The 343,716-nt window shown below is 62.4% G+C and carries 327 protein-coding genes, 1 tRNA gene and 3 pseudogenes; 152 read left to right on the top strand and 179 right to left on the bottom strand.

Features of this window, described 5'->3' with window-relative positions:
* Positions 1–5: 5 nt before the first annotated feature.
* Positions 6–911, bottom strand: coding sequence for a TauD/TfdA dioxygenase family protein (locus H040_RS09410; RefSeq protein WP_085205630.1), 906 nt, complete (start codon positions 909–911; stop codon positions 6–8).
* Positions 912–947: 36 nt separating this feature from the next.
* On the bottom strand, positions 948–1,985 hold the full coding sequence (locus tag H040_RS09405; RefSeq protein WP_027916928.1) for an ABC transporter substrate-binding protein: 1,038 nt from the start codon (positions 1,983–1,985) through the stop codon (positions 948–950).
* Between the two features lie 297 nt (positions 1,986–2,282).
* On the opposite strand from H040_RS09405, the gene H040_RS09400 reads away from it, so the two are divergent.
* Complete coding sequence (locus tag H040_RS09400; protein WP_027916929.1) at positions 2,283–3,857, top strand: ABC transporter permease; 1,575 nt, start codon at positions 2,283–2,285, stop codon at positions 3,855–3,857.
* On the top strand, positions 3,854–4,717 hold the full coding sequence (locus tag H040_RS09395; RefSeq protein ID WP_050437158.1) for an ABC transporter ATP-binding protein: 864 nt from the start codon (positions 3,854–3,856) through the stop codon (positions 4,715–4,717). The genes H040_RS09400 and H040_RS09395 overlap by 4 nt, the downstream gene beginning before the upstream one ends.
* Before the next feature lie 76 nt (positions 4,718–4,793).
* On the opposite strand, the gene H040_RS09390 is transcribed toward H040_RS09395, so the two are convergent.
* The 8 genes from H040_RS09390 to H040_RS09355 form a co-directional block, all read right to left on the bottom strand.
* The gene (locus tag H040_RS09390; RefSeq protein ID WP_027916931.1) at positions 4,794–5,087 is read right to left on the bottom strand and encodes a DUF971 domain-containing protein; all 294 of its coding nucleotides are present in this window, start codon (positions 5,085–5,087) and stop codon (positions 4,794–4,796) included.
* Positions 5,087–6,052 carry a HEAT repeat domain-containing protein gene (locus H040_RS09385; RefSeq protein ID WP_027916932.1) on the bottom strand — a complete coding sequence of 322 codons (966 nt, stop codon included), beginning with the start codon at positions 6,050–6,052 and terminating at the stop codon, positions 5,087–5,089. The genes H040_RS09390 and H040_RS09385 overlap by 1 nt, the downstream gene beginning before the upstream one ends.
* A complete protein-coding gene (locus tag H040_RS09380; RefSeq protein ID WP_027916933.1) occupies positions 6,049–6,900 on the bottom strand; it encodes an ABC transporter ATP-binding protein in 852 nt (283 codons plus the stop codon). Before H040_RS09380 ends, H040_RS09385 begins: the two co-directional genes overlap by 4 nt.
* Positions 6,900–7,682, bottom strand: coding sequence for an ABC transporter permease (locus H040_RS09375; RefSeq protein WP_027916934.1), 783 nt, complete (start codon positions 7,680–7,682; stop codon positions 6,900–6,902). The genes H040_RS09380 and H040_RS09375 overlap by 1 nt, the downstream gene beginning before the upstream one ends.
* A gap of 15 nt (positions 7,683–7,697) precedes the next feature.
* Positions 7,698–9,104, bottom strand: a complete 1,407-nt coding sequence (locus tag H040_RS09370; RefSeq protein WP_027916935.1) for an ABC transporter substrate-binding protein — start codon at positions 9,102–9,104, stop codon at positions 7,698–7,700.
* A gap of 122 nt (positions 9,105–9,226) precedes the next feature.
* On the bottom strand, positions 9,227–9,472 hold the full coding sequence (locus H040_RS09365; RefSeq protein ID WP_008096634.1) for a 4Fe-4S dicluster domain-containing protein: 246 nt from the start codon (positions 9,470–9,472) through the stop codon (positions 9,227–9,229).
* 159 nt (positions 9,473–9,631) lie between these two features.
* Positions 9,632–11,356 carry a fumarate reductase/succinate dehydrogenase flavoprotein subunit gene (locus H040_RS09360; RefSeq protein ID WP_027916936.1) on the bottom strand — a complete coding sequence of 575 codons (1,725 nt, stop codon included), beginning with the start codon at positions 11,354–11,356 and terminating at the stop codon, positions 9,632–9,634.
* Entirely contained in the window at positions 11,353–12,102 is a 750-nt protein-coding gene (locus H040_RS09355; RefSeq protein ID WP_027916937.1) for a GntR family transcriptional regulator, read from the bottom strand. The genes H040_RS09360 and H040_RS09355 overlap by 4 nt, the downstream gene beginning before the upstream one ends.
* Before the next feature lie 264 nt (positions 12,103–12,366).
* On the opposite strand from H040_RS09355, the gene H040_RS09350 reads away from it, so the two are divergent.
* From H040_RS09350 to H040_RS09335, 4 genes are all read left to right on the top strand, one after another.
* Positions 12,367–12,443 (top strand) — tRNA-Arg (locus H040_RS09350).
* Positions 12,444–12,600: 157 nt separating this feature from the next.
* Positions 12,601–14,331: a dipeptidase gene (locus H040_RS09345; RefSeq protein ID WP_027916938.1), complete on the top strand. Its 1,731-nt coding sequence runs from the start codon at positions 12,601–12,603 to the stop codon at positions 14,329–14,331.
* Between the two features lie 121 nt (positions 14,332–14,452).
* Positions 14,453–15,442 carry an alpha/beta fold hydrolase gene (locus H040_RS09340; protein ID WP_218185881.1) on the top strand — a complete coding sequence of 330 codons (990 nt, stop codon included), beginning with the start codon at positions 14,453–14,455 and terminating at the stop codon, positions 15,440–15,442.
* 130 nt (positions 15,443–15,572) lie between these two features.
* Positions 15,573–16,010, top strand: coding sequence for a CBS domain-containing protein (locus H040_RS09335; protein ID WP_027916939.1), 438 nt, complete (start codon positions 15,573–15,575; stop codon positions 16,008–16,010).
* Positions 16,011–16,017: 7 nt separating this feature from the next.
* Here the strand turns inward: H040_RS09335 and H040_RS09330 are convergent, their stop codons facing one another.
* The 3 genes from H040_RS09330 to H040_RS09320 form a co-directional block, all read right to left on the bottom strand.
* Positions 16,018–16,656: a hypothetical protein gene (locus H040_RS09330; protein ID WP_027916940.1), complete on the bottom strand. Its 639-nt coding sequence runs from the start codon at positions 16,654–16,656 to the stop codon at positions 16,018–16,020.
* 69 nt (positions 16,657–16,725) lie between these two features.
* Positions 16,726–16,968, bottom strand: coding sequence for a DUF2789 domain-containing protein (locus H040_RS09325; protein WP_027916941.1), 243 nt, complete (start codon positions 16,966–16,968; stop codon positions 16,726–16,728).
* Between the two features lie 61 nt (positions 16,969–17,029).
* Positions 17,030–17,488 (bottom strand): aminoacyl-tRNA deacylase, encoded by a 459-nt coding sequence (locus tag H040_RS09320; protein WP_027916942.1) that lies wholly within the window; start codon positions 17,486–17,488, stop codon positions 17,030–17,032.
* Positions 17,489–17,586: 98 nt separating this feature from the next.
* On the opposite strand from H040_RS09320, the gene H040_RS09315 reads away from it, so the two are divergent.
* On the top strand, positions 17,587–18,939 hold the full coding sequence (locus H040_RS09315; protein WP_027916943.1) for an NfeD family protein: 1,353 nt from the start codon (positions 17,587–17,589) through the stop codon (positions 18,937–18,939).
* Positions 18,939–19,691: a slipin family protein gene (locus H040_RS09310; protein ID WP_027916944.1), complete on the top strand. Its 753-nt coding sequence runs from the start codon at positions 18,939–18,941 to the stop codon at positions 19,689–19,691. Before H040_RS09315 ends, H040_RS09310 begins: the two co-directional genes overlap by 1 nt.
* 30 nt (positions 19,692–19,721) lie before the next feature.
* Here H040_RS09310 and H040_RS09305 read toward each other — a convergent pair whose 3' ends face one another.
* On the bottom strand, positions 19,722–20,354 hold the full coding sequence (locus H040_RS09305; RefSeq protein WP_027916945.1) for a LysE family transporter: 633 nt from the start codon (positions 20,352–20,354) through the stop codon (positions 19,722–19,724).
* 225 nt (positions 20,355–20,579) lie between these two features.
* Positions 20,580–22,490 (bottom strand): ATP-binding cassette domain-containing protein, encoded by a 1,911-nt coding sequence (locus H040_RS09300; RefSeq protein WP_027916946.1) that lies wholly within the window; start codon positions 22,488–22,490, stop codon positions 20,580–20,582.
* A 50-nt stretch (positions 22,491–22,540) separates the two neighbouring features.
* Here H040_RS09300 and H040_RS09295 point away from each other — a divergent pair, with 50 nt between their 5' ends.
* The gene (locus tag H040_RS09295) at positions 22,541–23,023 is read left to right on the top strand and encodes a TIGR02444 family protein (RefSeq protein ID WP_027916947.1); all 483 of its coding nucleotides are present in this window, start codon (positions 22,541–22,543) and stop codon (positions 23,021–23,023) included.
* On the opposite strand, the gene H040_RS09290 is transcribed toward H040_RS09295, so the two are convergent.
* A complete protein-coding gene (locus tag H040_RS09290; RefSeq protein WP_027916948.1) occupies positions 22,999–24,027 on the bottom strand; it encodes an AlgP family protein in 1,029 nt (342 codons plus the stop codon). The genes H040_RS09295 and H040_RS09290 overlap by 25 nt on opposite strands.
* Positions 24,028–24,526: 499 nt before the next feature.
* Between H040_RS09290 and H040_RS09285 the strand changes: the two genes are divergently transcribed.
* Positions 24,527–25,186 carry an FKBP-type peptidyl-prolyl cis-trans isomerase gene (locus tag H040_RS09285; RefSeq protein WP_027916949.1) on the top strand — a complete coding sequence of 220 codons (660 nt, stop codon included), beginning with the start codon at positions 24,527–24,529 and terminating at the stop codon, positions 25,184–25,186.
* A gap of 9 nt (positions 25,187–25,195) precedes the next feature.
* Here H040_RS09285 and H040_RS09280 read toward each other — a convergent pair whose 3' ends face one another.
* From H040_RS09280 to H040_RS09250, 7 genes are all read right to left on the bottom strand, one after another.
* Positions 25,196–25,666, bottom strand: coding sequence for an Rsd/AlgQ family anti-sigma factor (locus H040_RS09280; RefSeq protein ID WP_027916950.1), 471 nt, complete (start codon positions 25,664–25,666; stop codon positions 25,196–25,198).
* 232 nt (positions 25,667–25,898) lie between these two features.
* Entirely contained in the window at positions 25,899–26,405 is a 507-nt protein-coding gene (locus H040_RS09275) for a disulfide bond formation protein B (RefSeq protein ID WP_027916951.1), read from the bottom strand.
* Positions 26,406–26,624: 219 nt separating this feature from the next.
* Positions 26,625–27,863: a heme biosynthesis HemY N-terminal domain-containing protein gene (locus tag H040_RS09270; protein WP_027916952.1), complete on the bottom strand. Its 1,239-nt coding sequence runs from the start codon at positions 27,861–27,863 to the stop codon at positions 26,625–26,627.
* Positions 27,860–28,960: a uroporphyrinogen-III C-methyltransferase gene (locus H040_RS09265; protein ID WP_027916953.1), complete on the bottom strand. Its 1,101-nt coding sequence runs from the start codon at positions 28,958–28,960 to the stop codon at positions 27,860–27,862. The genes H040_RS09270 and H040_RS09265 overlap by 4 nt, the downstream gene beginning before the upstream one ends.
* Positions 28,961–28,991: 31 nt before the next feature.
* The gene (locus H040_RS09260) at positions 28,992–29,774 is read right to left on the bottom strand and encodes a uroporphyrinogen-III synthase (RefSeq protein ID WP_027916954.1); all 783 of its coding nucleotides are present in this window, start codon (positions 29,772–29,774) and stop codon (positions 28,992–28,994) included.
* On the bottom strand, positions 29,771–30,712 hold the full coding sequence (hemC, locus tag H040_RS09255) for a hydroxymethylbilane synthase (RefSeq protein ID WP_027916955.1): 942 nt from the start codon (positions 30,710–30,712) through the stop codon (positions 29,771–29,773). The genes H040_RS09260 and hemC overlap by 4 nt, the downstream gene beginning before the upstream one ends.
* Positions 30,713–30,899: 187 nt before the next feature.
* Positions 30,900–31,643 (bottom strand): LytR/AlgR family response regulator transcription factor, encoded by a 744-nt coding sequence (locus H040_RS09250; RefSeq protein WP_027916956.1) that lies wholly within the window; start codon positions 31,641–31,643, stop codon positions 30,900–30,902.
* A gap of 309 nt (positions 31,644–31,952) precedes the next feature.
* Here H040_RS09250 and argH point away from each other — a divergent pair, with 309 nt between their 5' ends.
* Positions 31,953–33,347: an argininosuccinate lyase gene (argH, locus tag H040_RS09245; RefSeq protein ID WP_027916957.1), complete on the top strand. Its 1,395-nt coding sequence runs from the start codon at positions 31,953–31,955 to the stop codon at positions 33,345–33,347.
* A gap of 123 nt (positions 33,348–33,470) precedes the next feature.
* Here the strand turns inward: argH and H040_RS09240 are convergent, their stop codons facing one another.
* Positions 33,471–34,133, bottom strand: a complete 663-nt coding sequence (locus tag H040_RS09240) for a glutathione S-transferase (RefSeq protein WP_027916958.1) — start codon at positions 34,131–34,133, stop codon at positions 33,471–33,473.
* A gap of 147 nt (positions 34,134–34,280) precedes the next feature.
* Between H040_RS09240 and H040_RS09235 the strand changes: the two genes are divergently transcribed.
* The 4 genes from H040_RS09235 to H040_RS09220 all read left to right on the top strand — a co-directional run bounded on the left by H040_RS09235 (position 34,281) and on the right by H040_RS09220 (position 38,890).
* Complete coding sequence (locus H040_RS09235) at positions 34,281–34,580, top strand: hypothetical protein (RefSeq protein WP_027916959.1); 300 nt, start codon at positions 34,281–34,283, stop codon at positions 34,578–34,580.
* Between the two features lie 69 nt (positions 34,581–34,649).
* Positions 34,650–34,895 (top strand): TIGR02647 family protein, encoded by a 246-nt coding sequence (locus H040_RS09230; RefSeq protein ID WP_027916960.1) that lies wholly within the window; start codon positions 34,650–34,652, stop codon positions 34,893–34,895.
* A 210-nt stretch (positions 34,896–35,105) separates the two neighbouring features.
* A complete protein-coding gene (locus H040_RS09225) occupies positions 35,106–37,970 on the top strand; it encodes a class I adenylate cyclase (RefSeq protein ID WP_027916961.1) in 2,865 nt (954 codons plus the stop codon).
* Positions 37,971–38,047: 77 nt separating this feature from the next.
* Positions 38,048–38,890, top strand: a complete 843-nt coding sequence (locus H040_RS09220) for a hypothetical protein (protein WP_027916962.1) — start codon at positions 38,048–38,050, stop codon at positions 38,888–38,890.
* 15 nt (positions 38,891–38,905) lie between these two features.
* On the opposite strand, the gene rnk is transcribed toward H040_RS09220, so the two are convergent.
* The 3 genes from rnk to cyaY all read right to left on the bottom strand — a co-directional run bounded on the left by rnk (position 38,906) and on the right by cyaY (position 39,995).
* The gene (gene rnk / locus H040_RS09215; protein WP_027916963.1) at positions 38,906–39,316 is read right to left on the bottom strand and encodes a nucleoside diphosphate kinase regulator; all 411 of its coding nucleotides are present in this window, start codon (positions 39,314–39,316) and stop codon (positions 38,906–38,908) included.
* Between the two features lie 132 nt (positions 39,317–39,448).
* On the bottom strand, positions 39,449–39,661 hold the full coding sequence (locus tag H040_RS09210) for a DUF1289 domain-containing protein (RefSeq protein ID WP_027916964.1): 213 nt from the start codon (positions 39,659–39,661) through the stop codon (positions 39,449–39,451).
* 1 nt (position 39,662) lies between these two features.
* Positions 39,663–39,995, bottom strand: coding sequence for an iron donor protein CyaY (gene cyaY / locus H040_RS09205; RefSeq protein WP_027916965.1), 333 nt, complete (start codon positions 39,993–39,995; stop codon positions 39,663–39,665).
* A 219-nt stretch (positions 39,996–40,214) separates the two neighbouring features.
* Between cyaY and lptM the strand changes: the two genes are divergently transcribed.
* Genes lptM through H040_RS09175 form a run of 6 tightly spaced genes read left to right on the top strand, consistent with a single transcriptional unit; the run spans position 40,215 to position 44,819 of the window.
* Positions 40,215–40,418 (top strand): LPS translocon maturation chaperone LptM, encoded by a 204-nt coding sequence (lptM, locus tag H040_RS09200; protein ID WP_033695922.1) that lies wholly within the window; start codon positions 40,215–40,217, stop codon positions 40,416–40,418.
* A 9-nt stretch (positions 40,419–40,427) separates the two neighbouring features.
* Entirely contained in the window at positions 40,428–41,675 is a 1,248-nt protein-coding gene (gene lysA, locus H040_RS09195; protein ID WP_027916966.1) for a diaminopimelate decarboxylase, read from the top strand.
* A gap of 4 nt (positions 41,676–41,679) precedes the next feature.
* On the top strand, positions 41,680–42,510 hold the full coding sequence (gene dapF, locus H040_RS09190) for a diaminopimelate epimerase (protein ID WP_027916967.1): 831 nt from the start codon (positions 41,680–41,682) through the stop codon (positions 42,508–42,510).
* Positions 42,511–42,523: 13 nt separating this feature from the next.
* Entirely contained in the window at positions 42,524–43,228 is a 705-nt protein-coding gene (locus H040_RS09185; RefSeq protein WP_027916968.1) for a DUF484 family protein, read from the top strand.
* On the top strand, positions 43,228–44,127 hold the full coding sequence (xerC, locus tag H040_RS09180; RefSeq protein ID WP_027916969.1) for a tyrosine recombinase XerC: 900 nt from the start codon (positions 43,228–43,230) through the stop codon (positions 44,125–44,127). The genes H040_RS09185 and xerC overlap by 1 nt, the downstream gene beginning before the upstream one ends.
* A complete protein-coding gene (locus tag H040_RS09175; RefSeq protein ID WP_027916970.1) occupies positions 44,124–44,819 on the top strand; it encodes an HAD family hydrolase in 696 nt (231 codons plus the stop codon). Before xerC ends, H040_RS09175 begins: the two co-directional genes overlap by 4 nt.
* A gap of 187 nt (positions 44,820–45,006) precedes the next feature.
* Here H040_RS09175 and sutA read toward each other — a convergent pair whose 3' ends face one another.
* The 3 genes from sutA to glnK form a co-directional block, all read right to left on the bottom strand.
* A complete protein-coding gene (gene sutA, locus H040_RS09170) occupies positions 45,007–45,336 on the bottom strand; it encodes a transcriptional regulator SutA (protein ID WP_027916971.1) in 330 nt (109 codons plus the stop codon).
* Positions 45,337–45,764: 428 nt separating this feature from the next.
* Positions 45,765–47,099, bottom strand: coding sequence for an ammonium transporter (locus H040_RS09165; protein ID WP_027916972.1), 1,335 nt, complete (start codon positions 47,097–47,099; stop codon positions 45,765–45,767).
* Between the two features lie 48 nt (positions 47,100–47,147).
* Positions 47,148–47,486: a P-II family nitrogen regulator gene (gene glnK / locus H040_RS09160; protein WP_002555808.1), complete on the bottom strand. Its 339-nt coding sequence runs from the start codon at positions 47,484–47,486 to the stop codon at positions 47,148–47,150.
* 376 nt (positions 47,487–47,862) lie between these two features.
* Here glnK and H040_RS09155 point away from each other — a divergent pair, with 376 nt between their 5' ends.
* Together H040_RS09155 and H040_RS09150 are read left to right on the top strand one after the other, a co-directional pair.
* Complete coding sequence (locus tag H040_RS09155) at positions 47,863–48,126, top strand: accessory factor UbiK family protein (RefSeq protein WP_027916973.1); 264 nt, start codon at positions 47,863–47,865, stop codon at positions 48,124–48,126.
* A 21-nt stretch (positions 48,127–48,147) separates the two neighbouring features.
* Positions 48,148–48,576: a TOBE domain-containing protein gene (locus tag H040_RS09150; protein ID WP_027916974.1), complete on the top strand. Its 429-nt coding sequence runs from the start codon at positions 48,148–48,150 to the stop codon at positions 48,574–48,576.
* Between the two features lie 34 nt (positions 48,577–48,610).
* Here H040_RS09150 and H040_RS09145 read toward each other — a convergent pair whose 3' ends face one another.
* Entirely contained in the window at positions 48,611–50,623 is a 2,013-nt protein-coding gene (locus tag H040_RS09145) for a DUF4034 domain-containing protein (RefSeq protein ID WP_027916975.1), read from the bottom strand.
* A gap of 256 nt (positions 50,624–50,879) precedes the next feature.
* On the opposite strand from H040_RS09145, the gene H040_RS09140 reads away from it, so the two are divergent.
* Positions 50,880–52,370, top strand: a complete 1,491-nt coding sequence (locus H040_RS09140) for a YifB family Mg chelatase-like AAA ATPase (protein WP_027916976.1) — start codon at positions 50,880–50,882, stop codon at positions 52,368–52,370.
* A gap of 118 nt (positions 52,371–52,488) precedes the next feature.
* On the opposite strand, the gene H040_RS09135 is transcribed toward H040_RS09140, so the two are convergent.
* From H040_RS09135 to H040_RS09125, 3 genes are all read right to left on the bottom strand, one after another.
* Positions 52,489–52,851 (bottom strand): DoxX family protein, encoded by a 363-nt coding sequence (locus H040_RS09135; RefSeq protein WP_050437163.1) that lies wholly within the window; start codon positions 52,849–52,851, stop codon positions 52,489–52,491.
* Positions 52,852–52,989: 138 nt separating this feature from the next.
* Complete coding sequence (locus H040_RS09130; protein ID WP_177326665.1) at positions 52,990–53,355, bottom strand: response regulator transcription factor; 366 nt, start codon at positions 53,353–53,355, stop codon at positions 52,990–52,992.
* Positions 53,352–54,332: a response regulator gene (locus H040_RS09125; RefSeq protein WP_027916979.1), complete on the bottom strand. Its 981-nt coding sequence runs from the start codon at positions 54,330–54,332 to the stop codon at positions 53,352–53,354. Before H040_RS09125 ends, H040_RS09130 begins: the two co-directional genes overlap by 4 nt.
* Positions 54,333–54,572: 240 nt before the next feature.
* Here H040_RS09125 and H040_RS09120 point away from each other — a divergent pair, with 240 nt between their 5' ends.
* Positions 54,573–59,666 (top strand): trifunctional serine/threonine-protein kinase/ATP-binding protein/sensor histidine kinase, encoded by a 5,094-nt coding sequence (locus tag H040_RS09120; RefSeq protein WP_050437159.1) that lies wholly within the window; start codon positions 54,573–54,575, stop codon positions 59,664–59,666.
* A gap of 87 nt (positions 59,667–59,753) precedes the next feature.
* Here the strand turns inward: H040_RS09120 and ycaC (H040_RS09115) are convergent, their stop codons facing one another.
* Together ycaC (H040_RS09115) and H040_RS09110 are read right to left on the bottom strand one after the other, a co-directional pair.
* On the bottom strand, positions 59,754–60,380 hold the full coding sequence (gene ycaC / locus H040_RS09115) for an isochorismate family cysteine hydrolase YcaC (RefSeq protein ID WP_027916980.1): 627 nt from the start codon (positions 60,378–60,380) through the stop codon (positions 59,754–59,756).
* Positions 60,381–60,464: 84 nt separating this feature from the next.
* A complete protein-coding gene (locus H040_RS09110) occupies positions 60,465–60,827 on the bottom strand; it encodes a helix-turn-helix domain-containing protein (RefSeq protein ID WP_027916981.1) in 363 nt (120 codons plus the stop codon).
* Between the two features lie 180 nt (positions 60,828–61,007).
* On the opposite strand from H040_RS09110, the gene H040_RS09105 reads away from it, so the two are divergent.
* Together H040_RS09105 and H040_RS09100 are read left to right on the top strand one after the other, a co-directional pair.
* Entirely contained in the window at positions 61,008–61,982 is a 975-nt protein-coding gene (locus tag H040_RS09105) for a GlxA family transcriptional regulator (protein WP_027916982.1), read from the top strand.
* Between the two features lie 276 nt (positions 61,983–62,258).
* Positions 62,259–64,046, top strand: a complete 1,788-nt coding sequence (locus tag H040_RS09100; RefSeq protein ID WP_027916983.1) for a monovalent cation:proton antiporter-2 (CPA2) family protein — start codon at positions 62,259–62,261, stop codon at positions 64,044–64,046.
* Positions 64,047–64,809: 763 nt separating this feature from the next.
* Here the strand turns inward: H040_RS09100 and ycaC (H040_RS09095) are convergent.
* Positions 64,810–65,439, bottom strand: coding sequence for an isochorismate family cysteine hydrolase YcaC (ycaC, locus tag H040_RS09095; RefSeq protein ID WP_027916984.1), 630 nt, complete (start codon positions 65,437–65,439; stop codon positions 64,810–64,812).
* A 135-nt stretch (positions 65,440–65,574) separates the two neighbouring features.
* Between ycaC (H040_RS09095) and H040_RS09090 the strand changes: the two genes are divergently transcribed.
* The 3 genes from H040_RS09090 to H040_RS09080 all read left to right on the top strand — a co-directional run bounded on the left by H040_RS09090 (position 65,575) and on the right by H040_RS09080 (position 69,553).
* Positions 65,575–66,486 (top strand): LysR substrate-binding domain-containing protein, encoded by a 912-nt coding sequence (locus H040_RS09090; protein ID WP_027916985.1) that lies wholly within the window; start codon positions 65,575–65,577, stop codon positions 66,484–66,486.
* 204 nt (positions 66,487–66,690) lie between these two features.
* On the top strand, positions 66,691–67,953 hold the full coding sequence (locus tag H040_RS09085) for an OprD family porin (RefSeq protein WP_027916986.1): 1,263 nt from the start codon (positions 66,691–66,693) through the stop codon (positions 67,951–67,953).
* A gap of 1 nt (position 67,954) precedes the next feature.
* Positions 67,955–69,553 (top strand): MFS transporter, encoded by a 1,599-nt coding sequence (locus H040_RS09080; protein ID WP_027916987.1) that lies wholly within the window; start codon positions 67,955–67,957, stop codon positions 69,551–69,553.
* 165 nt (positions 69,554–69,718) lie between these two features.
* Here H040_RS09080 and H040_RS09075 read toward each other — a convergent pair whose 3' ends face one another.
* The 4 genes from H040_RS09075 to ycaC (H040_RS09060) form a co-directional block, all read right to left on the bottom strand.
* Positions 69,719–71,701 carry an amidohydrolase gene (locus tag H040_RS09075; protein ID WP_033695923.1) on the bottom strand — a complete coding sequence of 661 codons (1,983 nt, stop codon included), beginning with the start codon at positions 71,699–71,701 and terminating at the stop codon, positions 69,719–69,721.
* A 232-nt stretch (positions 71,702–71,933) separates the two neighbouring features.
* Entirely contained in the window at positions 71,934–72,752 is an 819-nt protein-coding gene (locus tag H040_RS09070) for an alpha/beta fold hydrolase (RefSeq protein ID WP_027916989.1), read from the bottom strand.
* 39 nt (positions 72,753–72,791) lie between these two features.
* Complete coding sequence (locus H040_RS09065) at positions 72,792–73,358, bottom strand: antibiotic biosynthesis monooxygenase (protein ID WP_027916990.1); 567 nt, start codon at positions 73,356–73,358, stop codon at positions 72,792–72,794.
* A 114-nt stretch (positions 73,359–73,472) separates the two neighbouring features.
* On the bottom strand, positions 73,473–74,102 hold the full coding sequence (gene ycaC / locus H040_RS09060; protein ID WP_027916991.1) for an isochorismate family cysteine hydrolase YcaC: 630 nt from the start codon (positions 74,100–74,102) through the stop codon (positions 73,473–73,475).
* Between the two features lie 220 nt (positions 74,103–74,322).
* Between ycaC (H040_RS09060) and H040_RS09055 the strand changes: the two genes are divergently transcribed.
* Positions 74,323–75,750 carry a mechanosensitive ion channel family protein gene (locus H040_RS09055; protein WP_027916992.1) on the top strand — a complete coding sequence of 476 codons (1,428 nt, stop codon included), beginning with the start codon at positions 74,323–74,325 and terminating at the stop codon, positions 75,748–75,750.
* 107 nt (positions 75,751–75,857) lie between these two features.
* Here the strand turns inward: H040_RS09055 and amaA are convergent, their stop codons facing one another.
* Together amaA and amaB are read right to left on the bottom strand one after the other, a co-directional pair.
* Positions 75,858–77,144: an L-pipecolate oxidase gene (gene amaA, locus H040_RS09050; RefSeq protein ID WP_027916993.1), complete on the bottom strand. Its 1,287-nt coding sequence runs from the start codon at positions 77,142–77,144 to the stop codon at positions 75,858–75,860.
* 167 nt (positions 77,145–77,311) lie between these two features.
* The gene (gene amaB, locus H040_RS09045; protein WP_027916994.1) at positions 77,312–78,802 is read right to left on the bottom strand and encodes an L-piperidine-6-carboxylate dehydrogenase; all 1,491 of its coding nucleotides are present in this window, start codon (positions 78,800–78,802) and stop codon (positions 77,312–77,314) included.
* 136 nt (positions 78,803–78,938) lie between these two features.
* Here amaB and H040_RS09040 point away from each other — a divergent pair, with 136 nt between their 5' ends.
* Positions 78,939–79,829 carry a LysR family transcriptional regulator gene (locus H040_RS09040; protein ID WP_027916995.1) on the top strand — a complete coding sequence of 297 codons (891 nt, stop codon included), beginning with the start codon at positions 78,939–78,941 and terminating at the stop codon, positions 79,827–79,829.
* A 189-nt stretch (positions 79,830–80,018) separates the two neighbouring features.
* Complete coding sequence (hglS, locus tag H040_RS09035; RefSeq protein WP_027916996.1) at positions 80,019–81,404, top strand: 2-oxoadipate dioxygenase/decarboxylase HglS; 1,386 nt, start codon at positions 80,019–80,021, stop codon at positions 81,402–81,404.
* A 213-nt stretch (positions 81,405–81,617) separates the two neighbouring features.
* Here the strand turns inward: hglS and H040_RS28070 are convergent, their stop codons facing one another.
* From H040_RS28070 to H040_RS09025, 3 genes and pseudogenes are all read right to left on the bottom strand, one after another.
* A complete protein-coding gene (locus H040_RS28070) occupies positions 81,618–82,340 on the bottom strand; it encodes a methyl-accepting chemotaxis protein (protein WP_371915561.1) in 723 nt (240 codons plus the stop codon).
* Between the two features lie 132 nt (positions 82,341–82,472).
* Positions 82,473–83,516: pseudogene (locus H040_RS28065) on the bottom strand (Cache 3/Cache 2 fusion domain-containing protein); the annotation flags it as partial.
* A 261-nt stretch (positions 83,517–83,777) separates the two neighbouring features.
* Positions 83,778–84,704 carry a LysR substrate-binding domain-containing protein gene (locus tag H040_RS09025; protein WP_027916998.1) on the bottom strand — a complete coding sequence of 309 codons (927 nt, stop codon included), beginning with the start codon at positions 84,702–84,704 and terminating at the stop codon, positions 83,778–83,780.
* A gap of 156 nt (positions 84,705–84,860) precedes the next feature.
* On the opposite strand from H040_RS09025, the gene H040_RS09020 reads away from it, so the two are divergent.
* Positions 84,861–86,243 (top strand): NorM family multidrug efflux MATE transporter, encoded by a 1,383-nt coding sequence (locus tag H040_RS09020; RefSeq protein ID WP_027916999.1) that lies wholly within the window; start codon positions 84,861–84,863, stop codon positions 86,241–86,243.
* A 42-nt stretch (positions 86,244–86,285) separates the two neighbouring features.
* On the opposite strand, the gene H040_RS09015 is transcribed toward H040_RS09020, so the two are convergent.
* Entirely contained in the window at positions 86,286–87,953 is a 1,668-nt protein-coding gene (locus H040_RS09015) for a putative bifunctional diguanylate cyclase/phosphodiesterase (protein WP_027917000.1), read from the bottom strand.
* Between the two features lie 299 nt (positions 87,954–88,252).
* Between H040_RS09015 and rep the strand changes: the two genes are divergently transcribed.
* Entirely contained in the window at positions 88,253–90,262 is a 2,010-nt protein-coding gene (gene rep, locus H040_RS09010) for a DNA helicase Rep (protein WP_027917001.1), read from the top strand.
* 64 nt (positions 90,263–90,326) lie between these two features.
* Positions 90,327–90,899 (top strand): xanthine phosphoribosyltransferase, encoded by a 573-nt coding sequence (locus tag H040_RS09005; protein ID WP_003253535.1) that lies wholly within the window; start codon positions 90,327–90,329, stop codon positions 90,897–90,899.
* 120 nt (positions 90,900–91,019) lie between these two features.
* Here H040_RS09005 and H040_RS09000 read toward each other — a convergent pair whose 3' ends face one another.
* From H040_RS09000 to dadA, 5 genes are all read right to left on the bottom strand, one after another.
* Positions 91,020–92,876, bottom strand: a complete 1,857-nt coding sequence (locus H040_RS09000; RefSeq protein WP_027917002.1) for an acetyl-CoA hydrolase/transferase C-terminal domain-containing protein — start codon at positions 92,874–92,876, stop codon at positions 91,020–91,022.
* A gap of 226 nt (positions 92,877–93,102) precedes the next feature.
* Positions 93,103–93,525: a c-type cytochrome gene (locus H040_RS08995; protein WP_027917003.1), complete on the bottom strand. Its 423-nt coding sequence runs from the start codon at positions 93,523–93,525 to the stop codon at positions 93,103–93,105.
* A gap of 136 nt (positions 93,526–93,661) precedes the next feature.
* Positions 93,662–94,210 carry a cupin domain-containing protein gene (locus tag H040_RS08990; protein WP_027917004.1) on the bottom strand — a complete coding sequence of 183 codons (549 nt, stop codon included), beginning with the start codon at positions 94,208–94,210 and terminating at the stop codon, positions 93,662–93,664.
* Positions 94,211–94,320: 110 nt separating this feature from the next.
* Positions 94,321–95,394 carry an alanine racemase gene (alr, locus tag H040_RS08985; protein WP_027917005.1) on the bottom strand — a complete coding sequence of 358 codons (1,074 nt, stop codon included), beginning with the start codon at positions 95,392–95,394 and terminating at the stop codon, positions 94,321–94,323.
* A gap of 126 nt (positions 95,395–95,520) precedes the next feature.
* On the bottom strand, positions 95,521–96,825 hold the full coding sequence (gene dadA, locus H040_RS08980; protein WP_027917006.1) for a D-amino acid dehydrogenase: 1,305 nt from the start codon (positions 96,823–96,825) through the stop codon (positions 95,521–95,523).
* 153 nt (positions 96,826–96,978) lie between these two features.
* Here dadA and dadR point away from each other — a divergent pair, with 153 nt between their 5' ends.
* Positions 96,979–97,467 (top strand): transcriptional regulator DadR, encoded by a 489-nt coding sequence (gene dadR / locus H040_RS08975; RefSeq protein WP_003258963.1) that lies wholly within the window; start codon positions 96,979–96,981, stop codon positions 97,465–97,467.
* A 2-nt stretch (positions 97,468–97,469) separates the two neighbouring features.
* Here dadR and H040_RS08970 read toward each other — a convergent pair whose 3' ends face one another.
* Positions 97,470–97,823, bottom strand: a complete 354-nt coding sequence (locus H040_RS08970; protein WP_027917007.1) for a YkgJ family cysteine cluster protein — start codon at positions 97,821–97,823, stop codon at positions 97,470–97,472.
* A 160-nt stretch (positions 97,824–97,983) separates the two neighbouring features.
* Here H040_RS08970 and H040_RS08965 point away from each other — a divergent pair, with 160 nt between their 5' ends.
* Complete coding sequence (locus tag H040_RS08965; RefSeq protein WP_027917008.1) at positions 97,984–99,276, top strand: NAD(P)/FAD-dependent oxidoreductase; 1,293 nt, start codon at positions 97,984–97,986, stop codon at positions 99,274–99,276.
* A gap of 119 nt (positions 99,277–99,395) precedes the next feature.
* On the opposite strand, the gene H040_RS08960 is transcribed toward H040_RS08965, so the two are convergent.
* On the bottom strand, positions 99,396–99,626 hold the full coding sequence (locus tag H040_RS08960; RefSeq protein ID WP_027917009.1) for a DUF1127 domain-containing protein: 231 nt from the start codon (positions 99,624–99,626) through the stop codon (positions 99,396–99,398).
* A gap of 179 nt (positions 99,627–99,805) precedes the next feature.
* Here H040_RS08960 and H040_RS08955 point away from each other — a divergent pair, with 179 nt between their 5' ends.
* On the top strand, positions 99,806–101,236 hold the full coding sequence (locus H040_RS08955; protein WP_177326666.1) for an aminotransferase-like domain-containing protein: 1,431 nt from the start codon (positions 99,806–99,808) through the stop codon (positions 101,234–101,236).
* Positions 101,237–101,296: 60 nt separating this feature from the next.
* The gene (locus tag H040_RS08950; RefSeq protein ID WP_027917011.1) at positions 101,297–102,853 is read left to right on the top strand and encodes a phospholipase D family protein; all 1,557 of its coding nucleotides are present in this window, start codon (positions 101,297–101,299) and stop codon (positions 102,851–102,853) included.
* 2 nt (positions 102,854–102,855) lie between these two features.
* On the opposite strand, the gene H040_RS08945 is transcribed toward H040_RS08950, so the two are convergent.
* The gene (locus H040_RS08945) at positions 102,856–103,995 is read right to left on the bottom strand and encodes an MFS transporter (protein WP_027917012.1); all 1,140 of its coding nucleotides are present in this window, start codon (positions 103,993–103,995) and stop codon (positions 102,856–102,858) included.
* 202 nt (positions 103,996–104,197) lie between these two features.
* The gene (locus tag H040_RS08940; RefSeq protein ID WP_027917013.1) at positions 104,198–105,691 is read right to left on the bottom strand and encodes an aldehyde dehydrogenase; all 1,494 of its coding nucleotides are present in this window, start codon (positions 105,689–105,691) and stop codon (positions 104,198–104,200) included.
* Positions 105,692–105,887: 196 nt separating this feature from the next.
* Between H040_RS08940 and H040_RS08935 the strand changes: the two genes are divergently transcribed.
* Together H040_RS08935 and H040_RS08930 are read left to right on the top strand one after the other, a co-directional pair.
* A complete protein-coding gene (locus tag H040_RS08935; RefSeq protein ID WP_027917014.1) occupies positions 105,888–106,247 on the top strand; it encodes a cupin domain-containing protein in 360 nt (119 codons plus the stop codon).
* Between the two features lie 82 nt (positions 106,248–106,329).
* Entirely contained in the window at positions 106,330–106,533 is a 204-nt protein-coding gene (locus H040_RS08930; protein ID WP_027917015.1) for an I78 family peptidase inhibitor, read from the top strand.
* Positions 106,534–106,600: 67 nt separating this feature from the next.
* Here H040_RS08930 and rpmG read toward each other — a convergent pair whose 3' ends face one another.
* Positions 106,601–106,756: a 50S ribosomal protein L33 gene (gene rpmG, locus H040_RS08925; RefSeq protein ID WP_003253507.1), complete on the bottom strand. Its 156-nt coding sequence runs from the start codon at positions 106,754–106,756 to the stop codon at positions 106,601–106,603.
* 11 nt (positions 106,757–106,767) lie between these two features.
* Positions 106,768–107,004: a 50S ribosomal protein L28 gene (gene rpmB, locus H040_RS08920; RefSeq protein ID WP_003253504.1), complete on the bottom strand. Its 237-nt coding sequence runs from the start codon at positions 107,002–107,004 to the stop codon at positions 106,768–106,770.
* A gap of 361 nt (positions 107,005–107,365) precedes the next feature.
* On the opposite strand from rpmB, the gene H040_RS08910 reads away from it, so the two are divergent.
* On the top strand, positions 107,366–108,955 hold the full coding sequence (locus H040_RS08910; RefSeq protein WP_027917016.1) for an ABC transporter substrate-binding protein: 1,590 nt from the start codon (positions 107,366–107,368) through the stop codon (positions 108,953–108,955).
* A 309-nt stretch (positions 108,956–109,264) separates the two neighbouring features.
* Here H040_RS08910 and radC read toward each other — a convergent pair whose 3' ends face one another.
* Positions 109,265–109,945 carry a RadC family protein gene (radC, locus tag H040_RS08905; protein WP_027917017.1) on the bottom strand — a complete coding sequence of 227 codons (681 nt, stop codon included), beginning with the start codon at positions 109,943–109,945 and terminating at the stop codon, positions 109,265–109,267.
* Between the two features lie 129 nt (positions 109,946–110,074).
* Here radC and coaBC point away from each other — a divergent pair, with 129 nt between their 5' ends.
* The 4 genes and pseudogenes from coaBC to argB all read left to right on the top strand — a co-directional run bounded on the left by coaBC (position 110,075) and on the right by argB (position 114,195).
* Positions 110,075–111,286: a bifunctional phosphopantothenoylcysteine decarboxylase/phosphopantothenate--cysteine ligase CoaBC gene (gene coaBC, locus H040_RS08900; RefSeq protein WP_027917018.1), complete on the top strand. Its 1,212-nt coding sequence runs from the start codon at positions 110,075–110,077 to the stop codon at positions 111,284–111,286.
* Between the two features lie 5 nt (positions 111,287–111,291).
* On the top strand, positions 111,292–111,747 hold the full coding sequence (gene dut / locus H040_RS08895; RefSeq protein WP_027917019.1) for a dUTP diphosphatase: 456 nt from the start codon (positions 111,292–111,294) through the stop codon (positions 111,745–111,747).
* Between the two features lie 135 nt (positions 111,748–111,882).
* Positions 111,883–113,256 (top strand): annotated as a pseudogene (locus H040_RS08890) (phosphomannomutase/phosphoglucomutase); the annotation flags it as partial.
* 30 nt (positions 113,257–113,286) lie between these two features.
* On the top strand, positions 113,287–114,195 hold the full coding sequence (argB, locus tag H040_RS08885) for an acetylglutamate kinase (protein WP_027917021.1): 909 nt from the start codon (positions 113,287–113,289) through the stop codon (positions 114,193–114,195).
* A gap of 167 nt (positions 114,196–114,362) precedes the next feature.
* Here argB and pyrE read toward each other — a convergent pair whose 3' ends face one another.
* On the bottom strand, positions 114,363–115,004 hold the full coding sequence (gene pyrE, locus H040_RS08880; protein WP_027917022.1) for an orotate phosphoribosyltransferase: 642 nt from the start codon (positions 115,002–115,004) through the stop codon (positions 114,363–114,365).
* A gap of 80 nt (positions 115,005–115,084) precedes the next feature.
* Between pyrE and H040_RS08875 the strand changes: the two genes are divergently transcribed.
* Entirely contained in the window at positions 115,085–115,864 is a 780-nt protein-coding gene (locus H040_RS08875; RefSeq protein WP_008091582.1) for an exodeoxyribonuclease III, read from the top strand.
* Positions 115,865–116,016: 152 nt separating this feature from the next.
* Here the strand turns inward: H040_RS08875 and rph are convergent, their stop codons facing one another.
* Positions 116,017–116,739 (bottom strand): ribonuclease PH, encoded by a 723-nt coding sequence (gene rph, locus H040_RS08870; protein WP_027917023.1) that lies wholly within the window; start codon positions 116,737–116,739, stop codon positions 116,017–116,019.
* 204 nt (positions 116,740–116,943) lie between these two features.
* On the opposite strand from rph, the gene H040_RS08865 reads away from it, so the two are divergent.
* Positions 116,944–117,807 carry a YicC/YloC family endoribonuclease gene (locus tag H040_RS08865; RefSeq protein ID WP_027917024.1) on the top strand — a complete coding sequence of 288 codons (864 nt, stop codon included), beginning with the start codon at positions 116,944–116,946 and terminating at the stop codon, positions 117,805–117,807.
* 13 nt (positions 117,808–117,820) lie between these two features.
* A complete protein-coding gene (gene gmk, locus H040_RS08860) occupies positions 117,821–118,441 on the top strand; it encodes a guanylate kinase (protein WP_027917025.1) in 621 nt (206 codons plus the stop codon).
* Between the two features lie 135 nt (positions 118,442–118,576).
* On the opposite strand, the gene H040_RS08855 is transcribed toward gmk, so the two are convergent.
* From H040_RS08855 to H040_RS08845, 3 genes are all read right to left on the bottom strand, one after another.
* Positions 118,577–120,115, bottom strand: coding sequence for an APC family permease (locus tag H040_RS08855; protein WP_027917026.1), 1,539 nt, complete (start codon positions 120,113–120,115; stop codon positions 118,577–118,579).
* Positions 120,116–120,233: 118 nt separating this feature from the next.
* Positions 120,234–120,989, bottom strand: a complete 756-nt coding sequence (locus tag H040_RS08850) for a gamma-glutamyl-gamma-aminobutyrate hydrolase family protein (protein ID WP_027917027.1) — start codon at positions 120,987–120,989, stop codon at positions 120,234–120,236.
* 4 nt (positions 120,990–120,993) lie between these two features.
* A complete protein-coding gene (locus H040_RS08845) occupies positions 120,994–122,376 on the bottom strand; it encodes a glutamine synthetase family protein (protein ID WP_027917028.1) in 1,383 nt (460 codons plus the stop codon).
* A 205-nt stretch (positions 122,377–122,581) separates the two neighbouring features.
* Between H040_RS08845 and H040_RS08840 the strand changes: the two genes are divergently transcribed.
* The 5 genes from H040_RS08840 to H040_RS08820 all read left to right on the top strand — a co-directional run bounded on the left by H040_RS08840 (position 122,582) and on the right by H040_RS08820 (position 127,331).
* Positions 122,582–123,454, top strand: coding sequence for a LysR family transcriptional regulator (locus tag H040_RS08840; protein WP_027917029.1), 873 nt, complete (start codon positions 122,582–122,584; stop codon positions 123,452–123,454).
* Between the two features lie 260 nt (positions 123,455–123,714).
* Positions 123,715–123,978, top strand: a complete 264-nt coding sequence (rpoZ, locus tag H040_RS08835; RefSeq protein WP_016394025.1) for a DNA-directed RNA polymerase subunit omega — start codon at positions 123,715–123,717, stop codon at positions 123,976–123,978.
* Positions 123,979–124,037: 59 nt separating this feature from the next.
* A complete protein-coding gene (gene spoT, locus H040_RS08830; RefSeq protein WP_027917030.1) occupies positions 124,038–126,146 on the top strand; it encodes a bifunctional GTP diphosphokinase/guanosine-3',5'-bis pyrophosphate 3'-pyrophosphohydrolase in 2,109 nt (702 codons plus the stop codon).
* A 23-nt stretch (positions 126,147–126,169) separates the two neighbouring features.
* Positions 126,170–126,550 carry a RidA family protein gene (locus H040_RS08825; RefSeq protein WP_009684531.1) on the top strand — a complete coding sequence of 127 codons (381 nt, stop codon included), beginning with the start codon at positions 126,170–126,172 and terminating at the stop codon, positions 126,548–126,550.
* 55 nt (positions 126,551–126,605) lie between these two features.
* On the top strand, positions 126,606–127,331 hold the full coding sequence (locus tag H040_RS08820; protein WP_027917031.1) for a hypothetical protein: 726 nt from the start codon (positions 126,606–126,608) through the stop codon (positions 127,329–127,331).
* A gap of 182 nt (positions 127,332–127,513) precedes the next feature.
* On the opposite strand, the gene H040_RS08815 is transcribed toward H040_RS08820, so the two are convergent.
* Entirely contained in the window at positions 127,514–128,371 is an 858-nt protein-coding gene (locus tag H040_RS08815; protein ID WP_027917032.1) for an SDR family oxidoreductase, read from the bottom strand.
* A gap of 191 nt (positions 128,372–128,562) precedes the next feature.
* On the opposite strand from H040_RS08815, the gene exbB reads away from it, so the two are divergent.
* From exbB to H040_RS08785, 6 genes are all read left to right on the top strand, one after another.
* A complete protein-coding gene (gene exbB, locus H040_RS08810) occupies positions 128,563–129,522 on the top strand; it encodes a tonB-system energizer ExbB (RefSeq protein WP_027917033.1) in 960 nt (319 codons plus the stop codon).
* Between the two features lie 3 nt (positions 129,523–129,525).
* The gene (gene exbD / locus H040_RS08805) at positions 129,526–129,954 is read left to right on the top strand and encodes a TonB system transport protein ExbD (protein WP_027917034.1); all 429 of its coding nucleotides are present in this window, start codon (positions 129,526–129,528) and stop codon (positions 129,952–129,954) included.
* Positions 129,951–130,685: an energy transducer TonB gene (locus tag H040_RS08800; protein WP_027917035.1), complete on the top strand. Its 735-nt coding sequence runs from the start codon at positions 129,951–129,953 to the stop codon at positions 130,683–130,685. Before exbD ends, H040_RS08800 begins: the two co-directional genes overlap by 4 nt.
* A gap of 94 nt (positions 130,686–130,779) precedes the next feature.
* The gene (locus tag H040_RS08795) at positions 130,780–131,706 is read left to right on the top strand and encodes a hydrogen peroxide-inducible genes activator (protein ID WP_027917036.1); all 927 of its coding nucleotides are present in this window, start codon (positions 130,780–130,782) and stop codon (positions 131,704–131,706) included.
* Positions 131,707–131,709: 3 nt separating this feature from the next.
* On the top strand, positions 131,710–133,788 hold the full coding sequence (gene recG / locus H040_RS08790) for an ATP-dependent DNA helicase RecG (RefSeq protein ID WP_027917037.1): 2,079 nt from the start codon (positions 131,710–131,712) through the stop codon (positions 133,786–133,788).
* Positions 133,789–133,866: 78 nt separating this feature from the next.
* Entirely contained in the window at positions 133,867–135,270 is a 1,404-nt protein-coding gene (locus H040_RS08785; RefSeq protein WP_027917038.1) for an aminoacyl-tRNA deacylase and HDOD domain-containing protein, read from the top strand.
* A 132-nt stretch (positions 135,271–135,402) separates the two neighbouring features.
* Here H040_RS08785 and H040_RS08780 read toward each other — a convergent pair whose 3' ends face one another.
* The 4 genes from H040_RS08780 to H040_RS08765 all read right to left on the bottom strand — a co-directional run bounded on the left by H040_RS08780 (position 135,403) and on the right by H040_RS08765 (position 137,740).
* The gene (locus H040_RS08780) at positions 135,403–135,777 is read right to left on the bottom strand and encodes a helicase (protein ID WP_027917039.1); all 375 of its coding nucleotides are present in this window, start codon (positions 135,775–135,777) and stop codon (positions 135,403–135,405) included.
* A 146-nt stretch (positions 135,778–135,923) separates the two neighbouring features.
* Positions 135,924–136,220, bottom strand: coding sequence for an HU family DNA-binding protein (locus H040_RS08775; RefSeq protein WP_027917040.1), 297 nt, complete (start codon positions 136,218–136,220; stop codon positions 135,924–135,926).
* A 187-nt stretch (positions 136,221–136,407) separates the two neighbouring features.
* Complete coding sequence (locus tag H040_RS08770) at positions 136,408–137,556, bottom strand: NAD(P)/FAD-dependent oxidoreductase (RefSeq protein ID WP_027917041.1); 1,149 nt, start codon at positions 137,554–137,556, stop codon at positions 136,408–136,410.
* A gap of 16 nt (positions 137,557–137,572) precedes the next feature.
* On the bottom strand, positions 137,573–137,740 hold the full coding sequence (locus H040_RS08765; RefSeq protein ID WP_027917042.1) for a rubredoxin: 168 nt from the start codon (positions 137,738–137,740) through the stop codon (positions 137,573–137,575).
* A gap of 113 nt (positions 137,741–137,853) precedes the next feature.
* Between H040_RS08765 and H040_RS08760 the strand changes: the two genes are divergently transcribed.
* Together H040_RS08760 and ubiA are read left to right on the top strand one after the other, a co-directional pair.
* Entirely contained in the window at positions 137,854–138,411 is a 558-nt protein-coding gene (locus H040_RS08760) for a chorismate--pyruvate lyase family protein (protein ID WP_027917043.1), read from the top strand.
* Complete coding sequence (gene ubiA / locus H040_RS08755; RefSeq protein WP_027917044.1) at positions 138,411–139,301, top strand: 4-hydroxybenzoate octaprenyltransferase; 891 nt, start codon at positions 138,411–138,413, stop codon at positions 139,299–139,301. The genes H040_RS08760 and ubiA overlap by 1 nt, the downstream gene beginning before the upstream one ends.
* Positions 139,302–139,404: 103 nt before the next feature.
* Here the strand turns inward: ubiA and H040_RS08750 are convergent, their stop codons facing one another.
* Positions 139,405–139,773: a COG4315 family predicted lipoprotein gene (locus H040_RS08750; RefSeq protein ID WP_027917045.1), complete on the bottom strand. Its 369-nt coding sequence runs from the start codon at positions 139,771–139,773 to the stop codon at positions 139,405–139,407.
* Between the two features lie 174 nt (positions 139,774–139,947).
* Here H040_RS08750 and phoB point away from each other — a divergent pair, with 174 nt between their 5' ends.
* From phoB to H040_RS08730, 3 genes are all read left to right on the top strand, one after another.
* Positions 139,948–140,637: a phosphate regulon transcriptional regulator PhoB gene (gene phoB, locus H040_RS08745; RefSeq protein WP_003253341.1), complete on the top strand. Its 690-nt coding sequence runs from the start codon at positions 139,948–139,950 to the stop codon at positions 140,635–140,637.
* Between the two features lie 45 nt (positions 140,638–140,682).
* A complete protein-coding gene (phoR, locus tag H040_RS08740; protein ID WP_027917046.1) occupies positions 140,683–141,990 on the top strand; it encodes a phosphate regulon sensor histidine kinase PhoR in 1,308 nt (435 codons plus the stop codon).
* 227 nt (positions 141,991–142,217) lie between these two features.
* Complete coding sequence (locus tag H040_RS08730; protein WP_027917047.1) at positions 142,218–143,558, top strand: hemolysin family protein; 1,341 nt, start codon at positions 142,218–142,220, stop codon at positions 143,556–143,558.
* 2 nt (positions 143,559–143,560) lie between these two features.
* On the opposite strand, the gene H040_RS08725 is transcribed toward H040_RS08730, so the two are convergent.
* From H040_RS08725 to H040_RS27680, 9 genes and pseudogenes are all read right to left on the bottom strand, one after another.
* Positions 143,561–144,463 carry a peptidoglycan DD-metalloendopeptidase family protein gene (locus H040_RS08725; RefSeq protein WP_027917048.1) on the bottom strand — a complete coding sequence of 301 codons (903 nt, stop codon included), beginning with the start codon at positions 144,461–144,463 and terminating at the stop codon, positions 143,561–143,563.
* A gap of 215 nt (positions 144,464–144,678) precedes the next feature.
* Positions 144,679–145,578 (bottom strand): response regulator, encoded by a 900-nt coding sequence (locus H040_RS08720; protein ID WP_027917049.1) that lies wholly within the window; start codon positions 145,576–145,578, stop codon positions 144,679–144,681.
* Between the two features lie 164 nt (positions 145,579–145,742).
* The gene (phoU, locus tag H040_RS08715; RefSeq protein ID WP_027917050.1) at positions 145,743–146,513 is read right to left on the bottom strand and encodes a phosphate signaling complex protein PhoU; all 771 of its coding nucleotides are present in this window, start codon (positions 146,511–146,513) and stop codon (positions 145,743–145,745) included.
* Between the two features lie 139 nt (positions 146,514–146,652).
* Complete coding sequence (gene pstB / locus H040_RS08710; protein WP_027917051.1) at positions 146,653–147,486, bottom strand: phosphate ABC transporter ATP-binding protein PstB; 834 nt, start codon at positions 147,484–147,486, stop codon at positions 146,653–146,655.
* Positions 147,487–147,559: 73 nt separating this feature from the next.
* Positions 147,560–149,230, bottom strand: coding sequence for a phosphate ABC transporter permease PstA (gene pstA / locus H040_RS08705; RefSeq protein ID WP_027917052.1), 1,671 nt, complete (start codon positions 149,228–149,230; stop codon positions 147,560–147,562).
* 17 nt (positions 149,231–149,247) lie between these two features.
* Complete coding sequence (locus H040_RS08700) at positions 149,248–151,536, bottom strand: ABC transporter permease subunit (protein ID WP_027917053.1); 2,289 nt, start codon at positions 151,534–151,536, stop codon at positions 149,248–149,250.
* 139 nt (positions 151,537–151,675) lie between these two features.
* Complete coding sequence (locus tag H040_RS08695) at positions 151,676–152,674, bottom strand: phosphate ABC transporter substrate-binding protein PstS (RefSeq protein WP_027917054.1); 999 nt, start codon at positions 152,672–152,674, stop codon at positions 151,676–151,678.
* Positions 152,675–152,834: 160 nt separating this feature from the next.
* Positions 152,835–153,485, bottom strand: coding sequence for an S-type pyocin domain-containing protein (locus H040_RS08690; protein ID WP_177326667.1), 651 nt, complete (start codon positions 153,483–153,485; stop codon positions 152,835–152,837).
* A gap of 409 nt (positions 153,486–153,894) precedes the next feature.
* Positions 153,895–154,005, bottom strand: a pseudogene (locus H040_RS27680) (hypothetical protein); the annotation flags it as partial.
* Here H040_RS27680 and H040_RS27675 point away from each other — a divergent pair.
* The 4 genes from H040_RS27675 (at position 154,006) to H040_RS08670 (ending at position 156,291) form a co-directional block, all read left to right on the top strand.
* The gene (locus H040_RS27675) at positions 154,006–154,536 is read left to right on the top strand and encodes a hypothetical protein (RefSeq protein ID WP_027917055.1); all 531 of its coding nucleotides are present in this window, start codon (positions 154,006–154,008) and stop codon (positions 154,534–154,536) included.
* Positions 154,537–154,878: 342 nt separating this feature from the next.
* Positions 154,879–155,199, top strand: coding sequence for a hypothetical protein (locus H040_RS08680; RefSeq protein ID WP_143512514.1), 321 nt, complete (start codon positions 154,879–154,881; stop codon positions 155,197–155,199).
* A gap of 145 nt (positions 155,200–155,344) precedes the next feature.
* On the top strand, positions 155,345–155,827 hold the full coding sequence (locus H040_RS08675; RefSeq protein WP_143512513.1) for a hypothetical protein: 483 nt from the start codon (positions 155,345–155,347) through the stop codon (positions 155,825–155,827).
* The gene (locus H040_RS08670; RefSeq protein WP_143512512.1) at positions 155,824–156,291 is read left to right on the top strand and encodes a hypothetical protein; all 468 of its coding nucleotides are present in this window, start codon (positions 155,824–155,826) and stop codon (positions 156,289–156,291) included. Before H040_RS08675 ends, H040_RS08670 begins: the two co-directional genes overlap by 4 nt.
* 8 nt (positions 156,292–156,299) lie before the next feature.
* On the opposite strand, the gene H040_RS08665 is transcribed toward H040_RS08670, so the two are convergent.
* Complete coding sequence (locus H040_RS08665; protein WP_027917059.1) at positions 156,300–157,589, bottom strand: MFS transporter; 1,290 nt, start codon at positions 157,587–157,589, stop codon at positions 156,300–156,302.
* A gap of 359 nt (positions 157,590–157,948) precedes the next feature.
* Here H040_RS08665 and H040_RS08660 point away from each other — a divergent pair, with 359 nt between their 5' ends.
* Both H040_RS08660 and H040_RS08655 read left to right on the top strand, forming a co-directional pair.
* Complete coding sequence (locus H040_RS08660; RefSeq protein ID WP_027917060.1) at positions 157,949–158,347, top strand: acyl-CoA thioesterase; 399 nt, start codon at positions 157,949–157,951, stop codon at positions 158,345–158,347.
* Positions 158,348–158,419: 72 nt separating this feature from the next.
* A complete protein-coding gene (locus H040_RS08655) occupies positions 158,420–159,316 on the top strand; it encodes a D-hexose-6-phosphate mutarotase (protein ID WP_027917061.1) in 897 nt (298 codons plus the stop codon).
* 123 nt (positions 159,317–159,439) lie between these two features.
* Here the strand turns inward: H040_RS08655 and H040_RS08650 are convergent, their stop codons facing one another.
* The 4 genes from H040_RS08650 to purE form a co-directional block, all read right to left on the bottom strand.
* Positions 159,440–159,973 carry a DUF3299 domain-containing protein gene (locus tag H040_RS08650; protein WP_027917062.1) on the bottom strand — a complete coding sequence of 178 codons (534 nt, stop codon included), beginning with the start codon at positions 159,971–159,973 and terminating at the stop codon, positions 159,440–159,442.
* A gap of 49 nt (positions 159,974–160,022) precedes the next feature.
* Positions 160,023–160,268, bottom strand: coding sequence for a GlsB/YeaQ/YmgE family stress response membrane protein (locus H040_RS08645; protein ID WP_027917063.1), 246 nt, complete (start codon positions 160,266–160,268; stop codon positions 160,023–160,025).
* A 109-nt stretch (positions 160,269–160,377) separates the two neighbouring features.
* A complete protein-coding gene (locus H040_RS08640) occupies positions 160,378–161,460 on the bottom strand; it encodes a 5-(carboxyamino)imidazole ribonucleotide synthase (RefSeq protein WP_027917064.1) in 1,083 nt (360 codons plus the stop codon).
* A gap of 10 nt (positions 161,461–161,470) precedes the next feature.
* Positions 161,471–161,962: a 5-(carboxyamino)imidazole ribonucleotide mutase gene (purE, locus tag H040_RS08635; RefSeq protein ID WP_003253304.1), complete on the bottom strand. Its 492-nt coding sequence runs from the start codon at positions 161,960–161,962 to the stop codon at positions 161,471–161,473.
* 274 nt (positions 161,963–162,236) lie between these two features.
* Here purE and H040_RS08630 point away from each other — a divergent pair, with 274 nt between their 5' ends.
* On the top strand, positions 162,237–162,866 hold the full coding sequence (locus H040_RS08630) for a hypothetical protein (RefSeq protein WP_027917065.1): 630 nt from the start codon (positions 162,237–162,239) through the stop codon (positions 162,864–162,866).
* On the opposite strand, the gene H040_RS08625 is transcribed toward H040_RS08630, so the two are convergent.
* Complete coding sequence (locus H040_RS08625) at positions 162,858–163,775, bottom strand: LysR substrate-binding domain-containing protein (protein ID WP_027917066.1); 918 nt, start codon at positions 163,773–163,775, stop codon at positions 162,858–162,860. The genes H040_RS08630 and H040_RS08625 overlap by 9 nt on opposite strands.
* Before the next feature lie 182 nt (positions 163,776–163,957).
* Here H040_RS08625 and aspA point away from each other — a divergent pair, with 182 nt between their 5' ends.
* The 4 genes from aspA (at position 163,958) to H040_RS08600 (ending at position 168,938) form a co-directional block, all read left to right on the top strand.
* On the top strand, positions 163,958–165,382 hold the full coding sequence (gene aspA, locus H040_RS08620) for an aspartate ammonia-lyase (RefSeq protein ID WP_027917067.1): 1,425 nt from the start codon (positions 163,958–163,960) through the stop codon (positions 165,380–165,382).
* A 262-nt stretch (positions 165,383–165,644) separates the two neighbouring features.
* A complete protein-coding gene (locus H040_RS08610; RefSeq protein WP_027917068.1) occupies positions 165,645–166,637 on the top strand; it encodes an AraC family transcriptional regulator in 993 nt (330 codons plus the stop codon).
* A 154-nt stretch (positions 166,638–166,791) separates the two neighbouring features.
* Positions 166,792–167,835 (top strand): histone deacetylase family protein, encoded by a 1,044-nt coding sequence (locus H040_RS08605; RefSeq protein ID WP_027917069.1) that lies wholly within the window; start codon positions 166,792–166,794, stop codon positions 167,833–167,835.
* Entirely contained in the window at positions 167,835–168,938 is a 1,104-nt protein-coding gene (locus H040_RS08600) for a polyamine ABC transporter substrate-binding protein (RefSeq protein ID WP_027917070.1), read from the top strand. Before H040_RS08605 ends, H040_RS08600 begins: the two co-directional genes overlap by 1 nt.
* Positions 168,939–168,999: 61 nt before the next feature.
* Here the strand turns inward: H040_RS08600 and pdxR are convergent, their stop codons facing one another.
* Positions 169,000–170,538, bottom strand: a complete 1,539-nt coding sequence (gene pdxR, locus H040_RS08595) for a MocR-like pyridoxine biosynthesis transcription factor PdxR (RefSeq protein ID WP_027917071.1) — start codon at positions 170,536–170,538, stop codon at positions 169,000–169,002.
* Between the two features lie 90 nt (positions 170,539–170,628).
* Here pdxR and H040_RS08590 point away from each other — a divergent pair, with 90 nt between their 5' ends.
* From H040_RS08590 to H040_RS08580, 3 genes are read left to right on the top strand one after another with little or no spacing between them, the layout of a single operon-like run.
* Positions 170,629–171,258 (top strand): FMN-binding negative transcriptional regulator, encoded by a 630-nt coding sequence (locus H040_RS08590; RefSeq protein WP_027917072.1) that lies wholly within the window; start codon positions 170,629–170,631, stop codon positions 171,256–171,258.
* Positions 171,259–171,269: 11 nt separating this feature from the next.
* The gene (locus H040_RS08585) at positions 171,270–171,716 is read left to right on the top strand and encodes a GNAT family N-acetyltransferase (protein WP_027917073.1); all 447 of its coding nucleotides are present in this window, start codon (positions 171,270–171,272) and stop codon (positions 171,714–171,716) included.
* A 7-nt stretch (positions 171,717–171,723) separates the two neighbouring features.
* Positions 171,724–172,395 (top strand): GNAT family N-acetyltransferase, encoded by a 672-nt coding sequence (locus H040_RS08580; RefSeq protein ID WP_027917074.1) that lies wholly within the window; start codon positions 171,724–171,726, stop codon positions 172,393–172,395.
* A gap of 167 nt (positions 172,396–172,562) precedes the next feature.
* Here the strand turns inward: H040_RS08580 and oadA are convergent, their stop codons facing one another.
* Both oadA and H040_RS08570 read right to left on the bottom strand, forming a co-directional pair.
* Positions 172,563–174,371 carry a sodium-extruding oxaloacetate decarboxylase subunit alpha gene (gene oadA, locus H040_RS08575; protein WP_027917075.1) on the bottom strand — a complete coding sequence of 603 codons (1,809 nt, stop codon included), beginning with the start codon at positions 174,369–174,371 and terminating at the stop codon, positions 172,563–172,565.
* An 11-nt stretch (positions 174,372–174,382) separates the two neighbouring features.
* Positions 174,383–175,798 (bottom strand): acetyl-CoA carboxylase biotin carboxylase subunit, encoded by a 1,416-nt coding sequence (locus H040_RS08570; protein ID WP_027917076.1) that lies wholly within the window; start codon positions 175,796–175,798, stop codon positions 174,383–174,385.
* A 204-nt stretch (positions 175,799–176,002) separates the two neighbouring features.
* Here H040_RS08570 and H040_RS08565 point away from each other — a divergent pair, with 204 nt between their 5' ends.
* Complete coding sequence (locus tag H040_RS08565; protein WP_177326668.1) at positions 176,003–176,950, top strand: LysR family transcriptional regulator; 948 nt, start codon at positions 176,003–176,005, stop codon at positions 176,948–176,950.
* On the opposite strand, the gene H040_RS27670 is transcribed toward H040_RS08565, so the two are convergent.
* On the bottom strand, positions 176,892–177,110 hold the full coding sequence (locus H040_RS27670; RefSeq protein ID WP_081784230.1) for a PA3496 family putative envelope integrity protein: 219 nt from the start codon (positions 177,108–177,110) through the stop codon (positions 176,892–176,894). The two genes, H040_RS08565 and H040_RS27670, sit on opposite strands and share 59 nt — an antisense overlap.
* Positions 177,111–177,300: 190 nt before the next feature.
* A complete protein-coding gene (hexR, locus tag H040_RS08555; protein ID WP_027917078.1) occupies positions 177,301–178,167 on the bottom strand; it encodes a transcriptional regulator HexR in 867 nt (288 codons plus the stop codon).
* A gap of 103 nt (positions 178,168–178,270) precedes the next feature.
* On the opposite strand from hexR, the gene zwf reads away from it, so the two are divergent.
* A complete protein-coding gene (zwf, locus tag H040_RS08550; RefSeq protein WP_027917079.1) occupies positions 178,271–179,713 on the top strand; it encodes a glucose-6-phosphate dehydrogenase in 1,443 nt (480 codons plus the stop codon).
* Positions 179,714–179,725: 12 nt separating this feature from the next.
* Here zwf and H040_RS08545 read toward each other — a convergent pair whose 3' ends face one another.
* A complete protein-coding gene (locus H040_RS08545) occupies positions 179,726–182,086 on the bottom strand; it encodes a putative bifunctional diguanylate cyclase/phosphodiesterase (protein WP_027917080.1) in 2,361 nt (786 codons plus the stop codon).
* Between the two features lie 219 nt (positions 182,087–182,305).
* On the opposite strand from H040_RS08545, the gene H040_RS08540 reads away from it, so the two are divergent.
* From H040_RS08540 to H040_RS08525, 4 genes are all read left to right on the top strand, one after another.
* The gene (locus tag H040_RS08540) at positions 182,306–182,644 is read left to right on the top strand and encodes a hypothetical protein (protein ID WP_033695950.1); all 339 of its coding nucleotides are present in this window, start codon (positions 182,306–182,308) and stop codon (positions 182,642–182,644) included.
* Positions 182,645–182,765: 121 nt separating this feature from the next.
* Positions 182,766–184,952, top strand: coding sequence for a DNA helicase II (gene uvrD, locus H040_RS08535; protein ID WP_027917082.1), 2,187 nt, complete (start codon positions 182,766–182,768; stop codon positions 184,950–184,952).
* Positions 184,953–185,092: 140 nt separating this feature from the next.
* Positions 185,093–185,947, top strand: coding sequence for a Tim44 domain-containing protein (locus tag H040_RS08530; protein ID WP_027917083.1), 855 nt, complete (start codon positions 185,093–185,095; stop codon positions 185,945–185,947).
* Between the two features lie 114 nt (positions 185,948–186,061).
* Entirely contained in the window at positions 186,062–186,469 is a 408-nt protein-coding gene (locus H040_RS08525) for an SMI1/KNR4 family protein (protein ID WP_027917084.1), read from the top strand.
* Between the two features lie 127 nt (positions 186,470–186,596).
* On the opposite strand, the gene H040_RS08520 is transcribed toward H040_RS08525, so the two are convergent.
* Positions 186,597–188,357 carry a cation:proton antiporter gene (locus H040_RS08520; RefSeq protein ID WP_027917085.1) on the bottom strand — a complete coding sequence of 587 codons (1,761 nt, stop codon included), beginning with the start codon at positions 188,355–188,357 and terminating at the stop codon, positions 186,597–186,599.
* 331 nt (positions 188,358–188,688) lie between these two features.
* Between H040_RS08520 and H040_RS08515 the strand changes: the two genes are divergently transcribed.
* Positions 188,689–189,174 carry an acyl-CoA thioesterase gene (locus tag H040_RS08515; RefSeq protein WP_027917086.1) on the top strand — a complete coding sequence of 162 codons (486 nt, stop codon included), beginning with the start codon at positions 188,689–188,691 and terminating at the stop codon, positions 189,172–189,174.
* On the opposite strand, the gene pdxY is transcribed toward H040_RS08515, so the two are convergent.
* The gene (gene pdxY, locus H040_RS08510; protein WP_027917087.1) at positions 189,171–190,043 is read right to left on the bottom strand and encodes a pyridoxal kinase PdxY; all 873 of its coding nucleotides are present in this window, start codon (positions 190,041–190,043) and stop codon (positions 189,171–189,173) included. The two genes, H040_RS08515 and pdxY, sit on opposite strands and share 4 nt — an antisense overlap.
* A gap of 120 nt (positions 190,044–190,163) precedes the next feature.
* On the opposite strand from pdxY, the gene H040_RS08505 reads away from it, so the two are divergent.
* Positions 190,164–190,556, top strand: a complete 393-nt coding sequence (locus H040_RS08505; RefSeq protein ID WP_027917088.1) for a DUF3301 domain-containing protein — start codon at positions 190,164–190,166, stop codon at positions 190,554–190,556.
* Between the two features lie 128 nt (positions 190,557–190,684).
* Here H040_RS08505 and H040_RS08500 read toward each other — a convergent pair whose 3' ends face one another.
* The 3 genes from H040_RS08500 to zigA are packed head-to-tail and all read right to left on the bottom strand — an operon-like array spanning position 190,685 to position 193,527.
* Positions 190,685–191,656 (bottom strand): CobW family GTP-binding protein, encoded by a 972-nt coding sequence (locus H040_RS08500; protein ID WP_027917089.1) that lies wholly within the window; start codon positions 191,654–191,656, stop codon positions 190,685–190,687.
* 39 nt (positions 191,657–191,695) lie between these two features.
* Entirely contained in the window at positions 191,696–192,322 is a 627-nt protein-coding gene (locus H040_RS08495; RefSeq protein WP_027917090.1) for a DUF1826 domain-containing protein, read from the bottom strand.
* On the bottom strand, positions 192,319–193,527 hold the full coding sequence (zigA, locus tag H040_RS08490) for a zinc metallochaperone GTPase ZigA (RefSeq protein WP_027917091.1): 1,209 nt from the start codon (positions 193,525–193,527) through the stop codon (positions 192,319–192,321). The genes H040_RS08495 and zigA overlap by 4 nt, the downstream gene beginning before the upstream one ends.
* 112 nt (positions 193,528–193,639) lie before the next feature.
* Between zigA and H040_RS08485 the strand changes: the two genes are divergently transcribed.
* Positions 193,640–194,020, top strand: coding sequence for a hypothetical protein (locus H040_RS08485; RefSeq protein WP_027917092.1), 381 nt, complete (start codon positions 193,640–193,642; stop codon positions 194,018–194,020).
* A 21-nt stretch (positions 194,021–194,041) separates the two neighbouring features.
* A complete protein-coding gene (gene folE2, locus H040_RS08480; protein WP_027917093.1) occupies positions 194,042–194,932 on the top strand; it encodes a GTP cyclohydrolase FolE2 in 891 nt (296 codons plus the stop codon).
* 3 nt (positions 194,933–194,935) lie between these two features.
* Here folE2 and H040_RS08475 read toward each other — a convergent pair whose 3' ends face one another.
* Entirely contained in the window at positions 194,936–195,463 is a 528-nt protein-coding gene (locus H040_RS08475; protein ID WP_027917094.1) for a DUF3617 domain-containing protein, read from the bottom strand.
* A 130-nt stretch (positions 195,464–195,593) separates the two neighbouring features.
* On the opposite strand from H040_RS08475, the gene cls reads away from it, so the two are divergent.
* Positions 195,594–197,033: a cardiolipin synthase gene (gene cls / locus H040_RS08470; protein WP_027917095.1), complete on the top strand. Its 1,440-nt coding sequence runs from the start codon at positions 195,594–195,596 to the stop codon at positions 197,031–197,033.
* 47 nt (positions 197,034–197,080) lie between these two features.
* Here cls and cfaB read toward each other — a convergent pair whose 3' ends face one another.
* Positions 197,081–198,265, bottom strand: a complete 1,185-nt coding sequence (cfaB, locus tag H040_RS08465) for a C17 cyclopropane fatty acid synthase CfaB (protein WP_027917096.1) — start codon at positions 198,263–198,265, stop codon at positions 197,081–197,083.
* 208 nt (positions 198,266–198,473) lie between these two features.
* Between cfaB and lpdA the strand changes: the two genes are divergently transcribed.
* Both lpdA and H040_RS08455 read left to right on the top strand, forming a co-directional pair.
* A complete protein-coding gene (gene lpdA / locus H040_RS08460; RefSeq protein WP_027917097.1) occupies positions 198,474–199,874 on the top strand; it encodes a dihydrolipoyl dehydrogenase in 1,401 nt (466 codons plus the stop codon).
* 71 nt (positions 199,875–199,945) lie between these two features.
* Complete coding sequence (locus tag H040_RS08455; RefSeq protein ID WP_027917098.1) at positions 199,946–200,854, top strand: LysR family transcriptional regulator; 909 nt, start codon at positions 199,946–199,948, stop codon at positions 200,852–200,854.
* Here H040_RS08455 and H040_RS08450 read toward each other — a convergent pair.
* Entirely contained in the window at positions 200,840–201,610 is a 771-nt protein-coding gene (locus H040_RS08450; RefSeq protein WP_027917099.1) for a substrate-binding domain-containing protein, read from the bottom strand. The genes H040_RS08455 and H040_RS08450 overlap by 15 nt on opposite strands.
* A complete protein-coding gene (locus tag H040_RS08445; protein WP_033695931.1) occupies positions 201,607–202,905 on the bottom strand; it encodes an MFS transporter in 1,299 nt (432 codons plus the stop codon). The genes H040_RS08450 and H040_RS08445 overlap by 4 nt, the downstream gene beginning before the upstream one ends.
* Before the next feature lie 326 nt (positions 202,906–203,231).
* Here H040_RS08445 and H040_RS08440 point away from each other — a divergent pair, with 326 nt between their 5' ends.
* Complete coding sequence (locus H040_RS08440; protein WP_027917101.1) at positions 203,232–203,654, top strand: DoxX family protein; 423 nt, start codon at positions 203,232–203,234, stop codon at positions 203,652–203,654.
* A gap of 73 nt (positions 203,655–203,727) precedes the next feature.
* Here the strand turns inward: H040_RS08440 and glmS are convergent, their stop codons facing one another.
* The 21 genes from glmS to rpmH all read right to left on the bottom strand — a co-directional run bounded on the left by glmS (position 203,728) and on the right by rpmH (position 224,070).
* Positions 203,728–205,563: a glutamine--fructose-6-phosphate transaminase (isomerizing) gene (gene glmS, locus H040_RS08435; protein WP_027917102.1), complete on the bottom strand. Its 1,836-nt coding sequence runs from the start codon at positions 205,561–205,563 to the stop codon at positions 203,728–203,730.
* A gap of 2 nt (positions 205,564–205,565) precedes the next feature.
* A complete protein-coding gene (locus H040_RS08430; protein ID WP_027917103.1) occupies positions 205,566–206,342 on the bottom strand; it encodes a DeoR/GlpR family DNA-binding transcription regulator in 777 nt (258 codons plus the stop codon).
* 259 nt (positions 206,343–206,601) lie between these two features.
* Positions 206,602–207,969, bottom strand: a complete 1,368-nt coding sequence (glmU, locus tag H040_RS08420) for a bifunctional UDP-N-acetylglucosamine diphosphorylase/glucosamine-1-phosphate N-acetyltransferase GlmU (RefSeq protein WP_027917104.1) — start codon at positions 207,967–207,969, stop codon at positions 206,602–206,604.
* A gap of 121 nt (positions 207,970–208,090) precedes the next feature.
* Positions 208,091–208,510: a F0F1 ATP synthase subunit epsilon gene (locus H040_RS08415; RefSeq protein ID WP_033695933.1), complete on the bottom strand. Its 420-nt coding sequence runs from the start codon at positions 208,508–208,510 to the stop codon at positions 208,091–208,093.
* Between the two features lie 44 nt (positions 208,511–208,554).
* Positions 208,555–209,931 (bottom strand): F0F1 ATP synthase subunit beta, encoded by a 1,377-nt coding sequence (gene atpD / locus H040_RS08410; protein ID WP_012274909.1) that lies wholly within the window; start codon positions 209,929–209,931, stop codon positions 208,555–208,557.
* Between the two features lie 27 nt (positions 209,932–209,958).
* Entirely contained in the window at positions 209,959–210,819 is an 861-nt protein-coding gene (gene atpG, locus H040_RS08405; RefSeq protein ID WP_012274910.1) for a F0F1 ATP synthase subunit gamma, read from the bottom strand.
* Between the two features lie 48 nt (positions 210,820–210,867).
* Entirely contained in the window at positions 210,868–212,412 is a 1,545-nt protein-coding gene (atpA, locus tag H040_RS08400; protein WP_012274911.1) for a F0F1 ATP synthase subunit alpha, read from the bottom strand.
* A gap of 21 nt (positions 212,413–212,433) precedes the next feature.
* A complete protein-coding gene (locus H040_RS08395) occupies positions 212,434–212,970 on the bottom strand; it encodes a F0F1 ATP synthase subunit delta (RefSeq protein ID WP_003253191.1) in 537 nt (178 codons plus the stop codon).
* A 12-nt stretch (positions 212,971–212,982) separates the two neighbouring features.
* On the bottom strand, positions 212,983–213,453 hold the full coding sequence (locus H040_RS08390) for a F0F1 ATP synthase subunit B (RefSeq protein WP_027917106.1): 471 nt from the start codon (positions 213,451–213,453) through the stop codon (positions 212,983–212,985).
* Between the two features lie 56 nt (positions 213,454–213,509).
* Positions 213,510–213,767 carry a F0F1 ATP synthase subunit C gene (gene atpE, locus H040_RS08385; RefSeq protein WP_003097235.1) on the bottom strand — a complete coding sequence of 86 codons (258 nt, stop codon included), beginning with the start codon at positions 213,765–213,767 and terminating at the stop codon, positions 213,510–213,512.
* Between the two features lie 143 nt (positions 213,768–213,910).
* Entirely contained in the window at positions 213,911–214,780 is an 870-nt protein-coding gene (gene atpB, locus H040_RS08380) for a F0F1 ATP synthase subunit A (protein WP_027917107.1), read from the bottom strand.
* Positions 214,781–214,796: 16 nt separating this feature from the next.
* Positions 214,797–215,204: a F0F1 ATP synthase subunit I gene (locus tag H040_RS08375; RefSeq protein WP_008092225.1), complete on the bottom strand. Its 408-nt coding sequence runs from the start codon at positions 215,202–215,204 to the stop codon at positions 214,797–214,799.
* A 149-nt stretch (positions 215,205–215,353) separates the two neighbouring features.
* Entirely contained in the window at positions 215,354–216,226 is an 873-nt protein-coding gene (locus H040_RS08370) for a ParB/RepB/Spo0J family partition protein (protein ID WP_027917108.1), read from the bottom strand.
* Between the two features lie 9 nt (positions 216,227–216,235).
* Entirely contained in the window at positions 216,236–217,027 is a 792-nt protein-coding gene (locus H040_RS08365) for a ParA family protein (RefSeq protein WP_012316952.1), read from the bottom strand.
* A gap of 18 nt (positions 217,028–217,045) precedes the next feature.
* On the bottom strand, positions 217,046–217,696 hold the full coding sequence (gene rsmG / locus H040_RS08360; RefSeq protein ID WP_027917109.1) for a 16S rRNA (guanine(527)-N(7))-methyltransferase RsmG: 651 nt from the start codon (positions 217,694–217,696) through the stop codon (positions 217,046–217,048).
* Complete coding sequence (gene mnmG, locus H040_RS08355) at positions 217,693–219,585, bottom strand: tRNA uridine-5-carboxymethylaminomethyl(34) synthesis enzyme MnmG (protein ID WP_027917110.1); 1,893 nt, start codon at positions 219,583–219,585, stop codon at positions 217,693–217,695. Before mnmG ends, rsmG begins: the two co-directional genes overlap by 4 nt.
* A gap of 558 nt (positions 219,586–220,143) precedes the next feature.
* A complete protein-coding gene (gene mnmE / locus H040_RS08350) occupies positions 220,144–221,514 on the bottom strand; it encodes a tRNA uridine-5-carboxymethylaminomethyl(34) synthesis GTPase MnmE (RefSeq protein ID WP_027917111.1) in 1,371 nt (456 codons plus the stop codon).
* A gap of 86 nt (positions 221,515–221,600) precedes the next feature.
* A complete protein-coding gene (gene yidC, locus H040_RS08345; protein WP_027917112.1) occupies positions 221,601–223,277 on the bottom strand; it encodes a membrane protein insertase YidC in 1,677 nt (558 codons plus the stop codon).
* Positions 223,278–223,279: 2 nt separating this feature from the next.
* Positions 223,280–223,525, bottom strand: coding sequence for a membrane protein insertion efficiency factor YidD (yidD, locus tag H040_RS08340; protein WP_079230263.1), 246 nt, complete (start codon positions 223,523–223,525; stop codon positions 223,280–223,282).
* A complete protein-coding gene (rnpA, locus tag H040_RS08335; RefSeq protein WP_079230262.1) occupies positions 223,518–223,922 on the bottom strand; it encodes a ribonuclease P protein component in 405 nt (134 codons plus the stop codon). The genes yidD and rnpA overlap by 8 nt, the downstream gene beginning before the upstream one ends.
* Positions 223,923–223,935: 13 nt before the next feature.
* Entirely contained in the window at positions 223,936–224,070 is a 135-nt protein-coding gene (gene rpmH / locus H040_RS08330; protein ID WP_003253163.1) for a 50S ribosomal protein L34, read from the bottom strand.
* Between the two features lie 584 nt (positions 224,071–224,654).
* Here rpmH and dnaA point away from each other — a divergent pair.
* The 4 genes from dnaA to gyrB are packed head-to-tail and all read left to right on the top strand — an operon-like array spanning position 224,655 to position 230,881.
* On the top strand, positions 224,655–226,193 hold the full coding sequence (gene dnaA, locus H040_RS08325) for a chromosomal replication initiator protein DnaA (RefSeq protein WP_027917114.1): 1,539 nt from the start codon (positions 224,655–224,657) through the stop codon (positions 226,191–226,193).
* 40 nt (positions 226,194–226,233) lie between these two features.
* Entirely contained in the window at positions 226,234–227,337 is a 1,104-nt protein-coding gene (dnaN, locus tag H040_RS08320) for a DNA polymerase III subunit beta (RefSeq protein ID WP_027917115.1), read from the top strand.
* Positions 227,338–227,352: 15 nt separating this feature from the next.
* On the top strand, positions 227,353–228,456 hold the full coding sequence (recF, locus tag H040_RS08315) for a DNA replication/repair protein RecF (RefSeq protein WP_027917116.1): 1,104 nt from the start codon (positions 227,353–227,355) through the stop codon (positions 228,454–228,456).
* 4 nt (positions 228,457–228,460) lie between these two features.
* Entirely contained in the window at positions 228,461–230,881 is a 2,421-nt protein-coding gene (gene gyrB, locus H040_RS08310) for a DNA topoisomerase (ATP-hydrolyzing) subunit B (protein ID WP_027917117.1), read from the top strand.
* Between the two features lie 62 nt (positions 230,882–230,943).
* Here the strand turns inward: gyrB and H040_RS08305 are convergent, their stop codons facing one another.
* Together H040_RS08305 and H040_RS08300 are read right to left on the bottom strand one after the other, a co-directional pair.
* Positions 230,944–231,354, bottom strand: coding sequence for an RcnB family protein (locus H040_RS08305; protein WP_027917118.1), 411 nt, complete (start codon positions 231,352–231,354; stop codon positions 230,944–230,946).
* 131 nt (positions 231,355–231,485) lie between these two features.
* A complete protein-coding gene (locus H040_RS08300) occupies positions 231,486–232,784 on the bottom strand; it encodes a sigma-54 interaction domain-containing protein (protein WP_027917119.1) in 1,299 nt (432 codons plus the stop codon).
* A gap of 222 nt (positions 232,785–233,006) precedes the next feature.
* Between H040_RS08300 and H040_RS08295 the strand changes: the two genes are divergently transcribed.
* The 3 genes from H040_RS08295 to H040_RS08285 are packed head-to-tail and all read left to right on the top strand — an operon-like array spanning position 233,007 to position 236,003.
* Entirely contained in the window at positions 233,007–233,891 is an 885-nt protein-coding gene (locus H040_RS08295; RefSeq protein WP_027917120.1) for an MBL fold metallo-hydrolase, read from the top strand.
* Positions 233,892–233,931: 40 nt separating this feature from the next.
* Complete coding sequence (locus H040_RS08290) at positions 233,932–235,188, top strand: NAD(P)/FAD-dependent oxidoreductase (protein ID WP_112312798.1); 1,257 nt, start codon at positions 233,932–233,934, stop codon at positions 235,186–235,188.
* Entirely contained in the window at positions 235,185–236,003 is an 819-nt protein-coding gene (locus H040_RS08285) for a sulfite exporter TauE/SafE family protein (protein WP_027917122.1), read from the top strand. Before H040_RS08290 ends, H040_RS08285 begins: the two co-directional genes overlap by 4 nt.
* Here the strand turns inward: H040_RS08285 and H040_RS08280 are convergent.
* Positions 235,992–236,879 (bottom strand): LysR family transcriptional regulator, encoded by an 888-nt coding sequence (locus H040_RS08280; RefSeq protein ID WP_027917123.1) that lies wholly within the window; start codon positions 236,877–236,879, stop codon positions 235,992–235,994. The genes H040_RS08285 and H040_RS08280 overlap by 12 nt on opposite strands.
* A 239-nt stretch (positions 236,880–237,118) precedes the next feature.
* On the opposite strand from H040_RS08280, the gene H040_RS08275 reads away from it, so the two are divergent.
* Together H040_RS08275 and H040_RS08270 are read left to right on the top strand one after the other, a co-directional pair.
* Positions 237,119–238,765 carry a GMC family oxidoreductase gene (locus H040_RS08275; RefSeq protein ID WP_027917124.1) on the top strand — a complete coding sequence of 549 codons (1,647 nt, stop codon included), beginning with the start codon at positions 237,119–237,121 and terminating at the stop codon, positions 238,763–238,765.
* A gap of 97 nt (positions 238,766–238,862) precedes the next feature.
* Positions 238,863–240,482 (top strand): MFS transporter, encoded by a 1,620-nt coding sequence (locus H040_RS08270; RefSeq protein ID WP_027917125.1) that lies wholly within the window; start codon positions 238,863–238,865, stop codon positions 240,480–240,482.
* 270 nt (positions 240,483–240,752) lie between these two features.
* Here the strand turns inward: H040_RS08270 and H040_RS08265 are convergent, their stop codons facing one another.
* The 4 genes from H040_RS08265 to glyQ all read right to left on the bottom strand — a co-directional run bounded on the left by H040_RS08265 (position 240,753) and on the right by glyQ (position 245,113).
* Positions 240,753–241,523 (bottom strand): lysophospholipid acyltransferase family protein, encoded by a 771-nt coding sequence (locus H040_RS08265; RefSeq protein WP_027917126.1) that lies wholly within the window; start codon positions 241,521–241,523, stop codon positions 240,753–240,755.
* Between the two features lie 63 nt (positions 241,524–241,586).
* Positions 241,587–242,114, bottom strand: coding sequence for a D-glycero-beta-D-manno-heptose 1,7-bisphosphate 7-phosphatase (gene gmhB / locus H040_RS08260; protein WP_027917127.1), 528 nt, complete (start codon positions 242,112–242,114; stop codon positions 241,587–241,589).
* 3 nt (positions 242,115–242,117) lie between these two features.
* The gene (gene glyS / locus H040_RS08255; protein WP_027917128.1) at positions 242,118–244,169 is read right to left on the bottom strand and encodes a glycine--tRNA ligase subunit beta; all 2,052 of its coding nucleotides are present in this window, start codon (positions 244,167–244,169) and stop codon (positions 242,118–242,120) included.
* Complete coding sequence (gene glyQ / locus H040_RS08250) at positions 244,166–245,113, bottom strand: glycine--tRNA ligase subunit alpha (protein ID WP_027592054.1); 948 nt, start codon at positions 245,111–245,113, stop codon at positions 244,166–244,168. Before glyQ ends, glyS begins: the two co-directional genes overlap by 4 nt.
* 83 nt (positions 245,114–245,196) lie before the next feature.
* Between glyQ and H040_RS08245 the strand changes: the two genes are divergently transcribed.
* Together H040_RS08245 and H040_RS08240 are read left to right on the top strand one after the other, a co-directional pair.
* Entirely contained in the window at positions 245,197–245,748 is a 552-nt protein-coding gene (locus tag H040_RS08245; protein ID WP_027917129.1) for a DNA-3-methyladenine glycosylase I, read from the top strand.
* Between the two features lie 40 nt (positions 245,749–245,788).
* Positions 245,789–246,676 carry a lysophospholipid acyltransferase gene (locus H040_RS08240; RefSeq protein ID WP_027917130.1) on the top strand — a complete coding sequence of 296 codons (888 nt, stop codon included), beginning with the start codon at positions 245,789–245,791 and terminating at the stop codon, positions 246,674–246,676.
* A 97-nt stretch (positions 246,677–246,773) separates the two neighbouring features.
* Here the strand turns inward: H040_RS08240 and H040_RS08230 are convergent, their stop codons facing one another.
* The 5 genes from H040_RS08230 to def are packed head-to-tail and all read right to left on the bottom strand — an operon-like array spanning position 246,774 to position 251,303.
* A complete protein-coding gene (locus H040_RS08230) occupies positions 246,774–247,088 on the bottom strand; it encodes a tetratricopeptide repeat protein (RefSeq protein WP_027917131.1) in 315 nt (104 codons plus the stop codon).
* A gap of 11 nt (positions 247,089–247,099) precedes the next feature.
* Positions 247,100–248,473, bottom strand: a complete 1,374-nt coding sequence (gene trkA, locus H040_RS08225; protein ID WP_027917132.1) for a Trk system potassium transporter TrkA — start codon at positions 248,471–248,473, stop codon at positions 247,100–247,102.
* 23 nt (positions 248,474–248,496) lie between these two features.
* Positions 248,497–249,807, bottom strand: coding sequence for a 16S rRNA (cytosine(967)-C(5))-methyltransferase RsmB (rsmB, locus tag H040_RS08220; protein ID WP_027917133.1), 1,311 nt, complete (start codon positions 249,805–249,807; stop codon positions 248,497–248,499).
* Complete coding sequence (gene fmt, locus H040_RS08215) at positions 249,804–250,736, bottom strand: methionyl-tRNA formyltransferase (RefSeq protein WP_027917134.1); 933 nt, start codon at positions 250,734–250,736, stop codon at positions 249,804–249,806. Before fmt ends, rsmB begins: the two co-directional genes overlap by 4 nt.
* Before the next feature lie 60 nt (positions 250,737–250,796).
* A complete protein-coding gene (def, locus tag H040_RS08210; RefSeq protein ID WP_003260000.1) occupies positions 250,797–251,303 on the bottom strand; it encodes a peptide deformylase in 507 nt (168 codons plus the stop codon).
* A gap of 206 nt (positions 251,304–251,509) precedes the next feature.
* Here def and dprA point away from each other — a divergent pair, with 206 nt between their 5' ends.
* Both dprA and H040_RS08200 read left to right on the top strand, forming a co-directional pair.
* Positions 251,510–252,607 (top strand): DNA-processing protein DprA, encoded by a 1,098-nt coding sequence (gene dprA, locus H040_RS08205; protein ID WP_027917135.1) that lies wholly within the window; start codon positions 251,510–251,512, stop codon positions 252,605–252,607.
* Positions 252,608–252,649: 42 nt separating this feature from the next.
* Positions 252,650–253,207: an L-threonylcarbamoyladenylate synthase gene (locus H040_RS08200; protein WP_027917136.1), complete on the top strand. Its 558-nt coding sequence runs from the start codon at positions 252,650–252,652 to the stop codon at positions 253,205–253,207.
* 149 nt (positions 253,208–253,356) lie between these two features.
* Here H040_RS08200 and H040_RS08195 read toward each other — a convergent pair whose 3' ends face one another.
* A complete protein-coding gene (locus tag H040_RS08195; RefSeq protein ID WP_027917137.1) occupies positions 253,357–254,334 on the bottom strand; it encodes an NADPH:quinone reductase in 978 nt (325 codons plus the stop codon).
* Positions 254,335–254,469: 135 nt separating this feature from the next.
* Here H040_RS08195 and hemF point away from each other — a divergent pair, with 135 nt between their 5' ends.
* Both hemF and aroE read left to right on the top strand, forming a co-directional pair.
* The gene (gene hemF / locus H040_RS08190; RefSeq protein ID WP_027917138.1) at positions 254,470–255,381 is read left to right on the top strand and encodes an oxygen-dependent coproporphyrinogen oxidase; all 912 of its coding nucleotides are present in this window, start codon (positions 254,470–254,472) and stop codon (positions 255,379–255,381) included.
* A 25-nt stretch (positions 255,382–255,406) separates the two neighbouring features.
* Positions 255,407–256,231 (top strand): shikimate dehydrogenase, encoded by an 825-nt coding sequence (aroE, locus tag H040_RS08185; protein WP_027917139.1) that lies wholly within the window; start codon positions 255,407–255,409, stop codon positions 256,229–256,231.
* Positions 256,232–256,351: 120 nt separating this feature from the next.
* Here aroE and choX read toward each other — a convergent pair whose 3' ends face one another.
* Together choX and betC are read right to left on the bottom strand one after the other, a co-directional pair.
* Positions 256,352–257,275 (bottom strand): choline ABC transporter substrate-binding protein, encoded by a 924-nt coding sequence (choX, locus tag H040_RS08175; protein ID WP_027917140.1) that lies wholly within the window; start codon positions 257,273–257,275, stop codon positions 256,352–256,354.
* Between the two features lie 14 nt (positions 257,276–257,289).
* The gene (gene betC, locus H040_RS08170) at positions 257,290–258,807 is read right to left on the bottom strand and encodes a choline-sulfatase (RefSeq protein ID WP_027917141.1); all 1,518 of its coding nucleotides are present in this window, start codon (positions 258,805–258,807) and stop codon (positions 257,290–257,292) included.
* A gap of 108 nt (positions 258,808–258,915) precedes the next feature.
* Between betC and H040_RS08165 the strand changes: the two genes are divergently transcribed.
* The gene (locus H040_RS08165) at positions 258,916–259,815 is read left to right on the top strand and encodes a choline sulfate utilization transcriptional regulator (protein ID WP_027917142.1); all 900 of its coding nucleotides are present in this window, start codon (positions 258,916–258,918) and stop codon (positions 259,813–259,815) included.
* A gap of 36 nt (positions 259,816–259,851) precedes the next feature.
* Here H040_RS08165 and H040_RS08160 read toward each other — a convergent pair whose 3' ends face one another.
* Complete coding sequence (locus H040_RS08160) at positions 259,852–260,397, bottom strand: NAD(P)-dependent oxidoreductase (protein ID WP_027917143.1); 546 nt, start codon at positions 260,395–260,397, stop codon at positions 259,852–259,854.
* A 54-nt stretch (positions 260,398–260,451) separates the two neighbouring features.
* Between H040_RS08160 and H040_RS08155 the strand changes: the two genes are divergently transcribed.
* Complete coding sequence (locus tag H040_RS08155; RefSeq protein ID WP_027917144.1) at positions 260,452–260,784, top strand: DOPA 4,5-dioxygenase family protein; 333 nt, start codon at positions 260,452–260,454, stop codon at positions 260,782–260,784.
* A gap of 100 nt (positions 260,785–260,884) precedes the next feature.
* On the opposite strand, the gene trpA is transcribed toward H040_RS08155, so the two are convergent.
* Positions 260,885–261,694: a tryptophan synthase subunit alpha gene (gene trpA / locus H040_RS08150; RefSeq protein WP_027917145.1), complete on the bottom strand. Its 810-nt coding sequence runs from the start codon at positions 261,692–261,694 to the stop codon at positions 260,885–260,887.
* Positions 261,691–262,908, bottom strand: a complete 1,218-nt coding sequence (gene trpB, locus H040_RS08145) for a tryptophan synthase subunit beta (protein WP_027917146.1) — start codon at positions 262,906–262,908, stop codon at positions 261,691–261,693. Before trpB ends, trpA begins: the two co-directional genes overlap by 4 nt.
* Before the next feature lie 110 nt (positions 262,909–263,018).
* Between trpB and H040_RS08140 the strand changes: the two genes are divergently transcribed.
* Positions 263,019–263,915 carry a LysR family transcriptional regulator gene (locus tag H040_RS08140; protein WP_027917147.1) on the top strand — a complete coding sequence of 299 codons (897 nt, stop codon included), beginning with the start codon at positions 263,019–263,021 and terminating at the stop codon, positions 263,913–263,915.
* On the opposite strand, the gene H040_RS08135 is transcribed toward H040_RS08140, so the two are convergent.
* Positions 263,912–264,235, bottom strand: coding sequence for a DUF883 family protein (locus tag H040_RS08135; RefSeq protein WP_027917148.1), 324 nt, complete (start codon positions 264,233–264,235; stop codon positions 263,912–263,914). The two genes, H040_RS08140 and H040_RS08135, sit on opposite strands and share 4 nt — an antisense overlap.
* A 150-nt stretch (positions 264,236–264,385) precedes the next feature.
* Here H040_RS08135 and H040_RS08130 point away from each other — a divergent pair, with 150 nt between their 5' ends.
* Both H040_RS08130 and H040_RS08125 read left to right on the top strand, forming a co-directional pair.
* The gene (locus tag H040_RS08130) at positions 264,386–264,601 is read left to right on the top strand and encodes a dodecin (protein WP_027917149.1); all 216 of its coding nucleotides are present in this window, start codon (positions 264,386–264,388) and stop codon (positions 264,599–264,601) included.
* Positions 264,602–264,706: 105 nt separating this feature from the next.
* Positions 264,707–264,928, top strand: coding sequence for a DUF1161 domain-containing protein (locus tag H040_RS08125; RefSeq protein WP_027917150.1), 222 nt, complete (start codon positions 264,707–264,709; stop codon positions 264,926–264,928).
* 37 nt (positions 264,929–264,965) lie between these two features.
* On the opposite strand, the gene H040_RS08120 is transcribed toward H040_RS08125, so the two are convergent.
* A complete protein-coding gene (locus H040_RS08120; RefSeq protein WP_027917151.1) occupies positions 264,966–265,970 on the bottom strand; it encodes an LLM class flavin-dependent oxidoreductase in 1,005 nt (334 codons plus the stop codon).
* 154 nt (positions 265,971–266,124) lie between these two features.
* Here H040_RS08120 and H040_RS08115 point away from each other — a divergent pair, with 154 nt between their 5' ends.
* Positions 266,125–266,550: an OsmC family protein gene (locus H040_RS08115; RefSeq protein ID WP_027917152.1), complete on the top strand. Its 426-nt coding sequence runs from the start codon at positions 266,125–266,127 to the stop codon at positions 266,548–266,550.
* Positions 266,551–266,623: 73 nt separating this feature from the next.
* On the top strand, positions 266,624–266,857 hold the full coding sequence (locus H040_RS08110) for a DUF1161 domain-containing protein (RefSeq protein ID WP_027917153.1): 234 nt from the start codon (positions 266,624–266,626) through the stop codon (positions 266,855–266,857).
* A 33-nt stretch (positions 266,858–266,890) separates the two neighbouring features.
* Here H040_RS08110 and H040_RS08105 read toward each other — a convergent pair whose 3' ends face one another.
* Together H040_RS08105 and H040_RS08100 are read right to left on the bottom strand one after the other, a co-directional pair.
* On the bottom strand, positions 266,891–267,304 hold the full coding sequence (locus H040_RS08105; protein WP_027917154.1) for a PA0061/PA0062 family lipoprotein: 414 nt from the start codon (positions 267,302–267,304) through the stop codon (positions 266,891–266,893).
* Between the two features lie 55 nt (positions 267,305–267,359).
* Complete coding sequence (locus tag H040_RS08100; protein ID WP_027917155.1) at positions 267,360–267,773, bottom strand: PA0061/PA0062 family lipoprotein; 414 nt, start codon at positions 267,771–267,773, stop codon at positions 267,360–267,362.
* Between the two features lie 67 nt (positions 267,774–267,840).
* Here H040_RS08100 and H040_RS08095 point away from each other — a divergent pair, with 67 nt between their 5' ends.
* Entirely contained in the window at positions 267,841–268,923 is a 1,083-nt protein-coding gene (locus tag H040_RS08095; RefSeq protein WP_027917156.1) for an aminopeptidase, read from the top strand.
* A gap of 125 nt (positions 268,924–269,048) precedes the next feature.
* Here the strand turns inward: H040_RS08095 and H040_RS08090 are convergent, their stop codons facing one another.
* Both H040_RS08090 and H040_RS08085 read right to left on the bottom strand, forming a co-directional pair.
* Complete coding sequence (locus tag H040_RS08090) at positions 269,049–269,699, bottom strand: HAD family hydrolase (protein ID WP_027917157.1); 651 nt, start codon at positions 269,697–269,699, stop codon at positions 269,049–269,051.
* 20 nt (positions 269,700–269,719) lie between these two features.
* Positions 269,720–270,268, bottom strand: a complete 549-nt coding sequence (locus H040_RS08085) for a gamma carbonic anhydrase family protein (RefSeq protein ID WP_027917158.1) — start codon at positions 270,266–270,268, stop codon at positions 269,720–269,722.
* A 102-nt stretch (positions 270,269–270,370) separates the two neighbouring features.
* Between H040_RS08085 and prlC the strand changes: the two genes are divergently transcribed.
* The 6 genes from prlC (at position 270,371) to H040_RS08055 (ending at position 278,671) form a co-directional block, all read left to right on the top strand.
* Positions 270,371–272,422 carry an oligopeptidase A gene (gene prlC, locus H040_RS08080; protein WP_027917159.1) on the top strand — a complete coding sequence of 684 codons (2,052 nt, stop codon included), beginning with the start codon at positions 270,371–270,373 and terminating at the stop codon, positions 272,420–272,422.
* Positions 272,419–272,700: a YheV family putative zinc ribbon protein gene (locus H040_RS08075; RefSeq protein ID WP_027917160.1), complete on the top strand. Its 282-nt coding sequence runs from the start codon at positions 272,419–272,421 to the stop codon at positions 272,698–272,700. The genes prlC and H040_RS08075 overlap by 4 nt, the downstream gene beginning before the upstream one ends.
* Before the next feature lie 136 nt (positions 272,701–272,836).
* Positions 272,837–274,831 (top strand): M3 family metallopeptidase, encoded by a 1,995-nt coding sequence (locus tag H040_RS08070; protein ID WP_027917161.1) that lies wholly within the window; start codon positions 272,837–272,839, stop codon positions 274,829–274,831.
* A 66-nt stretch (positions 274,832–274,897) separates the two neighbouring features.
* Positions 274,898–275,956, top strand: coding sequence for a PA0069 family radical SAM protein (locus tag H040_RS08065; protein ID WP_027917162.1), 1,059 nt, complete (start codon positions 274,898–274,900; stop codon positions 275,954–275,956).
* Positions 275,957–276,239: 283 nt separating this feature from the next.
* Positions 276,240–276,959: a carbonic anhydrase gene (locus H040_RS08060; RefSeq protein ID WP_027917163.1), complete on the top strand. Its 720-nt coding sequence runs from the start codon at positions 276,240–276,242 to the stop codon at positions 276,957–276,959.
* Positions 276,960–277,153: 194 nt separating this feature from the next.
* Positions 277,154–278,671 (top strand): SulP family inorganic anion transporter, encoded by a 1,518-nt coding sequence (locus H040_RS08055; RefSeq protein ID WP_027917164.1) that lies wholly within the window; start codon positions 277,154–277,156, stop codon positions 278,669–278,671.
* 2 nt (positions 278,672–278,673) lie between these two features.
* Here the strand turns inward: H040_RS08055 and H040_RS08050 are convergent, their stop codons facing one another.
* Both H040_RS08050 and H040_RS08045 read right to left on the bottom strand, forming a co-directional pair.
* Entirely contained in the window at positions 278,674–279,756 is a 1,083-nt protein-coding gene (locus H040_RS08050; RefSeq protein WP_027917165.1) for a hypothetical protein, read from the bottom strand.
* Positions 279,757–279,863: 107 nt separating this feature from the next.
* Positions 279,864–280,508, bottom strand: a complete 645-nt coding sequence (locus H040_RS08045) for a hypothetical protein (protein ID WP_027917166.1) — start codon at positions 280,506–280,508, stop codon at positions 279,864–279,866.
* A gap of 368 nt (positions 280,509–280,876) precedes the next feature.
* On the opposite strand from H040_RS08045, the gene coxB reads away from it, so the two are divergent.
* From coxB to H040_RS08025, 4 genes are read left to right on the top strand one after another with little or no spacing between them, the layout of a single operon-like run.
* Positions 280,877–282,004 carry a cytochrome c oxidase subunit II gene (gene coxB / locus H040_RS08040; RefSeq protein ID WP_027917167.1) on the top strand — a complete coding sequence of 376 codons (1,128 nt, stop codon included), beginning with the start codon at positions 280,877–280,879 and terminating at the stop codon, positions 282,002–282,004.
* Between the two features lie 43 nt (positions 282,005–282,047).
* Positions 282,048–283,637, top strand: coding sequence for a cytochrome c oxidase subunit I (gene ctaD, locus H040_RS08035; RefSeq protein ID WP_027917168.1), 1,590 nt, complete (start codon positions 282,048–282,050; stop codon positions 283,635–283,637).
* Between the two features lie 10 nt (positions 283,638–283,647).
* The gene (locus H040_RS08030; protein WP_027917169.1) at positions 283,648–284,214 is read left to right on the top strand and encodes a cytochrome c oxidase assembly protein; all 567 of its coding nucleotides are present in this window, start codon (positions 283,648–283,650) and stop codon (positions 284,212–284,214) included.
* 16 nt (positions 284,215–284,230) lie between these two features.
* On the top strand, positions 284,231–285,118 hold the full coding sequence (locus H040_RS08025) for a cytochrome c oxidase subunit 3 (protein ID WP_027917170.1): 888 nt from the start codon (positions 284,231–284,233) through the stop codon (positions 285,116–285,118).
* A gap of 38 nt (positions 285,119–285,156) precedes the next feature.
* Here H040_RS08025 and H040_RS08020 read toward each other — a convergent pair whose 3' ends face one another.
* Positions 285,157–285,360 (bottom strand): twin transmembrane helix small protein, encoded by a 204-nt coding sequence (locus H040_RS08020; RefSeq protein ID WP_027917171.1) that lies wholly within the window; start codon positions 285,358–285,360, stop codon positions 285,157–285,159.
* A 50-nt stretch (positions 285,361–285,410) separates the two neighbouring features.
* Between H040_RS08020 and H040_RS08015 the strand changes: the two genes are divergently transcribed.
* From H040_RS08015 to H040_RS07995, 5 genes are read left to right on the top strand one after another with little or no spacing between them, the layout of a single operon-like run.
* Complete coding sequence (locus H040_RS08015; RefSeq protein ID WP_027917172.1) at positions 285,411–286,148, top strand: SURF1 family protein; 738 nt, start codon at positions 285,411–285,413, stop codon at positions 286,146–286,148.
* Positions 286,117–286,698: a hypothetical protein gene (locus tag H040_RS08010; protein WP_027917173.1), complete on the top strand. Its 582-nt coding sequence runs from the start codon at positions 286,117–286,119 to the stop codon at positions 286,696–286,698. The genes H040_RS08015 and H040_RS08010 overlap by 32 nt, the downstream gene beginning before the upstream one ends.
* A 9-nt stretch (positions 286,699–286,707) precedes the next feature.
* The gene (locus tag H040_RS08005; RefSeq protein WP_027917174.1) at positions 286,708–287,787 is read left to right on the top strand and encodes a COX15/CtaA family protein; all 1,080 of its coding nucleotides are present in this window, start codon (positions 286,708–286,710) and stop codon (positions 287,785–287,787) included.
* Complete coding sequence (cyoE, locus tag H040_RS08000; protein ID WP_027917175.1) at positions 287,772–288,665, top strand: heme o synthase; 894 nt, start codon at positions 287,772–287,774, stop codon at positions 288,663–288,665. The genes H040_RS08005 and cyoE overlap by 16 nt, the downstream gene beginning before the upstream one ends.
* Positions 288,662–289,294, top strand: a complete 633-nt coding sequence (locus H040_RS07995; protein ID WP_027917176.1) for an SCO family protein — start codon at positions 288,662–288,664, stop codon at positions 289,292–289,294. Before cyoE ends, H040_RS07995 begins: the two co-directional genes overlap by 4 nt.
* A 119-nt stretch (positions 289,295–289,413) precedes the next feature.
* Here the strand turns inward: H040_RS07995 and H040_RS07990 are convergent, their stop codons facing one another.
* From H040_RS07990 to H040_RS07980, 3 genes are all read right to left on the bottom strand, one after another.
* The gene (locus H040_RS07990) at positions 289,414–290,184 is read right to left on the bottom strand and encodes a MetQ/NlpA family ABC transporter substrate-binding protein (RefSeq protein ID WP_027917177.1); all 771 of its coding nucleotides are present in this window, start codon (positions 290,182–290,184) and stop codon (positions 289,414–289,416) included.
* A 64-nt stretch (positions 290,185–290,248) separates the two neighbouring features.
* Positions 290,249–290,920 carry a methionine ABC transporter permease gene (locus H040_RS07985; RefSeq protein ID WP_010951513.1) on the bottom strand — a complete coding sequence of 224 codons (672 nt, stop codon included), beginning with the start codon at positions 290,918–290,920 and terminating at the stop codon, positions 290,249–290,251.
* Entirely contained in the window at positions 290,920–291,927 is a 1,008-nt protein-coding gene (locus H040_RS07980) for a methionine ABC transporter ATP-binding protein (RefSeq protein WP_027917178.1), read from the bottom strand. Before H040_RS07980 ends, H040_RS07985 begins: the two co-directional genes overlap by 1 nt.
* A 226-nt stretch (positions 291,928–292,153) precedes the next feature.
* Here H040_RS07980 and katE point away from each other — a divergent pair, with 226 nt between their 5' ends.
* Positions 292,154–294,283, top strand: a complete 2,130-nt coding sequence (katE, locus tag H040_RS07975; protein ID WP_027917179.1) for a catalase HPII — start codon at positions 292,154–292,156, stop codon at positions 294,281–294,283.
* Between the two features lie 105 nt (positions 294,284–294,388).
* On the opposite strand, the gene H040_RS07970 is transcribed toward katE, so the two are convergent.
* The 4 genes from H040_RS07970 to zur all read right to left on the bottom strand — a co-directional run bounded on the left by H040_RS07970 (position 294,389) and on the right by zur (position 297,254).
* Positions 294,389–295,096 (bottom strand): PA5502 family lipoprotein, encoded by a 708-nt coding sequence (locus H040_RS07970; RefSeq protein WP_027917180.1) that lies wholly within the window; start codon positions 295,094–295,096, stop codon positions 294,389–294,391.
* A 127-nt stretch (positions 295,097–295,223) separates the two neighbouring features.
* Entirely contained in the window at positions 295,224–296,006 is a 783-nt protein-coding gene (gene znuB, locus H040_RS07965) for a zinc ABC transporter permease subunit ZnuB (RefSeq protein WP_027917181.1), read from the bottom strand.
* Positions 295,999–296,772, bottom strand: a complete 774-nt coding sequence (znuC, locus tag H040_RS07960) for a zinc ABC transporter ATP-binding protein ZnuC (protein WP_027917182.1) — start codon at positions 296,770–296,772, stop codon at positions 295,999–296,001. Before znuC ends, znuB begins: the two co-directional genes overlap by 8 nt.
* Entirely contained in the window at positions 296,769–297,254 is a 486-nt protein-coding gene (gene zur, locus H040_RS07955) for a zinc uptake transcriptional repressor Zur (RefSeq protein ID WP_027917183.1), read from the bottom strand. Before zur ends, znuC begins: the two co-directional genes overlap by 4 nt.
* Positions 297,255–297,272: 18 nt before the next feature.
* On the opposite strand from zur, the gene H040_RS07950 reads away from it, so the two are divergent.
* Entirely contained in the window at positions 297,273–298,229 is a 957-nt protein-coding gene (locus tag H040_RS07950; RefSeq protein ID WP_050437161.1) for a zinc ABC transporter substrate-binding protein, read from the top strand.
* Between the two features lie 152 nt (positions 298,230–298,381).
* Here the strand turns inward: H040_RS07950 and H040_RS07945 are convergent, their stop codons facing one another.
* Both H040_RS07945 and H040_RS07940 read right to left on the bottom strand, forming a co-directional pair.
* Positions 298,382–299,332, bottom strand: coding sequence for a homoserine kinase (locus H040_RS07945; protein WP_027917185.1), 951 nt, complete (start codon positions 299,330–299,332; stop codon positions 298,382–298,384).
* 71 nt (positions 299,333–299,403) lie between these two features.
* Entirely contained in the window at positions 299,404–299,691 is a 288-nt protein-coding gene (locus H040_RS07940) for a DUF2782 domain-containing protein (RefSeq protein WP_027917186.1), read from the bottom strand.
* A gap of 74 nt (positions 299,692–299,765) precedes the next feature.
* Here H040_RS07940 and polA point away from each other — a divergent pair, with 74 nt between their 5' ends.
* Complete coding sequence (gene polA, locus H040_RS07935; RefSeq protein WP_027917187.1) at positions 299,766–302,513, top strand: DNA polymerase I; 2,748 nt, start codon at positions 299,766–299,768, stop codon at positions 302,511–302,513.
* A 453-nt stretch (positions 302,514–302,966) separates the two neighbouring features.
* Here the strand turns inward: polA and yihA are convergent, their stop codons facing one another.
* Complete coding sequence (gene yihA / locus H040_RS07925; protein WP_027917188.1) at positions 302,967–303,599, bottom strand: ribosome biogenesis GTP-binding protein YihA/YsxC; 633 nt, start codon at positions 303,597–303,599, stop codon at positions 302,967–302,969.
* A gap of 193 nt (positions 303,600–303,792) precedes the next feature.
* Here yihA and H040_RS07920 point away from each other — a divergent pair, with 193 nt between their 5' ends.
* From H040_RS07920 to H040_RS07890, 7 genes are all read left to right on the top strand, one after another.
* Entirely contained in the window at positions 303,793–304,095 is a 303-nt protein-coding gene (locus tag H040_RS07920) for a c-type cytochrome (RefSeq protein WP_027917189.1), read from the top strand.
* Positions 304,096–304,126: 31 nt separating this feature from the next.
* Positions 304,127–304,744 carry a c-type cytochrome gene (locus tag H040_RS07915; protein WP_027917190.1) on the top strand — a complete coding sequence of 206 codons (618 nt, stop codon included), beginning with the start codon at positions 304,127–304,129 and terminating at the stop codon, positions 304,742–304,744.
* 153 nt (positions 304,745–304,897) lie between these two features.
* Positions 304,898–305,533, top strand: coding sequence for a thiol:disulfide interchange protein DsbA (gene dsbA / locus H040_RS07910; protein WP_027917191.1), 636 nt, complete (start codon positions 304,898–304,900; stop codon positions 305,531–305,533).
* Between the two features lie 12 nt (positions 305,534–305,545).
* On the top strand, positions 305,546–306,400 hold the full coding sequence (locus tag H040_RS07905) for an endonuclease/exonuclease/phosphatase family protein (protein WP_027917192.1): 855 nt from the start codon (positions 305,546–305,548) through the stop codon (positions 306,398–306,400).
* A 98-nt stretch (positions 306,401–306,498) separates the two neighbouring features.
* Positions 306,499–308,469, top strand: a complete 1,971-nt coding sequence (locus H040_RS07900; RefSeq protein ID WP_027917193.1) for a GGDEF domain-containing protein — start codon at positions 306,499–306,501, stop codon at positions 308,467–308,469.
* 65 nt (positions 308,470–308,534) lie between these two features.
* Entirely contained in the window at positions 308,535–309,311 is a 777-nt protein-coding gene (locus tag H040_RS07895) for an N-acetylmuramoyl-L-alanine amidase (protein ID WP_027917194.1), read from the top strand.
* 82 nt (positions 309,312–309,393) lie between these two features.
* Positions 309,394–311,013 (top strand): EAL domain-containing protein, encoded by a 1,620-nt coding sequence (locus H040_RS07890; RefSeq protein WP_027917195.1) that lies wholly within the window; start codon positions 309,394–309,396, stop codon positions 311,011–311,013.
* 12 nt (positions 311,014–311,025) lie between these two features.
* Here the strand turns inward: H040_RS07890 and H040_RS07885 are convergent, their stop codons facing one another.
* Together H040_RS07885 and algB are read right to left on the bottom strand one after the other, a co-directional pair.
* Complete coding sequence (locus H040_RS07885; RefSeq protein WP_033695943.1) at positions 311,026–312,792, bottom strand: KinB sensor domain-containing domain; 1,767 nt, start codon at positions 312,790–312,792, stop codon at positions 311,026–311,028.
* An 8-nt stretch (positions 312,793–312,800) separates the two neighbouring features.
* On the bottom strand, positions 312,801–314,147 hold the full coding sequence (algB, locus tag H040_RS07880; RefSeq protein ID WP_027917197.1) for a sigma-54-dependent response regulator transcription factor AlgB: 1,347 nt from the start codon (positions 314,145–314,147) through the stop codon (positions 312,801–312,803).
* 210 nt (positions 314,148–314,357) lie between these two features.
* Between algB and H040_RS07875 the strand changes: the two genes are divergently transcribed.
* From H040_RS07875 to H040_RS07850, 6 genes are all read left to right on the top strand, one after another.
* Complete coding sequence (locus H040_RS07875) at positions 314,358–315,179, top strand: BON domain-containing protein (RefSeq protein ID WP_033695944.1); 822 nt, start codon at positions 314,358–314,360, stop codon at positions 315,177–315,179.
* A 177-nt stretch (positions 315,180–315,356) separates the two neighbouring features.
* A complete protein-coding gene (locus H040_RS07870; protein ID WP_027917199.1) occupies positions 315,357–315,650 on the top strand; it encodes a hypothetical protein in 294 nt (97 codons plus the stop codon).
* Positions 315,651–315,689: 39 nt separating this feature from the next.
* Positions 315,690–315,851: a DUF1328 domain-containing protein gene (locus H040_RS07865; RefSeq protein WP_003252966.1), complete on the top strand. Its 162-nt coding sequence runs from the start codon at positions 315,690–315,692 to the stop codon at positions 315,849–315,851.
* Between the two features lie 2 nt (positions 315,852–315,853).
* Positions 315,854–316,327 (top strand): inhibitor of vertebrate lysozyme family protein, encoded by a 474-nt coding sequence (locus H040_RS07860; protein ID WP_027917200.1) that lies wholly within the window; start codon positions 315,854–315,856, stop codon positions 316,325–316,327.
* 751 nt (positions 316,328–317,078) lie between these two features.
* On the top strand, positions 317,079–318,407 hold the full coding sequence (gene gltP, locus H040_RS07855) for a glutamate/aspartate:proton symporter GltP (RefSeq protein WP_027917201.1): 1,329 nt from the start codon (positions 317,079–317,081) through the stop codon (positions 318,405–318,407).
* 247 nt (positions 318,408–318,654) lie between these two features.
* Complete coding sequence (locus H040_RS07850; protein WP_027917202.1) at positions 318,655–319,884, top strand: nucleoside recognition domain-containing protein; 1,230 nt, start codon at positions 318,655–318,657, stop codon at positions 319,882–319,884.
* On the opposite strand, the gene H040_RS07845 is transcribed toward H040_RS07850, so the two are convergent.
* The 9 genes from H040_RS07845 to H040_RS07805 form a co-directional block, all read right to left on the bottom strand.
* Positions 319,866–320,489 carry an ABC-type transport auxiliary lipoprotein family protein gene (locus H040_RS07845; RefSeq protein WP_027917203.1) on the bottom strand — a complete coding sequence of 208 codons (624 nt, stop codon included), beginning with the start codon at positions 320,487–320,489 and terminating at the stop codon, positions 319,866–319,868. The genes H040_RS07850 and H040_RS07845 overlap by 19 nt on opposite strands.
* Positions 320,486–321,424, bottom strand: coding sequence for an MlaD family protein (locus H040_RS07840; protein WP_027917204.1), 939 nt, complete (start codon positions 321,422–321,424; stop codon positions 320,486–320,488). Before H040_RS07840 ends, H040_RS07845 begins: the two co-directional genes overlap by 4 nt.
* Before the next feature lie 3 nt (positions 321,425–321,427).
* Complete coding sequence (locus tag H040_RS07835) at positions 321,428–322,219, bottom strand: ABC transporter ATP-binding protein (RefSeq protein WP_027917205.1); 792 nt, start codon at positions 322,217–322,219, stop codon at positions 321,428–321,430.
* Positions 322,216–323,349 carry an ABC transporter permease gene (locus tag H040_RS07830; protein WP_027917206.1) on the bottom strand — a complete coding sequence of 378 codons (1,134 nt, stop codon included), beginning with the start codon at positions 323,347–323,349 and terminating at the stop codon, positions 322,216–322,218. Before H040_RS07830 ends, H040_RS07835 begins: the two co-directional genes overlap by 4 nt.
* Before the next feature lie 80 nt (positions 323,350–323,429).
* Positions 323,430–324,452: a DUF5924 family protein gene (locus tag H040_RS07825; RefSeq protein ID WP_027917207.1), complete on the bottom strand. Its 1,023-nt coding sequence runs from the start codon at positions 324,450–324,452 to the stop codon at positions 323,430–323,432.
* A gap of 153 nt (positions 324,453–324,605) precedes the next feature.
* Entirely contained in the window at positions 324,606–326,012 is a 1,407-nt protein-coding gene (locus H040_RS07820) for a M16 family metallopeptidase (protein WP_027917208.1), read from the bottom strand.
* 30 nt (positions 326,013–326,042) lie between these two features.
* Positions 326,043–327,701, bottom strand: a complete 1,659-nt coding sequence (locus H040_RS07815; RefSeq protein ID WP_027917209.1) for a Na/Pi cotransporter family protein — start codon at positions 327,699–327,701, stop codon at positions 326,043–326,045.
* Positions 327,702–327,929: 228 nt separating this feature from the next.
* A complete protein-coding gene (locus H040_RS07810) occupies positions 327,930–328,700 on the bottom strand; it encodes a TerC family protein (RefSeq protein ID WP_027917210.1) in 771 nt (256 codons plus the stop codon).
* A gap of 70 nt (positions 328,701–328,770) precedes the next feature.
* A complete protein-coding gene (locus tag H040_RS07805) occupies positions 328,771–330,078 on the bottom strand; it encodes a CitMHS family transporter (protein WP_027917211.1) in 1,308 nt (435 codons plus the stop codon).
* Positions 330,079–330,344: 266 nt separating this feature from the next.
* On the opposite strand from H040_RS07805, the gene H040_RS07800 reads away from it, so the two are divergent.
* Positions 330,345–330,746 carry a GFA family protein gene (locus H040_RS07800; protein ID WP_027917212.1) on the top strand — a complete coding sequence of 134 codons (402 nt, stop codon included), beginning with the start codon at positions 330,345–330,347 and terminating at the stop codon, positions 330,744–330,746.
* Positions 330,747–330,877: 131 nt separating this feature from the next.
* Here the strand turns inward: H040_RS07800 and H040_RS07795 are convergent, their stop codons facing one another.
* The 10 genes from H040_RS07795 to H040_RS07750 form a co-directional block, all read right to left on the bottom strand.
* Entirely contained in the window at positions 330,878–332,836 is a 1,959-nt protein-coding gene (locus tag H040_RS07795; protein ID WP_027917213.1) for a DUF7844 domain-containing protein, read from the bottom strand.
* The gene (locus H040_RS07790; RefSeq protein WP_027917214.1) at positions 332,833–333,153 is read right to left on the bottom strand and encodes a DUF2388 domain-containing protein; all 321 of its coding nucleotides are present in this window, start codon (positions 333,151–333,153) and stop codon (positions 332,833–332,835) included. Before H040_RS07790 ends, H040_RS07795 begins: the two co-directional genes overlap by 4 nt.
* Positions 333,154–333,189: 36 nt before the next feature.
* Positions 333,190–333,483, bottom strand: a complete 294-nt coding sequence (locus H040_RS07785; protein ID WP_027917215.1) for a DUF2388 domain-containing protein — start codon at positions 333,481–333,483, stop codon at positions 333,190–333,192.
* 88 nt (positions 333,484–333,571) lie between these two features.
* On the bottom strand, positions 333,572–333,889 hold the full coding sequence (locus tag H040_RS07780) for a DUF2388 domain-containing protein (RefSeq protein WP_027917216.1): 318 nt from the start codon (positions 333,887–333,889) through the stop codon (positions 333,572–333,574).
* A 300-nt stretch (positions 333,890–334,189) separates the two neighbouring features.
* Positions 334,190–334,342, bottom strand: coding sequence for a DUF1127 domain-containing protein (locus H040_RS07775; RefSeq protein ID WP_371260231.1), 153 nt, complete (start codon positions 334,340–334,342; stop codon positions 334,190–334,192).
* A gap of 415 nt (positions 334,343–334,757) precedes the next feature.
* Positions 334,758–336,251, bottom strand: coding sequence for an acetyl-CoA hydrolase/transferase family protein (locus tag H040_RS07770; RefSeq protein WP_027917218.1), 1,494 nt, complete (start codon positions 336,249–336,251; stop codon positions 334,758–334,760).
* A 186-nt stretch (positions 336,252–336,437) separates the two neighbouring features.
* Positions 336,438–337,889: an NAD(P)(+) transhydrogenase (Re/Si-specific) subunit beta gene (locus H040_RS07765; protein ID WP_027917219.1), complete on the bottom strand. Its 1,452-nt coding sequence runs from the start codon at positions 337,887–337,889 to the stop codon at positions 336,438–336,440.
* A gap of 2 nt (positions 337,890–337,891) precedes the next feature.
* Positions 337,892–338,206: an NAD(P) transhydrogenase subunit alpha gene (locus H040_RS07760; protein WP_003256966.1), complete on the bottom strand. Its 315-nt coding sequence runs from the start codon at positions 338,204–338,206 to the stop codon at positions 337,892–337,894.
* Positions 338,207–338,217: 11 nt separating this feature from the next.
* A complete protein-coding gene (locus tag H040_RS07755) occupies positions 338,218–339,339 on the bottom strand; it encodes a Re/Si-specific NAD(P)(+) transhydrogenase subunit alpha (protein WP_015268506.1) in 1,122 nt (373 codons plus the stop codon).
* Positions 339,340–339,749: 410 nt separating this feature from the next.
* On the bottom strand, positions 339,750–340,676 hold the full coding sequence (locus H040_RS07750; protein ID WP_027917220.1) for a LysR family transcriptional regulator: 927 nt from the start codon (positions 340,674–340,676) through the stop codon (positions 339,750–339,752).
* 162 nt (positions 340,677–340,838) lie between these two features.
* Between H040_RS07750 and H040_RS07745 the strand changes: the two genes are divergently transcribed.
* The 3 genes from H040_RS07745 to H040_RS27560 all read left to right on the top strand — a co-directional run.
* A complete protein-coding gene (locus H040_RS07745) occupies positions 340,839–342,020 on the top strand; it encodes an acyl-CoA dehydrogenase (protein WP_027917221.1) in 1,182 nt (393 codons plus the stop codon).
* Between the two features lie 14 nt (positions 342,021–342,034).
* A complete protein-coding gene (locus H040_RS07740; RefSeq protein ID WP_027917222.1) occupies positions 342,035–343,255 on the top strand; it encodes a CaiB/BaiF CoA transferase family protein in 1,221 nt (406 codons plus the stop codon).
* A gap of 227 nt (positions 343,256–343,482) precedes the next feature.
* Positions 343,483–343,716: hypothetical protein (locus H040_RS27560; RefSeq protein WP_218564983.1), on the top strand; the 234-nt coding region annotated here is incomplete at its 3' end.

The following is a 343,716-nucleotide window of genomic DNA, read 5'->3' as shown; positions in this document are numbered from 1 at the left end:
TGGGCTCAACCTTTACGCGTAGTCCGACTCAGCTGGCCATCCACTCCCACAGGCACCTCACCGGCCAAGGTCACCCGGCGCACCACCCGTGGCTGGGTCCCATAATCATCCACCGCATAATGCTGCGTGGCGCGGTTATCCCAGATCGCCACATCCCCGGCCTCCCAGCGCCAGCGCACGGTGTTCTCCAGCCGTGTCACATGCCCCTGCAACACCGCGAACAGGTGCTGCGAGTCTGCCAGCGAATAGCCCTTGATGCGCTTCACGAAATGCCCCAGCTGCAGCGCCCGTTCACCACTGATCGGGTGCACCCGCACCACCGGGTGCTCGGTCTCGTACACGGTCGAGGTGAACACCTTGCGATAACGCTCAAGTTTCGCCGGGTCGACATCGGGCTTGAGGCTCGCATAGTCATATTCATTGCTGTGCACTGCCCACAGCGTGTCGGCCAGCTCACGCAGTGGCTCGGGCAGTTCCTGATAGGCCGCAGCGGTATTGGCCCACACGGTATCGCCGCCGGAAGCCGGCGCCACCACGCTGCGCAGGATCGAGGCCTTGGGGTAGGCATCGACGAATGTCACGTCGGTGTGCCAGGAGTTGGCCCGCTGGCCTTCGGCGCCGTCCAGTTGCAGCAGGTAGCTGGTACCGTCCACCACCGGCACGGTGGGGTGTGCGACCGGCTCGCCGAGCAGCTTGGCGAAGCCTTCCTGGCTCTGGTCGTCCAGGTGGGTCTGGCCACGGAAGAAGATCACCTTGTATTTCACCAGGGCGGCCTGGATGGCGTCGAGGGTGGCGGTATCCAGGTCGGCTGAAAGCTTCACCCCACGGATCTCGGCGCCGATGCGGCCGGCAACCGGGTGGATGTCGAGTTCGAAGGCGTGTGGCGCGGAGGCCAGTGCGGCATTGCTCATGGTCGTGGTCCTTGCGGTCATGGTCGGGTTGTGGGTTCAGCGGGCGGCCTGCACGGCCTGTTGGTGTTGCAGCGCGGCATCGAGGAAGCGTGGTTCGATCCACTCGGAAACCTGGAAGCCACGGCGGATCAAGCGCTCGCGGGCGGCCAGGTCGACGCCCTGTTGCAGTTGGGCGACGAAGTCGGCGTCCAGCCGTGGATCGAAGTAATGGGCAAGGTCTTCCTTGGCCAGGTCATCGCTGAGGATGCTGCGTGGCCAGTTGGCGTTGCTTGCCACCAGGTCGACGAAAGCATCGCGGTTGTGCTCGTCGCGCAGCCAGCTGGCGGCCTGTTCCTGGGCATTGACCAGGCGCTGCACCAGCTCAGGGTATTTGCGGATGAAATCGCCCGTGCCAAGCAACACCGCCTGGGTGCTACCGGCACCTTCCAGGTCGCGGGAGTTGACCGGCAGCTCGACCAGCCCGCGCTCACGCAGCGACAGCAAGTTGGACAAGCCCCAGGTGGCGTCGATCTGCTTGGCGGCCAGGGCAGCGTTGGCAGCGTTGAAGTCCAGGTTGATCACTTTCAGGTCGCGTTCGGACAGCCCTTGGCTGGCCAACGCGCTGGCGAACGACAACTGGTTGGCGGTGCCGCGGAATACCGCCACACGCTTGCCCTTGAGGTCGTGCAGGGTCTTGATGCCGGAGCCCGGCACCACGCCCAGATAACTCTTCACCCCACGCACGCCGGCAGACAGCACGCGGGTGTCGAGGCCGTTGGCCTTGCCGACGATCGCCGCCAGGTCGCCCAGGTAGGCGAAGTCGGCCTGGCCGTTGGCCAAGGCTTCGTTGACCACAGGACCTGCGCCCTTGAAAAAGTGCCAGTCGATGCGGATGCCGTCTTTGGCGAATTCTTTTTCCAGCAGTTGCTGGTCACGCAGTACATCGACCACGCCGCCAGCACTGTGCTTGCTGCCGGCGCTGAGGTCGGGCACGGCGATGCGGATGCTTTCGGGTTTGGCCGGCTCGGTAGCGTGAGCGCTCAGGGTGAAGGCCAGACCGAGGGCGGTAATCAGGTGGCGCAATGGGGTTTTCATGGCAAGGCTCCTTGGCAGGCTGCCACCGGCGATGGCCGGCGCGTTGGCCAGAAGCTAGGCAGGTCTGGTTAGAACCTACAAAGATCAAAACTTCATTTTTTAGTAACTGAAAGACATAAATGAGGATTCATGCGGGGCGCGGGAGGGCTTGCGAGAAACGCATGGAAAATATGAGCAAAACGCAATGGCGTGGGGGTTCCGCATGCATGGCTTGCATGCTCTTATCTCTTGAAAGTCACTTCTGTAAATTTTTAATTCCTTAAGTGAATAACATTGGAACGCTTCGAGAGATGGCCGATGAATGGAGTTCTTAGCAGGAGATCGTGGTGGCAGCGGGGGCCGCTGCGCGGCCCTTTCGCGACACACGGCCGCGCCTACCTGGTGCCGATGACGCTTGCCGTTCTATGGGTGGTGGCGAGCCGGCAGCACTGGATGAGCGAGCAGATCCTGCCGGCACCTTCGCTGGTGTGGCAGAGCGCGCTGGAGTTCGGCTCAGGCGAGCTCTGGGGGCACTTGTGGATAAGCTTGCAGCGGCTGTTCTGGGGGCTACTGGCGGGCATCGGCAGCGGCTTGCTGCTCGGCACCTGGCTGGGCACCTCACGCCATGCGCAGACCTTGGTGTTGCCAACCTTCGTGGCCCTGGCGCAGATCCCCACCCTGGCCTGGATCCCGCTGTTCATGTTGTTCTTCGGCATCGGCGAGCTGCTCAAGCTGGTGGTGCTGGTGAAGGCCGTAGTGGTACCGGTCACCTTGCATACCCTGGTCGGCGTGCGCGATGCCCAGCCCAAGTTGCGTGAAGCTGCCGCCGCCTTGCGCCTGCCACGCCACCTGCTGTTTCTGCGCCTGCTGCTGCCCGCCGCCCTGCCCGCCTTTCTCACCGGTGTGCGACTGGCCCTGGCGACTGGCTGGACCTCGTTGCTGGCCGTTGAACTGCTTGCCTCCAGCGAAGGCATCGGCTACCTGATGGTCTGGGGCCGGCAACTGTTCATGCTCGACCTGGTGCTGCTGTGCATCCTGGTGATCGGCTTGGTCGGCGCGCTGCTGGAACGTGGCTTCTCGGCCCTGGAAAAGCACCTGTTGCACTGGCCGCAACCGGCCACCGGCGAACAACAGCGCGGTCCCATCCCACGGGGCTGGCAAAGCCTGCTGCTACCGGCAGCACTGCTTGCGCTGTGGCAGGCGAGCAGCAGCTTCGGCTGGATCGACCCGAACATCCTCACTTCACCACTGGACGTACTGCGCACCCTGTTCGGCGGCCTGGCCGATGGCTCGCTGCCAGAGGCCATGCTGCTGAGTCTGCAGCGCACCCTGACCGGCCTGCTCCTGGGGGGCAGCGCCGGCTTGCTGAGCGGGCTGGTGCTGGGGCTTTCCCACAATGCCGAACGCCTTTTCGGGCCAAGCCTGTCGGCCCTGCGCCAAGTGGCGCTGTTCGCCTGGGTTCCCTTGCTCACCGCCTGGTTCGGCCTGGGCGAAGGGGCCAAGAACGTGTTCGTCGGCCTGGCTGCATTCTTCCCGCTGCTGATCGCTACCCAGCGGGGTATCGCCAGCCTGTCGCCACAATTGGGCGAAGCGGCCCGCACACTGCGCCTGAACCTGTGGCAACGCCTGCGCCTGCTGGTGCTGCCGGGGGCCGCACCGGCCATCTTCGCCGGCCTGCGCCTGTCGCTGATATACGCCTGGCTCGGCACCCTCGGCGCCGAGTACTTCATGCCCTCGGACGGCGGCATTGCCAGCCTGATGATCGGCGCCCAGCAACTGTTCCGCATGGACCAGGTCATGGCCGCCATGCTCCTGATCGGCCTGGTCGGCGCCCTGCTCGGCACCCTCGGTCAACGCCTCGAATCGCGCGCCACGCGCTGGAGAACCGCATGAACGCCTTCAATGCTTCACACCTGCTCGCGGCCAATCAGGCCGACACCACGCCGCCGCTGGTCAGCTTCGAAGGCGTAGGCAAAGTCTTCAGCGTCGACGGCCAGCCCTTCGAGGCCATCCGCAATTTCAACCTGGCCATCAACGAAGGCGAGTTCATCGCCATTGTCGGCGCCTCAGGCTGCGGCAAGTCGACCCTGCTGCGCCTGCTGGTCGGGCTGGACACCGACTACAGCGGCAGTATCCGCGTCGATGGCCAGGCGGTCCGCGGCATCGGCGGTGAGCGCGGCATCGTGTTTCAAGAACACCGCTTGTTCCCTTGGCTGACGGTAGAGCAGAACATCGGCCTGGGCCTGGTCAATGAGCAGTTGACCCAGGGCGCACGCGCCCGGCGTGTGCACGAGTTCGTGCAACTGGTGGGCCTGGTCGGTTTCGAGTCGGCCTACCCGCACCAGCTCTCTGGCGGCATGGCCCAGCGCGTGGCGATTGCCCGTGGCCTGGTGGCAAGCCCGCGTATCCTGTTGCTCGACGAGCCGTTCGGCGCACTCGATGCACTGACCCGCCAGCAGTTGCAGGACGAACTGCTGGCCATCCGCGAGCGCGCTGGCATCACCACCTTGCTGGTGACCCATGATGCCGAAGAAGCCACCTACCTTGCCGACCGCGTAGTGGTGCTGGAGCCGCGCCCCGGAAGAATCAAGTCGGTGGTGGAAGTCGACCTGCCGCATCCACGCCTGCGCACGGGTGTGGCGTTGCATGGGCTGCGCGAAAAGGTCCTGCATCAGATCACCGGTGACGGCGGTTACTTGCCACCACCGGCGCGCCGGGTAGAGGGCCTGAGGCCCGAGTTGATCGCCCTGTAGGAGCGGCTTGAGCCGCGAACACCGGCAAAGCCGGTGCCCATCTACCGCGCCGCCTGCTTCGCGGCTGAAGCCGCTCCTACAAGGCCGGTGCTGGCTCGCCAAGCGTGCGCAGGTAGGCCCAGGGATAGATACCCCGCTCATGCCCATCGCTGAACACCAACTGCACGCCGTACCCCTGCGCCACCACCCGCTCGACGCGCACATCGTCCCTGACCACGGACAGCCGCCCCTGCAAGCGCGCCGACCGGCATTGCGAGCAGGGGCAGGCGCCGCGCAGGCGGGCATGGCTGATGATCGCCTCGGTATCGGCCCATTGCAGGGCCAGCAAGCCAGGCCCACGCTGGTTGCGAATCGCGCTTGGCGCCGCCATCAGGCAGCCCCACGCAACTGCGTCAGGGCGATGCGCACTGCCTTGCGCACTTCTGGGTCACTATCCGCTTCCGCCGCCTGCAACGCAGGCAAAGCCCGGGCCTGCCCGAGTTCGCCCAGCGCCAACGCGGCTTCCTTGCGCAGGTTGGCGATACCGTGGCCGAGCAACTCAGCCAATGCTTCCAGCGCCTCAGCATGGCGCAACCGGCCCAATGAACGCGCTGCACGCAGGCGCACCTGCCAGAAGCCATCGCCCAGCGCGGCCACCAGGGCCGGGCCGGCCTGTGCGTGGCCTACTTTGCCCAAGGTCGTGGCGGCTTCCTCGCGCACCTGCCAGGCCGGGTCGCTCAAGGCGCTCACCAACGCTGGCAACACTTGGCTATCACGGGCCAGCCCGAGGGCGCCGATGGCGGCGCGGCGGACATCAGTGTCCGGCTCACGCTCGGCCAGCAAGGCCAAGGCCGGCAGCGCTGGCTCGTGCTTGAGCCAGCCAAGAATGCCCACGGCCTCCCGGCGCACTGCGGCGTCCTCATCCCGAAGCGCCTGCAGTGCCGGTAGCGCGGCGTCCTCCAGGCGCAGCTCCCGCAGGGCACGCAAAGCGCTGGCGCGGACGAAGGCCTCGGCATGGCCGACCCACGGCAAAATCAGCAGCCCGGCCTCTGGGCTCTTGAGCTCGCTGAGGCTCTGCGCCGCCGCCAGGCGGACCCCTTCGGCCGCATCGGCCAGCGCGGCGCACAATGCCTGAACCACTTCAGGTTCCTCCCAGGCCTCCAGCAACCGTGCGGCTTCGGCGCGCACCTCGTCGGCGCTGTCGACCAGCACAGCATCGGTCAGCCATGGCAAGGCATCGGGGTCTTCAAGGTCGGCCAGCTCGATCAAGGCAATGCGTCGCACGCCCGCATCGTCGGCTTCCAGGCGTGGCAGCAATTGGAGAATGTCGCGGTTGTCGGTGTTTCGTGCAGTCATAGCGCGATCCTTAGCGGCGGATGGTCGGTGGCTGGCAGGCCGAGCGGCGTCAGGCGCGGCAGTTCGCGGCCCTCTTCATGGCGCAGCAAGGCCAGGCAATGGCGTTTCAGGTGAGTGAATTCAGGGCTGGTCAGCAGGCTGGCGCGGCGTGGGCGCGCAAAATCCAGGCGCAGGTCCTCGATAAAGCGACCGGGACGCGGGCTCATTACCAGAATGCGGTCGCCCAGGAACAAGGCTTCGTCGATGTCGTGGGTGACGAACACCACGGTGGTGCGGATGCGCGCCCAGATATCCAGCAGCAGCTCTTGCATGCGCGAACGGGTTTGCGCATCCAGGGCACCGAAAGGCTCGTCCATCAACAGCAGGCGCGGGCGGTTGATCAGCACCCGGGCAATTTCGGCGCGCTGCTGCATGCCACCGGAAAGCTGGCTGGGCCAGCGCTCGGCGAAGTCGGCCAGGCCCACCAGGTGCAGCATTTCGCGTGCCTGCTGGCGGCGTTCGGCCTTGCCCAGGCCTTGCATCTTCAGGCCGAAGGCGACGTTGTCGAGCACGCTGCGCCATGGCAGCAAGGTGTGGTGCTGGAACACCATGCCGCGCTGCGGCGAAGGCCCGGCGATGGCCTGGCCATCCACGTTCAGCTGGCCGCTGCTTGGCACCAGGTGCCCGGCCAGGGCGCCGAGCAAGGTCGACTTGCCACAGCCGGACGGCCCGAGGATACAGACGAATTCGCCCGGCTCCACGGCAAAATCCAGGCCCTGCACCGCCTCGAAGGCTTCGCGGCCCTGCCCCAGTCGAATCGACAGGCCATGCCCATCGATGCGCCCGGGTACCTGTTGATAACGGCTCATCAGCTGGCCCTCCGCGTGCGGTACCAGGGTGTGGCGAATGCGCCGAGGCGCTTGACCAGCGCGCTGCTGCCCATGCCCAGCACGCCGATCAGCAGCATGCCGACGATGATGTCCGGGTAGTTCTGCAAGGTGTACGACTCCCAGGTGTAGTAACCAATGCCGAACTGCCCGGCGATCATCTCGGCGGTGACCAGGCAGAACCACGAAGTGCCCATGCCGATGGCAAGGCCGGTGACGATACTCGGCAGCGCGCCAGGCAATATCACTTCGCGCAGGATCGCCCAGCGCCCGGCACCGAGGCTGCGCGCCGAAGCAACCAGGCGTGGGTCGACGGCCTCCGCGCCATGCACGGTATTGAGCAGGATCGGGAACAGCGCACCGGTGAAGGTGATGAACACCATCGACAGCTCCGACGACGGGAACATCAGGATCGCCAGCGGGATCCACGCCACCGCAGGTATCGGCCGCAGTACTTCGAGCGGTGGCAGCAAGGTGTCCTCGGCCCATTTCGAGCGCCCGATCAGCAAGCCCAGGGCCACACCCAGCAGTGCCGCAGCGGCATATCCGGCAAACACCCGCGACAGGCTGCTGCCCAGGTGCGCCAGCAGGGCATTGCTGGTCAGCAACTGCCAGGCCGCCTCCAGCACCGCCTGCGGCGTGGGAACGTAGGTGAAGGTCAGCAGGCCAAGGTCCAGCTTGACGCTGGCCGCCACCTGCCAGAACAGCAGGCAGGCCAGCAGCGAAACCAGGCGCACAGGCCAGCGCTTGAGGTCGCGGGACATGTCGGTACCTCCCGGTCAGCGCTGGGCAACCAGCTTCTGGTTGGCACTGACGAAGTCCAGCGCTTCACCACCATGGGCCTTGGCGTACTGCTCGGCCTGGTCCTTGAGCAGGAAAGCGGCCAGCTCACCCTTGGCGTTTCGCACAAACCAGGCTTGGTTGGCCAGCAGCTTGATGCCACTGTCGGCAGCCTGGGCATAGATGGCGCGGATGTCCTTGCCTTCCTGCTCCAGCTGGGCCAGAGCGCCAAGGGCGGCTTCCGGCGAGGCGTAGTGGCGTACCTTGTCTTCACCGCGCACCCAGATCTGCGCCAGGCGGCTGAAATCGGTGATCGGCTTGCCAGTGAGCGCGTCGTTGGCCTTGAGCGGCAATGGGTCGTAGTTTTTCAGCGCCTTGTCGTAGTCCAGGCCGGCCTGCTTGAAGGCGGCGCGGATGTACTGGTCGTCGATGAACTGGTCGGTGTCGAGGCCGCGGTCGGTCTTCTTCAGCAACTTCAGCGTATCAATGGACGTGGCCACCGCCTGGCGGTATTCGGGCTTCCAGGTCAGGTCGCGAGTCTGCAGGCCGAGCGGGCCGTGGAACAGGTAATTGACCTCGGCCTCGATGCCGGTGACCTTCTCGATCAGCTCGCTGTACTTCTCCGGCTCGGCAGCGATCAGGCGGTCAGCTTCGAGGCTGGCGCGCAGGTAGGCGGTGACCACCTCCGGGTACTTCTTCGCATAAGCGGCATCGACCAGGGCGCCGTGGAAGGTCGGCGCATTGGCCTGGGCACCGTCGTAGATCTTGCGGGCAAAACCGCGGTTGGGGAACAACTCGGCGAACGGCACGAAGTCGGCATGGGCCTCGATGCGGTTGCTGCGCAAGGCGGAGCCAGCGATTTCCGGGGCCTGGGCGATGATACGCAGGTCCTTTTGCGGGTCCCAGCCTTGGGCCGCGACGGCGCGCAGCAGCATACCGTGGGCGGTGGAGGCGAACGGCACGGAGATGGTCTTGCCCTTGAGCTCAGCCAGCGACTGCACCTTGGATGCCGCCGGTACGACGATGCCGTTGCCGCTGCCATGCACACTGCCCGAGAGCACACTGATGAAAAGGCTGCGCTTGCCGGCATCCAGATGCGCGACGCCGTTGAACGAGCCAGGGAAATCGGCCATGGCACCGAAGTCGAGCTTACCGGCGACCATCTCGTTGGTCAGCGGCGCACCGCTGGTAAAGTTCTTCCACTCCACCTGGTACTGGGCATCCTTGTACTTGCCGTCGTGCGGCAAGTACTTGTCGAGCAGGCCCAGCTCACGGACCAGCAAGCCGCCGGTGGCGCAGTTGATGGTGGTGTCCTGGGTGCCGATGGCGATGCGAATGGTTTCGGCGCTGGCATTCAGGCCGGTAAGCGCCAGCGCGAGGCCGGCCACGGTTGCTACAAGGCGCATGGGTGTTTCCCCTCGAATCGTTTTGCGTTCTGGAATCGTCTCCGCCGCCCGGCTTGGGGGGTGGGAAACGAGGGGCATTGCAGGAGGGCGCGTCCGGTGGTTCGCCGGATGGCGGGGATGAGTCAGCGCAGCAGGTAAGGGATGTCGACCTTGACCGCACCGGTGGGGCAGTCTTTTTCGCAGGGCATGCAGTACCAGCACTCGTCGAAGGCCATGTAAGCCTTTTGCGTGGCCGGGTTGATCGCCAACAGGTCCATGGGGCAGACCTCGACACAGACGGTGCAGCCTTTTTCGGCAATGCACTTGTCTTCATCGATGGTTACCGGAGCGCTGCTGCGAAAGAAGATTTCCTGGGGCTGGTAGGCCATTTCACGGGGTCCTTGGGGCCTTCATGGGCACCCTTTCATCTAGAGGCTTGCACATTTCCCCATGGGAGCGGGTTTACCCGCGAAGAATCCAACACGGTGGATGGCACCGGCTTCGCCGGTGTTCGCGGGTGAACCCGCTCCCACAAGGTGAGGTGTCGCTCAGGCGGCATTGGCTTTGACTCTCAACCGGTCATAGGCAGTCTGCTCTTCGGCATCCAACGCGATCAGGTACGGCTCGACGGCTTTCTTGAAACTGGTCATTTCACCGTTTTCGCCTTTTTTCAGGTGGCAGTGGCAAAACCATTCGCCATCGTTGCGCTCGGGGAAGTCGACCCTGTGGTGGTACAGGCCCCAGCGGCTCTCTTCACGGAACAACGAGGCCCGCGCCGCCATTTCGGCACAGTCGCGGATCACCGACACTTCCATGGCGCGCATCAACTCATGTGGGTTGCTGGCTTTCATCTGCTCCAGATCACGCTCGATCTCGGCAAAGCGAGCCAGGCCGATTTCCATCTTCTTGGTCACCTTCGGCGGCTGCAGGTAATCGTTCACCATGCGGCGCAGCTTGTATTCGACCTGCGCTGGCGGCAGGCCATGCTCGCGCTGAAGTGGGGCGAACACCCGCGCGCGTTCGCGCTCGACCTGCCCGGCATCAACTTCGGCCAGCTCCCGCCCGGCCACGTACTGCGCGGCATTCACACCGGCAAACCAGCCGTAGGTGAAAGCGCCGAGCATGTAGTTGTGTGGTACGGCAGCCATGTCACCGGCGGCATACAGGCCCTTGACGCTGGTCTCGGCCTTCTCGTTGACCCACACCCCCGAGGCCGAATGCCCCGAGCAGAAGCCGATCTCGGAGATATGCATCTCGACCATGTGCTGGCGGTAGTCGATGCCACGCCCGGCATGGAACTGGCCACGGCTGGGGCGCTCGTTGCTGTGCAGGATCTCTTCGATGTTCTGGATGGTTTCCTCGGCCAGGTGGTCGAGCTTGAGGAACACCGGGCCGTTGCCGCCTTCGAGCTCCTGGTGGAACTCCCACATCATCTGCCCGCTCCAGTAATCGCACTCGATGAACCGCTCGCCCTTGCTGTTGGCGGTGTAGCCACCCAGCGGGCCGGTAACGTAGGCGCAGGCCGGGCCGTTGTAGTCCTTGATCAGCGGGTTGATCTGGAAGCACTCGAGGTTGGCCAGCTCGGCGCCGGCGTGGTAGGCCATGGCATAGCCATCGCCGGCATTGGTCGGGTTCTCGTAGGTGCCCATCAGGTAGCCCGACGACGGCAGGCCCAGGCGCCCGGCGGCACCGCAGGCGAGGATCACCGCCTTGGCCCGGACCACGCGAAACTCGCCAGTGCGGCAGTCGAAGCCCAGCACACCGGCAGCGGCGCCTTGGGCATCGAGCAGCACGCGAGTGCAAACCATGCGGTTGCTGATTTCGACCCGGGCGCGCTTGAGCTGGCGATAGAGCACCTTCTTGATGTCGTGGCCCTCGGGCATGGGCAGCACGTAGGCGCCCATGTGGTGGACCTTCTTCACCGCGTAGTCGCCGGTCTCGTCTTTCTCGAACTTGACGCCCCAGCGGTCGAGCTGCTCGATGGTCTCGAAACTGTGGGTGGCATAGGCATGCACGGCGGCCTGGTTGACGATGCCGTCGTTGGCCACGGTGATTTCCTTGGTGTACTGCTCGGGCGTGGCATGGCCGGGGATGATGGCGTTGTTCAGGCCGTCCATGCCCATGCTGATGGCACCGCTGCGTTTGACGTTGGCCTTGTCCAGCAGCAGCACGCGCAGTTGCTTGTCGTGCTCCTTGGCCTTGATCGCCGCCATCGGCCCGGCGGTGCCGCCGCCGATGACGATGATGTCGTAATCCTGGGTCTCGATGCTCATGCCTTGCTCCCCTTCTGGCGGTCGATGCGCAGGCGGTACTGGAAGGCATCGCCGCGGTAATAGAGGTGTTCGAAGTCCAGCGGCGCACCGTCGGCGGTGTGGGTCAGGCGCTCGATGCGCATGATTGGCGCACCCTCCTCCACCTCCAGCGCCTGGGTCAGGTCGCTGTCGGCCAGCACTGCGTCGATGGCCAGGTCGGCGTGACCCAGGGCGATGCCACAGTCGTTTTCCAGCAGCAGGAAGATGTCGCGGGTGACCAGGTCGGCCTTTTCCAGCTTCTCGCCGACGGCCTTGGGCAGCCAGGTCAGCTCGAGCGACACCGGCTCGCGGTTGATCAACCGCACACGACGGATCTCGGTGACCAGGCTACCCTCCGCGACTTGCAGCCGCGCCGCCACCAGAGCATTGGCCGGCACGTGGCGGAAGCTGCGCAGGCGGTTGATCACTTCGTAACCCATCTGCGTCATCGACTCGCCCAGGCCTTGCAGGGTGCTGACGTTCTGGAACGCCTTGGGCTTGGCGACGAAGGTGCCTTTGCCGTGGATCTTGAAGATCAGCCCTTCCTTTTGCAGGTCGCCCAGCGCCTGGCGCACGGTAATGCGGCTGACATCGAAAGCCTTGCCCAGCTCGCTTTCCGAGGGCATGCGGCTATGGGGTGGATAAGTACCGTCGAGGATGCGCTCGCGCAGCAGTTCCTTGAGCTGGGTGTAAAGCGGTACCGGGGACAGGGGAAGCAGTTCGGCCATGGGTCTCTTCGCTGATCGATGACTTGTTATAACAAGTTGTGACCAGAGCATAGGGGGCATAAGAACCTAGAGGGAAATACTGATATCGCATATGGATAGATGGATTTAGGTGGCCGATACCGGCCCTTCGCGGTTAAAGCCGCGCCTACAAACAGCGCACAACCTGTGGGAGCGGCTTTAGCCGCGAGGGGCCAATCAGGAAAAACTGCCATAGATCAAGGCGATGGACGCCGCCGAATCAGATGGGTATCATGCGTTCGCGTTGCACTCGTAGCTCAGCTGGATAGAGTACTGCCCTCCGAAGGCAGGGGTCGTGGGTTCGAATCCCGCCGAGTGCGCCATCTTCGAAAGCCCTGGGATCATTCCCGGGGCTTTTTCATTTGTGCGACATGTCGCGTTTCTGGCACTCCCGTGCCATGGGTCATTGGTGTTAGCGTGGGCCCCTTCCCGTTCCCGACGGGTAACCCATAACAATGATTCGCGAAGGAATGCGTGCCCATGCACCTGAAAAAGCTCACCTCCACCGCCCTGCTGCTGGCCAGCATCGGCCTGTTCGCCCAACCGGCCCAAGCCAACCTCACCCAGCAACAGTCCGCCGCCATCGTCAAAGCCTTCGACGGCAGCAACCCGGCAGACTTCAAGCAATTCCTCGGCAAACTCAAGGGCAGCGAACTGGCCAAGGCCGACAACCTCGCTGCCACCCTCGACGCCTACCTGGCCGGCACGCCGCTGGCAGCCGAGCAACAGAACGAAATCAACCGCCTGCTCGGGCTCTACACCCGCATCAAATACGCCAAGGCGGCCACGGAAAACCTGCGTGAACTGGTGGCCATTCCCACCTTCAGCGTCGACGGCGTACCCCAGCACGAAAACCCCGCGTTCCTGAAGATCGCCGACAAGATCAAGGCCCTGGCGCAGAGCTTCGGCCTGGCCTTCCGCAACGTCGATAACCGCGTCTACGAGATCTCGCTCGGCGAAGGCAAGGAAGTGGTCGGTATCCACGCCCATGCCGACGTGGTGCCGGTCAACCCGGACAACTGGAAGCTGGCCGACGGCACCCGCCTCGACCCATTCAACGTGACGCTGGTCGGCGACCGCATGTACGGCCGCGGCACCGAGGATGACAAAAACGGCATCATCGTCGCGCTGTATGCGCTGAAAGTCGCCAAGGACGAGAACCTGCCGCTGGCCCGGCAGTTCAAGCTGCTGATCGACACCACCGAAGAAACCAGCGGCGACGCCATCCCCTACTACTTCGAGCGCAACCCCACCCCCGACTACAACCTGGCGCTGGATGGCGGCTACCCGGTGGTGATCGCCGAGAAGGGCTACGGCACGGTCATGGCCAGCTTCAGCAAGCGCCCGGCCACGGGCCAGGGTGCGGAAATCGTCAACCTGACCGGCGGCTTGGCGACCAACCAGATTCCCACCACCTCGGTGGCGACCTTGGTTGGCGACAACCCGGAAGAACTGGCAAAACGCCTGAACAATGCGGGTGCCGACTATGTGAAGCGCAATGGCGGCGACTTCAGCATCGACGCCAAGGCCGATGGCAAGAACGTGCTGCTCACCGTGACCGGTGTCTCTGCCCACTCCTCGGAGCCAGAGTCCGGCGTGAACCCGGTGGCGCGCATGCTCGACTTCCTCAATGGCCTGGGCCAGCAGGTGCCGCTCAAGCACAACCACTTCACCGATGCCGCCCGCTACGCCGCCGACAACTGGGGCCTGGACTACCTGGGCAAGAAACTCGGCATCGGCTTCGAAGACACGTTCATGGGCCCGCTGACCACCTCGCTGACTTTCGTCGGCGTGGATAAAAAGGGCCTGAAGCTGGCCGTGAACCTGCGCATTCCCAAAGGCAAGCCGCTGGCCACCCTCAAGGACCAGTTGGCCGACAAGCTTGGCAAATGGACACGCCAGAGCCACACCTCGGTGGCCTTCGACTACAGCCTCGACGAGCCGATGTTCCGCAACCCTGAAGGCGAATGGGTTAAGGCCCTGCTCGATGTGGCCAGCGAGAACCTGGGCATGAAGCACGATTTCGGCACCTCGGCCGGCGCCACCTCGGTGCATGACCTGCCCAACGGTGTGCAGTTCGGCCTGGCCATGCCGGATGTGAAGTACACCGGGCACAACGACAACGAGTTCAAGACCGTGGAACAGTTCATGCTCGACCTGCAGATCGTGAGCGAGATGGTGGCGCGCATCGGGCAGATGCCGAAGCTCTGAGCATCAAGGCCAACATCATTTCCGGAAGAATCCCACCGCCGGGATAGATGTTGGCAGCCTGTATGGCCAAGAACGGGGCTGGAAGATGTGTTTTCCAGCCCTACGTTACCGAGGCCCTAACATGCACCGCCCGATTATCTGCTTGCTGCTTTCCCTGGCCTTCATGGCCATGGCCAACGCCAGCGAACCGATTGCTGCTTGGCCACATAAAACCTATTACCGCTACATCGAAGTAGAGGGGCAACGTACCTTCTATCGCGAAGCTGGCGACACAAACAGACCCACGCTGCTGTTGCTGCATGGGTTTCCTTCCTCATCGCATACCTACCGCGAGCTGATACCCCTGCTCTCCGGCCACTATCACATCATAGCGCCCGACTATCTGGGCTCCGGCTACAGCGCCCTGCCCGCTTCCGGGCAAACGCCCGTCACCTTCGACCGCCTGGCTGAACACATCGCCGCATTCACCGAGCAGCTCGGTCTACAGCGATACAGCCTTTATATCCAGGACTTCGGCGCGCCGGTTGGCTTTCGCCTGATGCAGCTGCAACCAGAGCGCCTGCAAGCACTAGTGGTGCAGAATGCCAACGCCTACTTGCAAGGCCTGACACCGTCACGCCTGGCATTTTTCGAACAAGCCCACCGAGACCGTTCGAGCGCCAACCTCTTGCGCCTGCATGGCCTGACAACGGCTGAAGGCGTCAGGAACCAGCAATATCTGCGGGATGTGGCCGCGCACCCGGAACGCATGAGCCCGGATGCCTGGACCCACGACCTGCTGGCATTGGCCGACGCTTCGCGACAGCAAGTTCAAGTTCAACTCTTTCAGGACTATTGGAAGAGCATCGAAGCCTATCCGCAGTGGCAAGCGTTTCTGCGCAAACGGCAACCGCCGACACTGGTGGTCTGGGGGCAGAACGACCCGGCGTTCATCAGCGAAGGCGCACTGGCCTATCAGCAAGACTTGCCCACCGCCCAGATTCACCTGATAGACGCGGGCCATTTCGCAGTGGAGGAACAGCCCGTCATGCTGGCCAAGCATGTCGTCGGGTTCATGCAAGGCCTTGAACAGCAGGGGCGTCTGGTTTCAACGCCAGGTATAGCGGATTGAAGCGTGGAGCTGGGGCAGCCATGACGTTTTTCAATCGACTCGATGCCGTTTCCTGCATTGCCGTGCAGGCCGGCGTGCCGGATGCTTTATTTACTCCAAGCGTTCGTCTTTTCCACCCGCAGAGGCCCGTATGAAGACCGTCGAACAAATCCTCAAGACCAAGTCCCAGCACCAGACCGTGTACACCATCGGCCCGGATGACTCGGTACTCGACGCCCTGAAACTGCTGGCGGAGAAAAACGTCGGTGCACTGCCTGTGGTAGAAAACAACCAGGTAGTGGGGATCGTCAGTGAACGGGACTATGCACGCAAGCTGGTGCTCAAAGGCCGCTCCTCGGCCGCCACGCCGGTGCGCGAGATCATGAGCGCGCCGGTGATCACGGTGGGGCCCAAGAAAAGCCTGGATTACTGCATGCAACAGATGACCGACCGTCATCTTCGCCACCTTCCTGTGGTCGAGGACGGCCAACTGCTCGGCCTGTTGTCGATCGGTGACCTGGTCAAGGAAACCATCGCCGAGCAGGCCAACCTCATCAAGCAGCTGGAGCAGTACATCCGCGGCGAATGAGGGCGCCTCAGTGGTAGGCGCGCTCCAGCTCGTCCAGCTGATGGTCGAAGCTGCGCAGGCGCGCCGACCAGGTGTACACCAGTACCTCCAGGTCACGGTTGAGCACGGCGGTGTTGCCATGGCCGTTGCTCGACGGCTCGCACAAGTCCAGCTGATAACGCTCGCGGGCCATGGCCGTGGCCACGCTGGAGAGGTCACGGGCATTGGCCAGCCAGTGATGATGATGGTCGTGGATTTCACGGTCGAGTGCCCGGCACTGGCGTTTCAGCGCATCAAGGCTCTGTTCCAGCGGGGTGCCTTTGAGCTCGCCCATCACCTCTTCGAAGGTGCGCCCGGAATGCCAGTAGCTACCCCAGAAGTAGCGATCGAACACCGTTTCGACGCGACGTAAGGCAACCTTGGTGTTCCAGATGGTCAGCAACGTTCGCCCCTGCACCACTTCACGCTTGTTCAGGTGCAATTGCTGCCAGGCAATCCAGGTCAGTGCCACCAACGCAACTGCGGCTGTAACCGCGGCAGCAGCGTAGAGGAACTGGATCGCCTGGTTCATCTGCTGGGTTTGGCGGATGCCGTAGAAGTAGCTGGCCGTCAGGGTGCCCAGGATCGTCACGGAGCACCAGAAGCCTGGTGCGTAGGGATCTTTCATCACGCTAACCCCTCTTGTTTTTCCTGAGCATAGCAACGGCCAATCACTCGTCAGGTGCCGCTCGGCACTTTATTTTCTGGGGCGGCGCAACGCTTCGTTGAGCTGATCGAAAGGCTCCGCCCAATCGGCATCTTCAATGATGCTTTCCTGCAGGAAGGCGCGCTGGGAATCGGTCCAGAACGGTGCATCCACCAGCTTTATCTCGTTCTTCAACGGCGAATGGCTGGTGATGAACTGGTCGATGCTCTGCGCATCGTCGGGCAGGCCCAGTTGCTTGAACAGCTCGGCGAATGGATGGATCGGTGCGTCCATGGTTCCTCCTGTGTGCCGGGCTGGCCGTCCACGACGCCGGCCCGGCATTGGCTTGAAAACATCAGCACAGCTCGCGTACTTCAGCTTGCGGTACCAGTTTGAGGTACTGCTCCATGCTCATGTGGATCAGGTGATCGTGGTCACCCGCCTCCAGGTAGACATCGCCCTGGCGGGTAAGGCTCGAATCGAGCAGCATCTTGATCTGATAGGCGTCACCCATTGCCGGGATGGCGCCCCGCTCGCAATCGCCGAACAGCATCGGCAAGGCGCTTTCGCGGGTCAGTTGCCAGGCGCCGGACATGCGCACCTTGCTCATGTCCATGTGCCGGTTGGCCGGCAAGACGGCCATGATGTAGTTGCCATGGCGGTCGTCCAGCATGACCGACTTGGCGACCCGCTCTGCGGGTACCCCGGCCGTGCGCGCCGACTCCAGGCTGGTGGCCGAGTGTGGGTGGGGAATGATGTCGTAATCGCAGTTGGCCTGGTCCAGGCGCTGCTGCAAAGTCTTGGCCATACGCATGATGCACCTCCGGTTTCGCCCCCCAACCTCCAATTTTAGGCCTTGGGTTGGCAGGCATGGCTAAACTTCAAGTAGAGAGGCCAACGAGGTGACGACAGGTGATCACTCGATGTTGCCGCGGCTTGCTGTTGTTGCTGCTGCTTGGCCTTGCCCAGGCCGGCCAGGCAGCGCCCGGCAGCATCTGGGTGCTGGGCATGGATGACGCCATCGGCCCGGCCAGCGCCGACTACCTGCTGCGCAACCTCGAACAGGCCAAGGCCCAGGGAGCCCAGTTGGTGGTACTGCGCCTGGACACCCCCGGCGGGTTGGACAGTGCCATGCGCCAGATGATCAAGGCGATCCTCGCCAGCCCGGTGCCGGTCGTCAGTTTCGTCGCCCCAAGCGGCGCCCGTGCCGCCAGCGCCGGCACCTACATCCTGTATGCCAGCCACGTTGCCGCGATGGCCCCGGGGACCAACCTCGGCGCCGCCACGCCCGTCCAGATCGGTGGCCTGCCCGGTACATCAAAGGACGACAAGGCCAAGCCGAGTGACGAAGAACAGACCCTGGCCCGCAAACAGGTCAACGACGCCACCGCTTATATCCGAGGCCTGGCCCAACTGCGCGGGCGCAATGCCGACTGGGCAGAACGAGCGGTGCGTGAGGCGGTCAGCTTGCCAGCCAGTGAAGCGCTGCGCCTGAAAGTGATCGACCAGGTCGCCAACGACCTGCCCGACCTGATGCGCCAGCTCGATGGCAAGACCTTGATCGCCGCCGGTCAACCGCTGCTGCTGCAAACACGCGATGCTGCCCTGATCGAGCACCTGCCGGACTGGCGCACGCGCTTGCTGGCCGTCATCACCAACCCCAGCGTGGCGCTGATCCTGATCATGATGGGGGTGTACGGCCTGCTGTTCGAGTTCATGAACCCCGGCTCGGCGCTGGGCGGCGTGGTGGGTGGCATCTGCCTATTGCTGGGGCTTTACGCGCTGCAGCTGCTACCGGTGAGCGTTGCCGGCGTGGCGCTGATCCTGCTTGGCATTGCCTTCATGATCGCCGAGGCGTTCCTGCCCAGCTTCGGCGTGGTCGGTTTCGGCGGCATCGTGGCCTTCGTGGTTGGCGCGGTGATCCTGATCGACACCGACGCACCGGGCTTCGGTATCCCCCTGGTGCTGATCGGCACGCTCGCAGTGCTCTCGGCACTACTGATCGGCGGCGTGCTGGGCATGGCCATCAAGGCGCGACGGCGGGCGCCGGTCAGCGGTGACGCCGGCCTGGTCGGCAGCCTGGTGACGGTCACCCAGGTGCTGGCGGACAACCCGTTCTGTGGTTCGGTACAGGCTCAGGGCGAACAATGGCAAGTCCAGTGCACGACGCCGCTGCAGGCCGGGCAGAAAGTCCGGGTCACGGCACGCCAAGGTGTGATGCTGGAAGTAAGCGCCGCCGCCCCCGCGGCGCAAGGAGACAGATGATGTTCATGCAAGTGGGTTTCGGTGCGGTGCTGATCGTGCTGGCGATGCTGTTGCTGTCGGCATTGCGCATCCTGCGCGAGTACGAGCGTGGCGTGGTGTTTCAGCTGGGGCGCTTCTGGCAGGTCAAAGGCCCGGGGCTGATCCTGCTGATTCCGGTGATCCAGCAGATGGTGCGGGTCGACCTGCGCACCGTAGTGCTGGATGTGCCGCCACAGGATGTGATCACGCGCGACAACGTGTCGGTGAAGGTCAATGCGGTGTTGTATTTCCGCGTACTCGATCCGCAAAAAGCGATCATCCAGGTCGAGGACTTTCTCGTCGCCACCAGCCAGCTGGCCCAGACCACCTTGCGTGCGGTATTGGGCAAGCATGAACTGGACGAGCTGCTGGCCGAGCGCGAGCAGCTGAATTCGGATATCCGCCAGGTACTGGACGCCCAGACCGACGCCTGGGGCATCAAGGTCGCCAACGTCGAGATCAAGCATGTCGACCTCAACGAATCGATGGTCCGCGCCATCGCCCGCCAGGCAGAAGCCGAACGCGAGCGGCGGGCCAAGGTGATCCATGCCGAGGGTGAATTGCAGGCGTCGGAAAAGTTGATGCAGGCCGCGCAGATGCTCAGCAAGGAGCCAGGGGCCATGCAGTTGCGTTACATGCAGACGTTGGGGGCGATTGCCGGGGACAGGAGCTCGACCATCGTCTTTCCGTTGCCGATCGACTTGCTCAAGGGGCTGGTGGACAAGCAGAAATGACCGGGGCTGCATGGCAGCCCCGGGGCTCGATCAGATGGGTGCGCGGCGCAAGGTGGCGAGGAAGGTCGCCGCGCCGATGAACAACCCGGCAAAGGTACGGTTCAGGCGCTTCTGCTGCTTGGGCGTGCGCAGCAGGCGCAACACCCGCGAAGCCAACCCGGTGTAACCGGCCATCACCAGCATGTCGACGCTGATCATGGTCACGGTGATCGCGATGTACTGCGCCAGCAGCGGCGCGTGTGGGTTGAGGAACTGCGGCAGCACGGCGAGCATGAACACCAGCGCCTTGGGGTTGCTGACGTTGACCAGGAAGCCGCGGAACACCAGGCTCAGCGGCTTGCCGATCGGGCGTACGCCGGACTCGTCGGCCATGTCCATCGGCAAGGCGCGCCATTGTTTGTAGGCCAGGTAGACCAGATAGGCGACACCGAACCACTTGATGACCTGGAAGGCGGTGGCAGAAGCGGCCAGGATGGCGCCGACACCTGCAGCAATGATGGCGATCTGCACGATCAGGCCCAGTTGCAGGCCCAGGGCATTCCAGTAACCCCGCCAGAAACCGTACTGTAGCCCGCTGGACATCGAGGCAATTGCCCCGGCACCCGGCGACAGGCTGATTACCCAGCACGCGGCAAAGAAGCCCAACCACACTTCCATCGACATCACACACCTCGCTCAACAATTGTTGCAAAACGTTAAGCTAAGGGGTTGGCGAAAAAATAACCAGCAAATTCTGTGGGATTTCTACTGCCTGTAGTGGCCTCTTCGCGGGCAAGTCGGACCGCCGCACCGCCGCGCCCACAGGAACATCACCGCCCTCACGCCGTGTGGCATCCCTGTGGGAGCGGGCAAGCCCGCGATGAGGCCGGTACAGGCAACATCAAACGATCAGGACAAAGCCTCAAGTTCGGCCTGCATGCTCTCCAGGGTTTCCAGAGCTTCCATCCAGGCTTCCTCAAGCTCGCCTTCGCGCTGCTTGAGCTTGGTCTGCCGAGCCAACAGATCGCGCAATTCATCCTTGCGCGCCGCTTCGTAAACACCACCATCGCCCAGCGCAGTCTCGATCTCGGCCAACTGCGCATGCACCTGGTTGAGCTCGCTCTCCAGCTTGTCGGCCGCTTTCTTGTGCGGTGCCAACTGCTGTCGCAGGGCGGCGGCAGCCTGACGCTGGGCCTTCTTGTCGGTCTTGTCCGGATTGGCCGGGGCGTTGCTGGCCGGGGCACTGCGCTGGCGATACTCGACCAGCCAGCGGCTGTAGTCGTCGAGGTCGCCATCGAAGGTCTCGACCTTGCCATCGGCCACCAGCAGGAAGTCGTCGGTGGTGCTCTTGAGCAGGTGACGGTCGTGGGAAACCACCACCACGGCACCGGCAAACTCCTGCAGGGCCATGGTCAGCGCCAGGCGCATTTCCAGGTCGAGGTGGTTGGTCGGTTCGTCGAGCAGCAGCAGGTTCGGCCGTTCCCAGGCGATCAGCGCCAGAGCCAGGCGGGCCTTTTCGCCACCGGAGAAGTTCACCACCGGCTCATCGACGCGGTCGCCATGGAAGTCGAAACCGCCAAGGAAGTCGCGCAAGGTCTGTTCGCGCTCGGCCGGTGCGATGCGCTGCAGGTGCAGGAGCGGGCTGGCCTTGTCGTCCAGCGAGTCGAGCTGATGCTGGGCGAAGTAGCCGACGGCGAGGTTCTCGCCACGCACCAGGCGGCCCGACAGCGGCTCGAGCTCACCGGCGAGGTTCTTGATCAGGGTCGACTTGCCGGCGCCGTTGGGGCCGAGCAGGCCGATGCGCGCACCCGGGACCAGCTGCAACTTGACCTTGTCGAGGATCGCCTTGTCGCCATACCCCAGGCGGCCTTCGGACAGGCTCAGCAGCGGGCTGGAGATTTTCTGCGACTCACGGAAGACGAAGTCGAACGGCGAATCGACGTGCGCCGCCGACAACTCCTCCATGCGTTCCAAAGCCTTGATCCGGCTCTGCGCCTGGCGGGCCTTGGTGGCCTGGGCCTTGAAGCGGGCGATGTACTTTTCCATGTGCGCGCGCTGCGCCTGCTGCTTCTCGTAGGCTTGCTGCTGTTGCGCCAGGCGCTCGGCACGGGTGCGCTCGAAGGCGGTGTAGCCTCCCTTGTACAGGTTGAGCTTGCGCTGCTCGACGTGCAGCACATGGTCGACCACGGCATCGAGGAAATCGCGGTCGTGGGAAATCAGCAACAGCGTGCCCGGGTAACCCTTGAGCCAGTCTTCCAGCCACAGGATCGCATCGAGGTCGAGGTGGTTGGTCGGCTCGTCGAGCAAGAGCAGGTCGGACGGGCACATCAGGGCCTGGGCCAGGTTCAGGCGCATCCGCCAGCCACCGGAGAAGTCACCTACGCGGCGGTCCATCTGCTCATTGGTGAAACCCAGGCCAGCCAGCAGCTTGCGCGCGCGGGCATCGGCGGTATAGCCGTCGGCGACTTCCAGCTCACTGTGCAGGCGCGCAAGGGCAGTGCCGTCGTGGGCCTGCTCGGCCACGGCCAGTTCGGCCTGGACCTTGCGCAGGCGGGCGTCGCCGTCGAGTACATAGTCCACGGCCAGGCGGTCGAGGGTATCGACTTCCTGACGCATATGGGCAATGCGCCAGTCGCCGGGCAGCTGGCAATCGCCGGCATCGGGCGACAGCTCACCGCGCAGCAAGGCGAACAGGCTGGATTTTCCGGCGCCGTTGGCACCAATCAGGCCGGCCTTGTGGCCGGCGTGCAGGGTCATCTCGGCGCCTTCTAGCAAGCGCTGCGGACCACGCTGTAAAGTGAGGTTGGATAGTCTGATCATAGTGGTCGCGGAGTCTACCAGCTTCCTCGGCCCGCAGCGTGAGTGGAATCATGTACACCGACCTGTGGAATCACGCCTTGGCGCTGTATGCCCGCCCGGGAGTCGAAACAGCCTGCCTGGATATTCAGGCGCTGGGGGGCGACGTCTGCTTGCTGCTGTGCGCCACCTGGCTGCAGGCGCATGCGGTGACCTTCAGTGAAGAACGCGCCCAGGCTCTGCGAGCGATTGCCGGGCCGTGGCAGCACGATGTGGTTGCGCCATTACGCAGCCTACGCCGTCAATGGCGCACGCCCGCGCAGCAAGATCCACACCTGGCGGCGTTGCGAGAGCAAGTGAAGGGGCTGGAGTTGCAAGCGGAGAAGGCGTTGCTGCAACGGCTGCAAACCTGTGCGCAACAATGGCCCACAGGCTCGAGTGAGCCCACGGACGATTGGCTGGACCGGCTGACGCCGGAGCCGGCCCGCGGCCACGACGCGCTGGTGATCTTGCGCGTCGCGGCCGCAGCGCTTCAGGAGGCCGAAGACGGCGTCTGAGCTGGGGTGCTGGCGGGTGCCGAGGACGTGGCGGGAGCAGCCGAATTGGTCGCTGGCGCACTGGCGGCTGAAGTAGCCGGTTTCGCTTCGGCAGGTTTGGCTGCGACCGGTTTTGCTGGGGCCTTCGCTGCAGTTCTTGCTGCTGGCTTGGCTGCGGCAGGTTTGGCCGGCGCTTTGGCAGCAGCAGGCTTGGCGGCTGGTTTGGCTGCCGCTGGCTTGGCTGGAGCCTTGGCTGCGGCCGGTTTGGCGGCAGGCTTGGCAGCTGCGGGCTTAGCGGCGACAGTTTTGGCCGCTGGCTTGGCGGCAGCGCTTCTGGCCGGGGCTTTGGTTGCTGCAGGCTTGGCAGCTGCTGGTTTGGCGGGAGCCTTGGCAGCAGCGGGTTTCGCGGCTGGCTTGGCGGCAGGTTTGGCAGCGGCGGCGCGGGCTGGGGCTTTTGCCGCTGCGGGCTTGGCAGCAGCGGGTTTCGCAGCGGGCTTGGCGGCGGCAGCTCGGGCCGGCGCTTTGGTCGCGGCCGGCTTGGCCGGGGCCTTGGCGGCGGCAGGCTTGGCGGCGCTGCGGGCTGGTGCCTTGGCAGCAGCCGGTTTCACGGTCTTGGCAGCCACTGCACGCTGGTCGAGTGCCTTGCCGGCGGCCTCACGCACCTTGCCGACCCCTTGAGCCAGTTTCAGGCTTTCCTGGGCATCACGCTTGAGTTGCTGAATGTAAGTACGCGTCTGGGTCTGGCGCTCCTTGAGCGAGTCGAGCAATTCTTCAAGTTCACCAATAACCTTTTGCGCCTTGTTCTGGGCCTTGGCTTTACCTGCCTTGGCCGCGTCCTGCAACTTCAGGCGACCATTGTGCAGTTTTTCCTGCGCTTTGCCGCGCTGCTTTTCCAACTTGGCCAGCAATTTCTCCGCATCAGCCAGCGCTTGCGAGCAGGCTTCTTCCAAGTGTTCGAGCAGGCTGCCCGAAAGTTGCTGGAGCAGGTGTAACGGCGTATTTACTGGCTTCTTTTTAGCCGACATGGTTTACCTCCTGGCTGACGAGATTGCGGCTCATACTATGCTTCTGCTGCTACCGCCGCTAGGGCATGTTGACAGTATTGGTGGCGCCGCGTTGCATGCCTGGGCAAAGTTGTTATCTTGCAGCTCCGAGCAAGTGTAGTTGCTTAACAAAACGTTGCAGGTTTTTACCTGGTAGACCGTGTTTTATGCAGTGCATGGCTTGAGTCGTTTGTCGAGGCGTAGATCGAGCGCAGCCCGCGCGGCGCATTGCAGATAAATCTGCTCCTACATTTATTGCAACGTGACCCTGCCAGTGAGGCCATGGTTGTCAGCCTTGTTTGTAGGGATCAAGTCATACACCAAGGCAGGCGACCATGGCGTTACAGGTTAGGCACGTTGCAATAAATGCAGGAGCAGATTTATCTGCGATGCGCCGCGCGGGCGGCGCTGGATCTCGACAACAACGAATCAACCACGGCAAACACCGAGCCTCCACACACATCTGGAACAGTACCTCACCATGTCTCGTAAACTTGTTCTCGGCTTGTACCTGATGGCGCCATTTGCCTTGGCCGATACCGCTCCTGCCAATGATCACGACCTAGCCTATAGCCTAGGCGCCAGCCTGGGTGAGCGTCTGCGCCAGGAAGTGCCTGGCCTGCAACTGGATGCGCTGGTCGAAGGCCTGCGCCAGTCCTATCAGGGCCAGCCATTGAAGCTCGACAAAGCCCGAATGGAAGCCATTCTCCAACAACACGAAGAACAGGCCAACAGCGCCGCCGAGCAAGCCGAAGTCGCCAAGCTGCAGGCCGTGGAAACCCGCTTCATGGCCAACGAGCGTGCCCGTGCCGGAGTGCACGAGCTGCCGCAAGGCGTGCTGTACAGTGAGCTGAAAGGGGGTAATGGCGCGCAACCCAAAGCCGGCGGCAAGGTGCAGGTGCGCTATGTCGGCAGGCTGCCGGATGGCACGGTGTTCGACCAGAATGCGCAACCGCAGTGGTTCAGCCTGGACTCGGTGATCGAAGGCTGGCAGGTGGCGTTGCCACACATGAAAGCGGGTTCGACCTGGCGCCTGGTGATTCCCTCTGCACAGGCCTACGGTGCCGAGGGCGCAGGTGATCTGATCGCGCCCTACACGCCGCTGGTGTTCGAAATCGAGTTACTGGCGGTCGGCGACTGACGCCGACCTTCAGGCTTCTACCGCGCCCTCTTCCTTGTGCGCGTTGTGCAGCACCTCGATCAGGCAGTCTTCGAGCTCGAAGCGTTCATGCAACAGGCTGCCCAACTTGCCCAGCTTCTCGGCGAAGCGCTCGATGTCCTTGCATTCGCCCTTCTCGCAGTGGTCGTTGAAGGCCAATGCGATCTGGGTAATGTCGTTGATCCGCGGGTTGATTTCTTCGGCCAGCTTCAGCGCCTTCTGATCCCCGAATGCCTTGGCCTCGGTAACCAGCTGCTCACTGACTTCAAAGTGCCAGGCTGACACATAATCGACCAGCACCGCGCAGAAGTCGCGGTTCTTGTGCTTGTCGGCAAAGGCTGGCTTGACGTCGCGCAAGGTGCGGAAAGCCTGGACCAGCTCCTCTCGCTCCTCGAGCCAGCGGTCGATCAGCTTGTGAACCCCGCCCCAGCGTTCCTGGGCGTTCTGACAACTATCGAGCATGGCGATCTCTTCCCTTCTGGGTAGATGCCGCTGCACCTCGCACCACGACCGTGCAGCACAAAGGTGACATCAGCAGGACGGCATCGAGCAGTTGTGTTTTCAGTATGCGTGCTGGGAGATTATTCCCGCGCGTGCTTAGCATCAAGGTACGCAGCAGACAAAGTTCATACAAGTGTTTAATACCCCGATGCACCACCATTGGTCGCGCTATCGGCCGCCGACATGCGCCAGGTCAAGGATTGCCAAGCGAGCGGAAACGATACGCCAGCAGGCAGCTCAAGGGCAGCGCCGCCAGTAGCAGAAACGCCAGCAAGCTCCACTCCGGCAAGGTCAGGTCGAGAAAACTCCAGGTCAGCGAGCTGCAATCAGGGCCGCCGAACAACAGCTGCCGCGCGACTTCGCGCCAAGGCAGCTCTAACATGCGCCCGAATGGCAACGAGCACATGTGGCTCGCATCGATCGCACCCTGCAGCCACACATGCCGTGCCGCCAGCAACGCACCGCTGGCGCCGCACACCAGCGCTGTTCGCGCGTATCGCCGAGCCCCGGCAATACCCGGTGCATGCATCGCCGCACACAGGCACACCAATGCATACAAACCCAGCAGTACCCGCTGGCTGAAACACAGCGGGCAAGGCACAAGCCCAAGGACACTTTCGAGATAGAAAGACACGCCCAGCACCGCCAGCGAGGCAAGGCATGCCGGAATGAAAAACGTGCGCAGACTGGCCATCGACATGGGCAGGACGGTCCCGGGAAAGTTGAAGTGGCTGGAACGGTAGAGGAAACGCCGGGGTTGTTTCAAGGCGCTACTGGAATGACAAGTCGCTGTATCGCAAGGAAAGTTTCCATGCGAGCTGTAGGAAATTTCTTAAGAAGAGGCTGCAGAACAAACTTTTGACGATGAATAAGTTACCGACCCCATGAGCCCGCGCACCTGCGCGGGCTCATGGGGCGTTCAAGCGCGAACAGCTTCTGGCAACGGCAGTGCCAGAAGACGCTCATCGAGCAGACCCAGGCCTTCCTGGAACAGCTGATTGCTGCGTTCGGTTTCGCCCAGGCTGGCGAGCAAGCGCGCAAGCTCTGCACAGGCTTCCGGGTTACGCTCCATGCGCAGGCTGCTTTCGAGATAGTCGCGCGCTTTGCCCCACAGGCGGTTCTGCAGGCTCAGGCGGCCGAGTGTGAGCAACAGACTCGGGTCATCTGGGTGGGCTTTAAGCCAGCCTTCGGCGGTTTGCAGCTGACGCACCGGGTCATCACCGCGTACCAAGCCATACAGGCGAGCCAGGTGGCTTTCGTACTCACGCTTGAGCGCAGTGCGCAGCACCTGCTCGGCTTCGCCCTGAGCACCCACCTGGCGCAACTGTTCGGCATAGGCCAGCACCAGTTGCGGCTCCTGGCGCTGGGCCGCGGTCAGCTGCTGCCAGGCGCGTTCAAGCGCCTGACGGGCACTTTGCGGATCCTCGCCACGAGTGGTCGCCAGGCCAAGGTTCTGGCCCCAGGCACGCTTTTCCAGCGCGGCCAGCTCGTCGGCCGGCAACACCTTGCCCTTGCGCAGGTCCGGCAGCAGGCGAATCAGCGCCGACCAGTCACCACGTTCCAGGTGCAGGCGCTGCAGCAGGCGCAGCACCTGGGTGTTATGGGGATGGCGCTCCTGCATGGCCAACAGTGTCTCCAGCGCTGCATCGCGCTCACCGCGGTCCATCTGCAATTGCGCATGGGTCAGGGCAATGGCCAGCTCGGCCTGAGGCTGACGCTCCAAGGCACGCTCCAGCAGATTGTCGCTGTCTTCCTTGCGCCCCAGCTCATTGGCAGCGCGGGCAGCACCGAGGTAATACAGCAGGGGCTGGCGCTCGGCCTCGGCAGCACGATGCAGGTGGCGCTGGGCACTGGCCCAGCGGCCCTCGGCCAGGTCCAGCTGACCCTGTTCGATGGCGATCCGCACACGCCGGCTGCGGTTACGCCGCGACCATGGGTTGACCACGCCACTTGAGGTCAGCACCAGCCCGACCAGGTAACGCAGCAGCAACAGCAGCACGACCACGCCAGCCAGCGCCGCGAGCGCCGCCCACAACCCGGACTGGTAGCGGAAACCACCATAGGCAATCAGTACATAACCACTGTGTTTGGCTACCGCAACGCCCAGCGCTGCGGCAATCACGATCGCCAGTACGGCCAGCAGGTAGACACGCTTCATGGTTTGCCCCCTTCAGCCTCGGTTGGCAGATGACGGCGCTGGATGTACGCCTGTACCGCCGCCAAGCTTTCGCTCAGATCCGGGGTTACTACCGAGACAGGCTGCTCAGCCAATGCGTTGAGGCTGTCGAGCATCGCCTTGCTTTGCGGGTTGTCGGCATTGAAGTTGGCCAGCAGCACACTGCGCGCATCATCCAGGGCCTGGCTGTAGACCTTGGCCTCGCCATTGAGCGCAGCCCACTGTGCCTGCTCGATGGTCAGGCTCAGGGCCAGACGCAGCTGGTTCAGCTGCTGGCCTGCCAGCAACGGCCGCACATTGTCGTCGGCATTGAAGTCGATCTGGAAGTACTTGGAGATTTCTGCCCACCACTGCGACAGGCGACTGGCCCCATCGCCATCGGCGGTCAACGCGCCTAGCGCATCGGCGTTGCTGGCGAACTCGGGCGACTGGGCGCTGAGCTGCTGCACCAGATCACGCTGGGCGGCGAGCTTGAGGAACAGACCGGTGCGGTCAGGCTGCTGGGTGCTGTTCAGCACGGCCAGGCTGCGCGCAAGCTGCTCGCGGGCGGCAAAGGCGCCCGGGTCGCTTTGCTCGCGAAGGATTTCATCAGCACCTTCGACCAAGGCCTTGGCGCTGGTGATGTCCTGCAGCGCCGACAGACGCAGGGTGGCCAAGCGCAACAGATGCTCTGCCTCGGCCAGGCGCCACTCCTTGCGGCTCTCGCCGAGCACGGTTTCCAGCCGCTGGCTGAGACGCTGCTGGTCGCCTTGCAGCTGCGTCACCAGCCGGCGGCGGTCTTCCAGCTCGCTGGCGGCCGGCAGGCTGGCCAGTTGCGCACTGATCTGCTGCTCGCGCTGCTGCAGTGCAGCGGCGCGCTGGTTGAGGGCTTCCAGGTGCTGGCCCTGGTTCACCTCGCTGTCTTGCAGCTGCCGCACCTGCCAGACACCCCACCCCCCTACTGCGACCCCGGCGGCACCCAGCAATAGCGCCAGCACGGCCAGACCACTGCCAGAGCGCTTTACAGGCTTGTCGGTGACGGGTTGCGCCGGCTCCTGGGCCGACGGCTGATCATTGTTGGACAAGACAGTTTCGCTCACGTATCCATCCTTTGCATGGGGGCACCTCGCTCTACTGCGAAGCGCCTTGAGAGGCAGGTGCAGCACTACGCTGCACGGCTGCCAGCAAGGCCGTGGCACTCGCGCCACGGCAATCCACAACCTGCTGGGCCCCGGCGGCCCGGGCCTGTTCAGCGACCCGCGGGCTTGGTACGAACAACGGCAGGCTGGCCACTCGCGGCCAGTCGGCGGCGGCCATCTGCCGCAAATGTTCAAGACCCTGCCCACTGCTGACCACCAGGCCATTGAGGCGTTCCGCTTCTATGCGGCGCATCAGCGTGCCCGCCGGGTACTCCGGCAGGCAGCGACGATACAGTTCCAGATATTCGACACTAGCACCTTGCTCTGCAAGACGCTCGGCCAGCAGTTCGCGACCTCCAACGCCGCGAACGATCAGCACACGCGCCTGAGGCACCGCAACAGCCTGGCGCAGGGCCGCTAGCGCGAGCAAAGCCTCGCTGTCGTCACCCTGTGTGGGGAATGTCACCTGAAGGCCCGCGCCCTGCAGCACCGCCGCCGTCGCCTCGCCCACGGTGAACCAGCCTGTTGACGGTGCCTGCAGGCCGGCCTGCCGCAACTGCTCGAGCAGCAATCGGGCCGCCGGCTTGCTGACTACGATGATGGCCCGGCATTGCGCCAGCCCGGCCAGCTGTTGAAGCTGCCCGTCAGCCAAGGCGACTGGCTCGATGGCCAGCAATGGCAGGCAACTGCTGGCCACACCTGCAGTGGCCAGGCGCTGCGCCAGTGCCGCGCAGTCCTCTTCAGGCCGGGTCAGCAACAGGCGCCAAGGGCTCACGGATGCCCGGCCTCGCCGTACACTTCCTTGAGAATCGCTTCGGCGCCCTGCCCCAGCAGGTCTTCGGCCACCTGCACGCCCAACGCCTCTGCGGCTTCGCGCGGCGCACGGGCATCAGCCACCAGCAAGGTACCGCCACTTGGCTGGCCCACCAGGCCACGCAGCCACAGCTGGTCGCCTTCGAGCACCGCGTAACAGGCGATCGGCACCTGGCAGCCACCGTTGAGGCGCTTGTTCAAGGCACGCTCGGCGATCACGCGGTCGGCGGTATCGGCATGGTGCAGCGGCGCCAGCAGTGCATGAATTTCGCTGTCGGCGCTGCGGCACTCGATGCCCACTGCGCCCTGGCCACCGGCAGGCAGGCTGTCGTCGACACTGATGGAAGCGCTGATACGGTCCTCGAAGCCCAGGCGGATCAGGCCCGCTGCGGCGAGGATGATGGCGTCGTACTCGCCGGCATCGAGCTTGGCCAGGCGGGTGTTGACGTTGCCGCGCAGGAAATGGATTTTCAGGTCAGGCCGGCGTGCCAGCAGCTGGGCCTGACGGCGCAGGCTGGAGGTGCCAACGATGCTGCCGGCCGGCAGGGCGTCGAGGCTGGCGAAGTTGTTCGAGACGAAGGCATCGCGCGGGTCTTCGCGCTCGCAGATGCAGTACAGCCCCAGGCCCTCGGGAAAGTCCATGGGCACGTCCTTCATCGAATGCACGGCAATATCGGCTTCGTTGTCCAGCAGTGCCGTTTCCAGTTCCTTCACGAACAGGCCCTTGCCGCCGATCTTCGCCAGCGGCGCATCGAGTAGCTTGTCACCGCGGCTGACCATGGGCACCAAGGTCACCCGCAAACCGGGGTGGGCCTGCTCTAGGCGGGCTTTGACGTATTCGGCCTGCCACAGGGCCAAGGCACTTTTACGGGTGGCAATGCGGATTTCGCGAGTGGACATGAAACGCCCCGATCCAGAGAAATGCCGCTGATGATAACAGCATCACCGGAGCCTGTAGGAGCGGCCTTGCGTCGCGAAAAGGCCGCACAGCGGCCTCTGGGTCTGTGGGTTGGAGCATCCATCCTGGGGCTGCTGCTCAGCCCTTTCGCGACGCAAGGCTGCTCCTACAAGGGTTCCGCGAACCTTCTCAAAGGGTCTGCATCATCTTGCGCACACCCGCCACATGCCGGCGGCTGACAGTCAGGGCATCACCGTCAAGGCCCTTGAGGAACAGCTGGAAATGCCCCAGCGGCGTGCGTTGCAGGCGCTCGATGCGCTCACGGGCAACCAGCGCATTGCGATGGATACGCACGAAGCGCTCGCCGAATTCGTCCTCCAGCGCCTTCAGCGGCTCGTCGAGCAGCACCTCCCCGGCTTCGTGGCGCAAGGTCACGTACTTGTGGTCGGCGATGAAATAGATCACCTGGGGCAATGGGATCAGCTCGATCCCTTTGCGCGTGCGCGCACTGATATGGCTGCGCGGGCCGCCGCCCTCACTACCCGGCCGGGTCAGCGCCGCCAGCTGGGCACGGTTGGGCTTCTCGGCCTTGCGCAAGGCATCGCGCAAGGCCTGAGGTTGAATCGGCTTGGTCACGTGGCTGAGGGTGCTGTCCATGAAAGCCTCGGCGCCGTATTCATCATCGCCGGTACAGAACACCACCGACGGTGGCGCCTCGCGCTCGCACAGGCGAGCGGCGACCTGCAGGCCATCCAGGCCTGGCATGCCGATGTCCAGCAGGACCACATCGGGCTTGAGGCTTTCGATCAGTGCCAAGGCCTCCTCGCCGTTGGTGGCGCTGGGCTCCAGCACGGTGTACCCCTCCAGTTCAGCGAGCAGCCGTGTGAGGCGTTCACGGGCTTGGGGTTCATCATCAACGATCAGGACATTCATAATTGCTCTGGATTCCTGAGTGAGTCTCGCACAGGTATAGCGTAGACAAGAGCAGGTCGAGCGACACTGCGGTCACGCTCTAGACCGATACGAAGGCCAAAGATTCACTGAGTTGGCAGAATCGCTGCCAGTCCTCTGTCCAACTGTAGACGGTCCGTGGAACACTGCCGTTCAATCGTTGAATATCGTTCTGGCCTGCCTTTATGGATGTTTTCCAGCGGTTTCTGTCGACCGACGCCCTGCGGCAGTCGGCCCAACCCTGCTATGATCGGCGCCACTTTTTCGTTCACGCCTGCAATGAGTGAATCCATGAGCACCGACAAGACCAATCAGTCCTGGGGCGGCCGCTTCAGTGAGCCCGTCGACGCATTCGTCGCCCGTTTCACCGCCTCGGTCGACTTCGACAAGCGCCTGTACCGCCACGACATCATGGGTTCGATCGCCCACGCCACCATGCTGGCGCAGGTCGGCGTGCTCAGCGATGCCGAGCGCGACACCATCATCGATGGCCTGAAAACCATCCAGGGCGAAATCGAGGCTGGCAGCTTCGACTGGCGCGTCGACCTCGAAGACGTGCACATGAACATCGAAGCACGCCTGACCGACCGCATCGGCATCACCGGCAAGAAGCTGCATACCGGCCGTAGCCGCAACGACCAGGTGGCCACCGACATCCGCCTGTGGCTGCGTGACGAGATCGACCTGATCCTGGCCGAGATCACCCGCCTGCAGCAGGGCCTGCTGGAGCAGGCCGAGCGTGAAGCCGAAACCATCATGCCCGGCTTCACCCACCTGCAGACCGCCCAACCGGTCACCTTCGGCCACCACCTGCTGGCCTGGTTCGAAATGCTCAGCCGCGACTACGAGCGCCTGGTCGACTGCCGCAAGCGCGCCAACCGCATGCCTCTGGGCAGCGCCGCGCTGGCCGGTACAACCTACCCGATCGACCGTGAACTGACCTGCAAGCTGCTGGGCTTCGAGGCCGTGGCCGGCAACTCGCTGGACGGCGTCTCGGACCGTGACTTCGCCATCGAATTCTGCGCCGCCGCCAGCGTGGCGATGATGCACCTGTCGCGCTTCTCCGAAGAGCTGGTGCTGTGGACTAGCGCCCAGTTCCAGTTCATCGACCTGCCTGATCGCTTTTGCACCGGCAGCTCGATCATGCCGCAGAAAAAGAACCCGGACGTACCAGAGCTGGTACGCGGAAAGAGCGGCCGCGTGTTCGGCGCCCTGACCGGCCTGCTGACCCTGATGAAAGGCCAGCCGCTGGCCTACAACAAGGACAACCAGGAAGACAAAGAGCCGCTGTTCGACGCCGCCGACACCCTGCGCGACTCGCTGCGCGCCTTCGCCGACATGATCCCGGCGATCAAGCCCAAGCACGCCATCATGCGCGAAGCGGCCCTGCGCGGTTTCTCCACCGCTACCGACCTGGCCGACTACCTGGTTCGCCGCGGCCTGCCGTTCCGTGATTGCCACGAGATCGTCGGCCATGCCGTAAAGTATGGCGTCGACACCGGCAAGGACCTGGCCGAGATGAGCCTGGACGAACTGCGCCAGTTCAGCGACCAGATCGAGCAGGACGTGTTTGCCGTGCTGACCCTGGAAGGTTCGGTGAATGCCCGTAACCACATTGGTGGTACGGCGCCGGCTCAGGTGCGTGCCGCTGTCGTTCGCGGCAAGGCCCTGCTGGCTTCGCGCTAAGGCCCATTGCGAGGGCTTCGCCCTCGTTCGCGGGCAAGCCCGCTCCCACAGTAACCGTGCATTGCCTGAGCCTTGCACCTTACCTGTGGGAGCGGGCTTGCCCGCGAAGGCCCCAACCCGGTCTCAGCGCTTGCCGCTGCGTACCATCTCGATGAAGGCCGGCATCGCCGCTTCCTTGTCCGCCACGACTTTCGCCATGTGTGGGTTCTCGCGCATTTTCTCGAGCAATGCCTTGGCCTCCGGGAAGTCCGCCAGGAAATCGATGTTCAGCACCTTCTTGCCTACTGCGTAGGCCAGGTCGACCGAGAAGCAGAACATCAGGTCGGCCAACGTCAGTTCCTCGCCCGCCACATACGGTGCGAAGCGCCCATTACGCTTGAGCGTCGCAAAGCCTGCCAGCAACTCTGTACGCGCACGCTCCTTGATCAACGGCTCGACCGCTGCGCCAAAGAAAGCTTCCGGGTAACAGGTGCGCGCCGGCAGTTCGATATACAGTTCGATTTCCTTGAGCAGTTCGCGCACCTTGGCCTGCTCGAACGGATCCGCCGGCAACAGCGCCTTGCCACCGCGGGTCTGCTCGATGTAGTCGAGGATCACGCTGGTTTCGCTGAGAAAACCGTGTTCGGTCTCCAGCACCGGCACCTTGCCGCGCGGGCTGACCTCCAGCGCTTGCGGTGCCTGACCGCCGTAGAAGGTGACTTCCTCGAAAGGCAGGCCTTTTTCCAGCAAGGCCAGCTTGACCATGTTGTAGTAGTTGCTGACCGAGAATCCGTGAAGCTTGAGCATGGGGTTACAGCCTCCAGGCCGTGTGGGGATGGCTCGGCTGTTATAGACGGTACGCTAACGCCTGACCAGCGTCATGCACCCGGTCGATGACCGGGCATTGCCGGCGCGAGCATGGCAAACTGTGCATCCCACCACAGGAGTACCGCCATGAGCGAGCACGACGAAATCGACAATGACGACGAAGCCTTCGCCGAGGCGACACTGACCCAGGCCATCGAAAACCAGATCGAAAGTGGCGAGCCGCCGGCCGCCAAGGCCACCTTCAACAAGCTGACCCTGGTCGGCTACGAGCGTGAAGACATCCTCAACCTCATGGCACACGTGCTGGCCATCGAGATCGACAACATGCTCGACGAAGACCGCCCGTTCAACACCGAGTGGTACGAAAACGCCCTGCGCGCACTGCCTGAACTGCCTCCTGAGGCAGATCAAGGCGACGTCGAATAACCCGGCTACACTCCAAGGTCAGGCACCGTTGGCGGTGCCGCCATCCTCGTCTGGAAGTCAGGAGTCGCCATGTCCTTTACCCCCGAACTGATCGCCGAACTGGAAGTGCTCGCCCTGTTCAACCTGGACAGCAGCCAGGAAGGGATCAAGATTCACGCCAACGCTTCCCCTGCCTTGGTCGCCGCCGCGCAACGGCTTTACGACAAGCAACTGACCGATGAGCCCGATGGCGGTTACCTGACCAGCCTGGGGCATGATGCGGTAGAAAGCGTGCAACTGCTGCTGAACATCCTCAAGGCGCCACAACCCGCATAATCCTGTACCGGCCACACCGTCGGCAGGCCGGCTCCCGCAGGGATAGCGCCAACCTCAAGCCCTGTGCATTACCTGTGGGAGCTGGCTTGCAAGCGATAGGTCCAGAACGGGCGATAGAAAAATGGCGCCAATATTCCACAACCCACTTATCCGACTGCTCCACTCAGGCTAAACTCGCCACAGCGTCCCCCGGCCCGCCCTGAGTGTGCAATGAACCACCCCCACGAAATCCGCCCTGACCTGGACGAAGGCATCGACCGCAAGGTGCTGGCGACATTGCGTGCGCGCTTCATGCACATCAACCAGTGCCGGCGAGAGCGCGCCATGGAAGGCCTGTCGAGCCGCCAGCAACTGGTCCTGACCCTGCTGCCGCTGCTGTTCCACGTCAACCACCCGCTGCTACCGGGTTACGTTTCCGGTGCCACGCCAGCTGGGGTGGCGGGGTTCGAGCCGGATGCCGAACAGGTCGCCGATGCCCAGCGCCTGGCTCGCTCGTTCGCCTACAAGGCACGCCATGGCAATCCGCCACGCCCGATCCACGGCCTGTTCCTGATGGGTAGCCTCGGTTCGCTGGCCCAGGCCGAACAGAGCGACATGGACCTATGGGTGTGCCATGCCCCCGGCCTGGCCGAAGCCGAGCGCGATGAGTTGCGGCGCAAATGCCAGCTGCTGGAAGCCTGGGCGGCAAGCCAGGGTGCCGAGGCGCACTTCTTCCTGATCGACCCGCAAAACTTCGCCCAGGGCCAGCGCGACAGCCAGCTCAGCTCCGACGACTGCGGCACCACCCAGCACTTCCTGCTGCTCGACGAGTTCTATCGCACCGCCATCTGGCTCGCCGGGCGCACGCCGCTGTGGTGGTTGGTGCCGGTCTATGAAGAGCACAACTATCAGGGTTATACCGAGACCCTGCTGTCCAAGCGCTTCATCCGCAACCAGGACGCCCTCGACCTTGGCAGCCTTGCACAGATTCCGCCCGGCGAGTACGTCGGCGCCGGGCTGTGGCAGCTGTTCAAGGGCATCGACTCGCCCTACAAGTCTTTACTCAAGCTGCTGCTGACCGAGGTTTACGCCAGTGAGCACCCGGCCGTGCGCTGCCTGAGCCTGGACTACAAGCAGGCGGTATTCGCCAATCATCTCAACCTCGATGAACTCGACCCCTATGTGATGGTGTACCGGCGTATCGAGCGCTATCTACAGCAACGCGGCGAAACCGCACGGCTCGAACTGGTCCGGCGCAGCCTGTACCTGAAGGTCAACAAGAAGCTGAGCGGCCTGGACCGTACCCGCAGCAGCGGCTGGCAGCGCCAACTTTTGCAGCGGCTGACCGATGAGTGGGGATGGGACGAACGCCAGCTGGCCATGCTCGACAGCCGCAGCCAGTGGAAGGTACGCCAGGTTGCCGTCGAACGTCGTGAACTGGTTGCAGAGCTCAACCATAGCTATCGCTTTCTCGGGCAGTTCGCGCAAAGCCAGGACGCCAACAGCCGCGCCGACCAGCGCGACCTCAATGTGCTGGGCCGGCGCCTGTACGCCGCCTTCGAACGCCGCGCCGGCAAGATCGAAGTGATCAACCCGGGTATTGCCCCGGACATCGCCGAAGACACCTTGACGCTGGTCCAGTCGCCAAACCGCAAGGAGCCTGGCAGCCATCACTGGGGGCTTTACAACGGTAACCTGGGGGTGCACGAGTGGGAGCATTTCAGCCCGATCAAGCGCTGCCGCGAACTGCTCGAACTGCTGACCTGGGCCCACCGCAACGGCGTCATCGACAGCAGCACGCGCCTGGCCTTGCACCCAGGTGACAGCGACCTCAGCGAGTTCGAGCTTTTCAACCTGCTGGGCAGCCTGCAGCAGAGCATCCCGCTGCCGCTGGACAGCGTCAGCGAAGAGCGCCTGCTGCAACCCAGCGTGGCTGACGAGATCCTGCTGCTGGTCAACGTCGGCGTCGACCCGCTGCGCCAACATCGCGACCTGAACATCCTGATGACCACCGAGCGTACCGACTCGTTGAGCTATGCGGGTGTGCGCGAGAACCTGGTGCTGACCCTCGACCAGATCACCCGCAACAGCTGGAACGAAGTGCTGGTGCAGCGCTACGACGGTGAACACGCGTTGCTGCGCTGCCTGCGTGACTTCCTCAACAGCCTCGGCCAGCGCAGCCAGCGCCCGCAGGTCAAGGTGCGCTGCTTCTGCCACAACCGCGCCCAGGCCATTAGCCAGCGGGTGGAGGAAATCTTCGACACGGCACAACGGCTGCTCGACCAGGGCCTGAATCACCGTTACCTGTTGCAGGTAGCGCAGTACACCCATGTGCTTGAATTGTTGCCCGGCCAGGTCAGCCTGGCGACCATGGCCGAGCATGACGCCGTGCTCGATCACCTCGGCGAAGTGCGCAGCCGCTACAGCCCGTTGCACCTGGATGGCAATGCGCTGCAGGACTACGACCTGCCTCTGCTGCTGGAGCAAGGTCGGCGCAATTGCATCCAGGTGTTCTACCGCCTGCTCGACGGCTGGGCCGACCTGTACGTGCTGGATGAGAACAACGCCCTGTGGCAGCAACGCCTGCCGCTGTTTGATGAAAGCCATCTGCTGCTGCCGTTGCAGCGCTTTCTGCGCTCGGTGGTGGTGCGCCATGATGCCCGCCTCCCGCTCGACCATCTGCAGCAGGCTTCACTTGGCATCCACTATGCCCAACTGCTGCCCTCCGGGCCGGGCAAGGCGCGCAGCATCGAGCCACGCCCCGCCCCCAGCGCTGGCATCGACCAACCCTATTACGAGGTTCAGGCCATTCTGCAGGCCGGCACGGGGGATGATGTGCATGTGACGCTGTATTGCGACCAGCAGGAGTTTTCCGAACTGGAGCATGGCGACCAGCTGTATGCGGTTGTCGCCCGGCAGATCCTCGGCCAGCGCCGCAGTGCCGGGCACTATCGCTGCTACATCACCGACCTGGACCTTTCGGAACTGCTCGAGGATGAACAGGGTTCGACCAGCCTGTACCTGCGTTACAAGCGCGAGCTGGAACATGCGCTCAATCAGGGGCTGGAGCAGCTCCAGGCTGAGCTCGCGCCCTGATCCAGCCAGTCTTTCCCTCTGCACGGCGCTACAGACCAGCAGCATGCTTCGCACTCATTCAATGACTGAGGTGCGTCATGAACAAGCAGAACTGGATGGGCAACTTGCCTGAACTGGGCCGCCTGCGCATTGATCAGCTGATCCTGCCCGGCAGCCATGATTCGGGCATGGATAAACAAGCCGACAATATCGTCCCACCGCAAGAAGTGACCCAGGACGTTTCCTGCATCGAGCAGATTCGCGCCGGCATTCGCGTGCTGGACCTTCGTGTACGGGCCAACCGCGAACACACACCCGACTCACCCTATCGGTACAAGCTCTTCCACATGAGCACATCGGGCCGCACCGTGCTCGGCGACATCGTGTCCGAGCTGAATCGTTTCTATGAGGATGCTGCCAACGAACGGGAAATCATCATCCTCGACTTCCATCAATTCGATAACTTCAGCGCCCAGGAGCACGCGTGGTTGCTGGCGATGCTGGACAAGTACATGGGGCAGCGCATCATCCCCTATGACTTGCACACGCTGACCTTGGATCAACTGTGGAATGACCACCCAGGCAAAACCGTGGTCATCGCCTACAACAATCACGCCGCAGGCAGCCACTGGGATGGCGTGGAACAGGTATGGATGGGCGAAAACACACCGTCTACAGAAGAGCTGAAAGCGTTCATGGACCAGCGAAGGCAAGCCTACAAGCCGGACGGCAAACTACGCTCGATCCAGTGCGCGAAGTACAACAAGGTGGTGTTCACGCCAGACGATTTCAGCGACAAGATCGATGAGTGGTTCGACTCGAAAGACCTGGACAGCTATATCCAGGGCTTTTACATCATCAATACCGATTGGTCGCTGCGCAGCCGCATCGTCGACAACTGCATTCACGCCTGCCAGCTCAAGGCGCAGAACACCCCCTGAAAGACCGTGCGGGGTTCAGAGGTCGAAATCGCCAGCCGCTTCTGGCTGGTACTCGACTTCCAGCAGCTTCAGCTTCAGGGTCTTGCCCCCCGGTGCCGGCCAGTCGATCTGCTCTCCCACCGACAAACCCAGCAGCGCACAGCCGATCGGCGCGAGGATCGAGACCTTGCCCTCACCACCCGCATCTTTCGGATAGACCAGGGTCAGGTGGTAATCCTTGCCACTGGCTTGCTCGCGGCAATGTACGCGCGAGTTCATGGTCACCACACCGGCGGGCACCTCATCATGGCCGACCACCTGCCCGGCACGGTCCAGCTCCTCCTGCAAGGCGAGCACACCCGGGGTAGTTTCGTCGAGGCTGTCGATCAGGCGCTCGAGACGCTGTACGTCCAGTCGGGTGAGGATGAGGGAAGGCTTGGTGCTCATGATCCAGTCTGACTCCTTTGAACAGGCGGTTTCCTGCAGGCAGATAAAGCAAAACCCCGCCCAAGGGCGGGGTTTGTGAATGCTTTTGCGTCACCGACGCACAACCCGACACTACCACAGCGGGGCAAATACTCAAGCCCGTGCGCGCAGGGCCTCGGCTTCGCGGCAGATCTGCCGGCGCCGTTCGTCGTCAGCCGAGCGCCACTCGCGGATGTGCTCGACATGCCGGTGGCAGCCGGTGCACACCCGCTGCTCATCCAGCCGGCAGACGCTGATGCAGGGTGACGGTACTGCCGGGCTGACGTTGCTGTACAGCGGCTTGGACGGCCGCGCCTGGCTGGTCATGTCAGATCTCGTCGAAGTCCAGCTTCTCGCCGGCCCGCTCCCAGACGATGCGTTCGAGCATTTCGCCAAGCAGCTCTTCGCTCTTCTCGCACACCCACTTGCTGGTCTCTTCGTCATAGTCGAAGTGGAAGCCACCGGAACGGTCGGCCAGCCACAGCTGGCGCAGCGGCTCCTGGCGGCTGAAGATCAGCTGGGCGCCGCCTTCGAACTTGACGGTCAGCACGCCGCCGGAGTTTTCCATGTCCAGGTCCAGGCCGCTCTCGTCGAACAGGTCTTCCAGGGCCTGTTGGGTCGCGTCGACCAGATCATGGAAACGCGCTTCGCTCAAACTCATTGCAGGAACCTCGAAATTGGCTGCTTTACGGGCAAGCCGGGCAAGATACGGGCGCCGGGCCATGAATGCAAAGGTTTAGCCGCTCTCGGCACTGGCCCCATAACCGGCGGCGAGAGCACCTAAGCATAGCCCGCCCGACGGACCGGCTCTTGCATAGGCAATCCGCCGGTCGCTCGGTATACTCGGGCGCAATACTGCATATTTCAAAGGATTTCACCCATGAAGCGCCTGATTTCCTCGCTCGCGGCGCTGGTCGCGGTTGCCTGCCTCGTTTCGGCCTGCGGTCAGAAGGGGCCCCTGTACCTGCCAGAAGACGGCAAGGACGGCAAAGGCCCGAAAAAGTCGCACCAGCACCAGCACGCTCCTGCGGTCCAGCCGCAAGAAGAGCAGCCAATCCAGCCCGAGCAGACGCCTGCGCAGTAAGGAAATCAGATGAACGCTTTCAACTACCGCGACGGTGAACTGTTCGCGGAAGGCGTGGCCCTTTCGGCTATCGCCGAACGTTTTGGCACCCCCACCTACGTCTACTCGCGCGCTCACATCGAAGCCCAGTACCGCAGCTACACCGATGCCCTGCAAGGTACCGAGCACCTGGTCTGCTTCGCCGTCAAGGCCAACTCCAACCTCGGCGTGCTGAACGTCCTGGCGCGCCTGGGCGCGGGCTTCGACATCGTTTCCGGCGGTGAGCTGGAGCGTGTGCTGGCCGCTGGCGGGCGCGCCGATCGCGTGGTCTTCTCCGGGGTTGGCAAAACCCGCGAAGACATGCGCCGCGCCCTGGAAGTCGGCGTCCATTGCTTCAACGTCGAATCCACCGACGAGCTCGAGCGCCTGCAAGTGGTGGCAGCCGAAATGGGCAAAATTGCCCCGATCTCGCTGCGCGTGAACCCGGACGTCGATGCCGGCACCCACCCGTATATCTCCACCGGCCTCAAAGAGAACAAGTTCGGCATCGCCATCGCCGACGCCGAAGCCATCTACGTGCGAGCCGCGCAACTGCCGAACCTGGACGTGGTGGGTGTCGACTGCCACATCGGCTCGCAGCTGACCACCGTCGACCCGTTCCTCGATGCCCTCGACCGCCTGCTGGCCCTGGTCGATCGCCTGGCCGAGTGCGGCATCCACTTGCGCCACCTGGACCTGGGCGGCGGCGTTGGCGTGCGCTATCGCGACGAAGAGCCGCCGCTGGTGGCCGACTACATCAAAGCCATCCGTGAGCGCGTCGGCACCCGTGACCTGGCCCTGGTATTCGAACCAGGCCGCTACATCGTGGCCAACGCCGGTGCCCTGCTGACCCGCGTGGAATACCTCAAGCACACCGAACACAAGGACTTCGCCATCATCGATGCGGCGATGAACGACCTGATCCGCCCAGCCCTGTACCAGGCCTGGATGGGTGTCAGCGCGGTCACTCCTCGTGCCGGCGAAGGCCGTGCCTACGACCTGGTCGGGCCTATCTGCGAAACCGGCGACTTCCTCGCCAAGGACCGCGTGCTGAACCTGGCCGAAGGTGACCTGCTGGCCGTGCAGTCGGCGGGCGCCTATGGTTTCGTCATGAGCTCCAACTACAACACCCGTGGGCGTTGCGCGGAAATCCTGGTCGACGGCGACCAGGCTTTCGAAGTTCGCCGCCGCGAGACCATCGCCGAATTGTACGCTGGCGAAAGCCTGCTGCCGGAGTGACCCCATGCTGCTGCGCTTTACCAAGATGCATGGGCTGGGCAATGACTTCATGGTCCTCGACCTGGTCAGCCAGCACGCGCACATCCAGCCCAAGCATGCCAAGCAATGGGGTGACCGCCACACCGGTATCGGCTTCGACCAGCTGCTGATCGTCGAGGCGCCGAGCAACCCGGAAGTGGACTTCCGCTATCGCATCTTCAATGCCGACGGTTCCGAGGTCGAGCAGTGCGGCAACGGCGCGCGCTGCTTCGCCCGCTTCGTGCTGGACAAGCGCCTGACCGCGAAGAAGCGCATCCGCGTGGAAACCAAGGGCGGCATCATCGAGCTGGACGTGCAGAACGACGGCCAGGTGTGTGTCGACATGGGCCCGCCGCGTTTCGTCCCGGCAGAAATCCCGTTCATTGCCGACGAGCAGGCGTTGAACTACCCACTGGAAGTCGACGGCCAGGTGCATTCGATTGCCGCCGTGTCCATGGGCAACCCGCATGCCGTGCTGCGCGTCGACGACGTGCACACTGCGCCGGTACATGAGCTGGGCCCGAAAATCGAAAACCACCCGCGCTTCCCGCAGCGGGTGAATGCCGGTTTTCTCCAGGTCATCGACCGCCATCGCGCCAACCTGCGGGTATGGGAACGTGGCGCCGGCGAGACCCAGGCCTGCGGCACCGGCGCGTGCGCCGCTGCCGTGGCCGCCATCAGCCAGGGCTGGATGGACTCTCCGGTGACCCTCGACCTGCCGGGTGGCCGCCTGCACATCGAATGGGCCGGCCCCGGCAAGCCCGTGTTGATGACCGGCCCAGCCGTACGCGTCTTCGAAGGACAGGTTCGTCTCTAAGCGAGTAACCGCCATGACCGATCAGCCAGTACCCCAGCAGCCCGATGAGCTCGATGCCGAAGCGGTGGTCGCCTACCTGCGCGCCCACCCCACCTTCTTCGCCGAGCACGACGAACTGCTGATCGAGCAACGCATCCCCCACCAGCGCGGCGACAGCGTGTCGCTGGTGGAGCGCCAGCTCAAGCTGCTGCGCGACCGCAACATCGAGATGCGCCATCGCCTGTCGCAACTGATGGACGTGGCCCGTGACAACGACCGGCTGTTCGACAAGACGCGCCGGCTGATCCTCGACCTGCTCGATGCTGGCAGCCTGGAAGAAGTGGTGATGGCCGTCGAAGACAGCCTCCGCCAGGAATTCCAGGTGCCTTTCGTCAGCCTGATCCTGTTCGGCGACAACGCAGCGCCTGTCGGCCGCTGGGTCAGCAATGCCGAAGCCCAGCAAGCCATTGGCGGCCTGCTAGGCGGCGGCAAGACCGTCAGCGGCAACCTGCGCGAGCACGAACTGGCCTTCCTGTTTGGCAAAGAGCAGCAGCAGGAAGTCGGCTCCAGTGCCGTTGCAGCCCTCGAATACCAAGGGCTGCATGGCGTGCTGGCAATTGGCAGCCGCGACCCGCAGCACTACAAGAGCAGCGTCGGCACCTTGTTCCTCGGCTACATCGCCGAAGTGCTCGGCCGCGTGGTGCCACGCGTGACCCAGACCCTGCGTCCGGTGCGCTGATGGAACGCCAGCTGGAGGCTTATTGCGCACACCTGCGCAACGAGCGCCAGGTATCGGAACACACCCTGCTGGCCTACCGCCGCGACCTCGACAAGGTCATCGAATACTGCAACAGCCAGGGCATCGCCGGATGGGGCGCGCTGCAGATCCAGCAGCTGCGCCAGCTGATCGCTCGCCAGCACCACCAAGGGCAGTCCTCGCGCAGCCTGGCGCGGCTGCTGTCAGCGGTGCGCGGCCTGTACCGCTACCTCAACCGCGAAGGCCTGTGCCAGCACGACCCGGCCACCGGCCTGAGTGCGCCCAAGGGCGAGCGCCGGTTGCCCAAGGTGCTGGACACCGACCGCGCCCTGCAACTGCTCGAGGGTGGTGTTGACGACGACTTCATCGCTCGCCGCGACCAAGCCATCCTCGAACTGTTCTATTCCTCCGGCCTGCGCCTGTCCGAGCTGAACAACCTCGACCTCGAACAGCTCGACCTGGCCGCTGGCCTGGTGCAGGTGCTCGGCAAGGGCAGCAAGACCCGCGTGCTACCGGTTGGCCGCAAGGCCCGTGAGGCCTTGCAGGCCTGGTTCAAGCTGCGCGGCATCGGCGGCCCACGTGACAGCGCGGTGTTCATCACCCGCCAGGGCAACCGCATGAGCCCGCGGGCTATCCAGATGCGGGTCAAGGCTGCCGGCGAGCGTGAACTGGGCCAGCACCTGCACCCGCACATGCTTCGCCATTCCTTCGCCAGCCATGTGCTGGAATCGTCCCAGGACCTGCGGGCGGTGCAGGAAATGCTCGGCCATGCCGACATCAGCACCACGCAGATCTACACCCACCTGGACTTCCAGCACCTGGCCGCGGTGTACGACAGCGCCCACCCTCGGGCCAAACGCAGCAAAGGCACAGACTCATGAGCATCAAGCTGATTACCTTCGACCTCGACGACACCCTGTGGGACACCGCGCCCGTGATTGCCAGCGCCGAGGTCGTGCTGCGCGACTGGCTCGAAGCCAACGCCCCCATCCTCGGCGGCGTGCCGGTTGAACACCTGTTCGCCATCCGCGAACGGCTGGTGCAGGCCGAACCGGGCCTCAAGCACCGCATCAGTGCCCTGCGCCGCCGTGTGCTGTTCCACGCCCTCGAGGAAGTCGGCTACAGCGACAAGCAGGCACAGGAGCTGGCCAACGAAGGCTTCGAAGTGTTCCTGCACGCCCGCCACCAGATCGAAGTGTTCCCCGAGGTGCAGCCGGTGCTGGAGATCCTGCGCCATCACTACATCCTGGGCGTGGTCACCAACGGCAACGCCGACGTAAGCCGCCTGGGGCTGGCGGACTACTTCCGCTTTGCCCTGTGCGCGGAGGACCTGGGCATCGGCAAGCCCGACCCGGCGCCATTCATGGAGGCCCTCAAGCGCGGCGACGTTGAAGCCGGTGCAGCGGTGCATGTCGGTGATCACCCGGGCGACGACATCGCCGGGGCCCAGCGAGCCGGGCTGCGTGCGGTGTGGTTCAACCCGCAGGGCAAGGCCTGGGCTGGCGACCGAGCGCCAGATGCAGAGATTCAACGCCTCTCTCAGTTGCCCGACATTCTGACCCGCTGGCGCTGACTGTGTAGGAGCGGCCTTGCGTCGCGAAAGAGCCGCACAGCGGCCCCAGCAATTGATACACACCACCAATGCCAGGGGCGGCTCCGGCGCCCTTTCGCAACGCAAGGCCGCTCCTACAGGGACCGCGCCAACCTGAACGGGCACAAAAAAGCCCGCAGCGACGGCGGGCTCTTTTGTATTCAGCCACTCAGATAGGGCGGCTGCCGTACTTGTTGTCCGGCTTCTTGGGCGGGTCGGCGACCACGTTGGCCTCGACTTCCTGCACCTTGCCACCGCGCGAAAGGAACTCTTCCATCGCCTTGGCCAGGGCATCACGCTCCTTCTGCTTGGCTTCCATGCTCGGCATCTCGTCTACCGAGATAGCGGCCTTGGATTTACCCTTGGCAGCCGGTGCCGGGCTGCTGTCGTCATCGCCAGCATCTTCCGCACCATCGTCAGCCGCCGCTTCGAGGCCCTCATCAGCCTCGTCTTCGTCGCCTACTTCGAGGTCATCATTTTCCAGATCGTCGTCGCTCATGTTCTACCTCATGACTTGCGAAAAGCAGGTTAGTTATAGACCAGTGCAGCCGTAGACCGGCAGGCACCAGTGAAAATTCAACTGGCCGTGGGTTAGGCCACTGCCCTTGGGTCAGCGCTCCTGATGGGAGGCGGCACCCAGCAAGCCCTGCTCCTGGCAGGACCTGACAAATCCTTGACCCCTGCTGGCCACACGCTACTGGCAAGCCTAGCAAAGGCTGGTAAAGCGTGTGGACTACTCGTCAAACACCCTTTGGCGCGCATTCTAGCGCGCCCGTGGAAAAAGCAAAGCACCATAAACGCCCTGTAGCTTGTAAGTTTTTGGCCTACGTCGCGAACGTGAGTGATAAACCGTTTGCACTGCGGGAAATGGCAAAAAACAGGCAAAAAAATGCCCGGCGAACCGGGCAAGTTTTTCCAGCGTCGCAGTTACAGGTTGTAGCCGCGTTCGTTGTGCTGAGCCAGGTCGAGGCCGACCGACTCTTCTTCTTCGTTGACCCGCAGGCCCATCACCACATCCAGCACCTTGAGGATCACGTAGGTGACGATGGCGGTGTAGGCCACGGTGAAGATCACGCCTTTGGCCTGGATCCAGACCTGGGCACCAATGTCGGTTACCGCGCCGAAGCCGCCCAGGGCCGGTGCTGCGAACACGCCGGTGAGCATGGCACCGATGATGCCGCCAACACCGTGCACGCCAAAGGCGTCGAGGGAGTCGTCGTAACCCAGCTTGCGCTTGAGGGTGGTGGCGCAGAAGTAGCAGATCACGCCCGAGACCAGGCCGATCACCAGGGCGCCCATCGGGCCCACGGTGCCAGCGGCCGGTGTAATGGCGACCAGGCCGGCGACCACACCCGAGGCAATGCCCAGGGCGCTTGGTTTGCCGTGGAAGATCCACTCGGCGAACATCCAGCCCAGTGCAGCGGCGGCGGTGGCGATCTGGGTCACCAGCATGGCCATGCCCGCAGTGCCGTTGGCCGCAGCGGCGGAGCCAGCGTTGAAGCCGAACCAGCCGATCCACAGCATGGCCGCGCCCATCAGGGTGTAGCCCAGGTTGTGAGGGGCCATCGGGGTAGTCGGGTAGCCTTTGCGCTTGCCCAGTACCAGGCAGCAGACCAGGCCAGCGATACCGGCGTTGATATGCACCACGGTGCCGCCAGCGAAGTCGAGTACGCCCCAGTCCCACATCAGCGCGCCGTCACCGCTCCAGACCATGTGCGCGATCGGTGCATAGACCAGGGTGAACCAGATGCCCATGAACACCAGCATCGCCGAGAACTTCATGCGTTCGGCAAAGGCACCGACGATCAGCGCCGGGGTGATGATGGCGAAGGTCATCTGGAAGGTGATGAACACGGCTTCTGGGAACAGTGCGGTAGCCGAGGTCAGGTTCGCTGGCGTGACGCCGCTGAGGAACGCCTTGGAGAACCCGCCGACGAAGGAATTGAAGTTGAGCACGCCCTTTTCCATACCGGCGGTATCGAAGGCCATGCTGTAGCCATAAATGACCCAGAGAATGCTGATCAGGCCAGTGATGGCAAAGCACTGCATCATCACCGACAGCACGTTCTTGGAACGCACCATGCCGCCGTAGAACAAGGCCAGACCCGGAATGGTCATGAACAGCACCAGCGCTGTCGAGGTGAGCATCCAGGCGGTGTCGCCGGAGTTCAGCGCTGGGGCAGCTGCTTCCTCTGCCAGGGCCAGCCCGGGCATTACGAGGGACAATAGGGCTCCTAGCCCTGCGATCTTACGCAGAGTCATGTTGTTTTCTCCTGGGGCGTTGGGTTTGGTGAGGCTTTTTTTCGGCGCTTAGATCGCGTCGGTATCGGTTTCGCCGGTACGGATGCGGATCGCCTGCTCCAGATTCACCACGAAGATCTTGCCGTCACCGATCTTGCCGGTGTTGGCCGCCTTGGTGATGGCTTCGATCACTCGATCAAGGTCCTTGTCGTCGATGGCGACGTCGATCTTCACTTTGGGCAGGAAGTCGACCACGTACTCCGCGCCGCGATACAGCTCGGTGTGGCCCTTCTGCCGGCCGAAACCTTTGACTTCCGTGACGGTAATGCCCTGCACGCCGATTTCCGACAGCGACTCGCGCACGTCGTCCAGCTTGAACGGCTTGATGATGGCTGTGACTAGCTTCATGAAACTCTCTCCCGATTTGGTGGACTTGCCCCAGGAAAACAAACCCGTCTCAAGTCTAAGCGCAGCGGTTGGCTTTGTAACGCGTCGTCGGCATCCGGCTCCGCGTGCGCACTGCCTGGTCACAAGGAACTGCATCAGTGCATGGCTCGTACAGGTCTTTGCAGAAACCTTGCCAGTTCCGTTAAACCACCGGAAAACAGCGAGTTATGTGAATTAGTCAGGATTGGCCAGTCGCCAGCATGGCAAACGTGCACAACTTCGGTGCGCAGCGACCTGCAGCGCTGCTCGAAAAATGTGCAACTGCCTGAGGGCAAGGGTGCAGCGTTGCCCCGTGCTACACTGCGAGCCATTTCTCAGTATCAGTGGACAGCCCGACATGCTCGCGCCCAAAGCCCTTCTCGACGCCCTGAGCGACCAGGCCTCGCGCCTGTTCAGCAGCGATACCGCCCAGCCCCGCGCCGAACTGGAAAGCCAGTTCAAGGTGCTGATGCAAGGCGCCTTCAGCAAGCTGGACCTGGTCAGCCGCGAAGAATTCGACAGCCAGATGGTCGTGCTGGCGCGCACCCGTGCCCGCCTCGAGGCCCTGGAGAAGCACGTCGCCGAGCTGGAAGCCCGGATGGCGCCAGCTGCGCAGGAATAACAATCGATAAGGCGCCTCACCATGAAAGTCAGTGCCCGTAACGTCTTTGAAGGTACCGTCAGCGCCGTGCAGCCCGGCGCGGTGAATGCCGAGGTCGAACTGACCCTGGCTGGCGGCGAGAAGCTGGTGGCGGTGGTCACTATGGCCAGCCTGCACAACCTCAACATCAATGTCGGCAAACAGGCCGTGGCCCTGGTCAAGGCACCATGGGTAGTGCTGATGACCGATGCCGACGGCTACCGGTTCTCGGCCCGCAACGCCCTGGAAGGTGAAGTGGTACGGGTAGGCGACGGCGCTGTGAACGCCGAAGTGGTACTCAAGCTGGCGGGCGGCACCGAGGTGTTCTCCATTGTCACCCGCGAAGCCGTGCAGGAACTTGGCCTGGCCCCCGGCGTGCAAGCCACCGCGCTGATCAAGGCGTCGCACATCATCCTCGGCGCCAAGCCATAACAAAGCCGGGGCCGCCTGGCGGCCCCGGCTTCGATCAGGCCGAAGCCCTGTGCTGGCCGGCGGCTTTGGGTGGCAGTTCACTGGCATGCAGGTCGCCGCGGAACAACGCAGCCCCGCACACGGTGAACAGCGTTTTCACACGGCTGTGCGAGTTGCGGATCTCGGCCTGTATTTCTTCGATGAGCGGATCGCTCGGCTGCAGTGCAACGGCGTGATTGGCCCATTCGATTGCCGCGAAGCGGCTCTGCTTGCGCGTGCCGCAACCCTGCATCCAGGCCAGCCCGAGTTCTGCACAGGCGCGCGCTGCAATCCAGGCGTCGGGATGCTCGGCCAGCCCCAGCAGATAGTCGACCGCCTCGACACGCTCCCGCGCATCACCGTACTGGCGTAGCAGGATGCCTAGCTGCAACTGCGCCTTGGCATGGAGTTGCCGATGGCTCAGTGCATCAAGCAATAGCCGCTTGACCGCCAGCGCCGCCTTTGGGTCTTCCAGCCCTTGCGGGTGGCTCATCCGCTGGCAAGCCAGGTCGAATTTGGCCAGTGGGTGGCCGGACTCTGCCGCCCGCAGCAACCAGTGCTCGGCAGCCTTGCCACTCAGATATTGCTCGGGGGTGTCGGCCAGCCAGCCACGATGCAGGTCGTAGAGTGCGAGGGCGGCATCCGGCAGTTTCAACTCTGCGCAGGCTTCATACAGGAAGTGCGCAGCCTCATGCAGCTTGGCGGCCCACAGCAGGCGCGGTACATCGAGCACATCGAAGCCCTGCCCTTCCCACCCGCACTGGCGCTTGACCGCCAAGCGCAACCACGTGCTTGCCTGCTCGGCAGATTGCCCGAAGCCCCACAACCCGAACTGATGCCCCGCAGCCCGCAGGGCACAGGCCGCTGCCTGCCGACGGTCGTCGCACAGCCGCTCGATCACGGTGCGCAATACCTGCGAATCGTCCTCAGCCTCGTGGAACAGCACCAGGCATACAAGGCTGTGGAAGGGCTCGCCAATGGCCGGGACGAAGCCGTGGTCAGGGTATAGCGCGACACTCTCGACAAAGTCGCGCATCGCGCCGACGTAATCCTGCATCGAATAGCGCCGCAGGGCGCCACGCCGGGCCAGCAGCATTGCGCGCTCCTTGGGCCTGAGTTCGCGTTGGGCCCATTGGGCAAAGGTTCTGTGCCAGGTCGCCACCTGTAGCTGTTGCCTGGCCTGCGGCAGCCAGATGCTGTCTTCAAGGGCCCGCCAGCGGATCGCATTGCGCAGTGCTTCAGGCCAGCCTTGGCACAGCGGGCCGCAGGCCAATGCGTCGACCGCCTCATCGCTGCCGCCCCAACGTGGGGTCAGGTAGGTGGCATAAGCCTCAATGGCTTCAAAGCAGCCTGGGAACCACGCCAGTGCATGGCGCAGCCAGTAGTCCCGGGCACTTTCGCCTTGCTCATGCAAACGCGCGCCTAAACCTGCAGGCAATGTTTGCGGCAATTCCAGCAAGGGGGTCAGGCCGTATTTGACCAACAGCGGCGCAGCCGCCTCCTGCACCTCCACGTCCGCATGCGCGCTGGGCCGGTAGCGCGCCACTTGGCCAGCGAACAATTCGACCAACCAGCCGGGCTCGCGCAGGTACGCGCTGATGTGCAGCATGCCGATCACAGCGGCAACCGGTTGCGCGCTGCGTTGCATGGCCTGCAGGAAATGCGCAGCGCCCTTCTCGCAAGCCTGTTCGGCAGCCAGGCAGCGCTCTTCGGACACCTCATCAGGGCCAGCCTGCCCGCGGATCTGGCAGGCGTGGCTGAAGCAGTGAAAGCCCATTACCACCTGTGGGTGATAAGCCTTGGGGCAACTATCGATCCAGGCCTTGAGGGTTTGCGTCAGGGCCTTGCCGCCCTGGGAGTCGCAATCCAGCATGTAGCCTTGCACAGCCTCCAGATAGGCGGGGCACTCACCGAGGGGCGCCTGCCGCCACTGCGCCTGGAGCGCATCGAAGAAGCGGTTGAGTTCAGCGTATTCGTTGGCCTGCACCCGTTCTCGGATCTGCTGGCGGGTGCGAATGAGCGTTTGCACGGGCAGTACCTTAAGTCCATTTTCAGGGTCGCGTTGCCATCCAATGGCAACAGCAGTCGCTCATGAACACTAAGCCATAGGCGGGATCTTCGCAAAGAATTGGATCCAGTATTTGTCAGATTGCGTGGAAAAGCAGGGAAAACGCCTGCCCTGCAAAAGGAAGTCGCATTCTTGTTGCGCGAGTTCTTTGCAAACACTCTAGGCTTCGACGAGCCGCAGGAAGCGGCTTTTCCATGTCGTGACCAACGGAGTGTCCATGTCCCTCGCCCTCGTCCACAGCCGCGCCCAGGTCGGCGTTCAGGCCCCGGCTGTCAGCGTCGAAACGCACCTGGCCAACGGCCTGCCCCATCTCACCCTGGTCGGTTTGCCGGAAACCACGGTCAAGGAGAGCAAGGACCGTGTGCGCAGTGCCATCGTCAATTCCGGGCTGAATTACCCCCAACGGCGCATCACCCAGAACCTCGCACCGGCCGACCTGCCCAAGGACGGCGGGCGTTATGACCTGGCCATCGCATTGGGCATCCTGGCCGCCGACGGCCAAGTGCCGATAGCGGCGTTGAGCGACCTGGAGTGCCTGGGTGAACTGGCACTGTCGGGCAACCTGCGCCCAGTGCAGGGTGTATTGCCGGCAGCGCTGGCGGCACGCGAGGCGGGCCGGGCGCTGGTGGTGCCGCGGGAGAATGCCGAAGAAGCCAGCCTGGCCGGCGGGCTGGTGGTGTATGCGGTGGGTCATCTGCTGGAGCTGGTGGCGCACCTCAACGGGCAGGTACCGCTGCCACCGTTCGCCGCCAATGGCCTGGTCCTGCAGCAACATCCTTACCCGGACCTCAGCGAAGTCCAGGGCCAGGTCGCGGCCAAGCGGGCATTGCTGCTGGCCGCAGCCGGGGCGCATAACCTGTTGTTCACCGGCCCGCCCGGCACGGGCAAGACCTTGCTCGCCAGCCGCCTCCCCGGACTGCTGCCGCCACTGGATGAACACGAGGCGCTGGAGGTGGCGGCGATCCAGTCGGTCAGTGGCCACGCGCCGCTTAGCAGTTGGCCGCAGCGGCCATTTCGCCATCCGCACCATTCGGCCTCGGGGCCCGCGCTGGTTGGCGGCGGCAGCCGGCCGCAACCTGGCGAGATCACCCTGGCGCACCATGGCGTGCTGTTTCTCGACGAGCTCCCAGAGTTTGAACGGCGCGTGCTGGAGGTGCTGCGCGAGCCGCTGGAATCGGGCGAGATCGTGATTGCACGGGCGCGCGACAAGCTGCGTTTCCCGGCACGCTTCCAGCTGGTAGCGGCGATGAACCCGTGCCCTTGCGGCTACCTGGGTGACCCCACCGGCCGCTGCCGCTGCAGTACCGAACAGATCGCACGGTATCGCAACAAGCTGTCAGGCCCGTTGCTGGACCGCATCGACTTGCACCTGACCGTGGCCCGCGAGACCACCACGCTCAACAACCAACCGAGCGGCGAAACCAGCACCGGTGTGGCAGCCAGGGTGGCCGAGGCCCGTGAAGTACAGCAGCGACGGCAAGGCTGTGCCAATGCGTTTCTGAACCTGGAGGGGTTGCGTCGTCATTGTCAGCTGGCAGCGGCGGACCAGGCCTGGCTGGAGACTGCCTGTGAACGGCTGAGCCTTTCTTTGCGGGCAGCGCATCGGCTGCTGAAAGTTGCACGTACATTGGCGGACCTGGAAGGCAGCCAGGCGATCGGCAAAAGCCATCTGGCCGAGGCTTTGCAGTACCGGCCAGGCAGCAGTTAGATCTTTGGGGCCGCTTTGCGACCCTTTCGCGACACAAGGCCGCTCCTACAAGAGAACGCGATTTCTTGTAGGAGCGGCCTTGTGTCGCGAAAGGGTCGCAAAGCGGCCCCAAAATCCATCAGGAAAACGTGCCCCGACCGATCAACCCCGAGACCGAATACGCCCCTGGCCCGGTCAGCGCCAGTCCGCCATAAAGCGCCACCAGCAACCAGGCAAACTGCCCCTGCTCCAGCGACCAGTCCGGATGCACCACCAGCAGCGCCACCAGCAACACCGCCAGCACCGGCAGGCAGGCCAGGCGCGCTGCGATACCCAGCACCAGCAACACGGGGCAAACCACCTCGGCAAACACGGCCAGGCCCAAGGTCAGCGACGCCCCAAGGCCAAAAGGATCTTCGATGCGCTGCAACTCCCCGCTCCAGTCCAGCAGCTTGGGCAAGCCGTGAATGAAAAACAGCAGCAGCGCAGCCATCACCCGCATGAACAGCAGGCCGCTGGCGGTCAGGGCCGGCGATGGTAGGTCGAGAAAGGGTTCAGGCGTGGCATGGGAAAGGTCTCGCAATTCGATCAACCCAGCGAGCATCGCTCGAACGCGCAGCAATTGATTGATCAGGTGTGCTCATTCACCCGCTAGCGCTTCTTCGACCACCTTGAGCAGTACCTCTTCGGGAAACGGCTTGCCCAGACAAGCCCGTGCGCCATTGCGCAGTGCCGCCTGCAGCGCACCTTCGTCCCAATGCGCCGACATGCAGATCACCGGCAAGCGCCAACCCCTGCGCGCCAGCTCGCGCTGCACGTCCAGCCCACTCATGCCCGGCATTTTCAGATCGAGCAGAACGCAGCCTGCCTCGCGCGCCAGCTCCGAAGCCAGAAACACTTCCCCCGTGGCAAACGCCAGGCTGCCGAAGCCCGCCGAACGCAGCAGGTTGGCCAGGCTTTTGCGCACCGAAGCATCGTCATCGACGATGCACACCGCTCTGCTCATGCGCCAGACCGAGCCTCGATGACGTTGTGCATCGCCACCAGCTCCAGCAGTGAGCGTGACTGCATCTTGTTCATGATGTTCTTCTTGTGCACCTTGGTGGTCACCTCACTGGTGCCGATTTCCTTGGCGATCTGCTTGTGTGACAGGCCGCCGACCACCAGCGTGAACACCTGACGTTCGCGCTGGGTCAGGCGCTGGTATTTTTCCTCGACCTGCCGCGCATGGTGCCATTTGCGCCCCTCGGTCACGGCGCGTGCGCGTACCGCTACAAGCAGTGCCAGCAGCTGGTCTTCGTCGAAAGGCTTGGTCAAAAACTCCACGGCACCCGCGCGCATCGCCTGGACTGTCATGGGGATGGTGCCGAAGCCGGTCATGAACACGATTGGCCAAGGCAGCGCCAATCGCCCCAGCGCAGCCTGCACCTCAAGGCCGCTGGTTTCTGGCAGGTGCATGTCCAGCAGCAGGCAGGCGCAGGGCGTTTCCAGCCGAGCGTCGAACAGCTCTTCGGCACTGGCGAACAACCGGTGGGGAATGTCCTGCGAACGCAGCAAACGGCCCAGTGCCTTGCGCACCGATGGGTCGTCGTCCACCACCAGCACTGGCACGTTCGCACCGTCATCGAGCGGCTCTGTGGCACCGGCCACGGCGCAAAGCGCAGATGGCCCCAGCGCCAGGCAAGGCACGTCGATACTGACGTCGGCCGCCAGGCGATAACCCCGACGCGGTACAGTCTGGATCAGCCCGCGGTCGCCGAAGGCCTTGCGCAGCAGCGACACCTGCACCTGCAGGTTGTTGTCCTCGACCACCGTGCCGGCCCACACCTGGCTGAACAGCTCGTCCTTGCCGACCACCCGGCCCTTGGCCCTGATCAGCGTGGCCAGGACCTCGAACGCCCGCCCGCCCAACGGGATCGGCTTGCCGTCAAGAAAGGCTTCTCGCCGCTCCAGCGACACCTGGGCATTGCCTATTCGGATCATGGTTTCCTCGCGCGGGCATGGGCGATTGCGCAGCCTCGGGCAGCCTAGGCCAGCGAGCGCGATCAGACAATTATCCCGAGGGATAGGTTGGCCTCAGAACTATACAAGCCCCCGTCGAGCACCAGGTACTGATAACGGACAACAGCGTGCCCGTTTCTGCCAAGCCGGCTGCAGGCCTCATTCTTGATGGGTCCGCTGCGTATACTCGCGCGTCAGGATGTCGCTAGCAGGGGGTGCTTTGTGCTCGATGAACGCCTCGCAAACAGGCCCATCGATTTCGACCAGTCGATCGACGACGACTGGCTGAATCGCTGCGATATCACGCAGCTGGGCCAGGAAGGTGAACTCAGCTACTTCCGCCTGCATGACCCTGCCACTCGCCAGGCCTGGATAGCCGTGCGCGCCCCGCTCGAGGCCCCCGCAGCCTGCCAGCGACTGGAGCGTGACTACCGCCTGCAGTTGGACCCACAATGGGCGGTAGTCCCCTCGGCGTTTGTCCGTTCCGCTGAAGGCCCGTTGCTGGTGTACCCGGCCGGCCGCTCCATCGCCGACTTGATCAGCCAAGGCCCGGTCGACCTTGCAGCCTTTCTCGACATTGCGGCAAACGCCGCCAACGCCCTGGCTCAAGCCCACGAACGCAATGTGTTGCACGGTGCGCTGCAGCCGGAACATGTATGCCTGCAGCCGAACCACCGGGTGCGACTGGGCTGTTTTCGTGCCGACACGCCGGAACTGATCAGCGAACAAGGAAACGCGATCGGCAACTGGGCCTACCTGGCACCAGAACAGATCTGCCCCCATGGCAGCAGCAGCGACCGGCGCAGTGACATCTATGCCTTGGGCGCAATCCTCTACCAACTGCTGCTAGGCGAGCTGCCGCTGGCCGGGCGCGATACCCAGCATTGGCGCCAATTGCATGCCGGCGTTCAGCCACGCACGGCCAGCGAGGTCGACAGCCAGGTACCACCGCCGCTAAGCCGGATCCTGGCCAAGGCCCTGGCGAAGGAGCCAGACGCCCGCTACCAGAGTGCCCATGCCCTGGCCGTGGACCTGGCGCACTGCCAACGACAATGGGCCACCAGCCAGACCATCCCCCCCTTCGAGCCCGGTTACGCCGACCCTGTTTTGCCCAGCCGCGGGCGTCTGTATGGCCGCAGTGCCGAACTGAAACTCATCGCGCTGATGCTCAAGGCGCTGCGTCGCGACAGCAAACCCCAGGTGCTGCTCATCAACGGGGCTGCTGGCATGGGCAAGTCCAGCCTGGTGGAGGTTGCACTCAAAGCCCATGCTGAAGGCTTCTGGGCTGTCGGTAAATGCAACAGCCGGGAACAGGCAATACCCTATGCGCCGTGGGTCGAGATCCTCGGTTCGCTGACCACCCAGCTGCTGGCCAAGAACAGCCAGGACCTCGACACCCTACGCCGCGAGATCCTCAAGCGCATCAAAGGCCACGGTCGGTTGCTCGGCAAACTGGCACCAGACCTGCAACTGATCCTCGGCCCCCTGCCCGATCTGCCGGAAAAACCCACCCGCCTGGCACTGCAGAAAGAACAGCGGGCCATCGTCGAATTCCTGCAAGTGTTCAGCCACCCCGGCCAGCCGCTGGTGCTGTGTTTCGATGACCTGCAGTGGGCCGACGCCGCTACCCGGCAGTTGCTGGTACAACTGCTTGCCCAGCCCCCCGCCAACCTGTTGCTGATCTTCGCCCGGCGCAACGATCAGCAAGCGGCCAATACGCAACTCGCCACACCTGAAAAACTGCACAAGATCACACTGAACCTGCGCCCACTGACCATCGGCGCAGTCACCGAACTGATCGGCGAGCGCTACCACGTCAGCCCTGACGAAGCGTTGCCGGTTGCCGAACTGGTCCTCGACAAGACCGCAGGTAACCCGTTCTTCATCAACCAGATCCTCAGGGCCATGGTCGAGGACAGGCTGTTCACCTTCGATACCCAGGCCATGCGCTGGACGTGGTGCCTGAAGGCCGTGGCCCGGCACCGTTACTCCGATAATGTCGCAGACCTGATGATCCACCGCCTGGCACGGCTGCCGGAGTGCCAGCGCGATGTCCTGCGGATCGCCAGCGCGGTGGGTGGCCGCTGCGATCAACGCCTGCTGCATCGCCTGCTTGCCCCCCTATCGGGCGAACCGCTGAAAGCCATGATTGCTGCGGGCTTCCTGCTACCGGGCCAGAATGGCCTCGGCTTCGCTCACGACCGGGTGATGGAGGGCGCCTACCAACTCACGCCTGCGCGTGATCGCGCCCAACTGCATGCACGCATTGCGCAGGCCATGCTTGAGGTTTGGCATGACGACTTGCAAAAGGCCGTATTCGAAATCGCCAATCAGTTGCAACGCGCCAGCCCATGCGGGTTTGCAACGAATGACTGCGATGTTTTCCTGCAGCTTTTGCGTGATGCGGCGCTGCGCGCGAGTGACAACGGCGCCTATGAGCAAGCTGCGGCCTACCTGCAGACGTGCGAACAGCTGCTGCGCCAGGACGCCACGGCGCAAAGCCACGCCAGACATGGCTTTGCCATCGCCTGCATGGCGGCGGAATGCGACATGCAACTGGCGCGCATGGCCGATGCCGAGGGCCGGATCATGGAATGCCTCCAGCGCGCGTGCTCGGCGCTGGAGCGAGCACGGGTATGCCGACTGCAGGCACGCCTGCACATTCTGCGCTGCGATTACCAGGCCGCTATCACCACCACCGTCGCCGGCCTCGAACTGCTGGGTATCAGCCTGGCTCGTGGCACCGACCCGCAGCAGGTGGCAGCCAGCCATGCGCATGTCCATGCCCTGATCGAACGCAAGGGCCGCCATTGCCTGGCGTCTTTACCACGTACCGACTCTGAGGAAGTGGCAGTTGCAATCGGCTTGCTGGCCACCCTGTCGTCGTCGTTTTTCGTGCAGGACGATATCTGCTTCCTGCACCTGGCCAAGCTCATGGAGCTGTCGCTGCTGCACGGTGTCGCCCCGGGCAGCACCTATGGCATGGCCTGGTACGGGGTGATGATCGCCGAACGCTTTGGTAGCTACCACGACGGCCACGCCTGCTGCCTGGCCGCGCTCAAGCTGATCGAACGACACGGCTTCGAAGCCGATCTCACCAGTGCGCTACTGGCCCTGGACCAAGTCAGCGCCTGGACCTCACCCATGGAGTTCGCCCGCCGCACTGCGCTGGAAGCGGTCGACTCGACGCGCTTGAGCGGCGATTTGGCCATGACCTGCCACGCCTGCAGCCATTTGGTTTCCGACTCCCTGTTCATGGGCCACTATCTGCCGGAAGTTGCCGAAGAAGTGGCGCAGGGCCTGGTTACCGTGCGCGGTCATGGTTTCAGCGATATCGAACAGATCCTGCACGCCCAACAAGGGTTCGTGGCCAACCTGAGCGGCGCACCCCGCACGGCCTCGCCCACGCGGGCGAACTCACCCACCACAGGGTTCTTCCAGCACCTGTTCAGCGGCATGTCCGCCTTCTACCTGGGCAACATCCCGCATGCCATGCACAGCCTTGACGCGGCGGGCGACAGCGCCTGGGCGGCACCTGCGCACATCAACCTGGCGGACTACCACTTGTTCCGCGGCCTGGTGCTCGGCAGCCCGGAAGCCTCTGGCAGCCTGGCCGACAAGCTGGCCGAGCTGCATGCCCTGCGCGAGCGCTTTGAACGCTGGGCCAGCTTCAACCCGGTGACCTTCCGCAACAAGCTGCTGCTGATCGAAGGTGTGATCGCCAAGCTCGAAGGCGACGGCCTGGCCGCCATCCGCTGCTTCGACCAGGCACAGATCGCCGCAACCGCCGCCGGTTTTATCCACGAACAGGCGCTGGCCCACGAACAACTGGCAGAAGTGTGCATCCCCAGCGGCCTGATCTCCGGCGCCAACCTGCACCTGCGCATCGCCCGCGACTGCTTCCATCTCTGGGGGGCGACCGGCAAGGTGCACCAGTTGGAGGCCCTGCACCCGTTCCTGCGCACGCAACCCGTCCAGGAAACATACCGCGCCACGCAGCAGGCCAAGCTGGACCTTGAGGCCGGTATCGAGGCCGCGCGGGCGTTGTCCGAGGAAGTGCTGCTCGAAGGCCTGATCGAAACGTTGATGGGCCACCTCACCCAGCACTCCGGCGCTGATCACGGTGCACTGCTGATCGTCAGTGGCGCCGAGTTCCAGATGGCCGCCCTCGCCTACATCGACGATGCCGGGCTGCACGTGAGCATGGATAACTGCCAGCGGTTCATGACCCAGGCGCCGCTGTCGATCATCAACGCCACCATGCGCACCAAGAAGCCGCTGGTGCTCAATGACGCCCTGAGCGAGTGCCCGGAGGCCTTCCGCCAGGAGCTGCACGCGCGTAACGCGCGCTCGGTGCTCTGCCTGCCGCTGGTGATCCAGGGCGTGCTGATCGGTCTGGTGTACCTGGAAAACCGCCTGGTGCCGAACCTGTTCGGCAGCCAGCGCCTGGCCATGCTGGAGATCCTTGCCTCGCAGGCCGCCGTGTCGTTGCAGACGGCCAAGTTCTATACGCGCCTTGCAGAGGACAATCAGGCCCGTGGGCAGATGGAAGAGGAACTGCGCCGATCTCGCACAGAACTGGCACGCACTGCACACCTGCAGGTGATGAACGAGCTGTCGGCGTCCATTGCCCACGAGATCAGCCAGCCATTGCTGGGTATTGCTTCCAACGCCGCAGCCAGCCTGCGTTGGCTCAAGCGGGCAGAACCCAACCTTGAAGAGGCGATTGCCGGCCTGGAAGACATCCGCAATGACAGCGAACGCGCCGCCAATATCGTCCGCGCACTGCGTTCGCTGGCCAAGCAGTCGCCGATGCAGCTCAAGGCAGTAAAGCTCGACGAGCTGATTCGCGAGGTGCTGCGCCTGACCTCGGCCGATGCCGCCAAGTATGTGGTCGACGTGCAGGCGCGGTTGCAGGCTGGGGTGAGCGTGATGGCCGACCCGGTGCAGTTGCAGCAACTGGTATTCAACCTGATCACCAATGCGCTGGAGGCGCTGGCGGGATATCGCAGTGACGGGGTGTTGCAGATTGCGTCTGTCGTAGCCGGGGATGTGGTCGAGGTCTGCGTGGACGACAACGGGCCCGGCATTGCGGCGGATGAGCGGGAACGGGTGTTTGATGCGTTCCATACCACCAAGAGCGCCGGGCTGGGGATGGGGCTGGCGATCTGCAGCTCGGTGGTGCAGGCCCATGGCGGGCAGTTGCAGGCGTTGGTGTCGCCGTTTGGCGGGTGCCGGATTCGCTTCACTCTGCCTGTGAACAACGCGCAACCTGATCTGACCCTTTCGCGGGTAAACCCGCTCCCACAGGGGTAGTGCGCAGCCTCAGGGTTGCACATCCCCTTGTGGGAGCGGGTTTTTCGAGGCGTCGAACCGCCGCGAAGAGACCGGTACAGGTTTACATCAACGAGCGCTCAACGCCGCATAGCTGTTCATCAGGTTGCGATAGTTAGGGATGCGCTGCGACAACAGGTTACCCAGCCCTTCGATGTCGTTGCGCCAGTCGCGGTGCAGCTCACAGGCCACCGAGAACCAGTTCATCATCTGTGCACCCGCCTGGGTCATGCGCACCCAGGCCGCTTGCTGCACGGTCTCGTTGAAGGTGCCTGAGGCATCGGTCACCACGAACACTTCAAAGCCTTCAGCCAATGCCGACAGCGTCGGGAAAGCCACGCACACATCCGTTACCACGCCAGCGATGATCAGCTGCTTGCGGCCAGTCGCCTTGATCGCCTTGACGAAGTCTTCGTTGTCCCAGGCGTTGATCTGGCCAGGGCGCGCGATGTAAGGCGCGTCCGGGAACATCTCTTTCAACTCCGGCACCAGCGGGCCGTTGGGGCCTTGCTCGAAGCTGGTGGTGAGAATGGTCGGCAGGCCGAAGAACTTGGCCAGGTCGCCCAGGGCCAGCAAGTTGTTCTTGAACTCGTTGGGCGAGAAGTCCTGCACCAGCGAGATCAGGCCAGTCTGGTGGTCGACCAGCAGCACCACGGCGTCGTCTTTGTTCAGGCGCTTGTAGTCAGGTTGGCTCATGGGGGTGACTCCTTGGGTTGGGAAAACGGGCCGGGGCGCATTCAGGGCTTATCCCGAGGGCTTATACCGTCGGATAGATCCGGCTTAAGGATGGGCCTGCGCCTGGCGCCAGGCCTTGGGCGGCTGGCCGACCAGGCGGCTGAAGGCACGGGTGAAATGGGCCTGGTCGCAGAAGCCGCATTCCAGGCTCACGTGGGTAATCGGTGCCTCGGTGACCAGCAGGCGCTTGGCTTTTTCCATGCGCGCCAACAGCCGCCAGGCTTGGGGCGAGAGGCCGGTATTGACCTTGAAAGCGCGGGAGAAATGGCTGCGGGTGAGGTTGCACACGGCAGCGACCTCGATGATCGACAGCGAACTGCGCAGCATCAGTTCCTTGGCCTGGCGCAACCGCGCCGGCGTCAGCGCGCCGGGGGGTGGCAGTGGCTCTTGGGGCGTCCCAGGGTGCATGGCGACTCTCCTGTTCAATGGAGTAAGTCTGGCCGCCGGCACATGACAAAGTCCTGAGCCAATGCTGAATTGTTCTTAATTGCGCACTGCTGGCCCTGCCCCTCTTGCCGATACCATAAGATCCATTTCGTATTCAGCTCCAGGCCGCTGCGGGCGGCCGGCATTCAAGGCGATAGAGGTATGCAGGAAAAACACGCTCGACGCACCGTGGCCATGGTGCTGTTCAACGATGTGCTCTTGCTGGATGTGACCGGGCCGATGGACACCTTTGCCATTGCCAACCGGTTCCTGCCCGAGGACAAACATTACCGGCTGCTCACTGTGGCCGAAGACCAGCACCCGATTCGTGGCTCGTGCGGCCTGAAGGTTGTGGCTGACCTGCGCCTGGAAGAACTGCCGACGGGTATCGACCTGCTGCTGGTGCCAGGGGGGCCGGGTGCCTATGACGTCACCCTGCCGCAACTGGAGCGCTGCTTGCCTGAGGCCGTACGCGGCGCCAGGCGCTTCGGCGCGGTCTGCACCGGGGTGTTCCTGCTCGGGCGCGCCGGGTTGCTTGGCGGCTATCGCTGCACCACCCACTGGAACTATGTGGAGCGCCTGGCGCAGGCGTTTCCCGAAGCCAAGGTCGAGACTGAGCACATCTACGTGATGGACCGCAACCTGATCACCTCTGGCGGCATCACGGCGGGCATCGACCTGGCGCTGGCCATCGTCGCCGAGGACCACGGCAAGGCGCTGGCCCTGGAAGTCGCCAAGGTGCTGCTGGTGGCGCGCCACCGCCAGGGCGGGCAGACGCCTTACGGGCCATTGCTGGCGGCAGTGCCGCGGGACGGCTCGCCGATTGCCCGGGTGCAGGCGTACATCGTCGACCATATCGACCAGGCATTTACGGTGCAGAAGATGGCCGACCTGGTGGCCATGAGTGGGCGCAACTTTGCCCGGACCTTTCAGCGCGAGGTCGGGATCACGCCATTGCAGTACCTGCAAAACGCGCGGATCGACCAGGCGCGCAAGTTGCTCGAATGTGGCGAACTGCCGTTGAAGGTGGTCGCGGCGCGCTGCGGCTTTGGCAGCGACCGGCATATGAGGAAGGTGTTCTGCGAGCGGATCGGCATGACACCGGCGCAGTATCGGGCGCAGTTTGGCGGGGTTTGAGTGGGGTTTGAGTGGGGTTTGAGTGGGGTTTGAGTGGGGTGTTTCCTGTGCCGGCCTCTTCGCGGGTAAACCCGCTCCCACAGGAATTACACAGTTCCTGAGCGCGGCGCCGTCACTGTAGGAGCGGGTTTACCCGCGAAGAGGCCAGCACAGGCTGTCCCGCTTTGCGGGACAATCTTTCTCCCGCCAGGCAGATTGTCTGACTCTCCCCCAACCCCCAGAATTGTCCGCCAAACTGTTCAAACGCTGCCCCGGCAGCTCATGGAGTACGAGCCAATGCCACACGAAGGCAGCCTTCTGCAAACCGCGGTGATCTTCCTGCTCGCCGCGGTCGTCGCCGTTCCCTTGGCCAAGCGCCTGCAACTGGGGGCCGTAATCGGTTACCTGCTCGCTGGCGTAGCCATCGGTCCGCAAGCCCTGGGCCTGATCCGCGACACCGAAAGCGTCGCGCACATTTCCGAGCTGGGCGTGGTCCTGCTGCTGTTCATCATCGGCCTTGAGCTGTCGCCCAAGCGCCTGTGGCTGATGCGCAAGTCGGTATTCGGCGTCGGCACTGCCCAGGTGCTGCTGACCGGCGCGGTGATCGGCGCCATCGCCCTGTTCGGCTTCGGCCAGTCGCTGCCGGCGGCCGTCGTGCTCGGCCTGGGCTTGGCACTGTCGTCCACCGCCCTCGGCCTGCAGAGCCTTGCCGAAACCAAGCAGCTCAACGCACCCCATGGCCGCCTGGCGTTCGCCATCCTGTTGTTCCAGGACATTGCCGCGATTCCGCTGATCGCCCTGGTCCCGTTGCTGGCCGCCAGCGGCCCGGACACCAGCCATGGCGACAGCCTGCAACACGGCCTGAAGGTGTTCGCCAGCATCGCCGTGGTCATCATCGGAGGCCGCTACCTGCTGCGTCCGGTGTTCCGCACCGTGGCCCGTACCGGCCTGCCGGAGGTGTCCACCGCCACCGCGCTGCTGGTGGTCATAGGTACTGCCTGGCTGATGGAAGAAGCCGGCATCTCCATGGCTTTGGGCGCCTTCCTCGCTGGCCTGCTGCTGGCTGACTCGGAGTACCGCCACGAGCTTGAGTCGCAGATCGAACCGTTCAAGGGCTTGCTGCTGGGGCTGTTCTTCATCAGCGTCGGCATGGGCGCCAACCTCAGCCTGCTGCTGGAAATGCCACTGGTGCTGCTGGGCCTGACCCTGCTGCTGGTGGCGGTGAAGCTGGTGCTGCTGGTCGGCGTCGGCCGCCTGGCCGGCGGCCTGAACAGCGCCAGCGCACTGCGCCTGGGCATGGTGCTCGCGGCCGGTGGTGAGTTCGCCTTCGTGGTGTTCAAGCTGGGCAAGGACCAAGGCCTGTTCGATACCCAGACCTATGACCTGCTGCTGATGACCATCACCCTGTCGATGGCCATCACGCCGCTGCTGATGCTCGGCTGCGCCCGTGCCCTCAAACGCCCACAACCGGCGCGAGAAGTGCCCGAGCAGTACAAGACCATCGACGCCGGCACGCCGCGGGTGGTGATCGTTGGCATGGGCCGCATGGGCCAGATCGTCGCGCGCATCCTGCGGGCGCAGAAGATCCCGTTCATTGCCCTGGAAACCTCGGTGGACACCATCGAGATGACGCGCATGTTCGAACAGGTGCCGGTGTTCTACGGCGACCCGCTGCGCCCCGAGGTGCTGCATGCAGCCAAGGTGGGTGAGGCGGAGTACTTCATCATCACCATCGACGACCCAGAGGCTGCCATCCACACCGCTGAACGGGTGAAGCGCCAGTACCCGCACCTGAAAGTGCTGGCCCGGGCGCGTAACCGCCAGCATGTGCACAAGCTGGCGGATGTAGGCGCCGAACCGATACGCGAGACGTTCTACTCAAGCCTCGAGATGACCCGCCGGGCGCTGGTCGGGCTGGGCTTGAGCGACGAGCAGGCAGCGGACCGGATCGAGCGGTTTGCCCAGCATGACGAGGAAGTGCTGGAAGCCCAGGGGCTCGTGCGCGATGACCGGGCCAAGGTGATGCAGACGACCAAGGAGGCGCGGGTGGAGTTGGCCCGGTTGTTTGATTCGGATGCGGATTGAGGGTTGGCGCTGTGATATGAGAAGAGGGCTTAGGCCCTCTTTTTCTTTTTTTGGATTCTGGAAGCAGGTGAGGTGCCTGGCGGTATGTTGATTCAATACCACCAGGCGCATGCCTTGAGATTTTCAGCGTCTGTGAGATCGAACGCCGCCCGCGCGGCGCATCGCGGCTAAAGCCGCTCCTACATCTGTTGCAACGTGCCGAACCTGCGAGGCCATGGCTGCCCGCCTTGGCGCATGTCTCAAGTCATGTGAGGCGGCATCAATGCCCACCTCAAAAACCTGTCATGCCAACAAGGCTGACAACTATGGCCTGACAGGCATGGCCACGTTGCAACAGATGTAGGAGCGGCTTTAGCCGCGATGCGCCGCGCAGGCGGCGCTCGATCTCACAGACACTGAAAACCTCACGACATGCACTGGGTGGCAATGACTCAACATCCAGTCCGGTGAATCACGCCTGTCGTCCAGCTCATTGCATTCCAATCAAGCAAAGAAAAAGGCCACTGTTCCCAGTGGCCCTATGCTTCTGCTCGATATTCATGAACACCCCCTCAAACCGGGTGTATTGAGGTCTCACCCGACGCGGATGATTCAGCCATCGACGGGGTTCCTGATCCCGTTAATGCCGCGGAATGACAACGGGCTTCGCGCTCGGGTCAAACGCTAACAATTCAACCAGGTCGGATCACCGGCTGGAACAAAGTGCAACGAAAATGGCCGGCCCCATGTTGGGGCCGGCCGCTTATGTTTGAGTTGCTCGCTGTTACTTACCTGCAGTCAAAGCGTTGTAGCTGGTCATCAGGTTGCGATAATCCGGGATGTGGTTGGAGCACAGCGCCGCCAGCCCTTCGATGTCGTTGCGCCAGTCGCGGTGCAGCTCACAGGCCACGCCGAACCAGGTCATCAGTTGCGCGCCAGCCCGGCTCATGCGGTCATGGGCAGCATCACGGGTCATTTCGTTGAAGGTGCCGGAAGCATCGGTCACCACGAACACGTCGAACTCTTCTTCCAAGGCTGCCAGCGCCGGGAAGGCTACACACACTTCAGTCACCACACCGGCGATGATCAGCTGCTTCTTGCCGGTGGCCTTCACCGCCTTGACGAAGTCTTCGTTGTCCCAGGCGTTGATCTGGCCTGGGCGGGCGATGTACGGGGCTTCCGGGAACAGTGCTTTCAGCTCTGGCACCAGCGGGCCGTTGGGGCCTTGCTCGAAGCTGGTGGTGAGGATGGTCGGCAGGTTGAAGAACTTGGCAAGGTCGGCCAGGGCCAGCACGTTGTTCTTGAACTTGTCCGGCTCAATGTCGCGAACCAGCGACAGCAGGCCAGCCTGGTGGTCGACCAGCAGGACTGCAGCGTCGTCTTTGTTCAGGCGGTTGTAGGTGAATTTGCTCATGGTCTGTGCTCCTGACGTTTATGAATTTTTCAGCAATCTGGGGTGTTTCGCGTTGATGAGCACAGATTAAAATCATCACCTTTACGGCGGTAGACTGCGAAAATTGCCTTTAGCGTTCCATTTGGAGAACGACCATTGGAAGACCTCAATTCCCTCTACTACTTCACCCAAGTCGTGGAGCACGGCGGCTTCGCCCCGGCCGGGCGGGCACTGGACATGCCCAAGTCAAAGCTCAGCCGGCGCATCGCCGACCTTGAGGACCGCCTCGGTGTGCGCCTGCTGCACCGCACCAGCCGCCACTGCTCACTCACCGAGATAGGCCAGGCCTACTACAACCGCTGCCTGGCCATGCGGGTCGAGGCCGAGGGTGCAGCCGAGATCATCGAGCGCAACCGCAGCGAGCCGCGCGGGCTGGTGCGTATCAGTTGCCCGACCACCCTGCTCAACTCCTGGGTCGGGCCGATGCTGACCCGCTACATGCTCAAGTACCCGCAGGTGGAGCTGTTCATCGAGAGCACCAACCGCCGTGTCGACCTGCTGCACGAGGGCTTCGACATTGCGCTGCGGGTGCGCTTCCCGCCACTGGAGAACACCGACATGGTGATGAAGGTGCTGAGCAACAGCACCCAGTGCCTGGTTGGCCAGCCGCAGTACCTGGAACAATTGCCGAAAGGCTTCGACCCGCAGCTGCTCAGTACGCTGCCGAGCCTGCACTGGGGTAGCGCCCAGCGCGAGTACCAGTGGGAGCTGTTCCAGGGTGAGGACAGCAGCCGCAGCATCGTAATCCCGCATACCCCGCGCATGGTGACTGACGACTTGTTTGCCCTGCGCCATTTCGTGGTAGCTGGCGTGGGCATTGCTCATCTGCCGCGGGTCGCTGTACGCGAGGACCTGGCGGCAGGGCGGCTGGTGGAGCTGATCCCGGACTGGCACCCCCGGTGCGGTATCGTGCATGCGATCTTCCCGTCGCGGCGCGGGTTGCTACCGTCGGTGCGGGCGTTGATCGATCATCTGGCCGAGGAGTTCGCGATCAGCGACATGGCTTGAGGCCTGGGCAGCCTATGCCGGCCTCTTCGCGGGTAAACCCGCTCCTACAGGGGCCGCGCAGACCTCAGGCCTGTGGTGATCCTGTGGGAGCGGGTTTACCCGCGAAGAGGCCAGTACAGGTAAAGCATATGTTCCAGCACACAGTTACAAGACCCCTGGCCTATCCTTGCTCCACAGTCCCGGATCATCCCCCTTGGAGGCCCCATGATCCGCGCCAATCACGGACCAGGCCGCGCCCTGCTCGCCACCCTCGCCCTTTACCCGGTATTCAGCCAGGCAGAAGATGCCGGCTGGTCGCTGCTCAGCCGCAACTACTTCCTGCACAGCGACTTCCGCTCGCCCTCCGCCAGCGGCCAGAACTACCGCCAGGAGTGGGCCCAAGGCTTCATTGGCGAAGTCCGCTCGGGCTTCACCGAAGGCACGCTCGGTGTCGGCCTCGACGCCCATGGTTTCCTCGGGCTCAAGCTCGACGGCGGTCGCGGCCATGCCGGCACCGGCCTGCTGCCACGCGACAGCGATGGCCGGGCTGAGTCCAACTACTCCAGCGCCGGCGCCGCGCTCAAGCTGCGCCTGGGCAACACCCAGTTGCGCTACGGCGAGATGACCGTCGAAACACCTGTGTTCGACACCGGCGACAAGCGCCTGCACCCGGAATACGCCACCGGCTGGTTCGTGGAAAACACCGACCTGCCCGACTGGCGCCTTCAGGCCGGGCGCTTCACGGCCTTCAACAACCAGGCCAACAGCTCCACCCACGACGATTTCAGCGGCTATGGCGCCACCACCAACAACCGCGCCATCAGCCTGGCCGGCGCCACCTTTGCGCCGCACGGCCCATTCGGCGGCGCGCTGTACGCCGGGCAGCTGGAAGACACCTGGCGCCAGGCCTACCTCAACCTGAATTTCGCCGAGGGCAACTGGCGCCTGGACGGCAATCTCTACAAGACCCGTGACACCGGTAACGCCAGCGCCGGGGCGATCGACACCCTCGCCTACAGCCTGCTGACCAAGTACAGCTTCGGCGCCCAGGCCCTGACCCTGGCTTACCAGAAGGTCGAAGGCGACACGCCGTTCGACTTCGTCGGTGGCGACTCCATCTACCTGGCCAACTCGATCAAGTACGCCGACTTCAACGGCCCCGGCGAGCGCTCGTGGCAACTGCGCTACGACCTCAATTTCGCCGCCCTCGGCGTCCCTGGGCTGAGCCTGATGGGCCGCTATGTCAGCGGCCGTGGCATCGACGGCAGTCATGCCCCGGCCGGCGGTGCCTATGTGGGCCAGCAAGGTCAGGGCGGCAAGCACTGGGAACGCGACGTCGACCTGAAATACGTGGTCCAGTCCGGTGCCGCCAAAGACCTCAGCCTGTCGTTCTCCCACGTCAGCCACCGCGCCAACCAGGCCCAGGCCGGCGATGACCTCGACCGCATCTACCTGATCATCGAATACCCACTCAAAGGCAGCTTCTGACATGAGCAATTCCCCTTCAGGTGCCTGGAGCCCGCTGCGCAACACCACCTTCCGCATGCTGTGGATCGCGACCATCGCCTCCAACATCGGCACCTGGATGCACGAGGTGGGCGCCGGCTGGCTGATGACCACGCTGTCGGCCAGCCCGCTGCACGTGGCCCTTATCCAGGTGGCTGGATCGCTACCCATGTTCTTCCTCGCCCTGCCGGCCGGCGCGGCAGCAGATATCGTCGACAAGCGTCGCTACCTGCTGCTGGTGCAGCTGTGGATGTCGTCGGTCGCCGTGGTACTCGCGGCGCTGACCCTGCTCGGGCTGATGAACGTCACCCTGCTCTTGGTACTGACCCTGGCTCTGGGCATCGGCACCGCGCTGATGATGCCAGCCTGGAGCGCGCTGACGCCGGAGCTGGTGGGCAAGGAGGACCTGGCCAACGCCGTGGCCATCTCCAGCGTGGGCATCAACGTGTCGCGCGCTATCGGCCCGGCGCTTGCCGGCGTGGTGGTGAGCCTGGTCGGCCCGTGGCTGACCTTCGCCTTGAATGCGGTTTCCTTCGCCGGGGTGATTCTGGTGCTGTTCCTGTGGAAACGTGAGGTGAAGGAGCCGCTACTGCCGGCCGAGCGTTTCATCGGTGCCATGCGCACCGGCCTGCGCTTCGCACGCAGTGCCAAACCCTTGCAGGCCGTGCTGTTGCGGGCGTTGGCATTCTTCTTCTGCGCCAGCGCCGGGACTTCGCTGCTGCCACTGATCGTGCGCGGTGAAATGCACGGCAGCGCAGCCGATTTTGGTTTGTTGCTGGCAGCCATCGGCATCGGCGCGGTGGCCGGCGCCACGCTGCTGCCTCGCCTGCGCGAGCGCATCAGCCGTGACCGCCTGGTGATGCTTGCCAGCCTGCTGTATGCCCTGTTCCTGCTGGCCTTGGCGCTGGTGCGCAACTTCTATGTGCTGCTGCCGGCGATGCTGCTAAGCGGCGCGGCGTGGATCGCGGTGCTGTCCAACCTGCAGGTAGCGGCGCAGACCTCGGTACCGGCCTGGGTCCGGGCGCGGGCGTTGTCGGTGTACATCCTGATCTTCTTCGGCGCCATGGCCAGCGGTGGCTTGCTGTGGGGTACGCTAGCCAGCCATGCTTCGATCACCCTGAGCCTGTTGCTGGCTGCAGGCGGCCTGGCGCTGGGTACGTTGCTGACCTGCAAGGTCACCTTGCCGGAGACCGAGGCCGAAGAGCTGACGCCGTCGCTGCATTGGCCGGTACCAGTCCTGAACGATGACATGGACAAGGAAAGCGGGCCGGTGATGGTCACCGTCGAGTACCACATCGAGCCGGCCAAGGCCGAGGCATTCCAGCTGGCGGCACGCGATCTGGAGGCGATGCGCAAGCGCAATGGCGCATTGTCGTGGGGGTTGATGCGTGACAGTGCTGACCTTTCACTGTGGCTGGAGTTCTTCTTCGAGGAGTCGTGGCTTGAGCACTTGCGGCATCACCATCGGGTGACCCGGGGAGAGCTGAAGATCGAGGCGAAGGTGCGGATGCTGCAGACCGATGGGGTCGAAGTGAAGATCCGTCATCTGTTGGCTGGCCCAGAGCACAAGGCACACCATTGATTCTGGCTTTTCTGGCCTCTTCGCGGGCAAGCCCGCTCCCACAGGGGCCGCACAGACCTCTGGCCTGTGGTGATCCTGTGGGAGCGGGTTTACCCGCGAAGAGGCCGGCACAGAAGTAACAAAAAGGGGGCCAAGAACTGGCCCCCCTTTTCACATCAGCTCAGCTTAGAAGGCGAAGCACGAGCAACCCAGCGCGCCCCAGAAGCCTTGGTAGTCATTCACCGGCACGCTCGAATGCCGTGCCTTTTCATGGCTGTGCGCATGCACCCCGCATGGCCCGCTGCACTGGTGCACGGCGGCCGCCAGCGACGGCGTGCCCACACGCCAGTGCCCCGGCACCTTGACCACCGGCGACCACTCCGGCAGTACCGGCACCTGCGCTGGGCCGAGCTTGTCGAATTCAGCCGCGCCGTACACCACCTTGCCGTCAACGATGGTCAGCACCGACTCGATGCCCTTGATCGCTTCTTCATCGACACTGAAGAAGTCCAGCGACAGTGCCGCCAGATCGGCCAGCTGGCCGACCTTGATCTGGCCCTTCTTGCCCTGCTCGCTGGAGAACCAGGCGCTGCCCTGGGTGAACAGTTGCAGCGCGGTGTCACGGCTCAAGCCTTCCGGGTACAGCTCCATGCCACCTACCGTCTTGCCGCTGACCAGCCAGTACAGCGATGTCCATGGGTTGTAGCTGGACACACGGGTGGCGTCGGTACCGGCACCCACCGGCACGCCCATATCGAGCATGCGCTTGATCGGCGGGGTCTGCTCGGCAGCCTTGGCGCCGTAACGGTCGACGAAGTATTCACCCTGGAAGGCCATGCGGTCCTGAATGGCGATACCGCCGCCCAGCGCACGCACGCGCTCGATGTTCTGCGGGGTGATGGTTTCGGCGTGGTCGAAGAACCAAGGCAGACCGTTGAACGGGATATCGCGGTTGACCTTCTCGAACACGTCGAGCATGCGCGTGATCGATTCGTTGTACGTGGCGTGCAGGCGGAATGGCCAGCGTTGCTCGACCAGGTGGCGCACCACGGGCTCCAGCTCTTCTTCCATGGTCTGCGGCAGGTCCGGGCGCGGTTCGAGGAAGTCCTCGAAGTCGGCAGCGGAGAACACCAGCATTTCGCCAGCGCCGTTGTGGCGCAGGAAGTCGGTGCCGCTGTGCAGCTTGACGCTGGACGTCCACTTGCGGAAGTCGTCGAGCTCTTCCTTGGGCTTCTGGGTGAACAGGTTGTAGGCGATGCGCACGGTCAGCTGGTTGTTGTCGGCCAGCTCCTGGATCACCTGGTAGTCGTCGGGGAAGTTCTGGTAGCCGCCGCCGGCATCGATGGCGCTGGTCAGGCCCAGGCGGTTCAGCTCGCGCATGAACTGGCGGGTGGAGTTGACCTGGTACTCCAGTGGCAGCTTCGGCCCTTTGGCCAGGGTGGCGTACAGGATCATCGCGTTCGGGCGGGCAATCAGCATGCCGGTCGGGTTGCCGAACTTGTCGCGCTGGATCTCGCCACCCGGCGGGTTCGGCGTGGTCTTGTCGTAGCCAACGGCCTTGAGCGCAGCACGGTTGAGCAGCGCGCGGTCATACAGGTGCAGCAGGAACACAGGGGTGTCGGGCGCAGCCTGGTTGATTTCTTCCAGGGTCGGCATGCGTTTTTCGGCGAACTGGAATTCGTTCCAGCCACCGACCACGCGCACCCATTGCGGGGTCGGCGTGCGCGCAGCCTGGTCCTTGAGCATGCGCAGGGCATCGGCCACCGACGGCACGCCTTCCCAGCGCAGTTCCAGGTTGTAGTTCAGGCCACCACGGATCAAGTGCAGGTGCGAGTCGTTCAGGCCCGGGATCACCGTGCGCTGCTTGAGGTCGATGATCTGCGTGGCGCTGCCCTTGTGGGCCATGGCCTCGGCGTCGTTACCCACGGCGATGAAGCGGCCATCCTTGATGGCGACGGCGGTAGCGGTGGGCTTTTCGCGGTCAACGGTGTGCAGTTTGCCGTTGAACAGAATCAGGTCGGCGGTCATGGAACCTCCTTGGGTGGATGCGTGAACGGAACCGGCTTGGCCGGTGAAGGGCAATGCGGACCAGAGAGCGCCGGCTGCACCTAGCACGGTGCTGGTGGCGAGGAACTGGCGACGGGTCTTGTCGTTGCGGTCCTGGGACATGGTCTTCTCCGTCTGGGGGCGGCGGCAGGCGCAACTGTGGAGCATGCCGGTTGACACAACGTCAGGGCTTGGATAGATGTGCGGTGGGCTGTAGAAGGTTAGCCCTGTTCAAGCTTTGTGCTGCCTGGGCAGGCCTCTTCGCGGGTGAACCCGCTCCTACAGGAGGATCACAAGCCTTGAAGCCTGAGCTGTACCTGTGGGAGCGGGTTTACCCGCGAATGCCTCCAACAACTCACTTCTGCAGGAACGCCAGCAAGTCCTCATTCAGCTGCTGGGCATGAGTCACCGCAAACCCGTGCGGCGCGCCGGCATACACCTTCAGCTCAGCCCCACGAATCAGCTTCGCAGCCTGCTTGCCGGTGGTCTCGAACGGCACGATCTGGTCGTCATCGCCGTGGATCACCAGGGTCGGCACATCGATCTTGGCCATGTCCGGGCGGAAGTCGGTCTCCGCAAACGCGGTCACGCAATCCAGGGTGCCCTTGATCGAGGCCATCAGCGCAATGTTCAGGGTCTGGGCCTGCACCCCCTGGGACACCTGCTGCCCATGGTTGATGCCATAGAACGGCGCAGCGAAATCGGCAATGAACTGCGCACGATCGGCACGCAGGCCAGCACGAATGCCTTCGAATACCGACAGATCGACACCCTCGGGGTTGTCGTCGCGCTTGCCGAACACCGGCGTCACCGCGCCCAGCAGCACCAACCCGGCCACCCGCTCGCTGCCGTGGCGGGCGATGTAACGGCTGACATCACCGCCACCCATCGAGAAGCCCACCAAGGTCACGTCACGCAGGTCGAGGTGCTCGATCAGCTGGGCGATGTCGTCGGCGAAAGTGTCGTAGTCGTAACCGCTCCACGGCTGGCTCGAACGACCGAAACCGCGGCGGTCGAAGGCGATGGCGCGGTAACCGCGGCTGGCCAGGAACTCCATCTGCGAATCCCACATGTCGGCATCCAGTGGCCAGCCGTGGCTGAACAGCACCGGTTTGCCGCTGCCCCAATCCTTGTAATAGATCGAAGTGCCGTCGCGGGTAACGAGAGTGGTCATGTCGGTATCTCCTTGAAAGGTTGAAGGTGAAGGGGTGGCTCAGCCCCGCAGCCAGTTGGCGCAGCGGCGGGTTACCCAAGGCATGATGTAGAACACCACGGGCAGGATGACGAACAGGTTGACGATCAGGTTGCCGCTGATCGGGCCACCCAACTGCGGGAAGCGCGCGAACAACGGCGCCAGCAGTTGCGGGATGACCATGGTCATCGGGCAGATCACCAGGTAGGTCAGCAGCGCCTGTTTCCAGCGCGGCGGTTGCGCCGTGTTGACGCTTGGCGGGGTGAACCAGAACTCCGGGTCATCGTGCACCTGGGTGTGGTCACCGCCGTCGAGCAATGGCAGCACTTCGTTGACCAGCGCCTGGCGTTCGGCCGAGTTGACCCAGGCCTGCAACAGGCCGGCGTCGGCGAAGCGCACCACGGTGGTGAAATGCAGCCCACCTTCGTCAGGGCGGATGACGTTGACGTCCAGATGCCCCGGCTGGCGGCGCGCGGTGCTTACCGTGCGCTTGAGCCACTCTTCGTAGGCCGCCAGCGACTCGGCGCGGGCCTTGTGCTGGATGACCAGGGTCACCACGTTGCGGTTGTCTTGGAATGCGGTGTTCATCGGCGTTCCTTGGGATGAGCTTGCCCGCATCCACTGTGCGACGGCGGACGGGCGGAGGATTGGATAAGTGTGCTGCCCTTGCCGGGCACCGACTGGCGGTGCCCGGCTGCCGGCTTACTTGTTGGCGTTGAAGGCGTTGTAGCTGGTCATCAGGTTGCGGTAGTCCGGGATGTGGTTGGAGCACAGCGCGGCCAGGCCTTCGATGTCGTTGCGCCAGTCGCGGTGCAGCTCACAGGCCACGCCGAACCAGGTCATCAGTTGCGCGCCGGCCTGGCTCATGCGGTCGTGGGCGGCGTCGCGGGTCATGGCATTGAAGGTGCCGGAAGCGTCGGTCACCACGAACACGTCGAACTCTTCTTCCAGGGCTGCCAGCGCCGGGAAAGCTACACACACTTCAGTCACCACACCGGCGATGATCAGCTGCTTCTTGCCGGTGGCCTTCACCGCCTTGACGAAGTCTTCGTTGTCCCAGGCGTTGATCTGGCCTGGGCGGGCGATGTACGGGGCGTCCGGGAACAGTGCCTTCAGTTCCGGCACCAGCGGGCCGTTGGGGCCTTGTTCGAAGCTGGTGGTGAGGATGGTCGGCAGGTTGAAGAACTTGGCCAGGTCAGCCAGTGCCAGCACGTTGTTCTTGAACGCGTCCGGCTCGATGTCGCGGACCAGGGACAGCAGGCCAGCCTGGTGATCGACCAGCAGCACGGCAGCGTCGTCTTTGTTCAGGCGGTTGTATTTGAATGGGGTCATGGTGGTAGCTCCTAAGGGTTTTGATTTTCAGTAAGTTGGGTGTTTCGCGTTGATGGGAGAAGATTAAAACCAACACCTTTGGAGCGGTAGATAGTGGTTTTTGGCTTTAGCGTTCCATTTAAGGAACGATCTGTTGGCAGTGGATTTGCTGGCCTCATTGCTTGCCCGAGCAAGCTGCTCTATTACTACGCACAGCCCTCCCCTCACTCCCGAGACTTCCATGCTGGCGTTCATCCAGTCGTCCCCGTTGTTGCTCGGTACCGCCCTGATCCTGCTCGACCTCGTGCTCTGGCAACTGATCCCGATCCAGCGCCGGGCCTGGCGCATTGGCACGCGACTGGTGATCTTCCTGCTGTTCAGCTCGGTGCTGGTGGCCGCGGGCATGAGCCCGCTGCAGCCGCCGCCGTGGGCCGACGATGTGTCGCGCAACCTGATCGCCACGGTGCTGGCCATCGGCTGGTGGCTGTTCGGTGCACGCACGGTGACCGTGGTGTTCGGCCTGCTGCTGGTGGCCCGTGGCAGCCATGGCGGGCGCTTGCTGCAGGATGTGCTGGGGGCGCTGATCTTCCTTGCGGCCGTGGTCGCCGCTGCCGGCTATGTGCTGCAACTGCCGGTGAAGGGCCTGCTGGCCACCTCCGGGGTGATGGCCATCGTCATCGGCCTGGCGCTGCAGAGCACCCTGGCCGACGTTTTCAGCGGCATCGTGCTGAACACCACGCGGCCCTATCAGATAGGTGATTCGATCTCCATCGACGGCACCGAAGGCAAGGTGCTGGATATCGACTGGCGCGCTACGCGTCTACTTACCGGCAGTGGCAGCCTGGCGGTGATCCCCAACTCGGTAGCGGCCAAGGCGCGCTTGCTCAACCACAGCCGCCCGGCCGATGTGAACGGGGTGTCGATCTGCGTAGTGGTGCCGGCCAAGGTACGCCCCAGGCGGGTTTTCGATGCCCTGGAGAAAGCCCTGCAGGGCACCAGTGCGATCCTCGCCTCACCCAAGCCCAAGGTGACGGTGAAAACCTCGACACTGGAATCGGTGGAGTACGAAGCCAGCGGCTTCATCGCTGACATGGGCGGCAAGACCGATGCACGCAACCAGCTGTTCGACCTGGCGCACCGCCACCTGGAAGCCAGCGGGGTGATGTGGAACGTCGACCTGGCCATGCCGCCACGCAGCCGCCAGCGCGAAGTGCTGGACGAGGTGCGGGTGTTCCGCTCACTCAGCGCTGAAGAGCGGGATGCCTTGAGCCAGCGCATGACCGCCGTGGAGTACCTGGCCGACCAGGTCATCCTGGGCGTTGGCGAGCAGTCCGATCATTTGCTGGTGATTGGCAGCGGCGTGGTTTCGGCGTCGGTGCGCGATGGTGACAAGCTGCTGGAAGCCGGGCGCATGGGGCCAGGTGAGGTGCTGGGGATCGAGGGGATCATCGACGAAGACGACTCGATGGCCGAGTTCCGCACCTTGACCAGCTGCGTGCTGTATCGCATTGAAAAAACGCAGGTGAAGAGCTGCCTTGAGCAGCGTGGGGAGGTGCAGACGGCGCTGAGCAAATTGCAGCGGTTCCGGCGCCAGAGCCGGGAGTCGCTGTTGCTGCAGAAGCCGGTTTCGATCAAGAAAGGCGGCTTCCTCAGCTGGTTGCACAAGTAACCTGTACTGGTCCCTTCGCGAGTAAACCCGCTCCCACAGGGATTGCGCAAAGCTGAAACCTTGTGCAGTACCTGTGGGGGCGGGTTTACCCGCGAAGGGGCCAGCTGCTACAGCACAACTCTCAAGCATTGCCCGGCGTGATACAGCGAGAAGCCGGACTCATAGAACGCGGTGCGCAAAGAAGGCGCGCTCACGCCCGTCATCGGCGAGAACGGAATCGGCAGGCTGTGCGCCTCACCTTTCAGCAGGAACTCGGCAAACGCCCGGCCAATCACGGTTCCGGTGGTGTTGCCACGACCGTTGTACCCGGTCACCGCCACCAGCCCCGGCGCCGGCTCGAACAGCCGCATCAGGTGGTCCGGGGTGAAGTCGATGCAGCCAGTCCAGTGCATTTCCCACTCGACCTTGCCCAGCTCCGGATAGTAATGGCTCTGGATCCGGTCAGCCCAACTGCGCACGAACCAGGCCGGCTTGTTGTCGACCCGGCCGAGGCTGCCTAGCAGCAGGCGGCCCTGATCGTCGCGGCGGATGCTGCTGAGCACAGTGCGGGTATCCCAAGAGCCCTGGCCGTGCGGCAGCACTTTGTCGGCTGCCGCGCCGTGCAGCGGCTTGGACGCCACCTGGTAGTAGTAGCCGCGGAAGAACTGCTTCTGCAGGTTGCTCCAGTCGCCTTCGGTGTAGGCGCCTGTGGAAATCACCACCTTGTCGGCGCGTACCGAACCACGGGCGGTCTTCACCCGCCAGGCATCGCCGTCACGCTCAAGGCCCTCGACCGAGGATTGCTGGAACAGTTTGCCGCCCAGACGCACCACGGCGGCGGCCAGGCCCTGGGTGTAACCCATGGGGTTGATGGTGCCGGCGCGGCGGTCGAGCAGCGCGGCGGAAATCTTGTCGGTACCGCAGTATTCCTGGCACTGGCTGCCGGTCAGCAACTCGACGTCGGCCCCGCGGCGGCGCCATTGCTCGTGGCGGGCCTCAAGGTCGGCGATACCGGTGGCGTTGTGCGCCATGTGCAGCGTGCCTTTGTGCTGAGCCTGGCAGTCGATGCCGAGGCGATCGATCATCGCGAACACTTCAGCCGGGGCTGCGCCGAGCACCTTGTTCAGGCGGCTGCCCTGCTTCTGGCCAAGGGTCGCCTCCACGTCATCGGGGCGGATCCAGGTACCAGCGTTGACCAGCCCGACGTTGCGCCCGGAGCCGCCGTGGCCGATCTTCCAAGCCTCCAGCAGGATCACCGACTTGCCCTGCTCGAGCAGATGGATAGCCGCCGACAGGCCGGTGATGCCGCCGCCGATCACGCAGACATCGGCCTTGTGTTCACCGGCCAGGGCCTGGCTGGCGACGGTCGGTTGGCTGACGTGTTCCCACAAGCATTGTTGACGCAGTTCGGACATGGCCCGGCTCCAGCTATTTGTTCTTGTTTGGGGCTTCTTTGCAGCCCATTCGCGGGCAAACCCGCTCCCACAGCTACATCACAGGTTTCGAAGGCTGTGTTGTACCTGTGGGAGCGGGTTTACCCGCGAACCGGGGGCAAGGCCCCCGGCCATGCAGCATCAACCCATCAGTCGAACACGATACCCTGCGCCAGCGGCAGCTCGCGCGAGTAGTTCACGGTGTTGGTCTGGCGACGCATGTAGCCTTTCCAGGCATCGGAACCGGACTCACGACCACCGCCAGTCTCCTTCTCGCCACCGAACGCCCCGCCGATCTCGGCACCGCTGGTGCCGATGTTGACGTTGGCGATACCGCAGTCGCTGCCCGAAGCACTCTGGAAGCGCTCGGCTTCACGAAGGTCGGTGGTGAAGATGCACGACGACAAGCCTTGTGGCACTTCGTTGTTCAGGCGCAGGGCCTCTTCGAAGTCGTCGTAGGCCAGCACGTAGAGGATCGGCGCGAAGGTTTCGTGGCGCACCACGTCGCTCTGGGCCGGCATTTCAGCAATGGCAGGGGACACGTAGTAGGCGTTCGGATACTGCTCGGCCAGCTGGCGCTCGCCACCGAACACTTGGCCACCTTCGTCACGGGCCTTGGCCAGTGCACCCTGCATGGCATCGAACGACTGCTTGTCGATCAGCGGGCCAACCAGGTTGTCCTTGCGTGGGTCACCGATGCGCACCTTGCCGTAGGCGGCTTTGACGCGCGCAACCACTTCGTCCTTGATCGAGCGGTGCACGATCAGGCGGCGCAGGGTGGTGCAGCGCTGGCCAGCGGTGCCGACAGCAGAGAACAGAATGCCGCGCACGGCCAGGTCGAGGTCGGCGCTCGGGGCCAGGATCATGGCGTTGTTGCCACCCAGCTCGAGGATGCTGCGACCGAAACGGGCCGCAACGCGCGGGCCGACTTCGCGGCCCATGCGGGTGCTGCCGGTGGCGCTGACCAGCGGTACGCGTGGGTCGTCGACCATGGCTTCGCCGGCTTCGCGGCCGCCGATCACCAGTTGCGCCAGGCCAGCCGGCGCTTCACCGAAGGCCTTCAGGGCCTTGTCGAACAGCGCCTGGCAAGCCAGGGCGGTCAGCGGGGTCTTCTCGGACGGTTTCCACACCACGGAATTACCGGCTACCAGCGCCAGCGCGGTGTTCCAGGCCCATACGGCAACCGGGAAGTTGAAGGCGCTGATCACGCCGACCACGCCCAGCGGGTGCCAGGTTTCACGCATGTGGTGGCCCGGGCGCTCGGAAGCGATGGTCAGGCCGTACAGCTGGCGCGACAGGCCAACGGCAAAGTCGCAGATGTCGATCATTTCCTGCACTTCGCCCAGGCCTTCCTGGGTGATCTTGCCGGCTTCGATCGAAACCAGCTCGCCGAGGTCGGCCTTGTGCTCACGCAGCACTTCACCAAACAGGCGCACCAGCTCGCCACGGCGTGGGGCCGGCACGCTGCGCCAGGCTTCGAAGGCGCTCTGGGCCTGGTCGATGCGGGCGATGGTCTCGGCCTTGCCGAGCAATTTCACCGAGGCGATCTGGCTGCCGTCGATCGGCGTGTGAACAGGGTAGTCGCCCTGGGTGTAAGCCTCGGCGGCAACGCCAAGGCGCTCGAGCAATCCAGCAACCATTTGTGCTTCTCCTACATCGGGTGATGGGGTGGAAAAATGATGTGGATCAGTATTAATCCGATCACACCAGTGCAACAAACGACCTTTATTCCGCATATCATTCCGTCAGGTAATGATTTGAGCCGCAGAGACCACGATGTCCAAACGCCTGGTGCCCTCCATGACCGCCCTGCAGTGCTTCGAAGCTGCAGCCCGTCACCTGAGCTTTACCCGTGCCGCCGAAGAGCTGCACCTGACACAGAGTGCCGTCAGCAAGCAGGTGGCACAGCTTGAAGAGATGCTGCGCCACCACTTGTTCCTGCGTATCCGCAGGCGCCTGCAACTTACGCCCGCCGGCAGCCTGTACCTGGCTGAAGTCAACAAGATCCTCACCCAGGTCGACATGTCCAGCCGCTACGTGCTTACCTACGGCGAGCAGACCGAGATATTGAAGGTAGCCACTCAACCGAGTTTTGGCGTGCGCTGGCTGATTCCGCACCTCAAGGGTTTTGGCAAACGCCACGCGAACATCCACCTCGACATCCGCAACGAGATGGAGCCGTTCGCGCTGCTGCAGGGCTCTGCGGATGTGGTGTTCTTCTATGGCCAGGGCACCTGGCCGGGGGCCACCTGTATCGAGCTGTTCGGCGAAGAGGTGGTGCCGGTGTGTGCGCCGGAGCTGCTGGCCGGGCGCGCGCTGGGGGATGCAGGTGAGTTGGCGGACAGGGTGCTGCTGCAGAGCACTTCGCGGCCGGAGGCCTGGCACGAGTGGTTCCTGGCGCTGGGGTTGCACAGTGTCAGCGCTTACCACGGGCCGCGCTTCGATACGTTCTACATGGCGTTGAGTGCGGCACAGGCCGGGTGTGGGGTGGCGTTGGTGCCGCGGTACCTGGTGGCGAAGGAGCTGGCTGAGGGCAGTTTGGTCATTGCGTGGAACCATGCGATGCCTAGTGCTGGGAAGCATTACCTGGCGTATGCCGAGCATGCCGCAGAAGTGCCTAAAGTCAGGGCATTGGTGGAATGGATTCGCGAGCAGCTTTCGGTTTGATGGCTTCTTCGCGGCTAAAGCCGCTCCTACAGGTTCAAACCTTGCGCGGCCCTGTAGGAGCGGCCTTAGTCGCGAAAGGGCCCTTGAGGTCGATCAGAAATGGAATGACTGGCTCACTTTTTTTCGCTTGTGAGCCAAGTGCATTCCCAGCTTTCATGTAAGCGTCCGAACCTACCCAGGAAGCTAGCGATGCCCGCCCACGATTTTGTCAGCCCAGACAGCATCCGCGCGCAGTTCTCTGCCGCCATGTCGCTCATGTACAAACAGGAAGTGCCGCTGTACGGCACGCTGCTTGAGCTGGTGAGCGAAATCAACCAGCAAGTCATGGCCGAGCAGCCCAAAGTGGCCGAAGCCCTGCGCTGGACTGGCGAAATCGAGCGCCTGGACCAGGAGCGCCACGGTGCCATCCGCGTCGGCACTGCCGAAGAGCTGGCAACCATCGCCCGCCTGTTTGCGGTGATGGGCATGGCGCCGGTTGGCTATTACGACCTCAGCTCTGCCGGCGTGCCGGTGCACTCCACCGCATTCCGCGCTGTGCACGAGCAGTCGCTGCATGTCAGCCCGTTCCGCGTGTTCACCTCGTTGCTGCGCCTGGAGCTGATCGACAACCTGCCACTGCGCGAGCTGGCCCAAGGCATTCTGGCCAAACGCAAGATCTTCACCCCGCGCGCGCTGGAGCTGATCAGCCAATCCGAACACGATGGCGGCCTGAACGCAGCCGATGCCGACGAATTCGTCCGTGAAGCCCTGCACACCTTCCGCTGGCACCAGGACGCCACAGTCACAGCCGAGCAGTATGAACAGCTGCACGACCAGCACCGCCTGATTGCCGACGTGGTGGCATTCAAAGGCCCGCACATCAACCATCTGACGCCACGCACCCTGGACATCGACGCGATCCAGGTGGGCATGCCGGCCAAGGGCATCCCGCCCAAAGCCGTGATCGAAGGCCCACCTACCCGTCGCCACCCGATCCTGCTGCGCCAGACCAGCTTCAAGGCACTGCAGGAAAAGGTTGCGTTCAGCGATCACCAGGGCAGCCACACTGCGCGCTTCGGCGAGATCGAACAGCGCGGCGCGGCGCTAACGCCCAAGGGCCGCCAGCTGTACGACAAGCTGCTCGACGCTACCCGCGCCGCCCTGGGTGGCGCGCCGGCCGAGGCCAATGCCCAGCGCTACATGGCATTGCTGCAGGCAAGCTTTGCCGAATTCCCGGATGACCTGGCACAGATGCGTGAGCAAGGGTTGGCGTACTTCCGTTACTTCGCCACCGAGAAAGGCCTGGCAGCACGTGAGCGAGCGGATCGCCCGACAACGCTGGAAGGCCTGATCGCGGCAGGCCATGTGCACTTCGAGGCGCTGGTGTACGAGGATTTCCTGCCGGTGAGTGCGGCGGGGATCTTCCAGTCGAATCTGGGCGATGAAGGCCAGGCGGAGTATGGCAGCAATGCCAACCGTGAGGCTTTCGAAGCGGCGCTGGGGTTGCAGGTGCAGGATGAGCTGGCGCTGTATGCGCAGAGCGAGCGGCGCTCGTTGCAGGCCTGTGCCCAGGCGTTGAACCTCGGCTCGATGTAAGGCTTTAGATTGCCGGGGGCGCTCTGCGCCCCTTTCGCGACACAAGGCCGCTCCTACAAAAACGACACGCTTTCCTGTAGGAGCGGCCTTGTGTCGCGAAAGGGCCGCAAAGCGGCCCCAGCCCCCACAGGATCACCACAGGCCAAGGCTTGCGCTGTACTTGTAGGAGCGGCCTTGAGTCGCGAAAGGGCCGCGAAGCGGCCCCCTGCGGTTTCAGCGGAAGCGGTCCACTTCCTGACGCAACTGCGCCGCCAAGCCTTCCAGCTCCCGCGCGGTAAATGCCAGCTCGTTAGCCACATCACGCTGCTCGCTGTTGGCCTGGGCAATGCTCTGCAGGTTGCGGCTGAGCACAGTGGCCGTGCTGCTCTGCTCCTGGGTCGCCGTGCTGATCACGGCAAACTGCTCACCCGCCGTCCGGCTCTGCTCATCGATCCGCGCCAATGCTTCGGCAACCTTGTCGTTGCGCGCCAGCCCTTCCTGCATCAGCTGGTTGCCCTGCTCCAGGGTATTGATGGCGTGCCCGGTCTGCTGCTGGATGCTGGTGATCATCCCGGAAATCTCATCGGTAGCCTGGCGCGTGCGCGCGGCCAGCCCGCGCACCTCATCGGCAACCACAGCAAAGCCACGGCCCTGCTCACCGGCACGGGCAGCCTCGATGGCAGCATTCAGCGCCAGCAAGTTGGTTTGCTCGGCAATCGCGGTGATCACGCTGATGATGCCGCCAATCTCCTGCGAGCGTGCGCCAAGGCTGTCCATCACAGTGGCGGTGCCACCCAGCGCTTCGGCAATCTGCCGCAGCGAGCTCGACGCTTCATCCATGGCACTGCGGCCAATGCGGGTCTGCTGAGCGTTGTCGCGGGCCATCCGCTCGGTACCGGCCATGTTGTCGGCGATGTTCATCGAGGTCGCACTGAACTCTTCCACCGCACCAGCCATGCTGGTGATCTCGCCGGACTGCTGATCCATGCCTTCACAGGCACCAGTAGACAACCCGGACAGCGAACGTGCACGGCTACTGACCTGTTCGGAAGCACTGCGGATGTGCTCGACCATGGTCGACAGCGCCTCGCCCATCTGGTTGAAGCTGCGCGCCAGCTGGCCGATCTCGTCATGGCTGGTCACGCTCAGGCGCGCATTCAGGTCGCCAGCACCCAGTGCCTCGGCTTGCCGTACCAAGTCATCCAGCGGGCGCAGCTTGCGGCGCAGCAGCCACAGGGTGGCAGCCACCGCCAGCAGCATCGCCAGCAGGCTGCCGATGGCCAGGCGCAGGCCGACACTCCAGGTCACTTCGCGGATTTCAGCCTTGGGCATGCTGGCAACCACGGTCCAGGGGCCCTCGGCAAACGGTGCACTGGCGCTGAACAGGTCCTGGTCGGCATTGGCAGGGGGTACCAGCCACTGGCCCTGCTCATCACGAATGGCCAGCGAACCTGTTGCACCGATGCGGAAGCGCTTGAGGTTGGCGAACTGGGCGTTTTGCGCGTCGGTGTAGTCGAAGCCGACGAACAACACCGCGATGACCCGGCCGTTGCTGTCGCTGACCGGCACGTAGCGGGTCATGTAATTGCGCTCGAACAGCACCGCGCGGCCGACGTACATCTGCCCGGCCAGCAGCTTGGTGTAGGCCGGATGCTGGCGATCGAGCTGGGTGCCGATGGCGCGCGCACCGTCCTGCTTCTTCAGGTTGGTGCTGATGCGCACGAAGTCATCGCCGCTGCGCACGAACAGGGTCGCGATGCCGGCGGTCATCTGCTGGAATTCATCGACCACCTGGAAATCGTTGTTCAGCAGCCGATCGCCCAGATACAGGGCTGGTGTGGCAAGGCCGGCAACGTGTACGGTCTCGCCAGGGTGCAGCGACAGCCCCGAGGCGAAGCGACGCTCGAACAGGCCACTCAGGCGCTGGGTATTGTCCTTGAGCGAACCGTGGAAGGTATCGAGCTGATCGGCCAGCAACCGCGCTTCGCTGGCCAGGTGGGCCTGGCGGGTGGCGAGGTTGGCGTCGTCCAGCGCACGCAGGGCGAACAGGGTACTGCCGGAAATCACCAGCGCCAACACGATGGCGAGGGCGACACCGAGTTGGGAAGCAATCCGGGCACGCGGTTGAGACATGAAGAAGCTCCTGGCAAGAGGCCGGGATCATCCTGATCACGCTGACCACCCGCTTGAAATCGACGGGAGAGCGCGTCCTCTTCCGGGACGCTGGTGCCAGTTGATCGGCGTCGCTTTCGAATACTTGAGTGTCGGACCGGGGTATTCGCAAACGTTTTCTCTACGCCTTTACCGACCCTTTCGCGGGTAAACCCGCTCCCACAGGCGATATCATTGTTCCTGAGGCTGGCGCTTTACCCGCGAAGAGGTCGGCACAGGCAGTCAAAGAGCAGGCAGGATATCCACCGCTGGCAGATCAACAGCTGCCGCTTCCTCCTGCAGAAACACACTCAAGCGCCGCAACCGCTCCCCACCCGGCCGGGTCCGTGGCCACACCAGGTAATAATCCATGCCACTGGGCACCGCCGTCGGCCAAGGCAGGCTCAAGCGCCCCTGAGCCACATCCTCGGCGACCATCAACAAGTCGCCCATCGAGATGCCGTAACCCCGCGCCGCCGCAATCATGCCCAGCTCCAGGGTATCGAACACCTGCCCGCCCTTGAGCGACACCTTGTCGCTGAGCCCCATGCGCTCCAGCCATTCGCGCCAGTCTCGCTTGTCGGGGGTTGGGTGCAACAGCTCGATACCGGCCAGCCGCCGCTCGTCCCACGGCCCTTCCTTCAGCAGATCCGGCGCCCCCACCGGGATCAACAATTCTGAAAACAACCGGCGCACTTCCCACTCCGCCGGGAACACCCCGTCACTGAGCAGCACCGCACAATCGAACGGCTCCTGGTTGAAGTCCACATGGTCGACGTCCATCCAGGCACTGGTCAGTTGCACCTCATTGCCCGGCTGCAGATGTCGGAAGTGGCTCAGCCGCGCCAGCAGCCAACGCATGGTCAGGGTCGACGGCGCTTTCATGCGCAGGATGTCATCCTCCCCGCGCAAGGTATCGCAGGCCCGCTCCAACGCGGCGAAGCCTTCGCGCACGCCGGGCAACAGCACCCGCGCCGCCTCGGTCAACTGCAGGCTGCGGCCACTGCGCACGAACAGCTTGCAGGCGAAATGCTCTTCGAGGGTGCGGATATGCCGGCTGACTGCGCTCTGGGTGATCGACAGCTCTTCACCGGCGCGGGTGAACGAGCTCAGCCGCGCAGCCGCTTCGAATGCGCGCAATGCATACAGAGGAGGCAACTGGCGGGACATGGGGCACCTGTCATACGGGGGTGAGAATGGAATGCACAGCGTCATATATACATGAGTTCAACTCATGCCAATCATCGCTTTTATCCTTTTGTGCAAAGTTGACCGAAGCCTCAGAATCGTCCATCGCTCACAGGATCAGGCACAAGGACCACACTCATGCATGTCGCGCCCACCACAGAACTCAAGGCTTTGCTGCGCCTGGCCGGGCCGCTGATCGCCTCGCAGTTGGCGCACATGCTGATGGTGCTAACCGACACCCTGATGATGGCCCGCATCAGCCCGCAGGCCCTGGCCGGTGGTGGCCTGGGCGCGGCGAGCTATTCGTTCGTGTCGATCTTCTGCCTGGGTGTGATCGCCGCAGTGGGCACCCTGGTGGCGATCCGCAAGGGCGCCAACGACATCGAGGGCGCCACCCGCCTGGCACAGAACGGCCTATGGCTGGCCTGGGGCCTGGCGCTGCTGGCGGCACTGGTGCTGTGGAACCTGAAACCGGTGCTGTTGCTGTTTGGCCAGCAGCCGGAGAACGTCGACTCGGCAGCCGAGTTCCTCACCCTGCTGCCACTGGCCCTGCCCGGCTACCTGACGTTCATGGCCCTGCGCGGCTTCACCAGTGCATTAGGGCGCTCCACACCGGTGATGGTCATCAGCCTGGTCGGCACGGTACTCAACTACCTGTTCAACGTCGCCCTGATCGAAGGCATGTTCGGCCTGCCAAAGCTGGGCCTGATGGGTATCGGCCTGGTCACTGCCGTGGTGTCGATGGGCATGGCCATTGCCTTGGCGTTGTACATCCGCTGGCACTCGGCCTATGCCGACTACCCGCTGCGCAAAGGGCTGTCGCGCCCTTCGCTGCCAGCCCTGCGCGAACTGTGGCGGTTGGGCCTGCCGATTGGCGGTACTTACATGGTGGAAGTCGGGCTGTTCGCCTTCGCCGCACTGTGCATGGGCGTGCTGGGCAGCACGCAACTGGCGGCGCACCAGATCGCCTTGCAGATCGTTTCCACCGCGTTCATGGTGCCGACCGGGCTGTCGTATGCCGTGACCATGCGCGTGGGCCTGTACTACGGCGCCGGCAACCTGCTGGCAGCGCGCAGTGCCGGGCGGGTGGGGATCAGCTTCGGGGCAATGATCATGTTTGCCTTTGCAGCGTTGTTCCTGCTGCTGCCGGATGCGTTGGTGGGGCTGTTCATCGACCGTGACGACCCCGGCTTTACCGCGATCTATCAACTGGCCGTGCAACTGCTGATGGTGGCGGCATGGTTCGAGCTGTTCGATGGCATGCAGACCATCGCCATGGGCTCGATCCGTGGCCTGAAGGACGCCAAGACCACCTTCCTCATCGGGCTGTGCTGCTACTGGCTGGTGGGGGCTCCCAGTGCCTGGCTGTTTACCTTTACCCTGGGTGGCGGGGCGGTGGGGGTGTGGTGGGGGCTGGCCCTTGGGCTGGCCTGTGCGGCGGTGGCGCTGACCATCGGCTTCGAATGGCGGATGAAGCGGTTGCTGGGCAAGGCCGGGGTTGGGGCCGCGGTATCGGCCTGACTGAAGGGCCCTTTCGAGGCGTCGAACCGCCGCGAAGAGGCCCTAGAGGGCAGCTACGAGCGGACGGTCAGTCGCCTGCAGCAAGTAGTCCATCAACTCCCCGACCGGTAGCGGCTTGCTGACCAGGAACCCTTGCACCTGATCACAGCCAAACCCGCGCAGCAAAGCCATCTGCTCCGGGCTCTCGACGCCCTCGGCCACCACTTCCAGGTTGAGGTTGTGCGCCAGGTTGATCATGGCATGCACCAGCTTGCGGTTTTCTTCGCGCATCTCCATCTCGGCAACGAAGCTGCGGTCAACCTTGAGCAAGGTGATCGGCAGGCTGTTCAAGTGCACAAAGGACGAGAAGCCGGTACCAAAGTCATCCAGCGAGAAGCGCACACCCAGGCGGCCCAAGGCATCCATGGTCTGGCGCACCAGCTCGTTGCGGCGCATCACCGCCGTTTCGGTCAGTTCGAATTCCAGCCAGCGGGCATCCACACCATGCTCGATGATCAGCCGGCTCAGGGTGGCCAGCAACTGGCTGTCCTGGAACTGACGGAAGCTCAGGTTCACCGCCATGTGCAGTGGCGCAAGCCCCTGCTCGCGCAACGCCTGCATGTCGTGCAGGGCACGGGAAATCACCCAGTAACCCAGCGGCACGATCAGCCCGCTCTGTTCGGCCAGCGGCACGAACTCGCTGGGCGGCAGCAGGCCGCGCTCGGCATGCCGCCAGCGCACCAGGGCCTCGAGGCCGACGATGCGCCCATCGGCAAGGTTCAGCCGCGGCTGGTAGTGCAACTCCAGTTCATCGCGGCGCAGTGCCCGACGCAGCTCGCTTTCCAGGTCGGCCAGGCTGCGCGCATTGCGGTTGATGCGTTCGTTGAACACATGGAAGGTGCAGCCCTGGCTACCCTTGGCCTGGCGCATGGCAATGTGCGCATGCCACATCAGCGGGTCGGCCCCGCCCTGGGCACGGGCATGGGCCAGGCCCAGGCTGCAGCCGAGCAACAGGCTTTCGCCGTCGATCCAGTAGGGTTCGGCCAACGCCTCGACGATACGCTCGGCGATCCATTCGGCACGGTTGGCGTCGCGACGTGTGTCGATCAGCAGGGCAAACTCGTCGCTGCCCAGGCGCGCCAGCTGGTCACCAGCCTCCAGCTGCTGCTTGAGGCGCGACACCACCTGCAGGATCAGGCGGTCGCCGCACTGATGACCAAGGGCATCGTTGACATGGCGGAAGTTGTCCAGGTCCAGGTGGCCGAGGGCCACGCCGCGGCCTTCGTTCTCGGCCAGGCGCGTGGTCAACAGGGCCTGAAAGCCCTGGCGGTTGGCGATGCCGGTCAGTGGGTCCTGCTCGGCCAGGCGCTGCAAGGTCGCCACCAGCACACCGCGCTCGCGCACATGACGCAACGAGCGGCGCAGGGCATCGACATTGAGCTGGTCGCGTACCAGCCAGTCACTGACGCCCGTTGGCGAAGTGACTGGCTCATGGTCGAGCAACAGGATGGTCGGCAGCTCACAGCGCCCTGGCGCGGGCTGCAAGTCAGGCGTGGCAAGCACCACGGCCTGGCGGTCATGGCTGAACAGGGTATCGACCGCCGCCCAGTTCGGTGCGGTCAGCAATACCGCGGTACCGTCCAGTGGTAGCAGACATTCGCGTAACAAGGCGGCCCATTCCGGCTCATCAGCCAACAGCAGCAAACGCAAAGGTTCGACAGGCGTGGACAAGCGGGCTCCTTAAGACTCGAAAGGTATAGCGGTGGATGTCGGGCATGCTACTGCATAAATGAAAATGATTTTCACCTTTAGACATGTCCTTTGCCCGCAGTGCCTCCCGTCGCATTTTGACGTGCATCCTGCGGGAAAGTCGTCAAACCGGCAATTACGATTTTTTCGATGAATAGCATTAGTTTCGCTAATGCTTATGCCCTGACAAAAGTCTGACTCAAACGTCAGACGGTCGCGCCACAAGTGGCCCATGCCTGTTAGAATGCGCGGCTATTTTCTGGCGACCCCCGGTTTCTAGCATGTCCCGACTCAATCCCCGGCAACAGGAAGCCCGTGACTACGTCGGCGGCCCTCTATTGGTGCTCGCCGGTGCTGGCTCGGGCAAGACCAGCGTGATCACGCGCAAGATTGCCCACCTCATCCAGAACTGCGGCATCCGCGCCCAGTACATCGTGGCGATGACCTTCACCAACAAGGCCGCGCGCGAGATGAAGGAGCGGGTCGCCACCCTGCTGCGTCCGGGGGAAGGCCGGGGCCTGACGGTGTGCACGTTCCACAACCTTGGCCTGAACATCATCCGCAAGGAGCACGAGCGCCTGGGCTACAAGCCGGGCTTCTCGATCTTCGACGAATCCGACATCAAGGCGCTGCTGTCGGACATCATGCAGAAGGAATACTCCGGCGACGACGGCATCGACGAGATCAAGAACATGATCGGTGCCTGGAAAAACGACCTGATCCTGCCCGCCGAAGCCCTGGAAAAAGCGCGCAACCCGCGCGAACAGACCGCCGCCATCGTCTACACCCACTACCAGCGCACGCTCAAGGCGTTCAACGCGGTGGACTTCGACGACCTGATCCTGCTGCCGGTCAAGCTGTTCCAGGAGCACCCCGACGTGCTCGAACGCTGGCAGAACCGCGTGCGCTACCTGCTGGTGGACGAATACCAGGACACCAACGCCAGTCAGTACCTGCTGGTGAAGATGCTGATTGGCATGCGCAACCAGTTCACCGTGGTGGGCGATGACGACCAGTCGATCTACGCCTGGCGTGGCGCGCGCCCCGAGAACCTGATGCTGCTCAAGGAGGATTACCCCTCCCTGAAGATCGTCATGCTCGAACAGAACTACCGCTCCACCAGCCGCATCCTGCGCTGCGCCAACGTGCTCATCGCCAACAACCCGCACGCTTTCGAAAAGCAGCTGTGGAGCGAGATGGGCGTGGGCGACGAGATCCGCGTGATCCGCTGCAAGAACGAGGAAGCCGAGGCCGAACGCGTGGCCATGGAAATCCTCACCCTGCACCTGCGCACCAACCGCCCGTACAGCGACTTTGCCATCCTCTACCGCGGCAACTACCAGGCCAAGCTGATCGAACTGAAGCTGCAGCACCATCAGGTGCCGTATCGCCTGTCGGGCGGCAACAGCTTCTTTGGCCGCCAGGAGGTCAAGGACCTCATGGCCTACCTGCGCCTGCTGGTGAACCCGGATGACGACAACGCCTACCTGCGCGTGATCAACGTGCCGCGCCGGGAAATCGGCTCGACCACCCTGGAAAAGCTCGGCAACTATTCCACCGAGCGCGGCATCTCGATGTACGCCGCCAGCGAGGAGCTGGGCTTGGGCGAGCACCTGGACGCCCGCTACACAGAGCGCCTGCAGCGCTTCAAGCACTGGCTCGACGGTGTGCGCCACAAAGTTGCCCTGGAAGACCCGATTGCCGCGCTGCACGAGATGATCCGCGACATCGACTACGAGAACTGGATCCGCCAGCAGACCGCCAGCGACAAGGCGGCGGAGTTCCGCATCAGCAACGTCTGGTTCCTGGTCGAAGCGCTGAAGAACACCCTCGAGAAGGACGAAGAGGGTGACATGACCATCGAGGACGCCATCGGCAAGCTGGTGCTGCGCGACATGTTGGAGCGCCAGCAGGAAGAGGAAGAAAACGCCGAAGGTGTGCAGATGATGACCCTGCACGCCTCCAAGGGCCTGGAATTCCCTTACGTGTTCATCATGGGCATGGAGGAGGAAATCCTCCCCCACCGCTCCAGCATCGAGGCCGACACCATCGAAGAGGAACGTCGCCTGGCCTACGTGGGCATCACCCGCGCGCGCCAGACCCTGGCTTTCACCTTCGCCGCCAAGCGCAAGCAGTACGGTGAGATCATCGATTGCACGCCAAGCCGGTTCCTCGACGAACTACCGCCCGACGACCTGGCCTGGGAAGGCCTGGACGACGCACCGGTCGAGGTGAAGGCCGCGCGCGGCAACAACGCCCTGGCCGATATCCGGGCAATGCTCAAACGCTGATCAACCATTACTCTTTAACTCTGCCGCTTTTAGCGGCCACCTTTGTTACATCGAGGAATACACAGTGGAAGCACTGCATCAGAAGATTCGCGAAGAAGGCATCGTGCTTTCCGATCAGGTTCTCAAAGTCGACGCGTTTCTCAACCACCAGATCGACCCGGCGCTGATGCAGCTGATCGGTGACGAGTTCGCCCGCCTGTTCGCCGATGCCGGCGTGACCAAGATCGTCACCATCGAAGCATCGGGCATTGCCCCGGCGGTGATGACCGGCCTGAAGCTGGGCGTACCGGTGATCTTCGCGCGCAAGCACCAGTCGCTGACCCTGACCGAGAACCTGCTGACTGCCTCGGTGTACTCCTTCACCAAGCAGACCGAGAACACCGTGGCCATCTCGCCGCGCCACCTCAACAGCAGCGACCGCGTGCTGGTGATCGACGACTTCCTGGCCAATGGCAAGGCGTCGCAGGCGCTGATCTCGATCATCAAGCAGGCCGGTGCCACCGTTGCCGGCCTGGGCATCGTCATCGAGAAGTCGTTCCAGGGCGGCCGTGCCGAGCTGGACAGCCAGGGCTACCGCGTTGAATCGCTGGCCCGGGTGAAGTCGCTGGAAGGTGGCGTGGTCAGCTTCATCGAGTGATTGCCCCTGGGGCCGCTTTGCGGCCCATCGCGACACAAGGCCGCTTCTACAGGAGATCGCATTTCCTTGTAGGAGCGGCCTTGTGTCGCGAATGGGCTGCGAAGCAGCCCCGGCAATTCATCAGGACGCCGCCAACCCCGCCAGCAACAAGCGCTGGTAAAGCTCTTCCTTCAACCCATGCGGCTGATCCAGCTGCATCCGCGCCAGGTGCGCCTCATACCCCTCCGGCCCCGGCGCCTCCAGTGCCGCCTTGCCCAGCTCCAGCATTTCGCTCAGCTTGAACTTACTCTTCAACCAGTTCAGCGCCCGCAACAAGTCCCGTTCCTCAGCCGTGAAGTCCGTGCCCAGCGGATACTCCGGGAATAACCGCGCATGTCGGGCCTTGATGGCCTCCAGGCTTTGCGGCGTGTTGTCGGTAAACCGCGCATCCAGCTGAAAGTCCCTGGCCAGTTTGCCCGCATCCTTCGCCTGCTCGATCAACTCGCCCTGGAACCTTGAATCGCTGATGGCCAGCAACCGCGCAATCACTTCGCTGTCGGTCTGCCCACGCAGGTCGGCGATGCCATACTCGGTCACCACAATATCGCGCAGGTGCCGAGGGATGGTGCAGTGGCCATAGCGCCAGAACAGGTTGGAGGTCAACTCACCACCCGACTCGCGCCAGCTGCGCAACAACAGGATTGAGCGCCCACCCTCCAGCGCATGCCCCTGAGCCACGAAGTTGTACTGCCCGCCCACCCCGCTGAGCACCCGCCCGTCCTCCAACTGGTCGGCTACACCGGCACCCAGCAGGGTCATGCCGAACACCGTGTTGACGAAGCGCGCATCGCGGCGCTGCCGGCGCTTGAGTTCTTCCTGCCCGTACAGCTCGTTGATGAAGCTGATGCGGGTCATGGCGAAACGTGCGCGTTGCTCCAGCGGCATCTCGCGCAAGCGCTGGTAGAACGCTTGTGGGCCCAGGAAGAACCCGCCATGCACCAGCACGCCCTGCTCATCCGCCGGTCGCCGCACCACGCCGGCCTCGGCCAGCGCCAGCAGGCCGTTGACGAACATCTCACTGCAGCCATAAAGGCCTTGGGCGAAAGGCTCAAGGCCCCCTTCTTGCTCGATCAGCGCCTGCCAAGGGCCAACGTCCAGCTCATCGAGCAACGCACGGTAACCCTCGCTGTCACCCTGGCGCGCCAACAACGCTGCCGCCAGCGCATCCCCCATGGCGCCGATGCCGATCTGCAAGGTGCCGCCATCACGTACCAGCGAGCTTGCGTGCAAACCGATGCAGTGATCCTGGGTGGTGACCGGCATGTTTGGGGTAGAAAACAGCCGGCGCTGTTCCGCTTCGTCGATCAACAGGTCGAACGCATCGATCGGCAGCTCCGCATCGCCCGGCATGTAGGGCAGTTCGGCATGAACCTGGCCGAGCATGAGGATGGTTTCACCTGCTGCACGCCGCTTGGCGATCATCGGCTGCAGGTCGAGGGTGATGTCGGGGTTGCAGGCCAGGCTCAGGTGGACGGGCTTCTCCGGCGTGGCGGCGACCAGCTGGGCAACCAGGTTCAGGCCCTTGGCATTGATGTCGCGTGCGGCGTGGCTGTAGTTACTGCTGATGTAGTCCTGCTGCGCGGTTTCGCTATGCAGCAGGCTGCCGGGTTGCATGAAGAACTGCTCGACGCGGATATTCGGCGGCAGCTTGTCGTTGCGCAGGTCGGCCAGGTAGCTGAGCTCTTCGTAGTCGGCGAACACGCGCTCGACGAAGGGCTCGAGGAAACGCCGTTGCAGGCCGTCGCCCAAGGGTGGGCGGCCAAGCGTCAGCGCGGTGTAGATCGTCAACCTTCGCTCTGGCAGCTCGCGGACCCGGGCGTAAAGCGCATTGACGAAGGCGTTGGGCTTGCCCAGGCCCAGCGGCAAGCCCATATGGATATGTGCTGGCAGCCGGGCGAGAACCTGCTCGACGGCCTGGTCGATGGAGCAGAGGTGCATCGGGGCCTCCTGAATCATCCATGGGGTCAGGGGTTGGACATGAGCTCAAGAGGTTGGTTGCCTGTGCCGGCCCTCTCGCGGCTAAAGCCGCTCCCACAGGGACCTCACAATACTCAAGGGCGGTGAAAATCCTGTAGGAGCGGCTTTAGCCGCGAAGGGCCGGCACTGGCAACACAAATACAAAGCCCGCCAAAAAATGGCGGGCCTTGTGCAATTCATCTTCGGCTCAAAGCCCGGACATCTTCTTGATGGCGCCTTTCAGGTCATCATCCGAGCAGTCCGCGCAGGTACCTTTCGGCGGCATGGCGTTCAGGCCGGTAATGGCCTTGGCCAGAAGCCCGTCCACCCCACCCTGCTCGTCAGCGCGCTTCTTCCACGCAGCGCCGTCGCCAATCTTCGGCGCCCCCAGCAACCCGGTGCCGTGGCAGGCATTGCAATGCTTGGCAATCACATCATCCGGCGTCTTGGCCCCACCGCCACCTGCGGCGGCTGCCACTTCCATGCCCTTGCATTCCTGGCCCTGCACACAGACCTGGCCGACCGGCTCAAGGCGTTTGGCAAGCTCATCGTTGGTCGCTGCGGTTGCGCTCATTGCCCAAAGGGCGAATACGGCTGCTGGTACGGCCAGCATCTTCTTGATTTGGTTCACGCGAACACCCTCATGGTGGCTAATCACGCCCGCGGCCACGGTAATGCGAGCGTTGAAAAGTATAGCGGGAACCCGGAAACCGTGAAACGACCCTACTCAGGAAAGGGGTATTGCCGAAGCAATGCACTGCGCTGGATCAAAAGTTCGAGGGTGTGGCTGCACTGATCAGCCGCGCAGGTGCGTCGAACGGGTTGCGGAAACGGTGCGGACGGGTGCTTTCGAAGTAGTAGCTGTCGCCCGCTTCGAGGATGAAGATCTCGTTGCCCACCACCAGCTCGAGCTTGCCTTCGAGCAGGATGCCGGTTTCTTCACCATCGTGGGTGAGCATCTCGGCACCGGTGTCGGCACCCGGCGGGTAGACCTCGGTGAGGAAGGCAATGGCGCGGTTGGGGTGCGACTTGCCCACCAGCTTCATGGTCACCGCGCCGTCGGAGATGTCGATCAGCTCGTGGGCCTTGTAGACAATCTGCGCGGGGCTTTCGGCCTCCAGCTCGACCGAAAAGAACTCGACCATCGACATGGGAATGCCGCTGAGGACCTTGCGCAACGAGCTGATCGAGGGGCTCACGCTGTTCTTCTCGATCATCGAGATGGTGCTGTTGGTCACTCCCGCGCGCTTGGCGAGTTCCCGCTGGGACAGGCCCTTGAGCTTGCGGATGGCTTGCAGTCGTTCGCCGACGTCCAAAGCTGGAGCCTCCTGAAACGGTGAGATGGCGGGGTGAATGTGAACGATATCATGGCAATGCCGTTCAGTATTTACAACACACCGCCCCTCACGCTGTCCGCTTCGGCGCCTTATTCGCCGCAATAGTCCAGCGGTACGCGTTTCAGGTTGCAGAAAATCTGGTAGGGGATGGTCCCGGCCTGCATCGCTACATCACTGGCCAGCACCTGCTTGCCCCACAGCTCGACCGGGCTGCCGACATTGGCTTCGGGTACGTCGGTGAGGTCGATGCAGAGCATGTCCATCGACACGCGGCCAATCAGCTGGCTGCGCTTGCCAGCGACCACCACCGGCGTGCCGGTGGGCGCATGGCGCGGGTAGCCGTCGGCGTAACCCATGGCGACCACGCCAACACGGGTCGGCCGCGGGCTGACGAACTTGGCACCGTAGCCCACCGGCTCACCGGCTGGCAGCTCGCGCACGCTGATGACCCGCGATTGCAGGGTCATCACCGGCTGCAGGCGCGCAGCCTGGGGCTGGTCGGCTTCGAAGGGGCTGGCGCCATACAGCATGATGCCCGGGCGCACCCAGTCGCTCGGGGCCTGCGGCCAGGCCAGCACACCGGGTGAATTGCGCAGGCTGCATTCGGCAACCAACCCTTCACGGGTGGCGTTGAATACTGCTATCTGCTGCTCCGTGGCGTCGGCCTCCGGCTCGTCGGCGCGGGCAAAGTGGCTCATCAGCACGATGCGCGAAACCTTGCCGCTGGCCAGCAGGCGCTGGTAAGCCTCGTGGTAGTCCTTGGGGTGCAGGCCGACGCGGTGCATGCCGCTGTCGAGCTTGAGCCAGATGGTCAGCGGCTTGTGCACCTGGGTCTGCTCGATGGCTTCGAGCTGCCACAGCGAATGCACCACGCACCACAGGTCGTGCTCGGCGATCAATGCCAGCTCGCTGGCCTCGAAAAAGCCTTCGAGCAGCAGCACCGGGGCCTTGATACCGGCGGCGCGCAGCTCCAGTGCTTCTTCGATGCAGGCCACGGCAAAGCCGTCGGCTTCGGGCTCCAGGGCCAGGGCGCAACGCACGGCGCCGTGGCCGTAGGCGTCGGCCTTGACCACGGCTAGGGCCTTGGCACCGGTCAGTTCACGGGCCAGGCGGTAGTTGTGGCGGAGGGCTTGCAGGTCGATCAGGGCGCGGGCGGGACGCATGGCGGCTGCCTTATGGTGTTCGGGTTGAAATCGGTGTTGGATTCTTCGCGGCTGAAGCCGCTCCTACAGGGATCGCACAAACCTGTGGGAGCGGGTTTACCCGCGACGAGGCCGGTAAGGGCGACCTTACTGCTGGTGGACAGGCGTGGTCTGGCCTTGCTTGGCAACTTCCGGGCTGTTGCCATACCGGGAGATATCCAGGCCTTCGGCACTGATCTGCGGCTTCTTGCGCGCAATCAGGTCGGCCAGCAGGCGGCCGGAACCGCACGCCATGGTCCAGCCCAGCGTACCGTGGCCAGTGTTGAGGAACAGGTTGCGGAACGCAGTGGCGCCCACGATCGGCGTACCGTCCGGGGTCGCCGGGCGCAGGCCGGTCCAGAAACTGGCCTGGCTCAAGTCGCCGCCGCGAGGATAAAGGTCGTTGACGATCATCTCCAGCGTTTCGCGTCGACGCGGGTTCAGCGACAGGTCAAAACCGGCGATTTCAGCCATGCCGCCAACGCGGATGCGGTTGTCGAAACGGGTAATCGCGACCTTGTAGGTCTCGTCGAGAATGGTCGAGGTCGGCGCCATCTCGGCATTGGTGATCGGCACGGTCAGCGAGTAACCCTTGAGCGGATACACCGGGGCTTTGATGCCCAATGGCTTGAGCATCTGCGGTGAGTAGCTGCCCAAGGCCAGCACGTAACGGTCGGCCGTTTCCAGCTTGCCATCGATCCACACGCCATTGATGCGGTCGCCGGCGAAGTCCAGGCGCTGGATATCCTGGCCGAAACGGAATTCCACGCCCAGATTCACGGCCATTTCGGCGAGCTTGGTGGTGAACAGCTGGCAGTCACCGGTCTGGTCGTTAGGCAGGCGCAGGGCACCGGCGAGGATGTCTTTCACCCCGGCCAGGGCTGGTTCGACACGGGCAATGCCATCGCGGTCGAGCAGTTCGTAAGGCACGCCGGACTGTTCAAGCACGGCGATGTCCTTGGCTGCGGCATCGACCTGGGCCTGGGTGCGGAACAGCTGAGTAGTACCCAGGCTACGGTTTTCGTAGGCAATGCCGGTTTCGGCACGCAGTTCGTCGAGGCAGTCGCGGCTGTACTCGGACAGGCGCACCATGCGCTCCTTGTTCACCGCGTAACGGCTGGCGGTGCAGTTGCGCAGCATCTGTGCCATCCACAGGTACTGGTCCACATCACCAGTCAGCTTGATGGCCAGGGGCGCGTGGCGCTCCAGCAGCCACTTGATGGCTTTCAGCGGCACGCCTGGGGCGGCCCAGGGCGAAGCATAACCGGGCGAGATCTGGCCTGCGTTGGCAAAGCTGGTTTCCAGGGCCACTGCCGGCTGGCGGTCGACCACAGTCACCTCGAAGCCTTGCCGGGCCAGATAATAGGCACTGGCGGTACCGATCACACCGCTACCAAGTACCAATACTCGCATCGTTCATCCCTCGCACGCGGCGCACCGCTATTTTGTTGATATGGCATGGATGCGCGCAGTATAAGAATCTCAGCCCAGTGCAATTCACTATATAAAAGCCTATTATTGGCGAGAATTCTCGGCAAAATCGCCTTTCACGGAGGGGCATCCCCTATGAGAACCCAGCACCAGAGCAAGCGTGAACTGGACAAGATCGACCGTAATATCCTGCGTATCCTGCAGAATGACGGGCGTATTTCCTTCACCGAACTGGGCGAGAAAGTTGGGCTTTCCACCACCCCCTGCACCGAGCGCGTACGCCGCCTGGAGCGCGAGGGCATCATCATGGGCTACAACGCCCGGCTCAATCCGCAGCACCTCAAGGGCAGCCTGCTGGTGTTCGTGGAAATCAGCCTGGACTACAAGTCCGGCGACACCTTCGAAGAGTTCCGCCGCGCGGTACTCAAGCTGCCCCATGTGCTGGAGTGCCACTTGGTTTCCGGCGATTTCGACTACCTGGTGAAAGCGCGTATTTCGGAAATGGCTTCCTATCGAAAGCTCCTCGGCGACATCCTGCTGAAGCTACCGCACGTGCGTGAGTCCAAGAGCTACATCGTGATGGAAGAGGTAAAAGAAAGCCTCTGCCTGCCAATCCCGGACTGAGGCTAGACCAGCACCTGGCGGGTAGTGGCAATGAACTGGTGGACCAGCTGCTCTGCGCCGGGGTCGATCATCGGCTCTGGGCCGCGCCCACGCGGGCAGGCCATGCGCAGGGTGGTGCCGAACAGGCGGCAGATCATCGGCCTTTCTTCATAGACGGTGCAGCCGTTTGGGCCCAGGTGCACGCAGTTCAGGTGCTCCAGGGCGGCATCCTGTTCGGCCTGCGTCTTGCGCGGCAGGCGGGCCATCTCTTCAGCCGAGGTGGTGACCGGGCCACAGCAATCGTGGCAGCCGGGCTCGCACTCGAATGAAGGAATGAGCTCGCGCAGGAAGTGGATCTTGTGGCGGTTGCAGGACATGGCGGGGTACGAAGCTGAGAAATGCCAGAATTATAGGCCCATTAACGGCGGTTCAGCTCCCCGACATACCCGTGAACGAGGACGATGCCCTCGCCTTGTTGCCCACCGAGGTACCCCGGCTTATCCTCCACCACCATCCCACAGCCCCAGGACCTGCCCCATGATCCACAGCGCGCAGCATACCGCCTCGTACTACGCCGCCAGCAGCGCGCCCCACCCGGATCATTCCTTCCTGCAAGGCGAACACAACGCCGATGTGTGCATCGTCGGCGGCGGCTATTCGGGCCTGAACACGGCCATCGAACTGGCCGAACGTGGCTTTTCGGTGATCCTTGTTGAAGCACGCAAGCTCGGATGGGGCGCCAGTGGGCGCAATGGCGGCCAGCTGATTCGCGGCGTCGGCCATGGCCTGGAGCAGTTTCTTCCAGTGATCGGCGAGGAAGGCGTACTCAGCATGAGGCTGATGGGCCTGGAAGCCGTGGATATCGTCCGCGAACGGATCGAACGCCACGCCATTGCCTGCGACCTGACCTGGGGTTACTGCGACCTGGCCAACAAACCCGACGAACTGAAGGGTTTCGCCGAGGATGCCGAAGCACTGCGCAGCCTGGGCTACCGCCACGAACTGCGCCTGGTCGGCAAGGACGCCATGCACAGCGTGGTGGGCTCGGACAGCTATGTCGGCGGCCTTGTAGACATGGGCTCGGGCCACCTGCACCCACTCAACCTGGCCCTGGGTGAAGCCGCAGTGGCCAGCCGCCTGGGCGTGAAGCTGTTCGAGCAATCCGAGGTCACGCGCATCGACTACGGCCCCGAAGTGCAGGTACACACCGCGCAGGGCCGGGTGCGCGCCAAGACGTTGGTGCTGTGCTGCAACGCCTACCACAACGATCTCAATCGCGAGCTGGGCGGCAAAGTGCTGCCAGCCGGCAGCTACATCATTGCCACCGAGCCGCTCAGCGAAGAACGCGCCCATCAGCTGCTGCCGCAGAACATGGCGGTGTGCGACCAGCGCGTGGCGCTGGACTACTATCGCCTGTCGGCCGACCGCCGCCTGCTGTTCGGCGGTGCCTGCCACTATTCCGGGCGCGACCCGAAGGACATCGCCGCCTACATGCGGCCGAAGATGCTCAAGGTATTCCCGCAACTGGCCGATGTGCACATCGATTATCAGTGGGGCGGCATGATCGGCATCGGCGCCAACCGCCTGCCACAGGTCGGCCGCCTGGCCAGCCAACCCAACGTGTATTACGCCCAGGCCTATGCTGGCCACGGCCTGAACGCCACGCATCTGGCCGCGCGCCTGCTGGGTGAAGCGATCAGCGGCCAGGAGAGCGGGCGTTTCGACCTGTTTGCCAAGGTGCCCCACATCACCTTCCCCGGCGGCAAGCACCTGCGCTCGCCGATACTGGCCTTGGGGATGCTCTGGCACCGGCTCAAAGAGCTGGTCTAGCACTCGCGGCCTGCGGGTCTACCCGCGAAGAAGGCAACGCGGTGTATGGCACCGGCTTTGCCGGTGTTCGCGGGTAAACCCGCTCCCACAGGGTCGGGTGACACCCCTCAAGGTCTGGGTCAGTCTTTCCAGAAGGGTTTGCACCCCTCGGTACGCGCCTGCTCCCAGCTCAAGCCAATATCCCGCAACTGGTCATCATCCAACTGCAGCAGGGCCCGGCGGGTGTGCCAACGGTGCAACATCAGCCCCCAGCGCCCGAGCCCTGCCGGTGCGTTGAAAACCCTGGTCTGCTGCCCGGCGTCCAGTTCCTTGGCCATCAGTTGCAAGCGCACATCGCTCATGCCACCCATCGCTGCGTTCTCCCCTTCAGTTTGTAACCGTGAAGAAAGGATGCGCTTCAGCAGCCTTGGCAATACAGATCCAATACAGGCTAATTATTCTCATACAGAACGTGTCGACTGACGGCTGAATGATGTATTTTCAGCGCAACTGTACTGGTCGCTTCCTACATGAAGCGCAGGAGTATGCCATGACCCTCTATCTGAACCTCGCCGAACTGCTCGGCGCGCGCATCGAACAGGGCCTTTACCGCCCCGGCCAGCGCCTGCCATCGGTGCGCGCCCTGAGCGTGGAGCACGGTGTCAGCCTGAGTACCGTGCAGCAGGCCTACCGCATGCTCGAAGACAGCGGCATGGTCTCGCCACGGCCCAAGTCCGGCTACTTCGTCAGCGACCATCGCCACCTCCCCGCCCTGCCTGCGATCAGCCGCCCGGCCCAGCGCCCGGTAGATATCTCGCAATGGGAGCAGGTGCTCGAACTGGTGCGCAGTACCCCGCGTCAGGACGTGATCCAGCTCGGCCGCGGCATGCCCGACATCGACAGCCCGACCCTCAAGCCGCTGCTGCGCAGCCTCGCCCAGCTGAGCCGGCGCCAGGACATGCCGGGCCTGTACTACGACAACATCCACGGCAACCTGGCCCTGCGCGAACAGATCGCCCGGCTGATGCTCGACTCCGGCTGCCGCCTGGGCCCGGCCGACCTGGTGGTGACCACTGGCTGCCACGAGGCGTTGTCGTGCAGCATCCGCGCGGTCTGTGAGCCGGGCGATATCGTCGCGGTCGATTCGCCGAGCTTCCACGGTGCCATGCAGACCCTCAAGGGCCTGGGCATGAAGGCCCTGGAAATTCCTACCGACCCGCTCACCGGCATCAGCCTCGAAGCCCTGGAACTTGCGCTGGAGCAATGGCCGATAAAGCTCATCCAGATCACCCCAAGCTGCAACAACCCACTCGGCTACATCATGCCCGAGGCACGCAAAAAGGCCCTGCTGAGCCTGGCCCAGCGCTACGATGTGGCGATCCTCGAAGACGACGTGTATGGCGACCTGGCCTACACCTACCCGCGCCCGCGTACCCTCAAGTCGTTCGACGACGACGGCCGCGTGCTGCTCTGCAGTTCGTTCTCCAAGACCCTCGCCCCCGGCCTGCGCATCGGCTGGGTCGCCCCCGGCCGCTACCTGGAGCGGGTGCTGCACATGAAGTACATCAGCACCGGCAGTACCGCCACTCAGCCACAGCTGGCCATCGCCGACTTCATCGCCGCCGGCCATTACCAGCCGCACGTGCGCCGCATGCGCAGCCAGTACCAACGCGGCCGCGACCTGATGAGCGACTGGGTAAGCCGCTACTTCCCAGCCGGCACCCGGGTCAGCCGGCCTCAGGGCGGCTTCATGCTGTGGGTGGAATTGCCCGAACATTTCGATACGCTGCGCCTGAACCGCGCTTTACTGGAGCAGGGCGTGCAAGTGGCCGTAGGCAGCATTTTTTCGGCCTCGGGCAAATTTCGCCACTGCCTGCGCATGAACTTCGCCGCGCGGCCAACCGCGCAAATCGAGGATGCGGTACGCAAAGTGGGGGAAACCGACCTTCGTCTACTGGTTGAAGAAGACACTGACGGGTAACTTTGCGCCGCCCTCCACGGTCCAACTTCTCAGGCCTTTGCAGTACAGGACGATTCACCCTTGAGACTCCAGCGAGCTCTGCCTCTGCTGCTGATGCTGCTGCTCGGCCTTGCCGGCTGTGCCAGCGTCGGCACGCCCCACGAAACCAGCCAGGCGCTGCCGGCCAACGAGTCGGCCTTCGGCCGCTCGGTGCTGCGCCAGGCTGCGCCCTATGAAGGGCGCTCGGGCTTTCGCCTGCTGCCCAACAGCAACGAGGCTTTCCGCGCCCGTGCCGAGCTGATTCGCAACGCCCAGGCGAGCATCGACCTGCAGTACTACATCGTCCACGATGGCCTGAGCACCCGTGCCCTGGTGCACGAACTGCTGCGTGCAGCCGACCGCGGCGTGCGCGTGCGCATCCTGCTCGACGACACCACCAGCGATGGCCTGGACACCATCATGGGCACCCTCGATGCCCACCCGAACATCCAGATCCGAGTATTCAACCCGCTGCACCTGGGGCGGAGCACAGGCGTCACGCGCGCCGTCGGCCGCCTGTTCAACCTGTCGCGCCAGCACCGGCGCATGCACAACAAGCTGTTCCTGGTGGACAACAGCATGGCCATCGTCGGCGGGCGCAACCTGGGTGACGAATATTTCGATGCCGAACCCAATCTGAACTTCACCGACATCGACCTGCTCGGCATCGGCCCGGTAGCCGAGCAGCTGGGCCACAGCTTCGACCAGTACTGGAACAGCGCCCTCAGCCGGCCGATCACCGACTTCCTTTGGCGTGCCCCGGATGCCGATGACCTGCGCGCCAGCCGCCAGCGCCTGGAAGTGTCACTGGCCCAGGCGCGGGTGCAGCGCAAGGCGCTGTACGACCGGCTCATGTCATATCAGTCGCAGCCGCGCCTGGATGTATGGCGCAACGAGCTGATCTGGGCCCACGCCCAGGCACTCTGGGATGCACCGAGCAAGGTACTGGCCGACGATGAACCGGACCCTCAACTTCTGCTGAGCCAACAACTGGCACCCGACCTGGCCAGCGTGCACCGCGAACTGATCCTGATGTCGGCCTATTTCGTACCGGGCGAACCAGGTTTGCTGTACCTGACCGGCCGGGCCGATGCCGGAGCTTCGGTGAAATTGCTGACCAACTCGCTGGAAGCCACCGATGTGCCGGCCGTGCATGGCGGCTATGCACCCTATCGCCGAGCGCTGCTGGAGCACGGCGTGCAGCTGTTCGAACTGCGTCGTCAGCCGGGTGCCCCGACGCCAGCGCGTCTGAGCCTCCACGGCAGCAGCTCGGACTCGAGCCTGCACACCAAGGCCATCGTGTTCGACCGGCGCAAGACCTTTATCGGCTCGTTCAACTTCGACCCTCGTTCGGTGCTGTGGAACACCGAGGTCGGTGTGCTGGTCGATAGCCCGGAGCTGGCCGAATACACCCGCGAGCTGGCCCAGCAGGGCATGGCGCCGGCGTTGAGTTACCAGGTGGAGTTGGTGGGTGACAAGCTGGTCTGGGCGACCGAGGACAATGGCCAACGGCACCTGCTGTCCTCAGAGCCGGGCGGCATCTGGCGGCGTTTCAACGCCTGGATCAGCAAGGCCGTAGGCCTGGAGAAAATGCTGTAGGTTCAGGCCGAGGCTGGCTCGAAGGCCCCGCGCCTGCGGGTCAGCAGCACAAGGCCGGCAGCCCCCGCCGCCATCAGCCACAGCAGTGCATGGCCACTGACCCACTGGCTCCCCGCCCCGGCCAGCAACGGCCCAAGCAGGCAACCGATGCCCCATAGCTGGGCGACATGGGCGTTGGCGCGCACCAGCGCATCATCGCGGTAGCGCTCGCCGATCAAGATCAGCGACAAGGTGAACAGGCCACCGGCGCTGGCCCCGAACAGTACCCACAGGGGCCAGATCAGCGGCGTGTCCAACAGCAGCGGAATCGCCAGGCTGGACACCATCAAGGTCAGCGCACAACCGGTGAACAGCGCCTGCCGTGACAAATAGTCGGCCAGTGCGCCAATCGGCAACTGCAGCACGGCATCGCCCACCACCACGGTGCTCACCATGAACAGGGCGATTTCGGTGCTGAAGCCCTGCTGCAGGCAATACACCGGCAACAAGGTAAGAATCATCGCCTCGAAGGCGGCAAACAGGGCGACAGCCCAGGCAATCACTGGCAAGCGGCGGCAGAAGGCGAACAGGTCGCCGAATGTCACGCTGCAGGCTTCGGTACTGGGTGCGCCACCACGCCCAAGCAGCAGCAAGGGTGCCAACAGCAACAGAGCGGTCGCTGCCCAAAAGCCGAAGTCATCGTCAGCACCTAGGAAACCCAGCACCAGCGGCCCGGCCAACTGGCTCAGGGCATAGCTGCTGCCATACAGCGCTACCAGGCGGCCGCGCCATTGCTCGACCACCAGCTGGTTGATCCAACTTTCGCCAAGAATGAACACTACTGTCAGCGACATGCCGATCAGCAGGCGCAGGGCCAGCCACAGCGGGTAGCTTGGCAGCAAGGCAAGCAGGCCGATCGACAGCGCCCCGCCCCACAGGCACAGGCGCATCGCCGAGGGTACGCCAACCCACCCAGCCAGGCGGCTGGCCAGGCTGGCTCCGAGCAGCACGCCCAGTGCCGGCATCGCCGCCATCACACCGATGGCGAACCCTCCGTAGCCCCAGGCCTCAAGGCGCAGGGACACCAGCGGCATGCTCACACCGAGCGCAAGCCCGACACTGAGCACTGACGCCAGTACGGCAAAGTAGGTTCCCCAACGCATTGCAGCCTCCCAGGCAGGATTCTTGAACAGCAGAAACGACGAAGCCGGGGCGGTATGAGCCGCCCCGGCTAGGGTTGGAGCTGCTGCGCAGCCCATCGCGGGTAAACCCGCTCCCACAGGAACTGCACCTCATTCGAAGGCAGTGGGGCCCTTGTGGGAGGGGGTTTACCCGCGAATGGGCCGCAAAGCGGCCCCTCTGGAATTACAGCTTGATCCAGGTCGCCTTCAGCTCGGTGTACTTCTCCAGGGCGTGCAGCGACTTGTCACGGCCGTTGCCCGACTGCTTGAAACCACCGAACGGTGCGGTCATGTCGCCGCCGTCGTACTGGTTGACCCAGACGCTGCCAGCGCGCACGGCACGGGCGGTCTTGTGGGCCTTGGAGATGTCCGAGGTCCAGATGCCGGCTGCCAAGCCATACGGGGTATCGTTGGCGATGGCAATGGCTTCTTCGGCGGTGTCGAAGGCGATCACCGACAGCACTGGGCCGAAGATTTCTTCCTGGGCAATCTTCATGGCGTTGGTCACGCCGTCGAAGATGGTCGGCTCGACGTAAGTGCCACCGGTCTCGATCAGGGTGCGCTTGCCGCCGGCCAGCAGCTTGGCGCCGTCCTTGTGGCCAGCGTCGATGTACGACAGCACGGTGTTCATCTGCTGGGTGTCGACCAGAGCACCGACGGTGGTCTGCGGGTCCAGCGGGTTGCCTGGTTTCCAGCCTTTGAGGGCCTCGACCACCATAGGCAGGAACTTGTCCTTGATTGAACGCTCGACCAGCAGGCGGGAACCGGCGGTGCAGACTTCGCCTTGGTTGAAGGCGATGGCGCTGGCGGCAGCTTCAGCAGCGGCTTGCAAGTCCGGGGCGTCGGCGAAGACGATGTTCGGGCTCTTGCCACCGGCTTCCAGCCAGATGCGCTTCATGTTCGACTCGCCGGCGTAGACCATCAGCTGCTTGGCGATCTTGGTGGAGCCGGTGAACACCAGGGTGTCGACGTCCATGTGCAGGGCCAGGGCCTTGCCCACGGTGTGGCCGTAGCCTGGCAGCACGTTCAACACGCCAGCCGGGATGCCGGCTTCGATCGCCAGCTGGGCGATACGGATGGCGGTCAGCGGGGATTTTTCGGACGGTTTGAGCACCAGCGAGTTACCGGTAGCCAAGGCCGGGGCGATTTTCCAGCAGGCCATCAGCAGCGGGAAGTTCCACGGCACGATGGCACCGACCACACCCACCGGCTCACGGGTAACCAGGCCAAGCTGGTCATGGGGTGTCGGGGCGACTTCGTCGTAGACTTTGTCGATGGCTTCGGCGGTCCAGTGAATGGCTTGCGCCGCGCCCGGCACGTCAATGCTGGAGGAGTCACCGATCGGTTTGCCCATGTCCAGGGTTTCCAGCAACGCCAACTCTTCGACGTTCTTGCGCAGCAGGTCGGCAAAGCGGATCAGCTTGGCCTTGCGCTTGGCCGGGGCCAGTTGCGACCAGACGCCGGAATCGAAGGTGGCGCGGGCGTTTTCCACGGCGCGGTTGGCATCGGCGAGGTCGCAGCTGGCAACCTTGGCCAGGAAGCGTCCGTCGACCGGGCTCAGGCAGTCGAATGTTTCACCGGATGCGGCGTCGGTGTATTCGCCGTTGATGAAGGCGCGGCCTTCGATCTTCAGTTGCTGGGCACGTTGTTCCCAGTCCGCACGGGTCAGGGTGGTCATACGAAACTCCTCCTCTTGTTTAGGTGCAACGCCGCACTGAGGACTCACTGGCGTTGTCAGAATTCTGGCCGGGCGACGAGCGCACACTGGCAAGCGATACCCTAAACCAGGCCGGGTAAACTATCAATATATTTGACACGAACGGCCTAAATGCCTACTGATGTGCATTTTATTAAACAACAACAGGAGCCGCACCATGAGCATCGCCAGCATCATCGACTTCGCCCAGGTTCTTACCGAGGCTGAACGTTACCGCCCGGCGGCGGAGAAAATCCTCAAGGGCGAGCCGGACCAGGCTGTCTACAACCACTATTCCAGCCCCTGTGGGCAGTTTGCCGCGGGCGTCTGGGAAGGTGAGGTTGGCCAGTGGACTGTGAGCTACACCGAGCACGAGTATTGCGAGATCGTCCAGGGCGTTTCGGTACTGCGCGACCAGGACGGCGGCGCCAAAACGCTGCGTACCGGCGATCGGTTTGTGATCCCGGCTGGCTTCAAGGGTACCTGGGAGGTGCTGGAGCCGTGCCGCAAGATCTATGTGATGTTCGAGCAAAAATAACTATGTAGCACATGCTCCACGCAGCCTTGAAAGAGGATGGCCAAGCCCGCTTCGGGCCATTCTCTTTCAAAGGTAAATCAGCATGAACAACGAACAAGTCCTGCAAGCACTGGCTCACCTGATCGGCACCGCATACGAACCTTCGGTGAAAGCCACCATCTCTGAAATCACAGGCCGCGTGCGTGTCGTAGGCCCCAATGAAATAAGCACGAAAGAATATGATGTCGAGCGCATTCACATCAAAACCGACGCCAACAGCCTGATCCAGGGCTTCAGCTTCAGCTGACCTGTTACGAAGGCATAAAAAAACCCGCCTCCTTTCGGAGGCGGGTTTTTTTCAGGTCGCCGATCAATTACTTGATCTTGGCTTCCTTGTACACCACGTGCTTGCGAACAACCGGATCGTATTTCTTGATCTCGATTTTGTCCGGAGTGGTGCGCTTGTTCTTGTCGGTGGTGTAGAAGTGGCCGGTACCGGCACTCGAAACCAGACGGATCAATTCACGCATGATGCTCTCCCTTAAACCTTGGCGCCAGCTTTACGGATGTCAACCAGAACGGCGTCGATGCCGCGCTTGTCGATGATACGCATGCCTTTGGCGGATACGCGCAGACGCACGAAACGCTTCTCGGATTCAACCCAGAAACGGTGGTGCTGCAGGTTCGGCAGGAAACGACGACGGGTTTTGTTGTTTGCGTGGGAAATGTTGTTCCCGGTTACTGGACCCTTACCAGTAACTTGACAGACTCTCGACATGACTCAGCCCTCTAAAACCTCATGCCCAACCCGGCATGGGTTGGCCGCTTAATCTCTCAGTCTTTGGCGCCAGGCGCCGTGATTCTGGAGGTCTTATCGACCGGATCCGCTGATGCGACAGGCCGAGCCCCTAGAAAAGAGCGCTGCTTTATACCAGAAAGACTACGCCGCAACAACAGAAGATGAGCTTCCATGTGCTGCAAATCGCGCGCGAGCAGCATAACGACTCGCCCGGCGCGCTGTCGACCGCTCGTCGCCAAGCACAGCAAAAAGAAGGTGGTCATTTGCGAAAACGCGCACTAGGGTAGGACGTTTCCAGACTGCACCGGCAGATGGGCCACTGACCAGCCAAGGAGCCACGATGCGTGCTGCCGCCCTTTCGTTATTGTTAACTTCCCTGCTTGCCGCAGGCGCCGCCCAGGCCGCACCGCTAAGCGTGTGCAGCGAGGCCAGCCCCGAAGGCTTCGACGTGGTCCAGTACAACTCGCTGACCACCACCAACGCCTCGGCCGACGTGCTGATGAACCGCCTGGTGGAGTTCGATGCAGCCCAAGGCAAGGTCGTGCCGAGCCTGGCGCAGAGCTGGAGCGTCTCGCCCGACGGCCTGGTCTATGACTTCAAGTTGCGCGAGGGCGTGAAGTTCCACACCACGCCGTACTTCAAGCCAACCCGTGAGCTGAATGCCGACGACGTGCTGTTCAGCTTCCAGCGCATGCTCTACCCCGCCCACGCCTGGCACAAGACCGCCCCGGGCGGCTACCCGCACGCCCAGTCGCTGCAACTGGGTAGCCTGATCAAGGCCATCGAGGCCCCAGAGCCAAACACCGTTCGCTTCACCTTGACCCACGCCGACGCCACCTTCCTGGCCACCCTGAGCATGGGCTTCGCCTCGATCTACTCGGCCGAATACGCCGACAAGCTGCTCAAGGAAGGCAGCCCGGAAAAACTCAACAGCCAGCCGATCGGCACCGGCCCGTTCGTGTTCCAGCGCTTCCAGAAGGATGCCGTGGTGCGCTACCGCGCCAACCCGGACTACTTCGACGGCAAGCCGGCGGTCGACCCGCTGATCTTCGCCATCACCACCGACGCCAACGTGCGCCTGCAGAAGCTCAAGCGCAACGAATGCCAGGTAGCCCTGTCGCCCAAGCCGGTGGACATCGCCGAAGCCGGCAAGGACGGCAACCTGAAGGTCGCCACTACCCCGGCGTTCATGACCGCCTTCGTCGCCATCAACAGCGAACACCCGCCGCTGGACAAGCCTGAAGTACGCCAGGCGATCAACCTGGCCTTCGACAAGCAGGCCTACCTCAAGGCCGTGTTCGAAGACACCGCCACCGCCGCCAATGGCCCCTACCCGCCCAACACCTGGAGCTACGCCAAGGACCTGCCCGGCTACCCGCTGGACCTGACCAAGGCCAAGGCGTTACTGACCAAGGCCGGCCTGGCTGACGGCTTCAGCACCACCCTCTGGACCCGCCCGTCGGGTAGCCTCCTCAACCCCAACCCTAGCCTGGGAGCGCAGATGCTCCAGGCCGACCTGGCGAAGATCGGCATCAAGGCCGAGATCCGCGTGATCGAGTGGGGCGAGCTGATCCGCCGAGCCAAGGCGGGTGAGCATGACCTGCTGTTCATGGGCTGGGCCGGTGACAACGGCGACCCGGACAACTTCCTCAGCCCGCAGTTTTCCTGCGCGGCGGTGCAATCGGGGACCAACTTCGCGCGCTTCTGTGACAACCGCCTGGACCAGTTGATCAGTGCCGGGCGCACAACCAACGACCAGAGCGTACGCAGCCGGCTGTACCAACAGGCGCAAACCTTGATCCAGCAGCAGGCGCTGTGGGTGCCGCTGGCGCATCCGACGGCAGCGACGCTGTTGCGCCAAGGTGTCGAGGGCTATCAGGTAAGTCCGTTCGGGCGGCTGGACTTCAGCAAGGTGTCGGTGGATCGTTGAGTCTTCTGGGTGCCTGCCTTGAGGTTTTTGGCGCCTACGAGACCGAGCGCCGCTCGCGCGGCGCATCGCGGATAAATCCGCTCCTACATTTGCTGCAACGTGGCCATGCCTGTGAGGCCATGGTTGTCAGCCGGTTTGCAAGGCTCAAGGCATGCGCCATGGCTGGCAACCATGGCCTGATAGGTTCGGCACGTTGCAACAGATGTAGGAGCGGATTTATCCGCGATGCGCCGCGCGGGCGGCGCTCGGTCCCACCGGCGCCACATCCCTCAAGGCAGGTGCCTTGCAGCCCTGACCGCATTACCCCGCCTAAGCCGCCACCCACCCCTGCTCGACCATCGACAGCGGCTCCCCGTCGCCAATGATGATGTGGTCCAGCACCCGCACATCGATCAGCGCCAACCCCCGTTTCAGCGACAGCGTAAGGAGCACATCGTCCTGACTGGGCTCGCTGTGCCCCGAGGGGTGGTTGTGGCACAAGATCAGCGCCGCCGCGTTGTGCTGCAACGCCCGACGCACCACTTCGCGCGGGTAGACGCTCGCCCGGTCTATCGTGCCCCTGAACAGGACCTCGAACGCCAACGGCCGGTGCTTGGTATCCAGAAACAGACAGCCGAACACCTCACTCACCTCATGGCGCAGCATGGATTTCAGATAGCGCCGCACGGCTGCCGGGCTGTCCATGGCCGACTCGCGCTCGATAGCGGTAGCCAGGTGCCTGCGCCCGATCTCCAGCAATGCCTGTAACTGCCCGTACCTTACCGGGCCCAGCCCAAGTTCACCGACGAAGGCTTCACGGTCGGCCTCCAGCAACTGGCGCAAGCCGCCGAACCTCACCAGCAGGCCTCGGGCCAACTCCACGACATTGCGCCCACGCACGCCAGAGCCTAGAAATACGGCCAGCAACTCCGCATCGGTCAGGCTTGCAGCCCCGCGCTGCATCAACTTCTCCCTTGGCCGCTCTTCAGCCGGCCACTCCCTGATATTCATCCCTGTCCCCCTGCCCTTGCTGCGGCCCGTTTCGGCCCTGTGTTAATCTATTTCGCCTCATACATGCGACGTTCTGCCGCAGGCATTTCCAAACGTCGCCGCCCGCTCTCACTGGAAAAAGGCAAGCCTATGCAGCGGCTGTATCGCAAGCGCATCGTTCTCGGCGTCGGAGGTGGCATTGCCGCCTACAAAAGCGCCGAGCTGATTCGCCGACTCCTGGAGCACGGCGCGCAGGTGCGCGTCGTCATGACCCGTGGTGGTGCCGAATTCATCACCCCGCTGACCCTGCAGGCGCTGTCCGGCCACCCGGTGCACATGGATCTGCTCGACCCTGCCGCCGAAGCGGCCATGGGCCACATCGAACTGGCCAAGTGGGCCGACCTGGTGCTGATCGCCCCGGCCACCGCCGACCTCATGGCGCGCCTGGCCCAAGGCATGGCCGACGACCTGCTGACCACCCTGGTGCTGGCCACCGACGCCACCGTGGCCGTGGCCCCGGCGATGAACCAGGCGATGTGGCGCGACCCGGCCACCCAGGCCAACCTCGAACTGCTCAAGAGCCGCGGCATCCAGGTGTTCGGCCCGGCCTCGGGCAGCCAGGCCTGTGGCGACGTGGGGCTGGGGCGCATGCTCGAAGCCACCGACCTGGCCTGGTGCGCCGCAGAAAGCTTCAAGCGCCAGGCGCTGACCGGCAAGCACGTGCTGATCACCGCTGGCCCGACCCAGGAAAACATCGACCCGGTGCGCTACATCACCAATCATAGCTCCGGGAAGATGGGCTTCGCCTTGGCCGAAGCGGCCGCCGAAGCCGGTGCTCGGGTGACCCTGGTGACGGGCCCTGTGCACCTGCCGACCCCCGACCGGGTGCAACGCATCGACGTGGTCAGCGCGCGGGACATGCTCGCGGCCTGCGAAGCCGCCATGCCATGCGACCTGTTCATCGCCTCCGCCGCGGTCGCGGACTACCGCCCAGAGGTGGTTGCCCCGCAAAAGCTCAAGAAGGATCCTACAACCGGCGACGGCATGCTGCTGCAGATGGTGCGCAATCCCGATATCCTTGCCACCCTCGCTGGCCGTGCCGACCGCCCGTTCAGTGTCGGCTTTGCCGCCGAGACCGAACACTTGCTCGATTACGCCACGCGCAAGCTCAAGGACAAGAACCTCGACCTGATCGTCGCCAATGATGTGGCCAACCCCAGCATCGGCTTCAACAGCGAGGAAAACGCCCTGACCGTGATCGACCGCCAGCAGCACCAGACCCTCTTCGCGCAGACCAGCAAGGGCAAGATCGCCCGGCAACTGGTCGCCTTCATCGCCGAACGGCTCAATCAGGTTCAATAAGTTACATGCACGCTCTTCAAGCCAAGATCCTCGACCCACGCCTGGGCAGCGAATTTCCGCTGCCGCAATACGCCACCCCAGGCTCCGCCGGTCTCGACCTGCGCGCCCTGCTGAAAGAGGACACCGTCCTTGAGCCGGGCCAGACCCTGCTGATCCCTACCGGGCTGTCGATCTACATCGGTGACCCGGGCCTGGCGGCCATGATCCTGCCGCGCTCGGGCCTGGGCCACAAGCACGGCATCGTGCTCGGCAACCTGGTCGGCCTGATCGATTCGGATTACCAGGGCGAGCTGATGGTGTCGTGCTGGAACCGTGGCAACACGCCGTTCACCATCGCCGTCGGCGAACGCATCGCACAACTTGTCTTGGTGCCTGTGGTACAAGCGCATTTCGACATCGTCGAGAACTTCGACGAAAGCCAGCGTGGCACTGGCGGCTTCGGCCATTCCGGTAGCCACTGAGCCAACCAACGACCGTTCAGGCCAAGGATGGCGAACTCTCTGGCGATTCCACCGTCCAAGCGTTCAGTTTGCGCCTGCCCAGAAAGCCTTTGACTAATGGAGTTTCCCGAGATGAACGACATGGCCCACCTGGTCCCGGCACTGCCGGCAAGCATCTTCCGCGCCTATGACATCCGCGGCGTGGTCGGCAAGACCCTGCACGGCGAAACCGCCTACTGGATCGGGCGCGCCATCGGCGCGCAGACCATCGCCCAGGGCGAACCGCAGATTTCCGTTGGCCGTGATGGCCGCCTGTCAGGCCCGATGCTGGTCGAGCAACTGATCAAAGGCCTGGTCGATGCCGGTTGCCAGGTCAGCGACGTCGGCCTGGTGCCGACCCCTGCACTGTACTTCGCCGCCAATGTGCTGGCCGGCAAGTCCGGTGTGATGCTCACTGGCAGCCACAACCCGTCGGACTACAACGGCTTCAAGATTGTCATCGCTGGCGACACCCTGGCCAACGAGCAGATCCAGGCCCTGCTGACCCGCCTGCAGACCAACGACGTGCCACGCGGCGAAGGCAGCGTGCAAAAGGTCGAGATCCTCGATCGCTACTTCCAGCAAATCGTCGGCGACGTGAAGCTGGCGAAGAAGCTCAAGGTAGTGGTGGATTGCGGCAACGGCGCAGCTGGCGTGGTTGCGCCGCAATTGATCGAAGCGCTGGGCTGCGAGGTCATCCCGCTTTTCTGCGAGGTCGACGGTAACTTCCCCAACCATCACCCGGACCCGGGCAAGCCGGAAAACCTCGAAGACCTGATCGCCAAGGTCAAGGAAACCGGTGCCGACATCGGTCTGGCGTTCGACGGCGACGGTGACCGCGTTGGCGTGGTGACCAACACCGGCAGCATTGTCTACCCTGACCGCCTGCTGATGCTGTTCGCCCTGGACGTGCTGGAACGCAACCCAGGCGCCGAGATCATCTTCGATGTCAAATGCACCCGCCGCCTGACCCCGCTGATCGAACAGCACGGCGGCCGCGCCCTGATGTGGAAGACCGGCCACTCGCTGATCAAGAAGAAGATGAAACAAACCGGCTCGCTGCTGGCCGGCGAAATGAGCGGGCACATCTTCATCAAGGAACGCTGGTACGGTTTCGACGACGGTATCTACAGCGCCGTGCGCCTGCTGGAGATCCTCAGCAAGGCCTCGCAGAACGCTGAAGACCTGTTCGCCGCCTTCCCGAACGATATTTCCACGCCGGAAATCAACATTGATGTGACCGACGAGGGTAAATTCAGCATCATTGATGCACTGCAACGCGACGCCGAATGGGGCGAAGCCAACCTGACCACCATCGACGGTGTACGGGTCGACTACCCGAAAGGCTGGGGCCTGGTCCGCGCCTCCAACACCACACCGGTGCTGGTACTGCGTTTCGAGGCCGAAAGCGCCGCCGAGTTGCAACGTATCAAGGATGTTTTCCGCGCCCAGTTGCTGCGGGTTGCCCCTGAGCTGCAACTGCCGTTCTGACCGACTATCTGTTCCTTACAGGAGCCCTGCATGACCCTCGATCGCGATGCCGCTTCCCATGTAGCCGAGGTTTTGTCCGAAGCACTGCCTTACATCCGCCGCTTTGTCGGCAAGACCCTGGTGATCAAGTACGGCGGCAACGCGATGGAGAGCGAAGAGCTCAAGACCGGCTTTGCCCGTGACATCGTGCTGATGAAGGCCGTGGGCATCAACCCGGTGGTCGTGCACGGTGGCGGCCCGCAGATCGGCGACCTGCTCAAGCGCCTGTCGATCGAGAGCCACTTCATCGATGGCATGCGCGTCACTGACGCCGCCACCATGGATGTGGTGGAAATGGTCCTCGGCGGCCAGGTCAACAAGGACATCGTCAACCTGATCAACCGCCATGGCGGCAGCGCCATTGGCCTGACCGGTAAAGACGCCGAGCTGATTCGTGCGAAGAAGCTCACCGTCAGCCGCCAGACCCCGGAAATGACCCAGCCGGAAATCATCGACATCGGTCACGTCGGCGAAGTGGTAAGCGTCAACACCGAGCTGCTGAACATGCTGGTGAAAGGCGACTTCATCCCGGTGATCGCACCAATCGGCGTGGGTGCCAACGGTGAGTCGTACAACATCAACGCCGACCTGGTGGCGGGCAAGGTTGCCGAAGCGCTGAAAGCCGAGAAGCTGATGCTGCTGACCAACATCGCCGGCCTGATGGACAAGCAGGGCCAGGTCCTGACCGGCCTGACCACCGAGCAGGTCAACGAACTGATCGCCGACGGCACCATCTATGGCGGCATGCTGCCGAAGATCAAGTGCGCGCTGGAAGCAGTCCAGGGCGGCGTCAACAGCTCGCACATCGTCGATGGCCGCGTGCCAAATGCGGTGCTGCTGGAGATCTTCACCGACAGCGGCGTCGGCACCCTGATCACCAACCGCAAGCGTCACGGGTAACCTGCCCCGGCCTCTTCGCCGGTAAACCCGCTCCTACAGGGATAGCACCGCCTTTGCCGGCGTGGAGATTCTGTGGGAGCGGGTTCACCCGCGAAGAGGTCGGAACAGGCGACACAAAAAAGGCGACCTTCTCACGAAGGTCGCCTTTTTTCGTTACCAGGCCAGGATCAGATCCCGTACTGCGCCCGGTAGGCTTCCACTGCCGGCAGATGCTGCTTGAGCTGCGGATCGTCAGCCAGGAACTCCAGTACCTGGGTCAGCGAAACAATGCTGACCACTGGAATACCGAAGTCACGCTCCACTTCCTGGATCGCCGACAGCTCGCCATTGCCGCGCTCTTCGCGGTTCAGCGCGATCAACACGCCTGCAGCCTTGGCCTGCTGGGCGTTGATGATCTGCATGACCTCGCGAATGGCGGTACCGGCAGTGATCACATCGTCGATGATCAGCACATCACCGGCCAACGGCGCACCCACCAGGCTGCCACCTTCGCCATGATCCTTGGCTTCCTTGCGGTTGAAGCACCAAGGCACGTCGAGCTGATGCTGGTCGGCCATGGCCACGGCAGTGGCCGCCGCCAGGGGAATACCCTTGTAGGCTGGGCCGAACAGCACGTCGAACGGGATCTTGCTGTCGACGATGGCTGCCGCGTAGCAACGGCCCAGTTGCGCAAGGGCGGAACCGGTGTTGAACAGGCCGGCATTGAAGAAATACGGGCTGGTACGCCCCGATTTCAGGGTGAATTCACCGAAGCGCAGCACGCCGCGATCGATGGCAAAACGGATGAAGTCGCGCTGATACGGCTGCATGTAAGGTCCCGGACACCACGGATTTAGCTAAATGGGTTGAGCTCGGGTATCATACACGCACGAGATTTTTGGGGCCATTTATGCGGATCATCAGTGTGAACGTGAATGGCATTCAGGCTGCGGCCGAGCGTGGATTGCTCAGCTGGTTGCAAGCCCAGAATGCCGACGTCATCTGCCTTCAGGATACCCGCGCCTCGGCCTTTGAACTCGACGACCCAGCTTTCCAGCTCGATGGCTATTTCCTTTATGCCTGCGATGCGGAGGTACCCGCCCAAGGTGGCGTGGCACTTTACTCGCGCATGCAGCCCAAGGCAGTCATCACCGGCCTGGGTTTCGAGACAGCCGACCGCTACGGGCGTTATCTGCAAGCAGATTTCGACAAAGTCAGTATTGCCAGCCTGCTGCTGCCTTCGGGTATGAACGGCGACGAAGACTTGAACCAGAAATTCAAGTTGATGGACGACTTCGCCAAGTACCTGGACAAGCAGCGTCGCAAGCGTCGCGAATACATCTATTGCGGCTCGTTCTATGTGGCGCAGCAGAAGCTCGACATCAAGAACTGGCGTGACAGCCAGCAGTCGCCAGGCTTCCTGCCGCCAGAGCGGGCGTGGATGGATGCGATCACCGGCGACATGGGCTATGTAGATGCCCTGCGCGAAGTCAGCCGTGAAGGCGACCAGTACAGCTGGTGGCCGGATAACGAACAGGCCGAGATGCTCAACCTGGGCTACCGGTTCGACTACCAGATCCTCACGCCGGGCCTGCGCCGCTTTGTGCGCAATGCCCGCCTGCCGCGTCAGCCGCGCTTCTCTCAGCATGCGCCGCTGATCGTCGACTATGACTGGACGTTGACCATCTAAAAAGCATTGGGGCCGCTTCGCAGCCCTTTCGCAACACAAGGCCGCTCCTACAAGAATCGCATCAGTCCGTCTTGACGCGATCGCTTGTAGGAGCGGCCTTGTGTCGCGAAAGGGCCGCGCAGCGGCCCCAGCTTTTTCAGATCAGATCAAAATCAGTCGGCCAAGGCGGCGTTCTGCAGTTCGAAGATCTCGGTCATGCCTTTGTGCGCCAGCGCCAGCATGGCGTTGAAGTCTTCAGGCTGGAACGGCGCACCTTCGGCAGTACCCTGTACTTCGATGAAACCACCGACGCTGGTCATGACCACGTTCAGGTCGGTTTCAGCAGCCGAGTCTTCCAGGTAATCCAGGTCGAGTACCGCCTCGCCCTGGTACATGCCCACCGATACGGCAGCGATCATGTGCTTGAGCGGGTTGCCGGCCTTCAGGCCACCGCGCTTCTTGATCACGGCCAGGGCGTCGCACAGGGCGACCATGGCGCCGGTGATCGAAGCGGTGCGGGTACCGCCATCGGCCTGGATCACGTCGCAGTCGATGTACAGCGTGATGTCACCGAGCTTGCTCATGTCCAGCGCGGCACGCAGCGACCGGCCGATCAGGCGCTGGATTTCCAGGGTACGGCCGCCTTGCTTGCCACGGCTGGCTTCGCGCTGGTTACGTTCACCGGTGGACCGCGGCAGCATGCCGTACTCGGCGGTCAGCCAGCCTTGGCCCTGGCCTTTGAGGAAGCGCGGTACGCCGTTTTCGACGCTGACCGTGCAGATGACCTTGGTGTCACCGAACTCGACCAGTACCGACCCTTCGGCGTGCTTGGTGTAGTTGCGGGTGATGCGGATCGAGCGGAGCTGATCGGCGGCGCGACCACTTGGACGTTTCATCTGGGATACCTGTACTGGGACTTTGAATCTGCCCGCCATTATAGAGCCCGTCGCCCACAGAGGACATGCCTATTGTCGCGCTCCCGGCAGCCTGTCGCCTTTTCCCACTCGCCAGCACGCGCTCTGTAACATGGGCGGATTGGGCGCCACGTGCGCACTGCGCTACAATCCCGCGCCTTCAATCATTTACGCGAGGTACTTCCCATGGTGCACAGCATGACCGCTTTTGCTCGTGTCGAGCGCGCAGGCAGCCAAGGCACGCTGGTCTGGGAATTGCGCTCGGTCAACCACCGTTACCTTGAGCCTCACCTGCGCCTGCCGGACGCCCTGCGCGACCTCGAAGGCGCGGTACGTGAAGGCCTGCGCCAGGGCCTGTCGCGTGGCAAGGTCGAATGCACCCTGCGCCTGCACGAAGACAGCAACGGCAAGCCGCTCAGGGTCGACCGCGAGCGCGCCGCGCAGCTGGTCGCCGCTGCCGAAGAGGTCGCCGGCCTGATCAAGCAGCCAGCTGCCCTCAACCCGCTGGAGGTGCTGTCCTGGCCCGGCGTGCTGGTAGCCGACGCCACTGACCCGCAGGCCCTGAATGCCGAAGCCGTGGCGCTGTTCGACGAGGCCTTGGCCGAGCTCAAGGCCGGGCGCCTGCGCGAAGGCCAGGAACTGGCCCGGCTGATCAACGAACGCCTGGACAGCATGACCACCGAGGTCACCACCTTGCGCGCCCTGGTGCCACAGATGCTCGCTGCCCAGCGGCAGAAGATCATCGACCGCTTCGGTGACCTCAAGGCCGAGCTTGACCCGCAGCGCCTGGAACAGGAGATGGTACTGCTGGCACAGAAGAGCGACGTTGCCGAAGAGCTGGACCGCCTCAGCACTCACGTCAACGAAGTGCGCCGGGTGCTCAAGTCCGGGGGCGCCGCCGGTCGGCGCCTGGACTTCCTGATGCAGGAGCTCAACCGCGAAGCCAACACCCTGGGCTCCAAGGCCTTCGACCCACGCAGCACGCAAGCGGCGGTCAACCTGAAGGTGTTGATCGAACAGATGCGTGAACAAGTACAGAACATCGAGTAAGGCCACCCCGACCATGAATCAAAGCAGCGGCACCCTCTATATCGTTTCGGCACCGTCCGGCGCCGGCAAGACCAGCCTGGTCACCGCCCTGATCAAGGCCGACCCCCGCGTCAGCGTCTCGGTCTCGCACACCACCCGCGCCATGCGCCCGGGCGAGCAGCACGGCGTGAACTACCACTTCGTCAGCCATGACGATTTCAAGGGGCTGATCACCCAGGGTGACTTCCTCGAGCACGCCGAGGTATTTGGCAATTTCTACGGCACTTCGCGCAGCGCGCTGCAAGAAGTGCTGGACCAAGGGAACGACCTGATCCTCGAGATCGACTGGCAAGGCGCCCAGCAGGTGCGCAAGCTGATGCCCGAGGCACGTTCTGTGTTCATCCTGCCGCCAAGCCAGCAGGCCCTGCGCGAGCGTCTGGACGGCCGTGGCCAGGACAGCGAAGAGATCATCGCTGGCCGCATGAAGGAAGCTGTCAGCGAGATGGAGCACTACGACGAGTATGAGTACGTCATCATCAATGACGACTTCGACGTGGCGCTGGAGGAATTGAAGGCAGTGTTCGTGGCCAATCGCCTGCTGCTGAAGAAGCAGCAGCAGCGCCACAGTGGCCTGCTGGAAGAATTGCTCGCCTGAAGACTGATGGGGGCTGCGTTGCAGCCCTTTCGCGACACAAGGCCGCTCCTACAAGGGACCGTGTCAGCATCGGCTGATGCGATCGCCTGTAGGAGCGGCCTTGTGTCGCGAAAGGGGCGCAAAGCGCCCCCAAAATTATTCCTGCAATGGCAAGGTGGCCTGCTGACGCAGAGTAGCCCCCAGGAAGTAGGCCGGCGCGCGCATCCGCGAAATCATCATCAGCACGATCCCCAGTGCCGAAATGATCGCCGCAATCACGAATACCAACCCCAACCCCGCCACATGCGAGCCACTGCCGAAATCCGGCGAGGCGCTGTCGATGGCCGTGCGCACGAAGATCACCGACAGGATCACCCCTCCCGCCAGCGGGCACAGGCCACGCATGAAGAAGTGGCGCAGGCTGCCGAACAGGCTGTCGCGGAAGTACCAGACGCAAGCGAACGCTGTCAGCGAGTAGTAGAAGCAGATCATCATGCCCAGCGCCGTGATGGTGTCAGCCAGCACGTTCTCGCTCAGGGTACGCATGGTCACGTAGAACAGGCCCGCCGCCACACCAGCGCAGATGGTCGCGTAACGCGGGGTCTGCGAGCGCGGGCAGACGCTGGCGAATTTCTGCGGCACCGCACCGTAGTAACCCATGGCCAACAGCGTGCGCGCCGGCGACACGAAGGTCGACTGCAGCGACGCCGCGGTGCTTGCCAGTACCGCAATCGACATCAGGATCGCCAGCGGCCCCATCACCGGACCGGCCAGGTGAGCGAACACGTTTTCCTGGATGCGCGGGTTGTTCAGCCCCAGGCCATGCTCGCTGATGCCAGCGAACTGCAAGGTGGCGATGGCGGTGACCAGATACAGGCCAAGGATCAGCAGCACCGTCCAGGTCGCCGCCTTGCCCGGCACTTCGTCGCTGCCGATCGACTCTTCGCTGACGGTCAGGCACACGTCCCAGCCCCAGAAAATGAAGATCGACAGTGACAGCCCCGCAGCAAAGGCCGAGAACGACTCGACACCGAACGGGTTGAACCAGGCGAAATCGAACTCCAGCGGCGGCGGCGCGGTGGTACCGCCGAAGGCTGCGAAGGCAAAGCCGAGCAATACCATCAGCTGTAGCGCCACCAGGCCGTACTGCACGGTCATGGTGGTGGCCATGCCCCGGCAGCAGATCCACACCGCCAGGGCTATGAACACGCAACAGGTAGCGATATTGATCAACAGGTTGTCGGCCAGGGCCGCCAGCTCGTGGTGGCCGGTGATCTGGCTGAGGAACAGGTAGAAGAAGTCGACGGCAACGCCCGCCAGGTTGGACAACACGATGGTGGTGGCAACGACCAGCCCCCAGCCACCGATCCAGCCGATCATCGGGCCAAAGGCGCGGGCCGACCAGGTAAACGAAGTGCCGCTGTCCGGCTCGGCCGAATTCAGCTCGCGATAGCCCAGGGCTACCAGCAGCATGGGCAGGAAGCCGACGATGAACACGGCAGGAAGATGAGCACCGACCTCACGTACGGTCGGGCCAAGGGCGCCGGTCAGGGTGTAGACCGGGGCAATGGTGGAAATGCCCAGCACCACGCTGGCCAGCAGGCCAAGACGGCCCTTGGCCAGGCCTTTGCTGCGTTGAGTGCTGCCCGAGTCGGCCACATCGGGTGGGCGGCCGGCTTCTGTGTAATTGCTCATGAGTTTTTGCCGTAACTATTGGAATTGTTTTCACAGGCCCTGATCCCAAGGCCTGCTTCCACTCATTGAAAGCGCACTGACGGGGGTGAGTCATCCCGGACTTTTGGCTGACGTGCTGTCAGACCTCCCGTGCAGCATGGGCAATGCAGGCCTCGCGGAACGCCTGGAAAAGGCGCCTTGAGACCGGGTTGTCGGCGAAACGCCATTCCGGGTGCCACTGCACACCAAGCACAAAGCCCGGTGCGTCAGGCATCGACACCGCTTCGATCAGGCCATCCGGGGCCCGTGCCTCGACCCGCAGGCCCTGGGCCAGGCGGTCGATGCCCTGGCTGTGCAACGAGTTGACCTCGAACTGCGCAGCCAGGCCCAGGCGCTCGAACAACCCGCCAGGCGTAACGCTGACAGGATGACGAGGGCCGTATTGCACCTCCAGCGGTGCGTCTTCAGGTTCACGGTGGTCCAGGTAGCCGGGCAGCTCCTGTACGCGCTGATGCAGGCTACCGCCAAGGGCCACATTCAGCTCCTGGAAACCACGACAGATGCAGAAGACCGGCACGCCGGCGGCAATCGCCGCCTGCAGCAACGGCAGGGTCAGCCGGTCTCTGGCAAGGTCGTGTCGGGTCCCTTCGGCGCTGGCGGCGCCATTGTAATGATGCGGCTCGATATTTGAAGGCGAGCCTGTGAAAACAATGCCATCGAGCCGGGCCAGCAGCGCCTGGGTGTCGCTGCCACCGTCGCGGGCCGGCAAAATCAGCGGCAGCCCGGCAAAGCCCGCCGCCTCGACATACTTGTCGCCCACTGTGTGCGACGAGTTCTTCCCCACCTGCTGGCGGCAGGCGCTGATACCAATCAAGGGGACCGCAATTGCGCTCATGGGCTTACACCGTGTGCAGGTACCAGTTGTACTCGAGGTCGGAAATCGAAACTTCGAACTCGGCCAGCTCACTTTCCTTGCAGGCCACGAAGATATCGATGTAGTCCGGGCTGATGTATTGGTTGAGGACTTCGCTGTCATCCAGCGCACGCAGGGCGTCGCGCAGGTTGTTCGGCAGGCTCTGCTCCAGCTGTTCGTAGGCGTTGCCTTCGATCGGTGCACCCGGCTCGATCTTGCTGGTCAGGCCGTGGTGGATGCCGGCCAGGATCGCCGCCAACATCAGGTACGGGTTGGCATCGGCGCCAGCCACACGGTGCTCGATGCGCACGTTTTCGCTGCTGTCGGTCGGCACGCGAATAGCTACGGTGCGGTTGTCCAGGCCCCAGCTCGGCGCATTAGGCACGTAGAACTGTGCGCCGAAGCGGCGGTAGGAGTTGATGTTCGGGCACAGGAAGGCCATCGACGCCGGCATGGTCTCCAGCACACCACCGATGGCGTGGCGCAGGGCGTCGCTTTGCAGCGGGTCTTCATGGGCGAAGATGTTCTTGCCGGTTTTCTTGTCCAGCAGCGAGATGTGCACGTGCAGGCCGTTGCCCGCCTGGCCCGGGTAAGGCTTGGCCATGAAGGTGGTATCCATTTCATGGTCGTAGGCGACGTTCTTGATCAGGCGCTTGAGCAGGATCGCGTAGTCGCAGGCCTTGAGCGGGTCAGCGACGTGGTGCAGGTTGACCTCGAACTGCGCCGGGGCGCTTTCCTTGACGATGGCATCGGCTGGCAGGCCTTGCTCCTTGGCCGCTTCGAGCATGTCCTGGAGGCAGTCGGCGTATTCGTCGAGGTCGTCGATCAGGTACACCTGGGTCGACTGCGGGCGCTTGCCCGAGATAGGCGAACGTGGCGGCTGCGGGCGGCCGTTGAGGTTATCCTGGTCGATCAGGTAGAACTCCAGCTCGAACGCGGCGCAGATATCCAGGCCCATGGCGTCGAACTTGCTCACCACCTGACGCAGCACTTCGCGTGGGTCGGCGAAGAATGGCTCACCGTCGAGTTCGTGCATGGTCATCAGCAGCTGTGCGGTGGGGCGCTTCTGCCACGGCTCGTCCGACAGCGTGCCGGCAATCGGGAAACAGATACGGTCAGCGTCGCCGATGTCCAGGCCCAGGCCGGTGCTTTCCACGGTCGAGCCATTGATGTCGAGGGCGAACAACGAGGCTGGCAGGTTGATACCCTTCTCGTACACCTTGTGCAGGCTGGCGCGCTCGATGCGCTTGCCGCGTACCACGCCGTTCATGTCGGAAATCAGCAGGTCGACGTACTGCGTATCCGGATGGGCCTGAAGGAAGTCATTCATCTCGCTGGAAGTACTGGCGCACGGGGTGACCGACGTCATGGCTTACATCCTATGATTTGCTGCGGCGATGTGGGGATACGGCTGGCGCCTCACGGGCGACGATGGTTGCAGCTGTTGTTCTTTTCACTTTCCCATCGTGGGGATTGGTTACCCGACCGGGCGCATTGATTACCGGGGGCCGTTTCACTATAAAATGGCCCTCACGCAACAGACATTGGCAATTCGGCAAGCAGAGCGTGCACCAATGCAATATCAAATTACCCACGCCGACCTCTCCCTGGTCCTGGCACTGGAACGCGGGCGCTCATTGGCCAAGGCCGCCGAACTGCTCAAGGTCGACGTTTCGACCGTGTTCCGCTCGATTCGCCGGCTGGAGTCGGCGCTAGGCACCGCGCTGTTCGTGAAAAGCCGCAAGGGTTACCTGCCGACCGACACGGCCCAGGCCCTGGCCGAGCAGGCCGAGCGCGCCGAGCAGGCGCTGGATGCCGCACGTATCGCCATGACCAGCGGTGAGCAGGTGGTCAGCGGCACAGTACGCCTGACCTGCACCGAGGCAGTGATGCACAGCCTGCTGCTGCCGGCATTGGCCGCGTTCATGCCCAACTACCCGGCGTTGTCGCTGGAAATGGGCACCTCCAACACCTTTGCCAACCTCAGCCGGCGCGATGCCGACATCGCCTTGCGCCTGACCAACACGCCGCCAGAGCATCTGGTAGGGCGTTGCCTGGGCTCCACCTCCTATGTGATCTGCGGTCAGCCACAATGGCGCGAGCGCTTGAACGCGTCGGCCACCAGCGTGCCGTGGATCGCCCCGGACGACTCGATGCAGGACCACCCGACCGTGGTCTGGCGCAACCAGCAGTATCCAGGGCTGAGCCCGCGCTACCAGTGCAGCGGCATGTCGACCATCGCCCAACTGGTGAGCACCGGGCTGGGCGTGGCGGCACTGCCTGACTATATGGTCGATGCCTTGCCGGGAGTGGATGCGTTGAGCGGGCCGTTGCCCGGATGCGATACACAGTTGTGGCTGCTGACCCGGCCGGACTGCCGGGCGTTGCGGTCGGTGCAGACGTTGTTCGAAGAACTGACGCCGCGGTTGCGGGATGCAATGCTCTGAGGTTATCGTCGGAGTCAAGTATCGAGGGTGTCTGTTCCGGCCCTTTCGCGGGCAGGCCCGCTCCCATAGGGTGAGCGGTGCTGGTGAGCAACGCATCATACCTGTGGGAGCGGGCTTGTCCGCGAATAAGCCGACACAGGGCTCGAAGGCGACCGCCCGGCAAAACAGCGCTTCCCTATTGGCTGGTGATTTTTTAAACTATCGAGTCCGCCTGCCCATATTGGGCTGCACGCCCACCGCATTTGCTACTGAGGAAGACCATGGCCCGCGTAACTGTTGAAGACTGCCTGGAACACGTGGATAACCGTTTTGAGCTGGTCATGCTCTCGACCAAGCGCGCCCGTCAGCTGGCTACCGGCGGCAAAGAGCCGCGCGTAGCATGGGAAAACGACAAGCCGACCGTGGTCGCCCTGCGCGAAATCGCCGAAGGTATCGTTACCCCTGAGTTCATCGCCGCCGAAGAGATCGTTACCGAGGATCCGGTCTTCGCCGCGTTCGAGGACGAGTCCAACGAGGCTGTCTGATCGATGCCCTGTCGACGTCGCGCGGCACAAGGCCCTCTTCCTCGGCAAGAGGTGAAACCATGCCGGGCATAGAAGCCTTAGCCGAACGGCTGTCGACCTACCTGGGCCCCGAACAGGTCAACCTGGTTCGCCGTGCCTATTTCTACGCCGAACAGGCTCACGACGGGCAGCGCCGCCGCAGCGGCGAGCCCTACGTGACCCATCCGCTGGCCGTGGCCAGCATCCTCGCCGACATGCACATGGACCATCAAAGCCTGATGGCAGCCATGCTGCACGACGTGATCGAAGACACCGGCATCGCCAAGGAAGCCCTCTGCCAGCAGTTTGGCGAGACCGTGGCCGAACTGGTCGATGGGGTCAGCAAGCTGACCCAGATGAACTTCGAGACCAAGGCCGAAGCGCAGGCCGAAAACTTCCAGAAGATGGCCATGGCCATGGCCCGCGATATCCGCGTGATCCTGGTCAAGCTGGCCGACCGCCTGCACAACATGCGCACCCTGGAAGTGCTGTCTGGCGAAAAACGCCGGCGCATCGCCAAGGAAACCCTTGAGATCTACGCCCCCATCGCCAACCGCCTGGGTATGCACACGGTGCGCGTGGAGTTCGAAGACCTTGGCTTCAAGGCCATGCACCCGATGCGGTCCTCGCTGATCCATCGGGCGGTGAAGAGCGCACGCGGCAACCGTAAAGAGATCGTCGCCAAGATCGAGCACTCGCTGGCCAACTGCCTGGCCGCGGACGGCATCCAGGGCGAGGTCAGCGGCCGGCAGAAACACCTCTATGGCATCTACAAGAAGATGCGTGGCAAACGCCGCGCCTTCAACGAGATCATGGACGTGTACGCCTTCCGCATCATCGTCGACAAGGTCGACACCTGCTACCGCGTGCTCGGCGCCGTGCACAACCTGTACAAGCCGCTGCCCGGTCGCTTCAAGGATTACATCGCGATTCCCAAGGCCAACGGCTACCAGTCGTTGCACACCACGCTGTTCGGCATGCACGGCGTGCCCATCGAAATCCAGATCCGCACCCGCGAGATGGAAGAGATGGCCAACAACGGCATTGCCGCGCACTGGCTGTACAAGTCCAACGAGGACGAGCAACCCAAGGGCAGCCATGCCCGGGCGCGTCAGTGGGTCAAGGGCATCCTCGAACTGCAGCAACGTGCTGGCAACTCGCTGGAATTCATCGAAAGCGTGAAGATCGACCTGTTCCCGGACGAGGTCTATGTGTTCACACCCAAAGGCCGGATCATGGAGCTGCCCAAAGGCTCCACCGCCGTCGACTTCGCTTACGCGGTGCACACCGACGTTGGCAACAGCTGCATCGCCTGCCGCATCAACCGCCGCCTGGCGCCGCTGTCAGAACCGCTGCAAAGCGGTTCGACGGTGGAAATCGTCAGCGCACCGGGCGCACGGCCAAATCCGGCCTGGCTCAATTTCGTGGTCACCGGCAAGGCGCGTACGCACATTCGCCACGCCCTCAAGCAGCAGCGTCGCTCCGAGTCGATCAGCCTCGGCGAGCGCCTGCTGAACAAGGTACTGACCGGCTTCGACAGCAGCCTGGAGAAAATCCCTCAGGAGCGCATTCAGGCGATTCTTGCCGAGTACCGCCTGGAGCTCATCGAAGACTTGCTCGAAGACATTGGCCTGGGCAACCGCATGGCCTACGTGGTCGCCCGTCGCCTGCTGTCGGCCGAAGGCGAACAGCTGCCGGCGCCGGAAGGCCCGCTGGCGATCCGCGGCACCGAAGGCCTGGTGCTGAGCTACGCCAAGTGCTGTACGCCAATCCCGGGCGACCCGATCGTCGGCCACCTGTCGGCGGGCAAGGGCATGGTCGTGCACCTGGAAAACTGCCGCAACATCAGCGAAATCCGCCACAACCCGGAAAAGTGCGTACAACTCTCCTGGGCCAAGGACATCGCTGGCGAATTCAACGTCGAGCTGCGTGTCGAGCTTGAACACCAGCGCGGCCTGATCGCCTTGCTGGCCAGCAGCGTCAACGCTGCCGACGGCAACATCGAGAAGATCAGCATGGACGAACGCGACGGCCGTATCAGCGTGGTCCAACTGGTGGTCAGCGTGCACGATCGTGTGCACCTGGCACGTGTGATCAAGAAGCTGCGTACCTTGACCGGCGTGGTCCGCATCACCCGCATGCGTACGTAGTCCGCCAACCGCAAGGAGTCATCATGAGCAAGACCGTAATCAACAGCGACAAGGCCCCTGCCGCTATCGGCACCTACTCCCAGGCGATCAAGGCCGGCAACACCGTCTACATGTCGGGGCAGATCCCACTGGACCCAAAGACCATGGAGCTGGTCGAAGGCTTCGAAGCCCAGACCGTACAGGTGTTCGAGAACCTCAAGGCCGTAGCTGAAGCGGCTGGCGGTTCGTTCAAGGACATCGTCAAGCTGAACATCTTCCTCACCGACCTGAGCCACTTCGCCAAGGTCAACGAAGTGATGGGCCGCTACTTCGAACAGCCATACCCAGCCCGTGCCGCCATCGGCGTGGCTGCGCTGCCGAAAGGCGCCCAGGTCGAAATGGACGCCATCCTGGTCATCGAATGATGCCCCTGGTGACGGGCGCCCTGCCCGTCACCCTCTTCTGCAAGGTTATCCCGTCATGCGTCAAGCACTGCCCCTCGCGCTGGCAGCCCTGCTTCTGGGCGGCTGCGCCAGCCACAAACCCGAAGATTTCAATGGTACCTGGATCAACCAGGCCGCCATCAAGGCCGCCAGCAAAGGCGGCAGCCTGCGCCAGGCCCTGAACGAGCACGGCCCGGTTTTCGAGTGGAAGCTCGATGTCGCCAACCAGCAGGCCAGCTTCAGCAATGGTTTCGAAGCTGCCGACGGCCAGCTGAGCGCCAATCAGAAACACTGGCAGGCCAGCTTCGAAGGTGGCCAGACCGAACAGCTCGAACTCGATGGCGATGAATTGAAAGCCACTGCCCAGAACGGTGCCGAGCAGACCTTCGTTCGCGCCAAGCAGCCCGGCAATGCGCCATTAGGCGGCAGCTTCGAGAAGGCGCTGTACCAGGCTTACCTCGGTGGCGACTGGAAGATCATCGAAGGCCAGGGCAAAGGCGCCACCGTGCACTTCAGCGATACCGGCAGCGTTACCGGCCTGCCTGGCCCGGACCGTTTCGCCCTGTGCCTGGCCGGCGACTGCGCCAGCATGGGTGGCAACAACGACAGCCTATGGCTGGAGCGCAACCAGCGCGGCGCACCGTTCATCTTCAAGCGGGATGGCGACAAGCTGGCGATCTTCCAGGCGGTCAACACTGCCCAGGCAGACGAGATTCCGCAGCTGGCGGCCGGTACTCAGCAGTGGGTGCTGGAGCGGGACTGAAGCTCCTCTCCATTCCGGGCGCGGTCTTTGTAGGAGCGGCCTTGTGTCGCGAAAGGGCTGCACAGCAGCCCCGCGATATTTGCATTGAAGCATCAATTTGGGGGCCGCTTTGCGGCCCTTTCCGACCGGTCCGGCGTCCCGGCAAGGCCGCTCCTACGAAGACCGCACCAAGCCTGTAGGTTTCAGCGCTTGCCCTTCAGGATGGCCGCATAGCCTTCCTTGTAGCTCGGATACTGCGGCGCCCAGCCCAACGCCCGCACCCGGGCATTGCTGCAACGTTTGCTGCCGGTACGCCGCACCCGCTGCTCATCGGACCACTCGGTGACGCCCATATAGGCGCGCAACCAAGCCACCACATCGGCCAGCGGCGCTGGGTCGTCGTCGACGCCGATGTAGCAATCCTCCAGCGCCACGCCATCGGCGTCAGCCTGCAGCAGGTACGCCAACAGGCTCGCAGCATCTTCTGCATGAATCCGGTTGCCATAGAGCGGCGGCTCTTCTGCCACGCGGTAGCCTTGGCGCACCTGGCTCAACAACCACTCGCGTCCCGGGCCGTAGATGCCGGTCAGGCGAATCACGCTGGCGGGAATGCCACTTGCCAGCGCCAACCCTTCGGCCTCCAGCATCACCTTCCCGGAATAACCTGCAGGCTCGGTGGCGGCAGTTTCGTCGATCCATTCCCCATCCTTTTGCGCAAACACGCTGCTGCTGGAGACGAACAGCAAACGCCGCGGGCGCTGGCCGCGCTCGGCCAGCCAAGCCAGCACATGACGCAAACCGTCGACATAGGCCGCCTGATAGCCTGCCTCGTCGTGCTGGCTGGCGGCCACGCAATACACCAGATAGTCCGGCGAACGCTGCGGCCAGGACGGGGGGATGGCGGGATCGGAAAGATCCGCGGCGATAGGCGAGACACCCTCTGGCAACTGCTCGACCGAGCGGCGCAAGCCACTAACTTGCCAGCCTTTAGCCAGCAGTTGGCGGGCCAAACGGCCGCCTACATCACCACATCCCACGATAATTGCTGAAAGGTCTGACATCACAAAACTCCCTAGACCAAAGGATCAGGCTATCCGTATTACACGATAGGCGGCTAGACCATAGGTGAAAAAAGCAACAAGATTACTTTTGTTAACAAGAATTACTTGCAATAATGGCACCCCTATCTGTTCTCGGCCTATCTCGAGGCCTTGGAGAACGCTCACTTTCTTCTTCATCAGGTCCGGCCAGCATGACACGTACTCAACCTTCCGCTTCGCCAACCCCGTCGCGCGCCTGGCGCGCCATCGCCGCGCTGATGTTCAGCCTGGTGCTGGCCCCGCTGGCCATGGCCGATGAGCCAAACGCCAGCGCCGCCACCCCGGCTGCTGCTGCCGCTCCGGCCACCCCGGCACCGGCTGGTGTCGAAGGCCAGGCCGTGACTCCGGTCGATGCACCTGCCGCCGCCGACCCGGCCGTTCAGGCACTGGTTGAAGACACCTCGCTGGGCATGGCGCACGACCTGTCCCCGTGGGGCATGTACAAGAACGCCGATATCGTCGTCAAAATCGTGATGATCGGCCTGGCCATCGCCTCGATCATCACCTGGACCATCTGGATCGCCAAGGGCTTCGAGCTGATGGGCGCCAAGCGTCGCCTGCGTGGCGAGATTGCCGCACTGAAGAAGTCGGTCAGCCTGAAAGAAGCCAGCGATGTTTCCAATAAAGAAGGCACCCTGGCCCACACCCTGGTCCACGACGCCCTCGAGGAAATGCGCCTGTCGGCCAACGCCCGCGAGAAGGAAGGCATCAAGGAACGCGTCAGCTTCCGCCTGGAGCGCCTGGTAGCTGCCAGCGGTCGCACCATGAGCAACGGCACCGGCGTGCTCGCCACCATCGGCTCCACTGCGCCGTTCGTAGGCCTGTTCGGTACCGTGTGGGGCATCATGAACAGCTTCATCGGCATCGCCAAGACCCAGACCACCAACCTGGCCGTAGTAGCCCCTGGTATCGCCGAAGCCCTGCTGGCCACCGCCCTGGGTCTGGTCGCAGCGATCCCGGCCGTGGTCATCTACAACGTCTTCGCCCGCTCCATCGCGGGCTACAAGGCACAGGTGTCCGACGCATCCGCCCAGGTACTGCTGCTGGTCAGCCGTGATCTGGACCACCAGGGCAGCGAGCGCGCCGCCCCGCACATGGTGAAAGTGGGGTAAGCCATGGGCCTGCATCTCAACGAAGGTGGCGATGACCTCGCCGAAAACCACGAAATCAACGTTACGCCGTTCATCGACGTGATGCTGGTGCTGCTGATCATCTTCATGGTCGCAGCCCCCTTGGCCACGGTCGACATCAAGGTCGACCTGCCGGCTTCGACCGCCAAGCCGGCGCCGAGGCCCGAGAAACCGGTGTTCGTCAGCGTCAAGGCCGACCAGAAGCTGTATGTCGGCGACGATCAGGTACCTGCCCCCGCACAGCTTGGCCCGATGCTCGACGCCAAGACCAAGGGTGACAAAGAAACCACCATCTTCTTCCAGGCCGACAAGGGCGTGGATTACGGTGACCTGATGGAAGTGATGAACACCATGCGCGCGGCCGGCTACCTCAAGGTCGGTCTGGTAGGTCTCGAGACGGCAGCCAAGAAATGACGAAACCGCGCTCAACCGTGGCGCGCTACGGTGGCAGCCTGGCGATCGTGCTGGGCGTGCACGTGGTCGCCGTGCTGCTGACCCTCAACTGGTCGGTGCCCCAGGCCATCGAGCTGCCCCCGGCAGCCATGATGGTCGAGCTGGCGCCGCTGCCCGAGCCCGCGCCGCCGCCACCACCGAAAGCCGCCCCACAGCCACCGGCACCGGTCGAAGAGCCGCCGTTGCCAAAGCTGGTCGAGGCGCCGAAACCGAAGATCGCCATCGCCAAGCCGCCCAAGCCGAAGCCCAAGCCTCAGCCACCGAAGCCTGAGAAGAAGCCTGAGCCGCCGAAAGACGAGCCACCGGCCAAGGAACAGGTAGCCGACACGCCGCCAAGCAACACGCCACCGCAAAAGTCGGCGGCACCGGCGCCAAGCATCGCCGCCAACAGCCAGGCGCTGCCAACCTGGCAGAGCGACCTGCTGCGCCATCTGGCGAAGTACAAGCGCTACCCGGAGGACGCGCGCCGTCGTGGCCTGCAAGGCATCAACCGCTTGCGCTTCGTGGTCGATGCCGAAGGCAAGGTGGTTTCCTACTCCATGGCAGGCGGCTCCGGCAGCGCGGCCCTGGACCGGGCGACCATGGAAATGATCCGCCGCGCAGGCACGGTACCCAAGCCGCCAGCCGAGTTGCTGACCAATGGCACAATCGAAGTAGTGGCACCGTTCGTCTACTCCCTGGACCGTCGCTGATACTTTTGTTTCTGTCACAAATCGGCAAGTCTGATAACGTGCGTCTATCGATTGCAGCCGCTATGCTGGGGCCGCAACTTCATGGACGCACGTTATGACCCTCACAGAATTACGCTACATCGTCACGCTCGCCCAGGAGCAGCACTTCGGCCATGCTGCCGAGCGCTGCCACGTCAGCCAGCCGACCCTGTCGGTCGGCGTGAAGAAGCTTGAGGACGAGCTGGGCGTGCTGATCTTCGAGCGCAGCAAGAGCGCGGTGCGCCTGACCCCGGTCGGCGAAAGCATTGTTGCCCAGGCGCAGAAGGTGCTGGAGCAGGCCCAAGGCATTCGCGAATTGGCTCAGGCCGGCAAGAACCAGCTGACCGCCCCGCTCAAGGTCGGCGCCATCTACACTGTCGGCCCATACCTTTTCCCGCACCTCATTCCACAGCTGCATCGGGTTGCACCGCAGATGCCGCTGTACATCGAAGAAAACTTCACCCACGTGCTGCGCGAGAAGCTGCGCAACGGCGAACTGGACGCGGTGATCATCGCCCTGCCGTTCAATGAAGCCGATGTGCTGACCCTGCCGCTGTATGACGAGCCCTTCTGTGCATTAATGCCGGCCGACCACCCGTGGACGGCGAAAAAGACCATCGACACTGCCATGCTCAACGACAAGAGCCTGCTGCTGCTCGGCGAGGGTCACTGCTTCCGCGATCAGGTGCTGGAAGCTTGCCCGACGCTGAACAAAGGTGGCGATGGCGCCAAGCACACCACGGTCGAGTCCAGCTCGCTGGAAACCATCCGCCATATGGTCGCTTCGGGCCTGGGGGTGTCGATCCTTCCACTCTCGGCCGTGCACAGCCATCACTATGCGCCCGGGGTCATCGAAGTGCGTCCACTTACCCCGCCAGCGCCGTTCCGTACCGTGGCCATCGCCTGGCGCGCCAGCTTCCCGCGGCCGAAGGCGATCGAGATCCTTGCCGACTCGATCCGTCTCTGCTCGGTGGCCAAGCCGCCCGTGGAACAACCGGCCTGATCCATGACTGAGCTGTCGAAGGTCTCGGTCACGGCGCTCAAGGGCGTAGGCGATGCCATGGCGGAGAAGCTCGCCAAGGTCGGCCTGGAGAACCTGCAGGACGTGCTGTTCCACCTGCCCCTGCGCTACCAGGACCGCACTCGCGTGGTGCCGATCGGCCAGCTGCGCCCAGGCCAGGACGCGGTGATCGAAGGCGTGGTCAGCGGCGCCGACGTGACCATGGGCAAGCGCCGCAGCCTGGTGGTACGCCTGGGTGACGGCACAGGCGTGCTGAGCCTGCGCTTCTACCACTTCAGCAATGCGCAAAAGGAGGGCCTCAAGCGTGGCACCCACCTGCGCTGCTACGGCGAAGCCCGCCCCGGTGCCTCGGGCCTGGAAATCTACCACCCGGAGTACCGTGCGCTGAATGGCGACGAGCCGGCACCGCCGGTCGAGCAGACCCTGACGCCGATCTACCCGTCCACCGAAGGCCTCACCCAACAGCGCCTGCGCCTGCTCTGCCAGCAGAGCCTGGGCATGCTCGGCCCGCGCAGTCTGCCGGACTGGCTGCCCGACGAATTGGCCCGCGACTACCAGCTGGCGCCGCTGGACGATGCCATCCGTTACCTGCACAACCCGCCAGCCGACGCCGATCTCGACGAACTCGCCGAGGGTCAGCACTGGGCCCAGCACCGCCTGGCCTTCGAAGAGCTGCTGACCCACCAGCTGTCGCAGCAACGCCTGCGCGAGAGCCTGCGCAGCCTGCGCGCGCCGGTACTGCCGAAGGCCAAGCGCCTGCAGGCGCAATACCTGGCAAACCTGGGCTTCCAGCCGACCGGGGCGCAGCAGCGCGTGGCCAACGAAATCGCCTATGACCTGAGCCAGCACGAGCCCATGATGCGCCTGGTTCAGGGCGATGTCGGCGCCGGTAAGACCGTGGTCGCCGCCCTCGCTGCACTGCAGGCGCTGGAGGCGGGCTACCAGGTGGCGCTGATGGCGCCCACCGAGATCCTTGCCGAACAGCACTACATCACCTTCAAGCGCTGGCTTGAGCCGCTGGGGATCGAAGTCGCCTGGCTGGCCGGCAAGCTCAAGGGCAAGGCCCGCGCCAGTGCCCTGGAGCAGATCGCCGGTGGCGCGCCAATGGTGGTCGGTACCCACGCGCTGTTCCAGGAGGAAGTCCGCTTCAAGCACCTGGCCCTGGCGATCATCGACGAACAGCACCGCTTCGGTGTGCAACAACGCCTTGCCCTGCGCAAGAAAGGCGTGGCCGGCGAGCTGTGCCCGCACCAGCTGATCATGACCGCTACACCGATCCCGCGCACCCTGGCCATGAGCGCCTACGCCGACCTCGACACCTCGGTGCTCGACGAGCTGCCGCCTGGGCGCACGCCGGTGAACACCGTGCTGGTAGCCGACAGCCGCCGCTTCGAAGTGGTCGAGCGGGTCCGAGCAGCCTGCGCCGAAGGGCGCCAGGCTTACTGGGTGTGCACGCTGATCGAAGAATCCGAAGAGCTGACCTGCCAAGCGGCCGAAAGCACTTTCGAAGAGCTCGGCAGCGCACTCGGCGAACTGCGCGTGGGCCTGATTCACGGCCGCATGAAGCCTGCAGAAAAGGCCGAGGTCATGGCCGAGTTCAAGCAAGGCAACCTGCAACTGCTGGTCGCCACTACGGTGATCGAGGTCGGCGTGGACGTGCCCAATGCCAGCCTGATGATCATCGAGAACCCCGAGCGTCTGGGCCTGGCACAGCTGCACCAGCTGCGCGGCCGGGTTGGCCGGGGCAGCGCGGCAAGCCATTGCGTGTTGCTGTATCACCCGCCACTGTCGCAGATTGGCCGGGAACGCCTGGGAATCATGCGGGAAACCAACGATGGCTTCATCATTGCCGAGAAAGACCTAGAACTGCGCGGACCCGGCGAAATGCTCGGCACACGCCAGACTGGCCTGCTGCAGTTCAAGGTCGCCGACCTGATGCGCGACGCCGATCTGCTACCGGCGGTGCGTGATGCTGCCCAGGCACTACTGGCACGCTGGCCCGACCATGTCAGCCCACTGCTCGACCGTTGGCTGCGTCACGGCCAGCAATATGGCCAGGTGTGACACCTGTCCCAGAATGGATCCAGCTTTGCCAACAGGCTGGTTATACTTCGCGTTTAAAAGAACCTGTGGATACAGACCATGACTGAAGTTGCCCTGGACACCGCAACCCCACACGCACCGTCTGTCATCCGGCTGTTGCTCGAAAAACTGCGCGTGGCCTTTGAAGAGGTTGCGGAACATCCAGAGCTACCAGCCGCGTCTCGGGTGCAGGCGATCCTGCTCGATGACGAAATCGGCGCCCTGCTGGTGCTATTCCCGCAGAGCAAGCTACTGGACCTCAACCGCCTCGAGGAGCTGACCGGCCGCAAGCTCAAGGCGGTGCCGTTGCCACGCCTCAAGCAGATGCTCGACAAGCACCAGCTCAAGGCTTTGCCGGCCATCCCGGCCCTGACCAGCTCGCCCTGCCTGTACGAAGGCAAGCTGCTCGAAGCCGAACACCTGCTCATCCAGTCCGGCGAAGCTGGCCTGTTGTTGAAGGTGCACCGTGATGACTTCAAGCGCATGCTCGCCAAGGCCAGCGCCGGCAGTTTCGGCCAGCCCGTGCGCGACATCCGCCCCAACCTCGATCGCCCGGATGACGACCCCAAGGAAATCACCCAGGCGGTTCAGGCTTTCACGGCCCGGCGCATCCAGAAACGCCTGGAAGAAACCATCGAGATTCCGCCACTGGCCGACACCGCGCAGAAGATCATCAAGCTGCGGGTCGACCCCAACGCCAGCATCGACGACATCACTGGCGTGGTCGAGACCGACCCTGCCCTGGCCGCCCAGGTGGTCAGCTGGGCCGCATCGCCCTACTACGCCTCACCCGGCAAGATCCGTTCGGTGGAGGACGCAATCGTCCGTGTACTGGGCTTCGATCTGGTGATCAACCTGGCCCTGGGCCTGGCGCTGGGCAAGACCTTGAGCCTGCCCAAGGACCATCCGCAGCAGGCCACGCCGTACTGGCAACAGTCGATCTACACCGCCGCCATCATCGAAGGCCTGACCCGCGCGATGCCTCGTGCCGAACGCCCGGAGGCCGGCCTGACCTACCTGGCAGGGCTGCTGCACAACTTCGGCTACCTGCTGTTGGCACACGTGTTTCCGCCGCACTTCTCGCTGATCTGCCGTCATCTGGAGGTCAACCCGCACCTGTGCCACACCTACGTCGAACAGCACCTGCTGGGTATCAGCCGCGAGCAGATCGGCGCCTGGCTGATGAAGCTGTGGGATATGCCCGAAGAGCTGTCGACCGCGCTGCGCTTCCAGCATGATCCGGCGTATGACGGCGAGTTTTCGGCCTACCCCAACCTGGTGTGCCTGGCGACCCGCCTGCTGCGCTCGCGCGGCATCGGCTCGGGGCCACAGGAGCAGATTCCCGATGAGCTGTTGGAACGCGTGGGGATCACCCGGGACAAGGCAGAGGATGTGGTGAACAAAGTGCTCGAGGCCGAGGCCTTGCTGCGGGATCTGGCTTCGCAGCTCAACGCCCCCCATTGAGCCCATTGGGGCTGCTCTGCAGCCCTTTCCGACCGGTCCGGCGCCCCGGCGAGGCCGCTCCTGCAGACGTATGCGATCCCCTGTAGGAGCGGCCTTCTGTCGCGAAAGGGGCGCAAAGCGCGCCCAGCGATTTCAGCCTTTCTTCTTCGGCTTCAGGTATTTCATGAGCCCCTGGAACCACATCACCAGCGCCGGATTGCCCTTGATCTGGATGTTCTTGTCCTGAATGCCCTGCATGAACGCCAGCTGCTTGTTACCCGCCTGCATCGTGGCAAAGCCGTAAGCTGCGTCCTTGAAAGCGATGGCGAAGGCCGGCTGCGGATGGCTGCCGCCTTTGCTGCTGATGCGTTCACCACTAACGATGAAGTGCCGCGCCACCTTGCCATCCAGCGTCTGCATCTGGAACACCAAGTCCTTGTCCTTGAGTTGCTGCTGGAATGCCGGGTTGTTGCGGCTGGCCCTGGCCATCAGCAGCCCCATGGCCCAAAGAAGAAAGCGAAACTTCATCAACGCGCCTCGAATGAAAAATGACTGAAGCGCGCAGTTTATCCTTTTCCTGAACAAAATACGCAAGTTCGCAACAATTACCCTCCAGAATGCATAACGGGCGCCCTGGGGCGCCCGCTGGGATGACACTGGGGGTCAGCAGTGGATCACTTTTTCTTGGCTGGCTTGGCGGGCACGTTGACGCTGTCGCGCAGGTTCTTGCCTGGCTTGAAGGCAACGGTGTTGCTGGCCTTGATCTTCACCGGTTGGCCGGTTTGCGGATTCTTGCCGGTGCGGGCACCACGATGACGTTTTTCAAAGGTGCCGAAACCGACCAGGGTGACCGTGTCTTTGTCCAAGGCACCGGTGATACTGTCGAGAATGGCGTTCAGCACCTGGTTGGCTTTTTCCTTGGTCAGATCGGCCTTTTCGGCGATGACAGCGGCGAGTTCTGGTTTACGCATAGTGAAGCCTCTTTGACGGGATTTTTTGTTGTTATGCCGTGCTGCCATTGAAGCAGCGTTCAAGGCACCGCAGGCTCTAATCTGCGGCAGACGGAAGTGAGAATGGCACGCCCACCGAGGCCGCGCCAGTATCTGGGCGGCCATTGTGTTGGCAACAACAGGATAAATCCGACAGAACGCCCGCTATTCACGCCATCAGGGCGGGTAACTGCCGATTCAACGCCAGTTTTTCCATGACCGCACTGCCGGTCAGGGCATAGCCGAGCAACTGGCCGTCGGTGGCGTGGCAGAGCACTTTCAGGTCGCTACCCTGCCCTTCTACCTGCCAGCTGCCTTCGCAGCCTGCTGGCGGCGGTGACACCACCAGCGGGCATGCCGGGGTCTTGACGGTAATCGGCATCGGCCCGTAGCTGACCTGGGTCGGATTACCGGCCAGGGTCTGCGCCAAGGCACGGGCACAGGCCATCAATGGCATCACATAGAGCAGGTTGATGCCGTCGACTTCGGCGCAGTCGCCAAGCGCGAAGATGTTGCTGTGCGAGGTGCGCAGTTGGCGGTCCACCACCACACCGCGGTTGGTCAGCAGCCCTGCTGCTGCCGCCAGGTCGGTCCGCGGGCGCAGGCCGATGGCTGAAACCACCAGGTCGCAGCCGATCACCTGGCCATCGGAAAGGTGCGCTTCCAGCCCTTCGCCTGCCTGCTCCAGGCGGTTCAGCACCGGCCCCAGGTGGAAACGCACCCCAAGGCCTTGCAGGCCAGCCTGCACGGCATTGGCGGCAGCCGGATGCAACAGGGTCGGCATGACCTGCTCGCAAGGCGCCACCACGTCGACCTGGAAGCCACCCAGGCTCATGTCGTTGGCAAACTCGCAACCGATCAGGCCGGCACCGAGAATCAGCACACGTTGCTTGCCTGCGGCAGCGGCACGGAAGCGCGCATAGTCTTCCAGGTCGTTGATCGGGAAGACCCGCCCGGCACCCTCACCTTCGATCGGCACCTGCACGGTCTGTGCACCCCATGCCAGCACCAGGTCGCGATACTCGATCGCCTCTTCACCGATCCACAGGCGCTTGTGGCCCGGGTCGATGCCACTGACACGGGTATGGGTGCGGACCTCGGCCTTGAGCTGCTCGGCCATGGTGCCAGGCTCGGCCATGCACAGGCCGTCGGCGTCCTTGTGCTTGGCAAAGCCGGTGGAAAGCATCGGTTTGGAATAGGCACGACCATCGTCGGCAGTAATCAGCAGCAGCGGCGTGTCGCCATCGAGCTTGCGAAATTCACGTGCCAGGTTGTAGCCGGCCAGGCCGGTACCGATGATGACCACGGGGGACGTCATGTCGTGCTTTCCTCGCTCAGCCGATGGAGATCATTTCGAAGTCGCTCTTGCCCACACCGCAGTCAGGGCACAACCAGTCTGCCGGCACGTCTTCCCAGCGGGTACCGGGCGGGATGCCGTCGTCCGGCCAACCTTCGGCTTCGTCATAGATCAGGCCACAGACAATACACTGCCACTTTTTCATCTGGTCTTCTTCCTCGGTGTCGCTCAGGCTTTGTTGTAGCCCGGCATTATGCAAGCAGTCAGGGCAATCATGCTAAGCTCGCCGCCTCTCTGGCTGTAATCAAGCATACCGACGTGTCGTACGAATCCCCGCAAGCAGCCGCTGTCGCGTGGCTGCCGTATTCACAGCTGGCCTCTGAAACCGACCAGCCAACCCTGGACTGGCTGTTCGACGAAGGCTCCCTGACTCGCCGCCTTACACAGCTGTCCCAGGACCACTTCAGTGTCACTCCCCTGTTCGAAGGCTGGCAACCGCTGCGCGAAGACGAGTGCCTGGCCCTGGACATCGCCCAGGGCGCCGAAGGCTGGGTGCGGGAGGTGTACCTGCGTGGGCATGGCGAGCCTTGGGTGTTCGCCCGTAGTGTGGCCAGCCGCAGCGCCCTGGAACGTGGTGGCCTGGACCTGGAAACCCTCGGTAGCCGTTCGCTGGGCGAGTTGCTGTTCTGCGACCAGGCATTCATCCGCCACCCGATCGAAGTGTGCCGTTATCCACAAGCCTGGCTGCCGGCCGATGCCGCACGCGACGGCCTGTGGGGGCGCCGCTCGCGCTTCGCGCGTGACGGCCTCGACCTGCTGGTGGCCGAGGTGTTCCTGCCTACACTGTGGCAAGCGGCCAAGGAGGAGAACCGCTGATGTACCTGCAACTGCTCAAGTCACTCAACCGCTTGCACCCGCGGGCCTGGGACTTCGTCCAGCTCAGCCGCATGGACCGGCCGATCGGTATCTATCTGCTGCTGTGGCCCACCCTGACAGCGGTGTGGGTCGCCGGGCAAGGCTCGCCAACCCTGGCCAACGTGCTTATCTTCGGCCTGGGCGTGGTGCTGATGCGCGCCGCCGGCTGCTGCATCAACGACTTCGCCGACCGCAAGGTCGATGGCCACGTCAAACGCACCGCGGACCGCCCGCTTGCCAGTGGTCGGGTCAAGTCGCGCGAGGCGCTGGCGTTGTTCGCCATCCTGGTCGGGGTGAGCTTCCTGCTGGTGCTGTGCACCAATAGCCAGACCGTGTGGCTATCGTTCGGCGCGGTGGCACTGGCGTCCTGCTACCCGTTCATGAAGCGCTATACCTATTACCCGCAGGTCGTGCTGGGGGCTGCGTATTCCTGGGGCATCCCCATGGCCTTTACCGCTGCCGGCGGCGAGCTGCCGGCCAGTGCCTGGCTGCTGTACATCGCCAACCTGTTGTGGACGGTGGGTTACGACACCTACTACGCCATGGTCGACCGCGATGACGACCTGAAGATCGGCGTGAAGTCCACTGCGATCCTGTTTGGCGAGGCGGACCGGACGATCATCCTGACCTTGCAGCTGTTGTCGTTGGGCTGCCTGCTGCTGGCGGGCAGCCGTTTCGAGCTGGGTGGCTGGTTCCACCTGGGCTTGCTGGGGGCTGCGGCGTGCTTTGCCTGGGAATACTGGTCGACGCGCAAGCTGGACCGCGAGTCATGCTTCAAGGCGTTTCTGCACAATCACTGGGCGGGGATGCTGGTGTTCATCGGGGTGGTGCTGGATTACGCCTTGCGCTGACCCTTGCCTCCCCCTGTGGGAGCGGGTTCACCCGCGAATGCGATGGTGGCTCCACCGCAGCATTGGCGGGTGAACCCGCTCCCACAGGGTCAAGTGTCCGCCTTTACGGCTTGGCGACGTGCCAGACGTCCTTCATGCCGTCACCGGTCATGTCCCCGGCCTTCTTGTCCTTGACGAAGGTGTACAGCGGCTTGCCGTCATAGGCCCACTGCATCTTGCCGTCGTCACGCTTGATCTGCGTCCACTTGCCTTCGGCCTTCTCACCGTCCTTGACCATCAGTGGAGGCCAGTTCGTCGCACAATCGCCGTTGCACATCGACTTGCCGTTGGCGTCCTTGTCGAAGGTGTACAACGTCATCCCGGCATGATCGACCCACATGCCGTCTTTCTCCATGGCATGGTGGGCGGACGCCACCCCCGGCAGTGCCAGTGCAGCGAAAAGGGCCATCCAGCTCAGCGTATGTCGTGTCATTGGAATCACCATGAATTCGGGGGTGGATTGCATTCTGTTTACCGCCGCAGCGGCCCTGTGAAGCCTAGCCCAGTCATGGAATGTCGCCAGAACGGCCAACGCCCTGTCACACAGCTGCAATAATTCCGTTATCTAATGCGGGCCAAGACACGATTCCTGGGAGAGGTTTTAAGCATGGTTGGCAGAAACATTCTGATCGTCGACGACGAAGCGCCTATTCGCGAGATGATCGCCGTTGCATTGGAAATGGCCGGCTATGACTGCCTGGAAGCGGAGAACTCCCAGCAGGCCCACGCGATCATCGTCGACCGCAAACCGGACCTGATCCTGCTCGACTGGATGCTGCCCGGCACCTCTGGCATCGAGCTGGCACGCCGCCTCAAGCGCGACGAGCTGACCGGCGACATTCCGATCATCATGCTCACCGCCAAAGGCGAAGAGGACAACAAGATACAGGGCCTGGAAGTCGGCGCCGACGACTACATCACCAAGCCGTTCTCGCCACGCGAGCTGGTAGCCCGCCTGAAGGCCGTGCTGCGTCGCACTGGCCCGAGCGACAGCGAAGCACCAATCGAAGTCGGCGGCCTGCTCCTCGACCCGATCAGCCACCGCGTGACCATCGACGGCAAGCCGGCCGAGATGGGCCCCACCGAATACCGCCTGCTGCAGTTCTTCATGACTCACCAGGAGCGCGCCTACACCCGCGGCCAGCTGCTTGACCAGGTATGGGGCGGCAACGTGTATGTCGAGGAGCGCACCGTCGACGTGCACATCCGTCGCCTGCGCAAGGCACTGGGTGAAGCCTACGAAAATCTGGTACAAACCGTCCGGGGCACTGGCTACCGCTTCTCGACCAAGAGCTGATCGAGCCAAGCGCCAAGCTGCACGTCGTTGTACAAGGACCGTCAATTGAACCAGAACTGGCACGCGACCCTGATTCGCCACCTGTTGCTGCTGATCACCGTCTGCCTGATCGGCGGCCTGGTCAGCGGCTATTACGGCTGGAGCCTGGCCATCGGTCTGGCGCTCTACCTGGGTTGGACCCTCAAGCAGCTGTTGCGCCTGCATGACTGGCTGCGCAACCACCAACCCGATGAAGCACCACCCGACGGCTACGGCCTGTGGGGCGAGGTGTTCGACAGCATCTACCACCTGCAACGCCGCGACCAGCGCGTGCGCGGGCGCCTGCAGGCAGTGATCGACCGGGTGCAGGAGTCCACTGCGGCGCTGCGAGACGCGGTGATCATGCTCGACAGCGACGGCAACCTGGAGTGGTGGAACCGCGCCGCAGAGACGCTGCTGGGCTTCAAGACCCCACAGGACGGCGGCCAGCCGGTGACCAACCTGGTGCGCCACCCACGCTTCAAGGAGTATTTCGAGGCGGAGAACTACGTCGAACCGCTGGAAATCCCCTCGCCGATCAACGACCGCCTGCGAGTGCAGCTGCACATCACCCGCTACGGCAACAACGAGCACCTGATGCTGGTGCGCGATGTGACCCGCATCCACCAACTCGAGCAGATGCGCAAGGACTTCGTCGCCAACGTCTCCCACGAGCTGCGTACGCCGCTGACGGTCATTACCGGCTACCTGGAAACCCTGCTGGATAACGTCGAGGACGTGAACCCGCGCTGGGCCCGGGCACTGCAGCAGATGACCCAGCAAGGCTCGCGCATGCAGACCTTGCTCAACGACCTGCTGCTGCTGGCCAAGCTGGAAGCCACCGACTACCCGTCGGACAACCAGCCAGTAGCGGTCGATGCCCTGCTCACCGCGATCAAGAACGACGCCCAGGCACTGTCCGGGCCGCGCAACCAGAAAATCACCCTGGAAGCCGCGCCGGACCTGCGCCTGAAAGGGAGCGAGTCGGAACTGCGCAGCGCCTTCTCCAACCTGGTGTTCAACGCGGTGAAGTACACCCAGGATGAAGGCAACATCCGCATCCGCTGGTGGGGCGACGAACACGGCGCGCATCTGTCGGTACAGGACTCCGGGGTCGGTATCGACGCCAAGCACCTGCCACGGCTGACCGAACGCTTCTACCGGGTCGACTCCAGCCGCGCTTCGAATACCGGCGGCACCGGGCTGGGCCTGGCGATCGTCAAGCACGTGCTCATGCGCCACCGCGGCAAGCTGGAAATCAGCAGCGTGCCAGGGCATGGCAGCACCTTCACCTGTCACTTTGCTCCGGCACAATTGGCCAACGGCAAGGCCTGAGGCACCGGGGGCTGCTTTGCAGCCCTTTCGCGACACAAGGCCGCTCCTACAAGGGATCGCGTGTTCCTGTAGGAGCGGCCTTGTGTCGCGAAAGGGCCGCAAAGCGGCCCCAAAGCAGCAGCACCCTTTGCTTTTGTGGCCCCAGCCGCTACATTGGATCCCCTGTGCCAGCAAGAGCTGGCACTTTTTTTCTCTTTCTCAAAGACGGACCCCGTAAAAACTCCATCATGGACCCTTCCCCTGGTATCAGCCTCACCTCGTTATTCGCCGATTTCGGCATGATCATCTTTGCCTTCCTGCTGGTGCTGCTCAACGGCTTCTTCGTTGCCGCCGAGTTCGCCATGGTCAAGCTGCGTGCCACCCGCGTAGAGTCCATCGCCGAACTGCATGGCTGGCGTGGCAGCATCCTGCGTAAAGTGCACAACCAGCTCGACGCCTACCTCTCGGCATGCCAGCTGGGCATCACCCTCGCCTCGCTGGGCCTGGGCTGGGTCGGTGAACCGGCCTTCGCCCACCTGCTCGAACCGCTGCTGGCCTACCTGGGCGTGGAAAGCGCCGAACTGGTCAAGGCGGTGTCCTTCTTTGTGGCCTTCTTCGTCATTTCGTACCTGCACATCGTGGTCGGCGAACTGGCGCCCAAGTCGTGGGCAATCCGCAAGCCCGAGCTGCTGTCGCTGTGGACCGCAGTGCCGCTGTACCTGTTCTACTGGACCATGTACCCGGCCATCTACCTGCTCAACGCCAGCGCCAACACCATCTTGCGCATTGCCGGCCAGGGTGAGCCCGGCCCGCACCATGAGCACCACTACAGCCGCGAAGAGCTCAAGCTGATCCTGCACTCCAGCCGTGGCCAGGACCCGAGCGACCAGGGCATGCGCGTGCTCGCCTCGGCCGTGGAAATGGGCGAGCTGGAGGTGGTGGACTGGGCCAACTCACGTGAGGACATGGTCAGCATCGACGCCCATGCGCCGCTCAAGGAGATCCTGGCGCTGGTACGCCGGCACAAGTTCAGCCGCTATCCGGTGTATGACGCCGAGCGCGAGGAATTCACCGGCCTGCTGCACATCAAGGACTTGCTGCTGGAGCTGGCCGAGCTCGAACACCTGCCCGAGACCATCGACCTGGACGACCTTGCCCGCCCGCTGGAGCGCGTATCGCGGCACATGCCGCTGTCTCAGCTGCTGGAGCAGTTCCGCAAGGGCGGCGCACACTTCGTGCTGGTGGAGGAAGCCGACGGCAAGGTTATCGGCTACCTGACCATGGAAGACGTGCTCGAAGTGCTGGTGGGTGACATCCAGGACGAACACCGCAAGACCGAACGCGGCATTCTCGCCTACCAGCCGGGCAAGCTGCTGGTGCGGGGGGATACTCCGCTGTTCAAGGTCGAGCGCCTGCTCGGTGTCGACCTCGACCACATCGAGGCAGAAACCCTCGCCGGCCTGGTCTACGAGACCCTCAAGCGCGTGCCTGAGGAAGAGGAAGTGCTGGAAGTCGAGGGCCTGCGCATCATCATCAAGAAGATGAAAGGGCCGAAGATCGTCCTGGCCAAGGTGCTCAAGCTCGACTGACCCTATGGGTTGCCGGCGGTGAAGTCCGGCAACCCGCCAAGCGGCCGGTCGAACTGGAACGGTATCGACTCCAGCGCCAGCCCCACATTGCGCTGCACCACAAAATGCAGGTGGGGCCCGGTGCTGTTACCCGTATTACCCGACTTGGCCAGGGCCTGCCCGACCACCACCTGCTGCCCTTCGCGCACCACCACCGAACCACGCATCAGGTGCAGGTACACACCCATGGTGCCGTCAGGGTGCAGGATCCGCACGAAATTGCCCCCTGGGTTGGTGCCCCGACCACTCTGGCCATTCTCGACCTTCACCACCATCCCGCCCCGCGCAGCAATGATCGGCGTGCCCTCTGGCATGGCGATGTCCATCGCATAGCGGCTCCTGGGGCCGAAGTGGCTGAAGCGGCCGTTGGGTCCTTGGGTCAGGCGAAATGGCCCGCCCTTCCAGGGAAACGGATAGCGATAGGCCAATGAGTGCTGGCCGGGGTCGCCCATGGCGTACTGGAAGCTGGTGGCGTATAGCAACTTGCCGCCGGGCGCAGCCAACACGGAGCTCAGCACCTTGCTCGAACGCGGCCCTACCACGGTACGGATATTGCGCGGCTGATTGCCACCGAAGGCATTGCTCAGCTTGTCGATGCGCAGTTCAACCTGCATCGGCACGTACAAGTCGTTACGCACCATGAAGCGCACACCGCCAGGGAAGGTTTCGGCCTGCAGGCGCACCTTGCCATCGACGCGATCGAGGATCGGCTCACTGAGTTCGAAGGTTTTTGCCCCCGGGCTGTAGCGATCGGAGTACGAGACCACGCCGTTATTGTCGACGGTCTTGTAGATAGTCATGCCCATGCTCGACGCCGAGGCCGAAAGCAAGGCACACAAAAGCAGCAAGCGGGCGGCGGCGGGCATGATGGTGGCTATTTGACAGTTATGGTCTGTCGAAGACTAGCAGCGGGATTGGCGGGCAGTATTGCAGTTGGTCGGAACGACCTGTAGGAGCGGCCTTGTGTCGCGAAAGGGCTGCGCAGCAGCCCCTCGATACGTGCTTTAACACCGATATCCTGGGGCCGCTCTGCGGCCCTTTCGCGACACAAGGCCGCTCCTACAACAGAACGGTGGGCTCATCAGGCGCCGGGGGTGAAGTGCTTCTGCTGGGTACCACGCGCAATCAGGCGCGACAGGTAGTCGAGCTTCTGCGCATCCTGGTCGACGAACTTGAAGGTCAGCTGCAGCCAGTCACTTTCGGGCTTGGGCTCCAGCGCGGCGATGGCGTGCAGGTAGCCGTTCAGGCGTGCCACTTCGGCGTTCTCACCCTGCTCCAGGTCGAGCACAGCGCCCTCAAGCACCTGTGGCAGCGCTGCACTGCGTCGCACCACCAGCAACGCTTCCTTGAGGCTCAACGCCTTGATCACGCAGGGCTGGGTACCACTGGACAGGCGCAACTGGCCCTGCCCACGCCCGGCCTGGGCCGCAACCGCCGCAGTCTGCGGCTTGGGTGCATTGATCAATGGCTTGGACGGTGCAGCAGCAGGCGCCGAGACCTTGGCCGTTTCAGGTTTGCCGCCGGTCAGCGCACTCAGCGAGTCGTTGGCGAATGCCGAATTCACCCGTGCCGGTGCACCGGCTACCAGGCTTTCCAGCTTGCCGATCTTGGTCAGGGCTTTCTTGACCTTGGTCAGCAGTTGTTCGTTGGTGAAGGGCTTGCCGACGAAGTCGGAGACGCCGGCCTGGATGGCCTGGATCACGTTCTCCTTGTCACCACGGCTGGTCACCATGATGAACTGCATGTCCTTCATCTCGGGCTGCTGACGGCACCAGGTCAGCAATTCCAGGCCGGACATCTCCGGCATCTCCCAGTCGCACAGCACCAGGTCGAACCGCTCCTTGCCCAGCATGGCCATGGCCTTGCGACCGTTGACCGCGTCTTCGATGACCATGCCCGGGAAGGCATTGCGCAGGCACTTCCTTACCAGGTCACGAATGAACGGCGCGTCGTCCACGACCAGCACATTGACTTTACTCATCGAAACTCCTCTTGAACCCGACTAGCCTACCGCGCAATGGTGGCCACTTGCCAACTCTAGGGTCACGCCGGGACTTCTTCGCATCGTTCGCGGGTGCCTGCTGATTGCTCTGCCACCAACGAAAACGCCCGGCACAGGCCGGGCGTCGATGCTCGCGAGCAATCTTATTTATCGTCAGGTTTCGCCGGAACATTAGCGTTTTCGGCCGCGTCACCCGCGGTGCCTTCGACTTCGGCCTTCATGCGCTTGAGGCCCATATGACGGACATCGGTACCGCGCACCAGGTAGATCACCAGCTCCGAGATGTTGCGCGCGTGGTCGCCGATCCGCTCCAGCGAACGCAGCACCCAGATTACGCTGAGCACACGCGAGATCGAACGCGGGTCTTCCATCATGTAAGTGACCAGTTCGCGCAGCGCCGTCTTGTACTCGCGGTCGATGGTCTTGTCGTACTGAGCCACCGCCAGCGCAAGGTCGGCGTCGAAGCGTGCGAAGGCATCAAGGGCATCGCGCACCATGTTGCGCACCTGATCACCGATGTGCCGCACTTCGACGTAGCCACGCGGCGACTCGCCCTCCTCGCACAACTGGATGGCGCGGCGGGCGATCTTGGTCGATTCGTCGCCAATACGCTCGAGGTCGATCACCGACTTGGAGATGCTGATGATCAGGCGCAGGTCGGAGGCCGCAGGCTGGCGGCGGGCGAGGATGCGCAGGCATTCCTCGTCGATGTTGCGCTCCATCTGGTTGATCTGCTCATCGACTTCCCGCACCTGCTGGGCCAGGCCCGAGTCGGCCTCGATCAGCGCGGTAACGGCATCGTTCACCTGCTTTTCAACCAGGCCGCCCATGGCCAGCAGGTGGCTGCGCACCTCTTCCAGCTCGGCGTTGAACTGCTGTGAAATATGGTGCGTCAGGCTTTCTTTGTTGATCATCGTTTTGTCCTTTGGTAGCGCGTCCGTGTAGGGGCGGGATTACCCGCGAGCACCGGCGAAGCCGGTGCCAGGCACCTAGGCGTCTGCTTCGCGGGTAAACCCGCTCCTACAGGGGCCAGGTGCTCATCACGCGCAGCGCTTAGCCGTAACGACCGGTGATGTAGTCTTCGGTCTGCTTCTTAGCCGGGTTGGTGAACAGGGTGTCGGTATCCCCGAATTCGACCAGTTTGCCCATGTACATGAACGCGGTGTAGTCCGAAACACGGGCCGCCTGTTGCATGTTGTGGGTCACGATAACGATGGTGTACTTGGATTTCAGTTCGTAGATCAGCTCTTCGACCTTCAGCGTCGAGATCGGGTCCAGTGCCGAGCAGGGTTCGTCCAGCAGCAGCACTTCAGGCTCGACCGCGATGGTACGGGCAATCACCAGACGCTGCTGCTGGCCGCCGGACAGGCCCAGGGCAGACTCATGCAGGCGGTCCTTGACCTCGTCCCACAGGGCCGCGCCCCTCAGCGCCCACTCCACGGCTTCATCGAGCACGCGCTTCTTGTTGATGCCCTGGATGCGCAGGCCATAGACCACGTTCTCGTAGATGGTCTTGGGGAAAGGGTTGGGCTTCTGGAACACCATGCCCACCCGGCGACGCAGCTCGGCCACGTCTTCGCCCTTGCGGTAGATATTGTTGCCATACAGGTTGATGGCGCCCTCCACACGGCAGCCGTCGACCAGGTCGTTCATGCGGTTGAAAGTGCGCAGCAAGGTCGACTTGCCGCAGCCGGACGGGCCGATGAAGGCGGTCACGCGCTGCTTGGGGATGTTCATCTGCACGTCGAACAGGGCTTGTTTGTCGCCGTAGAACAGGCTCAGGCCCGGCACTTCGATGGCCACGGTTTCCTCGGCCAGGCGCAGGCTCTGCTTGTCGCGACCCAGGGCAGACATGTCGATGCCGTGGGTATGGGATTCATGCTGCATGGTCAACTCCATACGCTATCAATTCGTTTCAAAGGGCCGCCCGGCAGGCAGGCGGCACGCTTGCAGATCAGGCTCAGCTGTCGAGCGCCTTGTACTTCTCGCGCAGGTGGTTACGGATCCACACCGCCGACAGGTTGAGGGTGGCGATCACCAGCACCAGCAGCAACGCGGTGGCGTACACCAGCGGCCGCGCGGCCTCGACGTTCGGGCTCTGGAAACCGACGTCATAGATGTGGAAGCCCAGGTGCATGATCTTCTGGTCCAGGTGCAGGTACGGGTAGTTGCCGTCCAGCGGCAGCGAGGGCGCCAGCTTCACCACACCTACCAGCATCAGCGGCGCCACTTCACCGGCGGCGCGGGCCACGGCGAGAATCATGCCGGTCATCATGGCCGGGCTGGCCATCGGCAGGACGATCTTCCACAGGGTTTCGGCCTTGGTCGCCCCCAGGGCCAGGGAGCCTTCGCGCACCGTACGCGGAATGCGCGCCAGGCCTTCCTCGGTGGCCACGATCACCACCGGCACGGCCAGCAGCGCCAAGGTCAGCGAAGCCCACAGCAACCCCGGGGTACCCAGGGTCGGTGCCGGCAGCGCTTCGGGGAAGAACAGGCGGTCGATCGAGCCACCCAGCACGTAGACGAAGAAGCCCAGGCCGAATACGCCGTAAACGATCGCCGGTACGCCGGCCAGGTTGTTCACCGCAATACGGATCAGGCGGGTCACCGGGCCTTGCCTGGCGTACTCACGCAGGTAGACCGCAGCCAGCACGCCGAACGGCGTGACGATCACGGCCATGATCAGGGTCATCATCACGGTACCGAAGATGGCCGGGAAGATCCCACCCTCGGTGTTGGCTTCACGCGGGTCGTCGCTGAGGAACTCCCAGACCTTGGCGAAGTAGGTGCCCATCTTGCTCAGGCCGGACATGCCGTTCGGCTGGATGGCGTGCACCACCTTGCTCAGGTTGATTTCCACTTCACGGCCATTGCCGTCACGCGCTACCAGGCTGTCGCGGGCGAAGGCCTGGTGCAGGCCCAACAGGCGCTCCTCGATGGCCTTGTAGCGGCTGTTCAGCTCAGCGCGTTCGGCGTCCATGTCGGCCTGGGCAGCGGCGTCCAGCTTGCCGTCCAGTTCCAGCTTGCGACCGTGCAGGCGCAGGCGCTCAAGGCCATGGTTGATGGCACCGATGTCCTTCTTTTCGAGGGTTTGCAGTTCGCTGTTGAGCTGGTTGGCACGCTTCAATCGCGCCTGCAATTCGTTCCAGGCCGCCGGGCCTTGGGCAACCACGCGGCCTTCTTCCTTGACGCTGACCAGGTAGCCATAGAAGTTGCCCCACTCTCGGCGCTCCAGGGCAATCAGGTCGGCCGGGCGTTGCTCGTCGACCAGCCAGTCGCCGACCACCCAAGTGAAGTCGCTGCCGTTAAGGTCGCGGTTACCCACCTTGACCAGCTCGCGGGTCAAGAACTCCGGGCCGTCCTCCGGCACCGGCAGGCCAGCGCCCTTGAGGCGGGCACGCGGTACTTCTTCCTTCTGCACCACTTCGCCGATGACGACGTGGTCGGCTTGCCCCGGCACCTTGTAGGTGGCCTGGATCAGGTCGGCCGGCCAGAAGTGGCCCAGGCCGCGCACGGCGATCACCGCCAGCAGGCCAACGGTCATGATTACCGCCATGGCCACCGCGCCACCGCTGATCCAGACGCCTGGAGCGCCGCTCTTGAACCAGCCTTTGAGGGAATCCTTTTTCACGGATCTCTACCTTTCTATCAAAGCGACGAGTATTTCTTGCGCAGACGCTGGCGAATCAGCTCGGCCAAGGTGTTCATGACGAAGGTGAACATCAGCAGCACGAGGGCGGCGAGGAACAGCACCCGGTAGTGGCTGCCGCCGACTTCAGATTCAGGCATCTCCACCGCCACGTTGGCGGCCAGGGTGCGCATGCCTTCGAACAGGTTCATCTCCATCACCGGAGTGTTGCCGGTGGCCATCAGCACGATCATGGTCTCGCCCACCGCACGGCCCATGCCGATCATCAGCGCCGAGAAGATGCCCGGGCTGGCAGTAAGGATGACCACGCGGGTCAGGGTCTGCCATGGCGTCGCGCCCAGGGCCAGGGAGCCCAGCGTCAGGCTGCGCGGCACGCTGAACACGGCGTCTTCGGCGATCGAGTAGATGTTCGGGATGACCGCGAAGCCCATGGCGATACCGACCACCATGGCGTTGCGCTGGTCGTAGCGGATACCCAGGGTGTCCGTGATCCACAGGCGCATGTCGCCGCCGAAGAACCAGCTCTCGAGGAACGGGCTGACAGCCAGGGCGAACCAGCCGATGGCGAGAATCACCGGAATCAGGATTGCCGCTTCCCAGCCATCCGGAATACGCAAGCGGATCGACTCAGGCAGGCGGCTCCAGGTGAAGCCCGCCAGCAGGATGCCGAGCGGCATGATCAGGAACAGGCTGAACACGCCAGGCAGGTGGCCTTCCAGATACGGCGCGAGGAACAGGCCGGCGAAGAAGCCGAGGATCACCGTCGGCATCGCTTCCATCAGCTCGATCACCGGCTTGACCTTGCGGCGCATGCCCGGGGCCATGAAGTAGGCGGTGTAGATAGCGGCGGCAATGGCCAGCGGGGCCGCCAGGATCATCGCGTAGAACGCGGCCTTGAGGGTACCGAAGGTCAGCGGCGAGAGGCTCAGCTTGGGTTCGAAGTCGGTATTCGATGCGGTCGACTGCCAAACGTACTTGGGCTCGTCGTAATTTTCGTACCAGACTTTGCCCCACAACGCGCTGAAGGAGACTTCCGGGTGCGGGTTGCGCAGGCTCAACGGCAACAGCTTGCCGCCTTCTTCGATGATGATGCGGTTGGCTCGTGGCGACAGGGCCAGGATGCCCGCGCCTTCGGCCGCCGGCTCAATCAGCAGGGTGCGGTGTGCGGTGCTGTGGAACACGCCGAGCTTGCCTTCGGTGTCCAAGGCAATGAAGCCCTTGCGGCGCTCTTCTGCATCGATCTGGGCGATTGCGGCCTTGCCCATCTGGAAGGTACGGATCTGTTTGAAGCGCTGCTCGCCATCCGGGTCGCGGGCCATGAACCACTGGGCCAGGCCGCCCTTGGAGTCACCGATGATCAGCGAGATGCCACCCACCAACTGGGTTGCGGCCGTGATTTCAGTATCGGCACTTTCGGAAAGCTTGTAGCGGCCATTGAGGCTCTTGTCACGCAGGCTGAACACGTCGGCGGTGGCGCGGCCGTTGATCACGTACAGCCATTGCTGCCGCGGATCGATGAAGATGCCCTTAACCACCTCGGTCATCTGCGGCAGTTCGATGCGGTTCTGCTCGGTGGTGACCTCTTCGGTCATCATGTTTTCAGTACGGGTCAGCTCGAGCACCTGCAAGTGCGCGCCGGTAGAGCCGGCGAGCATCAAGCTGTCGCCATTGACGTTGACGCTCACGTGCTCCAGCGCGCGGCCTTGGGCATCGAGCACGAACGGCTGTTCACCGTAGGGGTAGTCGATGCCAGGGGTGATGGTCTTCTTGTTGTCCGGGTAGGTGATCTTGTAGGTGTGGTGGAACACCAGCGCCTGACCATTGGACAAACCGAGTACGACCAACGGGCTGCCCGGCTGGTCGGTGCTGATCGAACTGACCTGGGTGCCAGCCGGCACTGGCAGGTCGACCCGCTTGAGTTCGTTACCGCTCTTGGTGTCGAAGAACAGCGCCTGACCCTTGTCCGAAACGCGCATGCCAACCAGATTCTGCTCTTCAAGGGCGATCATCAGTGGCTTGCCGGCATCCTGTTGCAGCCAGGTCGGCTCCAGCGCCTTCTTGCTGGTCAGCTCGGCGCCCTGGAACAGGGGCAGCACCACATAGGCCAGGTAGAAGAAGATCAGCGTGATAGCTGCCAATACGGCAAGCCCGCCCACCAGTACATACCAGCGGGTCAGGCGATCCTTGAGGGCGCGCATCCGGCGCTTGCGTTGCAACTCGGGCGTATTGAAGTCAATCCGCACGGGAGGGGAATTCGGGGTCATTGTGGAATTGGCCAGATCATTCATGCGCACACCCTAGCGGTCCCGTATGACAAAAACATGACAGTGAGTTGACGCAAAAAAGCCCGCCGCTCAGGAACCCTGGCACCGGACTTGAAAGGCGTGGAAGAGGCCGGGCATCAGCGCCGGCCTCATCCTCAGTTAATTACTTCTTTGCAACGTTACCCGCGTGGGACAGGCCCAGGTCAGCCAGGGTCTTGTCGACCACCTTGGCCGGCAGCGGGATGTAGCCATCCTTCACCACTACCTGCTGGCCAGCTTGCGACAGTACCAGCTTGACGAACTCGGCTTCCAGCGGGGCCAGAGGCTTGTTCGGCGCCTTGTTGACGTAGACGTACAGGAAGCGCGACAGCGGGTAGGTGCCGTTCAGGGCGTTGGTTTCGTTGTCTTCAACGAATTCGCCGCCTTCTTTCTTGGCCAGGGCCACGGTCTTGACGCTGGCGGTCTTGTAGCCGATGCCCGAGTAGCCGATGCCGTTCAGCGAGGAGCTGATCGACTGCACGACCGAAGCCGAGCCCGGTTGTTCGTTGACGCTAGGCTTGAAGTCGCCTTTGCACAGGGCTTCTTCCTTGAAGTAGCCGTAGGTGCCCGATACCGAGTTGCGGCCGAACAGCTGCACCGGCTTGTTGGCCAGGTCGCCGGTCACGCCTAGGTCGCCCCAGGTCTTGACGTCGGCCTTGGCACCGCACAGGCGGGTGGACGAGAAGATGGCGTCGACCTGGGCCATGGTCAGGCCTTTGATCGGGTTGTCCTTGTGCACGAACACGGCCAGGGCGTCTACGGCGACCGGGATGGCGGTCGGCTTGTAGCCGTACTTCTGCTCAAAGGCCTGCAGCTCGACGTCCTTCATCTTGCGGCTCATCGGGCCAAGGTTGGCAGTGCCTTCGGTCAGCGCGGGTGGCGCGGTGGAGGAACCGGCCGCCTGGATCTGGATGTTTACGTTCGGATATTCCTTCTTGTAGGCCTCGGCCCACAGAGTCATCAGGTTCGCGAGGGTGTCGGAACCGACGCTGGAGAGGTTGCCCGAAACACCGGTGGTCTTGGTGTAGGTCGGGATCGCAGGGTCGACAGCGGCTACCGCGTTGGCGGTCGCAACGCCAGCGGCGGCAAACGTGAGGGCCGCCATCAAACGCTTCAGTTTCATGCCTTGCTCCTAGCAGGAATATTGGGGTGTTAGATGGAACGGGGCCAAGTATCTGCAGGCCGCATGAATACGATATGACTCAATTGTGACAAATGGATGAAAGGCCATCACCGGTTGTCCGGGATGGCCTGTGCATATTTTGCAGTAAAGAAGCGGCCGGCTACAGCTCGCGACGGTCTCTGAACATGATATAGAGGGGCTCAAAGCCGGAGTCGTGTGGGAATACCACGATGTAGTCGTCGAATTGCACCTGAGACAGATCCGCGAAACGTTCAATCAGAGGGACGTTGGGCATGTGCAGGAAGCCAATGCTCGATGGCCGCGCAGGATCACTGGCTGCATAGGGCGCACGACCTGCCTGCCACAGTACGCTGACAGGTGCCTGACCTTCGCTGGTAAATGCAAATACCTGCCGCGCGTCATCCGGGACAGCTGCCCGCACACGTACGTTCGAGGGTACGACCACCCCCTGAGTAGAAGTCATCTGGATGTGAGAGTAGCGGGTGAATGGCTTGACGCCCGTGCTTGTAAGAGACCGAGCACCGCGTACCGTGGAGCACAAGCGCACGGGCAAATCCACCTCGGCCCTTGCTGCGGCCAGGGCTGCCCAGTCCCAATCCTCGCCAGCAAACATTTCAATCAGTGGCACCGTCACCGCAAAGCGGGGGTCGTCGCTTGGCGTACCCAGTACGAACTCGAAGACATCCGCATAGGTACCAGGGTGCTCGCCCTGCACGGAGGTCGCCTGCCATTGCAGCTCTGCTACTGCGGAGCGGAAAGTCTTGATCAAGTGATGCTGCTGTTGGGTCACCTCTCGACTCAAGCCTTGCGCAGTCAGCAATGCCGGGTGCAGGCCTGCCGCATGTGCATGCGCCTTCAATGTCAGCGGCCCATGGCCTGGCCCAGTTGCCGTACTTTTGGTCAGCTGGGCGATACGCCCCTCCCCACGCCGGCAGCAGCCCCATTGCCGGACCACCAGTTGCCAGCGGCCAATTGCCCTTTGCCGCTGACAATTCCGGTACCGAGTGGCGATACCGCGAAAGAGAAATATTGAGGGGGCTGGCCCGGAATACAGACAATGCAGTCGTCAAAGCGCAGGTCCACGCCTGCGCCAACTGGGACCACCTCCGGCGCAAGTGCCAGCACTCTCCCGTAGACCCGCCTTCTACCGGCACGGCAGAACCACCGAGGACGATCGTCTTGCCGGTGGGCGTCTCAGCCTGAAGTCGGTAGGTTTCGGTCAGAGGATCGAAAACGGCATTTCTGACCCGTACCTCCGACGCGATCCCGGCGCCTGTCGACGCCACCGCGACACCACTGCCTCCTCGCAGGTGCTCGATCCGAATGCGACTCGCGAGCCGGGCCGAACCGCCAGCATCGGCGATAACCTGGAGGTCCTGCCCAGCCTCAACGCCCAGCAGATCAGCGCGTATCCCCAGCCCTTCGAGCCGTCGCCGACGCTGGTCGGCAGTCAACTCACCATCGCCCAGCACCGGCGAGTACAACATGGCCGTTACCGACAGGCTAACGGCCTGGCCGGCGCGGATCGCTGCAACCCTCAACACTTCCTTGGCCGCATTGGCGATGGCCTGCTGGATGGCAGTAGCCACTTCCATCGCTACCTGTGCGCCGGCCTGGGTGAGCAACACACCACCGGCTTGGGCTGCGCCTGCTGGAGCCGTCAGCGTGGCGGCATCTTTCAGCCGTTGCAGTCGCCGGTCTTCATCCGCCTGTTGCTTGTAGCGAATCCGCGCTTCGCGCTGTTCAGCGTACTGGCGCTGCTGCTCCCAGCTTGCCTCCCGCGCCTTCCAGACCTGCTCCTGTGCGGCATGTTCCACCAGCAACGCAGCCGAGCGCTCTGACAATTGCCTGATGGCCTCTTGCAGCAACCCTGCTTCCTGGGATGCCAGATAGGCTGCTTCCCAATCGCAATGCAGTTGCTGCATCTGCTCTGCGGTCGCCAGGCCTGACAACCGCGCGGCATAGGCGTCCACGCTTGCACCTGGGCCAGCGAAAGCAGCCGCTCTTGCCTGATACTCGGCCAGCGCGCCTTGCTTTGCCGCAATGAGCCCTTCTGTCTCGTTACGTGCCTTGGTGATCTGGTAGAGCTGCCAACGCTCGCTACCGTCATACTCGGGCCGCCTGCGCGCGGCATCGATTTCGCCTTGAAGCGCCTGGGTCAAACCCTGAGCCAGGCCTGCGAAGTGGGCGTCAAGCTGCACGCGCCGACCTTCTCGAGCCTGGCTGTAGGCATCCACTCGCTGTCGATGAGCAAGCGCTTGAGCTTCGGCGTTTGCAGCCGCAGCCTCGGCCTGGCGTGCTTGCTGTTCGGCCTGCGCCCTGGCCAGCGCAGCAGCACGAGCTCTCGCCCGCTTTTTCCGGCCACGTCGGCTGGAACCGCCAAAGCCACCACCGAAGCCACCGCCGCCACCAATGCTGAAGAATCCCCCCCGCCACCGCTTGAACCGGAAGAGCCTGGGGTGATGACAACGTCACCTGTTGAATTGTCATTAAAAGTGTTCTGAGCCATACAGAGTCTCCTTGTCTGCATGGCCGATCGTTGTGAATAAGCCGTATGAGGCTGAGTTACATATTTATCAAATCCTAATTGAAATCTAAGCCCTCTATTTATTCATCAATATAAAAGGAAATGTCTTACCGGTTAAATTGATGCTTCCTGCAGCGACACCAATAGCACACAATGAAACAAATCCGTACTGGCACAGAAAATCATCAGATGCAATTCTATGGATGAAGCATTTGCCACTCACACTTCAACTATTAGCAGCGAACACCATGCCTGAAGACATTTCTCTCAAGAAGACATTCACCATGCCAACTATTTGGCCAGAGACCCTCATCCAGGTACTAATAAAAAAGCACCCGAAACTCAGCTTTACCAAGACCAAAGAAATATTATTGCAAACACCTTCAATCGTTTTGCCCGAAGTCATACTGCCAAAATTCGATTTGGCATTTCATCTCATCAGGAACAAGAGGCATGCCTCAGACGCTCAGCCTGGAGACATATTGGCTGAGGTCGACCTTTTTATCACCGCTTTAAAAATAGCTTGGCCGGAAAAAGCCACACAACTTGAATGCTCCAAGCAGGAGATTATCAGCCTTTATCAGAACGGGGGATGGGTAGAATGAACCAATCAATAATTGATTCCTGGATTGAGCGACTTGGCCACCCGCACGCCTCATTAGTAACGCTGGGCCATTTGCAAGACATACCGCTTGAAGTGGTATTCATGGGGCAAGAATCAGAAACTGCCACCCCTCAGCCAGGCCTCGAACTGGAGTTTTCAACTGAGCCGTTAATTTTAAAGTGCGTGCATGTCAACGTGATCAGAACAATCCCGCAGGACCAACCCTATCAAGGCACGCTACCTGATCGATTACAGGGGCTTACAACCAGAAAAGAAGTCACCGAGAAGTTCGGCCTTTCGCCCATGTCGCAACCGCCCTTGCGGATGCCCACACCCTTGGGCGATACCGGAGGTTGGGACGTGTTTGCCTGGGAAAACTCAAACAACGTCCCCACTTTCGTGATGTTCCAATACAACACCGATCTACAGGTTTGCGACTTGGCCTTCTTCACGGAAGGCATCTGACCTGAAGCTCAACGTTTCTTTGCCAGCAGATAGAGGCCAACGAGCAAGCCGAGAACACACAAGCCGGCCACATAGTAGGCCGGTGCCATCGGGCTCACCTTGAGCAGCGCCGTCACCACCATCGGCGTGAGGCCGCCGAAGATGGCGTAGGCAACGTTGTAGGAGAACGACAGTCCGCTGAAGCGCACCACGGCCGGGAATGCCTTGACCATCACATACGGCACCGCACCGATCACGCCCACGCAGAGGCCGGTCACCGCATACAGCGGGAACAACAGCTCAGGGTGGGTCGGCAGGCTGTGATAGAAGGTCCAGGAGCTGGCCAGCAGCAGCAGGCTGCCGATCACGAACACCCGCCCCGCACCGAAGCGGTCGGCCAGGCTGCCGGCGCCGATGCAGCCGATGCTGAGCAGCACGATCGCCAGGCTGTTGGCCTTGAGCGAGTCGGTGGGGCTGACGTGGTAGAGGGTCTGCAGCAGTGCCGGGGTCATCAGGATCACCACCACGATGCCGGCCGACAACATCCAGGTCAGCAGCATCGACAGGATGATCGGGCCGCGATGGTCACGCAGCACCGCGCGCAGCGGCAATTCTTCTGCCAGGGCCTTGCGCTGCTGCATCTCGGCGAACACCGGGGTTTCGTGCAGCCAGCGGCGCAGGTACACCGAGAACAGGCCGAACACACCGCCGAGCAGGAACGGAATACGCCAGGCGTAATCAGCCACTTCTTCGGCGCTGTAGAGGGTGTTGATCAGCGTCGCCACCAGCGAGCCGAGCAGGATGCCCGCCGTAAGGCCGGCGGTCAGCGTGCCACAGGCGTAACCCGTGTTGCGCGCTGGAACGTGCTCGGAGACGAATACCCAGGCACCCGGCACTTCACCGCCGATGGCCGCGCCCTGGATCACCCGCATCAACAGCAACAGGATCGGCGCCAACAGGCCGACCTGTGCATACGTCGGCAGCAGCCCCATGATCAGGGTCGGCAGGGCCATCATGAAAATGCTAAGGGTGAACATCTTCTTGCGCCCCAGCAGGTCGCCGAAGTGGGCCATGACGATGCCACCCAGCGGCCGCGCCAGGTAACCGGCGGCGAAGATGCCAAAGGTTTGCATCAGGCGTAGCCATTCAGGCATGTCGGCGGGGAAGAACAGCTTGCCGACCACCGTGGCGAAGAACACGAAAATGATGAAGTCGTAGAACTCCAGGGCTCCGCCCAGGGCGGACAGTGAAAGGGTCTTGTAGTCACTGCGGGTGAGTGGCCGCGAGGGCTGCTCGATACTGCTCGGCACGGAGGTCATCGCTCGTCGTTCTCTTAGAGGGCATGCAGGCCGCTTGGCACGCGGCTTCTGGATTAGGGCGAGGAGCGAAGATAGCAAATTGCCGAGCTACGCTGAAAGCGATACAAAATCTATACAGATATTCATTAATACGCAGTCGTCGCTGGGCAATTGGCTATATATACTGGCCGTTCGTAGGAAAAGGTTGCTTTAACCGTGGGAAATTGTGCGAAAACGCCGGTCTTGATGTCAGACGGTTTCGCAGAGTTTCCCTATGGCCGCCCAGCGAAACGGAATCGGCGTAGTATGTTGTCGGCTGAATCGTTTTCCCGGCCTTGCGCCACACCAACGAAAGCGTCACGGGTCAGAGGCCCCATCGCATGATTGAGCTCGAACAAGAAGATCCTATCCCGCAAGGCGATCTGGCCTTGCAGATCACCGCGCTGCCGCGCGAAACCAACGGCTTTGGCGACATCTTCGGCGGCTGGCTGGTCGCACAGATGGACCTTGCCGGCACCGCCATGGCCAGCCGCGTCGCCGGTGGCCGGGTGGCCACGGTGTCCATCGACCGCATGGCGTTCCTGGTGCCGGTGGCCGTGGGCGCGCAACTGTCGTTCTATACCCAGACCCTGGAAATCGGCCGCAGCTCGATCCGCATGATGGTCGAAGTGTGGAGCGACGACCCGCTGTCCAGCGAATGGCGCAAGGTAACCGAAGCGACGTTCGTGTTCGTTGCCATCGACGGCAGTGGCCGAACCCGCTCTGTGCCTCGTCGCTGAGCCTGGCGAGCGGTAAACTCATTGCACGTCATCGGGTCCAAGGGCCCACAGGCAATCAATGAGACGAGCGCAATGGCTACCTTCAAGGTCGAATCCGAGCAACACGGCGAACTCAACTGCTGGCGCATCAGCAGCGACCGCGCCGAACTACTGATCGCCCAGCAGGGCGCGCAGATCCTCAGCTACCAGCGTGTTGGCGAGCCACCGCTGCTGTGGCTGAGCGACCAAGCCATCTTCCGCCAAGGCAAATCGGTGCGTGCCGGTGTGCCGGTGTGCTGGCCGTGGTTTGGCAACCTGCAGCGCAATCCCTCATCGGTACAAGCGATGTTCCATGGCGAGCAGGCGCCCGCCCATGGCCTGGCGCGCACGCGTGACTGGCAGTTGCTGGGCATCGAAGAGACGGGCAGTTCGCTGCGTATCGAATTCGGCCTGCCCGAGGCGCAAGGCGACCTGCCGGATTGGCCGCATGCGGTTGAACTGAAGTTGTTGGTGGTGCTGGGCGATGAGCTCGAACTGAGCCTGACCAGCCGCAACATGGGCAACAGCCCCGTTACCATCAGCCAGGCGCTGCACAGCTATTTCGCCGTCAGTGACGTGCGCCAGGCGCGCGTCGAAGGGGTCGAGGGGCTGCAGTACATCGAGACCCTGGCCGACTGGGAACAGCGCCAGCAGCAAGGCGCATTGGCGTTTGCCGGGGAAACCGACCGGATCTACCTGGATACGCCGCAGAAGCTGAGCATCGTCGATCCACACTGGGACCGGCGGATTACCTTGAGCTGCAGCGGCTCGCGCTCGGCGGTGATCTGGAACCCATGGACCGAGCGGGCCAAGGAGCTGGCAGACATGGCCGATGACGGCTGGCAACGGATGCTGTGCATCGAGACGGCGAATGTCTGGGATGATGTGGTGGAGCTCAAGCCCGGGGGCAGCCGATCTCTGCAGGTGAAGATCGGTAGCGCAGTGATCTGAATCCTGCTTTAGCAAGTCTGGCCCTTTCGCGGGTAAACCCGCTCCCACAGGATCATCACAGGCCCGAGGCTTGCGCTGTACCTGTGGGAGCGGGTTTACCTGCGAAGAGGCCAGCACGGGAGATCAGAGGTCGGCGTCTTCCACCACCCTCACCTTCCCCGCATCCAGCGCATAGGCCGCATCGGCCAGGTCATTGCTGACCTTCTCCACCTTCAGCTTGCCGCTGACCCAAAGCGGTGTGTAGATGTCATCGATCTTCAACCCCTTCGGATAACGCACCAGCACCAGTTGGTTGGGCGGTGGCGGCGGCACGTGGATACAGGCGCCAGGGTAAGGCACGAGGAAGAACAAGGTGCTGTTGCCCTTGGCATCGCTCTCCAGCGGCACCGGGTAGCCGCCGAGGCGGATGTCCTTGCCGTTCATGGCTGCCACGGTCTTGGTCGAATACATCACTGCGGGCAGGCCCTTGCTCTGCTTGAGCCCCCCCTTGGCAGTGAAGGTGCCATTGGCTTCCGGCGAGTTGTGGTCGATTTCGGGCATTTCTTCAAGCGCCTTCTGGTCCGACTTGGGCATCAGCTCCAGCCAGTCGGTTTCGGGCAATTCGGCATGGGCCAGGGCACTGGCCAGGAGCAAGGGAACGAGGAAAAAGGCACGCATGGAAATGCTCGGCAACTCGGGATGAATTGCCGGGCATTCTAACCAGAAATCAGCGTTTCCTGATCAATCCGTAGATCACCAGAAGGATGATCGCACCTATCAGCGCACCTATGAATCCTGCGGCCTGGCCCGCCTGGTAGATCCCCAGTGCCTGGCCGCCGTAAGTGGCGAGCAGCGAACCGGCGATACCCAGCAGAATGGTCATGATCCAGCCCATGCTGTCGTCGCCCGGCTTGAGGAAGCGGGCCAGCAGGCCGACGATGAGGCCGATGAAGATGGTTCCAATGATGCCCATGACAGTCCCTCTGAATTGAAGATGGAGCAAGCCAAAGCCTAGACAGCGCTTTGGCTTGTTGCCATTTCAGAGGGCAAGCCGCTGGCAGAAGTTCGATCGAGCGCTTCGATCAGTTGCTGATCAACGCCTCTACTTCAGCGATCCTGGCCTTGAGGGTGGCCATGTCCGGGCAGCGCAGGGTGGCGTGGCCGACCTTGCGCCCGACCTTGAAGGCCTTGCCGTAGTGGTGCAGGTGGCAGTCGTCGATGGCCAATACCTTGTCCACCGCCGGTACTTCGCCAATGAAGTTGAGCATGGCGCTTTCACCGACCTTGGCGGTCGAGCCCAGCGGCAGGCCGGCAATGGCACGCAGGTGGTTTTCGAACTGGCTGCACTCGGCGCCTTCGATGGTCCAGTGCCCGGAGTTGTGCACACGCGGGGCGATTTCGTTGGCCTTCAGGCCACCGTCGACTTCGAAGAATTCGAAAGCCATCACGCCGACATAGTCCAGCTGCTTGAGCACGCGCCCGACGTAGTCTTCGGCCAGGCCCTGCAGGGGGTGCGCCTCGCTGGCCACCGACAGACGCAGGATGCCGCTCTCGTGGGTGTTGTGCACCAGCGGGTAGAAGCGGGTTTCGCCATCGCGGGCACGCACAGCCACCAGCGATACTTCGCCGGTGAACGGTACGAAGCCTTCCAGCAGGCAGGGTACGCTGCCCAGTTCGGCGAAGGTGCCGACCACATCTTCAGGCGTACGCAGAACCTTCTGGCCCTTGCCGTCGTAGCCCAGGGTGCGGGTCTTGAGCACGGCCGGCAGGCCGATGCTGGCGACCGCCGCATCCAGGTCTGCCTGCGAAAGGATGTCGGCGAACGCTGGGGTCGGAATACCCAGGTCGCGGAACATGCTCTTCTCGAACAGGCGGTCGCGGGCAATGCGCAGGGCTTCGGCGCTCGGGTAGACCGGGACGAATTGCGACAGGAAAGCCACGGTCTCGGCCGGGACGCTTTCGAATTCGAAGGTCACCAGGTCGACTTCGTCGGCCAGCTGGCGCAAGTGGTCCTGGTCGCCGTAGTCGGCACGCAGGTGCTCGCCCAGCGGGGCGGCACAAGCGTCCGGCGCAGGGTCGAGGAAGGCGAAGTTCATGCCCAGCGGGGTACCCGCCAGGGCCAGCATGCGGCCCAATTGGCCGCCACCGATTACACCGATCTTCATGGGTTCAGCCTCAAGCCTGGCGCGGGTCTGGATTGTCCAGCACGGTGTCGGTCTGCTCGGTGCGGAACTGCTTGAGTGCCGCGTGATACTGCGGGTACTTGGCGCCCAGGATGCTCGCCGACAGCAGTGCGGCGTTGACGGCGCCGGCACGGCCGATCGCCAGGGTGGCAACCGGCACACCGGCAGGCATCTGCACGATCGACAGCAGCGAGTCGACGCCCGACAGCATCGACGACTGGACGGGTACGCCCAGCACCGGCAGGTGGGTCTTGGCGGCACACATGCCTGGCAGGTGGGCAGCGCCACCGGCACCCGCAATGATCACCTCGATACCACGCCCTTCGGCCTCTTCGGCGTACTGGAACAGCAAGTCCGGGGTGCGGTGGGCGGAAACCACCTTCACTTCGTAGGGAATGCCGAGTTTTTCCAGCATATCGGCGGTGTGGCTAAGGGTGGACCAATCGGACTTGGAGCCCATGATCACGCCAACCAGTGCACTCATCGTCGAGCCTCTCCTGCAAGCGCCTTCTGGCGCGCTAAAAGCAACAAGCCACGCAGGTGGACCGGCGTGGCTCGTCATACGGATTCTGAATCGACCGGGTCGGCCGAAGGCGCGAGATTGTAGCGTATTTCTGGGCGGGCCGCCCACCCCCACAAGCACATGTCGGATCAAAGGGCAAGCTGTCTCGCGGGACAACTTTTCCTCCTGACCGACGGTGAGACTGCTCCGGACAATTCGCCCCCTTTCGACCCGGTCGTCATCGAAGGACGCAAAGATGCTCAATGCCCGCTACATCGCGCTCGCCATCAGCCTCGTTTACAGCCTTTTCCTACCGTCAGCCTGGGCTGCCAGAACGCTGGTGATCACGGTCTATCCACATGATGAACTGGCAGGCATCAGCGATCAGCAGCTGCATGATGACTTCTTCCAGCATTGGCTGGACGAAATGCGCTCCTTCACGCAGCACCCGATCGAAGTGATCTTTCAACGTGCCATTCCAGGGCTCACAGACATTGATTATGGTGCGATGACAGCCACACAGGTACTTGACGCTTTCACCCAGGAAATTGATGTCCAGCGCTCTGCTCGGCCCTTTTCTTTCATGAACAAGGACCTGCTGCTCACTATGGACAGTTATGATCGAAGTGGCCTGACTTTCGTGGCGGGCCTTGCCCACCCCAGCGGTACCACCGCAATAGCTTCGATGACCACCTATGCGGTACCCGGCCATGAAATCGGCCATATGCTTTCTGCCACCCACGAAAATGCCAGGACCGACTTCAACGGCTGGTTCTGCGAAACCTACATGTTTCCCGCGCGCATCGTGCTGCGCTCAAACTGCTACCGCTACAGCGAGCAGAACCGAGCGGCCATTGCCGACTACCTCAAGAACAACTCAAACTGATGCCTCGCCCGGGCCGCCTGCCGACTCCAGCTTGCGCCACAGCAAGCGCACGTTGGCCTTGCGCACCAGTGCACAGCGGTAAAGGCGGATTTCCAGCGGCACATGCCATTGGCTGCCCCCGCAGACCACCAGTTCACCGCGCTCCAGTTCACCGCGCATCGACAGGCGCGGCACCCAGGCTATCCCCATACCCTCAAGCGCCATGCTCTTGAGGCTGTCAGCCATGGCCGTTTCATAAACGGTGGTGTAGCGCAGGTTGCGCTGGCGCAGCAGCAGGTTCACAGAACGCCCCAAAAACGCACCGGCACTGTAGGCAAGCAATGGCACGCTGGCATCGCCTTCCAGGTCGAACATGGGCTTGCCGTCGGCACCCACCGCACACACCGGCAGCATCTCGGTGGTACCCATGTGCAGAGACGGGAAGATTTCGGCGTCCATCTGCAGCGCCGCATCGGGGTCGTAGAAAGCCAGCATCAGGTCGCAGCCTCCTTCACGCAGGGCATGCACCGCATCCCCGACGTTAGTCGCAACCAGGCGGGTGGCGATGTTCAGACCATCGTTGCGTAACTGGGCCACCCAGCGTGGGAAAAAGCCCGATGCCAGGGAGTGCGCGGCAGCGACTTGAATCACCTCCCCCTGACCGCCTTCAAGGTGGTGCAAGTGACGCAGAACTTCGCTCAACTGGTCGACAACGGTACGCGCGGTGACGAGAAACAGCTGACCTGCTTCGGTCAGTTCTATAGGCGTGCGGGAACGATTCACCAAGGTCAGCCCAAGCGCCGCCTCCAGGCTGCGTATGCGCCGGCTGAAGGCGGGTTGCGTAACGAAACGCCGCTCTGCCGCCTGGGAAAAACTGCGGGTGGAGGCCAAGGCACTGAAGTCCTCCAGCCACTTGCTTTCGAGGTTCATGAAGCAGATCTCCCGGCGTGCACCAAAATGGAACACGCTCGAATGTCAATTGGCGTCACATGAAACACTATGCCGTTTGTGCATAGGTTAGCGTGCAACAGCATTGGCCGCAAAATCCCCTTCAGGCCTAGGATTGGCGCCATTCCGGCATGTGCCGGGTCAAAATCGAGATGATATCCATCATGTCCTCCGCTGCATCGTTCCGCGTCGAAAAAGATCTGCTTGGTACCCTTGAAGTCCCTGCCGATGCCTACTACGGCATCCAGACCCTGCGCGCTGCCAACAACTTCCATCTCTCCGGTGTTCCGCTGTCGCACTACCCGAAGCTGGTCGTGGCCCTGGCCATGGTCAAGCAGGCTGCTGCCGACGCCAACCGTGAGCTGGGTCACCTGAGCGATGCCAAGCACGCTGCCATCAGTGCAGCCTGCGCCCGCCTGATCAAAGGCGATTACCACGACCAGTTCGTGGTGGACATGATCCAAGGTGGTGCCGGTACTTCCACCAACATGAACGCGAACGAAGTCATCGCCAACGTCGCGCTGGAGGCCATGGGCCACCAGAAGGGTGAGTACCAGTACCTGCACCCGAACAACGACGTGAACATGGCGCAGTCGACCAACGATGCCTACCCGACCGCCATCCGCCTGGGCCTGCTGCTGGGCCATGACGCGCTGCTGGCCAGCCTCGACAGCCTGATTCAGGCCTTCGCTGCCAAGGGCAAGGAATTCGACCACGTACTGAAGATGGGCCGTACCCAGCTGCAGGATGCCGTGCCGATGACCCTGGGCCAGGAATTCCGCGCCTTCGCCACCACCATGACCGAAGACCTGCAGCGCCTGCGCTCGCTGGCTCCGGAACTGCTGACCGAAATCAACCTGGGTGGTACCGCCATCGGCACCGGCATCAACGCCGACCCGGGCTACCAGGCCCTGGCCGTACAGCGCCTGGCCACCATCAGCGGCCAGCCGCTGGTACCGGCTGCCGACCTGATCGAAGCCACCTCCGACATGGGCGCCTTCGTGCTGTTCTCCGGCATGCTCAAGCGTACCGCGGTCAAGCTGTCGAAGATCTGCAACGACCTGCGCTTGCTGTCCAGCGGCCCGCGCACCGGCATCAACGAGATCAACCTGCCAGCGCGCCAGCCAGGCAGCTCGATCATGCCAGGCAAGGTCAACCCGGTAATTCCTGAGGCCGTCAACCAGGTGGCCTTCGCCATCATGGGCAACGACCTGGCCCTGACCGTCGCCGCCGAAGGTGGCCAGTTGCAGCTGAACGTGATGGAGCCGTTGATCGCCTACAAGATCTTCGACTCGATCCGCCTGCTCCAGCGCGCCATGGACATGCTGCGCGAGCACTGCATCGTCGGCATCACCGCCAACGAACAGCGCTGCCGTGAACTGGTCGAGCACTCGATCGGCCTGGTCACCGCCCTGAACCCGTACATCGGCTACGAAAACGCCACCCGTATCGCCCGCGTTGCCCTGGAAACCGGCCGCGGCGTACTGGAACTGGTGCGTGAAGAGAAGCTGCTGGACGACGCGATGCTCGACGACATCCTGCGTCCGGAAAACATGATCGCCCCACGTCTGGTTCCGCTGAAGGCGTAACTCAGGCCGCTGCAAACCGTCTCACCAGGTCGAGGGACTAGACACCTCTCAACCTTTCAAAGGCCCGAGCGCACGCTCCGGGCCTTTTTTTTGGCCTGGCGTGAGGTATTTGGCGCCAGGGAGATCGAGCGCCGCCCGCGCGGCGCATCGCGAATAAATTCGCGCCTACAATTGTTTCGGGCCAGTCATGCCTGAGTGCTTCTCTAATGCCCGGCACGCAACTTGCTCCATAATGCCTCCCAGGCCCACGGGATGACCGAGCATGCTGCACAGCCACCTGACCACCCTCAACGCGGTTTCGCTGATCCTCAACCTGTTCCGGGAAGAAGGCTGCGAGGCAACGACGCTGCTCGCCGGCAGCGGCATAGGCCCGGCCGACCTTGGCCATAGCGACGCACGTATCACCACCCAGCAAGAGCTGCAGGTATGCGCCAATGCGGTAGCCCGGCGCGAGGAGATCGGCCTGGAACTGGGCAGGCGCATGCATGTGTCGTGCTACGGCATGCTCGGTTACGCCCTGCTCTCCAGTGCCACTTTGGGTGACGCCCTGCGCCTGGCGCTGCAATATCCGGCACTGCTGGGAACAGTCTTCAAGCTGCGCCTGGTCGACGATGGCCAACGCGTCTGGTTCAGTGCCAGCGAATACCACGACAGCCCTGCCCTCGCCGCCTTCAATGCCGAATTCTGCCTGGTGTCGTTGAAAGTGATTTGCGATGACCTGCTCGGTCGCACGCTGCCGCTGCTCGGCGCCCGCTTCGAGCACGCGCGGCCCGGCTACCACGGCCTGTACACCGGGGCCTTCCAGTGCCCGCTGGCCTTCGACGCCGAGGACAACGCCTTTGCCTTTGAACGGCGCTGGCTGGATATGCCATTGCCGCTGGCCGACCCGATTACCCACAAGGCCATGAGCGAGCGCTGCCGGCGCCTGAACCTGGAGTTCACCGGGCGCCAGGCCTGGCTGGGGCGTATACGCGAGCTCCTGCTGCAACAACTGGATGCGGCGCCGGGGCTGGAGGGGCTGGCGCGGCAGATGAACTGCTCGTCGCGGACCTTGCGTCGGCACCTGCAGGCGCTGGGCTGCAGTTATCAACAATTGCTGGATGAACTGCGCTTCGATCGGGCCAAGCAATTGCTGGCCGATGAGCAGATGCCGATCTACCTGATTGCCGAGACCCTGGGGTTCAGCGAGACCGCGAGTTTCCGCCATGCCTTCCAGCGTTGGAGCGGTGTGGCGCCCAGCCATTTCCGCGGTTGATCTGTACCGGCCCCTTCGCGGGCAAGCCCGCGAAAGGGCCAGTGCAGGTCAACGAGCTTGGCCACATCGATCCCCTTTTGGCCGTTTGCGTCGTTCTCCGCCACCTGGCGGCCCGTGAAAATGGGCCCACGCCAGTACCACCGGAGAACAACAAATGCTGACGATCTATTCCGATGATCACCGCCTGCACCATGGCCGCTGCGAGCTGATCGATGGCAAGCTGATGCCTTGCTTCGAAATGCCCTCACGCGCCGACCACGTCCTCGAGCAAGTAAAAAAGCGCAACCTCGGCGATGTCCAGGGCCCGACCGACTTCGGCCGTGCGCCGCTGCAACGCATCCACAGCGCCGACTACCTCGACTTCTTCCAAGGTGCCTGGGCTCGCTGGGCCGCGCTTGGCCACGACGGCGACCTGCTGCCCTTCACCTGGCCGGCGCGTACCCTGCGCCAGGTCAAGCCAACCGGCCTGCACGGCGAACTGGGCTACTACAGCTTCGACGCCGGCGCTCCGATCACTGCAGGCACCTGGCAGGCCGCCTATAGCGCTGCGCAAGTCGCCCTCACCGCCCAGGCTGCCATCCAGCAAGGCGCTCACTCGGCCTTCGCCCTGTGCCGTCCACCAGGGCACCACGCCGCCGCTGAAGTCATGGGCGGCTATTGCTACCTGAACAATGCCGCGATTGCTGCCCAGGCCTTCCTCGATCAGGGCCGCGCCAAGGTGGCCATCCTTGATGTCGACTACCACCACGGCAACGGCACTCAGGACATCTTCTACCAGCGTAGCGATGTGTTCTTCGCCTCGATCCACGGCGATCCACAAGATGAATTCCCGTTCTTCCTCGGCTATGCCGACGAAACCGGTGAAGGCGCAGGCACTGGCTGCAACATCAACTACCCCCTGCCTGCCGGCAGTGACTGGGCAGCCTGGAGCGCTGCACTGGAAGACGCCTGCCAGCGCATTGCCGCGTATGACGCCGACGTGCTGGTGATCTCCCTGGGCGTGGACACCTTCAAGGACGACCCGATCTCCCAGTTCAAGCTGGACAGCCCGGATTACCTGGAAATGGGCCAGCGCATCGCCCAGCTCGGCAAGCCAACCCTGTTCGTGATGGAAGGCGGCTACGCTGTGGAAGAAATCGGTATAAACGCAGTCAATGTGCTGGAAGGCTTCCAGCGCGCCCAGCCAGGAGCCCGGTAATGGTCCGACTCAAGCGTCTGCTCGCCCCGTTCATCGCGGCCACCCTGTTCACCGGTGCCCTGCACGCTCAAGCCGAGCAGCGCACCCTGCGTGTGTATAACTGGTTCGATTACATCACTCCGCAGACCTTGAGCGACTTCCAGAAGGACAGTGGCGTCAAGCTGATCTACGACATCTTCGACACCAACGAAGCACTCGAAGCCAAGCTGCTTACCGGCAACTCCGGCTACGATGTGGTAGTGCCGTCCAACGTGTTCCTTGCCAAGCAGATCGAAGCCGGTGTGTTCCAGCCACTGGACCGCAGCAAGCTACCAAACTGGCAACACCTGGACCCGGCGCTGATGAAGCTGATCGAAGCCAACGACCCGGGCAACAAGTTCGCCGTGCCGTACATGTATGGCACCATCCTGATCGGTTTCAACCCAGACAAGGTCAAGGCCGTGCTCGGCGACCAGGCTCCGGTCGACAGCTGGGACCTGATCTTCAAGGAAGAGAACATCGCCAAGCTCAAGCAGTGCGGCGTCGCGCTGCTCGACTCGCCGTCGGAGATCCTGCCACTGGCGCTGCAGTACCTGGGCTTGCCACCCAACAGCGACAATCCGGAGGACTACAAGAAGGCCGAGGCGCTGTTGCTGAAAATCCGCCCCTACATCACCTACTTCCACTCTTCCAAATACATGGCTGACATCGCCAATGGCGACATCTGCGTGGCAGTGGGCTACAGCGGTAGCTTCTCGCAGGCCGCCAACCGCGCCAAGGATGCGAAGAACGGCGTGGTGGTGGACATGCGCCTGCCCAAGGAAGGCGCACCGATCTGGTTCGACATGCTGGCGATTCCGAAGAACGCGGCCAACCCTGAAGATGCCCACGCCTTCATCAATTACCTGCTGCAGCCCAACGTGATTGCACCGATCAGCGACTTCGTCGGCTATCCGAACCCCAACAAGGACGCCACCGACAAGGTCAGCCCGGCGATTCGCAATAACCCGAATCTGTACCCGACGGCGGAGGCGATGGCCAAGCTGTATACCCTCAAGCCCCTGTCGCGTGAGGCTGAACGGGCGCGGACTCGGGCCTGGACCCGAATCAAGTCCGGTACCTGAGTCGCCTTCTCGCGGGTAAACCCGCTCCCACAGGGTCCGCGCCGTACCTGTGGGAGCGGGTTTACCCGCGAAGAGGCCTCCAAGCCATACGCAATTTCAGCAGAGCCTCGGCGATTTGCCCTTCCGCCACCGCCGCAAACCCCAACACCAGCCCTGCTCGCTTATCCACAGGCACCTCGCTATCCTCCAGCCAGTAACTGCTCAGCGGATTCACCTCAACGCCCACCGCTTCCGCCCTGGCCACCAGCTCCTGCTCCCGCGCAAAGTTATCCACATCCACCTTCACATGCAGCCCAGCGGCCACCTCCGGCATCGCACCAAGCCCCGGCACATCCACAGGCCATCCCGCCTTGAGCACATTGCGACGGCTCAACGCTGCCTTGCGCATGCGCCGGATATGCCGCTGGAAGTGCCCTTGGGCCATGAACTCGGCCATGACGCACTGGGTGCCCACCTCTGAATGCCGTACCGCCAGCGCGTGGCCCTGGCTGAACGCCTGCACCAGCCGTGGCGGCAGCACCAGGTAACCCAGACGCAACGCCGGGAAGGCGATCTTGCCGAAGGTACCCACGTACAACACCCGCCCCTGGCGGTCGAGCGCTGCCAGCGGGGCCAAGGGGGCACCGCTGTAGCGGTACTCGCCGTCGTAGTCATCCTCGATGATCCAGCTATCGTTGCGCTCGGCCCAGGCCAGCAACGCCAAGCGCCGCGGCAAGCTCATGGTCACGCCGGTCGGGTACTGGTGCGCCGGGGTGACATAGGCCAGCCGACAGTCCGACAACTGCTCCAGTCGCTGGCAATCCATGCCCTCCTCGTCCACAGGCACACCGGTGACCTTGGCACCGGCCACAGCAAAGGTATGCCCCGCGGCGCGGTAGCCCGGGTTTTCCACAGCCACACCATCGCCCTGCTGCAACAGCAACTGTGCACAAAGGCTGATGGCCTGCTGCGCGCCACTGGTGATCACAATTTGTTCAGCCGTGCAGGTAAGGTTGCGCGAACGGCGCAAGTAGGCGGCAATGAGCTCGCGTAATACGAGCTCACCCGCCGGGTCGCCATAACCCAACTGCGCAGGAGACGGATTACGCCAGAAACCCGCCTGCAGCTTGGCCCAGACGTCAAACGGGAATAGATCGAATGCCGGAATACCGACACGAAATGCCTTGGGCGCACCGCTTTTTGGGGGCGGCAGGTGGTTACTTTTCAGACGCCGCAGCGGCCCGGTGGAACACCCGCTGCTGGATAAATCCTCAGTATTTTCAACAGTAAATGTGGATAAGTCTGTTGATAAACCCCGGGATAACCCTGTGGACAGTTGTGTGGATAGTTTTGCCAGCCGGCTGACATAGGTGCCATCGCCGACCCGGCTTTCGATGAAGCCCTCGGCATACAGCTGGTCATAGGCACGCACCACGCTGTTGCGCGACAGCGCCAGCACCTTCGCCAGGTCACGCGTGGCGGGCAACCGGGTGCCGCTGCTCAGGCGGCCATCCAACACCCGCGCACGCAAGGCCTGGTACAGCTGCTGACTAAGCCCGCGACGCCGATCGAGCACGATACCGGCAGGGTCGAAAGGCAATACGAGGGGGCGCTCGCTCATGGCATTGGACCTATCAAAACAGTCAGTAATGGCTCTTACATAGAGCCAATAGCCTGCCTAGGATGGAGCCATTCGACAAGGACCCAGCGTATGTACAACAGCAAACCCCATCAGGAACATGACCTTGAGCGCTTGCACCAGCACATGCGCGACACCCGCCTGGCCGTGCTGATCAGCCACGGGCAACAGGGCTTGCTGGCCACCCACCTGCCGGTATGGCTCGACACCCGCGAGGGCGAGTTCGGCACTGTCTACGCACACCTGGCACGGGCTAACCACCAATGGCAGGAACTGGAGCAAGGCGCCGAAGCACTGCTGGTATTCCCGGGTGCCGACGCCTATGTCAGCCCCAGCTATTACCCGAGCAAAGCCGAAAACCCCAAGGTGGTGCCGACCTGGAACTACCTTGCCGTGCACGCTTACGGCACAGCCGAAGTGATTCACGATGCTGCGCCGCTGCTGCAGATCGTCAGCCGCCTGACCGACCGCCACGAACAGGGCCGTAGCGAGCCCTGGAGCGTCGCCGACGCCCCCGCCGACTACCTCGACGGCATGCTCCGCGCCATCGTCGGCATCCGCCTGCCCATTGCTCGCCTGCAAGGTGCGCGCAAGCTCAGCCAGAATCGCTCGGTGCAGGATATCGCCGGTGTGCGCGATGGCCTGGGCGCCAGCCCGGACTACCTGGACAACCAACTTGCGGCGCACATGCGCCAACTCTGAAGGAAAAGCCCATGCCCAGCGTCACCCTGCGCCCTGTCAGCGCCCAAGACCACGCCGCCTGGCTCGCCCTGTGGCAAGCCTACCTGCACTTCTACCAGACCGAACTGGCCGACGAGGTAAGCCTCAGCACCTGGCAACGCTTGCTCGACCCCAACGAGCCGACCCATTCGACCCTGGCCTGGGTCGATGGCAAGGCGGTGGGCATGGTCAACTTCATCTACCATCGTTCCAACTGGAGCATCGAGGACTCCTGCTACCTGCAGGACCTCTACGTGGACAGCAGCCAGCGTGGCCTGGGCATTGGCCGCCAGCTGATCGAGCACGTGTATGCCACGGCCAAGGCCGCCGGCTGCATCAAGGTGCACTGGCTGACCCACGAAACCAACGCCACCGCCATCAGCCTGTACGAGCAGGTTGCCGAGCGCCCGGGCTTCATCCAATTCCGCAAAGGGCTGTAGGCCGCACATGACTGACGCATTGAACTGGAAACCCGCCGCTACACCCAAGGCCGAGCCCATCGACGGCCGCTTCATCCGCCTGGAAAAACTCGACCCGGCGCGCCACGGCGCCGACCTTTGGGAAGTATTGCAAGGTCCGGCAGCCGATCCGGTGTTGTGGGACTACCTGCCCTACGGCCCGTTCACCGAGCGCGCGGCCTTCGATCGCTGGCTGCAAGCCAACGCCGCCGGCCACGATCCGCTGTACTACACGGTCATCGACCGCGCCAGCGGTCAGGCCCAGGGTGTGCTCACGCTGATGTCGATCGTGCCCGACCATGGCCGCATCGAGATCGGCCATATCGCCTTCGGCGCCCCCATGCAGCGCACGCCCAAGAGCACCGAGGCTGTCTACCTGCTGGGCAAGCTCGGTTTCGAGCTGGGCAACCGTCGGCTGGAATGGAAGTGCAACAACGCCAACGCCCGCTCCAAGCGCGCGGCAGAGCGGTTCGGCTTCACCTTCGAAGGGGTGTTCCGCAAGCACCTGGTGGTGAAGGACCATAACCGCGATACGGCGTGGTACTCGATTACCGATGATGAGTGGCCACAGGTCGCGGCGGGATTCGAGCGGTGGTTGAGTGAGGCGAACCAACAACCGGGCGGCCAGGTAGAGACCCTCGAGGTTTGCCGCAGAGGCTGAACACTGTATCAGGGCTTCTGACGTCTTCGCGGGTAAACCCGCTCCCACAGGCACTGTGTTCTACCTGTGGGAGCGGGTTTACCCGCGAAGAAGCGGGTGAGATACAGCATAAAAAAAGGGGAGCATCCGCTCCCCAGAGGTTAACCGCTTGTAGATGAAGGCTTATCTCAGCCCTCGATCTCGATCAGGATTTCACCCGGCGTCACGCGATCGCCCTTGGCCACATGGATGGCCACGACCTTGCCAGCAATAGCCGCCTGCACTTCGGTCTCCATCTTCATCGCCTCGGTGATCAGCACCGCCTGGCCGGCCTTGACCACATCGCCTTCCTTGACCAGTACATCGACGATGTTACCTGGCATGGTGGTACTGACGTGGCCCGGTGCGCTGGCCTGCTTGCGCTTGCTGCCACCACCGCCGACAAACTCGTTGAGCGGCTCGAACACCACTTCTTCCGGCATGCCGTCGATCGACAGGTAGAAGTGACGCTTGCCTTCGGCCTTTACGCCCACACCGGTGATGTCGACGCGGTAGGTTTCACCGTGTACGTCGATGACGAACTCGGTCGGTACGCCTTCACCACTGTGGGAGGCCACTGCGCCCGCTTCAGGAATCGGCAGCAGGGCTTCCGGGGTCAGGGTGCCGGCCTCACGCTCTTCGAGAAACTTACGGCCAATGTCCGGGAACATGGCAAAGGTCAGCACATCTTCTTCGCAGCGGGCCAGCGCGCCGATGTCACCACGCAGCTTGGCCATCTCTGGCTTGAGCAGGTCGGCCGGGCGCACGTCGATCACTTCTTCGCTGCCGATCGCCTGGCGGCGCAGCTGCTCGTTGACCACGCCCGGAGCCTTGCCGTAACCGCCTTGCAGATACAGCTTCACCTCGTTGGTGATGGTCTTGTAGCGCTCACCGGCCAACACGTTGAAGAACGCCTGGGTACCGACGATCTGCGAGGTCGGGGTCACCAGCGGCGGGTAGCCGAGGTCTTCACGCACGCGCGGGATCTCTGCCAGCACTTCGTTCATGCGGCTCAGCGCGCCCTGCTCCTTGAGCTGGTTGGCCAAGTTGGAAATCATCCCGCCTGGCACCTGGTTGACCTGCACGCGGGTGTCCACGGCGGTGAACTCACTTTCGAACTGGTGGTACTTCTTGCGCACGGCGTAGAAGTACAGGCCGATTTCCTGCAGCAGCTCCAGGTCCAGGCCAGTATCGAACTCGCTGCCCTTGAGCGCGGCGACCATCGACTCGGTACCCGGGTGGCTGGTACCCCAGGCGAAGCTGGAGATCGCTGTGTCGATGTGGTCGGCACCGTTTTCCACAGCCTTGAGCTGGCACATGGCGGCCAGGCCAGCGGTGTCGTGGGAGTGGATGAACACTGGCAGCGATTGCTCGGCCTTCAGCGCCCTGACCAGTTCACCGGTAGCGAACGGGGTCAGCAGGCCGGCCATGTCCTTGATCGCCACCGAATCGCAACCCATGGCCTCCATCTGCTTGGCCTGGGCGACGAACGCGTCGATGGTATGCACGGGGCTGACGGTATAGGCGATGGTGCCCTGGGCGTGTTTGCCGGCAGCCTTCACCGCTTCGATGGCGACACGCAGGTTACGCACATCGTTCATGGCGTCGAAGATGCGGAACACGTCGATGCCGTTGACTGCAGCCTTGGCGACGAAGGCCTTCACTACGTCGTCGCTGTAGTGACGGTAGCCCAGCAGGTTCTGGCCGCGCAGCAGCATCTGCAGGCGGGTGTTGGGCAGGGCTGCGCGCAGTTTGCGCAGACGCTCCCACGGGTCTTCTTTCAGGAAGCGCACGCAGGCGTCAAAGGTGGCGCCACCCCAGACTTCCAGCGACCAGTAGCCGACCTTGTCGAGCTTTTCGCAGATCGGCAGCATGTCTTCGGTACGCATGCGGGTGGCCAGCAGGGACTGGTGGGCGTCGCGCAGGATCGTGTCGGTTACGTGAATTTTCTTGGACATTATGGGGTTCCTCACAGGCCTGCGTGGGCGGCGATGGCGGCGGCGATGGCCAGGGCCAGCTCTTCGGGTTTGCGCTTGATCGAGTAGTTGGTCAGTTCCGGGTGGCTTTCGACGAAGCTGGTGTTGAACTGGCCGCTACGGAATTCCGGATTGCGCAGGATTTCCTGGTAGTACGCTGCGGTGGTCTTGACCCCTTGCACGCGCATGTCGTCCAGGGCCCGCAGGCCGCGGTCCATGGCTTCTTCCCAGGTCAACGCCCAGACCACCAGTTTCAGGCACATGGAATCGTAAAACGGCGGAATGGTGTAACCGGTGTAGATCGCCGTGTCAGTACGCACGCCCGGGCCGCCAGGGGCGTAGTAACGGGTGATCTTTCCGAAACTGGGCAGGAAGTTGTTCTTCGGGTCTTCGGCGTTGATGCGGAACTGCAGCGCATAACCGCGGTGCTGGATGTCTTCCTGCTTGACCGACAGCGGCAGGCCCGAGGCGATGCGAATTTGCTCGCGAACGATGTCGATACCGGTGATTTCCTCGGTGATGGTGTGTTCCACCTGCACCCGGGTATTCATCTCCATGAAGTACACCTCGCCATCGGCGAGCAGGAACTCCACGGTACCGGCGTTCTCGTAGTTCACCGCCTTGGCCGCACGCACCGCCAGGTCGCCGATGTAGGCGCGCTGCTCTGGGGTGAGTTGTGGGCTGGGGGCGATTTCGATGAGCTTCTGGTTACGGCGCTGGATCGAGCAATCGCGCTCGAACAGGTGCACGACATTGCCGAAGCTGTCACCGAGAATCTGCGCCTCGATGTGCTTGGGGTTGACGATGCACTTTTCCAGAAACACTTCTGCCGAACCGAAGGCCTTGGTAGCCTCGGAAATCACCCGCGGGAAGTTCTGTTCCAGCTCTTCACGGCTGTTGCAACGGCGAATACCACGGCCGCCACCACCGGAAGTGGCCTTGAGCATCACCGGGTAACCAATGCGGTCACCTTCGCTCAGGGCTTCGTGAATGTCGGCAACGTTGCCTTCGGTGCCCGGGGTCACCGGCACACCGGCCTGGATCATGGTGCGGCGCGCTTCGGTCTTGTCGCCCATGCGGCGGATGACGTCGGCGGCCGGGCCGATGAACTTGATCCCGCGCTCGGCGCAGATTTCCGCAAGTTCGGCGTTTTCCGACAGGAAACCATAACCTGGGTGCAGGGCGTCACAGCCAGTTTCCACAGCAAGGTTGACCAGCTTGCGCGGGTTCAGGTAGCCAGCCAGCGGCTCGGCACCAATGCTGTGGGCCTCGTCGGCGCGTTTGACGTGCAAGGCGTGACGGTCGGCGTCGGAATAGATCGCGACAGAGCGAATGCCCATCTCGGCGCAGGCACGCACGATCCGAACTGCGATTTCACCCCGGTTGGCGATCAGGATTTTTTTTATCACTGGAGTCTTCCCAAAGCCGTAGGAACAGACGATCCGGTTTTACCGGTCGGCGCGTGACCAGAGGTTGCTGGCCAGTCGCACATTCACCCTAGCGCTGAAGGACGATAAACAAAAATCAATATTTGTTAGGGGCTGTATTAGCAAAAGCTTATAGTTCGGTAACAAGGTATTGCCGAAGAGCCGATAATAATGCGTAAGTCCTTGATGCGTATGACATTGCGTCAATTGCAGATTTTCAACGAGGTGTGCGATTTGCGCTCGTACAGCCGTGCGGCGGAGGAGATGGCACTGACGCAACCCGCCGTTAGTCTTCAGATCCGCCAGCTTGAAGAGCTGATCGGCCAGCCGTTGTTCGAGTACGTCGGCAAGAAGCTCTACCTGACCGAAGCCGCCGAAGCACTGCAACGGGCCAGCCGCGATATATTCGGGCGCCTGGAAAGCCTCGACATGCAGTTGTCTGACATGCAAGGCTCACTGCAGGGGCAGCTGAAACTGGCGATCGAGTCCAGTGCCAAGTACTTCGTGCCACACCTGTTCGCCGCCTTCAAGCAGCGCCACCCGGAGGTCAACCTGACCCTCACCGTGGTCAACCGCGCCCAGGCGATACGTCGGCTTTCCGACAACCGCGACGACCTGATCATCATGTCGATGGTGCCACAGGACATGGGACTGGAGTTTCTGCCGTTTCTCAACAACCCGATCGTCGCCGTTGCACCGCCGGACCATGCGCTGTGCAAGCTTGAGCAACTGCGCCTGCAGGATCTGGAGCCTCATACCTTGCTGGTTCGTGAGCAGGGTTCAGGCACGCGCAAAGCCTGCGAGGAGTACTTCAAGGACAAGCGTGTGCACTTCACCCAAACGCTTGAAGTGGCCTCGGCCGATGCCCAGCGCGAATGCGTGATCGCAGGCCTGGGTATCGCCCTGCTGACCCGCCATGCAGTGAACATGGAGCTGGCGGCAGGCGTGCTCAGGGAATTGCCAGTGGAGGAACTGCCCCTGTATCGCAGCTGGTGCGTGGTGCAGGCCAAGGCCAAGCGGCAGTCGCCTGTCGCCTTGGCCTTTCTGGCATTCATCCGCAGCGAACGTGCGTTGATCAGCGCACTTGTTGAGCGCTTCTCGGGGAAGCTGCCACCGACGCTTGCCAAACCGTGAGCTCTCGCAACTCGGGATAATCCACAAGTTCACGAAGCAGTTGACATTGGTCGCAATAGCTTTCGATCGCGCGGCGATATTCCATGCGGCGCTGATCCTTTTCCTGCTGCTTGCGAGCCTTGGCGCTGGGTTGGTACGAACCGTCGAAGTCACGAGCCATTGCCTGTCTCCCAGTTAGGATGCGGGAGTTTCAGACTGGCCTTGAGGGTTTACGGTTTGGCTGTGGAATGGTGACAGAACCGTGAAATTTGCTTTGCCTTTGCGGGCCTCTTCGCGGGCAAGCCCCGCTCCCACAGGAATGGCACCGCCTTCAGTACGCGTAAGCGCGAAAGGGCCGGATCAGGCGGAACTCAGTCGTCGGTAGCCTTGATCGACTTGGGCGACAGCCGCAGGCTGCGCAGGCTGCGTTTGACGCTCTTCAGGTGATTGACCAAGCTCGGCCCGCGGGCCATGGCCACGCCCATGGCCAGCACGTCGATCACCACCAGGTGAGCGATACGCGAGGTCAGTGGGGTGTAGATCTCGGTGTCTTCGTGTACATCGATCGCCAGGTTGACTGTCGACAGCTCCGCCAGCGGTGTCGCGCTCGGGCACAGGGTGATCAGGTTGGCACCACTTTCACGCACCAGGTTGGCGGTGATCAGCAGGTCCTTGGAGCGCCCCGACTGGGAAATGCACACTGCTACGTCGCCTGGCTTCAACGTCACTGCCGACATTGCCTGCATGTGCGGGTCAGAGTACGCCGCGGCGCTGAGCAGCAAGCGGAAGAACTTGTGCTGGGCGTCGGCGGCCACTGCACCGGATGCGCCAAAACCATAGAACTCCACGCGTTGTGCCTGAGCCATGGCACTCACGGCCTGTTGCAGGGCCTGTGGGTCGAGGTGCTCGCGCACTTCCATCAGGGTGTGCAGCGTAGTGTCGAAAATTTTCAGGCTGTAGTCGGCAACCGAGTCGTCTTCATGGATCGCAAACTGCCCAAAGCTGGCGCCAGCGGCCAGGCTTTGCGCCAGCTTGAGCTTGAGATCCTGGAAGCCCGAACAACCGATCGCCCGGCAGAAACGCACGATGGTCGGCTCGCTGATGCCCACGCTGTGCGCCAGGTCGGCCATGGAGCTGTGCATTACGGCAGCCGGGTCGAGCAGCACGTGGTCAGCCACTTTGAGTTCCGATTTGCGCAGCAGGTGGCGCGATTGGGCGATATGTTGCAACAGATTCACGGGCTGGACTCGGTTATGATCGGCTGGCCGGGATGTAGCTTTCTTGTAGTTATACTACATGGACGCCAACCCGCCCAGTTAAACGAACGTGGAGAGTGGTGGTTTGACTATTCCTTGCGACATTCTGGTGTTCGGTGGCACCGGTGACCTGGCCCTGCACAAACTGCTGCCAGCGCTCTATCACCTGTATCGCGAGGCACGCCTTAACAACGCGGTACGCATCATTGCCCTCGCCCGCCGCCACATAAGCCGTAACGAGTACCTCAAGCTTGCCGAGCGCCATTGCCGGGCACAGATCGCCCGTAACGATTTCGAGGAAGAAGTGTGGCAGCGCTTTTCCGCACGACTGGACTACTTCCCCATGGACGCTGCGCAAAGCGCCGACTTCAGTCGTCTGGCCCGCTACCTCGGCGAGCCGGGAGGGCTGACCCGCATCTACTACCTGGCCACTGCACCCAACCTCTTCGTACCGATCGCCAACCACCTGCGCATTGCCGGGCTGGCCGACCACGAAGCGCGTATCGTGCTGGAAAAGCCGATCGGCCACTCACTGGCATCCGCCACCGCCATCAACGAGGCGATCGGCGCAGTGTTCGATGAATCACAGGTGTTTCGCATCGACCACTACCTGGGCAAGGAAACCGTGCAGAACCTGATGGCCCTGCGCTTTGCCAATGCCCTGCTGGAACCCGTGTGGCGCAACGGTCAGGTCGACCATGTGCAGATCAGCGTGTGCGAAACCCTTGGCGTGGAAAACCGTGGTGGCTACTACGACCGCGCCGGGGCAACCCGCGACATGCTGCAGAATCACCTGCTGCAGCTGCTGTGCCTGGTGGCCATGGAGCCACCCGCGCAGTTCGAGGCCGAAGCCGTGCGCGACGAGAAAGTGAAGATCCTGCGAGCCCTCAAACCCATCACTGGCCAGGACGTACAAGACAAGACCGTGCGCGGCCAGTACGGTCCCGGGCACATTGGCGGCCAGGAAGTACCGGCCTACTACTTCGAGAAAGACGTCGACAACGACACCGACACCGAAACCTTCGTCGCCGTGCACGCCCACGTCGACAACTGGCGCTGGGCCGGCGTGCCCTTCTACCTGCGCACCGGCAAGCGCATGGCACGGCGCTCGTCGCAGATCGTCATCCAGTTCAAGCCGGTGCCCCACGAGCTGTTCAACGGCGGCCAGGTCAACCAGTTGCTGATCCAGCTGCAACCTGAGGAACGCATCAGCCTGCGCATGATGACCAAGAGCCCCGGCAAGGGCATGCGCCTGGAACCGGTCGACCTGGACCTGAACCTTGCCCAGGTATTCGGCCAGACCCGCCGCTGGGACGCCTACGAACGCCTGCTGCTGGACATTCTGGAGGGCGATTCGACGCTGTTCATGCGCCGCGACGAAGTGGAAGCCGCCTGGGCCTGGATCGACCCGATCATCAAGGGTTGGGAAGAGCACTTCCAGGCGCCCCGCCACTACGCAGCCGGCAACAACGGCCCGGAACAGGCCAACAGCCTGCTGGCCAGGCATGGCAGGCACTGGCACAGCTGAGTGTTGGTGCGCTCAAGGCGCCCACGGACGGGCAAGCATCTGCCTGAACTCAGGCTCCGGGATGGGCCTGCTGATCAGGTAGCCTTGTGCCTCATCACAGGCCTGCTCACGCAGGAACGCCAGTTGTTCTTCCGTTTCTACGCCCTCCGCCACCACCTTCAGGCCCAGGCTCCTGGACATGGTGATGATCGCGCGGGTGATGGCCGCATCTTGGCTGCCTTCGTGCAACCCCCGGATGAATGCCTGATCGATCTTCACGTAGTCCACCGGCAGGCGCTTGAGGTAACTCAATGACGAATAGCCCGTACCAAAATCGTCGATGGCCAGTTTCACGCCCAACGCATGCAGTTGCTGGAAGGTCGAGATGATGTGCTCGACGCTGTCCAGCAGCTGGCTTTCGGTAAGCTCCAGCTCCAGCAGATACGGTGCCAACCCGGTTTCCTCAAGCACCTGGCGCACCTGGCTGACCAGCTTGCCCTGACGCAGCTGGTAGACCGACAGGTTGACCGAAACCCGCACCTCAAGCCCTTGGCGTTGCCATTCGCGCGCTTGCCTGCAGGCATGGCGGAGTACGAACTCACCGATAGGGGCAATCAGCCCGGTTTCTTCCGCCAGGCCTATGAACTCCCCTGGCGGCACCATGCCCCACTCTGGATGGTGCCAACGCACCAATGCCTCGGCGGCATGCAAGTACCCACTGAGCAGGCACAGCTTGGGCTGGTAATAAACCATCAGCTGCTCTTCCTCAATGGCCTTGCGTAGCTGGTTCTCCAGCTGCAGGCGCTCGAGGGAGCTGGCACGCAGGCTCTCGGTATAGAACTGGAAGTTGTCGCCGCCCAGATGCTTGGCATGCTGCATGGCCATGTCTGCCTGGCTGATCAGGGCATCGGCATCGAGCATGGCATCGGACAGCACACTGATGCCCACCGAAGCACTGACCACGACCTCGTGCCCATCGAGCCGCTGCGGCTTGCGCAACTTGTTCAACAACCGGGTGGTGACCCGTACCAGGCTCGACAGGTTGCTGTAGCCATCGAACAGGACGGCAAACTCATCGCCGGAAAGCCGCGCCACGGTATCCGCCTCGGGAACGGTACTCACGATGCGCCGGGCTATCTTGTGAATCAGCTGATCAGCCAGTTCATGGCCCAAGCTTTCATTGAGCAGCTTGAAGCGGTCCAGATCGACATGCAGCAGGGCAAGGCTACGGCCATTGCTGCGCACGCGTTGCGCGGCTTCCTGCAGACGCAGCCGGAACAGTGACCGGTTGGCCAGCCCGCTCAATTCGTCGTAGTGCGCCAAGTAGCGCAGGCGCTCTTCGGACGCCCGACGCGCCGAGAGGTCGGTGAAAAAGCCGACCACCTGGCTCAAGTCGCCCTGGGTATCGCGTACAGCTGTCAATTGCAGCCGTTGCGGATGCAGTTCGCCTAGCTTGCGTGCCTCTACCAGTTCACCCTGCCAGCCACCTTGCTGCGCCAGCGCCAATTCGATCGCCTGGCTGTGCCGGCGCACATCGCTGTGGCACGGTAATTCGAACAACTCGCGCGCCAGCAGCTCGGAGCGGTGGTAGCCGGTCATCTGGCAATAGGCCTGGTTAACTGCAAGCACCACGAAATCGGCACTGAGGATCACCACGCCTTCATTACAAGCTTCGAACACCGTTGCGGCGAGGCGCTGCTGTTCTTCGAGCACCTTCTGCGCAGAGATCCGTTGCAGGTCCTGGTTCAACGCTTGGTTCTGGAAACGCCGCAGCAGGCTGCGGTCGAGCAGCCGGTTCACCTGCCAGGCCACTACCACCAGCGCCGCCAGCAGTATCAGGCCTAGCCAGCCCCAACCACGTTGCAGCCCCGCCTGGAAGTAGAACAGGAACAGGATGGGCGGCAACAGACAGGGCAAGGCAAAACTGAGAAAGGCCGGCAGGCTGACTGCATAAGCAATGCTCGCACTCAAGCTGGCCATGCCCAACAGGCCGAACACCCAGGCCTGCTGCACGAAGTTGACTTCCGGCACCAGGGCGATCGCGGCACAAGCCAAGGTCAAGCCACTGAATGCCGAGCCGAACAGGAACATGCGACGCCAGCCCGGATTGGCCTGGCGTTGAGCCGAGGCAGCGTCGAACGCCGCAACCTGGATCACCCGAAGGGCTACCAGCGCCAGCAGCCACACCAGCCACACGCCCACCAGCAGATAACGCCCAGGGCTCCACAACAGCCAGGCGCACAGCAGGCCGTGGAGCAGCATGAACAGTGTGGGTAGCAGAGAGCCTTGATACAGCAGACGCGTTCGCTCGACGAAGAGCTGGGTGGCGAACTGCCTGCGCACGTTCCTTGTCATCTCCAGCGATACTCCGATCGCCGTGCAGTCCTGGGTCATAGCGCTGGTTCTTGTGGAGTTCTTGTTATGGTTGGCACTAAACGAGCAGCGATCTTACACAAACAGCAAGCCTGGCCAAACTGCTCAGGGTCATCTTTCACCACATGCAGGTGCAAACATCGGTATACCTGAAATGCTGCCAAATCCTATCGGCGCCCATGGAAAAGGAAAGTAGTGCTGCGCCAGTCGGCGCTACTTTCAATTACCAAGGGCCTCATCATGACCACGATCAAGAACCTGATTGCCTACAACAGCGATGTACCAGGCGAGCCGACTTACTTCGAAGTGCAAGGAACTGTGACGGTTGCCCACCCTGGCATTGAGCCTGTTTTGGTAGAACCGACGGTACGTCATCGCGGAGGCTGGGAAACCCTCGAGCTGCTGCTGGTGGAGAAGGAAGGCATTTTCACGCAGGTCGTTACCGAGAAGAATGTGTTCTTCAGGCGCGAAGGCCGTAGTACGTGGGGGTCTCTGGAGGTCATCGAGCCTGCAGGTTCGCAAAGGGTTCGAATCGGCTACCGCCAGGCCATCGAGCAAGCGCCTTGGACGTCAGCCTGATCGCAGCCATGCGGCGATCAGGCAAGCGCTGGCGCCAGATCCCGATGAGCGACAGTGCCCAAGGTGAATATTTATACAGTAGGTGTTTGCCCCATAACCGGCCTCCCCCTAGAATGGCCGGATGCACACAGATGACCTCTCCCTCCTGCTGAATTCCCTCAACGATGCCCAACGCCAGGCCGTCGCGGCCACGCTTGGGCGTCAGCTGGTGCTTGCTGGCGCCGGCTCCGGTAAAACCCGCGTGCTGGTGCACCGCATCGCCTGGCTGATCCAGGTCGAGCAGGCCTCGCCGCACTCGATCCTGTCGGTGACCTTCACCAACAAGGCTGCCGCCGAAATGCGCCAGCGGATCGAGCAGTTGCTGGGCATCAACCCAGCGGGCATGTGGGTAGGCACCTTCCACGGCCTGGCGCACCGCCTGCTGCGAGCGCATTGGCAGGAAGCACGCCTGGTGCAGAACTTCCAGATCCTCGACAGTGATGATCAGCAACGGCTGATCAAGCGCGTCATGCGCGAACTCGGCCTGGACGAGCAGAAATGGCCGGCGCGTCAGGCCCAATGGTTCATCAACGGGCAAAAGGACGAGGGCCTGCGCCCGCAACATATCCAGGCCAGCGGCGACCTGTTCCTGCAGACCATGCGCGATGTCTACAGCGCCTATGAGCAGGCCTGTGAACGCGCCGGGGTCATCGATTTCTCCGAACTGCTGCTACGCGCCCTCGACCTGTGGCGCGACCACCCTGGCCTGCTGGAACACTACCAGCGGCGCTTCCGCCACCTGCTGGTGGACGAGTTCCAGGACACCAACGCCGTGCAATACGCCTGGCTGCGCCTGCTGGCGGGCAAGAACGGCGGCAGCCTGATGGCCGTGGGCGACGACGACCAGTCCATCTATGGCTGGCGCGGGGCCAAGATCGAGAACATTCACCAGTACACCGCCGACTTCCCAGACGCCGAAACGATCCGCCTGGAGCAGAACTACCGCTCAACCGGTGGCATCCTCAAGGCCGCCAACGCGCTGATCGCCAACAACAGCGGGCGCCTGGGCAAGGAACTGTGGACCGACATGGGCGAAGGCGAGCCACTGACGCTGTATGCCGCCTACAACGAACACGATGAAGCGCGCTATGTGGTCGAGACCATCGAGAGCCTGATCAAGCAAGGCAGCGCACGCAACGACATCGCCATCCTTTACCGCTCCAACGCCCAGTCGCGGGTGCTGGAAGAAGCGCTGTTGCGCGAGCGCATCCCCTACCGCATCTACGGCGGTCAGCGCTTCTTCGAACGCGCCGAAATCAAGAACGCCATGGCCTACCTGCGCCTGATCGAAGGCCGTGGCAACGATGCGGCGCTGGAGCGGGTAATCAATGTGCCGCCACGCGGGATCGGCGAGAAAACCGTCGAAGCCATTCGCGAGCATGCCCGCCACAGCCAGCTGTCGATGTGGGAAGCCATGTGCCAGCTGCTGGCCGCCAAGGCGCTGAAAGGCCGCGCCGCCTCCGCCCTGGGTGCCTTCATCGAATTGATCGAAGGCCTTGCCAGCAAGGTCGCCGATATGCCGCTGCACACCATGACCCAAACGGCCATCGAGCAGTCCGGCCTGATCATTTATCACCAGGAAGAAAAGGGTGAAAAGGGCCAGGCACGCGTAGAAAACCTTGAGGAACTGGTCAGCGCCGCGCGCAACTTCGAAACCAGCGAAGACGATGCCGATCTGTCGCCGCTGTCGGCCTTCCTTGGCCATGCCTCGCTGGAGGCTGGCGATGCCCAGGCGGACGAGCACGAAGACAGCATCCAGCTGATGACCCTGCACAGCGCAAAAGGCCTGGAATTCCCCTATGTGTTCCTGGTGGGCATGGAAGAAGGCCTGTTCCCGCACAAGATGAGCCTGGAAGAACCCGGCCGCCTGGAAGAGGAACGCCGTCTGGCTTACGTGGGTATCACCCGCGCCATGCGCCAGCTGATCATGACCTATGCCGAGACCCGCCGCCTGTACGGCAGCGAGACCTACAACAAGGTCTCTCGTTTCGTACGTGAGATTCCGAGTGGGCTGGTACAGGAAGTACGCCTTTCCAACAGTGTCAGCCGACCGTTCGGCGGCTCGACGAGCACCACCAGCAGCCTGTTCGCCAATGCCACTATCCCGCAGACCGCCTTCAACCTTGGCCAGCGCGTGCAGCACGCGGTGTTTGGCGAAGGGGTGATCCTCAACTTCGAGGGCTCCGGCGCCCAGGCACGGGTGCAGGTGAACTTTGCTGAAGGCAGCAAATGGCTCATGCTGGGGTACGCCAAGCTCGAGGCCATCTGAAATCAGACGCGCTCCTACAAGAGCAACAGGCAGGCCTGTCACATTCAGGCAAAAGCTGGAAACATCTTGTCGCTGGTCATGTGCACAGTAACCTGTGCACCATGGCGCGCGTGCAATCCACAACAGGGGAAATCCCATTTATGCAACGTTTTCTTAGCATCGCACTGGCGCTCTGCGTTGGCCTGACGCTGAGCCTGGACGCCAACGCCAAGCGCTTCGGCGGCGGCAAGAGCTCGGGCGCCGCGCCTATCCACCAGACCCGCCAGGCTACGCCAACCACGCCTGCTGCCGCGCCGACCGCTCCTGGCCGCGCCCCGGCCGCCGCCAGCGGTGCTTCGCGCTGGCTGGGCCCGCTGGCAGGCCTCGCCGCCGGTGGCCTGCTGGCTTCCATGTTCATGGGTGACGGCTTCCAGGGCATGCAGATCATGGACTTCCTGATCATGGGCCTGATCGCCTTCCTGGTGTTCCGCTTCATTGCCGCACGCCGTCGTCAGCAGCAGCCACAAGTGGCCGCTCCAGGCCACGCACCGTTCCAGCGTGAAGCGCATGGCCAGCCTGCCCAGCCATCGATCTTCGGTGGTTCGGCCGCCCCTGCCGCTGCCGCCGCTCCGGCCATCAACGCACCGGCCTGGTTCAATGAGCAGAGCTTCCTTGCTGCGGCCCGTAGCCACTTCCAGTCGCTGCAGCAGCACTGGGATGCCAACGAGATGGACAAGATCGCCGAGTTCGTCACCCCGCAGATGCTCGAGTTCCTCAAACGCGAGCGCGCTGACCTGGGTGATGGCTTCCAGTCCACCTACATCGATGACCTTGATGTGCAACTGGACGGTGTCGACGATCGCGCCGACCGCACCGACGCCACCCTGACCTTCCGTGGCGTGTCGAAGACCTCGCGCTTCGACCAGGGCGAAGCCTTCAGCGAAAGCTGGCACATGGTTCGCGCCCAGGGCGAGAACCAGCCTTGGCTGGTCGCCGGTATCCGTCAAAACGGTTAACCGCCGCACGTTGCACAAAAAACCCTGGGCCTGTCCCGGGGTTTTTGCTTTTGCCAGAGCGGGCTACTAGGGTATAACGCGCAGCGTTGTCATCAAGGTCAGAGGATGTAAACCGTGGAAGAAGTGATTGAACAACTCCGTGAAGCCAATGAACCCGTGCCGGTGCCGCTGGAGCTTCCCGACGAAGACCAACTGGTCGAGATCGAAGAACAGCTGTTCATCAACATTCCGTTCGTGTTCAAAGAGTTTCTGCTGACCGTCAGCGATGTGGTGTACGGCTCGCTGGAACCGGTAACCTGCACCGATCCGCAATCCCACACCTACCTGCCCGACGTCGCTGCCAACGCCTGGGATGCCGGTGTTCCACGTGACCTGATTCCACTGTGCGAAGACGGCAACAACTACTACTGCGTCGAAGAAGACGGCACCGTGGTGTTGTGGGAAGGCGACGAAGAGGCCGTTGCCGAGGAAAGCTGGGAGTCGGTGTGGCACTGGGCACGGGACGTGTGGCTGGAGAGCTGACACACAGGTAAAGCCACGGCTTAGTGCCATCAGTTGAGGTAAAATCGCCAGGCTTTCAGCGCCTGGCGACATCGTTACCGCTCAATCCCCTCGGACGACGGTGAAATCTTGCGCAGAGGGCATGCCCTCAGTGCGTATGATCGCGACTGTTCTCCAGCGTCTCCAGCAAGGCGATCTGCATCCGTGAATGCACGCGGATAAACCAGCGCCACAGCAACGACACCACCACCGCCGCGACCACAGCTATCACCAGCAACAGTTCGCTGGTCGGCAGAATGCTTGCCGACAATGCCGACAGCAGCAGAAAGATCACCAGCAGCGACAGCAGCGGAATCACTTCGGCAACTACGCGACGCACGCGCTGGGTGTGCCGCCCGGCCATTTCTGGCTTCACTCCCATTTCTGCCAACAGCATCGACAGCGCCTTGAGCTTGCGATAAGCGGCAATCAGAAACGGCAGCGACAGCAGTAGCGCCGCGCCCCAGATCAGCGCCTTCTGCTGGCTGACATCAGTCACCCACTCGGTGAGCCAAGCGCCGATGCGCCCGGCGAAATATCCGCCACTGAAGAAGATCGCGATCACCAACGCCAGATTGACGCCGACCTGCAGCAGGATGCGCCTGATCATCGCTGCCAGCATGGCGCTTTCACCTTGCGGCTGAATGTTGCGCAACCATTCCCCATAAAGTGACAGCACCCGCGCCAGTCGCCGTGGCACGACGTTGCCAAGCTTCTGCGACAGCGGATCGGCGGCGCGAATCAGGTAAGGCGTCAGCAGCGTGGTGATGGCCGACACCGCCACAGCCACCGGGTAGAGGAAGTCGCTGGTGACCTGTAAGGTCATACCCAGGGCCGCGATGATGAAGGAGAATTCGCCAATCTGCGAAAGACCCATGCCCACTCGCAGCGAGGTACGGCCATCGTTGCCAGCAATGAATGCGCCCATGCCGCACGACAGCATCTTGCCCAGCACCACCGCCAAGGTGATGACCACGATCGGCCAGGCATAGTCCACCAGCACCTGCGGATCAATCATCAGGCCGATGGCAACGAAGAAGATCGCGCTGAACAGGTCGCGCACGGGCTCGATCAGGCGTTCGATCTTCAGCAACTGGCGCGACTCGGCCATGATTGCACCGATCAGGAAGGCCCCCAGCACCATGCTGTATTCCAGCTTGACTACCAGCAGGCAGAAGCCGAAGCACAGCCCCAGTACGGTAATCAGCAACATCTCGTTGCTTTCGAATTTCGCGACGTAGGCCAGTAGCCGCGGCACCAGCAGGATACCGATGACCAGCGCGACGATCATGAACAACGACAGCTTGCCGACCGTCGAGAACACTTCGCCGGAACTGACCGAGCCACTGACGGCGATGCCCGATAGCAAGGCGATGATGCCGATGCCGAGGATGTCCTCGACGATCAGCACGCCGAAGATCAGCTGGGCGAAGCGCTCGTTCTTCATCTTCAGGTCGTTCAGTGCCTTGACGATGATGGTGGTCGAGGAAATCGCCAGGATCGCGCCAAGGAACAGCGCGTCCATCGTATTCCAGCCGAACCAGCGGCCGATCTCGAAACCGATCCAGATCATCAGGACGATTTCCAGGAACGCCGCGATGAATGCCGTGGCACCCACCTTGAACAGCTTGCGCAGGCTGAACTCCAGGCCCAGGCAGAACATCAGGAAAATCACCCCCAGCTCGGCCAGGGTCTTGATCGTGTCTTCATCGTGGATCAGGCCGAACGGGGGGGTATGCGGGCCGATGATGAAACCCGCAACGATGTAACCCAGCACCACGGGCTGCTTCAGGCGATGAAAGAGAATCGTCACCACACCGGCGACCAGCATGATCACTGCCAGGTCCTGGATGAAGCTGATGGCATGCATGGCGCGATACTCCTTTTCGACTTTGCTGGATGCCCGGGCAGACCGCTCCTCTGCCAAGGCCAAGCCGAGCGAGCAGCAAGTACATACTGTATTGAATGCAGGAAAGCCCATGTTGCATGGGCGTACTCAGGGTAACATCGCACCCCGCCGCAAAAAGCCGGTGCAATATGTAGAAACAGATCGGCCGATCAGCCACCTCTGATGACGCGATCGGCGTGACGATGGAGCGTCCGGCAACGTCCCGTAACAGGAAGGCAAACCTTCAAGAGGGGAACCAGAAGTGTCAGAAGATACCCGCCCCGATTCAGCGCAACCTCACCGTGAGCACACTATGGAACCTGGAAACGCCCAGCTGAGCATGACCGTCCTGATGACCCCGGACATGGCCAACTTTTCTGGCAACGTGCACGGCGGCACCTTGCTCAAGTACCTCGACGAAGTGGCCTATGCCTGCGCCAGCCGCTACGCCGGCAGCTATGTGGTGACCCTGTCGGTCGACCAGGTGATCTTCCGCGAGCCGGTGCACGTCGGCGAGCTTGTGACCTTCCTCGCCTCGGTCAACTACACCGGCAACACGTCGATGGAAGTGGGCATCAAGGTGGTCACCGAGAACATCCGCGAGCGCTCGGTACGCCACTCCAACAGCTGCTTCTTCACCATGGTGGCGGTCGATGACAACCGCCGCCCCGTGCCGGTGCCACCACTTCAGCCGCACTCCAGCGAAGAAAAACGTCGCTTCCTGCAGGGCCAGCAGCGTCGCCAGATCCGCCAGGAACTGGAAAAGCGCTACCAGGACCTGAAAACCGACGGGATCTAGAACGCCGGACGCTGCGCCTCGAAGCGCACGCGCGGGTGGGCGATGCGATCCTGGGCCCGCACCAGCTGCAGTTCGTAGCTGGCGCAGGCCTGAGTTTCCAGCAGCACCTCATGCACGGCCGCCGCAGTGAACTCAAAGGCCTGCTGCCAGTTGTCTCCCAGCAGTACCCGGGCCAGGAACAACCCCGAAGTCAGATCGCCCACGCCAACCGGTTGCCGCGGGAAGGCCAGCAAGGGCCGGCGCAGGTGCCAACTTTCTTCGCGGGTCACCAGCAACATTTCGAACATGTCTTCAGTACGCCCCGGATACGCCAGGTGCTTGACCAGTACCACGTGCGGGCCGCGCTCGAGCAAGCTGCGCGCCATGTTCACGCAGTCTTCGAGGGATTGCACACGACGGCCGCAGAAGCTGTCGAGTTCCAGCTGGTTGGGGCAGAGGATATCCGCCTTGGCCACTGCTTCATCGAGCAGAAATTCACTGACCTCCTGCGGAACGATACAGCCCTTCTCCGCATGGCCCATGACGGGGTCGCACAGGTACAGCGCCTTCGGGTTTACAGCCTTGATCCGCTCGACGCCAGCGAGGATCGCCCGGCCCTGTTCGGCACTGCCCAGGTAACCGGAAAGCACCGCATCACAGTGACCCAACTCGCCGATGTTGGAAATGCCTTCCACCAACGCAGGAATTTGCGCTGGAGCGAGCACTTCACCCGCCCACTGGCCATACTGAGTGTGATTGGAAAACTGTACTGTATTGAGGGGCCAGACATTGATCCCGATACGCTGCATGGGGAACACCGCAGCGCTGTTGCCGGCGTGGCCAAACACCACGTGGGACTGGATGGCGAGCAGATGCGGGGTACGTTTCATGCGGGCGGTTTCCAAAGCAGTTTCAAGGATTGTGCAGCGCGCAGTATGTACTCGATTGCCACCTGTACGACAGGCCAGGGACGCAGTTAAGCTGGTTCGACTTGTTTGGAGCATACGTAAATGTTGACCCTGGAGAATCTCTTCGTCCTGATGTTGCTGGCCACGGCAGGCGCTTGGTTATGGCACAACCATGGGCTGCGCGAGAAAGCCCTGGAGCGGGTCAAACAGCACTGCGCCAAACTCGATCTGGAGCTGCTGGATGACGCCGTTGCGCTCAAACGCATCGCGTTCATCCGCGATGCCAATGGCAGGAAGCGCCTGGCCCGGGTCTACGCCTTCGAGTTCACCGTGACCGGCGAACAGCGCCACCCCGGCACCGTGACCCAGTTCGGCGCCCACAGCGTACAGATCGAACTGGCACCCTACCCGTTCGAGATCAAGACGCCGCCACGGGCTGACAATGTGATCGAGATGCAGCAGTGGCGCCAGGAACACAATCGCTGGCGCAACTGAACCCTGGCTGATCGCTTGTAGGAGCGGCCTTGTGTCGCGAAAGGGCTGCGCAGCAGCCCCCAAAGTTCAGCACAAACGCATAAATTGCTGGGGCTGCTGTGCAGCCCTTTCGCGGCACAAGGCCGCTCCTACACGATCAGGCATTTCGCCAGGGCCGTCTGCAACAGCGGCGCTGGCTGAGCCTGCTCGAAAATCAGCTCGATGCGCGAGTCCTTGCGCCAGTCACTCGGCTGCCACTGCGGCAAGTCACCTTCCAGTCCATTTAATGACTGCCATCCATCAGTGCTGTGGATAACTCCCTTGGCACGCCGCCATGGCCAGGCTGCGAGAAACGCCCGCAAGCGCTGTGGGTCGAATCGCTGACTAGGATGCCAGCGCCAGCCGATGCTCCAACCACCCTCGCCCTCCTGCGCCGAACAAATTGGCAAAGACGGATCTATCCACAGGGCTGCAGGCGCTGTGGATAGACGTGCCCCAGGCAAATTATTCACAGAACCGTCACCCTTTTGACTTGTGGATGAAACAGGGAGCATTTCGAGATCGACCAAGCCCTGCAAGGTCCAAACCTTGTGGATATTTAAAAAATCTTTATTTATCAACAACTTGATATCTTCATCCACAGCGTCGGCTTTGTTTAGCAGAATCAGCGCCGCCACCTGCAAGGCCTGCTGTTGAGCCTCCGGCAGAGGCTCACCTCGCGCCAGTGCCAGAGCATCCAGCACCATCACCAACGGCTGCACCGCCAGTACCCCAGCCCAGGGAGCCAGACCCAGCTGGTTCAACAACTGTAAAGGATGACCCAGCCCGGAAGGCTCGATGAACAGCCGGTCTGGCCGGGCCTTGCGCAGCAGGCGGCCAAGACCAACCTGGAACGGTGTGCCATTCACGCAGCACAGGCAGCCTCCGGCCACCTCGCCGATGACAATACCGTCTTCGTCTCGGCTCATTAGTGCCGCATCGAGGCCGATCTGGCCAAACTCGTTGACCAGCACAGCCCAGCGTTCGCTAACCGGGCGCTGGGCCATCAGCTGGCGAATCAGGCTGGTCTTGCCTGCACCCAAAGGGCCGGCGATGACGTGGGTAGGGATGTTCTGCAGCATGCCAGGACTTCTAAGCGGAGTTCCCCCCACTATGCCCCGTCATGCCAGCCAGTCAAGGCTGAGCAACAGACGCCGCTGTTCACTGGCAGGTGAGCGGTGGATAAGTCCCGCCCCTTCATTGCCCAACCATTTTTCCCCTTTCAGAACAGCCACCTCACCTGGTTTCAGGCTGCGGATGTTATCCACAGGAGCCGCCGCCAGATGCAAGCCGACCCGCTCAACTACGCCTTCTTCCAGCCATTCGCTACCAGGTCCGACGTAGGTGGTCAGCAGACGCAAGGGCACGTTATCCACATGAAAGCGCGGGCACATGGCGCCTTGCAGCACCCTTAGCCGCAACCCCACCCGCCGTGCGCCGAGCAAACAGGTATAAGCCGAGACCAGCCATTTCACATCGGCGACAAAGCCCTCGTAACCCTGCAGGTCGGCAGCCTCCTGCAGCAAGCCAGGCAATTGCGGTGGCTCGTGCTCGTTCACATCAAGCACACGCTGGTCAGCCAGAGACTGGCCAAGGCTGACCGCCAAGCTAGCAAAGTCTTCAATCTGTGCTGGCAAACGGCGCTGCCAGACGGCGAGGTTCACGCCATCCTGGAAGATCTCGGTGAGTACCTTGGGTGCCTCCCCAAAGGCCTGGCGAATATCCACAGGCCGCAGCGCCGGGTTCATGCTGCTTCCTCGCCATGCCAGGGGCCGAACGGATCCGGCAAACGAAGCCAGGCCATCGGGCCGAGCGCCATTTCCTCATCCTTCAACAGGCAGGCATCCAGGTCTGTGGATAACTGCGTGAAATCGATGTTCTGCCCGATGAACACCAGCTCCTGCCGGCAGTCACCCGTTTCGGCATGCCAATGCTTGAGGATGTCCGCAATGCTCTGCTCATCTTGCGGCCAATGCTCACGTGGCACAAAACGCCACCAGCGCCCGGCCAGGCCATGGCGCATCATGCCACCGGCCTGCGACCAGCTGCCGGCTTCCTGGAATTTGCTGGCCAGCCAGAAAAAGCCCTTGGAGCGTAGAAGCCGACCATTACTCCAGGAGTTGTGGATAAAGTCGAAGAAGCGTTGTGGATGCAGGGGCCGGCGGGCTTCCCAGGTGGTCGCCGCAATGCCGTACTCCTCGGTTTCCGGGATGTGCTCGCCGCGCAATTCCTGCAGCCAGCCCGGCGCCTGCGCAGCCTGGTCGAAGTCGAACAGCCCGGTGTCGAGAATCCGCGCCAGCGGCACCTGGCCCATGACCATCGGCACAATCTGCGCGCGGGCGTTGAGGCTGCGCAGAATGGCGGTAAGTTCTTCACGCTCGTGCTGGCTGATCAGGTCGATCTTGCTCAGCAACAGCACATCGGCGAACTCGACCTGTTCGATCAACAGGTCGCTGATGGATCGCTCATCTTCTTCACCCAGCGTCTCGCCACGGCTGGCCAGGCTGTCGGCTTCCTGATAATCGCGCAGGAAGTTCAAGCCATCGACCACGGTGACCATGGTGTCCAGGCGCGCCATGTCGGACAGGCTACGGCCTTGCTCATCGCGGAAGGTGAAGGTCTCGGCGACGGGCAGCGGCTCCGAGATGCCGGTGGACTCGATCAATAAATAGTCGAAGCGGCCTTCCTCGGCGAGCCGCGCGACTTCCTCCAGCAGGTCCTCACGCAGGGTGCAGCAGATGCAGCCGTTGCTCATTTCGACCAGTTTTTCCTCGGCACGGTTGAGGCTGACGTTGCGCTGCACTTCACTGGCATCGATGTTGATTTCACTCATGTCGTTGACGATCACCGCGACCCGAAGGTTGTCGCGATTTCGCAGCACATGGTTAAGCAAGGTGCTCTTTCCGGCCCCCAGGAAGCCGGAAAGCACGGTGACAGGGAGGCGATTGGACATGGTGAAACCTCTTCAGGCGGACGCACTCGAAACGATGCATTGCATAATGTTATAAAGTAACAATACAATTTCGCCAAGTCGTACTCGTCGGATGCGTGCTTCGGAGATGGAAATGAGCCTGTCACCTGCTGCCCTGTTGCTGCTGCTTTTCGCGCCTGTACCTGCCTTGGCACTGGCGCAAAGCAACTCGCTGGCACTGTGCACCCGCAGTGCAACGCTACTCGCCTGCCAGGACGGCAACGGCAGTTACTACAGCGTGCGCACAGAAGGCAGCCATTTCTACTTGCGCGGCTTCGACACGACGACACGCCGGCTTTGGTCGCAGACCAACAGCCGCTACGGCACGCTGACGTTTTTCACGGGGTTGGCCAGCGATGGTGAAGCCTGGTTCGGCTACAGCCGCCGTGTGGGTTGGACCACCCTGAATCGCGTTTCCAGCTCCAGCGGCCAGCGCTTCAATTTGCATTGCAGCCTGGTCGGCGGATGTCGCTGACCCTATTGCCTGGTATCCCGCATGACTATCCTGACGACGCTTCCGGACATTGCCACACAGCCGCAAGAGCACACTGCCCCGCTTGATTGGGTCGGCATGTGCGGTATCGCCTTGCCCATCCAGCTCGACGGCGGTCATGTATCGGCCATGGCCGATGCCGGTGTCAGCTTGATGGATGGCACTGCGCGGGGCATTCACATGTCTCGCCTTTACCTCGCGCTGGAATCGCTTGAACAACAACCTTTGACGCCTTTGGCCATCCGCCGTCTGCTGGCAGACTTTCTCGCCAGCCACGAGGGGCTTTCCAATGCAGCCTATCTCAACCTGGCTTTCGATCACCTGCTCAAACGATCCGCGTTGATCAGCCCACTCGCCGGCTGGAAGCGCTACCCGATTACCCTCGAAGCCAAGATCGAAAATGAAATGTTCCACGTGGAACTTTCAGTTAGCGTGCCCTATTCCTCAACCTGCCCCTGCTCGGCAGCGCTGGCCAGGCAACTGATTCAACAGCAATTCGAGACCGATTTCGCAGAGCAGCAGTTGGAGCGCAGTGCGGTTCTGGAATGGTTGGGCAGCAGTCAAGGCATCGTCGCAACCCCCCACAGCCAGCGCAGCCAGGCGCAGATCAACGTGCGCCTGCAGAACAACCTGGCGGCTATACCGATTACCGAACTGATCGACCGGATTGAGGACAGCCTGGGTACGGCCGTGCAGACCGCCGTAAAACGTGCGGACGAACAGGCGTTCGCTTTGGCCAACGGGCAAAACCTGATGTTCTGTGAAGACGCCGCTCGACGCCTGCATGAGTCGCTACGACGCTTGGAGTGGGCGAGCGCTTTCAAGCTACGCGTGGAACATGCAGAAAGCCTGCATGCCCACGATGCTGTAGCCTGTAGCCAGTGGCAGTGGTGAAAGTCAGGTCCGGGGTTTGACTGTTCCACAGTCGTTGCCAAGCCATACGGCCCGGGTGTTCATGCTGCCTTGCTGCTGAACGCCTGAGGCATTGAAAGTGCCGTTGACCTGAGTGGTGAATTCCTTGTCGCTGAGGAAAGTCGCCTGGCCGGTACCCTGGGCTTTCGGGCAGCTGAATTGAAATTTCCAGACATTGCCAGTGCGGTCGGTGATCTTCTGCGTACAGCCGGACTTAGGATCCTGCAATGGAATGTCATTGGTCTGCACCTGTTCAGGCGTCAGGCACGACCGCACTCCGTTGCCGCCGATGGTAACGCCCTGCTTGGCCAACACACCTTCCATCATGGCCCGCTGTTCCGGCGGCAGGTTCTTCAACTGCCCAAGCATGAACTGCATATCAGGTAACGGCTTGCCATCGACCTGCATGTTGCTGGTAGTCAGCTCCCACAGGCCTGGTTGCAACATCTGCGCGTGCACCAGTGGGCTGCTCAGGCCCAAGGTCAGAGCCAACAGTGGCAGACGAATCTTCATGAACGGACGCTCCTCGAAAAGCCGGCCAACTGGCCGGGCTCAGCCTTAGACGCCAAATCCGCTTTCAGGTTGCAAGGCGGACCTGGAACGTGTTCTGTTATCCGCTGTGTATTCGGCAAGCAGGATGCGTATGGATTACCACAGCCCCTACTTCTTCGGCTACGTGCTCGGCCTGATTCACTTGCTTGGCATGATCGCCGCGTTGCATGCAGTGTTCACCGTGCGTACCGCTCAAGGCGCAATCGCCTGGGCCATGTCGCTGTTCTTCATCCCTTACTTCACGCTGATTCCCTACCTGGTTTTTGGTGCGCGCTCCTTCTACGCCTACATCCAGGCCCGACGCCAGGCCAACCAAGAGATGCACGTGGCCATGGCCAACCTCAACTGGCGGCCCTGGGTAGAGGAAGCCCTTACCGCCAGAGAGTCGGAAAGCTACGCCGCCTTGCGTGCCATGCCGAAACTCGGACGAATGCCTTGCCTGGCCAATAACCAAGTGAAGCTGCTGATCAATGGCAAAGCCACCTTTGACGCGATCTTCGCCGCTATCGAGCAGGCACGCGAAGCCGTGCTGGTGCAGTTCTTCATCATCCATGACGACCACCTTGGCAAGGCCCTTCAGCAACTGCTACTGCGCAAGGCCGCCGAGGGGGTGAAAGTCTTCGTGCTGTATGACCGGGTTGGCAGCCACGCCTTGCCCGCCAGCTACAGCCAGGTGCTGCGTGATGGTGGAGTGCAGATCCACGCCTTTGCCACCCGCCGCGGGTGGTTCAATCGCTTCCAGGTCAACTTCCGCAACCACCGCAAGATCGTCGTGGTCGATGGCCTGCTCGGCTTCATCGGCGGGCACAACGTGGGTGACGAGTACCTTGGCAAGAATCCACTTCTGTCACCCTGGCGCGATACCCACGTGCAGATCGGCGGGCCGGTACTGGCCTGCCTGCAAGAGTCATTCGCCGAAGACTGGTACTGGGCCACGCGCCAGCTGCCGCCTTTGATCCTGCCGGACACCTACCCCGACAATGGCGTACTTTGCCAAGCCCTTGCCAGTGGCCCGGCAGACCCGCAGGAAACCTGTTCGCTGTTCTTCATCGAAGCCATCCAGTCGGCGACCAGGCGGGTATGGATCACCAGCCCTTACTTCATTCCGGATGAAGCGGTGTTCGCCGCCTTGCGCCTGGCTGTGCTGCGCGGGGTGGATGTACGTGTGCTGATCCCATCTCGTCCCGATCACAGGATTGTCTATGCAGCCTCAAGCCTGTTTGCTTTCGAGGCGGTTCGGGCGGGGGTGCGCATGTTCCGCTACCAGCCCGGCTTCCTGCACCAGAAGGTGGTGCTGGTGGATGACGAGGTCAGTGCCATCGGCAGCGCCAATCTGGACAACCGCTCGTTCCGGCTCAATTTCGAGATTACCTTGCTGACGGTGGATCGCCTGTTCGCCGACCAAGTGGAGGCTATGTTGCTGGACGACTTCGAGCAGGCCCGCGAGATCACCGCCGAGGATAGCCGCGATACCCACCGTGTTCAGCAACTGGGGATGCGTATAGCACGGCTGATTTCCCCCATTCTTTGAATGACAAAGGGGCCGCCTTTGCGGCCCCTTTGTCCTTCGCAGAACGCTCAACGGTAAAGGTCTTCCCGCGTCCAGGGCAGATCATGATGCCCATCGGCATATGGCTTCACCGCCAGGATCTGATGCAGGTTGATCCAGCCCTTCTGGAACGCATAGGCACAACCGGCCAGGTACAAGCGCCAGATTCGCAGGGTCTTTTCCGGCACCAGCGCCGCCGCCTTGTGCAACTGGTTCTCCAGGTTCTCGCTCCAGTGATGCAGCGTCTTGGCGTAGTGCAGGCGCAGGCTCTCGACGTCTACCACCTCCAGCCCCGCCTCACAGATGCTCGCGCTGATCATCGACAGGTGCGGCAGCTCACCATGGGGGAACACGTAACGGTCGATGAACTCACCTGCCCCGCGCCCGACCGGGCGGCCATCGACATGCTTGGCAGTAATCCCGTGGTTCATGACCACGCCACCTTCGCGCACTGCGCCAAACAGTTTCTGGCAATACAGCGGCAGGTTGGCGTGGCCGACGTGTTCGAACATGCCGACGCTGACGACCTTGTCGAAGCGGCCATCCTGAGGCAGGTCGCGGTAGTCGAGAATCTGCAGGTCGACCTTGTCAGCCAGACCCTCTGCCTTGACCCGCGCGCGCCCGAGCTTGAGCTGCTCCTTGCTCAGGGTGATGCCGAATACCTTGGCGCCATATTCGCGCGCAGCGAACCGCGACAACCCACCCCAGCCACAGCCCACATCGAGCAGGTAATCACCCGCATCCAGGCGCAGCTTGCGGCACAAGTGATCGAACTTGTCCTGTTGAGCTTGATCCAGGGTGTTGTCCGGCTCACGGAAGTAGGCACAGGAATAGGCCATGTCCTGGTCGAGCCAGAGTTGATAGAACTCGTTGGAGACATCGTAGTGGTAGGAAATGGCTTCGGCGTCTGTGCTCTTGTCATGGGACAGACGCGGGGGCGGGGCATCCTCCTCGTCGGTCAGCAACGCTTCGCTGAGCTCGTCGCATACGCGGATGGCTTCACCGATATCACCTTCCAGTTCCAGCTTGCCCTCCACGAATGCAGTACCAAGCTGGTCCATGCTTGGGTGAGTCAGCTGGCTTATCAGCTGTGGCTCCTTGACCAGAATGGTGACCTGCGGGCTTGGGCCCAGATCGAACTGGTTACCGTCCCACAGTTTAAGCCGCAGCGGCAGATGCAGGCTTTGCAGTGCCGGTGGAAGTTGAGCAAGCATGAACACTCCTCCTATCCCTATAAGGCGACGACGCCTGATATTTCGAACGTCGCCGGAACAGAGTAGTTCATTGGTGGGATGTTTCCTCTAAACGAGACCAAGGTCTAGAACCAACCGATCTGATCAAAGCATCGGATTGTATACAATCTGCCCTTCTCAGCTTAACCTTATGCCCCTCTCGCGCTTCCTCATCTGGAGTACAAAACCCATGAAATCCTATGACGTGGTGATCATCGGCGGCGGCCCTGGCGGCTACAACGCAGCGATCCGCGCCGGCCAACTTGGCCTGAGCGTGGCCTGCGTGGAAGGCCGCTCGACCCTCGGCGGCACCTGCCTGAACGTTGGTTGCATGCCGTCCAAAGCGTTGCTGCACGCCTCCGAGCTCTATGAAGCCGCCCGCGGCGAGGAGTTCGCCCACCTCGGCATCGAAGTGAAGCCGACGCTCAACCTCGCCCAGATGATGAAACAGAAGGACGAGAGCGTGACCGGCCTGACCAAAGGCATCGAGTACCTGTTCCGCAAGAACAAGGTCGACTGGGTAAAAGGTTGGGGCCGCCTGGATGGCGTCGGCAAGGTCATCGTAAAGGCTGAAGATGGCAGCGAGACCGCGCTGCAGGCCAAGGACATCGTCATCGCCACCGGTTCCGAGCCCACTCCCCTGCCCGGCGTGACCATCGACAATCAGCGCATCATCGACTCCACTGGTGCCTTGGCACTACCACAGGTGCCCAAGCACCTGGTGGTGATCGGGGCGGGTGTCATCGGCCTCGAGCTGGGCTCGGTATGGCGTCGGCTGGGTGCACAGGTCACCGTCATCGAGTACCTCGACCGCATCTGCCCAGGCACCGATGAAGAAACTGCCAAGACCCTGCAAAAAGCCTTGGCCAAGCAAGGCATGGCATTCAAGCTCGGCAGCAAGGTGACCCAGGCTAAGACTGAAACCGACGGTGTCAGCCTGACGCTCGAGCCGGCCGCAGGCGGCGCCGCAGAAACCCTGCAGGCAGACTACGTGCTGGTCGCCATCGGTCGCCGCCCCTATACCAAGGGCCTGAACTTGGAAAGCGTGGGCCTGGAAACTGACAAGCGCGGCATGCTGAGCAACGAGCACCATCGCACTTCGGTCCCCGGCGTGTGGGTGATCGGCGACGTCACCTCCGGTCCGATGCTGGCGCACAAGGCTGAGGACGAAGCGGTTGCCTGCATCGAACGCATCGCCGGCAAGCCGCATGAAGTGAACTACAACCTGATCCCCGGCGTGATCTACACCCGCCCGGAACTGGCTACCGTCGGCAAGACCGAAGAGCAACTGAAGGCCGAAGGCCGCGCCTACAAGGTTGGCAAGTTCCCCTTCACCGCCAACAGCCGCGCCAAGATCAACCACGAGACCGAAGGCTTCGCCAAGGTCATCGCCGATGCCAACACCGATGAGGTGCTCGGCGTGCACCTGGTTGGCCCGAGTGTCAGCGAGATGATCGGCGAGTTCTGCGTGGCCATGGAGTTCGCCGCCTCGGCTGAAGACATCGCCTTGATCTGCCACCCGCACCCAACCCGATCCGAAGCCTTGCGCCAGGCAGCGATGAACGTGCACGGCATGGCCATGCAGATCTGACCTTCTGGCTCCGCCGGTTTTTTCGAAATACCATTGATGCACGCTTTCGATCAAACCAGCGGAGCCACCGGTTGAGCATCAACTTCGATCTTAATGACCTGCAAGCCTTCCGCGCCGTCGTCGAGCAAGGCAGTTTCCGCCGCGCCGCCGACACCATTCGCATCACCCAGTCGGCGCTGAGCCGGCGTATCGAAAAACTTGAGTCGGCACTGGGCGTGAAGCTGCTCGAACGCACCACGCGCAAGGTGTCGCTGACCAATGTCGGGCGGGCGTTCCTGCCCCAGGTCGAGCGGCTGCTGGACGACCTGGACCTGGCGCTGCTCAGCGTCGGCGATGGTGGCTCGCTGCGCACCGGTACCCTGACCATCGCCTGCGTGCCATCTGCCGCCTATTACTTCATGCCCCATGCAATCCGTGCCTTCCATGCGCAGTACCCGAAAGTCCGGATCAACCTGTACGACGCCTCTGCCAACGAAGTCAGTGCCGCCGTGGCCTCTGGCGAAGCGGACTTCGGCCTGAGTTTCACAGGCAACCTCGCACCAGAAATCGAATTCAGCGACTTGCTAGAGGAGCGCTACGTCATTGCCTGCCGCCAGGACCATCCGCTGGCCAAGCTGGACGAGGTAACCTGGGCACAAGCCTACGAACATGACTACATCAGCCTGGGCAAATCGTCAGGCAACCGTCTGGTATTGGATAGGGCGTTGGCCGGGATGCCGGTCAGCAAGGAGAGTGTTTGCGAAGCCAGGCATGTAACCACCCTGCTTGGCCTGATAGAAGCGGGCCTCGGCATTGCGGCGGTGCCCTCGATCGCGCTGCCGATGACACCGCATCCGATCCTCGCCAGCGTTGCACTGGTGGAACCTGAGGTCAGCCGCAAGATGGGCCTGCTCAAGCGCCGCGGCCGCACGCTGACGCCTGCGGCGCTTGAGATGGTCAGGTTGATTCGGGAACTGCCCGGTGTATTACCGGGCGACTGAATCCAGCCCGGTGGCACGCACGGCAGGCTGCACGTCGGGCGAAGCGAGGTACTTCAGCAACTGCTTCGCCTCGGCCGGGTGCTCGGCGGTTTTCGGGATGCCGGCGGCAAAACGGGTCACCGACTGCAGGCTCTCCGGAATCTTGCCAACGTATGTGACACCCGGCACTGGCAGCAGCTCGGCCACCTGCTGGAAGCCAAGCTGATAGGTGCCCTTGGCAACCTGCGAGGCCACCGGAATGCGCTCTACCATGGTGCTCTTGCCGACGAGCTGGTCCTGGATACCCAGCTTCTTGTACAGCTCCTTCTCGATGTATACACCGCTGGCGCTGTCCGAGTAGGCCACCGACCGGGCCGCCAGCAACGTCTGCTTCAATTCGTCAGCAGTGCCGATTGCGGGCTTGGCCTGCCCTTCCTTGACCACCAGCCCGATACGCGAGTCTGCCAGTTCGACCCGCGATTCCGGGTCGACCTTGCCCTGACGAATCAGCTCGTCCAGCGCATAGCCGACCATGATGACCACATCGGCATGCTCGCCCCGAGCCAGGCGGTTGGGTATCGCCTCAGGTGCCTTGCCCATGGAGGGGCCCAGCACGGTGACCAGCGTATCGCCGCTCTGAGCCGCAAACTGCGGCCCCAACTGTTTATAGGCGGCAGTGAAACCGCCCGAAGTCATAACCGTCAGTTCGGCAGCCTGGGCAAGGCTGCAACCAGCGAGCAAGGTAGCGGCCAATAATACTTTCAACGAAGCCTTCATGCGGCCACCACTGCGCGGTGGGCCACGCGACGGTAGAACATCCAGGTGGCCACGAATGCACAGAGCGCGGCGAACATCATCCAGTAGGCCGGAGCGGCCTTGTCGTTGGTGACGTGGATCATCCAGGTCGAGATGGCCGGGGTGAAACCGCCGAACAAGGCGGTCGCCAGGCTATAGGCCAGGGAGAAACCTGCCACACGGACTTCCACCGGCATGATTTCAGTCAGCGCCGGGATCATCGCACCGTTGTACATGCCGTACAGGAACGAGAACCACAGCAGCACTTCCAGCATGTGGCCAAAGGTAGGCGATTGAGCCAGATAGGTCAGCGCCGGGTAAGCGGTGATCAAGGTCAGCAGCGACATGGCCAGCAGCAGCGGCTTGCGCCCGAGGCGGTCGCTGAGAGCGCCGCCGATAGGCAGCCAGATGAAGTTCGACACCGCGGTCAGCAAGGTCACCAGCAGCGCATCGCCGGTACTCAGTTGCAGTACGGTCTTGCCGAAGGTCGGTGCATACACCGTGATCATGTAGAAGGCGGTGGTGGTCATGGCCACCATCAGCATGCCGAACAGCACCACTGCGGAGTTCGCGGCAAGCGTGGTCAACACCTGTTTCATGGTCGGACGATGCTCGCGAGCGGCGAACTCCTCGGTCTCCTGCAGGCTGCGCCGCAGCAGGAAGATCACCGGGATGATCATGCAGCCCACAGCAAATGGCACACGCCAGCCCCATTGGGCGATTTCGGCGGCAGTCAACCATTCATTCAGAGCAAAGCCCAGCGCTGCGGCGACGACGATCGCCACCTGCTGGCTGGCGGACTGCCAGCTGGCATAGAAGCCCTTGTGTCCGGGCGTTGCCATTTCCGCCAGATATACCGACACGCCACCCAACTCGGCACCGGCCGAGAACCCTTGCAGCAAGCGCCCGATCAGCACCAGCGCCGGGGCCAATAGCCCGATGCTGGCGTAGCCGGGCACCAGCACGATCAGCAAGGTACCGCTGGCCATGATCGCCAGGGTGACGATCAGCCCTTTGCGCCGGCCCACGTCATCAATGTAGGCACCCAGGATCACCGCACCCAGCGGGCGCATGAGGAAGCCTGCACCGAACACGGCGAAGGTCATCATCAACGAGGCGAATTCATTGGAGGCAGGGAAGAAGGCCCCCGCGATGTGCGTGGCATAGAAGCCGAACAGGAAGAAGTCGAACTGTTCGAGGAAGTTTCCGGACGTTACCCGGAAGACCATTCCGGCCTTGGACTTGCCCTCGGGCGCCGAGCTTGATGGCAGACTCATGGTGGATCTCCAGCGTTTCTTAATAATTGTAAGTGCTTATTTCCAGCATGATCGTCGAAAGCGTCGCTTGGGATAATCGTTCATTTTTCATTAATTGATGCGCTGATGAGATCAATGAGGCCCGTGCTCCGTTTTCCCGAGCAGTGGATGCGCACTAGTAAGCGCAAAAAGGGCTGATCCAATTGTCCCAATTTACGGAACAATTATTCACTTCTTACCCTAATTGTCTTGATTGATATTGCGCTTCAGAATGGCCCCATACCGCAGACAACGCCACCGGGTACAGCGCGGTGAGCCATTCGAACTCAAGTATCAGGAGCTAAAAGATGAACACTTTCAAAGGTACAACTGCATTCGTCGGTCGTGTGTTGCTGGCCGTGCTCTTCCTGCTCAGCGGCTTCAGCAAGCTGACTTCGCCTGAGGGCACCATTGCCTATATCGAATCGAGCGGCCTGCCCTTCCCGGTACTGAGCTACCTGGCCGCACTGGGTGTTGAACTCGGCCTTGCAGCACTGCTGATCATCGGCTTTCAAACCCGCATCGTCGCGGTGGTCATGGCGCTGTTCACCGTGATGGCAGCCTTCGCCTTCCACAACAACCTGGCGGACCAGGGGCAGTTCATCAACTTCTTCAAGAACATCTCGATTGCGGGTGGCCTGTTGCAGATTGCAGCGTTCGGCGGGGGGGCACTGAGCGTGGATGCGCTGCTGGCCAACATCAAAGTGCGGACCGTGCTGAAAGCAGCTTGAAGCCATGCTGATCGCACAAATGAAAAAGCCCCGGCATTGAGCCGGGGCTTTCCCTTTTTCAACAGAAAAACGCTTACTCCACAGTCACCGACTTCGCCAGGTTACGCGGCTGGTCAACGTCAGTCCCCTTGAGCACTGCCACGTAATACGACAGCAGTTGCAGCGGAATGGTGTAAAGGATCGGCGCCAGTTCGTCGACGATGTGCGGCACCTTGATCACGTGGGTGCCTTCGCCGTTGCTCATGCCGGCATTCTCATCGGCGAACACCACCAGCTCACCACCGCGGGCGCGCACTTCCTGAAGGTTGGACTTGAGCTTCTCCAGCAGTTCGTTGTTCGGCGCCACGGTGACCACGGGCATGTCGTTATCCACAAGCGCCAACGGGCCGTGCTTGAGCTCACCAGCCGGGTAGGCTTCGGCGTGGATGTAGGAGATTTCCTTGAGCTTCAGCGCTCCTTCCATGGCCACTGGGTACTGTGCACCACGGCCAAGGAACAGGGTGTGGTGCTTGTCGGCGAACAGCTCGGCAGTTTTCTCCACGGTGCTGTCCATGGCCAGAGCCTCGCCCAGGCGCGCAGGCAGGCGGCGCAGCTCTTCCACCAACCCGGCTTCGACGCCATCTTCGAGGGTGCCGCGCACTTGGCCCAGAGCCAGGGTCAACAGCATCAGCGAGACCAGCTGAGTGGTGAAGGCTTTGGTCGATGCCACACCGATTTCCGGGCCGGCCAGGGTCAGCAGGGTCAGGTCGGACTCGCGTACCAGCGAGCTGATGCCGACGTTGCAGATGGCCAGGCTACCGAGGAAGCCCAGTTCCTTGGCGTTGCGCAGGGCAGCCAGGGTGTCGGCGGTTTCGCCGGACTGGGAGATCGAGACGAACAGGGTGTCTGGTTGCACCACTACCTTGCGATAACGGAACTCGCTGGCCACTTCAACCTGGCAAGGAATGCCGGCCAGACTTTCCAGCCAGTAACGGGCAACCATGCCGGCGTGGTAGCTGGTGCCGCAGGCGACGATCTGCACGTTACGTACTTTGGCGAACAGCTCGGCTGCCTGCGGGCCGAAAGCCTGGACCATCACGTGGTCCTTGCCCAAGCGGCCTTCCAGCGTGCGCTGGACCACGGTCGGCTGCTCATGGATCTCCTTGAGCATGAAGTGGCGATAGGTACCCTTGTCAGCGGCCTCGGCACCTTCGTGGTACTGCACGGTTTCACGCTGCACCGGCTGGCCGGCCTGATCCCAGATCTTCACCTGGTCGCGGCGAATCTCGGCGATATCACCCTCCTCCAGATACATGAACCGGTCGGTGACCTGGCGCAGCGCCAGTTGGTCCGAGGCGAGGAAGTTTTCCCCATGGCCCAGGCCGATCACCAGCGGGCTGCCGCTGCGCGCAGCTACCAGGCGGTCAGGCTGCTGCACGCTGATCAACGCCAGGCCGTACGCACCGTGCAGGCGCTTGACTGCGGACTTCAACGCATCAGCGAGGTCCGGGACAGTTTTCAGCGTGTGATGGATCAGGTGCACGATGACTTCAGTGTCAGTCTGCGAGGTAAACACGTACCCCAGACCTTTCAGCTCTTCACGCAGTTCGTCGTGGTTTTCAATGATGCCATTGTGCACCACTGCCACTTCGTTGCTGGAAAAATGCGGGTGGGCGTTACCTTCGGTCGGCGCACCGTGGGTAGCCCAACGAGTGTGGGCGATGCCCAGCTGGCCGTTAAGCGGTTCGGCGGCCACCGCAGCTTCCAGCTCGGCAACCTTGCCGATGCGGCGGCGGCGCTGCAGTTCGCCCTGCTGGGTGTAGACGGCCAGGCCGGCACTGTCGTACCCGCGATACTCAAGACGCTTGAGGCCTTCGATGAGAATGGCAGTGATGTTGCGCTCGGCTACGGCACCAACGATTCCACACATGGTTATTGCTCCTGGCTGATCGCGGCGCAGATCAGGTTAATGCCGCGGGCTTGAATCTGTTCGCGTGCCGCTACGGGCAAGCGTTCATCTGTAATAAGGGTGTGCACGCTGCCCCAAGGCAGCTCCAGATTGGGGATCTTGCGCCCGACCTTGTCGGACTCGACCATCACGATCACTTCTCGGGCTACCTCGGCCATCACTCGGCTCAGGCCAAGCAGCTCATTGAACGTAGTGGTGCCGCGCTGCAGGTCGATGCCATCGGCACCGATGAACAGCTGGTCGAAATCATAAGAGCGCAGTACCTGCTCAGCGACCTGGCCCTGGAACGATTCCGAATGAGGGTCCCAGGTGCCACCAGTCATCAGCAGCACCGGTTCGTGCTCGACTTCACTGATGGCGCGGGCCACATTCAACGAATTGGTCATCACTACCAGACCGGGCTGGCGGCCCAGTTCCGGGATCATGGCGGCGGTAGTGCTGCCGCTGTCGATGATGATCCGCGCGTGCTCGCGAATACGCCCAACCGCTGCCCGGGCGATAGCCTTCTTGTAGGCAGAGACCGGTTGCGCGGGCTCACTGAGCATTTCCTGCGGAACAGGTACCGCCCCCCCGTAACGGCGCAACAGCAAGCCGTTGGCCTCCAGTGCAGCAAGATCCTTGCGAATGGTCACTTCCGAAGTTTCGAAACGCTTGGCCAGGGCGTCGACGCTCACCTCGCCTTGCTCACTGAGCAGAGCCAGGATGTTGTGGCGGCGCTGGGGGGTGTTTCGTTTCGACATGGTTAGCTAAGTTTCGATTCGAAAGATAATGGTTGCAATCAAAACCTAAGATCGCGGTTTCGTCAAGGTGTGGATAAATGCTGCTGACAAAAAACATCGCTGTGGGAGCGGGCTTGCCCGCGCACACGGGCGCAGCCCGTGCCATCCACCGCGTTGCCTGCTTCGCGGGCGCGCCCACTCCCACAAGGGTTATTGCAGACATAAAAAAAGCCGACTTATTCACATAAGTCGGCTTTCGATTGATTCAGCTGTGTATAACTCAGCTTTTCTTGATCTTCTCTGGCCGCTTCCAGCCAGAAATATTGCGCTGGCGCGCACGCGCCACGGCCAGCTCACCTGCTCCGACGGTCTGATTGATGGTCGAACCGGCCGCCGTAGTGGCGCCGGCCTCGATTTCCACAGGCGCTACCAGCGAATTGTTGGAGCCGATGAATACGTCCTCACCCATCACGGTCTTGAACTTATTGGCGCCATCGTAGTTGCAGGTGATGGTACCGGCGCCGATGTTGGTACGTGCACCGATCTCGGCGTCGCCCAGGTAGGTCAGGTGGCCGGCCTTGGCGCCTTCACCCAGGTGGGCGTTTTTCAGTTCGACGAAGTTACCCACATGGGCCTTGGCCTCAAGCACGCTGCCTGGGCGCAAGCGGGCGAACGGGCCAGCATCGCTGCCCTCCCCCATTACCGCGCCGTCGAGGTGGGTGTTGGCCTTGATGATTGCGCCCTTGCGCAGGGTGCTGTCCTTGATCACGCAGTTCGGGCCGATCTGCACGTCGTCCTCGATGACCACCTTGCCTTCGAGAATCACGTTGATATCGATCAGCACATCGCGACCAACGGTCACTTCGCCACGTACATCGAAGCGCGCCGGGTCGCGCAGGGTGACGCCCTGGGCCATCAGCCTGCGGCCTGCGCGAAGCTGGTAGTGGCGTTCGAGTTCCGACAGCTGGCGACGGTCATTGGCACCCTGCACTTCCATCGCGTCGTGCGGCTGTTCAGTGGCGACCACAAGCCCATCGGCCACGGCCATGGCGATGACATCAGTGAGGTAGTACTCACCCTGGGCATTGTTGTTCGACAGGCGGCCCATCCAGTCGGCCAGGCGCGTGGCTGGCAGGGCCAGGATGCCGGTGTTGCCTTCGTTGATTGCCTTCTGCGCTTCGCTGGCATCCTTGTGCTCGACGATAGCCGTCACCTGGCCTTCGCCATTGCGCACGATGCGGCCATAGCCGGTCGGGTCCTGCAGGGTCACGGTGAGCAGGCCCAGTTGCTTGTCGCTGACCTTGGCCAGCAGGCGCTGCAGGGTTTCCACTTCGATCAGCGGCACATCGCCATAAAGCACCAGCACCGTGTCGGCAGTGATCGCCGGCAATGCTTGCGCAACGGCATGGCCCGTGCCCAGCTGCTTGTCCTGCATGACGAAATTAAGGTCGTCGGCTGCCAAGCGCTCACGTACCTGGTCGGCACCGTGGCCGATGACCACGTGAATGCCCTGTGGCTGAAGCTGCCGCGCGCTGTGGATAACGTGGCCGAGCATGGAATTGCCGGCTACCGGGTGCAGCACCTTGGGCAGCGCCGAACGCATGCGGGTACCTTGACCAGCGGCGAGAATAACGATATCGAGGGACATTGACTGGCTACCAATCCTGGGCGGTCAGAGACGAGACCTGAGAAGAATTCGGAAAAAGAAAAAGGGTAGCCGAGGCTACCCTTTAACTCAATCGCAACGGAAGTATGCGGCCTGAACCGGATTACTTGCCTTTGCGCATTTGCTGGACGGTACGCAGCTGAGCTGCAGCCTCGGCCAGACGTGCGGCAGCAGCACCGTAGTCGAAGTCCGAGCTTTTCGCGTTCAGGGCGTTCTCAGCAGCCTTGAGGGCTTCCTGAGCCTGAGCTTCGTCCAGGTCGGCAGCGCGCTGCACGGTGTCGGCAAGAACCTTGACCATGTTCGGCTGCACTTCGAGGAAGCCACCGGAGATGTAGAACACCTCACGATCGCCACCTTGCTTGGTCAGCGTGATCGGACCAGGCTTGAGATTGGTGATCAGCGGGGCGTGGCCTGGAGCGATACCAAGATCGCCCAGGTTGCCGTGCGCTACTACCATCTCGACCAGGCCGGAGAAGATTTCTCCTTCCGCGCTGACGATATCGCAATGGACTGTCATAGCCATCTGCTTGCCTCAACCTGATTAGCGCCCCTTGCGGGGCGCCGGGATTACAGTTTCTTGGCTTTCTCGATCGCTTCGTCGATGCTGCCGACCATGTAGAACGCTTGTTCTGGCAGGTGGTCGTAGTCACCTTTGAGGATGCCGCTGAAGCCAGCGATGGTGTCTTTCAGGGAAACGTACTTGCCTGGCGAACCGGTGAAGACTTCGGCCACGAAGAACGGCTGCGACAGGAAGCGCTGGATCTTACGAGCGCGGGCTACCAGTTGCTTGTCGTCTTCGGACAGTTCGTCCATACCCAGGATCGCGATGATGTCCTTCAGCTCTTTATAGCGCTGCAGAACATACTGAACGCCACGAGCGGTGTCGTAGTGCTCGTTGCCGATCACGTTCGGGTCCAGCTGGCGCGAAGTCGAGTCCAGTGGGTCAACCGCTGGGTAGATACCCAGGGAGGCGATGTCACGGGACAGAACGACGGTGGCGTCCAAGTGGGCGAAGGTGGTCGCTGGCGACGGGTCGGTCAAGTCGTCCGCAGGTACGTATACGGCCTGAACGGAGGTGATCGAACCTTCCTTGGTGGAGGTGATACGCTCTTGCAGAACGCCCATCTCTTCAGCCAGGGTCGGCTGGTAACCTACTGCCGAAGGCATACGGCCCAGCAGTGCGGATACTTCGGTACCGGCCAGGGTGTAACGATAGATGTTGTCGACGAACAGCAGAACGTCGTTACCTTCGTCACGGAACTTCTCAGCCATGGTCAGGCCGGTCAGCGCTACGCGCAGACGGTTTCCTGGTGGCTCGTTCATCTGACCGTAGACCAGCGCTACCTTGTCGAGAACGTTGGAGTCCTTCATCTCGTGGTAGAAGTCGTTACCCTCACGAGTACGCTCACCCACACCAGCGAACACGGAATAACCGCTGTGTTCCATGGCGATGTTACGGATCAGTTCCATCATGTTAACGGTCTTGCCGACACCGGCACCACCGAACAGACCAACCTTACCACCCTTGGCGAACGGGCAAACCAGGTCGATAACCTTGATGCCGGTTTCCAGCAGGTCGTTGCCGCCTGCCTGGTCAGCGAACGAAGGCGCTGGCTGGTGGATACCGCGACGCTCTTCTTCACCGATCGGGCCGGCTTCGTCGATTGGGTTGCCCAGAACGTCCATGATACGGCCCAGAGTGGCCTTACCAACTGGAACGGAAATGGCAGCACCGGTGTCGACGACATCCAGACCGCGCTTCAGACCTTCGGTGGAGCCCATCGCAATGGTACGAACCACGCCGTCGCCCAGCTGCTGCTGAACTTCGAGGGTGGTTTCCGCGCCTTGTACTTTCAGCGCGTTGTATACACTCGGCACGACGTCACGTGGGAATTCCACGTCGATGACGGCGCCGATGATTTGAACGATACGTCCGCTACTCATAGCTGGATCCTCTGAATTTTTGAACCGTTAAACCGCGGCAGCGCCGCCGACGATTTCCGAGATCTCCTGGGTGATCGCAGCCTGACGCGCCTTGTTGTAGATCAGCTGAAGCTCTTTGATCAAATCACCGGCGTTGTCTGTGGCGTTCTTCATGGCGATCATCCGGGCTGCTTGTTCAGCAGCGTTGTTCTCGACCACCGCCTGGTATACCTGCGACTCCACGTAACGCACCATCAAGCCGTCCAGCAGCTCTTTTGCGTCGGGTTCGTACAGGTAATCCCAGTGATGCTTGAGATCCTGATCCGGGGTTGCCACCAACGGTACCAATTGCTCGACCGTCGGTTTTTGGGTCATGGTGTTGATGAACTTGTTCGAAACCACCGAAAGGCGATCGATACGGCCGTCCAGGTAGGCGTCCAGCATCACTTTGACAGAGCCGATCAGATCGTTGATCGATGGCTCTTCGCCCAGGTGGCTGATCGCGGCTACGACGTTGCCGCCAAAGATGCGGAAGAAAGTCGCACCCTTGCTGCCGATCACGCACAGGTCGATTTCCACGCCCTGTTCGCGGTTTTCGTTCATGTCCTTGACCAGGGCCTTGAACAGGTTGGTGTTCAAGCCACCGCACAGACCACGGTCACTGCTCACCACGATATAACCGGCGCGCTTTACAGGGCGCTCGATCATGAACGGGTGGCGGTATTCCGGGTTGGCGTTGGCCAGATGACCGATCACCTGGCGGATACGCTCCGCGTAAGGACGGCTAGCAGCCATGCGCAGTTGTGCCCTGCGCATCTTGCTGACCGCCACTTTCTCCATGGCGCTGGTAATTTTTTGCGTGCTTTTGATGCTCGCAATCTTACTGCGAATCTCTTTTGCGCCTGCCATGTATCACCTATCAGGTTAGCAAGCGGGGGCCTGAGCCCCCGCTGCGGCTTACCAGGTCTGGGTGGCCTTGAACTTCTCGATACCGGCTTTCAGGCCTGCGTCGATTTCGTCGTTGAAGTCACCCTTCACGTTGATCTTCGCCATCAGTTCAGCGTGATCACGGTTGAAGAAGGCGATCAGTGCTTGCTCGAAGCTGCCGATCTTGGAGACTTCTACGTCAGTCAGGAAACCACGCTCAGCGGCGTACAGCGACAGGGCCATGTCCGCGATGGACATTGGCGCGTACTGCTTCTGCTTCATCAGCTCGGTAACGCGCTGACCATGCTCCAGCTGCTTGCGGGTCGCTTCGTCCAGATCGGAAGCGAACTGGGCGAATGCAGCCAGTTCACGGTACTGAGCCAGCGCGGTACGAATACCACCGGACAGCTTCTTGATGATCTTGGTCTGAGCGGCACCACCTACGCGGGATACCGAAACACCGGCGTTCACTGCAGGGCGGATGCCCGAGTTGAACATGGCCGATTCCAGGAAGATCTGACCGTCGGTGATGGAAATCACGTTGGTCGGAACGAACGCGGAAACGTCGCCAGCCTGGGTTTCGATGATCGGCAGGGCGGTCAGGGAACCGGTCTTGCCAGTGACTGCGCCGTTGGTGAACTTCTCTACGTACTCTTCCGAAACGCGCGATGCGCGCTCCAGCAGACGGGAGTGGAGATAGAACACGTCACCTGGGTACGCTTCACGTCCTGGTGGACGACGCAGCAGCAGGGAGATCTGACGGTAGGCAACGGCCTGCTTGGACAGGTCATCGTAAACGATCAGGGCGTCTTCACCGCGGTCACGGAAGAACTCGCCCATGGTGCAGCCGGCGTAAGGAGCCAGGAACTGCAGTGCGGCGGATTCCGAAGCACTGGCAACAACCACGATGGTGTTGGCCAGGGCGCCGTTTTCTTCCAGCTTGCGAACGATGTTGGCAACGGTGGAACGCTTCTGGCCGACAGCAACATAAACGCAGAAAATACCGGAGTCTTTCTGGTTGATGATGGCGTCGATGGCCATGGCGGTCTTGCCGATCTGACGGTCACCGATGATCAGCTCACGCTGGCCACGGCCGACAGGGATCATGGCGTCGACGGACTTGTAGCCAGTCTGTACAGGCTGGTCTACCGACTTACGCCAGATCACGCCTGGAGCTACTTTCTCGACCGCGTCGGTCTGAGTGTTGCCCAGAGGACCTTTGCCGTCGATCGGGTTGCCCAGAGCGTCAACGACGCGACCCAGCAGTTCCTTACCAACCGGAACTTCCAGGATGCGGCCGGTGCACTTGGCGCTCATGCCTTCGGCGAGGGTGTCATAGGCACCCAGGATCACTGCACCTACGGAGTCTTGCTCCAGGTTCAGTGCCATGCCGTAGACGCCGCCAGGGAACTCGATCATTTCGCCGTACATGACGTCGGCCAGACCGTGGATCCGCACGATACCGTCGGATACCGAAACAACGGTACCTTCGTTACGGGCTTGGGAGCTCACATCGAGGTTGTCGATGCGGCCCTTGATGATTTCACTAATTTCGGAAGGATTGAGTTGCTGCATTGCTCTGCTGCCCCTTCAAACTCAAGATTTCAATGCTTCGGCCAGTTTCGCGATTTTGCCGCGAACAGAGCCATCGATTACCAGGTCACCTGCGCGGATGACGACGCCGCCAATCAGGCTGGCATCCTCCGACGCGTGCAGGCGCACTTCCTGGCCTAACCGTGCACTGAGAACCTTGGCGAGTTTGTCTTGCTGTTCTTGGTTCAACGCAAAAGCACTGGTGACTTCCACGTCCACGGATTTCTCTTGCTCGGCCTTGTACAGGTCGAACAGGGCGGCAATCTCCGGCAGAAGCAGGAGACGGTCGTTTTCCGCGGCAACATGAATGAAATTCTGTGCCTGTGCATTGAACTTGTCACCGCACACGTCAATGAACGTGGCGGCCTTTTCTGCGCTCGTCAGTCGCGGGGCCTTGAGCAGGCGCTGCATGGTGTCGTCTTGCGACACCGCAGCAGCCAGGCCGAGCATGGCTGACCAATTGGCCAGTTGCTGATGGGCCTGGGCATGCTCAAAGGCAGCCTTAGCGTAAGGTCGGGCCAACGTGGTCAGTTCTGCCATGATCGCCCTCGCTTAAATTTCAGCGGCCAGTTTGTTAACCAGCTCCGCATGCGCGTTTTGATCGATTGTGGCGCCAAGGATCTTTTCAGCACCGCCAACGGCCAGAGCACCCACTTGGGCACGCAGGGCGTCTTTAGCGCTGTTCAGTTCCTGTTCGATCTCGGCCAGAGCCTGAGCCTTCACACGGTCAGCTTCGACGCGGGCCTGATCACGGGCTTCCTCGACAAGCTGAGCAGCGCGTTTCTTGCTTTGCTCAATGATTTCGGCTGCCTGTGCTTTAGCTTCACGCAGTTGCTGACCCACTTTCTCTTGGGCCAGCTCCAGGTCGCGAGCTGCGCGGTTGGCAGCGTCCAAGCCGTCGGCAATCTTCTTTTGACGCTCTTGCAGAGCAGTGATGACCGGAGGCCATACGTACTTCATGCAGAAGAGTACAAAAATCAGGAAGGCAACGGATTGGCCAATCAGGGTTGCATTAATGTTCACGCCAACACCTCGCTCGGTCTTAATTCATCACAGCCATCAACTCGTGGAACGAGTGATTAGCCGGCGATCTGACCAACGAACGGATTCGCGAAGGTGAAGAACAGAGCGATACCAACACCGATCATGGTTACGGCGTCGAGCAGACCGGCAACGATGAACATTTTGACCTGCAGCATCGGAACCATCTCAGGCTGACGAGCAGCGCCTTCCAGGAACTTGCCGCCCAGCAGGCCGAAACCAATGGCGGTACCCAGAGCACCCAGGCCGATCAGCAGAGCAACAGCGATAGCGGTCAGACCAACTACAGTTTCCATCTTTCCTCCCGACTTTTACGTCGTATTGGTTAGGTTTTTAAGTTGAAGCGGTAAAACAAATCGTTTGGTACAGCTGCCCTTGCGGACTTTTAAAGCCCTCCCCCCAAACGAGCGGGGAAGGCTACAAGACACGCCAGGCGGTCTTAATGGTTATCTTCATGAGCCATCGACAGGTAGACGATGGTCAGCATCATGAAGATGAAAGCTTGCAGCGTGATGATCAGGATGTGGAACACAGCCCACGCCCACTGCAGCACGATACCCAGGCCACTCAGCCAGAGGATGCCGGCGCCGAACATCACGGCGATCAGGATGAACACCAGCTCGCCGGCGTACATGTTGCCGAACAGACGCAGTGCCAGCGAGATCGGCTTGGCGATCAGGGTGACGAACTCCAGCAGGAAGTTCACCGGGATCAGCAGGATCTGCACGAAGATGTTCTTGCTGCCGAACGGGTGCAGGGTGAGCTCACCGATGAAGCCGCCCAGGCCCTTGACCTTGATGCTGTAGAAGATGATCAGGGCGAATACGCTGAAGGCCATGGCCAGGGTCGCGTTCGGGTCGGTGGTCGACACGGCGCGGAACGGAATGTGCGGGTCACCGGAGATCAGGATGGCCAGCTGAGGAATCCAGTCGACCGGTACCAGGTCGATGGCGTTCATCAGGAACACCCAGACGAAGATTGTCAGCGCCAGCGGAGCGATCACCGGGCTACGGCCGTGGAAGGAGTCCTTCACGCTGCCGTTGACGAAGTCCACCAGCACTTCTACGAAGTTCTGCAGGCCGCTTGGTTGGCCGGAAGTCGCCTTCTTGGCCGCCATGCGGAAGATGAACAGGAAGATCAGACCCAGCGCGACGGACCAACCCAGGGTGTCCAGGTGGAACGCCCAGAAGCCCATTGCCTTGGCTTCTGCAGCCGAATGGGCAAAGCCCCAGCTGCCGTCTGGTAGTTGACCGTAGGTCAGGTTCTGCAAGTGGTGCTGGATATAGCCCGAAGCGGTTTCTGCTGCCATGGTTGCCTCAAACGCCCTAAGGTCTCGAAAGTCTTTTATTCATCAGCAGGGGCGCGAACCAGCTGACCAAAAGGGTCAACACGAAGACGCCGAATACTGCTAACGGCGCCAGTGGCTTCACTCCTGCGAAGGTCAGTGCAAAAAGCACTGCCGTCAAAATCATCTTGCCTGCCTCGCCAGCGTAAAACGACTTGACGATAGCTTGTGCCGCCCGAGCTCCGCTGAAGCGAAAAGCCTTCCAGGCGAAATACACATTGGGCAGCCAGGCAATCAAACCTCCGCAAAGGCCTGAATATCCACTGACCGCCCCTTTCCACTGCCACAACACCAAGGTTGCCAGCAGTAGTACGACGAATTGAGCCAGCAGTACCGGAAAAACCGCCCAGCGATGGAAAGGCAGGCGGTTTGGCGTGCGGATTTCCATCACAACTGCTCCTCGGAAGTCGACCAACAAGTCAGTTATGACTTGGCATAATTTGTGCCGACAAAATGCGCGCAGAGTATAGGGGTGGATTAACCCCTATTCAACTATTCGGTAGTGATTTCCGACTGCGCGCTACAACGGGAATTGTTTCAGCGGATGTGAGCAAGCACGCCTTGCAACTCGTCAAGCGAGTTATAGCGAATAACCAATTGGCCTTTGCCCTTGTTGCCGTGGCGTATCTGCACGGCAGAGCCCAGGCGCTCTGCGAGCCGCTGTTCAAGGCGCGCGATGTCCGGATCAGGTTTGCTCGGTTCGACCGGCTCAGGCTTGCCATTGAGCCACTGACGGACCAGTGCCTCGGTTTGGCGCACAGTGAGGCCACGTGCGACAACATGACGCGCCCCCTCTTCCTGACGATCTTCTTCGAGACCGAGCAAGGCACGGGCGTGGCCCATCTCCAGGTCACCGTGGGCGAGCATGGTCTTGATCGCCTCGGGCAGCGAGATCAGGCGCAGAAGGTTGGCCACGGTCACCCGCGACTTGCCCACGGCATCGGCCACTTGTTGCTGGGTCAGCTCGAACTCCTGCTGCAGGCGCTGCAGGGCCAGGGCTTCTTCCAGCGGGTTGAGGTCCTCGCGCTGGATGTTCTCGATCAGCGCCATGGCGATGGCGGCTTCGTCCGGCACTTCGCGCACCATCGCCGGGATGGTGTCGAGACCGGCCTGCTGAGTGGCGCGCCAACGGCGCTCACCGGCGATGATCTCATAGCGGCTACCGTCGATCGGGCGAACCACGATGGGCTGCATCACCCCATGGCTGCGAATCGAGTGCGCGAGCTCTTCCAGTGCCTCGGGATCCATGTCGCGGCGCGGCTGGTACTTGCCGCGCTGGATCAGTTCGACGGGCAGGTGTTGCAGTTCTTTCTGGTCGATCTTCACAGCCTGCTCTTCGAGCGCGCTGACGGAAGGACCACTGAGCAGTGCATCCAACCCACGTCCGAGACCCCGTTTCTTAACGGCCATGCGGATTCCTTAAGTTGTTTGTGCAGTGCGTGATTGACGGCGTTGACGGCGTACCAGTTCCCCGGCCAGGGCCAGATAGGCCAGCGCGCCACGCGATTGCTTGTCGTAGGCCAGCGCCGGCATGCCGAAGCTCGGTGCCTCGGCCAGGCGGATGTTGCGCGGGATGACGGTGTCGTACAGCTGCTCGCCAAAGTGTTCCTTGAGCTGCGCCGAAACATCGTTGTTCAGGCTCAGGCGCGGGTCGTACATGGTCCGCAGCAGGCCTTCGATCTTCAGCTCCGGGTTCAACCGGGCAGCGATGCGCTTGATGTTATCCACAAGGTCGCTGAGACCTTCCAGCGCGTAGTACTCGCACTGCATCGGGATGATCACGCCATCGGAAGCGACCAGCGCATTGAGCGTCAGCATCGACAGCGACGGTGGGCAGTCGATGAGGATGAAATCATAATTTTCACGGATCGGCGCCAGCGCGTTGCGCAGGCGGCTTTCCTTGACCTGCATTTCCAGCAGCACCACTTCCGCGGCGGTCAGGTCGCGGTTGGCCGGCAGCAACTGGAAGCCGCCGTGCTCGGAGTAGTGCATGGCCTGGGCAAGGTCGCATTCCCCGATCAGCAGGTCATAGACCGAATGCTCGAGTTCGTGTTTGTCCACACCACTGCCCATGGTCGCGTTGCCCTGCGGATCGAGGTCGATCAGCAGAACACGACGCTTGGTCGCGGCCAGCGATGCTGCGAGGTTGATACAGGTGGTGGTCTTGCCGACCCCGCCTTTCTGGTTCGCGATTGCGAATACCTTAGCCATTGTTGCGTGTGTTCCCAATCAAGCCTTGCGGCGCAGTATCAGCAGATGGCGCTGGCCCTGGCAACCTGGAACGGTCAGGGCCTGCTCGCTTTCCACTGTGAAGTCTGCGGGCAATGCTACCAGTTCATCGGCAGGATGCAGCCCCTTCATTGCAAGCCATTGCGTCCCGGTGTCGCCCAGATGGCGGGTCCAGTTGGTGAAGTTCTCCATGCTGCTGAAGGCGCGGGAGATGATTCCGCTGAACGGTAGTGATGGCTGGAAAGCTTCGACCCTGCTGTGGATAACCGTAAGGTTGTCCAGCTTCAGTTCCATTTTCACCTGAGTCAGGAAGCGGGTCTTCTTGCCATTGGCGTCCAGCACCGTCACCTGCTTGTGCGGATGCAGGATAGCCAAAGGGATGCCGGGCATGCCACCGCCACTGCCAACATCCAGCCAGTTGTCACGCTCGTTGTGGATAAACGACATGACACTGAGGCTGTCGAGCAGGTGGCGGGAAACCATCTCGTCCGGGTCGCGCACGGCAGTGAGGTTGTAGGCTTTGTTCCATTTGATCAACAGGGCCAGGTAGCCCAGCAGCTTTTCGTGCTGCTCGGCGCTCAGCTCGACCCCGAGCTGGCGCGCACCTGTGGACAACTCTTCGGCGTGTTGCGGGGTGACCAGGGAACTCAAGCGCTTTGCTCCAATTCGCGGCCAGCGCCGCGTTTTTTCAGATGAATCAGCAACAGGGAAATCGCTGCCGGCGTGACGCCAGGAATACGCGAAGCCTGGCCAAGCGTCTCTGGACGAGTCTGGCCGAGCTTGCCCTGGATTTCCTTCGACAGCCCGGAAATCGTGGTGTAGTCGATATCCACAGGCAGGCGGGTATCTTCACTGGCGCGCAGGCGAGCGATCTCGTCCTGCTGACGGTCGATATAACCGGCGTACTTGGTCTTGATCTCGACCTGCTCTGCAACCTGTGGATCGATCTCTTCACCGCCGGTCGCTTCGATCAGCCCTGCATAGTCGATCTCTGGCCGGGCCAGCAGGTTGAGCAGACTGTATTCGTGGGCCAGCGGAGTGCCGAACTTATCCACAATCGCCTGGCCTTGTTCGGTGTTCGGACGTACCCAGGTCGACTTCAGGCGCTGTTCTTCACGCTCGATGCCGTCACGCTTGGCGCAGAAAGCAGCCCAGCGTTCGTCGTCGATCAAGCCGAGCTCGCGACCTTTCTCGGTCAGGCGCAAGTCAGCGTTGTCTTCACGCAGTATCAGCCGGTACTCGGCACGCGAAGTGAACATGCGGTACGGCTCCTGGGTACCCAGGGTAATCAGGTCGTCGACCAATACGCCGATGTACGCCTCGTCGCGGCGCGGGCACCAGCTTTCACGGCCTTGGGCACGTAGTGCGGCGTTGGTCCCGGCCAGCAGGCCTTGGGCGCCAGCTTCTTCGTAGCCGGTGGTGCCGTTGATCTGGCCAGCGAAGAACAGGCCGCCGATGACTTTGGTCTCGAGGCTGTACTTGAGGTCACGCGGGTCGAAATAGTCGTACTCGATGGCGTAACCCGGGCGAACGATGTGGGCGTTTTCCATACCGCGGATCGAGCGCACCAGTTCCAGCTGCACATCGAACGGCAACGAAGTGGAAATGCCGTTGGGGTACAGCTCATGGGTGGTCAGGCCTTCCGGCTCGATGAACACCTGGTGGCTTTCCTTGTCGGCAAAGCGATGGATCTTGTCTTCGATCGATGGGCAATAGCGCGGGCCGACACCTTCGATCACGCCGGAGTACATCGGCGAACGGTCGAGGTTCGAGGCAATGATCTCGTGGGTGCGGGCATTGGTATGGGTGATCCAGCAGCTGACCTGACGCGGATGCATTTGTGCATTGCCCATGAACGACATCACCGGGATCGGCGTGTCGCCTGGCTGTTCGGTCATGACCGAGAAATCCACTGAGCGCCCGTCGATACGCGGAGGGGTACCGGTTTTCAGGCGGCCGACTCGCAGCGGCAGTTCACGCATGCGGTGAGCCAGGGCAATCGATGGCGGATCACCGGCGCGACCACCGGAATGGTTTTGCAGGCCGATGTGGATAAGGCCGCCGAGGAAGGTGCCGGTGGTCAGCACCACGGATTCAGCGAAGAAACGCAGCCCCATCTGGGTCACTACGCCTTTGACCTGGTCCTGTTCGACGATCAGGTCATCGCAGGACTGCTGAAATATCCACAGGTTCGGCTGGTTTTCCAGGATCTCGCGTACCACGGCCTTGTAAATGGCGCGGTCGGCCTGCGCACGGGTGGCGCGTACCGCTGGCCCCTTGCGGTTGTTCAGGATGCGGAACTGGATGCCGCTCTTGTCGGTGGCCAGCGCCATTGCGCCGCCGAGCGCATCGATCTCTTTGACCAGATGGCTTTTGCCGATGCCACCAATCGCCGGGTTACAGCTCATGTGACCGAGGGTTTCCACGTTATGGGTCAACAGCAGGGTTTTCACACCCATGCGTGCTGACGCAAGCGCAGCCTCGGTACCGGCATGGCCGCCGCCGATGACGATCACTTCAAAACGGGAAGGGAAATCCACCACGCACCTCGTGCCTGTTTTTGCGAATAGAGAAGGTAAGCGGACAAGTATAGGGACTTCACCCCCTCTAAAGGAACCGTCTGAGCAAATTTTGACCAGTCTGTGGATGAGTGGCAGACAACAGAAATCAAAGAGAAGAAATTTATAAAAGCTTTGTTTTTATGTTTATTCTTATACACAGGCTTATCTGTGGATAAGGTTCTACAAACCTCTAAATGCGTGGTGTACAGAGAAATTGAACCCTGTGGCTTACCCACCATGAGGGTTCTGGATAACGTCTTTTAGCCTGTGGATTAAATGCCACTTTACCCACAGGCGGATTTGTCCCCCTAAAAAAAGCCTGCTTATCAAGAGGGCTGAAGGCGGGTTTTCCACAGGGCTCCTGAACAGGAAATAGTGTCTGTGGATGATTTTATGCAGACCTGTAATGGCCCCTTCACGGCTATAGCCGCTCCTACAGAGGCCGGTGTGGGTTTCGAAAGATCCGACGAGTGGATAAATTGCAGGCAAAAAAAAGCCGCTCCCGAAGGAGCGGCCTTGGATTTTTCTGGCTGTGGGCTACTTGCCGATGCAAAAACTGGAGAAGATCCGCCCTAACAGGTCATCGGAACTGAACGCTCCGGTGATCTCACCCAGCGCCTGCTGCGCCTGACGCAGGTCCTCCGCCAGCAATTCACCCGCGCCAGCCAGGGTCAGCTGTGCGCGGCCATGCTCCAGGTGCGAACTGGCCTGGCGCAAGGCATCCAGATGGCGCCGGCGGGCGCTGAAACCGCTCTCGGCGGTCTGTTCATAACCCATGCAGGCCTTGAGGTGATCACGCAGCAGCTGCAGCCCCTGGTCGTCGCCCTTGGCACTCAGGGTGATGGTTACGTGGCCGTCGTCGCACAGCTCCAGCCCTACCCGCTCACCGCTGAGGTCGGCCTTGTTACGGATCAGCGTGACCTTGGCCGGGTCTGGCCGCTGATCGAGAAACTCGGGCCACAAGGCGAACGGGTCACTGGCCTCAGGTGCGGTGGAGTCGACCACCAACAGCACCCGATCGGCTTCTCCAATAGCCTTCAGCGCACGTTCCACACCGATTTTTTCCACATGGTCATCGGTATCCCGAAGGCCAGCGGTGTCGACCACGTGCAACGGCATGCCGTCGATGTGGATATGTTCCCGAAGAATGTCGCGGGTGGTGCCGGCAATGTCAGTGACGATTGCGGCCTCGCGCCCCGCCAGTTGGTTCAACAAGCTCGACTTGCCGGCGTTCGGGCGACCAGCGATGACTACCGTCATACCGTCGCGCAGCAAGGCACCCTGCCCGGCCTCGCTCTGCACAGTGGATAACTCGGCACGTACTGCATCGAGCATCGACAACACATGGCCATCGGCAAGGAAGTCGATTTCTTCTTCAGGGAAGTCGATCGCCGCCTCGACGTAGATGCGCAGGGCAATCAGCGCCTCTGTCAGGCTGTGCACGCGCTTGGAGAATTCACCCTGCAACGAGCGCAAGGCGTTGCGCGCGGCCTGGCTGGAGCTCGCTTCAATCAGGTCGGCGATGGCTTCGGCCTGGGCCAGGTCGAGCTTGTCGTTGAGGAACGCACGCTCGCTGAATTCGCCAGGCCGCGCCAGACGGCAGCCGACTTGTACACAGCGCTGCAGCAGCATATCCAGCACCACCGGGCCGCCATGGCCCTGCAGCTCGAGTACATCCTCGCCCGTGAAAGAGTTGGGCCCTGGGAAGAAGAGCGCAATGCCTTCATCCAGCACCAGGCCTTCTTCGTCGCGGAATGGCCCGTAGTGGGCATGCCGTGGCGTCAGCGTTCGGCCGGTGATCAGCTGGCCGGCCTTGCTTGCCAATGGCCCTGACAGCCTGACGATACCGACGCCTCCGCGGCCTTGGGCGGTAGCGATGGCGGCGATGGTTTCACGCACAGTGTTCATGCTCGAAAGCCTCTACGACAAAAACGACAGATAGCAAAAACGCCCCCGAGGGGGCGTTTTTATTCACAGGCTAGCGCAGCAGCCCGTCAAGCAGCAGCTTTTTTGCTGGCTGCTTCGATACGGCGGGTGATGTACCACTGCTGAGTGATCGACAGGCAGTTGTTCACAACCCAGTACAGCACCAGACCAGCCGGGAACCACAGGAAGAAGAAGGTGAAGATGATCGGCATCATTTTCATCACCTTGGCCTGCATCGGATCCGGCGGAGTCGGGTTCAGACGCTGCTGGATGAACATGGTGGCGCCCATGATGATCGGCAGGATGAAGAACGGATCCTTGATCGACAGGTCGGTGATCCACAGCATCCATGGTGCCTGGCGCATTTCGACGCTTTCCAGCAGTACCCAGTACAGGGACAGGAAGACCGGCATCTGCACCAGGATCGGCAAGCAGCCGCCCAATGGGTTGATCTTCTCTTTCTTGTACAGCTCCATCATCGCCTGGGACATCTTCTGGCGATCGTCACCGAAGCGTTCCTTCAGTGCGGCGAGCTTTGGCGCCACGGCACGCATGCGCGCCATCGAGCGGTAGCTGGCAGCCGACAGCGGGAAGAACAGGCCCTTGATGAGCATGGTCAGAACGATGATCGACCAGCCCCAGTTGCCCAGCAGGCTGTGGATATGTTGCAGCAGCCAGAAGATGGGCTGGGCGATGAACCACAGGAAGCCATAGTCAACGGTCAGTTCCAGGCCTGGGGACAACTCTTTCAGCTTGGACTGGATCTTCGGACCGGCATACAGCACGGCACTGGTTTCGACCTTGCCGCCAGCTGGAACACTGAGGGCCGGGCCGGTGTAGCCGATGATGTAGTTGCCCTGGCTGTCCTTGCGGGTCTGGACAACGTTGTTGTCCGATTTGGCCGGAATCCAGGCGGTCACGAAGTAGTGCTGCAGCCAGGCAACCCAGCCGCCGGACACATTTTCTTTCAAACTACCTTTGTCGATGTCCTTCATCGAGACCTTTTTGTAAGGCTCGGAAGCAGTCCACATGGCAGCGCCAAGGTAGGTCGCAGTACCGGTGGCGGTGCTCGACGACGGGTCGGAACTGGCGTCACGCTTGAGCTGGGCAAACATGTTGCCGCTCCAAGCCTGGCCGCTCTGGTTGTCGATCAGGTAGCTGACGGTCAGGTCGTACTCACCGCGCTTGAAGCTGAAGCGCTTGATGTAGTTGACGCCGTTGTCGCTGAACTTCAGGTCGACCACCAGTTGTTCCTGGCCATCGGCCAGCTGGTAGCTCTTCTGCTCGGCAGCGTACAGCGGGCGACCGGACGAACGGGCATCCGGGCCGTTGGCGCCGGTCAGGCCGCTTTGAGCCAGGTAGACACGCTCGCCGCCGTTGTCGAACAGCTGGAACGGAATGTCCGGGTGGTCCTGGCGACGTGGGTATTGCGGCAGGTTCAGTTGGACGATGTCACCACCGACCGGATCGATAGCCAGGTCCAGGACATCTGTCTTGACCCGGATCAGGTCCTTGCTGACTGCAACCGGCGCCAGTTCGGCAGGGCTGGATTCGGCATTGGCGCTCGGCACATCGGCGCTGGCGTTACCGGCCGGCACGCCATCCGGCAAGGCCGGGGCAGTGGCGCTGGCAGCAGTATTCTGAGTCGGCAGGGCAGCCTGGCCGTAGTCCTCGTTCCACTTGAGGACCATGACGTAGGACACGATTGCCAGGGCGACGATCAGGATCGTGCGTTTAATATCCATGATTACTCGGCTATCGAAGAAGTTCGGGAGGAAGGAGCGGGGGGAACGGGATCGAAACCGCCGTCGTTCCACGGATGACAACGCCCCAGGCGACGAACGGCTAGCCACCCGCCACGCAAGAGGCCATGGTTTTCAATGGCTTCAAGAGCGTAACAGGAGCAACTGGGGTAGAAACGACAGTGATTGGCCATCAGGGGACTGATGGCGTAACGGTAAAACTGGATCGGAACGAGGGCCAGTTTACGCATTTTGACTGTCTACCCCTGCGGAATCGGCGTTTGCCGCTGGAGTTGGCCGGCTGCGCGCCAGGCGTTTCCAGAGCTTGCCAAAGTGTTGGTGCAATTCCGGGTTTTCTATCTCACCCAATCCCTTGCGCGCGACGATCACTATATCCAGGCCACCCAGCATTTGCTGGTTGAGCCGGAAGGAATCACGCATCAAGCGCTTGAGGCGGTTGCGCTGAACGGCGAGCTTGACGCTCTTCTTGCCGATCACCAGGCCGAGGCGCGGGTGATCAAGGCCGTTCTCGCGAGCAAGGATCAGCAGGTTTTTCCCTGGAACCTTGCCGGTTGGGGAGTCGAAGACCGCTTTGAAGTGCCGGGGTGTAAGCAGTCGCTTTTCCCGACTGAAGTCCTGACTCACCACCTGTGCCGAAAAATCAAATGGCCAGACGCTTACGGCCTTTGGCGCGACGACGCGACAGAACAGCGCGGCCGTTCTTGGTAGCCATACGGGCACGGAAGCCGTGGGTGCGAGCGCGCTTGATGGTGCTTGGTTGGAAAGTACGTTTCATGGCGTTGTTACCTGGGTTTGTCGACTACGGGCCGGAATGGCCCCCTTTTTAAGAGATCGGCGATTCTAGAGAAAGCAAGCCCATAGGTCAATTTCCAACCAGTCTTTCCGTATAGAAGGTGCTTTGGTCGATGGGTGCTGGGATGGGTTGATCGGGCAGGCAAATGGGAGACAGAATTAAAAAAAAGAAGAGACATATAAAAAGCTTTTCTGAAGAACTTATAAATCTTAGGTGGATAACCTTCTGTGGATAACTGCGTCAAGGCCAGAAAATACGGGATGTAGAGCATTTTGAAACCTTGTCGGTAACAGGTGCTGCGCTTGTGTTGGACGTGAGAATAGCCTGTGGATAGAATGCGTCGTTATCCACAGCGAAGTTATCAACAGGGCTCGCCTCAGGGTTGTGCATAGCCCTCAAGGTCGGTTATCCACAGGCCTTATTCACAGTGGTTGGAAGGCGTTTTTGCCGCTAAATGACTGTTTTGTCATGGCTCAGAATGTTTCCACATGTGGATAACTGATCGCTCGACCGGTACAATGGCGGTTTGTTTTTGCCTCATCCGGCTTTCAACTCAGGGGATATCCGTGTCAGTGGAACTTTGGCAGCAGTGCGTGGAGCTTCTGCGCGATGAACTGCCTGCCCAGCAATTCAACACCTGGATCCGTCCGCTACAGGTCGAAGCCGAAGGCAACGAGTTGCGCGTCTATGCGCCTAACCGTTTTGTGCTCGATTGGGTGAATGAAAAGTACCTGGGCCGTCTGCTCGAACTGTTGGGTGAAAATGGCAGCGGCATGGCGCCAGCCCTTTCCTTGTTAATAGGCAGCCGTCGCAGCTCCGCTCCACGTGCTGCACCTAATGCGCCTGTCAGTGCTGCGGTCGCTGCTTCGCTTGCTCAAAACCAGACTCAGCAGGCAGCGGCGCCCACCGTGGCCGCCGTAGCCGAGCCGGTTCAGGCGCCGCTGGCTGAACCGGTGCAGGTAAATGAGGTGGGGGAAACGGCTTCGCGTGACAGCTTCGACGGCATGGGCGACAACGCTTCAGCACCTGCTGCTGGCAACCGTACCGAACAGCGCACGGTCCAGGTGGAAGGCGCGCTCAAGCACACCAGCTACCTGAACCGCACGTTTACCTTCGAGACGTTTGTCGAAGGTAAGTCGAACCAGCTGGCCCGCGCTGCGGCCTGGCAGGTTGCTGACAACCCCAAGCATGGTTACAACCCGCTCTTCCTTTATGGCGGCGTGGGCCTGGGTAAAACCCACCTTATGCATGCTGTGGGTAACCACCTGCTGAAGAAGAACCCGAATGCCAAGGTTGTGTACCTGCATTCCGAGCGCTTCGTCGCGGATATGGTCAAGGCGCTGCAGCTCAACGCGATCAATGAATTCAAGCGCTTCTACCGGTCGGTCGATGCGCTGCTGATCGACGACATTCAGTTCTTCGCCCGTAAAGAGCGTTCCCAGGAAGAGTTCTTCCATACCTTCAATGCCCTGCTCGAGGGGGGTCAGCAGGTGATTCTCACCAGCGACCGCTACCCGAAGGAAATCGAAGGCCTGGAAGAACGCCTGAAGTCGCGCTTCGGCTGGGGCCTGACGGTGGCCGTGGAGCCGCCGGAACTGGAAACCCGCGTCGCGATCCTGATGAAGAAGGCCGATCAGGCCAAGGTAGAACTGCCGCATGATGCTGCGTTCTTCATCGCCCAGCGTATCCGCTCCAACGTACGTGAACTCGAAGGCGCTCTGAAGCGGGTGATCGCACACTCGCACTTCATGGGCCGTGACATCACCATCGAGCTGATTCGTGAGTCGTTGAAGGACCTGCTGGCGCTTCAAGACAAGCTGGTGAGTGTGGATAACATTCAGCGCACCGTGGCCGAGTACTACAAGATCAAGATCGCCGATCTGTTGTCCAAACGCCGTTCGCGCTCTGTTGCGCGGCCGCGTCAGGTAGCCATGGCGTTGTCGAAGGAACTGACCAACCATAGTCTGCCCGAGATCGGCGACATGTTTGGCGGCCGCGACCACACCACCGTGCTGCACGCCTGCCGCAAGATCAACGAATTGAAGGAATCCGACGCGGACATCCGCGAGGACTACAAGAACCTGCTGCGGACGCTGACGACTTGACGTTCGCCAGCGCAGCTAATTGAAGGCAAGGGACTAGACCATGCATTTCACCATTCAACGCGAAGCCCTGTTGAAACCCCTGCAACTGGTCGCCGGTGTCGTCGAGCGCCGCCAGACCTTGCCGGTTCTGTCCAACGTCCTGCTGGTCGTGCAAGGCCAGCAGCTGTCGTTGACCGGTACCGACCTGGAAGTCGAACTGGTTGGCCGCGTGCAACTGGAAGAGCCGGCCGAGCCAGGCGAGATCACTGTCCCGGCGCGCAAGCTGATGGACATTTGCAAGAGCCTGCCGAACGATGTGCTGATCGACATCAGGGTGGACGAGCAGAAGCTGCTGGTCAAAGCCGGCCGCAGCCGCTTTACCTTGTCGACCCTGCCTGCCAACGATTTCCCGACCGTTGAAGAAGGCCCGGGCTCGCTGACCTGCAACCTGGAACAGAGCAAGCTGCGCCGCCTGATCGAGCGCACCAGCTTCGCCATGGCCCAGCAGGACGTGCGTTACTACCTCAACGGTATGCTGCTGGAAGTGTCGCGCAATACTCTGCGTGCGGTTTCCACAGACGGCCACCGGCTGGCGCTGTGCTCGATGAGCGCTCCGATCGAGCAGGACGATCGTCACCAGGTCATCGTTCCACGTAAAGGTATTCTTGAGCTGGCGCGCTTGTTGACCGATCCGGAAGGCATGGTCAGCATCGTACTTGGCCAGCACCACATTCGTGCGACCACTGGTGAGTTCACCTTCACGTCCAAGCTGGTCGATGGCAAGTTCCCGGACTATGAGCGAGTGCTGCCGAAGGGCGGTGACAAGCTGGTTATTGGTGACCGTCAGGCGCTGCGTGAAGCGTTCAGCCGTACTGCAATTCTCTCCAACGAGAAGTACCGTGGCATTCGCTTGCAGCTGGCAGCCGGCCAACTGAAAATCCAGGCCAACAACCCTGAGCAGGAAGAAGCGGAAGAAGAGATCGGCGTGGACTACGACGGTAGCTCGCTGGAAATCGGCTTCAACGTCAGCTATCTGCTGGACGTGTTGGGCGTTATGACTACCGAGCAAGTTCGTCTGATTTTGTCCGATTCCAACAGCAGTGCCCTGCTGCAGGAAGCTGGCAATGACGATTCTTCCTACGTTGTCATGCCGATGCGTCTGTAATTCGTAGCAGGCGAAATGTCCCTTCGACGTATCATGGTCACCGCGGTGCGCAATTTGCACCCGGTGACTCTCTCACCTTCCCCCCGCATCAATATCCTTTACGGCGCCAACGGCAGCGGCAAGACCAGTGTGCTCGAAGCCGTGCACCTGCTAGGCCTTGCCCGGTCATTTCGCAGCACTCGCCTGAACCCGGTTATCCAGTATGAGCAGCCCGCTTGTACCGTGTTTGGCGAAGTGCAGTTGGCTGAGGGCGGCATCAGCAGCCTGGGCGTATCAAGGGAGCGGGCGGGCGACTTCACGATTCGCATCGATGGGCAGAATGCCAAGAGCGCTGCTCAACTTGCTGAAATGCTGCCGCTGCAGTTGATAAACCCGGACAGTTTTCGATTGCTGGAAGGTGCACCGAAAATCCGCCGACAGTTTTTAGATTGGGGTGTGTTCCACGTGGAACCTCGATTCCTGCCAGCCTGGCAACGTCTGCAGAAGGCGCTGCGGCAGCGGAACTCGTGGTTGCGGCATGGTACACTTGACCCAGCTTCGCAAGCCGCCTGGGACCGGGAGTTATGCCTGGCCAGCGCGGAAATAGATGAATACCGTCGCAACTACATCAAGGCCTTGAAGCCCGTCTTCGAGCAAACCCTGAGCGAGCTGGTCGAGCTGGACGGGTTGACCCTTAGCTACTATCGAGGCTGGGACAAGGACCGGGAACTGCAAGAAGTACTCGCCTCCTCTCTCCTTCGCGATCAGCAGATGGGTCACACCCAAGCCGGCCCGCAACGTGCTGATTTGCGTCTTCGTCTGGCTGCCAATAACGCAGCCGACATTCTGTCGCGTGGTCAGCAAAAGTTGGTGGTGTGCGCATTGCGCATTGCCCAGGGCCACCTCGTCAGTCAGGCTCGCCGCGGTCACTGTATTTATCTCGTTGACGACCTGCCGTCCGAGCTGGATGACCAGCATCGCCGCGCGCTGTGCCGCTTGCTTGAAGAATTACGCTGCCAGGTGTTTATCACCTGTGTAGATCACGAATTACTGAGGGAAGGCTGGCAGACGGAAACGCCAGTTGCCTTGTTCCACGTGGAACAAGGCCGTATCACCCAGACCCACGACCATCGGGAGTGAAGGCATGAGCGAAAATCAAACGTACGACTCCTCCAGCATCAAGGTGCTGAAAGGTTTGGATGCCGTACGCAAGCGTCCCGGCATGTACATTGGCGACACCGATGATGGTAGCGGCCTGCACCACATGGTCTTCGAGGTGGTCGACAACTCGATCGACGAAGCCCTCGCCGGTCACTGCGATGACATCACCGTCATCATCCACACGGACGAATCCATCAGTGTGCGCGACAACGGTCGCGGCATTCCGGTCGACGTGCATAAAGAAGAAGGCGTATCCGCAGCCGAGGTCATCATGACTGTGCTGCACGCTGGCGGTAAGTTCGACGACAACTCGTACAAAGTATCTGGTGGTCTGCACGGGGTAGGCGTTTCGGTAGTAAACGCGCTGTCCGAGAAGCTGGTGCTGACTGTTCGCCGCAGCGGCAAGATCTGGGAGCAGACCTACGTTCACGGTGTTCCACAGGCGCCGATGGCCGTAGTCGGTGACAGCGAAACCACCGGTACCCACATCCACTTCAAGCCTTCGGCTGAAACCTTCAAGAACATCCACTTCAGCTGGGACATCCTGGCCAAGCGGATTCGCGAACTGTCTTTCCTCAACTCGGGTGTTGGCATCCTGCTGAAGGACGAGCGTTCGGGCAAAGAAGAGTTCTTCAAATACGAAGGTGGCTTGAGCGCATTCGTTGAATACCTCAACACCAACAAGACCCCGATCAACTCGCAGGTCTTCCACTTCAACGTCCAGCGTGACGATGGCGTGGGGGTCGAGATTGCCCTGCAGTGGAACGACAGCTTCAACGAGAACCTGCTGTGCTTCACCAACAACATTCCGCAGCGTGACGGCGGTACTCACTTGGTCGGTTTCCGTTCCTCGCTGACCCGTAGCCTGAACAGCTACATCGAGCAGGAAGGCCTGGCTAAGAAGAACAAGGTCGCCACGACGGGTGACGATGCCCGTGAAGGCTTGACCGCGATCATTTCGGTAAAGGTGCCGGATCCGAAGTTCAGCTCGCAGACCAAAGACAAGCTGGTCTCCTCGGAGGTGAAAACCGCCGTCGAACAAGAGATGAACAAGTACTTCGCCGACTTCCTCCTGGAAAACCCGAACGAAGCCAAGGCCGTGGTAGGCAAGATGATCGACGCTGCCCGTGCGCGTGAAGCGGCACGTAAAGCCCGTGAAATGACCCGCCGCAAAGGTGCACTGGATATCGCGGGTCTGCCGGGCAAACTGGCGGACTGCCAGGAGAAGGACCCTGCCCTCTCCGAACTGTACCTGGTGGAGGGTGACTCCGCGGGTGGCTCGGCCAAGCAAGGCCGTAACCGTCGTACCCAGGCGATCCTGCCACTGAAGGGCAAGATCCTCAACGTCGAGAAAGCTCGCTTCGACAAGATGATCTCGTCCCAGGAAGTGGGCACGCTGATTACCGCGTTGGGCTGTGGCATTGGCCGCGAAGAGTACAACATCGACAAGCTGCGTTATCACAACATCATCATCATGACCGATGCTGACGTCGACGGTTCGCATATCCGTACCCTGCTGCTGACCTTCTTCTTCCGTCAGCTGCCAGAACTGGTCGAGCGCGGTTACATCTACATCGCCCAGCCGCCGCTGTACAAGGTCAAGAAAGGCAAGCAGGAGCAGTACATCAAGGACGACGAGGCCATGGAAGAATACATGACCCAATCGGCCCTCGAAGATGCCAGCCTGCACCTGGACGAATCGGCGCCAGCCGTTTCCGGCGTACAGCTGGAGACCCTGGTGAACGAATTCCGCTCCGTGATGAAAACCCTCAAGCGTTTGTCGCGCCTGTACCCGGAAGACATCACCGAGCACTTCATCTACCTGCCGGAAGTCACCCTGGAGCAACTGGGCGACCACGCGGTGATGCAAGCCTGGCTGGTGAAGTTCCAGGAGCGTCTGAGCAACAGCCAGAAGTCGGGCCTGGCCTATCAGGCCAGCCTGCGCGAAGACAAGGAGCGCAATGTCTGGCTGCCGGAAGTGGAAATCACCTCCCACGGCCTGGCCAGCTACGTCACCTTCAACCGCGATTTCTTCGGCAGCAACGACTACCGTACGGTGGTCAATGTCGGTGCCAAGCTTTCTACCCTGCTGGGTGAAGGCGCCTATGTTCAGCGTGGTGAGCGCCGCAAGGCGATTGTCGAGTTCAAGGAAGGCCTGGACTGGCTGATGAACGAAAGCACCAAGCGCCACACCATCCAGCGATACAAAGGTCTGGGCGAGATGAACCCGGAGCAGCTGTGGGAAACCACCATGGACCCAACCGTCCGCCGCATGCTCAAGGTCACCATCGAAGACGCGATTGCCGCCGACCAGATCTTCAACACCCTGATGGGTGACGCGGTGGAGCCACGCCGTGACTTCATCGAAAGCAATGCCCTGTCGGTATCGAACCTGGACTTCTGATCAGGTGTAGATCGCAAGATAAAAAACGCCCGCTGATGCGGGCGTTTTTTTATCTGCGAATATCAGTAGCCGGAAAGCACGTTGACGACCACACCACTGGCAATCGCTACCAGCACATAGTCACCGTTCACGTACAACCAGCGATGATCACGTGGTGGTGCGTACAGATGCCGTGCGCGCCAGTCGGTCACCCAGTAGCGGTCGACACGGTAGCGCGGTTCGACCACATACCCACGGTGCCACTGCTGATGCGGCATTGGCATACCCGCTTCGGGGCGGAAGTTCGGGTTGTGGTACGCCGGGTAGCGACCGTTGTCATGGCGGTCATGTCGTTCGGGCTGGCCATGGGGTTGATAGCCCTGATGGGACGGGCCGTGGCCATCGTCGTAACGGTCAGGGCCTGGTTGAGCGAAGCTGGCCAAGGGTGTGCTGAGCACAAGCGCGGCGCAGAGTACGGTCAGGGTTTTCTTCATGGGGTGGTCCTCTGCTTGTTTAACGCCCGGCGGGTGTAGCTGAGTGCCTGGTGCGGTTAACTGATCAGACCACAGGTTTTGTCGAATCTTGTAAGGGCAGAGGTAAAGGTCCGGTAAAGACAGTCGTGGCACTAATTGAGGCCAAGGGCTTTCAAGCGGCGATACAGGGTACGCTCACTCAGGCCAAGATGACGTGCCAGCTCGCTGCGCGATCCTTGGAACTGTTCGAGCGCCTGTGCCAGGTCGCCCAAGTCACTTCGCCCTCCCCGTCTGCTTGCAGCAACTGCCCATTTCGGCCCAACGTCTTCCGGCAAATGCTCCGGCCGGATCAAGCCGTCATCGGCAAACAGCCGTGCCCTCTCCAGAATATTGCGCAATTCGCGAATGTTGCCTGGAAATGAATGCAGCCCCAGTTGCGCCAGTGCTTCCTCGGTCAGCATTGTTGTTGGCGTACCGGTCATGCGTTGTAACAGGCTCTCGGCCAGCAAAGGCAGATCTTCCACCCGTTCACGCAATGCCGGCAAGCGGATCGGAAAGCCACTGATGCGGTAATACAGATCTTCTCGGAAAGTCCCGTCAGCCACCATCTGCTTCAGCGGCTTATGGGTCGCCGACACCAGGCGGAAATCCGAATGCACGGTTCGCAGGCTGCCCACCGGGCGGAAGCTGCCGGACTCGATCAGGCGCAGCAGTTTGACCTGCATCGCCAGCGGCACCTCGCCGATCTCATCGAGGAACAGCGTGCCACCATGGGCCGCTTCGGCCAGGCCGATCTTGCGCTGGTTGGCGCCCGTGAACGCACCTTTCTCGTAACCGAACAGTTCGCTCTCGAACAGCGACTCAGTCAGGCCGGTGCAGTCCACCACTACCAGCGGCCCATTCGCCCGTGGGCTGCCCATGTGGATGGCCCGGGCAAACAGCTCCTTGCCGGTACCCGACTCGCCCTGGAGCAACACAGGGATCTGTGCTGGTGCGGCACGTTGCAAGCTCGCCAATGCCGACTTGAACGCTGGCGCACGCCCGACCAGGCCCTGTTGCTGTGGTTGTGCCGAGGCCAAGGTGATACTGGTCAGCCGCTCGACGAAGGCCACCACCCTGCCCTGTTCGTCGAGGATCGGCCGCAGCTCGACATCCACATGCTCGGGCCCACGGGGCGTGTGATGAATATGCAGCACGCGCTCTGGCACCTTGCTGTTCCACGCCTTGCGCATCGGGCAGTGCTCACCTGCCTGGTCGCAAGGCACAGCATAGTGATGGGAGACCCGATGGCACTTCTCCCCCAGCGGCGCCCGTTCATCTCGACCGAACTGCCGGCGGTAGGCCGCGTTGGCCGCGAGGATGTTGTAGTCGGTGTCCAGCACGATAGTAGGCAGGGCATCGTGCTCAAGGTAGGACACCAGAGCTAGGACGAGGGGATGGGATTCAGACATGACAGCACCTTGGGATGACCCGGCGCAGGGTAACAAGGACTGCCAAACACTGCCATTGGCAGACAGTCGACTGCCAAACACGCTGCCAGAATGCCTGACAGCTGCCAGTGACGTTCAGTGTTTATTGGGCCGTAGCCATAAGAAATGTCTGGCATGTATCTTGATAAATCTCCTATCACTGCCTACGCCTTACAAGGCGAGGTGGATCAATTGGAGAACGTGATGATCATCGGCAACAACCTTCACGTGGACGCTTTCTACGACGAGGCGACCTCGACCATCAGCTACCTGGTCATGGACCGTGAAACGCTCAAGTGCGCACTGATCGACAGCGTGCTGGACTACGACCCCAAATCCGGACGCACCAGCAGCGCATCGGCGGATCGCCTGATCGAGCGCGTGGCAGAGCTCAACGCCACAGTACAGTGGGTGTTGGAAACCCACGTGCATGCCGACCACCTTTCGGCAGCTGCCTACTTGAAGGCCAAGCTCGGCGGCCACATAGCCATCGGCGCGCACATCACTCAGGTGCAGAAGGTCTTCGGCACCTTATTCAATGCCGAGCCCGGCTTCGCCCGCGACGGCAGCCAGTTCGATGTGCTTTTCGAAGATGAGGAAGGCTTCAGCATCGGCAACCTGCATGCCCGCGCGCTGCATACTCCCGGACATACGCCAGCGTGTATCAGCTACATGGTTGTGGACGCTGGCGAAACGGCGGTGTTCGTTGGCGATACGCTGTTCATGCCTGACTATGGCACCGCCCGCTGCGACTTCCCCGGCGCCGATGCGCGCACACTGTACCGCTCGATCCGCCGGTTGCTGGCGTTCCCCGACCAGACCCGGTTGTTCATGTGCCACGACTACCTGCCAGGCGGCCGCGAGATGCAGTACGTCACCACGGTGGGCGAGCAGCGCGCCAGCAATATCCACATCCACCAAGGCATTTCCGAGGACAGCTTCGTGGCCATGCGCGAAGCTCGCGACAAGACCCTCGACATGCCCGTGCTGATCCTGCCATCGGTGCAGGTGAACATGCGCAGCGGCCAGCTCCCGGAGCCTGAAGAGAACGGCGTGAGCTACCTGAAGATCCCGCTGAACAAACTTTGACTGCCCTGCCTCATTACCAGAAATTCCAGGATTCACTGCCATGCCTGCCAATGCCGACCACCACAAGGTGGTCATCGTCGGTGCCGGTGCCGCCGGTATCGCCACTGCCTCAAGCCTGATCGCCCGTGACCCGTCACTGGATATCGCCCTGATCGACCCTGCCGATGTGCACTACTACCAGCCAGGCTGGACCCTGGTTGGCGCGGGCGTGTTCAAGGCGCCGAGTACTGCCCGCACCATGGCCTCGGCCATGCCGCGGGGCGTTCACTGGATAAAGACGCGGGTCAAGGGGTTCGACCCTTTGGGCCAGCTGGTCACCCTCGAAGGGGGCCGCGCCATCAGTTATGAACAGCTGGTGGTCTGCCCTGGCCTCACGCTCGACTGGGACGCCATTGACGGACTCAGCGAAACCCTCGGTCGCAACGGTGTCACCTCCAACTACCGCTACGACCTGGCGCCCTATACCTGGGAGCTTGTGCAAAAGCTCAAGCAAGGGCGCGCCCTGTTCACCCAGCCTCCTATGCCGATCAAGTGCGCAGGTGCGCCGCAAAAGGCGCTGTACCTGTCCTGTGACCACTGGCTGCGCAGCGGGCGGCTGGGCGATGTGAAAGCCAGTTTCTTCAATGCCGGTGCAGTGCTGTTCGGCGTCCCCGACTATGTGCCGGCACTGATGGCCTACATCGACAAGTACGGCGTTGACCTCAACTACAGCCATCGCCTGGTGGCCGTGGATGGGCCTAACCGGCGTGCCACTTTCGTTCGCACGCTGCCCGACGGAAGCAGTGAAACCCGTATCGAAGCCTTCGACATGTTGCATGTGGTGCCACCGCAAGTTGCCCCGGACTTCATCCGCAACAGCCCCTTGGCCGATGCAGCCGGTTGGGTCGATGTCGATCCGCATACCTTGCGCCATCGCCAGTTCGGCAATGTCCATGCGCTGGGTGACGTGGCCAACACCAGCAACGCCAAGACTGCCGCTGCAGCGCGCAAGCAGGCGCCGGTGGTGGCCAACAACGTGCTGGTGGCGCTGGGCCGCCTTCCCACCCTGGCCCAGTACGACGGTTATGGCTCCTGCCCGTTGACTGTTGAACGCGGCAAGATCGTCCTGGCCGAGTTCACCTATGGCGGCAAGGTCGCACCGAGTTTTCCGCGCTGGTTGCTCGATGGGCGCCAGCCGACTCGCCTTGCCTGGCTGCTCAAGGCACGGGTGCTGCCGCCGCTGTATTGGCAGGGCATGCTCAAAGGCCGTGAGTGGATGGCGCGCCCGCAACCGCTGGATGCCGAGGCCGCACAGTGATCGAACATCCGCTGCTGGGCGCAGGCCTTGGCGCGATCATCGGTGCGGTGCTGGCGCTGACCGGCGCCGGTGGTGGCATTCTGGCTGTGCCGTTGCTGGTGTTCGGGCTTGGCCTGTCGATGGTCGAAGCGGCGCCCATCGGCCTGCTCGCCGTAGGGCTTGCTGCGGCGGTGGGCGCGGTACTCGGGTTACGTGAAGGGCTGGTGCGGTATCGCGCGGCACTGTTCATCGCCCTGATCGGCATTGCTGCGGCACCATTGGGCCTGATGCTGGCTCACCGCTTGCCCAATACACCCTTGGCGCTGGTGTTCGCTGCCGTGCTGATCTACGCCTGCCTGCGCATATGGCGCAAGGCGAGCAAAGAGCTGCGCGGCGAAGGCAACGACGCCCATCGTTACATCGAGCCCTGCGTCCTGAACCCGTTGCAGGGGCGTTTGCGCTGGACGTTACCCTGCGCACGCGCCTTGGCATTCACCGGGGCGATGTCCGGTTTGCTCTCCGGCCTGCTGGGAGTGGGTGGCGGTTTTGTGATCATCCCTGCGTTGAACCGCTACACCAACCTGCGCATGAAGAGCATCGTCTCGACATCCCTGGCAGTGATCGCGCTGGTTTCCACGGGTAGCGTGGTCAGCGCCAGCCTGGCGGGTGTGATGCATTGGCGTATTGGTGCACCGTTCGCCCTTGGTGCAGTGATCGGCCTGTTGCTGGCCAGGCCGTTGGCCACTCGGATTGCCGGCCCTCGGCTGCAGCAGCTGTTTGCCGTGGCCGGTTGGCTGGCGGCCCTGCTGCTGGCGAGCAAGGCGCTATTCGGCTAGCAGTTCATCCTGTTCCGTCGCGCACAGCGCCAGCAGGTAGTCCCACACCACCCGCAGGCGCACCGATTTGTGCAATTCGCGGCGGGTACAGATCCAGTAGCTGCGCTGGATGGTCTCGCTGGGCAGTACACGCACCAGTGTTGGGTCATGGCGGGCCATGTAGTTGGGCAGCACGGCAATGCCCAGCCCTGCGCGGGCAGCGGTTTGCTGGGCGATCACACTGGTGCTGCGAAAGGCCACGTTCGGTGCGCGGCAAAAGCTGTTGAGAAACAGCAGTTCCTGGCTGAACAGCAGGTCATCGACGTAGCCGATCCAGCTGTGCCGGGCCAGGTCCTCCCGGTTGCGCAGGGGCGGCGCCCGGTCCAGGTAGCCCTGGCTGGCGTACAGCGCCAGGCGGTAGTCGGTGAGCTTGCGGGTGATCAGCAGGTCGGCGTTGGGCCGCTCCAGATGAATGCTGATCTCGGCCTCGCGGTTGAGGATGCTGACGAAGCGCGGTACGGCCACCAGCTCCACTTCCAGCCCCGGATAACGGGCGAACAGCTCGTTCATGCGCGGTGTGAAGAACATGATGCCGATGCCTTCGGTCACCCCCAGGCGAATCTTGCCCAGCGGGGTGATGGCCTGGGTGATTTCTTCCTGCGCCAGCAGGGCGACGTTCTCCATGGCTTCGGCATGCTTGAGCAGAGCCTGGCCCGACGGGGTCAGCTCATAGCCTTGGGCGTGCTGCACGAACAGTGGCGTGCCCAGGCTCTTCTCGATGCTTTCGATATGCCGGGCGACCGTGCTGTGGGTGGTATTGAGGCGTTTGGCCGCGCTTAGCAGGCGGCCACTGCGCTGCAACTCGAGGAAAAACCGCAGATCGTTCCAGTCGAACATGCTGATCCTTGTGGCTGTTCGTTCTGGCCTTTTCGCGGGTAAACCCGCTCCCACAGGGGTCGCGCAGGCTTCAGGAGCAGCGTAGAACCTGTAGGAGCGGGTTTGCCCGCGAAGAGGCCAGTACAGACTTACCGCTGTGCTAAAACGCACAACGGCTGCGCGAAATCTCGTGTTTCCTTGACGAAATTACTCACTAAGATGGATCGGGACAAGAATAATAATCAGGCGCGAGGTTGCACATGCCATCAGCCGATTCTGTCTTCGACTACGTGGTCGTAGGCGCTGGTCCCGCCGGCTGCCTGCTGGCCAATCGTTTGTCCGCTGACCCTTCCTGCCGCGTCCTGCTGCTCGAAGCCGGTGGCCGCGACAACTATCCCTGGATTCACATCCCGGTCGGTTACCTCTATTGCATCGGCAACCCCCGTACCGACTGGTGCTTCAAGACTGAAGCACAGCCAGGACTGGGCGGCCGCGCGCTGGGGTATCCACGGGGCAAGGTGCTCGGCGGATGTTCTTCGATCAATGGCATGATCTACATGCGCGGCCAGGCCGCCGATTACGATCATTGGGCCGCGCAAGGCAACGAAGGCTGGGCCTGGAAAGACGTGCTGCCGTTATTCAAGGCCAGTGAGCACCACTTTGCCGGTGCCAGCGAGTACCACGGCAGCAACGGTGAATGGCGGGTTGAGCGCCAGCGCTATAGCTGGCCAATTCTCGATGCCTTCCGCGACGCCGCCGAGCAGTGTGGCATCGGCAAGGTCGACGACTTCAACACCGGCGACAACCAAGGTTGTGGATACTTTCAGGTCAATCAGCGCAGCGGTGTGCGCTGGAACGCCTCCAAGGCCTTTTTGCGGCCGATCAAGGGCCGCCCCAATCTCACCGTGCTGACCGGCGTGCAAGTTGACCAGGTGCTGTTGAACAACACCCGAGCTCGAGCGGTGAAAGCGCTGTGGCAAGGCACCTGGCATGAGTTTGCTGCGCGCCGCGAGATCATCCTTTGCGCGGGGGCAGTCGGTTCGCCCGGCATTCTCCAGCGTTCCGGCATCGGCCCGCGCAAACTGCTCGAAAGCCTGGGCATCGGTGTACGGCACGACATGCCGGGCGTCGGTGGCAACTTGCAGGATCACCTGCAACTGCGGCTGATCTACCAGATTCGCAACGCCCGCTCCCTCAATCAGATGGCCAATAGCATGTGGGGCAAGCTGGGCATGGGCCTGCGCTATCTCTACGACCGCAGTGGCCCGCTGGCCATGGCGCCGAGCCAGCTGGGGGCCTTTGTGCGCTCGAGCCCGGAGCAGGCCACGCCCAACCTGCAGTATCACGTGCAGCCGCTTTCACTGGAGCGTTTCGGCGAGCCGCTGCATCAGTTCCCGGCCTTCACCGCCTCGGTGTGCAACCTGCGCCCGGCCAGCCGTGGGCGCATCGATATCCGCAGCGCGGACATGAACAGCACGCCGCAGATCGACCCCAACTACTTGAGCGCCCCCCAGGACTTGCGCGTTGCCGCCGATGCCATTCGCCTGACCCGGCGCATCGTCCAGGCCCCTGCCCTCGCCGCATTCGATCCCAAGGAATATTTGCCAGGGCCGTCCCTGCAAACCGAGGAAGAGCTGTTCGACGCAGCCGGCAAGATCGGCACCACCATCTTCCATCCGGTCGGCACCTGCCGCATGGGCAGCGGAGAATTGGACGTTGTGGATAACCAGTTGCGTGTGCACGGTATCCCTGGCCTGCGCGTGGCCGACGCCTCGATCATGCCGCAGATCACCTCCGGCAATACCTGTTCCCCCACCCTGATGATCGCCGAGAAGGCGGCGCAACTGATCCTCAAAGGAGCGGCAACCCAGACCTATCTGAACGAAGACGCAATACCGACCCCCTGAACCGGGTGCGTGCAACACCGGCAGCTCGCGGTCACAAGCTGCCGACAGTGGAACAACAAGAATAATCACTGTGGCCTGCGGGCCGAGGACAGCAACGATGTCGGATTACATCCAAGAGCAGGGTGCAACGGCGAGCGCCTCCAGCCGTCGTGAAGAACGCAAGATCATTTTCGCGTCATCCCTCGGGACGGTGTTCGAGTGGTATGACTTTTTTCTCTATGGGGCGCTGGCCGCCGTCATCAGCAAGCAGTTCTTTGCTGGGGTGAACGATACCACTGCCTTCATCTTCGCCCTCATGGCCTTTGCCGCCGGCTTCCTGGTGCGGCCATTCGGCGCTCTGGTGTTCGGCCGCCTGGGCGACATGATCGGGCGCAAGTACACCTTCCTGGTGACCATCGTGCTGATGGGCCTGTCGACCTTCGCCGTCGGCCTGCTGCCCACCTACGCCAGCATCGGCATCGCTGCTCCGATCATCCTGGTGATCTTGCGCATGCTCCAGGGGCTGGCGCTGGGCGGTGAATACGGCGGTGCCGCCACCTATGTGGCCGAACACGCGCCACCTGGCAAGCGTGGCTTCCACACCGGCTTCATCCAGTCCACCGCCACCCTGGGCCTGCTGCTGTCATTGCTGGTGGTACTGGGCAGTCGCTACATCAGTGGTGACCAGTTCGAAACCTGGGGCTGGCGCCTGCCGTTCCTGTTGTCGATCTTCCTGCTGGCGATCTCCACCTGGATTCGCATGAGCATGCACGAGTCGCCGGCCTTCGTGAAAATGAAGGCCCAGGGCAAAGTCAGCAAGTCGCCGATCCGTGAGTCGTTCACCTCCTGGCCCAACCTGAAGGTCGTGCTTACTGCGCTGTTCAGCATCAACGCCGGGCAAGCCGTGACCTTCTATACAGCACAGTTCTACGTGCTGTTCTTCATGACCCAGATGCTCAAGATGGACCCGGCCCAGGCCAATACCCTGCTGATCATCAGCGTGGTGATCGGCGCGCCGTTCTTCGTGTTCTTCGGTTGGCTGTCTGACCGTATCGGGCGCAAGCCGATCCTGATGCTCGGCCTGCTGCTGGCTACCGTACTGTACTTCCCCCTGTTCAAGGCCCTGAGCCATTACGCCAACCCGCAGATCGACGCAGCCAGCCGGCAGGCGCCTATCGTGGTCACCGCTGACCCGCAGGGCTGCACCTTCCAGTTCGACCCGGTCGGCAAGGCGCGTTTCGACAGCCCGTGCGACAAGGTCAAGACCTTCCTGGTCAAACAGGGCCTGCCGTACAGTTCGGTGAGCGTGGCCGGCAGTGAAGTGGTGGTCAACATCGGTGACAAGACCATCAGCGGGTTCGACGAAACGGCCATGCGCACTGCGATCGAGCAGGCGGGCTACCCGGCCAAGGCCGACCCGGGGCAGGTCAATCAGGTGATGGTGGTGGTGCTGATCGTGGCGATGATCCTGATCGCGACCATGACCTACGGGCCGCTGGCGGCGGTGATGGTCGAGCTGTTCCCGACTCGCATCCGTTACACCTCGATGTCGCTCCCTTACCACATCGGTAACGGTTGGTTCGGCGGCTTCCTGCCAACCGTGTCGTTCGCGCTGGTGGTGTATACCGGGGATATCTTCTACGGGTTATGGTACCCGGTGCTGGTGACCGGTATCAGCCTGGTGGTGGGGATCTTCTGCCTGAAAGAAACCAAGGACGTCGATATCGACAAGGTCTGATGCAGTGTTCTGCACTTTGGCGTTATGAGTTTTTTGTGGGAGCGGCCTTGCGTCGCGAAAGGGCCGCAAGGCCGCTCCTACAGAGCGTGTAGGCACTCAATTGAACGCATAAAAAAACCGGCTGTAAAAGCCGGTTTTCTTATGCCCTGAAAAAACTTATGCACGTTTTTCAGAAAAATGTCACAGAGAGAAATAAACAGCTAATTCATACACTTAGCTTCGACTCGTGGCACTTTATCAAAAAACTGTTCACAAGTTATCCACAGATGGTCAGGCGATCTGTTCCTGCGGTTTCTCATCGACTGGCGGCAGCGAACCCATAGCCCGCTGGGTCGCCTCGTTCCAGGCTGCTGCACGGTCGTTGAGCTCGGCAATGGCCCGTGGCCCGGTACCTTCGGCATACATCGGCTTGCCGATGACCACCTCGATGGTGCCCGAGCGCTTGCCCCAACCCGTCTTGGGCCAGAACTTGCCGGCGTTGTGGGCAATCGGCAGCACTGGCAGGCCGGCATTCACGGCCAGCGCGGTACCGCCCCGGGAGAATTTGCCCACAGTACCGAACGGCACCCGGGTACCTTCCGGGAAGATCAGTACCCAGGTTTTCTGCTTGAGCAACTCGTCACCCTTGCTGGCGACCTGGCGCAGGGCTTCCTTGGGGTTGTCGCGGTTGATCGCAATCGGCCGCAGCATGGCCATGGCCCAACCAAAGAACGGCACATACAGCAGCTCGCGCTTGAGCACCTGGCTCAGCGGCGAGAAGTACTGGGAAAGGAAAAAGGTTTCCCAGGTGCTCTGGTGGTTGGACAGGATCACGCAGGGCTCAGCCGGCACGTTCTCGGCACCGGTGATCTTGTAGTTGATACCGAGGATGGTGCGCACCAAAAACAGCGCGCAACGGCACCAGTACACGTTAATGAACTTGTAGCGCTTGGGGAACGACAAGAACGGCGCGACGAAGAAGCTCAGCGAGCACCACAGCAGCGAACTGGTGCCCAGCAGCAGGTAAAAAAGAAAGATTCTGATCGCCTGCAGGATCGACATAGTGGCAAGTACCGTTGCGGGGCGTGCCCGCCTGGGAAAATGCGCCCGAAGGCGCATTGTTGTTTAAATAATTTCTCTGGCGATAGCTGCCAGATCGTCGAAAATCAGTGTAGTTTCCGGGACGCCTTTTTCCAGGGTCCGCTCGCCCTTGCCGGTTTTCACCAACACGGGTTGTGCACCGACGGCCAGGGCGGCCTCCAGGTCACCTTTGCTGTCGCCAACGAACCAGACGCCTTCAAGGCCTACCTGGTAATGCTCGGCGATCGCCCGCAGCATGCCAGGCTTGGGCTTGCGGCAATCGCAGCCTTCATCTGGCCCGTGCGGGCAATACACGATATGGCCCACCTCGCCGCCCTGCTCGGCCACCAGCTCGCGCAAGCGCGCGTGCATGGCCTCCAGGGTGGCCAGCGAGTAGTAGCCACGGGCGATGCCGGACTGGTTGGTGGCCACGGCCACCGTCCAGCCAGCCTTGCTCAACTGCGCGATGGCCTCGACCGAGCCAGGGATCGGAATCCATTCTTCCAGCGTCTTGATGTAGGCGTCGGAGTCTTGGTTGATCACCCCGTCACGATCGAGAATCAGCAGTTTCAAGGCTTACCCCAGCAGCGAAATGTCGGCCACACCCAGGAACAGGCCGCGCAGGCGGCTGAGCAGGGCATAACGGTTGGCACGTACCTTGGCGTCTTCGGCGTTGACCATCACCGCCTCGAAGAAGGCGTCGACCGGGTCACGCAGGGCCGCCAGGCGGGCCAGCGATTCGCTGTACTGACGCGCGGCTGCCATCGGTTGCACGGCCTGGTCGGCCTGCTGGATGGCCGAGTACAAGGAGAACTCGTTGGCGTTGTCGAAGTATTTCGGCTCGACCTGGTCGGCGATGGCGCCTTCGGCCTTGCTCAGCAGGTTCGACACGCGCTTGTTCACCGCGGCCAGGGCTTCGGCTTCCGGCAGCTTGCGGAAGGCCTGCACAGCCTGTACGCGCTGGTCGAAGTCCAGGGCGGAAGCCGGCTTCAGGGCACGTACCGACAGGTAGGTGGCAACGTCGATGCCTTCGTCTTCGTAGCGTGCGCGCAGGCGGTCGAAGATGAACTCCAGCACCTGCTCGGCCAGGCCAGCGGCCTTGACCTTGGCACCGAACTGCTTGACCGCGAACTCGACTGCAGCGCTCAGGTCGAGGTCCAGCTGCTTCTCGATCAGGATGCGCAGCACGCCCAGGGCTGCACGGCGCAGGGCGTATGGGTCCTTGCTGCCGGTGGGCAACATGCCGATGCCGAAGATGCCAACCAGGGTGTCGAGCTTGTCGGCGATGGCCACGGCAGCACCGGTGAGGGTCTGCGGCAGCTCGGCGCCAGCACCGCGCGGCATGTACTGCTCGTTCAGGGCCAGGGCGACGTCTTCCGGCTCACCATCGTTGAGCGCGTAGTAGTAGCCGGCAACGCCCTGCATTTCAGGGAATTCGCCAACCATTTCGGTGGCCAGGTCGCACTTCGACAGCAGGCCGGCACGGCCGGCGCGCTGGGCGTCGCCGCCAATCAGCGGGGCGATGAACGCAGCCAGGCGGGAAACGCGCTCGGCCTTGTCGTAGACAGTGCCCAGCTGAGCCTGGAACACCACGTTCTTCAGGCGCTCGTTGAAGGTTTCCAGTGGCTGCTTCTTGTCCTGCTTGAAGAAGAACTCGGCGTCGGTCAGGCGCGGGCGCACGACCTTCTCATTACCTTGCACGATCTGCTTGGGGTCACGGCTCTCGACGTTGGCCACGGTGATGAAGCGCGGCAGCAGCTTGCCTTCGCTGTCCAGCAGGCAGAAGTACTTCTGGTTGTCCTGCATGGTAGTGATCAGGGCTTCTTGCGGCACCTCGAGGAAACGCTCCTCGAACGAGCACACCAGCGGCACCGGCCACTCGACCAGGGCAGTCACTTCGTCCAGCAGTGCCGGCGGCACGATGGCGCTGCCTTCCTGCTGCATGGCCAGCTCTGCGGTGCGCTTGCTGATCAGCTCGCGACGCTCGGCGAAGTCGGCCAGCACGTAGGCCTTGCGCAGGTCCTCGACGTAGTTGGCCGGGGTAGTGATGACCACGTTTTCCGGGTGGTGGAAGCGGTGGCCACGGGACTCACGGCCGGCCTTCTGCGACAGGATGGTGCAGTCGACCACCTGGTCGCCAAGCAGCATTACCAGCCACTGGGTCGGGCGCACGAACTCTTCACGGCTGGCGGCCCAGCGCATGCGCTTGGGGATCGGCAGGTCGTTGAGCGAATCTTCGACGATGGTCGGCAGCAGGCTGGCGGTGGCCTTGCCCGGGATGTGCTGCGAGAAGCGCAGCTTGGCGCCGCTCTGGTCGATTTCGGACAGCTCTACGCCGCACTTCTTGGCAAAGCCCAAGGCAGCCTGGGTCGGCTCGCCGTCTTTGAAAGCAGCCTGCATGGGCGGGCCGTCGATGTTGATGCTGCGGTCAGGCTGCTGAACATCGAGCTGGCGGATCAGCACGGCCAGGCGACGCGGCGCGGCGTATACCTGCTTGGCGGTGTAGTTCAGGCCGGCGGCCTGCAGCCCTTTCTCGATACCGGCCAGGAAGGCGTCGCCGAGGCTTGCCAGGGCTTTGGGTGGCAGCTCTTCGGTGCCCAGTTCTACCAGGAAATCTTGAGCACTCATTGTGCAGCCTCCAGCTTCGCCAACACTTCGTCACGCAGTTCAGGGGTGGCCATCGGGAAGCCCAAGCGTGCGCGGGCTTGCAGATAGCTTTGCGCCACGTCCCGGGCCAGGGTACGAACGCGCAGGATGTAACGCTGGCGCTCGGTTACCGAGATGGCGCGGCGGGCATCGAGCAGGTTGAAGGTGTGCGAGGCCTTCAGGACCATTTCATAGGTCGGCAGCGGCAGCTCCAGCTTGATCAGGCGGTTTGCTTCGCTTTCATAGAAGTCGAACAGTTCGAACAGCTTCTCGACGTTGGCGTGTTCGAAGTTGTAGGTCGACTGCTCTACCTCGTTCTGGTGGAACACGTCGCCGTAGGTGACCTTGCCGAACGGGCCGTCGGCCCACACCAGGTCGTAGACCGAGTCGACGCCCTGGATGTACATGGCCAGGCGCTCGAGGCCGTAGGTGATTTCACCGGTGACCGGGTAGCACTCGATGCCACCTACCTGCTGGAAGTAGGTGAACTGGGTGACTTCCATGCCGTTCAGCCAGATTTCCCAGCCCAGGCCCCAGGCGCCCAGGGTCGGCGACTCCCAGTTGTCTTCGACGAAGCGGATGTCGTGGACCAGCGGGTCCAGGCCGATGGCTTTCAGCGAGCCGAGGTACAGCTCCTGGAAGTTGGCCGGGTTCGGCTTCAGGACTACCTGGAACTGGTAGTAGTGCTGCAGGCGGTTGGGGTTTTCGCCATACCGCCCGTCGGCAGGGCGACGGCTAGGCTGCACATAGGCGGCGTTCCAGGTTTCTGGACCCACGGCGCGCAGGAATGTAGCGGTGTGGAAAGTGCCGGCGCCTACTTCCATATCGTAGGGCTGAAGCACCACACAACCTTGAGCTGCCCAGTAGTTTTGCAGGGCGAGGATCAGGTCTTGGAAGGTACGCACGGCTGGCGTAGGCTGGCTCACGAAATTCACCTGTATCTGGGGATGCGGATGTAAAGAGCGGGAGTATAACCTGATTCGCCTCGCCCTCTACTCATTGGAGCCTTATGCCACGCTGCTTTTGGTGTACTGACGATCCGTTGTACCAGGCCTACCACGACCAGGAATGGGGAACGCCACAGCGTGACCCGGCGTTGCTGTTCGAGATGCTTTTGCTCGAAGGGTTCCAGGCGGGGCTTTCGTGGATCACCGTCTTGCGCAAACGCGAGCGTTATCGCGAGGTGATGTATGGCTTCGATCCGGTGAAGCTGGCCGCCATGAGCGACGAACGCATTGAAGAGTTGATGCAGGACGCCGGTATCATCCGCAACCGCCTCAAGCTCAAGGCTGCCCGGCGCAACGCGCTGGCCTGGCTGGCTGTGGACAACCCTGCCGGGTGGCTCTGGTCATTCGTCGGCGGTGAGCCGAAGATCAACCACTTCCAGGCCCGCAGTGATGTGCCGGCCGTCACCGACGAAGCCAAGGCCATGAGCAAAGCTCTGCAGAAGGCCGGTTTCACCTTCGTGGGGCCGACCATCTGCTACGCCTTCATGCAGGCCACCGGCATGGTCATGGACCACACCACCGATTGCGATCGCTACGCCGCCTTGTTGCGCTGAGGGGTTACAATGCGCGCCTTGCTGAAATAAGGAATTGCCTGTGGAAAAGTTCAAGGGCGCCCTGATGGTCGGGGTGCTGCGTCTGTTTGCCAAGCTGCCCTGGGGCGCTGTGCAGCGCGTCGGCGCGGGTATCGGCTGGCTGATGTGGAAGGTGCCCAACGGCTCGCGCAATGTCGTGCGCATCAACCTGGCCAAGTGCTTCCCGGAGATGGACCCGGCGGAACGTGAGCAGTTGGTCGGCCGTGCATTGAAGGATATCGGCAAATCCTTCGTCGAAAGTGCCTGTGCCTGGATCTGGCCGCCGCAGCGCTCGCTCGACCTGGTGAAGGAAGTTCACGGCCTGGAAGTGCTGGAGCAGGCCCTGGCCTCGGGCAAGGGCGTGGTCGGCATCACCAGTCACTTGGGTAACTGGGAAGTGCTCAACCACTTCTACTGCAACCAGTGCAAACCGATCATCTTCTACCGCCCGCCGAAGCTCAAGGCGGTGGATGACCTGCTGCGCGAGCAACGGGTGCAGATGGGCAACCGCGTGGCGCCTTCGACCAAGGAAGGCATCCTGAGTGTGATCAAGGAAGTGCGCCGCGGCGGGCAGGTCGGTATTCCTGCGGACCCGGAGCCGGCGGAATCGGCGGGTGTGTTCGTGCCGTTTCTGGGCACACAGGCGCTGACCAGCAAGTTCGTGCCGAACATGCTGGCCGGTGGCAAGGCGGTGGGGGTGTTCCTGCATGCGCTGCGGCTGCCGGACGGGTCGGGCTTCAAGGTGTTCCTGGAAGCGGCGCCGGAAGAAATGTACAGCACCGACGTCAACGTGTCGGCGGCGGCCATGAGCAAGGTGGTCGAGCGTTATGTGCGCGAGTACCCCAGCCAGTACATGTGGAGCATGAAGCGCTTCAAAAAGCGCCCTGCCGGCGAGCCGCGCTGGTACTAAGCCTTTCACCGTCCCCTGGGGGAGCGGGTTTACCCGCGAATGCATCGTTGAATTCAACATCGCATGCGCGGGTGAACCCGCTCCCACAGGGGTGGCGTCAACCTGATGTCTTGTTGAGCTTCTTCAGGAACACGGTCATCTCTTTCTCGGCCTGCTTGTCGCCATGAGCCTGGGCCGCAACAATCCCGTCCTCCCAAGCCTTGCGCGCCGCCGCCACATCACCGCCCAACTGATACGCCTTCCCCAGCAGTTTCCACGCCGCCGAGTACTTCGGGTCCTGCTCCACGCACCGTGCCAGGTGCACCGCCGCCTCTGCGCCATTTCCCTCATCCAGCCAGGCCTTGCCCAGGCCAAACCTCAGAAGCGGGTTATCCACACCCTTGGCCAGCATCTTCTCCAGCGATTCGCGCATGCCCTCTTCTCCTAGAAGAAACTCAAGCCGACGTGGAACAGCTTCTCCACATCCCGTATGTGCTTTTTATCCACAACGAAGAGGATCACATGGTCGCCTGATTCGATCACCGTGTCGTCGTGGGCGATCAGCACTTCCTCGTCGCGGATGATCGCGCCGATGGTGGTGCCCGGTGGCAGCGCAATGTTTTCCACAGCCTTGCCGACCACCTTACTCGACTTCGAATCACCGTGCGCCACCGCCTCGATGGCCTCGGCCGCGCCGCGGCGCAGCGAGTGCACGCTGACGATATCGCCGCGCCGCACATGTGCCAGCAAGGTGCCGATGGTGGCCAGCTGGGGACTGATGGCGATGTCGATCTCGCCGCCCTGCACCAGGTCGACATAGGCCGGGTTGTTGATGATGGTCATCACCTTGCGTGCGCCCAGGCGCTTGGCCAGCAGCGACGACATGATGTTGGCCTCGTCGTCGTTGGTCAGGGCCAGGAAGATGTCGGCATCGGCGATGTTCTCTTCGAGCATCAGGTCCTTGTCCGAGGCGCTGCCCTGCAGCACCACGGTGCTTTCCAGGGTGTCGGAAAGCTGCCGGCAGCGGGCCGGGCTCATCTCGATGATCTTCACCTGGTAACGACTTTCGATGGCCTCGGCCAGGCGCTCGCCAATCTGCCCGCCGCCAGCAATGACTACCCGCTTGTTGGTCTCGTCGATGCGGCGCAACTCGCCCATCACGGCGCGGATGTCCTTCTTCGCGGCGATGAAGAACACTTCGTCGTCGGCTTCGATCACCGTGTCGCCACGCGGGGTGATCGGCCGGTCGCGGCGGAAGATTGCCGCCACGCGGGTGTCGACGTTGGGCATGTGCGCACGGATCTGGCGCAGCTGCTGGCCCACCAGCGGGCCACCGTAATAGGCCTTCACCGCCACCAGCTGGGCCTTGCCCTCTGCGAAGTCGATCACCTGTAGCGAACCTGGGTGTTCGATCAGGCGCTTGATGTAGTTGGTCACCACCTGCTCAGGGCTGATCAGCACGTCGACCGGGATGTGGTCGTTGTCGAACAGCTCTTCACGGGTCAGGTAAGCCGACTCGCGCACCCGGGCGATCTTGGTCGGGGTGTGGAACAGCGTGTAGGCCACCTGGCAGGCGACCATGTTGGTTTCGTCGCTGTTGGTCACCGCCACCAGCATGTCAGCGTCGTCGGCACCTGCCTGGCGCAGCACCGTCGGCAGCGAGCCACGGCCCTGCACGGTGCGGATGTCCAGACGGTCGCCGAGGTCGCGAAGGCGGTCGCCATCGGTATCGACCACGGTGATGTCGTTGGCTTCGCTGGCCAGGTGTTCCGCCAGCGTACCGCCCACCTGCCCTGCGCCGAGGATGATGATCTTCATCCGCTACTCCCTACCCGTTGTGCTTACCCGCGCGAGGCGGCGATCTTGATCAGCTTGGCATAGTAGAACCCGTCATGACCGCCTTCTTGGGCCAGCAGCTGGCGGCCGTGGGGCTGGCGCAGGCCGGCTTCGGTGGCCAGGTCCAGCTCACGGGCGCCCGGGGTGCGGGCAAGGAAGGCGTCGATCACTTCGGTGTTCTCGGTCGGCAGGCTGGAACAGGTGGCGTACAGCAGCATGCCGCCCACTTCCAGGGTCGGCCACAGCGCATCGAGCAGTTCACCTTGCAGTGCGGCCAGGGCCGGAATGTCCTCGGCCTGGCGGGTCAGCTTGATGTCAGGGTGGCGACGGATCACGCCGGTGGCCGAGCACGGCGCATCAAGCAGAATGCGCTGGAACGGCTTGCCATCCCACCAGCTGGCGGTGTCGCGGGCATCGCAGGCAATCAGTTCGGCCTCCAGCTGCAGGCGGTCGAGGTTTTCGCGCACGCGGGTCAGGCGCTTGGCTTCGAGGTCGATGGCCACCACATGGCCCAGGCCAGCCTCGGCTTCAAGCAGGTGGCAGGTCTTGCCGCCCGGCGCGCAGCAAGCGTCGAGCACGCGCTGGCCGGGGGCCAGTTCTAGCAGGTCGGCGGACAGCTGCGCGGCTTCGTCCTGGACGCTGACCCAGCCGTCGGCGAAGCCTGGCAGGCCACGCACGTCGCAGGCTTCGGCCAGCACGATGCCGTCACGGCTGTACTGGCAGGCACTGGCGCCAACGCCTGCCTCGGCCAGCAGCGCCAGGTAGGCGTCGCGGCTATGGTGGCGGCGATTGACCCGCAAGATCATCGGCGGGTGGGAGTTGTTGGCGGCGCAGATGGCTTCCCATTGCTCTGGCCAGAAGGCTTTGAGCGACTTCTGCAACCAGCGTGGGTGAGCGGTGCGCACTACCGGGTCGCGCTCCATGGCGGCGAGCAGTGCTTCGCCTTCGCGCTGGGCGCGGCGCAATACGGCATTGAGCAGGCCCTTGGCCCAAGGCTTTTTCAGCTTGTCGGCGCAGCCGACGGTCTCGCCGATGGCGGCGTGGGCCGGAATGCGGGTGTAGAACAGCTGATACAGGCCGACCAGCAGCAATGCCTGCACATCGGCATCGGCGGCTTTGAATGGCTTCTGCAGCAGCTGCGCGGCCAGCAGATCCAGGCGTGGCTGCCAGCGGGCGGTGCCGAACGCCAGGTCCTGGGTCAGGCCACGGTCGCGTTCTTCGACCTTGTCCAGCTGCGCTGGCAGCGAGCTGTTCAGCGAGGCCTTGCCGCTGAGTACAGCGGCAAGGGCACGGGCGGCGGCGAGGCGCGGGTTCATTGGCCCAGCACCTTGCCGGCGGCGAACTTCTCGCGGCGGCTGTTGAACAGGTCGCTGAAGTTCAGCGCCTTGCCGCCAGGCAATTGCAGGCGGGTCAGGCTCAGCGCCTGGTCACCGCACGCGACGACCAGGCCGTCCTTGCTGGCGGAGAGGATCTCGCCCGGGGCGCCCTTGCCTGTGGACAAGTTGGCAGCCAGCACCTTCACGCTTTCGCCATCGAGCGTGCTGTGGCACACCGGCCATGGGTTGAAGGCGCGGACCAGACGTTCAAGCTCGACGGCCGGGCGACTCCAGTCGATGCGTGCTTCGTCCTTGTTCAGCTTATGTGCGTAGGTTGCCAGGGCATCGTCCTGAACCTCACCTTGCAGCGAACCGTCTGCCAGGCCGGCAATGGCCTGGACTACAGCTGGCGGCCCCATTTCGGCGAGGCGGTCGTGCAGGCTGCCACCGGTATCGTCGGCGCTGATCGGGGTGACCACTTTGAGCAGCATCGGCCCGGTATCCAGGCCAGCTTCCATGCGCATCACGGTCACGCCGCTCTCGGCATCGCCCGCTTCCACGGCGCGCTGGATCGGCGCCGCACCGCGCCAGCGTGGCAGCAAGGAGGCGTGGCTGTTGATGCAACCCAGACGCGGGATGTCGAGCACGGCTTGCGGCAGGATCAGGCCGTAGGCGACCACCACCATGAGGTCTGGCTTGAGCGCGGCGAGTTCTGCCTGGGCCTCGGCATTGCGCAGGGTCTGTGGCTGGAACACCGGGATGTCATGGGCCACAGCCAGCGCCTTGACCGCGCTCGGCATGAGCTTCTGACCACGGCCGGCAGGGCGGTCGGGCTGGGTGTAGACAGCCACGATCTCGTACGGGCTGTCGAGCAAGGCCTTGAGGTGTTCGGCGGCAAACTCTGGAGTGCCTGCAAAGACGATGCGCATGGAGTTCTCGCTTCCAAAAAGAAAAAGGCTTGCCGGAGCAAGCCTTCTGGGAGGTGGGGATCAGGCTTGCTGGCGGTGCTGCTTTTCCAGCTTCTTCTTGATCCGGTCGCGCTTGAGCTGCGACAGGTAGTCGACAAACAGCTTGCCGTTGAGATGGTCGAACTCGTGCTGCACGCACACCGCCAGCAGGCCTTCGCATTCCAGCTCATACGGCTTGCCGTCGCGGTCCTGGGCTTTGACTCGCACACGCAGCGGGCGGTCGACGTTCTCGTAGAAGCCCGGTACCGACAGGCAGCCTTCCTGGTACTGGCCCATGTCGTGGGTGAGTTCTTCGACCGTCGGGTTGATGAAGACGCGCGGCTCGCTGCGGTCTTCGCTGAGGTCCATGACCACGACCTGCTGGTGCACGTTGACCTGGGTGGCGGCCAGGCCGATGCCGGGGGCTTCGTACATGGTTTCAAACATGTCGTCGATCAGCTGACGCAGGGCGTCGTCGAACACCGTTACCGGTTTGGCAATGGTGCGCAGGCGCGGGTCCGGGAATTCGAGAATGTTCAAGATGGCCATAAGGTCAGGCAGTCACTGTGCGGTCGGTTGAAAACTGAGCACACATAATAAAGGGAAACGGCGATTTCGGCACCTGGCAAGCTCGTCTAGGGTGTCTATAGGCTTGATAGCCCCCAACCAATGGACAGCTTTTCAAAGTGTTACTCACAGAGTTATCCACAGTTTGTGCCACGTAGATGGCCCTGTTTCGATCAAGGATGATCCCCATGCCAACTTACCATTCGTCGCCTTGCCCGCCTGCCGAACTGGAGGCACGATTACGCCTGCATCGCCTCCCCGAGACGGGGCTGCGACGCTTTCGTACCTTGCTGGAGGCCTTTGGCAGTGCTTCTTCCGCGCTCAGTGCGCCGGGCTCGGCCTGGCGTGCGTTAGGCATTGGCCAGGCCAGTATCGATGCCCGGCGCAGTGCCGAAGTGCGCGAAGGCGCGCAGGCCGCCATGGCCTGGCTAGAGCGCCCCGGCCAGCATTTACTGATGTGGGACGGGCCTGGCTACCCGGCACTGCTGGGGGAAATCGACGACGCCCCACCGCTACTTTTCGTTGCTGGTGATCCGGCACTGCTCGACCGACCTCAGCTGGCCATTGTGGGCAGCAGGCGTGCCACACCCCCGGCGCTCGACACGGCCAGGGCATTTTCCCGCTACCTTGCCCAGGCGGGTTTCACCATCACCAGCGGCCTCGCGCTGGGTATCGATGGTGCCGCTCATCGGGCGGCGCTGGAGGTCGGAGGGGGCACCATCGGTGTGCTCGGAACGGGCTTGCAAAAACTTTATCCACAGCGCCACCGCGACCTTGCGCAGATGATGATCGACCGGGGCGGCGCATTGGTGTCCGAGTATCCGCTTGATGCCGGGCCTTTGCCGGGCAACTTCCCGCGGCGCAATCGCATCATCAGTGGTTTGTCGCTAGGTGTGCTGGTGGTGGAGGCCAGCCTTGCCAGCGGCTCGTTGATCACCGCCCGCCTGGCAGCTGAACAAGGCCGCGAGGTATACGCCATTCCAGGTTCGATCCATCACCCGGCGGCCAAGGGCTGCCATCAGCTGATCCGCGATGGCGCACTGCTTGTGGAAAGCGTTGAGCAGATCCTGGAAAGCCTGCGCGGTTGGCAGAACCTGCCGCCTGCGGTTGTGAAAAAACCGCTGCATCCGTTGCTTGCCCTGCTGCATGCTGCGCCACAGACTAGCGAGAACCTGGCCCATTTCAGCGACCGGCCGCTGGCCGAAGTACTCGCGCAGCTGACAGAACTGGAGCTCGAAGGCCAGGTCAGCAATGTTGCCGGGCGTTGGTTTGCCCGCGCTGGCTGAGTACACTGCGCTCAAGCAAGGTTTATAGGCGGAGAGACACAAATGGTGAGCAGTTTTCGTGTGCAACAAGCCGCACGTGAGATCCGGGCAGGCGCAGTGATCGCCTACCCGACGGAAGCGGTCTGGGGCCTGGGCTGCGACCCATGGAACGAGGACGCGGTGTATCGCCTGCTGGCGTTGAAGTCGCGGCCTGTGGATAAAGGGCTGATCCTGATCGCCGACAACATCCGCCAGTTCGACTTTCTGTTCGAGGATTTTCCCGAGGACTGGATCGACCGCATGGGTGCCACCTGGCCGGGCCCGAATACCTGGCTGGTGCCGCACCAGGACCTGTTGCCCGAGTGGGTGACCGGGCAGCACGACACGGTGGCACTGCGCGTCAGCGATCACCCGCAGGTGCGTGAGCTCTGTGCGCTGGTCGGCCCGCTGATTTCCACCTCGTGCAATCCAGGCGGGCGGCCGGCGGCGAAGAGCCGCTTGCGGGTGGAGCAGTATTTCCATGGCCAGCTGGACCTGGTGCTGGGTGGTGCGCTGGGCGGGCGGAAGAATCCGAGTGTGATTCGTAACCTCGCCACTGGCGAGGTCGTTCGCCCGGGCTGATACCTACCCACAGGCCTGGCACGGTACCGCTGTGGGAGCGGGTTTACCCGCGAACACCGGCGGAGCCGGTGCCATGCACCGTGGTGCCTTCTTCGCGGGTGAACCCGCTCCCACAGGGGGTATCTACTGGCCCAAGAGCTGTATTCCGCTCAAGGCAGCAGGACGGTAGAGCCTACGGTCCTGCGCGCCGACAACTCCGCCTGCGCCTTCGCCGCCTCACTCAACGGATACCGCTGCTGGATATCCACAACCAGCTTCCCGCTGCCAATCATCGCGAACAGGTCATCAGCCATGGCCTGGGTGTTCTCGGCATTGTTGGCATAGGTCGCCAGCGTCGGCCGGGTGACATACAGCGAACCCTTTTGCGACAGGATCCCCAGGTTCACCCCGCTCACTGCCCCCGAGGCATTGCCGAAGCTCACCATCAACCCGCGCGGCTGCAGGCAGTCCAGCGAGGTCAGCCAGGTGTCGGCACCGACGCCGTCATACACCACCGGGCACTTCTTGCCATCGGTCAGCTCCAGCACTCGCTTGGCCACGTCCTCGCGGCTGTAGTCGATGGTCGCCCACGCCCCCAGCGCCTTGGCCCGCTCGGCCTTTTCGGCGGAGCTCACGGTACCGATCAGCTTGGCGCCCAGGGCCTTGGCCCACTGGCACGCCAGCGAACCCACGCCACCGGCTGCGGCGTGGAACAAGATCACGTCACCCGGTTTGACCTCATAGGTCTGCTTGAGCAGGTACTGCACGGTCAGCCCCTTGAGCATCACCGCCGCCGCCTGCTCGAAACTGATGTTGTCGGGCAGTTTGACCAGGTTGGCCTCGGGCAGCGTATGCACCTCGCTATAGGCGCCCAGAGGGCCTCCGGCATGGGCCACGCGGTCACCGACCTTCAGCCGGGTTACGCCCTCGCCCACGGCCTCGACTACCCCGGCGGCCTCGGTGCCCAGGCCAGAGGGCAGGGACGGCGGTGCGTACAGCCCGCTGCGAAAGTAAGTGTCGATGAAGTTCAGGCCGATCGCATGGTTGCGCACGCGCACCTGCTGCGGCCCGGGTGGGGCGGGGTCGAATTCCACAAGCTGCAGCACTTCCGGGCCGCCATGCTGGCTGAACTGGATACGCTTGGCCATCTCGCACTCCTGTTGTCGGGATCGGGAAAAGGCCTTCTATCGGACGCCTTTGCTTGATCGCCGTCAACTGCGGCGCGCGCGCCGGCGGTGGTATGCTACGCGGCGAATTCTTCCCTGCCCGTTCCTGGTGACCCGATGACTAGCCGCACCGAGGCCGTGAAAGCCTACCTGCTCGACCTGCAAGACCGCATCTGCTCTGCCCTCGAAGCCGAAGACGGCGGCGCCCGCTTCGTCGAGGACGCCTGGGTGCGCGAAGCCGGTGGCGGGGGCCGCACGCGGGTGATCGGTGACGGTAAGCTGATCGAGAAAGGCGGGGTCAACTTCTCCCACGTATTCGGCGCCGGCCTGCCGCCGTCGGCCAGCGCCCACCGCCCGGAACTGGCGGGCCGTGGCTTCGAGGCCCTGGGCGTGTCGCTGGTGATCCACCCACGCAACCCGCATGTGCCGACGTCCCACGCCAACGTGCGTTTCTTCATTGCCGAGAAGGAAGGTGAAGAGGCGGTCTGGTGGTTCGGCGGCGGGTTCGACCTGACCCCCTACTACGGCGTTGAGGAAGACTGCATCCATTGGCACCGCGTGGCAGAGCAGGCCTGCGCGCCATTCGGCGCTGACGTGTACCCGCGCTACAAGGCCTGGTGCGACCGCTACTTCCACCTCAAACACCGCGGCGAGCCGCGTGGCATCGGCGGCCTGTTCTTCGACGACCTGAACGAGTGGGACTTCGACACCTGCTTCGCTTTCCTGCGTGCCATCGGTGATGCCTATGTCGAGGCCTACCTGCCGATCGTCCAGCGCCGCAAGAACACCCCCTTCACGCCGCAGCAGCGCGAGTTCCAGGAATACCGCCGCGGCCGTTACGTGGAGTTCAACCTGGTCTACGACCGTGGCACCCTGTTCGGCCTGCAGTCCGGTGGCCGTACCGAGTCGATCCTCATGTCGCTGCCGCCGCAAGTGCGCTGGGGCTACGACTGGAAGGCCGCACCCGGCAGCGAGGAAGCACGCCTGACCGAATACTTCCTGCAGGATCGCGACTGGCTGGGCCAGTAAGCCTGTGGATAAAAAAGGAATCGTCATGGACCAGTACGTTGTTTTCGGCAACCCCATCGGCCACAGCAAATCGCCGCTGATCCACCGCCTGTTCGCTGAACAGACCGGCCAGGACCTTGAATACGCCACGCTGCTGGCACCGCTGGACGAGTTCAGCGATTGCGCGCGCGGCTTCTTCAAGCAAGGCAGCGGCGGCAACGTCACCGTACCGTTCAAGGAAGAGGCCTACCGCCTGTGCGACAGCCTCACCCCGCGTGCCCAGCGTGCGGGTGCGGTGAACACGCTGAGCAAGCTGGCCGACGGCACGCTGCAGGGCGACAACACCGACGGCGCTGGCCTGGTACGCGACTTGACGGTGAACGCCGGGGTCGAACTTGCCGGCAAGCGCATTCTCATCCTGGGTGCTGGCGGTGCCGTGCGTGGCGTGCTGGAGCCGATCCTGGCGCACCAGCCACAGTCGCTGGTGATTGCCAACCGTACCTTGGAGAAGGCCGAGCAACTGGCACGGGAGTTCGATGAACTGGGGCCGGTGGTGGCCAGCGGGTTTGCCTGGCTGCAGGAGCCAGTGGACGTGATCATCAATGCCACGTCGGCGAGCCTGGCCGGTGAGTTGCCGCCGATTGCCGACAGCCTGGTCGAGGCTGGGCGCACGGTGTGCTACGACATGATGTATGGCAAAGAGCCCACGCCCTTCTGCCAGTGGGCTGAGAAGCTGGGTGCGGCCAAGGTGCTGGATGGGCTGGGCATGCTGGCCGAGCAGGCAGCTGAGGCGTTCTTCATCTGGCGCGGAGTGCGCCCGGATACGGCACCAGTGTTGGCTGAACTGCGCCGGCAACTGGCTCGGGGCTGATCTCTTCCGGGATTGCCCACTCCCTGTGGGAGCGGGTTTACCCGCGAACACCGGCGAAGCCGGTGCCATGCACCGAGCTGGATTCTTCGCGGGTAAACCCGCTCCCACCAGGGGCGGGGGTCAAAGCTTGGCTTTGACGGCCTCCAAGGCATTGCCACCGGATTTGGTGGTTACCCCAGCCAACCACCCTTCCAGCTGCTCGGGGTGCTGCTTCACCCAAGCCTTGGCCGCCTCATCGAAGTTGATCTTCTTATCCACAACCTCGGCCATGATGGTGTTTTCCATGTCCAGGGTGAAACTCAGGTTGCCCAGCAGCTTTGCCGCATTCGGGCAGGCTTGTGGATAACCCTTGCGGGTCAGGGTGAACACCTCGCCCTTGCTGCCGAACCACTTCTCGCCGCCAGTCAGGTAGTGCATCTTCAACTTCACGTTCATCGGATGCGGCGTCCAGCCGAGGAAGGTGATGAACTGCTGTTTCTTCACCGCCCTATCCACCTGCGCCAGCATCGCCTGCTCACTGGATTCCACCAGCTTCCACTGGCCCAGGTTGAATTCGTTCTTGTCGATGATTTCCTTCAGCGACAGGTTCGCTGGCGCGCCGGAGCCGATGCCGTACAGCTTCTTGTCGAACTGGTCGGCGTACTTCTGCAGGTCGGCGAAGTCTTTCACCCCGGCATTCCACACGTAATCCGGCACCGCCAGGGTGAACTCTGTGCCTTCCAGGTTGCGCGACAACGGCTGCACATCGCCATTGGCGATGAACTTGTCATGGAAGCCTTGCTGCGCCGGCATCCAGTTGCCAAGGAAGGCATCGACCCGCCCGTCCTTGAGGCCGCCATAGATGATCGGCACGGCCAGGCTGTCGATCTTCACCTGGTAGCCCAGGCTTTCCAGCAGCAGCCGGGCCACGGCGTTGGTCGAGGCGATATCGCTCCAGCCGGGGTCGGCCATCTTCACGGTGCTGCATTGTGTGTCGTTGTCTGCGGCGTGGGCCGTGGCGGTGGCCAGAGCCAGGGCGAACACGACGGTGGAGAACTTCTGCATGGCGGCCTCTCTTCTCAATCCATGGGGGCGGGCTGTGGATAACGTGCCTTGCGCTCGAGGTCGTCGAGATCGATATGGTTGCGCATGTACTGTTGGCTGGCGTCCACCCACGGTTGGTGGTCCCAGCTTGTCAGCTTGCCGATGGCCAGCGCCTCGGCCACCAGGCGCCGGCGGCGCTGGCTGGCCAGAACTTGCTGGCGCAGGCTGGGGATATCCCAGCGCTGGTGTGCTTCATCGACAAATGCCTGCAGCAGCACCTGGTGGTCCGGGCTGCTGGTGAGGTTCTCCCGCTCGTGCGGGTCGCGGCTCAGGTCGTAGAGTAAGCAAGGGTCGTCTTCGCTGTACACGAATTTGTAAGGCCCACGGCGGATCATCATCAGCGGGCCGACGGTGCCTTCGGCCATGTATTCGCCGATCACCTCGTCGTGGCCGCCCTGCCCTTGCAGGTGGCCGAGGAGCGAGCGGCCGTCCAGGTGCAGATGGTTATCCACAGCACCGCCGGCCAGTTCGACCAGGGTCGGCAGCAAGTCGCAGGTCGATACCGAGGCGCTGATGCGGCTTGCGGCGAAGCGCTTGGGTGCATGCACCAGCAGCGGCACACGGGCCGACATCTCGAACCAGTGCATCTTGTACCAGAGCCCGCGCTCGCCGAGCATGTCACCGTGGTCGCCGGAGAACACGATCAGGGTGTCGTCGGCCAGGTTGCATTCTTCCAGGGTCTGCAGCAGCTGACCGATGTTGTCGTCGATGTAGCTGCAGGCGCCGAAGTAGGCACGGCGGGCATCGCGAATCTTGTCCACAGGCAGCGGCGTGTTCCACAGGTCGTAGACCTTGAGCAGGCGCTGCGAGTGCGGGTCCAGTTCTGCCTGGCTGAATTCGGCGCGGGGCATGGGGATATCCACAGCCGCGTAGCGATCCCAGTAGCGTTTGGGGATGGTGTACGGATCGTGCGGGTGAGTCATGGACACAGTAAGGCAGAACGGTCGGCCATCGTTCTCGCGCACATGGTCGTAGAGGTACTGGCGCGCCTTGAACACCACTTCCTCGTCGAAATCCAGCTGGTTGGTGCGCACGCAGGGCCCGGCCTGCAGCACCGAGGACATGTTGTGATACCAGCTCGGGCGCACGTCGGGTTCATCCCAGTTCACTGCCCAGCCGTAGTCGGCCGGATAGATGTCGCTGGTCAGGCGCTCCTCGTAGCCGTGCAACTGGTCCGGGCCACAGAAGTGCATCTTGCCCGAGAGCGCGGTGCGGTAACCCAGGCGGCGCAAGTAGTGTGCATAAGTGGGTACGTCTGCGGGGAAGTCGGCCGCGTTGTCGTAGGCGCCGATACGGCTCGGCAGCTGCCCGCTGACCAAGGTGAAGCGCGACGGAGCGCACAGTGGGCTGTTGCAGTAGGCCGAATCGAACACTACCGCCTGTTCAGCGAGGCGGCTGAGATGTGGCATCTGAATCGGCGAAGGGCCGTAGATCGGCAGCAGGGGCGCGGCCATCTGGTCGGCCATGATGAACAGGATATTCGGGCGCGTCATGGTGGCTTCCATCGTTGAGGATTATGCGAACCGCTTGCCTACCAAGATGCGACTGTGGATAACATGGGTAAAGCCCATGGCGGGCAATGTCTGGGATTAGCTGAGCTTATGTTTGACCACCTTGCCGAGTTGTCGCTGGATACCTTGCGTGTGTTCGAGGCCGCTGCCCGGCTGCGCGGTTTCACGGCGGCGGCGTTGGCGCTTGGAACCACCCAGCCGGCGGTGAGCCAGCAGGTAAAGCGCCTGGAGGCGCAGCTGGGCACACGCCTGTTCGATCGGATCTACCGCGGCATTGAGCTGACCGAGGCAGGCCAGCTGCTGTTCGAGCAGGTGCATCAAGGTTTGCAGGCTATGGATGACGGCATCGCCCTGGCCAGTGGGCGCGGCCAGCGCGAAGTGCTTCAAGTGGCCACGGACTTTGCTTTCGCGGCGTTCTGGCTGATGCCTCGGCTGCAGCGCTTTCACGAAGCTTATCCACAGGTGGACGTTAGCCTGGTGACCGGTGAGCGCAGCCAGGGGATGCTGCGCCCGGATATCGATGTGGCGGTGCTGTTTGGCGATGGGCGCTTTCACCAGGGCGAGAGCCGATGGTTGTTCGACGAAGAGGTTTTCCCGGTCTGCAGCCCGCGACTGACTCATGGCAAACCCTTGTCAGCCGTGGCTTTGCAGCGGTTGCCGTTGCTCCACTTACGCGGCGAGCAGGCCAGCCGCTGGTTTGATTGGGCGGGGGTGTTTCGCGGGTTTGGCGTGGCCAGCCCGCCGCCGACTGGGCAGTTGCGGTTCGACAACTACACATTGCTGATTCAGGCGGCGATTGCTGGCCAGGGGGTTGCCATTGGCTGGGGGCATCTGGTGGATGGGCTGGTGGAGCAGGGGTTGCTGTGCCGGCCTTTGCAGGGGAGTTTGCGCTCGGCTCGGGGCTATTACGCGGTGCTGCCGCCGCGCAAGCGGCGTGGGGCATTGATCGAGCGGTTTGTGGATTGGCTGGAGCAAGAGCGCAGCCTGTGACATCCCGGGGCCGCTTTGTGGCCCATCGCCGGCAATCTAGACCACGAAGTTCAAATGCTCGCCCCGATGCAGGTCCAGCTCCAGAATGTCCACCATCCCCGCCGCCACACGTGCCAAGCCCTCATCCGCCAGCGTTCGCGGCCTGTTGATCAATGTCCAGCGCAATGCGCTGCGCTGCAGCCCGTCGACTACCTGATCCGCACATTCACGTTCGGCCTCGCCATAGTCGCCCGGCACATCCAGCACGTCGAAATCGCCCACCAGCAACAGCCGGCGTATAGTCGTGCGGGCCAGCCCGGCCATCAGCGCTTCGCTCATCCGCGCCTGCGCTGCCAGATCTCCCGGCGCCAGCAGGGCAATCACCGCCGAACCCCCGGCTGCGCCCTGCTCTACCTGGTCGGCATCGTCCAGCGCGCCTATCTTCAAATGCAGGCCAGGGCGAGGCGTATGGCGGTTGAGGTCGTCAACCACCGCAATGACCTCATGCTGGCGCGCCAGCAGCTCGGTCGTCAGGGCGTTGCCCAGGCTGCTTTCAGCCCCGAACAGCACCAGTTTGAACACTGGGGTTTCGGCATTTTTCACCGCATCACTCTCTTTGCAAGTGGGGTGATGGTTGGACCGCAATCAGGAGTTATCGTGCAGAGGATCAAGGGTTACCACGCCCACATTTACTACGACGCATCCACCCTCGAGCAGGCCCGCGAGCTGTGCGAGGAGGCGGCGCGGTTGTTTCCCGTGACCATGGGGCGCATGCACCAGAAACCGGTCGGACCGCACCCGGACTGGAGCTGCCAGCTGGCCTTCGAGCCGGAATTCGTGGGGGTGGTGTTGCCTTGGTTGGCGCTGTATCGGAAGGGACTAGTGGTGTTTCTGCATCCGCTCACGGGTGATGAGTTGGCGGATCACCGCGATCATGCGATCTGGATGGGGGCTGTGCGGCCTTTGAATCTCACGATATTTGGCGGCTAGCTTCTTCGCGTCAAAGCCCGCTCCCACAGGTACTGCACAGCCTTCGAGAGCGGCGCAGTCACTGTGGGAGCGGGCGTGCCCGCGAAGCAGGCAACGCGGTTCAGCGGCGGGCGCCGCGCACGCCTTCGGCCAGTGCCGAGCACAGGCTCAGCACGTCATGGACGGCCTGACCGGGCTCCTTGGCCTGGGCAATCTTGTCGACCAGCGCCGAACCCACCACCACACCATCGGCCAGGCGTGCGATCGCGGCAGCCTGCTCCGGCGTACGAATACCGAAACCAACGCTGATCGGCAGGTCGGTATGCCGACGCAGGCGGGCAATTGCCTCGGTCACGTGCTCGGTAGTTGCGGATCCGGCGCCGGTCACCCCAGCCACTGACACGTAGTAGACAAAGCCGGAGCTGCGCTCCAGCACACGCGGCAGGCGCGCATCGTCTGTAGTCGGAGTGGTCAGGCGGATGAAGTCGATGCCCGCAGCCTGGGCCGGGGTGGCCAGCTCGGCGTCGTGCTCGGGCGGCAGGTCGACGATGATCAGGCCATCGACGCCAGCTGCCTTGGCTTCGGCGACGAACTTATCCACACCGAAGCGATGGATGGGGTTGTAGTAGCCCATCAGCACGATCGGCGTGGTGTGGTTATCCACACGGAATTCGCGAACCATCTGCAGGGTCTTGGCCAGGGTCTGGCCGGCTTCCAGGGCGCGCAGGGTGGCGAGCTGGATGGCCACGCCGTCGGCCATCGGGTCGGTGAACGGCATGCCCAGTTCGATCACATCGGCGCCGGCAGCCGGCAGGCCCTTGAGGATCTGCAGCGAAGCGTCGTAGCCCGGGTCGCCAGCAGTGACGAAGGTGACCAGCGCGGAGCGGCCTTCGGCCTTCAGCTCGGCGAAGCGTTGTTCAAGACGGCTCATGCCTGTTTCTCCTGGGCTGCCATGTGGTTCATCACGGTTTGCATGTCTTTGTCGCCGCGGCCGGACAGGCAGATCACCATCAGGTGATCCTTGGGCAGGTTCGGTGCGCGCTTGATCGCTTCGGCCAGGGCATGGGAGCTTTCCAGCGCCGGAATGATGCCTTCCAGGCGGCAGGTGGCATGGAACGCATCCAGCGCTTCGTCGTCGGTGATGCTGACGTATTCGACGCGCTTCACTTCGTGCAGGTAGGCGTGCTCCGGGCCGATGCCCGGGTAGTCGAGGCCGGCGGAAATCGAGTGGGCGTCGGTGATCTGGCCGTCATCGTCCTGCAGCAGGTAGGTACGGTTGCCGTGCAGCACGCCCGGTACGCCGCCGTTCAGGCTGGCGGCGTGCTTGTCGGTGTGCACGCCGTGGCCACCGGCTTCGACGCCGATGATCTGCACGCTCGGTTCTTCGAGGAACTCATGGAACAGGCCCATGGCGTTGGAGCCACCGCCAACGCAGGCGATCAGGCTGTCCGGCAGGCGGCCTTCCTTCTCTTGCAGCTGGGCGCGGGTTTCCTTGCCGATGATCGACTGGAAATCGCGGACCATCGCCGGGTACGGGTGTGGGCCGGCCACGGTGCCGATCAGGTAGAAGGTGTCGTCGACGTTGGTGACCCAGTCGCGCAGGGCCTCGTTCATGGCGTCTTTCAGGGTACCGGTACCCGCGGTGACCGGGACGATCTCTGCTCCCAGCAGCTTCATGCGGAACACGTTGGCCTGCTGGCGCTCGATGTCGGTGGCACCCATGTAGATCACGCAGGGCAGGCCAAAGCGTGCAGCAACGGTGGCGGTGGCCACGCCGTGCATGCCGGCGCCGGTTTCAGCGATCAGGCGCTTCTTGCCCATGCGCTTGGCCAGCAGCACCTGGCCGATGCAGTTGTTCACCTTGTGCGCGCCGGTGTGGTTGAGTTCTTCACGCTTGAAGAAGATCTTCGCACCGCCGCAGTGCTCGGTCAGGCGTTCGGCGAAGTACAGCGGGTTCGGGCGGCCGATGTAGTCGCGCTGGAAGTAGGCGAGCTCTTCGAGGAACTTCGGGTCGGCCTTGGCCGCTTCGTATTCGCGGGCCAGGTCCAGCACCAGCGGCATCAGGGTTTCGGCCACGTAGCGGCCGCCGAATGAGCCGAACAGGCCGTTGGCGTCGGGGCCGGGACGGTATTGGGACTGGGTCATGGGGCGCTCCAGGGCGTAATGAATGGGTGATGGGCTTTACTCTAACCACGGCAAGCCCGGCTGAAAACCGATAAGATTGCGCAAACTCGTCAGAAAAACTCACAGGTAAAATGGCCCACGACCTCCCTCCTCTCAATGCCCTGCGGGCCTTCGAGGCCACTGCCAGGCTCAACAGTGTCAGCCAGGCGGCCGAGGCGCTGCACGTCACCCACGGCGCCGTCAGCCGGCAGATCAAGGTGCTGGAAGAGCACCTGGGCGTGGCCCTGTTCGTCAAGGACGGGCGCGGCATCAAACTCACAGATGCCGGGGTGCGCCTGCGTGACGCAAGTGGTGAGGCGTTCGACCGCCTGCGCAGTGTGTGCGCTGAGTTGAGCCGGGATGTGAGCGAGGCACCGTTCGTGCTGGGTTGTTCCGGCAGCTTGCTGGCGCGTTGGTTCATCCCCCGATTGGGGCGGTTGAAGGCTGACCTGCCCGAACTGCGCCTGCACCTGTCGGCAGGCGAAGGCGATCTCGATCCCCGTCGGCCGGGGCTGGATGCGTTGCTGGTGTATGCCGAACCGCCGTGGCCGGCGGACATGCAGGTCCACGTGCTGGCGAAGGAGCGCATCGGCCCTGTGCTGAGCCCACACTTCGCCGGCTTCGACCGCTTGCAGGCCGCACCCGCCAAAGCCCTGCTGGATGAAGCCCTGCTGCATACCACTTCGCGGCCGCAGGCTTGGCCAACCTGGGTGGCAGAACAAGGCCTGGAGGCTGGCTCGTTGAAGTACGGCCAGGCGTTCGAGCATTTGTATTACTTGCTGGAGGCGGCGGTTGCCGGCCTGGGTGTCGCGATTGCGCCACAACCCCTGGTGGCCGATGACTTGCGGGCAGGCCGCTTGAGTGCACCTTGGGGTTTTTCGCCGACCCCTGCCGCGCTGGCGCTGTGGGTGCCCCGGCGCGCCGCAGACGGGCGCGCCGAGCAGCTGGCGCAGTGGCTACGCGCCGAGCTGGCCAGGCAGAGCGCTTAGTTGCGCTTGCACAGCAGGTACGCCGCCAGCAGGCCCAGCGCGCCTATGGCAACGCCCGCTGTGGTGTACGGGTGCTCCTGGGCGTAGTCGCGGGTGGCGATGCCGGTCTGGCGGGTGCGCTCTTTGACTTCTTCATAGGCATCGCTGATCAGGCTGCGCGAGTGGCGCAGCGCGCTTTCGGCGTTGCTGCGCATGGCCTTCACTGACTTCTGGGTTTCCTCGGACGCATCGTGCTTCAGGTTCTCCAGGCTTTTCAGGAGGCTTTCGATCTCCGCTTCCATGCTTTCCAGGGACGTTTTACGCAGCGAGTTGCGGTGCATGTTGACTCTCCTTTGCAGTATGGGCTGTAAGGATTGCGACCCCCGGGCTACGGGAAAGTGCGATCGAACTTTATCGAAAGGCGGCGGCTCGCAGGTAAACCAGGCCTGCGCTGCTAGGCTCAATTTCACTGTCACCCAAGGAGAGCGCTCATGACCGATCATCACACCTACAAGAAGATCGAGCTGGTGGGTTCGTCTGCCACCAGTATCGAAGAGGCGATCAACAATGCCTTGGCCGAAGCCGGCAAGAGCATCAAACACCTGGAGTGGTTCGAAGTGGTCGAGACCCGTGGCCATATCCGCGATAACAAAGCGGCGCATTTCCAGGTCACGCTGAAGGTTGGCTTCCGTATCGCCAACAGCTGAAACATTCCCGGGCTGGAATAGCCTGGCGTGATGGCGTTATAACTCCGGAGGGCGCCTCAGCGGCGCCCTTTTGGTCTTTTCTCATCTGTACAAGGAATGCGATCGATGAAGAAACTGATGCTGGCTGTGGGTTTGATGGCTTTGGCGGGCGGTGCGATGGCGGCCGGGAAACCGTGCGAAGAGCTCAAGGCGGAGATCGCAGCGAAGCTGGATGCCAAGGGTGTGAAGGGCTACAAGCTGGAGGTCGTCAACAAGGGCGAGCCGGCCGGCAAGGTGATAGGCAGCTGTGAGGGCGGTAGCAAGGAGATTGTCTACCGCCGTGGCTGATGCGTTGCATTCTTCGCGGGGTTACCCGCGAAGAAGGTCAATCGCTTTTCAAGGCCTGCGCCATCAGCTCATAGGACCGGATCCGGTCCGCATGCTCATACAAGTCACAGGTAAAGATCAGTTCATCCGCCCCGGTCTGCTCCAGCAGCACCTCCACCTTGGCCCTGACCTTCTGCGGGCTGCCGATCATCGCCAGGCCCAGGAAACTTCCCACCGCGTCACGCTCATGGGGTAACCACAGCCCATCCATGCTCGGCACAGGTGGTTTCTGCATCAGGCTTTGTCCGCGAATCAACGCCAGGATGCGCTGGTATACCGAGGTGGCCAGGTACTCGGCCTGCTCGTCGGTGTCTGCCACGACCATCGGAATGCCCAGCATCACATAGGGCTTGTCCAGCGTGGTTGATGGCTTGAAGTGGGCGCGATAGATGCGGATCGCCTCATGCATGTAGCGCGGGGCGAAGTGCGAGGCAAAGGCGTACGGCATGCCGCGCATGCCTGCCAGTTGGGCGCTGAACAGGCTGGAACCAAGCAGCCACAGGGGCACGTCGGTGTCGTGGCCGGGTACGGCGATCACTTTTTGATCATCGGTGCGCGGGCCGAGGTAGCGCGACAGCTCCTCGACGTCATCCGGGAAATCGTCGGCGCTGCCAGCGCGGTCGCGGCGCAAGGCGTAGGCCGTCATCTGGTCGGAGCCAGGCGCGCGGCCAAGGCCCAAGTCGATACGCCCGGGATACAGGCTGGCCAATGTGCCGAACTGCTCGGCAATCACCAGCGGCGCATGGTTGGGTAGCATGATGCCGCCGGAACCGACACGGATGGTCGAAGTTCCTCCTGCCAAGTAGCCGATCAGCACCGAAGTGGCCGAACTGGCGATGCCGTCCATGTTGTGGTGCTCGGCCACCCAGAAGCGGTTGTAGCCAAACCGTTCGACATGCCGGGCCAGGTCCAGCGAGTTGTGCAGTGATTGCGCCGGGCCTTTGTCGGCGCGCACTGGCACCAGGTCGAGGGTAGAAATCTTCAGGTCACGCAGCTGCGTCATCGGAGCCTCCGCAAGAGTGGTTGGCCCGCAGGCCCTTTTGACTGTGTATGGGCAGATTTGGAGGATTCAATGCTCACTGCGCGATTGCTCTGAACTTGCTGTAGGACGCTGACCTCGAAAATGTAGGTAAGTAACCCTACGACCAGGAGGCATCATGAAAAAGACAGCATCGGCGATCTGGCAAGGTGGCCTGAAGGATGGCAAAGGCCTGCTTTCAACTGAAAGTGGTGCACTCAAGCAGAACCCATACGGTTTCAATACCCGTTTCGAGGGCTCGCCCGGGACCAACCCGGAAGAGCTGATTGGCGCGGCCCATGCGGGTTGCTTCTCGATGGCGCTGTCGATGATGCTCGGTGAGGCCGGGTTGACTGCGGATCGCATCGATACCATTGCTGAAGTCACGCTGGACAAACAACCCGACGGCTTTGCCATCACTGCCGTGCACCTGATTCTCAAGGCCAAGGTGCCAGGGGCCAGCGAGGCGCAGTTCCTCGAAATCGCCAACAAGGCCAAGGCCGGTTGCCCGGTGTCGAAGGTGCTGAATGCAAAGATCAGCCTGGACGCCACGTTGGTGGGCTAGGCGGCGCAACGGCGGCGGTTTGCTGTAGTCTAAACAGCGTCGGCAGCGCAGCTGCCTTGCCAGGAGCCGTTCCATGATTCGCGTAGCAATCGCCGTGCTGGCTTCGCTTGTGGCCACTTCTGCATTGGCGGCGGTGAAACCGTGCGAAGAACTCAAGGCTGAGATCGAAGCCAAGATCCAGGCCCAGGGTGTCACGTCCTACACCTTGGAAATCGTGCCCAACAGTGAGGTCAAGGATCAGAACATGATCGTCGGTACTTGCGATGGCGGGACGAAGAAGATCATTTACCAGAAAAACGATCGTTGAATGACTGGGGCCGCATTGCGGCCCCAGTGTTTGTTACGGAATGCAGAACACGTCGCTCGGCTCGTTCACCACCACCTTGCGACTGGCGTCGTATAGCAGCACCTGCGGGTCCATCACTGGCGCTCGCGCCTCTAGCCGATAGCGTTCACCCGCCTTGAAGTCATCGAAGCGTACAGTCAGGTAACAGGTACGATCTTTCGGGCTGGTGAGCATGCCGCCGGCATAGATCTCGTAATCGAACCGCACCACCAGTTCATGTTTGCCGGGGGTTATCTGGAAGTAGCGGCCATCGTCCAGGCGCTGACCATCCAGGCGGTCGGCCATCAGCAGGCGGCCAGGGGTGACGGTGTAGAGATCGACCCAGGCCTTGCTGGGGTCGACGGGGGGCAAGGGGCTGGCGCAAGCCCCCAGTGCACTGAGGGCGATCAGCATCATGGGCTGGCGCATGGCAAAACTCCCACTCGCGATACACGAGTTACAAGCATAGCGCCGTTTGTGTCGTTCAGGTGCGTTGGCAACCTGCTGGCAGGCCCTGACCGACCAGCTTCTGCTGGTGGTCGTAGAGTTTGATCCATGGGCGGAAGCCGATACTGCCGGCATGCAGCTGGTAGCGCTGGCCGGCGCTGAAGTCCTTGAAGGTCAGCTTGACCTGGCAATCACGCCACAGTGGCTCGTCGACCGGGCCGATATTGCTCGGCGTGACCGGGAACTGGTAGCGCACGGTCAGCTCGTGGCTGCCGGGTTGCACTTCGAAGTAGCGGCTATCGGCCCATTCGCGCTCGTCCACCTGGGTGGCGTCCAGCGAAGTATCGCCGTAAGGGGTGAGGTCTACCCAGGCCAGGTTCGGGTCCGGGTCCGGCAGGGTCGAACAGGCAGACATCAGCAGCAATGAGCTGGTGACCAACAGTGCACGCATGGCGAAACTCCCCCTTGGCGAGATAGTCTTGGAGCGCATAGGCCTTGAGCGAGTTGGATAGCCCCAGATGGATCTCTTTGTTCTTTTCAAGCGCTCAGGCCCTGGGCCACTCGACCGCTTTTTCAGGCGTTTGGTTCCGCTGCTGGGTGCCTTTCTGCTGAACGGTTGCAGCACCCTTGGGTATTACGGCCAGCTGGCCGAGGGGCAATGGCAGTTGCTGCGGGCGCGCCAACCTGTGGACCAGGTGATCGCCGACCCGGCCAGCAGCCCGCGCTTGCGTGATCGCCTCGCGCATGCAGAAAAAGCACGGTTGTTTGCCAGCGAACAGCTGAAGCTGCCTGATAACCGCAGTTACCGGCTCTACGCCGACCTGCAACGCCCCTATGTGGTGTGGAACGTGTTCGCCACACCTGAGTTGTCGCTGCAGCCGGTCACTCACTGCTTCCCCGTCGCTGGCTGCGTCGCTTACCGGGGCTATTACCGCCAGGGCGCTGCGCGGGGGGCGGCGGCGGTGATGCGCCAGCAAGGCCTGGACGTGTACGTGAGCGGTGTCGAGGCATACTCGACGCTGGGCTGGTTCGATGACCCGATCCTGTCGTCGATGGTCGGCTGGGGGGATGAGCGGCTGGCCACGCTGATCTTCCATGAGCTGGCTCATCAGCGCTTTTATGTGCAGGACGACACCGAGTTCAACGAGTCGTTTGCCACCTTCGTCGAGCAGGAAGGCACGCGGCAATGGCGTGCAGCGCGTGGGCTTGCGCCGGTCAGCGCGGATAAGTTGCAGCAGAGCGACCAGTTCACCCGCTTGGTGCTGGCCAGCCGCGAGCGGTTGCAGGCGATCTATGCCGGGCCGCAGGACGATGCGCACAAGCGGGAGGCCAAGCAGGCGGAGTTCGAGCGTTTGCGGGCTGAGTACAAGCAGGTGCGGGACAGCCAGTGGAATGGCGACAAGCGCTATGACGCCTGGATCTATGCGCCGTTGAGCAATGCCAAGCTGTTGCCGTTCGGGCTTTATGACCAGTGGGTGCCGGCGTTTGCGGCCCTCTTCCGGGAGGTAAACGGGGATTGGGGGAGGTTTTACGAGCGGGTCGAGGCTTTGGGGCGGTTGCCGATCGAGGAAAGGAAAGCCGCGTTGCAGCGGCTGATGTGAGTTTTTGAGATTTTGGGGCGGCTCTGCGGCCCTTTCGCGACACAAGGCCGCTCCTACAAGGGATTGCGTGCTCCAGTAGGAGCGGCCGTGTGTCGCGCAAGAGCTGCAACCCAGCCCCATGGCCCTCAGCCTTGAATAAAGGCCTGATGCATATCGGCCACGGTAGCGAAGTGGAAAGCCGGCTCCTCGGCTACCAGCTCTTCCCGGCTACCGAACCCATACCCCACCGCCACCGCCTGCAAGCCATTGCTGCGAGCCCCGATCAGGTCATGCTTGCGGTCGCCGATCATCAGCGTCTGCGCCGGATCGAGCCCTTCTTCGTCCAGCAAGTGGCGGATCAGCTCGACCTTGTTGGTTCGTGTGCCGTCCATTTCGCTACCGTAGATCACCTTGAAGTGGTGGTCGAAAGCGAAGTGCCGGGCAATTTCACGGGCGAATTCCCAGGGTTTGGAGGTGGCGATGTACAGCCTCCGGCCCTGGCCATTCAGCGCTTCGAGCAGCTCTGGTACTCCCTCGAACACCAGGTTTTCGTACAGGCCGGTGACCCGGAATCGTTCCCGGTAGAAGTTCACCGCTTCCCACGCCTTGGCTTCATCGAAGCTGTAGAACTGCATGAAAGCCTGCAGCAGAGGCGGGCCGATGAAATGTTCAAGGCGGGCCAGGTCGGGCTCGTCGATGCCCAGCTTGGCCAAGGCGTACTGGATCGAGCGGGTGATCCCCAGACGTGGGTCGGTCAACGTGCCGTCGAGGTCGAAGAGAATATTCTGCTGGTGCATGTGCGTCTCGGTAGTCGGGTTCATTCCGGTTGGTCGTAGCCTTCGGCCAGGTGCTGGTCCTTGAGCTTGACGTAGTTGCCGGCGCTGTAAGGGAAGAAGGCGTGCTCCTGGTCGTTGAGCAGGCGGACTTGTTTAACCGGGCTGCCCATGTACAGGTAGCCACTGACCAGGCGTTTGCCGGGCGGTACCAAGCTGCCGGCACCGATGATGACTTCGTCTTCGACAATGGCGCCATCCATGATGGTGCTGCCCATGCCGACCAGAATGCGGTTGCCCAGGGTGCAGCCATGCAGCATGACCTTGTGGCCGATGGTCACCTCGTCACCGATGATCAGCGGAAAACCGTCGGGGTTGAAGGGCCCTGCGTGGGTGATGTGCAGCACGCTGCCGTCCTGCACGCTGGTGCGTGCGCCAATGCGGATGCGGTGCATGTCGCCGCGGACCACCGTCAGCGGCCAGATAGAGCTGTCTTCACCGATTTCCACATCGCCCAGGACCACCGCCGACCGGTCGACAAAAGCCCTGAGTCCCACTTTCGGAGTGTGTTGCTGGAAGCTGCGGATGGCCATGATAGCGTCTCTCATCTGTGCCGATAGGCAGGCTGCCTGCTGCGGTCGGCGTCGATTGTAATTAAGATGGGGCAGTGTTTCTCCTGCCAAGGTATCCGAACCGTGAGTGCGAACAACCCGCTTCTGCAGTCCTACGATCTGCCGCCCTTCTCGCAAATCCGTGCCGAACACGTGTTGCCGGCGATCGAAGCGATCCTGGCCGACAACCGTAAAGCCATTGCCGAGATCCTCGAACAGCAGGGCAGCAACCCTACCTGGGCCGGCCTGGTGCTGGCCATGGACGAACTGAACGACCGCCTGGGTGCCGCCTGGAGCCCGGTCAGCCACCTAAATGCTGTGTGCAACAGCCAGGAGCTGCGCGAGGCTTATGAGTCTTGCCTGCCAGCGCTGAGTGCCTACTCTACCGAACTGGGCCAGAACCGTGCGCTGTTCGAAGCCTATCAGGCGTTGCTCAGCAGCCCGGAAGCCGCGGGTTTCGACGTGGCGCAGAAGACTATCCTCGACCACGCCCTGCGTGACTTCCGCCTGTCGGGCATCGACTTGCCGGCCGACCAGCAGCAGCGTTATGCCGAAGTGCAAAGTAAGCTCAGCGAGCTGGGCAGCCGCTTCTCCAATCAGCTGCTCGACGCCACCCAGGCCTGGACCAAGCACGTCACCGACGAATCCGTGCTGGCCGGCCTGACCGATTCGGCCAAGGCGCAGATGGCCGCTGCCGCCCAGGCCAAGGGCCTCGACGGCTGGCTGATCACCCTGGAATTCCCCAGCTACTATGCGGTGATGACTTACGCCAGCGACCGCGCCCTGCGCGAAGAGCTGTACGCCGCCTACTGCACCCGTGCCTCGGACCAGGGCCCGAATGCCGGCCAGTTCGACAACGGCCCGGTCATGCAGCAGATCCTCGACCTGCGCCAGGAGCTGGCGCAATTGCTGGGTTACCCGAACTACGCTGAACTGAGCCTGGCCACCAAGATGGCCGAGTCCAGCGACCAGGTGCTGAGCTTCCTGCGTGACCTGGCCAAGCGTTCCAAGCCATTCGCCGCCCAGGACCTGGAGCAGCTCAAGGCCTACGCCGCCGAGCAGGGTACCCCCGAGCTGGCCAGCTGGGACGCCGGCTACTTCGGCGAAAAGCTGCGCGAGCAGCGTTACAGCGTGTCGCAGGAAGCCCTGCGCGCCTACTTCCCGATCGACAAGGTGCTCAGCGGCCTGTTCAGCATCGTGCAGCGCCTGTACGGCATCGAGATCGCCGAACTCAAAGGCTTCGACAGCTGGCACCCGGACGTTCGCCTGTTCGAGATCACGGAAAACGGCCAGCACGTCGGCCGCTTCTTCTTCGACCTCTACGCCCGCGCCAACAAGCGTGGCGGTGCCTGGATGGACGGCGCCCGCGACCGCCGCCGTACCGCTGGCGGCGAGCTGCAGAGCCCGGTCGCCAACCTGGTGTGCAACTTCACCCCGGCTGCGCCTGGCAAGCCAGCGCTGCTGACCCACGATGAAGTCACCACCCTGTTCCACGAATTCGGCCACGGCCTGCACCACATGCTGACCCGCATCGAGCACGCCGGTGTTTCCGGCATCAACGGTGTGGCCTGGGACGCAGTCGAACTGCCGAGCCAGTTCATGGAAAACTGGTGCTGGGAGCCGGAAGGCCTGGCGCTGATCTCCGGCCATTACGAAACCGGTGCAGCCTTGCCCCAGGACCTGCTGGACAAGATGCTGGCGGCGAAGAACTTCCAGTCCGGCATGATGATGGTGCGTCAGCTGGAGTTCTCGCTGTTCGACTTCGAGTTGCACGCCAGCCACGGCGATGGCCGCAGCGTGCTGCAGGTGCTCGAGGGCGTGCGTGACGAGGTGTCGGTGATGCGCCCACCGGCGTACAACCGCTTCCCCAATAGCTTCGCGCACATCTTCGCTGGCGGTTATGCGGCCGGCTACTACAGCTACAAGTGGGCTGAAGTGCTGTCGGCCGACGCCTTCTCGCGCTTCGAGGAAGAAGGCGTGCTGAATGCCGAGACCGGCCGTGCGTTCCGCGAAGCGATCCTGGCCCGCGGCGGCTCGCGTGAGCCCATGGAGCTGTTCGTGGACTTCCGTGGGCGTGAGCCTTCCATTGATGCATTGCTGCGCCACAGTGGCCTGACCGAGGACGCTGCGGCATGACCGAGGTAGCTGTGAACAAGACCAAGAAACGCTTCATCGCCGGGGCGGTGTGCCCGGCGTGCAGCGAGCCCGACAAGCTGATGATGTGGAGCGAAGACGACGTGCCGCATCGCGAGTGCGTGGCCTGTGGCTTCACCGACACCCTCAACGAGCAGGGCCTGTCGGTGCCCAAGGAACTCGGTACGCGGGTCAATCAGCTGGCGCCGAAGGCGACGCCGGCCAAGGTCCAGACCGTGCAGTTCTTCCCTAACCCGAAGCTGAAGAAACCGGCTGAATAAAGCCGTCTTGCCTGCCTGGGCCATGTGCCCAGGCAGGCATGCCCATGCCGCTCGCCGGTAGTAGATACTCAGGCCATTTCTCCCTCGCCAGCCATGCATGCTCGCTTGCTCCTCGACATGAGCAAGGTGAAGTACCGTGGACAACCCTCTGCTGCAAAGCAGCCAAAATCCGATCGACTATCCATCGATTACCCTCGAAAACATGGCTGACGCCTTCGATTACGTGCTAGAGGCGCATGAGCAAGGCATTGCGCGGATCATCGAGCGGCAGCAGGCCCTTCCTACCTGGGACGACCTAGTGCTGGCGGTAGATGACCTGGACGCACAGCTACTGGCAGTGCTCTACGCGTGTTTGCCACTTGTGGGCAAGGGCGCTGACTGGGGGCAGGCATTGGGCAGCTATTTCGACAAGGTGGTAACGCGCTTCGACCAGAAGTTCTGCAACAGTCGGCTGCAGGTCTTGTATGAGCGTTTGGCGAGCACGGCCAACGGCGTGAACCTGGATGCCGCCAAGCGTGCCACCCTGCGCTGGCACCTCCGCAAGTTCGCTATAAGCGGCGCCGCGCTGGCAGAACAGGACAAACCCCGTCTTGCCCAGTTGCAGGCTCAGATTGGCGCGCTGCGGGCAACCTATCTGGGCAATATAGGCCGGCCTGGGCTGCTGATTGAAAACGAGGCGCAGTTGCAGGGGCTGCCGCAAAGGCTGCGCGAGGAGCTGGCGGCACAGGCTAAAGCGGCTGGGGAACGAGGCTGGCTCATTGCGTGTGAAACCGCCGTCACCGAGGCAGTCCTAAACCAGGCGCAGCATCGCCCGCTACGCGAAAGGGTCTATCGCGCCTTTCACCTGCGCGGTGTAAGCAGCGATGCTCAAGCGGATAACGGTACCCACCTACAGCGGTTGGCACAGCTGCTGGACGAGAAAGCCCGTTTGTTGGGCTACGCCAGTCACCTCGAACTCAGCCTGCTTGCCAAGAGCGCCGGCTCGGCCAGTCAGGTACGCGAATTTCTGTATGCACTGGCAAAGGATCTGCGCCCTGCGCTGGAGCAATGGCGTGCGGGTCTTCAACGACAGGCAGTGGTTCAACACCTGCAACAGGTCGAACCCTGGGATGTTGGCTATCTACAGAACCGTGGCGGCGAGGTGCAGGCTGACACCGAGTTCCGCGAGCACTTCCCGCTGAAAACGGTAGTGGCGGCCCTGGTCGACCTGGCGCAGCGACTCTTTGCCCTTGAGCTGCAGCCCGTGGCACTGGCGACGTGGGACGCTAGCGTGCAAACCTTCGAGGTTTGGCAGGATCACGCCCGTGTTGGTTTCTTCTACCTGGATGCAGTTCAGCATGCTGGCAAGCAGGCCGATGCGGTGTATACCAACTATGTCCGTAACCGCCGGGTGGATGCCGAGGGTATCTATCACGCAGCGGTGGTGGTGGTGAACAGTGATATTCCAGCTGCACTGGCGGGCGCCGAGCCGCTGTTGGATCACCTGTCGCTGCGCAAGCTGTACCACGAGTTCGGCCATGCCCTGCATCACCTGTTGGTACGCACCGGCAACCATGTCATGTCCAACGTGACCGAACTGGGTACCGATGGTGTGGAGCTTTTCGGCAAGTTGTTCGAGCGTTGGGTGTGGGATGCACGCTACCTGGCCTCCATTGCCACGCCGCGCCGGGATGGCAGCGGCATGAGCCAGACCGAGGCTGAACGCTTCCTGGGTCAGTATCGCCAAGCCGACATCGGGGACAGTGGGCGTGACCTGAGCCTGGCACTCTTCGATCTGGACCTGCATGACACGCCGTTGGACGGCAGAAGCCTGGCTCAGCGCCTGGCCGATGCGCGCGAGCGTTGTGGGTATTGGCCGTTGGCTGATTTCGAGCGGCCCGCCCATGCCTTCGATCACCTGGTCACTGGTTACGATGCAGGTTTTTATGCCTACCTATGGGCCGATGTTCATGCATTCGACCTGTTTACCCGCTTCGAAGCCAATGGCTTGCTGAACCGTGCCACAGGCAAGGCATTGCAGGAGGCGCTGTTCGAGCCGGGTGCGTCACGCCCGCTGAGGGAGGGGCTGGAAACCTTCCTCGGGCGCTCGCCCAACCAGCAAGCCTATTTGCGCTGGCACGGCGTGTCCTGATCGGAGGGGCTGGTCATATCGCAGGGATGCGGATACTGTATATGAATACAGTATCAGGGGTTAGCGATGATACCTACAACAGCGTTAAAGGGCCGTGGCACGGCTCACAATCCGCATAACCGCTTCGCACCCAACCATTCGGTGGCGGAGGATGACGGCTGGTACCGGGAGGTGCCCCAGACCCAGGGCACCGAGGTGCGCATCGAGACGGCGAAATCGGTCATCAGCCGCAACACTTCCCCCGACCTCCCCTTCGACCGTTCGATCAATCCCTACCGAGGTTGCGAGCATGGTTGCATCTACTGCTATGCCCGCCCTTCGCATGCCTACTGGGATCTGTCTCCAGGTTTGGATTTCGAGACCAAGCTGATTGCCAAGACCAACGCAGCCGAAGTGCTTGCGCAACAGCTGAGCAAGCCGGGCTACGTCTGTGCACCCATCAACCTGGGCTCCAACACCGACCCTTACCAGCCGATCGAGCGGGAGCAGCAACTGACAAGGCGGATACTGGAAGTGCTGCTGCGGTTTCGGCACCCGGTGACCATCGTGACCAAGGGCGCGCTGGTATTGCGCGACCTCGACCTGCTGGCCGAAATGGCCAGCCAGCGTCTGGCCCGGGTGATGATCAGCCTCACTACCTTGGACGATGACCTCAAGCGGGTGCTTGAGCCGCGCGCGGCGTCACCCAATGCCAGGTTGCGGGCCATTCGCGTATTGCGCGAGGCCGGTGTGCCGGTGGGTGTGCTGTGTTCACCAATGATTCCGATGATCAACGACAGCGAGTTGGAGCACTTGCTGGAGGCTGCCAAGGAAGCCGGCGCACAGAGTGCTGCCTACATGATGCTGCGTTTGCCGTTGGAAGTGGCGCCGTTGTTCGAACAGTGGCTACAGGACCATTATCCGCAGCGCGCGGCCCATGTGCTCAGCCTGATTCGCCAGAGCCGGGGCGGCGAGTTGTATGACAGCCGCTTTGGTGCGCGGATGCGTGGCGAAGGGGTCTTTGCCGAGTTGTTGGCGCAGCGTTTTGCCAAGGCCATGAAGCGCCTGGACTTCGCCGCGCGCGAGGCGCATTCCCTGGACTGTTCGGCGTTCTGCCCGCCGGGTGGGCAGATGGCGTTGTTCTGATGGCAGTGGCCATCCCTAGCCCAGCTAATCCGAGACGATAATTGTGCTAATGGCACTTGGCAGTTGATGCTTTTTTGCTATTATTCAGTTCCCGCCTTTTCGATCTGGAACACCCGTTCTAGAGCCTCCGAATTAAGTTTCAGTTAAGTTTTCCCCGCTAGCGTAGGAATCCAGTCAACGAAGACTGTGATCTATCGCTCTCGCGCGTCATCTAAATCTGCGCATAGCCAGAATCTTTCACCGGTAAAATGGATTTACCTACACACCGTCAAGAGGATGAATCATGCCCGTCAAGGACCCATCCAAGGTCGTTCCGCAAGCCCCCGCGGAGAGCGCCGATGCCGCCCTGAAGCACATCGTCGACGGCTTCCTGCGCTTTCACCATGATGTCTTCCCCGAGCAGCAGGAGCTGTTCAAGAAGCTCGCCACCGCGCAAACCCCGCGCGCCATGTTCATCACCTGTGCCGACTCGCGCATTGTCCCCGAGCTGATCACTCAGAGCTCGCCGGGCGACCTGTTCGTGACCCGTAACGTCGGTAACGTGGTACCCCCTTACGGCCAGATGAACGGCGGCGTGTCCAGCGCCATCGAGTACGCCGTATCGGCATTGAAGGTCCATCACATTATCATTTGCGGTCACTCGGACTGTGGCGCCATGCGTGCGGTGCTCAACCCGCAGTCATTGGCCAAGATGCCAACGGTTTCCGCCTGGCTGCGCCATGCGGAAGTTGCCCGCACCGTGGTCGAGAACAACTGTTCCTGCGGCAGCGAGCACGAAACCATGCAAGTGCTGACCAAGGAAAACGTGATCGCCCAGTTGCATCACCTGCGTACGCACCCGTCGGTTGCGTCGCGCCTCGCCGCAGGTGAGCTGTACATCCATGGCTGGGTGTACGACATCGAGACCAGCAAGATCGAAGCCTACGACGCTGTCAGCGACAGCTTCCTGCCCCTGGCCGCTGGCCAGCCGGTGCCAAGTGCCACTCCGAGAGGCCGCTACTAAGCGACCCGTCCACAGCTGAACCTTGAATAGCCGGCTGCACCCACCGCGGGTGTGGCGCGGCCTTCGGCTGCCTTGAAAATGCCCTGACTGCCCTGCCGGCGATCTCGCTGGCGGCCCGCGCCTGCGCGCTCGTCAGGGATCAAACGTGCCCACGGCCAGCGGAATGGCCGTGCGACAGAGAAAGGAGAAAGATGGTGAACATGACACAGTTGAAAGCGGCCTTGCCGCGTGAGTTGCTGGCGTCGGTGGTGGTGTTCCTGGTTGCCCTGCCGTTGTGCATGGGCATCGCGATCGCCTCGGGCATGCCACCGGCCAAGGGCCTGATCACTGGCATCATCGGAGGTATCGTGGTCGGCTTCCTGGCGGGTTCGCCGTTGCAGGTCAGTGGGCCGGCGGCTGGCTTGGCGGTGTTGGTGTTCGAGCTGGTACGCCAACATGGCATGGCGATGCTCGGGCCTATCCTGCTGCTGGCGGGGATTCTGCAATTGCTGGCCGGGCGCCTGCGCCTGGGCTGCTGGTTCCGTGTCACGGCGCCGGCCGTGGTGTACGGCATGCTCGCTGGCATTGGTGTGCTGATCGTACTGTCGCAGGTGCATGTCATGTTCGACACGGCGCCGCAGCCGTCGGGCATGCAGAACCTGCTTGAGTTTCCCGCGACCGTGAGCGCTGCCTTGCCGCTGGAACATGCAGGTTCAGGCTGGATGGCCGGTGCGCTCGGGCTAGGTACCATTGCCATCATGTGGGCCTGGGAGCGCCTGCGGCCACAGAAGCTGCGTTTCGTGCCCGGTGCGTTGTTGGGCGTGGCGGCAATGACCGCCGTCGCCATGTGGCTGGCGCTGCCGGTGAACCGCGTGCAAGTGCCGGCTGACCTGTCCGAAGCGATCGACTGGATCCGCCCGGATGACCTGATGCGGCTCGCCGACCCGACCCTATTGGTGGCAGCCTTCGCGCTGGCCTTCATCGCCAGTGCTGAAACCTTGTTGTCGGCGGCAGCGGTGGATCGAATGCACAGCGGCCAGCGCTCGGACTTTGATCGCGAGCTCTCGGCACAAGGCATTGGCAACATGCTCTGCGGGATCCTGGGAGCCTTGCCGATGACCGGTGTAATCGTGCGCAGTTCGGCCAACGTCCAGGCCGGCGCGCAAACGCGTGCCTCGGCCATCCTGCATGGCTTGTGGTTACTGGCGTTCGTGGTGGTACTGAGCAGCGTGCTGCAGCAGATTCCGGTGGCGAGCCTGGCAGGCGTGCTGGTCTACACCGGCATCAAGCTGGTTGATTTCAAGGCGCTGCGGGGTTTGCGCCGCTATGGGCGGATGCCGATGTTCACCTACGTGGCGACGGCCATGGCGATCATCTTCACCGACCTGTTGACCGGTGTGTTGCTGGGCTTCGCGCTGACATTGCTGAAGCTGGCATTCAAGGCCGCGCGCCTGAAAATCTGCCTTGTTGAGCTGGAGCCTCGTGGCCATATGGAGCTGCGCCTGAGCGGGGCGGCAACGTTTCTCAAGGTGCCGGCACTGACTCAGGTGCTCGATAGCGTGCCTGCCGGCAGTACCTTGCATGTTCCGCTGGCCAACCTTACCTACATCGACCATTCATGCCTGGAACTGCTGGAGGACTGGAGCAAGACCAGCGGCTGCAACCTGCGCATCGAGCAGCGGGGGCTCAAGCGCAGGGTGGAAGGGCGTTTACGCAGCGTTGCGGGTACTTGAGGTCAGCTCTCGACCTCGGTCATGTTCGGTGCACCCGGCCAGGTACCTGTCAGGTTCACGGTACGGGTGCCGCCTAGCCACTCGCTGGCAGGCGTGTTCCACCTCATCGACTTGCGGGTATTCGAGCCGATGTTGATGAACTCCGCAGTCAGCACCATTTCGGTGGCGGTCAGGGGGATTTCTCCGAAGCTGGCCGAGCTTCCACCGACCACGGTCCTTGAGTCTTCGACCGGGCCGGCCGGGGTTTGGTAGGACAGTGTGAGCTTTGTGGTGTAAGTGGTGAAGGACGATGCCTTGCTGTCCACCAGCAGGTTCAGTACGCCGATCTTGCCGACCCAGCTCGGGATCAGTACACGGCTGCCGGCGAACGAGGCAAAGGTATAGGCGACGGGCAGAGGTTCAGTTGCCACTTCACCGCTTTTGGCCGGCAGGGTATGCGTCTCGACTTCACTGGAGTTGCTGGTGAACACGTAGCTCGCCTTGCCTTTGCCGCTGATGCCGCCTTCACCGAGCAGGCGGTTCAGACCGCTTGCGCTGCCCGAAACGGTGAAGCTGGCCTTGCTCTTCTTCGCCGCTGCATTCAGGCCACTACTGGCGTAGATGACCGAGGTCACCACGCCAAACCCTTCAGAGATACCGCTGGCGGTGGCCATGTTCAACTTGCGCGCCTGGGCGAGCAGCCAATCGTACTGGTCGTCGAGGACGGTGAGGTTACTGATGGCATGCTCCCCGGCGATCGCAAACTCCGAAGTAATGGAATTTTCTTTGTCGAAGGTCCACTCCAGCGCGGCATCAGGTTTGACCTCGGCACCGGTACTCGGGTCAAAGATCACCCCCCCGACATTGGCGTTGATGCTCCTGCACGTCACACCCGTGGATTTGAAATCCCACTTGCGGCTTTGCTGATTCTTGCTGATCTCGACGCCGGGCAGGCAGTCGGCGACAAGCTTGAAGTCGCCGGAGTCGGTGTCGATGATGCCGACCGCGCCAGGCTTGATGGAGGTGTTGAGGCCCCAGTTGCCCCATATCGTGCGATAGGTACTACGCAGCAGGTCCGTGTAGATCCGGTTTCTTCTGATCGTCATTGTCATCACCTTGAAATGAAAAAGGCCGCCCTTGGGCGGCCGGATGACAGTAATGATCGAAAATGGGGGGCAGCAGCGGGAGCGCTTTCCCCCACCGGCTTGGCAGGTCAGGCGTTGGCCTGGCCAAACTCTACGTTCAGCTGGCGCGACAGGCACGGCCAGCGCTTCCAGGCTTCGCCTGTCTGTGGGCTGCGGAGGGTTTCGCGATACGCTTCCACCGACTCTGCGGCGAAGCTTTCGTCGTCCAGCATTTCATCCACCGAATGGTGCACTACCTCATCCAGCTGGTTGGCGAAGGTTTCGCCGATCAACTGGTGGGCGATCAGGTTGGCCACGGTGGTGTCGACCGGGATCAGGGGCTGCTGGAAGTGGCGGATGTACAGATCGTTGACCTCCTCCACCAGGCGGTGCGCAAGGTACGCCTCATCCAACAGGCAATCGAGGCCCACATGCCCCTGCATCACGCTCGGCGGCTGCAGGAAATAGGCTTCGGCAATTTTCAGCACTGGTTTGATCTGGGATTCGATCCCCGCTTCGCGGGACACGTTGTGGGCAGCTTCCAGCAGCTCCGGAACTTGATCGATGTATGCGCTGACGAAGCGCGCCAAAGTACCCTGGGCGTCCTGCTCAGGCAGTTGGATCGAGGGGTGCAGGTGAGGCAGTTGCAGCTCGAGACGCTCCTTCAGTTGGCCGGTGCGGCCTTCGTGATCGTGGGCTTGGCTAATCTGCTCGCGTACAGCGGCGATGTTCATGACAACTCCAGGGACAAGACGTTTCAGACGGAAGACACTAAATTAGCTCGGTATACAGAATACCTAAGACGCATTTGTTATAAATCGCGCAAACGTGTGCGCAGTTCGGCATATCGCGATGCCAGTATTTTGCCATAACCCATCAAGCCCGGGCCTTTGCAGGCTTTTTCCTGATTCGTGAAGTTCATTTCACCGGTGCCGTTGCGTGCCATTGGTCGCTGTCTATACTCCGGTGGAACGTGATTCGTTGATGAGGCCCGACTGCTTTTGCAGGGGCTCGGTCGTCGAAGCCAGGTAGTCTTGACCGCCGTTCCCTCTTGCCGCAGGCCACGCCTCCGGGACTACAAGAACGAGAAGGGGAACCCGCAATGATGCGACATCCACATGTCTGGATGGGCCTCCTGTTGTGGTCGGTTTTTGGTCAGGCCAACGCCGCCTGGACAGTGAACATGCACCCGGGGGCGACGGAAGTCTCCAACGCCGTGTTCGACCTGCACATGACGATCTTCTGGATCTGCGTGATCATCGGCATCGTTGTGTTTGGTGCGATGTTCTGGTCCATGGTCATCCACCGCCGTTCCACTGGCCAGCAGCCTGCGCATTTCCACGAGCATACCTGGGTGGAAATCCTCTGGACCGTCGTCCCCTTCCTGATATTGGTGGCCATGGCCATTCCGGCCACCAAGACCCTGATCGACATCTATGACGCCAGCGAATCGGACCTTGACATCCAGGTCACCGGCTACCAGTGGAAGTGGCACTACAAGTACCTGGGCCAGGATGTGGAATTCTTCAGCAACCTGGCCACCCCCTCCGATCAGATTCATAACAAGGCGCCCAAGGACGAGCATTACCTGCTCGAAGTGGACCAGCCGCTGGTGCTGCCGGTGGGTGCCAAGGTGCGCTTTCTGGTGACCGCCGCCGACGTCATCCACTCCTGGTGGGTGCCGGCCTTCGCGGTCAAGCGCGACGCCATCCCAGGCTTTGTCAACGAAGCCTGGGCCCGTATCGAGAAGCCCGGCATCTATCGTGGCCAGTGCACCGAGCTGTGCGGCAAGGACCACGGCTTCATGCCGGTGGTGGTCGAGGTCAAGTCCAAGGCCGATTACGACACCTGGCTCGGCGAGCGCAAGGCCGAGGCCGCCAAGCTCAAGGAACTGACCAGCAAGGACTGGACGCTCGAAGAGCTGGTCGAGCGTGGCGACAAGGTCTACCACACCACCTGCGTGGCCTGTCACCAGGCCGAGGGCCAGGGCCTGCCACCGATGTTCCCGGCGCTCAAAGGCTCGAAAGTGGCCACCGGGCCGAAGGAAGAACACCTGAGCACCGTTTACCACGGCCGCCCGGGCACGGCGATGGCCGCGTTCGGCAAGCAGCTTTCGGAAGTCGACATCGCCGCCGTGGTCACCTACGAGCGCAACGCCTGGGGCAACAACAAGGGCGACATGGTCACGCCGAAGGACGTGCTGGCGCTCAAGCAGGCAGAAGCCAAGTGAACCGGGTTTTGCGCGGCAATCAGCGGATTGCAGGAGACAGGACATGAGTGCAGTGATCGACGACCACGCCCACGGCCATGACCACGCCCACGGCCCGGCCAAGGGCCTGATGCGCTGGGTGCTGACCACCAACCACAAGGACATCGGCACGATGTACCTGTGGTTCGCCTTCATGATGTTTCTGCTCGGCGGCTCGTTCGCCATGGTCATCCGCGCCGAGCTGTTCCAGCCCGGGCTCCAGATCGTGGAGCCTGCGTTCTTCAACCAGATGACCACCATGCATGGCCTGATCATGGTGTTCGGCGCGGTGATGCCGGCCTTCGTCGGCCTGGCCAACTGGATGATCCCACTGATGATCGGCGCGCCCGACATGGCCCTGCCGCGGATGAACAACTTCAGCTTCTGGCTGCTGCCGGCGGCCTTCCTGCTGCTGGTTTCGACCCTGTTCAGCCCGGGCGGCGGGCCGAATTTCGGCTGGACCTTCTACGCCCCGCTGTCGACCACCTACGCCCCGGCCAGCGTTACCTTCTTCATCTTTGCCATCCACCTGATGGGCATCAGCTCTATCATGGGCGCGATCAACGTGATCGCCACCATCCTCAACCTGCGCGCCCCGGGCATGACGCTGATGAAGATGCCGCTGTTCGTCTGGACCTGGTTGATCACCGCGTTCCTGCTGATCGCGGTGATGCCGGTGCTGGCCGGCGTGGTGACCATGATGCTGATGGATATCCACTTCGGCACCAGCTTCTTCAGCGCCGCCGGTGGGGGTGACCCGGTGCTGTTCCAGCATGTGTTCTGGTTCTTCGGCCACCCCGAGGTGTACATCATGATCCTGCCGGCTTTCGGCGCGGTCAGTTCGATCATCCCGGCGTTCTCGCGCAAGCCGCTGTTTGGCTACACCTCCATGGTGTACGCCACCGGCGCCATTGCCTTCCTGTCGTTCATCGTCTGGGCCCACCACATGTTCGTGGTCGGCATCCCGGTGGTCGGCGAGCTGTTCTTCATGTACGCCACCATGCTGATCGCCGTGCCCACCGGGGTGAAGGTGTTCAACTGGGTCAGCACCATGTGGGAAGGCTCGTTGAGCTTCGAGACGCCGATGCTGTTCGCCATTGCCTTTGTCATCCTGTTCACCATCGGAGGTTTCTCCGGGCTGATGCTGGCCATCGCCCCGGCGGACTTCCAGTACCACGACACCTACTTCGTGGTGGCGCACTTCCACTATGTGCTGGTGCCCGGGGCGATTTTCGGCATCTTTGCCTCGGCCTACTACTGGCTACCGAAATGGACCGGCCACATGTATGACGAGACCCTCGGCAAGCTGCATTTCTGGCTGTCGTTCGTCGGCATGAACATGGCCTTCTTCCCCATGCATTTCGTGGGGCTGGCCGGGATGCCGCGGCGTATTCCCGACTACAACCTGCAGTTTGCCGACTTCAACATGGTGTCGTCGATCGGGGCCTTCCTGTTCGGCACCACGCAGCTGTTCTTCCTGTTCATCGTCATCAAGTGCATCCGTGGCGGCGCACCTGCCCCGGCCAAGCCCTGGGATGGCGCCGAGGGCCTGGAATGGTCGATCCCCTCGCCTGCGCCTTACCACACGTTCCAGACCCCACCGGAAGTGAAGTAGGAGCGCCGCCATGAAAGGCTCGTCGCTCAAGCGCCTGGTCTCCCGCCTGCTGCTGCTGACGGTGGTGATGTTCGGCTTTGGCTTCGCCCTGGTGCCCATGTATGACGTGATGTGCAAGGCATTCGGCATCAATGGCAAGACCGGCGGGCAATACGAGGGCAGCCAGGTCAGCGACCCGACGCGTTCGGTACGGGTGCAGTTCATGTCGACCAACGCCAGCGACATGGTCTGGGACTTCTACTCCACCGCCGATCAGCTTGAGGTCAACCCCGGGGCGGTGAACCAGATGATCTTCATTGCGCACAACCCGACCAACCGGCCGATGAGTGCGCAGGCGATACCCAGCATCACCCCGGCCGAGGCCGCGGCGTATTTCCACAAGACCGAGTGCTTCTGCTTTACCCAGCAGGTGCTGCAGCCCGGCGAACGCATCGAGATGCCGGTGCGCTTCATCGTCGACCGCGACCTGCCGGCCAGCGTGAAGCACCTGACACTGGCCTACACCTTGTTCGACATCACTGCGCGTCATCCGCCGGTCGCCCATGCCGCGGTACAGGACGTCCAGGGCGCCCGTTGAGGGAAGGAGAACAGCAATGGCAAGTCATGAGCATTACTATGTTCCGGCGCAGAGCAAGTGGCCGATCATTGCCACTATCGGCATGTTCATCACGGTGTTCGGCCTGGGCACCTGGTTCAACGACCTCAAGGCCGGCCACCCGTCGTCACACGGGCCGCTGATCTTCTTCGTCGGCGCGCTGTTCCTGGCCTACATGCTGTTCGGCTGGTTTGGCTCGGTAGTTCGCGAGAGCCGCGCCGGGCTGTACAGCCCGCAACTGGACCGCTCGTTCCGCTGGGGCATGAGCTGGTTCATCTTTTCGGAAGTGATGTTCTTCATGGCCTTCTTCGGTGCGCTGTTCTACGTGCGGGTGCTGGCCGGGCCCTGGCTAGGCGGTGAAGGGCACAAGGGCATCGCCCACATGCTGTGGCCGAGCTTCGAGTTCGCCTGGCCCTTGCTGCACACACCGGACCCGAAACTGTTCCCACCGCCCAAGGAAGTAATCAACCCGTGGCACTTGCCGCTGATCAACACCGTATTGTTGGTCAGCTCCAGCGTGACCATCACCATTGCTCACCACGCCCTGCGCCGTGACCACCGCGGCCCGCTGAAATTCTGGATGGCGCTGACCATTCTCCTGGGGCTCAGCTTCATCTCGCTGCAGGCCTACGAGTACCACGAGGCCTACACCAAGCTGGGGCTGACGCTGGGTTCGGGCATCTATGGCGCGACGTTCTTCATGCTCACGGGGTTCCACGGGGCCCACGTGACCTTGGGCACGATCATCCTGATCGTGATGTTCGTGCGCATCCTGCGCGGGCACTTCAACCCAGACAAACACTTCGGTTTCGAGGCAGCGAGCTGGTATTGGCACTTCGTCGATGTGGTGTGGGTGGGGCTGTTCATCTTCGTGTATGTGCTCTGACAGGCCATAGAGGGCCCTTTGTAGGAGCGTTGAAGTAGCTAGAACGGGGCGTGGGAGACCAACTGGCCACTGATGAAGCCCCAGGCGACCAGGCCGACGGTCAGGGCCGCCAGGGTCACTCGCACGGTCAGGGCCTTGAGCAGGCGGGTCGAGTGGTCGTCGTCCTTGACCAGGAACACCAGGCCACTGAACAGGCTGGCAACCGTGGCCAACAGCATCAGGACTATCGCGGCCTTGAGCATGGCGCTTCTCCGGGGGATGCGGTGATGTGGATAAGTATAGCGAGGCGCCCGTGAGGCCGTTTCGTCCGGGCTGGATACCGACCTTGGTAGTGCTCGCGCTACTGCCGGGGCTGATCGCGCTCGGCTGCTGGCAGCTCAGCCGGGCCGAGCAGAAGCGCGTACTGCTGGCCACCTATGCCGAGCGCGAGGTCGATGCCCCGCTGGCAACCACCCAGTTGCTGCAGACGCAGGACTCCGCTTACCGCCGGGTGCACCTCTACGGCCGCTTTGACGCCCAGCACAGCCTGCTGCTGGACAACCGTATGCGTGACGGCCAGGCAGGTGTCGAGCTGCTGCAGCCCTTCCATGACCAGCCTAGCGGCCTGTGGCTGTTGGTCAACCGCGGCTGGCTGGCGTGGCCGGACCGCCGCGTACCGGTGCACTTCGACACGCCCGACCAAGCCCTGGCACTGAACGCGTCGGTGTATGTAGCGCCGGGCAGCACCTTCCAGCTGCACCCCGATCCGGTCGGCGGTCAGTGGCCGCACCTGCTCACCGCGGTCGACGCTGCTCAGTTGTGGCGGCAGCTTGATCGCGAAGGCTTCGCCCATGAAGTACGCCTGGAGCCTGGCCCGGCGGCTTATCGGCTGGACTGGCCGATAGTCGCCATGGGCCCGGAAAAACACCTCGGTTACGCCGTGCAATGGTTTGCGCTGGCCATCGCGCTGGTGCTGCTCTACCTCTATTTCGGCTGGCACAAAAACAAGGAGAAACAGCATGGCCACCGCCACTCCACTGGACCTGCCTGAACGTAGCAAGCCCAGAGCCCGCGGGCGTTTGCAGCTGATTCTGATTCTGCTGGTGGTGCTCGGCCCGATGATCCTGGCCACCTGCATGTACAAGCTCCAGTTCTGGGTGCCGGAGGGCCGCAGCTACCATGGTGCGATGATCGGCAACGGCGAGACCCGCACCGACATCGGCATTGCAGGTGAGGACCAACGTTGGCAACTGCTGGTCAGCGCACCCGCAGTTTGCGCCGAGGACTGTCAGCGCCTGGTGTATCTGGTGCGGCAGATCCAGGTAGGCCTGGGCCGTGACGCCAGCCGTGCCAGCCATGCGCTGGCTGCTGCCCAACCGTTGGCCAGCGATTACCAGGCGCTGCTGCAGCGCGAGTATCCGCAACTGCAACGCTACCCACTGGATGCCCAGCGCTACTTGCAGAAGGTTGGCGAGCCCGGCCCGCAGCTGTGGATTGTCGATCCGCACGGCAACCTGGTGCTGCGCTACGACGCCAAGGTCAACGGCAAGCACGTGCTCGACGACCTGCGTCACCTGCTCAAGCTGTCCAACATCGGCTAGGAGCCTGCCATGGCCAGACCTGGTTTCCGCATCGCTGTGTTCGCCACCCTGCTGGCGCTGCTGGTCGTCCTGCTCGGTGCCTACACCCGGCTGACCCACGCCGGGCTCGGCTGCCCCGACTGGCCTGGCTGCTATGGCTTCATCAGCGTGCCCAAGAGCGAAGCGCAGCTGGCCCATGCCGGACTGCACTTCCCTGACCATCCGGTGGAAGAAGCCAAGGGCTGGGCCGAAATGGTCCATCGCTACTTCGCCGGCTCCCTCGCCGTGGTGATCGCCCTGCTCGCCTTGCAGGCGGTGCGCCGGCATGCCCGCGATGGCCAGCCCTATCGCCTGCCCCTGTTGTTACTGGGCGTGGTGCTGGCGCAGGCGGCGTTTGGCATGTGGACCGTCACCCTCAAGTTGTGGCCTCAAGTGGTCACCGCGCACCTGCTGGGCGGTTTTACCACCTTGAGCTTGCTGTTTCTGCTGTCCCTGCGTCTGTCCCGGGCTTTTGCGCCCTTGCCGAAACTGCCGCTCAGCCTTCGGCGCATAGCCGCGCTGGCCTTGCTGGTGGTGATCGGCCAGATCGCCCTGGGTGGCTGGGTGAGTGCCAACTATGCGGCAGTCGCTTGTATCGACCTGCCCACCTGCCATGGCCAGTGGTGGCCGGCGGCAGACTTCAGCAACGGCTTCCACCTCACCCAGCATGTCGGCCCCAATTACCTGGGTGGGCAACTGGACAGCGATGCGCGCACGGCCATCCACATCAGCCACCGCCTGGGCGCGCTACTGGTGACTTGTGTATTGCTGATGCTCAGCTGGAAGCTGCACCGCTGTGGCCTCCCAGGCCTGTCGCGGCTGGTGTTGCTGGCGCTGGCAGTGCAAATCGGGCTGGGCGTCAGCAATGTGCTGTTCCACCTGCCGCTGGCCGTGGCAGTGGCGCATAACGCTGGAGGTGCCCTGCTGCTGCTGAGCATGGTGCTGGTGAACTACCGCATTCGCGTGGTCGACAAGGTGCGCGTCGGGGTTGGCCATGGCTGGCGCCTGCGGCCCGTGGCCGGGGTAAGCATCACCCACCACATGAGGAACGATTCGTGGCGACGCTTCTGAGCGCAAGGCGTGCCGGTTGGCGCGATTACCTGGAGCTGACCAAGCCCAAAGTGGTGGTGCTCATGCTGATCACCTCGCTGGCGGGCATGTTCCTGGCGACCCGCGCCGGGGTCAGCTGGAGCGTGCTGCTGTTCGGCAATTTGGGGATTGCCCTGTGCGCAGGCAGCGCAGCCGTGGTCAACCATGTAGTGGACCGGCGCATCGACGCGCTGATGGCGCGCACCCACAAACGCCCGTTGGCCCAAGGCCGAGTCGAGCCGTTGCCCGCATTGCTGTTCGCCCTGGCTCTGGCGCTGCTTGGCATGGCCCTGCTGCTGGTGTTCACCAACGCGCTGACCGCCTGGCTGACCCTGGCCTCCTTGCTCGGTTATGCAGTGCTTTATACCGGCTTTCTCAAGCGCGCCACGCCACAGAACATCGTCATTGGCGGCCTGGCCGGCGCCGCACCGCCGTTGCTGGGCTGGGTTGCAGTGAGCGGCCATATCAGCGCCGAGCCCCTGCTGCTGGTACTGATCATCTTCGCCTGGACGCCACCGCACTTCTGGGCCTTGGCCATCCACCGCAAGGAGGAATACGCCAAGGCCGATATCCCGATGCTGCCGGTGACCCACGGCGAGCGTTACACCAAGCTGCATATCCTGCTGTACAGCCTGATATTGCTGGCGGTGAGCCTGCTGCCGTATGCCATCCACATGAGCGGCCTGTTGTACCTGGCCTGTGCCCTGGCGCTGGGCCTGCGCTTCCTGCAATGGGCCTGGGTGTTGTACCGTGGCAACCGGCCGCACGCGGCGATCGGAACCTTCAAGTACTCCATCGGTTACCTGTTCGCGCTGTTCATCGCGTTGCTCGTTGACCACTACCTGTTGCTGAATCTATGACTCGAACCCAGAAAACCGTCTTCATCCTCGTCGCCCTGGTCGCGCTGATCCTGGGCCTTACCGTCAACAAAGTGCTCAATGGCCGTGGCCAGCTCAACCCGACCGAGCTGATCGACGCCGGCATCATTCTCTTGCCGCAGAGCCGCGCGGTGGCCGACGTGACCATGACCAATCAGGATGGCCAGCCGGTGCAACTGGACGACCTCAAGGGTAAGTGGTCGCTGCTGTTCTTTGGCTACACCTACTGCCCGGACATCTGCCCGACCACCCTGGCCCAGTTGCGCCAGGTGAAGAGCGAGCTGCCCAAAGAGGCCGTGGACCGGCTGCAGGTGGTGCTGGTGAGTGTGGACCCGAACCGCGATACGCCGAACCAGCTGAAGCAGTACCTGGGCTATTTCGACAAGGATTTCGTCGGGGTGGCGGGGTCGATCGAGGATACCCAGAAACTGGCCAATGCCTTGAGCATTCCGTTCATCCCGGCGGATACCAGCAAGCCGGGGTATACCGTTGACCACAGCGGCAACCTGGCGGTCGTCGGGCCGGATGGGCGCCAGCGCGGGTTCATTCGTGCGCCGTTCAACAACCAGAAGCTGGTGGCGCAGTTGCCCGGTCTGGTGAAACGGGATTGAGTGGCCTGTAAAAGCTTCGCGGGTAAACCCGCTCCCACAGGGGTAGCACAAGGTTCAAGGCCTGTGCCGTACCTGTGGTAGCCGGTTTACCCGCGAAGCATCCCGCGCGATATGACGGCTTAGAAGGCCGGAACCACAGCGCCTTTGTACTTCTCGTTGATGAACTGCTTCACCTCAGGCGAATGCAGCGCTGCTGCCAGCTTCTTCATGTCATCCGAGTCCTTGTTGTCCGGGCGGGCAACCAGGATGTTCACGTACGGCGAGTCGCTGCCTTCGATGGCCAGCGCGTCCTTCTCAGGGTTCAGCTTGGCTTCCAACGCATAGTTGGTGTTGATCAGGGCGATATCGACCTGGGTCAGCACGCGCGGGATGGTGGCCGCTTCCAGCTCACGGAACTTCACGCTTTTCGGGTTCTCGGCAACGTCCTTCACGGTAGACAGGATGTTGGTGTTGTCCTTGAGCTTGATCACGCCGGCCTTGTCCAGCAGCAGCAGTGCGCGGCCGCCGTTGGTGGCGTCGTTGGGGATGACCACCGTGGCGCCGGAGGACAGCTCGTCGAGCTTCTTGATCTTTGCCGAATACACGCCCAGCGGCTCGATGTGCACGCCGGCAACGCTGACCAGGTTGGTGCCTTTGGCCTTGTTGAATTCATCCAGATACGGCTGGTGCTGGAAGAAGTTGGCATCCAGGCGCTTTTCGGCGACTTGCACGTTCGGCTGGATGTAGTCGGTGAACTCCTTCACCTTGAGGTTGACGCCCTCTTTCGCCAGTTGCGGTTTGACGAAGTTGAGGATCTCGGCGTGCGGCACCGGGGTGGCCGCGACGGAAAGATCACCGGCGTGGGCCGAGAAGGCCGCAACGGCGGCAGCGACAGCAAGCAGCTTCTTCATGAATCACTCCTTGTGAGGGCCGCGACGGCCCCCGAACGGGTCGGCCGGGCCGACCCCATTGGGGTTACTTACGGGAAAAATGCACGACCAGTTTGTCGCCCACGCTCTGCAGGACTTGAACCAGGACCAGCAGCAGCACCACGGTGACCACCATCACGTCGGTCTGGAAGCGCTGGTAGCCGAAGCGGATGGCCAGGTCGCCCAAGCCGCCAGCGCCGACCACACCGGCCATGGCGGTGTACGACACCAGGGTGATGGCGGTGACGGTAATCGCCGCGAAGATGCCCGGGCGGGCTTCTGGCAGCAGTGCGCTGGTAATGATCTGGCGGGTGGTGGCGCCCATCGACTGTGTGGCCTCGATGATGCCGCGGTCCACTTCACGCAGGGCGGTTTCCACCAGGCGCGCAAAGAACGGCGTGGCCCCCACCACCAGCGGCGGGATGGCGCCGGCGACACCCAGCGAGGTGCCGGTGATCAGCACGGTGAACGGGATCATCACGATCAGCAGGATGATGAACGGCAGCGAGCGCAGGATGTTGACCACCAGCGACAGCAGCGCGTACACGCCCTTCTGCTCGAACATCTGCTTCGGCCCGCAGAGGAACAGCAGCACGCCCAGCGGCAGGCCGAGCAGCACGGTGAAGAACAGCGAGCCGAACAGCATGATCATGGTATCGACGGTGGCCAGCCAGATTTCGGCCCAGTCGACGTTGGCGAAGAAATTCAGGGCGTCCATCAACGCAGTACCTCCATATGTACGTCAGCTGCTTTGAAGCGGGCGAACGCCGCTTCCATGTCACCGCCGATCAGGGCGAGGGTGAGCTGGCCATAGGGGACATCCTTGATGCGGTCGATACGCCCGGCGAGGATGCTGTAATCCACACCGGTTTCGCGGGCCACGGTGCCCAGCAGTGGGGCGTAAGTGGCGTCGCCCTGGAAGGTCAGGCGCACGATGCGGCCTGGCACGTGGGCAAAGTCGTCGCGCTGCTCGCCTTCGTCGACCTGCTCGTCTTCCTGGACGAAGCGCTTGGTGGTCGGATGCTGCGGGTGCAGGAACACCTCGGCCACCGAGCCTTGCTCGACGATCTGGCCGGCATCCATCACCGCCACGCGGTCGCAGACCCGTCGGATCACGTCCATTTCGTGGGTGATCAGCACGATGGTCAGCTTCAGCTCACGGTTGATCTCGGCCAGCAGCTGCAGCACCGAAGCGGTGGTCTGCGGGTCGAGGGCGCTGGTGGCTTCGTCGCACAGCAGGATCTTCGGGTTGGTGGACAGCGCCCGGGCGATGCCGACGCGCTGCTTCTGCCCGCCGGAAAGCTGGGCCGGGTATTTCTTCGCGTGGTCCTGCAGGCCGACGCGGGCCAGCAGCTCGGTGACGCGCTTGTCGATCTCGCTGCGCGACAGCTCGCCTGCCAGGGTCAACGGCAGGGCGACGTTGTCGGCGACCGTCTTGGAAGCCAGCAGGTTGAAGTGCTGGAAGATCATCCCGACCTGCTGACGGAAGCCGCGCAGCTGGCTGGCGTTGAACGCGGTGACGTCTTCGCCGTCGACGATGATCGTGCCGCCGGAAGGTTCTTCGAGGCGGTTGATCAGGCGCAGCATGGTGCTCTTGCCGGCGCCGGAATGGCCGATCAGGCCGAACACCTGGCCATTTTCGATGGTCAGGCTGGTCGGATTCAGTGCGGGGATTTCCCTACCGGCAACGCGGTAGGTTTTATGTACCTGTTGGAACTCGATCACGTAGCGAACCTTGTGGGGCGCATGGAATTTGGGGCAGCGGTTAGCTGGGGTCGCGCATTTTAGCCTTTTCCCATAGCTGTTCTTAGCATTTATTTCGTAATGCACCAATCCTTCGGGCATATCGCGACAACCGGTAATCCTGATTGAACGCTCGACAGTGCCCTCCAGTCACTACTTGAACAAGCCCGACACGGGCACGCCTGAAGACTGATGAGGAGAGCCGACCATGCCCAGCAAGAAGACGGACGCGCCCAAGCACAGCGAGGCCGCCGGTACCCAGACCCCTGACCGGGCCAACACCAACGCCAAGCTGCAAAGCCTGGAAACATTTCGCAGCGACGCAACCGGGCAGGCACTGCGTACCAACCAAGGTGTGAAAATCGCAGACAACCAGAACAGCCTGAAAGCCGGCGCACGCGGGCCGTCGCTGCTCGAAGACTTCATCATGCGCGAGAAGATCACCCACTTTGACCACGAGCGCATTCCTGAACGCATCGTCCACGCCCGCGGCACTGGTGCCCATGGCTACTTCCAGAGCTATGGCTGCCATGCCGAGCTGACCAAAGCCGGATTCCTGCAGGACCCTGAGAAAATCACCCCGGTGTTCGTGCGCTTTTCAACGGTGCAGGGCCCGCGTGGCTCAGGGGACACAGTGCGCGATGTGCGCGGTTTTGCCGTCAAGTTCTACACCGATGAAGGTAATTTCGACCTCGTTGGCAACAATATGCCGGTGTTTTTCATCCAGGATGCGATCAAGTTCCCCGACTTCGTGCATGCGGTCAAACCCGAACCGCACAATGAGATGCCTACCGGCGGCTCGGCTCACGACACCTTCTGGGACTTCGTCTCGCTGGTGCCGGAGTCTGCGCACATGGTGATCTGGGCCATGTCCGACCGCGCCATTCCACGTAGCCTGCGGATGATGGAGGGCTTTGGCGTGCACACCTTCCGCATGATCAATGCCGAGGGCGTGGCCAGTTTCGTCAAGTTCCACTGGAAGCCCCGCCAGGGCGTGCACTCGGTGCTGTGGGACGAGGCGCAAAAGCTTGCAGGCAAGGACACTGACTATCACCGCCGTGACCTCTGGGATGCGATCGAGACCGGTGATTACCCTGAGTGGGAGCTGGGCGTGCAGATCGTGCCTGAGGCCGATGAACACAAGTTCGACTTCGACCTGCTCGACCCGACCAAGCTCATCCCGGAGGAGTTGGTACCCGTCACCCCGCTGGGCAAGATGGTGCTCAACCGCAACCCCGACAACTTTTTTGCCGAGACCGAGCAAGTGGCGTTCTGCCCGGGGCATATCGTGCCTGGCATCGATTTCAGCAACGACCCGTTGCTGCAGGGCCGGCTGTTCTCCTACACCGATACCCAGATCAGCCGCCTCGGTGGCCCCAACTTCCATGAGATCCCGATCAACCGCCCAGTGGCGCCGAACCACAGCAGCCAGCGCGATGCCATGCACCGCATGACCATCGACAAGGGCCGGGCTTCGTATGAGCCCAATTCCATCGATGGCGGCTGGCCCAAAGAGACGCCGCCTGCCGCGCAGGACGGTGGCTTCGAGAGTTATCAGGAGCGCATCGATGCGCACAAGATCCGCCAGCGCAGCGAATCGTTCGGCGACCACTTCTCCCAGGCACGGCTGTTCTTCCAGAGCATGAGCGCGACCGAGCAGCAGCACATCATCAAGGCTTACAGCTTTGAATTGGGCAAGGTGGAGCGGGAGAGCATCCGCCAGCGTGAGGTGAACGAGATCCTCGCCAATATCGACCTGAAGCTGGCGGCGGCGGTGGCGGCTAACCTCGGGCTGCCGGCGCCGAAGCAGGGAACGGTGCAGGTGAAAGGTAGCAACCCCGCGCAGTCAAAGGCGTTGAGCCAGATGAACCACCCCGGTGATGTGGGCATCAAGGGGCGCAAGATTGCAGTGTTGGTCGCCGATGGTGTGGATGGCGCAAGTGTCGACAAGCTGGTCAAGGCGCTGGAAGCCGAAAGCGCACGGCCAATGCTTCTGGGGCCGACTTCGGCGCCGGTGAAGACGGCGGATGGCAAGGCGTTGCCGGTAGATGCGTCGATGGAGGGGATGCCGTCGATCATGTTCGACGGGATTGTCGTGCCCAAGGGGGTGGACAAGGCCTTGGGTTCCAGTGGGCTGGCGAAGCACTTTCTGCTGGAGGGCTACAAGCATCTGAAGGCAATGGTGTTGACCAAGGAGCTGGCGAAGGAGCTTGGGCTCAAGGAGGACAAGGGGTTGCTGCTTGGGGATGAGCAGAAGGTGGTGGATGCCTTTGTCAAAGCAGTTGAAGGGCATCGGGTGTGGGAGCGGGAAGCTGCTGCTGAGGCTGTGCCGGCCTAGGGTGCTTTTTTGCAGCCCTTTCGCTAAGCAAGGTCGCTCCTACAGGAAATCGCCTTGTAGGAGCGGCCTTGTGTCGCGAGAGGGGCGCGTAGCGCCCCCAGATTCTCAACGCTGATGCGGGACCAGCACCACCTGCGCCGGCATCGACCGCTGGATCTCATGCTTCTGTTTCAGCTCGAAACCGCTGTCGAGCTTGTGCACGCGCTTCTCCAGCAGGTTCTTGAGCCAAGGCGCATCCTGCGTGCGCGGCACCTGGAACACCACCTCGCACTGGTAATTGACCACGTCCTTGGCAATTTCGTCGAGCTGGCGGCGCATGGCCCGAATGTCGGTGGTCTTCAGTGCAATCACGGTGCTCGGCGCCGTCGGGTCGATCACACGCGCCTGTGGCTTGGCCTCGGCAGCCTTCAAGGCCGCCTCTGCCTTTTCCAGCTCGGCCTTGCGCGCCTGGGTCACGGCATCGCCGCCGGTCACTGCCGGTGCCTGTGGCATCAACGCCCGGGCCCGTGCCAGCGCGGTGGCGGCAGCATTGACGTCGCCTTTCTGCAGCACGATCTGGCTACGTTTCAGATAGGCCTCGGCCAGCTGGCGCTGGTTTTGCTCCAGGCGAGCATCATCGGGCGACTGCGCCTGCAGCGCCGCCAGCTGGTCTTCGGCGGTGGCCAGCTCGTTGCTGGCGATACTCTGTTGCAGCTGCTGCCAGGCATCGGCTTGGGCAGGTGCATCGGCCTGCTCGACCGGCGCGCTGGAACACGCGGCCAGGAACAGGGAAAACGCGGCAACAAGCAGATAACGAGATGCGAACGGCTTCATTCCTGCGACTCTCTATTTGCGCAAAAAGCGAGCAAGTCTACACCCAGGTGCGCACGCTCGAAAATAAGTCTTACAGACCCTTTACCCGTGAAAAGGTTGCAAGGTGCACCTGTGTGCACCCTGATTTTCAACGTTTTGGCAGGGCCAGGCTCAGCAAGAATAGCACCGCCGCGCAGACCACGATCGATGGCCCGGCCGGGGTGTCCTTGAACCAGGACATGGCCAGGCCACCGCACACCGAGGTAATGCCGATCAGCGTTGCGGCCAGCGCCATCTGCTCTGGCGAGCGGGCGTGACGCTGCGCGGCGGCGGCAGGAATGATCAGCAGCGATGTGATCAGCAATACACCGACGATCTTCATGGCTACGGCGATCACCACCGCGATCAACAACATCAGCGCCATGCGCAGGCCGGCCACGGGCAGCCCCTCGACCATGGCCAGTTCTTCGTGCACGGTGATGGCCAGCAACGGCCGCCACAGGGCGGCGAGCAGCAGCAGGACCAGTGCGCTGCCGCCGAGGATCCAGGCCAGGTCGGTGGTGCTGATGGCCAGCAGGTCGCCGAACAGGTAGGCCATCAGGTCGATGCGCACGTCATGCATGAAACTCAGCACCACCAGGCCCAGCGACAGGGTGCTGGGGGCGAGGATGCCGAGCAGGGTGTCGGAGGCCAATGGCTGGCGTTGCTGCAAGGTCACCAGCAGGATTGCCAGCAGCAGGCAGCCCACGGTCACCGCCAGGGCCGGGCTCACATCCAGCACGAAGCCCATGGCCACGCCCAGCAGCGCGGCATGGGACAGGGTATCGCCGAAGTAGGCCATGCGCCGCCACACCACGAATGAGCCGAGTGGGCCCGCGACCACTGCCAGGGACAAACCCGCAAGCAAGGCGTAAAGAAGAAAATCAGCCATGCTTGCAGTGCTCTCCGTGAACATGGGCGCCAGGGGCGACGACCGAGCCGTGCAGGTCATGGCTGTGGTCGTGGTGGTGGTGATAGACGGCCAGGCTTGGGGCGTTCTGGCCGAACAGTTCGACAAAGGCGGGGTCGTTGCTGACTTGCTCTGGGTGGCCCGAGCAGCACACGTGGCGGTTCAGGCAGACCACCTGGTCGGTGGCGCTCATCACCAGGTGCAGGTCGTGGGAGACCATCAGCACGCCGCAGCCGTGGCGGTCGCGCAGGCGTGTGATCAGGTTGTACAGCTCGGTCTGGCCGACTACGTCGACGCCCTGCACGGGCTCGTCGAGCACCAGCAGCTGTGGCTCGCGCAGCAGCGCCCGGGCCAGCAGCACGCGCTGCATCTCGCCGCCGGAAATGGTCTGGATCGGGCTGTCGATGACCTGTTCAGCACCGACTTCCTGCAGTGCCGACAAGGCAGCCGCACGGTCTACCCCGGGTACCAGGCGCAAGAAGCGCAATACCGAAAGCGGCAGCGTGGCGTCCACCTGAATCTTTTGCGGCATGTAGCCGATGCGCAGCTTCGGCTTGCGCCAGACCTTGCCGCGGTGCGGTTTGAGCAGCCCGAGCACGGCGCGCACCAGGGTGGTCTTGCCGGCGCCGTTGGGGCCGATCAGGGTAACGATCTGGCCGGGCGCCACTGAAAGGTCGATGCTGTCGAGCACGGCCTCGCCGCCAAAGCTGACGCCGACCTGCTCGAGGCGGATCAGGGCGTCGTTCATGCCGCGCTCCGGCAGTTGGCGCACAGGCCGACGATTTCCACCGTCTGGGTTTCGACGCTGAAGCCCACGCCCTTGGCGCTGTTGATGATGGCGTCGCTGATGCTGTCCTGCTCCAGTTCGATAGCCACGTGGCACACACGGCAGATCAGGAACTGGCCTTGGTGCGCGTGCTCCGGGTGGCTGCAGCCGATGAAGGCGTTGAGCGAGGCGATGCGGTGAACCAGGCCGTTTTCCAGGAGGAAGTCCAGGGCGCGGTACACGGTGGGCGGCGCGGCGCGGCGGCCATCCTGCTCGCTGAGCACGGCAAGGATGTCGTAGGCACCCAGCGGCTTGTGGCTCTGCCACACCAGCTCCAGCACACGCCGGCGCAGTGCCGTCAGGCGCAGGCCCTGGCGCGTGCACAGGGCATCGGCTTCGGACAAGGCGCTGTGCACGCAATGGGAATGATCGTGGGGACGGTGAGCCAGCGGCGTGATGGACATGGGCAGCGACGGTTCTGGATGGAGACGTTATTATGTTACCTGTTTCTGACGAGTCGAGTATTCATCGTGTCCCGATTCCTTGTGCTTTTTGTCGCTTTCATCGCCTGCTCGGCACAGGCCGACGTGCGTGTGCTGACCAGTATCAAACCCCTGCAGCAGATAGCAGCCGCCGTGCAGGATGGCGTGGGCAGCCCGGATGTGCTGTTGCCGCCGGGCGCTTCGCCGCATCACTACGCCCTGCGCCCTTCCGATGTACGCAAGGTGGGCGATGCCGACCTGCTGTACTGGATCGGCCCAGACATGGAGAACTTCCTGCCACGGGTGCTGGGCAGCCGCAGCAAACCGACAGTGGCCGTGCAGTCGCTGGCCGGCATGAAGCTGCGTCACTTTGGCCAGGACAGCCATTCCCATGAGGAGGAGGGTCAGGACGACCACGACCATGATCACCGCCCGGGCAGCCTGGATGCGCACCTGTGGCTGTCGTCGGTCAACGCCCGTGTGATTGCGGCGAAGATGGCGGCTGACCTGGCGGCGGCCGACCCGGCCAATGCCGCGCACTACCAGAGCAACCTGAAGGCCTTCACCGAGCGCCTGGATGCCCTGGATGCGCGGATCAAGGCGCGGGTGGCCGGTATCGCTGGCAAGCCCTACTTCGTGTTCCACGAAGCGTTTGATTACTTCGAGTCAGCCTATGGCCTGCAGCACACGGGCGTTTTCAGTGTGGCGTCCGAGGTGCAGCCGGGCGCGCAGCATGTGGCTGCGATGCGCAAGCGCCTCCAGGAAGTGGGCAAGACGTGTGTGTTCAGCGAGCCGCCGCTGCGGCCGCGCCTGGCCGAGACGTTGACGGCCGGGCTTCCGGTGCGCTTGGCGGAGCTGGATGCCCTGGGTGGCACTGATCCGGTGGATGCCAAGGGCTACGAGCGACTGCTCGAGAAGCTCGGTGGTGACCTGGCTGGGTGCCTGGAACAACTCTAAGGCGAGGCACGACCCTTGTAGGAGCGGCCTTGTGTCACGAAAGGGCTGCAAAGCAGCCCCATCAATCGATGCCCTGACGCTGAAATCCTGGGGCTGCTGCGCAGCCCTTTCACGACACAAGGCCGCTCCTACAGAAGCGTTCGCGGATGGGCTCAGAGGGCGAACGGCAGGTGCAATGCTACTTGCTGGCGCTGCGCCAGGCGCACCTCGAACTCGCTCGGGTCATGGATCATCACGTCCATCCCGGCAAACGATTCTGCAGCAATCAGGCGCGACAGCCAGAAGCGCACGCAGCCTACTCGCAACATCTCTGGCCACAGCTCGGCTTCGGCAGCGGTAAACGGCCGCAGCGCCGCATAAGCTGCCAGCAACGCCTGGGCCCGTGGCACATCGATCGCACCGTGTTCATCCAGGCACCAGTCGTTCACGGTGATGGCGATGTCATACAGCATCGGCCCGGAACAGGCGTTGTAGAAGTCGATGACACCGGTCAGGTGGGTGCCTTCGAACATCACGTTGTCGCGGAACAGGTCGGCATGCAGGTTGGCCCGTGGCAAGGCCAGGATCTGCGCCTTGTGCGCGGTGATCTCGTCCAGCGCTGGCTGCAGCAGTGCGGCCTGCTCGGTGCTCAGGCGTGGCAACAGTTCGGCACCCGATGCCAGCATCCAGTCCAGGCCGCGGTCGGTGCGGCGCTCGATGATGCGCTCGCGGGTGGCCAGGTGAATGTGCGCCAGCAGCTCGCCAACCTGGGCGCAGTGCTGAGCGTTAGGCGCCTTGATGTGCTTGCCCGACAGCCGTGGCTGCAGCAGTGCCGGCTTGCCGCACAGCTCGCGCAGGGCGTTGCCTTCACGGTCGCGCAGGGCATAGGGCACCGGCATGTCGGCGCCGTGCAGCACGTCGAGCAGTTCGATGAAGAACGGCATGTCCTCGACCGGGCCGCGCTCGACCAGCGTCAGGACGAACTCCCCCCGTTCGAGGCTGACGAAGAAGTTGCTGTTTTCGGTACCGGCGGCAATGCCCTGGAAGTCGAGCAGACGGCCCAGCTCGTACGGCGCCAGAAAGGTTTCCAGCTCAGGCCGGGTCACGGGGGTGAAGACTGACATGATGAAAAAAAGCCCATACGGGCACTTCCGCCGGGAAGTGCCGGGTTGATGTGAACGGTGCGCGCGTCAGATTACCACTCGAAGATCTTCCAGGACGGGATCAGCATGTCCGGTTGGTCGGAACGAATGAAATTGGCATCAGTGCCATCGGCGCGGACCAGGAAATACGGCTTGCCGTTTTTCGGCGTGATCTTGATTGCATACAGGAAGCCGTTCTGCCGGTATTCCTGGATGGTTTTGTCGCCTTCCGTGCGAATGGTCACCTCGGGATCGGCCGAGGGGGCGTCTTCCGCCGCCAGGGTGACGACCGGCATGGTTGCCAACAGGCCGAGCAGTAACAGGCGATTGAGTGTACGCATGATAACCTAGTCCCTTTGTCGTCATTGATCCGGCTATTCTAGCTCCGGACCCGCCGAAAAGGTTGATTCTGCTCATGAGCCAAGCGCCCCTCGTCCTGGTGGACGGTTCCTCCTACCTCTACCGCGCCTTCCATGCGCTGCCGCCGCTGACCACTTCCAAGGGCATGCCGACCGGCGCGGTCAAGGGTGTGCTGAACATGCTCAAGAGCCTGCGCAAGCAATACCCCGACAGCCTGTTCGCCGTGGTCTTCGACGCCAAGGGCGGGACGTTCCGGGATGCCATGTTCGCCGAGTACAAGGCCAACCGCCCGAGCATGCCCGATGACCTGCGTGTGCAGGTCGAGCCCTTGCACGCCAGCGTGCGGGCGCTGGGTTACCCGCTGCTGTGTGTCGAAGGCGTCGAGGCCGATGATGTGATCGGCACCCTGGCGCGCAGCAGTGCGGCGCAGGGCCGCGCGGTTATCATCTCGACCGGCGACAAGGACATGGCGCAGCTGGTAGACGGCCATGTGACCCTGGTCAACACCATGACCGGCAGTGTGCTGGACATCGCTGGCGTGCATGAGAAATTCGGCGTCGGCCCTGAGCACATCATCGACTTCCTCGCCCTGATGGGCGACAAGGTCGACAACATCCCGGGCGTACCCGGCGTGGGTGAAAAGACCGCTGTTGGGCTGTTGACCGGAATCGGCGGTGGCCTGAGCGACCTGTACGCCAACCTCGACAAGGTTCCGGGGCTGGCCATCCGTGGCGCCAAGACCCTGGCCGCAAAGCTCGAAGAGCACCGCGACGCTGCGTTCCTGTCCTATGAGCTGGCCACCATCAAGTGCGATGTGCCGCTGGATGTGGAAGTCGAAGCGTTGGTCTGCGGCGAGCCTGACCGCGAGGCGCTGCTTGCGTTGTACACCGAGATGGAGTTCAAGAGCTGGATTGCCGATGTGCAGCGCGATGCGGCCAAGGCCGGCGATGCCGTCACGGCGGTCGAAGAGCCGGCCGCCAAGGTCGAGCCCAAGTACGAGACCATTCTCGACCAGGCGCGCTTCGACGCCTGGCTGCAGAAGCTGCGCCAGGCGCCACTGTTTGCTTTCGACACCGAGACCACCAGCCTGGACGCCCAGCAGGCGCAGCTGGTTGGCCTGTCATTCGCCGTCGAGCCCAATGAAGCTGCCTATGTGCCGCTGGCCCATGACTACGAAGGCGCCCCGGCCCAATTGGACCGTGAGGCTGTGCTGCTGGCGCTGAAACCACTGCTGGAAGACCCGGCCAAGGCCAAGGTCGGGCAGAACGCCAAGTACGACATCAACATCCTTGCCAACAACTCGCCAGCCATCGAGATGCGTGGCGTCGCTTACGACACCATGCTCGAGTCGTACGTACTCAATTCCACCGCCACCCGTCACGACATGGACAGCCTGGCGCTGAAATACCTCGACCACGCCACCATTGCCTTCGAGGACATCGCCGGCAAGGGTGCCAAGCAGCTGACCTTCAACCAGATCAACCTGGACAAGGCCGGCCCTTACGCCGCCGAGGATGCCGACATCACTCTGCGTCTGCACCACGCACTGCAGGCACGCCTGGCGCAGACGCCGAGCGTGCAGACGGTGCTGATGGACATCGAAATGCCGCTGGTGCCGGTGCTGGCCAAGATCGAACGCCAGGGCGCGTTGGTCGATGCAGCGTTGCTGCAGGTGCAAAGCGGTGAGCTGGGCGTAAAGATGGCCGAGCTGGAGCAGCGCGCCTACGCGCTGGCCGGCGAGGAGTTCAACCTCGGCTCGCCCAAGCAGTTGGGGGCGATTCTGTATGACAAACTGGGCATGCCGGTACTGAGCAAGACTGCCAAGGGCCAGCCCTCCACCGCCGAGGCAGTGCTCGACGAGCTTGCCGAGCAAGGCTACCCGCTGCCCGAGGTGCTGATGCAGTACCGCAGCCTCAGCAAGCTCAAGAGCACCTACACCGACAAGCTGCCAGGGCAGATCAACCCGCGTACCGGGCGTATCCACACTTCCTACCAACAGGCCGTGGCTGCCACCGGTCGCCTGTCGTCGAGCGACCCGAACCTGCAGAACATTCCGATCCGCACCGCCGAGGGCCGGCGCATTCGCCAGGCCTTCGTTGCCAGCCCCGGCTACAAGCTGCTGGCGGCGGACTATTCGCAGATCGAACTGCGCATCATGGCCCACCTGGCCAAGGACGAAGGGCTGCTGCACGCCTTCCGCAATGATCTGGACGTGCACCGTGCCACTGCTGCGGAAGTGTTCGGCGTGGCGCTGGAAGAGGTCACCACCGAGCAGCGTCGCAGCGCCAAGGCGATCAATTTCGGCCTGATCTACGGCATGAGTGCGTTCGGCCTGGCCAAGCAGATTGGCGTCGACCGCAAGCAGTCGCAGGATTACATCGACCGCTACTTCGCCCGCTACCCGGGCGTGCTGGCCTACATGGAGCGCACCCGCGCCCAGGCCGCGGAGCAAGGCTTCGTCGAAACCTTGTTCGGCCGCCGGCTGTACCTGCCGGACATCAACGCCAAGAACCCGGCCCTGCGCAAGGGCGCCGAGCGCACCGCGATCAACGCGCCGATGCAGGGCACTGCCGCGGATATCATCAAGCGCGCCATGGTCAACGTCGACAACTGGCTGAACGAGAGCGGCCTGGACGCGCGCGTGATCCTGCAAGTACACGACGAACTGGTGCTGGAAGTACGTGAAGACCTGGTCGACCAGGTGAAAGATGAAATTCGCACGCACATGAGCAACGCCGCGCAGCTGGATGTTCCGCTGGTGGTCGAAGCAGGTGTTGGTTCGAATTGGGACGAAGCTCACTGATTGAGCCAGGAAAGGTGTGTAGGATCTGCGACGTAGTGACGCGGATCCTGGCATGGCTCGATGCCACTCGTTCGGGGGTTTCATGAAACTATCGAAAATAGTTTTGAGGGCTCCGGAACTAAACAGGTGAAGCGGAACTCAGAGTAACTGAATGGCTGGTGAAGCCTTTCGATGCTCCTATGTTGTGTTAAGTGTTGGCAGATACCTGGACCCCGCCCTAGCGGTCCAGACTTGAACCCCGAACTTCCCCCTCCCCATACGAAGTCCGGGGTTTTTTTTGCCCGGAATTTGCCTTGCAGGCTCTATCGCCCCTTCCGTAGGAGCGGCCTTGTGTCGCGAAAGGGGCGTGCAGCGGCCCCAGGGTGCCAGCTTCATAGCAAAAATTGCCGGGGCTGCTGCGCAGCCCTTTCGCGACACAAGGCCGCTCCCACAAGAGCGGCGCTGTTGAGGCCATCAAACAGCGGGCTTGTCTTCCAGTTCCATCCAGTCCGCCAGCACCCGATAGGCCTCTTCCAGGCCCAGGCGTTTGGGCGCCGAGAACAGCTGGATGGTCACGCCATCACCCCAGCCCTTGCGGATTTCCGACTGCACCTTGAGCAGGGTGTTCTTGCCGGCACCGTGGGTCAGCTTGTCAGCCTTGGTCAGCAGGATGTGCATCGGCATGCCGCTGGCCTTGGCCCAGTCGAGCATCATCTTGTCGAAATCGGTCATCGGGTGGCGGGTATCCATCATCAGGATCACCCCGCGCAGGCACTCGCGGCTGCCGAGGTACGCCTCCAGGTGCTTCTGCCAATGCTGCTTGAGCGGAATCGGGACTTTTGCATATCCGTAGCCCGGCAGGTCGACCAAACGCCGTTCATCGTCCAGACTGAAGAAATTCAACAGCTGGGTGCGCCCTGGGGTTTTCGAGGTACGCGCCAGGCTGGCATGAGTCAGGGTATTGAGGGCGCTGGATTTGCCGGCGTTGGAGCGGCCGGCGAAAGCCACCTCGTAACCCTGGTCGTCCGGGCATTGTTCGACCTTGGCAGCGCTGAGGGCGAATTTGGCTTTCTGGCAGAGGCCGAGGATGGGGTTCTTGACTTGCATGGGATATCCGATGTGGGTGTTGCCAAAGCCTAGGCCGGCAAGCGGTGTCGTTTCCGTTTGGATGGCGGAAGTATATAATGCCCCAGTTTTTGTGTGCTCATTCTCCCAGCGAAGGGGAATGTGCATGGGGTGTCGAACAATAGCTCGCGCATCAGAACGCAGCGCGTCCCCCAACCCTGTCAGGTCGTTTCGCATGGCGAAATGGCTGCTAGCTGTCGGTATGTTCCTGCCGTTTTTCAGCGCACAGGCTACACAGGATCCCGAGGCGTTGTACAACCGCACGTGTGCGGCCTGTCACGCCGGGCAGTTGCCACAGGCACCCAAGAAGGGTGACCCGGCAGCTTGGGAGCCAAGGCTGGCGCAAGGCATGGAGCAACTGGTGGTGCATGTTACCCAGGGTTTCAAGGCTATGCCGCCGCGTGGATTGTGCATGGACTGCAGTGCCGAGGACTACCGTTTGGTCATCCTTTGGATGAGCGGCAGTCCCGATACATAACATTTCACCCTTAGCCGTGTTGGATTAGCTGATGAACAAACTAGTCGTGAGTCTGCTGTTGACCCTGGGTGTCGCAGGTGCGGCCACTGCTGCAGAACCCATCAAAGGCGATGCCGCCGCTGGCCAGGCCAAGACAGCCGTCTGTGGTGCCTGCCACAACCCTGACGGCAACAGCCTGGCGCCGAACTTCCCGAAACTGGCCGGCCAGGGCCAGCGCTATCTGGAAAAACAATTGCACGACATCAAGTCGGGCAAGCGCACCGTGCTGGAAATGACCGGCATGCTGGCCAACTTCAGCGACCAGGACCTGGCCGATATCGCCGCCTGGTTCGCCAGCCAGAAGGGTAGCGTCGGTGCCGCCGATCCCAAGCTGGTCGAACGCGGCCGCGCGCTGTTCAATGGCGGCAACCTGGAAAAAGGCATGCCCGCCTGTACTGGCTGCCACTCGCCCAATGGTGCAGGTATCGCCCTCGCCGGCTTCCCGCACCTGGGCGGTCAGCATTCGCAGTACGTGACCAAACAGCTCACCGATTTCCGTGAGGGCAACCGCACCAACGACGGCGACGCGATGACCATGCGCACCATCGCCGGCAAGCTGAGCAACCACGAGATCGAAGCCCTGGCCAGCTACATCCAGGGCCTGCATTAACATTCGGTTAATGCTGCAACGCTAAAGATGAAAGGGCGGCGCGGACCGCCCTTTTTTCTGTCCGCAGCCGTTACACTACAGAACTCGGGCCCTTCGCCGCCGGTCTCAGCACAGGTCGCGTCGAGGCGACCAATGAATGCTCAGGAGTAAAGCATGCGTAAACTGATTCTCAGCGCCGCGCTGGTCGCTGCCAGCGTCTTCGGTATGACTGCCGTTCAGGCTGCGGAGCCTGCCACCGCCGGCAAGGAATACATCGAGCTGAGCAACCCTGTTCCGGTATCCCAGCCAGGCAAGATCGAAGTGGTCGAGCTGTTCTGGTACGGCTGCCCCCACTGCTACCACTTCGAGCCGACTATCAACCCGTGGGTCGACAAGCTGCCCAAGGACGTCAACTTCAAGCGCGTACCGGCCATGTTCGGCGGCCCATGGGACGCTCACGGCCAGATGTTCCTGACCCTCGAAGCCATGGGCGTCGAGCAGAAGGTTCATGCCGCAGTCTTCGACGCCATCCAGAACCAGCGCAAGCGCCTGACCGACCCGAAAGACATGGCCGACTTCCTCGCCACCCAGGGCGTCGACAAGGACAAGTTCCTCGCCACCTTCAACTCGTTCGCCATCAAGGGCCAGGTCAACCAGGCCAAGGAGCTGGCGAAGAAGTACGAAATCACCGGCGTACCGAGCATGGTGGTCAACGGCAAGTACCGCTTCGACCTGGGCACCGCTGGCGGGCCGGAAGGCGTGCTGAACGTCGCCGACCAACTGATCGCCAAGGAGCGCGCCGCTAAGTAAGCGGCGTATCCCATGCCCCGCTTCAGAAGCACGCGCGGCATTGGCCTGCACCAGCCGCAGGTCAACGAGCATCACCTGCAGGCCCCTGGCCTGCCTGAGGATGGTCGTCTGCGGCTGCTCAGCTTCAACATCCAGGTGGGCATCAGTACCGAGCGCTACCGGCATTACCTGACCCGTAGCTGGCAGCACCTGTTGCCGCACACGGGGCGGGCCAGCAACCTGCAGAAAATCGGCCAGTTGCTCAGTGATTTCGACCTGGTGGCCCTGCAGGAGGCCGATGGCGGCAGCTTGCGCTCAGGCTACGTCAATCAGGTGGAGCACCTCGCCCAGCTGGGCTCTTTCCCCTACTGGTACCAGCAGCTCAATCGCAACCTCGGGCGTTTCGCCCAGCACAGCAATGGCGTGCTCAGCCGCCTGAAGCCGCAACTCCTCGAAGACCACCCGCTGCCTGGCCCAGCCGGCCGTGGCGCGATCCTGGTGCGTTTCGGTGAGGGTGAGGATGCGCTGATCGTGGTCATGATGCACCTGGCCTTGGGGGCCAAGACGCGCGCACTGCAACTGGCCTACATCCGTGAGCTGATTGGCGGCTACCGCCATCAGGTGCTCATGGGGGACATGAATACTCACGCTACCGACCTGCTTGAACACTCGCCCCTGCGCGACCTGGGCCTGATCGCCCCTCAGGTTGAAGCCACCTTCCCCAGCTGGCGCCCGCAGCGCTGCCTGGATCACATCCTGCTCAGCCCGAGCCTGACCCTGGAACGGGTCGAGGTACTGGCACAGCCGATTTCCGACCATCTTCCCGTTGCGGTAGAGATCCGATTGCCTGATGCACTGACTGTGGATACGCTGCCGGTCTTGAGCTAGATCAGCTAAAGCGCGGCAAGCCCTCAAGTGTTCGAGGGGCCCGCCGACAGCGTGTAATTACACAGCCCACAGATGCATTACCCATCGCGGATCCAGGCATGACCGAAGAAGCCGAGCGCTGGAAAGAAAAATACCTTAAAAGCATCGAACAGCAGGAAAAACTCGAGCGTCGCTGGGACGCGCGTCTCGACCTGTTGCGCCGTGGCCTGGTGCGAAGCACCCTGGCGGCTGAAGGCAGTGACAAGGTCGTCGACCAGTGCATGAAGGAAATGCGCGAAGTCATCCGCAGCGACAACATGGACGCCGGCCTTGCCGGCCTGATTCCGCGCTTGGAAAAGGCGGTGCTGGACTCCGAACAGCGCCGGGAAACCCGCATGAATCAGGTCAGTGATGCCCTGAATGCGCTGGTTACCCAGCTTCAAGCGTTGCCGTTGCCAGGTGACGTTGCACGGCCTCTGAAAAAACTGGCAAAAAAGCTCGATGGCGGTGTTGCTCAGTCACGTGAGCTGCCACCCTTGCTGGGTGAACTCAGTGGCCTTCAAGGCCGCGCCCTTTCTTCCCTCAGCAAGGCGGATGACGAGGCCCGGCCGGGGTTACTGCAGCGCCTGTTCGGTAACCGCGATAACCAACCGCAGGTAGAAGACGCTGTAGCTGCACAAGCTCAGCCGGAAATCGCCCTCGCCGCAGCCCAACCGCAACCGGATGGGCCTGTACTGGTGGACTTGCCGCCGCGTGATGTGGACGAGCTGCAACCTCTACCGACGGCGGTGGCTGCCCCGATGCCTGAAGAGGATGCTGATGCAGCCGAGCCAGAGGTGCTCGCAGAGCCCCATACGGTTGAACAAGAAGATCATCCGCAGGCCGTGCAACAGCCTGAGCCTGAGCCTGAGCTTGAGTCCGTGCCAGACGAGCCTGCCGAAGTGCAGGAGTCGCCTGAGCAGCCGGCGGCCCAAGTGCCAGCGACACTTGAAGAAGTGTACGGTGAGGACGGCCCCTACTCCCTTCCCGATGCGGTAGAGCCGCCCTACAGCCAGGTCGCTGCACACATCGAGCAGACCCTGATCGGCCTGCTGGACGACCTCAGCCTGCCGGAACGCCACAAGGCCCAGGCCCTGGAGATGCGCGAGCGGGTGGCACGCGGGCTGAACTGGTATGAACTGATACCGGTCCTCGATGACCTGGCCGTGCTCATGCTGGCGATCACCGACAGCGGGCAGCACGAATTCGAGACTTACCTGCAGCAGCTCAACGAACGCCTCGAAACCTTCCAGAGCCACCTGCACGAAGCCAGTGCGGGTCATGCCGACAACAGTTCCGCTGCGCGCGAACTGGACAGCCAGCTGCGCGAACAGGTGGATGGCCTGCAAAGCAGTGTGCAGGGCGCAGCCGATGTGGATAGCTTAAAGCACATTCTGGAAAACCGCCTGGAAGGGCTGCTTGGCACCATGGACGAGCACCAGCATGAGCGTGATCGCCGCGAGCAGGAGCTTGCCGGCCGCCTGCAGGGCCTGGCCGAGCGGGTGGCCAGCATGGAGCAGGAGGCGCTGGGCTATCGCGAGCACCTGGAAGAACAGCGGCAAAAGGCGCTGATCGATCCGTTGACCGGTTTGCCCAACCGTGCGGCCTGGACCGAGCGGGTCGAGCAGGAAATGATCGACTGGCAGGAGCACGGTGGCCATCTGGCCATGGCAATTCTCGACCTGGATCACTTCAAGCGCATCAACGACAGCTACGGCCACCTGGCTGGCGACAAGGTACTGAAAATCGTTGCCGACCAGTTGCGCAAACGCATGCGCGCACGTGATTTCATTGCCCGGTTCGGCGGCGAAGAGTTCGTGCTGTTGCTGCCGCAGACATCGCCGGCAGCCGCTGCTCAAGTTGCTGAAGTGCTGCGCGCGGCGATCGAGGCCTGCCCGTTCCATTTCAAGGGCGAACGTGTGGTCATCACCACATCCATCGGTTTGAGTACCTTCCGTTCTGGCGAGCGTGGCGACCAGGTGCTAAAGCGCGCCGATGCCGCCTTGTACCGGGCCAAGGAGCACGGCCGTAACCGTGTGGAACAAAGCTGAGCGAGTGGCCTGCACGCGCATACGTTATGCTATTGCGTTACTGCCTGATTACCTTGGCCTCCTACATGAAAGCGCTATTTTCTGCATTGCTGCTGATGGTGCTGGCCGGTTGCTCGACCGGCCTGCGCATCGACCGCAGCCACCCTTCCGCCAACCAGGACAACCGTATCCAGTTCGTCGTCCTGCATTACACCAACGCCTCGCTGGAGCGTTCGCTGGCATTGCTGACCCATGGCGAGGTCAGCGCCCATTACCTGATCGGTGACGGCCCGGGCACGGTCTACCAGCTGGTCGACGAGAACCGCCGCGCCTGGCATGCAGGTGACAGTCAGTGGCAGGGGCGCACCTGGCTTAATTCCAGCTCCATTGGTATCGAAATCGTCAACCCGGGCTTCGACGAAACCGCCAATGGACGTGTCTGGTACCCCTACAGCGAGGCACAGATCCAGTCGTTGATCGCGTTGCTCAAGGACATCGTCAAACGCAACAACATCGAGCCGCGGCACATCATCGGTCACAGCGACATTGCCCCCTCGCGCAAGCTCGACCCAGGCCCGCTGTTCCCCTGGAAGCGCCTGGCGGATGCAGGCCTGGGTGTCTGGCCCGAGCCCACTGCCGTCGCCCGTCAGCAGGCTTACTTCAACGTCAATCCACCGACCATCGGCTGGTACCAGCAGGAGCTGGCGCGCTTTGGCTATGCCATCGAGCAGACCGGGCAGCTCGATGTAGCCACGCGGCACGTCATCGCAGCCTTCCAGATGCACTTCCGTCCGCAGCGTTTTGACGGCATGCCGGACGCGCAGACTGCGGCGATGCTGTCGGTGCTCAACCGCATGCGCTAAGGCGAATTGCATTCGGGCGCCAAACGGCAAAGCCGATTCTCATTCCAGTTGCTATACCTTGTTAATCAACTGGATGCTGCCCATGTCTGCCCTGATTTCTGCGTTGCGCCAATTTTTTTACCGCCCCTGGATGCTGGCCTCCTTGGCAGCATTGGCCAGCGCCGCAGTATTGCTGACCGCCAGCATCGGTATCGCGCTGCAGCAGATGAAGGAAAGCGAGAGCGCGCAGATGAACGCCCAGGGCGAGCGCTTTCTCGACCGCCTGGAGCAGGTGTTCGGCCAGCTGCGCGAGGGCGTGGACGAACTGCAGGCGCAATCGCTGCGCGGCTGCAGCCCGGCGATGATTTCGGTGTTGCAGCAGGTTGGCCTGGGGTCGCGCTTCATCTATGAAGCGGCTTATGTAGATGCCAATGTCGCCTGCTCCAACCGGGGGGGAGCAAGGGCCTTCGTGCCAACCCGAGCGCCGGATATCCAGGGCCCGACCTACAGCTACTGGCTCAATACAACCACTGAACCCAACGAAAACCTCGCCGCCTTGATGCTCGCCCGGGGTAATTTCCTGGTTTCCACCTCACGCGGGCACCTGACCGATGTGGTCGACCTGCCACCGGGCGGCAGCTTGCTGGTGGTGCTGGATAACGGCACCCGCGCTATTCCCGTGCTGGGCCCGCCCCAGGCCTGGCCGCCGACCAGTGGTTGGCCGCCTCCCAGCCAGAAGTCCTTGTTCGAGCTGCGTGATCGGCTGGTCTATCGCATGCCGACCAAGTCGCCTGACTATCAGCTGGTGCTGATCGCTCCGCGGGCCAGCCTGCCGTTGCGCATGAACGGCATGCTCTGGCTGCTGTTCCCCGGCAGTGTGCTGGCGGCGTGCTGCATTGGCTGGCTGGTGTTGCAGCTGATCCTGCAGCGGCGTTCGATGAGTTCCGAGCTACAGAATGCCCTGCGCCGGGGCGAGCTGCAGGTGCTGTACCAGCCGATCATCGAGCTCGACAGCCGTCGCTGTGTCGGTGCCGAGGCCCTGGTGCGTTGGCGGCGCCCGGACGGATCGCTGACCAGCCCGGACTTGTTCATCCCCTTGGCGGAAAACACCGGGCAGATCCGGCAGATCACCGATTTTGTACTGCAACGGGTGCTGGAGCAGTTGGGCCAGTTGCTGCGTTCGCATCGCAACCTTTATATCTCGGTGAACCTGGCCGCCTGCGATGTGATGGTGCCGCGCATTGGCCGGGTGGCGGCACGGCTGCTGGCGCTGCACCGCGTCGCGGCCAGCCAGATTGCCTTTGAAGTCACCGAGCGAGGTTTGATCGACGTGGTAGTGGCGCGGGATAACCTGCAAGCCCTGCGTGCGGTCGGGCACCAGGTGCTGATCGACGATTTCGGTACGGGCTATTGCAGCCTGGCCTACCTGCAGACCTTGCCGGTGGACTGCCTGAAGATCGACAAGGCGTTCATTGATGCCCTGGGGCACGACGCTGCCAGCAGCGGTGTGGCGCCTCACATCATTCGCATGGCCCATGACCTGCATCTGCGGGTGATTGCCGAGGGCATCGAGTGCGAGGCGCAGGCGGTGCTGCTCAACAGCGAAGGGGTGAACTATGGGCAGGGCTGGCTGTTCGCCCATCCGCTCAATGCCCGGCAATTCGCCGAACTGGTGACCCGCGGGCGGCAGCCACGGCGGGCGCGGATCGACGATGAGCCTTGAGCGCAGACGGCGTCAGACCGGCAGGGCCATATAGAACTGAGTGCCCTGCCCCGGGCGAGAAAACACGCCCATGCGCCCGCCATGCAACTGCACGATCTCCTTGCACAGTGCCAGCCCCAACCCAGCGCCGCCTTTCTTGCGGCCAACCTGCACGAACGGTTCGAAGATCCGCCCCTGCTGGCCATAGGCTATGCCCTCACCATTGTCCTCGACACTGATGATCACCCGCTCCGCGTGTCGCCGTGCATGCAGGCGGATGCGGCCGCCATTGGCGGTATGGCGAATGGCGTTGTGCAGCAGGTTGTCCAGTACCCGGTCGAGTTGAGCAATGTCGGCCTGGATGCGTGGCAGCGGCGGTTCCAGCGCCTTGATCAGTTCGATCTGCTTGTTTGCGGCCTGTTCGCCAAAGCGCAGCTGAGCCCTGTCCAGCAATTCGTCGATGGCGCATGGGGCAAGCTCAAGCTTCTGCAGGCCGCTCTGGTAGCGTGAGAAGTTCAGCAGGTCGTTGATCAGCTGGGTCAGGCGCTGCATTTCCTCGCCGATGGTTTCCAGCAGATCGCTTTCGCGAGCCTCGGGCGGGAACTTCAGCCGCTCGCGCAACAGGCCGAATGCCATGTGCATACCGGTCACCGGGGTGCGCAACTCATGCGAGGCACGAAGCACGAACTCGCTGCGTACGCGTTCGAAGGCGCGTTGCTCGGTCACATCGTGCAGCACCATCACCGCGCCCAGAATCGGCCCTTGCGGATGGCTGACTGGGGTCAGGCTGTAAGTCAGCAGGCGGGATTCTTCATCGACCTCGATGCTCAGGTCGTCCGGTGGCCGATCCAGGCTGCCGCCACGCAGTACCTGGCGCAGTTGCTGCTCCAGTTCTGGGCGCTGCAGGGCTTCGGCCAGGCCACTACCGACGCGGCTGTTGTTCCAGCCGAGCTGCCGTTGAGCAACTGGGTTGAGGTGCTCGAGGTGCCCTTGGCGATCGATGATCAGCAAGCCATCGTCGATGCTGTCGAGTACGGCTTGCAGGCGCTGCTGACCAGCCAACAGCTCATCGACGTTGGTTGCCTGGTGCTTGCGCAGAGCATCAGCCATCAATCCAAAGCGGCGGGTCAGCTGGTTGAGCTCGATGGCCTGTGTGACCGGCAAGGTGATTTCGAAATCACCTTGGCCGAGTTGGTCGGCAGCCTTGGCCAGGGCTTCGATAGGCTGCCCGAAGCGGCGGGCGATATTGTGGGCGGTGACGAAGCCGAGCACCAGCACCACCAGCCCCATCAGGCCCAGCACGCCACTGACCAACAAGGCACGGTCACGGGTGTACTCTTCGCTGCGGGTGATTTGATCGAGGGCCTGCTTGTGCGAGTCGATCAGGTCAGTGCGCACCTGGTTGAAAGCCGCGCCCAGTGGTTGTTCCACACCCATGCTGCGGGCCGGCGCCGGGCTGTTGCGGTAGGCCTGCAGGAAGGCCTGGTAGTTACTGCTGGCTTTGCTGAACCCGGAGCGCTCGCCGCCTTGCGCCAGGCCTTGGTTGAGCAGCGCCTGGAAGTTGTCCTGCAAGGCGCGCAAGTCTTCCGGGGCGGTGCCCTCGTCCAGCAGCAGTGTCAGTTGCTCGCCGAGGTTTTGCCGCAGTTTCAGGCCCACTTCCAGCGCGTGGGTGGTCTCGCGCACTGATTGCTGCTGCACCGTGGCCATCTGCAGCACGCTTACCAACCCCAGCAGCAGGCCCAGCAGGGCCACGGTCACCAAGGCCGAGATGCTGAGGAAGAGCCGCGTGCGCAGCCTCATCGGCAGCCTCACAGGTTGTACTGCTTGCGCTTGCGGTAGAGCGTGGACGCGTCGATACCGAGGGTTTTGGCGGCCTGGTCGAGGGTCTCGCTGGCGGCAAGTACCGCGCCGATGTGAGCGCGCTCCAGTTCATCCAGGCTCATGGCCGCGCCTACCCGGGGTGCATTGCTGGTGGGTTGTTCGCCCATCCCCAGGTGGGTGATCTCGACGCGTTCCTGCGGGCAGATGATGCTGGCGCGCTCGATCACGTTACGCAGTTCGCGGATGTTGCCCGGCCAGCGATAGTTGAGCAGCGCGCTGCGCGCCTCGTCGCTGAAACCACGGGCCGGGCGGGCGTATTCCTTGACGAAGCGGGCCAGGAAACGGTCGGCCAGGGTCAGGATGTCCTCGCTGCGCTCGCGCAGCGGCGGCAGGTGAAGGGTAATGACATTGAGGCGGTACAACAGGTCTTCGCGGAAGCGGTTCTCGCGCACCATGTCGTCCAGGTTGAGGTTGGTCGCCGCAAGAATGCGCACGTCGGCGCGGCGGGTGACCGGGTCGCCGACTCGCTCGTATTCCTTGTCCTGAATGAAGCGCAGCAGCTTGGGCTGCAACGTCAGGGGGAAATCGCCAATTTCATCGAGAAACAGTGTGCCGCCATCCGCCTGGTTGACGCGCCCCAGCGTGCTTTCACTGGCACCGGTAAAAGCCCCGCGGGTATGGCCGAAGAGTTCACTCTCCATCAGCTCGGCATTCAGCGACGGGCAGTTGATGGTCACACAGGCCTTGCGCGACCGCTTGCTCCAGCCGTGGATGGCGCGGGCCAGTTCGCCCTTGCCTGTGCCCGACTCGCCGAGGATGAGGATGTTGGCATCGGTGGTAGCCACCTGGCGGGCAGTTTCGAGCACGGCCATCATCGCCGGGCTGTGTGAATCGAGGCCGTCCTTGGGCTTGCGCACTTCGCCTTCGAGGGCTTCAAGACGCGCCGAGAGCTGGCGAACTTCAAGTTGCTTGGCAGTTGCCAGGCGCAACTGGTCAGGGCTGCAAGGTTTGACCAGGTAATCGGCGGCGCCGGCCTGGATGGCATCGACCGCGGTGTCGATCGCCGAATGCGCGGTGACGATCACAACCCGCATCCACGGTGCCTGAACGCGCATTTGCGCCAGTACGTCGAGGCCATTGTCCTCGCCCAGGCGCAGGTCGAGGAAGCACAGGTCGAACACCTGGCGCTGCAGCAAGGCGTCGGCCTGCGCGGCGCTGTTGGCCGTGGCCACGCTGTAGCCTTCGTCTTCAAGGCAGTAGCGGAAGGTGCGCAGGATCGCGGACTCGTCATCCACCAGCAGAATGCGGCCTTGGTTGTCCTGGGCTGGTTCCATTTCCTGCGCTCCTTCGGATAGTTCTTTAATTAGTGTGGGAAAAATCGGGCAAGTTGCACGGTCAATTGTGAAGGATTCGGCCCTTTGCATGCTAGCCAATGGCCAATTCGTGCCGTAACGCTGGATTTCCCGCTGCTTGGCTTAGAGCACCACGCTGGCACATTGGTTGCGACGATTTTCAGCTTTTGCCAACTATAAGGAGGTACACCCGTGTCCCCTACCATCCGCCTGGCCGTGTTGGCGGCCGCCCTGCTGTCCGTTTGCACACCTGCGTCTGCCGACCCTGTTCAGGACGCTCGCCTGGAGGGCTCGCTGCAAACGGCGCTAGCGCTCAACCGGATGCTCAATCCATTTCGCATCAAGGTCGAGGTCGAAGGCCCGCGGGCACGCCTTTCCGGTGAAGTCGAGAATGACGTCGAACGCCAGCTGGCCGAGCATGTGGCACTGGCCACGCGAGGTATCGAGCAGGTCGATAACCAGTTGCAGGTCAACGCCGAGCTGGTCGAGCGCCCGCTGGAGCTGCGTGCTTATGCCCAGCGGCTGGAAGATGCGACCTTGGCTGCCGTGATCCGTGCTCGGTTGCTGTGGAGCAAAACCACGGAAAAAGCGCCGATCGAGGTGCAAAGCAGTGAAGGCGTGGTGACGTTGCGTGGCAAGGTCGACAGTGCCGAGGCCAAGGAATTGGCCGGCGTGGTGGCGCGCACCAGCGACGGCGTGCACCTGGTCAACAATCTGGTCAGCCTGGATTCTGCCGCCATGGCCAAAGCGAGGGAAAACCCGTCAGGCCTCACCCGTGGACCGCAGCCGAGCGACAGCTGGGTGGTCGACAAGATTCAGACCAGCTTCCGCTTCAGCCGCAATCTGGACGGGCTGAATATCAAGGTGGCGAGTGAGCAAGGCATGGTTCGGCTTACTGGTGAGGTTGTCAGCAGCGAACAGAAGACCATCGCTGTGGATATCGCCCGGGAGATCATCGGCGTGAGGGGTGTAGACGCCGATCTGCTGAAAGTGGCGACCAAGGTTGAGGGCTGAATCGTGCAATTCGCACGACGCCAGTGAGGGCATCGTGCAGGATACGCGTTCAACCATCAACCATTATGTTTGTAACTTATTGATTTATAAGGATTTTATTTAAATTGAAAGGCTGGCATGCAGGCTGCAATTACCTGTTCAGGTTTGAATAGAAAAATTACAGCAGGAGAAGCCGGCATGAACCGCCCATCCGTCAAACGCTCGCTGAATGCCGCACTGCCCGTGCACCAGTTTCTGTTGCTCGGAATGGCGTTGCTGCTGACCTTGGCCGCTGGCCTCTTTTACTACAGCTGGCAGACCGCGCGCCTTGCCGATCAGGTCGCAGCGCAGACCGCGCTGCTGACGCAGATTCAGGCGACCCGCGCCAACACGCTGGTAAATACCGCCGGACCTGCCGGGCAGCGGCCTGCCGGCAATACCTCGCCGGCAACTGTGGATAACGTCGTGCCCCAGCAGCGCTGGGTGTTCTGAGACGCCGGACCGATTTCAAAAAAAGAAAGGAGAAGCATCATGCTGAGTTGGGCTATCACTTTCCTCATCATCGCCATTGTCGCCGCAGTGCTTGGCTTCGGTGGTATCGCTGGCGCCGCTACAGGTATTGCGAAGATCCTGTTCATTGTCTTCCTGGTCCTGTTCGTAGCTTCCTTCTTCTTTGGACGTGGTCGAGGTTGAAGATGAGCAGGAAGCTCTGTACAGCCTTGGCTGCCGCCGCCTTGGTGTTGGGCGGCAGTGCAACGGCGCTGGCGGCCAATGATGGCCAGGTCCGGGTCGAGCAGTTGCTCGGCTCGGACCCCGAATACCGGGAAACCTGGCAGGACACCATCAAGGGCGAGGAACGCTTGCCGGATTGGGTGATCAACCTGAGTGGCAGCGGCCAGGAGCAGATGTCTGCGGTTACTGAAGACGGCGACAAGTATTTGGTCGGCCCGTTGTGCGAATCGCCGCAGAACTGCACCTACAAGCGCTTGATCGTAGCGTTCAGCTGGGACAAGGACGATGCCTACGGGATGCTCGTGGAAGTGCCCGAAGGCTTGCCGAGTGACAAGTCGCCAACCCGCCATGCGCAGTACCGCTGGCTGGGCAAACCGGACGACGGCATGAAGGCGATGTTGCAAGAGCAACTCAAGCGCGATCCAAATTGGTACTGACCAGCGGTCGCGCACTGTCACGCAATAGAAGCGGAACCTTTCTATCTTTCTCGCTTCTATGATGCGCCGCCCCGAGGAGGGGCAGCGCATGACCAGGGGGCCGGGCTGTTCTGATTGTTGCAGGATCGGAGTGGCCTAGGGGTACAGGGAGTACCTCCAGGATTGGGCCGGGTCAGGAAAAGGCAGAATCGGAAGCATCAGGCCGGGGGGTGTCTGACAAACACCGGACCCAGGCCTGGCTTCCGAGGCGCCTCACCCTCATTTAGCAGTTCCTTTTCGGTTTTTGCTGATTCCTTTCAGGTTCCGACCCTCAGGACACATTTTGTCTTGACCGTACATCAATTTTTTTTCGCTCGATACGGGGGCCGCGCAAGTGTCATTTCGGCCATTCGGATTGTCGAACAAGCCGTTTTTATCCCTGCCTATAGACCGTCAATACTGCCTAAATATGGCGGTTTGGCCTTGTTCGGATTTCCGAACGTTATAAATCAATGACTTACGCGCGGCGTATTTTGACCTGAATGCCTATGCCGTATCGGTATGGGGTATGCGTTTCCGGCATTAGATTTCAGCCTTCCCCATCGCAATAGTTGCGGCCTTTTTCGCTGGCCCGAGCGCCCTGTCGCTCGCTCGCGGTGTCCTTACACGAGGTCCCCGGACGGAAGCCAAAAGCTCCCCGTGACGTTGCCAACGGCTCTGTTACGCGCTTTTCCGGTCGGTGCCCGTGACCACTAGAACAAAGGGTAAAGACATGAAGAAGGCAAAACTGAGCCTCGCCTGGCAGATCGTCATCGGTCTGGTCCTGGGCGTTGCAGTCGGCGCGCTGCTGAACCACTTCAGCGCGGAAAAGGCCTGGTGGATCAGCAACGTCCTCCAGCCCGCCGGTGACATCTTCATTCGCCTGATCAAGATGATCGTCGTCCCGATCGTGATTTCGTCGCTGATCGTGGGTATCGCCGGGGTTGGCGATGCGAAGAAACTGGGCAGCATCGGCCTGAAGACCATCCTCTACTTCGAGGTGGTGACCACCATCGCCATCGTGGTCGGCCTGGTATTGGCCAACCTGTTCCACCCGGGCGCCGGCATCGACATGAGCACCCTGGGTACCGTCGACATCTCCAAGTACCAGGCCACTGCAGCCGAGGTTCAGCATGAACACGCGTTCATCGAGACCCTGCTCAACCTGATCCCTTCGAACATCTTCGCAGCGCTGATGCGGGGCGAAATGCTGCCGATCATCTTCTTCTCGGTAATGTTCGGCCTTGGCCTGTCGAGCTTGCAGGCCGACCTGCGCGAGCCGCTGGTGCGTACCTTCCAGGCCGTGTCGGAGACCATGTTCAAGGTCACCCACATGATCATGAACTACGCCCCGATCGGTGTGTTCGCCCTGATCGCCGTGACCGTCGCCAACTTCGGCTTCAGCTCGCTGCTGCCGCTGGCCAAGCTGGTACTGCTGGTGTACTTCGCCATCGCCTTCTTCGCCTTCATGGTGCTGGGCCTGGTAGCGCGCCTGTTCGGCTTCTCGGTCATCAAGATCATGCGCATCATGAAAGATGAGCTGATCCTCGCCTACTCCACTTCCAGCTCCGAAACCGTGCTGCCGCGCGTGATCGAGAAGATGGAGAAATACGGTGCGCCGAAGTCGATCTGCTCGTTCGTGGTACCGACCGGCTACTCGTTCAACCTTGACGGTTCGACCCTGTACCAGAGCATCGCGGCCATCTTCATCGCCCAGCTGTACGGTATCGACCTGTCCTGGAGCCAGCAGCTGCTGCTGGTGCTGACCCTGATGGTCACCTCCAAAGGCATCGCCGGTGTACCGGGGGTATCCTTCGTGGTGCTGCTGGCGACCCTGGGCAGTGTGGGCATCCCGCTGGAAGGCTTGGCCTTCATCGCCGGTGTCGACCGCATCATGGACATGGCCCGTACTGCCCTGAACGTGATCGGCAACGCCCTGGCAGCCCTGGTGATTGCGCGTTGGGAAGGCATGTACGACGCCGCCAAGGGCGAGCAGTACTACGCCTCGCTGATGGCGGACAAGCAGCAGGCTGCGGTGGTTGGCGAGCCAGCCAAGCGATAGCCAAACCTGCTGAACCAGAAAGCCCCGACTTGTCGGGGCTTTTTGTTGTCTGTGGGATGGCCCAGGTTGTTTGCTGACCCATGTGGGAGCAGGCTTGCCCGCGAACACCGGCGTAGCCGCTGCCATCCATCGCGCTGCCTGCTTCGCGGGCAAGCCCGCTCTCACAGGGTTCTGTGACAGCTGCGAGATCTCCAGCGACCGGCCGCGATACGCTATCATTCGGGCATTTTTCAGGGGGAACACACGGATGCTCAACGGCCTTTGGCTCGGCTTTTTCCTGGTGGCGGCCGTCTCCGCCCTGGCCCAATGGCTGGTCGGTGGCAATGCCGGCATCTTCGCGGCGATGGTCGAGAGCATCTTCGCCATGGCCAAGCTGTCGGTGGAGGTCATGATCCTGCTGTTCGGCACCCTGACCCTGTGGCTGGGCTTCCTCAAGATCGCTGAAAAGGCCGGCATCGTCGAATGGCTGGCCAAGGTGCTGGGGCCGCTGTTCGCCCGCCTGATGCCGGAAGTGCCACCAGGCCACCCGGCCCTAGGCCTGATCACCATGAACTTCGCCGCCAATGGCCTGGGCCTGGACAATGCTGCCACGCCAATCGGCCTCAAGGCCATGCGTGCACTGCAGGAGCTCAACCCCAGCAGCACCACGGCCAGCAACGCGCAGATCCTGTTCCTGGTGCTCAACGCCTCGTCGCTGACCCTGCTGCCGGTGACCATCTTCATGTACCGCGCCCAGCAAGGCGCTACTGACCCCACGCTGGTGTTCCTGCCAATCCTGCTGGCGACCAGTGCCTCGACCCTGGTCGGCCTGCTATCGGTGGCGGTAATGCAGCGCCTGCGGCTGTGGGACCCGGTGGTGCTCGCCTACCTGATCCCCGGCGCGCTGCTGCTGGGTGGCTTCATGGCCTTCCTCGGTACCTTGTCGGCTGCCGCATTGGCCAGTCTGTCGTCGATCCTCGGCAACCTGACGTTGTTCGGGGTGATCATCCTGTTCCTGGTGATCGGCGCGTTGAAGCGGGTGCAGGTGTACGAAACCTTCGTCGAAGGCGCCAAGGAAGGTTTCGATGTGGCCAAGAGCCTGCTGCCATACCTGGTGGCGATGCTGGTCGCGGTGGGCGTTTTACGGGCGTCGGGCGCACTGGAGCTGGCCCTGGATGGCATTCGCCATGCGGTCAACGGGATGGGGCTGGATACCCGCTTCGTGGAGGGCCTGCCCACTGCACTGGTCAAGCCGTTCTCCGGCAGTGCGGCGCGGGCCATGCTGATCGAGACCATGCAGACCCACGGTGTCGACAGCTTCCCGGCCCTGGTGGCCGCAACCATCCAGGGCAGCACCGAAACCACCTTCTACGTGGTGGCGGTGTACTTCGGCGCAGTCGGTATCCAGCGCGTGCGCCACGCTGTCGGCTGCGCCTTGCTGGCCGAGCTGGCCGGTGTGATCGCGGCCATCTGCGTCTGCTACTGGTTCTTCGCCTGAGCCTGGGTGCTCTGCGTCACGGTCCAGTTCACCACCTTTCCGGCCAGCTGATCGCTGGCCGCGCCAAAGCCGGCGACCACGGCTGAGACCTGGGTATCTGCCAATGGCTGGCGCACTTCGAAGCGCTTGCTGCTGAGAATGCGTTGGCTGCGGCCTTGCACCAGGCGTGCGTCATAGCGGATCACCACTTCGACCTTGCCCCCCGGCTGATACTCGCTCTGGAACGCCTGCAGCTCGCCGCTCAGTTCGTAATCGGCCTGCAGGTTACTGTCGTCAGCGCTCAGCCGTTGCACCCGGCCATCACGTTGGAAGCCATCGAGCAGGCGGTTGCGCACCAGCAATGGCACCGGGTCGCTCCAGCGGGCGCCTTTGTAGCTGCTGATCACATCACCTTGAGGTATCACGGCGATGCGTGGCCCGGCCAGCGCTTCGCTGGCCAGTGGCTTGTTCAGGCGCAGGGACCAGTCCACCGGGGTAGTGCTGTGGCTGGCCTGGTTCACCGGCAGGCGGTAGAGATCAACCGGTTCGCTCTGCGGCAGGATCGAGCAGGCGCCGGCCAAGCCAAGGGTGGCCGCCAGTGCCAGCAGGCGCAGCGATGGAATCATGGCTGGAACTCCTTGTTGTTGTCGCGGCCAAGCAGGTAGCCGCTCGGGTCAGCCTCCAGGCGCCGGGAAATACCCTTGAGCGAGTTGAGGGTTTCGCGCAGTTCGCGGATGGCCGGGGTCAGCTGGTTGAGCCCTTGGGCGCCGTCATCGATGGACTGGCGGTTGTCCTGCAGCAGGCTGTTGATGGTCGCGGCGCTTTCGGCCAGCGACTGCATGGCCTGCTCGGCGCTGCCGATGGCCTGCTTGCCCTGGGTGCCAAGCAGGCCGTTGGCGTTGCGCATCAGCGCCTGGGTCTCGGCCAAGGTGGCGTTGGCCTGCTTGCCGACCTGGGCCAGTTGCTCGATGGCGTCGCTGATACCGCCCTTCTTGTTGGCGAAGGCGCCGGTGGTCTGCTCCAGGTTGGCCAAGGTGTTGCTCAGGCGGTCGATGTTGCTTTCAGAGAACATCTGGTTGGCGTTGTGCAGCAGCAGGTTGATGTTGGTCACCAGGTCACTGCTGTCGTTAAGCAGGCGGGAGATCGGCGAAGGTGAGGCGACGATCACCGGCAGCTTGCCGTCCTTGCCCCTGAGTTCCGGGCTTTGCGGCGTGCCACCGCTGAGCTGGATGAACGAGTTGCCGGTGACCCCGGCCAGGGTCAGCTTGGCCTGGGTGTCTTCCTTGACCGGGGTGTCGCCGCTCAGGCGCACCCGGGCCAGCACCCGGCGTGGGTCTTTTGGGTCCAGACGCAAGCTGGTGACATCGCCGACCTTGATGCCGTTGTACTGCACGGGGCTGCCACGGGACAGCCCCGAGACGGCTTCGTTGAAGATGACTTCGTAATCCTTGAAGGCGTCGTCCACGCTGGATTTGGTCAGCCACAGGCCGAACAGCATGGCGCCAGCCACCACCAGGACGGTGACCAGGCCAATCAGGACGTGATGAGCTCGGGTTTCCATTGTTCAGCGCTCCTGCCCGGCGCTGGCGGCGGCGTGTTCGGCTGCACGCCCGCGTGGGCCGTGAAAGTATTCGTGGATCCAGGGGTCGTTGGTCTGCTCGACCTCGGCCAGGGGGCCTGCGACCAGGACTTTCTTCTGTGACAACACGGCGATGCGATCGGTGATGGTGTAGAGGGTGTCGAGATCGTGGGTGATCAGGAACACGCTCAGGCCCAGGGCATCGCGCAGTGTCAGGATCAACTGGTCGAAGGCTGCGGCACCGATAGGGTCCAGGCCTGCGGTGGGTTCGTCGAGGAACAGGATGTCCGGGTCCAGTGCCAGTGCGCGTGCCAGGGCTGCGCGCTTGATCATGCCGCCGGAGAGTGACGAGGGGTATTTGTCGGCGGCGGAAATCGGCAGGCCGGCAAGGGCCAGCTTGACCCCGGCCAGGTGCTCGGCATCGGCGCGTGACAGGCCGGCATGTTCAATCAATGGCAGGGCCACGTTCTCGGTGACCGTCAATGACGAAAACAGTGCGCCTTTCTGAAACAACACGCCGAAGCGGCGTTCGGCCAGCGAGCGCTGTTCCTCACGCAACCCGGCCAGGTCTTCGCCGAATACCTTGACCTGCCCCTCGTTGGGGCGTCGCAGGCCGATGATGCTGCGCAGAAGCACCGACTTGCCGCTACCCGACCCGCCGACCACCGCGAGGATTTCGCCGCGGTACAGGTCCAGGTCGAGGTCCTGGTGCACGACCTGGCTGCCAAAGCGGTTGCAGATACCCCGCGCTTCTATCACCGCTTCCCGGCCGTTCACCAGCCCATCTCCATGCAGAACAGCGCCGCCACCGCATCCAGCACGATGACCACGAAAATCGATTGCACCACGCTGGAGGTGGTGTGGGCGCCGACCGATTCGGCGCTGCCGCTGACCTTGAAGCCTTCGAGGCAACCAATGGCGGCGATCAGGAAGGCAAAGATCGGTGCCTTGGCCAGGCCGACCAGGAAGTGCTGCACGCCGATGTCGGTTTGCAGCAGCGACAGGAACATCGCCGGTGAAATGCCCAGTGACAGGGCGCAGACCACTGCGCCTCCGACGATGCCGCAGATCATCGCGACGAAGGTCAGCAACGGCAGTGAAATCAGCAGCGCCAACACCCGCGGCACTACCAGCAGTTCGATCGGGTTGAGACCCAGGGTGCGGATGGCGTCGATCTCTTCATTGGCCTTCATCGAGCCGATCTGCGCGGTGAAGGCACTGGCGGTGCGCCCGGCCATGAGGATGGCGGTCAGCAGTACGGCGAACTCGCGCAGGAACGAGAAGGCCACCAGGTCGACAGTGAAGACGGTTGCGCCAAAGTCGGCCAGCACCGTGGCCCCGAGGAAGGCCACCACCGCGCCCACCAGGAAGGTCAGCAAGGCGACGATGGGGGCGGCATCCAGCCCGGTCTGCTCGATGTGCGCGATCACCGGGGTGACACGCCAGCGGTGAGGCTGAAGCACGCGACGCAGCAGGGTTTCGATGATCAGGCCGAGGAATCCGAGCAACTGCATGGTGTCCTGCCACAGCGTACCGACCGCACAACCGATACGCGCCAATAGCACCAGCAGCACGTTGCGCTCGGGCTCCTTGATCGGGATGCAGTAGTCCTGCACCGAGCAGTAGACATTCTTGAGCAGGGCGCGGCTGGCTTCGGGCAGGTCATGGGTGCAGTGCGAGAGGCGCTCGGACCCGAGCAACTCGGCCAGCAGCGAGGCACCTGCGGTATCCAGGCGGCCCAGCTGGCTGAGGTCGGCTATGGCATCGGTGCCATACTGCGTGCGCAGGCGCTCGCTGTCGCGCTTGAGGCTGGCGTAATGGGCCAGGGTCCAGTCACCGGCGATCCGCAGGCAGGCCGGCTGGCAGCTGGTGTCCAGGGTGGCGCTGGGTGTGGTCATAGGCTCCATGCATCCGACTGGGCTAGAGGCTGATCATAGCGCAGCGGGCATGGAGCGGTTTGTTGAATATGTGCTGTCCTGCGCCCGCCTCACGGCGCAGGCGCGTCGTCCACTACCTTGAAGCGCAGCACACCGATCACCTGGCCATCTTCGGTCAGCACCCGCACCTGCCACTTGCCCACCGGGTTGGGCGGGAAGTTCTGCTTGTGGGTCCAGGCGCGGTAGCCTTCCTTGCGCCCGCCGTGGATATCCAGGGCAATGCGGTCGACTTCCTGGCCGTCCTTTTGCCACACATGGTAGATGCGCTCGTCCAGACCTCGTGGCGCGTTGATCGCGGTGTAGGCGTACAGACCACCGCTGCGGATGCGGCTGGCAGCCACTTTTTCGAGCGATTCGCCGGGCTGGCGATTGAGCACTTCGGTGCTGACCGCCACGTCCGTCATCCACAGCGTTGCCGGTGGCACCCAGGAACGCAGCAACCAGCCACTGCCGCCTACAGCCAGAGTAACCAGTACCAATGCCACACCACGGCGCCACGTATTGACCGGGAAGCTGCTGAGCAGGCTTGGGAACGACAGCGCCATGGCGGCAATCAACGCCAGCTTGAAGCTTTGTGCGGTAGTCAGGTGCAGGATGATCGGCAGCGCGGTGAGCAGCGCGGCGAACAACGTCAGGGTGTGCAGCGCCAGGAACAGCCAGCGCCGTGGTGCCAGCCACTTGTAGTACAGAGGATCGATGATCGAGATGAGCCCGGCAGCACCAAGCAGGCCGGTGAACACCAGCTGACCGCTGTTCCAGGTAGTGGTGATGAAGAAGAACGGCAGGACGAAGAACAGGCTTTCCTGGTGGATCATCTGCGTCGCGTAGCGCAGCAGTGGCTGCGGGATTTCGCGTTTGAAGGTGCGCGCGAACAGGCCGGTCAGGGTGTTTTCCAGCATCAGCCAGACCCAGCTGACCAGCATGAGTATGGCGATCCAGCTGGCCAGGCTGGCCTGGCGGTCGACCAGGATGAAACTGCCAATGCCGGAGAGGAAACCACCGAGCGCGATGACGCCGGGGTAGCGTTTGAGCAGCTCGATGACGCGCTGAACGAAGTGGGGTATTGGGGGCATGGGTCTGCAACAGAAAGATGAGGTGGCTGTGCCGGCCTCTTCGCGGGCAAGCCCGCGCCCACAGGTGCTTCACTGCCCTTGGGGCTGGTGATATCCCTGTGGGACCGGGCTTGCCCGCGAAAGGGCTGGTACTGGCAAAAGGATACCGCCGAATCACTGCTGGCGTGTAGCACCACTCGGCCGTTCTGGCGTGTGCCGGCGCCAGCGCAACAGCCCAAGCGCCAGTACCAGCCCCAGCAGCAATGCCACCAGTCCGTATAGCTCGTCATACCCCAGGAACGGCTTCTCGATCCGCAGGTAGCCCTGGTCCTTGAGCAAGTCCTTCAAGGCTGCGTTGGCCTGTTCCAGGGTCACCTGGCGCAACTTGCGCGCCGGGTCGGCAAAGCGGCCATTGTTATACTCGTTCAGCGCCCCCCAGTAGTAATCGGCCAGCGCACTGTTGCCCTGGGTGCTCCAGCTTTCCTTGGCCACGGCGGCGTCCTTGATGCGGGCGAAGGTGTCCGGGTCAAGGCCTTCCTTGCGCAGATGGTCGAACAACTGCTGCATCAGCTTCACGGCCTGGTCGACATCGTCGCGCTCAAGGTCGGCATTGAGGCTGAGCATGCCGCTGTCGCCAAAGCTCTCGCGTTGCACCGACGGCCCGTAGGACAGGCCGTTGCGCAGGCGCAGCTGGTCATAGATGGCCCAATCGAGGTAGCGCGACAGCAGGTCCAGGGTCTGTTGGTGGTCACTGTCCAGCACCGGCTCAATGAATAGCCAGTGCAGCTTGACGCTGTCGCCCAGCACGCCGCGGGTCAGGTCACGCCGCTGTTCGGCTTGCTGGCTGATGCTTTCGAGGTTGCGCCGTTCTTCCGGCTCGGTGGCAGGCAGTTCGCCAAAGGTCCGCTCCAGGTATGCAGGCAGCAGGCGGTCCAGGCCACCGACCACGATCAGGGTCATGTTGTTGGCGGCGTACCAGCGCTCGCGCAGGGCTTGCACCTGCTCCAGGGTCATGTCGTCGACATTGGAGCGCTCGGCGCATTTCAGGCCCAGCTCGGTGGCCAGTTGGTCGCTGGCCGGGTGGCCGATGTCCTGGCGGTCGAGCCAGCGCTGCAGGTGGCCATAGTGGCCGCCATCCTCGCGTTCGATGATGTGCTTGGCCGTGGCCAGCGCCTTGGCGTCGATGCGGGTGTCGCGGATGATTGCCAGCAACAGGTCGAGCACCTTGCGCTGGTTGCGTGCCGGTGCCTCGATGACGAAGGTGGTGTCGGCGCTGCTGGTATAGGCGTTCCACTCGCCGCCCAGGCTCTGCAGGCGCTCCTCCAGGCCGCCCTCACCGGTCTCGTCGATGCCGGTGAACAGCAGGTGCTCAAGCAGGTGCGGCAACTCCTTCTGCTCGCAGCCGAAGTCATCCAGGCCAACCCCAACCACCAGGCGTATCGCCACATGGTCGCGCTCGTAACCGGATTTAAGGATCACCTGCAGGCCATTGGGCAACAGGTAACCCTCGACCCGTGAGCGATCAAGGGCAAATGAGGGCAGGCTGCAGATCAGCAGGCAAACGAACATCAGGCAACGCATGGGCGAGCGAAGGTCTCCAGGTGTGCAAGATCAGGACAGGTGGGCATCTTCCGGTACGCTGTCGAGCAACAACCCGCCAGTGTCCGAGCCACCCAGTACCACATAGGCACTGCTGCAGAACAAAGAGTTCAACCGCTTCATGTCGGCGATCAGCTCCAAGTGTAGCGAACTCGTCTCGATACTTTGCACCACCTTACGCTGCAAGCGGCTGACATGGGCATGGGCCAGGCGGCGTTCCTGAGCGCGGAAACGGCGCTTTTCGCGCAGTAGCAGGCGCGCGCTTTCCGGATCGGCGCTCAGGAATACCGACAGGCCCAGGCGCAAGTTGGCCAGCAACTGTTCCTGCAGCCCGGTGAGCTCTTCAAGGCCGACCTGGGAAAACTCCCGGCGCTGGCTGGTTTTCTGTTGCTGCACCTTGCGCAGCATGCGCTCGATAAGGTCGCAGGCGAGCTTCAGGTTGATCGCCAGCTCGATGACTTCTGCCCAGCGACGGTTGTCCTGATCGCTGAGGTCTTCCCGTGGCATTTGCGCCAGGTACAGCTTGATCGCGTTGTAGAGCGCTTCGGCATCTTCGCCCAAAGCCCGCACCTGTTGGGGCATGGCGGTGTGGGTGCCACGCAGGGCGCCGAGCATGGCTTCCAGCAGGCTGTCGACGATGTCGCCCAGGCGCAGAGTTTCCCGTGCGGCATTGGCCAAGGCCAAGCTCGGTGTGGTCAGAGCCGAGGCATCGAGATGGCGTGGGCGTATCTGACCATTGGCCGCCTCGCGTTCGGGCAACAGCGCGTTGCACAGACGGCCCATGGGTTTGACCGTTGGCAGCATGATCAGGCAGCGCAAGGTGTTGTAGAGCAGGTGGAAACCGATCACCAGCTCCTGCGGGCTGAAACTCAGGCTGTCCATCCACTCCACCAGTGGGTGCAGCACTGGGATGATCAGCACCAGGCCGATCAGCTTGTACAGCAGGCTGCCCAGGGCCACGCGGCGACCTGCGGCGTTCTGCATGCTGGTGCTGATGAAGGCTAGCAAGCCGCTGCCGATGTTGGCGCCGACGACCAGGCCGATGGCGACCGGCAGGCTGATTACTTCAGCGCCGGCCAGGGTGGCGGTGAGCAGCACGGCAGCCAGGCTGGAATACGAGACCATGGCGAACAGTGCGCCGAACAGGGCGTCGAGCAGGATATCGCCGGTCAGCGAGGCGAACAGCACCTTCACACCTTGTGCATGGGTGATCGGCGCCGCCGCCTGCACGATCAGCTGCAGGGCCAGAATGATTAACCCCAGGCCGATGCCCACGCGGCCCAGCTGGCCCGCGCGGGTCTGTTTGCGCGAGAGGAAGAAGATCACCCCGAGGAACACCAGCAGTGGCGACAGCCACGACAGGTCGAAGGTCAGTACACGGGCCATCAGCGCGGTACCGACATCGGCACCGAGCATGATCGCCAGCGCCGGGGTCATGGCCATCAGGCCCTGGCCGACGAAGGACGTGACCAGCATGGCGGTGGCGTTGCTGCTCTGCACCACGGCAGTGACAACGATGCCGGCAATGAATGCCAGCGGCCGGCGGTTCATGTTCTGGCTGAGCACGCGGCGCAGGTTGGAGCCGAACACCCTGAGGATGCCGGTACGGACGATATGCGTGCCCCACACCAGCAAGGCCACGGCGGAGAGCAGGTTGAGCAGGGTCAGCATGGTCGAGCCCCCCTTTGTTATCGGGCTCCAGTGGCGGAGCCAAAATGGATGAAGCTGTAAGCCTGGCCCGGGGGTGGGTGTTTTGATCCAGTGCTTACTCAAGCTTTAGTTGTTTTGCGGACCTCGCGCCAGCTTGGCACGCTCTGCAAGTATTTGAAATGTTTCTGTCATGAAAGCCTGTACATGAAAAAGGGCCCCGCAGGGCCCTTCTGTTAGCGCGTCCTGATCTTACTGACCCGGGACGTCCTTGCGCAGTTTCACCGGGTCGTGTTCCTTGCCTTGCTTGCGCGCCAGGGCAGTACGCATGCGGATGTTGATTGCCTCAACGGCCAGCGAGAAGGCCATGGCGAAGTAGACATAGCCCTTCGGAACATGAACGCCGAAAGATTCGGCAATCAGCACGGTACCGACGACGATCAGGAACGAAAGTGCAAGCATCTTCAGCGATGGGTGTTTGTCGATGAAGTTGCTGATGGCGCCGGCACAAGCCATCATCACCAGTACCGCGACGACGATTGCGGCAATCATCACCGGCACGTGCGAGACCATGCCGACGGCGGTGATCACCGAGTCCAGCGAGAACACGATGTCGATGATTGCGATCTGGATGATGGTGTAGAGGAATTTGCCACCCGCGCCCTTGGGCTCGTCGGCGCTTTCTTCCTCGCCTTCCAGGCCGTGGTAGATCTCTTGCGAGCTTTTCCACAGCAGGAACAGGCCGCCGCAGAACAGGATCAGGTCACGCCCGGAGATACCCTGGCCGAAAACCACGAACAGGTCGGCGGTGAGACGCATGACCCAGGTGATCGACAGCAGCAGCATGATCCGGGTAACCATGGCCAGGGCCAGGCCGAAGATCCGGGTGCGCGGCTGCATGTGCTTGGGCATGCGGCTGACCAGGATCGAGATCATGATGATGTTGTCGATCCCGAGGACGATCTCAAGTGCCGTCAGGGTAAAAAAGGCAACCCAGATTTCCGGGCTGGTCAGCCATTCCATGTGTATTCCTTCAAACGGTAAAGGCGATGCACCCCTTCGGGGGCGCATCGCATTGGGTGATACGTGTTAATTAAAGACTACTGAACAGCGGGAAAATGCCCATCAGCAGCGCGGCGAACATTATGCATAGGCATACCAGCACTGCCCACTTGAGCGTGAAGCGCTGGTGATCGCCGAACTCGATACCGGCCAGGGCCACCAGCAAGTAAGTCGAGGGCACCAACGGGCTGAGCAGGTGTACCGGCTGCCCGACGATCGAGGCACGGGCCATTTCCACCGGGCTGATTCCGTAATGGCTGGCCGCCTCCGACAGCACCGGCAGCACACCGTAGTAGAAAGCGTCGTTGGACATGAAGAAGGTGAACGGCATGCTCACGATCGCGGTGATCACTGCCAGGTACGGGCCCAATGCTTCAGGAATGACCGCCAGCAGGCTCTTGGACATGGCCTCGACCATGCCGGTACCAGACAGGATACCGGTGAAGATGCCGGCGGCGAAGATCAACCCGGTCACGGCCAGCACGCTGCCGGCATGGGCGGCAATACGGTCCTTCTGCTGCTGCAGGCATGGGTAGTTGACGATCATGGCGATGCTGAAGGCGATCATGAACAGTACCGGCAGCGGCAGCACGCCGGCGATCAGCGCGACCATCAGCGCTGCGGTCAGGGCGCCGTTGAAGTAGATCAGCTTGGGGCGACGCGCCTCAGGGAACTGCGACACGCTGATTTCGCTGTGGTCGATGTCATCGGTCGGCAGGTGCAGTTCACCCAGGCGGGCACGTTCTCGCTTGCCGTACATATAGGCGATGGCCAGGATCGCCAGCACACCAAAGACCATGGCCGGGATCATCGGTACGAAGATGTCCGACGGGTCTACATGCAGGGCGCTGGCGGCACGGGCGGTCGGGCCACCCCACGGGGTCATGTTCATCACCCCGCCGGCGAGGATGATCAACCCGGCCATGATCCGCGGGCTCATGCCCAGGCGGCTGTAAAGTGGCAGCATGGCGGCGCAGCAGATCATGTAGGTGGTGGCGCCGTCACCGTCGAGCGAGACGACAAGGGCCAGCACCGCAGTGCCAACCGAGACTTTCAGCGGGTCACCCTTTACCAGCTTGAGGATCTTGCGCACGGCCGGGTCGAACAGGCCGGAGTCGATCATCAGGGCAAAATAGAGGATGGCGAACATCAGCATCACACCGGTGGGCGCGAGCTTGCTGATGCCTTCTAGCATCATCGGGCCGATCTTGGCGGAAAAACCGCCGAACAGGGCGAACAGGATCGGTACCAGGATCAGCGCGATCAAGGCCGACAGGCGCTTGGTCATGATCAGGTACATGAAGGTGATGACCATGGCAAAGCCGAGGAAGGTCAGCATGGCAATACTCCAGGCGTGGCGCGGCGAAAGGATTGTCGATTCGGGCGGATCAGCGCGTTTGGCGCTGCGCGGGGAGCATGCGGAGAGGGATTACAGAAAGGCGGGCGCAGGAATACATCAGAATCACCATTGTTGTTGTTGATGGGCCAGGCGCGGAGATTTCCAAGCACCTTGGCTGACCGGTCTTGTGCCGGTAGTGGGGGCTATCCTAGGGGGGCAAGCTTTCAGCCAGCTTTCGCCGAGAAAACGGCGACGGGAGGTAGGTGATGCAGGATGTAACCGAGGGTGGCTGCCATTGCGGCGCCTTGCGCTATCGGCTGCAGGGTGACCTGACGGACGTCGCCCATTGCCATTGTTCGATTTGCCGGCGGGTCAGCGGCGGGCTGGTGGTGACCTGGGTCACCCTTCCCCGCTCGGGTTTTCGCTGGTTGGCGGGGCGGCCTCAGTGCTATGTGGCACCGGCCAGTTGCAAGCGGTATTTCTGTGGGGAATGCGGGGCGCATCTGGCGTTGGTCACCGAGCATAGTCCGGGAAGCATCGATGTGACTGTAGCGACGCTGGATCACCCGGAACGGGTGCCAGCCAGGCGGCATATCTGGACTGACAGCCGGTTGCCCTGGCTGCATCTGGATGAACAGTTGCCCGGTGAGGCTGAGGAGAAATTGTAGGAGCGGCCTTGTGTCGCGTAAGGGCTGCAAAGCAGCCCCTCGATTTCAGCTTAACTGCAAATATTGCCGGGGCCGCTTTGCGGCTCTTTTGCGACCCAAGGCCGCTTCTACAGACGATCAGCAGGCAGGCCCTAGGGTAGCTGCAGGCCGCCAGCTGCCTTGTGCAACGCCCGCAAGTGCTCGCCAATCTGCTTCACATTGGCCTCGACCGCAGCAATTTCCTTCGCCCGTGATGGCTCCAGCAGCGCCCTCACCTCTTTGTCCAGGTCGGTGCTGAGCCGTAGCAGTTTGGCCTGCCGTTCGGTGCTGACCTGTTCCAGGTGCGTACGCTCCTCTGCCTGCGGCAACCCGTAGCCTTTGGCATCCAGCAACTCGGCCGGGCGGCTGAGGAAGCCGCTGTTGGCGAGCATCTGCTTCAGGGTCGCGTCGGCCTTGTTGATGCTGCCGTCCTTCAGCGCAGCGGCGTTCAGGTAACGTTGTTTCACTTCGTCCTGCGCCAGCAGCAACTGCCGGCGCAGGCTGGCCTGCTCGAGCAGCAGCAAGGCTGCGCTGGTGCGCAGGTTGGCCTTGTCGAACCAGGGGCGTCTTTGTTCGGCATCCAGGGCCAGCCAGTCCTCGACCTGGGTTTGCTGGATCGGCAGCTGCTTCCTCAGCACATCGAACATGGCCTGGTAGCGGTCGCGATAGGAGTCGAAGCGGTAGCCCAGGCGCAGCGCTTCGCGTGGGTCATCGAGCACGCTGGTATCGGCCAGCCCCCTGCCCTTGAGCACCGCCAGCAGGCCATTGGGCATGATGCTGTCGAGGTCATTGAGGCGTGGGTTGGCAGTGCCGCTGCGCAGCAACTTCAACGACTCCACGGCGCAGTTGTTGGACAGGAACCAATAGTTGCCGTCGTAGCTCCAGTGCATCTCGGCGGCCTGGCGTACCAGGTTTTCGATCTCGTCGCGGTTCAGCTTGAGCGGCACCGAAGCCAGGCTGCGCAGCTCGGTCTTGGTGTATTCGTCGATCACCTGGCCCAGCGGCAGCACGAACAGACGTGAAGGGTAGACGCCGACCAGGCCGTCCCAGCTGGACAGCTGCACATCGTTGACGAATGCACGGTAGGACAGCACCAGGCTCTGGTCGAGGTCCAGACGGCAATCCGGCCCGCGTGGGCGGCCGGGTTTGCAGATCACCAGGCGCAGCATGCTGTGGCCCCAGCGGCTGACCAGGTTCTGATTGGCTTCAGCCAAAAGGAAGTCGACCTGGTAGACCCGTTCGGGGTCGATCTCGCCCAGCGGCTGGCGGGCGAAGTCACTGCCGGCATTGATGAACGGCAAGCCCTTGGCGCAGGTGTTCTGCTGTGGCGCCCAGCCGAAGTGCTCACGCAGGTACTGATTGAGCGCCGGCCGACGGCAGCCATAACTCGGGTCGAGGAGGAAATACTCCATGTTGACCGCGATGTATTCCTTGGGGCTGCTCAGCTCGTAACGGTCGGGGCTGCGCATGAACTGGGCGTTGTGCTGCTCACGCTCGCCCCGCCGGCCGACGTATTGCGGCCAGCCGGCCAGGTCGAGCAGGCGCGGGTCGTCACTGAGGGTAAAGCGGCGTTCGGCTTGACCGCGGCACTCTTCCGGCTGGCCGATCTTGCCCAGCGTGCCTTGCTGGCGCGCGCAGCGGGCAATCAGCGAGCGCTCGGCACTGGGCCACAGGCGGGCGCGATCATAGATATGAGTGAGCTCGTGCAGGACGGTGGCCAGCAGCTCTTCGCGCACGGTCCCATGGGGGCGGTTGGTGCGTTCGGTGGCGGCACTCCCATCAGCCAGGCCTGGCAGCAGGCGGCGGTTGAGCGCCAGGGTGGAAACCAGAGAAGCCTGGCCATAGGCATCGGCTGGCATGTTGTCGCTCCAGCTGACCTGGACGCGCCGGTCCAGCTGTTGCTTGAATCGTGGGGGCAGCTTGCCCATGGCCTCGTCAAGCAGGGCCTGGCTGGCTTGGACCTGCTGCGGGTCGAGGCCTGCAGCCTGCAGTTCGAGCTGCAGGTCGGCCAGGGCGGGAGTGCCCAGCAGCGTCAGGACGCAGCCGAGCAGCCAGGCACGCATGTGGCTCACAGCGCGAGAATGGCTTCGGCCAGTACTTGGTCGCTGGCGCCGCGCGCTTCAGGTACGCGCTCTCGCAGGGTGTTGAAAGCGGCCTCGAGCTGCGCGCCACGGATATCGCCATTGCTGGCGACGAAGCTGGCGGCATCGTCATGGGCTTCACGCACGACTTTGGAATCGCGGATCGAAGTGGTGGTGTCAGAGGTGAAGTCGATCGAGCGGCCAAAGGCACGCACGATGATGTTGCTGGTGGCCACCAGGGTCTGTGCATGGGCCAGGTCGGCCAGCAGCAACATGCCGAGGGTAGCGGCAATCAGCGGTTTACGCATGGAGCATCTCCGAAAAATACAGGGAGTCAGGGGTAGTCATTGGACGAGAATTGCTTCTGCCAGTTCAAGGTCGCCGACGGATTGCCGAGCGCAGTTGTGACGCAGCGAGTCGAGTGCGGCTTCCAGGCGTGCACCGCGGATCAGGCCATCGCTGGCAACGAATGCCGCAGCATCGTCACGGGCCTGCCTGACCAATTTGCGGTCGAAGGGGGCTGCGGTGACCTGGCTGGTGACGTAGCCGGTGATGACAAGGCCTTGGGTGGTGGTGTCCATGGCGTGGGCGCTGGCCATGCCAGTGGCGGTGAACAGCAACGGCAACAGATAACGCATAAGCATTCTTGAGGGCTGGGGAAATTAACGGCGAAGGCTACTCCAGGTACGTGGGCCCTGGCCGACGTACCTGGTTGCATAGCCTGGATCAGATCGCGAGGATGGCCTGAGCCAGCTGCGCATCACTGGCTTGCAGCTGCGGCATGGTCGAGCGGATGTGCAGGAAGGCACTTTCCAGCCGCGCACCACGAATGGCACCTTCGGTGCCGACGAAGCTGGCGGCGTCATCACGTGCGGCCTGCACGATCTTGTCATCGCGGAACGATGAAGTCAGGTCGGACGTGGCGTCGGTCGAGGCGGCGAAAGCGCGGACCACGGCATCGGTGGTGACAACGAAACTGCTGGCATTGGCGGTGCTGGCCAGGCCGAGCAGCAGGGCGGTGCCAATCAGGTATTTATGGGACATGTTCTTGGACTCCTGGATAGGGTTCTGCTTTATCGGACGCTTGCACAGCGAGTCGAGGTACGTTTTTGACAATGCTTCTACCAGACTGCTAAGCGAAGCGTATCACGCGGTGCTGTTTCTGGATGTTAATGAGTGCCACAGCCAAGAACTGTTACGGTCATTATTTAATTCCTGTAAAACTGTACCTGTTTTGCAGGAAGCCGCTCTGGCCTGCACCTCACGGGCAATAAAAAACCCGCTGCAGTCGCCTGCAACGGGTTTGGGAATTCGCGGTGCCGGCCGCAGCCGGCGAACCGGAGCTTAGCGCCAGAACGGCTTGCTCAGCTCTTCATAACGCTGCGACTCGCTGATACCGGCGTCGGCCAGCAGGCGGGCGTCAAGGCGAGCCAGTTGACGGCGGCTGGCCATGCGACGCTGCCACAGCAGCAGGGTGGAGATAGCGCGCAGTGGCATCGAGGCCTTGGACTGCTGGGCGTTGCTTTCAAAAACCAGACCGGAACTGAGGGTACGTTCCATGATGTTTCATCCTTCCGCTTATGGCGGGATTAGGTAGTGATTTAACTGATGCCAATGATCCTCCTCTGCTGTCCATAACAGTAGATACAGTTCATTAGTAATGCGATGGGCCAGTTAACTGTTTAACCCTACTGTTGCACTCGAAATAGGCGAAACTGTACCGGTCCGCACTGGCTTGGTGCGTTTTTGCCTCGCTCAGGGGTTTTGAAAGACGTGAAGGCCTGAAAGTACCAGTACAGAAGTACAGTTTTTGTCTGGATACTAGGGGAGGTGTTTAGGTAGGCGGGTTTGACTGTACGGCCCCTGTCGCCGGCGTGGCGACGACAAGGCCCGAACAGTTGATGCAGCGGGATCAGCTGGCGAGCATGCGCCCGGTTTCTTCCAGGTTCTCGTGCCAGCTCAGCGCCTCACGCAGGATGTGCGGGGTGTGGCCGCCACGCTGGCAGGCGCGATCGAAGTAATCGTTCAGCGCAGCGCGGAAGTCCGGGTGCACACAGTTGTCGATGATCGCCCGGGCACGCTCACGCGGTGCCAGGCCACGCAGGTCGGCCAGGCCTTGCTCGGTGACCAGAATGTCGACGTCGTGTTCGGTATGGTCAACGTGGCTGACCATCGGCACCACACTGGAAATCGCACCGCCCTTGGCGATCGACTTGGTGACGAACACCGCCAGGTGGGCGTTGCGGGCGAAGTCACCCGAACCGCCAATGCCGTTCATCATCTTGGTGCCACAGACGTGGGTCGAGTTGACGTTACCGTAGATGTCGAACTCCAGCGCCGTATTGATGCCGATGATGCCGAGGCGGCGGACCACTTCAGGGTGGTTGGAGATCTCCTGCGGGCGCAGTACCAGCTTGTCTTTATAGCGCTCCAGGTTGCCGAACACATCTGCATTGCGACGGGTCGACAGGGTGATCGAGCTGCCCGAGGCGAAGCTCAGCTTGCCTGCGTCGATCAGGTCGAAGGTCGAGTCCTGCAGTACTTCGGAGTACATGGTCAGGTCTTCGAACGGCGACTCGATCAGGCCACACATCACCGCGTTGGCGATGCTGCCGATACCCGCCTGCAGCGGGCCGAGCTTGTTGGTCATGCGGCCTGCTTCCACTTCATTCTTCAGGAAGTTGATCAGGTGGTCGGCGATGCCCTGGGTTTCGTCATCCGGTGGCAGGACGGTGGATGGCGAATCCGGTTGGTCACTGATGACGATGCCGACGATCTTGGCCGGGTCGATCGGGATCGCGGTGCTGCCAATGCGGTCGTCGACCTTGACCAGCGGGATTGGCGTGCGGGTCGGGCGATAGGTCGGGATATAGATGTCGTGCAGGCCTTCGAGGTTGGCGTTGTGCGACAGGTTGATCTCGACGATCACTTGCTTGGCGAAGATCGCGAAGCTGGCCGAGTTGCCCACCGAAGTGGTCGGCACGATGTGGCCCTGCTCGGTGATGGCCACGGCTTCGATGACCGCGATATCCGGCAGCTTGAGCTGCTGGTTGCGCAGCTGCTCAACGGTTTCCGACAGGTGTTGATCGATGAACATCACCTGGCCGTCGTTGATGGCCTTGCGCAGGGTGCTGTCGACCTGGAACGGCATGCGGCGTGCCAGCACGCCGGCTTCGGTCAGCTGCTTGTCGAGGTCGTTGCCCAGGCTGGCGCCGGTCATCAGGCTGATTTTCAGTGGCGACTGCTTGGCGCGTTCGGCCAGGGCATGCGGCACAGCCTTGGCTTCGCCGGCGCGGGTGAAACCGCTCATGCCGACGGTCATGCCGTCCTCGATCAGGCCAGCGGCATCAGCCGCACTCATTACCTTGCTGTGCAGGGAGGACAAGCGGATACGATCACGGTACATGGATTGTTATCTCGGGCTACTGAAACTACTGAAGCGCAGTCTAGAGATTTCGCCCATTGCCGTCCCACGACCATGGTCGTATGACAAGCCTTGAATTAGAGCCGTTGATCTGGATCAAGAAAAGAAAAGCCCCGGCAGATTCTGACCGGGGCTTCCTTTATATCAGCTGGTTTGCGGCAGCCGCTGTCACTCCACCGCTTTCACCATGTCCTCGATGACCTTCTTCGCGTCACCGAATACCATCATGGTCTTGTCCAGGTAGAACAGTTCGTTGTCCAGGCCGGCATAGCCACTGGCCATGGAGCGTTTGTTGACGATGATTGTCTTGGCCTTGAACGCTTCGAGGATCGGCATGCCGGCGATCGGCGACTTCGGATCGTTTTTCGCGGCCGGGTTGACCACGTCGTTGGCGCCCAGCACCAGCACCACGTCGGCCTGGCCGAACTCGGCGTTGATGTCTTCCATCTCGAACACCTGGTCGTACGGCACTTCGGCTTCGGCCAGCAGTACGTTCATGTGCCCAGGCATGCGCCCTGCCACCGGGTGGATCGCGTACTTCACGGTTACACCGTTGTGGGTCAGCTTCTCGGTCAGTTCCTTCAGTGCGTGCTGGGCACGGGCTACCGCCAGGCCGTAGCCCGGGACGATGATCACGCTGTCAGCGTTGCTCAGCAGGAAGGTGGCATCGTCGGCAGAGCCGGACTTCACCGGGCGCTGCTCTTTCGAGCCTTGCGCCGCGCCGGCATCGACATCGCCGCCAAAGCCGCCAAGGATGACGTTGAAGAACGAGCGGTTCATCGCCTTGCACATGATGTACGAGAGGATCGCACCAGACGAACCGACCAGGGAGCCGGCGATGATCAGCATTGAGTTGTTCAGCGAGAAGCCGATACCGGCCGCAGCCCAGCCCGAGTAGCTGTTGAGCATCGACACCACCACCGGCATGTCGGCACCACCGATCGGAATAATGATCAGCACGCCCATGATGAAGGCCAGGGCCAGCATCAGGGTGAAGGCACTGTAATGGCCGGTGAAGGTGAACAGCAGGCCCAGGGCGATGGTGGTCAGGCCCAGGATCAGGTTCAGCTTGTGCTGCCCAGCAAACTGTACCGGTGCGCCTTGGAACAGGCGGAACTTGTACTTGCCCGACAGCTTGCCGAAAGCGATCACCGAACCGGAGAAGGTGATGGCACCAATGGCCGCGCCAAGGAACAGTTCCAGGCGGTTGCCGGTGGGGATCGGGTCGCTGATGGCGGCGACGATGCCCATCGACTGCGGCTCGAGCACGGCAGCGATGGCGATGAACACCGCAGCCAGGCCGATCATGCTGTGCATGAAGGCGACCAGTTCCGGCATCTTGGTCATTTCGACGCGCTTGGCCATGATCGAACCGGCGGTGCCGCCGACCAACAGGCCGACGATGACATAGCCGATACCGGCAGTGGCACCGCCGTTACCAACGGAGAGCGCGCCGAGCTTATAAATGAGGCCAACCGTGGTGAGGATCGCGAGCCCCATGCCGATCATGCCGAACAGGTTGCCGCGCCGCGAGGTGGTTGGGTGCGAAAGGCCCTTGAGCGCCTGGATGAAGCACACCGAGGCGACGAGGTAGAGGAGCGTTACCAGATTCATGCTCATGCTTACTTCTGCGCCTCGTTCTTGGTTTTCTTCTTGAACATCTCAAGCATGCGGCGGGTGACCAGGAAGCCACCGAACACGTTGACCGCAGCCAGTGCTACCGCCAGGGTGCCCATCAGCTTGCCGGCCGGGGTCACGGTCAATGCCGCCGCCAGCATGGCACCGACGATGACGATTGCCGAAATGGCGTTGGTAACCGCCATCAGCGGGGTGTGCAGCGCCGGGGTGACGTTCCACACCACGTGGTAGCCCACATAGATGGCCAGCACGAAGATGATCAGGTTGTAGATGCCGTGGGAAATCAGCATGTCTTCCATTGTCGTGCTCCTTAGCCGTTCTTGCGGACGACCTGGCCGTCGCGGCACATCAGGCAGGCCGCGACGATGTCGTCTTCGAGGTTGATGACCAGCGCGCCGTCTTTGTCGAACAGCAGCTTCATGAAGTCCAGCAGGTTGCGTGCGTAAAGCGCCGAGGCATCAGCGCCCACCTGAGCCGGCAGGTTGGTCGGGCCGACGATGATCACGCCGTTTTCCTGCACCACCTGGTCGGCAACGGTCAGCGGACAGTTGCCGCCCTGGGCTGCCGCCAGGTCGATGACGACCGAGCCCGGCTTCATCTGCGCCACGGTCTCGGCGCTGAGCAGGGTCGGTGCCTTGCGGCCTGGGATCAATGCAGTGGTGATGACGATATCCGCCTGCTTGGCGCGCTCGTGTACCGCCTGAGCCTGGCGTTGCATCCAGCTGGCCGGCATCGGCCGCGCATAGCCGCCGACGCCTTCGGCGCATTCGCGCTCCTCATCGGTCTCGTACGGCACGTCAATGAATTTGGCGCCGAGCGATTCGATCTGCTCCTTCACCGCGGGGCGCACGTCGGACGCCTCGATCACCGCACCCAGGCGCTTGGCTGTGGCAATAGCCTGCAGGCCGGCAACGCCTGCCCCGAGGATCAGCACGCGCGCGGCCTTAACGGTACCGGCAGCGGTCATCAGCATGGGCATGAAGCGTGGGTAGTGGTGGGCGGCCAGCAACACGGCCTTGTAACCGGCGATGTTGGCCTGCGACGACAGCACGTCCAGGCTTTGTGCCCGTGAGGTGCGGGGCGCGGCTTCCAAGGCGAAAGCGGTAATCCCGCGTTCGGCCATCTTGCCGATCAGTTCGCTGTTGAAAGGGTTGAGCATGCCCACCAGGAGGCTGCCACTGTTGATCAGGGCCAGCTCTTGGTCGTTGGGAGCGACCACCTTGAGTACCAATTGGGCGCCGTAGGCATCGGCTGCGCTCCCCAGGGAAGCGCCCACGGCCTCATAGGCACTGTCCGGAATGCTGGCGTTAAGCCCTGCCCCCCGTTGGACGGTGACCTGATGGCCCTGGCCAATCAGTTTCTTGATGGTTTCCGGGGTCGCAGCGACCCTTGTCTCACCGGTCTGCGTCTCGAGAGGAACACCAATGTGCACGACTATTTCTCCTGCGGTGACCTTTTGTCTTTGTAAAAGCCAGCACACTGCGGATGGTGCGCTGGGGCGGCTGTTGAGCGCCGAACCCGCCGAATACAGGGCGGGCGAAGCATTTTGCAGACGAACCCAGGGGCCTTCAACCGGTTCTGGAGCGAAACGAAGTTAAAACTACAAGTCACCCTGTGACCGTATGTCGCAAGCGACAGGCTGCAGCCCGTCAACCATGGGCCATTGGCAGATTAGGGGAAAATTTGAAATTTTTTGCGATGATTTCGCGGATCGGCTTGCGAGTGTCGTAAAACCCTCTGAAAGCCGCGTGTTTAGCGGCTTCGATGAGGTTTTTCGATTCACCTGAACAGTTTTCTTTAAAGCGACAAAAACGTATATCCGTAGGTGTTTAAAATAATTGACTACAAAGGTAGGTCAGCGCTTTCGCTTTTGTGCGAGGCGGTATAGAGCCGTGCCTGGCTCACCAGCCAGTCACGGAAGGCGCGGAGCGACGCGGACTCCACCTTGCGTTCGGGAATCATCAGATAGTAGGCCTTGTCGCTGGAGAGCGCGTACCTGTTAGCGACCACCAGCCTACCCTCCTCCAGTTCGCGCTGTATCAGGAACGGCGGGATCAGCGCGATGCCCATCTCGTGCATGGCCGCCTGGGCCAGCATGGAGAATAGTTCATAGCGCGGGCCTGTCATGTCGCCCGCGATATTCAGGCCCAGGCCATTGAACCACTGTCGCCAGGCGTAGGGCCGGGTGGTTTGCTGCAGCAGTGGCAGGCTGGCAATGCGCCGAGCGTCGAGCATGCCCTGCCCGTCCAGCAAGGCTGGGCTGCAAACTGGCATGGGGTTTTCGCCCATCAGGCGATGGGACTGGGTGCCGGACCAGTCGGCATCACCAAAATAGATGGCGGCATCGAACGGGGTGTCGGCGAACAGAAACGGGCGGGTGCGGTTGGTCAGGTTGACGGTGACTTCGGGGTGGCGTTGCTGGAAGTCCTTGAGCCGGGGCAAGAGCCATTGGGTGCCGAAGGTGGGCACTACGGCCAGTTCGATCACGTTGGCACCCTGCTGGCGCATCACCGACAGCGTGTCGCGCTCAACTGCATCCAGTTGCGCGGCAACCTGCCGGCTATAGGAGAGCCCGGCTTCGGTCAATTTCACGCCACGGCGTGAGCGCCTGAACAGTTCGACGTTGAGGAACGCTTCCAGTCCGCCGATCTGACGACAGACGGCACCTTGGGTCAGGGCCAGTTCCTGGGCTGCCTTGGTGAAGCTTTCGTGGCGTGCGGCCGCTTCGAAGCAGACCAGGGCGGTGGTGCTGGGTATCTTGCGGCGCATGTACGTCAACCTCACTCATATGGCCATGAATATGGCGGTTTCGAGTATCTCGGAGTGACAAAATATCACTGATACGTGCGCAATCCTCGTTTGTCGTGATCCCGGATCAGGCCTAGGATCAAAGGCACAAGAAACTGCTCCCCTATTTCGAGGATTTCGCCCATGGCCGGTAAAGCAAGCTTCAACTGGATCGACCCGCTGCTGCTGGATCAGCAGCTCACTGAAGAAGAGCGCATGGTGCGTGACAGCGCTTATCAGTTCGCCCAGGACAAGCTGGCCCCGCGCGTGCTGGAAGCCTTCCGTCACGAACAGACCGACCCGGCGATCTTCCGCGAGATGGGTGAAGTCGGCCTGCTCGGTGCGACCATTCCCGAGCAATACGGTGGCAGCGGCCTGAACTACGTGTGCTACGGTTTGATTGCCCGCGAAGTGGAGCGTATCGACTCCGGCTATCGTTCGATGATGAGCGTGCAGTCTTCGCTGGTGATGGTGCCGATCAACGAATTCGGTACCGAGGCGCAAAAACAGAAGTATCTGCCCAAACTGGCCTCTGGCGAGTGGATTGGCTGCTTTGGCCTGACCGAGCCTAACCACGGCTCCGACCCAGGCTCGATGATCACCCGTGCCAGGAAGGTCGATGGCGGCTATCGCCTGAGTGGCAGCAAGATGTGGATTACCAACAGCCCGATCGCCGATGTGTTCGTGGTCTGGGCCAAGGATGATGCTGGTGATATCCGCGGCTTCGTCCTGGAAAAAGGCTGGGAAGGCCTCAGCGCTCCGGCGATCCACGGCAAGGTCGGCCTGCGTGCGTCCATCACCGGTGAAATCGTCATGGACAACGTGTTCGTTCCTGAAGAGAACATCTTCCCGGATGTGCGTGGCCTCAAAGGTCCGTTTACCTGCCTGAACTCGGCGCGTTATGGCATTTCCTGGGGGGCGCTGGGTGCTGCCGAGGCCTGCTGGCACACCGCTCGCCAGTACACCCTGGACCGTCAGCAGTTCGGTCGCCCGCTGGCTGCCAACCAGCTGATCCAGAAGAAGCTGGCCGACATGCAGACCGAAATTACCCTGGCCCTGCAAGGTTGCCTGCGCCTGGGGCGCATGAAGGACGAGGGCACCGCAGCGGTGGAAATCACCTCGATCATGAAACGCAACTCCTGCGGCAAGGCCCTGGATATTGCCCGCATGGCCCGCGACATGCTCGGTGGCAACGGCATCTCAGACGAGTTCGGTGTGGCGCGCCATCTGGTCAACCTTGAGGTGGTCAACACCTATGAAGGTACCCATGATGTGCATGCGCTGATCCTCGGGCGCGCACAAACCGGCATCCAGGCTTTCTACTGATAAGGAGCCAGTCCATGGGCGCGCTATCTCATCTGCGGGTACTGGACCTCTCCCGTGTGTTGGCGGGGCCTTGGTCTGGCCAGATCCTGGCGGATCTCGGTGCCGACGTGATCAAGGTCGAGCGCCCTGGTAGTGGCGACGATACCCGCTCCTGGGGCCCGCCCTTCCTCAGGGATGCCGAGGGCGAGAATACCAGCGAGGCTGCCTATTACCTGTCGGCAAACCGAAACAAGCGCTCGGTGACCATCGACTTCACTCAGCCGGAAGGCCAGCGCCTGGTGCGCGAGCTGGCGGCCAAGTCGGATATTGTCATCGAAAACTTCAAGGTCGGTGGGCTGGCAGCTTATGGGCTGGATTACCCGAGCCTGAAGGCGATCAACCCCAAGCTTATCTATTGCTCGATCACTGGCTTCGGGCAGACCGGGCCGTATGCCAAGCGCGCGGGGTATGACTTCATGATCCAGGGCCTGGGTGGGCTGATGAGCCTGACCGGTCGCCCGGATGGAGAAGAAGGTGCCGGGCCGGTGAAGGTGGGTGTTGCTCTGACCGATATTCTGACCGGGCTGTATTCGACAGTGGCAATTCTGGCCGCCCTCGCCTACCGCGATCAGCATGGCGTAGGTCAGCACATCGATATGGCGCTGCTCGACGTGCAGGTGGCTTGCCTGGCCAATCAGGCGATGAACTACCTGACCACCGGCAACCCGCCGCGGCGGCTGGGCAATGCCCACCCTAATATCGTGCCTTACCAAGACTTCCCGACAGCGGATGGTGATTTCATCCTTACCGTGGGTAACGATGGCCAGTTCCGCAAGTTTGCCGAGGTGGCCGGGCAGCCGCAGTGGGCGGATGATCCGCGTTTCGCTACGAATAAGCAGCGGGTGGCGAACCGAGCCGAGCTGATTCCGCTGATTCGCCAGGCGACGGTATTCAAGACGACTGCCGAATGGGTGAGTCAGCTGGAGGCTGCTGGGGTGCCGTGCGGGCCAATCAACGACCTGGCGCAAATGTTCTGTGATCCACAGGTGTTGGCTCGTGGGCTGGCGGTAACCATGCCCCATGGGCTGGCTGGGGCTGTGCCGCAGGTGGCCAGCCCGATCCGGCTGTCCGAAACGCCTGTGGAGTACCGACGTGCGCCGCCGTTGTTGGGCGAGCATACCGAAGCGGTACTGGGTGATGTGCTGGGAATGGATGCTGATGCTGTAGGGCGGTTACGTATCGCTGGCGTGCTTTGACGCTTAATATAGAGAAGGCGAAGAGCGGGGAGGCCGTCAGGCCTCCCCGCTTTGCTTTTCAGCGATATTGAAGTTTATTGAAATTAAGTGTTGACGCGCTTTCGAATCCCCTTATAATGCGCCCCACTTCCGACGTAGTCGAAACGGAAAACTCTTTGAAATTCAATGAGTTAGATGATTCAGGTAGTATCGGAAGTGCTTCGGTCGAATGATCGATAGCGGTTGAGATGAAGGTTGACAGCGGTTTTAAACGCTGTATTATTCGCCTCCCGCTACGAGTGATCGCAGCGAGCCAAGTGTTTGAAGCTAAACGAGTTTCTCGCAAAAAACTTCAAAGTAAACGCTTGACAGGCTCTGAGGAAAGCGTAGAATGCGCGCCTCGGTTGAGACGAAAAGCTCTTAACCAAACGCTCTTTAACAAATCGAATCAAGCAATTCGTGTGGGTGCTTGTGAGTACGGA

Origin of the sequence: Pseudomonas sp. URMO17WK12:I7 (genome assembly GCF_003269045.1) — a bacterium.
Lineage (GTDB): Bacteria > Pseudomonadota > Gammaproteobacteria > Pseudomonadales > Pseudomonadaceae > Aquipseudomonas > Aquipseudomonas putida_J.
The sequence above is the reverse complement of the archived record's forward strand: the minus strand, read 5'-3'. Positions and strand labels throughout refer to the sequence as shown.

Bases quoted from the DNA above. Each gene is read 5' to 3' on its own strand.
- H040_RS09410 (WP_085205630.1), bottom strand. From the start codon at position 911: ATGAGCAATGCCGCACTGGCCTCCGCGCCACACGCCTTCGAACTCGAC.
- H040_RS09405 (WP_027916928.1), bottom strand. From the start codon at position 1,985: ATGAAAACCCCATTGCGCCACCTGATTACCGCCCTCGGTCTGGCCTTC.
- H040_RS09400 (WP_027916929.1), top strand. From the start codon at position 2,283: ATGAATGGAGTTCTTAGCAGGAGATCGTGGTGGCAGCGGGGGCCGCTG.
- H040_RS09395 (WP_050437158.1), top strand. From the start codon at position 3,854: ATGAACGCCTTCAATGCTTCACACCTGCTCGCGGCCAATCAGGCCGAC.
- H040_RS09390 (WP_027916931.1), bottom strand. From the start codon at position 5,087: ATGGCGGCGCCAAGCGCGATTCGCAACCAGCGTGGGCCTGGCTTGCTG.
- H040_RS09385 (WP_027916932.1), bottom strand. From the start codon at position 6,052: ATGACTGCACGAAACACCGACAACCGCGACATTCTCCAATTGCTGCCA.
- H040_RS09380 (WP_027916933.1), bottom strand. From the start codon at position 6,900: ATGAGCCGTTATCAACAGGTACCCGGGCGCATCGATGGGCATGGCCTG.
- H040_RS09375 (WP_027916934.1), bottom strand. From the start codon at position 7,682: ATGTCCCGCGACCTCAAGCGCTGGCCTGTGCGCCTGGTTTCGCTGCTG.
- H040_RS09370 (WP_027916935.1), bottom strand. From the start codon at position 9,104: ATGCGCCTTGTAGCAACCGTGGCCGGCCTCGCGCTGGCGCTTACCGGC.
- H040_RS09365 (WP_008096634.1), bottom strand. From the start codon at position 9,472: ATGGCCTACCAGCCCCAGGAAATCTTCTTTCGCAGCAGCGCTCCGGTA.
- H040_RS09360 (WP_027916936.1), bottom strand. From the start codon at position 11,356: ATGAGCATCGAGACCCAGGATTACGACATCATCGTCATCGGCGGCGGC.
- H040_RS09355 (WP_027916937.1), bottom strand. From the start codon at position 12,102: ATGGCCGAACTGCTTCCCCTGTCCCCGGTACCGCTTTACACCCAGCTC.
- H040_RS09345 (WP_027916938.1), top strand. From the start codon at position 12,601: ATGCACCTGAAAAAGCTCACCTCCACCGCCCTGCTGCTGGCCAGCATC.
- H040_RS09340 (WP_218185881.1), top strand. From the start codon at position 14,453: ATGCACCGCCCGATTATCTGCTTGCTGCTTTCCCTGGCCTTCATGGCC.
- H040_RS09335 (WP_027916939.1), top strand. From the start codon at position 15,573: ATGAAGACCGTCGAACAAATCCTCAAGACCAAGTCCCAGCACCAGACC.
- H040_RS09330 (WP_027916940.1), bottom strand. From the start codon at position 16,656: ATGAAAGATCCCTACGCACCAGGCTTCTGGTGCTCCGTGACGATCCTG.
- H040_RS09325 (WP_027916941.1), bottom strand. From the start codon at position 16,968: ATGGACGCACCGATCCATCCATTCGCCGAGCTGTTCAAGCAACTGGGC.
- H040_RS09320 (WP_027916942.1), bottom strand. From the start codon at position 17,488: ATGCGTATGGCCAAGACTTTGCAGCAGCGCCTGGACCAGGCCAACTGC.
- H040_RS09310 (WP_027916944.1), top strand. From the start codon at position 18,939: ATGTTCATGCAAGTGGGTTTCGGTGCGGTGCTGATCGTGCTGGCGATG.
- H040_RS09305 (WP_027916945.1), bottom strand. From the start codon at position 20,354: ATGTCGATGGAAGTGTGGTTGGGCTTCTTTGCCGCGTGCTGGGTAATC.
- H040_RS09300 (WP_027916946.1), bottom strand. From the start codon at position 22,490: ATGATCAGACTATCCAACCTCACTTTACAGCGTGGTCCGCAGCGCTTG.
- H040_RS09295 (WP_027916947.1), top strand. From the start codon at position 22,541: ATGTACACCGACCTGTGGAATCACGCCTTGGCGCTGTATGCCCGCCCG.
- H040_RS09290 (WP_027916948.1), bottom strand. From the start codon at position 24,027: ATGTCGGCTAAAAAGAAGCCAGTAAATACGCCGTTACACCTGCTCCAG.
- H040_RS09285 (WP_027916949.1), top strand. From the start codon at position 24,527: ATGTCTCGTAAACTTGTTCTCGGCTTGTACCTGATGGCGCCATTTGCC.
- H040_RS09280 (WP_027916950.1), bottom strand. From the start codon at position 25,666: ATGCTCGATAGTTGTCAGAACGCCCAGGAACGCTGGGGCGGGGTTCAC.
- H040_RS09275 (WP_027916951.1), bottom strand. From the start codon at position 26,405: ATGTCGATGGCCAGTCTGCGCACGTTTTTCATTCCGGCATGCCTTGCC.
- H040_RS09270 (WP_027916952.1), bottom strand. From the start codon at position 27,863: ATGAAGCGTGTCTACCTGCTGGCCGTACTGGCGATCGTGATTGCCGCA.
- hemC (WP_027916955.1), bottom strand. From the start codon at position 30,712: ATGTCCACTCGCGAAATCCGCATTGCCACCCGTAAAAGTGCCTTGGCC.
- H040_RS09250 (WP_027916956.1), bottom strand. From the start codon at position 31,643: ATGAATGTCCTGATCGTTGATGATGAACCCCAAGCCCGTGAACGCCTC.
- argH (WP_027916957.1), top strand. From the start codon at position 31,953: ATGAGCACCGACAAGACCAATCAGTCCTGGGGCGGCCGCTTCAGTGAG.
- H040_RS09240 (WP_027916958.1), bottom strand. From the start codon at position 34,133: ATGCTCAAGCTTCACGGATTCTCGGTCAGCAACTACTACAACATGGTC.
- H040_RS09235 (WP_027916959.1), top strand. From the start codon at position 34,281: ATGAGCGAGCACGACGAAATCGACAATGACGACGAAGCCTTCGCCGAG.
- H040_RS09230 (WP_027916960.1), top strand. From the start codon at position 34,650: ATGTCCTTTACCCCCGAACTGATCGCCGAACTGGAAGTGCTCGCCCTG.
- H040_RS09225 (WP_027916961.1), top strand. From the start codon at position 35,106: ATGAACCACCCCCACGAAATCCGCCCTGACCTGGACGAAGGCATCGAC.
- H040_RS09220 (WP_027916962.1), top strand. From the start codon at position 38,048: ATGAACAAGCAGAACTGGATGGGCAACTTGCCTGAACTGGGCCGCCTG.
- rnk (WP_027916963.1), bottom strand. From the start codon at position 39,316: ATGAGCACCAAGCCTTCCCTCATCCTCACCCGACTGGACGTACAGCGT.
- H040_RS09210 (WP_027916964.1), bottom strand. From the start codon at position 39,661: ATGACCAGCCAGGCGCGGCCGTCCAAGCCGCTGTACAGCAACGTCAGC.
- cyaY (WP_027916965.1), bottom strand. From the start codon at position 39,995: ATGAGTTTGAGCGAAGCGCGTTTCCATGATCTGGTCGACGCGACCCAA.
- lptM (WP_033695922.1), top strand. From the start codon at position 40,215: ATGAAGCGCCTGATTTCCTCGCTCGCGGCGCTGGTCGCGGTTGCCTGC.
- lysA (WP_027916966.1), top strand. From the start codon at position 40,428: ATGAACGCTTTCAACTACCGCGACGGTGAACTGTTCGCGGAAGGCGTG.
- dapF (WP_027916967.1), top strand. From the start codon at position 41,680: ATGCTGCTGCGCTTTACCAAGATGCATGGGCTGGGCAATGACTTCATG.
- H040_RS09185 (WP_027916968.1), top strand. From the start codon at position 42,524: ATGACCGATCAGCCAGTACCCCAGCAGCCCGATGAGCTCGATGCCGAA.
- xerC (WP_027916969.1), top strand. From the start codon at position 43,228: ATGGAACGCCAGCTGGAGGCTTATTGCGCACACCTGCGCAACGAGCGC.
- H040_RS09175 (WP_027916970.1), top strand. From the start codon at position 44,124: ATGAGCATCAAGCTGATTACCTTCGACCTCGACGACACCCTGTGGGAC.
- sutA (WP_027916971.1), bottom strand. From the start codon at position 45,336: ATGAGCGACGACGATCTGGAAAATGATGACCTCGAAGTAGGCGACGAA.
- H040_RS09165 (WP_027916972.1), bottom strand. From the start codon at position 47,099: ATGACTCTGCGTAAGATCGCAGGGCTAGGAGCCCTATTGTCCCTCGTA.
- glnK (WP_002555808.1), bottom strand. From the start codon at position 47,486: ATGAAGCTAGTCACAGCCATCATCAAGCCGTTCAAGCTGGACGACGTG.
- H040_RS09155 (WP_027916973.1), top strand. From the start codon at position 47,863: ATGCTCGCGCCCAAAGCCCTTCTCGACGCCCTGAGCGACCAGGCCTCG.
- H040_RS09150 (WP_027916974.1), top strand. From the start codon at position 48,148: ATGAAAGTCAGTGCCCGTAACGTCTTTGAAGGTACCGTCAGCGCCGTG.
- H040_RS09140 (WP_027916976.1), top strand. From the start codon at position 50,880: ATGTCCCTCGCCCTCGTCCACAGCCGCGCCCAGGTCGGCGTTCAGGCC.
- H040_RS09135 (WP_050437163.1), bottom strand. From the start codon at position 52,851: ATGCGGGTGATGGCTGCGCTGCTGCTGTTTTTCATTCACGGCTTGCCC.
- H040_RS09130 (WP_177326665.1), bottom strand. From the start codon at position 53,355: ATGAGCAGAGCGGTGTGCATCGTCGATGACGATGCTTCGGTGCGCAAA.
- H040_RS09125 (WP_027916979.1), bottom strand. From the start codon at position 54,332: ATGATCCGAATAGGCAATGCCCAGGTGTCGCTGGAGCGGCGAGAAGCC.
- ycaC (WP_027916980.1), bottom strand. From the start codon at position 60,380: ATGAGCCAACCTGACTACAAGCGCCTGAACAAAGACGACGCCGTGGTG.
- H040_RS09110 (WP_027916981.1), bottom strand. From the start codon at position 60,827: ATGCACCCTGGGACGCCCCAAGAGCCACTGCCACCCCCCGGCGCGCTG.
- H040_RS09105 (WP_027916982.1), top strand. From the start codon at position 61,008: ATGCAGGAAAAACACGCTCGACGCACCGTGGCCATGGTGCTGTTCAAC.
- H040_RS09100 (WP_027916983.1), top strand. From the start codon at position 62,259: ATGCCACACGAAGGCAGCCTTCTGCAAACCGCGGTGATCTTCCTGCTC.
- ycaC (WP_027916984.1), bottom strand. From the start codon at position 65,439: ATGAGCAAATTCACCTACAACCGCCTGAACAAAGACGACGCTGCAGTC.
- H040_RS09085 (WP_027916986.1), top strand. From the start codon at position 66,691: ATGATCCGCGCCAATCACGGACCAGGCCGCGCCCTGCTCGCCACCCTC.
- H040_RS09080 (WP_027916987.1), top strand. From the start codon at position 67,955: ATGAGCAATTCCCCTTCAGGTGCCTGGAGCCCGCTGCGCAACACCACC.
- H040_RS09075 (WP_033695923.1), bottom strand. From the start codon at position 71,701: ATGTCCCAGGACCGCAACGACAAGACCCGTCGCCAGTTCCTCGCCACC.
- H040_RS09070 (WP_027916989.1), bottom strand. From the start codon at position 72,752: ATGACCACTCTCGTTACCCGCGACGGCACTTCGATCTATTACAAGGAT.
- H040_RS09065 (WP_027916990.1), bottom strand. From the start codon at position 73,358: ATGAACACCGCATTCCAAGACAACCGCAACGTGGTGACCCTGGTCATC.
- ycaC (WP_027916991.1), bottom strand. From the start codon at position 74,102: ATGACCCCATTCAAATACAACCGCCTGAACAAAGACGACGCTGCCGTG.
- H040_RS09055 (WP_027916992.1), top strand. From the start codon at position 74,323: ATGCTGGCGTTCATCCAGTCGTCCCCGTTGTTGCTCGGTACCGCCCTG.
- amaA (WP_027916993.1), bottom strand. From the start codon at position 77,144: ATGTCCGAACTGCGTCAACAATGCTTGTGGGAACACGTCAGCCAACCG.
- amaB (WP_027916994.1), bottom strand. From the start codon at position 78,802: ATGGTTGCTGGATTGCTCGAGCGCCTTGGCGTTGCCGCCGAGGCTTAC.
- H040_RS09040 (WP_027916995.1), top strand. From the start codon at position 78,939: ATGTCCAAACGCCTGGTGCCCTCCATGACCGCCCTGCAGTGCTTCGAA.
- hglS (WP_027916996.1), top strand. From the start codon at position 80,019: ATGCCCGCCCACGATTTTGTCAGCCCAGACAGCATCCGCGCGCAGTTC.
- H040_RS28070 (WP_371915561.1), bottom strand. From the start codon at position 82,340: ATGGCTGGTGCGGTGGAAGAGTTCAGTGCGACCTCGATGAACATCGCC.
- H040_RS09025 (WP_027916998.1), bottom strand. From the start codon at position 84,704: ATGTCCCGCCAGTTGCCTCCTCTGTATGCATTGCGCGCATTCGAAGCG.
- H040_RS09020 (WP_027916999.1), top strand. From the start codon at position 84,861: ATGCATGTCGCGCCCACCACAGAACTCAAGGCTTTGCTGCGCCTGGCC.
- rep (WP_027917001.1), top strand. From the start codon at position 88,253: ATGTCCCGACTCAATCCCCGGCAACAGGAAGCCCGTGACTACGTCGGC.
- H040_RS09000 (WP_027917002.1), bottom strand. From the start codon at position 92,876: ATGCACCTCTGCTCCATCGACCAGGCCGTCGAGCAGGTTCTCGCCCGG.
- alr (WP_027917005.1), bottom strand. From the start codon at position 95,394: ATGCGTCCCGCCCGCGCCCTGATCGACCTGCAAGCCCTCCGCCACAAC.
- dadA (WP_027917006.1), bottom strand. From the start codon at position 96,825: ATGCGAGTATTGGTACTTGGTAGCGGTGTGATCGGTACCGCCAGTGCC.
- dadR (WP_003258963.1), top strand. From the start codon at position 96,979: ATGAGAACCCAGCACCAGAGCAAGCGTGAACTGGACAAGATCGACCGT.
- H040_RS08970 (WP_027917007.1), bottom strand. From the start codon at position 97,823: ATGTCCTGCAACCGCCACAAGATCCACTTCCTGCGCGAGCTCATTCCT.
- H040_RS08965 (WP_027917008.1), top strand. From the start codon at position 97,984: ATGATCCACAGCGCGCAGCATACCGCCTCGTACTACGCCGCCAGCAGC.
- H040_RS08960 (WP_027917009.1), bottom strand. From the start codon at position 99,626: ATGGGTGGCATGAGCGATGTGCGCTTGCAACTGATGGCCAAGGAACTG.
- H040_RS08955 (WP_177326666.1), top strand. From the start codon at position 99,806: ATGACCCTCTATCTGAACCTCGCCGAACTGCTCGGCGCGCGCATCGAA.
- H040_RS08945 (WP_027917012.1), bottom strand. From the start codon at position 103,995: ATGCGTTGGGGAACCTACTTTGCCGTACTGGCGTCAGTGCTCAGTGTC.
- H040_RS08940 (WP_027917013.1), bottom strand. From the start codon at position 105,691: ATGACCACCCTGACCCGTGCGGACTGGGAACAACGTGCCCAGCAACTG.
- H040_RS08935 (WP_027917014.1), top strand. From the start codon at position 105,888: ATGAGCATCGCCAGCATCATCGACTTCGCCCAGGTTCTTACCGAGGCT.
- H040_RS08930 (WP_027917015.1), top strand. From the start codon at position 106,330: ATGAACAACGAACAAGTCCTGCAAGCACTGGCTCACCTGATCGGCACC.
- rpmG (WP_003253507.1), bottom strand. From the start codon at position 106,756: ATGCGTGAATTGATCCGTCTGGTTTCGAGTGCCGGTACCGGCCACTTC.
- rpmB (WP_003253504.1), bottom strand. From the start codon at position 107,004: ATGTCGAGAGTCTGTCAAGTTACTGGTAAGGGTCCAGTAACCGGGAAC.
- H040_RS08910 (WP_027917016.1), top strand. From the start codon at position 107,366: ATGCGTGCTGCCGCCCTTTCGTTATTGTTAACTTCCCTGCTTGCCGCA.
- radC (WP_027917017.1), bottom strand. From the start codon at position 109,945: ATGAATATCAGGGAGTGGCCGGCTGAAGAGCGGCCAAGGGAGAAGTTG.
- coaBC (WP_027917018.1), top strand. From the start codon at position 110,075: ATGCAGCGGCTGTATCGCAAGCGCATCGTTCTCGGCGTCGGAGGTGGC.
- dut (WP_027917019.1), top strand. From the start codon at position 111,292: ATGCACGCTCTTCAAGCCAAGATCCTCGACCCACGCCTGGGCAGCGAA.
- argB (WP_027917021.1), top strand. From the start codon at position 113,287: ATGACCCTCGATCGCGATGCCGCTTCCCATGTAGCCGAGGTTTTGTCC.
- pyrE (WP_027917022.1), bottom strand. From the start codon at position 115,004: ATGCAGCCGTATCAGCGCGACTTCATCCGTTTTGCCATCGATCGCGGC.
- H040_RS08875 (WP_008091582.1), top strand. From the start codon at position 115,085: ATGCGGATCATCAGTGTGAACGTGAATGGCATTCAGGCTGCGGCCGAG.
- rph (WP_027917023.1), bottom strand. From the start codon at position 116,739: ATGAAACGTCCAAGTGGTCGCGCCGCCGATCAGCTCCGCTCGATCCGC.
- H040_RS08865 (WP_027917024.1), top strand. From the start codon at position 116,944: ATGGTGCACAGCATGACCGCTTTTGCTCGTGTCGAGCGCGCAGGCAGC.
- gmk (WP_027917025.1), top strand. From the start codon at position 117,821: ATGAATCAAAGCAGCGGCACCCTCTATATCGTTTCGGCACCGTCCGGC.
- H040_RS08855 (WP_027917026.1), bottom strand. From the start codon at position 120,115: ATGAGCAATTACACAGAAGCCGGCCGCCCACCCGATGTGGCCGACTCG.
- H040_RS08850 (WP_027917027.1), bottom strand. From the start codon at position 120,989: ATGAGCGCAATTGCGGTCCCCTTGATTGGTATCAGCGCCTGCCGCCAG.
- H040_RS08845 (WP_027917028.1), bottom strand. From the start codon at position 122,376: ATGACGTCGGTCACCCCGTGCGCCAGTACTTCCAGCGAGATGAATGAC.
- H040_RS08840 (WP_027917029.1), top strand. From the start codon at position 122,582: ATGCAATATCAAATTACCCACGCCGACCTCTCCCTGGTCCTGGCACTG.
- rpoZ (WP_016394025.1), top strand. From the start codon at position 123,715: ATGGCCCGCGTAACTGTTGAAGACTGCCTGGAACACGTGGATAACCGT.
- spoT (WP_027917030.1), top strand. From the start codon at position 124,038: ATGCCGGGCATAGAAGCCTTAGCCGAACGGCTGTCGACCTACCTGGGC.
- H040_RS08825 (WP_009684531.1), top strand. From the start codon at position 126,170: ATGAGCAAGACCGTAATCAACAGCGACAAGGCCCCTGCCGCTATCGGC.
- H040_RS08820 (WP_027917031.1), top strand. From the start codon at position 126,606: ATGCGTCAAGCACTGCCCCTCGCGCTGGCAGCCCTGCTTCTGGGCGGC.
- H040_RS08815 (WP_027917032.1), bottom strand. From the start codon at position 128,371: ATGTCAGACCTTTCAGCAATTATCGTGGGATGTGGTGATGTAGGCGGC.
- exbB (WP_027917033.1), top strand. From the start codon at position 128,563: ATGACACGTACTCAACCTTCCGCTTCGCCAACCCCGTCGCGCGCCTGG.
- exbD (WP_027917034.1), top strand. From the start codon at position 129,526: ATGGGCCTGCATCTCAACGAAGGTGGCGATGACCTCGCCGAAAACCAC.
- H040_RS08800 (WP_027917035.1), top strand. From the start codon at position 129,951: ATGACGAAACCGCGCTCAACCGTGGCGCGCTACGGTGGCAGCCTGGCG.
- H040_RS08795 (WP_027917036.1), top strand. From the start codon at position 130,780: ATGACCCTCACAGAATTACGCTACATCGTCACGCTCGCCCAGGAGCAG.
- recG (WP_027917037.1), top strand. From the start codon at position 131,710: ATGACTGAGCTGTCGAAGGTCTCGGTCACGGCGCTCAAGGGCGTAGGC.
- H040_RS08785 (WP_027917038.1), top strand. From the start codon at position 133,867: ATGACTGAAGTTGCCCTGGACACCGCAACCCCACACGCACCGTCTGTC.
- H040_RS08780 (WP_027917039.1), bottom strand. From the start codon at position 135,777: ATGAAGTTTCGCTTTCTTCTTTGGGCCATGGGGCTGCTGATGGCCAGG.
- H040_RS08775 (WP_027917040.1), bottom strand. From the start codon at position 136,220: ATGCGTAAACCAGAACTCGCCGCTGTCATCGCCGAAAAGGCCGATCTG.
- H040_RS08770 (WP_027917041.1), bottom strand. From the start codon at position 137,556: ATGACGTCCCCCGTGGTCATCATCGGTACCGGCCTGGCCGGCTACAAC.
- H040_RS08765 (WP_027917042.1), bottom strand. From the start codon at position 137,740: ATGAAAAAGTGGCAGTGTATTGTCTGTGGCCTGATCTATGACGAAGCC.
- ubiA (WP_027917044.1), top strand. From the start codon at position 138,411: ATGTACCTGCAACTGCTCAAGTCACTCAACCGCTTGCACCCGCGGGCC.
- H040_RS08750 (WP_027917045.1), bottom strand. From the start codon at position 139,773: ATGACACGACATACGCTGAGCTGGATGGCCCTTTTCGCTGCACTGGCA.
- phoB (WP_003253341.1), top strand. From the start codon at position 139,948: ATGGTTGGCAGAAACATTCTGATCGTCGACGACGAAGCGCCTATTCGC.
- H040_RS08730 (WP_027917047.1), top strand. From the start codon at position 142,218: ATGGACCCTTCCCCTGGTATCAGCCTCACCTCGTTATTCGCCGATTTC.
- H040_RS08725 (WP_027917048.1), bottom strand. From the start codon at position 144,463: ATGCCCGCCGCCGCCCGCTTGCTGCTTTTGTGTGCCTTGCTTTCGGCC.
- H040_RS08720 (WP_027917049.1), bottom strand. From the start codon at position 145,578: ATGAGTAAAGTCAATGTGCTGGTCGTGGACGACGCGCCGTTCATTCGT.
- phoU (WP_027917050.1), bottom strand. From the start codon at position 146,513: ATGATCAACAAAGAAAGCCTGACGCACCATATTTCACAGCAGTTCAAC.
- pstB (WP_027917051.1), bottom strand. From the start codon at position 147,486: ATGCAGCATGAATCCCATACCCACGGCATCGACATGTCTGCCCTGGGT.
- H040_RS08700 (WP_027917053.1), bottom strand. From the start codon at position 151,536: ATGAATGATCTGGCCAATTCCACAATGACCCCGAATTCCCCTCCCGTG.
- H040_RS08695 (WP_027917054.1), bottom strand. From the start codon at position 152,674: ATGAAACTGAAGCGTTTGATGGCGGCCCTCACGTTTGCCGCCGCTGGC.
- H040_RS08675 (WP_143512513.1), top strand. From the start codon at position 155,345: ATGCTTCCTGCAGCGACACCAATAGCACACAATGAAACAAATCCGTAC.
- H040_RS08670 (WP_143512512.1), top strand. From the start codon at position 155,824: ATGAACCAATCAATAATTGATTCCTGGATTGAGCGACTTGGCCACCCG.
- H040_RS08665 (WP_027917059.1), bottom strand. From the start codon at position 157,589: ATGACCTCCGTGCCGAGCAGTATCGAGCAGCCCTCGCGGCCACTCACC.
- H040_RS08660 (WP_027917060.1), top strand. From the start codon at position 157,949: ATGATTGAGCTCGAACAAGAAGATCCTATCCCGCAAGGCGATCTGGCC.
- H040_RS08655 (WP_027917061.1), top strand. From the start codon at position 158,420: ATGGCTACCTTCAAGGTCGAATCCGAGCAACACGGCGAACTCAACTGC.
- H040_RS08650 (WP_027917062.1), bottom strand. From the start codon at position 159,973: ATGCGTGCCTTTTTCCTCGTTCCCTTGCTCCTGGCCAGTGCCCTGGCC.
- H040_RS08645 (WP_027917063.1), bottom strand. From the start codon at position 160,268: ATGGGCATCATTGGAACCATCTTCATCGGCCTCATCGTCGGCCTGCTG.
- H040_RS08640 (WP_027917064.1), bottom strand. From the start codon at position 161,460: ATGAAGATCGGTGTAATCGGTGGCGGCCAATTGGGCCGCATGCTGGCC.
- purE (WP_003253304.1), bottom strand. From the start codon at position 161,962: ATGAGTGCACTGGTTGGCGTGATCATGGGCTCCAAGTCCGATTGGTCC.
- H040_RS08630 (WP_027917065.1), top strand. From the start codon at position 162,237: ATGCTCAATGCCCGCTACATCGCGCTCGCCATCAGCCTCGTTTACAGC.
- H040_RS08625 (WP_027917066.1), bottom strand. From the start codon at position 163,775: ATGAACCTCGAAAGCAAGTGGCTGGAGGACTTCAGTGCCTTGGCCTCC.
- aspA (WP_027917067.1), top strand. From the start codon at position 163,958: ATGTCCTCCGCTGCATCGTTCCGCGTCGAAAAAGATCTGCTTGGTACC.
- H040_RS08610 (WP_027917068.1), top strand. From the start codon at position 165,645: ATGCTGCACAGCCACCTGACCACCCTCAACGCGGTTTCGCTGATCCTC.
- H040_RS08605 (WP_027917069.1), top strand. From the start codon at position 166,792: ATGCTGACGATCTATTCCGATGATCACCGCCTGCACCATGGCCGCTGC.
- H040_RS08600 (WP_027917070.1), top strand. From the start codon at position 167,835: ATGGTCCGACTCAAGCGTCTGCTCGCCCCGTTCATCGCGGCCACCCTG.
- pdxR (WP_027917071.1), bottom strand. From the start codon at position 170,538: ATGAGCGAGCGCCCCCTCGTATTGCCTTTCGACCCTGCCGGTATCGTG.
- H040_RS08590 (WP_027917072.1), top strand. From the start codon at position 170,629: ATGTACAACAGCAAACCCCATCAGGAACATGACCTTGAGCGCTTGCAC.
- H040_RS08585 (WP_027917073.1), top strand. From the start codon at position 171,270: ATGCCCAGCGTCACCCTGCGCCCTGTCAGCGCCCAAGACCACGCCGCC.
- H040_RS08580 (WP_027917074.1), top strand. From the start codon at position 171,724: ATGACTGACGCATTGAACTGGAAACCCGCCGCTACACCCAAGGCCGAG.
- oadA (WP_027917075.1), bottom strand. From the start codon at position 174,371: ATGTCCAAGAAAATTCACGTAACCGACACGATCCTGCGCGACGCCCAC.
- H040_RS08565 (WP_177326668.1), top strand. From the start codon at position 176,003: ATGCGTATGACATTGCGTCAATTGCAGATTTTCAACGAGGTGTGCGAT.
- H040_RS27670 (WP_081784230.1), bottom strand. From the start codon at position 177,110: ATGGCTCGTGACTTCGACGGTTCGTACCAACCCAGCGCCAAGGCTCGC.
- H040_RS08545 (WP_027917080.1), bottom strand. From the start codon at position 182,086: ATGACCCAGGACTGCACGGCGATCGGAGTATCGCTGGAGATGACAAGG.
- H040_RS08540 (WP_033695950.1), top strand. From the start codon at position 182,306: ATGACCACGATCAAGAACCTGATTGCCTACAACAGCGATGTACCAGGC.
- uvrD (WP_027917082.1), top strand. From the start codon at position 182,766: ATGCACACAGATGACCTCTCCCTCCTGCTGAATTCCCTCAACGATGCC.
- H040_RS08530 (WP_027917083.1), top strand. From the start codon at position 185,093: ATGCAACGTTTTCTTAGCATCGCACTGGCGCTCTGCGTTGGCCTGACG.
- H040_RS08520 (WP_027917085.1), bottom strand. From the start codon at position 188,357: ATGCATGCCATCAGCTTCATCCAGGACCTGGCAGTGATCATGCTGGTC.
- H040_RS08515 (WP_027917086.1), top strand. From the start codon at position 188,689: ATGGAACCTGGAAACGCCCAGCTGAGCATGACCGTCCTGATGACCCCG.
- pdxY (WP_027917087.1), bottom strand. From the start codon at position 190,043: ATGAAACGTACCCCGCATCTGCTCGCCATCCAGTCCCACGTGGTGTTT.
- H040_RS08505 (WP_027917088.1), top strand. From the start codon at position 190,164: ATGTTGACCCTGGAGAATCTCTTCGTCCTGATGTTGCTGGCCACGGCA.
- H040_RS08500 (WP_027917089.1), bottom strand. From the start codon at position 191,656: ATGCTGCAGAACATCCCTACCCACGTCATCGCCGGCCCTTTGGGTGCA.
- H040_RS08495 (WP_027917090.1), bottom strand. From the start codon at position 192,322: ATGAACCCGGCGCTGCGGCCTGTGGATATTCGCCAGGCCTTTGGGGAG.
- zigA (WP_027917091.1), bottom strand. From the start codon at position 193,527: ATGTCCAATCGCCTCCCTGTCACCGTGCTTTCCGGCTTCCTGGGGGCC.
- H040_RS08485 (WP_027917092.1), top strand. From the start codon at position 193,640: ATGAGCCTGTCACCTGCTGCCCTGTTGCTGCTGCTTTTCGCGCCTGTA.
- folE2 (WP_027917093.1), top strand. From the start codon at position 194,042: ATGACTATCCTGACGACGCTTCCGGACATTGCCACACAGCCGCAAGAG.
- H040_RS08475 (WP_027917094.1), bottom strand. From the start codon at position 195,463: ATGAAGATTCGTCTGCCACTGTTGGCTCTGACCTTGGGCCTGAGCAGC.
- cls (WP_027917095.1), top strand. From the start codon at position 195,594: ATGGATTACCACAGCCCCTACTTCTTCGGCTACGTGCTCGGCCTGATT.
- cfaB (WP_027917096.1), bottom strand. From the start codon at position 198,265: ATGCTTGCTCAACTTCCACCGGCACTGCAAAGCCTGCATCTGCCGCTG.
- lpdA (WP_027917097.1), top strand. From the start codon at position 198,474: ATGAAATCCTATGACGTGGTGATCATCGGCGGCGGCCCTGGCGGCTAC.
- H040_RS08450 (WP_027917099.1), bottom strand. From the start codon at position 201,610: ATGAAGGCTTCGTTGAAAGTATTATTGGCCGCTACCTTGCTCGCTGGT.
- H040_RS08445 (WP_033695931.1), bottom strand. From the start codon at position 202,905: ATGAGTCTGCCATCAAGCTCGGCGCCCGAGGGCAAGTCCAAGGCCGGA.
- H040_RS08440 (WP_027917101.1), top strand. From the start codon at position 203,232: ATGAACACTTTCAAAGGTACAACTGCATTCGTCGGTCGTGTGTTGCTG.
- glmS (WP_027917102.1), bottom strand. From the start codon at position 205,563: ATGTGTGGAATCGTTGGTGCCGTAGCCGAGCGCAACATCACTGCCATT.
- H040_RS08430 (WP_027917103.1), bottom strand. From the start codon at position 206,342: ATGTCGAAACGAAACACCCCCCAGCGCCGCCACAACATCCTGGCTCTG.
- glmU (WP_027917104.1), bottom strand. From the start codon at position 207,969: ATGTCCCTCGATATCGTTATTCTCGCCGCTGGTCAAGGTACCCGCATG.
- H040_RS08415 (WP_033695933.1), bottom strand. From the start codon at position 208,510: ATGGCTATGACAGTCCATTGCGATATCGTCAGCGCGGAAGGAGAAATC.
- atpD (WP_012274909.1), bottom strand. From the start codon at position 209,931: ATGAGTAGCGGACGTATCGTTCAAATCATCGGCGCCGTCATCGACGTG.
- atpG (WP_012274910.1), bottom strand. From the start codon at position 210,819: ATGGCAGGCGCAAAAGAGATTCGCAGTAAGATTGCGAGCATCAAAAGC.
- atpA (WP_012274911.1), bottom strand. From the start codon at position 212,412: ATGCAGCAACTCAATCCTTCCGAAATTAGTGAAATCATCAAGGGCCGC.
- H040_RS08395 (WP_003253191.1), bottom strand. From the start codon at position 212,970: ATGGCAGAACTGACCACGTTGGCCCGACCTTACGCTAAGGCTGCCTTT.
- atpE (WP_003097235.1), bottom strand. From the start codon at position 213,767: ATGGAAACTGTAGTTGGTCTGACCGCTATCGCTGTTGCTCTGCTGATC.
- atpB (WP_027917107.1), bottom strand. From the start codon at position 214,780: ATGGCAGCAGAAACCGCTTCGGGCTATATCCAGCACCACTTGCAGAAC.
- H040_RS08375 (WP_008092225.1), bottom strand. From the start codon at position 215,204: ATGGAAATCCGCACGCCAAACCGCCTGCCTTTCCATCGCTGGGCGGTT.
- H040_RS08370 (WP_027917108.1), bottom strand. From the start codon at position 216,226: ATGGCCGTTAAGAAACGGGGTCTCGGACGTGGGTTGGATGCACTGCTC.
- H040_RS08365 (WP_012316952.1), bottom strand. From the start codon at position 217,027: ATGGCTAAGGTATTCGCAATCGCGAACCAGAAAGGCGGGGTCGGCAAG.
- mnmE (WP_027917111.1), bottom strand. From the start codon at position 221,514: ATGAACACTGTGCGTGAAACCATCGCCGCCATCGCTACCGCCCAAGGC.
- yidC (WP_027917112.1), bottom strand. From the start codon at position 223,277: ATGGATATTAAACGCACGATCCTGATCGTCGCCCTGGCAATCGTGTCC.
- yidD (WP_079230263.1), bottom strand. From the start codon at position 223,525: ATGCGTAAACTGGCCCTCGTTCCGATCCAGTTTTACCGTTACGCCATC.
- rpmH (WP_003253163.1), bottom strand. From the start codon at position 224,070: ATGAAACGTACTTTCCAACCAAGCACCATCAAGCGCGCTCGCACCCAC.
- dnaN (WP_027917115.1), top strand. From the start codon at position 226,234: ATGCATTTCACCATTCAACGCGAAGCCCTGTTGAAACCCCTGCAACTG.
- recF (WP_027917116.1), top strand. From the start codon at position 227,353: ATGTCCCTTCGACGTATCATGGTCACCGCGGTGCGCAATTTGCACCCG.
- gyrB (WP_027917117.1), top strand. From the start codon at position 228,461: ATGAGCGAAAATCAAACGTACGACTCCTCCAGCATCAAGGTGCTGAAA.
- H040_RS08305 (WP_027917118.1), bottom strand. From the start codon at position 231,354: ATGAAGAAAACCCTGACCGTACTCTGCGCCGCGCTTGTGCTCAGCACA.
- H040_RS08300 (WP_027917119.1), bottom strand. From the start codon at position 232,784: ATGTCTGAATCCCATCCCCTCGTCCTAGCTCTGGTGTCCTACCTTGAG.
- H040_RS08295 (WP_027917120.1), top strand. From the start codon at position 233,007: ATGATCATCGGCAACAACCTTCACGTGGACGCTTTCTACGACGAGGCG.
- H040_RS08290 (WP_112312798.1), top strand. From the start codon at position 233,932: ATGCCTGCCAATGCCGACCACCACAAGGTGGTCATCGTCGGTGCCGGT.
- H040_RS08280 (WP_027917123.1), bottom strand. From the start codon at position 236,879: ATGTTCGACTGGAACGATCTGCGGTTTTTCCTCGAGTTGCAGCGCAGT.
- H040_RS08275 (WP_027917124.1), top strand. From the start codon at position 237,119: ATGCCATCAGCCGATTCTGTCTTCGACTACGTGGTCGTAGGCGCTGGT.
- H040_RS08270 (WP_027917125.1), top strand. From the start codon at position 238,863: ATGTCGGATTACATCCAAGAGCAGGGTGCAACGGCGAGCGCCTCCAGC.
- H040_RS08265 (WP_027917126.1), bottom strand. From the start codon at position 241,523: ATGTCGATCCTGCAGGCGATCAGAATCTTTCTTTTTTACCTGCTGCTG.
- glyS (WP_027917128.1), bottom strand. From the start codon at position 244,169: ATGAGTGCTCAAGATTTCCTGGTAGAACTGGGCACCGAAGAGCTGCCA.
- H040_RS08245 (WP_027917129.1), top strand. From the start codon at position 245,197: ATGCCACGCTGCTTTTGGTGTACTGACGATCCGTTGTACCAGGCCTAC.
- H040_RS08230 (WP_027917131.1), bottom strand. From the start codon at position 247,088: ATGCGCGAATCGCTGGAGAAGATGCTGGCCAAGGGTGTGGATAACCCG.
- trkA (WP_027917132.1), bottom strand. From the start codon at position 248,473: ATGAAGATCATCATCCTCGGCGCAGGGCAGGTGGGCGGTACGCTGGCG.
- rsmB (WP_027917133.1), bottom strand. From the start codon at position 249,807: ATGAACCCGCGCCTCGCCGCCGCCCGTGCCCTTGCCGCTGTACTCAGC.
- fmt (WP_027917134.1), bottom strand. From the start codon at position 250,736: ATGCGCATCGTCTTTGCAGGCACTCCAGAGTTTGCCGCCGAACACCTC.
- def (WP_003260000.1), bottom strand. From the start codon at position 251,303: ATGGCCATCTTGAACATTCTCGAATTCCCGGACCCGCGCCTGCGCACC.
- dprA (WP_027917135.1), top strand. From the start codon at position 251,510: ATGCCAACTTACCATTCGTCGCCTTGCCCGCCTGCCGAACTGGAGGCA.
- H040_RS08200 (WP_027917136.1), top strand. From the start codon at position 252,650: ATGGTGAGCAGTTTTCGTGTGCAACAAGCCGCACGTGAGATCCGGGCA.
- H040_RS08195 (WP_027917137.1), bottom strand. From the start codon at position 254,334: ATGGCCAAGCGTATCCAGTTCAGCCAGCATGGCGGCCCGGAAGTGCTG.
- hemF (WP_027917138.1), top strand. From the start codon at position 254,470: ATGACTAGCCGCACCGAGGCCGTGAAAGCCTACCTGCTCGACCTGCAA.
- aroE (WP_027917139.1), top strand. From the start codon at position 255,407: ATGGACCAGTACGTTGTTTTCGGCAACCCCATCGGCCACAGCAAATCG.
- choX (WP_027917140.1), bottom strand. From the start codon at position 257,275: ATGCAGAAGTTCTCCACCGTCGTGTTCGCCCTGGCTCTGGCCACCGCC.
- betC (WP_027917141.1), bottom strand. From the start codon at position 258,807: ATGACGCGCCCGAATATCCTGTTCATCATGGCCGACCAGATGGCCGCG.
- H040_RS08165 (WP_027917142.1), top strand. From the start codon at position 258,916: ATGTTTGACCACCTTGCCGAGTTGTCGCTGGATACCTTGCGTGTGTTC.
- trpA (WP_027917145.1), bottom strand. From the start codon at position 261,694: ATGAGCCGTCTTGAACAACGCTTCGCCGAGCTGAAGGCCGAAGGCCGC.
- trpB (WP_027917146.1), bottom strand. From the start codon at position 262,908: ATGACCCAGTCCCAATACCGTCCCGGCCCCGACGCCAACGGCCTGTTC.
- H040_RS08140 (WP_027917147.1), top strand. From the start codon at position 263,019: ATGGCCCACGACCTCCCTCCTCTCAATGCCCTGCGGGCCTTCGAGGCC.
- H040_RS08135 (WP_027917148.1), bottom strand. From the start codon at position 264,235: ATGCACCGCAACTCGCTGCGTAAAACGTCCCTGGAAAGCATGGAAGCG.
- H040_RS08130 (WP_027917149.1), top strand. From the start codon at position 264,386: ATGACCGATCATCACACCTACAAGAAGATCGAGCTGGTGGGTTCGTCT.
- H040_RS08125 (WP_027917150.1), top strand. From the start codon at position 264,707: ATGAAGAAACTGATGCTGGCTGTGGGTTTGATGGCTTTGGCGGGCGGT.
- H040_RS08120 (WP_027917151.1), bottom strand. From the start codon at position 265,970: ATGACGCAGCTGCGTGACCTGAAGATTTCTACCCTCGACCTGGTGCCA.
- H040_RS08115 (WP_027917152.1), top strand. From the start codon at position 266,125: ATGAAAAAGACAGCATCGGCGATCTGGCAAGGTGGCCTGAAGGATGGC.
- H040_RS08110 (WP_027917153.1), top strand. From the start codon at position 266,624: ATGATTCGCGTAGCAATCGCCGTGCTGGCTTCGCTTGTGGCCACTTCT.
- H040_RS08105 (WP_027917154.1), bottom strand. From the start codon at position 267,304: ATGCGCCAGCCCATGATGCTGATCGCCCTCAGTGCACTGGGGGCTTGC.
- H040_RS08100 (WP_027917155.1), bottom strand. From the start codon at position 267,773: ATGCGTGCACTGTTGGTCACCAGCTCATTGCTGCTGATGTCTGCCTGT.
- H040_RS08095 (WP_027917156.1), top strand. From the start codon at position 267,841: ATGGATCTCTTTGTTCTTTTCAAGCGCTCAGGCCCTGGGCCACTCGAC.
- H040_RS08090 (WP_027917157.1), bottom strand. From the start codon at position 269,699: ATGCACCAGCAGAATATTCTCTTCGACCTCGACGGCACGTTGACCGAC.
- H040_RS08085 (WP_027917158.1), bottom strand. From the start codon at position 270,268: ATGGCCATCCGCAGCTTCCAGCAACACACTCCGAAAGTGGGACTCAGG.
- H040_RS08075 (WP_027917160.1), top strand. From the start codon at position 272,419: ATGACCGAGGTAGCTGTGAACAAGACCAAGAAACGCTTCATCGCCGGG.
- H040_RS08065 (WP_027917162.1), top strand. From the start codon at position 274,898: ATGATACCTACAACAGCGTTAAAGGGCCGTGGCACGGCTCACAATCCG.
- H040_RS08060 (WP_027917163.1), top strand. From the start codon at position 276,240: ATGCCCGTCAAGGACCCATCCAAGGTCGTTCCGCAAGCCCCCGCGGAG.
- H040_RS08050 (WP_027917165.1), bottom strand. From the start codon at position 279,756: ATGACGATCAGAAGAAACCGGATCTACACGGACCTGCTGCGTAGTACC.
- H040_RS08045 (WP_027917166.1), bottom strand. From the start codon at position 280,508: ATGAACATCGCCGCTGTACGCGAGCAGATTAGCCAAGCCCACGATCAC.
- coxB (WP_027917167.1), top strand. From the start codon at position 280,877: ATGATGCGACATCCACATGTCTGGATGGGCCTCCTGTTGTGGTCGGTT.
- ctaD (WP_027917168.1), top strand. From the start codon at position 282,048: ATGAGTGCAGTGATCGACGACCACGCCCACGGCCATGACCACGCCCAC.
- H040_RS08030 (WP_027917169.1), top strand. From the start codon at position 283,648: ATGAAAGGCTCGTCGCTCAAGCGCCTGGTCTCCCGCCTGCTGCTGCTG.
- H040_RS08025 (WP_027917170.1), top strand. From the start codon at position 284,231: ATGGCAAGTCATGAGCATTACTATGTTCCGGCGCAGAGCAAGTGGCCG.
- H040_RS08020 (WP_027917171.1), bottom strand. From the start codon at position 285,360: ATGCTCAAGGCCGCGATAGTCCTGATGCTGTTGGCCACGGTTGCCAGC.
- H040_RS08010 (WP_027917173.1), top strand. From the start codon at position 286,117: ATGGCCACCGCCACTCCACTGGACCTGCCTGAACGTAGCAAGCCCAGA.
- H040_RS08005 (WP_027917174.1), top strand. From the start codon at position 286,708: ATGGCCAGACCTGGTTTCCGCATCGCTGTGTTCGCCACCCTGCTGGCG.
- H040_RS07995 (WP_027917176.1), top strand. From the start codon at position 288,662: ATGACTCGAACCCAGAAAACCGTCTTCATCCTCGTCGCCCTGGTCGCG.
- H040_RS07990 (WP_027917177.1), bottom strand. From the start codon at position 290,184: ATGAAGAAGCTGCTTGCTGTCGCTGCCGCCGTTGCGGCCTTCTCGGCC.
- H040_RS07985 (WP_010951513.1), bottom strand. From the start codon at position 290,920: ATGGACGCCCTGAATTTCTTCGCCAACGTCGACTGGGCCGAAATCTGG.
- katE (WP_027917179.1), top strand. From the start codon at position 292,154: ATGCCCAGCAAGAAGACGGACGCGCCCAAGCACAGCGAGGCCGCCGGT.
- H040_RS07970 (WP_027917180.1), bottom strand. From the start codon at position 295,096: ATGAAGCCGTTCGCATCTCGTTATCTGCTTGTTGCCGCGTTTTCCCTG.
- znuB (WP_027917181.1), bottom strand. From the start codon at position 296,006: ATGGCTGATTTTCTTCTTTACGCCTTGCTTGCGGGTTTGTCCCTGGCA.
- znuC (WP_027917182.1), bottom strand. From the start codon at position 296,772: ATGAACGACGCCCTGATCCGCCTCGAGCAGGTCGGCGTCAGCTTTGGC.
- zur (WP_027917183.1), bottom strand. From the start codon at position 297,254: ATGTCCATCACGCCGCTGGCTCACCGTCCCCACGATCATTCCCATTGC.
- H040_RS07950 (WP_050437161.1), top strand. From the start codon at position 297,273: ATGGAGACGTTATTATGTTACCTGTTTCTGACGAGTCGAGTATTCATC.
- H040_RS07945 (WP_027917185.1), bottom strand. From the start codon at position 299,332: ATGTCAGTCTTCACCCCCGTGACCCGGCCTGAGCTGGAAACCTTTCTG.
- H040_RS07940 (WP_027917186.1), bottom strand. From the start codon at position 299,691: ATGCGTACACTCAATCGCCTGTTACTGCTCGGCCTGTTGGCAACCATG.
- polA (WP_027917187.1), top strand. From the start codon at position 299,766: ATGAGCCAAGCGCCCCTCGTCCTGGTGGACGGTTCCTCCTACCTCTAC.
- yihA (WP_027917188.1), bottom strand. From the start codon at position 303,599: ATGCAAGTCAAGAACCCCATCCTCGGCCTCTGCCAGAAAGCCAAATTC.
- H040_RS07920 (WP_027917189.1), top strand. From the start codon at position 303,793: ATGGCGAAATGGCTGCTAGCTGTCGGTATGTTCCTGCCGTTTTTCAGC.
- H040_RS07915 (WP_027917190.1), top strand. From the start codon at position 304,127: ATGAACAAACTAGTCGTGAGTCTGCTGTTGACCCTGGGTGTCGCAGGT.
- dsbA (WP_027917191.1), top strand. From the start codon at position 304,898: ATGCGTAAACTGATTCTCAGCGCCGCGCTGGTCGCTGCCAGCGTCTTC.
- H040_RS07905 (WP_027917192.1), top strand. From the start codon at position 305,546: ATGCCCCGCTTCAGAAGCACGCGCGGCATTGGCCTGCACCAGCCGCAG.
- H040_RS07900 (WP_027917193.1), top strand. From the start codon at position 306,499: ATGACCGAAGAAGCCGAGCGCTGGAAAGAAAAATACCTTAAAAGCATC.
- H040_RS07895 (WP_027917194.1), top strand. From the start codon at position 308,535: ATGAAAGCGCTATTTTCTGCATTGCTGCTGATGGTGCTGGCCGGTTGC.
- H040_RS07890 (WP_027917195.1), top strand. From the start codon at position 309,394: ATGTCTGCCCTGATTTCTGCGTTGCGCCAATTTTTTTACCGCCCCTGG.
- H040_RS07885 (WP_033695943.1), bottom strand. From the start codon at position 312,792: ATGAGGCTGCGCACGCGGCTCTTCCTCAGCATCTCGGCCTTGGTGACC.
- algB (WP_027917197.1), bottom strand. From the start codon at position 314,147: ATGGAACCAGCCCAGGACAACCAAGGCCGCATTCTGCTGGTGGATGAC.
- H040_RS07870 (WP_027917199.1), top strand. From the start codon at position 315,357: ATGAACCGCCCATCCGTCAAACGCTCGCTGAATGCCGCACTGCCCGTG.
- H040_RS07865 (WP_003252966.1), top strand. From the start codon at position 315,690: ATGCTGAGTTGGGCTATCACTTTCCTCATCATCGCCATTGTCGCCGCA.
- H040_RS07860 (WP_027917200.1), top strand. From the start codon at position 315,854: ATGAGCAGGAAGCTCTGTACAGCCTTGGCTGCCGCCGCCTTGGTGTTG.
- gltP (WP_027917201.1), top strand. From the start codon at position 317,079: ATGAAGAAGGCAAAACTGAGCCTCGCCTGGCAGATCGTCATCGGTCTG.
- H040_RS07850 (WP_027917202.1), top strand. From the start codon at position 318,655: ATGCTCAACGGCCTTTGGCTCGGCTTTTTCCTGGTGGCGGCCGTCTCC.
- H040_RS07845 (WP_027917203.1), bottom strand. From the start codon at position 320,489: ATGATTCCATCGCTGCGCCTGCTGGCACTGGCGGCCACCCTTGGCTTG.
- H040_RS07840 (WP_027917204.1), bottom strand. From the start codon at position 321,424: ATGGAAACCCGAGCTCATCACGTCCTGATTGGCCTGGTCACCGTCCTG.
- H040_RS07830 (WP_027917206.1), bottom strand. From the start codon at position 323,349: ATGGAGCCTATGACCACACCCAGCGCCACCCTGGACACCAGCTGCCAG.
- H040_RS07825 (WP_027917207.1), bottom strand. From the start codon at position 324,452: ATGCCCCCAATACCCCACTTCGTTCAGCGCGTCATCGAGCTGCTCAAA.
- H040_RS07820 (WP_027917208.1), bottom strand. From the start codon at position 326,012: ATGCGTTGCCTGATGTTCGTTTGCCTGCTGATCTGCAGCCTGCCCTCA.
- H040_RS07815 (WP_027917209.1), bottom strand. From the start codon at position 327,701: ATGCTGACCCTGCTCAACCTGCTCTCCGCCGTGGCCTTGCTGGTGTGG.
- H040_RS07810 (WP_027917210.1), bottom strand. From the start codon at position 328,700: ATGGAATGGCTGACCAGCCCGGAAATCTGGGTTGCCTTTTTTACCCTG.
- H040_RS07805 (WP_027917211.1), bottom strand. From the start codon at position 330,078: ATGCTGACCTTCCTCGGCTTTGCCATGGTCATCACCTTCATGTACCTG.
- H040_RS07800 (WP_027917212.1), top strand. From the start codon at position 330,345: ATGCAGGATGTAACCGAGGGTGGCTGCCATTGCGGCGCCTTGCGCTAT.
- H040_RS07790 (WP_027917214.1), bottom strand. From the start codon at position 333,153: ATGCGTAAACCGCTGATTGCCGCTACCCTCGGCATGTTGCTGCTGGCC.
- H040_RS07785 (WP_027917215.1), bottom strand. From the start codon at position 333,483: ATGCGTTATCTGTTGCCGTTGCTGTTCACCGCCACTGGCATGGCCAGC.
- H040_RS07780 (WP_027917216.1), bottom strand. From the start codon at position 333,889: ATGTCCCATAAATACCTGATTGGCACCGCCCTGCTGCTCGGCCTGGCC.
- H040_RS07775 (WP_371260231.1), bottom strand. From the start codon at position 334,342: ATGCCACTGCGCGCTATCTCCACCCTGCTGCTGTGGCAGCGTCGCATG.
- H040_RS07770 (WP_027917218.1), bottom strand. From the start codon at position 336,251: ATGTACCGTGATCGTATCCGCTTGTCCTCCCTGCACAGCAAGGTAATG.
- H040_RS07765 (WP_027917219.1), bottom strand. From the start codon at position 337,889: ATGAGCATGAATCTGGTAACGCTCCTCTACCTCGTCGCCTCGGTGTGC.
- H040_RS07760 (WP_003256966.1), bottom strand. From the start codon at position 338,206: ATGGAAGACATGCTGATTTCCCACGGCATCTACAACCTGATCATCTTC.
- H040_RS07750 (WP_027917220.1), bottom strand. From the start codon at position 340,676: ATGCGCCGCAAGATACCCAGCACCACCGCCCTGGTCTGCTTCGAAGCG.
- H040_RS07745 (WP_027917221.1), top strand. From the start codon at position 340,839: ATGGCCGGTAAAGCAAGCTTCAACTGGATCGACCCGCTGCTGCTGGAT.
- H040_RS07740 (WP_027917222.1), top strand. From the start codon at position 342,035: ATGGGCGCGCTATCTCATCTGCGGGTACTGGACCTCTCCCGTGTGTTG.